This window comes from Ruminococcus sp. NATIVEDY160, from assembly GCF_045819885.1.
Classification (GTDB): Bacteria; Bacillota; Clostridia; order Oscillospirales; family Acutalibacteraceae; genus Ruminococcoides.
On the sequence record NZ_CP162391.1, the window covers coordinates 1,896,591 to 2,357,963 of the forward strand.

The 461,373-nt window shown below is 50.5% G+C and carries 428 protein-coding genes, 8 tRNA genes, 1 rRNA gene, 2 other RNA genes and 6 pseudogenes (1 of these 445 cut by a window edge); 140 read left to right on the forward strand and 305 right to left on the reverse strand.

Annotated elements, in window-relative coordinates:
* Positions 1-400: 400 nt before the first annotated feature.
* The 18 genes from AB1I49_RS09375 to AB1I49_RS09460 form a co-directional block, all read right to left on the reverse strand.
* A complete protein-coding gene (locus AB1I49_RS09375; protein WP_407720817.1) occupies positions 401-652 on the reverse strand; it encodes a helix-turn-helix domain-containing protein in 252 nt (83 codons plus the stop codon).
* On the reverse strand, positions 649-1,032 hold the full coding sequence (locus tag AB1I49_RS09380) for a hypothetical protein (protein ID WP_407720818.1): 384 nt from the start codon (positions 1,030-1,032) through the stop codon (positions 649-651). The genes AB1I49_RS09375 and AB1I49_RS09380 overlap by 4 nt, the downstream gene beginning before the upstream one ends.
* Positions 1,025-1,489, reverse strand: a complete 465-nt coding sequence (locus tag AB1I49_RS09385) for a hypothetical protein (protein ID WP_407720819.1) — start codon at positions 1,487-1,489, stop codon at positions 1,025-1,027. Before AB1I49_RS09385 ends, AB1I49_RS09380 begins: the two co-directional genes overlap by 8 nt.
* A 13-nt stretch (positions 1,490-1,502) precedes the next feature.
* The gene (locus tag AB1I49_RS09390) at positions 1,503-2,105 is read right to left on the reverse strand and encodes an integrase (protein ID WP_407720820.1); all 603 of its coding nucleotides are present in this window, start codon (positions 2,103-2,105) and stop codon (positions 1,503-1,505) included.
* 11 nt (positions 2,106-2,116) lie between these two features.
* A complete protein-coding gene (locus AB1I49_RS09395) occupies positions 2,117-3,523 on the reverse strand; it encodes a recombinase family protein (RefSeq protein WP_407720821.1) in 1,407 nt (468 codons plus the stop codon).
* A 215-nt stretch (positions 3,524-3,738) separates the two neighbouring features.
* The gene (locus AB1I49_RS09400) at positions 3,739-4,524 is read right to left on the reverse strand and encodes a tetratricopeptide repeat protein (protein ID WP_407720822.1); all 786 of its coding nucleotides are present in this window, start codon (positions 4,522-4,524) and stop codon (positions 3,739-3,741) included.
* Between the two features lie 16 nt (positions 4,525-4,540).
* Positions 4,541-5,188: a MobP3 family relaxase gene (mobP3, locus tag AB1I49_RS09405; protein ID WP_407721673.1), complete on the reverse strand. Its 648-nt coding sequence runs from the start codon at positions 5,186-5,188 to the stop codon at positions 4,541-4,543.
* A 114-nt stretch (positions 5,189-5,302) separates the two neighbouring features.
* Positions 5,303-5,563: a hypothetical protein gene (locus AB1I49_RS09410; RefSeq protein ID WP_316610307.1), complete on the reverse strand. Its 261-nt coding sequence runs from the start codon at positions 5,561-5,563 to the stop codon at positions 5,303-5,305.
* Between the two features lie 16 nt (positions 5,564-5,579).
* The gene (locus tag AB1I49_RS09415; RefSeq protein WP_407721675.1) at positions 5,580-6,458 is read right to left on the reverse strand and encodes a conjugal transfer protein TrbL family protein; all 879 of its coding nucleotides are present in this window, start codon (positions 6,456-6,458) and stop codon (positions 5,580-5,582) included.
* A gap of 141 nt (positions 6,459-6,599) precedes the next feature.
* Positions 6,600-6,887 carry a DUF6809 family protein gene (locus AB1I49_RS09420; RefSeq protein WP_407720823.1) on the reverse strand — a complete coding sequence of 96 codons (288 nt, stop codon included), beginning with the start codon at positions 6,885-6,887 and terminating at the stop codon, positions 6,600-6,602.
* Positions 6,888-6,948: 61 nt separating this feature from the next.
* A complete protein-coding gene (locus AB1I49_RS09425; RefSeq protein ID WP_316610301.1) occupies positions 6,949-7,173 on the reverse strand; it encodes a hypothetical protein in 225 nt (74 codons plus the stop codon).
* A 61-nt stretch (positions 7,174-7,234) separates the two neighbouring features.
* A complete protein-coding gene (locus tag AB1I49_RS09430) occupies positions 7,235-7,759 on the reverse strand; it encodes an SLOG family protein (RefSeq protein ID WP_407720824.1) in 525 nt (174 codons plus the stop codon).
* A gap of 134 nt (positions 7,760-7,893) precedes the next feature.
* Positions 7,894-8,223, reverse strand: coding sequence for a helix-turn-helix domain-containing protein (locus AB1I49_RS09435; RefSeq protein ID WP_316610297.1), 330 nt, complete (start codon positions 8,221-8,223; stop codon positions 7,894-7,896).
* Positions 8,224-8,350: 127 nt separating this feature from the next.
* Complete coding sequence (locus AB1I49_RS09440; RefSeq protein WP_316610295.1) at positions 8,351-8,683, reverse strand: DUF3852 domain-containing protein; 333 nt, start codon at positions 8,681-8,683, stop codon at positions 8,351-8,353.
* The gene (locus AB1I49_RS09445) at positions 8,664-9,020 is read right to left on the reverse strand and encodes a DUF7768 domain-containing protein (RefSeq protein ID WP_407720826.1); all 357 of its coding nucleotides are present in this window, start codon (positions 9,018-9,020) and stop codon (positions 8,664-8,666) included. The genes AB1I49_RS09440 and AB1I49_RS09445 overlap by 20 nt, the downstream gene beginning before the upstream one ends.
* Positions 9,020-13,201, reverse strand: a complete 4,182-nt coding sequence (locus AB1I49_RS09450; protein WP_407720827.1) for a SpaA isopeptide-forming pilin-related protein — start codon at positions 13,199-13,201, stop codon at positions 9,020-9,022. The genes AB1I49_RS09445 and AB1I49_RS09450 overlap by 1 nt, the downstream gene beginning before the upstream one ends.
* 19 nt (positions 13,202-13,220) lie before the next feature.
* Positions 13,221-14,039, reverse strand: coding sequence for a hypothetical protein (locus AB1I49_RS09455; protein ID WP_407720828.1), 819 nt, complete (start codon positions 14,037-14,039; stop codon positions 13,221-13,223).
* A 110-nt stretch (positions 14,040-14,149) separates the two neighbouring features.
* Complete coding sequence (locus AB1I49_RS09460; protein ID WP_407720829.1) at positions 14,150-15,007, reverse strand: hypothetical protein; 858 nt, start codon at positions 15,005-15,007, stop codon at positions 14,150-14,152.
* 46 nt (positions 15,008-15,053) lie between these two features.
* Here AB1I49_RS09460 and AB1I49_RS09465 point away from each other — a divergent pair, with 46 nt between their 5' ends.
* The 4 genes from AB1I49_RS09465 (at position 15,054) to AB1I49_RS09480 (ending at position 19,123) form a co-directional block, all read left to right on the forward strand.
* On the forward strand, positions 15,054-15,269 hold the full coding sequence (locus tag AB1I49_RS09465; RefSeq protein WP_407720830.1) for a hypothetical protein: 216 nt from the start codon (positions 15,054-15,056) through the stop codon (positions 15,267-15,269).
* Between the two features lie 37 nt (positions 15,270-15,306).
* Positions 15,307-16,752 carry an IS66 family transposase gene (tnpC, locus tag AB1I49_RS09470; RefSeq protein WP_407720831.1) on the forward strand — a complete coding sequence of 482 codons (1,446 nt, stop codon included), beginning with the start codon at positions 15,307-15,309 and terminating at the stop codon, positions 16,750-16,752.
* Positions 16,753-16,886: 134 nt separating this feature from the next.
* Positions 16,887-18,731: a dockerin type I repeat-containing protein gene (locus AB1I49_RS09475; protein WP_407720832.1), complete on the forward strand. Its 1,845-nt coding sequence runs from the start codon at positions 16,887-16,889 to the stop codon at positions 18,729-18,731.
* 107 nt (positions 18,732-18,838) lie between these two features.
* Positions 18,839-19,123 (forward strand): IS66 family transposase, encoded by a 285-nt coding sequence (locus AB1I49_RS09480; RefSeq protein WP_407721677.1) that lies wholly within the window; start codon positions 18,839-18,841, stop codon positions 19,121-19,123.
* A 30-nt stretch (positions 19,124-19,153) separates the two neighbouring features.
* Here AB1I49_RS09480 and AB1I49_RS09485 read toward each other — a convergent pair whose 3' ends face one another.
* The 19 genes from AB1I49_RS09485 to AB1I49_RS09575 form a co-directional block, all read right to left on the reverse strand.
* Positions 19,154-19,624: a pyridoxamine 5'-phosphate oxidase family protein gene (locus AB1I49_RS09485; protein WP_407720834.1), complete on the reverse strand. Its 471-nt coding sequence runs from the start codon at positions 19,622-19,624 to the stop codon at positions 19,154-19,156.
* Between the two features lie 50 nt (positions 19,625-19,674).
* Positions 19,675-20,016 carry a hypothetical protein gene (locus tag AB1I49_RS09490; protein ID WP_407720835.1) on the reverse strand — a complete coding sequence of 114 codons (342 nt, stop codon included), beginning with the start codon at positions 20,014-20,016 and terminating at the stop codon, positions 19,675-19,677.
* The gene (locus AB1I49_RS09495; RefSeq protein ID WP_407720836.1) at positions 20,013-20,351 is read right to left on the reverse strand and encodes a hypothetical protein; all 339 of its coding nucleotides are present in this window, start codon (positions 20,349-20,351) and stop codon (positions 20,013-20,015) included. The genes AB1I49_RS09490 and AB1I49_RS09495 overlap by 4 nt, the downstream gene beginning before the upstream one ends.
* 1 nt (position 20,352) lies before the next feature.
* Positions 20,353-21,513: a hypothetical protein gene (locus tag AB1I49_RS09500; RefSeq protein WP_407720837.1), complete on the reverse strand. Its 1,161-nt coding sequence runs from the start codon at positions 21,511-21,513 to the stop codon at positions 20,353-20,355.
* 63 nt (positions 21,514-21,576) lie between these two features.
* Positions 21,577-22,392 carry a hypothetical protein gene (locus tag AB1I49_RS09505; protein WP_407720838.1) on the reverse strand — a complete coding sequence of 272 codons (816 nt, stop codon included), beginning with the start codon at positions 22,390-22,392 and terminating at the stop codon, positions 21,577-21,579.
* Positions 22,393-22,464: 72 nt separating this feature from the next.
* Entirely contained in the window at positions 22,465-22,899 is a 435-nt protein-coding gene (locus AB1I49_RS09510; RefSeq protein ID WP_316610038.1) for a septation protein SpoVG family protein, read from the reverse strand.
* A gap of 17 nt (positions 22,900-22,916) precedes the next feature.
* A complete protein-coding gene (locus AB1I49_RS09515) occupies positions 22,917-23,597 on the reverse strand; it encodes a DUF3846 domain-containing protein (RefSeq protein WP_407720839.1) in 681 nt (226 codons plus the stop codon).
* Positions 23,594-24,316, reverse strand: coding sequence for a DUF3849 domain-containing protein (locus tag AB1I49_RS09520; protein ID WP_407720840.1), 723 nt, complete (start codon positions 24,314-24,316; stop codon positions 23,594-23,596). The genes AB1I49_RS09515 and AB1I49_RS09520 overlap by 4 nt, the downstream gene beginning before the upstream one ends.
* Entirely contained in the window at positions 24,309-24,614 is a 306-nt protein-coding gene (locus AB1I49_RS09525; protein WP_316620968.1) for an AbrB/MazE/SpoVT family DNA-binding domain-containing protein, read from the reverse strand. The genes AB1I49_RS09520 and AB1I49_RS09525 overlap by 8 nt, the downstream gene beginning before the upstream one ends.
* A gap of 14 nt (positions 24,615-24,628) precedes the next feature.
* Entirely contained in the window at positions 24,629-24,859 is a 231-nt protein-coding gene (locus AB1I49_RS09530) for an AbrB/MazE/SpoVT family DNA-binding domain-containing protein (RefSeq protein WP_316620969.1), read from the reverse strand.
* Positions 24,804-25,991 (reverse strand): antirestriction protein ArdA, encoded by a 1,188-nt coding sequence (locus tag AB1I49_RS09535; protein WP_407720841.1) that lies wholly within the window; start codon positions 25,989-25,991, stop codon positions 24,804-24,806. Before AB1I49_RS09535 ends, AB1I49_RS09530 begins: the two co-directional genes overlap by 56 nt.
* 11 nt (positions 25,992-26,002) lie before the next feature.
* Positions 26,003-27,028, reverse strand: a complete 1,026-nt coding sequence (locus tag AB1I49_RS09540; RefSeq protein ID WP_407720842.1) for a hypothetical protein — start codon at positions 27,026-27,028, stop codon at positions 26,003-26,005.
* Positions 27,029-27,033: 5 nt separating this feature from the next.
* Positions 27,034-28,137, reverse strand: a complete 1,104-nt coding sequence (gene dcm, locus AB1I49_RS09545; protein ID WP_407720843.1) for a DNA (cytosine-5-)-methyltransferase — start codon at positions 28,135-28,137, stop codon at positions 27,034-27,036.
* 32 nt (positions 28,138-28,169) lie between these two features.
* Positions 28,170-28,691: a hypothetical protein gene (locus AB1I49_RS09550; RefSeq protein WP_407720844.1), complete on the reverse strand. Its 522-nt coding sequence runs from the start codon at positions 28,689-28,691 to the stop codon at positions 28,170-28,172.
* Entirely contained in the window at positions 28,684-28,824 is a 141-nt protein-coding gene (locus AB1I49_RS09555) for a hypothetical protein (protein WP_316610026.1), read from the reverse strand. The genes AB1I49_RS09550 and AB1I49_RS09555 overlap by 8 nt, the downstream gene beginning before the upstream one ends.
* 7 nt (positions 28,825-28,831) lie before the next feature.
* Entirely contained in the window at positions 28,832-29,122 is a 291-nt protein-coding gene (locus tag AB1I49_RS09560) for a DUF4314 domain-containing protein (protein WP_316610024.1), read from the reverse strand.
* Positions 29,119-29,982 carry a class C sortase gene (locus AB1I49_RS09565; RefSeq protein WP_407720845.1) on the reverse strand — a complete coding sequence of 288 codons (864 nt, stop codon included), beginning with the start codon at positions 29,980-29,982 and terminating at the stop codon, positions 29,119-29,121. Before AB1I49_RS09565 ends, AB1I49_RS09560 begins: the two co-directional genes overlap by 4 nt.
* 49 nt (positions 29,983-30,031) lie before the next feature.
* Complete coding sequence (locus AB1I49_RS09570; protein WP_407720846.1) at positions 30,032-31,537, reverse strand: SpaH/EbpB family LPXTG-anchored major pilin; 1,506 nt, start codon at positions 31,535-31,537, stop codon at positions 30,032-30,034.
* Between the two features lie 79 nt (positions 31,538-31,616).
* Positions 31,617-34,511: a SpaA isopeptide-forming pilin-related protein gene (locus AB1I49_RS09575; RefSeq protein WP_407720847.1), complete on the reverse strand. Its 2,895-nt coding sequence runs from the start codon at positions 34,509-34,511 to the stop codon at positions 31,617-31,619.
* 505 nt (positions 34,512-35,016) lie between these two features.
* Between AB1I49_RS09575 and AB1I49_RS09580 the strand changes: the two genes are divergently transcribed.
* Positions 35,017-38,520 carry a leucine-rich repeat protein gene (locus AB1I49_RS09580; protein ID WP_407720848.1) on the forward strand — a complete coding sequence of 1,168 codons (3,504 nt, stop codon included), beginning with the start codon at positions 35,017-35,019 and terminating at the stop codon, positions 38,518-38,520.
* Here the strand turns inward: AB1I49_RS09580 and AB1I49_RS09585 are convergent.
* The 11 genes from AB1I49_RS09585 to hflX all read right to left on the reverse strand — a co-directional run bounded on the left by AB1I49_RS09585 (position 38,407) and on the right by hflX (position 46,677).
* Positions 38,407-39,144: a thioester domain-containing protein gene (locus tag AB1I49_RS09585; RefSeq protein WP_407720849.1), complete on the reverse strand. Its 738-nt coding sequence runs from the start codon at positions 39,142-39,144 to the stop codon at positions 38,407-38,409. The genes AB1I49_RS09580 and AB1I49_RS09585 overlap by 114 nt on opposite strands.
* 80 nt (positions 39,145-39,224) lie before the next feature.
* Positions 39,225-40,052 (reverse strand): class C sortase, encoded by an 828-nt coding sequence (locus tag AB1I49_RS09590; RefSeq protein ID WP_407720851.1) that lies wholly within the window; start codon positions 40,050-40,052, stop codon positions 39,225-39,227.
* Positions 40,049-40,753: a hypothetical protein gene (locus AB1I49_RS09595; RefSeq protein WP_407720852.1), complete on the reverse strand. Its 705-nt coding sequence runs from the start codon at positions 40,751-40,753 to the stop codon at positions 40,049-40,051. The genes AB1I49_RS09590 and AB1I49_RS09595 overlap by 4 nt, the downstream gene beginning before the upstream one ends.
* 282 nt (positions 40,754-41,035) lie before the next feature.
* Positions 41,036-41,379: a transfer-messenger RNA gene (gene ssrA / locus AB1I49_RS09600) on the reverse strand.
* Positions 41,380-41,418: 39 nt separating this feature from the next.
* Positions 41,419-41,880 (reverse strand): SsrA-binding protein SmpB, encoded by a 462-nt coding sequence (gene smpB / locus AB1I49_RS09605; protein ID WP_186833998.1) that lies wholly within the window; start codon positions 41,878-41,880, stop codon positions 41,419-41,421.
* On the reverse strand, positions 41,877-42,479 hold the full coding sequence (gene recR / locus AB1I49_RS09610) for a recombination mediator RecR (RefSeq protein ID WP_186833997.1): 603 nt from the start codon (positions 42,477-42,479) through the stop codon (positions 41,877-41,879). Before recR ends, smpB begins: the two co-directional genes overlap by 4 nt.
* A 1-nt stretch (position 42,480) precedes the next feature.
* On the reverse strand, positions 42,481-42,831 hold the full coding sequence (locus tag AB1I49_RS09615) for a YbaB/EbfC family nucleoid-associated protein (protein WP_186833996.1): 351 nt from the start codon (positions 42,829-42,831) through the stop codon (positions 42,481-42,483).
* Between the two features lie 32 nt (positions 42,832-42,863).
* Positions 42,864-44,579, reverse strand: a complete 1,716-nt coding sequence (gene dnaX, locus AB1I49_RS09620) for a DNA polymerase III subunit gamma/tau (RefSeq protein WP_407720853.1) — start codon at positions 44,577-44,579, stop codon at positions 42,864-42,866.
* 68 nt (positions 44,580-44,647) lie between these two features.
* Positions 44,648-44,746: signal recognition particle sRNA small type (gene ffs, locus AB1I49_RS09625), an RNA gene on the reverse strand.
* A 98-nt stretch (positions 44,747-44,844) separates the two neighbouring features.
* On the reverse strand, positions 44,845-45,417 hold the full coding sequence (locus tag AB1I49_RS09630; protein ID WP_186833994.1) for a phosphatase PAP2 family protein: 573 nt from the start codon (positions 45,415-45,417) through the stop codon (positions 44,845-44,847).
* A 12-nt stretch (positions 45,418-45,429) separates the two neighbouring features.
* On the reverse strand, positions 45,430-46,677 hold the full coding sequence (gene hflX, locus AB1I49_RS09635) for a GTPase HflX (protein WP_186833993.1): 1,248 nt from the start codon (positions 46,675-46,677) through the stop codon (positions 45,430-45,432).
* A 105-nt stretch (positions 46,678-46,782) separates the two neighbouring features.
* Here hflX and AB1I49_RS09640 point away from each other — a divergent pair, with 105 nt between their 5' ends.
* The 4 genes from AB1I49_RS09640 to rd all read left to right on the forward strand — a co-directional run bounded on the left by AB1I49_RS09640 (position 46,783) and on the right by rd (position 50,320).
* Complete coding sequence (locus AB1I49_RS09640) at positions 46,783-48,249, forward strand: L-aspartate oxidase (RefSeq protein WP_186833992.1); 1,467 nt, start codon at positions 46,783-46,785, stop codon at positions 48,247-48,249.
* Positions 48,246-49,085: a carboxylating nicotinate-nucleotide diphosphorylase gene (nadC, locus tag AB1I49_RS09645; protein ID WP_186833991.1), complete on the forward strand. Its 840-nt coding sequence runs from the start codon at positions 48,246-48,248 to the stop codon at positions 49,083-49,085. Before AB1I49_RS09640 ends, nadC begins: the two co-directional genes overlap by 4 nt.
* An 18-nt stretch (positions 49,086-49,103) precedes the next feature.
* Positions 49,104-50,081 (forward strand): diaminopimelate dehydrogenase, encoded by a 978-nt coding sequence (locus tag AB1I49_RS09650; RefSeq protein WP_407720854.1) that lies wholly within the window; start codon positions 49,104-49,106, stop codon positions 50,079-50,081.
* Between the two features lie 77 nt (positions 50,082-50,158).
* Positions 50,159-50,320, forward strand: a complete 162-nt coding sequence (rd, locus tag AB1I49_RS09655; RefSeq protein WP_186833989.1) for a rubredoxin — start codon at positions 50,159-50,161, stop codon at positions 50,318-50,320.
* Positions 50,321-50,357: 37 nt separating this feature from the next.
* Here the strand turns inward: rd and AB1I49_RS09660 are convergent, their stop codons facing one another.
* On the reverse strand, positions 50,358-50,798 hold the full coding sequence (locus AB1I49_RS09660) for a phage holin family protein (protein WP_407720855.1): 441 nt from the start codon (positions 50,796-50,798) through the stop codon (positions 50,358-50,360).
* Positions 50,799-50,960: 162 nt separating this feature from the next.
* Here AB1I49_RS09660 and AB1I49_RS09665 point away from each other — a divergent pair, with 162 nt between their 5' ends.
* From AB1I49_RS09665 to AB1I49_RS09675, 3 genes are read left to right on the forward strand one after another with little or no spacing between them, the layout of a single operon-like run.
* Positions 50,961-51,551: a GTP pyrophosphokinase gene (locus AB1I49_RS09665; RefSeq protein ID WP_186833987.1), complete on the forward strand. Its 591-nt coding sequence runs from the start codon at positions 50,961-50,963 to the stop codon at positions 51,549-51,551.
* Positions 51,552-51,563: 12 nt separating this feature from the next.
* A complete protein-coding gene (locus tag AB1I49_RS09670; protein WP_186833986.1) occupies positions 51,564-52,226 on the forward strand; it encodes a response regulator transcription factor in 663 nt (220 codons plus the stop codon).
* A 10-nt stretch (positions 52,227-52,236) separates the two neighbouring features.
* Complete coding sequence (locus AB1I49_RS09675; protein ID WP_316610394.1) at positions 52,237-53,547, forward strand: sensor histidine kinase; 1,311 nt, start codon at positions 52,237-52,239, stop codon at positions 53,545-53,547.
* Between the two features lie 36 nt (positions 53,548-53,583).
* On the opposite strand, the gene AB1I49_RS09680 is transcribed toward AB1I49_RS09675, so the two are convergent.
* The 3 genes from AB1I49_RS09680 to AB1I49_RS09690 form a co-directional block, all read right to left on the reverse strand.
* Positions 53,584-54,303, reverse strand: coding sequence for a hypothetical protein (locus AB1I49_RS09680; RefSeq protein ID WP_407720856.1), 720 nt, complete (start codon positions 54,301-54,303; stop codon positions 53,584-53,586).
* A gap of 213 nt (positions 54,304-54,516) precedes the next feature.
* Positions 54,517-55,020, reverse strand: a complete 504-nt coding sequence (locus AB1I49_RS09685; protein WP_186833983.1) for a hypothetical protein — start codon at positions 55,018-55,020, stop codon at positions 54,517-54,519.
* Positions 55,004-55,192 (reverse strand): hypothetical protein, encoded by a 189-nt coding sequence (locus AB1I49_RS09690; protein WP_201427580.1) that lies wholly within the window; start codon positions 55,190-55,192, stop codon positions 55,004-55,006. The genes AB1I49_RS09685 and AB1I49_RS09690 overlap by 17 nt, the downstream gene beginning before the upstream one ends.
* Positions 55,193-55,425: 233 nt before the next feature.
* Here AB1I49_RS09690 and AB1I49_RS09695 point away from each other — a divergent pair, with 233 nt between their 5' ends.
* Positions 55,426-55,896 carry a DUF5640 domain-containing protein gene (locus AB1I49_RS09695; RefSeq protein ID WP_201427579.1) on the forward strand — a complete coding sequence of 157 codons (471 nt, stop codon included), beginning with the start codon at positions 55,426-55,428 and terminating at the stop codon, positions 55,894-55,896.
* Between the two features lie 123 nt (positions 55,897-56,019).
* Positions 56,020-56,196: a hypothetical protein gene (locus AB1I49_RS09700; protein ID WP_407720857.1), complete on the forward strand. Its 177-nt coding sequence runs from the start codon at positions 56,020-56,022 to the stop codon at positions 56,194-56,196.
* On the opposite strand, the gene AB1I49_RS09705 is transcribed toward AB1I49_RS09700, so the two are convergent.
* Positions 56,190-57,704 carry an IS5 family transposase gene (locus AB1I49_RS09705; protein ID WP_407720858.1) on the reverse strand — a complete coding sequence of 505 codons (1,515 nt, stop codon included), beginning with the start codon at positions 57,702-57,704 and terminating at the stop codon, positions 56,190-56,192. The genes AB1I49_RS09700 and AB1I49_RS09705 overlap by 7 nt on opposite strands.
* 161 nt (positions 57,705-57,865) lie before the next feature.
* Between AB1I49_RS09705 and AB1I49_RS09710 the strand changes: the two genes are divergently transcribed.
* The gene (locus AB1I49_RS09710; RefSeq protein WP_407720859.1) at positions 57,866-58,411 is read left to right on the forward strand and encodes a LytR/AlgR family response regulator transcription factor; all 546 of its coding nucleotides are present in this window, start codon (positions 57,866-57,868) and stop codon (positions 58,409-58,411) included.
* A 4-nt stretch (positions 58,412-58,415) separates the two neighbouring features.
* Positions 58,416-59,717 carry an ATP-binding protein gene (locus AB1I49_RS09715; RefSeq protein ID WP_407720860.1) on the forward strand — a complete coding sequence of 434 codons (1,302 nt, stop codon included), beginning with the start codon at positions 58,416-58,418 and terminating at the stop codon, positions 59,715-59,717.
* A 39-nt stretch (positions 59,718-59,756) separates the two neighbouring features.
* On the opposite strand, the gene AB1I49_RS09720 is transcribed toward AB1I49_RS09715, so the two are convergent.
* From AB1I49_RS09720 to AB1I49_RS09740, 5 genes and pseudogenes are all read right to left on the reverse strand, one after another.
* Positions 59,757-61,169: a YdcF family protein gene (locus tag AB1I49_RS09720; protein ID WP_407720861.1), complete on the reverse strand. Its 1,413-nt coding sequence runs from the start codon at positions 61,167-61,169 to the stop codon at positions 59,757-59,759.
* Positions 61,170-61,453: 284 nt separating this feature from the next.
* Positions 61,454-64,024 (reverse strand): PEP/pyruvate-binding domain-containing protein, encoded by a 2,571-nt coding sequence (locus AB1I49_RS09725; protein ID WP_407720862.1) that lies wholly within the window; start codon positions 64,022-64,024, stop codon positions 61,454-61,456.
* Between the two features lie 39 nt (positions 64,025-64,063).
* A pseudogene (locus AB1I49_RS09730) lies at positions 64,064-65,003 on the reverse strand (M14 family metallopeptidase).
* 8 nt (positions 65,004-65,011) lie between these two features.
* Positions 65,012-66,325: a circularly permuted type 2 ATP-grasp protein gene (locus AB1I49_RS09735; protein ID WP_407720863.1), complete on the reverse strand. Its 1,314-nt coding sequence runs from the start codon at positions 66,323-66,325 to the stop codon at positions 65,012-65,014.
* A gap of 306 nt (positions 66,326-66,631) precedes the next feature.
* On the reverse strand, positions 66,632-67,024 hold the full coding sequence (locus tag AB1I49_RS09740) for a hypothetical protein (RefSeq protein ID WP_316611865.1): 393 nt from the start codon (positions 67,022-67,024) through the stop codon (positions 66,632-66,634).
* Between the two features lie 41 nt (positions 67,025-67,065).
* On the opposite strand from AB1I49_RS09740, the gene AB1I49_RS09745 reads away from it, so the two are divergent.
* Entirely contained in the window at positions 67,066-67,704 is a 639-nt protein-coding gene (locus tag AB1I49_RS09745) for a DUF4417 domain-containing protein (protein ID WP_316611867.1), read from the forward strand.
* A gap of 86 nt (positions 67,705-67,790) precedes the next feature.
* On the opposite strand, the gene AB1I49_RS09750 is transcribed toward AB1I49_RS09745, so the two are convergent.
* Together AB1I49_RS09750 and AB1I49_RS09755 are read right to left on the reverse strand one after the other, a co-directional pair.
* Positions 67,791-67,873, reverse strand: a tRNA-Leu gene (locus AB1I49_RS09750).
* Positions 67,874-68,163: 290 nt separating this feature from the next.
* The gene (locus tag AB1I49_RS09755; protein ID WP_407720864.1) at positions 68,164-68,763 is read right to left on the reverse strand and encodes a hypothetical protein; all 600 of its coding nucleotides are present in this window, start codon (positions 68,761-68,763) and stop codon (positions 68,164-68,166) included.
* A gap of 539 nt (positions 68,764-69,302) precedes the next feature.
* On the opposite strand from AB1I49_RS09755, the gene AB1I49_RS09760 reads away from it, so the two are divergent.
* Positions 69,303-70,463 carry an MFS transporter gene (locus AB1I49_RS09760; protein WP_407720865.1) on the forward strand — a complete coding sequence of 387 codons (1,161 nt, stop codon included), beginning with the start codon at positions 69,303-69,305 and terminating at the stop codon, positions 70,461-70,463.
* 149 nt (positions 70,464-70,612) lie between these two features.
* On the forward strand, positions 70,613-71,788 hold the full coding sequence (locus AB1I49_RS09765; protein WP_407720866.1) for a dockerin type I domain-containing protein: 1,176 nt from the start codon (positions 70,613-70,615) through the stop codon (positions 71,786-71,788).
* Positions 71,789-71,823: 35 nt separating this feature from the next.
* Here AB1I49_RS09765 and AB1I49_RS09770 read toward each other — a convergent pair whose 3' ends face one another.
* The 17 genes from AB1I49_RS09770 to AB1I49_RS09850 all read right to left on the reverse strand — a co-directional run bounded on the left by AB1I49_RS09770 (position 71,824) and on the right by AB1I49_RS09850 (position 83,767).
* Positions 71,824-72,285 carry a low molecular weight protein-tyrosine-phosphatase gene (locus AB1I49_RS09770; protein WP_186833199.1) on the reverse strand — a complete coding sequence of 154 codons (462 nt, stop codon included), beginning with the start codon at positions 72,283-72,285 and terminating at the stop codon, positions 71,824-71,826.
* Positions 72,286-72,501: 216 nt separating this feature from the next.
* A tRNA-Gly gene (locus tag AB1I49_RS09775) sits at positions 72,502-72,577 on the reverse strand.
* A 7-nt stretch (positions 72,578-72,584) separates the two neighbouring features.
* Positions 72,585-72,660 (reverse strand) — tRNA-Phe (locus AB1I49_RS09780).
* A gap of 5 nt (positions 72,661-72,665) precedes the next feature.
* Positions 72,666-72,742, reverse strand: a tRNA-Asp gene (locus AB1I49_RS09785).
* A gap of 5 nt (positions 72,743-72,747) precedes the next feature.
* A tRNA-Val gene (locus AB1I49_RS09790) sits at positions 72,748-72,823 on the reverse strand.
* Between the two features lie 106 nt (positions 72,824-72,929).
* Positions 72,930-73,742: a metallophosphoesterase gene (locus AB1I49_RS09795; protein WP_201427701.1), complete on the reverse strand. Its 813-nt coding sequence runs from the start codon at positions 73,740-73,742 to the stop codon at positions 72,930-72,932.
* A 50-nt stretch (positions 73,743-73,792) separates the two neighbouring features.
* Positions 73,793-75,211: an alanine/glycine:cation symporter family protein gene (locus tag AB1I49_RS09800; RefSeq protein WP_407720867.1), complete on the reverse strand. Its 1,419-nt coding sequence runs from the start codon at positions 75,209-75,211 to the stop codon at positions 73,793-73,795.
* A gap of 144 nt (positions 75,212-75,355) precedes the next feature.
* Positions 75,356-77,095: an NADH-dependent [FeFe] hydrogenase, group A6 gene (locus tag AB1I49_RS09805; protein ID WP_316612184.1), complete on the reverse strand. Its 1,740-nt coding sequence runs from the start codon at positions 77,093-77,095 to the stop codon at positions 75,356-75,358.
* Positions 77,096-77,113: 18 nt separating this feature from the next.
* Positions 77,114-78,922 (reverse strand): NADH-quinone oxidoreductase subunit NuoF, encoded by a 1,809-nt coding sequence (locus AB1I49_RS09810; RefSeq protein WP_186834296.1) that lies wholly within the window; start codon positions 78,920-78,922, stop codon positions 77,114-77,116.
* A gap of 12 nt (positions 78,923-78,934) precedes the next feature.
* A complete protein-coding gene (locus AB1I49_RS09815) occupies positions 78,935-79,309 on the reverse strand; it encodes a (2Fe-2S) ferredoxin domain-containing protein (protein WP_186834297.1) in 375 nt (124 codons plus the stop codon).
* Positions 79,306-79,866, reverse strand: a complete 561-nt coding sequence (locus AB1I49_RS09820) for an ATP-binding protein (protein ID WP_186834299.1) — start codon at positions 79,864-79,866, stop codon at positions 79,306-79,308. The genes AB1I49_RS09815 and AB1I49_RS09820 overlap by 4 nt, the downstream gene beginning before the upstream one ends.
* The gene (locus AB1I49_RS09825) at positions 79,856-80,362 is read right to left on the reverse strand and encodes an NADH-quinone oxidoreductase subunit NuoE family protein (RefSeq protein ID WP_186834298.1); all 507 of its coding nucleotides are present in this window, start codon (positions 80,360-80,362) and stop codon (positions 79,856-79,858) included. The genes AB1I49_RS09820 and AB1I49_RS09825 overlap by 11 nt, the downstream gene beginning before the upstream one ends.
* Before the next feature lie 255 nt (positions 80,363-80,617).
* Positions 80,618-81,340: a PHP domain-containing protein gene (locus AB1I49_RS09830; RefSeq protein ID WP_407720868.1), complete on the reverse strand. Its 723-nt coding sequence runs from the start codon at positions 81,338-81,340 to the stop codon at positions 80,618-80,620.
* 1 nt (position 81,341) lies between these two features.
* Entirely contained in the window at positions 81,342-81,671 is a 330-nt protein-coding gene (locus AB1I49_RS09835; protein ID WP_201428702.1) for a DRTGG domain-containing protein, read from the reverse strand.
* Positions 81,672-81,689: 18 nt separating this feature from the next.
* On the reverse strand, positions 81,690-82,967 hold the full coding sequence (locus AB1I49_RS09840) for a [Fe-Fe] hydrogenase large subunit C-terminal domain-containing protein (protein ID WP_201428701.1): 1,278 nt from the start codon (positions 82,965-82,967) through the stop codon (positions 81,690-81,692).
* Positions 82,968-82,994: 27 nt separating this feature from the next.
* Entirely contained in the window at positions 82,995-83,423 is a 429-nt protein-coding gene (locus AB1I49_RS09845) for an ATP-binding protein (RefSeq protein WP_201428700.1), read from the reverse strand.
* A complete protein-coding gene (locus AB1I49_RS09850) occupies positions 83,420-83,767 on the reverse strand; it encodes a DRTGG domain-containing protein (RefSeq protein ID WP_201428699.1) in 348 nt (115 codons plus the stop codon). Before AB1I49_RS09850 ends, AB1I49_RS09845 begins: the two co-directional genes overlap by 4 nt.
* Before the next feature lie 257 nt (positions 83,768-84,024).
* On the opposite strand from AB1I49_RS09850, the gene AB1I49_RS09855 reads away from it, so the two are divergent.
* Positions 84,025-86,112 carry a glycogen debranching protein gene (locus tag AB1I49_RS09855; protein WP_407720869.1) on the forward strand — a complete coding sequence of 696 codons (2,088 nt, stop codon included), beginning with the start codon at positions 84,025-84,027 and terminating at the stop codon, positions 86,110-86,112.
* A gap of 41 nt (positions 86,113-86,153) precedes the next feature.
* Here AB1I49_RS09855 and AB1I49_RS09860 read toward each other — a convergent pair whose 3' ends face one another.
* From AB1I49_RS09860 to AB1I49_RS09870, 3 genes are read right to left on the reverse strand one after another with little or no spacing between them, the layout of a single operon-like run.
* Complete coding sequence (locus tag AB1I49_RS09860; protein WP_407720870.1) at positions 86,154-87,848, reverse strand: MutS-related protein; 1,695 nt, start codon at positions 87,846-87,848, stop codon at positions 86,154-86,156.
* A gap of 10 nt (positions 87,849-87,858) precedes the next feature.
* A complete protein-coding gene (gene ribF, locus AB1I49_RS09865) occupies positions 87,859-88,800 on the reverse strand; it encodes a riboflavin biosynthesis protein RibF (RefSeq protein WP_407720871.1) in 942 nt (313 codons plus the stop codon).
* 15 nt (positions 88,801-88,815) lie between these two features.
* Positions 88,816-89,361: an NUDIX hydrolase gene (locus AB1I49_RS09870; protein WP_316611507.1), complete on the reverse strand. Its 546-nt coding sequence runs from the start codon at positions 89,359-89,361 to the stop codon at positions 88,816-88,818.
* Positions 89,362-89,387: 26 nt separating this feature from the next.
* Here AB1I49_RS09870 and AB1I49_RS09875 point away from each other — a divergent pair, with 26 nt between their 5' ends.
* Positions 89,388-90,176: a M14 family zinc carboxypeptidase gene (locus AB1I49_RS09875; RefSeq protein WP_407720872.1), complete on the forward strand. Its 789-nt coding sequence runs from the start codon at positions 89,388-89,390 to the stop codon at positions 90,174-90,176.
* 47 nt (positions 90,177-90,223) lie between these two features.
* Here AB1I49_RS09875 and asnB read toward each other — a convergent pair whose 3' ends face one another.
* The gene (asnB, locus tag AB1I49_RS09880; protein ID WP_407720873.1) at positions 90,224-92,548 is read right to left on the reverse strand and encodes an asparagine synthase (glutamine-hydrolyzing); all 2,325 of its coding nucleotides are present in this window, start codon (positions 92,546-92,548) and stop codon (positions 90,224-90,226) included.
* 197 nt (positions 92,549-92,745) lie between these two features.
* On the opposite strand from asnB, the gene AB1I49_RS09885 reads away from it, so the two are divergent.
* Positions 92,746-94,638 carry a glycoside hydrolase family 31 protein gene (locus tag AB1I49_RS09885; protein ID WP_316610073.1) on the forward strand — a complete coding sequence of 631 codons (1,893 nt, stop codon included), beginning with the start codon at positions 92,746-92,748 and terminating at the stop codon, positions 94,636-94,638.
* Between the two features lie 23 nt (positions 94,639-94,661).
* Here AB1I49_RS09885 and AB1I49_RS09890 read toward each other — a convergent pair whose 3' ends face one another.
* The 9 genes from AB1I49_RS09890 to AB1I49_RS09930 all read right to left on the reverse strand — a co-directional run bounded on the left by AB1I49_RS09890 (position 94,662) and on the right by AB1I49_RS09930 (position 108,569).
* Positions 94,662-95,840 (reverse strand): cation:proton antiporter, encoded by a 1,179-nt coding sequence (locus AB1I49_RS09890; protein WP_316610076.1) that lies wholly within the window; start codon positions 95,838-95,840, stop codon positions 94,662-94,664.
* Between the two features lie 83 nt (positions 95,841-95,923).
* A complete protein-coding gene (locus tag AB1I49_RS09895; protein ID WP_407720874.1) occupies positions 95,924-97,696 on the reverse strand; it encodes a glycoside hydrolase family 13 protein in 1,773 nt (590 codons plus the stop codon).
* 10 nt (positions 97,697-97,706) lie between these two features.
* On the reverse strand, positions 97,707-99,746 hold the full coding sequence (locus AB1I49_RS09900) for a GH25 family lysozyme (protein WP_407720875.1): 2,040 nt from the start codon (positions 99,744-99,746) through the stop codon (positions 97,707-97,709).
* Positions 99,747-99,873: 127 nt separating this feature from the next.
* Positions 99,874-102,888, reverse strand: a complete 3,015-nt coding sequence (locus tag AB1I49_RS09905; protein ID WP_407720876.1) for a right-handed parallel beta-helix repeat-containing protein — start codon at positions 102,886-102,888, stop codon at positions 99,874-99,876.
* Between the two features lie 157 nt (positions 102,889-103,045).
* Positions 103,046-104,719: a recombinase family protein gene (locus AB1I49_RS09910; protein WP_407720877.1), complete on the reverse strand. Its 1,674-nt coding sequence runs from the start codon at positions 104,717-104,719 to the stop codon at positions 103,046-103,048.
* Positions 104,720-104,840: 121 nt separating this feature from the next.
* A complete protein-coding gene (locus AB1I49_RS09915) occupies positions 104,841-105,083 on the reverse strand; it encodes a hypothetical protein (RefSeq protein ID WP_407720878.1) in 243 nt (80 codons plus the stop codon).
* 94 nt (positions 105,084-105,177) lie between these two features.
* Entirely contained in the window at positions 105,178-106,158 is a 981-nt protein-coding gene (locus AB1I49_RS09920; protein WP_407720879.1) for a relaxase/mobilization nuclease domain-containing protein, read from the reverse strand.
* Positions 106,119-106,436 (reverse strand): plasmid mobilization protein, encoded by a 318-nt coding sequence (locus AB1I49_RS09925; RefSeq protein WP_407720881.1) that lies wholly within the window; start codon positions 106,434-106,436, stop codon positions 106,119-106,121. The genes AB1I49_RS09920 and AB1I49_RS09925 overlap by 40 nt, the downstream gene beginning before the upstream one ends.
* A 366-nt stretch (positions 106,437-106,802) precedes the next feature.
* Positions 106,803-108,569, reverse strand: coding sequence for a hypothetical protein (locus tag AB1I49_RS09930; RefSeq protein ID WP_407720882.1), 1,767 nt, complete (start codon positions 108,567-108,569; stop codon positions 106,803-106,805).
* 136 nt (positions 108,570-108,705) lie between these two features.
* Here AB1I49_RS09930 and AB1I49_RS09935 point away from each other — a divergent pair, with 136 nt between their 5' ends.
* Both AB1I49_RS09935 and AB1I49_RS09940 read left to right on the forward strand, forming a co-directional pair.
* Positions 108,706-111,708 carry an RNA dependent RNA polymerase gene (locus AB1I49_RS09935; RefSeq protein ID WP_407720883.1) on the forward strand — a complete coding sequence of 1,001 codons (3,003 nt, stop codon included), beginning with the start codon at positions 108,706-108,708 and terminating at the stop codon, positions 111,706-111,708.
* On the forward strand, positions 111,698-112,534 hold the full coding sequence (locus AB1I49_RS09940; RefSeq protein ID WP_407720884.1) for a hypothetical protein: 837 nt from the start codon (positions 111,698-111,700) through the stop codon (positions 112,532-112,534). Before AB1I49_RS09935 ends, AB1I49_RS09940 begins: the two co-directional genes overlap by 11 nt.
* 179 nt (positions 112,535-112,713) lie before the next feature.
* On the opposite strand, the gene AB1I49_RS09945 is transcribed toward AB1I49_RS09940, so the two are convergent.
* From AB1I49_RS09945 to AB1I49_RS10030, 18 genes and pseudogenes are all read right to left on the reverse strand, one after another.
* Entirely contained in the window at positions 112,714-113,613 is a 900-nt protein-coding gene (locus tag AB1I49_RS09945) for a leucine-rich repeat protein (protein WP_407720885.1), read from the reverse strand.
* 70 nt (positions 113,614-113,683) lie between these two features.
* Positions 113,684-113,815: a hypothetical protein gene (locus AB1I49_RS09950; RefSeq protein WP_407720886.1), complete on the reverse strand. Its 132-nt coding sequence runs from the start codon at positions 113,813-113,815 to the stop codon at positions 113,684-113,686.
* 15 nt (positions 113,816-113,830) lie between these two features.
* Complete coding sequence (locus AB1I49_RS09955) at positions 113,831-119,782, reverse strand: InlB B-repeat-containing protein (protein ID WP_407720887.1); 5,952 nt, start codon at positions 119,780-119,782, stop codon at positions 113,831-113,833.
* A 117-nt stretch (positions 119,783-119,899) separates the two neighbouring features.
* Entirely contained in the window at positions 119,900-120,694 is a 795-nt protein-coding gene (locus AB1I49_RS09960) for a helix-turn-helix domain-containing protein (protein WP_407720888.1), read from the reverse strand.
* A 119-nt stretch (positions 120,695-120,813) separates the two neighbouring features.
* A complete protein-coding gene (locus tag AB1I49_RS09965; protein ID WP_407720889.1) occupies positions 120,814-121,659 on the reverse strand; it encodes a helix-turn-helix domain-containing protein in 846 nt (281 codons plus the stop codon).
* 231 nt (positions 121,660-121,890) lie between these two features.
* A complete protein-coding gene (locus tag AB1I49_RS09970; RefSeq protein ID WP_407720890.1) occupies positions 121,891-122,943 on the reverse strand; it encodes a DEAD/DEAH box helicase family protein in 1,053 nt (350 codons plus the stop codon).
* 72 nt (positions 122,944-123,015) lie between these two features.
* Positions 123,016-123,876: a TOTE conflict system archaeo-eukaryotic primase domain-containing protein gene (locus tag AB1I49_RS09975; RefSeq protein ID WP_407720891.1), complete on the reverse strand. Its 861-nt coding sequence runs from the start codon at positions 123,874-123,876 to the stop codon at positions 123,016-123,018.
* Positions 123,877-123,897: 21 nt separating this feature from the next.
* Positions 123,898-125,151: an ATP-binding protein gene (locus AB1I49_RS09980; protein WP_407720892.1), complete on the reverse strand. Its 1,254-nt coding sequence runs from the start codon at positions 125,149-125,151 to the stop codon at positions 123,898-123,900.
* Positions 125,152-125,445: 294 nt separating this feature from the next.
* Positions 125,446-126,327, reverse strand: coding sequence for a DUF5131 family protein (locus tag AB1I49_RS09985; RefSeq protein ID WP_407720893.1), 882 nt, complete (start codon positions 126,325-126,327; stop codon positions 125,446-125,448).
* Between the two features lie 348 nt (positions 126,328-126,675).
* Entirely contained in the window at positions 126,676-127,080 is a 405-nt protein-coding gene (locus tag AB1I49_RS09990; protein ID WP_407720894.1) for a HEPN domain-containing protein, read from the reverse strand.
* A complete protein-coding gene (locus AB1I49_RS09995; RefSeq protein ID WP_407720895.1) occupies positions 127,070-127,414 on the reverse strand; it encodes a nucleotidyltransferase domain-containing protein in 345 nt (114 codons plus the stop codon). Before AB1I49_RS09995 ends, AB1I49_RS09990 begins: the two co-directional genes overlap by 11 nt.
* Positions 127,415-127,687: 273 nt before the next feature.
* The gene (locus AB1I49_RS10000) at positions 127,688-129,292 is read right to left on the reverse strand and encodes an SWIM zinc finger family protein (protein WP_407720896.1); all 1,605 of its coding nucleotides are present in this window, start codon (positions 129,290-129,292) and stop codon (positions 127,688-127,690) included.
* Positions 129,293-129,305: 13 nt separating this feature from the next.
* Positions 129,306-130,595: an ATP-binding protein gene (locus AB1I49_RS10005; RefSeq protein WP_407720897.1), complete on the reverse strand. Its 1,290-nt coding sequence runs from the start codon at positions 130,593-130,595 to the stop codon at positions 129,306-129,308.
* 677 nt (positions 130,596-131,272) lie between these two features.
* Positions 131,273-131,368, reverse strand: a pseudogene (locus AB1I49_RS10010) (small, acid-soluble spore protein, alpha/beta type); the annotation flags it as partial.
* Between the two features lie 479 nt (positions 131,369-131,847).
* Positions 131,848-131,967, reverse strand: coding sequence for a small, acid-soluble spore protein, alpha/beta type (locus AB1I49_RS10015; RefSeq protein WP_407720898.1), 120 nt, complete (start codon positions 131,965-131,967; stop codon positions 131,848-131,850).
* 213 nt (positions 131,968-132,180) lie between these two features.
* Positions 132,181-133,629: pseudogene (locus AB1I49_RS10020) on the reverse strand (alpha/beta fold hydrolase).
* A gap of 117 nt (positions 133,630-133,746) precedes the next feature.
* Positions 133,747-134,661: a hypothetical protein gene (locus tag AB1I49_RS10025; protein ID WP_201427242.1), complete on the reverse strand. Its 915-nt coding sequence runs from the start codon at positions 134,659-134,661 to the stop codon at positions 133,747-133,749.
* Positions 134,600-135,328, reverse strand: a complete 729-nt coding sequence (locus tag AB1I49_RS10030; RefSeq protein ID WP_407720899.1) for a hypothetical protein — start codon at positions 135,326-135,328, stop codon at positions 134,600-134,602. Before AB1I49_RS10030 ends, AB1I49_RS10025 begins: the two co-directional genes overlap by 62 nt.
* Before the next feature lie 101 nt (positions 135,329-135,429).
* Here AB1I49_RS10030 and AB1I49_RS10035 point away from each other — a divergent pair, with 101 nt between their 5' ends.
* Positions 135,430-136,833 carry an IS5 family transposase gene (locus tag AB1I49_RS10035; protein ID WP_407720900.1) on the forward strand — a complete coding sequence of 468 codons (1,404 nt, stop codon included), beginning with the start codon at positions 135,430-135,432 and terminating at the stop codon, positions 136,831-136,833.
* A 266-nt stretch (positions 136,834-137,099) separates the two neighbouring features.
* Here the strand turns inward: AB1I49_RS10035 and AB1I49_RS10040 are convergent, their stop codons facing one another.
* Together AB1I49_RS10040 and AB1I49_RS10045 are read right to left on the reverse strand one after the other, a co-directional pair.
* Positions 137,100-137,897 (reverse strand): response regulator, encoded by a 798-nt coding sequence (locus AB1I49_RS10040; protein WP_201427240.1) that lies wholly within the window; start codon positions 137,895-137,897, stop codon positions 137,100-137,102.
* On the reverse strand, positions 137,878-138,639 hold the full coding sequence (locus AB1I49_RS10045; RefSeq protein WP_407720901.1) for a sensor histidine kinase: 762 nt from the start codon (positions 138,637-138,639) through the stop codon (positions 137,878-137,880). Before AB1I49_RS10045 ends, AB1I49_RS10040 begins: the two co-directional genes overlap by 20 nt.
* Between AB1I49_RS10045 and AB1I49_RS10050 the strand changes: the two genes are divergently transcribed.
* From AB1I49_RS10050 to AB1I49_RS10060, 3 genes and pseudogenes are all read left to right on the forward strand, one after another.
* The gene (locus AB1I49_RS10050; protein WP_407720902.1) at positions 138,611-139,024 is read left to right on the forward strand and encodes a hypothetical protein; all 414 of its coding nucleotides are present in this window, start codon (positions 138,611-138,613) and stop codon (positions 139,022-139,024) included. The genes AB1I49_RS10045 and AB1I49_RS10050 overlap by 29 nt on opposite strands.
* Before the next feature lie 41 nt (positions 139,025-139,065).
* Positions 139,066-139,521, forward strand: a pseudogene (locus AB1I49_RS10055) (right-handed parallel beta-helix repeat-containing protein); the annotation flags it as partial.
* Positions 139,522-139,932 (forward strand): hypothetical protein, encoded by a 411-nt coding sequence (locus AB1I49_RS10060; RefSeq protein WP_316611993.1) that lies wholly within the window; start codon positions 139,522-139,524, stop codon positions 139,930-139,932.
* A 166-nt stretch (positions 139,933-140,098) separates the two neighbouring features.
* Here AB1I49_RS10060 and AB1I49_RS10065 read toward each other — a convergent pair whose 3' ends face one another.
* From AB1I49_RS10065 to AB1I49_RS10140, 16 genes are all read right to left on the reverse strand, one after another.
* Entirely contained in the window at positions 140,099-141,304 is a 1,206-nt protein-coding gene (locus AB1I49_RS10065; protein WP_407720903.1) for a S41 family peptidase, read from the reverse strand.
* 171 nt (positions 141,305-141,475) lie between these two features.
* Positions 141,476-141,739: a hypothetical protein gene (locus tag AB1I49_RS10070; protein WP_407720904.1), complete on the reverse strand. Its 264-nt coding sequence runs from the start codon at positions 141,737-141,739 to the stop codon at positions 141,476-141,478.
* 85 nt (positions 141,740-141,824) lie between these two features.
* A complete protein-coding gene (locus AB1I49_RS10075; protein WP_407720905.1) occupies positions 141,825-142,121 on the reverse strand; it encodes a transporter permease in 297 nt (98 codons plus the stop codon).
* 42 nt (positions 142,122-142,163) lie between these two features.
* Positions 142,164-142,964, reverse strand: coding sequence for an SLC13 family permease (locus AB1I49_RS10080; protein WP_407720906.1), 801 nt, complete (start codon positions 142,962-142,964; stop codon positions 142,164-142,166).
* 153 nt (positions 142,965-143,117) lie between these two features.
* Entirely contained in the window at positions 143,118-144,428 is a 1,311-nt protein-coding gene (locus AB1I49_RS10085; protein ID WP_316611997.1) for a D-alanyl-D-alanine carboxypeptidase family protein, read from the reverse strand.
* A gap of 96 nt (positions 144,429-144,524) precedes the next feature.
* Positions 144,525-145,343 carry a class B sortase gene (locus AB1I49_RS10090; protein WP_316610530.1) on the reverse strand — a complete coding sequence of 273 codons (819 nt, stop codon included), beginning with the start codon at positions 145,341-145,343 and terminating at the stop codon, positions 144,525-144,527.
* 30 nt (positions 145,344-145,373) lie between these two features.
* The gene (locus tag AB1I49_RS10095; RefSeq protein WP_399552669.1) at positions 145,374-146,291 is read right to left on the reverse strand and encodes a prealbumin-like fold domain-containing protein; all 918 of its coding nucleotides are present in this window, start codon (positions 146,289-146,291) and stop codon (positions 145,374-145,376) included.
* Positions 146,242-146,826 carry a right-handed parallel beta-helix repeat-containing protein gene (locus AB1I49_RS10100; RefSeq protein ID WP_407720907.1) on the reverse strand — a complete coding sequence of 195 codons (585 nt, stop codon included), beginning with the start codon at positions 146,824-146,826 and terminating at the stop codon, positions 146,242-146,244. The genes AB1I49_RS10095 and AB1I49_RS10100 overlap by 50 nt, the downstream gene beginning before the upstream one ends.
* Positions 146,827-147,075: 249 nt before the next feature.
* Entirely contained in the window at positions 147,076-148,434 is a 1,359-nt protein-coding gene (locus AB1I49_RS10105; RefSeq protein ID WP_407720908.1) for an O-acetylhomoserine aminocarboxypropyltransferase/cysteine synthase family protein, read from the reverse strand.
* Positions 148,435-148,835: 401 nt separating this feature from the next.
* Positions 148,836-150,104, reverse strand: coding sequence for a hypothetical protein (locus tag AB1I49_RS10110; RefSeq protein ID WP_407720910.1), 1,269 nt, complete (start codon positions 150,102-150,104; stop codon positions 148,836-148,838).
* 21 nt (positions 150,105-150,125) lie between these two features.
* Entirely contained in the window at positions 150,126-151,532 is a 1,407-nt protein-coding gene (locus AB1I49_RS10115; protein WP_407720911.1) for an aminopeptidase, read from the reverse strand.
* 39 nt (positions 151,533-151,571) lie between these two features.
* The gene (locus AB1I49_RS10120) at positions 151,572-152,207 is read right to left on the reverse strand and encodes a lytic transglycosylase domain-containing protein (protein WP_407720912.1); all 636 of its coding nucleotides are present in this window, start codon (positions 152,205-152,207) and stop codon (positions 151,572-151,574) included.
* The gene (gene coaE, locus AB1I49_RS10125) at positions 152,207-152,806 is read right to left on the reverse strand and encodes a dephospho-CoA kinase (RefSeq protein WP_407720913.1); all 600 of its coding nucleotides are present in this window, start codon (positions 152,804-152,806) and stop codon (positions 152,207-152,209) included. Before coaE ends, AB1I49_RS10120 begins: the two co-directional genes overlap by 1 nt.
* A complete protein-coding gene (locus AB1I49_RS10130) occupies positions 152,793-153,830 on the reverse strand; it encodes an L-threonylcarbamoyladenylate synthase (protein WP_316610947.1) in 1,038 nt (345 codons plus the stop codon). The genes coaE and AB1I49_RS10130 overlap by 14 nt, the downstream gene beginning before the upstream one ends.
* Positions 153,827-154,900: a peptide chain release factor 1 gene (prfA, locus tag AB1I49_RS10135; protein ID WP_316610948.1), complete on the reverse strand. Its 1,074-nt coding sequence runs from the start codon at positions 154,898-154,900 to the stop codon at positions 153,827-153,829. The genes AB1I49_RS10130 and prfA overlap by 4 nt, the downstream gene beginning before the upstream one ends.
* A gap of 2 nt (positions 154,901-154,902) precedes the next feature.
* Positions 154,903-155,082, reverse strand: a complete 180-nt coding sequence (locus AB1I49_RS10140) for a DUF951 domain-containing protein (protein WP_316610949.1) — start codon at positions 155,080-155,082, stop codon at positions 154,903-154,905.
* A gap of 182 nt (positions 155,083-155,264) precedes the next feature.
* Between AB1I49_RS10140 and AB1I49_RS10145 the strand changes: the two genes are divergently transcribed.
* Genes AB1I49_RS10145 through AB1I49_RS10155 form a run of 3 tightly spaced genes read left to right on the forward strand, consistent with a single transcriptional unit; the run spans position 155,265 to position 157,972 of the window.
* Complete coding sequence (locus AB1I49_RS10145) at positions 155,265-157,589, forward strand: BppU family phage baseplate upper protein (RefSeq protein WP_407720914.1); 2,325 nt, start codon at positions 155,265-155,267, stop codon at positions 157,587-157,589.
* A gap of 12 nt (positions 157,590-157,601) precedes the next feature.
* Positions 157,602-157,829: a hypothetical protein gene (locus AB1I49_RS10150; protein WP_186834246.1), complete on the forward strand. Its 228-nt coding sequence runs from the start codon at positions 157,602-157,604 to the stop codon at positions 157,827-157,829.
* Entirely contained in the window at positions 157,826-157,972 is a 147-nt protein-coding gene (locus AB1I49_RS10155; RefSeq protein WP_186834245.1) for an XkdX family protein, read from the forward strand. The genes AB1I49_RS10150 and AB1I49_RS10155 overlap by 4 nt, the downstream gene beginning before the upstream one ends.
* Positions 157,973-158,007: 35 nt before the next feature.
* Here the strand turns inward: AB1I49_RS10155 and AB1I49_RS10160 are convergent, their stop codons facing one another.
* From AB1I49_RS10160 to AB1I49_RS10175, 4 genes are all read right to left on the reverse strand, one after another.
* Complete coding sequence (locus tag AB1I49_RS10160) at positions 158,008-159,186, reverse strand: LL-diaminopimelate aminotransferase (protein WP_186834244.1); 1,179 nt, start codon at positions 159,184-159,186, stop codon at positions 158,008-158,010.
* A gap of 58 nt (positions 159,187-159,244) precedes the next feature.
* Positions 159,245-163,300 carry a carbamoyl-phosphate synthase large subunit gene (gene carB / locus AB1I49_RS10165; protein ID WP_407720915.1) on the reverse strand — a complete coding sequence of 1,352 codons (4,056 nt, stop codon included), beginning with the start codon at positions 163,298-163,300 and terminating at the stop codon, positions 159,245-159,247.
* Between the two features lie 53 nt (positions 163,301-163,353).
* A complete protein-coding gene (locus tag AB1I49_RS10170) occupies positions 163,354-164,436 on the reverse strand; it encodes a carbamoyl phosphate synthase small subunit (protein WP_407720916.1) in 1,083 nt (360 codons plus the stop codon).
* A gap of 72 nt (positions 164,437-164,508) precedes the next feature.
* Positions 164,509-165,072 (reverse strand): ANTAR domain-containing response regulator, encoded by a 564-nt coding sequence (locus AB1I49_RS10175; RefSeq protein WP_186834241.1) that lies wholly within the window; start codon positions 165,070-165,072, stop codon positions 164,509-164,511.
* 225 nt (positions 165,073-165,297) lie between these two features.
* On the opposite strand from AB1I49_RS10175, the gene AB1I49_RS10180 reads away from it, so the two are divergent.
* Both AB1I49_RS10180 and ald read left to right on the forward strand, forming a co-directional pair.
* Entirely contained in the window at positions 165,298-166,434 is a 1,137-nt protein-coding gene (locus AB1I49_RS10180; RefSeq protein ID WP_186834240.1) for a nucleotidyltransferase domain-containing protein, read from the forward strand.
* 73 nt (positions 166,435-166,507) lie between these two features.
* Positions 166,508-167,620 carry an alanine dehydrogenase gene (gene ald, locus AB1I49_RS10185; protein ID WP_186834239.1) on the forward strand — a complete coding sequence of 371 codons (1,113 nt, stop codon included), beginning with the start codon at positions 166,508-166,510 and terminating at the stop codon, positions 167,618-167,620.
* A gap of 96 nt (positions 167,621-167,716) precedes the next feature.
* Here ald and AB1I49_RS10190 read toward each other — a convergent pair whose 3' ends face one another.
* The 7 genes from AB1I49_RS10190 to AB1I49_RS10220 all read right to left on the reverse strand — a co-directional run bounded on the left by AB1I49_RS10190 (position 167,717) and on the right by AB1I49_RS10220 (position 174,917).
* A complete protein-coding gene (locus tag AB1I49_RS10190; RefSeq protein WP_316611618.1) occupies positions 167,717-168,370 on the reverse strand; it encodes a sugar transferase in 654 nt (217 codons plus the stop codon).
* Between the two features lie 91 nt (positions 168,371-168,461).
* Complete coding sequence (locus AB1I49_RS10195) at positions 168,462-169,184, reverse strand: CpsD/CapB family tyrosine-protein kinase (protein WP_186834237.1); 723 nt, start codon at positions 169,182-169,184, stop codon at positions 168,462-168,464.
* The gene (locus AB1I49_RS10200; RefSeq protein WP_316611619.1) at positions 169,174-169,920 is read right to left on the reverse strand and encodes a YveK family protein; all 747 of its coding nucleotides are present in this window, start codon (positions 169,918-169,920) and stop codon (positions 169,174-169,176) included. The genes AB1I49_RS10195 and AB1I49_RS10200 overlap by 11 nt, the downstream gene beginning before the upstream one ends.
* Positions 169,921-170,142: 222 nt before the next feature.
* On the reverse strand, positions 170,143-170,994 hold the full coding sequence (locus AB1I49_RS10205) for a hypothetical protein (protein WP_316611620.1): 852 nt from the start codon (positions 170,992-170,994) through the stop codon (positions 170,143-170,145).
* A gap of 15 nt (positions 170,995-171,009) precedes the next feature.
* Positions 171,010-171,687 carry a class D sortase gene (locus AB1I49_RS10210; RefSeq protein WP_316611621.1) on the reverse strand — a complete coding sequence of 226 codons (678 nt, stop codon included), beginning with the start codon at positions 171,685-171,687 and terminating at the stop codon, positions 171,010-171,012.
* Positions 171,688-171,740: 53 nt separating this feature from the next.
* Entirely contained in the window at positions 171,741-172,349 is a 609-nt protein-coding gene (locus AB1I49_RS10215) for an LPXTG cell wall anchor domain-containing protein (RefSeq protein WP_186834233.1), read from the reverse strand.
* 477 nt (positions 172,350-172,826) lie between these two features.
* Positions 172,827-174,917 (reverse strand): glutamine synthetase III family protein, encoded by a 2,091-nt coding sequence (locus AB1I49_RS10220; RefSeq protein ID WP_186834232.1) that lies wholly within the window; start codon positions 174,915-174,917, stop codon positions 172,827-172,829.
* Between the two features lie 187 nt (positions 174,918-175,104).
* On the opposite strand from AB1I49_RS10220, the gene rlmD reads away from it, so the two are divergent.
* The 3 genes from rlmD to AB1I49_RS10235 are packed head-to-tail and all read left to right on the forward strand — an operon-like array spanning position 175,105 to position 177,790.
* Positions 175,105-176,271, forward strand: a complete 1,167-nt coding sequence (gene rlmD / locus AB1I49_RS10225; RefSeq protein ID WP_316610882.1) for a 23S rRNA (uracil(1939)-C(5))-methyltransferase RlmD — start codon at positions 175,105-175,107, stop codon at positions 176,269-176,271.
* The gene (locus AB1I49_RS10230; RefSeq protein WP_407720918.1) at positions 176,268-177,074 is read left to right on the forward strand and encodes an amidohydrolase family protein; all 807 of its coding nucleotides are present in this window, start codon (positions 176,268-176,270) and stop codon (positions 177,072-177,074) included. The genes rlmD and AB1I49_RS10230 overlap by 4 nt, the downstream gene beginning before the upstream one ends.
* On the forward strand, positions 177,071-177,790 hold the full coding sequence (locus AB1I49_RS10235; protein ID WP_407720919.1) for a TraX family protein: 720 nt from the start codon (positions 177,071-177,073) through the stop codon (positions 177,788-177,790). The genes AB1I49_RS10230 and AB1I49_RS10235 overlap by 4 nt, the downstream gene beginning before the upstream one ends.
* 41 nt (positions 177,791-177,831) lie before the next feature.
* Here the strand turns inward: AB1I49_RS10235 and AB1I49_RS10240 are convergent, their stop codons facing one another.
* The 7 genes from AB1I49_RS10240 to AB1I49_RS10270 form a co-directional block, all read right to left on the reverse strand.
* Positions 177,832-178,650, reverse strand: coding sequence for a hypothetical protein (locus tag AB1I49_RS10240; RefSeq protein WP_407720920.1), 819 nt, complete (start codon positions 178,648-178,650; stop codon positions 177,832-177,834).
* Between the two features lie 24 nt (positions 178,651-178,674).
* On the reverse strand, positions 178,675-179,868 hold the full coding sequence (locus AB1I49_RS10245) for a hypothetical protein (protein ID WP_407720921.1): 1,194 nt from the start codon (positions 179,866-179,868) through the stop codon (positions 178,675-178,677).
* A 115-nt stretch (positions 179,869-179,983) separates the two neighbouring features.
* Positions 179,984-183,442, reverse strand: a complete 3,459-nt coding sequence (gene mfd, locus AB1I49_RS10250) for a transcription-repair coupling factor (protein ID WP_407720922.1) — start codon at positions 183,440-183,442, stop codon at positions 179,984-179,986.
* 12 nt (positions 183,443-183,454) lie between these two features.
* Positions 183,455-184,201: a heparan-alpha-glucosaminide N-acetyltransferase gene (locus AB1I49_RS10255; protein ID WP_407720923.1), complete on the reverse strand. Its 747-nt coding sequence runs from the start codon at positions 184,199-184,201 to the stop codon at positions 183,455-183,457.
* A gap of 1 nt (position 184,202) precedes the next feature.
* Positions 184,203-184,796 (reverse strand): aminoacyl-tRNA hydrolase, encoded by a 594-nt coding sequence (gene pth, locus AB1I49_RS10260; protein ID WP_407720925.1) that lies wholly within the window; start codon positions 184,794-184,796, stop codon positions 184,203-184,205.
* 108 nt (positions 184,797-184,904) lie between these two features.
* Positions 184,905-185,864: a ribose-phosphate diphosphokinase gene (locus AB1I49_RS10265; protein ID WP_186833064.1), complete on the reverse strand. Its 960-nt coding sequence runs from the start codon at positions 185,862-185,864 to the stop codon at positions 184,905-184,907.
* 51 nt (positions 185,865-185,915) lie between these two features.
* Positions 185,916-186,665: a sugar phosphate nucleotidyltransferase gene (locus AB1I49_RS10270; RefSeq protein WP_407720926.1), complete on the reverse strand. Its 750-nt coding sequence runs from the start codon at positions 186,663-186,665 to the stop codon at positions 185,916-185,918.
* A gap of 343 nt (positions 186,666-187,008) precedes the next feature.
* On the opposite strand from AB1I49_RS10270, the gene ppdK reads away from it, so the two are divergent.
* A complete protein-coding gene (ppdK, locus tag AB1I49_RS10275; protein WP_186833066.1) occupies positions 187,009-189,636 on the forward strand; it encodes a pyruvate, phosphate dikinase in 2,628 nt (875 codons plus the stop codon).
* Positions 189,637-189,802: 166 nt separating this feature from the next.
* Here the strand turns inward: ppdK and AB1I49_RS10280 are convergent, their stop codons facing one another.
* From AB1I49_RS10280 to AB1I49_RS10375, 20 genes are all read right to left on the reverse strand, one after another.
* On the reverse strand, positions 189,803-190,279 hold the full coding sequence (locus tag AB1I49_RS10280) for a putative phage tail protein (RefSeq protein ID WP_186833067.1): 477 nt from the start codon (positions 190,277-190,279) through the stop codon (positions 189,803-189,805).
* Positions 190,276-191,307 (reverse strand): baseplate J/gp47 family protein, encoded by a 1,032-nt coding sequence (locus AB1I49_RS10285; RefSeq protein WP_316610642.1) that lies wholly within the window; start codon positions 191,305-191,307, stop codon positions 190,276-190,278. Before AB1I49_RS10285 ends, AB1I49_RS10280 begins: the two co-directional genes overlap by 4 nt.
* Positions 191,308-191,329: 22 nt before the next feature.
* A complete protein-coding gene (locus AB1I49_RS10290) occupies positions 191,330-191,662 on the reverse strand; it encodes a hypothetical protein (protein ID WP_186833069.1) in 333 nt (110 codons plus the stop codon).
* Positions 191,659-191,988: a phage baseplate assembly protein gene (locus tag AB1I49_RS10295; RefSeq protein WP_316610644.1), complete on the reverse strand. Its 330-nt coding sequence runs from the start codon at positions 191,986-191,988 to the stop codon at positions 191,659-191,661. Before AB1I49_RS10295 ends, AB1I49_RS10290 begins: the two co-directional genes overlap by 4 nt.
* 1 nt (position 191,989) lies before the next feature.
* Positions 191,990-192,904 carry a hypothetical protein gene (locus AB1I49_RS10300; protein ID WP_407720927.1) on the reverse strand — a complete coding sequence of 305 codons (915 nt, stop codon included), beginning with the start codon at positions 192,902-192,904 and terminating at the stop codon, positions 191,990-191,992.
* On the reverse strand, positions 192,898-193,410 hold the full coding sequence (locus AB1I49_RS10305) for a LysM peptidoglycan-binding domain-containing protein (RefSeq protein WP_405318337.1): 513 nt from the start codon (positions 193,408-193,410) through the stop codon (positions 192,898-192,900). Before AB1I49_RS10305 ends, AB1I49_RS10300 begins: the two co-directional genes overlap by 7 nt.
* Positions 193,411-193,509: 99 nt before the next feature.
* Positions 193,510-193,872: a hypothetical protein gene (locus AB1I49_RS10310; protein ID WP_316610647.1), complete on the reverse strand. Its 363-nt coding sequence runs from the start codon at positions 193,870-193,872 to the stop codon at positions 193,510-193,512.
* A complete protein-coding gene (locus AB1I49_RS10315; RefSeq protein ID WP_316610648.1) occupies positions 193,869-194,306 on the reverse strand; it encodes a hypothetical protein in 438 nt (145 codons plus the stop codon). The genes AB1I49_RS10310 and AB1I49_RS10315 overlap by 4 nt, the downstream gene beginning before the upstream one ends.
* Positions 194,293-194,649 (reverse strand): hypothetical protein, encoded by a 357-nt coding sequence (locus AB1I49_RS10320; protein ID WP_316610649.1) that lies wholly within the window; start codon positions 194,647-194,649, stop codon positions 194,293-194,295. Before AB1I49_RS10320 ends, AB1I49_RS10315 begins: the two co-directional genes overlap by 14 nt.
* A complete protein-coding gene (locus tag AB1I49_RS10325) occupies positions 194,649-195,005 on the reverse strand; it encodes a hypothetical protein (RefSeq protein WP_316610650.1) in 357 nt (118 codons plus the stop codon). The genes AB1I49_RS10320 and AB1I49_RS10325 overlap by 1 nt, the downstream gene beginning before the upstream one ends.
* A 12-nt stretch (positions 195,006-195,017) precedes the next feature.
* Positions 195,018-196,025 carry a phage major capsid protein gene (locus AB1I49_RS10330; protein WP_407720928.1) on the reverse strand — a complete coding sequence of 336 codons (1,008 nt, stop codon included), beginning with the start codon at positions 196,023-196,025 and terminating at the stop codon, positions 195,018-195,020.
* Positions 196,026-196,043: 18 nt separating this feature from the next.
* A complete protein-coding gene (locus AB1I49_RS10335; protein ID WP_316612032.1) occupies positions 196,044-196,379 on the reverse strand; it encodes a hypothetical protein in 336 nt (111 codons plus the stop codon).
* A gap of 14 nt (positions 196,380-196,393) precedes the next feature.
* Entirely contained in the window at positions 196,394-197,374 is a 981-nt protein-coding gene (locus AB1I49_RS10340) for a hypothetical protein (protein ID WP_407720930.1), read from the reverse strand.
* Positions 197,367-198,512, reverse strand: coding sequence for a serine/threonine protein phosphatase (locus tag AB1I49_RS10345; protein ID WP_407720931.1), 1,146 nt, complete (start codon positions 198,510-198,512; stop codon positions 197,367-197,369). The genes AB1I49_RS10340 and AB1I49_RS10345 overlap by 8 nt, the downstream gene beginning before the upstream one ends.
* A 10-nt stretch (positions 198,513-198,522) precedes the next feature.
* Positions 198,523-199,767: a PBSX family phage terminase large subunit gene (locus AB1I49_RS10350; RefSeq protein WP_407720932.1), complete on the reverse strand. Its 1,245-nt coding sequence runs from the start codon at positions 199,765-199,767 to the stop codon at positions 198,523-198,525.
* Positions 199,760-200,263: a terminase small subunit gene (locus AB1I49_RS10355; RefSeq protein WP_407720933.1), complete on the reverse strand. Its 504-nt coding sequence runs from the start codon at positions 200,261-200,263 to the stop codon at positions 199,760-199,762. Before AB1I49_RS10355 ends, AB1I49_RS10350 begins: the two co-directional genes overlap by 8 nt.
* A gap of 149 nt (positions 200,264-200,412) precedes the next feature.
* Positions 200,413-204,231, reverse strand: a complete 3,819-nt coding sequence (gene pulA / locus AB1I49_RS10360; RefSeq protein WP_407720934.1) for a type I pullulanase — start codon at positions 204,229-204,231, stop codon at positions 200,413-200,415.
* A gap of 200 nt (positions 204,232-204,431) precedes the next feature.
* Positions 204,432-205,232: an ABC transporter permease gene (locus AB1I49_RS10365; protein WP_405318359.1), complete on the reverse strand. Its 801-nt coding sequence runs from the start codon at positions 205,230-205,232 to the stop codon at positions 204,432-204,434.
* Positions 205,233-205,234: 2 nt separating this feature from the next.
* Complete coding sequence (locus AB1I49_RS10370) at positions 205,235-206,053, reverse strand: ABC transporter permease (RefSeq protein WP_186833978.1); 819 nt, start codon at positions 206,051-206,053, stop codon at positions 205,235-205,237.
* Positions 206,053-207,057 (reverse strand): ABC transporter ATP-binding protein, encoded by a 1,005-nt coding sequence (locus AB1I49_RS10375; protein WP_407720936.1) that lies wholly within the window; start codon positions 207,055-207,057, stop codon positions 206,053-206,055. Before AB1I49_RS10375 ends, AB1I49_RS10370 begins: the two co-directional genes overlap by 1 nt.
* A 310-nt stretch (positions 207,058-207,367) precedes the next feature.
* Here AB1I49_RS10375 and AB1I49_RS10380 point away from each other — a divergent pair, with 310 nt between their 5' ends.
* Together AB1I49_RS10380 and AB1I49_RS10385 are read left to right on the forward strand one after the other, a co-directional pair.
* Positions 207,368-207,577 (forward strand): DUF6514 family protein, encoded by a 210-nt coding sequence (locus AB1I49_RS10380; RefSeq protein WP_186833976.1) that lies wholly within the window; start codon positions 207,368-207,370, stop codon positions 207,575-207,577.
* Between the two features lie 36 nt (positions 207,578-207,613).
* Positions 207,614-208,486: a radical SAM protein gene (locus AB1I49_RS10385; protein ID WP_186833975.1), complete on the forward strand. Its 873-nt coding sequence runs from the start codon at positions 207,614-207,616 to the stop codon at positions 208,484-208,486.
* 55 nt (positions 208,487-208,541) lie between these two features.
* Here the strand turns inward: AB1I49_RS10385 and AB1I49_RS10390 are convergent, their stop codons facing one another.
* Together AB1I49_RS10390 and AB1I49_RS10395 are read right to left on the reverse strand one after the other, a co-directional pair.
* Positions 208,542-208,946, reverse strand: coding sequence for a hypothetical protein (locus AB1I49_RS10390; protein ID WP_186833974.1), 405 nt, complete (start codon positions 208,944-208,946; stop codon positions 208,542-208,544).
* 29 nt (positions 208,947-208,975) lie between these two features.
* Positions 208,976-210,679, reverse strand: a complete 1,704-nt coding sequence (locus tag AB1I49_RS10395; protein WP_407720938.1) for a S1C family serine protease — start codon at positions 210,677-210,679, stop codon at positions 208,976-208,978.
* A 292-nt stretch (positions 210,680-210,971) separates the two neighbouring features.
* Here AB1I49_RS10395 and fba point away from each other — a divergent pair, with 292 nt between their 5' ends.
* From fba to AB1I49_RS10455, 12 genes are all read left to right on the forward strand, one after another.
* Positions 210,972-211,838: a class II fructose-1,6-bisphosphate aldolase gene (gene fba, locus AB1I49_RS10400; RefSeq protein WP_186833972.1), complete on the forward strand. Its 867-nt coding sequence runs from the start codon at positions 210,972-210,974 to the stop codon at positions 211,836-211,838.
* A gap of 160 nt (positions 211,839-211,998) precedes the next feature.
* Entirely contained in the window at positions 211,999-213,438 is a 1,440-nt protein-coding gene (gene proS / locus AB1I49_RS10405; RefSeq protein WP_186833971.1) for a proline--tRNA ligase, read from the forward strand.
* Positions 213,439-213,581: 143 nt separating this feature from the next.
* On the forward strand, positions 213,582-214,514 hold the full coding sequence (gene metA, locus AB1I49_RS10410) for a homoserine O-acetyltransferase MetA (RefSeq protein WP_186833970.1): 933 nt from the start codon (positions 213,582-213,584) through the stop codon (positions 214,512-214,514).
* Positions 214,515-214,660: 146 nt separating this feature from the next.
* Entirely contained in the window at positions 214,661-216,103 is a 1,443-nt protein-coding gene (locus AB1I49_RS10415; RefSeq protein ID WP_186833969.1) for a nicotinate phosphoribosyltransferase, read from the forward strand.
* A gap of 440 nt (positions 216,104-216,543) precedes the next feature.
* On the forward strand, positions 216,544-217,845 hold the full coding sequence (locus AB1I49_RS10420; RefSeq protein ID WP_186833968.1) for a UDP-N-acetylglucosamine 1-carboxyvinyltransferase: 1,302 nt from the start codon (positions 216,544-216,546) through the stop codon (positions 217,843-217,845).
* A gap of 133 nt (positions 217,846-217,978) precedes the next feature.
* Positions 217,979-218,767, forward strand: a complete 789-nt coding sequence (locus AB1I49_RS10425) for an MBL fold metallo-hydrolase (RefSeq protein ID WP_186833967.1) — start codon at positions 217,979-217,981, stop codon at positions 218,765-218,767.
* Positions 218,767-219,252: a 23S rRNA (pseudouridine(1915)-N(3))-methyltransferase RlmH gene (gene rlmH, locus AB1I49_RS10430; protein WP_316611812.1), complete on the forward strand. Its 486-nt coding sequence runs from the start codon at positions 218,767-218,769 to the stop codon at positions 219,250-219,252. The genes AB1I49_RS10425 and rlmH overlap by 1 nt, the downstream gene beginning before the upstream one ends.
* Before the next feature lie 11 nt (positions 219,253-219,263).
* Positions 219,264-221,006, forward strand: coding sequence for an Rqc2 family fibronectin-binding protein (locus AB1I49_RS10435; RefSeq protein WP_407720940.1), 1,743 nt, complete (start codon positions 219,264-219,266; stop codon positions 221,004-221,006).
* A gap of 78 nt (positions 221,007-221,084) precedes the next feature.
* Positions 221,085-222,716, forward strand: a complete 1,632-nt coding sequence (gene ilvB / locus AB1I49_RS10440; protein WP_186833715.1) for a biosynthetic-type acetolactate synthase large subunit — start codon at positions 221,085-221,087, stop codon at positions 222,714-222,716.
* Positions 222,717-222,728: 12 nt separating this feature from the next.
* Positions 222,729-223,220, forward strand: coding sequence for an acetolactate synthase small subunit (gene ilvN / locus AB1I49_RS10445; RefSeq protein WP_186833716.1), 492 nt, complete (start codon positions 222,729-222,731; stop codon positions 223,218-223,220).
* Positions 223,221-223,281: 61 nt separating this feature from the next.
* Positions 223,282-224,322, forward strand: a complete 1,041-nt coding sequence (gene ilvC, locus AB1I49_RS10450; RefSeq protein ID WP_330057460.1) for a ketol-acid reductoisomerase — start codon at positions 223,282-223,284, stop codon at positions 224,320-224,322.
* 53 nt (positions 224,323-224,375) lie between these two features.
* Entirely contained in the window at positions 224,376-224,591 is a 216-nt protein-coding gene (locus AB1I49_RS10455) for a DUF896 domain-containing protein (RefSeq protein ID WP_316610555.1), read from the forward strand.
* A gap of 20 nt (positions 224,592-224,611) precedes the next feature.
* On the opposite strand, the gene AB1I49_RS10460 is transcribed toward AB1I49_RS10455, so the two are convergent.
* The 6 genes from AB1I49_RS10460 to AB1I49_RS10485 all read right to left on the reverse strand — a co-directional run bounded on the left by AB1I49_RS10460 (position 224,612) and on the right by AB1I49_RS10485 (position 233,093).
* Positions 224,612-226,648 carry a heavy metal translocating P-type ATPase gene (locus AB1I49_RS10460; protein ID WP_407720941.1) on the reverse strand — a complete coding sequence of 679 codons (2,037 nt, stop codon included), beginning with the start codon at positions 226,646-226,648 and terminating at the stop codon, positions 224,612-224,614.
* Between the two features lie 4 nt (positions 226,649-226,652).
* Complete coding sequence (locus tag AB1I49_RS10465; RefSeq protein WP_316617252.1) at positions 226,653-226,952, reverse strand: ArsR/SmtB family transcription factor; 300 nt, start codon at positions 226,950-226,952, stop codon at positions 226,653-226,655.
* 134 nt (positions 226,953-227,086) lie between these two features.
* On the reverse strand, positions 227,087-229,780 hold the full coding sequence (locus AB1I49_RS10470) for a valine--tRNA ligase (protein ID WP_407720942.1): 2,694 nt from the start codon (positions 229,778-229,780) through the stop codon (positions 227,087-227,089).
* Positions 229,781-229,899: 119 nt separating this feature from the next.
* Positions 229,900-231,846 (reverse strand): ABC-2 transporter permease family protein, encoded by a 1,947-nt coding sequence (locus tag AB1I49_RS10475; RefSeq protein ID WP_407720943.1) that lies wholly within the window; start codon positions 231,844-231,846, stop codon positions 229,900-229,902.
* The gene (locus AB1I49_RS10480) at positions 231,824-232,723 is read right to left on the reverse strand and encodes an ABC transporter ATP-binding protein (RefSeq protein ID WP_316610853.1); all 900 of its coding nucleotides are present in this window, start codon (positions 232,721-232,723) and stop codon (positions 231,824-231,826) included. Before AB1I49_RS10480 ends, AB1I49_RS10475 begins: the two co-directional genes overlap by 23 nt.
* Before the next feature lie 13 nt (positions 232,724-232,736).
* The gene (locus AB1I49_RS10485; RefSeq protein WP_316612730.1) at positions 232,737-233,093 is read right to left on the reverse strand and encodes a GntR family transcriptional regulator; all 357 of its coding nucleotides are present in this window, start codon (positions 233,091-233,093) and stop codon (positions 232,737-232,739) included.
* 168 nt (positions 233,094-233,261) lie between these two features.
* On the opposite strand from AB1I49_RS10485, the gene fliB reads away from it, so the two are divergent.
* On the forward strand, positions 233,262-234,296 hold the full coding sequence (fliB, locus tag AB1I49_RS10490; protein WP_316610855.1) for a flagellin lysine-N-methylase: 1,035 nt from the start codon (positions 233,262-233,264) through the stop codon (positions 234,294-234,296).
* Between the two features lie 37 nt (positions 234,297-234,333).
* Here the strand turns inward: fliB and AB1I49_RS10495 are convergent, their stop codons facing one another.
* The 5 genes from AB1I49_RS10495 to AB1I49_RS10515 form a co-directional block, all read right to left on the reverse strand.
* A complete protein-coding gene (locus AB1I49_RS10495; protein ID WP_407721679.1) occupies positions 234,334-235,014 on the reverse strand; it encodes an HD-GYP domain-containing protein in 681 nt (226 codons plus the stop codon).
* Positions 235,015-235,031: 17 nt separating this feature from the next.
* Positions 235,032-236,192 carry a hypothetical protein gene (locus AB1I49_RS10500; protein WP_407720944.1) on the reverse strand — a complete coding sequence of 387 codons (1,161 nt, stop codon included), beginning with the start codon at positions 236,190-236,192 and terminating at the stop codon, positions 235,032-235,034.
* Positions 236,193-236,204: 12 nt separating this feature from the next.
* Positions 236,205-236,453, reverse strand: a complete 249-nt coding sequence (locus tag AB1I49_RS10505) for a hypothetical protein (protein WP_407720945.1) — start codon at positions 236,451-236,453, stop codon at positions 236,205-236,207.
* 292 nt (positions 236,454-236,745) lie between these two features.
* Positions 236,746-239,208: an adenosine deaminase gene (locus AB1I49_RS10510; protein WP_407720946.1), complete on the reverse strand. Its 2,463-nt coding sequence runs from the start codon at positions 239,206-239,208 to the stop codon at positions 236,746-236,748.
* Between the two features lie 16 nt (positions 239,209-239,224).
* Positions 239,225-240,079, reverse strand: coding sequence for a C39 family peptidase (locus tag AB1I49_RS10515; RefSeq protein ID WP_186834109.1), 855 nt, complete (start codon positions 240,077-240,079; stop codon positions 239,225-239,227).
* A gap of 423 nt (positions 240,080-240,502) precedes the next feature.
* On the opposite strand from AB1I49_RS10515, the gene trpE reads away from it, so the two are divergent.
* The 7 genes from trpE to trpA are packed head-to-tail and all read left to right on the forward strand — an operon-like array spanning position 240,503 to position 246,935.
* Positions 240,503-241,966, forward strand: a complete 1,464-nt coding sequence (gene trpE, locus AB1I49_RS10520) for an anthranilate synthase component I (protein WP_407721681.1) — start codon at positions 240,503-240,505, stop codon at positions 241,964-241,966.
* Positions 241,966-242,532 carry an anthranilate synthase component II gene (locus tag AB1I49_RS10525; protein WP_407720947.1) on the forward strand — a complete coding sequence of 189 codons (567 nt, stop codon included), beginning with the start codon at positions 241,966-241,968 and terminating at the stop codon, positions 242,530-242,532. The genes trpE and AB1I49_RS10525 overlap by 1 nt, the downstream gene beginning before the upstream one ends.
* A gap of 31 nt (positions 242,533-242,563) precedes the next feature.
* A complete protein-coding gene (gene trpD / locus AB1I49_RS10530; RefSeq protein WP_316612216.1) occupies positions 242,564-243,595 on the forward strand; it encodes an anthranilate phosphoribosyltransferase in 1,032 nt (343 codons plus the stop codon).
* Positions 243,592-244,371, forward strand: coding sequence for an indole-3-glycerol phosphate synthase TrpC (trpC, locus tag AB1I49_RS10535; protein ID WP_407720948.1), 780 nt, complete (start codon positions 243,592-243,594; stop codon positions 244,369-244,371). Before trpD ends, trpC begins: the two co-directional genes overlap by 4 nt.
* Positions 244,371-244,979: a phosphoribosylanthranilate isomerase gene (locus AB1I49_RS10540; RefSeq protein ID WP_407720949.1), complete on the forward strand. Its 609-nt coding sequence runs from the start codon at positions 244,371-244,373 to the stop codon at positions 244,977-244,979. The genes trpC and AB1I49_RS10540 overlap by 1 nt, the downstream gene beginning before the upstream one ends.
* Positions 244,976-246,166: a tryptophan synthase subunit beta gene (trpB, locus tag AB1I49_RS10545; protein ID WP_186833735.1), complete on the forward strand. Its 1,191-nt coding sequence runs from the start codon at positions 244,976-244,978 to the stop codon at positions 246,164-246,166. Before AB1I49_RS10540 ends, trpB begins: the two co-directional genes overlap by 4 nt.
* Positions 246,159-246,935, forward strand: a complete 777-nt coding sequence (gene trpA, locus AB1I49_RS10550) for a tryptophan synthase subunit alpha (RefSeq protein WP_316611026.1) — start codon at positions 246,159-246,161, stop codon at positions 246,933-246,935. Before trpB ends, trpA begins: the two co-directional genes overlap by 8 nt.
* A gap of 50 nt (positions 246,936-246,985) precedes the next feature.
* Here the strand turns inward: trpA and AB1I49_RS10555 are convergent, their stop codons facing one another.
* From AB1I49_RS10555 to AB1I49_RS10605, 11 genes are all read right to left on the reverse strand, one after another.
* Positions 246,986-248,182 carry a cation:proton antiporter gene (locus tag AB1I49_RS10555; protein WP_186834045.1) on the reverse strand — a complete coding sequence of 399 codons (1,197 nt, stop codon included), beginning with the start codon at positions 248,180-248,182 and terminating at the stop codon, positions 246,986-246,988.
* A 128-nt stretch (positions 248,183-248,310) separates the two neighbouring features.
* Positions 248,311-249,510 (reverse strand): GGDEF domain-containing protein, encoded by a 1,200-nt coding sequence (locus AB1I49_RS10560; RefSeq protein ID WP_407720950.1) that lies wholly within the window; start codon positions 249,508-249,510, stop codon positions 248,311-248,313.
* Positions 249,511-249,512: 2 nt separating this feature from the next.
* On the reverse strand, positions 249,513-249,701 hold the full coding sequence (locus AB1I49_RS10565) for a hypothetical protein (RefSeq protein ID WP_316610952.1): 189 nt from the start codon (positions 249,699-249,701) through the stop codon (positions 249,513-249,515).
* Positions 249,702-249,728: 27 nt separating this feature from the next.
* Entirely contained in the window at positions 249,729-250,937 is a 1,209-nt protein-coding gene (locus AB1I49_RS10570) for an EAL domain-containing protein (protein ID WP_407720951.1), read from the reverse strand.
* Positions 250,938-251,087: 150 nt separating this feature from the next.
* Complete coding sequence (locus AB1I49_RS10575; RefSeq protein WP_407720952.1) at positions 251,088-252,044, reverse strand: serine O-acetyltransferase; 957 nt, start codon at positions 252,042-252,044, stop codon at positions 251,088-251,090.
* Between the two features lie 11 nt (positions 252,045-252,055).
* Complete coding sequence (gene nadA / locus AB1I49_RS10580; RefSeq protein WP_407720953.1) at positions 252,056-252,973, reverse strand: quinolinate synthase NadA; 918 nt, start codon at positions 252,971-252,973, stop codon at positions 252,056-252,058.
* 11 nt (positions 252,974-252,984) lie between these two features.
* Complete coding sequence (locus tag AB1I49_RS10585) at positions 252,985-254,370, reverse strand: glutamate-cysteine ligase family protein (RefSeq protein WP_407720954.1); 1,386 nt, start codon at positions 254,368-254,370, stop codon at positions 252,985-252,987.
* Between the two features lie 9 nt (positions 254,371-254,379).
* Complete coding sequence (locus AB1I49_RS10590; protein WP_407720956.1) at positions 254,380-255,153, reverse strand: class II glutamine amidotransferase; 774 nt, start codon at positions 255,151-255,153, stop codon at positions 254,380-254,382.
* Positions 255,146-256,360: a glutathione synthase gene (locus AB1I49_RS10595; RefSeq protein ID WP_407720957.1), complete on the reverse strand. Its 1,215-nt coding sequence runs from the start codon at positions 256,358-256,360 to the stop codon at positions 255,146-255,148. Before AB1I49_RS10595 ends, AB1I49_RS10590 begins: the two co-directional genes overlap by 8 nt.
* A 158-nt stretch (positions 256,361-256,518) precedes the next feature.
* The gene (gene nifU, locus AB1I49_RS10600) at positions 256,519-256,908 is read right to left on the reverse strand and encodes a Fe-S cluster assembly scaffold protein NifU (protein WP_316610802.1); all 390 of its coding nucleotides are present in this window, start codon (positions 256,906-256,908) and stop codon (positions 256,519-256,521) included.
* Between the two features lie 18 nt (positions 256,909-256,926).
* A complete protein-coding gene (locus AB1I49_RS10605) occupies positions 256,927-258,117 on the reverse strand; it encodes a cysteine desulfurase family protein (protein ID WP_407720958.1) in 1,191 nt (396 codons plus the stop codon).
* A gap of 130 nt (positions 258,118-258,247) precedes the next feature.
* Here AB1I49_RS10605 and AB1I49_RS10610 point away from each other — a divergent pair, with 130 nt between their 5' ends.
* Positions 258,248-258,652 carry an RrF2 family transcriptional regulator gene (locus tag AB1I49_RS10610; protein ID WP_316612280.1) on the forward strand — a complete coding sequence of 135 codons (405 nt, stop codon included), beginning with the start codon at positions 258,248-258,250 and terminating at the stop codon, positions 258,650-258,652.
* A gap of 44 nt (positions 258,653-258,696) precedes the next feature.
* Here AB1I49_RS10610 and AB1I49_RS10615 read toward each other — a convergent pair whose 3' ends face one another.
* Positions 258,697-259,761, reverse strand: a complete 1,065-nt coding sequence (locus tag AB1I49_RS10615) for a linear amide C-N hydrolase (protein ID WP_407720959.1) — start codon at positions 259,759-259,761, stop codon at positions 258,697-258,699.
* A gap of 12 nt (positions 259,762-259,773) precedes the next feature.
* Positions 259,774-260,823, reverse strand: a complete 1,050-nt coding sequence (locus AB1I49_RS10620; protein ID WP_316610775.1) for a linear amide C-N hydrolase — start codon at positions 260,821-260,823, stop codon at positions 259,774-259,776.
* Between the two features lie 135 nt (positions 260,824-260,958).
* Between AB1I49_RS10620 and bcp the strand changes: the two genes are divergently transcribed.
* Complete coding sequence (gene bcp / locus AB1I49_RS10625) at positions 260,959-261,414, forward strand: thioredoxin-dependent thiol peroxidase (RefSeq protein WP_316612278.1); 456 nt, start codon at positions 260,959-260,961, stop codon at positions 261,412-261,414.
* Positions 261,415-261,441: 27 nt separating this feature from the next.
* On the opposite strand, the gene AB1I49_RS10630 is transcribed toward bcp, so the two are convergent.
* A complete protein-coding gene (locus AB1I49_RS10630; RefSeq protein WP_316612277.1) occupies positions 261,442-261,939 on the reverse strand; it encodes an NUDIX hydrolase in 498 nt (165 codons plus the stop codon).
* A 130-nt stretch (positions 261,940-262,069) separates the two neighbouring features.
* Between AB1I49_RS10630 and AB1I49_RS10635 the strand changes: the two genes are divergently transcribed.
* Entirely contained in the window at positions 262,070-262,939 is an 870-nt protein-coding gene (locus AB1I49_RS10635; RefSeq protein WP_316610780.1) for a deoxyribonuclease IV, read from the forward strand.
* A 71-nt stretch (positions 262,940-263,010) separates the two neighbouring features.
* Here AB1I49_RS10635 and AB1I49_RS10640 read toward each other — a convergent pair whose 3' ends face one another.
* Positions 263,011-263,568, reverse strand: a complete 558-nt coding sequence (locus tag AB1I49_RS10640; protein ID WP_316610772.1) for a TetR/AcrR family transcriptional regulator — start codon at positions 263,566-263,568, stop codon at positions 263,011-263,013.
* Between the two features lie 657 nt (positions 263,569-264,225).
* On the opposite strand from AB1I49_RS10640, the gene AB1I49_RS10645 reads away from it, so the two are divergent.
* Positions 264,226-265,233 (forward strand): serine hydrolase domain-containing protein, encoded by a 1,008-nt coding sequence (locus tag AB1I49_RS10645; protein WP_316612273.1) that lies wholly within the window; start codon positions 264,226-264,228, stop codon positions 265,231-265,233.
* Positions 265,234-265,342: 109 nt separating this feature from the next.
* On the opposite strand, the gene AB1I49_RS10650 is transcribed toward AB1I49_RS10645, so the two are convergent.
* Positions 265,343-266,002: a hypothetical protein gene (locus AB1I49_RS10650; protein ID WP_407720960.1), complete on the reverse strand. Its 660-nt coding sequence runs from the start codon at positions 266,000-266,002 to the stop codon at positions 265,343-265,345.
* A 271-nt stretch (positions 266,003-266,273) separates the two neighbouring features.
* Between AB1I49_RS10650 and AB1I49_RS10655 the strand changes: the two genes are divergently transcribed.
* Positions 266,274-266,561, forward strand: a complete 288-nt coding sequence (locus AB1I49_RS10655) for an acylphosphatase (RefSeq protein WP_407720961.1) — start codon at positions 266,274-266,276, stop codon at positions 266,559-266,561.
* A 53-nt stretch (positions 266,562-266,614) separates the two neighbouring features.
* On the opposite strand, the gene AB1I49_RS10660 is transcribed toward AB1I49_RS10655, so the two are convergent.
* From AB1I49_RS10660 to AB1I49_RS10680, 5 genes are all read right to left on the reverse strand, one after another.
* Positions 266,615-267,508, reverse strand: coding sequence for a CPBP family intramembrane glutamic endopeptidase (locus AB1I49_RS10660; protein ID WP_407720962.1), 894 nt, complete (start codon positions 267,506-267,508; stop codon positions 266,615-266,617).
* Positions 267,509-267,651: 143 nt separating this feature from the next.
* Positions 267,652-268,272 (reverse strand): hypothetical protein, encoded by a 621-nt coding sequence (locus AB1I49_RS10665; RefSeq protein WP_407720963.1) that lies wholly within the window; start codon positions 268,270-268,272, stop codon positions 267,652-267,654.
* 16 nt (positions 268,273-268,288) lie between these two features.
* A complete protein-coding gene (locus AB1I49_RS10670) occupies positions 268,289-269,449 on the reverse strand; it encodes a hypothetical protein (RefSeq protein ID WP_407720964.1) in 1,161 nt (386 codons plus the stop codon).
* Positions 269,450-269,467: 18 nt separating this feature from the next.
* Entirely contained in the window at positions 269,468-271,102 is a 1,635-nt protein-coding gene (locus AB1I49_RS10675) for an MBOAT family O-acyltransferase (protein ID WP_407720965.1), read from the reverse strand.
* 131 nt (positions 271,103-271,233) lie between these two features.
* Positions 271,234-272,328, reverse strand: a complete 1,095-nt coding sequence (locus AB1I49_RS10680; RefSeq protein ID WP_201426637.1) for a serine hydrolase domain-containing protein — start codon at positions 272,326-272,328, stop codon at positions 271,234-271,236.
* Positions 272,329-272,550: 222 nt separating this feature from the next.
* On the opposite strand from AB1I49_RS10680, the gene AB1I49_RS10685 reads away from it, so the two are divergent.
* On the forward strand, positions 272,551-274,131 hold the full coding sequence (locus tag AB1I49_RS10685; protein ID WP_201426636.1) for an Ig-like domain-containing protein: 1,581 nt from the start codon (positions 272,551-272,553) through the stop codon (positions 274,129-274,131).
* An 84-nt stretch (positions 274,132-274,215) separates the two neighbouring features.
* Here AB1I49_RS10685 and AB1I49_RS10690 read toward each other — a convergent pair whose 3' ends face one another.
* From AB1I49_RS10690 to AB1I49_RS10775, 18 genes are all read right to left on the reverse strand, one after another.
* Complete coding sequence (locus AB1I49_RS10690; protein WP_407720966.1) at positions 274,216-275,208, reverse strand: glycosyltransferase family protein; 993 nt, start codon at positions 275,206-275,208, stop codon at positions 274,216-274,218.
* Positions 275,205-276,047, reverse strand: coding sequence for an NAD-dependent epimerase/dehydratase family protein (locus tag AB1I49_RS10695; protein ID WP_201426634.1), 843 nt, complete (start codon positions 276,045-276,047; stop codon positions 275,205-275,207). The genes AB1I49_RS10690 and AB1I49_RS10695 overlap by 4 nt, the downstream gene beginning before the upstream one ends.
* A gap of 19 nt (positions 276,048-276,066) precedes the next feature.
* On the reverse strand, positions 276,067-276,666 hold the full coding sequence (gene rfbC, locus AB1I49_RS10700; RefSeq protein WP_201426633.1) for a dTDP-4-dehydrorhamnose 3,5-epimerase: 600 nt from the start codon (positions 276,664-276,666) through the stop codon (positions 276,067-276,069).
* A 20-nt stretch (positions 276,667-276,686) separates the two neighbouring features.
* On the reverse strand, positions 276,687-277,706 hold the full coding sequence (gene rfbB / locus AB1I49_RS10705; protein WP_407720967.1) for a dTDP-glucose 4,6-dehydratase: 1,020 nt from the start codon (positions 277,704-277,706) through the stop codon (positions 276,687-276,689).
* Positions 277,707-277,725: 19 nt separating this feature from the next.
* Positions 277,726-278,607: a glucose-1-phosphate thymidylyltransferase RfbA gene (gene rfbA, locus AB1I49_RS10710; RefSeq protein WP_201426631.1), complete on the reverse strand. Its 882-nt coding sequence runs from the start codon at positions 278,605-278,607 to the stop codon at positions 277,726-277,728.
* Positions 278,608-278,616: 9 nt separating this feature from the next.
* Entirely contained in the window at positions 278,617-279,201 is a 585-nt protein-coding gene (locus AB1I49_RS10715) for an acyltransferase (RefSeq protein WP_201426630.1), read from the reverse strand.
* A complete protein-coding gene (locus AB1I49_RS10720) occupies positions 279,198-280,688 on the reverse strand; it encodes an oligosaccharide flippase family protein (RefSeq protein ID WP_201426629.1) in 1,491 nt (496 codons plus the stop codon). Before AB1I49_RS10720 ends, AB1I49_RS10715 begins: the two co-directional genes overlap by 4 nt.
* Positions 280,675-281,736: an acyltransferase family protein gene (locus AB1I49_RS10725; protein WP_201426628.1), complete on the reverse strand. Its 1,062-nt coding sequence runs from the start codon at positions 281,734-281,736 to the stop codon at positions 280,675-280,677. Before AB1I49_RS10725 ends, AB1I49_RS10720 begins: the two co-directional genes overlap by 14 nt.
* Complete coding sequence (locus tag AB1I49_RS10730; RefSeq protein WP_407720968.1) at positions 281,720-282,961, reverse strand: O-antigen ligase family protein; 1,242 nt, start codon at positions 282,959-282,961, stop codon at positions 281,720-281,722. Before AB1I49_RS10730 ends, AB1I49_RS10725 begins: the two co-directional genes overlap by 17 nt.
* Positions 282,962-282,975: 14 nt before the next feature.
* Entirely contained in the window at positions 282,976-284,214 is a 1,239-nt protein-coding gene (locus AB1I49_RS10735) for a glycosyltransferase family 4 protein (RefSeq protein ID WP_201426626.1), read from the reverse strand.
* A gap of 4 nt (positions 284,215-284,218) precedes the next feature.
* Positions 284,219-285,235 carry a glycosyltransferase family 8 protein gene (locus tag AB1I49_RS10740; protein WP_201426625.1) on the reverse strand — a complete coding sequence of 339 codons (1,017 nt, stop codon included), beginning with the start codon at positions 285,233-285,235 and terminating at the stop codon, positions 284,219-284,221.
* A gap of 6 nt (positions 285,236-285,241) precedes the next feature.
* On the reverse strand, positions 285,242-285,817 hold the full coding sequence (rfbC, locus tag AB1I49_RS10745) for a dTDP-4-dehydrorhamnose 3,5-epimerase (protein WP_201426624.1): 576 nt from the start codon (positions 285,815-285,817) through the stop codon (positions 285,242-285,244).
* Positions 285,818-285,827: 10 nt separating this feature from the next.
* Positions 285,828-286,739: an NAD-dependent epimerase/dehydratase family protein gene (locus AB1I49_RS10750; protein WP_201426623.1), complete on the reverse strand. Its 912-nt coding sequence runs from the start codon at positions 286,737-286,739 to the stop codon at positions 285,828-285,830.
* Positions 286,740-286,751: 12 nt separating this feature from the next.
* Complete coding sequence (rfbG, locus tag AB1I49_RS10755) at positions 286,752-287,807, reverse strand: CDP-glucose 4,6-dehydratase (protein ID WP_201426622.1); 1,056 nt, start codon at positions 287,805-287,807, stop codon at positions 286,752-286,754.
* A gap of 14 nt (positions 287,808-287,821) precedes the next feature.
* Positions 287,822-288,601 carry a glucose-1-phosphate cytidylyltransferase gene (rfbF, locus tag AB1I49_RS10760; protein WP_201426621.1) on the reverse strand — a complete coding sequence of 260 codons (780 nt, stop codon included), beginning with the start codon at positions 288,599-288,601 and terminating at the stop codon, positions 287,822-287,824.
* Positions 288,602-288,620: 19 nt separating this feature from the next.
* Positions 288,621-289,865, reverse strand: a complete 1,245-nt coding sequence (locus tag AB1I49_RS10765; RefSeq protein WP_201426620.1) for a nucleotide sugar dehydrogenase — start codon at positions 289,863-289,865, stop codon at positions 288,621-288,623.
* A 12-nt stretch (positions 289,866-289,877) separates the two neighbouring features.
* Positions 289,878-290,924: an NAD-dependent epimerase/dehydratase family protein gene (locus AB1I49_RS10770; protein WP_279380589.1), complete on the reverse strand. Its 1,047-nt coding sequence runs from the start codon at positions 290,922-290,924 to the stop codon at positions 289,878-289,880.
* Between the two features lie 648 nt (positions 290,925-291,572).
* Positions 291,573-292,520, reverse strand: coding sequence for a D-2-hydroxyacid dehydrogenase (locus tag AB1I49_RS10775; RefSeq protein ID WP_201426619.1), 948 nt, complete (start codon positions 292,518-292,520; stop codon positions 291,573-291,575).
* Between the two features lie 265 nt (positions 292,521-292,785).
* Between AB1I49_RS10775 and AB1I49_RS10780 the strand changes: the two genes are divergently transcribed.
* Genes AB1I49_RS10780 through AB1I49_RS10795 form a run of 4 tightly spaced genes read left to right on the forward strand, consistent with a single transcriptional unit; the run spans position 292,786 to position 295,121 of the window.
* Positions 292,786-293,157 carry a YtfJ family protein gene (locus tag AB1I49_RS10780; RefSeq protein ID WP_316613332.1) on the forward strand — a complete coding sequence of 124 codons (372 nt, stop codon included), beginning with the start codon at positions 292,786-292,788 and terminating at the stop codon, positions 293,155-293,157.
* Between the two features lie 26 nt (positions 293,158-293,183).
* Positions 293,184-293,576, forward strand: a complete 393-nt coding sequence (locus tag AB1I49_RS10785; RefSeq protein WP_201426617.1) for a pyridoxamine 5'-phosphate oxidase family protein — start codon at positions 293,184-293,186, stop codon at positions 293,574-293,576.
* Between the two features lie 50 nt (positions 293,577-293,626).
* Positions 293,627-294,682, forward strand: a complete 1,056-nt coding sequence (locus AB1I49_RS10790; RefSeq protein ID WP_407720969.1) for a carcinine hydrolase/isopenicillin-N N-acyltransferase family protein — start codon at positions 293,627-293,629, stop codon at positions 294,680-294,682.
* Positions 294,683-294,722: 40 nt separating this feature from the next.
* A complete protein-coding gene (locus AB1I49_RS10795) occupies positions 294,723-295,121 on the forward strand; it encodes a hypothetical protein (RefSeq protein ID WP_316611840.1) in 399 nt (132 codons plus the stop codon).
* Positions 295,122-295,307: 186 nt separating this feature from the next.
* Here AB1I49_RS10795 and AB1I49_RS10800 read toward each other — a convergent pair whose 3' ends face one another.
* Genes AB1I49_RS10800 through AB1I49_RS10820 form a run of 5 tightly spaced genes read right to left on the reverse strand, consistent with a single transcriptional unit; the run spans position 295,308 to position 309,355 of the window.
* On the reverse strand, positions 295,308-297,584 hold the full coding sequence (locus AB1I49_RS10800) for an ATP-binding SpoIIE family protein phosphatase (protein ID WP_407720970.1): 2,277 nt from the start codon (positions 297,582-297,584) through the stop codon (positions 295,308-295,310).
* A complete protein-coding gene (locus AB1I49_RS10805; protein WP_201426611.1) occupies positions 297,581-297,877 on the reverse strand; it encodes an STAS domain-containing protein in 297 nt (98 codons plus the stop codon). Before AB1I49_RS10805 ends, AB1I49_RS10800 begins: the two co-directional genes overlap by 4 nt.
* A 14-nt stretch (positions 297,878-297,891) precedes the next feature.
* Positions 297,892-298,644, reverse strand: coding sequence for a triose-phosphate isomerase (locus AB1I49_RS10810; protein ID WP_201426610.1), 753 nt, complete (start codon positions 298,642-298,644; stop codon positions 297,892-297,894).
* Positions 298,644-300,398 (reverse strand): MATE family efflux transporter, encoded by a 1,755-nt coding sequence (locus tag AB1I49_RS10815; RefSeq protein ID WP_405318138.1) that lies wholly within the window; start codon positions 300,396-300,398, stop codon positions 298,644-298,646. The genes AB1I49_RS10810 and AB1I49_RS10815 overlap by 1 nt, the downstream gene beginning before the upstream one ends.
* Complete coding sequence (locus AB1I49_RS10820; RefSeq protein WP_407720971.1) at positions 300,395-309,355, reverse strand: non-ribosomal peptide synthetase; 8,961 nt, start codon at positions 309,353-309,355, stop codon at positions 300,395-300,397. Before AB1I49_RS10820 ends, AB1I49_RS10815 begins: the two co-directional genes overlap by 4 nt.
* Before the next feature lie 251 nt (positions 309,356-309,606).
* Between AB1I49_RS10820 and AB1I49_RS10825 the strand changes: the two genes are divergently transcribed.
* The 4 genes from AB1I49_RS10825 to AB1I49_RS10840 are packed head-to-tail and all read left to right on the forward strand — an operon-like array spanning position 309,607 to position 311,207.
* Complete coding sequence (locus AB1I49_RS10825; RefSeq protein ID WP_186833347.1) at positions 309,607-310,023, forward strand: hypothetical protein; 417 nt, start codon at positions 309,607-309,609, stop codon at positions 310,021-310,023.
* A gap of 26 nt (positions 310,024-310,049) precedes the next feature.
* Entirely contained in the window at positions 310,050-310,328 is a 279-nt protein-coding gene (locus AB1I49_RS10830) for a hypothetical protein (RefSeq protein ID WP_407720972.1), read from the forward strand.
* The gene (locus AB1I49_RS10835) at positions 310,282-310,473 is read left to right on the forward strand and encodes a hypothetical protein (RefSeq protein WP_407720973.1); all 192 of its coding nucleotides are present in this window, start codon (positions 310,282-310,284) and stop codon (positions 310,471-310,473) included. The genes AB1I49_RS10830 and AB1I49_RS10835 overlap by 47 nt, the downstream gene beginning before the upstream one ends.
* Before the next feature lie 17 nt (positions 310,474-310,490).
* The gene (locus AB1I49_RS10840; protein WP_407720974.1) at positions 310,491-311,207 is read left to right on the forward strand and encodes a gamma-glutamyl-gamma-aminobutyrate hydrolase family protein; all 717 of its coding nucleotides are present in this window, start codon (positions 310,491-310,493) and stop codon (positions 311,205-311,207) included.
* Positions 311,208-311,263: 56 nt separating this feature from the next.
* On the opposite strand, the gene AB1I49_RS10845 is transcribed toward AB1I49_RS10840, so the two are convergent.
* The gene (locus AB1I49_RS10845) at positions 311,264-312,187 is read right to left on the reverse strand and encodes a YitT family protein (protein WP_186833345.1); all 924 of its coding nucleotides are present in this window, start codon (positions 312,185-312,187) and stop codon (positions 311,264-311,266) included.
* 307 nt (positions 312,188-312,494) lie between these two features.
* Between AB1I49_RS10845 and AB1I49_RS10850 the strand changes: the two genes are divergently transcribed.
* From AB1I49_RS10850 to AB1I49_RS10860, 3 genes are all read left to right on the forward strand, one after another.
* On the forward strand, positions 312,495-313,001 hold the full coding sequence (locus AB1I49_RS10850; RefSeq protein ID WP_186833344.1) for an HdeD family acid-resistance protein: 507 nt from the start codon (positions 312,495-312,497) through the stop codon (positions 312,999-313,001).
* A 142-nt stretch (positions 313,002-313,143) separates the two neighbouring features.
* Positions 313,144-314,127 carry an AAA family ATPase gene (locus tag AB1I49_RS10855; protein ID WP_407720975.1) on the forward strand — a complete coding sequence of 328 codons (984 nt, stop codon included), beginning with the start codon at positions 313,144-313,146 and terminating at the stop codon, positions 314,125-314,127.
* 102 nt (positions 314,128-314,229) lie between these two features.
* On the forward strand, positions 314,230-314,922 hold the full coding sequence (locus tag AB1I49_RS10860) for a hypothetical protein (protein ID WP_407720976.1): 693 nt from the start codon (positions 314,230-314,232) through the stop codon (positions 314,920-314,922).
* Positions 314,923-315,051: 129 nt separating this feature from the next.
* Here AB1I49_RS10860 and AB1I49_RS10865 read toward each other — a convergent pair whose 3' ends face one another.
* Positions 315,052-315,663 carry a GNAT family N-acetyltransferase gene (locus AB1I49_RS10865; RefSeq protein WP_407720977.1) on the reverse strand — a complete coding sequence of 204 codons (612 nt, stop codon included), beginning with the start codon at positions 315,661-315,663 and terminating at the stop codon, positions 315,052-315,054.
* 129 nt (positions 315,664-315,792) lie between these two features.
* Here AB1I49_RS10865 and yaaA point away from each other — a divergent pair, with 129 nt between their 5' ends.
* Both yaaA and AB1I49_RS10875 read left to right on the forward strand, forming a co-directional pair.
* Positions 315,793-316,023: a peroxide stress protein YaaA gene (gene yaaA / locus AB1I49_RS10870; RefSeq protein WP_316612536.1), complete on the forward strand. Its 231-nt coding sequence runs from the start codon at positions 315,793-315,795 to the stop codon at positions 316,021-316,023.
* Positions 315,993-316,166: an HIT family protein gene (locus tag AB1I49_RS10875; RefSeq protein ID WP_316612538.1), complete on the forward strand. Its 174-nt coding sequence runs from the start codon at positions 315,993-315,995 to the stop codon at positions 316,164-316,166. The genes yaaA and AB1I49_RS10875 overlap by 31 nt, the downstream gene beginning before the upstream one ends.
* Positions 316,167-316,441: 275 nt before the next feature.
* Here AB1I49_RS10875 and AB1I49_RS10880 read toward each other — a convergent pair whose 3' ends face one another.
* Complete coding sequence (locus AB1I49_RS10880) at positions 316,442-317,665, reverse strand: PhlB family protein (RefSeq protein WP_407720978.1); 1,224 nt, start codon at positions 317,663-317,665, stop codon at positions 316,442-316,444.
* A 36-nt stretch (positions 317,666-317,701) separates the two neighbouring features.
* On the reverse strand, positions 317,702-318,994 hold the full coding sequence (locus AB1I49_RS10885) for a hypothetical protein (protein WP_407720979.1): 1,293 nt from the start codon (positions 318,992-318,994) through the stop codon (positions 317,702-317,704).
* A 238-nt stretch (positions 318,995-319,232) separates the two neighbouring features.
* Between AB1I49_RS10885 and AB1I49_RS10890 the strand changes: the two genes are divergently transcribed.
* Together AB1I49_RS10890 and AB1I49_RS10895 are read left to right on the forward strand one after the other, a co-directional pair.
* Positions 319,233-319,673: a LytTR family DNA-binding domain-containing protein gene (locus AB1I49_RS10890; protein WP_407720980.1), complete on the forward strand. Its 441-nt coding sequence runs from the start codon at positions 319,233-319,235 to the stop codon at positions 319,671-319,673.
* 10 nt (positions 319,674-319,683) lie between these two features.
* Positions 319,684-320,136: a DUF3021 domain-containing protein gene (locus tag AB1I49_RS10895; RefSeq protein WP_407720981.1), complete on the forward strand. Its 453-nt coding sequence runs from the start codon at positions 319,684-319,686 to the stop codon at positions 320,134-320,136.
* Between the two features lie 104 nt (positions 320,137-320,240).
* On the opposite strand, the gene AB1I49_RS10900 is transcribed toward AB1I49_RS10895, so the two are convergent.
* Positions 320,241-320,570 carry a hypothetical protein gene (locus AB1I49_RS10900; RefSeq protein ID WP_316611072.1) on the reverse strand — a complete coding sequence of 110 codons (330 nt, stop codon included), beginning with the start codon at positions 320,568-320,570 and terminating at the stop codon, positions 320,241-320,243.
* 75 nt (positions 320,571-320,645) lie between these two features.
* Between AB1I49_RS10900 and AB1I49_RS10905 the strand changes: the two genes are divergently transcribed.
* Entirely contained in the window at positions 320,646-320,999 is a 354-nt protein-coding gene (locus tag AB1I49_RS10905; protein WP_316611071.1) for a hypothetical protein, read from the forward strand.
* A 72-nt stretch (positions 321,000-321,071) separates the two neighbouring features.
* Entirely contained in the window at positions 321,072-321,341 is a 270-nt protein-coding gene (locus AB1I49_RS10910) for a DUF6809 family protein (protein ID WP_407720982.1), read from the forward strand.
* A gap of 121 nt (positions 321,342-321,462) precedes the next feature.
* Here AB1I49_RS10910 and tnpC (AB1I49_RS10915) read toward each other — a convergent pair whose 3' ends face one another.
* The 5 genes and pseudogenes from tnpC (AB1I49_RS10915) to AB1I49_RS10935 all read right to left on the reverse strand — a co-directional run bounded on the left by tnpC (AB1I49_RS10915) (position 321,463) and on the right by AB1I49_RS10935 (position 325,431).
* On the reverse strand, positions 321,463-323,064 hold the full coding sequence (gene tnpC, locus AB1I49_RS10915; protein ID WP_407720983.1) for an IS66 family transposase: 1,602 nt from the start codon (positions 323,062-323,064) through the stop codon (positions 321,463-321,465).
* A gap of 86 nt (positions 323,065-323,150) precedes the next feature.
* On the reverse strand, positions 323,151-323,504 hold the full coding sequence (gene tnpB / locus AB1I49_RS10920) for an IS66 family insertion sequence element accessory protein TnpB (protein WP_407720984.1): 354 nt from the start codon (positions 323,502-323,504) through the stop codon (positions 323,151-323,153).
* Positions 323,501-323,848, reverse strand: coding sequence for an IS66 family insertion sequence element accessory protein TnpA (gene tnpA, locus AB1I49_RS10925; RefSeq protein WP_407720985.1), 348 nt, complete (start codon positions 323,846-323,848; stop codon positions 323,501-323,503). The genes tnpB and tnpA overlap by 4 nt, the downstream gene beginning before the upstream one ends.
* Before the next feature lie 276 nt (positions 323,849-324,124).
* Positions 324,125-324,681 (reverse strand): annotated as a pseudogene (locus AB1I49_RS10930) (type III toxin-antitoxin system ToxN/AbiQ family toxin).
* Between the two features lie 156 nt (positions 324,682-324,837).
* The gene (locus AB1I49_RS10935; protein ID WP_407720986.1) at positions 324,838-325,431 is read right to left on the reverse strand and encodes a transposase; all 594 of its coding nucleotides are present in this window, start codon (positions 325,429-325,431) and stop codon (positions 324,838-324,840) included.
* A 108-nt stretch (positions 325,432-325,539) separates the two neighbouring features.
* On the opposite strand from AB1I49_RS10935, the gene AB1I49_RS10940 reads away from it, so the two are divergent.
* The 3 genes from AB1I49_RS10940 to AB1I49_RS10950 all read left to right on the forward strand — a co-directional run bounded on the left by AB1I49_RS10940 (position 325,540) and on the right by AB1I49_RS10950 (position 329,549).
* A complete protein-coding gene (locus AB1I49_RS10940) occupies positions 325,540-326,667 on the forward strand; it encodes a glycosyltransferase (protein WP_092970318.1) in 1,128 nt (375 codons plus the stop codon).
* A complete protein-coding gene (locus AB1I49_RS10945) occupies positions 326,664-327,446 on the forward strand; it encodes a lysophospholipid acyltransferase family protein (protein WP_407720987.1) in 783 nt (260 codons plus the stop codon). The genes AB1I49_RS10940 and AB1I49_RS10945 overlap by 4 nt, the downstream gene beginning before the upstream one ends.
* Before the next feature lie 1,515 nt (positions 327,447-328,961).
* On the forward strand, positions 328,962-329,549 hold the full coding sequence (locus AB1I49_RS10950; RefSeq protein ID WP_407720988.1) for a recombinase family protein: 588 nt from the start codon (positions 328,962-328,964) through the stop codon (positions 329,547-329,549).
* Between the two features lie 80 nt (positions 329,550-329,629).
* On the opposite strand, the gene AB1I49_RS10955 is transcribed toward AB1I49_RS10950, so the two are convergent.
* Together AB1I49_RS10955 and AB1I49_RS10960 are read right to left on the reverse strand one after the other, a co-directional pair.
* On the reverse strand, positions 329,630-330,625 hold the full coding sequence (locus tag AB1I49_RS10955) for a hypothetical protein (RefSeq protein WP_407720989.1): 996 nt from the start codon (positions 330,623-330,625) through the stop codon (positions 329,630-329,632).
* 668 nt (positions 330,626-331,293) lie between these two features.
* Positions 331,294-331,369, reverse strand: a tRNA-Ala gene (locus AB1I49_RS10960).
* 420 nt (positions 331,370-331,789) lie between these two features.
* Here AB1I49_RS10960 and AB1I49_RS10965 point away from each other — a divergent pair.
* A complete protein-coding gene (locus AB1I49_RS10965) occupies positions 331,790-331,969 on the forward strand; it encodes a hypothetical protein (RefSeq protein ID WP_316612775.1) in 180 nt (59 codons plus the stop codon).
* A gap of 3 nt (positions 331,970-331,972) precedes the next feature.
* The gene (locus AB1I49_RS10970) at positions 331,973-332,329 is read left to right on the forward strand and encodes a TnpV protein (RefSeq protein WP_316612774.1); all 357 of its coding nucleotides are present in this window, start codon (positions 331,973-331,975) and stop codon (positions 332,327-332,329) included.
* 83 nt (positions 332,330-332,412) lie between these two features.
* On the opposite strand, the gene AB1I49_RS10975 is transcribed toward AB1I49_RS10970, so the two are convergent.
* The 11 genes from AB1I49_RS10975 to AB1I49_RS11025 all read right to left on the reverse strand — a co-directional run bounded on the left by AB1I49_RS10975 (position 332,413) and on the right by AB1I49_RS11025 (position 344,663).
* A complete protein-coding gene (locus tag AB1I49_RS10975; RefSeq protein ID WP_407720990.1) occupies positions 332,413-333,846 on the reverse strand; it encodes a 4Fe-4S dicluster domain-containing protein in 1,434 nt (477 codons plus the stop codon).
* Positions 333,847-333,856: 10 nt separating this feature from the next.
* Entirely contained in the window at positions 333,857-335,029 is a 1,173-nt protein-coding gene (locus tag AB1I49_RS10980; RefSeq protein WP_407720991.1) for a SpoIIE family protein phosphatase, read from the reverse strand.
* Positions 335,022-336,698, reverse strand: coding sequence for a [Fe-Fe] hydrogenase large subunit C-terminal domain-containing protein (locus tag AB1I49_RS10985; RefSeq protein ID WP_407720992.1), 1,677 nt, complete (start codon positions 336,696-336,698; stop codon positions 335,022-335,024). Before AB1I49_RS10985 ends, AB1I49_RS10980 begins: the two co-directional genes overlap by 8 nt.
* 14 nt (positions 336,699-336,712) lie before the next feature.
* A complete protein-coding gene (locus AB1I49_RS10990) occupies positions 336,713-336,961 on the reverse strand; it encodes a (2Fe-2S) ferredoxin domain-containing protein (RefSeq protein WP_316626428.1) in 249 nt (82 codons plus the stop codon).
* A gap of 2 nt (positions 336,962-336,963) precedes the next feature.
* On the reverse strand, positions 336,964-337,233 hold the full coding sequence (locus AB1I49_RS10995) for a (2Fe-2S) ferredoxin domain-containing protein (protein WP_316626429.1): 270 nt from the start codon (positions 337,231-337,233) through the stop codon (positions 336,964-336,966).
* On the reverse strand, positions 337,217-337,966 hold the full coding sequence (locus AB1I49_RS11000; protein WP_407720993.1) for a phosphotransferase: 750 nt from the start codon (positions 337,964-337,966) through the stop codon (positions 337,217-337,219). Before AB1I49_RS11000 ends, AB1I49_RS10995 begins: the two co-directional genes overlap by 17 nt.
* A gap of 14 nt (positions 337,967-337,980) precedes the next feature.
* Positions 337,981-340,704 carry a bifunctional acetaldehyde-CoA/alcohol dehydrogenase gene (gene adhE, locus AB1I49_RS11005; RefSeq protein ID WP_407720994.1) on the reverse strand — a complete coding sequence of 908 codons (2,724 nt, stop codon included), beginning with the start codon at positions 340,702-340,704 and terminating at the stop codon, positions 337,981-337,983.
* Between the two features lie 15 nt (positions 340,705-340,719).
* Positions 340,720-341,328 carry a redox-sensing transcriptional repressor Rex gene (locus tag AB1I49_RS11010; protein WP_316612756.1) on the reverse strand — a complete coding sequence of 203 codons (609 nt, stop codon included), beginning with the start codon at positions 341,326-341,328 and terminating at the stop codon, positions 340,720-340,722.
* A gap of 181 nt (positions 341,329-341,509) precedes the next feature.
* Positions 341,510-342,496, reverse strand: a complete 987-nt coding sequence (locus AB1I49_RS11015; RefSeq protein WP_407720995.1) for a LysR family transcriptional regulator — start codon at positions 342,494-342,496, stop codon at positions 341,510-341,512.
* A 457-nt stretch (positions 342,497-342,953) separates the two neighbouring features.
* Complete coding sequence (locus AB1I49_RS11020; RefSeq protein WP_407720996.1) at positions 342,954-343,904, reverse strand: L-lactate dehydrogenase; 951 nt, start codon at positions 343,902-343,904, stop codon at positions 342,954-342,956.
* A gap of 51 nt (positions 343,905-343,955) precedes the next feature.
* Positions 343,956-344,663, reverse strand: a complete 708-nt coding sequence (locus tag AB1I49_RS11025; RefSeq protein WP_407720997.1) for an ATP-binding protein — start codon at positions 344,661-344,663, stop codon at positions 343,956-343,958.
* A gap of 96 nt (positions 344,664-344,759) precedes the next feature.
* Between AB1I49_RS11025 and AB1I49_RS11030 the strand changes: the two genes are divergently transcribed.
* Positions 344,760-345,434 carry a Crp/Fnr family transcriptional regulator gene (locus AB1I49_RS11030; RefSeq protein WP_407720998.1) on the forward strand — a complete coding sequence of 225 codons (675 nt, stop codon included), beginning with the start codon at positions 344,760-344,762 and terminating at the stop codon, positions 345,432-345,434.
* Between the two features lie 196 nt (positions 345,435-345,630).
* Here the strand turns inward: AB1I49_RS11030 and AB1I49_RS11035 are convergent, their stop codons facing one another.
* Entirely contained in the window at positions 345,631-345,831 is a 201-nt protein-coding gene (locus AB1I49_RS11035) for a transposase (protein ID WP_407720999.1), read from the reverse strand.
* Between the two features lie 65 nt (positions 345,832-345,896).
* Here AB1I49_RS11035 and AB1I49_RS11040 point away from each other — a divergent pair, with 65 nt between their 5' ends.
* From AB1I49_RS11040 to AB1I49_RS11060, 5 genes are read left to right on the forward strand one after another with little or no spacing between them, the layout of a single operon-like run.
* Complete coding sequence (locus AB1I49_RS11040) at positions 345,897-346,130, forward strand: hypothetical protein (RefSeq protein WP_407721000.1); 234 nt, start codon at positions 345,897-345,899, stop codon at positions 346,128-346,130.
* Between the two features lie 48 nt (positions 346,131-346,178).
* Positions 346,179-346,694 (forward strand): transposase, encoded by a 516-nt coding sequence (locus AB1I49_RS11045; protein ID WP_407721002.1) that lies wholly within the window; start codon positions 346,179-346,181, stop codon positions 346,692-346,694.
* 27 nt (positions 346,695-346,721) lie between these two features.
* Positions 346,722-347,726: a Mu transposase domain-containing protein gene (locus AB1I49_RS11050; protein ID WP_407721003.1), complete on the forward strand. Its 1,005-nt coding sequence runs from the start codon at positions 346,722-346,724 to the stop codon at positions 347,724-347,726.
* Positions 347,719-348,507, forward strand: a complete 789-nt coding sequence (locus AB1I49_RS11055) for an ATP-binding protein (protein ID WP_330056944.1) — start codon at positions 347,719-347,721, stop codon at positions 348,505-348,507. The genes AB1I49_RS11050 and AB1I49_RS11055 overlap by 8 nt, the downstream gene beginning before the upstream one ends.
* Positions 348,504-348,713, forward strand: coding sequence for a hypothetical protein (locus AB1I49_RS11060; RefSeq protein ID WP_407721004.1), 210 nt, complete (start codon positions 348,504-348,506; stop codon positions 348,711-348,713). The genes AB1I49_RS11055 and AB1I49_RS11060 overlap by 4 nt, the downstream gene beginning before the upstream one ends.
* A gap of 252 nt (positions 348,714-348,965) precedes the next feature.
* Here the strand turns inward: AB1I49_RS11060 and AB1I49_RS11065 are convergent, their stop codons facing one another.
* The 6 genes from AB1I49_RS11065 to AB1I49_RS11090 all read right to left on the reverse strand — a co-directional run bounded on the left by AB1I49_RS11065 (position 348,966) and on the right by AB1I49_RS11090 (position 351,623).
* Positions 348,966-349,190, reverse strand: a complete 225-nt coding sequence (locus tag AB1I49_RS11065; protein WP_407721005.1) for a hypothetical protein — start codon at positions 349,188-349,190, stop codon at positions 348,966-348,968.
* 100 nt (positions 349,191-349,290) lie between these two features.
* Positions 349,291-349,431 carry a hypothetical protein gene (locus AB1I49_RS11070; protein ID WP_407721006.1) on the reverse strand — a complete coding sequence of 47 codons (141 nt, stop codon included), beginning with the start codon at positions 349,429-349,431 and terminating at the stop codon, positions 349,291-349,293.
* On the reverse strand, positions 349,422-349,820 hold the full coding sequence (locus AB1I49_RS11075; protein WP_407721007.1) for an ImmA/IrrE family metallo-endopeptidase: 399 nt from the start codon (positions 349,818-349,820) through the stop codon (positions 349,422-349,424). The genes AB1I49_RS11070 and AB1I49_RS11075 overlap by 10 nt, the downstream gene beginning before the upstream one ends.
* Before the next feature lie 16 nt (positions 349,821-349,836).
* Entirely contained in the window at positions 349,837-350,076 is a 240-nt protein-coding gene (locus AB1I49_RS11080; RefSeq protein ID WP_092966161.1) for a hypothetical protein, read from the reverse strand.
* On the reverse strand, positions 350,055-350,384 hold the full coding sequence (locus tag AB1I49_RS11085; RefSeq protein ID WP_407721008.1) for a hypothetical protein: 330 nt from the start codon (positions 350,382-350,384) through the stop codon (positions 350,055-350,057). The genes AB1I49_RS11080 and AB1I49_RS11085 overlap by 22 nt, the downstream gene beginning before the upstream one ends.
* A gap of 6 nt (positions 350,385-350,390) precedes the next feature.
* Positions 350,391-351,623, reverse strand: a complete 1,233-nt coding sequence (locus AB1I49_RS11090) for a DNA polymerase Y family protein (protein WP_407721009.1) — start codon at positions 351,621-351,623, stop codon at positions 350,391-350,393.
* A 166-nt stretch (positions 351,624-351,789) separates the two neighbouring features.
* Between AB1I49_RS11090 and AB1I49_RS11095 the strand changes: the two genes are divergently transcribed.
* Together AB1I49_RS11095 and AB1I49_RS11100 are read left to right on the forward strand one after the other, a co-directional pair.
* A complete protein-coding gene (locus tag AB1I49_RS11095; RefSeq protein ID WP_407721010.1) occupies positions 351,790-352,164 on the forward strand; it encodes a helix-turn-helix domain-containing protein in 375 nt (124 codons plus the stop codon).
* Positions 352,165-352,355: 191 nt separating this feature from the next.
* Positions 352,356-352,865, forward strand: a complete 510-nt coding sequence (locus AB1I49_RS11100) for an ImmA/IrrE family metallo-endopeptidase (RefSeq protein WP_330057071.1) — start codon at positions 352,356-352,358, stop codon at positions 352,863-352,865.
* Positions 352,866-352,909: 44 nt separating this feature from the next.
* Here AB1I49_RS11100 and AB1I49_RS11105 read toward each other — a convergent pair whose 3' ends face one another.
* Positions 352,910-353,104, reverse strand: coding sequence for an Ada metal-binding domain-containing protein (locus AB1I49_RS11105; protein ID WP_407721011.1), 195 nt, complete (start codon positions 353,102-353,104; stop codon positions 352,910-352,912).
* A gap of 95 nt (positions 353,105-353,199) precedes the next feature.
* Between AB1I49_RS11105 and AB1I49_RS11110 the strand changes: the two genes are divergently transcribed.
* The 7 genes from AB1I49_RS11110 to AB1I49_RS11140 all read left to right on the forward strand — a co-directional run bounded on the left by AB1I49_RS11110 (position 353,200) and on the right by AB1I49_RS11140 (position 366,553).
* Positions 353,200-353,766 (forward strand): SIR2 family NAD-dependent protein deacylase, encoded by a 567-nt coding sequence (locus AB1I49_RS11110; RefSeq protein WP_407721012.1) that lies wholly within the window; start codon positions 353,200-353,202, stop codon positions 353,764-353,766.
* A gap of 231 nt (positions 353,767-353,997) precedes the next feature.
* Positions 353,998-355,443, forward strand: a complete 1,446-nt coding sequence (tnpC, locus tag AB1I49_RS11115) for an IS66 family transposase (protein ID WP_407721013.1) — start codon at positions 353,998-354,000, stop codon at positions 355,441-355,443.
* 125 nt (positions 355,444-355,568) lie between these two features.
* Entirely contained in the window at positions 355,569-361,502 is a 5,934-nt protein-coding gene (locus tag AB1I49_RS11120) for a non-ribosomal peptide synthetase (protein ID WP_407721014.1), read from the forward strand.
* Positions 361,503-361,514: 12 nt separating this feature from the next.
* Entirely contained in the window at positions 361,515-363,251 is a 1,737-nt protein-coding gene (locus AB1I49_RS11125; RefSeq protein WP_316611748.1) for an MATE family efflux transporter, read from the forward strand.
* Positions 363,252-363,310: 59 nt separating this feature from the next.
* On the forward strand, positions 363,311-365,059 hold the full coding sequence (locus AB1I49_RS11130; RefSeq protein WP_316611749.1) for an ATP-binding SpoIIE family protein phosphatase: 1,749 nt from the start codon (positions 363,311-363,313) through the stop codon (positions 365,057-365,059).
* A 9-nt stretch (positions 365,060-365,068) separates the two neighbouring features.
* Entirely contained in the window at positions 365,069-366,241 is a 1,173-nt protein-coding gene (locus tag AB1I49_RS11135; RefSeq protein ID WP_407721015.1) for a CapA family protein, read from the forward strand.
* Between the two features lie 15 nt (positions 366,242-366,256).
* Positions 366,257-366,553, forward strand: a complete 297-nt coding sequence (locus tag AB1I49_RS11140) for an STAS domain-containing protein (RefSeq protein WP_316610585.1) — start codon at positions 366,257-366,259, stop codon at positions 366,551-366,553.
* A gap of 55 nt (positions 366,554-366,608) precedes the next feature.
* On the opposite strand, the gene AB1I49_RS11145 is transcribed toward AB1I49_RS11140, so the two are convergent.
* The gene (locus AB1I49_RS11145) at positions 366,609-367,394 is read right to left on the reverse strand and encodes a reverse transcriptase domain-containing protein (protein ID WP_316611750.1); all 786 of its coding nucleotides are present in this window, start codon (positions 367,392-367,394) and stop codon (positions 366,609-366,611) included.
* Between the two features lie 579 nt (positions 367,395-367,973).
* Between AB1I49_RS11145 and AB1I49_RS11150 the strand changes: the two genes are divergently transcribed.
* The 4 genes from AB1I49_RS11150 (at position 367,974) to AB1I49_RS11165 (ending at position 370,269) form a co-directional block, all read left to right on the forward strand.
* Positions 367,974-368,399 carry a hypothetical protein gene (locus AB1I49_RS11150; RefSeq protein WP_316610587.1) on the forward strand — a complete coding sequence of 142 codons (426 nt, stop codon included), beginning with the start codon at positions 367,974-367,976 and terminating at the stop codon, positions 368,397-368,399.
* Between the two features lie 42 nt (positions 368,400-368,441).
* The gene (locus AB1I49_RS11155; RefSeq protein WP_316610588.1) at positions 368,442-369,323 is read left to right on the forward strand and encodes a pilus assembly protein N-terminal domain-containing protein; all 882 of its coding nucleotides are present in this window, start codon (positions 368,442-368,444) and stop codon (positions 369,321-369,323) included.
* A 217-nt stretch (positions 369,324-369,540) separates the two neighbouring features.
* Positions 369,541-370,011, forward strand: a complete 471-nt coding sequence (locus AB1I49_RS11160; protein ID WP_316610589.1) for a hypothetical protein — start codon at positions 369,541-369,543, stop codon at positions 370,009-370,011.
* A gap of 27 nt (positions 370,012-370,038) precedes the next feature.
* Positions 370,039-370,269, forward strand: a complete 231-nt coding sequence (locus AB1I49_RS11165; RefSeq protein ID WP_316610590.1) for an aspartate dehydrogenase — start codon at positions 370,039-370,041, stop codon at positions 370,267-370,269.
* Between the two features lie 80 nt (positions 370,270-370,349).
* Here AB1I49_RS11165 and AB1I49_RS11170 read toward each other — a convergent pair whose 3' ends face one another.
* The 12 genes from AB1I49_RS11170 to AB1I49_RS11225 form a co-directional block, all read right to left on the reverse strand.
* Positions 370,350-373,337 (reverse strand): type I restriction endonuclease subunit R, encoded by a 2,988-nt coding sequence (locus tag AB1I49_RS11170; RefSeq protein WP_407721016.1) that lies wholly within the window; start codon positions 373,335-373,337, stop codon positions 370,350-370,352.
* The gene (locus tag AB1I49_RS11175) at positions 373,327-374,616 is read right to left on the reverse strand and encodes a restriction endonuclease subunit S (protein ID WP_407721017.1); all 1,290 of its coding nucleotides are present in this window, start codon (positions 374,614-374,616) and stop codon (positions 373,327-373,329) included. The genes AB1I49_RS11170 and AB1I49_RS11175 overlap by 11 nt, the downstream gene beginning before the upstream one ends.
* Before the next feature lie 2 nt (positions 374,617-374,618).
* Positions 374,619-376,379, reverse strand: coding sequence for a type I restriction-modification system subunit M (locus AB1I49_RS11180; protein ID WP_407721018.1), 1,761 nt, complete (start codon positions 376,377-376,379; stop codon positions 374,619-374,621).
* A 245-nt stretch (positions 376,380-376,624) separates the two neighbouring features.
* Complete coding sequence (locus AB1I49_RS11185; RefSeq protein ID WP_407721019.1) at positions 376,625-377,452, reverse strand: DNA/RNA non-specific endonuclease; 828 nt, start codon at positions 377,450-377,452, stop codon at positions 376,625-376,627.
* 13 nt (positions 377,453-377,465) lie between these two features.
* Entirely contained in the window at positions 377,466-377,780 is a 315-nt protein-coding gene (locus tag AB1I49_RS11190; RefSeq protein WP_407721020.1) for a hypothetical protein, read from the reverse strand.
* Positions 377,781-378,064: 284 nt separating this feature from the next.
* Positions 378,065-378,472, reverse strand: coding sequence for a hypothetical protein (locus AB1I49_RS11195; RefSeq protein WP_407721021.1), 408 nt, complete (start codon positions 378,470-378,472; stop codon positions 378,065-378,067).
* Entirely contained in the window at positions 378,465-379,841 is a 1,377-nt protein-coding gene (locus AB1I49_RS11200) for a thioester domain-containing protein (RefSeq protein WP_407721022.1), read from the reverse strand. Before AB1I49_RS11200 ends, AB1I49_RS11195 begins: the two co-directional genes overlap by 8 nt.
* 80 nt (positions 379,842-379,921) lie before the next feature.
* Positions 379,922-380,749 (reverse strand): class C sortase, encoded by an 828-nt coding sequence (locus tag AB1I49_RS11205; RefSeq protein ID WP_407721023.1) that lies wholly within the window; start codon positions 380,747-380,749, stop codon positions 379,922-379,924.
* On the reverse strand, positions 380,746-381,450 hold the full coding sequence (locus AB1I49_RS11210) for a hypothetical protein (protein WP_316610016.1): 705 nt from the start codon (positions 381,448-381,450) through the stop codon (positions 380,746-380,748). The genes AB1I49_RS11205 and AB1I49_RS11210 overlap by 4 nt, the downstream gene beginning before the upstream one ends.
* Before the next feature lie 282 nt (positions 381,451-381,732).
* Positions 381,733-381,809 (reverse strand) — tRNA-Val (locus AB1I49_RS11215).
* 203 nt (positions 381,810-382,012) lie between these two features.
* A tRNA-Pro gene (locus AB1I49_RS11220) sits at positions 382,013-382,088 on the reverse strand.
* A gap of 222 nt (positions 382,089-382,310) precedes the next feature.
* Complete coding sequence (locus AB1I49_RS11225; protein WP_186833265.1) at positions 382,311-382,967, reverse strand: HAD family hydrolase; 657 nt, start codon at positions 382,965-382,967, stop codon at positions 382,311-382,313.
* A 119-nt stretch (positions 382,968-383,086) separates the two neighbouring features.
* Here AB1I49_RS11225 and AB1I49_RS11230 point away from each other — a divergent pair, with 119 nt between their 5' ends.
* Positions 383,087-384,724, forward strand: a complete 1,638-nt coding sequence (locus tag AB1I49_RS11230) for an O-antigen ligase family protein (protein WP_407721024.1) — start codon at positions 383,087-383,089, stop codon at positions 384,722-384,724.
* A 50-nt stretch (positions 384,725-384,774) separates the two neighbouring features.
* On the opposite strand, the gene nrdG is transcribed toward AB1I49_RS11230, so the two are convergent.
* From nrdG to AB1I49_RS11260, 6 genes are all read right to left on the reverse strand, one after another.
* Complete coding sequence (nrdG, locus tag AB1I49_RS11235; RefSeq protein ID WP_186833263.1) at positions 384,775-385,311, reverse strand: anaerobic ribonucleoside-triphosphate reductase activating protein; 537 nt, start codon at positions 385,309-385,311, stop codon at positions 384,775-384,777.
* A 4-nt stretch (positions 385,312-385,315) separates the two neighbouring features.
* Complete coding sequence (gene nrdD / locus AB1I49_RS11240; RefSeq protein WP_186833262.1) at positions 385,316-387,511, reverse strand: anaerobic ribonucleoside-triphosphate reductase; 2,196 nt, start codon at positions 387,509-387,511, stop codon at positions 385,316-385,318.
* A 433-nt stretch (positions 387,512-387,944) separates the two neighbouring features.
* Complete coding sequence (locus AB1I49_RS11245) at positions 387,945-388,562, reverse strand: epoxyqueuosine reductase QueH (RefSeq protein ID WP_186833261.1); 618 nt, start codon at positions 388,560-388,562, stop codon at positions 387,945-387,947.
* A complete protein-coding gene (locus AB1I49_RS11250) occupies positions 388,559-389,212 on the reverse strand; it encodes an HAD family hydrolase (RefSeq protein ID WP_407721025.1) in 654 nt (217 codons plus the stop codon). The genes AB1I49_RS11245 and AB1I49_RS11250 overlap by 4 nt, the downstream gene beginning before the upstream one ends.
* Entirely contained in the window at positions 389,212-389,805 is a 594-nt protein-coding gene (locus AB1I49_RS11255; RefSeq protein WP_186833259.1) for a cyclase family protein, read from the reverse strand. Before AB1I49_RS11255 ends, AB1I49_RS11250 begins: the two co-directional genes overlap by 1 nt.
* Positions 389,806-389,958: 153 nt before the next feature.
* Positions 389,959-392,877 carry a pullulanase X25 domain-containing protein gene (locus AB1I49_RS11260; RefSeq protein ID WP_407721026.1) on the reverse strand — a complete coding sequence of 973 codons (2,919 nt, stop codon included), beginning with the start codon at positions 392,875-392,877 and terminating at the stop codon, positions 389,959-389,961.
* Between the two features lie 258 nt (positions 392,878-393,135).
* Here AB1I49_RS11260 and AB1I49_RS11265 point away from each other — a divergent pair, with 258 nt between their 5' ends.
* The gene (locus AB1I49_RS11265) at positions 393,136-394,512 is read left to right on the forward strand and encodes a glycine--tRNA ligase (RefSeq protein WP_316610559.1); all 1,377 of its coding nucleotides are present in this window, start codon (positions 393,136-393,138) and stop codon (positions 394,510-394,512) included.
* Positions 394,513-394,570: 58 nt separating this feature from the next.
* On the opposite strand, the gene AB1I49_RS11270 is transcribed toward AB1I49_RS11265, so the two are convergent.
* The 4 genes from AB1I49_RS11270 to AB1I49_RS11285 form a co-directional block, all read right to left on the reverse strand.
* Positions 394,571-395,467 carry a patatin-like phospholipase family protein gene (locus AB1I49_RS11270; protein WP_186833256.1) on the reverse strand — a complete coding sequence of 299 codons (897 nt, stop codon included), beginning with the start codon at positions 395,465-395,467 and terminating at the stop codon, positions 394,571-394,573.
* A 19-nt stretch (positions 395,468-395,486) separates the two neighbouring features.
* Entirely contained in the window at positions 395,487-397,202 is a 1,716-nt protein-coding gene (locus tag AB1I49_RS11275) for a hypothetical protein (protein ID WP_407721027.1), read from the reverse strand.
* Between the two features lie 136 nt (positions 397,203-397,338).
* Positions 397,339-399,402 carry a 1,4-alpha-glucan branching protein GlgB gene (gene glgB / locus AB1I49_RS11280; RefSeq protein WP_407721028.1) on the reverse strand — a complete coding sequence of 688 codons (2,064 nt, stop codon included), beginning with the start codon at positions 399,400-399,402 and terminating at the stop codon, positions 397,339-397,341.
* Positions 399,403-399,576: 174 nt separating this feature from the next.
* Positions 399,577-400,725 (reverse strand): tRNA(Met) cytidine acetate ligase, encoded by a 1,149-nt coding sequence (locus AB1I49_RS11285; protein WP_407721029.1) that lies wholly within the window; start codon positions 400,723-400,725, stop codon positions 399,577-399,579.
* A 164-nt stretch (positions 400,726-400,889) separates the two neighbouring features.
* Between AB1I49_RS11285 and AB1I49_RS11290 the strand changes: the two genes are divergently transcribed.
* Positions 400,890-402,098 (forward strand): acetate/propionate family kinase, encoded by a 1,209-nt coding sequence (locus tag AB1I49_RS11290; RefSeq protein ID WP_316611326.1) that lies wholly within the window; start codon positions 400,890-400,892, stop codon positions 402,096-402,098.
* Positions 402,099-402,158: 60 nt separating this feature from the next.
* Here AB1I49_RS11290 and AB1I49_RS11295 read toward each other — a convergent pair whose 3' ends face one another.
* The 3 genes from AB1I49_RS11295 to AB1I49_RS11305 are packed head-to-tail and all read right to left on the reverse strand — an operon-like array spanning position 402,159 to position 405,570.
* Positions 402,159-403,367 carry a glycosyltransferase 87 family protein gene (locus AB1I49_RS11295; protein WP_407721031.1) on the reverse strand — a complete coding sequence of 403 codons (1,209 nt, stop codon included), beginning with the start codon at positions 403,365-403,367 and terminating at the stop codon, positions 402,159-402,161.
* The gene (trpS, locus tag AB1I49_RS11300; protein WP_186833250.1) at positions 403,364-404,365 is read right to left on the reverse strand and encodes a tryptophan--tRNA ligase; all 1,002 of its coding nucleotides are present in this window, start codon (positions 404,363-404,365) and stop codon (positions 403,364-403,366) included. Before trpS ends, AB1I49_RS11295 begins: the two co-directional genes overlap by 4 nt.
* 14 nt (positions 404,366-404,379) lie before the next feature.
* Complete coding sequence (locus AB1I49_RS11305; RefSeq protein ID WP_316610423.1) at positions 404,380-405,570, reverse strand: aminotransferase-like domain-containing protein; 1,191 nt, start codon at positions 405,568-405,570, stop codon at positions 404,380-404,382.
* 159 nt (positions 405,571-405,729) lie between these two features.
* On the opposite strand from AB1I49_RS11305, the gene spoIIID reads away from it, so the two are divergent.
* The 3 genes from spoIIID to AB1I49_RS11320 all read left to right on the forward strand — a co-directional run bounded on the left by spoIIID (position 405,730) and on the right by AB1I49_RS11320 (position 407,713).
* Positions 405,730-406,002: a sporulation transcriptional regulator SpoIIID gene (gene spoIIID / locus AB1I49_RS11310; RefSeq protein WP_186833248.1), complete on the forward strand. Its 273-nt coding sequence runs from the start codon at positions 405,730-405,732 to the stop codon at positions 406,000-406,002.
* A 100-nt stretch (positions 406,003-406,102) separates the two neighbouring features.
* Complete coding sequence (locus tag AB1I49_RS11315; RefSeq protein WP_186833247.1) at positions 406,103-407,305, forward strand: DegT/DnrJ/EryC1/StrS family aminotransferase; 1,203 nt, start codon at positions 406,103-406,105, stop codon at positions 407,303-407,305.
* Between the two features lie 198 nt (positions 407,306-407,503).
* Positions 407,504-407,713, forward strand: a complete 210-nt coding sequence (locus AB1I49_RS11320; protein ID WP_186833246.1) for a hypothetical protein — start codon at positions 407,504-407,506, stop codon at positions 407,711-407,713.
* Here the strand turns inward: AB1I49_RS11320 and mgtE are convergent.
* Positions 407,694-409,061, reverse strand: a complete 1,368-nt coding sequence (mgtE, locus tag AB1I49_RS11325) for a magnesium transporter (RefSeq protein ID WP_407721032.1) — start codon at positions 409,059-409,061, stop codon at positions 407,694-407,696. The genes AB1I49_RS11320 and mgtE overlap by 20 nt on opposite strands.
* Before the next feature lie 317 nt (positions 409,062-409,378).
* Between mgtE and AB1I49_RS11330 the strand changes: the two genes are divergently transcribed.
* A complete protein-coding gene (locus AB1I49_RS11330) occupies positions 409,379-410,002 on the forward strand; it encodes a hypothetical protein (protein WP_316611328.1) in 624 nt (207 codons plus the stop codon).
* A gap of 97 nt (positions 410,003-410,099) precedes the next feature.
* Here the strand turns inward: AB1I49_RS11330 and AB1I49_RS11335 are convergent, their stop codons facing one another.
* From AB1I49_RS11335 to AB1I49_RS11345, 3 genes are all read right to left on the reverse strand, one after another.
* A complete protein-coding gene (locus tag AB1I49_RS11335; RefSeq protein WP_407721034.1) occupies positions 410,100-411,710 on the reverse strand; it encodes a recombinase family protein in 1,611 nt (536 codons plus the stop codon).
* 213 nt (positions 411,711-411,923) lie between these two features.
* Entirely contained in the window at positions 411,924-412,103 is a 180-nt protein-coding gene (locus tag AB1I49_RS11340) for a hypothetical protein (protein WP_316608928.1), read from the reverse strand.
* Positions 412,073-412,450, reverse strand: coding sequence for an AAA family ATPase (locus AB1I49_RS11345; protein ID WP_407721035.1), 378 nt, complete (start codon positions 412,448-412,450; stop codon positions 412,073-412,075). Before AB1I49_RS11345 ends, AB1I49_RS11340 begins: the two co-directional genes overlap by 31 nt.
* Before the next feature lie 355 nt (positions 412,451-412,805).
* Between AB1I49_RS11345 and AB1I49_RS11350 the strand changes: the two genes are divergently transcribed.
* The gene (locus tag AB1I49_RS11350; RefSeq protein WP_316618808.1) at positions 412,806-413,786 is read left to right on the forward strand and encodes a DUF6076 domain-containing protein; all 981 of its coding nucleotides are present in this window, start codon (positions 412,806-412,808) and stop codon (positions 413,784-413,786) included.
* Between the two features lie 144 nt (positions 413,787-413,930).
* Here AB1I49_RS11350 and AB1I49_RS11355 read toward each other — a convergent pair.
* A pseudogene (locus AB1I49_RS11355) lies at positions 413,931-414,202 on the reverse strand (DUF6809 family protein).
* Between the two features lie 155 nt (positions 414,203-414,357).
* Here AB1I49_RS11355 and AB1I49_RS11360 point away from each other — a divergent pair.
* Together AB1I49_RS11360 and AB1I49_RS11365 are read left to right on the forward strand one after the other, a co-directional pair.
* Entirely contained in the window at positions 414,358-414,837 is a 480-nt protein-coding gene (locus tag AB1I49_RS11360) for an RNA polymerase sigma factor (RefSeq protein WP_407721036.1), read from the forward strand.
* Positions 414,830-415,852: a hypothetical protein gene (locus AB1I49_RS11365; protein WP_407721037.1), complete on the forward strand. Its 1,023-nt coding sequence runs from the start codon at positions 414,830-414,832 to the stop codon at positions 415,850-415,852. The genes AB1I49_RS11360 and AB1I49_RS11365 overlap by 8 nt, the downstream gene beginning before the upstream one ends.
* A 616-nt stretch (positions 415,853-416,468) precedes the next feature.
* Here the strand turns inward: AB1I49_RS11365 and AB1I49_RS11370 are convergent.
* Positions 416,469-417,446, reverse strand: coding sequence for a group II intron reverse transcriptase/maturase (locus AB1I49_RS11370; RefSeq protein ID WP_407721038.1), 978 nt, complete (start codon positions 417,444-417,446; stop codon positions 416,469-416,471).
* Between the two features lie 53 nt (positions 417,447-417,499).
* Here AB1I49_RS11370 and AB1I49_RS11375 point away from each other — a divergent pair, with 53 nt between their 5' ends.
* Complete coding sequence (locus AB1I49_RS11375) at positions 417,500-418,141, forward strand: reverse transcriptase domain-containing protein (protein ID WP_407721039.1); 642 nt, start codon at positions 417,500-417,502, stop codon at positions 418,139-418,141.
* Between the two features lie 310 nt (positions 418,142-418,451).
* On the opposite strand, the gene AB1I49_RS11380 is transcribed toward AB1I49_RS11375, so the two are convergent.
* Positions 418,452-418,703 (reverse strand): aspartate dehydrogenase, encoded by a 252-nt coding sequence (locus tag AB1I49_RS11380; protein WP_316613244.1) that lies wholly within the window; start codon positions 418,701-418,703, stop codon positions 418,452-418,454.
* A gap of 206 nt (positions 418,704-418,909) precedes the next feature.
* On the opposite strand from AB1I49_RS11380, the gene AB1I49_RS11385 reads away from it, so the two are divergent.
* Positions 418,910-420,733, forward strand: coding sequence for a fibronectin type III domain-containing protein (locus AB1I49_RS11385; RefSeq protein ID WP_407721041.1), 1,824 nt, complete (start codon positions 418,910-418,912; stop codon positions 420,731-420,733).
* Positions 420,734-420,807: 74 nt separating this feature from the next.
* Here AB1I49_RS11385 and AB1I49_RS11390 read toward each other — a convergent pair whose 3' ends face one another.
* Positions 420,808-421,392: a YhgE/Pip family protein gene (locus AB1I49_RS11390; RefSeq protein ID WP_407721042.1), complete on the reverse strand. Its 585-nt coding sequence runs from the start codon at positions 421,390-421,392 to the stop codon at positions 420,808-420,810.
* Between the two features lie 170 nt (positions 421,393-421,562).
* Between AB1I49_RS11390 and AB1I49_RS11395 the strand changes: the two genes are divergently transcribed.
* The 4 genes from AB1I49_RS11395 (at position 421,563) to AB1I49_RS11410 (ending at position 424,406) form a co-directional block, all read left to right on the forward strand.
* Positions 421,563-422,420, forward strand: coding sequence for a hypothetical protein (locus AB1I49_RS11395; RefSeq protein ID WP_407721043.1), 858 nt, complete (start codon positions 421,563-421,565; stop codon positions 422,418-422,420).
* An 8-nt stretch (positions 422,421-422,428) separates the two neighbouring features.
* The gene (locus AB1I49_RS11400) at positions 422,429-422,887 is read left to right on the forward strand and encodes an RNA polymerase sigma factor (protein ID WP_407721044.1); all 459 of its coding nucleotides are present in this window, start codon (positions 422,429-422,431) and stop codon (positions 422,885-422,887) included.
* Between the two features lie 120 nt (positions 422,888-423,007).
* On the forward strand, positions 423,008-423,496 hold the full coding sequence (locus AB1I49_RS11405) for an RNA polymerase sigma factor (RefSeq protein WP_407721045.1): 489 nt from the start codon (positions 423,008-423,010) through the stop codon (positions 423,494-423,496).
* The gene (locus AB1I49_RS11410) at positions 423,486-424,406 is read left to right on the forward strand and encodes a hypothetical protein (RefSeq protein WP_407721046.1); all 921 of its coding nucleotides are present in this window, start codon (positions 423,486-423,488) and stop codon (positions 424,404-424,406) included. Before AB1I49_RS11405 ends, AB1I49_RS11410 begins: the two co-directional genes overlap by 11 nt.
* Positions 424,407-424,521: 115 nt before the next feature.
* Here AB1I49_RS11410 and AB1I49_RS11415 read toward each other — a convergent pair whose 3' ends face one another.
* From AB1I49_RS11415 to AB1I49_RS11465, 11 genes are all read right to left on the reverse strand, one after another.
* Positions 424,522-425,577 (reverse strand): FkbM family methyltransferase, encoded by a 1,056-nt coding sequence (locus AB1I49_RS11415; protein WP_186833243.1) that lies wholly within the window; start codon positions 425,575-425,577, stop codon positions 424,522-424,524.
* 73 nt (positions 425,578-425,650) lie between these two features.
* Positions 425,651-425,767: ribosomal RNA gene (gene rrf / locus AB1I49_RS11420) — 5S ribosomal RNA — on the reverse strand.
* 60 nt (positions 425,768-425,827) lie between these two features.
* Positions 425,828-426,325, reverse strand: coding sequence for a GtrA family protein (locus tag AB1I49_RS11425; RefSeq protein ID WP_201428105.1), 498 nt, complete (start codon positions 426,323-426,325; stop codon positions 425,828-425,830).
* A gap of 93 nt (positions 426,326-426,418) precedes the next feature.
* Positions 426,419-427,342, reverse strand: coding sequence for an ornithine carbamoyltransferase (gene argF, locus AB1I49_RS11430; RefSeq protein ID WP_407721047.1), 924 nt, complete (start codon positions 427,340-427,342; stop codon positions 426,419-426,421).
* On the reverse strand, positions 427,343-428,512 hold the full coding sequence (locus tag AB1I49_RS11435) for an aspartate aminotransferase family protein (RefSeq protein ID WP_407721048.1): 1,170 nt from the start codon (positions 428,510-428,512) through the stop codon (positions 427,343-427,345).
* A gap of 6 nt (positions 428,513-428,518) precedes the next feature.
* A complete protein-coding gene (locus tag AB1I49_RS11440; protein WP_201428108.1) occupies positions 428,519-428,947 on the reverse strand; it encodes a GNAT family N-acetyltransferase in 429 nt (142 codons plus the stop codon).
* Positions 428,948-428,965: 18 nt separating this feature from the next.
* Complete coding sequence (gene argB, locus AB1I49_RS11445) at positions 428,966-429,823, reverse strand: acetylglutamate kinase (protein WP_186833238.1); 858 nt, start codon at positions 429,821-429,823, stop codon at positions 428,966-428,968.
* A 22-nt stretch (positions 429,824-429,845) separates the two neighbouring features.
* Positions 429,846-431,075, reverse strand: coding sequence for a bifunctional glutamate N-acetyltransferase/amino-acid acetyltransferase ArgJ (gene argJ / locus AB1I49_RS11450; protein ID WP_407721049.1), 1,230 nt, complete (start codon positions 431,073-431,075; stop codon positions 429,846-429,848).
* Positions 431,076-431,164: 89 nt separating this feature from the next.
* Positions 431,165-432,202, reverse strand: a complete 1,038-nt coding sequence (argC, locus tag AB1I49_RS11455; protein WP_405318523.1) for an N-acetyl-gamma-glutamyl-phosphate reductase — start codon at positions 432,200-432,202, stop codon at positions 431,165-431,167.
* Positions 432,203-432,226: 24 nt separating this feature from the next.
* Positions 432,227-433,603, reverse strand: a complete 1,377-nt coding sequence (argH, locus tag AB1I49_RS11460; RefSeq protein ID WP_407721050.1) for an argininosuccinate lyase — start codon at positions 433,601-433,603, stop codon at positions 432,227-432,229.
* 106 nt (positions 433,604-433,709) lie between these two features.
* Positions 433,710-434,933, reverse strand: coding sequence for an argininosuccinate synthase (locus tag AB1I49_RS11465; RefSeq protein ID WP_186833234.1), 1,224 nt, complete (start codon positions 434,931-434,933; stop codon positions 433,710-433,712).
* A gap of 334 nt (positions 434,934-435,267) precedes the next feature.
* On the opposite strand from AB1I49_RS11465, the gene AB1I49_RS11470 reads away from it, so the two are divergent.
* The 3 genes from AB1I49_RS11470 to AB1I49_RS11480 all read left to right on the forward strand — a co-directional run bounded on the left by AB1I49_RS11470 (position 435,268) and on the right by AB1I49_RS11480 (position 438,062).
* Complete coding sequence (locus AB1I49_RS11470; protein ID WP_316609049.1) at positions 435,268-435,774, forward strand: flavin reductase family protein; 507 nt, start codon at positions 435,268-435,270, stop codon at positions 435,772-435,774.
* 150 nt (positions 435,775-435,924) lie between these two features.
* On the forward strand, positions 435,925-437,295 hold the full coding sequence (locus tag AB1I49_RS11475; protein ID WP_186833232.1) for a citrate/2-methylcitrate synthase: 1,371 nt from the start codon (positions 435,925-435,927) through the stop codon (positions 437,293-437,295).
* A gap of 98 nt (positions 437,296-437,393) precedes the next feature.
* A complete protein-coding gene (locus AB1I49_RS11480; RefSeq protein WP_186833231.1) occupies positions 437,394-438,062 on the forward strand; it encodes a YoaK family protein in 669 nt (222 codons plus the stop codon).
* 28 nt (positions 438,063-438,090) lie between these two features.
* On the opposite strand, the gene AB1I49_RS11485 is transcribed toward AB1I49_RS11480, so the two are convergent.
* Positions 438,091-438,789 (reverse strand): CpXC domain-containing protein, encoded by a 699-nt coding sequence (locus AB1I49_RS11485; protein ID WP_405318520.1) that lies wholly within the window; start codon positions 438,787-438,789, stop codon positions 438,091-438,093.
* 142 nt (positions 438,790-438,931) lie between these two features.
* On the opposite strand from AB1I49_RS11485, the gene AB1I49_RS11490 reads away from it, so the two are divergent.
* Entirely contained in the window at positions 438,932-439,525 is a 594-nt protein-coding gene (locus AB1I49_RS11490) for a hypothetical protein (protein ID WP_201428112.1), read from the forward strand.
* Between the two features lie 196 nt (positions 439,526-439,721).
* Here the strand turns inward: AB1I49_RS11490 and AB1I49_RS11495 are convergent, their stop codons facing one another.
* Positions 439,722-440,162 carry a DUF6465 family protein gene (locus AB1I49_RS11495; RefSeq protein ID WP_186833228.1) on the reverse strand — a complete coding sequence of 147 codons (441 nt, stop codon included), beginning with the start codon at positions 440,160-440,162 and terminating at the stop codon, positions 439,722-439,724.
* 272 nt (positions 440,163-440,434) lie between these two features.
* Between AB1I49_RS11495 and AB1I49_RS11500 the strand changes: the two genes are divergently transcribed.
* Positions 440,435-441,364, forward strand: coding sequence for an AEC family transporter (locus tag AB1I49_RS11500; RefSeq protein ID WP_186833227.1), 930 nt, complete (start codon positions 440,435-440,437; stop codon positions 441,362-441,364).
* Between the two features lie 121 nt (positions 441,365-441,485).
* On the opposite strand, the gene AB1I49_RS11505 is transcribed toward AB1I49_RS11500, so the two are convergent.
* From AB1I49_RS11505 to pduL, 3 genes are all read right to left on the reverse strand, one after another.
* Positions 441,486-442,307, reverse strand: a complete 822-nt coding sequence (locus tag AB1I49_RS11505) for a class C sortase (RefSeq protein WP_186833226.1) — start codon at positions 442,305-442,307, stop codon at positions 441,486-441,488.
* Positions 442,307-443,221, reverse strand: a complete 915-nt coding sequence (locus tag AB1I49_RS11510; RefSeq protein ID WP_407721051.1) for a class C sortase — start codon at positions 443,219-443,221, stop codon at positions 442,307-442,309. The genes AB1I49_RS11505 and AB1I49_RS11510 overlap by 1 nt, the downstream gene beginning before the upstream one ends.
* Before the next feature lie 178 nt (positions 443,222-443,399).
* Positions 443,400-443,969, reverse strand: a complete 570-nt coding sequence (gene pduL, locus AB1I49_RS11515; protein WP_186833224.1) for a PduL/EutD family phosphate acyltransferase — start codon at positions 443,967-443,969, stop codon at positions 443,400-443,402.
* A gap of 89 nt (positions 443,970-444,058) precedes the next feature.
* On the opposite strand from pduL, the gene AB1I49_RS11520 reads away from it, so the two are divergent.
* From AB1I49_RS11520 to AB1I49_RS11545, 6 genes are all read left to right on the forward strand, one after another.
* Complete coding sequence (locus AB1I49_RS11520) at positions 444,059-444,625, forward strand: uracil-DNA glycosylase (RefSeq protein WP_407721052.1); 567 nt, start codon at positions 444,059-444,061, stop codon at positions 444,623-444,625.
* A 124-nt stretch (positions 444,626-444,749) separates the two neighbouring features.
* On the forward strand, positions 444,750-446,495 hold the full coding sequence (gene aspS, locus AB1I49_RS11525) for an aspartate--tRNA ligase (protein WP_407721053.1): 1,746 nt from the start codon (positions 444,750-444,752) through the stop codon (positions 446,493-446,495).
* Between the two features lie 14 nt (positions 446,496-446,509).
* Positions 446,510-446,788 (forward strand): Asp-tRNA(Asn)/Glu-tRNA(Gln) amidotransferase subunit GatC, encoded by a 279-nt coding sequence (gene gatC / locus AB1I49_RS11530; protein WP_186833221.1) that lies wholly within the window; start codon positions 446,510-446,512, stop codon positions 446,786-446,788.
* A gap of 10 nt (positions 446,789-446,798) precedes the next feature.
* Complete coding sequence (gatA, locus tag AB1I49_RS11535; protein ID WP_407721054.1) at positions 446,799-448,250, forward strand: Asp-tRNA(Asn)/Glu-tRNA(Gln) amidotransferase subunit GatA; 1,452 nt, start codon at positions 446,799-446,801, stop codon at positions 448,248-448,250.
* Positions 448,247-449,659 (forward strand): Asp-tRNA(Asn)/Glu-tRNA(Gln) amidotransferase subunit GatB, encoded by a 1,413-nt coding sequence (gatB, locus tag AB1I49_RS11540; RefSeq protein ID WP_407721055.1) that lies wholly within the window; start codon positions 448,247-448,249, stop codon positions 449,657-449,659. The genes gatA and gatB overlap by 4 nt, the downstream gene beginning before the upstream one ends.
* A gap of 135 nt (positions 449,660-449,794) precedes the next feature.
* Complete coding sequence (locus AB1I49_RS11545) at positions 449,795-453,112, forward strand: right-handed parallel beta-helix repeat-containing protein (RefSeq protein ID WP_407721056.1); 3,318 nt, start codon at positions 449,795-449,797, stop codon at positions 453,110-453,112.
* Positions 453,113-453,176: 64 nt separating this feature from the next.
* Here AB1I49_RS11545 and AB1I49_RS11550 read toward each other — a convergent pair whose 3' ends face one another.
* The 3 genes from AB1I49_RS11550 to acpP form a co-directional block, all read right to left on the reverse strand.
* Positions 453,177-454,553 carry a TrpB-like pyridoxal phosphate-dependent enzyme gene (locus AB1I49_RS11550; RefSeq protein ID WP_186833217.1) on the reverse strand — a complete coding sequence of 459 codons (1,377 nt, stop codon included), beginning with the start codon at positions 454,551-454,553 and terminating at the stop codon, positions 453,177-453,179.
* Positions 454,554-454,693: 140 nt separating this feature from the next.
* Positions 454,694-454,891 (reverse strand): hypothetical protein, encoded by a 198-nt coding sequence (locus AB1I49_RS11555; protein ID WP_407721057.1) that lies wholly within the window; start codon positions 454,889-454,891, stop codon positions 454,694-454,696.
* A 205-nt stretch (positions 454,892-455,096) separates the two neighbouring features.
* Positions 455,097-455,324: an acyl carrier protein gene (gene acpP, locus AB1I49_RS11560; protein ID WP_186833216.1), complete on the reverse strand. Its 228-nt coding sequence runs from the start codon at positions 455,322-455,324 to the stop codon at positions 455,097-455,099.
* 250 nt (positions 455,325-455,574) lie between these two features.
* Between acpP and AB1I49_RS11565 the strand changes: the two genes are divergently transcribed.
* The 7 genes in view from AB1I49_RS11565 to aroC are tightly spaced (at most 51 nt apart) and all read left to right on the forward strand, a layout consistent with a single transcriptional unit that may run on beyond the window.
* On the forward strand, positions 455,575-456,414 hold the full coding sequence (locus AB1I49_RS11565) for a shikimate dehydrogenase family protein (protein ID WP_186833215.1): 840 nt from the start codon (positions 455,575-455,577) through the stop codon (positions 456,412-456,414).
* 3 nt (positions 456,415-456,417) lie between these two features.
* On the forward strand, positions 456,418-456,948 hold the full coding sequence (locus tag AB1I49_RS11570) for a shikimate kinase (protein WP_186833214.1): 531 nt from the start codon (positions 456,418-456,420) through the stop codon (positions 456,946-456,948).
* Positions 456,949-456,999: 51 nt separating this feature from the next.
* Positions 457,000-458,013 (forward strand): 3-deoxy-7-phosphoheptulonate synthase, encoded by a 1,014-nt coding sequence (aroF, locus tag AB1I49_RS11575; protein ID WP_186833213.1) that lies wholly within the window; start codon positions 457,000-457,002, stop codon positions 458,011-458,013.
* Positions 458,010-458,840 carry a prephenate dehydrogenase gene (locus AB1I49_RS11580; RefSeq protein ID WP_407721058.1) on the forward strand — a complete coding sequence of 277 codons (831 nt, stop codon included), beginning with the start codon at positions 458,010-458,012 and terminating at the stop codon, positions 458,838-458,840. The genes aroF and AB1I49_RS11580 overlap by 4 nt, the downstream gene beginning before the upstream one ends.
* A gap of 2 nt (positions 458,841-458,842) precedes the next feature.
* Positions 458,843-459,895, forward strand: a complete 1,053-nt coding sequence (aroB, locus tag AB1I49_RS11585; protein WP_186833211.1) for a 3-dehydroquinate synthase — start codon at positions 458,843-458,845, stop codon at positions 459,893-459,895.
* Positions 459,896-459,907: 12 nt separating this feature from the next.
* Entirely contained in the window at positions 459,908-461,173 is a 1,266-nt protein-coding gene (gene aroA, locus AB1I49_RS11590; protein ID WP_407721059.1) for a 3-phosphoshikimate 1-carboxyvinyltransferase, read from the forward strand.
* A gap of 1 nt (position 461,174) precedes the next feature.
* Positions 461,175-461,373 carry the 5' end (the start) of a chorismate synthase gene (gene aroC, locus AB1I49_RS11595; RefSeq protein WP_316609041.1) on the forward strand. 872 nt of this gene lie beyond the right edge of the window, so 199 of the gene's 1,071 nt are visible here — the first part of the coding sequence; its start codon is at positions 461,175-461,177; its stop codon lies beyond the right edge, outside the window.

The following is a 461,373-nucleotide window of genomic DNA, read 5'->3' on the forward strand; positions in this document are numbered from 1 at the left end:
AAAGAAAAACGCAGACATTTTACTTATCTGTCTGCGTAATGTGTGTGGGTTATTCAGTTGTATTACGGAAGTTCAGTTCCTGCCAGAATGGGAAAACGGTGGTTTTACATCCATATTTCGTGACAAAAAAATCCACGCCCTTTAGACGTGAAAAACCCCGATAGAATCGGGGTTTTTCGGGGATATATCTTTTTTGCATATCCTTTATGTCAAGGATAGGTAAAAAAGATGAATTTTCTGAAAACCGCTGTGGGGTATTGAACCCTCGTAAAAATCAACTTGCTCACTCATATAGAAAGCCAGTGACTAAGGCAGTGATCAAGATGATTTAGATGAACCAAATTCATCTCTGTAATGTTATTATATCCAATATATTTGAATTTGTCAACAAAGGATAATACTATTTCAGAGCGCATTCTCCGTTATAAAAATCACGAGGATTCAGTTCGAGCGCCTCGAATACTCTACACGCCAAACGAAAAGACGCTCGCGTGATGTCACGGGTTCCGCTTTCAAATTGCTGATAGCTTTGGAGAGGAATAGCGGCACGATCGGCAACTTCCTGTTGTGTGAGATCAAGAGAGATTCGTTGCTGCTTTAGAATACTATGAGAACATATCACAACTTTGTAAAAATCGCTCTGACTGATCATTCGTTTGCCTGTCCGTTCTTTGTGTCTTTGATTTTTTCTGCATATGTAAGATCAAACACCACTGCTTTTTGTCCACTGCTGATTTTGCCAACCTTACCTAAAACACGATACGAACAATTGAATTCCCAATTCAGTTTTTTAGAAATCAGTTGACATAACGGAAAACTGCTTATTTCCAAACTATTACTTCCGCTATACACATCATCAGGTACACTGTGGGATTTAAGATCTCTCATGTGATAGGGAGTAATTGCCAAATGTTTGATATCTTTGTCAACTAAAAAGCAGATGCGTTTTGGAGAATCAATCGCACGGAGCGTGTCTGTGAATACATGAATTCGATAGGCTTTCAAATAGAAAGAAATATAGCTGTTACTCATTTTTTCGGCTCCTTGCTTTACTGCTTTGTTTCCACGATTCAGCCTTATTGAAATCGAAAAGGATCATCACCTTGTTTTTTGCGGTTACAACTCTGCCGATAGTCCTATATACAAATTCAGGATCAAGACTCCATGTTTTATATAAGTGAGATGTAAAGCGTTTGCATTCCATTTTTCTCGGAACTGGGTCTTTAATCCCTTTTACCCAGTGAATATTATCCTTGTCCTTAATTGTGACGGGCACAATCAGCAAGCATTTTGAGTTCGGATTGATTTCTACGCGTATTCTTTCGCAGCCGTTTAGCAATGTCAAAGAAGCCTTGCTGAATGAAATGCTGCTGTGCCAAAGAGTAACAGTAGGATTGCTTGTTCTTGTATAATTTGTAAACAAATCTCCGCTGACCACTTGAAACCCCTCAAGATTGATTTCCTGTATTTCGTCTGATAAATCTGTCATTCAAATAATCTCCCTATGCCTTGTCTGTGGTAATATATCCTTCGGCAAGGTCTATTTTATAGGATTCCTCATGGTTTTCGACCGGAACCCCAAAGTAATCCCGCCAGTCCTCCGGCAAATATGAATGTTTTCGCTTGCCTCCGAGAATAAACAGCTCAAAATCGGTAAGCTTGAATAAAAACAGCATTTCACCGTTGTAAATGGCGGGCTTTCCCAGCATCTTGTAGCGGTACTGAGTATCCCAACCCATTAGATCGAATACTTTTCGTGCGAATATTCTGCACAACAAATCTCTGTTGCCGAGTTCTTTGTTACCGCCTCCCCGCGCCCACCGCAGCGAATCAGGCGCATCTTCTTTGCAAGGGCGTATGATCAGTCTTTTCTGTTCGGGATGAATTAAAATCTGAATATGGGTAACACCCGGGAACTTTCGCAAGCAAGCCATGTTGAACTTAATACGGTTTTCCCATATCGTGACCGCCGGCTCGCGGGTGTGCGAGAACAGTTCAGCTTTTGTTACCTGAAATCCGGCGAGATCGGTTATTTCCTCTGTATCATCCTCACTTTCCTGAATGGAATTTGCGTTAGTTATAATATTTTCTAAAATGCTGTCCATTATCCTGTAACTCAACTCCTGTTCATGAGGTTTTCCAGATTTCTTTGTAATTCTTCCTCGTTTGATCCTGCGTATTGTTCAATACCTGGCGCGGGAACACATGAGGCGTAGGTTTGCCATTCTGTAGTAAGCGCGAGATAGTAAAACTTATTTTCGATAATGTGGTCATAAAAATCTTCACCAAAATCATCAGCCCACTCATCAGGGCAAACCTCAACTCTTTTCCGGGACTGTTCTTCTTCGGTCATAATCAGAATCGCGGGAATCGCTTTTGTCAGGTTAAAAACAATAATTTGCTCATCTCCACGCTGCGCCCAAAGCCCTCTGATTTTATAAACATAATCCGGATTCCATTCCATAATACTGAATAACGCTGCCCCAAAATGTTGACAGTTCAGCGTCTTGGAATAAATCTTTTTCTCTGGATCAGGACGCCATGTGATACTGTGCGTATCATCCTCGCGGCAAGGACGTATCGCAATTTTTCGCTCTGTCGGATGAAGCAGAAGCTGGATATTTCCAACATTCGCAAACTTTCTCATGCAAAACAGATTAAAGGAAATATTCCGGTTTGAAATTGAAACAGCAGGACCTTCATACCGTACTTGAGTAAATTGATTACGAACCACCTGGTATCCTTCCAAATCAAATGCGCTGACGGTTCTCTTGTATATTTTTCTGTATTTTATCTTTTGGGATACGCTGTTTGATATATCATAGTAGATGTTAGGATCATCGTTCACCCAATGATGATTGATAGGAACATAACCCCTGAATATACCGTCATTCACGACGCTGAAAACCGGTAAAATACCACGCATGTGCTGTTTACGTTTTTCCAGCAACACTTGAACTGATTCAAACTTTTCCCTTGAAATAATTGCCGGATGATGATTTTTGTAGAGATACTGATCTCTATCCTGATTGTTCTTCTTATGCTTATGATTAAACAAATCCGAAGTAAAGGTTTTCCATGTCAGTACATCTCCGCAGTATCTTTCATTGGATAGAATATAGTTTATCGAACCCATTCGCCATTCTGTTGATCCTGTCTTTGTACGGCAACCTGCTTCGGTTAGAAAATCAGCGATTCTTTCTTTTGACCATCCTATAAGATACGCGTCAAAAATAAAATTCACGATAAGTGCTTCCGATTTGTTGATCTCCAACGGTGCGTATTTTATGTATCTGCCTGCTCTTTCGATATACCAATCATCTTCAGCACGCATAATCAGACGTTGAAGATATCTAAGTTGATCGTCCCATTCTATCAGTACTCCTCGAATGTATTCAGCTATCAATCCATCTCGTGCTTGTTGCCAAGAAGCAGATAATCTATTTGCATAATTCTGTTGCGATGCTCTGTGTTTATTTATTGACATTTTTCTACCTTTTCCTTTCTCTTTTCTGATTATCATTCTAGTCTTAGCGTTGAATTATAGCATTCATAGGCATCCCCTCTCTTTCTTTGATGCTAGTTAATAAATGCTTCTTCGATTTTCGGAAAACAAAATACCTTTCGTATGTAATTCTTGTTTTCTGCAACTGATTATACAAAAAAAAGCCTACAGCGCGGAAAACAAAAAATCCACCTGTAGGCTTTGAAAGTTTATAATATCACTATTCTATTTTGTTAGTTTCCTCCCTTCTTCCCTGTAGTTTCAAGAGCATTAAATACACTTTCCATTGTTGTTCTGAAAGACTTTAACATATTTTTAGCGTATTCACTACCATTCTGTTCTGCTTGTTGCATAAACGCGTAGCCCTTCATCAGATTTACTTCACCAATATATTCTCCGGTTAAGTAGCAATACCCTAGTATTTCTTGAGCTCCACGATAATTTTGTTCAGCTGCTTTTTCTAACAATTCTAACCCCTTATTAACATCTTGAGGAAGGTATTTGCCCTCAAGATAATACATACCAAGTACAAATTGAGCACTGTAATATCCTTGGTTCGCTGATATATTAAGTAACCGCAAACCTTCTTCGATATTCTTCTCGGTTCCGATCCCTTCAATGTAATATTCACCTAATAATGATTGAGTTTCATAATTCTCAACTTTAGCGGCCTTTTTCATCCATTCAAAAGCTAACTGTTCATCCTTTTTAACGCATATTCCATCACGATACATAATACTCAGGTGCTCCTGAGCACGCCATTCATCTTGTCCTGCTGCCTCAATGAACAAATCGAACGCCGCTTTTTCATTCTTTTCAACCCCGTCACCCATTGAATACAAACAGCCTAATGCAGTCATAGCGCCAGCGTTTCCTTGATCAGCAGCAAGTTGATATAATTCAGCGGTTTTTTTATGATTCGCCTCAGTTCCAATACCTAAATAATAACAATCTGCTAATAACGCCAGACCATAAGAATCTTTTTGTTTTGCTGACTCTTCAGCCCAATGAAACGCCAATTTTGCGTTATCATCATTAAAGAGATCTTTTCGATATTCGATGCTTTATCTGAGCAATAATATTTGCGACAAGCTCCTTGCTTTCGCTGCGAAGTGAGTCACGATGAGCGGTTTGTTCTTTATATTTCGTCACTAAATCGTTGGCAAATATCTCTCTGCCGAGAGAGGAACGCAGATTTTCTACTCCTTTTTTTGTGAGATATCCGACTGATTTGTCGGTTGAATAGACAATCATATGGATATGAGGATGGTAGCTTTCGTTGTGAAACGCAGCAAACCACCGGAGCTTTTGTCTCGGTATATGAAACTGTGCCGCGAATTCATCTGCATGAGCGCGCAGCATATCGCGCCATCGTTCTCCCGAATCATACTCCAAACGCTCTGCGTCTTCGCGTCTGAGAGAGATGATCGCCGTCCAAACATTGCCCTCGTGACGGTTCAGTTCATGGGAAACCTTCCTAAGATTCACAGGAGTACCGTCGTCGGTGAATAGTCCGTGAGCGCCAAATCGCTGTGCTCTAGGTCGGGTCGCTATGTAGTCTGCGTAGGTTTTTTCGTCGAGAATACTTCCGGCTGCGTCCTCCAACGCTCTTGATATCAGCTCGGAAGCGTTGCCGACAGTCGGCTTGGCTGTGTAATCCTCGTACTCTAACAGCGAAAAAATAAAGCTCGTCCTTTCCGACTTTAATTCCGCTTTTGGTGAAGGTCTTTATGCCGATGAGCTGCTGTATTGAGCGTCCTTTCTTCTTTTTCAGTTTCATTTCTTTTGCCACCTTGGTCACCTCCATTCAAAGTGCTGCTGGGTTGAAATAAAGAATTTGACGGCATATCTCAGATAATCGATGATTGTTGTATCATCAAGTCTGATGCTGAGAAAACCGTAGAGCAAGGTCGCCGCCGCGGGAAGGAAAATGTGCGTCTGCACCAAAATCACAACTGAAAGCAAAGCGGCAATGCCCATGATTAAAAAATCACGCAGACTCCACAGCCAAAGATTAGCCTTGGCGCGCAAATTCTGCGGATAGATGTATGTTGTCATTTTATTCCTCCGATTTCTATTTTACCGAACGTGCCACAGAGCGTGTCAGGTTAACGGCAGTTGTGGTCGCATGAACTACGCTCATCATATTGACCTTGACCGAGCTGTCCAATCCGAACTGCTGGGCAATCCTCGGTACCTCGTTTGCCGACAGCAGAATTCCCATGCCGAGAAGCATATTATCGGGGAATGTCAGCAACCCAAGGTATAGAATAGTTGTCTGCATGAACGCTGTCAGACATATTGCCGCCACTTGCTTCATCCACTGCACAAAGCCGTCTGTGTATCCTCTCGGAACCGAAAACATATACAGAGAACCGACCGCCATCTGAATCAAAAGAATGCCGCCGCGCTTGATGTTCTGGAAGAATATTTTGATAACGCAGTATGCAAAGGCTATCAGGCACAAAATATTAAACAGATTGTATGAAGTCTGATTTGATACCTTAAAGCAGCCTTCCAGAACAGACGTACTTTCGCCTGCAAGGTCAACTGTTTTGCCGCTTACCATCAATCCGGTGAGACCGTGTGCAAATGTGTTTTGCAGCGCAATACAGAATTTGTATAATTCTATCGGGACGATTCCAATCAGCGAGCAGGCAAAGAAGCCCTTGATGACATTGATAGAGGCCGTCTTGATATTCGCTCTGCCGCTTTGGTATTCTACCGCTACGTCAAAAACGGCAACGACGGTTCCTGCGGCAAACAGCGCCCAGCCAAAATATGTGAACAAAGTTACGGTCGCCTGCACCCAGCTCAGGTCGAACATTTCGGCGCCCATTTTTCCCATTTCAGTAAAGAAATCAGCTACAGCGTTATAGATGATCTCATAAAACCATTTGAGAATCGCATCGAACACAGCGTTTGCGATTTCTGTGCCAAGAAAACTCACCATGCTGCCGATAGAGTTGGATATAGCTTCAACGATTCTGCTTATCCAATCGAACATTTATATTGTCACTTCCTCTCAAACAGACGCGGCCGCCAATTATGGCGACCGCTCTGTTTTGATCATAAAAATACCGCCTATGTATTACTACACAGACGGTTTGTTATTGGTATCAATTGTTGCTTGTCTTAATTCGGCTCCGCGGATAAAACCCATCTTGAAGGCATGAAGCTCATGCAGATTAATAAGGTCTTCAAACACCTCTCGGTACTGTCCGATGATTCTCTGAGCTTCATCATCCAGACCCTCGGACAGCTTCGCGGTTTGCGAGAGCTTGGATAATAATTCTTTATATTTTGAATCGCCTGCGATATCCACGGCTATTTCTTCCGCGGGATTGATTTCTCCGTTGTAAAACTCCTTGAAAAAGTCCATATTGCCGCCTCCTTTCAGCCAACAACAATACTACAGCTTTACCTTAATGTCCAGCTATATTTTACGGTGTTTTCATGTTTTTTTCAAGAGTGGAAATCCGGGCATTCAGCTCGTCGTATTTACGCTGCGCCCTTTCTTTCATGCCGGCATAAGCCTTGCGCTCACACTCTTTGAATGATCTTATCTTATTCAGGATTTTTGCGTAAACGTAAAGCATCACGCAAATCCCAAGCATCAAAATTACACCGATGATGATACCTATGAAAACTGCACCTAATTCAGTCATTTGTTTCCTTTCTGCAGTAAAACAGCCGTCAGAAGCAACACACTCCCGACGGCTGATACCGCTATATGATTTTTGTTTCTAAGGTTTGGGGATCAATGACGATCACCGTTTTTTCTTGCTCCTGTGCATATCGAACCGTATTGCCTGTACCGCTTGGTTTGCCATTCCAAACTGCGATGATGATATCGCTTGAATCCACCATATACCGATTCCGCTTTTGCATACAATCCTTATCGTAGTGGTGTTGGAGCATGGTTTCCTTGTCGCATTGTTCTGCGATCCGATAGTATCTTTCGCGCTGTGACTCGCTCCACTTTACCGCCTGTGTTTCACACGGAAATGCACATTCCAATGTGATTTCAGGGTGCCTTGCCTTCAGTTCGAGAACAACTTCGGCACAGATTTGGTCGATTCCCAATGCCATGCCCGAGATAAAGTGTGTAACACCTTTTTCGGTTATCAGCTTGTTCAGCAGATTCCATATCAAAAACCTCATTCTAATACACTGTGGGTTTTGCTCATCATAGCCAAACGGAAGGGATTTCGGTCGGTGTCCTGTAAAACAGCAAGTAATTTTCGTATCCATACTTCTCATCCTTTTGTGTTTATTTGATACATTGTGTATCTCTTACACACAGTATATCACAAACGAATGTCAAAGTCTGTCGAAATTTGACCGCAAAATAAAAAAAGCTGCGTGTTTTTTCACGCAGCTCCATGTTATTCGCTTTTGGCCTGACGAATCATCAGTTCGACCATATCAAGAATCTTATTTCTTTCCTCAAGCGGAAGGTTGCCGATCTGCTCCGACAAAATACTGGCTCTTGAATCCGAAGAGCGGGTAATAACATCGCAAAAGATGGCATCAGCCGATGTGTCCAGACCGTTGATAATATCAATCAGCCTTTCAATTCTCGGAAATGTCGCGCCGCGTTCAACGGTCGAAAGATAATGCGCGGGTAATCCGAGTTTCTCAGCTAAATCCTCCTGAGTAATGCCTAATTCTTCTCTGCGTTGCTTTATTCGTCTGCCAATTCTTTTATCAATCATGCGCTTCAACTCTTTTCTTATACTCTATCTAATGAATAGTATAACGGTTTAAGGCACAATTCAACAGAGCATATTCCGCACATACTGTATGCTATAGATACAATATTATGTGAAAAACTTTTCAGATCTAAATGACTGTCCAGATATAAAGCGGCGCGGTGATCGTGAAAATCAGACAAGCAAAAAGTATTGCCGGTGCCGTAAACTCGAACTGCCCATGCTTTCTGTATTCAAAATAACTTGATCCCACCTTCACGAAGAAAAGAATGGCGAGAATCATATCCAGTACAGGAAAAACCACATTGTTTACAACACTTTCGATCTGAGATTTAGCATCGTTCCATGTGCTCTCAATTGCGCCTGAGATGTCACCGGCGGCGAATACAGTCAGGCATGAAACCGCAATCAAGATCAGCGTTACGAAAGCACAGGCTATCGCGCTAATTCTTTTCATTTTCATAATTTATCCCTCCTAATTTCTTCCGCAAATCATTATCGTTAATATAACGGATACGGATATTCATGGTTTTGCAGAACTGAATCTCAGCCTGCATTCCTTCGGTGATAACATCGCCAAAAACCCATAATTCGTCACAGAACCACAGCAGGCTCTGACCTGCCTTCATACCGATTTTTCTTTCATTTTCCTTCTTATCGTTCAGACAGAGGGCGTAAAAATGCGGCACAACAGGAGCTGTGCCGCATCTGAGCGCGTATTCGGTATATTTTCTGACTTTTCTCAGGTTTTCTCTGACGTTATCCTTGAGCGGTGCGCAGATGTAAACCTTCTTCAACATTATTCATCGTCACCGTCATCCTTCTTCCTTTTCAGGAAGAGAATCACACACGCGGCGATGCCGCCGAGAGCGAGAGCGCCGAGGCCGATAAAGAAGCCGCTCATGCTTGAGTCGCCTGTCTGGGGCGTATCGGGAGTTGCCTCTTTTACATTTGTCATTTCAGCCTTGATTACCTGACCATTCTCGGTAATTTCAAATTCGTGCGGAGTAGTGTCGATAATATAGCCTTCAGGTGCATCGAATTCCTCGTAGGTGTATTTACCCGCGCGGAGCTTGAACTTTGCAATACCGTTCTCGTCGGTGTAGCCCTCTGCGACGACCTTGCCGTCGGCGTCCTTGATACGGAAGCCGGCTTTGGGAAGAAGCTTGCCTGTGGCTACATCCGTCTTGGTGATTTCAAGCTCACCTGTGGTGGGCTTGTTGACAAAACCAACGCCCGCCTTGTTTTCGACGGTAACCTCGTCGCCGTCCTCAGTGATCTCAAAGTAGTAGTAATTGTCGTCCTTCTCGAAGCCGGCAGGAGCTTCTTTTTCGTAGAGGAAGAAGCCGCCGACGGGAAGGTTGGTGAAGTAATAATCGCCGATTTTCACGGGGACTTCCTTCATCTCGCCGACGAGCTTATCCACTTCGGGATCAAACTGCTTATCGCCGTCAACATCGGCGTAAATCTCAAAGACAGCTCCTGTGAGTTTGTTTTCGGGATATTCCTCGTCAACCTTTGTGGTATAAACGGTGCCGCGCTTAAGCTCATTGATAATTTCCTTTTCGCTCGTGATATCGAAGTGCTGCACGTCGGTATCGGGAGTATAGGTGAACTCAAAGGGATATTTTGTGCTGTCGATAATGTAGTGCTGGTCGGTGGAATACTCCTGAACATAGTATTTGCCGAAAGGAATCTCAGAGTTAAAGCGCACCTTGCCATTCTCATCACAGTTGATAATCTCGATCAGACCGTCCTTGGGAATAACATTGCCGTCCGCTGCGGCAATTTCTTCATCGGCAAAGAGTGCAAACGTGACATTTGCAATCTCGCCGTTGTCGCCGATGCCGAGAAGATCATACTTTTCGAGAACCTTCTGCAAGGTGATTTCCGCTTTCTGGCGGATGTTCTTGATCCTGAGATCGGTGTTGGTTACCTCGATATTCTGTCCGGCGTATTTGATTTCTACGGTATAGGTTTCGGGATTGGTAACGTAGCCAAAGGGACTCTTTGTTTCGGTGATCGTGTACTTGCCGAGATAAAGCTCCTTGGTTTTGGCTGTTCCGTTCTTGCCGGTGGTGACGGTATCAACAACATCGCCCTTTTTGAAGTGAACCGTTCCATCCGGCGTTGTAATATCCTCCGCGGCCGTAATGGTAAACTCTGCGTCGGCAAGTTCGATGTTCTTGTAAACAGGCTGGTACTTGATAACGGACTTTCTGTCGTCCGGCTCAGAGGGGTCGGTCGGCCTTGCGGGAGCTGTGGGAGCGGTCGGTTCAGCCGGAGCAGTTGGTGTGATAAGATTATCTGAAGGCGAAGAGGGAACATTGGGCGCTGTCGGAGCTTCGGGAGCCGTAGGTGCTTCGGGAGCCGTAGGCGCTTCGGGAATGGTTGTTTCCTCTGTCGCTTCTGTCGGCTCGGTTACTTCTTCTTCGTTGACGGACGCAAAAATATCGCCGGTCTTATAGATAGTGATAGTACCTTTTTCGGCCTTGTTGTATTTTACAAGCTCAATAACAGTTTTTGTACCGTCTACGGTAAAGCTGATCGGTGTCCCGTCGAGCACATATCCCGTTCCTGCCTGAACCTCAACAAGCTTGTAGCTGCCGAAGGCGAGCTTGATTGGGAGCTTGATAGTGCCTGAGTTATCGGTAAAGAATACGTCCTTTTTATCAATAGCGGCAAAGCTGCCGTCGGGCTTTTGAATCTTAAAGCCGAAGCCTGCGAGCGGAATGGTTTTCTTGCTTTCAGCATCCTTTTTCACGATGATGATTTCAGACTTTTTGAGCACGTTCTTGAAAGAAACCGTCGCAGTCTTGCCGTTTTCAACTGTAACTGTCTGCGGCTCCTGAGCAACATACTTATCGGAAGGAGTCTCCGTCACGGTGTATTTGCCGGGAATCAGACCTGTGAGCTGAATCTTGCCGTCTTTAGCGGTCTTTGCTGTCTTATTGAAGTTATTACCGGTTACAGTGAATTCGATATCCGCGACAACGCCGTCTTCGGAGGTCTTGATGATCTCAACGCCTCCTGTCCTCAGCTTGTTATTGAACTTCACGCTCGCGGTCTTGCCGTACTCAACAGTAACTGTCTGCGGCTCCTGAGCAACATACTTATCGGAGGGAGTCTCCGTCACGGTGTATTTGCCGGGAATCAGACCTGTGAGCTGAATCTTGCCGTCCTTATCGGTCTTTGCTGTCTTATTGAAGTTATTACCGGTTACAGTAAACTCAATATCCGCGACAATGCCGTCTTCGGAGGTCTTGATGATCTCAACGCCGCCTGTCCTCAGCTTGTTGTTGAACTTCACGCTTGCGGTCTTGCCGTACTCAACAGTAACTGCCTGCGGCTCCTGAGCAATATACTTATCGGAGGGAGTCTCCGTCACGGTGTATTTGCCGGGAATCAGACCTGTGAGCTGAATCTTGCCGTCCTTATCGGTCTTGGCTGTCTTAGTGAAGCTATTACCGGTTACAGTGAATTCTATATCCGCGACAACGCCGTCTTCGGAGGTCTTGATGATCTCAACGCCGCCTGTCCTCAGCTTGTTGTGAAACTCAACGCTTGAAGTTTTACCGTTTTCAACAGTTACTGTCTTGGGCGCCTGTTCAATATACCTATCTGATTTTGCTTCAGTAACCGTATAGGTACCGGGCAAAATATCGGGCAGGCTGATATTACCGTTTTTATCTGTTTTAACTGTTTTTGTGTAGTTCTTGCCGGTGATAGTAAACTCAATACCTGCTACGACTCCGTCATCAGACGTCTTGATAATATTCAGACCACCCTTGTCGAGAGTATTATGAAACTTTACTTCCGCGGTCTTTCCGTTTTCAACAGTCACTGTTTTCGGTGCCTGAGCAACATATTTGTCGGATTTTGCTTCAGTTACTGTGTATGTTCCGGGAGTGATACCCGCAATAAGGATTTCGCCCTTGTCGTTGGTTTTTGCCGTCTGCTTGAAGTTATCGCCTGTGATGGTAAATTCAATGCCGCCGACAATTCCGTCCTCGGATGTTTTCACAAGCTTAAGGTTGCCTGCATTTGTTACAAGTTTAATAACAGCCGGTACGGGGTCGGGCTTACCGACTCCGACAATGACATCCTGCAGATCGGAATCACCGTATGCAATCAACACTGAATTATCAGACACATGAGGAATTGACTTGTTGACTGACAGAGTTGCCGCTTCTGTGATTGGTGATTTCGTAGTAAGCGTAATCTTATCACCGGCAACATCCACATCAATATCTCCGCTTGACTTATAGTCGAAATCGGAAAGGACTCCGTTTTCATCCGTTAATGTTACGGAATACGCACCGTTGCTGAAATCCATTGTATATGTCGGGGCTTTGGATGTAAAAATGGATGCAAAGGAAGGAACCGTGTGATGGTTTTCCATAGCTCTGACAATGGAATTATAAACGTACTCCACGCCGGGGTTGTGATCGCCTGCGGTCAACGCGTCAATATACTTGGAATCTGTACGCTTGAATCCCGCGGATGTTTCACGGCAGCCTGTCGCCAGTTCCCAGATAATAAGCTGTGTAGCGATCCACTTCTGACCGCTCGTACCCTCAAGCTTATCTTCGCTGCCGGGCTTGCCGTAAAGCATGGCAATATTGATGGCCTTCTGCTTGTCGGTACTCATGTTATCCCACACATCGGAATAGTTCTCATAAAGCTCGTTGCCTGCGTGCAGACTGTAGCCGGGCTGAATGCAGTAGGCATCCTTGTCATCGGCATAAATCCGGCACAGCGCTTCGCCATAAGAACCGACGCATACATCGCCGTTATAGACGTCATCGTAGAAGGTGATGACATTATCTCCCATGTCGTAGCAATAATCAAAGGAGACGGTTACCGAATCGCCTGTTTTGGCACTCGCGGGGATAATGAAGATAGTCGACAGGAGCGTGATGGCCGCGAGAATAATCGCGCCGGCTCTTGTCAGCTTTGTTGTTGATAAACATTTGTTCATAAGCATTTCCTTTCATCGGTTATTTTGCGTGATGAATGTAGTATTCATCGCTGTTGTTATATTGACTTATAAATATCTCGCCGTATCCTACTCTGCCATTATCAAGCAGCTTGTTCGCGTATCCGATACAGCGAACGGTATAGTAGTAGGTCTCACCCGGATAAGGAACGGAATCATTGGTAATTACCGCGCGGTAGCACATAGGGTAATACCTCTTGCCGTCGTAATCGGTGCGCACCTCGGGAGTCTGCTCCCACTTTTCTATGGTAGAACCGATTCTTGTCCAGTTACCGTTTTTGCCCTTCTTCATGTAGATCTGAAAGCGGCCGCCATCGTTTATCACGTTCGGGTTACCCTCAAAAAAGACATATGCCTTGTTCCAGTTGACGGTTTTGACATACTCGACATTTGGCGTGGAGTAATACCAGCATTTCGTTCCAACGCCGCCTGCGTCATACCCTGAGATAAACCTCTTGCCGTCATTTGATACGCAGCGAACTGTGTAGATAGCGCCCTTGCAGGTTCTGGACAAATCGTGGTCATACCACTGATTATCGCTTGTATCACCAAGGTTTCGCCATGTGCCGTTGCCGTCTCTGTAGAAAACCCTGTAACGTGACGCGCCGATTACCCTGTTCCAACGGAACCCGATCGACTGTCCTCTCTGATGAATCGAAGTAACGTCGATATGGGGCGTTGCGCAGTCCCGGCCTGAGCTGACGCTGCTGTCAGACGTAACGGTTGCCGCCGATGCAGGTATGGCTGCCAGCGAGGAAAAGATTACAGAAACAAGCAGCACCACGCTGACAATAACTGTTGTGAAGTTATTTCTTTTCATTTCAATCATCCTTTCAAAAAAATAAGGCAGAGGTCGTCCTCTGCCGATTGATAAAGCTATTGTGTTATCTGAATCATATATATCATCATCACCTTTCCAAGTTATTCTTTTTACTGCGTCATTACGCCGCCCTGCTGTTGGGCAAGGTAATCGTTCATTTCGTCCTCGTCGTACATGAAATAGTCGTCGCCGCTGTTCCACATTGAAACGTACAGGTCGCCGTCCTCGGTTTCGATCGGGCGCTGTTCGAGCCCTTCGCCTAAGCCATCTGCAGCCTGTCCAATGCACCAGCTGCGCACAAGCTCCTTTTCTTCTGCCGTAAACGGCTCTCTGAGCCGGAACTCGACCTTGCCGTAGAGGGTGTTGTTTCGGTCAACGACATCCCATTGGCATGAAACCATTTTCTTCTGCGCGTTATCATCATCGTAGAAGTAATCCTTCATGTTCGTGCCGTCGAGATCCTGCTCTTTTTGAAGCAGCTCTCGAATCTCATATTCATAATAACGGAGATAGCGGTTGCCGACTTCGTATTGTTCGCCGTCGTCGTCATCCTCCATATTGCCGACAAGCGGAAAATAGAAGGTTTCGGTGTACTGCCCGACTTCATCAGTCATGCGCTCGATATCGCCGACAAGCTCCGCAGGTGTGTCATACTGGTCGTGAATGATATTCATCTCCAAATCGTCGCGGATATCCTCAACGGAATTCGCCACAAACTGCATGGTCTTGTTGACATCAAACAGAGTATAGTTTTCGTTAAATAGCAATGACAAATGCCTGCCGATATCACTTTCGCCGAACAGCTTCACGCTGATATCGCTCTTTTCTTCATCATCGATAATATGGATTTGGTCTGATAAACGCTCGATGCCGACAGATCGTATCTTCATCTCCAAATCAATGCGGTCGCGCGGCAGATCCACGACAAGCGTACCGGCCTTTGTTTGAACTATTGCTGTGAGTATCATTTGGTTTCACCTCCAAAAAAGAAAAGCCACAAGGTGTGATAACCCTATGGCTCAAAAAGTTGTTTGTAACTATTCAGAACAACAAAAATTGTATACCTGCACAAAAGAAATTTTGAAATATCGAATAGCAGGCATGCAGATGAAAGAATTACAAATTGGTCAAACGCTATGCTCTCCAGAGGCACTAAAAACGCCTCTTAATAATCAGGTTCGTCAAAATGTACAACCGTCAACAGGGCGCGGTATAGCCAAACTTCGTTAATTCTGGTATAATATCGGTAACGAAGGTGGTGGAGCAAATGCCGATTACACAAGAGTTTATTGAGTCGTTGATGAAGCAGAATCAAATGCAGTTAGAGCAAATTGAAAAGCTTAATCAAACCATAGACGAACTCAATGCGACAATCAAAGAATTGCGTGAGCAGCTTAACAAGAACTCAGGCAACAGCTCCAAACCGCCATCATCTGACGGTTTTAAGAAAGCTCCTAAGAGCCTGCGTGAAAAAAGCGGTAAGAAACGCGGCGGACAGAAAGGACATCAAGGAACCCATCTTGCTGTACTTTCCAAGCCCGACGAAATCAAGAGGTATATGCACACCGACTGTACTTCCTGCCCGTATCGGGATAAGTGCGCTTCAAAGGCTTGCGTTAAGGAGACGCGGAACGTCATTGACGCAGTAGTTGAGGTAAATATCACCGCTCACGAAAAACTCTGTGTCGAAGTGTGCCCTCTTTGCGGTGAATCCAAAACAGGAGCATTTCCCAAAGATGTAAAAGCAAATGTACAATACGGCAAGAATCTGCAAGCTCTGGTTGTCGCTTTCAATACCGTAGGTGCGGTCAGCGTTAACAGAATTCATGAAATATTAGGCGGCGTATTCAACATACCTCTTTCAACCGGTACGATTAAGAATATCGTAAGCCGTTGTGCAGAGAAAGTAAAGCCGGCACTTGAACTAATACGTCAAAAGCTTTCTGAAACTCCGTTGGTTCATTGCGATGAAACGGGAACCAACATAGACGGCAAGCTGCATTGGGTTCACAATGTTGCAAACGGAAGCTACACATATATGACTGTCAGCAAAAAGCGTGGTTACGAAGGCATAAAATCCGTTGGAATTCTTCCTGATTATCGCGGTATCATCGTCCACGATTGCTGGACTTCCTATTGGAAGTTTAACGATGTGACGCATTCTGTATGCTGCGCTCATCTTCTGAGAGAGCTGAACGGAATTGCAGAAAATCACCCGGAGCAAGCATGGGCGAGAAAATTCAAGGAACATCTTTTGCGTATGAAAAGAGCAAAAGACAAGGCGATCGCGGCAGGAAAAGATTATCTCAGCGTGTTTACAATTCAAAAATACAAACGCGAATACGACGTCATAATAAAAGAAGCATACGCGCAGAATCCTATTGCGGAACCTGTCAGAAAAAAACGCGGCAGAGTAAAACGCGGTAAAATTCTCGCGCTCATTGACAGGCTCAAAAAATACAAGGGAGCAGTCTGCCTGTTTTTAGAAAAGCTCGGTGTTCCGTTCGACAATAATCAAGCCGAGCGCGATATCCGCAACATCAAAACAAAGACCAAGGTTTGCGGCTGCTTCAGAAGCAGAACCGGCGCAGAAGAATACATGGGTTTAATGTCATTCATCAGTACCGCCCGCAAAAACGGGTTTGATTCTTATCACGCGGTTAAGATGGCTTTATCGGGTTTAACCAATCAGGTTTTTGAGTTGGGGTGCTGAGTAGTTACATAATTTGTAAAAAACAGCCGCTGTTTACGCCTTCTTTCTATGAAAAAAGAAAAAATTAGCATAGCACCAAAGGGAAAATTGTGCTATAATACCAGTAGAACCATCATTAGAAAGAAGGAGTATCTATGAAAAAAGGTGTATCCGTTATTCTTGCCGCTGCGATTTTGTTGACCGTGGTATTTTGCGCAGTGCCGGCAGCGGCAGCGCAGACCATTGCGGAAGAAGTGGCACAGTACAGCTACAAAATTACACCGTTGTTACAGCCGTTTAATCAGTATTTCTTTGTCAAAACCGATAACCCCGATCCAGACTCGTTTCAGTTTATCGACCAAACGACCGTTTACGGCACTGAGGGGTCCATATCGTTTTGTGATTATGCATTTGCAGATATTCACTATGACAATCCCGAAACGCTGCGCGTTAACGGCGGATATATTTTCAGATCCGACAACATGGTTGACGGCGGCGAAATGATGCTGCAGGCAGGAGACAAAGAGTACGACTACTATTATAGCCGAATATGGGAAAATACCGGCAAGACATTTACACTGCCGCGGCTGGAGGGTATTGCAGACTATCTGGTTGAAACCTATGCTGCCGGCGACAGCTTTTTTGACAAGATGGACGCAGTGCAAGACGGCTTTTCTTCCATTAGCTTGTACAGCGGTTCCTATTTGCGCGGTACGCTCGAAAGGACCAATGACTACTGGATGGCGGCAGCAGTCGGTCATATTGACCAAGGTCTGCATATTTTCAGCCCTTATAAGAGGAAGGATTCCAAGACGCTGTTTGCGACGGTTATTTATCCCTTCCTCTACGATTCTTTTGGCTTTCCCCTCATGATGATAAAAGTGTCCGAAAAGCTCGACAGCACATCGACCTATCAATGGAATGAAAACTACCACTACCTTGTTGATTTTACCTGTGACGGTGTTACCAAAAGCTACGGTGGAACCGGTAGAGGCAAAGGGCAGGGAATCGACGAGGAAAATATTGAGTATATCACATTCGGTGAAAACGGCACGAGTTTTACGTTGGACAGCGCCCGTGACCGATTGCAACGGTATGCCAAGCTATCCGTTGAAGACGACATTCCTCGTGACGACGAATTGACATGGAAGCAAATGGCCGACACCGTCGGCGAGGGCGCATGGGTGCGCGTGGCAGGCAGTGCCAGTTTTGTGGACGGCAAGCGTGACACTTCGAAACCCGTATATACCTACCTATACTCCAAGGGCAGTGGAACGGAATTTTTCGCTGAAACCTTCGAGCTCGGCAACTGCGTGTATTGGGGCGGCGATTTGGGCTATACCAAGGATATTTGGGCAGACGGAAGATACGTCGACAAATGGAAAAAGTTTGTTCCCGGCGAAACCTTTGAAAATCACCCTACCTCCGACATTTTGTTTACCGAAATCACCGTTCCGCAAATTGAATATGAGCACCGGTACGAATACAGTTACAAAATCGGTAAATTCGAAAGAAAGACCATTGTCAAAAGCATTACCGAAAAACCGCAGTGCGCAAGATTTAACTACGACAGTGATACACAGCGTTGGATTATTGATAATGACTTTGTTGCTTCCGGCTGCGCCGACTATAAGAAGACAGCGGAGTTGGTGAAGCAGGGACTGGTGGCACAGCAATATTTGGATAAAATGACGCTGACAAAGGAGCAGGTGGCGGCAATGCATGTCGACAAAAATACCAATGTTTTGCCGCCGTCCGGCTATGTGTTCGACGGCACACTGCCCTGCGGTACACCGTTTCATAACTTGGCAGGCGATGTGAACAGCGACGGAACGGTTGACGTCAGCGACGCGACCGTTATTCAGCTTTATATTGCGGAGCTGCTCGGAGAGAGTACCTTTATTCAAGAGGCGGCAGATGTGAACGGCGACGGGATAATCGCTATCGACGACGCAACACATTTGCAGCAGTACGTTGCGGAATTGATTCCAGCTTTATAAATATGTTTTTGTGAGAGCGGCTCTGTGGAGCCGCTCTTTTTTGCAAATAATTCCGTCTTTTTTGTCAGTCCAAAGTCAACAAGAGCCTGCGCGAGAAACGCGGTAAAATTCTAGCGCTCATCGACAGGCTCAAAAAATACAAGGGAGCAGTCTGCCTGTTTTTAGAAAAGCTCGGTGTTCCGTTCGACAACAATCAAGCCGAGCGCGATATCCGCAACATCAAAACAAAGGCCAAGGTTTGCGGCTGCTTCAGAAGCAGAACCGGCGCAGAGGAATACATGGGCTTAATGTCGTTCATCAGCACCGCCCGCAAAAACGGGTTTGATTCTTATCACGCGGTTAAGAAGGCTTTATCGGGTTTAACCAATCAGGTTTTTGAGTTGGGGTGCTGAGTAGTTACAGTTGTTTTTTAATTGTAGAAATCAGAATTTAGCTTTACACGATAGAGTTTTTACTTCAAGCTTGAAAACAGCAACTGAACTCAACATCGCTTTCGAAAACTCATAATTCTTCTTGCCTGTAAGCTGCAACATAAGATAATTTAAACCTTTTGCACATTCCTCTTCATTATTCACTATAGAAAGAATTCCGTTACCTATAACGCTTTGATATTGAGCTGAACAATCGCAGGCAGTTTCTGAAATTATGAGTTTATATTCTCCGTCAATTTCAAATCCAACGGATGGATTTGATTTAGCAAGTTCATATTTTCTTCCTGCCTTTGCTCCGTGAAAATAAAAAGTATATGCTCCATTTGAACATGTGTATCCGTAATTCACAGGGACAATATATACTTCGCCATTATCAATTAAACCTATTCTGATTATTTGGTGTTTTGAAATAAAGTCCTCTATAGAGCTTTTGTCAGTAATCTCTCTATCTTTTCTTCTCATTATTTCCTCCGAAAATTCCGATTTGTGCTTGAATCATTATATCAGATAATTCAGAGGCTGTCCATGAAATTTTGAGATTTCATTATAGGCGGATAAACCGTGAACTCCGAGCTGCCCTGCCAATGCACGTCGGGATGGTGAAGAAACTTTTCGCCTCTGCCCGTAAACGCGGCGACCTCGTGTTCGTTGGCGATAAAGACCTCGCCTTCGCCATAGAGGTAGGTATCGACCTTGGCTTTGACGGATTTGCTGTTGAGGTTGTCCGACATGAATTTCTGATAGATCGTCCAGTCCTCCAAATCGTAATGATCCTTGGGTGAGCCTGAGCAGAGAAGTGTGGCGGCGCTGCCGTTGTCGGCGGTCAGCGTCACCTTTGAAAACATCACGCTCATGTCATTTCCTCCATAGAAAAGCCCTCGTCGCCGGTCGGGATGATGAACCGGTTATTGTCCAAATAATCCACCTCATCGCTGTTGAGAAAATCCTCACCGCGCTTTTCAAATTCCGCGATATCATCCTCATCAGCGTTTTCGCTTTCGCCCTCGCCGTAAATGTAGTGCTCAACATCTACGGTGACGCTCTCCGCGTCGGGATTATCCTCGATGAAATCACAGTAACCGTCGGTTTCGGTGATCTGTTCCTCGGTGTCAGGCATTCCCGGGCAAAGATATTCGTCAGTAGAGCCGTTATCGGCGGTCAGGCTTACTCTTGAAAACAGCTTGCTCACGCTACATTCCTCCCATCGTCATCGAGCTGCTCTCATCCTCGAGCTTGTCCATAATTGAATCAAGCCCGTCCTCTACATCGCAGAAAATGAAGCCGCCGTTTACAAATTGACCGCTTTTTTCATCAGCCATATGTGCGCCGAATTCTGCAAAGTCGAAATAATCGCACAGTTCATCGCTGATTTCATACTCGTCGTAATAATCGCTTTCCACGAAGAACCTTCCGACACCCTCATAGTCGCCGTAGCTGATATCATTCAGCCATTCAAACTCGTCAAGGTGATTGATCAGCGTGATGATGTTCTTTGAGGATTTAACGTCCGTCATCTCCATCGCGGCATCGAGCTTTTCGGTATCTATGTCATAGGTGTTAAGCTCATACGCAAGTTCGTTCAGAGCGTCAATGCCCTCGTTGTCGAGTATTTCCTCAAATCGGACGGAGAAACGACTGAAATTGGGATTTCCGTATTCACTGGACAAATCGCAGTCGTCAATGGATTCCGCGCCGAGCCTGCGTACTGCCTTGTCTATGGCAAGCTGCGATTCAGGCAGGAACAAGCTCTCGTATCTGCCCTTGTACTCCACATCGACATTGACGATGAACGATTGGTAAGCAAAGCCCGGAAAGATTTTGCCGTCATAGGCTTCCTCGATCGGCTTATCCTCAACAAACAGCAATCCGCGCTCGGTAAAGATTCCGCGTCCTGATGCGAGAAGCTTTCTGCCTATTTCGGCGTACTTTGCATCATATCGTGAATCTGCCGGTACGCACCCCTCGGTGTTGAGCGTGTAATCTCTGCCGACCTTTGTCATATCGCCGACGTTCTTGATGAGCGTGAATTTGTCGAGGTTATAGGTTAGGTTGATCATATCCTTCAGGCTTTGAGCGTTTTCATGCTCGGTTGCAGCAAAGAACTGTTCAATCTCTTCTTCGGTAAAGGAATCAAGCCGCCTTGCGAGGAAGTTCAGCTCGTCGAGATTAACAGTCTGCGCATTCAAAGCCGACAGCTCCAACGGATAATGAACGTCCTCGACAAAGAACAGTTGGGTGGTGTCCGTCGGCATTTCCGAATTTTCGAGAATGACGTTAAGCATTTCGTCGCTGACGGGGAAATCGATATTCACAGAGTTCCCGTTATAGCTGATGTGTGCTGAAATATACAATGTTTTTCATCTCCTATCTGGAAATCCCCGAACCATCGCTGATTCGGGGATTCTGATTATTATTTATCCGTATACTACATAGATTTGACCGCCGCTTGCGACGACGTTGAACATAATATCTGACGGCTCCGCGCCCATTCCGGCATAGTAGTACGGGACGTAATCGACGTCGCCGTAGCAAGCCGCCGTCGCCGCGTCGGTATCGGTGTAACCGCTGATATCCGTCGGCGGGAACCATCCCGAGTTGCCGATGCCAAGAGAGCCGTTGTAAACCATACCGAGACTCTGTCCGTAACCGATTAGGTTGCTGACTACCTGATTATAGTCGAGGTATTTCCTTTCCGTCGGCGGCTCTGCTGGTTCTTCTTCAGGCTCGGGAGCTTTAGTAGGAGTAGGCTTTGGCTTCGGTGCTTCCGTTGCTTTGGGCTGAGTCGCTTGAGTAGGCTTCGGAGCGGGTTTGCTCTGCGGCTTTTCGGTAGTTCTCTGGCTGCTGCTCAGACTGCTTCCGCTCTGTTTCGGAGTGTTTTCACCCGAACCTCCTGAGCTTTGGTTCACTGAGCTTTCGCTGTTCTGCATACTCCCGTCGTTCTCCGAAACGCCGCCCTGTTGGCGCGACATTTGCCCAACGTCGGCTTTTTCCGCCGTGGTCGGGTACATGCCCGAAGGCTCCTGAAAAGCCGACACAGGCGATTTCTCGGCGTTTTCCGTTTTGGCTGTTTCGGTGCCGAAAACATCAGTATTTATGCGGCTTTTCGCTTCATCCGCCGTCGCGGAATACGTTGGTTTTTGTTGGATGGGATTCGCTTTTTCTGCCTGTGAACAGGCGCATATGCTGCTCGCTGCCATTAAGATGGCTATGATGATCGCTAACTTTTTCATACAGTCAGCCTCCTTTCAACGAGCAGTATATACACGGTGCTTTTGAAAGTCCAGACAAAATCGGATACTTTTTTACATACTCGGCGCAAAACCCATACTGTCGCCCTCATCCTCGTCGAACGGCAAATCATCGTCCACATCCATCTCGGTGAAGCCGTTGCTTTCGCTTTGCTGAAGTGCCTGATTGTACGCTTCAAGAACCTTTGTGTTGATGGCTTCGCGTGTTTCTTTGGTGACTGCGTGAGCAATCTCGCTATACTGCGTATTGCCGTTGCTGTCTGTGTATGAGCGCGTCGGCATAGACACGAACACACCCTTACGCGAATCAATCACACGCAATCCGTGAATCGCCACGGCTCCGGCGATATTCACACTGGCGTAGGCGCGCGTGTTGCCGTCGCTGTTCAAAAGCTTGTCGATTTTTGCACTGATATGCGGCGTACTTGGTTTCCGCTGCTGCTGATTCTGATTGTTCCTCTGATAATTCTTTCTGTTTGTTTGTGCCATGATAAACACTCTCCCTTTCAAAATCCATAAAGTGTGAACCCGACGTCAGCCTGCGTTTCCTCGTCGCTGATATCCTCGGGTTCCGCGTATTTTTCCATGTATCTGCTGACCTCATCATCTGTCAGCGATCTGAAATTCTCGCCCGCGTCGCCGCAGATGAAGAAGGGTCCGGCGAGGACTCCGCCGCCGTCAAGATGACGGTTGCCCTGCATTCCTCTGAGCTTGCTTTCTTCATTCCCGACAAGCACACAGCCGTCGTCCATGAAAATCGGTTCAATGAGACCGTCACAGACGGCGCGCTGCATACCTTCAAGCGTGTTTCGGATTTCCGCTTCATACGGTACCTTGCCGGGTTCGACGTAAAGCACCCGCATAAGGTCATCGGGCTTCTGTGTCTTCGATTCATCAAAATCAATTTTCTCAAATCCGCTGCTGTCACAGAAATAAGCTCCTTGATCTGTGACAACTACGTCGGATACAGAAAGCGAGTCACCTCTATGGAGCGGATGCCTCTCAATATTAAATTTTGTATAAATTTCTTCAAGATCGCCGGTGCCAAGCTCGGCGTTAAACACCTCGTCATATAACGAGGAGTCAACGCCGTTACCCTGCATAAGCTTTGTCGTTTCGGCAAGATTTGAAAACCTGAAGTGTGCCTTGTCCCGGTTGCTGTTGATTTGATAGATTTTCACTCTCACGATGGACTCGCCTCCATTCCTGTGTTGCAATCCTCAATAACCAGCTTCTCTCTGATTTCATTGAGCTTATCAAGCGCCCAATCCGGTAAAGCCGCGTCATTGGCTACGCCGTAAAAATCATGGCGGCGGAAGGACGTAAACTCGTCGTCCTTCAAAAAGAAGCCGAACACCCGCGCACCGATCTTTTTCGGATCGCATCCGAAGCCGTCGGTTGCGTAGAACAGCTGAAAGTCGGGCTGTCTGTATTCGTTCTTCAATACTGTGGGCTTAAGAATGAGCACCTGATTCTCATAGTTGGTTTCGTCAGTGACTGCGGCTTTGTCGAACAGACCCAGTTCGTTCCATGCGGCTCTGAGCTGATTGGCAAAAACATTCACCAAGCCGGGATGTGCAGTCACACAGAAGTGCCAGTTCTGATCACTGCTCAGAACGTCAAAACCTTCAGCCCATTTCTTGTTTTCTTTGGAATATCTTCCGTCCTGAATGCCTTCCCTGATTGTGTTTGCGATAACCCAATTCACGCGGTCAAAACCGTATTTGTCGATCATCGACTGAACACAGTTGTCAAGGCGGTTGTCATGATAATGGCTGTTGATGGCGTCGGTAATGTCGTTAGCGCACTTGCAGTTTTCGCGGTGGCTCTCGCGCCACTGTTCCACCTCGTCAAACTCGTTGGCATTCTGAAGTGTATAGCGGTAAAGATGCTTATACTCAGGCATTTTCCGAACTTCCTTTCTGACCTCCTGCAACCTGCATCGACAGATGAACGAGCGCCGCCGCTTTCTGCTCGGGCGAAAGTTTGTTGAGGAAATCGAGGAGGGTTTCCTTCTTTTCCTCGATCGGCGTTCTCGCATTGCAGACACAGAGACTCTCGCGAGTGATGAGAATTCTGTCGTCGTCCAATTCCTCAAAAGATAAAATATCGCCGTGCTGCAAATCAAGGCTTTCCCTGATTGCATAGGGGATGGTGATTTTTCCGTCCTTTCCCAAAAATCTGAAAATAATATCGCCTGCCATAGTATCCTCCTTCCTTATACTGCCTTTTCATGGGCGCAGTCGATGATTCGAAACGGACAATTCACGCAGTCTTCGTCGCATTCGAAGCTCTCAATGTCCTCCGGCTGCAGCTTATGAATAACGACCTTTCCGTCTTCTGCGTAGATTTCGACAGCATCGGTTGGGGTGATTCCCGCCTCAATAAGCGCCTCAACGGGCAATGTGATAAAAACATGGGGCTGTGCTGTTACTGAAATAATTTTCATTAAACTTTACCTCGGCTCCTAACTGTTGAAGTAATCTGTCGGCGTCGATATCGGAGCGAATACCATCAAGCCAGCGAGTGTCAAAATTGGTCGGAAGATGATGTGCAAGATATTCCTTGAAGAAATCATCAGAGTTCTCTGCGTCGAGTGAAAACTCATAGTCGTACAAGCTCCTGAAGGCGGCAATGGCGCTGTCCAGCGTGGTAACATGCCTTCTTTCCATTACGGCTTTGAACATCGTCCGTTCCTCTGCGGAAAGGGTCAGATAATTCAAAGCAAGCTCGTTGAGCTTATCGATATCACCCATACTTTGAAGCATAAATCCTTCAATCTGAGGAATGCTGCTTTTGAAATCATAAAAGACACAGTCCTCAATCTGCGACGCGCCAAGCTGTTTTGCCAAGGCGTTCATTTCATCCTTGCTCTCCGGCAAATGAAGCCACTGCGCTGATTTTAGCACTTCGTCAGGGTCGGTCTCGGGTGCTTTGGCTACAAGCAGACTGAAAACAGCGCTGTCCGACGGGGATTCAGGCAGAACATGGGTGCCGTCATACAAATTATCCGGTTCATGGTACCTTGTAGGTACATAGTATTTGCCATAAAATACACCGTCGTCGCGTTCTCTGAATTCCTTTCCAATGGATTTGTAATCAAGATAGGACAAGGCGGCGTCCGGAACGTTCTCGAAGCGTTCGTCAAAATCATTCTCAACGACGAATCTGCCCAGCTCATAATCCGTTCCGATATTTACTGCCAGGGGTATCATATTCAGTCCAAACGTCATATTGATAACCGAACCGACCTGAATTTGCTCGTCCTCCTTCATTCCTCTTGTGCGGGCATAATACAGAGCCTCAAATTTGATCTCATCTTCCTCAGACAAACTGTCAAGGCGCTTCGCCAAATAGTTCAGCATATGAATATCGTCTGCGGTGACCGACAGATGAGAAGGATCGAAAAGTATTGCTTCCTCAATGTCAATATATTTTTTGGAGGACTCGTTTTGAAACCGCGCTTTGCTGAGAGCGTCTTCGATCTGCAGCTCTGTCGCGGGCAAATCCAATGTTGCACGGTAGAACTCGTGCTTTCTCGGCTTTTCAGCCGAAAGCTCTATTGTCATCTGTGTACTCAATTAACATCACCTCACATACTCATTGAGAAGCCTTCGCCCTCATCTTCGGCTTCTACATCTTCCGAAAAATCTTTATCCACGTTCTCGTCATGCATGAGAGAATCCGCTTCATAAAGCGTTTTTCCCCGATAGGATATCTCGGTGATATCTTCGGGAGTGAACTCGCTGTATCTGCCGAAACGCTCGTAAAAGCAGTCCCTGTCTTTAGGCGACATATCCCATGCGCTGTATCTGCTATCCAAGTAACGGCTCAGCCTGTCCGCGTTATACTTAAAGCTATACTGCTCGCCGCCCTTGATAACGGTAACATTAACGGTTTTAGCACCGCTGTTTTTGACAGCGTCCATTATGGCACGCTGCTTATTCAAAAGATTGTTCGGGTTCATTTCGATTGAACGGAGTTTTTCACGGAGAATCTCGTTTTTACGCAGCTCAAGCAGGATATCATCCTGATGGGTCTGCCAATATCCTGTCGCGGCTTCTTCGACAGTCGCGTCGTGATACTTCAAATACCGCAGCATTAAGGCTGTGCTGCTCCGATCCAAATAATAACCGCATTGAAATCTGACGTCGTCAGCCGAATCCCCGCCGAGATACATCCTTGTCACGATAGAATCAGCATAGTTGCGCCTGAAATCGTCAAGGCGGTTATCGTACTGCGCGTCCTCAAAAAACGGGCTGCGCAGATGATCAACGTCGTCGCCGACAACCCCCTCAATAAAGGATCGGACGTCATCGGTAAATCCCTGCTTAATACCTTGCATGGATTTTGTGGAATCCATTTCGTTAAGCTTACCTTTGATGGGATATTTGATGTCATAAAGCTGTCCGTCAAGTTTGTTATAGATGCCGCAGTAAACCATATTTGTGTTGACTGTCAGCGGTTCGCCGTTGTAGCTATTCTGATGAAACAAAAAGTCAAAATCATCATCGTATGGCACACGGATGATGGTGTCCGCATAGTCGCCGTTTCTTATAACGGCGGGCTTCGTGATATCATCCTGAAGCCATTTGATGAGTTCACTGTAGTCTTTCACGGTTCTCACCTCACAATCTGATATTTCTCATTGACCGCACTGATTCTCTCGCCGATAGCGGCGATAACAGGGACAGTGACTGAATTTCCTGCCATTTTATAAAGCCGGGCATCGGATAAGCCCATCACCTGTGCCTTGTAGAATTGCTCGTCGGTAAACCCTTGAAGCCGCCAGCACTCAATCGGCATAAGAGTTCGTATCCTGCCCTCATGCACCACGCCGTGCCTGTCAGTGGCGGTGATGGTAAACATCGGCTCGTCGGGTTCCTTGACGCGCCTGCCGTTCTGACGGACGGTTTCCTTTTGCGGCGAGATGATCGCCCTCGGCTTGTCCTCGATCAGAACACCGGAATTGACGCCTTTGTGGTTTGTCACTCCGGCGTTGTGCCGTGCGATAATGGTTCTCGCTTCGTCGGTGATCTTCGGATCGGGATTCAGGTCGATGAAGTACAGACCTGTTTTTCCGCCCTGACCGCCGGAACCGGCACACTGTGTACAGGCTATGCCGTCGGGATCGTAGACGCGCTGTCCTTGGCTGCCGCCGATAATCTGCCTGAGATTTTTCGCATCGCGGCTTTCGAGAGGAAATATTTCTCCGGCACATCGTTCATCAAGATATCCGACAATGTACAGCCGTTTTCGCTGCTGGGGAACGTAATATCTGCTGTCAAGCACACACCATTCAAAACAATACCCCATTTCAACAAGCGCGGAAAAGATGGTTTCAAGTGTCCTGCCTGCGTCATGCGATAACAGTCCGACAACGTTTTCCAAAAGAAAAAATGCAGGCCGTTTCGCCTTAAGCAATCGGGCAACTTCAAAGAAGAGAGTGCCTCTGGTATCCTCGAAGCCAAGCCGCTTTCCCGCCACGCTGAAGCTCTGACAAGGAAATCCCGCGCAGACAAGGTCGAAGTCGGGTATGTTATCGGGGTTGATTTTTCTTGCGTCGTCACAGTAATATTCACCTCTCGTCTCAAAAATTGCATTGTATGCTGTGTTCGGGTAAGGGTCGATCTCGCAGTGGCCGATGCATTCAAAGCCGCCGACGGCTTCCAAGCCACTGCGAAAACCGCCGATTCCCGAAAACATATCAAAAAACCGGATTGCCATACGGCATCCGACCTAAGTAAAAATGTCCTCCTTTACATACTCATTTCATAGCCTTCGTCCTCAGATTCATCGTCGGTGAAGTCCTCGTCGTCGGACTCTTCATCGTCAAACTCGGAATCTTCTTCGTCGTATTCATCCTCGTCGGAATTGCCCTCAAAATCGTCCACAGCGCCGTTTTCGCTGTAGTCAGGTTCTTCTTCGTCCTGCTCGCTTTCGCGCTCAAATTCGCCGTTCTCGCCCTCACGAACGCTCTGTTCGCGGTCGAGTTCACGCTCGATGAGACCAAGCAGGAACTGCTTCTGTGTCATGTTGTTGCGCTGCAGGTAGTCCTTGATACGCTGAAACATTTCCTCGGGCACCTGAAATGCAACGGTTCTTGTGTTTGCCATGTTATTTCCTTCTTTCTCTGTAATTTTGGGGTGAAGCTCGTTGTCCAGGGCAAGGGCAACGAACTCAGACATTGTCATACCGTGCTCACGGATATACGCGCTGACTTCAGCGTGAAGCCCTGCGTCAACCTTCACGGTAATGCCTTTCTTAGCGCCGTCAGGCATTTTTGCTCATCCTCTCTAAATGATTTTTGATTGCCGAATTCACAACTTCCTCTACTGAAAGTCCGGTTTCGGCGGCATATTCCAATAGCGGCTCGACGAGCTGAGTCGGAATCTCAATGACAGTGTTTTCCATAGTAACCTCACATCTGCATGGTCGGAGCTTCACTTTCATCAACGCTCTGTTCCTCCGCGATTTCTTCGGCGGTGAGAGTGCGGAAGGTATCCTCGCCGGGAACAATACCTAAGCTCCTTCCGTTATCGAAATCGCAGTGAACAGTACCGATGTCGTCAACTGCCACTACTGTTCCTCTGGTGTTCGGTGCGATTGGATTCGGGTCGTTCCCCATATGAAGGAGCATAATTCTCGTTCCGGCGGGGTATCTGTCTTTAATCATCTGTGCCCGTCTGCGCAGGCGATCCCATTCTGTCATTTTGTTACCTCCGTTTGTTGCCGAATCCTCTTTCTTTTTCTGCGCCAATAGTAGATTTTTACAATCACAACAGCAATTACGACGAATCCGGCAATCACGATTTGTAGCTGACTGCTATAATAGTTACTTTCGGTAAGCTGCGAAATAGTCGCCGCGGAATCATGGGTGGCAACTGCAAAGGAATCACGTTCAGCATGAATCAGCAGACGATGGCTGTTAATGCCATAGGGTGTGCAGGTCACAAGCGTCAGCAGATCCTTGCCCTGAACAACTTCCAGCTTGCTTGAATCATCGGGTTCAACCACATCCTTATCCGTAACCGTGTATTTCATGGTTCGGTTGAGAACGTAAATATAGATTTCGTCACCGTTTTCCAACTCGTCGATGTCGTCAAAGAATTTCTGCGTCGGATAACCTCTGTGTGCTGAAATACAGGCGTGGGTGTTTTCGCCGCCTATCGGAAAAGAAGTATGCTCTAAATGAGCCGCACCCTTTGTGAGCACATCATCGCTCTCACCGTGATAAATCGGAAGACGAACGTGAATGGATGGGATTTCCACATATCCCATAACGCCGCCGTCAAAATCAAGAATCTCATCATAGTGAGAAAGGATCGAAACCATTTGGTTATCAGTACTGACGTCGGTTGCCAGTGCCTCGTTGTATTTTTCTGCTACAGAAAAATAATCGTCTAAATCTTCCTGTGAAACAGAATCCACGTTATTGTTGTAATCGTCGATCCGGCTCTTGTTGCACTGCTCGTTGATGGCATTGCTGATCGCGGGATAAAGAAAACAAACCGCGCTGAAAAGTATCAGAACGGCGGTCAGAATAATAAAAAGAGGTTTCAGTTTTTTCATAGTTGATCACAGTTGGGGCGGCTTGCGCCGCCCCTGAGTCATTGGTTGATTATTTGCTGTTCTTCTTGCTTCTCTTGATGATGACAAGCATCACGCCGCCGAGGACGAGCGAAGCCGCGCCCGCGATGTAGAGGTACATCACATAACCGCCGGTCTGAGGTACGATCAGCTTGGTATCGGTGACAGTCACGGACGCGGTGCCGTTTGTCGGCGCGTTCTGCACCCATGTACCGTTGCTGATGGCGGTGCGGTAGGTCGCGGTGATGGTGACGGGAATGACCTTGCCGTAGACGTTGTAGCCCGAAGGCGCCTGCGTCTCAACAATGTAATAGGTGCCGCTCTGGAGCTTGACTTCCTCGCCTGCGGAATTGAGGAAGGTTACCTTGCCGTTGGAATCCGAGGTACCGGAGCCGATCGCGCTCTGGTTATTCTGCGCGTTGGCGCTTGTCTTGTAGATGCTGAACTTCGCGCCGCTCAGAGCTGTGCCGTTCTCGTTCTTTTTCATGACATTAACGCCGTAGGTGTAAACGTACACGGTGTTGCCGGGGACGCTCGCGACGGATGAGGCGTTGCCGTAGGTCAGATTAACGTCCTCATTGGGGTTGCCCGTCGTGCCTACAACAGCGTACTTGTTAAGAACCGCGGAATAGGTGACGATCACATAGCTGACATTGGAAGCATAGAAATCGCTCTTTGCGAGATAGGTCTTGGTCAGCGCGATATTGAACTCGGTATCCTTGCCGTCGCCCTCGGAGGTGACGTTAAGCTTGTAGTCGGTGTCCTTGGTAAGATCGGCGATCTTTGTCTTGCTGCTGTCTGCGAGGTAAACCTTGACGGAATCCTTGTTGAAGGTCAGACCCTTAGTCATCTTATCCTTGACGGTGTACTGCTCAAGCTTGTTCGAGGTCGAACCGGCGGTGGTGTTGTACAGCGCGAATTCAACGGTATCGCCGAGGGAAACGTCGGTGAAATTTACATTGCTCTTGGTGGAGTTAGTTATTTCCTTCTGCGTAGTGGGCGTATCGTCGGCTACCTTGTTAGCGAGGTTGATCGCGGAAAGCGTGTAGACCCATGAGTTGTTCTGGAAGTAGGGCAGCGCGAACACGGAGTTTGTTACGGATTTCACGCCCGCGGGATACTTGGTGCATTTCACATAGTAGATACCCTGTGCCAGATTTGAAAAGGTCTTGGTGGTTGTCGATGTTGTGCTTGTGAAGGTACCGCAGGATACCGCACCTGCCGGCATCGCAGTATTGATAGGTGAGAGCGAATCGAGCTTGGCAAGGATATTCTTGCTGTTGCCGGCCTTTACTTCACTTGAAATACTGTCGAAGAGCGGTGAATACGAGGTTTCGTTGGTGGAACCTGATGTGGTCTTGAGATCAGCGACTCTGAACACCTCAAAGGTGTAGCCCGGCTTTGAGCAGTTTACGGTGAACGAAACCTTCTTTGTTTCGTCCAAGACCGTCGCTGCGGATGCGAACGGAATCGCCGTGATAATGATGGTGAGAATCATAAAAATAACTGATGTTGATTTGATTAAATACTTTTTCATAATGCAAAATTCCTCCTAAATGTGCCGGTGGGCACTCTCTCCCGCCTATTGAAGCGTTTATTTCTATCTGAAAACGTCATCAACGGCGGGGTTCTTTGTTTTGTTTTTCTTTACAAATGCAAAAAGCACCCTTTGTGGGTGCATTCTGACTGATAGTGTTTTTCTTTTTTCTGTAGTAAGTTAATACCGCTAAAGCGGCAATAAGTGATATGATGCCCGAACCGCAAAGAGCAAGCCGCCCTCGTGAACCGGTGTTGGGCATAACGATGTTGTTATCCTTGACAGAGATTGTTCTGTTCAGCGTCTGAGAACCGTCGGGAGCAATGGTGAGCGAAATCTTTTTGCCGTAGCTCATTTTTCCGCTCGGCGCCATCGTTTCAACGAGGTAGTAACTTCCTAACGGTAAACTCATTGCGGTAAGCGTTACGTTCACAGTTGAAAGGGTTGTATATGATCCGTTCTCTGTGTAGGAGTACATTCCTTCGGAAACCCGGTAGAATTTCACCTCAGTATCATCCGATCTGTAAATCTTCCACTGAGCGCCGACAAGGGTCTTACCATCGCCGTCGTACTTCCTGATTTCAACCTGACCGGTCTTTTTTCGGTTGATCATCCTGACCGTCTGCACATCGGGGGTGTCCCGAACAGTGAATGATACGTCGTTGCTCAAAACGTATTCCGTCAGGGTTTTTACTTCATGCAGCCTATACTTCTGCCCGATTTCAAGCTGTCCTGTAATCTCGTAGGGATTACCGTCGGTTGTCCATGTCGGGATAACAATGTTACCATTGGTGTCAAGGATTTGAAGCTGTACGCCTTTGAGCGGATCGCCTTTCTGATCGACCTTGATTACTTGTATCCTGGTCGGTGTCTTTTTATCGCTGACCGCCAGCTCGTAAACGATCTCATTTTCTTCCTGTGCCTGAATCATCACGGGATAGATCTTATCGGACAGTTCATAACCGGTTGGTGCTTCAATTTCTTTGACGTAATACTGCTCACCGCAAGGGTATTTTTCTGCAGTAACCGCCTCACCGTTACTGTCGGTTTCCGGAAACTGATACATCAGATTCAGACATTTCTCATCAGAAAACAAACCGTAGGTCGCTCCGGCTACCGGATTGCTGCCGCCTTCTTCAGTTTTCCTGATTTTGATTTTGCCCTCACATTTGTTGTCCACCTTGATGGTAACAGCCTGATAACCACTTTCTGTCGCCTTTTTATACGCGTCGGCGGATATCTCGAACTCTACGGGTTCGGGTTTGATAAACCTGTCGGGAATTGCGTAACCGCCGCCTGTCTGTTTCAAGCCAAGCTCTGTCAGCGTGTATTTGCCCTCCGGCAGTGTCAGATAATAGTGTCCGCTTGAACTGCGCTTTTGATATCCCGTACAATAGGTTCCGCGGTCTGTAACACGGGCTGTGTATTGCTCATTGGTCTCCCGGTTCACTATTCTGAAATAGTAATTGACCGTCGCACTGCCGTCATCGGTAGTTTTGAGGATCTCCAAAGGTATGCTGAAGATATTGGTGTAATAGAAATCAAAGACTTTCGGGGTATCATTGGTTCCCGACGTTGTCTGGAATAAGTACGAACGCGTAGATAACAACGGTTCATAAAAATCCGGCATAACGCAGGGCGATGAGCTGTCAGCTTTTCGACCGATTTCTGTTACCTCATAATAGTCGGTAGGCACAAGCTCGTACACGTTGCTGTAATCGAAGTGCTGCATAACATAATCGGAAACAGTCTGCGTCAAACCTGCTTCATCTGTGGGGCCGAGTGTAAATGAACGGACGTGGTAATTGCTGTAGAACGCAGAGGTGGCGGAAACGTCAACTCTGAAATACCATCCTTTGAGGTTTTCGGCAGTTGAAGCAATGCCGTCAATTACATCAACCGTTGATGTGTCATACTCGTTTTGTGTACCGATAACCTTTCGGATACGAAAATCCGAATTGAGCTTTCCGTTCTGCGACACAGATACCCGTACATTGAAATATGCCGTGGGAGCACTGACGGTTCCTCCTGATACAACATCCTGATATGACGATGAGTATGCTATTAACTTTGCCTCGTTTGTTGTGGGGACGCCGGTTTTCAGCGCACTCAGCATTTCAGTTGTTCCCGTCGTATTGAGTTTGGCGGCTGACGGCGTGAGCGTCACCTTGTTGCCGTTCACCTTAACGGTGACTGTGGCATTGCCGACGTTAATGGTTCTGTTGTTGAAGCCTGTAAACTGCGACATTACGCTGTTGCTGTCCGTCAGCGTCAGCGGCGCATAGTTCCAAACTCTTTTGACGTTATTGTATTTGGCTGTGAGCGTGTATGTCGGCGCGTTTGATGACTCTTTTCCGGCAAATGACGGAACGGTCTGCGCTGAAGACATTGCGCTCTCAATGCGGTGATAGGCTTCGGCAATATTTCCGTTATATCCGTCGGCACAGTACATGGACAGGTATCCGTTACCTTCCAGAGAAAACGGAGCCGTCGAGCTTCGTTCTCCGTTTACGATTTCCCAGATAAGCGAGCAGTTATAAAAGGCGTTTTCGGGTATCTGCGCGGCGTCCGTGACGGTGACCTCCCGTATCGTCTCGGGCACATAGCAGAAATACCGGCAGTCGGTCGAGTCGGTGTACTGACAGATACTGCCGGCGGGGGCGCTGCTCCAGTGCGCGTACGTGCAGCCGAAGATATAGCCGAATACCGCGGTATGTCCTGCTGCTGTTCTGCTGTTCCCGATAAACGGCAGCGTCGCCTGTGTCGGGTTCGTTCCCTGGAACGCGCCTTCGCCGATCTCTGTCACGCTGTCCGGCACGGTGATACCGGTGATATTGCCGCAGCCGCTGAACGCGTTCTCCGCGACCGCCGTAACGGGCAGCCCGCCGATCGTTTCGGGAATCCTGAGGTCGGTCAGCGATTCGTCGCCGGGTCCCGTGACCGTGACCTGACCGTCGGTTACAACATAGGTCACACCCGATGCGGCGTCCGTTTCCCCGTCAGACGGGGCGTTTCCGGCAACGGCTGCCGTCTGTTACGTTTCCGTTTGTGCCGCAGCCTCCGTTCCGGCTGCAAACGCGCTGACGGGCAACGCCGCTGTCAGCAGCGCCGCCGACAAAAGATAAGCGGTTAGTTTTCTGAACATCAAACGCTCCTCCTTTTAGTGAGAGTTGTTTATATTTTTAATAATATGTTATCTTTTATTGTACCATATGTCTCGATTTCAAACAATCCAAATTTTCGGTTTGCATTTTGTCAACATTGCACACCTCGATGCCGCCGCATAACGTCTGTCCGTTTGTCCTGCGGAATGCGGATGACGGCGGCGCTTTGAAGGATATCCCCAAAATCTTCTTGCACAGTGAGTATTTTTGTGATATTATGAATACAGCAAACAGGATCTGCTTCCTGACACGAGCCGCCGCGGCGGTGCGCGGTCGCGGAGGCGTCCGATGATAACGCAAGGAGAATCAGATGCTATGAAAAGAAAACGGAACAAAATCATTGCTGTGATGATCAGTACAGTCCTCGCTGTTCAGTGCTTTTTCAGCATCCCGCTTTCTGCGGGTGCGCTGGAAACCGACAGCGCGGAAACAACGGCGCTTCAGGCGTCCGGGGAAGTGGGATCGACTCCCGACGAGGCGGCAGGGTATCCGCAGCTCACTCTCGGAGAGACCATTGCCGTTCGGGTGGATACTCCCGGAGAAAAGGTGATGTATCAGCTGACCCCGGAAAAGGATATGCGCGTTCGGCTTTTGGCAGCCAATGCGGGAAACGCGGGTTCGCGGTATTTCTTTCGAGAGCCCGGCAGGGGCGGACACGGCAGCGGAATCAGCAGAGGAGAGTTTTCACCGGAGTTCTTTGACCTGACTGCCGGCAGCACCTATTTATTTGAGTTCACTTTGTATGATGGTACCGCTGTCGGCGGCTTTAACGTACGGCTCGATGACTGCGACACCTTTCCCGAAATGGTGCCGGGAGAAGAGCTGAGCGTGAATATCGAAAATGCAGGCATGCCCCGGACGTTCCGCTTTACGCCTGCGGAGGATATGTGTATCGGTATCGAAGCGGTTGACGCGAAAGCTTACGGCTCAACTTTTCAGCTCTCTACCCGCCGCGGCATTGTCAGCTGCAGCAGCTCGGAATCGTTTCACAAACAAACGGAGATCGTGATGGCGGGAGAAACCTGTTACTGTGATTTCGGTCTCATGGATCAATCCGCCACCGGTATGTATCATGTCAGATTTACATTTGAGGCTCCCGTTGTAACAAGCGGTGTTTTCAAGTATATGATCCGGGATGACGCCACCGCCGAGATCATTGAATACCTCGGAAAGGACAGCGTCGTCACCATACCTGCGGAGCTGGGCGGAAAGCCCGTGACGTCGCTAGAAAAGGAATCCTTCGAGGGTGCGGACGCTGTTGAAATCGTGATTCCCGAAAGCGTCACGAAAATAGGAGATAAGGCGTTCAGAAATTGTTCCAAGCTGGAGAAATTAACGATTCCGGAAAAAGCATCCGAAATCGGCTGCTGGGTTTTCTCCGGCTGCAGCAGTCTCGGTACGCTGACGGTTTTGTGCCCGAAGATAACCGCGTCTGAAATGGAGGATTCCGGAATCACCGAACTGAATGAGGAAACGCTGAGAAATTTGTGCATAAAAGGAATCCGTTATTCCGCCGTGGGAAAATTTGCGGAGGATAACGATATCCGGTTTGAAGCAGTCAGGGAGCTGCCGTTCGGCTTTGATTATTACGCGTACAGCAACGGCAATGTCGTGATCTCCGATTTCTACGGAGGCGGCGAGGTGCTGGAATTTCCTTCGGAAATCGACGGACATGCGATATCCGAGATCCCTGCGGGTCTGTTTTCACGGAGCTATATGCGCTATTCGCATCCGGAAATAAAAAAGCTGATCATTCCCGACGGCATTTCGAAAATCGGAAGCGGTGCTTTTGAGAACTGCGAGAGCCTTGAAAGCGTTGAAATCCCCGAAAGTGTGAGGGAAATAGGCGAAGATGCTTTCGCAGGCACCAAATGGCTGCAGAACCATCCGGAGGGAGTCGTATATATCAATCGCATCGCGTGCGGCATTAACGGCAAATGCCCCAAAAATGTGGTGATCGAACCCGGTACGAAAATAATCATTCCGAACCTGTTCTGTGAGTGCAGCACTCTGGAAAGCATTCGTATTCCCGACAGCGTGACGGAGATCGGTCAAGGCGCGTTTCGCGGCTGCACCGCCCTGAAGGAGGTTGTTCTGTCTGCCGGTGCATCCAATATCGGTTATTGGGCGTTCATGGACTGCACGGAGCTTGAAACGGTTGATATCCCGGACGGTGTGACACAAATACGGAACGGCGCTTTTGAAGGGTGCTCCAAGCTGGAAAACATCACCTTCCCGGCAAGCCTGAAGAGAGTGGGCTATGGCGCTTTCAACGGGACAAAATGGTTTGAAAACCAGCCCGACGGACTTGTCTATATCAATCAAATTCTCTACAGGCTGAAGGGTGAGTGCCCGAAGGAGCTGGAAATCAGACCCGGGATCACCTCGCTGAACAGCCACATATTCAGCGGCTGTGAAGCGCTCGAAACGGTTTCGCTGCCCGAAGGCCTCGAGAGTATCGGAGAAGGCGCGTTTTACGGCTGCACCAATCTCTCGGAAATCCATGTTCCCGAAAGCGTCACCGAGATAGGCGGCTATGCCTTTAAGGATACAAAGTGGATGGAGAATCAGCCTGACGGCATCGTATATATCAACAAAACAGCCATTGCCTTCAAAGGAGAGTGCCCCGAAAGCCTGACCGTGAAGGACGGGACGGAAACGATAAACGACGGTGTGTTTGTCAATAAGAAGGAGCTGAAGGAAATAATCCTTCCCGAAGGCTTGAAAAAAATCGGAAGCACAGCCTTTTGGGGCTGCGGAAATCTGAGCGACATCCGCTTCCCCGACAGCCTGAACAACATCGGCTCAGAGGCGCTGATGGCTACACGATGGTATGAAGAGCAGCCTGACGGACCGGTGTACGCGGGAAATGTATTGTACGGGTACAAAGGAGAATGCCCCGCTGCGGTGGATATCAAGGACGGAACCACCGGAATCAGCGCAGCCTTTTTCATGAACGGCAGGCTCCGTGAAATATCCATTCCCGATTCGGTCGAGGTTATCGGAATGAATGCTTTTACGGGCACCGGTCTTGGCTCCGTCAGCCTTCCCGCAGGTCTGAAGGAAATCTGCAGTTTGGCATTTTGGGATACGAAAGAAACAGAGGTGATCGTTCCGCGGAGCGTCGAAAAAATCGGAGAATACGCGTTAGGCTTTGCGGGCGAGGAGTTGCCGGTCAGAAAATCGAACTATAAGATTTACGGCTTCAAGGGAACCGCCGCCGAACAATATGCAAAGGACTACGGATTTGAGTTTGCCGCGCTTGACCGTGAAAACGAACAAACCTATACCGACGCGAAAACGAATATCTCGGTGACGGGTGACCGCGGTCTCGCTCTCACTGTCACCCCGAAAGAAAGCGGAGGTATGGGAGATATCAGCCCTGCCGCCGGTGAACAGATAGCGAAAATGTTTGATATTCAGCTGACACGGGACGGCGAACCGCTGCAAGCGGCTGATGTGATGACGGTGAAAATCCCCTGCGATAATCCAAACGCGAAGGTCTATCGCATTGGGGCGGACAGCAGTCCGGAAAAGATGAGCGCAGTGTACGAGAACGGATTCCTGTGCTTTGACACCGCTTCTTTGGGTGTGTATATGGTCACCGTTCCGGAGGAGCTTCTGATCGGCGATGTGAACAGCGACGGCGTTATCGATATCAACGACGCCACCACGATCCAGCAGAACCTCGCCGACCTGCTGATCTTAACTCCCGTGCAGGAAAAAGCCGCCGACGCGAACGGCGACGGCAAGGTGGATATCAACGACGTGACAATGATCCAGATGTATCTCGCGGATTTGGTTGACCATTTGGGATAATGCGGGAGATACTGCCGAACCGAAACGGTATCGCAGAGACAGGCAGCCGCCGATAATGAGCTGTGTCGCAAGATAGCACTGGTCGGAATTGATGGAGGTGTTTCCTTTAATATTGGAAAAGTTTCCCTCTCTGCCGAAACAGAGCGCCGTATTGATTGCCTGCTGCTGATTACCCGAGAGACTCGCCCAAACGCCGGTTGAGGTACTCGGCGTCAGATCCGAGTAAGCATTCAGAGCTTCGCCCGGCTGAATACAGTAGGCTCTCGAGCTGTTGATGAATATCATCAGGGCGGCTTCACCGACATACTGCCGTGCCATAGCGCGTCTGACGTATATCTGATTGCCGCCTGTGTCATAGCAGCCTTCAAAACTCGGAGTGTAGGATGCGCCAACCGAGTCATCGTTGATATGCCGGGCGTATTCAGATTTCGAGATGTAACCGCCGTAGGAAATAAGCTCGCCGAGTTCGTCATTGGAGATATATTCTCCGTAGCAATCGAGGTTGACGTCATTGCCGCCGCCTATTTCCGCTGCTTTGACTGCTGTTCCGAAATCCGAACAAGCTGCCAGCATTATGACGGTCAGTGCAAGCAAAACGGCGATTATCCTTTTTACTTGTTTCAATTTCTCTCTCCTTTCCTTTAGGATTAATTGGTTGGTGTAGTTGCCGGGTCTGTCACGTGTACGGTAAAAATGTTTCATGTTCATTTCCTTTCTGAAATCAAATAGAACCGGTCAAAACCGCCGCGTCCGTTCGATACGCAGGTGATAAGCGTGAGCAAATCCCTGCCCTCGGTGATGTAGCAGTCTGCCGATTCATCCTTTTTATGGATTTGTTTATCAATGACCTTATAGGTCAGCGTATTCCAATAGTTCTCGACGGTGATCTCGTCGCCGATGCTCAGATTTGGAATGTAGTCAAAGAAGATTCTGCCGATGTAACCCGAATGTCCTGACAGCACACAGTTGGTGCTATTGCCGCCTACGGGCAGCGATGTACAGGTCATGTGCGCGGCGCCCGATGCCATATTGAAGTCATTGCCGCCGAGATAGATGGGAAGCTCCATGCCTATTGACGGAGCGGAAATATATCCGTAAACGCCGTTTGTAATTCCGTAGCTGCTGAGATTCAAAGCGGGAGATTGGTAGGACTGTTCATTTGTAAGCAGTTCGTGTTGGTGTTTTTTCAGATTCTCGTTGTACGCTATACTATCGGAAAAGAGGCGGTCAAAATCAATCTTCGGGACGTTGTCTGAGCTATTTCTGCTTTCAGGGTTGAGTCCTTTTTCTTCCACCTGCAGAATGCAAAGGCTTTCGGCTTCAGAGTTCTCTCTTTGGGTGCTCTCCTCGGACGATTCTTTCTTTTCCGTTGGTTCATCATAAGTCGACTTGCTTTTCAAAGCCTTGAAATCCTCGACGGTGGTATGGGCTATCTGCTCACCGACACGGTTGGATATTCTCGGGACGATCAGCATCGCCAAGCCTGCTGCCAGAAGAATTACTGCAATCGCCGTGAATAGTTTTCGTTTCATGTTTTTGGATCGTCTGTGAACTGTATTGCTCCCAACCCGTATTTTCGGATTGCCATCGCGTTACAGATGAGCGCGAAGGTTTTTGCGTTGATCAGCTTATTGTCGGCAAGATCGTTAATGGTGATGTGCTTGGTACCGAGATACAAATCCTTCGCCGCACAGTAAATGGGATAGGAATACTCAGAGCAGTTCTTTGGCCGCAGCTTGCCGAAGCTGATGCCGTGGTTCTCGACATATCGCCGTGCCTGATTCCATAGTCGGAAATCTGCTGTCAGCAAATAAAGCGCCGCGACCAACGCAAAGTTCTTTCTGTCATACTGACCGATCCGGTCGAGTGCTGCGTTAAAACTCAGTCTGTGCTGTTCGTTCAAGAATGTCATGGGGATGACCTCGCTTTCCTTTATGTATTTTCTCAGCCTGCGGTTAAAACCGCTGTGTTTGATTTCTGACATCGTTTCCTGCATGACCTCTTTGAGTGAGGCGACGCCGACGGCGATCCGTTCCTCTAAGCAGACGCATCGTGGAACCTTGCAGCCTCTCAGTTTGCCGCCATAGTGTTCGCATAATCGGCAGTCACACATCTTTGCTGTGTACTCAAATTTCCCTGTCACTACGATTCCCGACCCTCTCGGATAAAAGTTTGGTACACCCTTCATCATCCATTCGATGCTGCGGTCGTACCGGTTTTCTGTAAAATACATTGATTATCAACTCCTTTAGGTTTTTAAGAAATAAAAAAAGAGCCAACCGCTTATTTCTAAACGATTGGCTCTGAAAAAGAAAAACGCAGACATTTTACTTATCTGTCTGCGTAATGTGTGTGGGTTATTCAGTTGTATTACGGAAGTTCAGTTCCTGCCAGAATGGGAAAACGGTGGTTTTACATCCATATTTCGTGACAAAAAAATCCACGCCCTTGAGACGTGAAAAACCCCGATAGAATCGGGGTTTTTCGGGGATATATCTTTTTTGCATATCCTTTATGGTGGAGATGGCGGGAATCGAACCCGCGTCCGAAAAGTACTTGCCCTGACTTTCTCCGAGCGCAGTCGGTGTTTTAAATCTCCCTTACCGTGCCGCCCATCGACAGGCTACACGGCTCGGCAGCTCCTGATGTGTGACGGGACACGGAGCGCTTTCCCGTTCACATTTACCTCTGTTCGACGCCCCTTGCGCAGCCGAGGTGCTCCGCGCAGGAACGAGCAGCTTACGCTGCTAAAGCAACTGTATTTTTGTCAGTTATTTTTAGTTTGCGGATTATATGGCGGTTCCGCACCGCCGCTCGCTTATCAGGGTTCGCGCTCCCCGTCGAAGCCTTTACATCCCCATATATTGCGAAGCTGTCCGCTTCGCAGTTATTTGATTTTTATCCTCTTCCCTGTTCCTTCATGGCTCGCTCAATGTCGCGCTTGGCAGTGCGCTTTGCCATATCCTCGCGCTTGTCATAGAGCTTTTTGCCGCGGCACAGACCTACCTGCATCTTTACCCTGCTGCCCTTGAAATAAAGGCTAATCGGTATCAGCGAATAGCCCGTCTGCTTGACGGTGCCGTAGAGCCTTGCGATTTCCTTTTTGTGCATGAGCAGCTTGCGCACGCGCATAGGGTCGCGGTTGAAGATATTGCCGTGCTCATACGGCGAGATGTGCATTCCGTTGACGAAAATCTCGCCCTCGACAATTGAGCACCAGCTGTCCTTGAGGTTGACCCTGCCGCTGCGAATGGACTTAACCTCCGTTCCGCACAGCTCGATGCCCGCCTCAAAGCTCTCCTCGATAAAGTAATCGTGGTGCGCTTTTTTGTTGTTGGCTATGGTTTTGAGTTCGCTCATATCTCGTTCCTGCCTTCCAGAGCCTTGGCGAGGGTGTACTCGTCGGCGTACTCCAGGTCGCCGCCCACGGGTATTCCGTACGCAAGACGCGTTACCTTTATCCCCATCGGCTTGAGCAGTCCCGACAAATACAGCGCCGTAGCGTCACCCTCAACGGTCGGATTTGTCGCCATAATAACCTCCGCAACGCCGCCCTGAGCGATTCTCGCGAGCAGCTCCTTGACCGTCAGCTCCTCGGGGCTGATTCCGTTTAGCGGAGAGATCGAGCCGTGAAGCACATGGTATGTGCCGCTGTACTCGCGCGTATTCTCCACAGCCGTAACGTCGCGCGGAGTTTCGACAACGCAGATCACGCTGTGGTCGCGTGTTTCTGACGCGCAGATCGGACAGAGCTCCTTGTCGGTGAGATTGCAGCAGCGGCTGCAGTAGTGGATCTTGGTGTGGGCGTCCATTACCGCCGCGGCGAGCTGTTCTGCTTCTGTTTTTGACAGATTCAGTACATAATATGCAAGGCGCTGTGCGGTTTTATGACCGATGCCGGGCATTTTTTCAAACTGCTCCACCAGATTCTCCAGCGGAGCGACGTTGTACTGAGCCATATCAGAACATTCCCGGGATATTCAGACCGCCCGAGATGGACTCCATTCTTTCTTCTTTTTCCTTGGCGGCGCTTCTGAGCGCTTCGTTTGCGGCAGCCATAACGAGGTCTGCGAGCATCTCAACGTCCTCGGGATCAACGACCTCGGGGCTGATCTCGACCTTTGTAAGCTCCATCTTGCCTGTTACTGCCACCTTTACGGCGCCGCCGCCCGCGGCAGCCTCATATTCCTTGGCTTCGAGCTCAGCGGATACCGCTTCCATATCGTCCTGGAGCTTCTGCGCCTGGCGCGCGAGCTGCTGGATATTGTTGGCTCCACCGCCGCCGTAGCCCTTGGGTAATCTTGCTTTCATATTCTGTACTTCCTTTCAGTTTATGTTAATTGTTATTCTTCAGTGTATTTGATTCCGCTCTCGGCGAGCTTGTTTTTGAACTGCTGCAAGGGGTCTGCAGCCTCCTGCTTTTTTTCCTCAATGCGATACGGCCCGAGTCTGTACTGTCTGCCCGTGTGCGCAACGAGCGCTTCGCGTATCGCGCGGCGTTTTTCGGGCTTCTTGAGCATTTCAAACGCGAGGTCGCTCTCCGCCTTGATCAGCAGGTAGTTTCCGTTTACGAACGCTTCCGACCCTGAGAGTGACGCGGCTATGGTTGCCGAGGTTCCTCTGAAGCTCTCGACGAGCTCAGACCAGTTCGGGAAGGGCTTTGCTTCGCGGCTCAGCCTCACGATGTCAACCTCACCCTGCTTCTGCTTTGGCGCAGCCTTTTGCGCGGACTTTGGTTCGGGTTTAGGTTCGGGTTTAGGTTCAGCCGTCTGTACCTTCTCTTCTGACTTTTCTTCGGAAATCACCGCGTCCTGTTTCTGCGGTTCGGCTTCCTTGACTGTTTCCTCGGCCTTGACCTTTTCGCCGTCAGTCAATGGCATCGGCGCGGGTTGTGCCGACGAAACGTAGGCGATGCCCTTTCTGACCGCCTGCTCGAGCGCGGTGATCCTAGCGGCAATCGACTCGTTTGTCACGTCGAGCTCGGGTGAACAGAGCTTTACAACCGCCATCTCAAGCTCGGTTCTGTCGCCCGTCCCCTTGCCCATTCGCTGGTAGGCGCGTGAGAGCACGTCCATATAGAACACGATGTCCGCAAGCGAGAGGTAATCAGCCTGAGCGACGCTCTGCTCGAACTCGCTGTCTGTAAAGACGACGATATCGCGCGGATTTGAAACGGACTTGATCAGCATCAGCGCGCGGAAATGCGCAATCAGCTCGTCACAGAGCAAAGGCATATCCTTCGCCTCGCCGTACAGCCTGTCGATGATACCGAGCGCCTTCGCGGTGTTCTTGTTGATCACACAGGCAGCAAGCTCGTAGAGATAGCCCTTATCGGCAAGTCCCGCTGCGGTACGTACGACCTCGGAACTGACCTCGCGGCTGATTGCTATGCAGCGGTCGAGCAGCGACAAAGCGTCACGCATCGCGCCGTCGGACACAGATGCGATGAGCATTGCGGCAGCGTCGTCGAGGGTGATATCCTCATGATTGGCGACATAGAGCAGCCTGTCGGCGATATCACGCGGCGGAATGCGGTGAAAATCGAACCGCTGGCAGCGCGACTGGATCGTCAGCATGATCTTGTGAACCTCGGTTGTCGCGAGGATAAAGATCACGTGGCTCGGCGGCTCCTCGAGGATCTTAAGCAGCGCGTTGAAGGACTCCGCGGTGAGCATATGTACCTCATCGACGATGTAGACCTTGAAGCGGCACTTGTAGGGAGTGCCCTGAACCTCGTCGATGATCCCGCGTATGTCGTCGATTTTGCGGTTTGACGCGGCGTCCATCTCGAACACGTCAATAGATGTGCCGTTATCGATCTCGCGGCAGATCTCGCACTCGCCGCAGGGACTTCCGTCCTTGGGGTTGAGGCAGTTGACCGCCTTGGCGAGAATCTTGGCGCAGGTGGTTTTGCCCGTACCGCGCGAACCCGTGAACAGGTAGGCGTGGCTGATACGGTCGTTTTTCAGTTCATTCCTCAGGGTCGTGGTGATGTGCTCCTGACCCGCGACGTCGTCAAAGGTCTTGGGGCGCCACTTTCTGTACAATGCCTGATACACGCAATCACCTCCGCTGAATAGAAAAAGCAAGCCGTCTGCCGAATGATGACGGCGGCGTGCAAATAAGAGAACGACAGACTTACTGTATCGCATCGGAAACACTGCTTAATGCTGCTCGGTTCCCCGCCTGACATGGTTCACAGGCCCCAATCGCACAGGGCCTGCCGCTCACTTATTTGCACGCGTTGACTGCTTGCGTCTTTCGCTATTATAACATAGTTAATTCTGAAAATCAAGTATTTTTATATAATATAGTTGAGTGGTATTACGCTACATTTTTCTTTTTGCCGATGCTTTCAATCTTTTTGTCGAGCTTCGTCTTTTTGAAGATAAAGATCACAATAAGCGCGGCGATGGTTCCTATCGCCATGCCTGCGAGAACGTCCGTCGGAAAGTGCACGTAGTTATATAACCTCGAGAACGCTATCAGCGCCGCGAGAACGTATGCCGAAATGCCGAACGCGCGTCTTTCCCTGACAGCAATAATCAGCGCCGACGAAAACGCCGCGATTGTGTGTCCAGACGGAAAGCTGTAGCCCGACGGTGCTACGATATTGAGCGTAACGTCAGTGTTGACCACAAACGGGCGCGGACGGCATACGATAAATTTCAGTCCGTATTCGCCCATAATAAGCCCGAGCAAAAGTGCCGCGAGCACCATTACGCCCGTAACGCGCGTCTTGCGGAAAAAGAGCATTATAAGTCCGATTATAATCCATATCGCGCCCTTGTCGCCGCTGTAGCTGAGCACAAGCATTACGGGGTCGAGAATGAAGTTTTTGATTGCCGCCTGGATAAAATCCAGAATTGCAAAGTCTATAGAGGTGATCAATTCCATGGGTCTGTCTCCTTATTTCTCAAAGCGCGAGAGTTTCGCGTACAGAATCTCGTCGGCGATCGCCTCGACCTCAACACCCTCGGCGGTATATTCCTCAGAGATCAAGGTTCCCTTGTCGCGGATTTCGCTGACAATACCCGCGTCTGCAAACGGAATGAGCAGACTTACGCGCTTCATACGGACGGGCAGGTTATTTTCGATCGCGTTGAGCAGCCTGTCGATGCCCTCGCCTGTCCTTGCGCTTATCTTGACACAGTTTTCGAACTCGAGCGGCATAACGCTGTCGTCGAGCAGGTCGCACTTGTTGAGCACGGTGATGATCGGTCTGTCCTGAGCACCGAGAGATTCGAGCAGGTCGTTTGTCACGCTGAGATGAACCCTCGCCTCCTCGCTTGAGGCATCGCAGAGATTGATGATAATGTCCGACTGCGCGGCTTCCTCGAGCGTTGAGCGGAACGCCTCAACAAGATGGTGCGGCAGTCTGCGGACAAGACCTACGGTGTCGATAAGCATGACCGAAACTCCGCTCGGCAGCTTCAAGGCGCGCGAGGTCGGGTCAAGAGTCGCGAACAGCTTGTCCTGCGCGAGCACGCCCGCGTCGGTGAGAGTATTCATCAGCGTAGACTTGCCGGCGTTTGTGTAGCCAACGATCGCACAGGTGATTACGCCGTCCTTTTCGCGGCGGCGGCGCAGCATATGGCGGTGCTTTTCAACCTCGGCGAGCTCTTCCTTCAATGTCTCCATGCGGCGGCGGATATGACGGCGGTCTGTTTCGATCTTAGTTTCACCGGGGCCGCGCGTGCCGATACCGCCTCCGAGACGCGACATCTCGATACCCTTACCCGTCAGGCGCGGCAGCAGATACTTGAGCTGCGCGAGCTCAACCTGCAGCTTGCCCTCCTTTGAGCGGGCGCGCTGCGCGAAGATGTCGAGAATCAGCGTGGTGCGGTCGATCACACGCACGTCAGTGAAGTTTTCTATGTTTTTTATCTGGGTCGGGCTCAGCTCGCTGTCAACAACGATCAGATCGAGCTCCTGAGCCTCGCAGAGCTCCTTTATCTCCTGCAGCTTGCCCGAGCCAACAAAGGTCGCGCTCTCGGGTCGCTGCAGCTTCTGGGTCAGGGTGAACTCAGGCTCGGCGCCCGCGCTCTTTACAAGCTCCTCGAGCTCAGAAAGAGACGCTTCCGCGTCAAAGTCGCCCGTATCGACGCTGACGAGCAGCGCGCGGGTGATTTTTTCTTCGTTTTCAATCATAGCCATAAGATTTTATTTCCTTCAGAATTTAAAATTATTATTTACTATTTACTTATAAAGTAGTATAATATAAATTTGGAAGAATGTAAATAATTTTTTTGAGGTAACCATATGGATAAACGATACGACGCGGTGATAGTCGGCACAGGTGCGGCAGGTCTTTATGCCGCGCTGAACTTTCCCGAGAGCGTCAGCGTGCTCCTGATTTCAAAGCGCGAACTGCCGCTGTCCAACTCCTCCCTCGCTCAGGGCGGCGTTGCATGTGTGCTCGACACCGTACATGACAACTACAAGCTGCATATCAACGATACCCTCGTCGCAGGCAAGTACAAAAACACCCTTTCGGCGGTCGAAAAGCTCGTCAAAGAAGGTCCTGCGGACGTGCTGCGTACAAAGGATCTCGGCGTTGACTACGACCTCAACCCCGACGGCACCATGTGCAAGACTCTCGAGGCAGGTCACAGCCGCCACCGCATTGTCCACCACAAGGACTCCACCGGCAAGGCGATAGTCGACGCGCTGATTGAACAGGTCAGAAAACTGCCAAACGTCGATATTCTCGAGAACGCCCTGCTCTACTCCATGCACAAGACGCTCGGCGGCTTCTATCTGAGCGTACTGAAGGACGGTAAGAGCCTGTACTACGGCTGCAACTACTGCCTGCTCGCGACAGGCGGCATCGGCAGGGTATATCAATACACCACAAACTCCGCTATCGCAACGGGCGACGGAATCGCGTTCGCGTACATGCTCGGCGCGAAAATCCGTAACCTCTCGCGCGTTCAGTTCCACCCCACAGCGTTTGCCGCAGAGGCTAACCGCGAGCGCTTTCTGATTTCGGAGGCGGTCAGAGGTGAAGGCGCTGTTCTGCTCAACTGCAACGGCGAGCGCTTCGCCCACAACTACGACAAGCGCGGCGAGCTTGCTCCGCGCGACGTTGTGTCGAACGCTATCGCGCGCGAGGCTCTGAGAACCAACAGCGAGAAGTTCTATCTAGACATCACCCACAAGCCCGCGGACTTCATAAAGAGCCGCTTCCCGATGATTTACGCAAAGTGTCTTGAAGAGGGAATCGACATCACCAAGGAATGGATACCCGTCTATCCCTGTCAGCACTACCTGATGGGCGGTATCGACGTAAATCTGCACTCCGAAACCTCTATCGACGGACTGTACGCGGCAGGAGAATGCGCTCACACGGGCGTTCACGGCGCGAACAGACTCGCGAGCAACTCTCTGCTCGAGGCTCTCGTGTATTCGAGAACCGCCGCCGAGGATATTACGCGCAAGCTACAGAAGTACGGAAGAAAACCCCTCGGTCTGGAGCCTGCCCACCGCCCGATCACAGGCAAAAAAATGCCGTCGGGCTTCCGCTCGCAGATACGCGCGATTTTGCAGGATACATACTTCGTTCTCCCTAAGCCCGAAAAGTACGACGAGAGCTACAAAAAGGTTGAGGAGATAATTAAACAGCTGTTCAGCGAGAGCTATGAAATTTCGTCCGACCTCGTTGAAGCCAAGAGCATCGCAATTGTTGCGAGCATAATTCTGGACGAAGTTCGGGAGGGTCAATCATGATTAACAGCATCTACGTGGACAACATCATCAAAACCGCGCTGCTCGAGGATATCAACTACCTCGACGTCACCACCGACTATCTCATCGACGAGGAACAGGAAAACACCGCGCGCTTTCTCGCGAAGGACGACGGTATCCTCTGCGGTATCGATATCGCGCTGAGAGTATTCAAAATTTTACAGCCCGAGGGCTTTGAGGCGACCGTCTACAAGAAGGACGGCGACGAGCTGCAGAAGGGCGATATCATCGCCGAGATCAAGGGCAAGACGCGCACTATCCTCAAGGGCGAACGCACCGCGCTCAACCTTATCCAGCACATGAGCGGCGTCGCCACCGCGACAAACAAGGCGGTAAAAATCATCAAGGGCACAAACGCGTCCATAGCCGATACCAGAAAGACCCTGCCCGGTCTGCGTCCGCTCCAGAAGTACGCTGTAACCGTCGGCGGCGGAAGGAACCACCGCTACAACCTCTCCGACGCGGCTATGCTAAAGGACAACCACGTTGACGCGGGCGGCGGCATCAAAAACGCCGTCGCAAAGCTCAAGGAGAAGCTCGGCCACATGACCAAGGTTGAGCTCGAGGTGCGCAACCTTGACGAGCTCGGTCAGGCGCTTGAGGCAGGAGTCGACGTTATCATGCTCGACAACATGACCTGCGAAATGATGCGCGACGCGGTTCAGATCACAGGCGGCAAGGCGCTGCTCGAGGCGAGCGGCAACGTCACCGAGGACAGACTGAGAGAAATTGCCGAGACAGGCGTGGATATTATCTCTATGGGAGCTATCACCCACTCCGTCAAGGCGTTCGATATATCACTGAAAATTGCAGACTGATACAGGAGGAATAATTGTATGATCAAAGTAGGTATTTTGGGCTACGGCAACCTCGGCAGAGGCGTTGAGGCTGCCGTCAAGAAAAACGACGATATGGAGCTTGTGGCTGTTTACACCCGCCGCGACCCCTCAACACTTACCATCAAAACCCCGACAGCGGCGGTAAAGAGCACCGCAGACCTCGACACAGGCAAGGAAGAGCTTGACATTCTCGTTATCTGCGGCGGTTCAGCGACCGACCTGCCCGAGATGACCCCCAAGTACGCGGCTATGTATAACGTTATCGACAGCTTTGACACCCACGCAAGGGTTCCCGAGCACTTCGCAAACGTCGACAAGGCAGCGAAGTCCGCACGCAAGGTAGGTATCATCTCCTGCGGCTGGGATCCCGGTATGTTCTCGCTCAACAGAGTATACGCCGGCGCGGTTCTGCCCGACGGTCAGGCGTACACCTTCTGGGGCAAGGGCGTGAGCCAGGGTCACTCCGACGCTGTCAGAAGAATCGACGGCGTGCTCGACGCGCGTCAGTACACGATTCCCGTTCCCGAGGCTCTCGAGCGCGTCAGAAGCGGCGAGAATCCCGATCTGAGCACCCGCGAAAAGCACCTCAGAGAGTGCTTCGTCGTTGCCGAGGAGGGCGCTGATCTGGCTCGCATCGAAAACGAGATCAAGACCATGCCCAACTACTTCGCCGACTACGACACAACCGTTCACTTCATCGACGCAGAGGAGATGAAGGCAAACCACAGCGGTCTGCCCCACGGCGGCTCCGTGATCTACTCGGGCACCACCTCAGACGGCACAAAGCACGTCATTGAGTACAGCCTCAACCTCGACTCAAACCCCGAATTCACAGGCTCGGTGCTTGTCGCGTTCGCGAGAGCGGCGGTAAGACTGAACGCAGAAGGCGCAAGCGGCGCAAAGACCGTATTCGACATCGCGCCCGCATATCTCTGCAGGGAATCGGGCGAGGAACTCAGAGCTCATTTGCTGTAATTTTACCCAATTTTCATCTTGACTAACCTATTGGTTTCGTGTATAATTAGGCTAACATGATGAAAGGAGTTTTGAACATGAAATATATGTGCGAGCCCTGCGGCTACATCTATGATCCCGCAGAGGGCGATCCCGACGGCGGTATCGCTCCCGGCACCGCGTTTGAGGATATCCCGGACGATTGGTGCTGCCCCGTTTGCGGCGTAGGCAAAGAGGATTTCGTTCCCTACGAAGACTAGTCAAAAAGCGCTTCCTCGGCGGAAGCGCTTTTTTCCGTTATTTTGTGCGGCGGTCAACCCCGTCCCTGAGTCTCTCGACGGCTCTGACAAGAAAATCAGGCAGAGGTGTTCCCAATCTCCCGAGGTTCTCGAGAATCGAGAGCAGCTCGTTGATTATCAGCCAGACCGAGATCATCATGCCGAAGCAGTAGTTGACCGAAATGTCCACCCCGACGTGCACGAGCGCCGAGGAGATCAGATAATCGACAACCATTCCGACCGCGACGAGCGCGAGGTAGGCGACCTTCTTGACGATCCCCTTGACGCCGACGCGGCTGCTGAGCAGCTTGCACGACCATGCCGCCGCGATTCCCGTGGCGTAGTCGATTATCATTACCGCCGCCAGCACGCACAGCGGCACGAGCAGAATTCCCGCGTATGCCGCCAGAGCGCCTATCGCCGCCGCGAAAAGAGCGCGGAACATATTTTCCTTCATCATATCCCTCCTTTCACTTATCCCGGAAAATCAGCGTAAATTGCATAAATCTATGCAATTATCAAGAGCAAAAAGCGGCTGAAAATTATGTGACGATTTTCTGATACTACTTGTGAAAGAAAAATTTTTCTGTTATCATATTAGAAAACCATTACGGAGAAAACAATGGAAGTACAAGAAAGCATCTACGGCGCGCACCGTCCCGCGCTCGAAAAGGTTATGGACGGCATAATGAAGCACATCGGCGAGATCCGCGCCGAGATGGAGCAGAAGCTGAGCATGGATCCAGTTGAGCACTGCCTCTGCCGCATTAAATCCGAGGAAAGCATGCGCGAGAAATGCCGCCGCAACAATCTTCCCGAAACGGCAGAGTCCGCGCTGGAGGTTCTTACCGACGCGATCGGTCTGAGGATCGTTTGCGCGTTCGTCGACGACGTTTACACTATCCGCGACTATCTCAAGGCGTCGGACGAATACGAGGTAATAAAGGAAAAGGACTATATCCGCCGCGCAAAACCAAACGGCTACCGCAGCTACCACATGATCCTGCGCACAAAGGCGGGATACTTTGCCGAAATTCAGCTGCGGACGATCTCGATGGACACATGGGCAGCGCTTGAGCACCACCTAAAGTACAAAAAGTCCGTCGGCAGCCGCGCCGCTCTGATCGAAGAGGAGCTGAAACGCTGCGCCGACGAGCTCGCCTCGACCGACCTGTCGATGCAGACTATCCGCGATATGATTCTTGAAGCATAAGGAAGTGAAGATATGAAGATTTTGTTAGCGGAAGATACCGCTGATTTAAACAAGGTTATATGCGCCGTTCTGAACCACGAGGGATACGACGTCGACCCCGCCTTTGACGGCGAGGAAGCGATGGAGCGCATCAACACAGAGGGCTATGACTGCCTGATACTCGATATCATGATGCCTAAAAAGGACGGTATCGAGGTTCTGCGCGAGGTGCGCGAAAAGAATATCCTCACACCTGTGATCATGCTGACCGCGAAGGCAGAGATAGACGACAGAGTTGCTGGACTCGATGCGGGCGCGGACGACTACCTCACAAAGCCCTTCGCGATGAAGGAGCTGCTCGCGAGGGTGCGCGCGATGACCCGCCGCAAAACCGAATACACCAAAAACGACCTGAGCTTTAACGACGTCCATCTGCGCGCCCAGACCTTTGAGCTTGCCGCCGAAAACAGCGTGCGCCTTTCGGTCAAGGAGTTCGAGCTCATGCAGCTTCTGATGCTCCACAGGGAACACGCGGTTTCCGTCGATTACATAATGAACCAGATCTGGAGCCGCGAGCCCGACGTACAGCCTGACACGGTGTGGCTGTACATCTCATACCTAAAGCGCAAGCTGAAGGCTATCGCGTCCGAGACGGTCATCGAGGGCGACGAGACTCAGGGCTACATTCTGAAATAGAGGTGGTCACATGAATGAGCATGCAATAAAAAAGCTCAGGCGGAAGTTCATCACGATTTCTTTCATCTCGCTGTTCTCCGTCATGCTGATCATGGGCAGCATGATTTACTATGTAAACTACATCACATCTGTCCGCCAGATGGACAACGCGCTCAACTACCTCGTTGAAAAGGGCGGCGAGGTCGATTTTGACACTCCCGTCCGTCACTGGGACGGCGCGAGCTACGACAGCGCAAACTCTTCCGATGACAATTTCACAGAAATCTTCATGGAAACTCTCCGCGAGTTATTCAACACTAAGATCAACGAGGGTTCGGAGTCGATTTTCGGTATGCGTTACTTCGCGGTCGTCTTTCAGGACGAGGGTGACACAAACCCCATTACCGCTCACATCAACGAGATTGACGAGGACAGCGCCTTCGCCTATGCCGACGAAGCGCTCAAGCAAGGCAACGAATACGGCTGGATGGGCAACTACCGCTACAAGGTGGACAAAAGCGACGGTCAGACCGTCGTCGTGTTCCTGAACGTCGCCAATCAGATCGCCGACCAGCGGAGAATAGGATCAACCGTGCTGATACTGAGCATTTTCGGTTCGGCGCTGAGTTACCTGATTATCAGGATCTTCTCGAACCGCGCTATCCGTCCCGAAATCCGCAACGCCGAGAACCAGAAGAGGTTCATCACCAACGCAAGCCACGAGCTCAAAACTCCTCTCGCCGTTATCCGCGCGAACACGGAGCTTGAGATGATGATGCACGGCGAGGACGAGTGGAACGAGTCGACGATGAATCAGGTTGACCGTATGACGGGGCTTATCTCCAACCTCGTTCTCATAGCAAAGGCGGACGAGAAGGCAAACAAGGAAGGCAGAAGCGATGTTGACGTTTCTGATGCCGTGACAAAGGCAGCCGAAGCCTTCGCGCCTGTCGCAAAGCAGAACGGCAAGACACTCGCAATGGATATCCCCGGGGAAATCCATATGGTCGCGAGCGAATCCCAGATACAGCAGCTCGTCACGCTATTCGTCGACAACGCGATAAAATACTGCGACGACGACGGCGAGATCAAGGTAACCCTGCACCAGAAGGGCAAGGGCGTGAAGATCGCCGTTTCGAACAACTACGCCGAGGGCAAGGACGTGGACTACACACGCTTCCTCGACCGCTTCTACCGCGAGGATCAGTCGCACAATATCGACAAGGGCGGCTTCGGCATAGGACTGTCGATCGCGGACAGCATTGTCAGACAATACCGCGGCAAGCTCGACGTCAGCTATCAGGACGGCGTGATCGAGTTCAGTGCGGTTCTCAAGCCATAAAGCAAAAAGACACCCTAGGGTGTCTTTTTCTTTGTCTTATTTCAGCGTGAGCACGACCGAGAACTCGCCCGCGCCTACGCTCGCGTACTCCTTGCAGATTGCGGTCAGCTTTCCGTCCTTGCCGAGGTAGATCATCGCCTTGCCGAGGTTATCCTCAGAGAGCGTTTTTTCGAGATTTTCCTCGTAATTTTCGGGCTTCGCGTTCTTGTATTTCGAAACGTAGTCCTTCTCGAGCTCCTTTTTCAGAGCCTCCTGAACCTCTTCCGTGCTGAACTTCGCCGCCTTGGCAACGTCATCGCTGCCGAGAGATGAGCCTGTCTTTGCGTTGAAGTTATAGACGGAGTAGTCGACCGCGTGGGAGTAGTACACGCGCCTGATGACTACGCTCAGCACACCCTCGTTCTCGTACTTCTCGTAATCGAGGGAGTCGCAGGTCAGACCGATCCTCGCGGCACTCTCCTGCTCAGCCTTTTCGAAGTCGGGAGTATATTTGTCGGTGATCTCCTCATTCGCTTCCTCCGCGTCCTCGCTGTCGAGGTTGATTGAGGGAATGCGGTAGGACGCGCTGTAGCTGTTGCCGTTGTTGTCTGTGTATTCAAAGCTCTCCTCACGCGCGACGGAGACCTTGTTTTTATCCTTGGCGGCCTGGATCACGACCTCGGGAGCCGTGGTAGTTACGGGCTGCTCTCCGCTGCCGCAGGCGGAGAAAACCACGCAAAGCGCCGCTATCAGCGCTGTAATTCCGAATCTTTTCATAAAACACCAAACACTAATAATAATTTGCAATTAGTTATTATAGCACAGTTTTCTTTATTTATCAAGTTTTGGGTGACAAATAATAAAACGGCTCTGTTCACTGCGGCAACAGAGCCGTTCGGTTTTGATTAAGAATTGTCTTTCAGCCTGAAAAATATTACGTTGCTGACCATTTCATATAAAATGTACTTTCAAATAAAAGATATTATAAAGTCACTTTACAATGAGCGTAAATCCTGATTCGGCTGCGTTGAGCGGCGTATTCTCCTCGTCGAGCAATACGCACTGATAGGCAACCACCGCGTTGTATTCGCCCTTCTCGAGCGTTTGCGTGAGCGGAACCTCTGTCAGACCCTGCCCGGGCTTGAGCAGCTCAGATTCATAGAGCACGGTGCCGTCGTCGAGCTTGATGGCAGCGAACATTCCGACGGTGTTATCCTTGGGGTTGCCGATACTGATTTTGAGTGTCTTGTCGCCCGCGTTCATCTCAGCCGTGGAGTAGCCGGGGATCCGGGTGCCGCTCTTTTTCTGCTCGCCCTTGTCCTCAATGCCCGTGTCCCAGCCATCGGATATAACGCCGACAACGCCCTTGCTGTCATTTGTCTTTGGATTGAAAACTCCCGTCAGCACGAGAATTCCCGCTGTCGCCGCGGCAATCAGCACGACTGCCGCAACGATGATTATAATCAGCTTTTTCTTGTTATTTTGCTTTGTCAATCAGGTATTTCCTCCTTATGTAAGCTATGGCGCATACGGAAATCATCACGGTGTGCACAATCAGCGCAGGGAAGGCTTTATCTGTCTTGACTGCACCGTTTGAGTTGTTTGTTGTATTTCCGCTGTCCTTTGCCGCACTGTCCGGAACGGGCATCTTCACGCCGGAAATCATATTTCCAGACACCGTGCGGGACATGCCCTTCCGGATTATTCGCTCACGTCCATTTTGATAATTTTTTTATTATTAACCTCTATAAATATATATAAAATTGTGGTTCAGCACAAGTATCTTGGGACGAACGGTTATTTTTAGGGACGAATGGTAGTTGAATGGTTGGAAAAATATAGTATAATATTAAGTGCGGCTTTATGTTGCCGTAATATAATATAAATGAGGTATTATGAATGAAAAAGACAATCGCAATACTTGCAGCTTGCGTACTTGCTGCTTCCGTATTTGCCGGCTGCGGCGGTAACAACAATTCTTCTTCCGCTGCCGAGAGCACAACTGCTGCCGCTGAGGAAGCTACAACCGTTGCAGCTGCTGAAACCGAGAATGACGGCATCTCCGGCGAGTGGGTTACTTCAGCATTTGTAGACGCTGAGGGTACCGAGTATTCCGTAGCTGATTATGCTGCGCTCAACGGTGTTGAGGCAAGCACTCTCGAGATCACATACGCCTTCGACGGCAACGGCAAGGCTACCTGCACAGGTCTCGGCACAACTGTTGAGGGCACCTACACCGTCGACGGCACAACCGTAAAGACCGCTTTTGAGGGAAGCTCTCCCGAGTTTACTTATTCCGCTGAGAATGAGACCCTCTCCGTTACAGACGCGGCTACCGGCGTAACAACCGTTATGGCTAAGAACGCGTAAAATTTCAAATTCTTTTGGCGGCTGCCCTTGAGGCGGCCGCTTTATTTTTTTAAAATCTGTTGTATTTTCGGGCTGAGAGTGGTAAAATTTGTTTCAGAAACATATCACGGAGAGCAATAAAATATGAAGATTGCAATTGTCGACGACAAACTGACAGAGCAAAATAAGCTCAGCAGCTATATCACCTCATGGGCTTCCGAAAACAACCTCCCCGCGGAGATCTGCACCTACCAAAGCGGCGAGAGCTTTTCGCGGGCGATTCAAAGCACGAGCTTTGACATCGTATTTAGAGTTTACTGAAAAACTCTTTCACGAACGCGTAGTATAATCGTCGATAAACGACAACAGCGTAAGAACAAGCGCAATAATTCCTCCCTTAGTTTGCGGAAGGCGTTCATTGCGAGTATGGCGAATACAAGGTCGGTTTTGGCGCTGCCATCCAACTTGCTCATTACTCGGCTCATGCCGTATCTGGTTTTTAAGAGACCGTTCTTTCCCTCGACCCAATTCCGCTCGCAGGAATCACGGTACATTTGTTGTTTTTCAGCTTCCTTTTGCACCTCGTTTTTTCTGCCCAAAGCTTTGCCCGACAGGCGTATGCCGCGCAGCTTGCAATACAATTTATTGAATCTTGTCTGGTAGATCTGGTCAGCCAAAACCGCCTTTGGATAGACCCCAAATCTGCGTTTGTATTCCTTGACACACGCAATCAAATCTGTTGATTCGTTGAAATTATTCCACGAGGCCTGTTCCAGATAGACGTATCCATCCACGACCGAAAGGTGAACTTTTTGCCCGAATTCAGTGGGGTTTGGACGCTTTCCTCTGACGATTGGCCGCACATGCGGCTGCTCAAGGCTGACTATACGATCTTCGCATGATCTCTTTCCGTTCTCAAACATTTCTTTTTGCTGTGCATAAACCTTAGGGATAACTTTGAGCCGTCTTAACAGCCATGTAGGAAGGTAATCATCGGGACATTCAAACTGCGGTCTCAGCTCATTCAGTCTTTCCATTGCAAGCTCAACATAGCGCAGCTGTTCGGATATTGCTTTTCTGACCTTGTTTTTAGACCATTTCTTGTCTTTTGAGAGCTTCAAAAATGATTTGCGAGCCTTTTTCTTGCTGTACGGAAGCATATGACCCTTGTGCGGTACGAGCTCCCAATAGATGGATATGGCTTTTTCGAGATGCTCTCTCGATTTGTTGAGAAGGTCGATGTCAGTGGGGTATTTGATATTTGCCGGCGCGACCGTGGCGTCCATAATCAGATGTCCACTGTTGTTATTTGCGTCGTAATCAGATTCGTCAGGTTCCAACTCAATTGACGGAGTGCCGCTGCTGTTATCGTTATCATCCCCGTCGTTTTCAGATTCATTTCTGTCAACATTTCGGGAGTCTTCAGGCCATTTGCCGGTGCAGAGATACTCGTTCACATCGGCGACGAAATTGACAGGAAAACGCTTACGGAAGTGTACCATCATTGATGAGTCAAACAGCGGCTCAGGATCGAATTCTTTTAGCCCCAGAAAATACTGCATATACGGATTCTCTGCGATCGCCTGAACAGTCCGCTCATCCGTGATGTTCTCGGCAGATCGAATGAAGCACGCGCCGAATGCGATCCGCGAGGATATCGCCGGTCTGCCGTTTTTGAGATCGATATTTTTGAGATACTCTTCTTCGATTTTGTCCCAAGGCATTTTTCGGCTGAGCTTCACCCATCTGTTTTCGGACGAGAGCCTCTCCGCGAACGGAGCGTAAAAGCCTTCCATTGTCATTTGTGAACTGTTTTCGTTGATGTACATACCTCAACACCCCTCAGATTCGCTGTTTTTTTATAAAACGCCCCGATTTTGGGGTCATCCGCTATATGAGTATTATACCATATCTTGTGAAGGAATGATAGAGGATATTTGATATATTGTGGCTTTTTGCTGTCGGAGAGCTTTTTCAGCAGAGCCTATTTATGGACATCATCATGGAGGGCAAAAACGGTATCGAAACAGCGCGGTCGCTGCGTGAAGCCAACCTCTCTACCCTGCTGATTTTCATAACCTCGAGCAGGGAATTCATGGCGCAGGCGTTTCCCTGCCACGCCTTCGACTACGTGATCAAGCCATACACCGCCGACAGGATCTCTAAGGTACTCGACGACGCGGCAAGAGCGCTCGGCAAGCACATAGAGGTCATCGAAATCGGCGCGGACAAATTTGTGCTGTCGGATATCCTCTATGTGTTTTCCGACTCGAACTACTGCGAGATATTCACGATGAACGCGCAGACCAAGGTACGCATCTCGTTTACCGAGCTGTCGCGAAAGCTCGAGCAGCACCCGTCGTTCATGATCGTCGGAAGAGGAATCATCGTCAACTTTGAAAACACCTCGCACATCAGCGGCAACGACTGCGTGATGTCAAACGGAGAGAAAATACCCGTCAGCCGACGAAAATTACAGGAAACGGAGAGAGCGTTCTACGACTGGCAGTTCAAAAAAATGCTCTCAAAGGAATAGCGCAATGGTTAATCTGATTTTTTACTTTCTCGATTATCTGATAATTCTGCCCGCCGCGTTCATGTGCGTGCTGCCGGTGCTCAGCCACAGCAGGATAAAGCCTGCGATACTTCTGCCGTCAATGTCGGCAGGAACCGTGATTTTTTCGTTCATGCTCGCCTTTGTCCGCTACAAACTCGTGCCTAACCCAAACATCCCTCTGGCAGTCTTTCTCGTGTTCGCGCTGCTGTTCTTTTTCTTTACCTTCGATGTAAAAATATTCAAGCTGTGGTATATTTTCATCAGCGTGGTTTCTGTCATGTCGTTCGGCGGCCTCTCTACCTTCATCATTGACGCGATGCTCGACCATAGCATTGAGCTAATTATCGAGCTTGCGGTAAAATGGGGCGTTTCGCTGCTGTTCTTCCTTTTTGAGTTTCTCTATCTGACAAAGCTGCGCTGGCTTGTCGACAACGAGAATATCAGCACCGTCTGGCGGTTCATATGGCTGATACCGATGATCATCGCCGCGGCGAACATGCTGATGATTCCCGAGAACAACGCCAACGTGCGCGTCGGAAAGGTGTTTCAGCTGTATATCATTATCGAAATTCTGTTTGCGGCGTTTTACGTCATCTTTCTGATTATGCTCTACCGCATAGCAAAGGCGATAAACGACAAGGCAGAATCCGAGCACAACGCCCAGCTGCTCGGCTTGCAGGCAGCTCAGTACGACAACCTCAAGAAGTACCTCGACAGCACCTCAAGGCTCAGACACGACTTTGTATATATGGCAAAGACCGCCCAGACGCTCGCGGCGAACGGAGAGACCGAACAGCTTCGGCAGCTTCTCAGCGATTACGGCTCGAGCATCGACGCCACCTCCGCTCCCGCTTTCTACTGCGATAACAAGGCGCTCAACGCCATCACCGACTACTACGTCAACGACGCGCGCAGGAAGGGCATAAAGCTGACGGCAAAGCTCAACGTCGCCCGCGATATTGTGATTTCGGACTACGAGCTGTGCTCCATCGTCGGCAACGTGCTCGACAACGCCGTTGCCGCCGCCGAAAAGGCTGCAGAGCCGAACTCCGAGATACTCTTTGTCGCGGACACAAAGAAAAACGGCGATCTGTATATCGCGGTTTCTAACCCCTACAGCGGCGAAATAAAGGAGAAGGGCGGAAAATTCAGCTCCACAAAGGCAGGCGGACACGGCATCGGTCTTGAGTCGATCAGGGCTATCGTACAAAAAAACAACGGCTACTGCAATTTCAGATATGACAAAAAGAAATTTTACTCCGAAATTATGCTAAGACAGGGATAAAAACAAGAATCCGTCAGACAGGCGCGTCTGACGGATTTTTTATTGCAAAACCAAAAGGGCTAAATCATACATCAGCAGATAGGCTATTACAAGCACCAGAAATAGAATGTGCTTTCCCTTCTGCTCGTAAAGCAGTCCGATAAATTCCCTGACAAAGGCGTTCGGGTAAAAGTAAGGCTTCGTCTTTGCCGAAAGACCGTGAACCCTCAGCGACACCCTTTGCGCCAGAGTGTAGCCGCGGAAAACATGGTAGTTTGTGGTGGAGAAGGCAATGCACTTTTTGATATCTCCGCCGTGCTCTCCGATAACCTTCTTCGAGAACTCAAAATTCTGAAGAGTATTTACGCTCTTGTCCTCTTTGATGATCTGCTCCTCGGGAATGCCCTGCTCTACAAGGTAGCGCTTCATGCTCTCCGCCTCGGATATCACTTCGTCGCTCCCCTGTCCGCCCGAAGGAACAAAGTATGCATGCCTGCCGCTCTTCATAAACTGCTCGCGCTCGAAGGCGATCGCGCGGTCTATCCTGCCTTTGAGAAGAGGAGTCGGCGTGCCGTCGCACCTGATCGCGCAGCCCAGAATGATAATATATTCCTTATCATACGACGGTCTGTAGCGGGTCGACAGAACCGCGCAAATCATCGTTGAGAACAACATGCACTCGAGGTAGCACATAACATATGAAAACGTGGTCATCATCGCGAGCGAAAGCCATATCGCCACATAATCCAACTGTCCTGCCTGAAGAAAAACGACAAGTATCGCAGTATAGCCGCCGATTATCACCGCTCCCAGCAGCGCTCCGAACAGATTGTGTAAGCCGAAGCCCTCGTGCCGTATCAGCCAGATATTGCTCACCCCGAGGGCAATCGCCAGAATCAGCATCGCCGGAGACGTCACTATGGGGAACAACATTCCCACTTCAACCAGAAGCGCGTTGAGCATTGAAAACGACGTCGGCCAGAACCGCTCGCTGATACAGTAAATAATCATGATCAGCAGCGAGCCGAGGATATACAGAATCAGACCGCCGAGCACCGCCATTGAGTAAGAGAAATCACCCTCGCGGAACTTAATAATGAAGCTGATGACAAAGCACACCAGCACCGAGAACAATATCAGCGCCAGCATAGGAAACAAGGCTTCCTGACCGTTGAACATCAGCTCATCGTCCTCGTACAGCGTTTTCAGCTCGGTACATACTATTTTCATGTGATTCGAAACAGCTCCGCCGTCCTCCTTTATCATATAGGATACATTTGACCTGCCCGTGCTGATCGGACGCACCTGCAGGTAGTAGTCGTATTCTCCGCCGCTGTCCTGTACGCACTCAATCTCCGCGCTGATCACCCCGGGGTCGGATACCTCGACCGTAATTTCCGACGGGCTGATTTTCTCCGGCGTTTCATGCACGAGCTGAGTGAACGTTTGGAATACAACGTAGATGTATCCCACAGCCGCAAGGATAGGCTTACTTCAGATTCCGCCTCACAACGGACACCCTTGCCCTCAGCTAACACTTCCTACTGCCAAGCGTGTAGCGGACTTTCACCGCCTAGTTACTGCCCATTTCGGGCAAACTAACAAAAAGCCCGCAAAAACGGGCTTTTTATTCATAGCTTATTGCTTTACAAGGTGGTATCAGTCTGCTTTGATGTGTCTGACGGAGCGTCCTTTGAGCCGCCGCATGCCGCAATATACAGCAAAAGCTATCCCGTACGAAATAATTGCCGGCACAATCAATTCTCTTTCAGAGTAATAAGCAGCTGCTCCTTGTTGATATCATGGTACAGAGTACAGCCGCTGACGCGGAACACCCTGACGATTTCCGACAGAGCTCCGCTCTCATCAAACTCAGCCGAAATATTCTCAAAGCGGTTAAACTTCTCGGGATAAAAACCGAGGGTCTTGCTGTTGTTGAACACAGCCGTGTAAAGAATCTCCGCCTCAACCAAGTCCTGAAAGATGTGACTTCCGTAGGACAGCTCGGGGTTATAGCCGGCTTTGGTTTCTTCCATCTCGCATATAACGTCAAAGCCGCTGATATCCGAAAACGCGGTCGGCACTCCAAGCTCCTGCGACGAGGTTCCTATTCTTCCGGGAACCATAAGCATCATATGCTTATCTGAGCTGCGGAAATGCCAGTTGATCCTGCCTATCAACTGCGCGACGGTGATCTTGTCCTTATAGGGCATATTGTAGTAGCCGATCGGGTCGACATATACGATATAATCGAGCTGTTCCTCGCGCGACAAGCCCATAGACGCACCGCGGCTGCTCAGCAGTATATTCTCCTCGGCAGCGTCGGGAATGTTCACCGAGTCCTTGCCCTTGACGACCTGCAGCGGTCTGCACTGGAGCAGGTCGATCGTATATTCTCCGTCGTCCGATACGTTTATCGTGAACTCTGTGTCGACGGGGTAATCGTATTCAGCCTGAATGCAAGCGAGCATTCGCCGCATGCTGTCCATCAGCTTCTTGTTCCTGACAAGTCCTCGGCACGAGATAAACCGCACTGAGCGGTACCTTCCCATCTCGCTCAGTCTTTGCTCCGCTTCAAAATCGTGCTCCAACAGCACGTTGCCTGTATAGCGCGGAAGTACAGGCTCCAATTCTTCTAGCTTCACTGTTTCGAGCTTTCGCGCGGTTGTATTTATTACCTCGGCGTTTCGCTGCGAAAACCTGTGTCTGTCGGCAACGGTAGAATAGACCGTTCTCTCGGGAACGTCAAGACTGACAAGACGAGGATACGAGCCCTCTGTTCTGTCAACCGCCGAGGTTCCGAGTCCCATGACAAGCCTGAGCATACCTGCCTTTGGGTCTGCGGTCTGCATGAATCTGTACGGACTGTACGAATAACCCACGCCTGCCGCGCAGGGCATATAATATGTGCCGTAATACGAGCCTGAAACGCGCTGAACAAGAAGCGCCATCTGCTCGTCGCGCTTGTCAAGTCCGCGGCGCTTTCTGTAGTCGAGAGCCGAAAGTCCCATTGTGCTGGCGTAAACGGTTTTTATCGCGTTCTCAAATTCTGCCAGCCTGTCCTCAAAGCTGCCTCGGTTCGCGCAGAATACGGATTCGTATTTTCCCGCGAAGGCGTTGCCGAAGCCGTCCTCAAGAATGCTGCTTGAGCGGACGATGTACGGATCCTGTCCGTAGTATTCGATAATATTGCCGAACTGCTCGCGCATGTCGTCAGAAAAGCTTCCGTTGAGCAGCAGATTTCTGAATTCGTCGGCGAGCGCAAAATATCCCTCGTCAGTCCTCTGGCGTATCCGCATATCCCAGAAGCCGTTGTCGACGATATAGGTGTAATACACGTCAGAGCCGATGTAGAAAGAATCGTGAGGCTCAAGGGTTTCGTCTATGTCAGGCTCCTCGTTGCGGATTATCGCTCTGGACAGAAGCATTCCGCACGCCTTGCCGCCTATCATTCCGGTGCCTATCATGTGGCTGCGGACTTCAAAATAATCCTCGGGATAAAAATGCTTCTTTACCATTTGGCGCATTTTCTTGTCGCGGGTCATCATTACCCTGCACATACTCTCGCACTCGGACGTGATATCGCCGCCTGCTGCGTACTTCTGCTTGGCTGTGTTGAAGAATCTGTCCCACGAATCAATGTATCTGTCGTCGGTACCTCGCCTGAGCTTGCCGAGCGTATGGTAGAATCTGCTCGACTTCACTCCGTCGGTAACAGGGCGGAATCTGCCTGTTGAAGGCTCGTAGGTATGCGGCAGGAACATCGTTTCGGAATCGCGGTTCCAGACCTTTTCGGGGCGGACAAAAATATCCTTCTCACCCGTATATACGTCGAGGAAAAGCTGGGTGGTGTTGATGATCTTGTTGACGGAATTGACCGAATGCTTTCCGCGTATCAGAGGAAAAAACGCCACCGTATCGAGGATAAACAGGAACGGACAGGTAACTCTGAAAAAGTTGCCCATCATCAGATCCGTAGCCCACGCCGTCTGAAGCTCAGAAAGACAGTCGAAAACATAAAACGCGTCTCTGCCGGCGTTTTCGATAGCGTTGTGGATCTCAACCGTGAAATTCTCAAAGCGGTGCGAAAGAGGAATATTTATCGTTTCAACCTCGGGCACGTCCGTTATCAGCGGCTCGTGAGCGGCAAAGCGAAAATAGATTATTTTGCGCTTATCCTTGACCGCCTGCCTCACATACGGCTCCATAAAAAGCCTGAACTCACTTAAATCCGATACCCTCCAGACAACATTATCCCCGAGCCTGATGTTGTCGAGAGCCTTATCCATCTCGGGTATTCCCGAAAGTATCCTGTCAAACGCCGCCATAAAAATACCTCCTGAATAATATAATCTTTCCTGTCTTTTCTATACCAGATCGTCCGTCGGGATAATGCGGAACAGCGGAGTCTGGGAGTAAATCAGCGGTTGGTTCACGTGGAAGAACACGATTCCGTTCTGCGGAGCAATCACCCTGTCGGCGGTCTCTCCCGTGTACGGATCCATTATCTCCGCTATCACGTCGCCTTTTTTTTACCCTTGAATCGACGTCGGCGTGGCGGATAAATATTCCAGCCGTCGCGGATTTTACGTTCATCAGCGAATGACCTTCGATAAACTGCGAAATAAAACCCTCGTGGCACCTGTACTGAATAATACCCTGCTTGTTCAGAAAACTGAGCACCGCGTTGATAGCTTCCCTCGCGCTGACAACGTCGATTTTGTCGGTCGCGCTTGTGTAAACCGAAAATGCCTTGGTTTCCCAGAGCTGCCAGTTGTAGTTCAGCGTGGTCGTGTCGTATGGCCGCGCGTTTCTGCGGTAGACATACGGCAGCCCGAAGTCCTTCGCAAGCTCTATATCCTCAAAGCCCGTCTGCATTACCCTGACGTGGGGTATGTAATCGCCCTGCATATAAAAGCTCGTGAACTGAATGCCGAATTTATAGGAGCTTATGTTCTCAAACACTCCGGCGGCGATTCTCTGAGTCGTTTCGCCGAGGTTGTAGCCCGGGAACATTCGGTTAATGTCGGTGTTATCGGTCGACCAGAAGCGCTTGCCGATATTCATTGAATGGCTGTTGACTGTCGGAATGACCATTACCGATTTGCCGTATTTTATCTTGCCCTGATGCTCAAGCTGCTTGAATATATTGATCAGCCGCGAGCAGATATATAGCTGCTGCACCTCATTGCCGCGCGTCGCGCCTACAATACATGCCGACTCCTCGCCCTCGCCGAAGGAATAGCCCTTGATACGCATATTATCTCTGTAAACAGAATTGAGTTCAAATAATAGCTTTTCTTTCATACCGCACCTCACGCAAGGATTCTCGCTATGAGCGAGCCTTCGTTGACAATTGGATATTCGCGCAGAGTAAAGACGATTCCGTCAGTCGGCGCGAGGATCCTCTCGTTTATCTCACCCGTCAGCGGGTTGAGAATGTCGCCGATATGTCCGTCCTTCTTCACGTTCTTCCAGTGCCCGACGCAAGGGACGAACACGCCGGATTTTCCGGCGTTGATAAACGACACCTCGCCGTCCTCGGAGATGATCGGCTCCTTCGGAGTTATAACATCGCCGTTCCAGATTCCAAGCTCCTTCATGAGCGCCAGAATGCCGTCCGTAAGCTGGTCGCCGAATTTTTTGGTGATTCTCATTCCGACGCCCATCTCTACAACTAGAGTAGGAGTGCCGATGACGTTGAGCGAATAAGCGAGCGTAGACTCGAGCACCGTAGCCGAGGAATGCACCCAGATGTAGTCCACGTTCAAGTGCTTCGCGAGCGGAACAAGCGTATCGCGCGACAGCTCGTTGATGCGCACCTGCGGAATCTCTTCGAGGAAAATATTGCTCGCGTGAATGTCGACTACCGCCGCGCTTCCGCTCAGATCATCTATTATTTTTGAGGCGATATATTCGGGCATCGAGCCGTTTTCAAGCCCCGGGAAAATACGGTTCATATCCAGATCAAAGCCGGGTATACCGCGCGTGATGGAGTCGATTCCCAGCGGATTTATCGCGGGATATACGTCGACGATACCCGTAAGGCATGCCGCGTTGTACCTGCCGGGCGAGAGAATTACGTTGATTCCGCCCGTGTTAACGTAGTCCATGACCTCCTTGAGCAGCTCTGCATAGTTGCGGTTGTCGATAACGCTGTTGCACGAGAAGGCGTCGGGTGCGCTTCTTCTCTGCAGCTCGCGCGCAATCATCGGATATGAAGCTCCCGACGGTACACGCAGGTTATCCTCGAGAATGTACCAGCTGTCGTCCTTTGACTGAACCAAATCAATTCCCGAAATGTGGCTGTATATATTTTTCGGCGGCATCACACCGTCGCACGGCGGCAAAAAGCCCTTTGCGGAATAGATAAACTCCGCCGGAATAACTCCGTCGCGAACGATCTGCTTGTCTCCGTAAATATCCGACAAAAAGCAGTTCAGAGCGTTGACGCGCTGCTTCAGACCCTTCTCAAGAAACTGAAATTCGCTGTTTTGAATGATTCGCGGAATCGGGTCAAACGGGAAAAGCTGCTCCTTGAATTCTCCGTTTTTATATATTCCGAATTTAACGCCGTATCTTGCAAGTAATCGGTTAATGGTTTCAGTGCTGTTAATCAATTCTTTCATAGCAATTCCTCCCATTTAAAGAATCAAGGGCGCTTTCCGCTAATACGGAAAACGCCCTTGTCTATGAAATCATTCTATCACCTATTCAAACGTTTGTCAACAACATTTTTGCAAGCTTTCAAGCATAGCACTGCATATTTTTTGAGATTATTCCGTTTAACATGGGATTTGTAAATCGGTTTTGAATTATTCGCTTTAATCTAATTCATAATCTTAACTTAGAATTAAAAATCGAGTAGGAGGCTGCCTATTAATTGAGCAGCCGACCTCTCACACCACCGTGCGTACGGTTCCGTACACAGCGGTTCAATAGTTTAAGTGCAGTACCTTGTATCTTTGGAGTATGTCATCATACCCGACGGATGCAAGGTATTCGTTTGTTAATGACCTGTGCAGGACGTAGCTGTCGGCAATTCGCCAATAAGCCTTTCTGCTGTTTGCCCACTCCCACGCTTTGAAATTGATGATGCCAAGCCGCACAAGGTTATAGCACTTTGTCAAGCCCAAATCAAACTCCGTCTGCTTTTTTGTGTTGATGTAGTAGGTTTCCTGAAAAGTGTGGTCTAATAGCTGTTTGTCAATCTCCAATATTCGTTTTGGCTTTTCTTCAAGCGGGCACGGCAGCTCTGCGTAAATATTGGTAAGTACCTTTGCGTTCTGAAAAGCTGCGCCGAAATCACAATTTATTCTTCTTTGCATGGCAATAGCTTTCTCGTATTGACCTTGAAAAAATCGAGCTTATAGGTTATGATAAAATAGCTGGGAGCTGCGCTGATCAGATAGTTCACTTTTTTCTTGATGATTATAAGTTTGAGGTGATTTGGAACGATCCTTTACCCCGAATCGAAAAATTAAAATCCTACAAAGCGGTATTATCGCCAAATTTCAGCGTTTATACTGAAATGCCGATGCCAATAAAGATTTACAATACCTTTCGCAGCAGATGGTGCGGAGCCTATCTCCAATCAAACGGAGTTAAGGTTATACCAACCTTAGCTTGGGGCGGACCCGAAACCTTTTGGTTTTGTTTTGACGGGGTTGAAAAGAAAAGTGTTGTAGCTGTTTCAACTCTTGGTGTCAGAAGCGAAAAGGACTTGTTTATCGAACGGATTAAGAAGGAAATCGCCGCCATAACCGACTACAGCGCGACCATCAAAAAGCGCAAGGCAGAGTTGAAAGAGAGTGTCGATCTAATTGAGCAAATCATTCAGGAGGGAGCTATCAGCGACGCTAATCTTCGGCTGTTGGTAGACAGCATCGTCATCTCCGAGAAAGATAAAAAGCTCCACATCAAAATCAACCTCAATGCCAAATTCGATTGTCACAAAGATTGCTATGATGCAGAGGGTAATTTGACGGAGAGAATGTTTATTGCGTAAGAAAACGGCAGGCGTACCAATGCGGTGCGTCTGCCAAACTGCTTTCTTTCGGAAACAAAAAAGCCCGATAAAATCGGACTTTTCGTTGGTGCGCCCGACAGGACTTGAACCCGCACCCTCTCGGAATGGGACCTAAACCCATCGCGTCTGCCTATTCCGCCACGGGCGCACATTTATTTTTCAACAGCGTTTTGCTGCGAAAATCAAAGTATTTAATTGTTACACAGAGGTATCGTTACCTAAATCTAGCGTGTCTGCCAGTTCCACCACAGGCGCGTTTTTATAAAAATCAGGTCGCAAAACCCGATAATTATCTGTAATTTAATTGTTACACCGAGGTGACGTTACCTAAATCTTGTGCGTCTGCCAATTCCGCCATACCCGCAAATCTATAAAATCAGGTCGCAAAACCCGATATGATCATATATTAAATCTATTGCCAATTACCAAATAATTTCACTAATTCATAATTTCCGCCAATGTTTTGTGAAGGAAAACCATCTGATACGGTGTGCTGATGTCGATAACAGGCATAAACGCATTAAACACAGCAATTGCAATGCCGCCAAAAAGAATAAAAACAGCGTAGATTTTTAGAATTTTTGCAATTACATACGCACCGGTTATCGTTCCTCTTCCTTGAACATTCGCACGCAGGTTTGAGGGGGTAACCGTATATCCGTAATTGCTTTTTAAGTAGACCGACAGGTTAAGCGCAAAACGTGAAAACAGTGTAAAAACAAATAATCCGCAAATGCCGTTCTGAATCTCTTTCTCACCGATAAAGCCGAATACAGGCAAGTGATAAATACCATATAGTGCAATTGACAGAGCAAAAGAAACAATGATATTGATTATGCTGACAGCTTGTCTGCCGCGATACTGAAACAGCATAAGCAAGATGACAGCCAACGCGCAAACAGCGGAAAGACAAATGTTAATGAGTGAAGCTGTAACCGGAAAAAGATTTTTCCAAACAGAGCAAACAAGAAAGAATACAACGGCAAAAGCAAATAAACACAAATCTGTTACTAACAATGCTTTGCTTGGTTTATTCATATGTAAATCCCTTCTTCCACCGAGGTGACGTTACCTAAACCCATCGCGTCTGCCTATTCCGCCACGGGCGCACATCTATATTTCAACAGCTTTGCGCTGTGAAAATCAAAGTATTTAATTGTTACACCGAGGTAGCGTCACCAAAATCCAGCGCGGTGTGTCCCGCTTGAAATATAGTCGTACCGCGTCGCGCTGTTAAGCGCTTCCTTGTACTCCTTATTTCAAACCTCGCTTTTGCTCGCTTCATCCGCCACAGGCGGCGCTCACAACGCGACCAGTTCCGCCACGGGCGCGTTTTTATTTTTCTTCCGTAATATTATACCTCATACCTCCGATATTGTCAACGAGCATTTTGATTTGCAATCATTTCAGCCCAATCAGCATAAATATATTGCTTTTTTGTCAGCTTATGTTAAGATTGATTTATAGTTATAATATCTATACTATCAGTACTATTGTGGAATATTTTTGTTGATACAATAGCATTTACGCAAAAGCACAATGACAAAACTAAAATCAAAATACTCGGGAGGGCAAAAATGAAACGGTTAACAAAAGGACAAATGAGGATTTTTGCGGTCGGTCAGCTCGGCTGGTCAACACTCAGCGGTATTATCAGCGCGTGGTTCGTCACATTCTATCTTCCGACTCAAAACGATATAGCCGGAGGTGCGATTCAGTACATTATGCCCGGCTTGATCATCGGCGGATCCCTGACGGTACTCGGTCTTATCACGGCGTTATCGAGAGTATTTGACGCGGTAACCGACCCGCTTATCGCTTCGCTTTCGGACAGAAGCAAGAACAAACGCGGCAGACGTATTCCTTTTATGCAGTACGCGGCGGTTCCGCTTTCGATCGTAACCGTTCTGCTGTTTTGCGCGCCTGTGGAAGAAATCAGCTCGTGGAACGTGGCATGGATTTCCGTATTCATCGTACTGTTCTACCTGTTTATGACGATGTACTGCACTCCGTACAACGCGCTTATCTCGGAATTCGGAAAAACCCATGACGACCGTATGTACATCTCCACAGCTATCTCGCTCTCGTTCTTCGCGGGAACCATGCTCGCCTATACGCCCTTTGTTTTCGTGGGAATGCTGCGCGGAAGCGTAGGCTTTGCGTGGAGCTACCGCATCTGCTTTATCATTCTGGCGGTTATTTCCTGCGTTTGTATGCTTATCCCCACCTTCTTCCTCAAGGAAAAGGAATTTGTTGATACAAAGCCGTCGAATTCCAATATGTTCAAGTCGCTCGGCGCGACCTTCAGAAACGGCAGCTTCCGCACCTTTGTATTTTCCGATATCATGTACTGGGTCGGTCTGACATTGTTCCAGACGGGTCTGCCCTTCTTCGTAAAGGTTTCCATGAAGCTTGACGAGTCGTTTACCATGATTTTCCTCGGCGGAATGACAGTGCTTTCCGCGGCGTTTTATCCGATAGTTCCGAAGCTCGTAAAGAAGTTCGGCAAGAAAAAGCTCGTTATCACGGGCTTCCTCGGCTTGGCTCTCGCCTATGTTATCGCGGGCTCGATCGGAGTGATCGGCGTGACCGTTATCCCCGGTATTGTTTACGGCGTGCTTATCTGCGTTATCGCGGCTTTCCCGATGGCTCTGCTGGGCATTATCCCGCAGTCGATCGTCGCCGACGTCGCCGAGGCTGACGGCTACGAAACAGGTGAACAGATAAAGCAATCGTAATGCGTTTTTTTCATCCGGCTGTTTATACGGGTATTGAAATTTTTGTCGAATCATGTATAATAAAAATATAAAGATTTTTGATAATCATTTTTACCGTACCTGTTCAGTAAATATCTCACTTACGCCGTCTGTATTACGAGGTGTGCGCCATGTGCAAAAGAGCTTTATCCATTCTGCTGTGTGGCTTTTTCTGCGCGTTTTTTTCGCTTGGCACACCTGTTCGGGCGGCTGTTTTTGATCTGGGCGAGCTGAGCACGTGCAAAAGGATTTTTGCCTGCGGCAACAGCGCTGCGTATTTTTACGGCTATACAGGTACCACAGTGATTTCGTCGCGCATATCGGGCGACTGCCTCACGAGCAGAGTTAATGTCAGCGGCGCGATCTATGCCGTAACTCACAGCGGCCGCTTCACCTACGCTCTGTTCGCCGTTTCAAATACTGACTACAGCGTTATCCGTCTGAATGCCGACAGCGGCGACTATTCCGTTTTTGATATTCATTCCGACTCCGAGATCGACCCGCAAAGCATTGCGGCTAGCGAAAACGGTATCTTTCTCCTCTCGCTAAACGGCATCTACCGCGGGGTAACAGGCTTTGACTTGAACGGCAACAAGAATTGTTCCTATTCCCTTCCGCGCGGCTGTGAAAGGCTGTTTTCAAACGGCAGCAGCGCCTATGCTATTGCGGGGAACGGCGAGCTTTACCGTCTTGGCAGAAGCAACGCTGTCTACTGCGCTAAAACAACATATGACGCGAATATTTCCGATGCGGGCGAAGGATATATTTATTCCGACGGACAGTTGATTTCTCTTTCAAACGGAAGCACTGTTTACTGCGGAACGCGTTTCGCCGCTATGGGCAAAAACGGAGCCATTAAATCCGATTCGGGACTTCTGATGACTTCGGCTGACGGCTTGATTTACCTGCTCAACAGCGATTACACCTGTACGGTCACTGATGATACACAGGACACCGCTCAGTCTGAATCACATCTGTCGCGCGAGGGCTCGGATATTTTTCTCAGCGCCGGCACTACCGTTGAACAGCTCAAGAATATGTATCCTGAAATAAAGACGGTTTACAACAAAAACGGAAACGCTGTGACGGGTCGCACTGTCTGCACAGGCTACAGCACAGACTCGCTGTCGGTCATCGTACTCGGCGATGTCGACGGCAGCGGTACTCTCAGCAGCCGCGACGTTAAGGAATTGATGCGGCTTCAAATCGGCGACAGTCAGCTGAGCGGCGTATTTCTGAAGGCGGCTGATTTCAACCGCGACGGACAGGTTGACAACCGCGACATATTGTTAATAGCAAAAAAATAAAGCCTGCTCTTCATTTGAATGAGCAGGCTTGTTATTTAGTATCCGAGATATTCAAGAAAGCCCTCGCAGCCTCGTACGATATCCGAATAGGTGCGGTCAAAGTTTCCACAGTACCACGGGTCGGCGATACTTCCTCCGTCGGCGAAGGACAAAAGCAGGCGCAGCTTGTTATCCTTATCCGCGCCGAGAATACGCTGCGCGTTGCGTAGATTCATCTTGTCCATGCAGAGGAGATAATCGTAGCGCGCGTAGTCGCTCTTTGTGAGCTGAACAGCGCGCTTGTCGCCGCAGGAAATTCCATGGGAAGCAAGCTCACGCTGCGCGGGAGGATAGACAGGATTGCCGACATCGCCCCAGATTTCCTCGGTGCTTGTGGCTGAGGACTCAATCACGAAATCGTCCGCGATTCCGCGCTTTTTTACCATATCTTTAAGAATAAACTCCGCCATAGGACTGCGACAGATGTTGCCGTGGCAGATAAACATTACTTTTGTCATATTAATCACCGTCTGTAGATAATTGCGAAGTGTTCCCAAAAATGTGCGAAGCACACTTCATCTCGCCTGCGTGGTTCAGTGCTCACGGAGAACTATCATCTGCTCTCTCGCGATTCGCCTGCGGGGCTTCCCGCCGCTCGCCTTCGAGCCCCGTCATCTTCTTGCCTGTTTACTGAATTGAAAAAAGAGAGCACCTTTGGTACTCTCTTTTTTCAATGGAGCGGATGACGGGGCTCGAACCCGCTACCTCCACCTTGGCAAGGTGGCGCTCTACCAGATGAGCTACATCCGCATATTTATGGTGCCTCCGGACGGAATCGAACCATCGACACGGGGATTTTCAGTCCCCTGCTCTACCAACTGAGCTACAGAGGCAAATTTGGCGACCCGGAACGGGCTCGAACCGTCGACCTCTAGCGTGACAGGCTAGCGTTCTAACCAACTGAACTACCGGGCCATTATTGGTGGGAGTTACAGGGCTCGAACCTGTGACCCTCTGCTTGTAAGGCAGATGCTCTCCCAGCTGAGCTAAACTCCCAACTAATGCCTTTGTCGCCTCAGCTTTCGCTTTATCTCTCAGCGACGTATATTATGATATCACAAAACCGCTGTAAAGTCAATACCTTTTTTGTAAAAATTTCGGATTATCTTTTTTTCAGGTGAATGATTACCAGCTCGCGCGGATTGTTGATGCGCGGTATCGCCGCAGTATTCGAACAGCCCGCAGATACAACCATACGTCCGTCATAAATACCCTTGTCGTACTTCGGGAACAGCTTTCCGCCCGCACCCGCGACGCCCATGCTGAAAATGCGGATTTGTCCGCCGTGGTTGTGTCCTGACACAATCAAATCGATATCCGTGTCGTTTATTTTCAGCGTTTCGTAATAGTTCGGATTGTGACAGAGCAGCAGCCTGAGCTCGTCTTTTTGTGCGAAGCTGCTCAGCCACTCCTCGTCATATTCGTCCGAAAGGCCGCCGATCAGCATAAAGTTACTGTTGACCACAGCCTCGGCTTCCTCGTTGTCCAGGCAGTGAATCCCGTTGTTCCGGAAAAACTCCCTGTCCTCACACATAAGCTCTTCCTCGTGATTGCCCAGACTGAGAAACACGGGCGCGATGTCCGCCGCCTGACGCAGGAATGAATATGCGTTTTTGGTGTCGGGCTTACTTCGCTTAGGGCGCAGAAGCATGAAAAATAAGTTGACGTAGTAAATTATATTTACAATCAGCCAGCGGATCGGATTGAACCGCCTTTTTACCGTCGACTGATATCTCTCACGGTAACGCTCGAGCGTATCGCCCGCAACGACCGTTAAATCGGGGTTCTGAGCGCGCAGCAGATTCAGTATGTCAATGGCGCGGCGCTCGTGCAAATCCGTAACCAAAGCGATCTTTAGCGGCTTTCTGATACGCTCTGAAAACACCTCGTACTCTGTTACAACAGGCTTCGACATACGCGTTCCTCACCTCCGTATAATTTATTGCCTGATAATCTGAAATATTCTTATTTCCAGAAGCTGACTTCGCTTTCCTTCAGTCCGATATCCGTAGCGCGGAAATGCGGATTGAGGCGCTTTTTGCGCTGTGACTCGAAGTCGCGCAATGCCTTGACAGCGATTCCCGAGAGAGCTGCGCAGACGGGAATGTTGATCAGCGTCATTCCGCCCATGGTGATGTCCGCCATTGTCCACGCGAAGTTCATCGGAATGAGCGCGCCGACAAAGACGATAAGCACACAAAAGGCATAGAAAATTCTCATGAAAACCTTTGACGGCATTCTCTTTTTGTTAAGGTAAATCAGGGCGTTGTCGACATAGTAGAGGTTGCCGATAAGGGTCGTGAACGCGAACATTACCATCGCTATGGTTATGAAAATCGGCCCGAAATCGCCGAAAATCGTCGATACCGCGTTCTGAACGTAGGTCGCGCCGTTTAATTCAGGGCTGTACTTAACGCCCGAGCTGAGGCACATGAGCGCGGTAGCAGTGCAGAGAAGCATGGTATCGATGTAAACGGAAACAGTCTGGACAAGGCCCTGCTTTACTGGGTGGGTAACGTCGGCGGACGCGGAAGCGTTAGGCGCCGAACCTACGCCTGCCTCGTTTGAGTACAGGCCGCGCTTAATGCCGTAGACAAGGCAGGAACCGCTCAGACCGCCGAAGATAGCCTTGAAGTTGAATGCGTCGCTGAATATCGAGGAAAAGGTCTGGGGAATGTTGCCGATGTGGGTGAAGATTACAATAAGGGAAACGAGAACATAGCCGATGCCCATGAAGGGTACCAACTTCTCGGTGATGCCGATGATGCGCTTGCCGCCGCCGAACAGACAGAAGCCGACGAGCAGGGCGATGATCGCGCCGATAATAACCGGAGTCCATGTCTTGTCGTAGAAATCATAGATCTCAAAGGACGACTGTAAATTGTAGGAGCAGAGCAGGTTGAAGCCAAAGGCGTAGGTCGCGATGAGGAAAACGCAGAATACCCCCGAGAGAATGCCCTTCTTCGCAATGCGCTCAATGTAGTACGCAGGGCCGCCGTAGCAGGAGCCGTCGGGGTTTTTGCGCTTGAAGATCTGGGCGAGCGTACTCTCGATGAACGCAGAGGACGCGCCGATAATACACATCAGCCACATCCAGAAGCATGCGCCGGGTCCGCCGATCGTGATAGCGGTCGCGACGCCGACGATGTTGCCCGTACCTACGCGCGAGGCGGTGGATACCATCAGCGCCTGGAAGGAGGATACCTTCTGTTCGCCCGAGGGCTTTTCCATAATCAGCTTGCAGGCGGTACCGAACAGGCGGATCTGCGCAAAACGGGTGCGGAAGGTAAAGAGCAGTCCCGCCGCGGCAAGTACAATGATGAGGATCGGATAGTACATTACGTCATCCACGGAATTGAAAAAATTCATAATAGCGTCCAGCATATTCTTTTCCCCTTTTTTACAGTTTTACTATTATTATACCTTAAAACCGTACAGTTTGGCAAGCATTTTTCCGAATTTTTCGTAAATAAAGACAACAAAAGGCTGCCCCTTTCGAGACAGCCTTTGTGTGTATTTGACCTGAAATCAGTTTTTCTTTCTCTCAACGTAAGAGGTGTGGAGCAGCTCGTGAGCAAGGTGTGAGCCGGGCTCGCCGAGGTACTCGTCGTAGATAGCCTTGATCTCGGGGTTATCGTGTGACTTTCTGTAAGGCAGACTGAGGTCGTCCTCGTAGAGTGCCTTTGCACGGAGAGCCTTGAGGTCTGTGAAGTTTCTCACATGACCGGGCTGAATGGGCTGACCGCCGCCGTTTACGCAGCCGCCGGGACAGCACATAACCTCGATGAACTGATAGGGAGACTTGCCCGCGCGGATCTCGTCGAGCAGCTTGGCAGCGTTCTTCAGACCTGAAGTAACAGCAACCTTGACCTGCATACCAGCTACATCGTAGGTAGCTTCCTTGATATCGTCGGTACCGCGAACCTCTGTGTAATCGATAGTCTTGAGATCCTCGCCTGTCAGCTTGTCGGCAACAGTACGGAGGGCAGCCTCCATAACGCCGCCTGTAGCGCCGAAGATTGTGCCGGCGCCGGAACCGATAGCCATGATGGGATCGAAGTCCTCGTCGGGAAGTGAGGTGAACTGAATGCCAGCCTTCTTGATCATCTTGGCAAGCTCACGGGTGGAGATTGAGATATCGTTATCCTGCATGCCGTCACGACCCTGGTCGTCACGCTTGATCTCGAACTTCTTGGCTACGCAGGGCATTACCGATACAACAACGATGTCCTTGGGATCGATGCCCGCCTTCTCGGCGTAGTAGGACTTGATCATAGCGCCCTGCATCTGCTGGGGTGACTTGCAGGTGGAGAGGTGCGGAATGAGGTCGGGATAGTAGTGTTCGCAGAACTTGACCCAGCCGGGTGAGCAGGAGGTGATCATCGGGAGAGTACCGCCGTTCTGTACGCGCTGGATAAACTCGGTGCCCTCTTCCATGATGGTGAGGTCAGCGCCGAAGTTGGTGTCGAATACCTTGTCGAAGCCGAGCATCTTGAGAGCCGCAACCATCTTGCCCTTTACGTTGGTGCCGATAGGCATATCGAAGCACTCGCCGAGGGTCGCTCTGATGGAGGGAGCGGTGTGGACTACAACGTGCTTTGTGGGATCCGCAATAGCCTCGAATACCTTGTCGGTATCGTCGCGCTCAACAAGCGCGCCTGTCGGGCAGACTACGGTGCACTGGCCGCAGCTTACGCAAGCTACGTTGTTGAGATCCTGCTCGAACGCGCAGCTGATAACGGTGTCGAAGCCGCGGTTGTTCGCGCCGATAACGGATACATACTGCTGCTTGCAAGCCGCTACGCAGCGACGACAGAGAATGCACTTGTTGTTGTTGCGAACGAGGTGCAGAGTGGTGTGATCCTCCTCGTAGTGAGTCTCCTCACCCTTAAACTTTGTCTCGTCAACGCCGTACTCAAGGCAGAGCTGCTGGAGCTCGCAGGTGTTGCTTCTCGGGCAGGAGAGGCACTTCTTGTCGTGGTTCGAGAGCAGAAGCTCGAGATTGGTCTTTCTGTATTTCTGAATCTGGGGTGTGTTGGTAAAGATTTCGGTACCCTCTCTGTCGATGGGATATACGCATGCGGCAACAAGGCTGCGCGCGCCCTTTACCTCGCAGAGACACATACGGCAGGCGCCGATTTCGTTGATTTCCTTAAGGTAGCAAAGAGTCGGGATCTTGATACCGAACTGATGGCAGGCTTCAAGGATGGTGGTATTTTTTTCGACCTGATAGTCTTTACCGTTGATTTTAATATTCAACATTTCCATAGTTTTCTCTCCTTTCCCTTAGCCCTTGTAAATTGCCTTAAACTTACATGTGTCGATGCAGGCGCCGCACTTGATGCACTTGCTGTGGTCGATCTCGTAAGCGGGCTTCTTCTTGCCGGGCGCGGTGTAATCGGTCACGGAAATCGCGCCGACGGGGCACTTCTTGGCGCACATACTGCAACCGAAGCACTTATCCTTCTCGATCGTGTACTCGAGGAGGTCCTTACATACGCCCGCGGGACACTTCTTGTCTACAACGTGGGCAATATACTCATCCCTGAAGTAACGCAGGGTGGATAGTACGGGGTTGGGAGCTGTCTGACCGAGACCGCACAGGGAGTTCGCCTTGATGTAGTGGCACAGCTCCTCCATCTCGTCGAGCATCTCGAGGGAACCCTGTCCCTTTGTGATCTTCTCGAGCATCTCGAGGAGTCTCTTTGTACCGATACGGCAGGGAGTACACTTACCGCAGCTCTCGTCAACGGTGAACTCGAGGAAGAACTTCGCAACGTCAACCATACAGTTGTCCTCGTCCATGACGATAAGTCCGCCGGAGCCCATCATTGAGCCGATAGCGAGGAGGTTGTCGTAGTCGATCTCGATGTCGAGGTGCTCTGTGGGAATACATCCGCCGGAAGGACCGCCGGTCTGAGCAGCCTTGAACTTCTTGCCGTTGGGGATACCGCCGCCGATCTCGAATACTACCTCGCGGAGGGTGGTGCCCATAGGAATCTCAACAAGACCGGTGTGGTTGATCTTGCCGCCGAGAGCGAATACCTTTGTACCCTTGCTCTTCTCGGTACCCATTGAAGCGAACCACTCGGGTCCCTTGAGGATGATCTGGGCGATGTTTGCGTAGGTCTCAACGTTGTTGAGGATTGTGGGCTTCTGATAAAGACCCTTTACAGCCGGGAACGGAGGTCTGGGTCTGGGTTCGCCGCGCTTGCCCTCGATGGAGGTCATAAGAGCGGTTTCCTCGCCGCATACGAAAGCGCCTGCGCCGAGACGGAGCTCCATGTCGAAGTTGAAGCCTGTGCCGAAGATGTCCTCGCCGAGCAGACCGTATTCACGGGCCTGGTCGATAGCGATCTGGAGACGCTTAACGGCGATAGGATACTCTGCACGGACATATACGCGGCCCTGGGAAGCGCCGATAGCGTAACCCGCGATAGCCATAGCCTCGATCAGGCAGTGGGGATCGCCCTCGAGAACGGAACGGTCCATGAACGCGCCGGGGTCGCCTTCGTCGGCGTTGCAGCAAACGTACTTCTGATCAGCATCGTTGGCAGCCGCGAATTTCCACTTAAGACCTGTCGGGAAGCCCGCGCCGCCTCTGCCGCGCAGACCTGAGTCGAGGATAGTCTGGATAACCTGATCAGGGGTCATCTCTGTGAGAACCTTACCGAGAGCGGCATAGCCGTCCTGGGCAATGTAGTCGTCGATCTTTTCGGGATCGATAACGCCGCAGTTACGCAGCGCAACACGCTTCTGCTTTGCATAGAAAGCGGTCTTGTTGAGGGACTTTACGGTGTCCTCCTCAACTGTCTCCTGATAGAGCAGACGGGTAACGATTCTGCCCTTTAAGAGGTGCTCCTCAACGATTTCGGGGATATCCTCCACCTTTACCATTGAATAGAAGCTGCCCTCGGGATATACTACCATGATCGGGCCGAGCGCGCAGAGACCGAAGCAGCCGGTGGTGATTACGTTTACTTCGTCGGAAAGGCCCTGTCTCTCGATTTCTTCCTTGAGTTTGTTGACGATGGTCAGGCTGTTCGAGGAGGTACAGCCTGTACCGCCGCATACCAGTACATTAGAACGATACATGAATTGTCCTCCTTATTTCTCCATTGCTCCGATTGTGTACTCGGTAACAACATTCTTGTTTACAAGATGGTCGTTAACGATTCTGGGTACCATTTCGGGCGCTACCTTTACGTATGTCACCTTGTCCTGACCCGGAACTTCGATTTCTACAACGGGCTCATACTGGCAGATGCCGATGCAGCCTGTCTGGGTGACGGTAATATCGTTGGTGAGACCGCGCTTCGCGATCTCCTCTACAAACGCGTTGAGAACAGGTCTTGCGCCTGCCGCGATACCGCAGGTAGCCATGCCTACGAGTACTCTCGCCGCGTTGGGGTTTTCTTTTCTGAGATCGAGGTCAGCCTTCGCCCTATCTCTGATGGCTTTTAATTCAGCTAAAGATTTCATTGATTATCCGCTCCTCCATATATTATTTGGGATTGTTCTTTCAAATAAGCGCTAATCCATTCAAGTACGTCAGGTGTGTCAAGGCTCACGCCCTCGAGAACCGCACGCAGCTCTCTTGTGTCGAGAGTGAAGGCGCCGAGGTCTGTGGTGTGAGTGAACACAAAGTCGATGTCGGGGTTGCACTGAATGAGGATCTTGACCGTGTCGTTGATATCGCCGAGAGGCGTCATGTCGACGTGGCTCTTGACGTAACGCGCGGTGGTTGTGGTGCCGACGTTAAGCTTTGACTTTATCTCAAAGCTGCCGCCCGTCTGCTCCGCCGAAAGCTTGAACAGCGGAACTCCCAAGCCCACCTTGCGGGTGGTGCGTGTCGTGAAAAACGGGTCGATGACCTGCTGTACCTGTTCCTCGGTCATGCCGCAGCCGTCGTCCGCGATTGAGATCTGAAGGAAGTCGTCCTTATCGCTCTCGTCAACGGTGATCGTGACAAGGCTCGCCTTCGCTCTCACGGAGTTCTGTGCCACGTCCATGACGTTTAAGGACAACTCACGCATCAGCGTTCTTATACTTGTTGATAATGTAAGGAATGTCGTCAACCGTCAGTCTGCCGTAAACGTCCTCGTTAACGGTGATAACGGGAGCCAGACCGCACGCGCCGATGCAGCGGCAGGCTGTGAGCGAGAACTGTCCGTCGGGTGTGCACTCCTCAGCGCCGATACCGAGCTCCTCGGAAATCTTGTTGAGAATGTCGCCCGAGCCCTTTACATAGCAGGCTGTGCCGAGGCATACGGAGATGTTGTACTTGCCCTTCGGAGAGAGCGCGAACTGTGAATAGAAGGTCGATACGCCGTATACCTCCTCGAGAGATACGCCGAGACCCTCAGCTACCATTGTCTGCACCTCAATCGGCAGATAACCGTAGATTTCCTGAGCCTCCTGAAGCACGGGCATTACCGCGCCGGGATCGTCGATGTGACGGGCAATAGACTCTTTGAGCTTTGCTTCCTGCTCAGGTGTCCCACTGAAGGGAATGCTGCTGATTTTCTTTTGCATTGTTTTTCCTCCCTGATTTCAATTTGTCAAATACCATAAAAAAAATATTCCCACTTCGGTGAATATTATATTTACTTACAGTGATTATATCACAAAACGGCTGTGAAAGTCTATAAAAATTTTTCCCTCTTTTAAACGGATACACAATCAGAACGACATTTTTTAACGAAAAATAGTCATTTTTTATCCTGTGAATACAAATTGCTGATTATATCGCTTTTTTATGACAGTTTGCGATGTCAAAATTTGACTATTTTACACAAACAAAGGCGTATTCAGCCGCTCTACAAGACACTGAGCGCTGAGCTCCTCGAGCTCGATTTGGTTCTCCGCGTCGCGCATGTTCTCGAGGTAATGCGCGTCGGAATTTGTCACGATATTTAGCGTATCGAGAATCGGGTGCAGCTTTCTTAGTGTATCGAGCTTTGATTTGTCGGCAAGCTCGGCGGTGATAAAGCCGCAGCTCTCGTCGATCTCGCCGAGCACCGAGAGAATCGACAGACTGTCGCGATCGACGTGCGCGGGATAGCAGATGCCGCCGAACGAGCGCGCGAGTGAATAGGCGTTCATTATGCTGATCTCGGTCGCGGGCAGAAGCAGGTGCTCAAGCTCGCCGATCTCCTCGTCAAGCGTGTTCATGATGACCTGCCTGCCGTAGATGTCGGGTCTGTTTTTGATTTTTATGCGGTGATTGTCGACGTACTCGCTCCACTCAAGCGCGCGCTCAAGCGTCGGGAACAGGCAGACCGCGTGGATATCCTCGCTCGTCGTCAGTTCCATTCCCGGTACGACGACAACTCCGTTCTCCTTCCCCGCCGCAATCGTCGCCTCACAATTGAGGGAAGTGTTGTGGTCGGTGAGCGCGATGATGTCAAGCCCCAGCAGCTTTGCCATGCCCGTGATGTTGTTCGGGGTCATGTCCATGTCGCCGCAGGGCGAAAGGCAGGAATGAAGATGTAGATCGTAGTAGTATTTCATGTCAGCTCAAAAGCTCGTGGAGCTTTACGGCGAGGTGGTAGCTGTTCTCCTTGGAGAGCAGGATATTCACCTCGTGCATTTCGGCTTTGGCGCGGGCGTTTTCGTCGAGCGCGGCGTTCTCCACAAGCACGATGCAGCTCACGTCGGCGAGGGTAGCGACGGCGATGGAATTGATGTTGCCCATAACAGTCAGCCACGCCGAGTCCTCGGGTGCTCTGCCCATTACCCAGCTCAGCAGATCGCCGATATAGCAGCCCGTGATCTCGCGCTCCGTATCGCCCTCGACAAGAACCTTCAAATCAAGTTTTTCCGCAAATTCTTTTACATTCATCTCGTTACCTCGCTTGCGTCAGATCGTATTCTTCAGCTGGTCGTATACGCTCTGGATCTTTGCCTTCAGCTTATGTATGCAGTCGGTTTCCTTCGCCTTGCCACGGACGATATCCTCCGCCATAGCGCGGCAGGTAGGCGCTCCGCACGAGCCGCAGTCGAGCCCGGGAAGTCCCTTGTGGATCTCCTCCATCTGGCTCATCATCTCCATCGCCCTGATAATATCCTCGTCGAGGCGAAAGATATCGGCGTCGAAGGTCAGCTCCTCCGTCCACATCATGTCATCAAGGCTCTTGCCCTCGTCAATGTGGTTGAGCGAAACGGGCAGGTATTTTCTGAGGTTGTGTATCCTCGCCTGCGCGACGTAGGGGTTCTCGACGGTGAGAACGCCGCCGACGCAGCCGCCCGAGCAAGCGTTGAGCTCGATGAAGTCGACGTCGCGGATATGCTCGTCCTCAAGCTCCTCGAGGACGCGGATAACGTTTTCGATACCGTCCGCGGCGAGGTACTTGTCGCCGAGCATGGCGGCAGCCTCTCCGCCCGAGGTAGCCCAGCCGATGCCGAGAAGTCCCGACTGCGCGATAGGCTCGACCTCCTCGAGGTGATCCATCGCGTGAGCGAGCTCGGGGAAGATTTTCGAGATCGCGATCGCGCCGTCGACCTCGGATTTCTCCGCGTAGTTCGGCGAGTGGATCTCCGTCACCTTCGCGGGACATGGCGTGATGAAAAAGATTCCTATGTCCTCTGTCGGCAGTCCCGTTTCTTCCATTGCCTCGCGGCGCGCGATCTTTGCGGCGACCTCGATCGGCGCGAGCAGGTTCAGCACGTTGTCGCACAGCTCGGGGAAGCGGATTTTTATCAGCTTGACGACCGACGGACAGGCGGAACTGATTATCGGCTTTTTGAGCTTATCCTCCTTGATGAGCCTGCGCGTCGCCTCGCTGACGAGCTCAGCCGCACGCGAAACCTCGAAAACATGGTCGAAGCCGATTTTTTTCAGTCCCGTAAGCACGAAGTCGATGTTGTCGAGTCCGTTGAACTGACCAAAGAGCGCCGGTGCGGGGATAGCGACAGTGTATTTGAAATTTCCGATTTCTTCAATTTTAGTGCTGTACGCGCTTTTGGCGTGATGTGGGCAGATTCTGATGCACTCTCCGCAGTCGATACAGCGCTCGGGCAGGATCCTCGCCTTGCCTCCGTGAACGCGTATTGCCTCCGTGGGACATCTCTTCAGACAGTTGGTGCAGCCGCAGCACTTATCGGCATTGAGCTCAACTGAATGGAAATAGTTACCCATTGAAATTCTCCTTAATGCAGTGGATTTTTACGAGTTTACAATGACGGTCAGATATACGTTCGTGCCCACTCCGAGGGTAGTTTCGATACGCATGTCGTCAGTGTATTTTTTGATGTTAGGCAGACCCATGCCCGCTCCGAAGCCCAGTGTGCGGACGTTGTCGGGCGCGGTTGAGTAGCCCTCCTGCATCGCCTTCTCAACGTCGGGAATGCCCGGGCCCTTGTCGGCGAGCAGTATCTCAACGCGGTCGGGATAGATGTCTACGTCGCAGTAGCCGCCCTCGGCGTGGATAACCATGTTGATCTCAGCCTCGTACATGGCGATCGCTACGCGGCGGATAGCGTCGGAATTATAGCCGAGCTTCTTGAGCGTCTTTTTGACAAGGCCGCTCGCCTCGCCAGCGCGCGTAAAATCCTCGCCCGATACCTCGTAGTGAAGATGAATCGCGTTGCTCATACCTTTGTTCCTCCGCTCAGTCCGTTGGAGTAGAGAAGTCCGCAGGCGGTAAACATTCTGTACCGTGTTTTCATCAGAGTGATATCCCTGCTCTCGGCGAGGCGGATGATCGAGTCGTCGGGCACCTTGCCCCTTACGAATACAATGCACGCCATATCCATCATCTCGGCGGTACGCACTACCTGGGGATTGACAAGACCGGTCAGAAGCACGGACTGATCCTTTACGAACGCCAGGACGTCGCTCATCATGTCGGAGCCGCAGGCGGTTTTAATCTCCTGGTCAAGGTCGCCCTCACAGATGATTTCGCCCTCAAGGATTTCCAGAATATCTCTTACAACCATAAATTTTTACACCCTTTCGTTTAAGTGATTTTTCAGTGGTTTACAGTTACAATCATTATAGCATATAAGATTTGTAAACACAACACTCAAAATTTAGTAGGATTACAAAAAACACGTGTTTTTGTCATATTTTGTCAGCAATTCCTTATTATATGCGGATTTGACAATTTTTCTTTAGAATTCTTTGATTTTTCTAATTGAAAAAAGTGCGGTTACATGATACAATATTCATGCAAATCTATTTAAGGGGTGCTTTAATGTTAAGGGACTTAAAGCCTACGGATAATATCCTCGGCTTCGACGTCAGACCCGGTTATTACGATATGGACGGCGCAACCCCTGTCCGCGGCGGCGTAAACTTTACTATCAGCTCATTCTACGCCACCTCATGCACACTGCTGCTGTTCTATCCGGGCTCAAAATGGCCTTACGCACGTATTCCGTTCCCCGACTCGTTCAAGGTCGGAAACACGTACTCGATGATTGTGTTCGGAATTGAAATAGACAAGTTTGAGTACGCATATTCCCTCGACGGTCCGAATCAGCCCGAGAAAGGACTTATCTTCAACAAGGACATGTATGTTCTCGACCCGTACGCCAAGGCGGTAACAGGACAGAGCAGCTGGGGTGTACGCCAGCCCAACACCTGCGTGTACAAGGCGAGGGTCGTGTTCAACGATTACGACTGGGGCAATATCAAATTCCCGCATATCCCGATGGAGGAGCTTATCATCTACGAGCTCCACGTCAGAGGCTTCACCGAGGACCTTTCCTCGGGAGTCAAGAATCGCGGTACCTTTGAGGGTATCCGCGAGAAGATCCCGTATCTCAAGGAGCTGGGCGTAAACGCTGTCGAACTCATGCCTATCTTTGAGTTCGACGAGATGGGCTCGTACCGCAACTTCAACGGCGAGCAGCTCTACGACTACTGGGGCTACAACACGGTATGCTTCTTCGCTCCAAACACGAGCTACGAGAGCGACCACCGCCACCACCGCGAGGGTACCGAGCTTAAAAAGCTTATCCGCGACCTGAAATCAAACGGCATTGAGGTTATCCTCGACGTCGTGTTCAACCACACCGCCGAGGGCAACGAGAAAGGTCCGTTTTTCTCATTCAAGGGACTGGACAACAACATCTACTACATGCTCTCTCCCGACGGCAGGTACTACAATTTCAGCGGCTGCGGCAACGCGCTCAACTGCAACCACCCGATCGTGCGCGACTTTATCAAGAGCTGTCTGCGCTACTGGGTGACCGAATACAAAATCGACGGCTTCCGCTTCGACCTCGCGTCCATTCTCGGACGAAACGAGGACGGAACTCCGATGGAACAGCCGCCTCTGCTCAAGAGCCTTGCGTTTGACCCGATTCTGGGCAAGACAAAGCTGATTGCCGAGGCATGGGACGCCGCGGGTCTGTACCAGGTAGGCTCCTTCCCGAGCTGGAACCGCTGGTCGGAATGGAACGGACGTTACCGCGACGACCTCAGACGCTTCCTCAAGGGTGACGGCAACCTCGCGTGGGCTGCCGCAAACCGCCTGACAGGCTCCAAAGACCTATATGACCCCTCCTACAGAGGTCACAGCGCGTCAGTCAACTTCCTGACCTGTCACGACGGCTTCACGCTGTACGATATGTATGCCTACAACGAGAAGCACAACTACCTCAACGGCTGGGACAACACCGACGGCGCTAACGACAACAACAGCTGGAACTGCGGCTTTGAGGGTGAAACAAGCGACCCGTACATAAACTCGCTGCGCCGCAAGCTGGTCAAAAACGCCTTCGCGACACTTATGTGCAGCCGAGGTCCCGCGCTGTTCCTCGCGGGCGACGAATTCTGCAACACTCAGTTCGGCAACAACAACGCATACTGTCAGGACAACCTGACCTCGTGGCTCGACTGGAGCAGAAAAGAGCAATTCAAGGATGTATTTGAATTCGCTAAATACATGATCGCGTTCAGAAAGCGCTTCCACGTCATCACAAAGAACCGCGATGTGGCGAGATGCACCTTCCCGCCCGAGAGCATTCACGGCACTCAGCCGTGGAAAACCGATTTCAACGAGAATTCGCGCATGGTTGCTGTTATGTACGCGGGTATGTCGAAGGAAAATCCCGAGCTCGACGAAATCGTTTACTTCGCGATAAACGCCCACTGGGAGGACGCGCTCATCGAGCTTCCCTCACTGCCTACGGGCTATGTCTGGAAGCTGTACTTCGACACAGGCAGAGCGCCCGAGGAAGTCATCACGGAGGACAAAAATATACTCCTCTATGACCGCAGGTACCGCATGTCGGGCAGAACCGTTCTCGCGGCTGTCGCGGAAAAAGTATATTAAAGCAAAACGGAAAGGTTGAAAACTCAGCCTTTCCGTTATTTTTATGTTCTGCTGTCGATGCTCTCTTTGATCTGTCGGAACGAAACGCCGTATTTGAGCGCGATGTCCTTGGCGTAGCTCACGCCCTGAGGCGGCAGCAGGCTCACCTTGAAGCTGCGCTCGCCGTCGTGGACTCCCGTGACAAGGCTCGCAGCCTTGCTCGTACCCTCGACCTCCTCGTTGAGCGCGTCCACGCTGCGCGCGAGGTCGTGCATGTGTGTGTTGAAAATACAACGCGTGCCGAGGTAGCGCATAGCCCTGACAACGTCCTTCGCGATGAACAGACCCTCGGTGACGCTTGTTGTCGCGAGGCTCTCGTTGAGCAGCATTATGCTGCGCTCGGTCGCCTGCTCAAAAATCTCTGCAAGACGCTTGCTCTCCTCGCCAAGACGTCCGAGGTCGACGGTGTCATTCTCGTCGGCCGGGAAATGCGTGAAGATATTGTCGCAGGGGCTGATCGCGGCACTCTCGGCAGGCACGTAAATGCCAAGCTGCGCGAGAAGCATCGCGATACCCCAAGCCTGAGTGAAGATCGTCTTTCCGCCGCGGTTCGGACCGGTCAGAATGAAGATGCGCATATCATCGTTGAAGTCGATATCGTTTGTGATGATATTGATATCCTCGCCGCCAGCCTTGTTGATAGCGAGTTTGAGGTTGTACAGCCCCTTAAACGAGCAGTCGCGCTGTTCGGGCGGCAGGATCCGAGCCTTGCATACCGGCATACCCGTCGCCATGATCTTCTCGATAAGCTCAGCCCAGCGGATATAAAAGAGGATCTCGGGCATGAGGTTAATGAGCATATAGCCGCTGATATTGACATAGCGCCTGATCGTGTTTTTTATCTCGTTGACCGTCTGCTTCATGATGTTGGTGACGGTGTCCTTGATAGCGTTCGAGAGCGAATCCGCGCCTGTTACCACCGAGGTGCGCGTGTGAACTCCCGTCATGTTTTCATTCAGCTCGATCTTGCGGTTGAACTCCACCGCCTTGATCGGCGTTGCGGGGTGGAAAACGCGGATACTGCCCGTGTCGGTGCCGTGGTGAAGCTCGTCCTTGCGGTCGGCGAAGTTCATGAAACGGCGCATGAGGTTCGACTCGCGGTACTCGATGTCGTTGAGAGAAACAACGCCCGCAGACGCAGGTCTGAGCATACTGTCGAGGTTTACGCCGATGGTTATGCTCTTTATGCGGCGCACCTTCTCAAAGGTCTCGTCGATGTCCTGCCGCAGCTCGGGAAAGCCGCTGTCGGCGGAAATATCGCGGATAATCTGCCGCAGGGTGAGCATACCCTCGGACTTGACGTCAAGCTCCTCGAGCACGTCCTTCATCGCTGTGATGCAGGTCACGTAGTCGTCTATCTCACGCAGGCGGTTGACGAGCGACCAAAGCGCCGAACCCTCCTGATCCTTCTGAAACCGCTCTATGTCGCGCAGATCGGCGAGCTTTACAACAAGCTCCTCCATCGCGTCGCGCAGCTTCGGAAAGCGCAGAAAGTCCTCGAAAACGTCGCAGCGGTAGCGTATGACCTCGGGGTCGTCCGTGACGCGCGTCATGATTTTTCGGATATGGTCGCGCTCGTACCGCTGTTTCGTGAGCGCGTCCAGCAGGAACTCGATCGAGAGGTCGTTGACACTCTCGGGGGTCAGGGTCTTGTAGCTTTGATCCGCGTCCTGCGGAAACATCAGGCTGTAATCCATAGCTCATTCCTCATTTTATCAGATTTTTGAACGAATTAACGCGCGCGTAATCTTCCTTCGCCTGACGCGCGTTGCGCATTATTTCCTCCCTGAGCAGAGTCAGGCTGTCAAACTTCTTTTCGGGGCGGATAAACGTGAGCAGCCTTACGTCAGCCTGCTCGCCGTATAGCTCCGCGCCGCGGTACTCAGGCATCCACGTCTCCCACAGCGGCTTTGTGCCGCCGACGGTCGGCTTGATGCCGATATTTGTCACGCCGCAGTACTGACCGCCGTTCTCAAGGGTCACGAGAGAGGCGTACACTCCGAAGCGCGGCATAACAAGGTCGGGGTGCATCTGTTGGTTGAGTGTCGGTGTGCCGAGCTCCCTGCCAAGGCGCATTCCGTGGATGATCTCCGCCTTGAAGCCGAAGCGCGAGCCTAGCATATCGTTCGCCCGCTCGATCTCTCCCTCGGAAATGAGTTTTTTTATCAGCGTCGAGCAGATAACCTCGCCGTCCACCGTCTCCGGCGGCACAATCGTGATACCGACGTTGTTTTGGTCACAGAGCCGCTGCAGCATGGCGATATCACCTTCGGCGTCCTTTCCGAAGTGGTAGTTGAAGCCGCAGAACAGCTCCTTAACGCGCAGCTTTTTTACGAGGATCTCAAAGAAAAAGCTCTCTGCGCTCATGTCCATTACGGCGTTGAAATCGAGCATTACCGTCCGCCGTATCCCAATGCTCTCAAGGCTTCTGAGCTTGTCCTCCTTCGTCATCAGGTAGAAAAACGGCTTGTCGGACATGACCGCCTTCGGGCTTTCGGCAAAGGTAAGACAGAGCGGCAAAAGTCCGCATTTCTCCTGCTTTGCCGCGAGGGACAGAACCTTGCGGTGTCCGAGGTGCAGCCCGTCAAAGAAACCGAGAGCCGCCGCAGTATTCTGTTTTTCCGAGCATATGTTAGTCAGTGTATGCATACGATTGAATATTCCTTAAATCTTTCCGCTGTCGAGCAGCAGCTTTGTCTTGAGCACGGTGATCTGGGTTTTTGCGTCGGGGATCTGATTATTCAGAACCATCTCGAGCGCCTTGTCCAGCGGTATCTTTTCGACGTTGAGAAATTCGTCCTCGTCGGGTCTGCTCTCGCCCACGCTCGACACGCGGCAGGCGTAGAGGTGAATGATCTCGTCGGTGTATCCCGGCGACGGATAGACCTGACCGAGAGATATGTATGAGTAACCCTCGGCGCCTGTTTCCTCGAGCAGCTCGCGCTTGCCGTTTTCGAGCGGAGTCATGCCCTTCTCGAGCTTACCCGCCGGCAGCTCAAGCACCTCCTCCTTGTAGGGGTAGCGGAACTGGCGCACAAAGAACAGGTTGTTTTCATCATCGAGCGCGGCGATACATACTCCGCCCGGGTGACGGACGATTTCGCGCATGGCTCGGCCTCCGTCCGGGAGAATCACCTCGTCGTGGAACATGTGAAGGATCTTGCCGCTGAACAGCTCCTTGCTGGTTGCAGTGGTTTCAGTGGTTTTCATATTTTTTACCTCATGGGGTTGATAGATTGAATTATCCGTATTATTGCGAACAGGTACGGCGGCTCCTCGAAATCTCGGCAAAGCGCCGCCTGAAAATTTACTCGATCGGAAAAAGTGTCTGCGGCCGCGATATACTTGCAATCGACATCGGACACTCCGTTTGCCGCGGTCTTGTTGTCGGCGGCGTGCATGGAACAGAATATCTCACTGTCCTTGCCGCTCTGAAATTCGCTGACGAATACGCCGCAAATCCCGACGGACTGCGCCTGACAGTAGTGCCGTGTCTTAATCCCGACGGTACCGAGATCGCCCTGACAGAGAAAGTATATTGGCAGGCAAACGCAAGCGGAGTCGACATCAACCATAACTTCGACGCGGACTGGCAAAACGTCAAAAGGCGCGAACTTGAGCTCGGGATAAGCTCTCCCTCATCCTCGCGGTACGGCGGCGAAAAACCCGAAAGCGAACCCGAAACAAGGGCGATAGTCAGGCTTTGCGAACGCGTCCGATATGAACGTGTGCTCGCGCTGCACAGTCAGGGCCGTGAAATATATTGGGACTTCGGCAAAAACACGCCGAAGTGCTGTCTTGTTCTCGCAGAGGAGATGGCAAAGGTCAGCGGGTACAAGGTCGCAAACCCCGAGCCGATCGCGACGGGCGGCGGCTTCAAGGATTGGTTTATCGAGCGTTTTCACCGCTGCGGCTTCACCGTTGAAATGGGTATCGGCAAAAACCCTCTGCCGCTGAGCGATTTTGAATCGGAATATCCGCGGGTGCGCAGGCTGCTGAATGTCTTTGCCAAAAGCCGCATTTAAAAATCTCGGAGCGACATAAAGCCGCTCCGTTTTTTCAGCCAAAAGTGTTATTCGCCCTCGGTTTCCTCGTCTGTCTCAGGTGCATCGTCGTCAAAGAATGAAATCGAGCTGACGATGTCGTCGATCGCCTCGTCAGAGATCACGTTCGGCTCGTCGAGGTACTTGGAACGGCGCTCGATGCTGTCGATCGCCATCTGCATGCGCTCCTGGGGAGTGCTGGGCTTGCGCGGCTCGGTGTAGATTTCGTCGTCCTCGGGATTCTGGATATTCACATACTCCTCGTCCGCGGTTTCGGGCTCGGGCTGTGAAGCAGACTCCTCCTCGGGGATATTCTCGACAAGCGCGGGCTCGCTTCCGTCGTCTGCTTCCGCGGACGGCTTGCTCTTGTCAATGCCGAAGTTGGGCGCGTCGTAGTTCTCGTCGATAGCCTCTGCGGCAGCCATGATCACCTCGCCCGGCATATCGATCTGCTTATCGCGTCTTGCCTCAGCAACGGCCTTGAGCTCGTCGAGGTGGTTGACGGGCTTCTCTACCTTATCTGAATTCTCGTCAAAATAAATATCGTACCAAACAAGGAACACGTATACCGTCCATACGCGGCGGCTGTTGTCCTCCTTGCCGCTGAAATGCTCGTCGAGCCAGTGGATAAGCGCTTCGGTGTTAAAGAACTTCTGCGCGGTCTTGCCCTGGAACTTGCGCTTCACGACGTTGTAGTACTTCTCGTCGCGCAGCCATACGCGCGTCGGTACAGGGAAGCCGAGCTTCTCCTTCTCGGCGGTCGCCTCGGGAAGATGGCGCACAGCAGCTTTTCTCATCGCGTACTTAGTATTCTGCTTGTTGACGCGAAGCTCTGTGGGCAGAGATGACGCGACCTTGAACACTTCCTTGTCGAGGAAGGGTACGCGCAGCTCGAGCGAGTTCGCCATACTCATGCGGTCAGCCTTGAGCAGAATATCGCCGACCATCCACATATTCATGTCGAGGTACTGCATCTTTGTAACGTCGTCCTGCTTGCGGCAGCGGTAGTAATACTTCTTCGCGTGGGTCTGCGGAGCTGTCGCGATCGACGGGTCCTTGAGGATCTCCTTCTTCTCGCGCAGGTCGTACATGAACGCGTTGCCGATGTATCTGTCCTCGAGCGGGTCGCAGGCTCGGATAAGGTAGTCGCGTCCCTTGATGTCTGGCAGCTTGCGGCAGATCGCGCGGATTGCCCTGCGCAGGAAGTGCGGAACGATCTTCTGGTACATTCTGAAAACGCGCGGATCGTTGTAGCAGGTGTAGCCGCCGAAGAGCTCGTCGGCACCCTCGCCCGAGAGGACGACCTTTACGTATTCGCTCGCGAGTCTGGATACGAAATACAGCGCGATGCACGACGGGTCGGCAAGCGGCTGATCCATGTGGTACTGAACCGTGGGAACAGCGTCCCAGAATTCCTCGCTCGAAATCAGGTGAGTGTGATGCTCAACGCCGATCTTGCGGCTGAGCTCCTGAGCCCAGCTTATCTCATTATATTTCTCGCCGAAGTCAAAGCCTACGGTGAAGGTCTTCTGGTCGGCGAAGTAGGTCGATACATAGCTTGAGTCAACGCCTGAGGAAAGGAAACAGCCAACCTCAACGTCGGCGATCTTGTGGGCGTTAACGGAGTTTTCGAACACCTTGTCGATCATGTCGACAGCCTGATCCTCGGTGATGCTGTCGTCGGGTCTGAACCGCGGCTCAAAGTAGCGTGTGGTTTCAACCTCGCCGTCCTGATACCAGAGGTAATGACCCGGCAGCAGGCAGAAGATGTCCTCAAAAAAGGTCTGAGGCGGCACTGCGTACTGGAAAGAAAGGTAGGTATCGAGAGCGCGCTTGTTGAAGCGCTTTTCGTACTTTGGGTACTCGAGAATGCTCTTGATCTCGCTGCCGTAGACAAACTCACCCTCAACCTGAGCGTAGTGCATGGGCTTGATTCCGAAGAAGTCGCGAGCAAGAAACAGCGACTTGTTGACGGTGTTGTAAATGGCAAAGCCAAACATTCCGCGTAGCTTTAAGAGCAGATCCTCTTTCCACTCCTCGAAGCCGTGAACCAGAACCTCGCTGTCGGTTTCGGTGTAGAACTTGTGGCCCTTCTTGATAAGGGTCGCGCGAAGCTCCTTGTAGTTGTATATCTCGCCGTTAAATGTGAGAACAAGAGTCTTGTCCTCGTTGTAAATCGGCTGATGACCGGAGTCAAGGTCGATAATCGACAGTCTGCGGAAGCCCATGTTGACCGAGTCGTCGATATAGAAGCCCTCGGAATCGGGTCCGCGGTGAGTGATCACCGCAGTCATCTTTTTCAGCACGTCCTCGCGTTTTTCAAGCTTGCCTGTGAAGCCGCAAATTCCACACATATTTAAAACCCCTTTCAGGTAACTTATATTCTTTTTTATTTTACCACATTATCACCACAAATTCAACAGTCATAATCATTTTTTTGTAGCGTTAATTTCACTTCGTCTAAAAGGGAAAATTCGGCAAATTCTGTTGCATTTCTCACGGTTTCATAGTACAATAATACCATAATCCCTGACGAGGAGCTGAGTTTTTTATGGTAAAAAGATACACTACGGGCGAACCGATCAACACCGAAGCGGTCGTTAAAGCCGTTGCCGCAAGCGATTTTTCGGACTTTCCCTTTGAGCACAAAACAGAGAACGGACAGTTCGTTTTCTCCTTCAAAATGGCTGACGACGACATAATCTACGGTCTCGGAGAGGCTCCGCGCGGCATCAACAAGCGCGGATGGATTTATCAGAGCTACTGCAGCGACGATCCCTTCCACACCGAGACAAAGCAGTCGCTCTACGCCGCCCATAACTTCCTGATTTTCCGCAGGTACGGCATTTTCATCGACTTCCCCGCCAGGATCCGCTGGGATATCGGCTACACAAAAGCCGACGCCGCCGAGATCACGATTGACGGCACGGACTTTGACATCTATATCATCGAGCAGGACAAGCCCGTTGAGATAGTCCGCGAGTTCCGCGAAATCATCGGTCAGAGCTACATTCCGCCCTTCTGGGCATTCGGCTATCAGCAGTGCCGCTGGAGCTATCACAACGCCGAAGCTGTCGAGAATGTGATCAAAAACTACGACCGGGCAAATATTCCGCTTGACTGCGTTTACCTCGACATCGACTACATGGAGCGCTACAAGGACTTTACAATCAACAAAGAAGCCTTCCCGAATTTTGAGGACTTCGTCGCAGACAAAAAGGCGCGCAATATCCACCTTATCCCGATCATCGACGCGGGCGTAAAGAAAGAGGACGGATATGACGTCTACGAAGAGGGCAAGGCTAACGGCTACTTCTGCAAAACCGCCGACGGCAGCGACTTCAAGGGCGGCGTGTGGCCGGGCATCGTCGGCTTCCCCGATTTTCTCAGGAAAGACGTGCGCGAGTGGTTCGGCTCAAAGTACAAGACCCTCACCGACATGGGCATTGACGGCTTCTGGAACGATATGAACGAGCCGGCGATCTTCTACTCCGAGCAGGGTCTGCAAAAAGCTCTCAACGAGGCGGCGGCTCTCAAGGGCGAGAACCTCGACCTCGGTAAATTCTTCCACCTCAAGGACGTTTTCATGGGGCTGTCGAACTCTCAGGACGACTACTCGAGCATCTACCACGAGGTTGACGGCAAGCGAGTCAATCACCAGAAGGTGCACAACATCTACGGCGCGAGCATGACAAAAGCGGCAGGCGAACACTTCGAAAAGACCTTCGGCAAGGAGAAAATCCTGATGTTCTCGCGCGCGTCTTACATCGGCGCACACCGCACGAGCGGTATCTGGTTTGGCGACAACCACTCCTGGTGGTCGCACATTCTGCTCTGTCTTAAGATGCTGCCCTCGGCGAATATGTGCGGCTTCCTCTACTGCGGCGCCGATTTGGGCGGCTTCAACGAGAACGCTACCCGCGACTTGGTTCTCCGCTTTCTCGCTCTCGGCGCGTTCACGCCGCTCATGCGAAACCACTCCGCGCTCGGAACGAGAGATCAGGAGTGCTACCGCTTTGAAAATGCCGAGGACTTCCGCGACATCATTCAGGCGAGATACCGCCTTATCCCCTACCTATACCGCACCTTCCGAAAGGCGAGCGAGGAAAACGGCATGATATTCCGTCCGCTCTCGTTCGACTACCCCGACGACAAGATCGCCCGCGAGTGCGAAACCCAGCTTATGCTCGGCGAGGAGTGCATGATTGCTCCCGTATACGAGCAAAACGTCAGCGGTCGTTACGTATATCTGCCAGAGGACATGACGTTCGTAAAGCTCAGCGGCGAAAAGGTCACCAAGCAGGAGTTCAAAAAGGGCGTGCATTACGTCGATATCGCACTCAACGAGGTGCCTCTGTTCATCAAAAAGGGCAAAAGCATCGAGCTGTGCAAGCCCGCGATGCGCACCGCGCTGCTCGACACCGAAAACCTCGAATACATCTGACAGACATAGCAAAAGCGCCTCCGTCAATCGGAAGCGCTTTTTTTCTCTCTGCCGAACAGCAGCTTTAGAATAATCGGGGTCGCGATGCTAGACACGATGATCAGCAGGATCACCGATGTGAAATACACAGAGCTTATCATGCCCTCGCTCAGTCCTCTCTGCGCGACAATCAAGGCGACCTCGCCGCGCGTCATCATGCCGACGCCTATCTTGAGCGTGTCCTTGCCCTTGAAGCCGCAGAGCCTTGACATAGCGCCGCAGCCGATGATCTTCGTCGACAGCGCGACGAGCACAAATGCAGCGGAGAACAGCACGATGTCCCATGTTATGCCGCTGACGTCCGTTTTAAGACCGATACTCGCGAAGAAAATCGGGCCGAAAATCATGTATGAGTTGATGTCGAGCTTTTCCTCGATATAGTCCGAATCGCGCAGGCTGCACAGGATAATACCCGCGACGTATGCGCCCGTGATGTCAGCGATACCGAAAACGTGCTCGGCGACGTATGAAAATCCGAAACAGAGAACCAGTGCGAGAATCGGAATGCGGTGGGTACGCGGATAGCGCTTGTCGACAAACTGAAACGCCTTGTAGATAACAAAGCCCACGACAATCGCAACAGCGAAGAACGCGATCGTGTTGAAGCCGACGCGCCACGGATTTGAGTCCGGGTTTTTGAAGCCGATCACGAAGGTCAGAACGAGAATGCCGATTACGTCGTCGATTATCGCCGCGCTGAGTATCGTTGTGCCGAGCTCGGTTTTGAGCTTGCCGAGCTCCTTTAGGGTTTCGACGGTGATGCTCACGCTCGTAGCGGTCATGATCACGCCGATAAACACCGCGGTCAGGAACTTCTCGCTTCCCCACGGCGAGAAGCCGTAGAAGCACTGATAGAGCAGCGTTCCGCCGACAAGCGGCACAGCCACACCCGCGCAGGCTATCGCGAGCGCCTTAGGCCCCGTACGCAGCAGATCGCGGAGATTGGTGCCCAGACCCGCCGAGAACATAAGAATTACCACGCCTATCTGAGCGCAGACGTTGATGAAGTCGTTTTGCTGAACAAAGCCGAGCACGCTCGGGCCGATAAGCAGTCCCGCGACAATTTCGCCGACTACCTGAGGCGCCTTGAGCTTGCGCGCGACAAGTCCGAAAACCTTGGCGAAAAGCATGATTATCGCAAGGTCCTTGAAGATGGATAGCACGTCCACAAATATCGTCTCTTTTCCTCATTTTCTTATTCTATGTTACACCCTGAACAGAAAATTGTCAAAACGAAAATCCCCTGTCATTGACAGAGGATTTTATATATTTTTATACCTTCTTTGTTTTTTCTGATAACCGCGGCTCCGTTCCTTTGGAGCCTGCCTCCGCTGAGGAGATTTGAGAAAAGCACCTCGCCGCCGCAGTCAATGTCAACAGCTTTCTTTCCCGCGTTGACAATCACCTCTATGCTGCCGCCCTTTGTGTAGGATAGCAGGCGCGGATTGTCACTGTCGAGATGGTATTTGATATCATTCTCCCTCAGCTCGGGGTTTTCGCGGCGCATTTTGAGAAGCGCGCGGATTTTTCCGATAAACTCATCATGACCGCCGCGCTCGATTTCATCCCACGGCATCGGCGTGCGGTTGTACGGATCGCGCTTTCCCTTCATGGCGATTTCGGTGCCGTAATAAAGACAAGGCGCGCCCGTCATAGTCGTCAGTACAACGAGTTTCTGGAGCAGTACGTCGAGGTTTCTACAGCTCTCGGCAGCGCGCGGTGTGTCGTGAGTGTCGAGGAAATTCAGCATCGCGCGGTTAACCTGCTCGGGATAGAGCGAGTGGCAGGCGTTCATTGCGTAAACAAAATCCTGCGCGGTGAGCTTTGTGTTCTTCCAATAGTCGTTGACGCAGCCCGAGAACGGATAGTTCATCACCGCGTCGTACTCGTCGCCATACAGCCAGTTGAGCGAATCGACCCAGATCTCGCCGAGAAGATAGATCTCAGGCTTGATCGCCCTGACCTTCTCGTGAACCTTGCGAATAAAGGAGTGCGAAACCTCGTCGCCGACGTCAAAGCGGATACCGTCGATGTCCCATTCCCTCGCCCAGTAGCAGCAGAGGTCTGAGAAATACTTAACGACCTCTGGGTTGTTGGTGTTGAGCTTGGGCATCGGCGCCCAGAACGAGAATGAATAGAACCTTCCGTCGGCGGTGGTGAACTCTTCCTTCATGAAGTCGTCTGAGTTGATGAAGAACCAGTCGAAGTACCTTGAAGCTCTGCCCTTTTCGCACACGTCAAGCAGAGGCGGAAACTTGTGGCCGCAGTGGTTGAACACAGCGTCGAGCATGATGCGGATTCCGCGGCTGTGCGCTTCTCTGACAAGCTCGCGCAGGTCGTCCTCTGTGCCGAAGTCGCTGTCGACCTTGGTGTAATCGAAGGTATTGTATTTGTGACTGGAGTTGGACTGAAAAATCGGGGTCATGTATATTCCGCTGATACCGATATCCTTGAGGTAGTCGAGCCTCTCGGTGATTCCCCTGAGAGTGCCGCCGTAGCAGTCGTACCACTGAGGGTTCGAAAGGTCGCCCCATACGCGGAATTTTTCATCTTGCGGCGCGTCATGGTGGCGGCAAAAACGGTCGGGCATGATCTGGTACCACACCGTGTCGCCCACCCACTTCGGCGGCGCGATTATGTCGGACGGATTGAGCCACGCGTACTTGAAGAACTGCTTTGAGGTGTCATTTGCCTCGCTCTTTTCGCAGAGCTTGTTTTCGTACAGACAGTATGTCCTGCCGTCGGCTTCCAGCTCAAAGTAATACATCAGCCGCTTATACTCGGGACGGACTTTCAGGGTGTAAATCACCTGATATCTCAGCTCGCGCGAAAGGCTCATTCGTTCGCGTCTGCCGTACCATTCGCTCTTGCGGTTGAGCTCATGAATAAACGGATCCTCGTGGACCAGATATACCGCGTCAACGTCCCTGTCCGTGCGGATATTTATAACGATCTCGTTGCCGTCGGGAGAATAGCACATATCGGGTGTGCTGCGATGATAGACCGCCGCGAAGTTCATAGGCTCCTCCTTATTCCACTACGTCCAGATTATATATGAGATTCATGTCGACGTCACCGTAGATACCGCTGACGCTTCCGTTTTCGCTGTACTGCCAGACGTCGCACTCGATTGTGCACCGCTCAGACCAGTGCGCGTTCCAGACGGAGATCCCGTCGCGCAGGAGGCGTGAGTGGTCAAGCTTTGTCTGGTACACCGAAACGCTCGAGTAAATACCGGGACGGTAGCCCGCGCTCTCGATGACCGAGCAGAAATTCAGCGCCATCTGTGTGTATTCGGACTTCGTCATGCGCTCCATAACGGAGTCGATTTCGAGGTCGTAGTATAGCGGCATGTCGAGCTTTCTGCCGCCGAGACAGTACAAGCAAGCCTCAGCCTCCTTGAACGCCTCGTCCACGGATTCGGAGTAGCTGAACCAGTACGCGCCGACCTTCAGACCTGCCGCCTTTGCCTTTTCGTAGTTCTCGACAAAACGGTTGTCGATCTGGTCAAGCTCTCTGCCGTAGCCCGCGCGGAGAATCACATAGTCGATTCCGCTCTTCTTTACCTTATCGAAATCAATACTGCCCTGCCATGTGGAAACATCAATCAGCGTAGCGCAGCTGCCGTCGACAGTCACGTTAAAGGATGCGCTCAGTCCGTTGTAGGTGGTCACGGTCACGGTGTCAACGCCCTGACGGATACCCGTAAGCTCGATGAAATCGCTGCCCTGTTCGGTCGCCCTGACAAGTCCGTTAACAGAGTTCACGGTGATATTCGCGTTGTTGACGGCGGTGTTTCCGTCGACGCGGAATCGTGCCTTCTCACCTACCTGCATCAGCGACGGCGCGTTTGAGAGCTTTATCCTCTCGGACGCGGGCAAAACCTTTACGTCGGCATAAGCCCTCACGCCGTTGATAAGCTCGCAGTAAATCTGAGTTTCTCCCTCGCCGACCGCAGTCGCGATGCCGCCCCCGGGCGCGATCGAAACGACACTCTCGTCAAGCGAGTGGTAGACGCGTATGTACGCAAACCCTCCGCCCGCGACGTGGCTGTCAAAGTCAAAGCTGTCGCCGAGCGCGAGTGTCACGCTGCTCTCGTTGAGCGTCAGACCCTGAGCCATGCGGTATACAGTGACCTCGCAGGAATCGCTGAGACCGTTCGCGAGAGTACAGCTGATGGTTGCCTTTCCCGCACCGATCGCAGTCGCGTAACCCGTAACGCTGTCTATTTTCATTACATTCTCGTTGTCCGAGGAATACACGCGCTTGAACGCCGCCGCGTCAGCGTCGACAAAGCTCCTGAAGGTGTAATACTCCTCAGAGCCGAGGTCGAGAGAGCTTCGGTTCAGCTTTATTTCCTTTGCCTCGCTGCAGATTTTGAAGTCGCACCACGCGGTAACGCCCTTTCCCGTGTCACAGGCAACACTCGCTTCGCCTGTCGTCTTCGGGGTGACGGTGCCGTTTTCGTCGACGGTCAGCACACTTTCGTCCGTGCTCATGAACGTAACGGACGGCGCGTTTGTCTCAACGGTAAAGGTGTAGCTCTCGTTGAGCCCCATCTCGACGTTTTCCTCGTTGATTCTGAGGTAAATCGCCTCGGTTGTCGATTCTTCCGTCGTCGGTTCCGTCGGCACCGCTGTTGTCGGCTGTTCCGTTGTAGGCTCTGCGGTTATCGGCTCAGTCGGTTCTGATGTCGCCGGCTCGGTCGGTTCTGCCGTTATCGGCTCTGTCGGGTCTGCCGTCGTTGGCTCGGTTGGTTCTTCCGTGGCGAACTGATTCAGATAATCGTCACTGCGCACATCATAATAACGGGCACAGTGCATCTGCACGATCGTTGCGTCAACGATATCGATCTCTCCGCTGAAATCGAGGTCATAGATGTTCTGTTCCTTTTCGGTCGGCGCTTTCAATCCGGCCGCGATGCGCTGAATAGTTGTCGCGTCTGTAATGTTGTAGGTGTACGCCTTGATGTCACTTGTCTTTTCCGCAAAGTCCGCGGCACTGACAGGAAGCGAAAACGCGCACATCACAGCGGCAAGCGCCGCCGCTGTAAATCTTTTCAGTCTCATAAGTCTTCCTCTGAATATAGATTATTTTTCCAAAAATAAAAAATGAGTATTTTTGTCTATTATAACACAGCAAATAGGGTTTTGCAACAAAAAGCAGCCGGCTCCGTGCAAAGCCGACTGCAATAATTCAGTATGTAATTGTCTTTCCGCTTTGCAGATATCCGCTGACATACCTTCCGTACCTGTCGACACAGCGGACGGTGTAGGTATATCTTCCGCCTTTGCGGACATCCCTGTCGATAAACGTGGTTGTGTAAACCGTGCCGAGAGATGTCCAGCCGCCGCCGGAATTCCTGTAAAACACCCTGTAGCCGTAAGCGCCGTCAACCGCTTTCCATGATATCCTGACTCCGTTTGACGCATTCGCAAGACTGAAATCGGGAGTGCCGACAAACGTCGCGCGCCAGCCCGTGTAATTATAGCCGCTGCAGGTGTTGCCGTTTCTGTCGAGCGCGCGGATCGTGTAGGTGTAGGTGTGGCCGCTGCGAACGTCCGTATCAACAAGGCTTGTGCCGTCTGCGTCGCCGAGCGCTGACCAGCCGCCGAGGGTGTTCCTGTAATAGACTCGATAAGCCGCCGCACCCGAAACAGGCTCCCAGCTCAGACGGATTCCCTTTTCAACGCTTTGGTTATCCGTGATCACGGGCGGTTCAACGTATGTTGCCGACCAGCCGACGTGGTTGTAGTCGGTCACAAAATTATCGTTCTTATCAAGTCCGCGGACAGTGTAGGTCTCACGTCTGCCCGACCTGACCTTTTTGTCTGCGAAGAAGCAAGCTGTAGTCGTGCCTAGGCCTGTCCAGCCGCCGCTCGAGTTTCTGAAATAAACCCTGTATTTTGTGACTCCCTTTACGGCGTTCCAGCGAACGGTGATGCTGTCGTTTGTATTTTGCAGGCTCTGAACCTGCGGAGTATCGAGCTGGTATGTCATGCTCCAGCCAACGGGGTCATAGCCGCTGCACGGCTGTCCGTCAGCACCGATAGCGCGTATCGTGTAGGTCTCGGTTCTGCCCAGCGAAACCCCGGGGTCGGTATAGGTAAGCTTATCGGTGTCCTTCATTCGCTTCCACTGACCGGTGACGTAGCGGTAGTAAAGCCTGTAACCGTATGCTCCGTCAACCGCGTCCCATTTGAGCTTGATGCCGCCTTTGACGCACTCGGCGGAAACGATTTTCGGCGCGGGCAGCTTGTCCGAGGGAATCAGAACAGCGCCTTCGTTTTCGCCGACCTCAACCGTGAACTGCGTTTTTATTCCGTTTGAAGAAACCGTCACGGTCGTTTCTCCGACGCCTGCGGCGGTTATTCTGCCGCATTCATCTACCGTCGCAACGCTCCTGTCGGCACTCGAATAGCTGAACTTATTAACAGCGTTTACAGGCCGCACATCGGGCACAAGCAGATAGCTGTCGCCGACACCCATTCTCACGCCCTTTCCGTCAAGGACATACGAGCTGAGCGGCGCGGTGACGGTGTAGTTGATCCCGACCTTGACCAGCTTCGGCGTTTTGGCGTATGTAACCGAGCCGCCGCTTCGGACGGTGGTATTGGCGCTCACGTCGTCAGCGGAGCTGTCATACATAAAATACAGCGCGTCGAGTCCGCAGTCATAGACGCGGTTGCAGCGCACCTCTTTCGCGCCCGAACCGCCGAGAAGAACAATCCCCTGATTCACGGTACCGCTGACCTCGTTCTCCGATATTTTTTCAAACTGCGAGGTGTAGGCCGAAATACCGTACTTTCCTGTTTTCGCCACGCGGTTGCGCGTTACATTCGTTACTTCGCTGTCAACAATCTGAATGCCGTTCACAGGCGCGCCTGTGATATAGTTGCGCGTGATTTCGTCGGTCTGCGCGCGATCTATCAGGACAATTCCGTAATAGTTCGCAGGGTGGACGGTGTTTTCCGTGCAGCGGATCTCGTTGCCGCTGACGCGCGCGTTCCCGGTTTCCTCGAGGCGTACACCGTGACCGTGAGCTTCAATGTAATTATCCCGTATTTCAACATTTGTGATGTAATATTCGCCCGCGGGTATTCCGCCCTCGTCCGTTGAGGGCTCGTCGAGCCTGTCGCCCATAACCGCGATTCCCTGACAAACATACTGCGCATAAATGTCGTCGATGGTGCCGATTTCGGTCAGAGTGTTGTCGTGTATGCTGATATTCGCCGCCGCAGGTTCTTGGTAAACACTCGGGACGTGGCTCTCGGTGCCGCCGAGCGTTGACAGATAATCGGAACGGTACAAGCCGCTGCCGTGCGCCATTATTGAGTAAAGAGAGAATCCGCGCGGAGCACTCTCGACGATGTTGTGAGAGATATCGACGTTGATCCAGTTCACGCCCTGAACCGCGGCGCTCTTGATATTGCGGAAAGTATTGTGTCTGATTTTTACTCCGTCGAAAGGATTATTGAGCACGCCCGTGTGGGTGCCGATGCCGCGCGGCACGTTGTCAAACGTGCAGTTCTCAATCAGAATATTGCGCATATTCAAGTCCTCGACACGGCAGTTGACCATGTGGGACGGGTGGAGGATATCGAACTGGATCGCCTCATAGCCGATGCCGTCAACGGGCAGAATCTGATCCTTGAATGTACAGCCGATTGCGGTAAAGCCGTCTACGCCGGCGACCTCCATCATATGACCGCCGCGTTCGTTTTGGAGAGTCACGCCCTCCATCTTGAAATCAGCGGCGTGAGCCGCCTTTATCATCGTGTTGTAACCCGCATTGCCGTCGAGCGTTCCGCCCAGCAGAGTGATATTACGGTAAAAATATCCTGTCGCGCCCGAGTCCGTTGTGTCCTCACTGCCGACGCGAATCATGTTGCCGAGGTTAAGGCGGGTAACCGTCACCCCACGCAAATCAAGAATGGTGTAATCAAAAATATGCAGACCGTATTCAAGGCCGTAATTTCCCGCGGGCACTCTTACAGTGACCTGAGTCTTTTCATTCGCAAGCTGTCCCGCGCTGTCGAGAGCCGTCTGAACCGCTTCCGAGAATCCTCTTTCGGCGATTGTCGCGGCGCTGACCTCAATAATATCTGTATCCGTTTCTGTCGCGGCCGCTCCATTGGAAAAAACCGCCATCCCCGCAAGCGTCAGCACGCACAGCAGTACTGCCGAGGCTTTTTTGAGGAAAAACTTCATATCTTGCACCTCTTTGCTAAAAAACTATATATGATTATACCTTGTTTTGGGCAGAGTGTCAACGACGAATTTCCGTTCAGCCAAAAAGAAAAACAGTGGTATCAAGGCGTCTGCCCAAATACCACTGCTTTCACCTGAAAATGAAACGCAGGAATAATTACTTCATGCTGTTCTCGTAGGACTCAATCATTTTCTTAGACGTGTGTCCTGTACGGCTAACATTTTTCAAGAGCGTTTTGATGATTTTGTCGCCTGCGTTCAGCTCGATTTCAAGCCGCATTCCGTTTTCTTCGGGATAAACAAGTATCTGCTTGATGAACCTGTCCACAAAGCTGCGGTCGAGCTCGTCTCCGTTAAGGCTTTCGGCGGCGAGGTTGAGGATATCGCGGATCTCGGCAAGCTCCTTGTTGATATCCTTTCTGCCGCTCAGCTGGGCAGTGATAGCTTCGATTTCCTCCTGGCAGCGCTTGATTTCTTCATCGCATTCGGCGGTCATGCGGATGAACTCGCTGTCGGGGAAAAGCCCTTCGATGTTGAGTTTCAGGAGCTTTTGCTTTTTTCGTTGCTCGATATCAATTTCTTTATTCAGGTTTTCGATCCTGTTTGCGCCCTCGTTAGTGCTGAGAAGTTCTTCCGACAGGCGCATGATCAAGTCGGACAATTCCTGAATATTGCTCTGGCTTGACTTGAATACATCTTCCAGAATCGGAATGATCTCATGCTCGTATATCGTCATCGACGGGCAACTGCCCTTGCCGTTTTTGATTTTATAGGAGCAACGCCACGCGGAATTGACAGTACCCTTTTTGCTGACGGTGTCCTTGCGGTAGTAGGGCTTGCCGCAGTGAGCGCAGATCAGTTTGCCTGTGAGCAGGTTGTTGTGATTGGTTTTGTTCTGCTTTTGCTTCACGTCAAGACTGCGGAGCTTTAGGACTTCGTTAGCGCGCTGCCAGAGTTCTTCGGACACGATAGCCGGTACGACCTCGCCGGTTTCATCCTTGTAGATCACCCATTCGTCCTCCGGCAGAAACTTCTGCTTCTTCGTGAACATATCGACGATCTGCACCTTGTTGCCGACATAGTAGCCCATATATTTCGGGTTCTTGATGATGTTCGCCATCGTTGAATGTGAGAGCTTGTTGCCCTTGGTATTGCGGACGCCATTGTTATAAAAATAGGTTTCGAGGTTCTTCATGCTGTACTTGCCGGTGGCGTACAGCTCGAACAGCTCCCTGACAATCGCCGCCTGTTCCTCGTCAATATAAAGCCGCTTGTCAGCTTTGCGGTAGCCGAAGATATTGCTGTTGCCGAGAACGACGCCGTTTTTGATCGCCTGATGATGTCCCCACCGGACACGCGAGGAGATTTTTCTCGACTCGTCCTGCGCCATGGAAGCCATGATCGTCAGGCGGAACTCAGAGTCCTCGTCAAGCGTATTGATGTTGTCATTCTGGAAGTAGACCGCTACGCCGTTGGCTAATAACTGCCGTGTATATTGGATGCTGTCGAGCGTGTTGCGGGCGAATCGCGAGACCTCTTTGGTGACGATCAGATCAAATTTGCCGTCCAATCCATCATCGATCATCTCGTTGAATTTTTCACGTTTCTTAGTCGTTACACCTGAAATGCCCTCGTCGATGTAGCCGCCTGCGAATTCCCAGTTCGGCATATCGCCGATATACTCAGTGAAATACTGCTTTTGATTTTCAAGGGAATTGAGCTGTTCAAGAAAATCCGTGCTGACGCGGGCATAGAAGGCGACACGCAGCGGCAAATCTTTGAAGTTGATCCCCTCGCGTTTTATTTGATTTCTGACCGATAAAATATCCATAGTACGACCTCCTTTGTCCAAACACTACCACGTCTTTGCGGTAATGTCCAGAGAGAATAGCGATATATTTATTATAATTCGGAACAGCCTCCCGTGCATTAGGAGGCTGTTCCCAGTTTTGTCAGATTTTACCTTTATACTTCCGGCTCAGCTCCCTGTCGATCAAACGCAGAAGTTTTCGATATTCATCATCGTTGAATACGGTATTGTGCAATGCGTTTGCAAAGTGTTCCAGCCACAACCTGTCGCCGATCGGGTTGCCGTTACTGATAACTGCTTCCGTAGTCTTTGCTCCCTTCGGATTGGTTTCAGTTTTATTGTTGGCAAAATCTTCTTGATTTATAACTTTCTTTTCCGATGCCATAAGGCATCACAGATTCAAATCTTTTTCCGTTTCCCTCCTTATCCTTGTGTTATAATGGTGCAAATAGCAATTTTCATAGTGGATTTCCTTTCTTTTACATTGAAATTCCTTGCTCGCGTTCGTAGTCCTCGCGTGTACAGTAAGTGTGGAAGGCTTCGTTGGAAATCTTCCGTCCGAGGATTTTTTCTAGGCGGAGTTTTTCCATCGTGTTCATTTCGTTGACGTAATGCGGCTGATAATAGTAGTCCGCAGGAACGGATGAAAGAATATCTCCGAGGAGAGTTATCAGCCCGTCAGTGCTTGTCATGGTGAAACTGTCGTCGTGATACGGCGTTACATAATCACAGTAGGTGTCGAGCATTTCACCATCACAGCCGCCCATGGCGAAGTACAGTTCCAGATTATTCTTCAGGAATCGCTCATCAAACAACTTGTTGTCGCGGACTTTGTAGCCCTCCGGCGTGGTGAAGGTGATATACTTGTACTTGTCCTCCCACTGCACCTTGTAGCCGTGTTCACGCATATACTCGATGAATTCTTCCTTTGTTGCCGACCAACCAATGGCGGAGGACGCGGTTTCAATTAAGTCACGCTTCCATCTGGCGTTGCGCGGATTTTTGGTTTTGGTCTCGGTAACACTCAGTCCGTATTCACGGCAAAGCTGATCGGAATACTCCTTTGCCTGCAGCATCTCGTTGCGGCTCTGGTGAAACTTTTTGCCGTTCTCGAAGTTGACGCTGTTCATAATAAGATGATTGTGGACGGCATGGGTGTTCGTGTGCGTGGCGACAAGGACTTGAAAGCCCGGAAAGTACTCGGCTAACTTCAATCCGATTTCGTGTGCGGTCTCGGGAGTGAGGTTGTCATCAGGCGAGAAGGACTGCACTATATGATAGTAACTCCTGCCGTCCTCTTTGTGAAACCGCTTCTTGACGAACCGGAATTCTTCGAGCGCACTCTCCGGAGAACAGTTGACGCCGCTGATCAATTTGCTCTCCGTCGCTTCACGTCGCGTGACATAATCAAAAATATTGTTCATCGGACTTCCTGCGTTAACGAATTTAACGACTGCCAAAGCCTTGCCACCTCCTCTCTCGTTTCGAGCAAATCGACTTCGTAACAATAGCCGGAATTGACTGCTCTCGTCAATTGGTTGAGGTTGTTGCCGATTTTTCTCAGCTCATTTGCGACTTCATCTACGCCTTTGACGACGACAATCTTTTTGTCAAGCGCACAATCTCGCAGATACATGCTCGGCGTTCGGTAAGATGAGTACGCCTTTTCTTCGATGATTTCTCTCTGCTCGGGCGTGACTCTCGTTGAAATAATTTCAGTTTTCGGTTGTTTTTTCAAATAATTTTCCTCCATAGTTTTTCAAAATATGGGCGCGGGCCTAGCTCGCATCTGCCTTTGCGGCCGCCCGAAAGAGGGCGGTCGTAATACAAAGGCGAAACTGGCAATAAAGCGGAAATGTAGGCTCAAAAAATCTTTCGTTCTTCGGTATAATCCGCTTGAATTTGATAATCGTATTTTTGAATTGGTATGCTGATTTTCGGGGGATTAGGGGGAGAATGAAAGAAAAGCCAGATTCCATGAGGTTTTTGAGAAGTCGGCTCGGGGAAATTGAGGGGAATTTCTCACCCAAAACTCACCCCGGGAGAAAGAGAAGAATCTTCAGCGTTCAAGCCGTTTCCAAAACCTTATCCCCCCGATCACCCCTTATTCAGCAGAGGCAGCGATTTTGTTTGCTTTCTCTTTGATGATACAGAGCAGCTTCATACTGCCCTTTCCGCAAACATTAACCGACTTCACATTTTTGCCCTTATCGGAATCCAGCAAGCCTTCGTATGCCAGCGCTTTAATCAGCTCGTTCTTTTTGATTGTAAACGATTCGCCCTGGCTTTTACACAGTTGATAAACTGCCCTGTGTGCCAAATCCGAATTCAAGCAGTAGAATTCATCATCTTCATATCCGATGAAATTGGCGGGTCTGTAATCATTGAAAACTGTTCTATCCAGCACCACAGCCTGCTCGCTCTCAATCAGAGAATAGAGCTTTTGAATGAAGATCACAGCGGGCTTGTCCTGCTGGATCGTCTTGCTCTGCCGGTTCGCCAAGCCGTAAAGAATCTCGCGGAATTCATCTATGACAAGCTCTTCTTCCGTTTTATCAATGATTTCATTCACATACATAAAATCCAAAAAGAATTCCATGCCTATCATCAGCCATGAAACGATTTCAGGAACTCTGCTGTGGGTTGGAATGTCTGCGTTGTAGAAGGAATCGCGGTGGTATTCAAAGCTGTTGCTCAGGTTTTCAAGCAGCATTGTGTAAGCCTTTTCGTTATGCAGATAGCTGTCTTTCAGGTGCTTGACATACGCCAGCAAACACTTCATCAGCGTGCCGTTCTTCGCTTCCTTTTGGAAGAAACTGAGGTTTTCCAAGTTAACGTCATCGCGCTTCACCTCCAAGATAAAGGTTCTTGCAATTCCGCTCTCACCGACATCGGGAACGGTCTCACCTGTCACGATGGCATTGCCCTCCGGCGGATGGGACTCCATCAGCCGGCAGTCTTTTGTCAGTCTGCCTTTGCCGACACGGTCGCCGTAGGCACGGTCAATGCCCTGCGCGGTGTCAGTGTCCTTTTGCTCCCCTCTACGCGTGCCGGGATGAAAGTCATCGATACAGGTCAGTACATCTTTGAGCGTATAGATACTTGCCAGAATGCTGTTCAGCGTGTCGCTGAAGGACAAGGGCAAATCTGTACCGCTGAACCTTCCGAAGAACGAAAGAAACAATGCCGCCAGCGTACTCTTGCGCGTACCTGTTCTGCCGATCAGGTATAGTACAAATTTCGGCATGTACAACACCTGATTCAGAAATTCGTTAAGCGGCGTCAGAAAAACCAACGCGATCAGCGTCCAGACAATCGCTTTCGTCGCAATCAGCTTGTCCTTCATCATCAGCCATACCGTTTGCAAATCGGATTTTGACCAGTCCTTTGCCATTTCATAGCGGCTGAGCTTTCCGAACAGCCGTACATCATATTTGCCTGCACCCGGAAGAAGGTAATCCCATTTACCGTCAATGTTCTTCCATCCTGTCTTGTAGTACACGTCCTTGGTGTTCTCGAAGGTGGCTGTGCTCTGAATGGCAGCGCAAATTCTTTCAGCTGCTCTCGGCACAGGCTCAATGATACAATCAGCGCCCCAACGCTCAAGCACCCAGTCCATCTTTTTGAACTCGCTTGCAGTGATCTCGATCTCCGGCAGCTTTCTGCCGCTAGCGTGTACGCCGCCGATCCGCATTGTACGCGACGTTCCAACGCCGTCGTCAAACAACACCTCGTTGACGATGTACGCTGTGAAGTTGCAGAGCTTCTCTGTCGTCGGTTTGTTCCGCTTGGTTGTCTCCTGACAGAGGCAACCGTCCACCACCTTGTACGGAAGCGGATATCGTACAAGGTTGTCTGTTGGATTACACATGGGTAATTCCTCCTTTTGAAATTATTTTTGCAAATACCAAACCCCCACCTCGTCAAAAGTGGGAGTAGTATTCATATTCGCAAATAGGTTGTTTTTCAAAAGGATTTGTGATATGATTGGCAGTGGGTGATGTAATTTGAATACACGATATAAAATCCACATGCTCTCTGCGCGTTCACTTATCAGTTACGCGAGAGAGGAGCATGATCAATACACATTTCATCTCAGCAAAACAGACACGCGCAAGTGTATCATGCGTGAAGCGGCTGATGTACAGGATGACAACGCTCTGTTTTATCAGACGATGTGTGTCCTCAACGGCTGCAATATTGAACCTCCGCAAAGTGAGACGGCGCATCCTGATTTGCAGGATGTGATTCTCTATGTCGACTTCAACGGCATATTTGACAGGGGTAGCTCTCCGAAAATGATGGAACGGCAGAAGAAAGCCGAGGCGATGTTTCATCCTGATGGTGTAACGCTCGACTTTGGGAGCGGCGCTCATCGTTATCTTGCCTTTGAGCGTTCGGGCAGTATGAGCCGTCAGGCAAAGCTGTCGTTTATCCGCGCTGATGTTCACGATGAAGTGCGTCGGCGTATTATGATGGATATGGTTGTCGGTGACTGTCGGCTCTCAAAGCTCTATGCATATAACGGCTTGATGCTGTCAGGCGGTGTCAGGATCGACGGTATTGACCTAACCAATCCTCATAGTGTGATTGTTGTGAAGAATGAAACCTACCGCGCACATACAAAAGTCGTTTCGGTAGAGGGAACTGCTGTCAGCGAAGCGGTCAAAAAGTACAACCGTAAGGAAGAATTACAGGACTTTACGGTTCTTCGCCATGACGGTGAAGGTTTGATCTCCAAACAACTCGCAAAAGCAGTTGACAATATTTATTGCGGCAAACACATGCACCATTCCTTCCAAATCCGTATGCCGTATGTCAAGGGCATGGTTCACGAGGTTAATTTCAAGGATTTCCTGAAAAGCGCGGGCAGTGAATATATAACGGACATTTGGGACGTTCGTCATCCTGTTAATCAGGTGGAAATGATACTCACGCAAAGTATGTTCAAGGGTTATGGCTGGCTGACCGAAAACGGAATGGATTGGAATGATTATTTAAGTATTTTCAAAAAGTATAATCATGCGCTGTATGTTACCAATGTCAGCAAAGTGAAGCCCGACGACCACACGGAGCTGAACTATCAATTCCTCAACACCTTATCTATGACCGCGGAAGAATTTCGTCCGCATGATTTGCCTGACGGCTGGGAGACCAGCCCTTCTGCTGACAGCCGTAATTGGATCACAAAAGCAACCGAGCAGCGCTACTATGATTTCTGTTTGAACGAAGCTTTTCGCAGGCAGTATTTTATTGATAAAAACAACGCACTTGGAAAGTGTATTAAAAAGAATCCTTTGTTTGTCAACGAAAAAGCGTGTGTCAAGGAGCTGAATGACAACGCCGACAAGCTGATTCGACAGTACAGTTTGGGACGGCTGCTCGTGAAGGGCGACAACCGCTTTCTCTCTGATGATTTACTGGATTTGTTGATATTTATGATTGATTCCGGCGTCAAAAGGGATCATCGGCAAAGCGTCTTTTGGTCGGTAGCAATGACAGAGCGGTTTAAGAAAAACAGCTTTTACTCGCCGGGTGCGTCATATGATGCCGACGCAGTTTGTACGCTTCTGCGTAATCCGCATATCGCACGCAATGAGGAGATTCAGCTAAATCTCTATGGCAAATCCAGCAATATGAGAAAGCACTATCTTTCTCAGCTGACCGATGTAGTGATGGTTGATCCCGAGAGCCTTGCGGCGCAGCGTTTGGGCGGTGCTGATTTTGACGGCGATATGATCAAAACGATTGCGGATGATCTGCTTAACGAATGTGTAAAGCGGAATTACGAATATGACGATTTGAACGACCGCAGCAATCTTCCTCTGCTGTATATTCCGTCAGAAGAACCTGTTACACGAAACGCCAACGACTGGCATGATCGGTTCGTGACGGTTCGCGATACGTTTTCCTCACGTGTTGGGCAAATCTGCAATGCGGCATTTGACAGAAGCATTATCGCTTATGATGAAAACTCAAACGACGAGGAACGCCAGCACTGCCGTGAACAGACGGAGGTTCTGTCCATTCTGACAGGCTTGGAGATTGATTCCGTTAAAAGCGGCGTGAAGCCTGATTTGTCTGAATACCTTGTCAGAGAACGAAGGGCACACAATCTCTTCCTCAAATACAAATCCTTGCTGGAGCTTGACCGGAACCACGCTTGGTATGAGGACTCGCCGCAGAAGAAAATCAAGCAATTTTTTGCATCTACCGATTGGGATAAGGTGACCTCAAACGTAGAGCGCTTGCCGTATTTAGCCAAGCAATTAAAGGAAAACACAAAACGGTTGAATCCGAAACCGGCAAAGGACAGCGAGTTATTCACCTTTGCGACAAAGCCTGATTGGAAGGATAGCTTGGATCCAAATATTTTATCTTCCGTCGGATTTTTGTTGCAGCAATATGAGGCGGTTTTATCCAGAATACGCGCCTGCCGCGCACCGATCAAGAATAAAGCAAGTCAGAATGATATTGACCGAATTCTCTACTCACAAGGGCAGGAGGAGTTTATCGACAGTGACGCGCTCTATGCTGCATTTTCAAAGTTATCGCCGGAAAGAGTAGCCGCTGTCCGAGAAGAACTGAAAAAACTGTCGTGGCATTTGATGGATAAGGATTCACGGCTTGATTTTCTCAGTGAGTATCTTCCTGAGTTTGAAGAATATTATGACTTGCTTTCAGATTTCCGCTTTGGTGGTTACCGTGTGCTTGACGACTTGATTTGTGACATTGACGACGAAAACAACGCCACCGAACGCAAAAAACTCCTTCGGTCAAACGACTCGAAGGAGTTCAAGGAAATGATGCAGGCGTATTTGAATAAATCTCACGCGCAGAGTTACCGTCAGGCGGTTGCTGCTGCGTGCAGGGCTTTGATGGATAAAATCATCAAGCCGAAAAAAGCGGTGCCGTATGTGGTGGCTCTCGGAAAGCGCTACTTGCTGTGGGAGCTACTGCCCGACGCGGTTTATTCGCATGTGTTGGGGGTGAAGAAAAATGCTGAATGAACCGGAAGAATTCAAGGCATATACGCAGTTTCCGAAGTACAACGCCAATGGCAAACGCGATATGTCGTTTCTCGGGCGGTTTACCTTTGATATGCTGATAAAACAAATCGGGCTGCACAGAGTTTTGACAACTATCGCACGTGGATATATGTTTGAAACAGGAACTCCTAATATCGACCGCGCGAAAGGAGCGTTACAGGCATGGTGCAGCTTACCGACAGAAAAGAAAGACGATTGGAAAGCAAACACCAATTTCTGCAAGCTGCATGATAGTTTTCCAGAGTTGGTTGATACAAATGGTCGCGGCTGGTTTTACCGTCATATTCATAACATCTGCGATTTTGTCAAAAACAACCCCGATTCCCTCAGCAAGACGACAGTTTCAAAGTGCGAATTGTTGAGAAAAGGCTTCGTCAAAGAATGGGAAAAGAATGTTATCCAATTTCAAGTGCCGATTTTTTCAACTACCACCATAGGCTCGTGGATATTGCGTTTTGACGATATTCTCGCCGACGCGCTGGAGTTGGGAAAACTTCAAAACAAAGATTTTCCTCTTTCTGACCGTATCAGCGAATACATCAAAGCACGTGTAGCAACACCTGCCCAGCCCGCCGCCGAATTGTTGGTGAAGTATTATATCGCCAACAAACCAATTGATTCTGATAAGGTAGTGCTGCCGGTCACGAACTTTGACGCTTATTTCGGCAACGGTTCTTTCAGTAAGAAGTGGCTGCCGAAGGAATTTGGCGCTATCATCATCCGAGACCCGCAGAGCAACGGCGTATCGCGCTATACGCTTCATGAAAATTTGATAAAACTGATATAACCGAAAGTGCAGCAGAGAAATCCGCTGCACTTTCGTTGTTCACTGAAACGAGGCTCACAAACCGCGACAAATCGCCTGTGTGGGCTTTGTTTGTTCAGGGCGGGTACGACTGCGAACTTTTCATTTGCGCGGCACAGGGCGAAAAAAAGAGCAGCAGGTCGCCCTACTGCTCTGAAAAATTATTGTGTCATAACTTTGCCGATGGGATATTCCATCTCATATTCGGCAAGATACATTTGGATAATTGTCGCATCGGCAATATCCACCGTACCATCTTGATTTGCGTCGGCAGCATGGAGATAAATACCTTCTAAGGGTTCCAGCTCTGCCAGATAACGCTGAATCGTTGTGACGTCGTTGATGTTTACAATACCGTCGCCGGTGGTGTCGCCGAGCTTGATACCATCGAGGAGAACGTAAGGAATGTTCTGCACAATGGCATAATCATATCCCGTTGTGCCATACCACACGCCGAGGGTGAGGTTTGAATCGTTTCTGAATGCAGAAGCAGCAATACTTGTTACACTCTGCGGAATTTCCGCATATTCAAGATTTGAGCAATTAGCAAATGCAAAATAAGAAATGCTCTTTGCTCCTTCCGCAATTGATACGGATTTCAAAGAAGAACAGTTATAAAAACAGTACTCCGGAACATCCGCGCTGCCGTTATACTCAAGTGTTTCCAACTTATTACAGTTATCAAAAGCGTGCTCGCCGATTCTTGTAACAGACTGAGGAATAATCATATCACCCTCAATCTCAGTGCAACCGCTGAAAGCGTACATTCCTATACGGTTCAAGTGCTCTGCCTGAGACAAATCGACGCTTTTTAAATCGGTATCATTTTCAAAAGCCCAGTTAGCAACAGATATAAAATACCTGTTAGCCAACATATCCGGAACTGAAAGATTGGGCTGTTCATGATCCCAATCCACCAATGAGATTGATGTATTATTGACAACAGAGTATGAATAGCCGTTGACAATGTAGATTGTATCTGCAGAAAAGCTAACTACTGATACGGATATAAGTAGTACAAATACCACAATCAGGCTTAGTAATTTTTTTGTTTTTTTCATATCATCACCTATGTTTTGATAGAAAGTACAGGCAGCACTTTGACGCACTGCCTGTACATACTGTTATGAGTTAATCAATGAGACTATCATCAGTTTCATCACCTGAAGTTTCAGGGTGACTTGCGCGTCGCTGATCCATCATTTCTTCAAAGCAAAATTTAATCAACTCAAAGTCGGGAGCATCATAGTACTTTTTCTTCAAATTAATTAACCTCCCTTAGTTACTTACTGTAGGTTTAGATTGAGTTACGCCGTTTTCAATAGAAGCGATATCATAGAAAGTAAAGTAAACAGGTTCACTAATTGTTACTGTACCATCTGATTCAATCATATATCCAAATGCTCTGTAAATATAATTCTTTCTTCCGGTGTTTTCGCCGGTGGTTTTAATATTAGGGAATGCTTTAGTAAACTCAATTCTGTTTTTGTTATCAAGTTTACTTAACGCTATATTGGAATACATGTACTCATGTCCGTCGCCGTATTTATCTGTTCCGTCAAAAGAACCATTGTTAATATAAGTCTTAGCGTTTGTCTTGGCGGTTTCAGCTTCATCAGCAAATGATACGGCATACTGCTTTGATGTCTTTGTTTTATAATTGCCCGAAGCATCCTTATCTAATTCACTAACACGGTCAAACAAGACACCGGTTTTAATTCCGCTGTTTGTGACAGTTCTCAGCTGAACATTATCCTTTCTGTCATACGCGAGCATAAAGTTAGAAAAGATTCTGTCACCCTGTCCGCCCATAGCTTCAGGTGCATTACCGCTGTCACCTTCATTCCACTGGTTACGTGCATTCTCAGCCCAGGTGATAGTAACATTATTATCATACTGTTTAGCCTGTTCATCCGGAGATAGCGAGGCTGAGGCATCATAAAATGGCGTAATGATATAGTCCTGATAAGCGGAATAATTAAATTCTCTTGAGAAGCATTTTGTAACCTCAACGCTGTCGGAGTCATCATTTCCTACTGTACATACACTCCAGTACTTGAAGTACAAAGGTGTTCCTGTCTTCTCATAAATTGTAGCCGGAGCGGTTACATATACATTCTTTGCGTTTGCTCCTTGACCTTTTGTTAAAACATAAGGCTTTGCATAATCAGGCGTTGCCGACAATCCTTTTGAAAAACCATCTGCAGGTGATTCATCGTCTGATAATTTAATTACACGATTTGCATCATCAGTCTGACAAACTGTACCATCATCAGAATGTTTTACACCAAACGGGAACTTAAATATGAAGTTTTTGGAGGATGATTTAGTCTGAGTTGCATTGACTTCTACTGAAAACTGTTTATTCTCTCCGTAGTAATTAACTATTACTATCGACTTGTTTGTTAAATCACTTAAATCCCAGGTTAATGTTTCTCTGATATTCTTTTCATAAGGAGATTTAATTGCAAGAAATTCTGCTTCTGTAGTACTATTAAACTCATAGAATTCAAAGTTTCCTTCAGCCGGCAGATGATCGTGCGTCTGATCATTTTTCGTATATGTTTTTGATTTAACGTATTTGTTAAACTCCTCTTTAGTAAACGGCTGAGTTTTTACTGTGTAAGCTTGATCACCATACTGCTTGCTTACGTATTTATACTTTATTGTGTAAGTAAGCGCAGTATCCAAGCTCGAGTAGAAGGTCTGGCTGTTCAATGATTTATCGAATATCATCTCACCGTCTTCTTCTTTGAAGAATTTGTTGACATTAATGGTGACAACCGCAGTCATATTGGATTTTTTAACCGAAGTTGCAGTTCTAATGCCGTCGTCATCACCCTCCGACATAACTTTAGTTCTGTCGTTTGACCAATAGAAGTTTTCGAAATCAGAAACATATTCGGGTGTAGTTTTAAGAGTAATTTCAAGTGTATAGGGGTTGTTCTCATCGTACTTGATGTACTCCGGACCGATATTTGTAACCTTCTCGTTTTCCGCAAATGTCTTAACTTCAGTACCGTTCTGTTTTACTGTAACAGTGTTAGTTGTTTTACCTGTTCCCTTAGAATCACCGAGGAGGTAATGAACAACCGAAACGTGTCCTGCCAAACCGAGGTCTGAGTAGTAGTTAAGGCTCTGGATTTTCAGTGTGCCGTCTTTGTTAAAGATATCGGTAAACGGAACGGTAAGAGTATCCTCAACCGGAATATTCGAGCCTGCGTACTTCTCTGATTCGGAAACAACATCATAGCTGCCGTTGTTATTTTTCAGCCAGCGGATAAAGGTATTGTCGCCGATTGGTTCGGTGCGGAGAGTAATTTTAATACTATATCCGTTTCCTTTTTTGTAGTGCTTAGTTATGTCTGCCATATCAGCCTGGTCGCCCTTGTCACTGCGAGCAAATGTCTCAACTACAGTGCCGTCGGACGTTACAACCTGTGCGGTTACATAGTAGTAGCCGTTACCGTACGAAGCGCCGTACTTTTCGTGAGTAATATGGAAAGCGGCTGCCGGCAGCTTTTCAACAACAGCAACAATGCGGTAGGTTGTATCAATTGTAAGATTTGCGGCTGTTCCTTCTGCCGGGATATCAACATAATCCGCAATAGTATCTGAGAACTCATTGCCGAGCACAGTGCCTGCGGCAGCGCCGTTCTTCATATACTTAAAGCCGACAAACTTGTAACCGTTACCGAGGTTAAGGCGCATCTGGGCTTCTGTAGTACGGTTGTTGAACCATACGTCTGTGCCGTAGTATGTACCGACAGCAGTTTCTCCAGCATTGTCAGCTTCAGTTTTTGTCTTAAAGCCTGCGCCGATATCAGCTGTGCCGCCCTCGGGACAAAGCTTGTAGCTTGCGCCGTTTTCGGTAACAACCTTAATCAAAGCTTCGGTTTCATCGGTAGACTGTGAATAGAGCCAACGTCCGTCAACACGGATACCGGTGTTGTTTTCAATACCGTTATCTCTATGAACTTTTGCATCCTTAACTACTTCCTCGTGCTCGTAGGAAATTAATACAGGATTGTTTTTGTAATTACTAATTACAGAATTGTAAGCTGTAGTGTCTGTACCTTCAATAAAGTATGAAGGCGGAGCAGTCATAAGATGAGTGCCGTCCTTATCGTAAACTTTCCAAACAGTTGCCCACTTACCGATATTCTGCTGACCGGAAGCTGCTTTTTGCCAGTTCTGGTTACCTACTGAAACTACGTACAGAGGATCTTCCTCAGTAGCAATCGTTTGGTTGGCAAGGTTAACGTGCTGACCGTCGTAGTTAGTAAGGTATTCCCACTCGTAATATGTGTCTTTGGCAAAGTCGTTATCTAAATTAGTTGTGCCTGTATCATCATTATGTTTATCACTATACTTAGAAGCAAGATGAGAGTTTGAGTTTGCTATATCTTGTCTCAGAGTGTTACTCTGAGCATCAGTGCTGACATCGTTTTCATTCTGCTTATACTTAAACGTAAACTGAATGGTATCGACATTAGCAATAGAGGCAATCTTTACGGGATCGAGATAGTCGTAAGTCTGCAGGTTATGATATTTTCCTGAGTAAGGATCAAACTGCTTATGAACTGTTTCGTTCTCCCAGTAGTTATCAAGCAGTACACCCTTGATTGCTTTGTCTGATACACTACCGTCGTCATTGATATAGTGTCTTGCAACGAATGCATAGTATTTACCTGAACCGTCTTTGAGCATAGGCTGACCGGGGTATGTACCGTCATTCTTAACGTCGTCGCTGCCGTACCATGTATAGAAAGCGATAGTGTTGCCCCAGTGGTTGTCCAAGGATGTTGCGTCAGCGTAGAATTTTACATATTCGTTTGCGGCCTCTGCCTTGGTATTGTAGTAAACAGGAGTTACTTCGAGGTTGCCTGAACCCTTGGGAACGGTAATCTGCGCGGTGTAAACTCCGTCGCTCTTTTTGGTTGCAAGGAAGGTTTCGCCGTTTACAACATAAGCTCTAACAGCCCAGCCGCCGGTTGAGCCGCCCCTTGTGATTGTTGTTTGAGCGGTGATATAGGTGTTTACATCATCCTGGTAATAATAGGTTTTGTAGTCGGTCTCATCCTTGTATCTCGGGAATGCAAGCTCGTCTTTGTAGAGCGTTCCGCCGGCTGTAAGAGTGGTATTGCCCCACTTGCATGTGCCGCTGTTGTCTGAACCGATAGAACCATTCTTTGCATAGATGGTTTTGTAAGTATCAAACGGCTTAGAGGTGGTGTCTTTTTCTTCGGTAACAGTACCGGAAATATCAATATCACCTTTAATTATTTTAGCCTCAACTTCATCGGTACGCCCATTATATATTTTCATTAAGACAGTATATGTACCGCCTTCAGTAGTTGTAAAATTAGCATTAGTTTCAGAAGTAGTTGTTGATTGATACCACTGCCAATTTAAAGGATCATTGTGTGATCTTAAAACTGTACTATTATTGTAATTAAATTGCAGATAATAGGTCGTATTTGCTTCTAAATTAACTGTGGTTTTTGCAAGGTTTTCGCGTCCTTCATAAGAACTGCCATTTATCTGCTGCATTTTATTATTGGCTATATTAGCTCCATCCTTCCACATATTTATGTAGAAATCAGTGTCAGTAGCAGCAGAAAGATAATACGCAACAGCTTTAAAGTTGTTCTTAGGCTTAAAGGTATAAGGTGAATTTGTGCTTTCTACCTTTGTTCCGTCAGGGTAGGTGATAATCCACTTTTTGAATGTATTACCGTACAAAGCTCCTGCTGTCAGGGCTATTGAATCGCCTTTTTCGGCTGAATAATAGTCCTTTCCGCTGACTTTGCTCATGGGAGTATCACCATTTTTAACAGGCAACGCAGCGCCTGTGGGATTAGAAGCCACTGTAAACAGAATCTCTGTGCTATCTGTAAAGCTTACCTTAACCACTGTATCAGCCTGAATATTGGGGACAGTTAAAGTATTGCCGGCTGTCTGCTGTACTGCATCGTTAACGTACCACTTGTAAACCTTTTTACCTTCGGCAGGGGTTGCGGTGAATGTGACATTTGCGCCCTTATAAGCCTTGCCCGAGACAGCGCCGCTTGTAATGATTACAGAACCGCCGCTGCCCTCTACAGAAGCAGAAACGTTCACCTGAGCAGGTTTTTTCTGCCGGAACAGAGCGTACAAGGTTGTGCTTGAATTAATGGTAATTTGGTCGTTTGTAACAGACGCCTCTGTTTTACAAGCTGCATCAATATACCAACCCTTGAACTCATAGTTGTCGTTTGTTGGACTTGCAGACAACGTTGAGGTCAATGGGGTTTCTTCCTGCGCAGTCTCGCTCGGAGAAGCTGTTGCAGTACCAACTGCTGCATCCTCTACTGCATCATTGTACTTTGCGGATGTTGCATCGAAATCCTGCTTCATCACCTTAGTGGTGAGGGTGGTGGTTGCTTCCTTCAGCTCAAATGTACTGCCTGTCCAATCGTTGTTGCTTCCTTTGTAAACATTTTTAATATCGAGAGTTGCAGAAATATTATACAAAGTACCGCTCACGGTAGTGAATGAATAGTTACCTTCGCTAGGTCCGTACCAATTTGAACCATCATTAAATTTAAAACCGGTAGTAGTCGAATTAGCGGTAACCTGTCCGGAATAGGTATAGACGCCGTTACCGGTGTCAGTTAACGCTTGACTATTACCGCTAACAGTATCGTAAATCTGGAAAACTCTGGTCGCAGAAGTAAGTGTTTCTTTTCCACCGCTTACCCAACTGTCTCCTACTTGATAATAATTACCGTTATAATTACAGTCAGCCGTTTGGTTCAACTTGTTTTTCCAATTGCCTTCTTTTCCGGTTCCACACCTAACAATAATGATTCCTTCATAAGTACCTGAAGGAGCATTAAAGTAAGAATAGCCCTTACCATTTATATCACTGCTATAATAACCGGAAGTTATTTTGGTCATAGGAACCCACACTTCAGTTTTCGGACTAGTACTATTATTATACAAATATGCATAATAACTACCCGCCTCGCTATAGTACACACCCATTTTGACAAGGACAGTACTTCCCGCAGCTGGTGCAGTTCCCACGCTCTCGCTGTCCGCTGTTGCGCCGACTGCTTCGCTGTTGCCCGTCACCTTCGCCGCGTCGGTAGCTATAATGCCTACTGTCATGCATGAAACAAGAATGCACAGCGAAAGAACAACAGAGAGAAGCGAACGCGAGTGGCGTTTTATCTTTGTTTTCATTTGTTTTTACCTCCATTTCTTTTATATATATGTTTTTTATATATACTTATTTATATAAACAAACGCAGGGTTTTTGCCGCGTCTGATAATTTTTTGTGCCTTTTAATCGGCGATAAATTACGCCGATCTTTCCATAGGCGCATTGGATGCAACGTCACGTTGCCGTTTGGCTTTTTTCAATGCCGTAGGGCTTGCGCCGTAGTATTTGCGGCAGGCGTTGGTAAAGTGGTTGTAATGACCGAAGCCGTTTTTGAGCGCCGCTTCACATACGGGAACATCATGCGTGAGGTAATCGTCGAGCGCGTGCCGGACGCGCACCTCGGTGGTGTACTCCGTGAAGCTCTTGCCGACCAGATTCTTGAAAATCAAGGTAGCGGACAAGGTCGTACAGCCAAGCAGCTCCGCAATCTCGCTGATGAAGATCTTGCGGCGGAAATTCGCTTCGATGTAGTCCTTCACCGTCTGCGCTCTGCTGTCGTGGCTGCACCTGCCGCTGACGACCGCCTCTTGCTTTTCCGTACAGCAGCGCGTCAGCAGTATCCGCAGCATTTTTAGCGTCAGCGAATACTTGACGAGCGCGCTGTATTCGTCAAAGGGCTTTTGCTCGATCGCCAACAGCTTTTGCATCAGCCAAGTCATCTCGCGCCGCTCCTGCGAGCCTTCCGGTAAATAGAAATCGTATTTTTCAACCGAATCGAAGAATGATTTTACGAACACATGCGAAAAATGCACGGTCAGATACCGCGCGTCTACGCCGGAAAGCGCGTGCTCCGTGCGAGGACTGATGACTGCGACGGCTCCGGCGGTCAGGACTTGCTTTGTTTCGCCGAGCGACAAAACCAACGTGCCGCCGTCTACATAGATCAGTTGCAATTCCTCATGCCAGTGCGGCTCTTTCAGCGCGTTGTCCACAGGACCGTCTCTCAGCCTGATTCGCGTAGGGAGATTTTTATCATATTGAATTGTTTGGTGTTTGCACATAATTTATCACCTCCCGTGCCGGTGGGACTTTATGCGCCATTGATAGAGTCTTATTTGAAGTTAAGCTCCATCAACGGCGCGTTGCCACTTTGTTGTTGCTTCAAAAGTTGGAATGGTGTGATACCATAGGCTCGTTTGCATTTAGCGATAAACGTCCGCTTGCTCGGAAAGCCGCCTGCCTTAGTGGCTTCTTCAATCGTCATGCCCTTGTTCACCAAAGCGTCCATCGCGCGTTTTAAGCGGTATTCCAGTACATACTCCGTGAAGCTCTTGCCGGTTGCTTCCTTAAACCGCCGCGATAGATAAACCGACTGTATGCCCAAAAGCTCCGCGACACTTTTTTCGGTGAATTCCTCGCGGTAATGCTGCTCGATATATTCAAGCGCCAGCTTGACATGGCGCGACTGGATGTTTTCGCCCTCTTTGACGGCGTTTGGGTTTTCGTGCCGACACTGCACAAACAGCACGTGCAGGATTTCGGTAATCAGCGAATACTGCCGCAGATCGGGCAAATCCGATTCGTTCACTGTGCGCGAAAGCTGCCAGAGCAGGTTGTGAAGTTCTTCCTCTGCACCGCTGCCACTGATGACCTTGAAAACGCTGCTGTAAAGCGATTCGTCAAACTGCGTCGCGAATTCGTAGGAGATATCGAGAATCAGACATTTGGCTTTGTCAGCCGACAACCTGTGGTTTTCCACCGAGTTGATCAGCCGGAATTCGTCCGTGTGAAGCGTTTGCGCCGTGTTGTTGACATTGATTTCAAGCGCACCGTCAAGCACATAAATCAGCTCAATCTCCTTGTGCCAATGATAGGGCGTGCTGATTTCTCCTTGCTTGATTTCAATTTGCGCGGGGAGCTTGCCGTTGTACCGAATCAGCTCAAACTCACTGTTCACAACTCACCCTCCCGTACTTTTTCCAAACCATATAGAATCATAGAGTAAACCACTATCCATAATGATTATATCATGTATTAACAGCAAATGCAATAATTTTGAGTAGATTTTTTAATGAAAATAAAGAAACATAACATAGTTATGCGTTACATAATTCCGAATTAGGATTATTACGGTTAGTGCAACATTTCGTTAGACACTTTATAATAATTATCGCCGTCAAATACATTGTCAGGTTATTTTGCGGTTTCTCTCTTCATTCGCACATAGCTTTGTGCAGATATCCTGATACCTCAAGCCACCTTCAGCTACACAGAAGTCGGTGAATTCGGGAATCACATAATGAGAGAAATCTCGCTTGACAGACTGTGCCAAGGCATCGACCTGATAGCGTACCGGGCCGCACTGCATGGTGATAATTGGCTGATGACCGTCCTGACGTTTCGGCGTAGCGGTCAATCCGTAGACATATTTTGCATTGACCTCGCGCAGAATCTTCTCAAAGGTAAACGCAGATACATGATGACATTCGTCCACGATCACCATACCATAATCCTTCACAAATCCCTTGACCTCATCGCCGCTTACTACAGACTGCATGATAGCGATGTCAACAATATTATTCAACGTATTCTTAGTGGCTCCAAGCTGACCGATATGGGAAAGCTTTTTCTGCCTGCCGCGCTTTTTCGGTTGTTCGGGCAATTGATCTTCAAAGATTAAAAACTCGGACAAAGATTTTTGCCACTGTTGCAATAACGCTGACGAATGTACCAGAATCAGGGTATTGACCTTCCTTTCGGCAATTAAGTATGACGCGACGACGGTTTTACCGAAAGCGGTCGTCGCAGACAGGATTCCGTTTTCATATTTGAGCATTTCAGCCGCCGCGAGTTGCTGTTCTTCTCGGAGCTCCCCGTTAAAGTGCAAATTAATATGATTGCCGCTGTTGCGTTTGTCCTCATAATGAATCGACGAATTTATCAGTTCCGTCAAACTGTCTTTGCAGCCCCTCGGAATACAGAGGTATTGTCCTGTTTCCTCGGAAGCATCAATCACACGCGGCTTATTATTTACCGGCAACCGCATTGCTTGACTCTTATAGAAATCGGGATTCTTGAATGCCGCAAGACGCTTAATTTTGTTCAAAGCCTTTTGCAATATTCCTTTCTTCTCGATGTACAAAAGATTTGCTTCCACCACATTAACAACAGGCGGAAAGTCAAAGGCAGACAACGGATTTTCATACTTCTTTTCCCAAGGTTTTTCCTGCTCTTCTATCAATTCTCCGAGCTCATTTTGAACACGAAGTTTGGAAAGGTAGCTGTCGACCTCCTCAGCAGTTATCCTTTGGATTTAATAGAGATATTCCCATTGGTCGTGATAAGAATTGAAATCATCATCCACAAATTCAGAATATTGCTCTTTGCGCGCTCTGCCCTGTAGTGGTAAGGCGATCAGGTTGCCGAATCCGCCTTTGGGCATGGTGTCCTGATTTGGAAACATTCTGTCATAAGAGCTCAACTTGATTTCATGTCGTTCTTCCATTGCTTTTGTCAAAATGGCACTGCCGAATTTCCTTGCCGTTGAAGCCGGAAGCGGTTCAGAGAAGAACAGCCACACATGCGCACCGTTTCCGGAACGCGAACGTTCTACCGCTATAGGAATATCAAATGATTTGCAAACCGATCTGACGGCAGATACATCCTCCTGCCAACTCTCATCGTCAAAATCAATGGCAAGGAATTTGGTCGTTTCATCAGGCAGCATAACGTAGGTACCGATCACATCACGACAGAATTCGTCGTCTCCCTTCAGATGGTTATAAATGACACGGTCGGTTACAGCAATAAAACTCTTGTTCGGACAACTGTTGCATTTGTATTTCTTCTTGTCACAAACGCCTGTAACCCACTCGTTAGCGCAGGCAGGGACATAGCCGCTTTTGCCTGTTTTGGTATTGAAAAAACGCTTGGCGTATACATCTTCCCTACCGATGAATAAGGATTTGAACAACTTGATTTTTTGATTCGGTGAGGCGTATTTATTGAACGCTGTTTTATGTTTCTCCGCGCTGCCTTGCCACATTTCCGCATTGCAGATAAAAGAACAGCCATGCTCATCCTCACAGAGCACAGCTATTCTGTCGGTTGTCAATTCTTTTACGGTTTTGATGAAGCGATATTCTTTTCCATTGATGATAGTTTTTGGATTCATAGTATTCCCTTACTTCTAAGATTATAGTTCCAAACTGTTTTTGTTCAACAAAAACCGGCGGATACCCATTGTTACGATACCCATTTCATCCCTGCGTGGCTTTATATTATCCTTAACAACAATTATTTTTTTGAACGAATCTCCGATCGCGTTAAGCGGACGTTCCTCTTGCTTTCTTTTTTCATCAGTCGGCATTGCAAACGCGGATTGGATATAATACTTTTCGCTTCCTTTTGTCGCGACAAAGTCAACCTCCAAATGCTTTTTTTCGGTTTTATTTTCGGTGTTTTTGCCGAAAACCTCCACCAGTCCGACATCTACGCGATACCCTCTGATTCGGAGCTCATTGTATATAATGTTCTCCATAATGTGGTTTTCTTCTGTTTGCCGAAAATTCAGTCTGGCATTACGAAGTCCGACGTCCTCAAAATAGAACTTTGTCGGTGAGCCAATATATTTTCTCCCCTTTATATCATATCTGACTGCCTTGCTGACCAAAAAAGCGTCCGTCAAATAGTCGATATACTTTTTCAGGGTTTTATCACTGATGGTCTTGTTTTTGACACTTTTAAATGTCTTTGACAGCTTTAGCGGATTTGTCAGCGAACCAACGGCAGAAGCGAGAATATCCACCAACTCATCCAATTCCTCACGATTACGGATCTTGTGGCGGTCGATGATATCCGACAAGTACACCTTTTGAAACAGATTGATCAAATACTCTGCTTTTTCCTCATCGGTCTCGCGCGTCAAAATCAACGGCAATCCGCCGTAAGTATAATAGTCCTCCCATGCACCCTCCTCGCTGCCCGGATACGCCGAGCAAAACTCACGAAAAGACAACGGATACATCCGTATTTCATCACCGCGTCCGCGGAACTCAGTAATAACATCGGAAGAGAGGAACTTTGAATTGCTTCCTGTTGCATAAACATCTGCGTTCCGAATATGCAAAAGGCTGTTCAGCACATCTTCAAACTCGCTCAGCAGTTGTACCTCGTCAAGAATAATATAATACGTTTCTTTGTCTTTGATACGATCTTTCAGGTAAGCAAGCATTTGATCCGGATCACGAAGCTCCTTGTTGCTGCGGTCATCCAGCGCGACCTCAATAATATGATCCTCGGCAACGCCTTTTTCAATCAAATAATTGTGAAACAGATTAAACAAAAGATAGGATTTTCCGCATCTGCGAACGCCTGTAACAACTTTTATCAAACCGTTATTTTCCCGACGAATCAAACGATCTAAATACAAATCTCTTTTTATTTCCATAACACACCTATTTCTAAAAATGTTGTATTTACACCCTTTTTCGTAATATATTATATATTGTTTCCTTAATCATGTCAAGTATTCATAAATCAAACAGCGCCGCTAGCTGAAATCAATCAACCTGCGACACTGTTTCATTATACCGCCAGCGAATATTGATATGTAACCTTTTCAACCTGTCCCCTCTCACACCACGAACTCCGCATAAAACCTATTTGTCGTACGTGCCACATGACGTTGAAAGTTGGAAAACTTACGAGAAATGGAATAAAAAGGTATTTATTCAGCAATGGATCATCCGCTGCATGCGCCGCAATCGAAGCAGCCGTTGCAAAGGATTTTAAAGGAACAGGTGTCGCATTTTTTCGCCCAATGCGGCATATATAAATCTTCCTCCGGGATCGGAGCTCTGGAGCTGTCCGTGAGCGCAAACTGCAGCTTCCTGCCCTGATAGCTTAAGCCCGAACGAAATGCCTGCAGGTTCTGCAGGCGTTTGCTTTCGATTTTGTACTCCCTGCCGTCCTTGATAAAGGTCGTTCCGGTTTCCATGAAACAAAACGTAATATCCCGCGACGCACATGCTTCTCTCAGCGCCTTTACCCAATCAAAATCACATGGACGTGCACCGCCGTAGTTTTCTCCGCCGCAGGCTACCTGCTCGATTTGTCCGCTGTCAAGGTATTTGTCGATTGTGACAGCTTCCAACAGCGGAGCGCAGTACACGCCCTTATGCTTGAACGGCAGCTTCAAAAGCAGCGGGATCCTTTCGTCTGCCCTACGCTGCGTTTCGCATGTCACGTTCAGAAAGATATTTTCCCAGCCGTCTCCCCAATCCTCCGGCAAGCATTTTTTGATCCTCTCCGGTCTTTTAGTCAAAAGAAGAAAAACGACGTCACTTCTCTCGCGCATGATATGCCACGCTTCATCCCGCCATTCATCCGCTTCCTCCAGAAAAAAATCAGAGGTCATGCAGACGCTGAGCATTTCGCCGCTTTGTATCTTATACTGCTTTTTTCTGTCCTTTGACAACGGATATCTGAATCCGGTCTTTGTTTTATAGACCTCCGCAGCGTTCTTTCCCCGGAGCCTGTCCGAATAGTATACATAGCAATTCTGACAGCCTTCACTGCATTTGATACATCCGTGCCACGGATTCCAGTTACTGTGCATTGCCATTATCGTGCTTCCTTTCCTGAAACAATCATTGCGCCTGTATTGCAAGGCGTAGCTATTCTATTGATCGTATTATGCTTGACCGGCCTATAATTCATTTTGCAAACATACACTGATATGTTTGATATTGTCAAATCTTACGAGAATAGGAAGAAAATATCAATACTCACTCAAACAGTGTCATACTTCTGTTTTTCGTTTAGCGCAAACTCCCAAATAATTATTTTAATTTACAATTCAAGAAAGTTTTCATTAAGCAAAAACTCATATAGTCCCAGATTAAGTCTGGAAACACCTCCCTCAGAACTTAATATAAAAACTGCGTCCTTATTTTAGAACGCAGTTAGCCGGTTATTGATTATATTGATTCTGCAAATAGCTTTCGACCTCTGAAACAAAGTATTCCGCTCTCTTTGCTTGAATCTCCACATCTTCCTTTAAGATTATGTAGAAATCATCATAGTCGCTGTCCTCTCGGATGACCTCCAAGTCGTCAATGATCTTAGACATTTCCGTGTCGAGTATTCCGGTTTTGATATAGCTTTGTCTGAACCGGGCAATTATCCCCGAATGTTTCTTTGAATCAAATTCATCCAGAGCAAGTACTGCCCTCATCGCGGAAAAGATTGCGTAATAAAGCATGTTTGCTGACGCTTTATAATCACCTAACTCCAGCATTGCCTTGGCTGTTGTCAATCTTTCATGCGCGATCTCTAACCGCCTTTTTGAAAGCTCTATTTTATAATCATGCTCCAATGCGTATTCCCTCCTCATGGACGTTCTGATAGAAGGGCAACACGCTCATATACTTGTTAAAAGTGTCGGCGTCTTTAACCAAGGGAACTATTACCAAATCATATTCCAATCCCAATTCTGATGATTTTGATGTAAGCGCCGATCTGTATTTCCACAATTCTTCCGGAGCTATTCCCCGTACCAAAATCATGATATCCACATCAGACTCAGGTGTATAATCTCCTCTGGCATATGAGCCGTAAAGAATAACCGAATCCAAATGAGTACCAAAGGTATCTTTTGCAGTTTTTGCAATTTCTGTCAAAATGATTTGCAATTCACTTTTTGAGCACATAGAAACAACTCCTTTCATTTTGATACCAATATTATAACACACCTGATTATATTTGTCTATATCAATAATTATACCGCCAATGCGTATTGATATGTAATCTTCTCAACCTGTCCCCTCTCACACCACGAACTCCGCATAAAATCTGTTTGTCGTACGTGCCACATGACGTTGAAAGTAGGAAAAACTTACGAGAAAAGGAGGATTATTGCAGCTGTATTCACACCGTTTTTTGTAATAGAAACGAAAAAGTTTTAATCCTCCAATACACTTAGCCTATAGCCCTTTCAATTCATCCATCATGGCACGGCGGTTTTTATAGCGTATTCGCCAATCCTCCTCGATTTGTCTTGAAAGCTCCTTGCCGCCTTCTATTTTTCTCATTCGCTTTAACAGCCTTGCCCATTCCTGATAAGCCTTTCTGCCGCTTGCCTGCACGGCTGCGTGATTCAGGTAGTCGCTGTATTTCCGAAGAATCTCCGCCGAATATTTTGGCAACAGCACATCCTCATAGTCTAATACGGAATACAGATCCTTATCCTTCAACAGTTCCCATAATCTGTCATATAGCTTTTCTTCGCACAGCAACTGCGCCTGACCGTAATGAATAAAGCAGGGAAATACTTTTTCCCGTTCCCGAATCCACTCTTGCTCGGTGTACTGCGATTTCAGTTCATTATAATACTTATGGCTCTCGGACTTGCAAACCAAATCCCACAGCGTTTCCAGTGCCTTTTCCGTATTTCCGGTTTTTCGGTACAGCCGGAGCAATTCTTCACGATAGCCCGTCAACGAGCCGGGATATCCTAATCCGGACTCAATCAAATCCTGATAAATGACGATCGCCTTCTGCCATTCTTCTCGTTGAATGAATTGACGTGCCAGCCATTCGCGCATTTTGAAATCATCCCAATGCTCACGGCAAAACGTTTCAACTTCTTCAAAGGGCGTTTCCGTATCGTTCAGATAATCCGCCATACGACGCAAGGCATCGCTTCTTTGATAAGAACCCGGCTCACTGGTTTGGATAGCTATGTCAATAAAGTCAATCACGCGAGCGCGATAACGCTCCTCCCGGAATTGCCGCGTGATAAGCGCTTCCAGATAATCGTCAAGAAATTCATTATCGTTCAATTCATATTCCAAAAGCGCTTTCTCAAACAGCCAATCCTTATCCTGCGGCGGCATCTTCTCTGCTATCTCTGCCCAAAACGATGAATAGTCGTCCATGATCATCGTCATTTCGCCATCATCGTCACTGTCGATATCAGCCACCTCTTGACAAATATACAGCGACAACTGAAATGCGTCACGGTACTGTCCGTTGTCTATCATAATACGGATATCATCATTGAACGCTTCCATATCCTCATAGAAGTCGGACGCTTCCTCGTAATCAATAAATCCCCAATTATCCTCATGGTCATAAATCGTGGAATCGATCAGCTTTTTATAGTGTTCCAAAGAGGCTTTGGGCTTATTGGTCAATAAGAGAAAACGCTGTTTCAGCTTTTCATCATTCTCTAAGACATCAACAAGAAAGCTTCTGACCGCAGCTTCATCTGCCGAATTAACAATATCGGCAATACTTTCCTTAACGGAAGATTTTTCGGTTATATCCGTATCTTCAAGCTCATATAAAACCGCCGCCATATGCTTGCAATAATTCCCGTCCTCGGCATACGGACAGTCGCAATCCATATCATACACTTCATCGTGATCGAGAAATATCTCGACCTCATACAGCTCCGTTCCGCTGACAGTAGCGGAGATCACGTCGTTTTCCCTGCTGATATCCTCAACCGCTCCTTCAAGATAGTAACCATATCCCCTGTCGAGAATCGTTTTTCTGAAAAGGTTTTTCCAATTCTTTTTCAGCATTTATCATCACACCTTAATCCTTTAAGCATCCGATCGGAATAACAAACACTCCGTCTTCCCGCCGATATCCATACTGTGTGCCGGTTATGACGATTTTCAGATCAGGCAGTCTGAGAGGACACTGTTTTTCCCGTTCGTTATAAGCGTTAATCAGATTCTCGATTTCGACCAAATGCTCGGCGCCTTTTTCGATTTCATTTGACCCGAGTTTAAACTCTAACAGAGCGTAGCGCCCGTCATCCAAATGAAGAACGCCATCCGCCTCCAAGCCGTACCGATCACGGTAATATGACATCTCGCCGTACATAGAGGAAGAGTATATTTTCAAATCCCTGACGCACAGTGACTCAAACAAAAAACCAAGCGTTTTGAAATCTGTATTAAAGTAATCGGGGGATAAACCCATCGCTGCAACAGCAATAGAAGGATCAATCAGATTTCTTTTCTTGGAAGAACGAATGACTGTTTTGGAACGGATAGCAGGACACCATGCGCTGATATCATCGATGATGAACAGCTTTTCAAGCGCATGGATATAATCATAAATAGTTGGATCGCTGATATCATAGTTGGCTTTTACATCACCGAAAACGGTTTTGGTTTCAGCAAGCGTACAAATGTTTCTGCTGTATGACTGCAGGATCGCCCTCGCCCAGTTGGCGTTTCTCTTCGTTCCGTCGATATTGGAAATATCAACCGAGTAGGTCTGTCGATACAGATCCTTTGCTATCTCCAGTTTGGAGCGGATCGTCTTGTTCATCAGCGCCTGAGGCCAACCACCCCGGCATATCGCAAAGATGATATCATCGATCGTCATCTGCGACTCACAACCTTCAAACGATTCGGGATGATTGAACAACTCCATCAGCGAGACGGTTCCGTTGGATTCTTCGCTCTCATACAAACTCATGGGGTACATTTGAAGCTGACTGATACGAAGCGTTCCGGTATGTGCGGTTTGAATGTCGCGCGATGAGGAACCGGTCAGGATATACTGACCGTTAAGCCCGGTGTCATCGATATCCTTTCGAATGGTTCCCCATAGCTTTGGAGCATCCTGCCATTCATCAAAAAGGCGGGGTTTCTCACCGATCAGCAGTTTTTTGGGAGCAGCCTGCGCGACTGCTAAAAGATTATCACGCACCTCTTCATCCTGAAATTCGACGAAGCTTTTTGCTTTTTGTTTGGCAGAGGTTGTCTTGCCGCATCCTTTGGGACCTTTGATCAGTGTTGCGCCGAATGACTCCAGCTTGAGATCAAGAAGACCATCTACGATTCTCTTTTTATAATCCTTTTTATCCATAGCATCCTCCATGGTTTATATCATATCCATTATAACGCGTTATACTATCCGTGTAAAGATATTTTAATAGATTCCACTAAATTAATTTAAGATATCTGAGATAAAACGTTTAATATATTTGAGATAAATAATTTAAGAAATATGACAATATATGTTTATCAATTAAACAAATCAATGCCGGATATCGACATTGGCGGCTATTGAATAAGAAGTTTATGGTTCTGAAAATTGGTAAGTAGATATCTGTCGATTATCGTGAGATTCAATCATAGTAGCAATCATTTGACCTGAGTACCTACGAGTATGATTCTCCTGTTATTCAGAGTCCATTGATTGAAAACACGGTACTTTTACCGAATTTTTTCTACAAAAAGAAATATATCGAGATGAGAGATTGTTATGCTAAGATATTATAAGAGTATCCTTATGATAAGAAAATCAATACCGCTGAATAGGATTTTTTCATCTTCTATGAAAAAAGAATTGAACAGCTAAAAACTCAGGGGACAGTCTTGCGTTTCTTTCCCCTGAGCGATATCTATTTGTAAGGATAATAATGGCTTATTGATGAGGTTATTCAAACATTACACTGCCAATCCGTATGTATAAATCACCCTCTCCGCGTGCTCATAACAAGTCTGATTATTCCTGATGATTTCAGCTTGTCGTACGTGACACATTACGTTTACCATCTGACCGCCGACGGAACCTGCTTCTCTTGAAGAGAGGTCGCCGTTGTAGCCCTGCTTGAGGTTTACGCCGACTTCCCTTGACGTTCAATCACATCAAAAACTAAGCGATTTTTGACGGTAAATCATCCTGATTAAAAGCTCTTTCGTCTTTGCCGATGGTTCCGATAAACCGATATGTGATTTTCACATCTTGTCTAAACGGAATACTGTGCGAAGCTACCTTATAGCCATCGGGCAGTATCTTCTCACCGACTTCGATTCGTTCAATATTATATGAATCACCTTCCCAATAGTTAGGGAGATCATTCATAGATGAGTTGATTTCTCTTGCAGCACTGTCGAGTTGTTCGATAGCTCCATTGATTTTTGCGATGCAACTTTCGATACCAGCTCTTTCTACGCGAGTATCCTTTCACTTTTTAGTTGTTAAACATATCTGATTTGCAATTTATGGCAACAAAAAAAGAGCCGATTTGTATTTCTACAAAATCAGCTCTTTTTCGGCTTTCTATTATGTTATTCTTATGTTTTTTGTGAAGTTAAGTAAACAGCTTTTGACATTAAAAATTATTTTTCTTAATATGGTTTTGAACGCCCTCGTCGTTGGCGCACTCCATCTTGAAACGGTTCATGGCTTCCTTTGCCTCGGGTACGTTGATCTGATTATTATTGTTTGACATGGTTTTTTCTCCTTATTTCTATCTCAAGCGGCGGATTGCCTTCGCAATTTGTCGCCGCATTAGTAGTGTTTGGAGAAATTCATTTTTTATGATTTGTAAATATTGTCAGTTATTATACGGTGACAAAACGAAGGTGCTGTTCGGGATAATCCGTGCTGCCGCGTGAAAACTCCCCTGCCTGTGCATCGCTCAGGTTCAGGGGAGCTTGTTGTATTATTTGTTATTGTCCGATTCGATAAACCGTAGAATATCGTTATACACGCGCAGCTTCTCTTTTTCGTGAAGGATATCGTGGCGCATGCCCTTGTACAGCCGACAGCGCACGTCGGTGTATCCGATGTTTTTCATCAGCCGCATCGCTTCCACGAATTTTCGGCGGGACAAGGTGCATGGGTCGTCCTCAACGGAGAAAAACCTCACGGGCATATCGGGATTTTGAGGGGTGTAACCGCCCGTATACGCGAGCATCGCCATTCTGAGCATCTCCTCATAGCCGTTCAGGGTGAAGTTGAAGCGGCACAGCGGGTCGTTGTTATGCTCGATGACGGCTTCACGTTCGGAGTTTGTCTGGGCGTTTCTCAACCCCTCGTATCTGTACTTTCTCTCATAGGAAACACCCATGATGAGCTTTTTGGCGAGCGGAGAGCGTGAACGTTTGCCTTCGATCGCCTTTAACAGCTTCAAGACGCGCAGACCTTTTTTGATATTGTCGGAGCGCGACGGAGAACCTGTGAACCTGTGAACCTGTGAACCTGTCAGGCAGAGCTTGCTGATATCCACGTCATATTTTCTGATGTAGCAGCGCGCCGCAAGCGCGCCCCTGCTGTGACCCAGCAGGGTGACCGGAAAGTCCCTTCTGCCGCAATGTTGAGCCGCGTAATTTTTGATGTCCAGCGTGATCTCGTGCAGATCCTCCACCAGCGCGGCGGTGCCGCCCTGATAAAAATAACCTCTGTCCTATGGGTCGATAATACTTTCGCCGTGTCCGCGGTGGTCGTTGATGATCGTCAAAAAGCCGTTGGATGCGAGAAAACGCATAAAAGCGATATAACGCCCTTTGTGCTCATTTTTGCCGTGTACCAGCTGAACGATACCCCTGATATCCTTATAGTTTTCCCACGCGTCCAGTTGATTAGTGATCTCGCCGAGCGTCCGATCCTCATCGGACAAGTCCGCGTTTGCGGGCTTTTTGGTGTTCCTGTCAAAATAATTCTGCGCGGCTGTGCCGTAGTTCAGCATTGATTTTACCAGCGGAGCAACCTTTGTGAATTTCCAATTGCCTTCCGCGTGCGAGAGCAGAGCATCCGCGTATTCCTTGACGGAATAGGTGTAAACGGCGCCCGACTTGCCGCTTTCGGGGTCAATGATCTGCGCCTTGATCTCTGACGTCATTTCCTTTGCCGCGACATCGCACTGGAACACGTAACAGCCGTCCTTCCGTTCGGCTTCACTCACCGGAATCGTCTCGGTTTCGGTCTTGTCGCCTGTGGGAATGGTGAACTGTATATACGCAGTTTCGCTTGCCGCGATTTCGGGATCAATCTCCATATAGAAGTTTACGCCGACGTCGCCTTCAACCGAGATTGAACGACCGACAAGCCTTGTGCCTACGCCGTCGGCATATTCAAATCCTCCGCTGATCGTTACATTCTCGGCGGGCATTGTGAGAACGCCTTCATTGAGGGCACCCGCGCTTGCCTTATATCCGCTGAAGATATAGCCTTCCGGAGTATCCGGGTGGCTAAGTGTGAGCGATACTTCATCTTCCTCGCCCGCGTATCAGGTACCGTTGTACTGCAAGCCGCTGTTGTTTTTGCAAGCCGTGATACCGCTTACTTTGTATTGAGTCTCTTCGCCGCTGAGAGCAAGGGTGACGTTCTCTCCGGCGGTGACAGAGTATCCCAGCTTTCCCTGATTGTCGGAATCCTCGCCGAGCGCACAGAAGTAGTAGCTGTTGTTAACAGAAGCAATGCTTCGGGCAAACACGGCGCTGCCGGTGCCGCTGACAGTTACCGATTCAGGCGCAAAAATACTGTCGGAGATAGTGATTTGTTTGGTACGCCAGCCGACAAAGCCGCCGCAGTTGTTCGTATCAGCTCCGAGGAGACTTCCGATAAAGGCGCAGCCTTCCAGCGTGATATTGCCGCCGTTCTTGCTCTGGACACCGATAAAGCCGCCGTGTGTGCCGTCGCCTTCTACGCTGCTGTCAATCGTCACACTGCAGAGGCAGTCTGTGAGATTACATACGCCGCTTGTCTCTGCCACAAATCCTGCCGCGAACTTCGCTGAGGTTTTGATGGTACCGTCGACGGTGCAGCCGGAAATGTTGAACGTTCCGTTATTGATCTTGCCGACATATCCCGCGGCATATTCCTTATTGGTATCAATGTCAATATCCATCGTACAGTTTTCAACGTTCACTTCACCCCAGCACTGACCGATCAGTCCTGCAGCGTGTTTGCCGCTGCCCCTGATAGTGCTCTTGACATTGAGGTTTTTGATGGTGACGGGAACGTCCGGATCATCCTCCGAACTGTCGGCAGGCTTGGTGACGCTGACATAGCGGAACGGGGCGACAAATTCGTCGCTGCCGCTGCCGTTGTAGTTGAAAGTCAGCGTATGTCCCTGTCCGTCAAAAATACCGCAGAAGTCGTGCTTGCTGTAAGCCCGCCTGTTGGCTGACGGTGATGTCATTCTCGAGATAGACGGTCTCGCCCGAGAAGCGGTTATACGTATCATTATCACCCAGGCGGCTGCAGAAGGTGTTCCAATCGGTCTCGTCTTTGATACGATACTTGCGCTCCAGCGTAATTGTGTACTCCCCGTATCCGTTTACGTTGCCGGGATCTTCCTCATCATAGTATTTAAGATCCAGGCTAACGGTAGCGTCATACGAATACCCGTCCGGCGGTACTGTAATGTTTGGTTCTACAAGATTCAGCTCAATTGACGGCGGGGTAAAACCTGGGGGATATCGAAATACCGGAGTCGCGCGATCAAAACCATAGTCGGTAGTATCAGACCCCCTGGCAAATTGATCGTAAAAATTATCATTTACGCAGAAGTGGAATTTGTACTTTTTGTTGGGAGTCAGGTCTTTGAAGGTATACTGATACAATTTATCCGACACCTTTGTCATTTTCGCAGACCCGCCCTCTAATAAGTGGGGGTCTTTGCCGTCATCGCGGACGTAAATCGATTCGATCGGATCATATTTATACTCCGGAGGCACGGAAGCCCCCACTTCAGCATCGTCGAACGATTTGCCTGAGTACGCCTGCACATCCGTCTGATTGACTGAAGCTGCTTTCACAAATACCAACGAGAAAACAACTAAGGTAATGTAAACTGAATAACCCAAAACCTCCGATAAATACTGACAAAACAGCGAAAATGTGGTATAATAAATGCAAGGAAAAGAGCGGAAAAGCCGCAAAAAGCTTGCATTTGGAGATGAATGGGATGTATAAATTCGACAACGGACAGATAAGTTTAGAGGATTTCGGGCAGCCGGTTGGCATGAATCTGAAAAATAGTAACCGCTGGGTGAAGCGTGCACAGACGATTCCGTGGATAGAAATTGAGAAGAAATACGCAAAGCTGTTCTCAAATAAGAAAGGTAATGTTGCGAAATCTCTTCGCCTCGGTCTCGGCGCGAGAATTATTCAGGCGGAGTACGGCTACTCCGACGCCGAAATCCCGCTTCAGATTCAGGAGAATCCATATCTTCAGTACTTCTGCGGCTACAAAGCCTTTGACGACAGCAAGCCGCCGTTCGATTCGTCCATGATGGTATATTTCCGCAAGCGCTTGACTCCTGAAATCATCGGAGAAATCAACGAAATGATTATCGCGGCAGAGCAGGCGAAGATTGAGAAAGAAACCAAAGAAGAATCTGACGATTCCGATGATGATGACAAGAACAGCGGAACAATGATAGTTGACGCCACCTGCGCACCGTCACAGATTTCCTACCCTCAGGACGTATCCTTGCTCAACAAAGCGCGTGAGTGCAGTGAGAAAATCATCGACGAACTGCATGTGAAGGGTGAGCAAAAGCCGCGTACTTATCGCAAAAAGGCGCATAAGGACTACACGTCATACTCCCGCAGCCGCAAGCCTAAAGCAAAACAAACACGCAAAGCAATCGGCAAGCAGCTTGGCTATCTCAAAAGAAACATAGGCAGTATTGAAAAAATGCTTTCTTCGGGAAAGGAAATCCCGATAAAATTCAAAGAAAAGTTTTCCACAATCCAAACAATTTACAATCAGCAAAAAGAGATGTATGACAATCATACTCACAGCGTTAAAGACAGAGTTGTCAATCTGAGCCAACCGTGGCTTCGCCCGATAGTAAGAGGAAAAGCCAAAGCTAAGGTTGAGTTCGGTGTAAAGCTCGACATCAGTGTCTGTGGCGGATGGACGCGATTGGAACGCCATAGTTTTGACGCGTACAACGAATCAACCGGTTTGCAGGATATGATTGAGCGATACAAAGAGCGCACAGGGCATTATCCCGAACGCATTCTTGCGGATAAAATCTATCGAAACCGAGATAATTTGAGTTTCTGTAAGCAGCATAACATCAGACTTTCGGGAGCGGCTCTCGGCAGACCGAAAAAGGACACTGAGATTGACAAAAAACAGAATTACATCGACGAATGCGAGCGTGTCGAGGTTGAGCGCAAATTCAGCCTCGCCAAACGCAAATGCGGTATGGGTATGATCGTGACAAGATTGAAGAAAACAACTTGCCACAGCATCGCTATGTCCGTCCTGCTCCTCAACCTGAGAAAGATTGAGAAGCTGAGGGCGGAGATGTTATCGTTGCTTTTCCGAAGTTTGAAAGTTGCATTTATTCAGTAGGCATTAAGGTAACAACGATACTCAATGCAAGCCAAATTGAAATATTGCGCTTCATATTATCCTCCTTTACTTATTTCATTTCGGACTAAGCCTTTTTTAACTAAAACCCTACCCCATTATATTTTATCAATATTTGAGCAAAAAGTATTTGAGCAAAAAGTCAAATACTTCTGTATGATTATTCGCAAATAAATTATGCTTCGCAGGTAAGCAGCGCATTTTTCAGAGCTGTCATCGCCTGATTCTCCATACTGCGCAAAGGCAGATTATTCGTCATAGCCGCCGTAATCATCATACAGAAAATCACCCCAGTAATACTGGCTCATATATTCGTTCTGATAGGCATTTACCGCGCCCGCGTCTAGCTCCCGAAAGCGGTAGTAATCACAGTCGAGCTTGTCGACGTCGACCGCAAGGGCGTTGTAGCTTTTTACGATCGCGTCTCCCGCGCCGACCTTTTTAAGGCTTTTGTTCATCGCCGCAATCAGCGTTTGAAGATAGCTCTGCTGATTTTTGCCGTAGGGCTCGTCCTCAAAAAGTGCCGCGGCGATTTCTCTTGTAGAGCAGGAGCTTCCTCGGCGGTGAACCAGATAGGCGAAAATCTCCTTTGAACGGCTCCTTTCAAAGTGAACATGGCTTCCGTCAGGGGTAAAAACGTCAAAGTTACCGAAGCACTGAACCCGAAGAAGCGCGTTTTTACGGGGAATTACGGGAAAGCGCAGATCCTCCAGCTCCGCTTTGACCTCCGCCGCCGTGACAGGCTTCATGATATATCCCGACGCTTTCATATCCATCGCGTCGCCCTTGTACTCCGAAAAGCCCGTGACAAAGATGATATTCATTTTAGGGTTGATGCCCTTAAGCGTTTTCGCCACCTCAACGCCCGTCATTCCGCGCATATGGATATCGAGAAAAGCAACGTCGCAGCCGCCGCTTTCCGCCTCGGCAATCAGCTCCCTTTGCTTGGAAAAGGTCAGGATCTCCGCCTCCGGCTTAGCTTTTTCAACCGCGAGCTGCAGCATTTTCAGAGCGAGCGGCTCATCATCAAGACACAGTATCCTCAAAGTTTTGTCCCTCCTTCGGCAAAATCACCGTGGCTGTCGTGCCCTTTCCCACGGCGCTTTCAATTTTTATCTCACCGCCGCACATCTCTTTTATGCGGCGCTTTGTATTATCCATTCCCACGTGCGTGCGCCCGTCGTCCTTTATGGGCGCCGAAACGTCAAAGCCCAGTCCGTCGTCGGAAATAATCACCTCAAAAGCGGTTTCGGTTTCGCGGGTGGAGATCTTCACGGTGCCGCCGTCCTCCGCCATGCCGACGCCGTGCTTTACGGCGTTTTCCACAAGCGGCTGAATACTGAGAAGCGGCAGACGGAAATCCGTCGCTGTGATGTCATACTCGATGTTCAGCATATCGCCGAACCGCAGCTTTTCGATATACAGATATTTTTTGAGGTGTTCAAGCTCCTGTTCAAATGCGACCGGCGAGCTCTGCCTGAGCGAATCCATATTGCCGCGCAGATACTTCGCAAATGTCACCGTAGCCTCCTGAGCGGTGTCGGGATCTATCCGGCACATCATGGCGATCGACGTAAGCGCGTTGTACATAAAATGCGGCTGGATCTGGCTGACCATTACATTTACCCTTGCCTCGTAAAGTTCCTTTTCCATGGCGATATGCTCCTTTTCGCGCTTTGTCACCAGCACGCCGAACACCAGCACGATCGAAATCAGCATGGCGCAGTATTCGGTTGAAAGCTCAAAGGAGTAGAGGGTGATGATCTGGTTGAACACGGGTATCAGCACAAATGACGCGGTGATCAGTCTGTCCTTTACGGGAACCTCGGACACAAAAAAGCCGATCGTCGCAATGACAAGACCGATCAACCGCGGTACGGTATATCTCTACAACGGAAAGATAGCCAGATATAAGGCTGACAAAGGCGAGGAAGCATATCGTGAACATCGCAAGAACAGCTGCCGCAATTACCGTTGCCTTGAAACAGCAAAGTTTCTCAGATATGTTGAAAATCAGTTTTTCGATGAAGGATGGTCTTTGGACGCCGCTGTAGGTCACGCAAAAGCCAACGGACTGTTTTCAACTAAAGAAATGGTGTGTACCAAAACGCTGTATAACTATGTTGATTCACCCTCAACATCACCGATTCAAGCGGGAACAGCGGCTCCATAAGCGGCATTCAGCTTAACGGCGGCACCCTCAATCTCAACGGGATCACCGTCAGAGACGCGTCGGATTCCGGCGTAGAGAATAACGGCGGCAAGCTCAACGCGGACAACTGTACCTTCACCAACAACAGCAAGACCGCGGTTTATCTCTCCAACTCGAGCGCGGATATCAAGCACTGCAGCTTCACGAACAATACCGCAGGCAGCAAAAACGGCGGCGCTATCCGCTTCTTCAAGAGCGTAAATCTTAAGGAAGTCTCCCTCAATGTCAGATGCTGCGACTTCACCAACAACACCGCAAACGAAGGCGGCGCGATCTACGCTACATATGACGCATCGATCAGAGACTGCACCTTCAGGAACAATTCTTCGACCGGCTGCGGCGGCGCAATCTGCTTCGACTACAGAGGCTACGGTTTATGCAGCTCGCTGTGGCTCAGAGGTTCGACCTTCACCGGCAACAAGTCAGGCAAAAACGGCGGAGCGATCTACTGTGACTCAATGAACTATCTCAATCTTTGGGACACGACGATCACAGACAACGAAGCCAAGAACGCCGGCGGCGGACTATACGCTCAGAAGGGAAGCGCTTCCTCCTGCGACCCCGAGATCAAGGGGAAAATCACCATCACCGACAACAAACTCTCGAACGGCACAGCCAGCAACGCGTTCCTCGGCGAGAACACTACCTCCAAGTGCATCTTCACCATCAGCGAGAAAATCGATCCCAGCTCCAGAATCGGCATCACAAGCCCCACCTCTGACAAGACCCTCGATGTTGTAAAAATCGCCAACAAGACCGCTTATGACAACACGAAGAATGTTTTCAGCTACGACACAGGCGCTTACAGAATCAACAGATACAAGGGCACCTTTACCAGCTGCTACTGGGTAGAAATCAAGAAGAACTGACAACACCAAACTGTCGAATTTTATCCCTCATATCCTGACATGATAAAAAACAGCTGCAACAATCAAAAATTGTTGCAGCTGTTCCTTTATTCCGCTAAAGTGTATTTCTTTCAATTTGCTCCGTAGAAGTCTAACAATCCCGGTATCCAAAATATCTTACAGCTTATTACTTCGCGTAGAAATCATTGATCAGATTTGACAGCAATGTGAGATCGTAGAAATCCGAATAGTCCTTTTTTCCGTCAGCGCCGGTTTTGACCAGCTCAACGTCAGGCGTGATACCCGCGTCGATGACCTCGCCCGCGTCGTTAGCCAGACGCATCTGATAAGATGAGATGTGGTAATAAAAGCCGTCAGCAGTGTTCAGTCCGAGAATCGTGCAGGCGCCGCCTCCCGAGCGCTCGCCCAGAACCAGGTATCCCCTGTCTCTGAACATCGACGGGAAAAGATTTCCGCAGGAATAAGATTCATGGCTGACCAAAACGGCAAAGTTGAGATCATAATGTACATCCGCGTCCGCCTCGTCAAACTTTCCGTCGAAGTTGCGGTCGATGAGGAACTTCTGATCGATGCTCTGTCCCTGGAGAACGCTCTGATATTTCAGCAAGCCCTCGCGCTCGCCCGTGATCAGGCTGATAAGTCCCAGAAGAACATCGGCGCTGCCGCCGCCGTTTGTGCTCAGATCGATAACAAAATTATGGATTTCGGGGTCATTCTTCGCCTTGTTCATCGAGGAGATCAGCCCCATGAATACCGTTTCGTCATAATCATCAAAGCTGCCGCCCTTGGCGTAGTACTCCTTCCATGGTTCCTTATCTGCCACAAAGCCGTTCATGGAATAGAATGCAGTATCTCCCTTGGTGAAATAGTGTCCGTCGCCCAGCATCTCTCTGCGCAGATCCATCATTCCCATAAGATTGTCAAGGGTCGAGGGCACGCGTGCCATCACTTCTGCCATATCTGCAATATATTTGTTATACGAATTTTGACCCGACAATTTTGCACTGAGCCATGCACGTGCCGGGTTCGAGTAGACGTCGCCGTGCGAAGCGAGATACATCGACGTGTGTCCGCCGTCTTCAACCAGAGTGTTCAGCCGGATCATTGCCATGAAATAGTCAACCCAGTCCGTGCTGAGCAGCAGCTCCTTTGTGCGCGTTCCGACGGGTCCGAAGTCCTTGAGAGCCTGATCCAAGCCGACCTCCTCGAGCGCAACGTCCTCATACAGGATTCCGCGTCCGGGATAGCCGTAGAGCTTGTCGAATACAAAGCACAGCTCGCCGTAATTGAAGGCGGCAAGCTCCGCGTCGCGCGTATGCCTGCACAGGATCGGGTCGAAGTACTCGGGGTCACGCATGTACATATAGTCCATGTCGTTGTCCGCGTTGACATAAGGGCACCTCTAAAAATATAGAGTTGTGCAGAGGTGCAGATATTTTATAGTAGATTATTGTCAAAACGACGAAGTCATACTGACGTATAACAAGGAGTTTTGGCAAGAATATGCTGTGAAAGATTTGTGCCTATGGGCGGCTGGATATTTTTAGAGGTGCCCATAAATATTTATGCCGTTGTAGCTTGAATAGAGGTAATCCATATTCGCGAACATATCGGACAGTGTGCCCAGCGGGAAATACACCTGACCGCCGTCAGCTCTCAGGTCGATGCCGTACTTCTCACCAAAGAGGAAGTCCACCGGCTTCGGCGCGTTGGAGTACTCCGCTCCTACGACCTGAATAAAGGGTGTATCAAAAGTGTAGCAAATTAGCGTGATTTGTTTACTTCTTTGGAATTTCAGATAAATCACCAAAACAGCACATAATGATTTGTGTGATTTGCACTACTTCTGTTTTATCATCGGTATCGCGGCGAATAAACAGAGCTCTGAAATACTACAGCGGCGACAGGCTGATTAAATAGCCCGGAACCGCGACTATCGCGAAGAAAGCAAGACTTATTATTGTAAAGACCAGAATGAACTTTTTTCCGTTCCCGGGATAGTCCCTGACGTACAGACGGTAATTGATGACCGACGCAAGAGAGCCTATCAGCGTGCAGAGTCCTGCTGAATCCAGTCCGTAAAGCAGTGCGCCGCGGTTGACGGCGAAAGGATAAAGCACGATCGCCGCGGGAACGTTGGAAATCGCCTGGCTGAGCAGGATACTCCAAAGGTATTCGTGGTTTGCCACCGCGCTGCTCAGAAACGACGATATCGCCTCGTTGCGCGCGATTTACGACGAGAAGATAAAGAAGCAGAAAAACGTCAGGAGAAGCACGTAGTCCGTCAGGGCAAGCACCTGGCGGTCGACGAAAAACACGGCAGCCGCAACCGCCGGCACGACCACAAACCACCAGCCCGTCCGCGTCACGATCGTAGTGATGACAAGCACGAAAATCACCAGATATGCAATCCGCCTGCCGCGGCGCCACCTCTGCCACTCTCCGATAAACTGAAAGTTCTCGATATCCGTTTTCTGACGAATATTTTTACGGTACAAAAAGGCGACAAATCCCACAAGCAGAACGCCTGAAATCACCCAAATCGGGAACATATACGATATAAACCGCCACGCCGAAACGCCCGATTGTCCGTAGATAAAAAGATTCTGAGGACTGCCGAAGGGCGTCAGCAAAGAGCCGCGGACAGCCGCGATATTTTCCATGCTGATGACAGGCAGGATATACCTCTCCTTGCCGCCCGCGCGGAACAGGATAATCGTCAGCGGCACAAAGATTATCAGCGACACGTCGTTGGTGACGAACATCGAGGAAAAGAATACCGAAAACACCAGAAACAGCGACAGCCCCACCATAGAGCGGATATTGCCTGCCAGCCTGAGCAGCGGACGGAAGATATTTTCCTTTTTGAAGCCCTCGAGCACCGTCAGCATCATAAACAGCGTGCCGAGCGTGCGCCAGTCGATATCCGACAGCAGCTCCCACGACGGCGGCGTAATTATCAGCGCCGCTATCGCCGCCAGAACCGACACCGTGAGCATAGGCTCTCTTTTTAAGAATGATAATACTTTCATATTTTTCACCTTGACTATAATAACAGAAAGTGCGGATTTTGTCCACCGAAAAAATCAACGCCGTATTATTATCGATATAAAAATAACCGCTTAACCAAGCTGCAATGCCTGGTTAAGCGGTTTATTCTTCTTTAAATTCTTGGATATATGCAATCAATCTCTGTATCTTTGACCTTTTCTCGCGCGTGAACGCCTGCGTGCCTTGCGGCGCTTACCGGCGGAAGCCAGAATGATGATCAAAACAATAATCAGAACCAGCGCGGCTGCCACAATGAGAATAAGTGTCAAATGCTCCGTGACAAACACCTCTAAGGGTGAGATGTCACGCTCAATGTCCTCGGAGGCAACAATATTTGTCACGCCCAGATCCAGATCCTCGTACTTAACGCTGACCGTTCCGATCACATCGCCTTTTGTAACGGGGGCTTCAACCTGTTCGGGGCAGTTGACCTCAACCTTAAGCTGATTGTTATCGTAATTGTTCGGAAGGAGGGCTGTGATATCCTTCTCTGGTACCACATTCAGTACCCTTCCGTTGCGGACATACTTTACATCTACGGACGCAAGGCTGTCTGCAGGGCTGTATATCGTCTGTATGCCCAAATTCTCATACGCCCAGCCATAGAGCTTCGCGGTATCCTTCATCGCGTAGTTTACGTTTTCATCATATGAAAAAGCCGCTCCGAGGCATACGCAAAGGTACTTGTCGCCGTCCTTATCTGATGAGGTAACAAGGCACTTGCCCGCCTCGTCCAGATAGCCGGTCTTTATGCCCTTTGTGTACTGATAGTAGTACGCGCCGCCCTCTGCGTCCGGGTCGAGCATATAGTTTGTATTATGAAGGGTGTTGAAGCCATTGGGAGTGTAATATACCGTATTACATATCTCCATGAAGCCGGGGATTGTCATGGCGTGCTTTGCAATCAGTGCCATATCGCGGGCGGTCGTATAATGATTTTGATCATAAAGCCCGTGAGGATTGGCGAAGTGAGTGTCTGTGCAGCCCAGCTCAGCGGCTTTGGCGTTCATCTTCTCCGCAAATCCGGAGATACCGCCGCCGACATAATCCGCCAGCACGAGCGCGGCGTCATTTCCCGACGGAAGCATAAGGCCGTACAGAAGATCCCTGACCGACACCTGCTCGCCGACATGCGTTGAAAGACCCATGACAGTGCTTTCCGGGTCAAGTCCGTCGATCACGTCCTGCTTGATCGTAACGGAAGTCTGATCAAGATCTCCGACATTCTCCGCAGTAACGATGAACGTCATGATCTTTGTTGTGGAAGCGGGATAGCTTCGCTGATCGGAAGCCTTCTCATAAACCACCGTTCCCGAATTGAGATTCTCCAGATAAACCGCGTTCGATACGGTTTCGACATCGCACTTGTAATCTACAGCTGAGGCAGAAATAACGCTGAAGCAAACAATAATTACAGAAATAATAAGTACTGATATTCGTTTCATATTATTCTCCTTTTTTCGTGTACTGCGTTTATTATAACACATATATCCAAAAAAGCAAATATCCTCCCGAACCAACAGGCGCGGGAGGTTAAGCTCTTAAATACGATACGCGGCAACAACAAAACGTCCGTTTTCGGTATGGTAACTGCAGGTTGACAGCATAAGGATCTGCTTTTTATTTGTCGGACAATCATCAATGTCAATTACCGAAATATCTCTCAGCTCTTTTACGAACGCGTTGTATTCCTTATCGCTGAGCTTGCCCGTTTTTTCGTAGTACTTGAACTCGTCTTCACCGCCGACCTGTGTCTGAACCGCGGCGAAAACGCGGTAAACGCGGTGTTCATCAGGGGTATCAAATTCAATGTCCGCGTGCTGCTTTGCCCAATCCGTATGGGAATAATCGTCAAGCGTGCCGAACATCGAACCGTTGTTCATCTTGTGGGCATAGATAACAAACGCGTCTGAATTTTCATCAGCTCCAGCACCGATGAACGGTGTTCCCGAAAAGGAATAGTTCTTGTCAAAATCGCGGTGAAGATAGTATTCGGGGTCGGATTCAGGCGATTTCACAACGGGGTAATCGATTATTGTATCATCGATCCTCAGCCAGCCCCTGAAATCACTGTTTATCTTCGCTATATCATCAAAATGCAGTTGCTGCCCGGCTTCTCCGGCAGATGTTGAGCTGCTCTCATTTTGCGGGCGGCCGTTATCTCCCTGAGAAGGTTCCGTGCGGTCTTTTTCTTCCCTGTTCTCCTGCTCTGCAATTTGCTGCAGCTCACTGAAACGGTGCTGTTCCTGCTTCTGCGGAATGTAGATTATCAGCCCCTGATAAAGAGAGTACACCAGCACCGCAGCGCAAATCACGGCAAGCAAAACAAGAATTATTTTTTTGGCTTTGTTTTGTTTCATAAAAACCTCATTAAAGGACTGACAGCAGCCTTATGCCGTCAGCCCTTTATTTTTGTGTATGCGTCGGAGAATGACCGGAAAAGCAAGCAGACAAAATGCTGTCAGAATAAAGACTGCCATGCCGACCGCTGTATGGAATACGCCTGTCGGGATTATTGCGTCCAGATTATTTGTGACCGCAATTATCGACTCTTCAGCCAGCAGGAAGGTTTTGGTATTGCCAACGGTTACAGCGGTATCATTCAGCTTAAAGCTCGTCGAGTAATTCTGACTGATTTCGGTGATCGTGACGGTTGAGTTAACGGGCAGCATAATCTTTACACTGTCGCCGTGTCTGAGAGTAAACGTCGAGTTGTCGCAAAGCGGTTCTGCCTGCGGAACACCGTTTTTGCTCCACGAATACTCGTCCTCAGGATCAGCGTCCTTGACGTCCAGGGTAAACGTAAAGTCTTTTGTTTTGTCGCCGAAAGAGCCCGTCACGGTTTTGGTTATCGTAAGTCCTATGGGCAGGTTCAGCTCGTTGGGAACCTTGATGATATAATTGCATTCAGTCGTTCCCTTAACGGTCAGATATTCGCTGTCCCCTACGCTGTCAACGCTGACAACGCCGTTTGCGGCAATCGTGAATATGATGTCTTCCTCGTGAGCGTCATGGTTGGCAGGCGGAGAAATCTCGGTGAGATAATACTTGCCCGGTGCAAGAGTGTTGTCGATCTTCGGTATTACGCCGTCTGAACCGCTGACGAGATCCTCGCAGCCAGGAATAGGATAAAGATCCTTGACCTCGCCGTCGATACCGGCAACGCTTCGGTACAGCGCAAAGTGCGCGCCGCTCAGAGGCTCGTCGGTCACGCTGTCAACCTTTATCGCGGCAAGAGTATACGGCTTGTTGTATACGTCAATATAAGCCGCCCTTTTCAGCCTTGTTATAGGCGAACTTGCAGTTATCTACAGTGAGCTTGCTGTGGCTGTATATCGCGCCGCCAACCTTTGAAGTGCCGTCGCCCGAATCGGAACGGTTGTCATCGAAAAAGCTGTTTGAAATTGTAACATATGAATCCTTGTTATATACGGCTGATTCGTGATTTGATTTGAAGAAGCACTTGTCGATTGTTGTGTACGCGTCCTGCTCGGTCACTACCGCAGAGTTTCTGTTATTGATGAAGGTTGTGTTCTTGATCGTCATGCTGAGTCTGTCGGCTCTGATGCCCGCGTCGGTCGATCCGCTGATCGTTACGCCGTCAACCAGTACGCTTCCGCCATTTGCGAGAATGCCGTTAACCGCGTTTTTCTTGCCGGAGGAATCCTTGAGGGAGAAGTTGCCGTTTTCGGAGATGATGTCGTACTTGCGTGCGTTTTTATGAACGATGGAATGGCCGTTGAGGTCGAGAGTAACGGTTTTCCCGTTTACATAAAGAGCGCCGTCCTTGAACTGCTTGCTTGCATCATAGTAGAAAAAACCCTTACGGAATTTGAACAACAAATGGAAGTCTTCATTGCGTCGCAGCTTGGTCTTGCAAGGTAATATACAAAATTCAGGTGACAGTCCGCCCGGACTGTCACTTTTATGCTTTATTCCGACAGCGGGATAACTTGTTCGCTGTTCTTTGCGCACAAAAAGGCAGTACCCGTGGACGCTTAGCTTTGGGTACTGCCTTTTCTGAAATCAATGGAAGACTAATATTATGCCGGTTACAATGGCAAGGATATGGCAAACAATGTATATGGTATTTTACTTGATAAACTTGCTGAAGAAGCCCTTCTTTTCGTTCTTCTCCTCGATAACATAGTCGGGATAAACCGCCTTGAAGGCTTCCTCGAGGTCTACGAGGATATCGTCGATGTGCTCTGTACCGATCGAGAGTCTGATGGTGTTCGGCTTGATGCCCTGCTCAAGCAGCTCTTCGGTCGTAAGCTGTGAGTGAGTTGTGGAAGCGGGGTGAATCGCGAGCGACTTTACGTCCGCTACGTTGGCGAGAAGTGAGAAGATCTGAAGGTTGTCGATGAACTTCTTCGCCTCTTCCTCACCGCCCTTGATCTCGAAGGTGAAGATTGAACCGCCGCCGTTGGGGAAGTACTCGTCATAGAGCTTCTTGTACGGTGAATCGGGAAGCGAGGGGTGGTTGACGCTCTCAACGAGAGGATGCTTTGCGAGATATTCAACTACCTTCTTGGCGTTCTCGGCGTGACGCTCAACTCTGAGCGAGAGGGTTTCAAGACCCTGCAGGAAGAGGAATGCGTGGAAGGGTGAAAGTGTCGAGCCTGTATCTCTGAGGAGAATGGCTCTGATATATGTTACAAACGCCGCACCGGGAGCTGCCTGTGTGAATACCGCTCCGTGGTAAGACGGGTTTGGCTCTGAGAGCTGCGGAAACTTGCCGCTGCCTGCCCAGTCAAAATTACCGCTCTCAACGATTACGCCGCCGATAGCCGTGCCGTGGCCGCCGATGAACTTTGTCGCGGAATGAACCACGATGTCAGCGCCGTGCTCAAAGGGTCTGAGCAGATAAGGTGTCGCAAAGGTGCTGTCGATTACAAGCGGAATGTTGTGCGCGTGAGCGACTGCCGCTACCTTCTTGATGTCGATGATATTTGAGTTGGGATTGCCGAGCGATTCAATGAAGATCGCTCTCGTGTTGTCATCAATAGCGTTTTCGAAAGCGCCTTCCTCGTCGGGGTCAACAAAGGTCGTGGTGATTCCGTAGTTCGGAAGGGTGTGCTCGAGAAGATTGAAGCTGCCGCCGTAGATCGTCTTTGCAGCAACTATGTTCTGTCCCGCCTTAGCGAGCGCCTGAACGGTGTATGTGATCGCCGCAGCGCCGGAAGCTACCGCGAGAGCTGCTGTACCGCCCTCGAGAGCCGCGATCCTCTCCTCAAAAACTCCCTGAGTGGGGTTTGTGAGTCTGCCGTAGATGTTGCCCGCGTCGCGGAGACCGAAGCGGTCTGCGGCGTGCTGGCTGTTATGGAAAACGTAGGAAGTTGTGGCGTAAATCGGAACCGCTCTTGCGTCGGTTGCGGGGTCAGCCTGTTCCTGACCTACGTGAAGCTGCTTTGTCTCAAAATGTAAGTTTCTTTCCTTTAATGTGCTCATGATAATTACTCCTCTTTTCGAAATTGATGTGTTGATAGTTTTTTCGGTCAGCAACAGCAACGGCACATTCGCCCGAATCTGTAGTTGCTTCTGACCATTGAGTTAAAATGCAGTGCCACTGCGTTTGCCTCCTTTGAGAAGTTTTTGTATATATGATCGGCTGTCGCCGTTTTGCGCCGATAACAGGATGTTCGCCTGCAACTGTACACTTATGAGGTGACCGTTTTGCTTAAACTATACCGGCATATCTGAAAGCGTTTTGTCTGTGTTTGCTTTCGATGGTTACAGTATACTACGGATTTCCTGTATTGTCTAATCCGAAAAAGCTATTATCAGATATAGGTTTTGCCTATATCATCAAACACAATAGCCGCAGCCATAAAGACTGCGGCTTTTTTATGTTATGAACGTGAAAGCATGATTTTGTAGTCGCGCATTTCCTGCTCGATTGCGGCGCGCTGGCGCGGGTCCTGAATGTGGAGGACGTAAATTCCGCGCATATCCATGTACTTGAGCTTCAACAGCCACCTGTCGAGGTAGATAATGCGGTTGACAAGCGTTGTGCGCGCGTCCTTGAACGGAACGCGGTTGAACATAGTCACAAATGTATTTTTGTAGCCGTAGATGAAGTCGCACAGAGCGCGGTAGGCATTGTTTCCGGGAGTGCGCGCGTTCAGCTCCGACTTGTACCAGTAAAACATCTTGGTGGCGTTCATGTCGTCGGCGAGCTGCTTGCTCAGGACATGGGCAATGCAGTAAAAAGCGTCGTTCCAGAGCGAACGGAAGTAGTCGTCGCGGTAGTTGGGGTTGACGCTGTTTCTGAACTCGCATACACAACTGTAGAAGCTCTGATAGAACGCGTCGGACTTCTGAAGCGGCTGATAGCGCATCGTGGGCACGCTCTCAGACATTATGTTGCCGTCGTATGGCTCAAAGTACATTCTGCCGTTCACTACGGCGTCGACGGTGTTCTTGAGCATATGGTTGAACTCGATTGTCAATTGTCCGCGCGCCTCGGGGTTGTCGCCGCTGAGACGGAGACACTCCGCAGCAAAGTTAACGTACTTAACCAACGCCTGCCCGGGATTCTCCGGCTTCTTCGCGGCGAGCACCTTGCAGGCGCAGAACCATACGCCCGAATTCTCGGACTCGGTGTCAAAAAGCATAGCCAGGCACTTGTCGGCGGTGTCGTAGTCGCCGCGGTTGTAGCACGAAATCGCGAGCGACAAGTCCGCCTTCGGTTCAACGGCAACGGGCTGCTGATAAACAGGTCTCGGCATCGGCATAACAGGTGCCGCGGGAACAGGAACAGGTGCAGGAACAGGCTGCACAGGCGGTACAGGCTGATATTCAACATTCTCGGGTGCCGCGGGCGGTTCGGGTTGGTATTCAGCCGGCGGTTCGGGTCTGTACTCGGCGTTCTCGGCAGCTTCGGGCTGTTCCTCTGCGGGCGCAGGCTCGTCAGATACGGTTTTTTCGGGAACGGAATCAGGCTGCGGCTCTGTAACCTCAGGTTCGGGCTGCTGCGGCTCGGTGACTTCCTGTTCTACAGGCTGCGGCGGTGTGAGAATGATCTTGTGGCCGCATCTTGTACAGAAAACAAATTCTCTGCCTGCCTCACAGGCAATCGGGTTTCCGCACTGGCTGCAGTAAACAGTGATATTATCCATATTAACACCTCTAAACTCCGTTTACGCCCTGAAGAACTCCAGGAACGCGCGGTAAGCCATATATACGTCGGTTTTTGATACGATTTCAAAGGGAGCGTGCATTGAAAGAACGGGTACGCCGAGGTCGATAACATCGACGTTCATGTTCGCGACATACTTTGCGATCGTACCGCCGCCGCCGAGGTCTACCCTGCCGAGCTCGCCGATCTGCCAGAGAATGTTGTTTTTCTCGAGCATTGCGCGGATTTTGCCCATATACTCGGCGGACGCGTCGGAGGTGTCGTACTTGCCGCCGTGACCCGTGTACTTTGAGATAACAACGCCGTTATTGATATAGCAGCTGTTCTTCGCCTCGAACGCGGAAGCGTAGGTCGGGTCGAAGGCTGCGTTGACGTCGGCTGAGAGGCAGATACTCTTTGAGAGAGCGCGGTAACCCTCAACGCCGTCCTGAGCGGCGAGGTCGTAGATGAAGTAGCGCAGGAAATCGCTCTGCATACCGGTGTTGCCGTCGCTTCCGATTTCCTCCTTGTCCGCGAGGTAGGTGACACAGGTGTCCTCGGGCACGCCCGCGTCGAACGCCGCAATGAGCGCGGGATAAGCGCAGACCTTGTCGTCGTGGCCGTAAGCGCCGATCATGCTGCGGTCAAAGCCGATGTCCTTCGCCTTGAAGGTCGGCACAAGGCACAGCTCGGCGGAAAGAAAGTCGTTCTCGGTAATGCCGTACTTTTCGTTTAGGATCGACATGATATTGAGCTTTACCAGATCCTTCTCGTCCTCAGCCTCGGCATACGGACGCGAGCCGACAAGGACGTTGAGATCCTCGCCCGTGAACGCCTTCGCCATGGGCTTTGTCACCTGCTCCTGAGCTAGGTGCGGAAGCAGGTCGGTCACGCAGAAGCAGCTCTCGTCCGCCTCGTCGCCCCATTTGATGTTGACAACAGTTCCGTCGGTCTTTGCCACAACGCCGTGAAGAGTCAGCGGAATAGCCGTCCACTGGTACTTCTTTAGGCCGCCGTAGTAGTGGGTCTTGAAAAGTCCGAGACCGTTTGCCTCGTAAAGCGGATTGGGCTTGAGGTCGATTCGCGGAGAATCTATGTGGGCGATTGCAAGACGCGCGCCGTTCTTCACGCCGTTTTTGCCGATTACAGCAAGCGCGATCGCCTTGCCGCGGTTAACAAGATAAACCTTGTCACCCGCCTTGTATTCCGCCTCGGGGTCGTACTCGGCAAAGCCCTTAGCCTTTGCTTGTTCGAGCGCCTCGGCGACAGCCTCGCGCTCTACGGGAGAGGAGTTGAGAAAGCTCTTATAGCCCTCGCAGAACTCGTCCGCGCGCGCGATTTCCTCGGCGTCGAGCGCCTTTACACCCTTGTTTTCACTGAGCATAATGCGCTCGCGGAGCTGCTCGGTCTTTGTTTTTTCTTCTGACATATATATCTTCCTTTCGCTGAAAAAGTAATTATGTTTATTTTAAGAATAATACAACTCAATATACACCGACTTAGCGCTTTCGACCTTGTCGACATACTGTGAGGTCTCGGGATACGGTATCTCGGTGAGAGTTACACCGTCGGGGCTGTATGAGGAATCCGCGAGCCAGTCGGACACCACAAAGCCCGCGTTATACGCCGCCACCGCACACTGTTCGGTGCCGTAGTAGTCGTAAAAATACCGCAGCAGATACGCGCCGTAATCGATATTGACAGCCGGGTCAAAGAGAGCGTCGGAGGTGTATTTATCCGTCTCGCCGCGCTTCTGCAGCAGCCACTCAAACGAGGACGGCATGAGCTGCATAAGTCCTCTCGCGCCGACTGAGGATTCCGCGTCGGGATCAAAGCCGCTCTCGGTGCGGATAACCGCGTATATTAACGCCGGCGGCAGGTTGTAGTCGGCGGCAGCCTTGTTGACATACTCGCTGTACTTCTGCGGATACGCGACTTTCAGGACATTCTTGGTGGTTCTGCCCTGGCAGTTCACCACAAAAAGCACCAAAGCGCCGACGAGAATCGCGATTGCAACAAGCCATACGATCAGAGGCAGTCCGCCTTTTTTTGTCTTTTTTCCGCGTCGGGGTGCGTATCTTCTGTATTGCGTATTTTGCGCCATCACATCACCTCGGCTTTTATTTTCTGTATCAGTGCGGACGTCCGTGCCTTAAAACCGGAGATATCGCCGTTGTTTTCAAGTGTGTAGTCGGAGTGCGAACGGAAAAATTCCTCACTGAACTGAGCGCGGATCCTTTCTCTCGCCTGTTCCTCGGTAACACTGTCGCGCCCGAGGATTCTGCTCAGCCGCACGTCCTCGTTCGCGGTTACGCTGACGATGATGTCGCACACCGCGTCCATGTTGCTCTCAAAGAGCTGCGGCGCGTCAAAGACAGCCGTGCCGCTGAGAGTCTTGAGGATTCTGAGGGTTTCGGCGATCACAAACGGGTGGACAATCGCGCCGAGGAGAGCGGTGTTTTCCTTGCTCTCAAATGCACGCTTTGCAAGCAGTCTGCGGTTGAGCGAGCCGTCGGGATTGATGATGTCCTGACCGAAGCTCGCTGCCACGGATTTCAAACACGCCGATGAGCTTTCATAGATTTTAGCGACGAGCGCGTCCGCGTCGATTACAGTCATTCCACTCTGCTTAAACAGCTCTGCCGCTGTGCTCTTGCCTGCTCCGCTCTGACCCGTCAGACCTATCAGCTTAACTCTCGTCAAGGTCGATCACCTCAAATCCCGCCGCCCTGATAAGGCGGTTGTAGACGGCAAGTCCGACTCCGTCCGTCGATGGCAGCCGTGAGAAAACAGTCAGCACTCCGCCGTAGCCGTCGACTCGCCGCAGGCTGTCAAACAGACGGTGCGCCTGGGTTTCGTAATCAAGCCGTCTGCCCAAAGATATCGTCTTTACGCCGCGCAGCAGAGGGATATCCTCGTCGCAGCAGAGCGCCGCAACGCCCGTACCGGCGTTCTTGTTGACATAATCAATGTACGCGTCGTCCGAGCATTTGAGAAGTATGACGTTTGCCTTGGGCGCGTAGTGCTTGTATTTCATACCCGGGCTTGCGGCGGTCTGACCCTGTGCGAGCTGATGAAGCACAGCGTCGTCGACCTCGACCTCCCCGAGAACCTCTCTGAGCTGCTCGACCGTCACTCCGCCCGGGCGGAGCACTCTCGGAACGTCCGCCGCAAGAGTGATAACCGTGCTCTCAAGTCCCACAGCACATTCGCCGCCGTCGAGAACCGCGTCGATTCTGCCGTCCATGTCGTTCATGACGTGTTCGGCTGTGGTCGGGCTGGGCGAACCCGAAAGGTTCGCGGACGGCGCCGCGAGAGGAGTTTCAGCCGCGCGGATAACCGCCTGAGCCACAGGGTGCGACGGAAAACGTATCGCTACGGTATCAAGTCCTGCCGAAACCTCATCCGGGATAGCTTTACCCTTTTTCATAATGATTGTCAGCGGCCCCGGCCAGAAGGCTTTGGCGAGGGTATACGCCGCGTCCGGTATTTCGCGGACGAGCGAGAAACGGTTGATGTCCTCAAACGCCGCGATATGTACAATAAGCGGATTATCCATCGGTCTGCCCTTAGCCGCGAAGATATCCGCGACCGCCGCTCCGTTGAGCGCGTCGGCGGCAAGACCGTAGACCGTCTCCGTGGGAATCGCGACAAGACCGCCGCCTGAGAGAATCCTTCCCGCGGTATTTATATCATTTTCATTGTTGTGCAAATGCTGTGTTATCATTGCTGTTCCATGCTTTCCTTTAGCTTTTCCGCTCTGTCGGCGGTGACGAGAGCGTCAATCACCTCGTCGAGATTGCCGTTGAGGATATCCTCCAATTTATAAAGAGTCAGTCCGATTCTGTGGTCGGTCAGTCTGCCCTGAGGGTAGTTGTAGGTGCGTATGCGCTCGCTGCGGTCGCCCGTGCCGACCTGAGATTTTCTGTCTGCGGCGATTTCGCTCGCCTGCTTGTCCTGCTTCTCCTTGAGAAGCCGCGACTTGAGCACCTTGAGCGCCTTATCCTTGTTCTTGTACTGGCTGCGCTCGTCCTGGCACTCTACAACCGTACCCGTCGGAATGTGGGTAACGCGGATCGCGGAGCTGGTCTTGTTGATATGCTGACCGCCCGCGCCGCTCGAGCGAAAGGTATCTATCTTCAAATCCTTGGGGTCAATCTCGAGCTCTACGTCCTCAGCCTCGGGAAGCACCGCGACTGTGGTGGTTGAGGTGTGCACTCTGCCCTGACTCTCGGTCTCGGGCACGCGCTGAACGCGGTGAACGCCGCTCTCGTACTTGAAGCGCGAGTAGGCTCCGTCGCCCTCAATCATGAATGAGATTTCCTTGTAGCCGCCGAGCTCGGTCTCGTTGACGTTGACGACCTCTACGCGGTAACCGCGCTTTTCGGCGTACATCGTGTACATTCTGAAAAGCACCGCCGAAAACAGCGCGCTTTCCTCGCCGCCGGCGCCGCCGCGGATTTCGACGATGACGTTGCGGTCGTCGTTGGGGTCCTTGGGCAGAAGCAGGATTTTGAGCTGTTCCGAAAGCTCATCTATCTTCTCCTTCGCATCGTCAAGCTCCATCTGGGCAAGCTCGCGCAGCTCGCTGTCGCCGCCCTCGAGGATTTCAAGGCTCTCCTGCTCTGTCTGAAGCGCCGTCTTGTAGTCGCGGTAGGTGAGCACGATTTCCTCAATCGACTTGATTTCCTTCATTATCTTCCGGTAAGCCTCGGGGTCAGCCGCTACGGAAGGCTCGTAGAGCTTGCGGTTAAGCTCCGAATAACGCTTGTCAAATATTTCTATCTTTTCGAACATAATTATTCTCCGATGATTTTTCTGATGTTTTTCTCGATTTTCTTGCGCGGAGCCATGACCTCGCGTCCGCAGGTCAGACAGCGGATTTTGAAGTCCATTCCCACGCGTAGTATTTCAAACGTTTTTCCGCCGCAGGGATGCGGTTTTTTCATTTCAACGCGTTCTCCGACCTGTACGCTCAAGAAAACACCTCCAGACAATTCTTTAATATATTATTATAGCATATTTTAATGTGTTGCGCAACCGAGAAATAATTGCTCCAAGGAAACATTTATTTTTAATTGCATATTTCTATGCAATTTTTCTTATTATCGTCGCGTGAATGAGGAAGCCCCATCCTCAATAAATTTCTAGGAGGAAGAAGATGAACGATTATATCGCGGAAATCACTCTTGATCTCAACTGTGAGCGCAGCTGTCAGACGATAATGCTGACGCAGTTTGACAAGGGCAAGAAAATCCACCTCACTGTCACGGCAAACGGCGAGCCTTACTCCGTGAGCGGCTGCTCGGTTGTGATGAAGGGCGTGAATTCCGACGGCAGCAGGGTCGCCGTTGACTGTGATGTTGAGCAGGACGGAACCGCCACCGCCGTTACCGATGACATTACCTTTGACGTAAAGGGATTTGCCGCCGCGAGATTTGTGATTTCCGACAGCCAAAGGACATACAACACTCAGAGATTTTTGATTTATGTCGATGACGCGCTCGACACCGACGTCACCTCTGATCCTGATTATTCAATTCTCAACAGACTAATACGCGAGGTACAGCTGATTGACGAGCGCGGCGGTATCATTGTCGACGACGAGCTCAGCACCACCAGCACTCATCCCGTGCAGAACCGCGTTGTAAATGCCGCTCTCAATACAAAGGCGCCAATATCCACCGCGTTTACATTCGACAACACTACCGTAAACGTTGTGTACAACGCAAACAATCCTAAGATTATTTATACAAACGCCCTTGTCAACGGCAAAAACGCATTTGTACTCACAACATCAAACAATTATTATCAAATCGCGCTGTGTGCCGACGGAACAGAATACGCGCGCGAACTCACAGCCGGCGGCGCGACAACGTATAAGCCGTGGGTGCTTGTAAACAACGAAAACACCGTCAACAAAACAAGCGCGATAACCGCCTCTAACAAGACGAGCACCACACTTTATCCGTCGATAAAGGCAGTTGTCGACTACATCGCCGCAAATTACGAGGCATTGTCAAACAAGCTGACCTCAGAAGCGGGTATTGACGAGGATTCTACCGATACCGAGTATCCTACCGCGAAGGCTGTGTTTGATTTCGGCGTGCAGATTATTGACGACGTTAATGAAGATATTACGGAAACCAATTCGAACCTATCCGACCTCAAGGCGTATATCGGCTACACCTCGGGCGATATCCTTGGCTTGCATGCAGATTTTGAGAACAAGGTATTTACAAGGCTCGGTGCTGCTGTCGGTCTGAGCGCGGGCAACGATTTCAACGCGTACCCGATGTACGGTCAGCGCAGGCGCGTTGTTGTCGATTCGAACGGCGTGATAGACGACAGCTATTCTCCGGAAAATGTTGAAGAATCCGATACTAATGTTGACGTCATGGTCTATCAGCCGAAGTTCTACTACAAGGTCGTACCGCTCAAGCTCGAGAAGCAGTCCGGCGGCTTGGGATATCATATCCGCAAGGCGAATTACTACATCAGCTCGACGCCGCATGCCGGCTTTAAGCTTCACCCGCTCTTCTATGACGAGAACGGCAACGAAATTGACTATGTACTTTTCTCGGCGTACGAGGCGTCTTTTATGTATTGGCGCGCAATATCACCAACAGCAGGAACATATGAGATTTTCCATGACGGAGTTGACACAGACACAACGATTGACACCAGCGCGGTTCTGAAATCTTTGCCGGGCGTCAAGCCGATCTCAGGTCAATACAAGACAATGAACAAGCTCAATATGGAGAACTGCGCTCTGAGAAAATCACCAAACTGGCACCTCGACACGATCCAGTCTGTTTCAGCAAATCAGCTGCTCATGGCTATCGAGTTCGGAACATTTAATACTCAGAACGCTATCGGCATGGGTGTTGTTTTAAACTCAAGTGTCAATTCAAATAACTGCTCGTCACTGACGGGCTCAACCTCCGCTCTAGGCAACTCAACGGGTATGGCAAGCGAAACAATTTATGATGTTGCCGGAACGGAAACGACTTTCAGCTCTGACGGCAAGGTATCTGTCAGCTATCGCGGAATTGAAAATCTGTGGGGTAATAGCTGGAAGCACATCAACGGAATCAACCTTTGGGGTGACGGCACAATGGGCAGCGGTCAGGTGTATATTGCAGATGATTTCTCCTTCAACGAAAGCAGTCATTCCGGCAATTACAAATCAACGGGCTTGACCCTTGCAAATGCAGGTGGTTATATTTCCGCATTTGGCTATGGCGATAAAGATTATGACTGGCTTTTCTTGCCGTCAGAAACAGCAGGCAACAGTTCTCTTCCCGTAGGCGACAACTACTATTGCACATCAAATCTGAATGGATACCGCGTTGTCCGATTGGGCGGTTTTTGGAATTATGGTGCTAATGCCGGCGGATTCTCTTTATCTTGTGATTCTGTTCCAAATACGCAGCATCAAAGCGTAGGCGGTCGCCTGCTGTATGTGCCGACTTCAACAGTCTGAGGGGGTATTACTATGACAGATTACGGTATTGTAAAAAGTGCGGTCAGACCCGAAGAAAAGGTCGTTGACGAGTTTTCCTTGTGGGTCAACACAGACATCACGGAAGCAAACGGAGGCTGGATATATCACATGGTGCAATACAGCAAGGATGAGTACATCAGACTGATGGACGAAGCAAATCAAAAGGCTCAGGCAGACTTGGAGTATATCGCCATGATGACGGAGGTGGAGCTTGAATGAGTAAGCACTTCAAAAAAGTAAAAGGCTATTATGACAGCGGCTTGTGGAGCATCGAGAGAGTCCACAACGCTGTTGTTAAAAACTGGATTACCGCGGAAGAATATAAAATAATCACCGGCGAAGATTATTTCACCGCCGCTTAACAAAAATCAGCTCCGAGTTTCCTCGGAGCTGACTTTTATGATAATAATTTTTTGATTCTTTCAACAGCCTCAACGGTGCTTTCCCTGTCGCCGAATGAGGTCAGGCGGAAGTAGCCCGCGCCGTTTTCACCGAAGCCCTCGCCCGGTGTACCGACTACATTGGCTTCCTTTAATAGCAGGTCGAAGAATTCCCAGCTTCCCATGCCGTTCGGGCATTTCAGCCAGATGTAGGGTGAGTTCTTGCCGCCCGTATAGTAGATACCGAGCTCATCGAGAGCAGACGCGATAATGCGCGCGTTCTCCTGATAGTAGGCGATATTCTCGCGGATCTGGCGCTGTCCCTCCTCGCTGAACACTGCTGCCGCAGCGCACTGAACGGGATATGAAACGCCGTTGAACTTTGTTGCCTGACGGCGGTACCATGTGGCATACAGATTGTGACCGTCGCGCTCAAGCTCCTTCGGGATAACCGTGTAGCCGCAGCGAGTGCCCGTAAAACCGGCGGTCTTTGAGAGCGAGCAAAGCTCTATGGCGCAGGTTCTCGCACCCTCGATCGCGTAGATTGAACGGGGCAGATCCTCTGTTATAAACGCCTCATACGCCGCGTCGTAGAGAATGACCGCGTCGTTTTTGTTGGCGTAATCGACCCATGCCTTGAGCTGGCCGAAGGTGAATGCCGCGCCCGTGGGGTTGTTAGGAGAGCAGAGGAAGATGATGTCTGCCTTTACGCTCTCGTCGGGCATCGCGGAAAAACCGTTTTGTTCGTTGCAGGCGGTGTAGATGATTTTTCGTCCCGCCATGATATTCGAATCGACGTAAACGGGATAAACGGGATCGGTGACGAGGACTGTGTTGTCCTGTGAGAAGATATCGCCGATGTTGCCGCAGTCGGACTTTGCGCCGTCCGACACAAATATCTCGTCGGGCGATACGCTTACGCCGAAGCTCTTGTAGTAACCCGAAATCGCCTCTCTGAGGAAGTCATAGCCCTCATACTCGGGATAACCCTTGAAGGTTTCCTTGTGAGCAAGCTCCTCGGCGCCCTGCTTCATAGCCTCCACAACAACGGGAGCCAAAGGCAGGGTAACGTCGCCGATACCGAGGCGTATGATCTTCTTGTCGGGATTCGCCGCCGCATACTCCGCGGTTTTTCTCGCAACATCAGCAAAAAGATAGTTCGGTACAAGATTGTCAAAATTTCTGTTGATTTTCAAAGTGGATTCATTCCTTTATATCAGACTTTTTCCTAATATCTGATAACCGGTGTTAGTATTATACCTCAACCTCTCCCTCGTAAACCTTCTCGGCATTGCCTGTCATGTAGACGGTCTCGTCGGTGTAGTTGATGATCAGATCGCCGCCCTTGAGCTTGATTTTGATGTCGTCGCCCTTCTTGCAGAAGCCGTTTTCGCATGCCGCAACCGCAACCGCGCAGGCGCCTGTACCGCAAGCCCATGTCTCGCCCGAGCCGCGCTCCCATACGCGCATCTTGATCGTCTTTTCGTTGAGGACTGTGACGAACTCGGTGTTTACTCTCTCGGGGAAGATCGGGTCGTTCTCGAACAGCGGGCCGATTTCCTCAAGGTTGATGTTGTCGATGTCGCTGTCGACGAATACAACGCAGTGCGGGTTGCCCATTGATACGCAAGTGATTCTGTAATCCTGCATACCGATTGTCACTCTGCGGTCAACAACCTTGTCGCCGCTGAGGTCAACGGGAATGAGCTTCGGGTCGAGGATAGCCTTGCCCATATCGACGCGCAGGGTCTTGACCTCGCCGTCGGTGGTGTACGCCTTAAGCGACTTGATGCCGCTGAGGGTCTCGATTGTGATTTCGTCCTTCTCCTTGATGTTGACCATGCCGTGGTCGTAGAGGAACTTGCCGACGCAGCGAATACCGTTGCCGCACATCTTGCCCTCGGTGCCGTCGCGGTTGTACATCTTCATCTGAGCGTCAGCGACCTTTGAGGGAGCAACGAGGATAACGCCGTCGCCGCCGATACCGAAGTGACGGTCGCTCAGACGAACCGCAAGAGCCTCGGGGTTATTGATCCACTGACCGAAGGTGGAGAAGTAAATATAGTCGTTGCCGATGCCCTGCATCTTTGTGAAGCGGAGCTTTGTCTTGGAATCTCTCATGTTGTTTATGTCCACAAGCTCGGTACTGTGCTGGGAATAGCGGCTCTTGAGGCAATCCGCGAGCGCGTTTGCGGTGTCGAGAGAGGTCAGACACGGAATGTTTCTCTCAACGGTCTTGCGGCGGATCTTTACGGAGTCACGCGAGGGAATTCTGCCCTTAGCGGAGGTGGAAATAACGTACTGAACCTTGCCCGACTCAATCAGGGTAAGGGTGTTGTTGCGGTCGGACTCATGGATTTTCTTTACGCCGACAGCGTCGATGCCGTACTTGTTAAGAACCTTTGAGGTGCCCTCGGTGGCGTAGATCTTGAAGCCGAGGTCGTAGTACTTCTTGGCGATCTCGCCGATTTCGGCCTTGTCCGAATCGCGGACGGTGATGAACACGCCGCCGTCCTTCTTCATCTTGTATCCCGCGGCGATAAGTCCCTTGTAGAGAGCCTCCTCGAGGGTGCCAGCGATACCGAGAACCTCGCCCGTGGACTTCATCTCGGGGCCGAGGTGGTTGTCTACGTTAATCAGCTTCTCAAAGCTGAATACGGGAACCTTTACCGCGATATACGGGCTCTTGCGGTACAAGCCTGTACCGTAGCCCATATCCGCGAGCTTCTCGCCGAGCATCGCTCTGGTTGCGAGATCGACCATCGGAACGCCCGTGACCTTGCTGATGTACGGAATCGTTCTCGAGGAACGCGGATTAACTTCAATTACGTAAAGCTCGTTGTTGTAGATGAGGTACTGGATATTTACCAGACCCTTGGTGCGAAGCTCGATTGCGAGGTTGCGCGAGCTTTCGACAATGATCTCGGTCATCTCGTCGGAGATGTTCCATGCGGGATATACCGCGATGGAGTCGCCCGAGTGAACGCCCGCGCGCTCAACGTGCTCCATGATACCGGGAATGAGGATATCCTCGCCGTCGCAGATGGCGTCGACCTCGATCTCGGTGCCCTGGAGATATTTATCGATAAGAATCGGGTTTTCAATGTTCTGAGCGAGGATGATCGCCATGTATTCCTTAACGTCAGCCTCGTTGAAGGCGATGATCATGTTCTGACCGCCGAGAACGTAGGACGGACGGAGAAGAACGGGATAGCCGATCGTGTCGGCGACCTTGAGAGCTTCTTCTGTCGTCATAACGGTAACGCCGCGCGGACGCTTGATGTGGTACTTCTCAAGCAGCTCGTCAAAGCGCTCTCTGTCCTCAGCCATGTCGATAGCGTCGTAGGAGGTACCGAGGATATTCACGTTGTTCTCGCTGAGGAACTTGGTCAGTTTGATAGCTGTCTGTCCGCCGAAGGCGACAACAACTCCGTAGGGGTTCTCGGTCTTGATGATGCCCATAACGTCCTCTGTGGTGAGCGGCTCAAAGTAAAGTCTGTCGGCAGTATCGAAGTCGGTTGATACGGTCTCGGGGTTGTTGTTTACGATAACAACGTCGAAGCCCGCCTTCTTGAGCGCCCATACGCAGTGTACGGAAGCGTAGTCGAACTCGATGCCCTGACCGATACGGATAGGACCTGAACCGAATACGATGACTGTCTTTTTGTCGCTCTTGCGCTCGGCGATGAACTCCTCAGCCTCGTTCTCCTTGTCGAAGGTGGAGTAGAAGTACGGAGTCTCGGCGGCGAACTCAGCCGCACAGGTGTCAACCATCTTATATACGGGTGTGAGCGGATTCTCAATTTTCTGACCGCTCATTTCCTCGATCGTCTTGTCGAGGAAGCCGATATGCTTTGCTCTTGTGTAAAGCTCCTCTGTGAGCGCACCGCTCTTAAGCTCGTTTGAAACCGCGATGATGTTTCTGAGCTTCTCGAGGAACCACTCGTCGATCATGGTGATCTCGTGGATTTTGTCGACGGAAATGCCGCGCTTGAGAGCCTCGTAAACGCAGAAGATTCTGCGGTCATCGCAGACGCTGAGCTGGTGCAGAACGGAAGCGTCGCTGAACTTCTCATACTCCTTGTCATCGAGGGTGTTGTGGGAGATCTCCGCGCCTCTGACAGCCTTCATGATAGCCTGCTCAAAGGTGGGAGCGATAGCCATGACCTCGCCGGTCGCCTTCATCTGGGTGCCGAGGTCGCGCTTTGCGTATACGAATTTATCGAACGGCCATTTCGGGAACTTGACGACAACATAGTCGATAGCGGGCTCGAAGCACGCGTAGGTCGTACCCGTAACGGCGTTTTTAATTTCACTGAGGGTGTAGCCGATAGCGATCTTGGAAGCAACTTTGGCAATCGGGTATCCGGTAGCCTTTGAAGCGAGCGCCGAGGAACGCGAAACACGCGGATTGACCTCGATTACGGCGTATTCAAAGGTCTCGGGGTCGAGCGCGAACTGGCAGTTGCAGCCGCCCTCAACCTTGAGCGCGGAGATAATGTCGAGCGCCGCGGAACGGAGCATCTGGTACTCCTTGTCCGAGAGCGTCACAGCGGGCGCGATAACGATTGAGTCGCCGGTGTGAACGCCGACAGGGTCGAAGTTCTCCATCGAGCAAATAGTGATAACATTGCCCATGGAGTCGCGCATTACCTCAAACTCTATTTCCTTCCAGCCGGAGATGCACTTCTCGACCAGAACCTGGGTGATCGGAGAAAGCTCGAGACCGTTCGAGGTGATTTCTCTGAGCTCCTCCTCGTTATTTACAATACCGCCGCCTGTGCCGCCGAGGGTGAATGCGGGGCGGATAATTACGGGGTAGCCGATTTCATTTGTGAACTTAACGGCGGATTCAACGTCGTTTACGACAAGCGACGGAATGACGGGCTGGTTGATGGATACCATCGTGTCCTTGAAGAGCTGTCTGTCCTCAGCCTTGTCGATAGTTTCGGGCTTCGCGCCGAGCAGCTGAACGCCGTGCTTCTCGAGGAAGCCTTCCTTCGCGAGCTGCATTGAGAGCGTCAGACCTGTCTGACCGCCGAGGGTCGAAAGCAGGCTGTCGGGCTTTTCTTTGATGATAATGCGCTTTACCACATCGAGGGTGAGCGGCTCGATATAGATTTTATCCGCCATGGCGTTGTCGGTCATGATTGTCGCGGGGTTGGAGTTTACGAGGATAACCTCAAGACCCTCCTCCTTGAGGGCGCGGCACGCCTGGGTGCCGGCGTAGTCAAATTCGGCAGCCTGTCCGATGACGATGGGACCCGAGCCGATAACCATTACTCTTTTAATATCCTTTTTCAGTGGCATACTATCAATCCTTACTTTATAGAATGTTCAGCTATTTTTGAATATTTCTGAGATTACTTCTTGTTGTCGTCCATCATCTTGAGGAAGCGGTCGAAGAGGAACGAGGTATCGAGCGGACCGCCGTGAGCTTCGGGATGGAACTGCACCGAAAAAGCAGGGAAGCTCGTGTAGGTTACGCCCTCGCAGGTGTTGTCGTTGCCGTTTACGTAGCTGACCTCGCTGTCCTCCGGCAGGCTGTCGGAAACAACCGCGTAGCCGTGGTTCTGAGAGGTGATGTAAACCTTGCCTGTCTCAAGCTCCTTGACGGGCTGGTTCGCGCCGCGGTGACCGTACTTGAGCTTTTGAGTCTTTGCGCCGTGTGCGAGCGCGAGAAGCTGATGACCGAGGCAGATACCGAACATCGGGACCTTGCTCTCGGTGAGCTTTCTGAGCTCCTCGATGACAGCGGTGTTCTTTGCGGGATCTCCCGGGCCGTTTGAGAGCATAATGCCGTCGGGATTGAGCGCGAGGACTTCCTCGGCTTTGGTGTGAGCGGGAACAACCGTCAGGTTGCAGCCGCGCTTGTTGAGCTCTCTGCCGATGTTGTGCTTTGCACCGAAGTCCATGAGAACAACGTGGTACTTCGCGTTTTCAACGGGGAAGTTCTCGATCTCGGAGATCGTGGTTTTCTCAACCGCCTCGGTGATGACAAAGCCCTTGAGCTCATTGAGGAGCTCGTCGGTCACCTCGGGTGTGTACTGAATACGGCAGTTCATAACGCCGTATTCGCGGACAATTCTGGTGAGCGCGCGGGTGTCAAGGCCGCAGATACCCGTAACGCCCTTCTCTTTTAAAAAGGTGTCAAGATCGCCCTCACTGCGGAAGTTGGACGGCGCTTGACACCATTCTCTTACAATATAACCATTGAGCGCGGGAGTAGGGGTCTCGAAATCCGAACGAATGACGCCGTAATTACCGATAAGAGGGAATGTGTGAAGAACCACCTGACCAAAGTAGCTGGGGTCGGTGAGTGTTTCAAGATAGCCTGTCATAGCGGTTGTAAAAACAAGCTCTCCCATAGTTTCTTTTTCGGCGCCAAATGCCTTGCCCTCAAAAACCGTTCCGTTTTCGAGCACTAAATACGCAGCACGACTCATAGTAACAATCCTTTCAAATAGTGGTTTATTCAAAACGGGCGGATAAACTCGCCCCGGAATTGACGTTTTATATCAGTTCTGATAGGTTCTGATGACCTGTTTTGCGACGGCAAGCTTGCTGGTCTGCATATCCATCGCCTGCTTTTCGAGGTAGCGGTGAGCCTGTTCCTCGCTCATGTTAAGACAGGTGACGAGCAATATCTTGGCGCGGTCAATGATTTTGAGATCCTCAACCATGTGCTTGAGCTTGTCGTTCTCCTGCTCCACTCTGAGAAGGCGGCTTCTGAAGCAGTCCGCGAACAGCAGATAGTGGTGAAAGAGGTGCCTGTTGATCGGCTTTGAAATAACGAGCACGCCCTTTTCGTTGAGCATATCGCTGACCTGATCGGCGCTTGCCTTAGGTACGATGATCACCACGCTCGCGCGCGTAGTGTTCGCAAAGCGCGTTGCCAGCGCAATGCCGTTTTCATCCGCCAATGGAGCGTTGATACATACGAAGTCGAATTCCTCCTCCTGCTGTTCAGCGCTGTAGGCGGCGTAGGAAACGGTAATATCCTTGTAGCCCTCTTCTTCGAGGAGCTTTGAAAGAGCGGCGGCGCTTTGCTCGGAGTTTGTTACAAGCAACGTTTTTTTCAAACTACCACCACCGCAAATCATTCTTCAACATCATATTTTACCTGATTTCACGTACAGTTTATTTACATAAAGGAATTAAACCGAGATTTCTTGATTTTTTTTATTTTGTCAAAGGCAATAAACATTCCATTTGGCGGATTGACACAACATATAACAAGATGCTATAATATTATGGTATTGACCGCATAATCCACCAAAAATCAACAGAGAAAGGAGCAGGTGACAATGAGCCAAATCGAAGAAACAAAAACCGCGATGGATTTAATATATCTTGTTTCCTGCGCTGTAAACAATGTGATTCCTGACGCACAGCGATGCGGCGAAATGGATGACGAGGCGGTATACAGCCTGGCAAACCGCCATATGCTCTCCGCGGCTGCGGCATTTGCGCTCAAAAAGGTAATGCCTCTCCCGAATCACTGGCATAACGCGATAGGCAATTCCATGCGCAGGCTTGTGATTTATCATGCCGAGCGTTCAAAAATACTCCGGGAATTCGACGAACGCGGAATCCGTTATCTTCCTCTCAAGGGAATAATATTAAAAGGCATATACCCAAAGCCCGAAATGCGCGAAATGTCCGACAATGATATTCTCTGTGACAGGGAAAAAATGTCCGAAATCCGAAAGCTAATGAAGTCAATGGGCTACAGCTGCAAGATGTTCGGAAAGTTTCATCATGATATGTATTACAAGAAGCCCGTGCTCTTCGAAATGCATACCGACTTGTTCAACAGCGTCGAGTTTCCAGAGGCATATTCCTACTACAAGACAATCGGGCAGCGGCTGATTAAGGATGATCACAACAAATGCGGCTACCATATGACCGACGATGATTTTTATATCCATATCATCAACCATTTGTACAAGCATTATTCCAGCGCGGGTACGGGACTCCGCTCGCTTCTGGACGTATATATCATCAACAAGACAAAGGGGCAGACGCTTGACCGCGCTTATATCAGCCGCGAGTTCAATCACTTTGGTCTTGAGGATTTCGAACGGAAAGTTCGCGGGCTTTCGCAGAAGACGTTTACTCTTCAGCCTTTATCGGAGAGCGACATGAAAGAGCTTTCCTTCTACGTAAATTCCGGCTCTTACGGGACGATTGACAACCTGGTAATATCCAGGTTCAAACAAGACAGCAGCATAAAATCAAAGCGCCGTTATCTCCTCAAAAGAATTTTCCCGGACATGCGGAACCTGAAAGTTTCTGCGCCCGTTGTTTACCGCCACAGAATTCTTTATCCGGGTTATGTGGTATTCAGGCTGGTCAGGTACCTGGCACACGACCGAAGCGCGCTTGCGATTGAGCTCAGACAACTGAAAAATGCCGAACAGGGCGGCGGAAACGCAGGATAAATTTCGATGTTAATTCAGCCGTCCTACGGCTTATAAAGATAAAAATTTTAACCACTGAAAGGCAGGAATTTTAATGAAAATCGGATGCGTCAAGGAAATAAAAAACAACGAGTTCCGCGTTGGCATGACTCCCGACAATGTCCGCGCTTATGTCTCGGCAGGACACGACGTCTGCATTGAAAAGGGCGCGGGCGTAGGCTCGGGCTTTGCGGACGCCGAATACGCGGAAGCCGGCGCGGTTTTGGTTGACAGCGCCAAGAAAGTCTGGGATTCGGTTGATATGATGGTCAAGGTCAAGGAACCGCTCGAGGAAGAGTACGCTTTCTTCCGCGAGGGACTGATTCTCTACACATATCTCCACCTCGCGGCTGACGAAAAGCAGACTGACGCTCTGCTGGACGGCAAGGTCAAGGCTGTTGCTTACGAGACCTTGCAGGAAACAGACCGTTCCCTTCCCCTTCTTGCGCCTATGTCGCAGATTGCAGGACGTCTTTCCATTCAGGAGGGCGCAAAGTACCTTGAGAAGCACTTCGGAGGCGAGGGCATTCTGCTTGCCGGAGTTCCCGGAACCCCAAAGGCAAACGTGGTCATTCTCGGCGGCGGCACGGTTGGTATGAACGCCTGCAAAATCGCGGTCGGAATGGGAGCGAACGTGACTATTCTCGACATCAGCCTCAAGCGCCTTGAGGAGTTTGACAATATGTTCGGCGCTCAGGTGCAGACGCTTGTCAGCAACGACAGCAATATCGAGCGCGTATTGAAGGACGCGGATCTGGTCATCGGTTCCGTTCTGATTCCCGGAGCGTCCACCCCCAAGCTGTTCAAGAAAAAATATCTGCCCTCGATGAAGGACGGCTCCGTATTCGTTGATGTCGCAATCGACCAGGGCGGCTGCGGAGAATCAAGCCGCGTTACAACTCACGACGACCCTGTTTATATTGTTGACGGAGTTGTTCATTACTGCGTAGGAAACATGCCCGGAGCGGTACCGAGAACGAGCACAATCGCCCTAACCAACGCTACCCTTCGTTACGGACTTGAAATAGCCGCTAACGGACTTGAGGAAGCATGCAAAAAGAGCCCTGTAATCTGCTCGGGCGTCAACTGCTATCTCGGCAAAATCACAAACGAAAACGTAGCGAAGGCTCACGGCCGCGAGTGGACTGATATCTGCTCGCTTATATAACAGAAATACCGCCCCTCGCGGGCAAAAAATCAACGTCGGACTGCCCAAGGCAGCCCGACGTTATTCTATATCGGTAATTATTTAGTTGATTGACGCTTAGTACGCGCCGTCGCCCTTGATAACCGCGGGAATAGTGAGAAACAGAATCTTCAAATCTGTCAGGATACTTCTTTCCTTGATATACTTGTAATCCAACTCAACCATACCGTTGAAATCAATCTGGCTTCTTCCGCTGATTTGCCAATAGCAGCTAAGACCGCCGATTACAGACAGGCGCTGCATCGAATAATCGGTGTAATTTTCGACCTCTCTGGGAAGCGGAGAACGGGGACCTACAAAGCTGATGTCTCCCTTGATGATATTGAAAAACTGCGGAAGCTCATCAAGACTGGTCTTTCTCAAAAACTTGCCGACCCTTGTGATGCGCGGATCGTCCTTGATTTTAAACAGCTCGCCCGACGTTTCATTCTGATCCTTAATAGATTCAAAAATCTCATCAGCGTTGGGCTTCATGCTTCTGAACTTGTAAAACTTGAATTCTCTTCCGAACAGCCCTACTCTGTTACACACGTAAAAGACAGGACCTCCGTCGTCAATCTTGATTGCCAGCGCAACTCCGAGAAACAGCCAGAAAAACAGAATCACAAAAATCAGAGCGAACGAGAAATCAAAAACCCGTTTGACAAAATTATATGCTTTTTTCTCTTCAACGTAGTATTTTACTCCGTTCTTTACAACTTCCTTACTCATAATCTCAGCTTCCATTTTATCTTTCCCTACAGTTCTTCCCTCAAAAAAAGCGTTGTTGTAAAGCAGTCTTTTCCTGCTGCAAAGCGCGGAATCAGTAACCGTATCCGTAACCATAGCCGTATCCCTTGCCGTACTTATGCGACTTGACAGACTCAACGTTATTAATGATTACGCCCAGAATCTTTCCGTTGTTTCTGTTGATGGTCTCAATTACCTTTTTCAAATCGGGATATGTTGTGGAATTATGCTTTACAACCAGCACAACACCGTCAGACTGCTTAACCAAAGGAAGCGAGTCGATTACGACACCAACGGGAGGAGTATCGAAAATGATATAATCAAATTCCTTTTCAAGCTCCTTGACAAACTCCTTCATACTCTCACTGGAGAGAAGCTCGGAGGGGTTCGGAGGAATGGCGCCGTAGGTAATCGCATAAAGATTATTGATTTTTGAGCTGCGGATTACCTCATCCTTGGAACACTCGCCGTTGAGGTAATTTGTCAGTCCGGGTGCGAAGCCGATTGACAAAACATTGTGAATCTGAGGTCTTCTGAGGTCACAGTCGATAACCAGAACCTTTGTGTTAACCTGCTGGGCAAGCGCGATTGCAATGTTTACCGAGGTAACCGTTTTACCCTCGCTCTTGTTAGCGCTTGTAAAGCTGATTTTTTTGCATCCCTTTTTGATAATGGAGTATACTATGTTGGTTCTGGCAGTCTTGTAAGATTCTCTGATCTGGAAGGCGATAGCCTCCATGTTGAGCAGGTTGTAGGTTCTTTTTCTGTCAGTACCGCTTCCGTTATTATTTGCCATTATCTTTTGCGCCTCCGTTCTTACCCTTTTGGTTTATATATGTGTCAAAGCTGGGAATCGCCGCCAATACGGGGATATCCAGAATCGTTGTCATTTCATCGTCATACTTGATCTTCTTGTCGAGGAAGTGTCTTATGAACGATACCACGAGAGCAAGCAGCAATCCGATTGCAAAAGCAATAATAACATTTCTGCTAAGGCTCGGAGATGAGGGCTTTGTCGGCAGCTGTGCTTCATCGCAAACCTTGAGCTTCGCGTTCGACTTGAGGTTTGAAATCGTCTCCGGCGCTACTTCGGCGATGGTATCCGCGATTACTTTTGACTCTGTCGGAGACTCGGAAACAACGCTTACGTCAAAGACCTCGGTTGTTTCGTCGCTCTTGTAGGAAATCATTTTACTAAGCTCATCGGGGGTGTACTTATCGTTGAGCTCGGTTGCAAGCTTGGTGTAGAATGTGTTTGTATCCAGCATTCTGATGTATGTATTAACCAGCTTCAGCGCGTAGTTTTGCATATTCAGTGAATATATCGCGCTGTTCTGGGAATCCGGCTGTAAATCAACGGTTTCTACGTATAGAGAAATAGTCGAGGTGTAATGCTTTGTCACCAGAAAATTGGTAACAAAGAATGAGCCGAGCGAAAAAACCAAACATGTGATGATTATAAAAATCAAATTCTTGCGTAATACGCCCAGTATATCCTTGAAGGAAAGGACTGCTTCTTCTTTTTCTTCCATTTTACTACCTACCTTATCTTGTATTCCGGGGATATAGTGCACATAGCACGCCGTTCATCTTGAATATGATACACTATTTACTCAAAATAATCAAGTAAATCGACGCAAAAATCTTTTATCCTGTTATTTTTTATTGAAATTACCAAATATACCTGTTATTCCCGTCTCAAAATGTGCTCAATTCTTATCCTCCTGTGAAATCATGCGAAAAAAAGAGCAGCATCATATGCCGCTCCTCTTGGACGCATTTTTGAACAATCTGAGGTAAACAAAATACAGAGCTACGGAAAATAGCAGGAATAAAGCAGTGCAGATCCAGAATGACAGGTTTACGCTGTTTACGAAGCTGACAACAAAATTATAGACCGATCTTGAATCCAGTTTGATGTTTTTCGCTCCGCCCGATATTGACAAAAACAGAGAGAGCGCCAGATTAGCCAGAAACGCGCCGCCGGTCGCGTAGTAAAAGTATTTTATCGCGCGGTGCTTCCATTTATTGCAAAAGAACAACACCGCGATCAAACCCAGCGACAGAATGATGATACCGGTCAAAACCAGAGGCAACACTTTTTTAGCCGCCAGAAAATAGACGGAAAGCGATCCGAAGCCGACAAAGGCGACGGTCGCGGTGTAGATATGCTCCGCCTGCTTTATCAACTCGCTGATCTGCTCGGAGTCAACCTTTTGGTTTGTTTTTTTTACGTATTCGTCCAGCGCGACAGACATTTTCTGCCGGAAGGCTGTGCCGTCGATGACCGTTGTTGTTCCTTCAAAATACCCTTCAATATAATTGTAGGTATCTTCCGTCACCAAAATCTCGTCCACGAAGCCGTCAAAGAAGTCCTCCTTGATGCCGCTCGCGTAAGTGAGATCCTTCAGCTTGTCCCGCACCTCATCGGTCTTATCGATGAAGTAGTTGCTGCGGTTCATATTGTCGATCCACGCGTTCTTGTTCATCAGCGTTGATTCGATGACAAGGATGAAGGAAAACAGCGTGAACAGCAAGGACAGAAAAAAAGACAGGATACCGAAAACGATGTCTCTGACCCTGCTGGACATTGGTTTTTTGCTCATATATGTCGATTCTCCTTATTCTGCATCCTTGTCGATCACCACGCCTGAAGTGAAATCGGCGTAGACAAAGAATCTTTTTGTGGTAAGACCGATCTCATCGAACGGATAGCAGGTGTACAAGATCAGGCTTTCCTCATCCGCGGCGAGATCATACGCCGTAACGTCAAGCGCTTCGACCACAGCCGTCTCCCTGACGGTGTAGACAAAATTGCCGTAGCTGGTGCGGACATAGATCTCCTGACCGGGCTCGGCGTTTTTCAGACCGTTGAAGAAGGTGTTGTTGTGGCCGGCGACAAGGATCGTCTTGCCGTAGCCGGGGATTCCGCTGCCGTAGTAGATGCCCGCGCCGTTTCTCAGAGCGATATCACCGTCGCCGAGGAAAAGCGGGCAATCCACGCCGCAGCCGGGAATGCGGATATCGCCGAACTGATTGCCGTAATTCGGGAATTCGACCTCCTCGACGTCCACGGTCTTTTGCGGGGTCTCCGATGATTCTCCCTTTTTATCTGTCTCTGCGCTCACGGTAGTTTCTTCGATCACAGGCACAAAGATATTCTTGTATGATGTGGAGTAGTCCTTCTCCGCGTCGGAGAACAAGGTTCCGACGGCGGAGGCCAACGGACCGAACGTCGGCGCGAGCGCGACATACAATACTGTGAATATGCCTATAAAAAAGATAATGGGAAGAATCACAAAACTCTTCCCACCAGCTTTTTTATTGTGTCTGTGTCTTCTGTGCTCAGACATTAGCCTCTCTTCTTCACTACGAAGAAGACGCCGCCCGCGATCGCGATAAGAGCAGCCGCACCGACCACTACCATAGCAGTAGTATTAGCGGAAGCACCTGTGGTCTTGATTACGCCGCCGTCGGTCTTTTTGCCGTCAGCGTCAACGCCGGGCTTGCCGTCCTTAGCAACAAGAGTAGGAGCGGCCTTGAAGATAACCTCGCCCTTCTCGTCCTTAAGGGTAACTTCTTTGGTGGACTTGTCATAGGAAGCGGTTCCGTTTACGGGAGCCATGACCTTCTTAATAGTGTCCATCAGAGCCTGCTTCTGAGCGAAAGTGCAGTCAGCGATGTTCTTAGCGCCTGTAGCCTCGAGCTGAGCCTTGCCGTCCTTGATGACCGCAAGCATCTGATCTGCCTGACCGGCAGTCATGTCGATGGTGTTAAAATAGCTCTCCGCCTGATTGACGTAAGAATCGGGCAAATACATATCGGTGCCCTGCATCTTAACACTGGTCTTTAACTCGTCGAGGACCTTCTGCTCACTGTCGTTGATGCCTGCAGCAAAAGCTGAGACAACGGAAACAGCAACAAGAAGGAGCGCAGCAAGAATAACTGATACCTTTTTCATTGTTTTCTACCACCTTTTGAAAATAATTGAGCAATCAACGATGAAGTGCGCACATACGCTTTTTCTATTCGTCGATTTTACGTTTATGATTATATCACTAAGATTTTGATTTGTAAAGGGTTTTTCGCAATTTTTTTATTTTTTGCACTCGAAATATCATTGCCTGATTTGTTAAATACACAAGGATTTATACTAATACCTAATAAAAAGTAGACAATCTTTGCGGTCTATTTTCCGCAATACTGCGTTGTCGTCCTTGCAAGGCGTCAGCCTTGCCGCGTCCTTCGCCTTGTCTTGCGAAAAATATCCTCGCAAACTATTAGTCTACTTTCTATCAGGAATTAGTATTACACATTCTTGTGAGTTTTTTGTTCCGAACTTACAGATTTTTGAATGAAATTTGTTTAAACCATCAAAAGAGCCGCGCATGATACGGTATTAGCGCATCACAAATGACAAAAACGCCGATAAATACGCTCAGACGCTGAAAAGCAGCTCGGTGTAGGACGGATAGGGCCAGAATTCCGAGGCTGTCTCGGTCTCCATCGAATCGCCCACTGCGCGGAGCTCCTGCATTTTCGCGAATACGTTTTCGCGGAAGAAGGTCGCGCGTGCGAGCGGATCGCCGTCAAAGCTGCCCGCGTTCATCACCGCGTCCTCAAGCTCCGAGGTCTTTTTTACAAAGCATACGAGCTTGTTGGACAGGCTCATGATCAGATCCTCCTCCACGGAAGTGGGAATCGCCGCGGAAAGCGCCTTCTTAGCAAGAGCTGCGTCTGTAAGCTCTCTGACAAAGGCTGTAACGGCGGGAGTGATTTTCTTCTTCGCCATGTCGATCATGGTCAGCGCCTCGATGTTGATCTGCTTGCAGTAGGTCTCAAGCTCGATCTCGTAACGTGCGCGGTACTCAGCCTCTGTTACGATCTTGTTCTTGACAAAGAGGTCGATATTCTTTCTGTCCAGGAAGTGCGCGAACGCGTCGGGCAGGGATTTGAGGTTGTAAAGGCCGCGCTTCTGAGCCTCCTCTACCCACTCGTCGGCGTAGTTGTCGCCGTTGAAGATAATGCGCTGATGCTCGGTGAGCACGTTTCTGACGAGAGAACGCACGGCTATGTTGATATTCTCAGCGCCCTTGAGCTCTACGTAGAACTGACTGAGCTCCTCGGCAACCATGGTGTTGAGCATGTAGTTGGGGCAGCCGATGTTGAGAGCCGAACCGAGTGCGCGGAACTCAAACTTGTTGCCGGTGAACGCAAACGGAGATGTGCGGTTGCGGTCGGAGGTGTCCTTCTTGAAGTCGGCGAGCACCTCAACGCCTGTTTCCATTCTCTCCTTGCCGTGGCTCACATAGTCCTCGCCGTCGATGATAGCCTGTACCATCTCGCCGAGGTCATCGCCGAGGTAAACGGACATGATAGCGGGCGGAGCCTCGTTAGCGCCGAGTCTGTGGTCGTTGCCCGCGGAAGCTACGGTAGCCCTGAGCAGATCCTGGTACTCGTCGACAGCCTTAACGACCGCCGCGAGGAAAAGCTGGAAGGTAACGTTGTTCTCGGGGTGTTTTCCGGGGCTGAGCAGGTTCTCGCCGAGGTTTGTGCTGAGCGACCAGTTGTTGTGCTTGCCCGAACCGTTGACGCCGGCGAAGGGCTTCTCGTGGAGCAGGCAGACAAGGCCGTGCTTTTCGGCGGTTTTCTGCATGATCTCCATTGTCAGCTCGTTGTGGTCGTTAGCAATATTCGAGGTTGTGAAGATGGGAGCGAGCTCGTGCTGTGAGGGAGCAACCTCGTTGTGCTTTGTCTTTGCGAGCACGCCGAGCTTCCAGAGCTCCTCGTCGATATCCTTCATGTATGCCGCGACGCGTGTCTTGATCGCGCCGAAGTAGTGGTCGTCAAGCTCCTGACCCTTGGGAGCCTTCGCGCCGAAGAGGGTTCTGCCCGTGAGCTTGAGATCCTCTCTCTGGTCGTAAAGCTCCTTGTCGATGAGGAAATACTCCTGCTCGGGTCCGACGGTCGTGGTGACACGGGTAACGTCGGTCTTGCCGAGAAGGTGGAGGATCTTGACCGCCTCGGTGCTCATGCGCTCCATCGAACGGAGCAGAGGAGTCTTTTTGTCGAGAACCTCGCCTGTGTAGGAACAGAACGCGGTGGGAATATAAAGAGAGCCGTCACGTACATACGCGGGCGAGGTAGGATCCCATGTTGTATAGCCTCTCGCCTCAAACGTCGCGCGGATACCGCCGCTCGGGAACGAGGACGCGTCGGGCTCGCCCTTGATGAGCTCCTTGCCCGAGAACTCCATGATTACGCCGTCGCCGTGAGGCTGAATAAAGCTGTCGTGCTTCTCGGCGGTAACGCCCGTCATGGGCTGGAACCAGTGGGTGTAGTGGGTAGCGCCCATTTCGATTGCCCAGTCCTTCATCGCCGCCGCAACTACGTTTGCAACGCTGATATCGAGCGGCTCGCCGTCCTGAATGGTCTTTTTGAGCGCTCTGTAAGTTGATTTGGGAAGTCTCTCCTGCATTTTTTTGTCGTTGAATACCATGCTTCCGAACATTTTGGGTACCTTAGACATAAAAAACTCTCCTAACTGATAATTTTTGTAATTTCAAAAAACAGGCGCCGCGGTTATTATCCGCAGCGCCTTTGCCGTCATTATTGTCAGTATATTCCCATTTATCTTTTTTGTCAAGCGTTTTTGCGGCTTGAAATTGAAGTCTGTTGATGATAGAATATAATCAGAAAAGAGCGGAGGAATTTTTATGGAAAAATCAACAACAGAGCGCTGCCCCGTCTACAAAAAATGCGGCGGCTGTCAGCTCGACACCGCCTATCCCGAACAGCTCGGGTTCAAACAGCGCAAGGTTGAACGCCTTCTTCGCCGTTTTTGCAAGGTCGCGCCTATTATCGGAATGGACAAGCCCTGTCATTATCGAAACAAGGTTCAGGCGGCGTTCTATACCAACAGAAGCGGCAAGATAATCTCGGGCGTGTACCAGTCCGGCACCCACCACGTTGTTGGCATTGACAGTTGCATGATTGAGGACAAGACCGCCGACAGAATAATCGTAGCCGTCCGAAAGCTGCTGCCGTCATTTAAGCTGACTACCTACAACGAGGACACAGGCAGAGGCTTTCTGCGCCATGTGCTCGTCAGACGCGGCTTTTCCACAAACGAGATCATGCTCGTGCTCGTAACGGGAACGCCTGTCTTTCCCTCAAAAAACAACTTCGTCAAGGCGATACTCAAGCAGTTCCCCGAAATCACGACAATCGTGCAGAACGTGAACAACCTCAGCACCAACCTCGTCCTCGGCGACAGACAAAACGTGCTCTACGGCAAGGGTTATATCGAGGATGTGCTCTGCGGCTGCCGCTTCAGAATCTCACCAAAGAGCTTCTACCAGATCAACCCCGTCCAGACCGGGGTTCTGTACGGCAAGGCGATCGAGTTCGCTCAGCTCAGAGGAGATGAAACCGTGCTCGACACCTACTGCGGCATTGGTACGATCGGAATCGTCGCCGCCAAAAACGGCGCGGGCAGGGTGATCGGAGTCGAGCTTAACGGCGACGCCGTCCGCGACGCGATAACGAACGCCAAGCGCAACAGCCTGAAAAATATCCGCTTCTACAAGGGCGACGCGGGTGAGTTCATGGAATCCGCCGCCGAAGAGGAAGAGCGTCCCGACGTTGTGTTCATGGATCCGCCGAGAGCGGGCAGCAGCGAAAAATTCCTGCGCTCACTGATAAAAATGTCGCCCGAAAGGGTCGTTTACGTAAGCTGCAACCCCGAAACCTTAGCGCGCGACCTCAGATTTCTGAGTGAAAACAGCGATTATAAGGTAAAGAAAATACAGCCTGTAGATATGTTTCCTCACACCGAACACATCGAATGCGTGGTACTGCTCACAAAGGAGGCAAAGAAATGATTATCGATACCCATGCGCACATAGGAACGCTCCCGCCGTTTGACATGACGATTGAGCAAGTTCTCTATTCAATGGACAAATACGGAATTGACTTCACAATTCTCAGCAATATCGAAGGCGCCGAAAACGACCATCAGCAAAATCCCGTTCCGCCGCCGTACTCAAAGCCGCAGAATCAGCTCCTGCGCGAAACGATAGACGCCGTGCGTCCGTATCCGGACAGGCTCGGAATCATGCCGTGGCTCCGTATCCAGCACGAGCTGCCCGACGAGGAATTTGTTTCACTTCTCAAGGAGAACCACGATATAATCTACGGCATAAAGCTGCACCCGTTCCACTCGCTGACCGCTCCCGACGAGGAACGCCTTGAACCGATTTACCGCCTTGCCGCAGAATTCGAACTGCCCGTCGCGTCACATACGGGCGGCTGTGAACAGGCGATGTCGCCTCACCTCTACAACGCCGCGAAGCGCCACCCCGAGGTGAAATTCATCATGGTGCACATGGATTTGGGCACCGACAACTCCGTCGCCCTGGATTTGCTCGGCAAGCTGCCTAACCTCTACGGCGACACAACATGGGTTCCGGTGAGCACCACCGTCGAAGCGATACGCCGATACGGCAGCGAAAAAATGCTCTTCGGCACCGACAATCCGATTGACGGCAAGGACACCCTGCTCCACAACCGAACAGGAGACCGCTCACTGTACCAGCAGTACTTCAACGAGCTCAGAGAGCTGATCTCAGCCGATGACTACGAAAATCTCATGTACAAAAACGCTCAGAGGATGTTCGGGCTATGATACGGCAGGACTTTATTCCCGACCGTTTCAGGGTGCTCAGCGGAAGCATGCTCAAGCTGATTGCCGTTATTTCGATGTTCATCGACCATGTCGGCGTACACCTCGTTGATCAAAGCATATTACTGCTTCAGTTCGGCGCATACAAGCTGACTTTGTACCGCCTGATGCGCGACCTCGGACGGTTTGCATTTCCGATTTTCTGTTTCCTGTTGATTGAGGGCTTCCTGCATACACGCAGCAAAGTCCGCTACGGAATCAGTCTTGCTCTTCTTGCGGTTATCTCGGAAATACCATACAACCTCGAGCACAGCGGCACGCTCTTCTATTCGGAACAGAACGTCTTTTTCACACTGCTGCTGGGATACCTAGGACTTTGCGCAATCGACCGTTTCCGCGAAAAGCCTCTGTTTGTATTCCTCTCTCTTCTGGGACTGGCGGTGGTCAGCTACTATCTGAATGCGGATTACTGGGTACAGGGCTTTGCATTCATCATACTTCTGTACGCTTTGCGCGAACAAAAGCTGCTCAGGATCTTCACCGCATTTTTGCTCAACAACTTCCGCTTTGTTCTGCTTGCGTTTTTGCCGATTGCGCTGTACAACGGCAAGCGCGGCTTTATCCGCGGAGCCTTTCTCAAGTACCTGTTCTATCTGATTTATCCGCTGCACATCTTCATAATCTATCTTATCAAGCTGAACCTTACAGGCTTTGAATAGAAAAAACGTCTCTGATAATCAGAGACGTTTTCTTTTACTGTTTACTTGTATCTTTTGCCGTTGCGCGGGGTCTTTTCCTTTTTTGCGGAAGGCTTGTAGCCGTCGTCGTAATCATCATTCGCGCGGTAATAGCCGCCCTGCGCGCTGTTGGAGCTCATTGCTGTTTTGAGCTTTCTGCGGTGCGAAACAGCCGAGGCAATCAGATAAATAAAGCCTGCGAGGCTGAGTGCGAGACATGCTGCTCCCGCAATGATGATCCAGTGACCGTTATCCTCTTTAGCGGTGTTCTGCTGAATGAAGGTAAAGTCGCCGCTGCCGTCGTCCTCGCCTGCGGTATTACCGGCGTTTTTGAGCTTTGCCGCGATATCTCCCCAGTCGTTGGATGACAGGGTCTTGTCGTCAACCTTCTTGTCCTTTGTATCGTAGAGCGCCGCTGACGGTGCTGTACTCTGAGGGGGCTGATAGCTCTGGCCGCCGCCGACATATACGTCCTGCGGGCTGCTGAAAACATTGCCGTCGCTGTCGACCCAGCCTGAGCCGTTGTTGCCTGTACCGCCGCCGGTATTGTCACCGGTATTTCCGCCGGTGTTGCCTCCGGTATTGCCTCCGGTGTTGCCTCCGTCGTCATAGGGCTCGGGATTGTACGGATCGGGATTATACGGCGGATCTGTTACCACAGGTTCGGGCTCGACCGGCATATCGGGATATGTCGGTTCGGGCTCGGGATTGTACGCGGGCTCGGTGTAACCGGGATCGGGATTAGGCTCGACGTCCTCGGCGTAAACCGAGATTGCGCCGAACGCGCTGAACAGGAATACTGCAGTCAGAATAGCTGCGATTACTTTTGTATGTCTGCCCATAAAAACCTCCTTTTGAAAGGTCTGTTACTCCCCGGCGGTGGTTTCTTCCTCCGCGGAGGTGGTTTCCTCAGCCGCTGTGGTAGGCTGCTCGGCTACAAAGAACATCTTGGGATCGTAGCCGTCTACGGCTGAGTTTTTCTCGTAATCGAGGTCCTCAACAATCTTCTTGAGGTAATCCTCGAAATCGTCTTTCTTCATGGTATTGAGAACGCCTGCGCGGTTAGTCTCGCTCTCGAGGTAATCCTTGGCGGAATCCGCGCTGTTTCTCTTGTAAACAAGGTAGAGCATGCCTGAATCACCCTCGCCTACCTTTACGGTGACAGCCTTGTTGTTGCCGAGCTCCTTGAGCGCGTCCTTGATCTGGTCGCCTGCCGAAACGTTCTCGAGCTGCTCGGTGTTGTCAACAGCGGGGCTCTGGCTGAGCTCGTGCTTCTCGGTGTATTCCGATACAACGTCGTCGTAGGACTTGCCGTCGTCGATATCCTTTACATAGCCCTCAAGCTCAGAAGTGTAGTCTGCGATTTTCTCATCGCTGAGAGCGACGCTTTTGGACTCGCCCGCCTCGTCGGTTGAAGCCTCGTAAAGCTGAACGGGAATGTAGCTGTAGTCAACGTAGTTCTCGATGAAGTAATCCTCGAGCTCGCTGTCGGAAACCTCCTGGGAACCGCCCTCACCGTAGAGCTTTGCGAACAGAGCGCTGTAGTTCACGGAATACTGCGAGGTGCAGTAACGGAAGCTGTCGTAGGAAATGCCGTAGGGCTCAAGCTCCTTGCTCATCGGCATGATGTAGCCGTAGTTTGCGTACTGACCGACATTCCAGTATGTCTTTGCCTGCTCGTCGGCAGCCTGCTGGGTTGCCTCGTCAACAGACGCGCCCTCTTCCTTCATGCCCTTTTCTACCGCGAGGAAATTAAGGCACTTCTTCTGTGCGTCGTCCTTGATCCACTGGCGGGCAACAGCGGTGTTGCCGTCGTCGTCGGTGATTTCGAGGTCGAGCCACTTGTCGTTGGTGCCGTCGTAGTCGTCAAGCTCCTTTGCCTTTGTCTGAGCCTGCTGGTAAGCGAGGTCAAGGCAGTAGATGTACACGCCGATGGCGAGCTCCTTGTCGCTTGTTTTGTAAGACCATTCCTTGCTCATGCTGCAGCCTGTGGCGAATGCTGCGGAAAGCGCCATCACTACCGCGAGGAGTAAGGAACCGATTTTAACCGTTGGTTTCATTTTTTATACCATCCTTACACAAATTTCACCCAATCAAATATGGGTGCGTACTGTACTAGTATACACAATTTTTTTCTCATTGTCTATATCTTAAAAAAATTTTGTTGAAAATTTTCTAATTTATGCGGAAAACGCGCTTCAAAACGGCGACGGAATCCTCTCCCTTGGGACATTTTACTGATAAAAACGGCTTCTGACCCGCGTTGAGCGTCGCTTTTCCGTTAAGCGAAATCAACAAATCCGCAACCGCAGGCGACTTGATTTCCCTGACGTAGAGCATCAGGCTGCCCTCGTTCTGACGGATTTCATACACGCCGAGGGCGTTCGCGCGGTTTCGGATAAGCGCGATTTCTATCAGTCCGAGCACCGACGGCGGGATCTCGCCGAAGCGGTCACGCAGCTCATCGCGCACATCGTCCGCGTCATCAGGCGTGCGTATATCGGCAATTCGCCGGTAAACGTCGAGCCTGAGCGTCAGGCTTTCGACGTAGTACTCGGGAATATGCGCGTCGACTGAGATGTCGATAAGACAGTCGAGGTCAGCTGACTGCTTCTGCTCGCCTCTCTCCTCGCTGACAGCCTCGCCGAGCAGCTTGAGGTACATATCATATCCTACGCTCTCCATGTGTCCGTGCTGCTGAGCGCCCATGATGTTTCCCGCGCCGCGCAGCTCGAGGTCGCGCATGGCGATCTTGAAGCCGCTGCCGAATTCCGTGTACTCGCGGATGGCTGCGAGCCTTTTCTGCTGGATTTCGGTCAGCACCTTGCTGCGGCGGAAGGTAAAGTACGCGTAGGCACGTCTGGCGCTTCTGCCGACGCGTCCGCGGAGCTGGTGGAGCTGCGACAGACCCATACAGTCGGCGTTTTCTATGATAAGCGTGTTGGCGTTCGGAAGGTCAACTCCCGTTTCGATAATCGTTGTACATACGAGGATATCAACCTCCTGCTCGAGCATCTGCCTCCAGACCTCGCTGAGCTCGTTCTCCTTCATCTTGCCGTGGCCAATCGCGATTTTCGCGTCGGGTATCGCCTCCTGAATGCGCGCAGCGCAGGACGAGATCGTCTCGACGTTGTTGTGCAGGTAAAATACCTGACCGCCTCGGCGCATCTCACGCCGTATTGCCTCGTAAATCACCGCGTTGTCGTGTTCGAGCACGTAGGTCTGGACAGGCTGACGGTTCATCGGCGCTTCCTCGATAACGCTCATGTCGCGAAGTCCGCTCATCGCCATGTTTAGGGTGCGCGGGATAGGGGTAGCCGAGAGCGTAAGAACGTCGACGTTCTTGACAAGCTCCTTGAACCGCTCCTTCTGAGCAACGCCGAAGCGCTGTTCCTCGTCGATGATTGCAAGCCCTAAGTCGCGGAACTCAACGTCCTTCTGGACGAGGCGGTGGGTGCCAACAACCATGTCTATCTCGCCGCGCTTGAGCCGCTCGAGGATCTCCTTCTGCTGCTTTGCTGTGCGGAAGCGCGAGAGAAGCTCCACGCGAATCGGATATCCCTCAAATCTCTTGGTTACGGTCTGGTAGTGCTGCCACGCGAGGATTGTCGTCGGACATAGCAGCGCGCACTGCTTTGAGTCCGCCACGCATTTGAACGCCGCGCGCAGAGCTACCTCGGTTTTACCGAACCCTACGTCGCCGCAGAGAAGTCTGTCCATCGGAACAGTGCGCTCCATGTCGTGCTTTATTTCGCGTATACAGGTGAGCTGGTCGGGCGTTTCCTCGTACTCGAAAGCCGCCTCAAAGTCGCGCTGCCACTCGTTGTCGCCCGTGAACGCGTAGCCCTTTGCCTTCATTCGCGCGGAATAGAGTGCGATCAGCTCCTTGGCGATGTCCTTGACGGAGGACTTTACCCTAGCCTTCGCCTTCTGCCAGTCGCCCGAGCCGAGGCGGTTGAGCTTGACGCATGAATTTTCCTGCGGGCCGATGTATTTTGCGACCATGTCTAGCTGGGTGACGGGCACATACAGCGCGTCGCCCTTCGCGTAGTCGATTTTGATATAGTCCTTGACAACGCCGTGGGTGTCGATTTTGCGGATTCCGCTGAAAACGCCGATACCGTGGACGCTGTGAACAACGTAGTCACCCGCGGTCAGCTCGGACAGACTGTAAATCTCCTGCCCTTCCTTTTTTCCGCGGCGCCTGCGCTTCTGCTCGGGACGGTAGGAGTTGTAGCCGAAGGTGATGACAAAGAACTTCTCGCCCGGCAGCTCAAAGCCCGCGCTCAGCGCGCCCGTCATAACATAGAGTCTGCCCTTTGCCGCCTTGTCGAGAGAATTCACAAACTGAGCGTCGTAACCGTCGGAAACGAGGTTGTCACAGAGGTTCTTTGCCGCCTTTTCGGTGCCGGCAAGAATCACGCCGCGGCTGTCGGGAGTGAAGAGTCCGTTCAAGTCCTCGCGCAGCTGCTTGTACGAGCCCGTCCACTGGGTGAGCTGCTTTGCTGTGAAGGTTATTATCTCCGCGAGCTTCAGATCTATGCTGCCGTGCACAAAGCTCTCTAGCAGAATCACTCCGTGCGACGCAAAAAGCTCCATGCACTCGTTATATGTCAGCTGAAAACGGTCAAAACCGCGCGCGAGAAAACCTTCCCTGAGCCCTTCCTTCAATAGCTCCGAATTCTGGAAGTCCATGGACTTTCCCCTGTCGCGGACGTTGCTGAACTCCGAAATAAAAATCAGCGAATCGCGGCTGAAATAGTCGAAAAGGCACTCGGGCTTGTCATAAATCTGACCGATGAATTTGTCGGCGTTCGAGAGCGTCGCGCCGCTGCGGATAAGCTCAGCCTCGGCGTACAGCTTTTCGCGCGCCTTTACGACGCCCTTGCCGCGCAAAAGTCCCGCCTTATGGACGACTTTATCGGCGAGCGCGTCCCTGTCCTCGATGATTATCTCTGTCGAGGGAGTCAGGCGAATCGTGCCTGCCTTCTTGAATCTGCGCTGGGTTTCGATATCGAAGTAACTCAGGTCGGCGATTTCGTCGCCCCAGAATTCCGCGCGGACAGGATAGTCAGCGTCGGGCATAAAGAAGTCGAGAATGCCGCCGCGAAGCGAGAACTGGCCGCTGCCCTCAACAGCGTCGAACCTCTCGTAGCCGAGAAGTGTCAGCGCGCGCACCGTGCGGTCGAGGTCGAGGGTCTTGCCCTCCCACATCGAGAGCACGATATCCGCGAGGAAGTCCTGCGGAACGGTGAGCTGGCTAGCCGCGTCAAGGCAGGCGATCACAACGTCGCACTCCTCCTCGATCAGCTTGAGAAGAACCTTTAGCCGCAGATGCTCGTATTCGTGAGAACGGCTCTGCAAGTCTAGGAAATTGTAATCGCGGACAGGATAGACAAAAGCGCGCAAGCCCATGCAGCTTAGGTCGTTGCAGAGGGTCTGCGCTTCCTTTTCGTCGGCGGCGATACAAAGAGCCTGACCCCCATTCTCGCGAATGAGGGTGAATATCACGTCCGCTTTGCAGACTGCCGAAAGTCCCGACACGCAGAGCGAACGTCCTGTTTTAAGATTTCTGCGCAGGGTGGAAAACGGCGCCGAGCCGCCCACCGCCTGCGCGATAAAGTTCATTTTCATGGTTTTAGTTGTTTAATATCTGAATATGAGGAAACATATCCCCATCAATATCGGTTGGTGGATAAGATAGATAATCAGCGCGTGCCTGCCGAGAAAATTCAGCGGTGCAAAGCCCCTGCGGAACAGCTCCTCTCTGCGGTAACGCTTGACGATGCCCCAGAGGAAAAAGCCCAGCAGGAAAATAAAAATCCACGTGATTATCGGGAAGTAATCCGACGAGCGGAAGCCGCTGTCAGGAAAGCCTAGGAAGGCTACATACTTGAACTGATAGAAAAAGTCGGGCACACTCAGCAGCTTGATATTGAAAAATCCTATGTACCTCTCGGGCACTCCATAGAACACCGCGAAGCACAGCAGCGACAAAAATGCGCCGACAAAGGGATTGATTTTGTCGAGGAGCTTTCGCAAAAGCGTCGCGATAAGCATAGCGCAGCCGATAAGATTTAGCACACCAAACCACACCGCCTGCTCGGGCATTACCAGAGCGGTCACAAAGGTTATCAGCAGACCGCACAGGTTTATTATCAGTCCTCGCCTTATCGGGTGGTACGAAAAATGCAGCGATACACCCGAAATCAGTATGAAGCTGATACATATAAACCGCTCCCAGACTATTACCAAAGGGTATGTGAACCACACGGGGTCAAGTCCGTATACCGCAAAAATATCGTAGCAGAAGTGGTATATCACCATGTTCACGAGCGCGAAGCCGCGGAACGCGTCGATCAGCTCATAGCGGTACGTATAATCCTTTTTCATATCAGTTAAACATATTCATGGCGCGGTCGATTCTGCCCTCAGCCATGAGGTCGATCGCGTCGTTTGCGTTGTCGAACATCTCGGTCAGGGCTTTCTGCTCGTCCTTAGTGAACTTCGAGAGAACCCAGTCGGCAAGCTCCCACTCGGGGTTAGGCTTCGCGCCGATGCCTATTTTTATGCGCGGAAAGGTGTCCTTGCCGCTGAGGTAGATGATGCTTCGCATACCCTTCTGACCACCGTCGCTGCCCTTTGAGCGGATACGCATTTTGCCGACGGGAAGCGAAATGTCGTCGAAGATAACAATCACATTTTCGGGCGGTATCTTGTAGAAGTTCATCGCCTCGACGACCGCCTGACCGCTGTTGTTCATATATGTTGTCGGCTTCATCAGCATGGCTCTTTTGCCGCCGACGGTGCACTCGCCGACAAAGCTCTTGAACTTGATTTTGTTGACGCGGCAGTTTCTCTTTTCGGCTATGTGGTCGATTGCCAGCCAGCCGCAGTTGTGGCGGGTGTTTTCGTATTTTTTGTCGGGGTTGCCGAGACCCACCACGAGGTACTCGACGGAACCGCCCGTTTTCTTGAATCCAAACATATTATTTCTCTTGCAAAAATCCATTCACTTAACAAAGGCGGACTATTAACAGTCCGCCTGAGTTGTTTATTTCTATTGTATAACCCGTATGCCGCGAAAAGCGTCGGTTTAGCTGAACGCCGCGGTGAAGGGCTTGTCGTTGTAAATTCTCGCGATAGCCTCGGCAAAGATGGGAGCCGTGGGAAGCACGGTGAACTTGTCGATCATCTTGTCCTCGGGAACGGGAATCGTGTCGAGGAGGATAACCTCCTTGATAGCGCTGTTCTTGATGCGCTCGATAGCGGGGCCTGAGAGAACAGCGTGGGTCGCACAGGCGTAAACCTCAACCGCGCCGCCCTTTTCAACGATAGCGTTGGCAGCGTTGCAGAGTGTGCCGGCGGTGTCGATCATGTCGTCGACAAGAATGACCTTCTTGCCTCTGGCGTCGCCGATGATGTTCATGACCTCGCAGACGTTTGCCTTGGGTCTGCGCTTGTCAATGATTGCAAGACCTGTGCCGATCTTGGACGCGAAGTTACGCGAACGGGTTACGGAACCGAGGTCAGGGGAAACAACAATGAAGTCGTCGAAGTTGCCGCCGATTTTCTCCTTCATGTGGTTGGCGAGGATGCCCGCGCCGTGGAGATGGTCAACAGGGATATTGAAGAAGCCCTGAATCTGGTTTGCGTGCAGGTCCATAGTCAGGACTCTGTCAGCGCCCGCTGTGGTGATGATGTCAGCGCAGAGCTTTGCGGAAATCGGATCTCTCGCCTTAGCCTTTCTGTCCTGGCGCGCATAGCCGAAGTATGGCATTACTGCGGTGATTCTCGCCGCGGAAGCTCTCTTCATCGCGTCAATCATGATGAGCATTTCCATCAGGTTGTCGTTGACGGGGGTGCAGGTGGACTGAACGATGAAGCAATCGCTGCCTCTTACGGACTCGTGAAGCGAAACCGCGATTTCGCCGTCGGAGAAGTGGGTGCAGTCGCTCTTGCCGAGAGACAGGCCTAAACAGCCTGCGATTCCCTGAGCCACATCAACATTTGAATTGCCTGCGAAGATTTTGATGTCCTTGCCGTGAAAATTCATTGATTCTAACTCCTTTTCCTTATTCCTCGTGTTAACTTTGCTCGCTGTATATTAACAGGTATAACCCTTTTTCAAAGCGATCTGATTGAGCTCCTCGAGCTGAGCGGGGTCGTTCGCGCCGAGCACGGCGTCGCTGCACTGTGCTGTGTACGCTCCGACGGTCTTGCCGTTTTGGAGCAGAAGCTTTATCGCGTCGGGCAGATAATACTCGCCCGCCTTGTTGTCGCTCCTGATGCTGCCGAGCACACTCAGAAGCATTTTGCAGTCGAACCAGTAGCCGCCCGAATTGACCTCATCAATTTTGAGGATCTCCTCGTCGGCGTCCTTATGCTCGACGATCGCCCTGAGGTTGCCGCTTTCGTCGCGCACGATTCTGCCGTAGCCTGTCGGGTCGTCCACTCTCGCGGAGATAACCGTCGCCGCACAGCCTGTCGATGTGTGCTGAGAGAGTGACTTTTCGATCGTTTCAGCGCTCATGAAGGGCGCGTCGCCGTTGAGAATAACGACGTTGCCGTCGTGCTTTTCAAGGAAGTCCTTCGCCATCATTACGGCGTGACCCGTGCCTAAGCGCTCCGCCTGGAACACGCTCTCGACCTTAAAATCGAGTGTGCCGAGATACTCCTCGATGCACTCCTTTTTGTAGCCCTTGACGACGCAGATGTCGTCAACACCCGCTTTTCTCAGGGCGTTCATTACCCAGAGGAGCATGGGCTGACCGAGCACCTCGGAGAGAGTTTTTGGCTTGTCGGATTTCATTCTCTTTCCTTCGCCGCCCGCAAGAATAATTGCGCAATTACTCATAATTTACCTCTTGATACGCGGATACGGATAAAAATACGTTTATCCGAGAGTATTTGTGCCTGATATTTCCGTCTTGGCACAGTTTTTTACACTATTAATATTATCGCAGAAAAGCCGAAATTTCAAGTGAAATAATCAAAAAATCGCTTGTCAAAGCCATTTTAAACGATTTATACAATATTAATAAAATTTAGTGTTGTTTTTTATAAGAAAAATTTTTTAAAATATATAGCTATTTTTAACAGAATTTGGTATAATACACTGTAGGCATATAGTTTGGCAGGACTGCCTTTGGGCATTTTTGCTACAGCCAAATTATTTTTCATTAGGAGGATGATTTCCAATGGCAAACAAATGGGTATACCTTTTCTCAGAAGGTAATGCGAACATGCGTGAGCTTCTCGGCGGTAAGGGCGCTAACCTTGCTGAAATGACCGGCATGGGTCTTCCCGTACCCCAGGGCTTCACAATTACTACAGAGGCTTGTACTCAGTATTATGAGGACGGCAAGAAGATCAATGACGAGATCCAGGGCCAGATTAACGAGTACATCGGCAAGATGGAAGAGATTACAGGCAAGAAGTTCGGCGACAAGGAGAACCCGCTCCTCGTTTCCGTACGTTCAGGCGCAAGAGCTTCCATGCCCGGTATGATGGATACAATTCTTAACCTCGGTCTTAACGAGACTGTTGTCAACACCATCGCTGAGATGTCCGGCAACCCCCGTTGGGCTTGGGACTGCTACAGAAGATTCATTCAGATGTATTCCGACGTTGTAATGGAGGTCGGCAAGAAGTACTTCGAAGAGCTCATCGACGAGATGAAGGAGAAGAAGGGCGTTAAGCAGGACGTAGAGCTCGACGCTGACGACCTCAAGGAGCTGGCTTACCAGTTCAAGGCAGAGTACAAAGAGAAGATCGGCAAGGACTTCCCCGACGATCCCAAGGAGCAGCTCATGGGCGCTGTTATGGCTGTATTCCGTTCATGGGACAACCCCAGAGCGAACGTATACCGCCGCGACAACGATATCCCCTATTCATGGGGTACTGCCGTTAACGTACAGTCAATGGCATTCGGTAACATGGGCGACGACTGCGGTACCGGCGTAGCCTTCACAAGAGATCCCGCTACCGGCGAGAAGAAGCTCATGGGTGAATTCCTCACAAACGCTCAGGGCGAGGACGTTGTTGCAGGCGTTCGTACTCCCATGCCCATCGCTCAGATGGCTGAGAAGTTCCCCGAGGCTTTCGAGCAGTTCCAGCAGGTTTGCGCTACTCTCGAGAACCACTACAGAGATATGCAGGACATGGAGTTCACCGTTGAGCACGGCAAGCTCTACATGCTCCAGACCAGAAACGGCAAGAGAACCGCTCAGGCTGCTCTCAAGATCGCTTGTGACCTCGTTGACGAGGGCATGAGAACAGAGGAAGAGGCTGTTGCGATGATCGATCCCAGAAACCTCGATACTCTCCTCCATCCCCAGTTCGACCAGGCTGCTCTCAAGGCTGCTACTCCCATGGGCAAGGGTCTCGGCGCTTCCCCCGGTGCTGCATGCGGCAAGATCGTCTTCACTGCTGAGGACGCTGAAGCTTGGAACGCTAAGGGCGAGAAGGTCGTTCTCGTTCGTCTTGAGACCTCTCCCGAGGACATCACCGGTATGAAGGCTTCACAGGGTATTCTGACCGTTCGCGGCGGTATGACCTCTCACGCTGCCGTTGTTGCCCGTGGTATGGGTACCTGCTGCGTATCCGGCTGCGGCGACATCGTTATGGATGAAGCTAACAAGAAGTTCACTCTCGCAGGCAAGGAGTTCCACGAGGGAGATTATATTTCAATCGACGGTTCTACCGGTAACATCTACGACGGCGCTATTGCTACAAAGGACGCTGAGATCGCAGGCGAGTTCGGCAGAATCATGGCTTGGGCAGACAAGTTCAGAACCCTCAAGGTTCGCACCAACGCTGACACACCCGCTGACGCTAAGAAGGCGAGAGAGCTCGGCGCCGAGGGTATCGGTCTCTGCCGTACAGAGCATATGTTCTTCGAAGAGGACAGAATCGCTGCGTTCAGAGAGATGATCTGCGCTGACACCGTTGAAGAGAGAGAAGCTGCTCTCGACAAGATCCTTCCCTATCAGCAGGGCGACTTCAAGGCTCTCTACGAGGCTCTCGAGGGCTGCCCCGTAACCATCCGTTTCCTCGATCCGCCTCTCCACGAGTTCGTTCCCACAGAGGAAGAGGACATCAAGAAGCTGGCTGACGCTCAGGGCAAAACCGTTGATGAGATCAAGGCTATCATTCAGTCTCTCCACGAGTTCAACCCGATGATGGGTCACCGTGGCTGCCGTCTGGCTGTTACCTATCCCGAGATCGCAAAGATGCAGACAAAGGCTGTTATCCGCGCTGCTATCGAGGTTCAGAAGGCTCACGCTGACTGGAACGTTAAGCCCGAGATCATGATTCCGCTCGTATGCGAAATCAAGGAGCTCAAGTATGTCAAGAAGGTCGTTGTTGAGACCGCTGACGCTGAAATCGCTGCTGCAGGCGTAGAGCTCGAGTACGAGGTTGGTACAATGATCGAGATCCCGAGAGCTGCTCTCACAGCTGACGAGATCGCTACTGAGGCTGACTTCTTCTGCTTCGGCACCAACGACCTCACCCAGATGACCTTCGGCTTCTCACGTGACGACGCCGGCAAGTTCCTCAACGCTTACTATGACACCAAGATCTTCGAGAACGATCCCTTCGCTAAGCTCGACCAGACAGGTGTCGGCAAGCTCATGGAAATGGCTATCAAGCTCGGCAAGCCCGTTAATCCCAAGCTCCACGTTGGTATCTGCGGCGAGCACGGCGGCGATCCCTCATCTGTAGAGTTCTGCCACAAGATCGGTCTTGACTATGTATCCTGCTCACCCTTCCGTGTGCCGATCGCAAGACTGGCTGCTGCTCAGGCTGCTGTTAACTCTAAGTAATTCCTTAATTAAAGGTATACAATAACAAACAAATCAGCTCCGTCTTTGAAAGACGGAGCTTTTTTGCGTTTATTTTAACCCCGCCGTTGATGGACGTTTCTAAAAATGAACGTCATCATAGGCGGGAGAAAGCGCCACCGGCGCGCGGAGCTTTTTTGCGTTTATTTTACGTATTATATTCAAAAATAGTTTCAAAGGTCACGGGAGTAAAGGCTTTTACACTCTTCTCAAAGTCCGCCTTCTGCTCGGCGGTAAGCGAATCGTTCACGGTGATAGTGATTTTGCAGTGACGCTGCACGATCGTCACAGAGTAATCCGTGACGCCCAGCGCCTCGATAAGCTGATTGAGATCTGCGCTGCCGTGACCGCCCGAGGCACGTGTTTCGCGGAGCATAAGCAGCTCGCGGCGCCTTGCGAGCGTCAGGTCAGTTCTCTCCTTGCCAATGAATTTCTCGCGCTCGCTTATGCCGTAGGTTTGGGCTGTCGAGACAAACGCCTCGCGCAGCAGGACATCAAGCTCCGTGTAAATTCTGTCGAGCTCGACCGCATACGCCTTCAGCTCGCAGTCCACAGCGCCGCCCTGTTCAATGCCGTACAGACCTGTTTGGAGCAGCTTTGTGCTCATGGATTCATAAGCCGTCATGCGCTCACCCCTATCGTCACGTCGCCGGGCATAAAGCAGGTCGCCGCGGTCGAGCCGATATCGCGCATTGCCACGTCATACTCGTAGTTTTCGATACAGCCCGTGTCGAGCATGTACTTTCCGAGCGCCGAGAGATAGAACCTCTCGCCCATCGGGATAGAATAGATATAATCAGCAAAGGCGTTCTCGATCGCAACGCGCACGTCCTCGGCGGTGTAGCCCGCCTTTCGTGTTACAGTAACATCGAGGTCGACATTTCTCAGCACGGCGGGGTAAGCTGTAACCATTGCGCCGACGCAGTCGTTTTGTGAGAGAAGGGCGTTCACCCTGCTGACTACCGCGTTGGAAACCTGCTCGCGCAGACCGCAGACGTATACGCCAGCGGTGCCGTAACCGTCGGTTCGCTCTACTACGCCCGCCTTCTCAACGCCCTCGACAGTGAGCACGAGGTTTTTGTAATAGTCCGCGTTGAGTCCGTTCGGCACGGCGGTGTAGGTCTTGAGCACGCGCTCGCGGAGGTTGTTGTCGCTCTCCTCGTCGCTGCCGCCCGTGAATCGCGAGGCGTTGTAAACCGAGCTTACCGCCGCAGGAACCGTGACGGGAATCGTGGCGGCGTTCGCGTTGATGTTGCCGCGGTAGCCTGCAAGCTCAGCCTCGGCATTGATCGCCGCTGAATATGTAGCCTGCGGAATTTCGCCGTCCTCGGTCGTAACGAAGCGGACGGGAATCTCGTCGTCCGTCGCGACAACCGTACCTCTTGGAATTGGCACGGCGTAGTTGAGGGTTTCGGAAAGACGGAAGGTGATCTGACCCGTCGCCTTTACCGCCGCCTTGCGCGTGAGTCCTCGCTGCGCCGCGAGATTGTCGAGATTTTCGCTCGTCGCTGTGGCGGCGAACATCTGCCGCTTCGTCCAGTCGAGGGTCGTCTGCATGTTGTAAATCTCGCCCGCGAGCACCTTGAGGCGAATGGCGATATCGCTCGCCTCGTCAACCTCGAAGCCGCTCTCCTGCTCGTAGCGTTCCTTCATTCTGCTGTATATCGCGTCATAGTTATCCGTAGTGACGCACCTCCTTTGTCCTTGTTTCTCCGTTAACGCTTATCTCCGCGCGCACACCGTTATACGTAACCATAAACGCACGCGCCGAGGTGTTTTCACAGGGTGCAAGCGCCTCACAAAACGCCCTGTCGTATTGCTTAAGGAGCGTATCCCCCCATATATTTTCGCAGTCCGCGCCGAGCTCCCTGTCGTAGATAAAGCAGCCCCTTTTGGCGCTCATGCGGATCAGCGCGCGCTGAAACTCAGAGTCGCTTTCCGAGAGCAGCTCTGCTCTGCCCGCGCTGTCGAGGACAATATCTCCGTACTCCCACTTCACATCTCTCATTCGATCACCCTGCCGTTAATCAGCACCGTGCCGTCGTTCTTGAGTACGATCGAAGCTCCGCCGCTCGAACGCAGCATAACTTCGCCCTCGCTGAGGTTTTCCGCAGCGGCGAGCACACCGATACTGACCTCTCCGTCGTCGAGAGGCAGCACAACAGCCCTTTCTCCCGCAGGAGGAATGCTCAGCACGCCGTACGGCGCGCAGATGGGAAGGTTTTTGTGCTCGCCCGAGGACACTACGGAGCTGCCGTCGTTACCCTGAACATCGCCCTTTACGGCGTTCGGCGGAGCGATGGAATTTTTCGTCATATAGCTCATCAGCCACATATTAACTCTCCTTTCTCAGGCTCACGGCGGTGAACTCACCCTTATCACTCAAGCTATAGCTGAGTCCGACCGCCAAAAAGCCTTTTTCGCCGTCTATCACGGCGGATTTTCCGAGAATATCCGTCAAGTCACCCGCGCACTTGATTTTTACAAGCCTTGATTCACGGTTACCCTTCTCTATGATGCGGCGCGCGGTGTCAAGGCTTATGTTATCGGCGACGGCGTTGACATAGCGCACGCGGGTCAGCGCGGCAGCGTCGGGATTGTCATTTACAACGCGCGAATCGTAGCCACCCGTGTTCTTCAGCCGTACCCTCGTCTCCGAAATAAGCTTGTACCTGCGAAGGCTGTCCGTCATCTCGAGGATACGGACTCCGTCCGTGCCTAATACCACCTCACCCTGTGCGCGAAAGCCCTTTAAAAACGCCCTCGTGTCCGCAATCCGCGGCGTCGCTCCGTAGCGCTTGGCGCAGTAGCTTTCGAGCACCTGCCAGTGCGACATTCCCTTGTCTATTTTAAGGCTGTCGTAGAGCGGATGCCGCTCTTCCTCGCAGGAGGTGATCCCGAACGGCTTGAGGTGGCGGTCGAGCATCATCTGATTCGACGGATTTGCATAAACAAGCGGCTCAGCCTCGTTGTCAAGCAGACGGGCAGCAAGACTGCGTGCGTTCAAGCGCAGCAGGTGCTTTCCGCTTTCTCTGACAGAGATGCTCTCGTCTATCTGGCCGATAAAAACGCGGCTGTCACCCGAATAAGCCGAGAGCATGTCCGCGTTTTTGCACAACCTGTCCGAATAGGGAACCGTTACGCTCAGGCTGTCGGCAGGCACGTCAAGCTCGCTGTCCAGACGCGCGGACAGCACGCTGTTGAGCGGTAATTCGCTCTTGTCCGTAAGCGTCAGTATGTATTTCAGCAAAGCCTGACCACCTCTCCCGCCGTGAGAATATCGGGTCGCTTCACCTGCGGATTCAGTCGCACCAGAGTGTCGATATCGATTCCGAAGCGGTAGGAAATATCCCAGAGAGTTTCGTTTTCGGCAGCGATTATTTCGCGCCGCTTATCTTCGCGCTCCTCCATCAGCTCGCGGAAAGCAAAGCTGTAGCTCAGCACGTCGGGACGAGGTTTTCCGACAAGCTTCAAACTCTCAAACTCCGCGTAAACGGACGGCATACCGGCGATAGTCAGAACTCCGCTGCCGCCCTCGCGGAACAGCGCAAGCAGCTCCTTGAACTGCTCAATGCAATCATCACCGAACAGCTCGCCCTCACCTGAAATACGCATATTGTGTCTGCCTGTGTTCTGAACGACGCTCTTGTCAAAGGGAGCGAGCGTTTCGTTGAGCTGCTTTGTATTCTCAAATACAATCTCGCGCGGATTGTGGTGCCAGCTGTAGCCCTTGAATTTCATCGGGACCTGTTTCACGAGCCGCTCACCTCTTCCTCTTCGTCGAGCTTGCGGCTGTAGCGCAGACTCTCCTGTTCAAGAAGCTCGCTCAGCTTCGAAAGATTAAGCTCGTTGATCTCAGACATTTTCCACGCTCCTCTCTCCCGCCAAAATCATAATAGTGTACTCCACCGCCGAATCAGGCAGGATCTCACATTTCACATTTTCTACGCAGCAGTCAGTGTAAACAACGCGGCTGCTGCCGAACGTCAGCGACACCTCCGACGGATTGAGTCCGATGGAAGAATACGGCTGAAGCCTCATCCGCAGCTTGACATAATATGCGGCATTGGAAAACTGCGCTACGGGCACGTCGGTCAGATATTCCTCGATTTTTTCAACGGTATTATTCTGACCGCATTCGACTGCCAGCACGCCTCCGACAACGACGCCGTCCGCGCTGACAGTCACGTCCTTACCCTTGAGATAGGTCACATTCATACGGAACCCTCCTCGCACAGACAGAATTCCAGGCGGAAGCCGATTCTGCGGAATATCGTGTTCAGCTCCGTGTCGAACTCGATCGAGGATACGGACGCGTCGGAAACGATCCCCGCCGTGTCGGCGGTTTTCAGACCCGCGAGCATCTCTCCCGCGAGCTCCGAAAGACCGCTGCCGTTGCCGCCGTTCGGAGAATACAACCTGATTTCAACGGCGGCAGAGTACATCTCGCCCTTGAGCGAAGATGTGGCGTCGCCGCCGATGAAAGCGCTCTTGCGCTCGGCACTGTTGACCCCGACCGCCGCGATAAATCCGCTGACGGGAGTTTCAATCGGCTCGGCGGAATACTCCCTGACGAAGCGCACTCCGCTCAGCGCGGGTATCTCCTTGAGTCCGAGCACAATGCCGTCCGCCTGTTCGTTAATCTGAGTCATAGTCGTCCTCCCGTCTTGCCCCGAAGGGCACCATAATCGCCCAGACATAAACCGGTCTGTCCTGAACAAAATAGGTTTCGCACCTTTTTACAATATATTTTCCGCCTACCGATTCTATTACAGATGCGTTGGCGTGAAGCGGTACGTCGGGCTGTCCGATATACAGGTACCTCTCGCGGTTGAGAGCGCCGAGGCTTTGCTGCTCGCCGCCGATATAGATTTTGTTTCTGTAGCGAAGCGGCTCAACGATTGCCCGTGTCCTCACGCTGGAGCTGCCCTGAGTAATTTCGACGTCGCCGCCGAATTTCGCGATGGAATTAGACACCGCGCCCATAAGACTCATTAAATCACAATCCTTCCGAAAATAAAGCCCTTTGTGTCAATCAGCCCCGAGTACTCGCTGCACAGACTGCGCCACAGCTTCTCCGCGCCGCCCTCACGGGCGGATGACGTGATTTTCACGTCACCCGCGGTAAAGGAAGTGAGGTTGTCGGCATTGCAGATTTCAAAGAGCCTGTACGCATAGGCGGCGGCGAGAAACTCAAGCGCTCCCGTCTGCGCCTCGTCGGGTGAATCAACCGTGGAATGCGCCTCAATATACGCGAGCGCGTCCTCAACAAGTCCGCGCCAGCGGCACATCTCGTCAGGCTTTACGCCCGAGAGCATCATAAAACGCTCGTCTACATTTGCAATGTTCACATTCTCACCTCATCATGTAGTGAGCATCTTGCTCGCCTCAGTGAAGATTTTCGCGAAGCCTGCGGTGCAGGTGATTGCCGCGCGCTCGAGCTGACGGTCAATGAGCTTATCGTAATCGGTCACAACGCCGCCTGCCTGAACCATCTCAAGCGCGCAGTTCTTGTCAAGACCGATGAGTCTGCCCGAAGCCATCTCGGGCACGTGCAGAAGGGTAGCGCCCATGGGAGTGATCATCTTGCCGGTACCCTGGAAGTCAAGACCCGCGTGTGAATCCTGCATCTGGGGAAGAGCGAGGATCTTCTGCATCTCTGCGGTAGGCGCGAGAATGGTGTTGAGCTCGTAGGGAGCCATGTTCGCCCACAGCTTGACCATGTCGCCGTAGGTCAGAGTGCCCGCAGTTGCAGGAGTGATTACCGACGCGGCGTTGCCGTTGCCGTCACCGTTGATCAGAACCTCAACAGCGTCATGAAGCTGAGCGCGGGCAATATACGCGCCGATCTGGTTGAGAGTGACTGTGAAGAGGTCAAGTCGCTGGAAGCGCAGAGCCTCGTAGGAAGCGACGAGCATTCTACCTCTCTTGTGGAGCTTGACGAGGTTCTCGCGGGTTCTGACGGTAGTCTGGGGAATCGCGGCGCCCTCGCCCACAATCTTGAGGCTCTTCTCGTCGTCCGTCGGAGCGGACACGATGCTTCTGTAGTCCATGCCCTCGATGTCGGTGACGGTTGCAACGAGATTGGGGAGAATATCGGCTCTCTCCATACCCTGACGAACCGCGCGGCTCACATACTCGGGGAAAAGCGCCGCGGAGTTAGAGGTCTGGAAGAACTTCTCAACACAGTCGCTGCCTCTGCCGCTGACTCTGATGTCGTAGCGCTTGAGCTGACGGGAGAACGCGTCAAGTCCCTCAAGAGAGGTGCCGACGTAGTTCTCGCTGGGGTCGAGCTTTTCGAGTGCCTCGGTAAGACCGCCCTTGGTCTGGTACATACCCTTCTCAATGTTAATATTTTCAAAAGTTGCCATAAAAATACCTCCTGTTTATTAAAGAATGATTCCGACTCTTGTTGCGTCCGCGTCAACGACAAGATACTCTCTGCCGTTGGCGTTCGCGGCTACCTTGCCGGAGCTGTTCGCGGCAAGAGTCTGGTAACCGACGGTGATTTTTGCCGCCGCGGGGAATTCCGCATAGCCCGCGACCTGAACGGCGGCGTAGCCGTTTCTCAGACCGACGCAGATGCCGATGAACGGGTCGCCGTTGCCGCTTACGGTAACAGTGCCGTCGGCGCTCATCTTGACGGGAACGCCTGTTTCGGTGAGCGCTGACGCCGCGATAAAGGTGAGCACGTTTTCGTTGAAGCCCTTAAAGTTTACATTCATTTCAAATACCTCCGTTAAATATGATACTGTCCGTTAGCGTCGGACTTGGTTGACTTTTTCTCGGTGTAGAGCTGGGGAGCGACGGGAATAAGCTCGGCGCGCTGCTTTTCAAAGGCGGTTTTGAACTCCTTGAGCTGCGCTACCGTCATACCCTTTGTCACACTCTCCATTGTTTCGCGCGAAATACCCGGCTGTACCGCCGCCGAAAGGCGCAGCACCTCCGAGGTCAGACTGTCGCGGTAATACACGCCGTCCTTGGCGCTCTGCTTGAGGCTGTCGATGTATTCGAGCAGCTTTTTGCAGTCGCGGTCGCTGAAGGTTGCGCTCTGACCGCGCGAGAGCTTTTTCATAATTCCTTCCATATCCATTTCCTTTCCGTAAGCTGTCTTTGTCACGCCCGCGTTCTTCTGAGCGGGAACCGCGACAAAGCTCCATTCATATGCGTCGTAAGGCTCTGTAAGCTCGCCGCAGCAGAGCTTTCCGCCGTAGGTTTCGCCCTTTCTGTGCGGGCACATGCCGATATCCTCGCCGCAGACGTTGCAGAGGATTTTACCGACCGCGCAGCCGACGCTGACCTCCTTGACGATACCGCTGTCGAGAGCGGCAATCAGCTCAGAGTTGCCCTCGGTACGCGGCAGATAGGCGCGCGCCTTGAGGCAGAAGTATTCGTCGCCCGTCGCTGTGGTGCGCGAAGCGACGTTCTCCACCTTGCACGAGATGATTCTCGCGGTCTGGTTCTTGGCGCTGGGGTCGTGGTCAAAAATGCCCGTCTTGCCGACAAAGAGCTTTTCGAGCGCGAACAGCGATTCCACGGTAAAGCGCTCGCCGTCGCGGTCGACGTCGTTGTCACAAAGCACGACGGTAAAGACGTATACCTCGCCCGCAGTCAGCGTCCTTCGGGTGTAGGTATTTATCAGCTCCAGCTCCTCAGCCGTCGCGCTGCCCGCGTCGGAAGCGACTCCGCCCGCGGCCGCCTTTGTGATTTTGTTATCCATCTTCTTCCTCCCAACCGATTTCATTTTCGAGCTTCTGCGCCTGCGCGTTGTTAAGCCTTGCCTGCGAGAGCTCGACCGCGTCCTGAAGGTTGATGTCGTCCCACTCGACGCGGAACGGCGTATTGCAGCCGCAAAGCTGCAGATGAGTGCGCACAATGCGCCTGATCACAGGCTCGAGGGTGTCGCGGTAATATTCGAGCTCGCTGGTGAGGATATCCGCCTGCTGGCTGCTCATGCGCTCGGTGCTCGACCACGAGAGTCCAAGCAGAAACGGCGGAATGCCGAGCTTTGAGGTGATCTGCTCGAGCAGAGCCCTGACGGGCACCTCGCACTCGGGCATGATATTCTCAGAGCCGATGACCTTTACGCTCACATCTCCCACAGACACGAAGTCGCACACGCTGTCGCTGCGCATGGCCTTGCGCCACTCGTCGGCGATCTGCTGGGCGTTTTCCTCGCTGAACACTCCGTTGTCGGGCTTGTAGGTCACGGCAAAGCGGACGTCGCCTACCCTCTCCCAGTTATTTTTTACAGACTCAAAAATCCGCAGCAGGATACCGCTGACAAACGGCAGACCTCTGAGAAGCGAAGTTCCTCTGGCGGTACCGGCGCGCTGATTGAGCAGCGACACAACCACCAAATTCTGATACTTCACGGGAGTGGTGCCGCCTGCGTCGCGCCTGCACACGAGCAGATTGAGCGGCGAACCGTCGGCGCGGATTTCCACATCGTCGAGCCGTGCGTTGTAAACCGCGGCGACGCCCTGTCCGTCGGACGAGGGTATCATCTCACCCACCGCCTCGCCGTAGGTGAGCATAGTGTCGAGGTAGGTGTAAATAAATCCGTGCAGTCCCTGGTCGGTGCCGTTTGACTTGACCTCCTCGACAAAATGCTGCGCCAGACTCTCGCACTCCGAGCTGTCCGAGCGGATATGAAAACCGCCGATAAGCCTGATAATCTTGCCCAGCGCCGCGTCAATCATCGGCACTGACTCCCTGAGCGCCGAATAGAGCTGTCTTTCCGCGCTCGTCTGAGCCGCGTAACGCGAGAGGCTGAACAAGGAGCTGTCGCAGGTACTTTTCGGAACCGTCTGAGCGACCCGCTTCACCTCCCTGCCTTGCTTTTTTCTACCAAACATTGTTTTCCTCCTATCTTGCGGCGGCAATCACAGGTACGAAGCTGCCGCCGTCCATTAATGTTGTCACGAAGTAACGTATGTCGTCCATCGCGTGATCGTTCTGCTTGACGGGCGCGTCAGTGTGGCGTTCGCAATCCCAGCGGTAGAGCGAAAACTCCCGCCGCGCCGCCTTGCAGGTGTCGCAAATGCGTATCCTGCCGCTCTTGAGCGCCTGCGACACGCGCCTGATACCGTTGACAACATTGTTCTGCGCCGGCACCACCTGAAAGACTCCGTGCCTGCGGATAACCTCGATGAAGCTCGCCGCCGAAGGGTCGACAGCGACGGCGCGGATACGCCTGTCTCCGACCAGCTCACAAAGTGCGGCGTAGTGCTCCTCGTCGGTTTTCTGAAAGCCCTCCGTGCGCGAGTCAAAGTAGTACTCGTCAATCCTGTACCAAACATCTCCGCGCTTGCCCCATAGCCCGAAGGAAGCGGGATTGACCGTGCCGTAGTCGCAGGAGACCGCGTATTCGCCGAAATCTCCGGACGGCACACCGTAGTAATACTTCTCGTCCGCCATAAAGGGATAGACCGCGCCGTGGACGGCGACCCACTTTCCCTTGACGAAGCGCTCATAGAAAACACCCGAATACAGGCTCTCGTACCTGCGCTTGACCTCCTCGGACAGCGACGGATTGTCATCCATCGTAAAGTGGAGATACAGAGCGTTTTTCTGCTCCGCGCCTTTTATCCACTCAAGATGGAACCAGTGCTCGGGGTGCTCTGGATTGCAGTTGAACCAGAACCGCGAGCCGTCGACTGAGCAGCGCGCGAGCGCCTGCTCCACAAACGAGCGCGGCATCAGCGCGACCTCGTCGAACAAAACTCCCGATAGCGTCATTCCCTGAATCAGAGCGGCTGACGCCTCGTCCTTTCCTCCGAATAGATAGAATCGGTTCGTCCTGCCGCGGTAGGTCACGAGCAAAAGGTTCTGGCTGAGCTTCTCCTCGCACGAAAAGCCGAGAGATTGCAGCAGCGCCGTTATCGGCGTAATCATGTTGCGCCGCAGCGAGCGAATTGTCTTGCCGCATATCGCGAAGTCTCCGTTGCCGCCGAAGTAGAAGCTCCAGATGACAAACGACAGCGACATACAGAAGGTCTTTCCGCTCCGCACAGAGCCGTCGCAAATAATCGCGTCGCGGTCAAAGTCGCGCGACTTGCGGTGCCACCAGCTCAGTACTTTGCGCTGCTTTTGCGAAAATGTTTTAATCATCGCCCTCACTTCTCTCGGCTACGCTGCCAATCGCGTCGTACAGACTGCCTGAGCTTTCGCGCTCCATACTGAGTGAAGCGAGCTTCTCAAGCGCCCTCGCGCGGTCGAAGAACTTGATTTCCATTGCGCCGTCCTTCGGGCGTCTTATCTCGGACACGAGGAACAGATCCATCTTTCCGAGAGTCTCTCGGCTCGGGTTTTCCTCGAACAACAGAGACGCCGCGTCAGCCGCGCTGCCGAAGGCAAGCCGCTGATAGCCGATCACCGACAACGCAGTAAGCAGTCTGCCGCGCAGTTCCGAAAGACGCTCAAGCTCCGCGCAGATTTTTTCATTGCACAGGAGCCTCTCTCCCTCGGAATCGGGATTGCGGAAACCCGCGCGCCGTGCCGAGAGCTGCGCGTCGCCCGACTGCATAAAGCTCAGGCAAAACTCCCTCTCCCGAGCGGTCAGCTTGTTTTTGATAACCGTCACCTCCAATAGATTTTCGAAAGGCAAGTCTGCCTTTCACCTACCCCTCAAAAAAGAAAAAAATTGCATAAAACTATGCAATTCAAAAAATTTTTTATTCTGACATAAGAAAAAGCGGCAGCCTCTTTCGAGACTGCCGCGGTTGCTATTTGGTATTAAATTTTGAAGCAGAGAGCTTATGCCCAGAAGCCCTCGAGGTTAGCGCCCCAGCCGGAACCCCAGCCTGATGTGACATAGGTTCCGCCGAGTGTAACCATCAGGTCGTCGGTCTGGTTCCATTTGCCGCCCCATGAAGGAGCGGATTTTTCAGCGTCCATTCTGATGAAGATGACGTTCGTATTGGTAACGCCGTCAAATTTCCATGTTCCGCCTTCGTCAGCGCCTTCGATCCATTCCTCGTCTGACGGACCTTCTGTCCATGTGTACGCCCACCAGACTTCCTGTCCGTTCATGGTAGCGGTAGGATCAAGGTAAATGACGTTTTCGGGCTCAGGTACTGTCGTGGGCTCGGGAGCCTCTGTGGTGGGCTCGGGAGCTGCGGTTGTGGGCTCGGGAGCCGCTGTGGTAGGCTCGGGAGCTGCGGTTGTGGGCTCGGGAGCCGCTGTGGTAGGCTCGGGAGCAACCGTGGGCTGAGTCGGGTCGTCGGTGTACTTGCCGACATTTGCCGTATCGGGCAGAGACGCCGCGTATTTCTGTACATATGTTGCGTCAACTACGGTTACAACGCCGTTGCCGTCAACATCGCCTGCAAGCTTCTGCTGAGCGGTCGGAACTGAAAGCTCTGCCGCGATTTTCTGGATCTCGGTAGCGTCAACAACATTGATCTTGCCGTCGAAGTCCACGTCGCCGATAAGGATTCTCTTCCCGGGGCCGGGCTCAGTTGTGGGCTCGGGAGTTACGGTTGTGGGCTGAGGAGCCGTTGTTGTCGGCTCGGGAGCTGCTGTTGTGGGCTGAGGAGCCGTTGTTGTCGGTTCGGGAGCCGCTGTGGTGGGCTGAGGCTCGGAGCCTGTGTAGAGATATACTACGTTGATAACGCCCGGGCTGTAGTTGCCTGTTGCGTTAGCGGGAACAACAACATCGCTTCTGCCCGCGAGAGGCTGGGTGGTATAGGTTTCGGTGGACTTGACCTTGTCGGTGGTTACAACTACGTCATCAGCGAGCTTCTGACCTGTAGCGGCGTCGATGTGGCTGGTGATGATCTTGGTGCTGAACGATACAACGCCGCCGTTGATCCATGCCTCGCCTGCTACGAGATAACCATCCTCCCCCTGTCCGGGTTCCTGAGCAGAAGTGGTGTGGAACATTACGCGCGACATTGGCGCCTTAACGGTTGAGGTCAGCCACTTGCCGCCCATAGAGGAGTCGCTTGTCATTATCGGAGCGCTCGCCCACTTTCCGTTCGGCTCAACGGTGGTCGCGCCGTCGGTGTAGTACGCGTAGCAGCGGACGCTGCTCCAGCCCTTTGTGTTGTTCCAGTGTACAACCGACTGGGTGTTTTCAAGGGGCTTGTATACAAATTTGAGAGTAACATCGCCCGAGAAGGTACCGCTGGTCTTTGCCGGGAACTTGGATGTGTCGAGCTGATAGCCCTGAATCTCGGGAGCGGTAAAGCTGTAGGATTCGCCTTCCTTGAAGCGTACTTTGTAGTCGTCCTTGAGGCTCTTTCCGCTCTGGTCGACATAGGAAGCAGTTACATATCCCGAGCCGACTCCGGAGTTCTTGTAGACGAAGGTAACGGTGTAGCTGCCGTTAGCCGCTACGGTGCCGGTTGTCTCGCCCTCTGTTCTGACGAGCTCGTAGTCATAGAGAATGCTGCTGTCGGGATAAGCACGGTAGGTGCTGCCCTCTCTGTACTTGGCGGTCTGGGTCTTGAGAACCGTGCCGCTGTCGGTGACATGGTTTATCGTGAGTGTGCCGAAGCTCTCGGTTACGCCAAGGTTATTGAAGTTGCCTGTGTCGGTGAGAACGAGCGAGCCCTTAGCGGGTACGCTTACGCTGCTGCCCGAAACGGTGCCAAGGCTCTTGAGACCTGCGCCGCCGTCGGTGGAGGCAACGATCGTCCAGTTGGAGGTAGGCAGATTTATCGAATAAGCCTGCGAGCCGCCGTTTACGAGAACCGCGAGATACTTCCACTCGGCAGCCTTGGTGTTGGTGTAGGTGTAAGCGACAACGTCTCCGTAGTTTGACTGGAACGAGGGCTTGATGATAGCCGAGCTGTGGAGCGGAGTATAGTTCTTGCGAATCTGGAGCAAGCCCTTGTAGTAGGAAGCCAGACCCGACATCTGCTTAACGCGGTTCCAGTCGATAGCGTTGATGGAGTCGGAGGATTTGTAGGAGTTGTGATCTCCCTTCTTGGTACGGCCGAACTCGGAGCCCGCCGTCATGAACGGAATACCCTGAGAGGTGAGCAGGAGTGTATAGATCTCCTTCATCTGTCTTTGATAGTTTGCATTGGTGCCGGTGTAGTCGGAACCGCCGTTACTCTTTACGATCTTATCCCACATGATGAGGTTATCGTGCGCGTCGGCGTATGAGATCGCCTGAGCGGGACCCTTGGGAGCGGTAGCCTTGTAAGGCTGACCCTGAACGCCGAGAACGATGTTGCCGGTATTGTCGGAGGTGTTGCCCTGTACAAAGCCCTTGCCGATGCCGTCGGTGTCGCCCTTGATAGCATCGCGGTACTGGTCGCCGAACGCGCCTACGCGCGCGTTAAGACGGGAGATACCTGTACCCTGCCAGCTGTAGATCGGGTCGGGGTTGAGGGTTGTGCCGCCTGTCCAAGGCTCGCCGTACATGAGGATCTTGCTGCCGTCGCTGCCCAGACCGTCAAGGGTCGAGCGGATCTCGTTCATTGTGGTTACGTCGTGCAGACCCATGAGGTCGAAACGGAAGCCGTCAATGTGATATTCCTCCGCCCAGTACTTGACGGAGTCGATCATGTACTTTCTGTACATTCTCTTGTCGGAAGCAGTCTCGTTACCGCAGCCTGAGCCGTTGGAATAGGTGCCGCCCGACATTCTGTAGTAATACTTCGGCGCTGTCTTTTCAAGCGGAGAAGCAAGGTTGAAGGTGTGGTTGTAAACAACGTCCATTACAACGGAGATGCCCCTGTCATGGAGCGCCTGAATCATCTGCTTGAACTCGGTGATTCTGACGTTGCCGTCGAAGGGGTTCGATGAATATGAACCCTCGGGAACGTTGTAGTTCTGAGGATCGTATCCCCAGTTGCGGTTTGTTGAGGAGGAAGGAATGCTCTCGTCAACAGACTGGAAGTCGTATACGGGCATGAGCTGTACGCAGTTGATGCCCTGCTCAACGAGGTAGTCGATACCTGTGGAGATCTCGCCCGCCTGTCCGTTGAGGGTTGTGCCGCCCTCGGTGAAGGCGAGATACTTGCCGCGGTTCTCTGAGCTTACGCCAGAGTTCTCGGCAACGGAGAAGTCGCGTACATGAACCTCCCATACAACCGCCTCGCCGGCGTTCTGGAATACGACGTGCTTGTCGCTGTCCCAGCCTTCGGGGTCGGTCGAATCGAGGTCGACGATCATGGAGCGGTTGCCGTTAACGCCGACAGCCTTTGCGTAGCAGTCCTGAGTCTCGTTGGTCGCGCCGTTGACCGATACAATATAGGTGTAGTACTCGTTCTTGTGATCGCCGCTGAGTGTGTAGCTCCAGATACCGGTGGAGCTGTTCTTGGTCATCGCGTACTCGCCGATAACTCCCGCACCGGCTTCGCCGTCGGAGCCTGTTTTGTAGAGCTTAACCTTAACAGCACTCGCGTCCGGAGACCAAGTCTTGAAGGTGGTCGAACCCGGCGAATATGTACTGCCGAGATCGTTTGTGTTGTAAGCCGCGCTTGCCTGGGTCTCGAGGTAATTCTGATTTGAATACGCACCGACGGAGTCGTCGTCAACCACTGCGTTTGCGGCGACAGTCGCCGTGCCCATTACCAGGACGGAAGCCAGCAACAACGATAATGTTTTTTTGAATTTCACCGTTATCACTCCTGTAAAAAGAAAATTTTACGTGCTTGCCATTGGGGAATAATGAAAATGTCAATATTTGCCCCATAATACAAATTCATTTTATCAAATATGCACAGGATTATATTTCTAATATCGAAAATAAAAACCTCTTGCAGTACAAACTTTGCAAGAGGTTTTTGTGAATAATGACAGTTTGCGTTTCCGGCACATCAGGAGCCTGCGCTCTCATACGCCCTGATACCCCTGTTCCAGACGAAAACTCCGAGCGACATAAGTGCCGCCGACAGCAGCACGGTCATGCCGACGTTATACAGAGGATTCTCGCCCGTGAGCAGATACAGAGCGGGATAATAGGCGGTGAAGGCAAACGGAATGACATATGTAATGAGATTTTTCACGAACTCGTTGTAGATCGTAACGGGGTACTTCGCGAAATCATTGAACATATACACCATGTAGATGATATTGCCGCTTCGCTTGCTCCAGAAGGCGACTGCCGCGGTGATCGTCTTGATTCCCGTGAAGATGAAGGTCGCGAAAAGTATCGCCGCAATCCCGAGCAGCACCTTTAACACGCTCCACTCAATGCTCAGCTGAGGCAGTGATACGCACACAAGCGCGATTCCCATTACAAGCTCTCCGAGAGCGTCGATCTGCAGCTTCTCGAACATAACGTGAACGAGAGTATTGACCGGCCGCGTGAGGTACTTGTCGAAGTCACCCTTTCGCACAGTGAAATGACCGATTGCCCAGAGGTTGTCGAAAAACAGGTGATCGATACCCTTGGGAATAAGCGAAAAGCCGTAGATGAACACAACCTCGTTGAGGCTCCAGCCCATCAGGCTCGGAATGTTGTTGAATATGATCCACAAAAAGAGCAGGTTCGAGCACTGAACCATCAAAAAGCCGATGACGCCGACGATAAAGTCGCCCTTGTACTCCATCATACGCTTGAGCTCCTGAGCCACGAAGATGCGGTGGATACGGAATAAACGTTTTATCTGTTTCATGCTCAGCCTCCCTGTACGCTCAGACGCTTGACGCTGATGACCCAGAGCAGCTTTGACAGTCCCCAGAAGAACAGCGCCCAGAATACCTGCAGTCCGAGAAAATAGAGCAGCTCAGCACCCTGGTAAACGCCCATGTAAATCATAACAGGCGTGTAGTTCAGTGAGGCGAAGGGCAGTATCATGAAAATCCTACCCAGCGTTTCGGGCAGAAACGAGAGCGGGATAATTGCGCCCGAGAGAAAGCCGACAATGCAGTTTTTCATCATATTCGCGCCCCAGAGATACTTTATCACGAAGGCGATGAAGCCGAAGCAGATGTTGAAAAAGAAATTGATCAGATACGCCAGCACACAGCTGCACAGGTAGATCAGGAGATTCACTACCGAGAACTGCAGGCTGCCTACGAGGATCGTCCTTACGATCTCGAGCCCCGCGATCAGAGGCACGACGAGAAACATCTCGGTCAGCAGCTTGTTACCCAGCTCCTGAAAGAGAAATGTCGCATTGTAGCTGACAGGCTTGATCAGACGCATGGCTATCGAGCCGTCACGAACCTCCTCGCCCACCGCCCAGGCGGCGTCGCTGCCAATCATAGTGCTAGTCAGAAATATCAGGAAGATGTACACAATCATCTGCGGCAATGTGAAGCCGTTCATTGTTTCTCCCTCGCCCGAGAGAAAGACCGCATGCCAGATAAAGTAAGACACAAAGCAGCCGAGCACGCTGCCGAGTATATAGAAAATCCAGTTTACGCGGTAGGTAGCCGTCTCCTGCATTCCCGCGTTGATGAACGGAAAATAAATCCTGAAAGCCCGTTTCATCAGTCCACCCCCTGCTTGTAGAGGCGGCGGATAATCTCCTCGATGTCCGCGTCCTTAACGCTTATGTCGTTTACGCGCACGGTCGCGAGAGTGTAAGCGAGAATGTCCGATACCGCCACAGCCTCGCTGTTGAAGCGCACCTTTACCGACGAGCCCTCGCGCTTTACCGAAACGTCCTCGCTGTCGAGCGAGAAATGCTCGCGGTAGCTCAGAGCGCTCTCGGGGTCGGTTGAATCGGTGACGAAATTAAGCTCGCGCATTTGTCCGTAGCGGGTCTTTAGCTCGCCGACAGAGCCGTCGAACACGTTCTTGCCCTTGTCGATCATCACGATGCGGTCGGCTAGAAGCTCGATGTCCGCGAGGTCGTGGGTCGTGAGTATGACCGTCGTCTGCTCCTGACGGTTGATCTGCTCAATCGCCCTGCGGATATTGTCCTTTACCACAACGTCAAGACCGATCGTCGGCTCGTCGAGGAAAAGCACCTTCGGACTGTGCAGCAGAGAGGCTGCGATGTCCGCTCGCATTCTCTGACCGAGCGAAAGCGTACGTACGGGGCTTGAGATGAAGCTCTCAAGGTCGAGCGTTTCGTTGAGAAACGCCATTCGCTCCCTGTAGCTCTTTTCGTCAACCTCGTAAATTTCCTTGAGCACGCCGTATGTCTCGCGCAGCGGCAGGTCCCACCAGAGCTGGGTGCGCTGACCGAAAACCACGCCGATTTCCTTTACGTAGCTCTTCCGGTTTACGGTAGGATTTTTACCGTTGATGGTGCACCTGCCCGAGGTCGGGGTGAGAATACCCGTGAGCATCTTGATGACAGTGCTCTTGCCGGCGCCGTTGGGGCCGATAAATCCGAGGATCTCGCCCTTGGGCACCTCAAAGCTGATGTCATCAACCGCCACGACGCGCTCGGTTTTGGGCTTGAAAAGCGACTTGAAGCTGCCCTTCAGACCCGGTTCCTTAATAGTTTTTTTGAATTCTTTTCTTAGGTTCTCGACTTTGATCATAAAGAAACCTCCCGTTGTTCTCCGCTCACGCCGCTTACAGACACGAAAATCAGCAGTGTATGCGGGTATTTTTCCCCGTGCTGCCGCGTTGGCACGGGACGCGTTCAACGTAAACACGCAGGCATAGCCTATCGGTATTATACACTCTTTTCAGCCGCATGACAAGTGAAATTTTCCGCCTGCCGCCGCATTTTCAGCAAACGAAAACCAGCGCCGAGCAATCAACGGTAAAACTTTTGTAAATATTATTGACACGGAACTGATGAAATGATATTATTCTGTGTGAAGTTATTTCACTTTTAGGAGAACAATGGCCAGCTATAAAATGACTGAAAGCGAGGACTGCGAATGCCGCTACGGGATTGAGGCTCAAAGCGGCAAAAGAAGTCTGCGTTACGACTGCGTCACGGCAGACAGAGCGGCAATGGAAGCGCTCGTCGGACTGTGCAACGAAAATAATTTGGAAATCTGCCACCTCGGAGATATTTTAGAAGATTTTCTTACAGACTTTTGCATTTAGCCGAAAACTGTGATATACTGAAAGCGGTGATGTAAAATGTTATGTAATCTTTGTCCCAGAAAATGCAACGCGCTCCGCACAGAGCATGTAGGAAAGGGCTTTTGCGGTATGGGTACCCTGCCCGTTGTGGCGCGGGTCGCACCGCACTTTGGCGAGGAGCCGTGCATCAGCGGCAAAAACGGCAGCGGCACCGTGTTCTTTTCGGGCTGCACCATGCACTGCATGTACTGCCAGAACTACGAAATTTCCGTCAAAAACAGGGGCACGACGCTCACGCCGAAACAGCTGGCGGAATGCTACAGAATGCTCGAGGAAAGCGGCGTTCACAACATCAACCTCGTGACCGCCGACCACTTTGCCGAGGCTGTCGCCGAGAGTCTGAGCATATACCGCCCGAATATTCCGATCGTCTACAACTGCTCGGGCTACACCTCGCCGAAAATACTCACTTTGCTGAACGGTCTGGTGGACGTTTACCTGCCCGATTTCAAATACAGCGACAACAAGCTCGCCGAGAAGTTCTCGCACACTCCGAATTACGTTGAGACCGCGATCTCGTCGATTGCGGAAATGCTCTTTCAGGTCGGCAAGCCGAAGTTCGACGACGAAGGCATGATTCAGAAGGGCGTAATTGTCCGCCACCTGATCCTGCCCGCGCACACAAGGCAGAGTATTGCCGCCCTCGAGCTGCTCAAGCGTACCTTCGGCGATGAAATCCTCGTCAGCCTGATGTGCCAGTACGTGCCCTGGGGCGAGGCAAAACGCCACCCTAAGCTCGGACGCAAAATCACACAGCGCGAGTACGACAAGGTGAAGGCAGCGCTTTTCCAGAACAACATCGACGGCTTCACCCAGGATCTGTCCGCAGCGAGCACCGAATACATTCCCGACTGGGACTTTGAAGAATAATAAAAGCCTTCCGCATGGTCACGCGACTCTGCGGAAGGCTTAATTGTTTTAAATTTTATACGGGCATATCCTGCGGCATCGCGGGCTCGATAACAACGGTATTCGAGATGAAACCGGGCTTAATGTGCGCCTTGAGATATCCCACCGGAGCCTGAGGAGTAAGCGTAAGCGTCATGTCGACGCACTTGCGGCTCATGCCCGCGGTCATACGTACATTGTGCGTGCCGAAGGGTACGGAGTAGGAAACGGTTTCCTTGTTGCCGATATGGCCGCAGGGCTGACCGTCGATGTAAACGCCGAAGCCGATCGCCACTCCGATAGGGCTGCCCATTCTGTACAGCTTGATCTCAGCTCCCATAGGAGCGAGCGTATTTCCGCATTTCGGACAGGGTATATCCGTGTTGATATCGGTCACGTTGCCGCACCCGGGACAGCGCACCCGAAATCGTCCTGTCATCATAATTATTCTCCTTCCAAACCAATCGCTGATTATTTGTCGGCCGCTAAGGTGATTTCTTCCTCAACTTCCTTGCCCGTGGACGCCTGATAGTATTTCAGCGTAACCTTGTCGCCGTCCTTGTGCTTCTCGAGCACGTTGTAGATTTCCGAGAAGTTGGTAATCGTCTCGCCGTCAAGAGCGGTGACTATATCGCCCTCAGCGAGCTTTGTGCCGCCGCAAGGGCCGTCCTTGTCAACCTGATCGACATAGATGCCCTGCGGAACATTGTTGTAGGTCGCGGTCTCAAGGTCTACCGCGGTGCCTACGATGCCGATTTTGACTCTGCCCTCGACATAGCCGTTTTTGACGAGGCTGTCTACGATTTCCTTTACGGTCGCGGTGGGAATGCAGAATCCCATGCCCTCGTAGACGACGCCCGCGATTTTTGAGCTCGCAACGCCGATGACCTGACCGTACATATTTACCGCCGGGCCGCCGGAGTTGCCGGGATTGATCGCCGCGTCGGTCTGGATAAACTTGACGATGCTCTTGTTTGAGGCGTCGCGGTCAAGAGCGGATACAACGCCCTTTGTCATTGAGTTCTGGTAGCTGATGCCGCCGGGATTGCCGACGATGATGACGTCCTCGCCGAGAGTGAGGTCGCTCGAATCTCCGAAGGTCGCGGGCTTGAGGTTTTCGGCGTCGTCCATCTTGAGAACCGCGAGGTCGGTGCGGCTGTCAAAGCCGACAACGCCCGCGTTGTATTCCTTGCCGTCAGAGGTGATAACGCTGATCGCGTAGGCTGTCTTGCTGTTGCCGATAACATGGGCGTTCGTGATCAGATAGCCGCCCTGGGAGATGATAATGCCGCTGCCCTGTGACTTGAGCTGCGTCTTGTCCTTGTCGGAATACGCCATAATGCCGACTACGGACTCGGACACGCTCTTGAACGCGTACTCAGAGCCATACTCGGTGTTCTTTTCGGCGTCGGAGGGCTTCTTCTCGAGCTTCATTCCACTGTAGTCGGGAATGATCTTGTCGCTGTAGTCGCTCTGGTCGTTCACCACGGGAGCTGTGGCCTCCTGCTGGAAGAATCCGCCGCCGTTGCCGTTGTCTGGCAGGGTGAACTCGTGGAAGCCGTTCACGGAGTCGTCGTTTTTTGCCGTCTGCTGGCTGCCGTTGTGGAGCACGTAGACGAGAATTCCAGCAAGGCTGCCCGCGAGAAGCACGCTGAGCACAATGATAACCGCGATAAGTCCCTTGTTGGACTTCTGCTTGGGCGGCTTTGGCTGAGCGTAAACATTCTGCTGCTCGGGCTGAGCGTAGACGTTCTGCTGTTCGGGATGGGCATATATGTTCTGCTGCACCGGCTGCGGATAATAGCCCTGCGGCGGATACGGCGGCTGAGGCTGACCGTAAGCATTCTGCGGGAACCTCGGCGGCTCGGGAGTGACGAACGCTCCGTTCTGATAGACCGCAGTGTGCTGCACGGGATTGAACTGCTCGCTCTGGGGCATCTCAACCGCAGGAATCTCAACAGGCTGATTTTGCTGAGGCTTTTTGGGCATCAGGGGCTTTTCGGGGTTGAAATCCTGCGGCGGCACAGGCGGCTCAAACGGTTGGTTCGAGGGCTGCGGAGTGAACGCCTGCTGCTGCGGGACATACCGCTGAGCAGGCTGTGAATAGTCGTTCTTCTCTGTAAAAGGCTTCTGCGGAGCGTTACCGTAGAAGTCGTTCTCGGGTTTATAATCCATAGTATAATCACCTGATTTCTATTTTGTTACTATAACATTATACATCTTAAAAAGCCCGAACGCAAGCGATTGAATGTGAAATTTTGGTGAACTATGGAAGCGGCGGAAGCATAAAATCGTTTTCACGGTACGGAATCGGGCATATCGGGACTGCATTATAAAATTTTATAAGTTTTTTCTCCCTTTTTTCTTGAAATGACTTTATTTTTGGTATAAATTATAGTATAATAATTGTAACTCGACGGTGGGAGACGTTCCGCTGTTGAAATTTTTCAGAAAAAGGAAGATGAATATGCCATTAGTAAACGCAAAAGAAATGCTTACAAAGGCAAAGGCAGGTCACTACGCGGTAGGTCAGTTCAACATCAACAACCTTGAGTGGACAAAGGCGATCCTCCTGACTGCTCAGGAGCTCAACTCCCCCGTTATCCTCGGTGTTTCCGAGGGCGCAGGAAAGTATATGTGCGGCTACAAGACCGTAGTCGGCATGGTTAACGGTATGCTCGAGGAGCTCAAGATCACCGTTCCCGTAGCTCTCCACCTTGACCACGGCTCATACGAAGGCGCAAAGGCTTGCATCGCGGCAGGCTTCAGCTCCATCATGTTCGACGGCTCCCACTATCCGATCGAGGAGAACGTTGAAAAGACAAAGGAACTCGTAGCTACCTGTGAGGAGCTCGGTCTCTCCATCGAGGCTGAGGTTGGCTCCATCGGCGGCGAAGAGGACGGCGTTATCGGCGCAGGCGAGTGCGCGGATCCCGCAGAGTGCAAGATGATCGCGGATCTCGGCGTTACCATGCTCGCGGCAGGTATCGGCAACATCCACGGCAAGTATCCCGAAAACTGGGCAGGTCTGAGCTTTGATACTCTCGACGCTATCCAGCAGCTCACAGGCGAGATGCCCCTCGTTCTCCACGGCGGCACAGGCATTCCCGCTGACATGATCAAGAAGGCTATCTCCCTCGGCGTTTCCAAGATCAACGTAAACACCGAGTGCCAGCTCGCTTTCGCTGCGGCGACAAGAGAGTACATCGAGGCAGGCAAGGATCTCCAGGGCAAGGGTTTCGATCCCAGAAAGCTTCTCGCACCCGGCTTCCAGGCTATCAAGGATACCGTTAAGGAGAAGATGGAGCTCTTCGGTTCCGTCGGCAAGGCTTAATCGCCGCTTGATTTCTTAACCTGAATTAAAATCGGAGAGGTTGGATCGTTCCTGCCTCTCCTTTTGTTTTCCGCAAAACCCACTTTGCAAAAAGTCCTTGTCAAACCCGATAAACTGTTGTATAATTGAAATGTTATGTAACTACAACGGAGGAATAGATATGGCTGAAAATAAAAAAATGGTCGAGGCTATTACGAGCCGCGACGAGGATTTTGCGAAATGGTACACAGATATTGTCAAAAAGGCTGAACTGGTCGATTATTCGGGCGTTAAAGGCTGCATGGTTATCCGTCCCTACGGCTACGCTCTCTGGGAGCTTATGCAGGCAGATATGGACAGACGCTTCAAGGAAACAGGTCACGAGAACGTATATATGCCGATGTTCATTCCCGAAAGCCTTCTCCAGAGAGAGAAAGACCACGTTGAGGGCTTCGCACCCGAATGCGCGTGGGTTACGATCGGCGGTCAGGAAAAGCTCACCGAGCGTCTGGCTGTACGTCCAACCTCCGAAACGCTCTTTTGCGAGCACTACAAGAAGATCATAAAGACCTACCGCGATCTGCCCAAGCTCTACAACCAGTGGTGCAGCGTCGTTCGCTGGGAAAAGACGACCCGCCCGTTTCTGAGAACCTCGGAGTTTCTCTGGCAGGAGGGTCATACAATGCACGCGACCGCCGAGGAGGCTCAGGCGGAAACCCTGAAAATGCTCAAGGTCTACACCGACTTCTACGCCGAGACCCTCGCAATCCCCGCTGTCGTCGGTCAGAAAACCGAGAAAGAGAAGTTCGCCGGCGCTGAGGCGACATACACAATCGAGCCGATGATGCACAACGGCGTTGCTTTACAGGGCGGCACCTCTCACTACTTCGGCGACGGCTTCGCTAAGAGTTTCGGCATCACCTACACCGGCAAGGACAACAAACTGCACTATCCGCACCAGACCTCATGGGGCGTTTCGACCCGCATGATCGGCGCGCTCATCATGGTTCACAGCGACGACGACGGACTTGTGCTTCCGCCGAAGGTAGCGCCCATTCAGGTCGCGCTTATCCCGATCGCCCAGCACAAGGAAGGCGTTCTCGAGAAGGCTGACGAGCTCAAGGCAGAGCTTTCAAAGAAGTTCCGCGTAAAGCTCGACGACAGCGATCACGCTCCCGGCTGGAAGTTCGCTGAGTACGAGATGAAGGGCGTGCCCGTCAGAGTTGAGATCGGTCCCAAGGACATCGAGAAGAATCAGTGCGTCGTAGTCCGCCGCGACACCAGAGAAAAGGCGTTTGTTCCGCTCGAGGGTCTGAGCGAATACATCGAAAACCTGCTCAAGACTATCCACAAGGATATGTATGACCGCGCTGCGAAGAACACCGAGGAAAAGACCTTTGTCGCGAGAACCCACGAGGAGTTCATCGACACCGCGAAGAACCACCCGGGCTTCATCAAGGCAATGTGGTGCGGAGATTCCGCCTGTGAGGATCAGCTCAAGGACGAAACAGGCGGTGTAAAGAGCCGCTGCATTCCCTTTGAGGAGGAGCACCTCGCAGATACCTGCGTATGCTGCGGCAAGCCCGCCAAGCACATGGTATTCTGGGGCAAGCAGTATTAAAGAATAAAGAATAGTGAATAAATAATAATGAATAATTGCGGGCGGGCTCTGCCCGCACCCGATTCGTATTATTTGTCCGCGACGTTTTGATTAACCGCTAAACCCTAACCACTAACAACTGCCAACAGAAAGGAGTGAGAGCTATGCCGATTAAGGTTCAAAGCAATTTGCCCGCGATCAAAATACTTGAAACAGAGAATATTTTCGTCATGCCGAACGAAGTGGCGCTCAGACAGGATATCCGTCCGCTGAAAATTTTGATTCTCAACCTCATGCCCACAAAAATCGCGACTGAGACCCAGCTTCTCCGTCTGCTCGGAAACAGTCCGCTGCAGGTTGACATCGAGCTGCTGCAGATGGCTTCTCACACCTCGAAAAATACCTCTCCGCAGCACCTGACGACCTTCTACAAGACGTTCGAGGAAGTCAGGGACGACACCTTCGACGGACTGATCATCACGGGCGCACCCGTTGAACAGATTCCTTTTGAAGAAGTCGACTACTGGGAGGAGCTGTGCGAGATTATGGAGTGGTCAAAACACAATGTCTACTCCACCTTCCACATCTGCTGGGGCGCTCAGGCGGGACTGTATTACCACTACGGTATTCAGAAATACGCCCTCGAAGAAAAGCTCAGCGGCATCTACACCCACAAAGTGCTCAATCCGACGCATCACCTGATGTTCGGCTTTGACGACAGCTTCCGGATCCCGCACTCACGCTACACTACTGTAAGGCTCGAGGACTTGAAGCGCTGCAGTGCGCTTGAGGTTCTCGCCGTAAGCGACGAGGCAGGCCCCGCGGTTATCTGCAACAAAACGGGCAGGCAGGTGTTCATCACGGGACACGCCGAGTACGACCGCGAAACCCTCGCGAACGAGTATTACCGCGACGTCAGCCGCGGACTGAACCCGAACGTACCCTGCAACTACTTCCCGAACGACGACGCGTCGCTCACGCCGCCGATGGTCTGGCGCAGCAACGCTACCCTGCTCTACACCAACTGGCTCAACTACTTTGTCTATCAGGCGACGCCTTACGACCTCAAGGAGCTGCTCCAGAAATATCCGCACTGAGCACAATTTTATACAAATACCAAGGGAGAGGCTTAAAACCTCTCCTGTTTTTGTTTAAAACCGTTGACAAAGCCGCCGCAGATTGATAAAATACAATTTGAGAGTGCCAAAATCATTATTACTAATAATATGTCAAGGAGACGGCTATGAAAAAAGAAAATCTGGCGATGCTTTGTGATTTCTATGAATTCACCATGTCCAACGGCTACTTCAAATACGATTTTTACAAGCGCAAGGTGTACTTCGACGTTTTTTACCGCAAGGTACCCGACAACGGCGGTTTTGCGATCGCCGCGGGTCTTGAGCAGGTTATAGACTACATCAAGGAGCTGCACTTTGACGACGACGATATCGCCTACTTCCGCTCCAAGGGCATTTTTGACGAGGAGTTTCTCGATTATCTCAAGGACTTCCGCTTTACGGGCGACATCTGGGCTGTTCCCGAGGGAACTCCCGTTTTCCCGAACGAACCGATTCTCACAGTACGCGCACCCGCGATCGAGGCTCAGATAATCGAAACATACGTCCTTCTCTCGCTCAATCACCAGACGCTGATCGCGACAAAGGCAAACCGAATTGTCCGCGCCGCTCAGGGCAGAGCCGTGCTCGAGTTCGGCTCACGCCGCGCACAGGGTGAATCGGGCGCTGTTCTCGGAGCGAGAGCCGCGTATATCGGCGGCTGCGCAGGTACCGCTTGCACCCTCACCGACGAGCTTTACGGAGTTCCCGCGGGCGGCACAATGGCGCATTCGTGGGTTCAGATGTTCGACAGCGAATACGAAGCCTTCCGCGCCTACTGCGAGCTCTACCCCGACAATCCGACCCTGCTCGTCGACACCTACAACACTCTTCGCAGCGGCATTCCCAACGCGATAAAGGTATTCAAGGAGGTTCTGCTCCCTCAGGGCAGAACAAAGTGCGCGATACGCCTTGACTCGGGCGATATTTCATACCTCTCGAAAAAGGCGCGCAAAATGCTCGACGACGCGGGTCTGACAGAGTGTAAAATCACCGCGTCGAACGCTCTCGACGAGAAGCTCATACGCGACCTGATGATGCAGGGCGCTCAGGTCGACACCTTCGGAGTCGGAGAACGGCTTATCACATCTTCCTCATCGCCCGTTTTCGGCGGAGTTTACAAGCTCGTCGCGGTCGAGAACGCCGAGGGAGATATCGAACCGAAAATCAAGGTCAGCGAGAATGCCGCCAAGATCACAAACCCGCATTTCAAGAAGGTCTACCGCTACTACGACAACGAGAGCGGCAAGGCTCTCGCCGACGAGCTCTGCGTTTATGACGAGGTTGTCGACGATACCAAGCCCCACACAATATTTGACCCCAACGCTACTTGGAAAACCAAGACCCTGACCGACTTTACGGCAAAGGAGCTGCTTGTGCCGATTTTCAAAGACGGCGAGTGCGTCTATGAATCTCCTTCAATTCAGGAAATCGCAGACTACTGCCGCGGCCAGATTGACCTTCTCTGGGACGAGGTAAAGCGCTTTGAGAATCCGCACGACTACTACGTCGACCTCTCGCAGCAGCTTTATCAAATTAAAAATATTCTCCTGAATGTGCATAAAATGTAAATTCCAATTTTGAAAAAGCGGTATAAACCGCACAAAAAACGGGAATATTTATTCAAGAATTTACGGCTCTGTAATAAATCGAATATTTCTCGAACGGAATAAAAACGCATTTTTAATGCCTTTGAGGAAATTTGGCGAAATCTTTACAAGGATTGTTAATTCTAAAAACAAATGTGACAACTCTTTAATTATTTGAGTACAAGTTCGCCAAAAAACGGTTACAATTTTCAGAATGCGTTGACTTTACTACGATTTTGTAGTATCATTTTCTACAGGAGAATTGTCGAGTTACAGCTATGTAACCACAATATCTGGTATCTTTTAACCAAAATGTAATATATTTTGTGGTTTAGTACCGTTTTTCAGGCGGTTTCATACCATATATAGCATATAACATTGTTGCAGACTAAATCTCTCGGAAAGAATTGGAGTGTCAACAATTGGAAAAGTTTGTTGTTAACGGCGGTAAGCCCTTATTCGGAGAAGTGAATATCAGCGGCGCGAAAAACGCGGCGGTCGCGATTATTCCCGCGGTCATTCTCTGTGACGAGCCCTGCCAGATTGAAAATATTCCCAACATCAGCGACGTTACCCTCATCAGCAAGATCTTGCAGCAGATGGGCGCGAAGGTCAAGAGAATCAACAGAAGCACCCTCTACATCGACCCCACCCATATCCACTCAAGCTCGGCGACCACAGACTTGGTAAGAGGCATGAGAGCATCTTACTACCTGCTCGGCGCTCTGCTCGGCAAATACGGCAAGGCAAAGGTTGCCCTGCCCGGCGGCTGCAACTTCGGCGTCCGCCCGATCGACCAGCACCTCAAGGGCTTTGAGGCTCTCGGCGCTGAAACAAGACTTGTCGACGGCGCTATCATCGAAGCGACCTGCGCCGAAGAAGAGGGTCTTGTCGGAACACACATTTACCTCGACGTGGTATCCGTCGGCGCGACCATGAACATCATGCTCGCCGCGAGCCGCGCGAAGGGTCTGACCGTCATCGAAAACGCGGCAAAGGAACCGCATATCGTTGACCTCGCTAACTTCCTCAACTCCATGGGAGCTGACGTAAGAGGCGCAGGTACCGACGTTATCAAGATCCGCGGCGTTTCCTGTATGCACGGCATCACCTATTCGATTATTCCCGACCAGATCGAGGCGGGTACCTATATGTGCGCTGCCGCTGCGACACGCGGACGCATCACTATCAACAACATCACTCCCAAGCATCTTGAGTCCATCTCCGCGAAGTTCCGCGAAATGGGCGTAAAGATCACCGAATACGACGAGGCTATCATCTTTGACGCGACCGTCAAGCCGCTCAAGAGAGTCAACATCAAGACCATGCCTCACCCCGGCTTCCCCACCGACTGCCAGCCGCAGTTCACGGCTCTGCTCATGAGCGTACCGGGAACCAGCATCGTAAACGAGAATGTCTGGGACAACAGATACCAGTATATCAGCGAGCTTATCCGCATGGGCGCTCACATCTCGGTTGAGGGCAGACTCGCCATCATCGAGGGCGGCACACCGCTCACCGCGGCTCCCGTCAGCGCGACCGACCTCAGAGCAGGTGCAGCGATGATCGTAGCGGCTCTTCAGATCAAGGGCACAACCGAAATCTCGAGCATTCAGTACATCGAGAGAGGCTACGAGGACGTTGTCGAGAAGTTCAGAGCTCTCGGCGCGGATATCAAGAAGGTATATTACACAGGCGACAACGAGCAGGAGCTTCGCGCTTAAGCTCATATTATTACCGTAAACAGAAAGGTTTGACGATATGTCAGACCTTTTTTTGCGCTGTGCGGAACCTGACACTTGCGGCGGAGTAAAAAATGTGATATTATTTATTTCACACTAAGGAAGGAATGAGATTATGGCGCGGATAGTACCGCTTTTCAGCGGAAGCAAGGGAAACTGTTACTACATAGGCACCGCCGCCGAAGGCGTGCTGATCGATGCGGGCAGAAACTGCAAGCAGATCGAGCTTGCTATGGAAGCGAACGGACTGAGTATGAAGTCTGTCGGCGCGGTTTTTGTCACTCACGAGCACATTGACCACTGCTCGGCGCTGAAGGTGCTCGCAAAGAAGCACAGCCTGCCCATATACGCGAGCGAAGGCACCCTGAACGCCCTTGCCGAGCGCGACAGGCTCGCTCCCAACGCCAAAACGCTCGTTATCCGAAACGAAATCGCCCTCGGCGGCATGAGGATTCAGCGCGTTGACACACCGCACGACGCGGCTGAGAGCTGCTGCTATCGTGTGACCACGCCCGACGGCAAAACCGCGATGATCGCCACCGACATCGGTCACGTCACCGAACAGATACGTTCGGCGCTGACGGACTGTCAGCTCGTGGTGCTCGAATCGAACCACGATATCGATATGCTTCGCACGGGACCGTACACCTATGTGCTCAAAAAGCGCATTCTCTCGGACATAGGGCACCTCTCAAACGACGCCTGCGCCACAGAGCTTTCGCAGCTCGTGAGAAACGGCACTCTGCGGCTGATTCTCGGGCACCTCAGCGAGATGAACAACACTCCCCAGATTGCGCTTCGCACCTCTGTGGCGGAGCTTGGACGAGCGGGAATGAAATACAAAAATGACTACACCCTCGACGTCGCACCGAGCGCGCCGACGGTAAAGAGCGTGATATTTTAATGCTGAAAATCAACATCATCTGTATCGGAAAAATCAAGGAAAAATACTTCTCGGACGCGATCGCCGAGTACACAAAACGCCTAGGCGCGTTCTGCAAGTTCACAATTGTCGAGCTTGCGGAGGAAAAAATCAGGGACAACATCCCAAACCAATCGCAGATTTCCGAGGTACTGCTCGCCGAGGGCAGGAGCATTCTCAAAAAAATCAGCCCGTCGGACTACGTCGTCGCTCTCTGCATCGAGGGCAAGCTGACCTCGAGCGAGGAGCTTTCAAAGACGCTCGACAGTCTCGCGCTCTCGGGTAAAAGCACGGTGAGCTTTGTCATCGGCGGCAGCTACGGACTGAGCGATAAGGTCAAAATCAGGGCGGATATGCGCCTTTCGATGAGCCGCATGACATTCCCCCATACAATGGCGCGAATGATACTCACAGAGCAGATCTACCGCGCGTTTGAGATAAGCACGAACGGAAAATACCACAAATAATCGGAGGAAACATGGCGTTAGACGGCATTTTTTTACGGCATATAAAGCATGAAATAGAAAACGAAATTCTCGGCTCGCGCGTAAACCAGATTTACCAGCCCAACCGCGACGAGCTTGTTCTCGTCCTGCGAGGTTATTCGGGCAGCAAAAAGCTCCTGCTATCGGCAAGGGCTAATTCGCCGCGTGTGAGTTTCACCGAACACGCGCCCGAAAACCCCACTCAGCCGCCGATGTTATGCATGCTTCTGCGCAAGCGTCTCGGCGGCGGAAAGCTCACCGCTGTACGTCAGCTCGAGTGCGACCGCGTGCTCTTCCTCGACTTTGACTGTATAAACGAGCTCGGCGAGCAGGTGCCGCTGACAGTCGCCTGCGAGATTATGGGCATGTACAGCAATATCATCGTACTCAACCGCGAAACGGGAGTGATTACCGACGCTCTCAAGCGCGTCGACCTGACCGTCAGCAGCAAAAGACTTATTCTCCCGAATATAAAATACGAGCTGCCCGAGGCTCAGGACAAGTTCAATATCCTTACCTCGGAGCCATCACAAATCGCGGAGCGCATCTGCTCTCTGCCTGCCGAAATGCCGCTTTCAAAGGCGGTTCTCTCGTCGGTGCAGGGCATATCTCCGATTATCGGGCGTGAGGTTGAGTACCGCGTCTGTGAGGGCGCGACGAACAGACTCGAGGGAGTCTTGTACGACAAATTATTAACGGAAATCGGCAGTCTTAAAGCGCTTGTTGAGAACTGCTCTGGCACACCGTGCACGGTCTACCGCGAGGACGGCAAGCCGATGGACATATCGTTTCTGCCGATCACCCAGTACGGCGGCTTCATGAGGACGGAAAACTCTCAGAGCTTCAACTCGTTGATCGATAATTTCTACGACGAGCGCGACCGTCAGGGCAGAATGCGCGTCAAGACTCACAGCCTTACCAAGCTGCTGCAAAACCTTCGCGACCGCACTGCGCGCAAGCTGCAGAAGCAGCACACCGAGCTTAGTCAGTGCGCGGACAGAGAACAGCTGCGTATCTGCGGAGATTTGCTGCAGGCTAACCTATACCGCATTGAGCGCGGAGCGTCCTTCGCGAACGTTGAGAATTACTACGACGAAAACGGCGGCACGCTGCGGATAAAGCTCAACCCCGCGATCTCGCCCGCGGCGAACGCCCAGAAATACTACAAGGACTATCAGAAGGCGAAGAACGCCGAGAGCTTCCTTACCGACCAGCTCAAAAAGGGCGAGTCGGAGCTTGAGTACCTCGACTCGGTGCTCGACGAGGTATCGCGCGCCGAAACCGAGCGCGAGCTGTCCCAGATACGCGAGGAGCTTACGGAACAGGGATATCTTCGCGCGCCGAAGGGTCGTCAGCTAAAACAGAGCGCTTTGCCGCCGCTGAGCTTTGAGTCGTCTGACGGATTTAAAATCTACGTCGGCAGGAACAACCGTCAGAATGACCTTCTCACACTCAAGACAGCCGCAAAGACCGATATCTGGCTCCACACAAAGGAGATCCACGGCTCGCACGTGATTATTTCCGCCGAAGGCAGACAGGTCAGCGACACGGCGATCATCGAGGCGGCGCGGCTCGCGGCGTACCACAGCAAGGCGCGCACAAGCTCGAACGTGCCCGTCGACTACACTCTTGTCAAGCACGTCAGCAAGCCATCCGGCGCTAAACCCGGCATGGTGATATACGTCAACAACCGCACGGTTTACGTTGACCCGTCGGAGAGTGTCCGGAAGTCGTGAAAAACTCTTTACAAGCCGCATAAATTGTAGTATAATATAATTTAATCGTGAAGTTTACGGATAAGGAGGCATAACACAATGATCAGCGGAGCTGAAATTATGGTTAAGTGTTTGGAAGCTGAGGGCGTGAAAGTCGTCTTTGGTTATCCGGGTGCGACCATTTGTCCTTTCTACGACAAAATTTATGATTCCACTACCATCAAGCATATCCTTGTCCGTCAGGAACAGAACGCCGCGCACATGGCGAGCGGTTACGCGCGCTGCAGTGCGAGCGGTATTCCGGGCGTATGCGTCGCGACCTCGGGTCCGGGCGCTACCAACCTGATTACGGGTATCGCCACAGCCTATACCGACTCGATCCCGCTTGTCGCGATCACGGGTCAGGTACGCAGCGACCTTCTGGGCAGAGATGTTTTCCAGGAGGCGGATATCACAGGCGCGTGCGAGCCGTTTGTAAAGCACAGCTACATAGTCAAAAAAACAGAGGATTTGCCGAGAGTATTCAAGGAGGCCTTCCATATCGCCTCAACGGGCAGAAAAGGCCCCGTGCTCATCGACATTCCGATGGACATACAGGAAAACGAGATCGAGGAATTCGTCTATCCCGAAAGTGTGAACATCATCGGCTACAAGCCGAACACCAAGGGTCACGCGATTCAGGTAAAGCGCGCGGTTGAGGCTATCAAAAAGAGCCGCCGTCCGCTGATCGTTTCGGGCGGAGGAGTGCTTCTCTCGGGCGTAAAGCCCAAGTTCCAGGCGTTCGCCGACATGACGGGAATTCCCGTTATCTCGACCATGATGGGCATCGGCGTTATGCCCAGCGAGCACGAGCTGTACCTCGGTATGCTCGGCACCCACGGCAAGACGGTTGCCAACCGCGCGCTTCACGACGCGGATCTTGTCATCGTCTGCGGAGCACGACTCGGCGACAGAGCCGTTGCCGCTCCTCACCAGATGAGCGAGAACACCACCGTCATTCACATCGACATCGACCCCGCCGAAATCGGCAAGAACGTAAAGACCGAGATTCCGATTGTAGGCGATATGAAAAACGTAATGAATATGCTCATTGAAAGCATAGGCGACTACAAGGTTCCCAACCAGTGGCAGGAGACCGTCAAGACGTGGAAAAAGGACTTCCTTCGCGTGCCTCCCGTATTTGAGGGCTATGTTGAGCCGAGAACTCTCGTCGCTCACCTCAGCGCGATGCTCCGCTCAAAGGCGATCCTCGTCGCCGACGTCGGACAGAACCAGATATGGTGCGCCAACAACTTCCGTATCCGCGAGGGACGCTTCCTCACGACGGGCGGCATGGGCACCATGGGCTATTCTATCCCCGCCGCTGTAGGCGCGAAGCTCGCAAGGCCCAACCGCGACGTTGTTGTCGTCTGCGGCGACGGCAGCTTCCAGATGAGCATGAACGAGCTTGCGACGATTGCGGGCAACGACCTTGCGATCAAGATCATCATCATGCGCAACCACCGTCTGGGCATGGTGCGCGAGCTTCAGGACAAAAACTACGACTGCCGCCACAGCGCGACAATTCTCAAGGGCGATCCCGATTTCCTCAAAATCGCCGAGGCATACGGCATTGACCACGCCGAGGCAAATTCCAACGAGGAAGCCGAGGAAATCATCAAGGGTATGGTTAAGTCTGACAAGCCGTTTATCCTCGTCTGCAACGTATACCCCGACACTCCGTCCATTTAATGAGGTGACAGTATGCAGTATACACTATCAATTCTCGTTGAAAACCAGGCAGGCGTTCTCTCGAAGATTTCGGGACTCTTCTCCCGCCGCGGTTTTAATATAGACTCCCTCGCGGTAGGCGTAACAAATGACCCGAGCGTTTCGCGTATCACCATCGTCGCGAACGGCGACGAGTACGTTGTCGAGCAGCTCGAAAAGCAGCTCAACAAGGTGATACCCGTCATCAAGGTCAAACGCCTGAACGAAGGCGAGTTCATCAGCCGCGAGCTGATTCTGATCAAGGTTCACTGCGCCGCATCAAAGCGTGCGGAGATCATCAAGACAGCCGAAATCATGCAGGCGAAAATCGTCGACGCGGCGCCGAGCTGCGTGACCGTAGAATACTGCGAAACCTCGGCGAGAGTCAAGACCCTGATCGATATGCTCAGACCCTACGGAATCCGCGAAATCGTCCGCACGGGCACCATCGCGATCGACAGAGGAAACGCGGCTGTATCCGTATAATCGCTTCCAATCTATAAATTATTATAAACACGCCGCATATGCGGTAAGGAGGAAATTCAAAATGAAAGACTACAAAGAAAACATGAAAGCACCGATTTATTATCAGTCCGACTGCAATCTTGCCCTTCTCGACGGCAAGACTATCGCCATTATCGGCTACGGCAGCCAAGGTCACGCTCACGCGCTCAACCTCAAGGAGAGCGGCTGCAACGTAATCATCGGTCTTTACGAGGGCAGTAAGTCATGGGCAAAGGCTGAGGCTCAGGGCTTTGAGGTATTCACCGCTGCCGAGGCTGCCAAGAAGGCTGACATCATCATGATTCTTATTAATGACGAGAAGCAGGCGGCTATGTACAAGAAGGACATCGAGCCCAACCTCGAGGCAGGCAACATGCTCATGTTCGCTCACGGCTTCTCCATTCACTTCGGTCAGATCGTACCTCCCGCTGACGTTGACGTTACCATGATCGCGCCCAAGGGTCCGGGTCACACCGTACGTTCCGAGTATCAGGTAGGCAAGGGTGTTCCCTGTCTCGTAGCTGTTGCTCAGGACGCTACAGGTCAGGCTAAGGATCTCGCACTTGCTTACGCTCTCGGTATCGGCGGCGCAAGAGCAGGCGTTCTCGAGACCACCTTCAGAACCGAAACCGAGACCGACCTCTTCGGTGAGCAGGCTGTTCTCTGCGGCGGCGTTTGCGCTCTTATGCAGGCAGGCTTTGAGACTCTCTGCGAGGCAGGCTACGATCCCAGAAACGCTTACTTCGAGTGCATCCACGAGATGAAGCTCATTGTTGACCTCATCTATCAGTCAGGCTTTGCCGGCATGAGATACTCCATCTCCAACACCGCTGAGTACGGCGACTATGTAACAGGTCCCAAGATCATCACCGAGGACACCAAGAAGGCTATGAAGAAGGTTCTCTCCGACATTCAGGACGGTTCCTTTGCCAAGGAGTTCCTCCTCGACATGTCTCCCGCAGGCGGTCAGGCTCACTTCCGCGCTATGAGAAAGCTCGCTGCCGAGGCTCCCGCCGAGAAGATCGGTACCGAGGTAAGAAAGCTCTACAGCTGGTCTGACGAGGATAAGCTCATCAACAACTAATTTACAATTATATGGGGCGGGCAGCTTGTCCGCCCTATAATTTTAGGTGACATATGGAACAGAATTTACTGCAGCGCATAAACGAGCTTGCCAAAAAGAAAAAGACCGTCGGTCTGACAGCTGAGGAACAGGCGGAGCAGAAAAAGCTCTACAAAATCTATCTCGGCGAGATCCGACAGCAGTTCAGCGCGACACTCGACAACGTTTCCGTTGAGGAGAAGGACGGCACTGTAGTACCGTTCAAACAAGCGTATAAAAAGAAAAAGTGAGCTTTTTGGGCTCACTTTTTTTATTTCCGTATTTTCAAGAGCCGCGCCGTGTAGAGCACGCAGATTACGCAGACGCCCGTATCCGCGACAACGGACATCCAGATTGCCGCCAAACCGAAACATGCCAGAACAATGACCGCCGCCTTTACCGCGAGTGCAAATATGATATTTGTGCGGATAGTGCGCATCGTCCTGCGCGCGGTTCTGACCGCCTTCGGAAGCGCATGGAGAGTACCTGAGGAAAGCACAGCGTCAGCCGCCTCAATCGCTGCCTCGCTGCCCAGACCCATCGCCACACCGCAGTCGCTCGCTGTAAGTACAGGCGCGTCGTTGATACCGTCGCCGACAAAGCATACACCGCCGTCGAGCGACTTCACCGCGCTGAGCTTATCCGCAGGGAGTAATCTTGCCCTGCACGAATCAACGCCGACCTCAGCCGCAACAGACTTCGCGGCAGCTTCGCTGTCGCCCGTGAGCATGACGGTGTTCTGAGCGCCGAGTGATTTCAGCTGAGAGATAACCTCCGCGCTCTCGTCACGGACGGTGTCGGCAACCTTTACCGCGCCGATAAGCTCGCCGCCGAGAGTGAGAAAGACGTTGCAATCAGCCGCATTTGACGGCACTTCGCCGCTATAGCTGCCGCAGCAGAGCATGCTGCCCTCGTACTGAGCCGAGGTTCCCCTGCCTGCGGTCTCGCTGAAATTGCTCAGAGTAATATCCGCGGCATTCGCTTCGCGGCAAATCGCGCGCGCAATCGGGTGAGAGGAATATTCCTCCACCGCCGCCGCAAGGCTGAGTATCTCGTCCTCCGAATAATCAGAAAGAGAAACCGTTTTGGCTACTCTCAGCTTGCCCGTAGTGAGTGTGCCTGTCTTGTCAAAAACGAAGTTCTTCGCCGTCGCAAGAGCCTCGAGATACTTACCGCCCTTGATCAGCACGCCCTGTCTTGAAGCCGCGCCGATGCCCGAGAAGTACGCGAGCGGCACCGAAATCACAATCGCACACGGACATGAAGCTACGAGCACGACAAGCGCGTTGTATATCCACTTACTGAAGGTGCCTAATCCGATGAGCGGCGGCACAACTGCGATCAGCACAGCCAGACCGACCATTATCGGTGTGTAAACGGCGGCAAACCGCGAAATCAGTTTTTCGCTTTTGCCCTTCTGAGCAGCCGCGTCCTCGACCATCTGCAAAATCCGCGCGGCAGTGCTTTCGCCGAACGCCTTTGTGGTTCGGATTTTGAGCAGGCTGTCGCCGTTTATTCCGCCGCTTAGTACCTCGTCGTTCACCGCGACGGCAACGGGAATGCTCTCGCCCGTCAGAGCGGCATTGTCCACCGTCGAGCTGCCTTCAACGACAACGCCGTCAATCGGAATGCGCGCGTGCGGCTTGATTACAATTATCTCGCCTGCCGCAACGCTCTCTGCAGCGACCTCTTCCTCGTGGCCGTGGTGAATGATGATAGCGGTGTCGGGGCGTATCTGACTGAGCTTCTCAATATCGCGGCGCGACGCGTCGACCGCGAAGTCCTCAATCAGCTCACCGACGGTAAACAGCAGCGTCACCATCGCACCCTCGACATACTCGCCGAGGATGAACGCCGCGATCACCGCGACCGACATCAGCACGGTCTCCTCTATTCTGAACTTTATGAGGTTCTTAAAGCCCTTGACAAACACCTTCCAGCCCGCGAGAACCGTAGCCGAAAGGCTGAGTGCAAACACGGCGATATCCGCGAATTCGTTATGCACGGCAAGGTGGAAAACAAGCGCAGCAACGCCCAAAGCAAGCGCGATGATCAGCAGCACATGCTCGGTTTTAAGCTTCTTTTTTTCTTTGACTGCGGTTTCCTTTACGGTCACGCCGTCCTCAATACTGTCGCAGATTTGTTGAATTTCGGCGGCAGGGTTCTTTTTTTCACTCTCAAACCGCAGCTCCTTTGTCGCGAAGTTGAAGCTGACCTTTTCATAGCCGTCAGTTTCCGCGATAGCCTGCTCGATCTTACCGGCGCAGTGGGCGCAGTTGAGATTTTCCAGAATCAATGTGTATTTCATAGCTCTACTCCATCAGGTGGTCAATACCCATCTCAATGATTTTCTTGACGTGGTCGTCGTCAAGGGTGTAGTATATCTGCTTACCCTCGCGGCGCGCGCGGACGAGCTTGTTATTGCGCAGAACGCGGAGCTGATGCGAGATAGTGCTCTGCTCCATTCCGAGAGTTTCCGCGATGCTGAGAACACTCAGCTCCTCGTCGGAAATCGCGTACATAATGCGCAGGCGAGTTGAGTCGCCGAAAACCTTAAACAAGTCCGCAAGCTCAAAGAGCATATCCAGATCGGGAATTTCACGGTTGCCCATATTATCACCTCAATATTTGTTCATATGAATATATGTTCATTTGTTAATTTGAGTATAGCACAAGAAAATCCGTTTGTCAATCGGTTTTTAAAAAAATTAAGGGACAGAGCGAATCTGTCCCTTTAAATATTCAATTATTTAAGCGCGTCGATCGCGGCTGTGATAAGAGAAATCTGCTCTCTCTCCTTTTCAGCCTGCTTTCTGACGTTCTCGACTACCGCCGCGGGAGCCTTCGAGATAAAGCCCTGGTTATTGAGCTTTCCCTCAGACTGGGCAAGGCGTTTTTTGAGCTGCTCAAGCTCCTTGTTGAGGCGCTTAAGCTCGGCTTCCTTGTCAACAAGCTCGTCCATGGGAATGTAAACCTTCGCGTCGGGAGTGACGATAGTTACCGCTCCGTCGATGTCGAAGCTGTCGCCTACCTCTACGCCGCTTGCGGACGCGAGCTTGACGAAGAACGCCTGACCGTCCTCAAAGGTATTGGGGAACTTGGTCGCAACGTAGATTTTCGCCTTGCGTGAGGGCGGAACGTTCATCTCATTTCTGCGGTTGCGGATAGCGCGGATAGCGTTCATTATGCGCTGCATCTCCTGAGCCGCCTCGGGGAAGTCAAGCTCGGGCTTGAAGGTCGGGTAAGCGCAGAGCATTACGGTCTCGCCCTCGTGAGGAATCGTCTGCCAGATCTCCTCGGTGATGTATGGCATGAATGGGTGGAGAAGTCTGAGGATCTGATCGAGCACGTAGAGCAGCACCTGACGGGCGTTCTGAGCGTCCTCGCCGTCGCTCTGCAAGCGCGCCTTTGTAAGCTCGATGTACCAGTCGCAGTAGCAGTCCCAGATGAACTCGTAAACCTTCTGAACCGCGATACCCAGCTCGAACTTGCCAAGGTTCTCATTGACCTCCTTAGCCACTGAGTTGAGGGTGGAGAGAATCCACTTGTCCTCGGTGGTGAGGACTGAGGGCAGTTCGTTCTTAACGTCATGGTCGTCGATATTCATGTGAACATAGCGTGAGGCGTTCCAGAGCTTGTTCGCAAAACCGGAGCATGCCTCGATGCGCTTCTCGGAGTAGCGAATATCGTTACCCGGGGAGTTGCCGGTAACGAGGAGGAAGCGCAGCGCGTCAGCGCCGTACTTCTCGATGACCTCGAGCGGGTCAACGCCGTTGCCGAGGGATTTGCTCATCTTTCTGCCCTGCTCGTCGCGGACGATACCGTGGATAAATACGGTGTCGAACGGAGCCTTGCCTGTCTGCTCGATCGCAGAGAAAATCATTCTCGCGACCCAGAAGAAGATGATATCGTAGCCCGTGACCAAAGTGCTGGTCGGGTAGAAATATTTGAGGTCTTCGGTATTCTCAGGCCAGCCGAGGGTCGAGAACGGCCAGAGAGCTGAACTGAACCATGTATCGAGGGTATCCTCGTCCTGAGTAAGGTGAGTACCGCCGCAGTGGCAGCAGCAATCCGGAGCGTCCTTAGCGACGGTGACGTCGCCGCAGTCCTCGCAGTAGTAGGCAGGGATCCTGTGACCCCACCAGAGCTGACGGGAAATGCACCAGTCCTTGATGTTCTCCATCCAATGGAAGTAAACCTTCTCAAAGCGCTCGGGTATGAACTTAGTCTCGCCCTCGCGTACAGCCTTGATAGCGGGCTTTGCGAGCGGCTCCATGCGTACGAACCACTGCTTTGAAACCATCGGCTCGATGGTGGTGTGGCAGCGGTAGCAGGTGCCTACGTCGTGGGTGTGTGGCTTGACCTGCTTGAGCAGACCGAGGTCGGTGAGGTCGGCGAGAACGGCTTCTCTCGCTTCGGCGGTGGTCATGCCTGCGTACTTGCCGCAGTCGATGACCTCCGGCTCGTTCTCGGCGAGTCTGCCCTTTGCCTTGAGCTCTTCATATGCCTCAACGTCAGCCTTGCCTGTCATGTGGCCGTCGTAGGTGAATACGCGTACGATAGGCAGGCTACAGCGCTGACCTACCTCGTAGTCGTTGGGATCGTGGGCAGGTGTAATCTTAACAACGCCCGTACCTTTTTCCATATCTGCGTGCTCGTCGCAGACAATCGGAATCTCCTTGTTGAGCAGCGGAAGGATAACGTGGCAGCCGTGGAGGTGCTTGTAACGCTCGTCCTCGCTGTTAATTGCAACGGCGGTGTCGCCGAGCATTGTCTCGGGACGGGTCGTGGCGATTTCGAGCATCTCGCCCGTTTCCTTTACGGGATAGAGAATGTGCCAGAAGTGACCCTGCTGTTCCTCATACTCGACCTCTGCGTCGGAGATAGAGGTGTTGCAGTGCGGACACCAGTTTACCATGCGGTTGCCGCGGTAGATTTTGCCGTCCTCATAGAGCTTGACGAAAACCTCGCGTACCGCCTCGGAGCAGCCGTCGTCCATTGTGAAACGCTCGCGCTCCCAGTCGCAGCTTACGCCTAATTTGCGCAGCTGTCTTGTGATTCTGCCGCCGTACTCGCGCTTCCACTCCCACGCGCGCTCGAGGAACTTCTCGCGTCCGAGGTCGTCCTTGGAAACGCCCTCCTTGCGCATAGCCTCAACGATTTTCGCCTCTGTAGCGATAGACGCGTGGTCGGTACCGGGTACCCACAAAGCGGCATAGCCTGACATACGCTTGTAGCGGATAAGGATATCCTGCAGTGTTTCGTCAAGCGCGTGGCCGATGTGCAGCTGACCCGTGATGTTGGGCGGCGGCATAACAATAGTATACGGTTTTTTATCGGGATCCGCTTCTGTGTGGAAATAATTTCCCTTGAGCCAGAAGTCGTAAATTTTGTCCTCAAATTCAGAGGGCTTATAGGATTTTGCCATCTCCTTAGCCATAAAATCGCTCCTTAAATATATTTGTTTGCATACCGTATTATTATCGCATTTTACGGCGGTTTTGTCAAGGTTGAAGGTAGATAAAACGAAAAAAGCGCGGCATAAGCCGCGCCTTTCACTCATCTGTATGGGTTTTGATAGTACCAGCTGGTTTTGTTCAGCTTGTTGTCCTTGTCGAGCACGCCGATCTCGCGCATTGCCTTCAGGGTCCGGGTGTAATCCTCGCTTACATAGCCCCTGTCGCCGTCGGAATCGCCGTGAGTCATAAGGCTGAGCATCTCGCCGAGGAAGGAGTTTCCTTCAAGGTTGTCATTCTTTCGGTACCTGATATTTATGCAAACTACTGCATCCTTCGGCTCAACCTCGCCGTGTTCGGCAAAGTCCTTTCGGTAAGCCTCCATCACCTTCTCGATATCAGCCCTGGCAGAAGGATTGTATTCGTCCTCCTGAATGGTGAGAGGCGAGTACAAGTAGTAACTGCCCCAATCGTTGTCATCGTCGGAAACAGACAGGGAGTTGATCTCGTCATATTTCGCGTTCATTATGCTGCTGTAGCGCAGGAAGTATTCCTCGTCATCGAGCAGGTCGTTAATATTCGTTTCGTCAATGGTGAAATCGCTGAACGTTCCGTACTGCTCGTAGTAGCATCTGGTTACGGTAAAGCCGTTGTTCAGCTTGTAGGACACCACATATCCCTTGTTGTAGAGCGAGGACGAGAAGCCGCTCAAAAACATGTTCGCCCAGATATCCGCATATGGGTTGTAGCTCGTGCTGTCGAGCCTGCCGACAATGCCGTGGTGGAAATATGTGATGCTGCGGATATCATCGGCGTCGGTATAGTCGTCGGCGGCGAGATTTCCGAGCTGCACGGCGTTGAGCTTGCCCGTAAAATAGCAGTCCTCAAGGTCTATTACGCCCGCGCTCTTGATATTCTCCGTTACGGGGACGAAGCGGTTGTAGCCCGTTATATCAAAGCTGAGCACAAACATCACGCCTGCCGTGAGAACGACCAGACCGCCGAGAGGAATCGCGGTTTTGATGAGCTTGTTTACCCCGCGGTAGAGAATCATATGTGTGATAACGTAGGCAGGAACGCTGCCGAGCACAAAGCCAAACATGAAGCCCGCTAACGGAATGAAGAACACGCCGAGAGCGCCGAAGATGCTGCCGAGGAACATTCCGAAGTCAAAGGCGACGAGCACCTTGACCATGTAGGCAGGCAGCCAGTAGGCAAACGAGGTCTGGGCACATTCCGCACGTCTTTTCTTCACAAGGAAGATACCGAGCGCAAGACACGCCGCCGTGAAGATAATCCAGTAGATGATATTTCCGCCGCTGTAAGCCGAAAGCGGATTGAGCGCCTTCATGATGAAGCTGTTCTCGTAAATCATCAGCGGCATTCCGTGCAGGAAGGACATCACCGTGCCCTTTATGAACATAGCCGCGACGACGTAGGCGAAGTTTATCGCGATGAAAGCGATAACGCTGTTCACGGTGGTGCCGCAGCAGACCGCGAGCAATCCGTAGAACGAAACGCAGGCGATTGAGCCGAGCAGCAGGTTGAGATAGAGGCTCGTGACCTCGTTGACGAGCGGCTGACCGAAGCAGACAGAAATCAGCGCGATCACTGACAGGAAGAACATCGTCGGCACGAGCGAGAAGATGTACGCCGAAACGGTCTTTGCGACATAGAACGTGCGCCTGCTTATCGGAAGCGCGCCGTACATATCAGCCTTGCGCTTGTTGTGCAGATATGAGTAAATACGTATGGTGTAGATAATCGTGAAAACCGCATTGAGGAAGAATACCACATATGACGCGATAATCTGGAAAACCTTGACGGCGGTTTTGACCGCGTCGTAGTCGATGCTTGCGGCATTCGCCGTGCTCCATGAATCCGTCGCCTCGGAAAAGCCCACGACAAGGCAGATAGTGAATATCACCGTAGTGAACACGCCTGCCAGGATCGCGAAAACCAGCAGCGCGCCCGAGCAGTTGCGCAGCTCCCACTTGAAGGTCGTCAGGCACTGCCTTAATCTGCTCTTAGAGGATACTGTTTGTGTCATAGCCCGCAGCCCCCATTTCACTTATAAATATTTCCTCAAGGGTCAGCGGCATGGCTGAGATATACGCGGGCTGCAAAGCATTGAGCCTCGGCATAAACTCCTCCTCCGTTCCCCTGATCGTTACGTTGAATACATTTCCGTTGCGCCATATGCTGATAGCGTTGATACCCTCAAAGAGATTAGGCACGTTCGGAACCTCGCGGAAGGCGACCTGAACCTTGCGGAACTCAAGCCGCAGCGAGTCGATATCGCGCTCCATTAGCACCGAACCGCGGTGCATAAGGCAGATGCGGTCGCACAAGTCCTCCAGCTCGCGCAGGTTGTGCGAGGCGATGATAACGGTCATCCGGTGCTCTGCGACGTGCTCAATCAGAATGCGCTTGAGCAGATGGCGCACAACGGGGTCAAGCCCGTCGAAGATCTCGTCGAGGAACAGATACCGCGGGCAGGTCGACAGCGCGAGGATAAGTGCCGCCTGACGCTGCATGCCCTTCGACATATTGATGATTTTATTCTTTGTGTTTATCGGGAAAACCGAGCAGTAGCGCATGTACGCCTCATCGCTCCAGTGCGGATAAAGCTCGCGGTAGAGCGTCGCGGTATTCTCGATCGTGCTGTTGTTGTAAAAGAACGGAAAGTCGGGAATGAAAAAGCACTCGCCCTTTGCCTCGGGATTGTCGAAAAGCTCCCTGCCGTCGAGCAGGATACTGCCCTCTTCCCCTCTGAAAACGCCCGCGAGCATACGCAGCAGGGTGGATTTTCCGCTGCCGTTGCTGCCGACCAAGCCCATAACGGTGCCTTCCCGAACGGAGAGATTCAGGCTGTTGACCGCGACAACCTTATCGAACCGTTTGGTAAGCCCTTTGATTTCAATCAAAACATTACCTCCCTTAATAAAGCTTCTCGATGATACCGAGCAGCTCTTCCTTTTGCGCTCCGTTTGAGAACGCGTCCTTCGCCGCCTTGCGGAACGCTTCAAGCGTCATCAGCTTTTGGGCGGATTCCGCCGACAGCTTGTCGGTGAGGAAGCTGCCTCTGCCGACCGATGAATAGATATAACCCTCGTTTTCGAGCTCGCGGTAAGCCTTTGCCGCCGTGTTCGGGTTGATACCCAGATCCGCCGCGATACTGCGCACGGGCGGCAGCTTGTCGCCCGGCTGAATCACTCCTGCCGCCGCGAGCTTTATCACGCCGTTGTACAGCTGCTCGTAAATCGGTTCCCTCGCCGCAAAATCAATTTGAAACATTCTCTTTCCCCCTCAAAAATGTCACCAATCGAAATTTTTGTATTAGTTTATTTAATACACCTAAATCATAATACAATCGCTGTCCCGTGTCAAGGTGTTTCGCATGTTTTTTCGACAATTGACAGCTGTATCTCAAATGTGGTATGATTGCCGTAAGGGAGTGACATTATGCAGGAAATCTACCCGAGCTTTTACCATGAATTCAAGTGCATAGCAAACCTCTGCGAGGACAGCTGCTGCAAGGACTGGGACATCGACATCGACAGCGATACCGAGGAGTTTTACAAGACCGTACAGGGTTCCCTCGGCGACAAAATGCGGGCTATGCTAGTGACCGACGAGTACGGCGAGCGCGTTTTCCCGTGCACAGACGGCAGGTGCCCGTTCTGGAACAGGGATATGCTCTGCGACATATACATCGGAATCGGCGAAGAGCACCTCAGCCAGACCTGCGCGAACTTTCCGCGCGTCGCTGTGGACTACGGCGACTTTTGCGAGCACATTCTATCCTTTGCCTGTCCCGAGGCGGCGAGGTTCATGCTTAAAAATACAAGAGAAGCCTACTCCGACTTCGGCGGCGAGCGCGAGCTGGATTTGAGCGAGGACAGCGGCGACTGCATGAGCTTCCTGATAAAGGCGCGCGAGAAAACTCTCGATTATCTTTTGAACGAGGGCGAACCCTTCGCCTACCGCCTTGCGGACTGCCTTGAGTTCAACGCTCAGGTGCAGAGCCTGCTCGACGGTGAGGAACCCGAGCCTCTCGACCTCAGCGGCGCCGAAAGCCGCGGCAGCGGATTTATCTTTGATATGCACCTTGGTTTTGAGATAATGAGCGGAGAGTGGAAGTCTGCCCTGAGTGATACCGCAGAAAAAGCTCAGAAGCTGAAAATCCGCGATGACTTCGCTTCTGACTTTGAAAAGTTCGCGCTGTACTACGTCTACCGCTACTACCTCGAGGCGATAAACTCTGGCGATGTGCTCTACTCGATAAAGCGTATTGTCTGCGCGTACCTCGTCACAGGCAAGCTCGACGCACTGTTTTTTGAGAGGGACTACCCGTACTCGCGCATGAGGATTTTGCAGCGCTACTCAAAGGAGGTCGAACACTCCTACGACAACACAGAGGCGCTCAACTCCGCCTTTGATACGGACGACAGGTTTGAGGTTGAAAGCCTTATCGCCTTGCTCGAGCAGGAGATTTAAAAAAACGGAAAGACCCGAAGGTCTTTCCGTTAATTTTTTATTCGCCGCTGTTCTCCTCTGCGACCTTTCTGATTTCGTCCTCGGCGTCGAGGAAGGCTTTGACGACGTTCGCGTCAAAGTGCGTACCCGCGTCGCTGCGGATAATATCTATAGCCTTTTCGATCGGGAACGGCGCCTTGTAGCTGCGGCGCGAAACGAGGGCGTCGAAAACGTCTGCGACTGCCATAATGCGCGCGGACAGCGGTATCTCCTCGCCCTTCAGTCCGAGAGGATAGCCCTTGCCGTTCCATTTCTCGTGGTGGGATACGGCTAGGTTGCGCGCTTCTCTGAGGTATCCCGAATCCTCCGAAACGGAAGCTATTGCCCTGTCGATGATTTCTCCGCCCGCGGTGGTGTGCTCCTGAATCTGCCTGAATTCCTCGTCGGTCAGACGGCCGGGTTTATTGAGCACCGCGTCGGGAACGTGGATTTTTCCGATATCGTGAAGCGGCGCGGAATTAACGACATCGTCGATAAACTCGTCGGTCATCTGATCAGCGTAAATTCCCTCGCGCTTCATCTGTTCCATGATTATTTTAGTGTAGGCAGCGGTCTTTTTAATGTGGTCGCCGGTGCACTGGTCGCGGCTTTCGACCATGTCGGCGAGCACTATTATCAGACCGTTCTGGAGCTTTGCAATCTGTTCGCCCTTCTTCTGAACCTCGCCGATGTAGCCCATGGTGTCTGAGGACGATTTTAGAATCGAGGTATAGAGGTTTTCAATCTCGTCACCTGTGCGTATTTCAAGCCCGCGCAGTCTTTCAATGCTCTCCTCGCGCGCCTTTGCGCTGTCGTAGGCGAACTCGTTGGTGGCCTTGGCAATGCGGTTGATTGGATCGTGATGAAGTGGTCGGCAATCCACATCGCGAAAATCATTATCAGCGAGAGAAAGCCGAGGAACAGCGACATAAGTCGCGTCAGAAACGAAACCTCTTCGCCGCGGATACGATCCATCGACATATCCGCCGCCGCGTAACAGAGGTTATCGCCCTCGCCTATCGGATGGTAAACCGTCAGCATCCAGCCGTACTGGTCGTTTGTAATGGCAGGCTCGATCTCTTTGCCCGCAAGAAAGTCGCCGAGCTTCTGCTGCATTGTGATGTTGTGCTCTATCCTTTCGCCGTGCTCGTCAGCCTTCAGATCGGGCGTGTCGAGGTCAAAGACTACGGTGGTGCCGTCCTCGGTGATTTTGTAGACATAGATGTACTTTACATCGGGCACACAGTCGTTGACGCTGTAGAGCATATCCTCGATATCGGCGTACTCCTCGTCATCTCGCCCCTTTTCTATGTAGATGTCGAGCCTGTCGGGATTGATATTGTCCGCCATCATCGAGGTGACGCACTGACCCTCGTTGATATATTCATTTATGGTCGCGTTGTGGAACTGCAGAATGCAGACGACCATCGCCGACACTGCCACGAGGGTAGATGCAATGCCAACGAGCAAAAGCACCTTCGCTCGCAGCGAGAGCTTTTTGCGCTTTACATGGGCGGGAGTCCTGCTGTGGAACGCGATTTGTTCCTTAAAAATCCCGAAGTAGGCGGTGAATTTTTTCGGCAGGAGCTTCCAGAGCAGAAGCGCGGCAAAGGTGGATATCGCCTTGTCGGCAATATCGATCAGGAAGTTCGCCGCCAAGTCCGCCGAAAAGCGGCTCATGCCCGTAAAGCTGATGATGTTCTGCGCGAGCATACCCGCGGCACCCTCGCCCGAGCTGAGACCGTAGAGGAACCACGTAAGCACACCGCCGCCGATTCCGCCGATAACGGAAAAGGTCAGTATGGCGGCGAGCATCTTCGGGAACTTCGTCAGCCAGCCCGTCCGCACAAAGAACGCCGCCGCCCACGCGATAAGCACGCTGATGAAGCATTAGTATGTCGTCATGTTGTCGCCGATTCCGACGATGATGTTGTAAAAGAAGCCCACCGCGATACACGGCAGGTAGCCGCCGACAAGGGCGGTGAGAATCGTGCCGATATTGTCCAGATAGAACGGCAGGTTCAGCCAGCCGTTGATCCTTGTGCCGAGAATATTGAGCAAAATGCCGCAGGCAACCAGACCTACAAACATGAGAAAGCTTCTCTTTTTGCCGATGCGCGCCTGTTGTGAGTCCAGCATAAACAATCCTCCCGTATTTTAGCAAAATACAGCTAATATATAATATAATTTTATTAGGGCACCTCTAAAAATATCCAGCCGCCCATAGGCACAAATCTTTCACAGCATATTCTTGCCAAAACTCCTTGTTATACGTCAGTATGACTTCGTCGTTTTGACAATAATATACTATAAAATATCTGCACCTCTGCACAACTCTATATTTTTAGAGGTGCCCATTAATAATACGCCGTAATGTCAAGAACAATTTTCAGACTGCACAAAAGCGCTCTCCGAAGAAAGCGCTTTATTTTTATATCATCTTTTCCCACACGCGCTGAGCGTCGCGGAGAATCGCCTCAGCCGAATTTTTGTCCTCGATAAAGCTGACGTAGCCCTGAATGGCGCGCGCCTTTTCGCAGAGGATACGCGCGCGGCGGTTGACAAAGATTCTCGCTTCTCTCTTGCCGTTTTTAGCCTCCTGAATGGTGTTCGCGCCTGCGGAGTTGCCGTCGAGAGCGATAACAACGGACGGTCTGCGCTTGAATATCTCGTAGGCGAAGCTCTTGTACAGTCCCATTCGCGTAGGCTCGATTGACACGCGGACGCCGACTCCGCTCTTTTTCAGGCGGCTCGCTTCCGCCCCGGTAATACGCGTCGGGACGATTGCGAACACCTCAAACCGTCCTGCGAGATTCAGCAGCTCGCGCTCGTAGCCAGTCAGGCGGTTGCCGATTACAAAGCAGAACCGCTCCGGGTCAAGGCGGTCTGTCAGCTCCCTGAGCAGCTCGAGCATCGGCTCCTTTACGCGGGTCGCGTGACGGTTGCTGTTGAAGCTGCCGCCGAGTACTACAACGGGCACCTTGTCCGTCGGGATTTCACGAATCTGTCCGCTCAGGCACTCGGCGCTGTCGAGCTTCTGCGGCGCAATCACGATCGCCGCCTTCTCGGGCACGGCTTCGGCTATTTTTTCGCTCAGATACTTTTCAACGTCGTCGCCGTCAAGCAGCTTATCGAACGCCTTTGTTTTTTCAAAATAATCATGCATGCTCGTCTCGCGGACTACCTCCTCGGCGTGCTTCATCGCGCACATATCGTCGTAGGAAAGGTCGAGAAGCCGCTCGAGCGCGAGCTGTTCGTCGATGGAATCGGTTCCGTAGAGCGCGCCGCCGTCGGTGCCCTGAACGCAGAATACTCCGCCGCGCAGGTACTGGCGTATCGGGTGGTTCTCCAGCGAGCTGAGGTTGTTCAGCCGCACGTTTGAGGTGAGCTGGAACTCGAGCACAACGAGATTTTCGCGCAGCGAATCGATCAGCTGTCTGCCCTTTGCGGAACGGAGATTTGCCGTGTAAAGTCCGTGACCTATACGCAGGCGCGGCATGGGCTGACCCTCGGCGAGAGCCTCGCGCACGCACTCGAGAGAATTTGCCACGTTGTCGCGCAGCCCGTCGTTCTCGCCCGCGTGAATCCGTATCACAAACTCCCTGTGCTCGGATGCGATTTTCACAAGCTCCTCAATCACGGCGCGCAGGTCGCGGATATCGTTGATTTCCTCGCCGACGATGTCGCTGCCCGCGACGTAGGGGTCGGCGGCAATGGCGCGGATAACGCAGAGCTGCCGCTGTGTGTCCTCAAGCGCGCCCGCCTTGTCGCGCACGATAGTCAGAGGAATACGCCGCAGCGCCGCCAGAAATCTTATCGTCACGCCCGTTTCGCGCTCAACCTTAGGCAGAACATCATGAGCCTGTGCGAGGGTGTGAGCCGCCGCCTCGGGCTTTGCAAGGCTCGTGTCGGAGATTTCAAGATAGCTCACTCCGCGCTTCTTGGCACAGCGCGCGATCCACAGCAGCTTGTTCTGAAACAGCGACAAGCCCTTGTACTCCGGGCTTTCGTCGTCAAGAATCATCTGCCCGATCGCCGAAATGATATCCGCATCGGGGATATCGCGGTAGTTTTTCAGCTCAATTTTTTCGTCCGAGATAACGCCCTTCGTGAAAACGTAGCGGTAGAGATATACCTTCTCGAGATTTGTGAACACCGCCTGACCGTCCTTGAGGATAGTCAGCGAGGCGCGGATTTTCGGTATGTTGAACGCCGCATTCTCAAGGTTGTTGAGAATGAAGTCGGCGAAGTTTATAAACGTGTTGTCGTCAATTTTCCGGGTGAGGTACTTGCCGCTCAGTCCGCAGTTTTCGAACCTCTTGACGGCTTCCCTTCTGGCTTCCTCAAGCCTTTGCCGCTGCCCGTCGGTACAGCGGAGCTTTAGTTTCTTTATGTAATAGAGCGGATATCTGATCTGGTGGTACACGCCGATGGCGATCAGCAAATCCGCGTCGAGGTTCGCGCTCATGTGGGTGTGAAGGTCGGTGCGGAATTTATACTCTCGGCGGATATATGTCTTGACGAGGGTTTTCTTCACGTCGAGGCGGTAGTCCTTCGTCTGGCTCATGAGCGTTTTTGAAATAGCGGGAATGTACGCCTTTCGCTCGATTTCGCCGTCGGGATAGATGTTTGCTACCTTTGTGTCGGCAAGACGCAGCACGTACACCTCGCGGTTGCGCTCGTCGACGTAGCAGGGAACCTCCCCGCGTATGACCTTCAGCCCGTCGTCACCTTTACTCAGCGGCAGCGAGCATAGGTTTGCAAGGTTAGTGATAAGGTTGCCCTTCGCGTGGTTAGGAGTGCGCAGAATGTAGCTCATACCGCCGTCTGTCAGCTCAAGCTCGACGATGATGTCCTTTTCCTTGTCAAGATAAAATTTTCCGAAATACGCCATATTGCCACACCTCCGTTCAATTCTCTTTATCTGCCGCGTTCAGCACAACAGCCTGAGAGCCGAGCTCCTTAAAAACGCGCTCGCACTGTTCTTTATTGTAGCTTACTGTAATTCCCTCGAGCGAATCGGCATAATAATAGTATTCGTCATCGTAGCCCGTCAGCAGCATGCAGTGCTCGGTAGTCGGCCATGAAAACTCGTCGCCGATTTCGGTTGTGGCGTTCTCGTCAACATAATCCACCGTCCATGTAATAAATTTCTCGGGCAGCTCCATATCGGTCGTGACCCAGACCATCACGGGGTTGTCGCGCGAGATATAACGCTCACAAAGCTCTGCGAGGGTCAGACCGCGCTCGACCTCCGCTTCGGCTTCGGAATCATTGTCTGCGAGATAATCGTTTATCGCTCGCTTGAGCACGGGGGCATATGCTCCGTAGCCGAACTCGGGCTCGCCCGCGAAGGCGCTGTTCAGATCGGGGCCGTAGTAGCCGTCGCCGTCGGAATAATTCGTGCTTTTCGGGACGTACTTTTCGGCGAATTCAAGCTCGTCTGCCTCGTAGCCGTAGTAATGCAGCAGCGTCACCGCGGCGTAGACCTCGCAGCCGGATTCAAGCTCGTCCTGAAACATCGCTTCAATATCGATTTTGTGTCCGTCGGCAGCAGGCTCGTCCGCAGTCGCGGCTGACGTCACGGGCGGCACAGTGGTTACGGGCTGAGTCGGTTCATCTTTTGTTGCGGGAACCTCGACATTCACTTCCTTCCCCGATGAACCGATAAAAGCAGGTAAGGCAGCGCAGATGAGGAACAGGACAAGCGTCAGAAACAGCACAAACACCATTCTGACTCTCCGTTTGCGAACGTAATGTTTCATCATGAACCCTCCTCTGCCGATAATAAAAATATTATAGCAAAAGCTATCGGGCTTGTCTACAAAAGATATCAAAAACCTATTGACTTTTTACTTCCGCCGTGCTATAATTCAAACAATTTAATAAACTAAACCGTTGAAGCGGAGATAACGGCAATTATGCCTCTACAGAGAGCCCGCGGCGCTGAGAGCCGGGTGAGAAACAGCTTGTCAAATGGACCGCGGAGGGCGCAGTCAAACGTGTTTTTCGCACGGAGTATTCTGCGACGTTGAAGGCAGACGTAATTTGCCGGGGATATGCAGGTATCCCGCTAAGCGCACGGGTCGTTCCGTGAAATTAAGGTGGCACCGCGGATAATTTTGTTATTCGTCCTTAACAGAACTTGTATCTGTTAAGGATTTTTTGTTTTTTAGGAGGTCATTATGATGAAGGTCTTACCCACGCTTTCCGAAGCACTGGAAATCGCGGCAAACGGCAAATACGACGTACTGCCGCTGAGCTGCGAGCTGCTCTCGGACTTCACCACCCCGATCGAGGCGATGAGAATACTCAAGGCTGTATCGACGCACTGCTACATGCTCGAATCCGCGCAGGCAAACGACCGATGGGGACGCTACACCTTCCTCGGCTTTGACCCGAAAATGGAAATCACCTGCATCGACGGCGAAATGAAGGCAGGCAATACCGTTATGCATACCGACAACCCGTCAGACTATCTCCGCTCGCTTTTGGCGAAATACAAGAGCCCGCGCTTTGATTACCTTCCGCCGTTCACAGGCGGTTTGGTAGGCTACTTCTCCTACGACTACCTCGGCTACAGCGAGCCGAGCGTAAAGCGCGAGGTCGAGGACAGCGAGGCGTTCAAGGACGTTGACCTCATGCTCTTCGACAAGGTCATCGCCTTTGACAACGTGCGGCAGAAAATCATTCTTATCGCAAACATGCGCATTGAGGACGGCAGCGACGGCTACAACAGAGCCGCAGAAGAGCTGCAGAAGCTCGCCGACCTGCTCAAGAACGGCAAAAAGTCTCAGGAAAAGAGCGGCAGGCTCAAGGGCGAGGTCACACCGCTGTTCAATAAGGAAGAGTACTGCGCGATGGTCGAACGCGCGAAGAACCATATCCGCGAGGGAGACATCTTCCAGATAGTGCTCTCGAACCGTTTGAGCGCGACATTTGAGGGCAGCCTGCTCAACACCTACAGGGTGCTGCGGACAATAAACCCGTCGCCTTATATGTTTTACTTCTCCGGCACGGACGTCGAGGTCGCCGGAGCTTCTCCCGAAACACTCGTAAAGCTCGAGGACGGAGTTCTCCACACCTTCCCTCTCGCGGGCACAAGACCGCGCGGCAAGACAGAGAAGGAAGATCTGGCACTTGAGCGCGAGCTGCTCGCAGACGAAAAAGAGCTTGCCGAGCACAATATGCTCGTCGACTTAGGGCGTAATGACCTCGGAAAAATCAGCACATTCGGCACGGTTTCGGTCGAAAAGCTCCACTCCATCGAGCGGTACTCACACGTAATGCACATCGGCTCGACCGTTCGCGGAGAGATACGTCCCGACAAGGACGCGCTTGACGCAATCGAGGCTGTACTCCCCGCGGGAACCCTTTCGGGCGCGCCGAAAATCCGAGCCTGTCAGCTGATAGGCGAGCTTGAGAACAATAAGCGCGGCATCTACGGCGGCGCGATAGGATACATCGACTTCACGGGCAACATGGACACCTGCATCGCTATCCGCATCGCCTACAAGAAGAACGGCAAGGTATTCGTCAGAAGCGGCGCGGGTATCGTCGCGGACTCCAACCCCGAAAAGGAATTTGAAGAGTGCCTGAACAAGGCGAAGTCGTCCTTACGTGCTCTCGAACTGGCGCAGGAGGTGGAATAATGGTATTACTTATCGACAACTACGACAGCTTTTCATACAACCTCTACCAGTACGTCGGCGAGCTTGAGCCGAACATCAGGGTTATCCGCAACGACGAGCTGACGGTTGAGGAAATACGCGCGCTGAACCCCGACAGGATCATTCTCTCGCCGGGTCCCGGACGTCCCGAGGACGCGGGAGTTATTATCGACGTTGTAAAGCAGCTCGGCGGCGAGATCCCGATTCTCGGCGTTTGCCTAGGGCATCAGGCCATCTGCGCGGCATACGGCGCGACAGTCACCTACGCAAAGCAGCTCATGCACGGAAAGCAGAGCGACGTCCGGTTCGACAATACATGTCCGCTCTTTAAGAACTGTCCCGAAACAGCGCCCGTCGCGAGATATCACTCTCTCGCGGCTGACGCGGACACGATTCCCGACTGCCTCAGAATCACCGCGAGGACGACCGACAGCGAGGTAATGGCGGTTCAGCACAATGAGTACGCGGTATACGGGGTACAGTTCCACCCCGAGTCAATAATGACGCCCGACGGCAAGCAGATGCTTGAGGACTTTATACACGGTTAATATTTTGGGTTATAGAAAGTGAGAAATAATTATGATCAAAGAAGCAATCGTCAAAATCGTAAACAAGGAAGATCTGACATACGCCGAAGCCTATGAGGTCATGAACGAAATCATGAACGGCGACACCACGCCCACACAGAACGCGGCTTTCCTCGCGGCTCTCTCGACAAAGAGCGCGAAGGCTGAGACCACCGACGAAATCGCGGGCTGCGCGGCTGCTATGCGCGACCACGCGACGAAGGTAGAAACAGGCATGGACGTGTTTGAAATCGTCGGCACGGGCGGCGACAACGCGCACAGCTTCAACATCTCCACCACCTCGGCGCTCGTAGCTGCGGCAGGCGGTATGAAGGTCGCGAAGCACGGCAACCGCGCCGCATCCTCGAGCAGCGGCACCGCCGACTGTCTTGAAGCCCTCGGCGTCAACATCAACCAAAGCCCCGAGAGATGCGTCGAGCTTCTTAACGAAGCCGGAATGTGCTTTTTCTTCGCGCAGAAGTACCACACCTCTATGAAGTACGTCGGCGCAATCCGCCGTGAGCTCGGCTTCCGCACCGTTTTCAACATTCTCGGACCGCTCACCAACCCCTCTTCTCCGAAAATGCAGCTTCTCGGCGTTTACGACGCGTACCTCGTTGAGCCGCTTGCTCAGGTTCTTATCAGCCTCGGCGTAAAGCGCGGCATGGTTGTCTACGGCACCGACAAGCTCGACGAAATCTCTCTCAGCGCGCCGACAAAGATCTGCGAAATCAAGGACGGCTGGTACAAGTCCTACACAATAAAGCCCGAGGACTTCGGCTTTGAGCGCTGCACAAAGGACGACCTCAAGGGCGGCGCACCCGAGGAAAACGCTCAGATCACACGCGATATTCTCTCGGGCATGCAGGGCCACAAGCGCAACGCCGTTCTTCTCAACGCGGGCGCGGCTCTGTACATCGGCGGCAAGGCGGAATCCTTCGGCGACGGCGTGAAATTAGCCGCAGAGCTGATTGATTCAGGCAAGGCTCTCGAGACGCTCGAAAAGGTCATCGAAGTCAGCAACCGCCCCGAGGAGAACGCATGAATATCTTGGATAAGCTAGCCGCGCACGCAAAGAAACGCTGTGACGAGGCAAAGGAATATATTTCTCTTGAAGAATTAAGAAAGTTGGCCGCCGCTACGCCAAAGGGCAGCTTCGAATTCGAAAAGGCTCTGAGAAATCCGGGAATCTCGTTCATCTGCGAGTGCAAAAAGGCCTCACCTTCAAAGGGACTTATCGCGCCCGACTTTCCCTATCTAAAAATCGCTAAGGAGTACGAACGCGCGGGCGCGGACTGCATCTCCGTGCTGACCGAGCCGAAGTGGTTCTTGGGCAGCGACGAGTATCTCAGGGAAATCGCGGCCGAGGTTAAAATCCCATGTCTGCGCAAGGACTTCACTGTGGACGAGTACATGATTTACGAGGCAAAGCTGTTCGGCGCGTCTGCGGTGCTTCTTATCGCGGCGCTGCTGCCCGAGAGTCAGCTGAAGGAATACATATGTATCTGCGACGAGCTTGGTCTGTCCGCGCTTGTCGAAACCCACAACGAAGCCGAGGTCGACGACGCGATTACCGCAGGTGCGAGAATAATCGGAGTCAACAACCGCAACCTCAAGGACTTCTCCGTCGACACTGAAAACAGCAAAAGACTGAGAAAGCTGATTCCGCGTGATATTCTGTTCGTGGCGGAGAGCGGAGTAAAGACGCCTGCCGACGTACGCTCGCTCAGGGCAATCGGCGCTGACGCGGTGCTTGTCGGCGAAACGCTGATGAGAGCTGAGGACAAAACACAAAAACTAAACGAACTGAGGGGTATATAATGACAAAAATCAAGCTGTGCGGACTTTCCCGCATTGAAGATATAGAAGCAGCAAATATGCTCAAGCCCGACTTCATCGGCTTTGTTTTCGCTTCAAAGAGCAAACGCCGCGTGTCACACCTTAAGGCGGCTGAGCTCAAGAGCAAGCTCAATCCCGAGACAAAGGCTGTGGGCGTGTTCCTCGACGACGACCTCGACACAGTAGGCGCGCTGATGAACCTCGGCATCGTCGACATGGTTCAGCTCCACGGCAGCGAGGACGAGGAATATATCGCAAAGCTGCGCGCAATCACCGACAAACCGATAATCAAGGCGTTCATAATCAACAACGAGAACGACGTCAGGCTCGCCGAGGAAAGCTCAGCGGACTACATTTTGCTCGACGGCGGCAAGGGTGAGGGCAGAGCCTTCAACTGGAAGCTGCTTGAGGAGATCAAGCGCCCGTTCTTTCTCGCTGGCGGACTGAACACGGACAACGCCGAGGCGGCAGTCGCCGACCTTCACCCCTTCGCGGTGGACGTCAGCACGGGCATCGAAACAGACGGCGTTAAGGACAAGGAAAAAATGACAGCATTTGTCGCCGCCGTCAGAAAGGGAGAAGCAAGATGACAAATCCACACGGACGCTTCGGCATTCACGGCGGGCAGTACATTCCCGAAACTCTTATGAACGCTGTGATTGAGCTGGAGGAAGCCTACAATCACTACAAAAACGACCCCGAATTCAACCGCGAGCTCACCGAGCTGCTCAACGACTACGCCGGCAGACCGTCGCGGCTCTACTACGCCGAGAAGATGACCAAAGACCTCGGCGGCGCGAAAATATACCTCAAGCGCGAGGACTTAAACCATACGGGCGCGCACAAAATCAACAACGTGCTCGGTCAGGCGCTTCTCGCCAAAAAGATGGGCAAGACAAGACTTATCGCAGAAACAGGCGCGGGTCAGCACGGCGTAGCGACCGCAACCGCCGCCGCTCTCATGGGTATGGAGTGCGTGGTTTTCATGGGCGAAGAGGATACGATCCGTCAAGCGCTCAACGTGTACCGCATGCGCCTGCTAGGTGCTGAGGTAATCGCCGTCAAGAGCGGCACCAGAACCCTCAAGGACGCTGTCAGCGAGGCGATGCGCGAGTGGACGACGAGAATCTCCGACACTCACTACTGTCTTGGCTCCGTCATGGGACCCCACCCCTTCCCCACGATTGTCCGCGATTTTCAGGCGGTTATCTCAAAGGAAATCAAGGAGCAAATGCTCGAGAAGGAGGGCAGACTGCCCGACGCTGTTATCGCCTGCGTAGGCGGCGGCTCGAATGCTATCGGCAGCTTCTATAACTTCATCGACGACAAGGACGTCCGTCTGATCGGCTGCGAAGCGGCAGGAAGAGGTATCGACACCTTCGAAACCGCCGCGACGATCTCGACAGGCAGACTCGGCATTTTCCACGGCATGAAGTCGTATTTCTGTCAGGACGCGGACGGTCAGATCGCGCCTGTTTATTCGATTTCGGCAGGTCTTGACTACCCCGGAGTAGGCCCCGAGCACGCGTATCTTTACGACATCGGCAGAGCTGAGTACGTAGCCATCACCGACGACGAGGCTGTTAACGCCTTTGAGTACCTTTCGAGAACCGAGGGAATCATTCCCGCTATCGAGTCATCTCACGCGCTGGCTCACGCCATAAAGCTCGCGCCGACACTCAGTAAGGACAAGATAATCGTCGTCACCGTCTCGGGCAGAGGCGACAAGGACTGCGCGGCAATCGCGCGCTACAGAGGGGAGGATATTTATGAGTAATATCGCGAAGGCGTTCCAAAACGGCAAGGCGTTCATTCCGTTCATCACCTGCGGCGACCCCGACCTGACGACAACCGCCGCGGCGGTGAGAGAGGCGGTAAAAAACGGCGCGGATTTGATTGAGCTGGGTATTCCGTTCTCAGACCCCACAGCCGAAGGCCCCGTTATTCAGGGCGCTAATCTCCGCGCGCTCAACGGCGGGATAAACACCGACATGATTTTCTCGTTCGTGCGCGGACTGCGTACAGACGTTAAGGTTCCGATGGTATTCATGACCTACGCGAACGTCGTGTTTTCCTACGGCACGGAGAAGTTCATCTCCACCTGCGCCGAAATCGGCATTGACGGCTTGATTCTGCCCGACATTCCCTATGAGGAAAAGGACGAGTTCCTGCCTGTCTGCCATCAGTACGGCGTGGACTTGATTTCGCTTATCGCTCCGACCTCCGAGAACCGCGTCGGAATGATCGCGAAGGAAGCCGAGGGCTTTATCTACCTCGTGTCGAGCCTCGGCGTAACGGGTGTGCGCAGTCAGATCAACACCGACCTCACAGACATCGTCAGAACTATCCGTGAGAACACAGGCGTGCCCTGTGCGATAGGCTTCGGCATCTCGACTCCTGAACAGGCAAAGGCAATGGCAGCGCTTTCGGATGGTGCGATCGTCGGCTCGGCGATTGTCAGACTGCTCGAAAAGCACGGCAAGGAAGCGCCCAAGTACATCGGCGAATATGTAAGGTCGATGAAGGACGCGATAAGGGATTTATAATTTAAAAGCGTAAAGCGCCGCGGTACAAGCCACGGCGCTGATTTTTTGCATTAATTCTGTTGTAACAGGCGCTTCTGGGAAACGTCTATGCCTATCGCTCCCATCGGGGCGGTGATCAGTATCGCGAGCACCGCGACGGAGAGGATAATCTTGCCGCAGGGCAGTCCCATCGACAGCGGCACCGCTCCGATCGAAGCCTGAACCGTCGCCTTCGGAAGATATGCGATCACACAGAACAGCCTCTCCTTCGCGGAGAGCGGAGTACCGAGCACGCATAGTATCACGCCGACCGTGCGGAACGCCAGAGCAATGAAAATCATCGCTATCGCCATGGCTCCTGCCGAGAGCGTGTAGCGGATATCGACCGCCGCGCCTACGAGAACAAAGAGCAGCACCTCGGCGGCAATCCAGAGCTTTCCGAAGGTTCCGGACAGGCTCTGTGACTCTGTCTGTTCGGCTCTGAGCTTTATCAGGCAAGCCATCGCGACCACCGCGAGCAGCCCCGACACCGCGACGTAGTTTTTCAGCCAGCCCTCCGCCGTCATCAGCAGGAAGGCAACCGATAGTATGATAATGACCTTGACGCTGCCGTTCAATTTGAAGCTGCGCTTCTTAGCGAACTCAAAAAGCAGATACAGCAGGAACCCTGCCGCCGCGCCGAACAAAACGCCGAGCACGATCGACACGGGAATATTGACAAGGTGCCACAGCGGAGCCGACTCGCCCTGAGCCATCGTCAGGAAGGTGCTGAACAGGACGATGACAAAAACGTCGTCGCAGGAGGCGCCCGCGAGTATCATCTGAGGAATGCTCTTTTCGGTACCGCGCCTGTCCTCAATAAGCTGTATCATCCGCGGCACGACCACTGCAGGAGAAACCGCGCTGAGTACCGCGCCCATGAGCAGCGCCTCGATGTGACTTAGTCCGAGCAGCAGCGGCGCAAAGCAGAAATAGCCGAGGATTTCAAGGCAGGCAGGCACAAACGACATCATAACAGCCGGACGGCCTACCTTCTTGAGGTCGGCGAGGTTGAGCGTCAGTCCGGCGCGTATGAGAATGATGATCAGAGCCATCTGCCTGAGCTGTGATGATATCCCGAGAATCGTCGGGTCGAGAAGGTCTAGCACATACGGCCCGAGGACGATACCCGTCGCAATCATGCCGATTATGCGCGGCAGTCTGATTGCGTTGAAGATAGCGGCGGCGGAAAAGCCGACCAGAAATATTAAGGCAAGCGACAAAAGCATACCCATTCCCCCAAAATTATTTACTGATACCATTATACCAGATACAACCGCGTTTGTCCATACAAAAAGCCGCCCGAAAACGGACGGCTTATAATTTACTCATTTACGGCTTCTTCCTGCCGGTGGAGTTATTTCAGCTCGCTCTTGCGCAGATACATCTGCCTGTCGGCGCGCTCAAATATGTCTCTGATCTTGCGGTCGCTTTCCTTTTTGAAAACAGCCATACCCGAGGCGACAACAACCTTGCCCGAGCGTTGGTTTTCTTCGGACTGATGGTCAAATGCCGCGAGCAGCTTTTCACGGTTGCCATAGTCCCCGCCCTCCAGAATCACGGCAAATTCGTCGCCGCCGATGCGGTAAACGGGACTGTTTTCGAAGAATTCGCTTATCATCATTGAAGCAGTATAGATATAGATATCTCCCGTATCGTGACCGAGGTTGTCGTTTACGGATTTGAGGTCGTTGACATCGAACACTACGACGCCCAGCTCTTTCACCAGACCGCTGCGGATTTTTTTGTTCAGCTTTTCCTCGTCCTCGATATATGCCTGCTTACTCTTTACGCCCGTCAGAGGATCGGTGTAAATTTTTTTCTTCGCCGAGCCCAGCTCTCGGATCTGCTCCTGCTCGCGCCTGAGCGTTTCCTCAAGCTCCCTGCGCTGCTCCTCCTTTTCGTCCTCGACGACGAAGGAATGAAGCAGACTGCTGCTGAACAAGAAGCCCATCGAATACAGCGGCATCATCGGGTAGTACATCTGCACGACGATAAGCGCCGCCATTCCCGCTCCGCTGAGCACCACTGTGCGTCGCAGACGCTTTGCCGCAAGCTCGTTTTTCGCCTTTGCGACGAAGGTATACACCGACACCATCATAAACAAAATTACCTGAAGCACAAGCGTTACATAGCGCGCGACTCCTGCGTGATAGACGCCGTCTCCGTCAACCGTAAACAGAATCGGCACGAAGAAATTGACTGCTAGCATCACGACAACGCATACGAACATTGCTATCCCCGCTATGGATATGGCGGTGCGCAGCGTATTCTTATCGTTCATATAAACGACGATGTAGCGCGTCCAGAGCAAAAATCCCAGCGTCATTGTCAGGAAGAACATCACCGTGTCCGCATACAGAGGCAACGCAAGAGGGCATTCGTTGAAGAAGCCCCATAGCATGTCCGTCACACAGAAAACTAGCATTCCGAAGATATAATCGCGGTACTCACGTCTGGCGGGCACAACGGTGTGCTCGCTGCAGCGCCAGAGCATATCGTGGTTGATAATAAGCTGAATTACAATAGCCAATATTCCGATGAGTGAATAATACACTGCTAATCACCTCCGTCGGTACGTTCGCCTCCGTCAGCGCGGATTTCCATGTTTGTAACTCCTATGATAAGCTGCGGCCCGTCGGACTCCTCGATAAGCGCCGCCTTGAGACAAACCCTCACAGGTCTGCCACCGAACATAATACGGTAGTACAGCTTGAAGCGATTGTCTTTTGTTTCGATTATCGCCATCGGCACGGTGTTGAAGTAGTGCTCAAATCACTCTTGATCTTCGTTCGAGAGAATAGCGAGGTCGTATAGATTGATCTTGCCGACGGCGGCGTAGTAACCCGACTCCTCGGGATTTTCAAAGCCGATCTGTATGACCTTTTGGTAGCGCTCGAGGATCTTCTCAAACGGAATCGGGCGGCAGAAGTAGTAGCCCTGCATCATGGTACAGCCGATTTCGCGCAGGAAATCAGCCTGCTCCTTTGTTTCAACGCCCTCGCATACGGTGTCGACTCCGAGCGAAATCGCCATTCGGATAAGCTCTGTGAGCATTATCCTGCTCTTCTCGCTCGTGTTAAACTCCTTCATGAAACGCATATCGAATTTTATCAGGTCAAAGCGGATACTCTGCAAAACATCAAGAGTCGAGTAGCCGCTGCCGAAATCGTCCATCCAAACGCGGAAGCCCAAACTGCGGAAGCGCTCAATCTGTGATTTCATAAATTCAAAATCGCTGCCGATGACGCTCTCGGTCACCTCAATATTTATCTTGTCGCGGCTAAGACCTGCGGCGTCAACGCGCCTGCGGATTTCCTCGACGATGTCGCAGGAGGTAAAATCAGCGCGTGACAGGTTGACCGATTCCGATACGACATAAAGTCCCGCCTCACCCTGCTTTTTCATTTTTTCAAGCACCTGTTCGGTGACGAATAAATCCAGCTTTCTCCATTCGTGGGCAAGCTCAAAGAAATACGACATATTCGGCAGGCCTGTCAGATAATCGAAATAATTTCCCTTTATCATGTTCTCCTCACGCACGGTTCTCTCCATCGCAGCGCTCAGAGAGGTTTTATTATCTTCGTTTTCCGTGGTGTATGTACCCTCGTAGGCATACCAAATGTACGCGAGCGTCACTCCGTCTTCTGTCCTGATGTGCTCGCCGATTGCGTGAACAATCATGTAATCCGTGCGTTTATGCGTCAGAGTGCGGTATACAACCTCATAATTTCCGCCCTCGATAGCAAAGCGGTACGCCGCGTCCGCGGCTCTTGCCCTGTCCTCGGGGTGTGTGGCACGGTACATATCGTGATCCATGACATAATACGCGTCGTCCTTGTTGTCAAAGCCGAACAGCTCGCAGAAGCCGTCGGAAAGCAGTATCGTCACAACTCTTTTGTCTATAAACTGATAAACGGCGAGAGGTACCCGCAGCTTTTCAAGGGCCGCTTTCGTCGCGCTGTCAAACTGATATTTCTCCATTTCGCACCAACCTCTCCACACGAATGTATATATATTAATCATAAGAGTTTTAGGCGCTTTGTCAATTAATTATGTAAAATTCAAACAAAAAGCGTATGACAAAACGGCTCCCTGGCAACGGGAGCCGTTTAAATTATCTTTTATTCTGAATCAAATCACATAGAACCACGCGTCGTCAAGCTCGACGTCCTTGCGCTCGACAGGGTGTTTGGAGTCGTAGTTGTACATCAGCTCCTGGCTCTTTACGCTGACCTTGGCTCCCTCGGGAATCGAGGTCGTGATGAACGCGTTGCCGCCGACGACTACGTTCTTGCCGACAACGGTCTCGCCGCCCAAAATCGACGCTCCGGAATAGATCGTCACGTTGTCGCAGATGGTGGGGTGACGCTTCTTGCCGCGAAGGTTCTGACCGCCCCGGGTCGAGAGCGCGCCGAGGGTAACGCCCTGATAAATCTTGACGTTGTTGCCGATTTCGGTAGTCTCGCCGATAACGATACCCGTGCCGTGGTCGATAAAGAAATACTTGCCGATAGTCGTGCCGGGGTGAATATCGATACCCGTCAGGCTGTGGGCATGCTCGGTCATGATTCGCGGAATCATCGGCACGCCAAGCAAAAACAGTTCGTGAGCCACTCTGCTCGTAAATATCGCGAACAGCCCGGGGTAGGTGCAGATGATCTCGTCCTTGTTGTAAGCGGCAGGGTCGCCGTCGTAAGCCGCCTGAATGTCGGTTTCGATGTACTCGCGGATTTTCGGTATGGTATCGAGAAACCTGAAGGTGATTTCCTCAGACGCCTTCGCGATCGTCGTGTCGTCAGCGTCGCTGTACTCTGGCGCGTATCTGAGCACGATCGAGGTCTGCTTGATGAGGTTGTAGATGATATCCTCGAGCAGTATTGATATATTGTTGCGCACAGTGTAGGTGCGGTAATTTCTGTTTCTGTAATAGCCCGGGTAGATGACTATCCTCAGCTTCTCGAGGATATCGATAACGACGTCCCTGTCCGGGTACTCGAACATCTTGATTTCGTCGATGACCCTGCCCTTGCCGTAATCGTCCATCAGGCTTTCGGTCAGTCTGTTGATTTTATACTCTATATCAGCCATAGCTCTTCTCCTCAGCTTCCGAGACGTATCATCTCGTCAATGCACCTTCTCGCCTTTGTGATCGTATCGCTGTCGAGAAGGATTTCCTCACCGCCCTTGCCGGCGACACAGTTGTATAGGTCGACAAGGGTCGTCGATTTCATATTCGGGCAAATCAGCTTTTGCGTCAGGTAGTAGAACCGCTTGTCGGGACAGCGGTACTGCAAATGCTCCTGAATGCTTATCTCGGTACCGATGATGAACTCGGTCTTGCCGGAGTTTATCGCGTAGTTCATGATGCCCGATGTCGAGCCGATGTAGTCCGCCTCGGCGCAGACTCTCGGTGTGCATTCGGGGTGAACGAGCAGCTCCGCGTCCGGGTGAAGCGCCTTCGCTTTCTTTACATCGTCGGTATTGACGCAGGCATGTATCGGACAGCCGCCCGATACGAGCTTGAACTCCTTCTCGGGGATCTGAGCCGCAACGTAAGCGCCGAGGTTGCAGTCGGGAATAAAGAGTATCTTGTCGTTATCAATCTTGCGGCAGATCTCGACCGCCGAGGACGAGGTCACGCACACGTCGCAGACTGTCTTGAGGTCTGCGGTGGTGTTGATGTAGGCGACAACGGTGTAACCGGGCAGACGCTCCTTCATCTGCTCGATAAGCTCTCTGTCCATCTGGTCAGCCATAGAGCAGCCCGCGTCTGGGTTCGGCAGATATACGCGCTTGTCGGGAGAAAGCAGCTTGCAGGTCTCCGCCATAAAGCGCACACCGCTCATAACGATATTTTTATTGCCGACCTTGCTCGCGTCGACGCTGAGCTTGTAGCTGTCGCCCGTGAAGTCCGCGACCTCAAGTATCTCCTTCGCCTGATAGCTGTGGGCAAGGATACAGATGTCCTTCTCCTTTTTCAGCCTGATTATCTCGTTCTGAATATCGCTGATGTTCATATTATTCTCCTTTACGCTTCGGCGTAGCTCTTTACGATACTGTATATGCCCTCGCCGTTTTTGAGGCGGTCGAGCATGGTTTTTGCGGGATTTGTGCGGTTTTTCACGCGCTCAAAGAGCGGCTCAAGGTATTTTTCCTCACCCTGACCTCTCTGTGCAAGCCCCTCAAAGCTCAGCTCGAGAACCTTTCGCGCCAGGTCGTAAACGCCGTCAGGGTCGACGTACTTCGGCAAATCCCTGTGAACGAGCTGATGACGCAGCTCGGCGGCATTGTAGCCGTTGTGGTAGATGGAATTATCAGCCTCGATCAGCTTTTTAAGCCGCTCTGTCCTGTCCATTAGTCCGAGGTGGAAGGCGGCGACCGTCATAACGTCGCCTATGGGCTGACAGCACGAGCTGCGGAACTCGATCGTGCCGCGGTAGGTCAGATCCTCGAACTTGAAGGTGCGCAGGTAAGAGATATCTTCAGGCTGCGGCGAGAACTTCATCTGATACGCCTTGCCGTTCTCGGTGTACTCGCCCGTCAGACTGTCGAGGGTAAAATACTCGAGAATGTTCACGGGCGGGAAGTTGAGGTACTTACCCTCGCGCTCGACGCAGTAAATGCTCGCGGTGGAGATGTAGCTGAGCAAATCCTCGACGGAGTTGATGTCGCAGTCATACATGCCGACGTTGTGCTGGTTAACGCCGTGGGTGCTGTTCTCCCAGAGCATATCGCGGCAGCAGAGCAGATCCTCGTTCTCGCCGAGCAGGACAGAGTTCGAGAAAATCAGCGCCTTAACAGGCTCGAGCTTGTTGAAGGTGTCGACGACCTCGGGCAGCCTTTCGCGGGTGACGTCGAGCTGCACCTGAGATGCGCTCGAGAACATTCCGAACTGCGGATAGCGGTGAAAGAACATAGGGATATAGAAATACTTCGAGAAGGACGACAGGTGGTTGAAGAGCATCTTGTACCTGCCGTTCTCGATCGGAAGGTTGTGGTTAACGCCGCGGTTAGGGTTTATGCCCATGCCCGTCAGCGTGTAGTTGAACTTTTTGAAAAACTCCTGAACAAAGCCGTAGTAGGTCTTGAAGCGGTCATGAATAGTATACAGGTTCTTCTCTTTGCCGAACGAGAACTCCATGTTGTTGTAGGAGCAGTCGTAGGAAAAAACGTCGCCGTTCTCACTGTTTACGGCGGAGTAGATGTGACCCTCCTCGTCAAAGCTCGTCGCGGTGAAATCAAACTCCCTGAGGAACGCGGCGGTCAGCAGGTGAACCGTGTCAAAATCCACCGCCTCTCCGTTCAGATTGACGATCGGCATTTCTATCTCAACGCCGATAAAGCTGTCCTTTTTGTCCTCGGTCGGCCTGATGTAGCGGTCATAAAGACGGCTGATTACTTCTTCTCTTGTCATGGTATCACCTTACAGATTAGCAAATATCTGATAAATAAGCTTCATAGCTTCTTCGCTCTCGATATATTCATGGTTGTGTACAGTGCCCGCCTTGATCAGCCTGCCCTTGTTAAAGGCGAGCAGCTGAGAAAACGGAAGCGGCTGCCAGTTCGCGTCGCTGAGCGGTCTTGTCGCAATGAGAGTCACGCCGTTCTTTTGGAGATAATGCAGCGTGCCCTTGCAGTTTGTGTGGGCATAGAGATATTTTCCGTCGGAAAACAGGAGGTTCAGCTTGTTGTTCGGAGCCATCTCGCAGACGATCTTGTCGAACAGCTCAAACCTCTCCTCAAAGTGCAGCCTTGTGCCTGCCTTAGTCTGAGCCTCGTTTAGCTTATCCATCAGGTAGAGGAATATCCTCTCGCTGTCGGTATCGCCCTTTTGCTTTTTGACGTACGGATTCAGCGGTGCAAAATCAAAAATCGTGCCGTTGTGAATCAGCGTCCAACGTCTGCCCGTGCTGTCCTTACCCGTAAAGGGGTGGCAGTTCTTGTACTCCACATTTCCGATTGTGGCGTAGCGGATATGGGCGAGCAGGATTTTCGCGGTTATCGGCTGCGAAAGCCGCTCACGCAGGTAGTTGCTGCACGACGCCTTGATGCTCTCCTTTTCGACGAGCGCGCCGTTTCGCGAAATGCATGCAAGTCCCCAGCCGTGAGGGTGGAAATCGCTGTGGCTGTAGAAGGTTCTGAGGTAGTCGTTGGCGGTAAAATCATTCAGCGAGGAAACGCCGAAAATCTCACACATCGCTCTCACCTCTTTGGTACTTCCGCGCGAGAGCAAGACCCTTGTTCATATAATCGCCGCCGAATTCGCGGCTGATGATCTCAGGATAGCCGCCGTCGCTGAGCTTTTCGAGCTGTCTTTCTACAACGGAGATATACTCCGGCAGATAGCGCTCGGTGAAGGTCTTGATTTTTTCAAGCTCCTCCTTGGCTCTGAGCTTATATTCCGCGCTGCCGAAAACCGCCGCTTTTTTGATATCCGCGATCGCCGCGGTCTGAGTGTCTTTGTCAAAATCAAAATCGGGCAGGCTCGAAAGATACAGCATCAAAACATGGATAAAGCGGATATCCTCCGCGAAGATTCCCGCGCGAGTGAGAGGATTAACGTCGAGTACTCTCAGCTCGATGTGATTTATTCCGTTTTGCAGCAGCGTCTCAAGGCTGTTTGCTCCGCGCGGCTTTACCCTGACGGGATAGTACAGCTCGGACGCCGCCTTAAGCTTGCCGCTCTCGATGTAGCGCGCGATGCTGACGATGTAATTTTTCAGGCTTGTGTAGTCGAGGATCGGAGTGAAGGTATTCCAGTAGCCGTGCTCCGAGCAGCGGATCGAGGAATAGAGATCGCTCTTTATCCCGAGCGAGTTGTCAGCCACGGGGCTTGCTGCGGTCAGGAAAACCACCAGCCAGGCATACTGCGTCAGACGCTTCGAGAGCCGCAGGTAAAGGTCGTTTTTGAACGCGGTAAAAATCTTCTCTCCGCTTTGCTCAAATGCCGTATGCAAAAGCCCGTTTGAAAACGAGAAATTCAGGTGGATGCCCGAAAAGAGCATCTTTTTCTTGCCGTATTTTTCGGCGAGGTAGTAGCGGTAGAGCGACTTGCTGCGCAGGCTGCCGCGGAAGTCCGCCACGGGAATCTCGTTCTCACTTCCGAACCTCGGCGGATTCGAAAACGGCCAGAGATATTCGTTATTTTTTACAAGCTCCGCGTCAATCTCGTTTTCCAGCTCCAGAAGCTGCCCGATCAGCTCCTCGGGCGTATTGAACACATCGCCGATTATCTCAACCTGGTTCTCGCAGAAGTCGCGGTCGATGTTTCTGTGCTCGCCGAAAGGGTGCTTCGTCTGAGCGAGCGCGCCGTCTGAGGTGACGCGCAGACTCTCCCTCTCGATGCCGAACTCCGCTTCGCCGAGGTGTGATTTTATATATTTATTATCGAGGTCAAAAAGCATCGCTTTTCCTCCCAAATAGCATTATTTACTTAACCTATTGTGTTAATAGGTATTATATCAAAAATCAATATGTGTGTCAATAGAATAAGGCAATAAAAACACCTGTCGGCAGCCCTCTCTCCGGGTTGTCAATACCGACAGGTGATTTCGTTGCATTATCAGTTTTGGCTTGTATTTTCTTGCTTTGACTTATAGTCCTCAAGCGCCTTCTGAATAGCCTCTTCAGCAAGCACGGAACAGTGCATCTTGTAATCCGGGAGTCCGTCAAGAGCCTCAGCCACCGCCTTGTTGGTGAGCTTGAGCGCATCTTCTACGGGCTGACCCTTGATAAGCTCCGTTGCCATCGAGCTCGACGCAATCGCGCTCGCGCAGCCGAAGGTTTCGAATTTTACGTCGGTGATGATATCGTCGTCAATTTTGAGGTACATCTTCATGATGTCGCCGCACTTAGCGTTGCCGACTTCGCCTACGCCGTCTGCGTCCTCGATAACGCCGACGTTGCGCGGCTGTAAGAAGTGCTCCATTACTTTATCGCTGTATAATGCCATGATTATTTCCTCCCTTGCTTACTTCAAGATGAATTCTCTTTTGCCCGTGACAAGATCGCGCCATACGGGCGAAAAGCTTCTCAGGTGCGCGACCACCTCTTTCACCGCTTCGATGATGTAGTCCGCCTCTTCTGTTGTCGCGTTTTCCTCAAGGCTCAGCCTCAGCGAGCCGTGGGCAACGTCGTGAATACGTCCGATCGCGAGCAGTACGTGGCTGGGGTCGAGCGAGCCCGAGGTGCAGGCGCTGCCCGAGGACGCGCTGATACCCTTGCGGTCAAGAAGAATCAAGAGCGACTCTCCTTCGATGCCCTCAAAGCAGAAGTTTACGTTGCTGTAGATTCGCTGCTCTGGGTCGCCGTTGAGCGCACTGTGCGGTATTTCGGACAGTCCCCTGATAAGATAATCCCTAACCTTTGTCAGACGCTCCTTATCGCCTTCCATATTCGCGACAGACTCCTTAAGCGCCGTCGCCATAGCCGCGATTCCCGCTACGTTTTCGGTACCCGCACGCTTGCCTCTCTCCTGAGCGCCGCCCTCGATGATGTTGCTCAGCACTATGCCCTTTTTCGCATAAAGAAAGCCTACGCCCTTGGGGCCGTGGAATTTGTGAGCGGAAGCTGAGAGCATATCGATTTGCTGCGCCTTAACGTCAATCGGCAGGTGTCCGACCGCCTGGACAGCGTCAGTGTGGAATATAACTCCCTTTGCTCTGCAAACCGCGCCGATTTCCGCGATAGGTTGGATAGTACCGATTTCGTTGTTTACTGTCATAACGGTGACGAGGATTGTTTCGTCCTTTATAGCCGCCTCGAGTTCTTTTACATCGACGACTCCGTTCTCGTGAACAGGCAGAAGTGTGATTTCAAAGCCCTGCTTTTCGAGCTTTTTGAGTGTATGGAGCACGGCGTGGTGCTCAAACGCGGTGGAAATAATATGAGTTTTTCCCTTTTTCCTGCCGATATTCGCCGCTGAAATTATCGCCTGGTTGTCCGCCTCGCTGCCGCCCGAGGTAAATATAATTTCTCTGGGCTCGGCATTGATGATCTTCGCGATTTCCTCGCGGGTCTCCTCAAGGCGTTCCTTTGCCTTTTGTCCAAGCGTGTACAGACTCGACGGGTTGCCGTACACGTTGTTCATACAATCCAGCATTGTATCTATCGCCGCCCGGCTCATTTTTGTGGTCGCGGCGTTGTCTGCATAAATCTTCATTATGGCTCCTCCTTACTTGTCTGACTGAATTATACACCTATTTACCTACTATGTCAATAGGTAAATATTCAAAAACCACTTGATTTACCCACTTAACCTGTGGTACAATGGGTAAGAAGGAGTGACAGCCATGATTTCAACGAAGGGAAGATATGCTCTGAGGGTAATGATGGACCTCGCGGAGCAAAACAGTGACAGCTATATTCCGCTCAAGGAGATCGCCGAGCGTCAGGGCATTTCAAAGAAATACCTCGAAATGATAGTAAAGGAGCTCGTCAGTGCAAAGCTGCTCATAGGCGTGAGCGGCAAGGGCGGCGGCTACAAGCTCTCGCGCAAGCCCGAGGAATATTCCGTAGGTGAGATACTGACCGTCACCGAGGGCACTCTCGCTGTTGTCGCCTGTCTGTCAGAGAGCGCGGAACACTGTCCGAGAGCAGAGGGCTGCGCGACATTACCCATGTGGTCTGAGCTGAATCAGATGATACACGACTTTTTTTACTCCAAAAAGCTGACGGACTTAGTTGAACAAAAATAAACAGCGGCAGACCCCGAGAGGACGTGAGGTCTGCCGCTGTTTGCTTAGAAGTCTTTTATTTCAAGGTGATACACGTTGTCAAAGTCCATGTCGACGGAAATGTCCATCGAAAAATCTGTCAGGTGGTACACGATCGACCACTCGGTGTGGATATTGTTGTCGTATTCCTGCTTGACCGCCTCGAGCATATCCATCGCGTCGCCGGGAGTATTCTCGGGGTGTTTTTCTAGCGTGTCGTGAAGAATGTCGAACCTCTCGCACATACCCGTCGGATCGTCCTGAGCCAGCTTTGACGAGAGCCTGAAATTGGTGCAGATGGGGCTTTTGACGACCTTCATCTGACCCTTGTGCCACTCGATAACTGCGCCGTCACCGCTCGCGTCGCCTACGAATAGGTGCTGAGTCCAGCCGTGACCCGTGTGAATATCGTAGTTCCTGAGCAGCTCAATTGCTTCGTCAACCGTCGCGGCTCTGTCGATCAACAATCTGACAGCCATAGTTACGGTCAGGTCGCGGTTGCCCGTTTCCATGTGGGTTTCGCCCATGCTGAGATCAAGCAGAGCCGTAAACAAGCTCTTCTCGTTCATGCCGTCAACCGCGATATACGGCGTGGCTAACAATGCCGCTCTGCCCTCAAGGCTCGTGGTCGGATACGCGTTGTCCGCACCCACATTCAGCATATCGGTCGACACGGTAGCGATTGAAGCGTAGCCGTCGCTAGGGTGGGTGTAAACGCAGAGCGTATCGGTGCCGCCCAAACCGAAGCTGCGGCCTCCGAGGTACTTGCCGTCGGGCGTTTTTGTGACGAAGGCGCTGCAGGCGTATTTCTCGAGGTTAGCGTCAACCTGATAGCCGAAGAACATGTCGTCGCAGATAAATTTGAGAAGATCGCTCTCGCTCTTTATATTCGCGTCGAGCGCCTTGTCGAGGTGATAGTCCTGCTGAAAATTCATCGTGTAGAGGTCGCTGCCGACGTACTTCACGCTCGCCATAGTCGCGATACGTCCGTAGAGGATAAACGCCGCTGCCGCGATTGCCGCAACAAGCACACCCAGAACGCTGAATAGAGTGATCTTTACGATTTTCTTAGCTTTGCTTTTCTTTTTCATTTCGGCACTCTCCTACTTAAAGCTCTCGGGCGTAAGGGTGTATACATTATCAAAACAGAGGTCAACCGCCACGTCGACAGAGAAATCGCTGAGGTTGTAAACGCATGACCACTGAGTCCAGCCGACTCTCGCCATGTCCAGTATTTTCATCGAGTTCTCCTCTGTATTCGCCGGGTTATTTTTAAGGCACCGCTGAATTATGTCGAAACGGTCGCACATCTGCGGATATTCCTCCTCGGGAGTATCCTTGAGCCAGAAGTTTGTGCAGATATCGCTCTCAACCACTGTCATATCATCGTCGCCCCACTCCACGACAACCGCTCTGCCGCTCTTGTCGGAGATAAACATGTGCTGGGTGTTTCCGTCGGCGCAGTGAATGTCGTACTGCTCCAAAAGCGCGGCAGCCTCGTCAACCGTAGCTGCGCGGTCGAGCAGCAGCCGAACCGCAATCGGCATGAACAAGTCGGGCTTGCCGTTGTCCTGATGGATCTCACCCTCGGGCAGATCGAGGAGAGCGATGTTCAGTCCCGCCTCGTTAACGCCGTCGACGCAGAGGTACGGAGCCGCGAGCATCGCGAGCTTTCCCTCAATACTCATGGGAGAAACCGCGTTCGGTCTGCCGACCTTCATAAAGTCGAGCACCGCCATCGAGATTGATGCGTATCCGCCGTATGGCTTTGTGTAGACCGCGAGAGTATCGGTCTGGTCGTAGTCAAAGTTGCGTCCCGCGATAATGTCACCGTCGGGCGATTCCGTCAGAAATGCGCTGCAGGCGTATTTCTCGATGTTGCTGTCGACCTGATAGCCGAAGTACATCTCGTCGCAGATGAATTTAAGCAGACTGCGCTCGTCATCAATTCCCGACTCAAGCGCCTTGTCGAGCTGATAATCGTGTCTGTAGTTTACGGTGTACATACCCTCGCCGAGCTGCTTTACGCTCGATATCGTCGAGACGCGCCCGTAGAGGATATTGCTTATGATGATGAGCGCCGCGGCGATTACGCCGAGAATGCTCAGAACCGTTATTTTTATTGCTTTCCTTGCCTTGCTTGTTTTCTTCATTGTCATCACCCGTGTATAATCATAGCGCGGTCATCTAAAGATTATCTGAAGAAAATTCATTTACTCAAAAAATTTTTCAGGGTGGAAAAACTCTCCGCCTTGTGGTACAATAATCATATATTTGGAGGTGATCAAATGTTAGCGATCGGAACACAGGCTCCGGACTTCACTCTTCCCGACCAGAACGGAGAAATGAAGTCGCTCGAGGATTTCAGAGGTAAGAAGGTTATTCTGTATTTTTATCCGAAGGACATGACCGCGGGCTGTACAAAGCAGGCGTGCGCGTTCGGCGAGCTTTATCCTCAGTTCCGCGAAAAAGGCGCGGTTGTACTCGGCGTGAGCAAGGACACCGTTGCCTCTCACAAGCGCTTTGAGGAAAAGTACGGTCTGCCGTTCACACTTCTCTCCGACACCGAAAAGACCGTGATTCAGGCATACGATGTGTGGAAGGAAAAGAAGCTCTACGGCAAGGTCAGCATGGGTCTGGTACGCACCACATATCTCATCGATGAGAACGGCGTGATCGTCAAAGCGTTCGAAAAGGTCAAGGCTGCGGACAACCCCGCTCAGATGCTCGGTGAAATCGAATAAACCCAAAAGTAACGGCAGACACCGGAGTTAACCGACGTCTGCCGTTTTGTTATCTTTGGTAATAAAATGTCTGAATTCTCTGTCCGCGCCGAAATCAACCGTCTTGAAAAATTCGGGATAGATCGTCAAGTCCACGCAGCTGTCGAGGTCGATCCACTTGAGATACTCACCCTTCGGTCCTTGGTCGGTCAGACTGCCGTCGGCGATTTTGAGAAGTCTTTCGTCGGGCTTCACCGTAAAGAAACACGAGATCTCGTGGAACGGAACACCGTCGTCATCGGTAAAGAAATTCTCGTGGATACAGGCAAGGCGGTCGATCTCGCAGTCAATGCCAGTTTCTTCCATCAACTCACGCTTCACGGCGTCCTCAAGGCTCTCTCCGAACTTAACTCTGCCGCCGACGGAGTAGTAATACTCGCGCTTGTCATTTGGATTTTTCGCCATCAGAACCCTCCTGCCGTCAGTGATGATAATGCCGACGCGGAAGTTGAAATTACCGAGCTCCGTATTGAATGTGCAGTCCATATTATCCCTCCTGAAAATAAAATGCGGTCAAAATTATATCACCGCAAAGGCTCTTTGTCAAGTGAAATATCCTTGACCTCCGGCAAAATCCGTTGTATTATGAAACAAGCAAAAAGGACAGGTGAATTACATGATTTACATAGGCAACCACGTTTCGGTATCAAAGGGCTACCTCGCCATGGGCAGGCACGAATCCTCACTCGGCGGCAACACCTTCGCGTTCTTTCCGCGCAACCCTCGGGGCGGCAGGTCAAAGGACACATCTCCCGGGGATATCGCTTCGCTCAGGCAGTATCTTTCCGACAATAATTTCGGCAAGCTCGTTGTGCACGGCGCGTACACGATGAACATCTGTGCCGCAAAGGAAGAAGTCCGCGCAAATTCTCGTGAAATGCTCCGCGACGATTTGTTGAAGCTCCAAACACTCCCGGGGAATTTCTATAACTTCCACCCGGGCTGTCACGTCGGTCAGGGAATTGAAACCGCCGTCGGACAGATCGCCGAAGCTCTCGCCGATTTGATCCGTGAGGTTGAAGAAGCAAGTCAAAGTCCTCTGCAAAACAAAATCCTGCTCGAGACTATGGCGGGCAAAGGCAGCGAGGTCGGCGGCAGCTTTGAGCAGCTGCGCGAGATCATCGACCGCGCCGCCGCGCTCGGTGGTGATGATTTGCGCTCAAAGCTCGGGGTTTGTCTTGACACCTGCCACATCTGGGACGCGGGCTATGACATTCAGGACGACCTCGACGGCGTTTTGCGTGAATTCGACGCGGTGATCGGGCTTGACAATCTTTGCGCCGTACACCTAAACGACAGCAAAAACGAACGCGGCTCGCGCAAGGACCGCCATGAAAAATTAGGTCAGGGCATAATCGGCGCCGACGCCCTGAAAGCGGTTGTCCGTCACCCGCTTTTGCAGGACAGGCCGTTTATCCTCGAAACTCCTAACGACGATACAGGCTACAAGTCCGAAATCGAAACAGTTATCTCATGGATGATATAAAAGGCAGCGGCTCAGGCAGATATCGCACTGAGCCGCTGTTTGTATTTACCAAATATGTGAGTTAATATCCGTCAACTGATTCTCCCGCAGTTACGCATCATGTTTTCAAACGTACCGTCAAAAATGACGCAGATGCACTTTAGCCTGTCGGAAATCTCGTTATCCATACCGTCGTTCAGCCAATCGATCGCAAATCCGACAAGCAGACTCTTGTAATATAGAAGCACCGCCTCGCGGCATCCGTCAGAGATAGTGTATACAGCCGCATAGAAGTCAATGCAGTTTGACACCGCCCGTTCGGCCATGCGGTCGAGAGAACGCTCAAACGATTCGCGGTTCGCGGAATTGAAGATATGCATCATTGCATTCTTGTTTTCAAGAGCAACACGGACAGCGGCGGTCATACAGCCGCAAATATTTCCGTTTTTTTCGGGTTTGAAAATCGCGTCCGCCTTCTCAATCAATATCTCCTCAAGGAGAGTGGGAATATCGCTGTAGTGGTAGTAAAAGGAGTTGCGGTTGATTCCGCAGTTCGCCACAATCTCCTTAACCGTTATCTTTGAGAGGGGCTTTTGATTGAGGAGCAGCATGAATGATTCCTTAATAGCTTTCCTCGTGTTCGGTTTCATCGTTTCCACCTCGTTTTTACTTTCGTATGCGGAGTAATACCAATCCGGGATCAGTAATATAATTAACGATTTTGACCCATTATAACATATCGAGTGTGCCAAAACCGTGCCAAAACAGCGAAATTTACCTAAATTAACAAAATTGTAATAATTTACCGCAAAATCCGCTTTAAGGATTTCGAACATCTTACGATACTTGCTATTGTTTTTAGTATGACTTATTCTTTTTTAGGTTGTTTTATAATGATTTTAGAATAGTTGTATTTTGCATAGTATAATTTATATATTTCTTAGTATATTCAAAAAGTCATCATTTGTTTTTTCGATAAAATATGGGTTTTTGATTTTATATGTATTAGTAAGTTTTATAAGATTTTATATGATTACAAAACTTTAAATGGACTTCGTCCACGATAGTTAAATTGTCATGTAATCCTTTCGTGTAATATAAGGCTGTGCGGAAAGTTCCGGCATAAACTTCCGCATGGCTGCTGACAATTACGCCTTACAGGCTTTATATATAGATATTATCATTTGGTCATGATATTCTCCTTTCTTTATTCTGATATCGGGCAGTCTCTCAGAGACTGCCCGATGTTTTTTATTGTTTTCTTCAGATAAACTTCAGATTTGCGTATTATAATCAAATTATAAAATATGAGAGGGAACGAAAATCATGAAGAAAGTATTATCGGCAATTCTCGCCGCGGCGTTGATCACGACCTTATTCGCGGCGTGCGGAACAGAAAAGAAGAGAACGAATTTGAGGGCGTGGTTTACGCGGTTGAAAACGGAAAGCCCGTCGCCTCATACGCAAAGGGCACGCTCGAAAACGGCAAGGAAATCACCCTCGACTCACCCATGCCGCTCGGTTCTGTGTCAAAGCAGTTCTGTGCCGCGGCCATTATGCTGCTCCAGGATCAGGGCAAGCTCAGCGTCAGCGACACCCTCGACAAATACTACTCCGACTACGCCGAAGGCAAGAAGCTCAGCCTGCACAACCTTCTATCAATGCGTTCGGGCATTCCCGAGCTGACCGAGGAAAACTCCGACGTGGTAAAAGAGGACGCGACCGAGGAGGAGAATGTTGCTTCCATCAAGAAATGGCTATTCAGCCAGCCGCTCATGTTTGAGCCCGACAGCGAGTTTGTATACACAAACACCAACTTCTTACTCCTCGCCGACATAGTCGAGCAGGTCTCCGGCAAGAAGTACGTTGATTTCCTGCGCGAGAACTTCTTCGAGCCGCTCGGAATGACCCACACGGGCTTCATCATCGAGCTCGGCAGCTCACCCTCATGGGCGCAGGGCAACATCTACAAGCAGGTTGACACTCAGCCCGGACTCACAAAGGGCGCGGGAGATCTGATTTCCAACGCTGCCGACGTCACCGCCTGGATAAACGCGCTGAGCAGCGGCAAGGTGATTTCCGCGGAAGCCTATAAAGCTATGACCACCGACTATTCGCCCGAGGAACACTACGGCTACGGCTTATATCTGCAGCTCGATGGCGGCGTCGGACACTACGGCGCAATTCAGATTTATTCCGCCTTTGACTATGTAAACACCGACAAAAAGCAGACTCTTGTCGTGCTTAGCAATTCGGTTTATCCGCCGAGCATCGCGGGTCTTGCCGCTGATTTTCTGACAGACCTCAACGCTTAAATCGCTGTCAGGATCATTGCGATTTTGAAATGATTAAAAAATCCCCGTTCCTTCACGATGGAGGAACGGGGATTTTTCGCGCAATCATTATACGAGGATATGTATCAAATTACTTGGCAAGCATCTTCTTCGCCTTCGAAAGGAGCGAAAGGTAGAGGAAGTAAGAAACGATTGAAACAACCATACTGATGCAGACGATAACATAAGCGATAACCGCGAGAGCGGGGTTGATGAGTACAAAGGTATAGCTCGCAACACCGATGATAGCGATTACATAAACAGCGATGATAACCTTGAAGAGGGTTCTGCCCTTTTCAGCTACCGCATCGTCGCCGATCTGATCGGCAAGGTTGATAATACCCAGAATTACGTGGCAGGTAACACAGAGGTCAGCAATCTTTGTTAATGTGGTGCAGATGTTATAAATGAAGGTGTTGCTGCTCTGGAAGCATGAACCTACGATGGTTGCGACAACAGCGAGAATAATAAAAGCAAGAGCAGTCTTGAAGCCGTCGTCGTCCTTGCTTGCCTTAACAAGGCCCACGATAGTGAGGATAAAAGCAATCAGAGATACAACTGCTCCGCCGATACTGAATACAAGCGTGCCTGCGCCGAAGCCGAGGGTTGCTCCTGCGTTTTCGTTAGCGGCATTTGCGAGTGTTACCAGACCCATAACAGCAGCGGCGGCAAGCGCTACTGCAGCGATGATTTGGAGGATTTCTGCGGTGAAGAGCTTCTTCACACCATTTTCAGCGTTTGGGAATTTCATCTTTTCATTTCTCCTTTGAAAATATTTTATTTATGAATCCGTACTTTATCTTTTTAACGCGGATTTTCATACTAAAATTATTATTCAAGTTCCGGCAGAATCTGCCCTTACGAATATCAATTATACACTAATAAATTAGGAAACACAAGTGATAATTATGTATTTATTAAACAAGCTTTTCCGTTCCGCCGTTTATGACAACACACTTGATTTGCGCGATATTTCGTTGTATGATTAAAGCAGGAATACAGAAGGAAGGGAAGCGGACATCGTGCTGAAAAAATGGAAAAAGCAGCGTAATTACTACCGCTTTTACGGCGAGGTCCAGGCTGTGGGCTTCCGCTTTACGGCGGCTGCCGCGGCGGAAGAATACGGCGCAACAGGCTGGGTCAGAAACGAGGCTGACGAATCGGTTTCTATGGAACTGCAGGGTACCGAAAAACAGATCCGCAGCGTCCTCGGCGCGATCGAAGGCAACAGCTATATCCGTATTGACCGCGTTGAATCAAAGCCTCTCGCGGTCATTAAGAATGAGCGCGGATTCGAAGTGAAATTTTAAAACCGCCGGCGGTGCGCTTGCCGTCGGCGGTTTGCTCTGACTACACCACTTTTTTATTCCGCGTTCTTTTTGCATTTCAGGAGCAGAACAACCGCAAATATGACAATCGGCAGCCCTGCAAGCAGTCCGACAGGAGCCGAGCCCAGCAGTCTTGCCGTTCCGGTATCGGGTACGGTAATCATAAGCGGAAGCGTTCCCACGGCATTGAACGCGCCGTGGAACAGCGCGGGTATCCAGATACAGCCGCTTTTTTCATACAGCCAATCGCTGATAATGCCCAGGGCGACGGTGATAACACAGAACGCGAGCATTCCCAAAACCGGAAAGCCGAAGTAGTCGCTGCCGTACTCGTAGCCAATCAGCCCGATAAGCGGCCAGTGCCACATACCCCAGATAACGCCGCCGATAATCCAAGCGGTTCTTTTGCTGAACTTTGCTTTGAGCTGCGGATACAGGAATCCGCGCCAGCCCGCTTCCTCACCGACAGCCAAAAAAATATTAATAGCAGGCGCGTAGGTAACAGACGAAGCGACCGTAATCAGGATATAAATCGGATAAGAAATACCCTGCGCCTCAAGCTGAGCGACAGCGTCAACTCCAGCGATGGACGAGAGCGAATTTCCGCTGAGATCCAGATGTGAGGGAAAAAGCAGAAAGTACACCGCCGCGCCGATAGCGGTCAGAACGACAGGAGAAAGCCACGCGATAAGAATTGGCTTCAGATTTCCTCTGAAGCGCGGACTCCAGCCGATATTCCTGAGCTTGTATCCCGATAGCAGCGTTCCCAGAAGCGGCACGAACATCATCGCCATCATCACAAGCTGATACGCGATCGTTAATCCGTTCGCGTACATCACCGCGACAGCCGCCTGTATCAGGTAGGCGATGCCGAACGTCCATATGAGATATCTGAATGTCTGTTTTTTGTTGAAGATTTCTTCCTGCATAATTACTCACCGCTTTGTTATTTCTTAATAATATACCGCAATAAGCAGCTCTGCGATCCCGGCATTTGAACAGGTGCAGGAAGCCATTACTGCGTCGGTGTGCTGATAAAACGGAAAGCACTCTCAGCCGAGAGTTCTTTTCGTTACGCTTTTTCGGAAAGCATGTTCTTTGCTCTGCCGAGATAAATCAAAAATACAAAATACGCGGCAAACTCAAGTACCGAAGAAAAGAGGTCAAATATGTATTCGATTCTGGGAATAAAAACGGGAATGATGTGGAAGATTACCGATACCGCAAACGAGGTCGCGCCGACAAATAGAGCGATCTTACCGTGCAGCATGACGTTTGTGTTTCCCATTTCATCTGCGAAGTCGTATATTCCGAGAATGGTATATACACTGACGATCAGCGACGCGACCGCGTTGATACTCTCAAAGATGTTTCCGAACGTACCGCCCGTCAGGAAGGAAACTATGGAAGCGGCAACGCCTACAAAGACAAAGATGAACGCTGTTCTGAAATAGGGGTCGTCCTTGCGCGCCTGGTTCAGACCTACAAGCTGCATGATAAAGGCGATCAGCGCGGTAAGTCCCACAGCCATCATGGGAATAACAACAAACGGAAGGTAATTGGGATTGGATATTTTTTTGCTGAAAATAATGATGATAATTGACGTGACAAAGGACAGCAGCGTCGAGATGATATTGAGTATTTCAGACGCGAAGAGCTTCTTCACGCCCGCGTATCCTTTTGGAAATCTCATATTGCTCCTCCTTTTGTCATTCGCGGACGATCGTATCGCCCGAGTAATTTTCCAGAGCGTCGAGCGTTATCACGTCTTCCTGAGCGCCGCGCTCTTCTCCGTTGGTCATCAGGTCGTCGCAGTAGCGGTAGAGCTGATTGGTGGTGGTGACGACCTCGTCCCACATTTCCTTCTGCAAATCGGACTGAGGATCGATCTCAAGGCTCTCGCTGTTGACAAGTCCGTCTGCCAGGAAGTCGGTGAACTTGATCGCGCCGTAAACGTTCATATGGTCTTCGTTATAGAAATCGCGGTTGTCGTCGATGCCGATCGCCGCCGTATTGTTTTCAAACGCGTAGTAGCTGAAACCGCGCTCCTTGAGAATGGACGCCATTTTGTTGGAGCGCTTAACGCGGTCATAGGTTTTCTCCGTTACAAAATGCGGCGCGCGCACAAAGATGACGTTGAGATTCTGCTCCTTGCTGTAATCAAGCAAATCGAACAGATTCTGCTGAAGCTCGGGATCGAGATCAAGCTCGCCCGTTTCCTCGCTGAGCTGAGCGTTCAGGCTCGGTGTGTCGGACTTGAAGATCTTCGCGGTGGTGCGGAAGCCCTTGAGGACGTTGTAGCCGCGGACATCAAGTGAGAAGTTGCTCTGCATCATATTCACGCGGTCGGGCAGTTCATTCCACAGTCCGTGGTATTTGATGAGTGGGAAGAAATACTCCCACTTCTGGTCAACGGGGACTTTTTTATTGATATAGTTGAGCTTGTTGATGCTGAACGGCAGATTGTCAAAGAACTTATGGACATGCGCCTCATTGGTTTCGTTGTCGCTGTCGCCGTACAGGAAGGCGTTCGCCTCAATGACAATGAGGCTGGGATGCTGTGTGCGGACGACCTCCTTGACAGCGGTGATTACGCCCTCGGAGGTAATGGATTCCGAAGCCAGAAGGTAGCTCGTAAAGCCATGCTGCTCATATGCTCTGCCGGGCATGAAGCTGGTGTAGATATCGCTCGCGCCGATAAATACAACGTCGAGCGAGTCGCGCTCCTCCTGATAGAAACCCTCAACGCGCAGGCTGTTGTGATCCACATTGCGCAGTAAATACTGCTGCAGCAAAAGACATGATACCATGATCGTCAGGAAGAAGCAGGCAGTTTTTACGGTGCGTGTAACGTAATGTTGAAATTTCATCTTGTTTCCGACCTCCCTTTAAAACTGCATGTATACAAAGTCCGCGGCGTTGTAGCCCGAGCCGTAGATGCCGAAAATAACGACTGTCATGATGCCGAGATAGAGCAGCAAAAAGCGCAGCGCGACCGGCTTGCGGTCAAGCATTGTGCGGATATCTGTATCGAGATGTCTTTCCTGGATAATGCTGGCGATCAGTATGATTATCGCGCCGATAAGCAGGATAATGTAATCCGACGCAACAAGTCCGAGCTTGCTGATTTCTTCTATACCCGCGGAGAAATTTTGTCCCGTAAAGAACAGCTGCAGCGTGCGCATGCCTTCTCCGAACGAGGGCGCTACGTCAAACACATAGCCAACGAGCACAACGAGCAGGGTGCGTACAACCTGGAAGCCGATAAAGAACGGATTCTTGCGGCTGATTCGCAGCTTGTCCACAGCGCCGTCAAAGAGCGGCTGCATGATAATGCTTACCATGATGATAACGCCGTTCCATACGCCGAACGCGACGTATTTCCAGTCCGCGCCGTGCCAGACGCCGACTACAAGGAATACTATCAGCGAGGCTACGCTGGTGGGAAGTACCTTTGCGATATGAGAGCCGGCTGCGGTCTTGCCAAAGCGAGTACCCTTCATCTTCTTGCCCGCGTTGATGAATACATTGGACATCGCGATGGGATAGAACAGGTAATTCTTCAGCCATGCGCCGAGAGAAATATGCCATCTGCGCCAGTACTCGTTGATTGATCTGGAGAAGTACGGACGCTTGAAGTTGTCGATCATGTCGACTCCGAAAATCTGCGCCACACCGCGTGAGATATCGATACCGCCCGAGAAGTCGGCGTAAAGCTGCAAAGCGTAGAGCAGGATCGTAAAGGTCAGAGTGGTGCCGCCAAACTTTGTATAGTCCTTCTCGACCGCGCCGATAAGTATGTACGCTCTGTCGGCGATAACGAGCTTTTTGAAGAAGCCCCAGAGGATAAGCTCCATGCCGTGCTTCATGCGGGTAAAGTCAAATTCGTGCGGCTCAAAGAGTTGAGCGGCAAGCTGGTCGTAGATGCTGATAGGACCCTGGATAATCTGCGGGAAGAAGGACACGAACAGCAGCAGCTTGAAGGGATTGCGCTGAGCGTCGGTTTTCTCGCGATAAACGTCCACGATGTAGCCCATCGACTGGAAGGTGTAGAACGAGATACCCAGCGGCAAAAAGAGCTTGAGCGTCGGTATCGAGAATGAAACGCCGAAGCTGCCGAGCATATCGTTGAGGCTGCCCGCGAAGAAGCCGTAATACTTCAGAAATGCGAGAATGCCGAAGTTGATAACCAGCGCCAGAGTCATGATCAGGCGCTTTTGTATCTTGACCTTATTTTTGTACTTTTTCTTCTGGTCTTTGTCCCATTCCTTTTTCTTTTCCTTCAAGAGCTTTTTGGAATGCGCAGAAACATGCGAAATCCATAGCGCTATCAGGTAAGTGCTCAGGGTGGTGAACAGGATAAAGAATGCATACTTGTAACCCGCCACGGCGTAGAAGAACATACTCGCCGCCAGCAGCACGGTCCACTTATATTTCTTTGCAGGAAATAAAAAGTACACCAGCATAGTTACAAACACAAAGCAGATAAAATTGAGCGTTGTGTAAGAGATGTTGAACAGCAAAATAACAGCCTCCGTTCAGATAAAATATTCTCATTTATTATATCATAAACATTGGCGCAATCCTACTGTTTTTATGGAATTTTTGATTACAATTTAGCAATTTTTGTACCTTTGGTTTAGTCATAAGACGGCTAAATGTCTAAACCGTCGATGAGGTTCCAGCCGATTTCGGAAATATCGATGTTGGGATTGGTATCGTCGTTGGTGACGGCGAAAACATTGAAGCCTGTTTCGGGGGCGGTGTAAATCATCGTCAGATAGGTCGAGAAATAACCCGAGTGGAACAGACCGTCTCCGCAGGGACGGATTCCGAAGCCGTAGTTTTCCTCTTCCTCATCGTCGTCATCGTCCTCGTTTGTATAGTCGGTGGTCATCATGTCAACGCTTTCCTCGTCCAACAGCTCGTGAGTTTTCAGCGAGGTCAGCCAGCGGTCGATATCGCGCGCGTTTGAGATCATGTCGCCAAGTCCCATGGTTACGCCGACGTACACCGTCTGAGGCGTCACGGTAGGCTGCGCCATATCAGGCTGACCGAACAGATCTACGTCGTCGATGAACGTGGTATGAGTCATTCCGAGCGGCTTGAAGATGCGCTCGCGCAGAAACTCGTTGTAGCTCTGACCCGAAACGATCTCGACGATGCGCGCCAGCAGGAAATAATTTGAGTTGGAATACTCAAACGCCGTATCAGGCTCGAATTCCAGCGGCTGGCGCAGGAGCCAGTCCTCCAGTATCTCACGGTTCTCCTCAACGGTATTGTCGTTGGTGATTACTCCGCGAAGCTCGCCCGTCGGAAGCTCGGTAAAGGCGTCGTCGATGTATTCAACGTCATAGAATTCCCTGATACCCGAGCGCATGTCAAGCAGGTGACGGATCGTCAGCTCATTTCCGTATCTGTAGTCCGGGAAGTATTTTGACAGCTTGTCGTCAGCGCTGAGCTGGCCATCCTGGCGCAGCAGAAGGATTGCAGCTGCGGCAAATTGTTTGGATACCGAACCGATACAGAATTTGGTATCGGCAGTGATCTTTTTATTTGAAAATTTATTTTCAGTGCCCTTTGCCGCCTCACAGACAGTCTTTCCGTTCTTCGTCACAAGCACAACGCCGCTGAAGCCTGTGCCCTCAAGCATCGCGTTTAGATACGCCTGCTTTTCGTTTGTCCCGCAAGAGGCAAGCATCGTAATCGCCATTGCGGCAGCAAGCAGCAGGGCTATTGCCCTTTTCATTTTTCATTCCTCCTTTTCTTTCGGATATATGAAGCAGGAACATTGTTTGTTCTATACTTTAATCGTATTATACAATATAAAGTACAACAAGAGTATGACAAACACGTGAAAAAACGGCATAATTTTTATAATATTTTCAGAATCGTCAGAGCAGATCATATTGCTTATGTTCATGGAATATGTTATGATAAATTTATACAAAGCATTTCAGGAGAAACAGCCATGAAATATGTTATTTCTGTTCTTCTTTCCGCCGCTCTTCTCCTCTCCGCCATACCCGCTGCGGCTGTCACAGCAACGCCCGACGAGGCTGCGGCTACAAATCCCGAAGCGCTGTACGGCGACACGGACGGCGACGGTTATATTTCCATTCAGGACGCGACTCTGCTGCAGTACGCTCTGGCAAACAGCAGCCCCGGAGCATTTGCGCCGCACTGGGACGCGGACGGCGACGGAAAGCTGACGATCAATGACGTCACGGCAATACAGCGGTTCTGCGCCGGCTATTCCGACTGCGGCAGAACAGGCCAGCACGACACGCCCTCGCCGCTGCAATCGCTGTCCTTTGAGGAAGCCGACGTCAAGTTGGGCGTCGGCGAGGAATTCCCCACTGTTCTGATTACGGACGGTGACGCGGACAAGGCGGATTATTCAAGCGCTGACCCGAGCGTAGCCTCTGTGGATAAGAGCGGCGTTATCACGGCTCGCGGGACAGGAGAAACCGTTGTGTCCTGCGACTGCGGCGGACTGCGCGCGGACTGCAGCGTTCGGGTATGTCCTGCGGCGACCTCTCTTAGTCTGAACCAAACCGAGCTCAAGCTGGGCGTCGGAGAGCAATACGACCTCGACAGCTATGTCAACAGCGGCGCGGCGGCGTACTTCCGCGCGTATTCGTCAGACGATCCGACCGTCGCTGACGTCGCCGAGGACGGCGGTATGGTCACCGCCCTTAGCGAAGGCACCGCACGCATCACCTGCACACTTCAAAACGGGGTGAAAGCGGTCTGTAACGTGACGGTCAAGCCATTCGCGCCGTCGCTGAGTCTGAACGCGTCCGAAGTCACGCTTGACGTTGGACAAAGCTTTGACTTTGACAGCTACGCGCCGTCAGGTACGGCGGCATATTACCGCGCGTACTTCAGCGAAAATCCGGACATAGCGCCGGTCGCCGAAAGCGGCGGTATCGTTACCGGAAATTCAGCAGGCCACACTAGAATCGGCTGTCAGCTCCAAAGCGGCTTTTGCGTTTATGCCGACGTCACCGTTGAGAACGGGATACGCAACAGGGTTCTTGGCTTTTTGAAGGAACAGTTCGGCAACGGCAACCGCCCGTACGTCACCTACTACAATTCGCACGCGGGCGGCAAAAAGGTTTCTACAGGCTTTGCATGGTGCGCGGTATTTGCGTGGTGCGGCATTGACCAATGCGCGACCCTGCTCGGCAAGCGCAATCCCGTCAGCCCATGCTGCCACGTCAGCGAAATGGCGAATCAGGCGCGTAAAAAAGGCGCGCTCAAAAATGCATTTAGCTCGGGCTACGTTCCCCAAAAAGGCGACCTCTTCACCACCTCGACCGTCAAAAGCCCCGGCACGGGCGGCAGGCTGCACATCGGCTTTGTGGAGTCCGTCGAAACCGACGGCAAGGGCAAGGTCACAAAGGTGCACACCATCGAGGGCAACTTCAACTGGGAGAATGCGTACCCAACCTCAACCAAGGTCAGCCGCTCGGTCTGGACAATCGGAAAAAGGCGGTACGGAGCACTGCTCTGCGAATATATCGACATAGAGAAGCTGTTTTCGTAAGGAACAAGCGGACGGAAATGTGCTGACAAACAATGTTTTCACTTCACGCAAAAACGCAGATGGAACAACGTCCATCTGCGTTCTTTATTTCAGTATTTCTGATATGCTGACGCCTAAAGAATACTCGCTGAAATTATCTTCGTAAACCTTTCTCGCATTACGGCAGATACTGTCATAATTATCTTTGTCGTCGAGCATTTTTAATGCATCTGAAAGCTCATCTGAATCCTTCTGAATAATGATCCCGTTATGGCCCGATTCAATATAGTCATGGACCGTCTTGTTTTCGGTAACAATCGTCGGTTTTGAAAGCATCATGGCCTGAAGGTAGCTTAGACTGCCCGACGAAATATTCACATCATCAAGCGGTATGATCTCGGCATAACAGTTTGCCACCATTTTTAAGTAATCATCGCCGTAACAGCTGTCAAGGCATTGGATTCCTTCCTTTTCGGCTTCATTATATGAATCGCAGATAATGACAAGCTTACCGTATTCAGCTTTCCATGCGTCTCTCAAAAATTTATAATCTCTGTTGCTTCTTCCTACGGAAAGATAATACTTTTCGCTTTCGGGATCCGGAGCAATTGTTTCCGTAACATCAGGCACGCCGATTCGGGTACAATAAAACTTATCTTCACTTATCCCGAAAAGCTCGGAATAGTATTTCTTTTCACTGTCAGACATGACAATGAGCTTCTTGATATACTTGGAAGCAACAATATATCTGATGAATTTATTGTATGTATTGTTTTTTTTCGGTTTGAAAATAAATGTCATAATATAGATATCAGGACACTTTTTCACGTGAAAGAAACGGCAGTAAAAGGCAATCAGCAAACCGTAAAACTGCTGCCACGCGATTACTTTCTCATACCTGTTACGTTTTGTAAACATTCTGAATGAGAAGAAAAAATACCTTAGATATCTGCATATTACTTTCAGCTTACTTCCCTGATATCTGTGTGTATTGCAGGTAACAATGTACCACGAAGTACCGGTTTCTTTTTCGATTGCTCTGTGGTAATCCCAGTTTTCGGGAACCTGATAATCCACCAGGATAACGTTCTTACTCATCTTTCACCATCACCATTTTTATCCATAATCATGTTTATTTTTTTTGAATCGCCCCAGACAGCCTTTGAATCATATGCTCTGTCGGGATAAGCCCCATAGTTTAGCTTGATACTGAAGTTGTTTTCTTTTATAAACGCCTCGACCCTGTCAGCCAGCTTTTCGGGTCTTCCCGAACAGATATTGATAATACCGTTTATTTCCGTCTGCGAAACGGCAGCGGCGACTTGCTGACAAAAGACGTCATAATCGACAAAATCATACTGATTCTGTCCCATTGTAAACGGAAAATACTCTTGTCCGTTTTCCTCTGCCGAAACTATCTTCGAAAAAATCGAATTACCATAAGAAGTATTTCCGACAATATAATAGCCTCTCAGCCACTGATATGAAATACCCTTCTTTGCCGTCAGCATTTCAACCAACCCGCGAAGCGCATTTTTACTGATACCATAAGGAGTTGTGGGATTACACGGAGTATCCTCCTTGATTGAGCCTTCATAAAAACCAATTTCGTGCATTGAACCGATTACGGCTATCCGTCCGATACCTGATTCGATACATCTGTTCAGGAAAGAATAGTGTTTTGGCAAATCAATAATATGGGCGTCCGAATAATAGACAAAACCGTCGCGCCACGCCATGTGCAGGAGTGCATCGGGCTCGCCGAAAAACCGATACGGATTCTCCGTATTAAAAACATCTCCGGCTATCCTGATTGCCCTGCTGTCAATATTGTCAACGCTGAAGTCAGTTGCAACAACTTCAGCACCGGTATCGAGCAGCTTCTTTACAACGCCGCGTCCAAGATAACCATTAGCTCCTGTAACCAATATTTTCATAGCGATCTCCTGTCTGTTATTATTTCAGTCCGCTCCAAAGCTGGTCTTTTTCGCTCAGCTTCAGCGGGGTTCCGTCAATCAATGAATACCCCGACGCGTTTGCGGTACCATCGTATTCGCCGGTGATGCCTACAGAAGCCCAATCTATTCCGATGGAAGGGTCGTTCCACGCAAGACCGCCTTCATCATTCGGGTGATAAAAATCGTCGCATTTATAACAGAACTCCGCGACATCACTCAACACAAGAAAACCGTGAGCAAAGCCGCGCGGAATCAGAAACTGCTTTTTATTTTCCTCTGTCAGTTCAACGCCGAACCACTTTCCGAAAGTTTCGCTGCCGCTTCTCAGATCAACCGCGACATCGAATACGGATCCTTTGATAACTCTTACAAGCTTTGTCTGAGGAAACTGCTTCTGAAAATGCAGCCCCCTCAATACGCCCTTTGTTGACATAGACTGATTATCCTGTACAAAGGTGATGTCAAGTCCAGCTTCTTTCATATCATTACCGTTATAGGTTTCCATGAAATATCCACGGCTGTCACCGTGAACGGCGGGAGTGATAACGCAAAGTCCCTCAATACCGCCGACATTTTTCTCAACTGTAATCTGTCCCATTGTATAATTCTGCCTCCAAATTATCTGTCAGCGTACATTTTTTCATAATAGTTCTGATACTCGCCGCTGATTATTTCTTCCCACCAGTCACGGTTCTCGAGATACCACTTAATCGTCTTTTTGATTCCGTCCGCAAACTTGGTTTCGGGCAGCCAGCCCAGCTCACTATGAATTTTAGTCGGATCAATAGCATAGCGCATATCGTGACCTTTGCGGTCAGTAACATATGTAATAAGGCTTTCGGGCTTATCAAGCTCCTTGCAAATCAGCTTTACGATATCGATATTTCTCATTTCATTGTGACCGCCGACGTTGTAGACCTCACCGACCCTGCCCTTGTGTATGATAAGATCAATGGCACGGCAATGATCCTCAACGTATAACCAGTCGCGAACATTGATTCCTTCGCCGTAAACAGGCAGCGGTTTATCAGCAAGAGCGTTGGCAATCATAAGCGGAATAAGCTTTTCGGGAAAATGATACGGTCCGTAGTTGTTCGAGCATCTCGAAATCGTGACAGGCAGTCCATAAGTCCTGTGATAGGCAAGCACGAGCAGATCGGCACCGGCTTTTGAACTGCTGTAGGGTGAACTTGTATGTATGGGAGTATCTTCCGTGAAGAACAAATCGGGTCTGTCAAGCGGCAGATCGCCGTAAACCTCATCTGTAGACACCTGATGATAACGTGTAATACCGTACTTGCGGCAGGCGTCCATCAATACTTCCGTACCGATAATATTGGTCTGCAAAAAAATCTCAGGGTTTTCAATCGAGCGGTCAACATGGCTTTCCGCCGCAAAGTTGACAACGATATCAGGCTTCTCTTCTTCAAACAGCTTTTCTACTGCTTCTCTGTCACAGATATCCGCTCTGACGAATCTGAAATTAGGATTATCCATCACCGACTTGAGAGTTGATAAATTACCTGCATAAGTCAGCTTATCAAGACAAATGATCCTGTAATCCGGATACTGCTTCAGCATATGAAACACAAAATTTGAACCGATAAATCCCGCTCCACCGGTAACAATAATCGTCATAATTATCCCCCTTAATAATTTATTTCAGTTTTCCTTCTGCCACTGATTTCAGATGTTCTCCATACGGAGATTTGCCGTACATCTCAGCAGACGCCATCAACTGTCCGGCGTCTATCCATTTATACCTGAAGGCAATTTCCTCAGGTGCCGAAACCATAACGCCTTGCTGTTCTTCAATCATATGAATATAATCCGACGCAAGCAGCAAGCTTTCCATGGTTCCTGTATCAAGCCACGCAAAGCCTCTGCTTAACAGCTTGACATTCAGACTATTCTCAGTCAGGTACATATCATTTAACGTGGTAATTTCCAATTCGCCTCTTGCGGACGGTTTTACTTCCTCCGCCATTTCGGCAACGCCTGACGGATAAAAATACAGGCCCGTAATCGCATAGTTGCTTTTCGGATTCTGCGGCTTTTCTTCTACCGAAAGAACATTGCCGTCTTTGTCAAAGTCAACGATTCCGTATCTCTCAGGATCCTTTACATAATATCCGAAAACTGTCGCCTTTCCGTTTTCAGCAGCTTTTTTTGCGTCATTCATCAGCCTGAAAAGGCCGTTGCCGTAAAAAATGTTATCTCCAAGAATCATGGCGCAGCTGTCGTCGCCGATAAAATCCTTACCGATAATGAACGCCTGGGCAAGTCCGTCGGGAGATGGCTGGACAGCATAGGACAAATTAACTCCAAACTGGCTTCCGTCACCCAACAGCGCTTCAAACCGCGGCGTATCCTGAGGTGTAGAGATAATAAGAATATCCTTGATTTCAGCCAGCATCAAAGTTGAAAGCGGATAATAAATCATAGGCTTGTCATAAACAGGCAAAAGCTGCTTGGATGTAACCTTCGTCATAGGATAAAGCCTCGTACCGCTGCCTCCCGCAAGAATTATACCCTTCATATTATCGACCTAACACCTTTCCCATTCATTTGTATCAAAATTATATTTTTTTATCACTCTCGCAGGATTACCTGCAAGCAGACAATCACTCTTAAATGATTTGGTCACTACACTTCCCGCACCGATAATACAGTTATCACCTATCTCGACGCCGGGAAGAACAACAGCTTTTTCCCCAAGGAAACAGTTTTTACCGATTTTTGTCGCTTTTCTTATCATAGGCTGAGCTTCATACCGCTTTCCGCACTCGGGATCCATTCCATGTTCCGAATCTCCGATAAAGCAGTATCCGGTTATCAAGGTATCTTCACCAATCTCAACTCTGTTACAACAACTGATTGTAATATTTCTGCCTATAAAAACATTGTCACCGATAATCAATTCCGGTTCAAGCTTTTCTCCGGAGATATTCTCAAAACACATCAGTCTTGAGTACGGTGAAATTCTGGTATGCGTACCTAACCTGATATGTTTTCCGCCGCCAATCTGCGCATGCTCGCGGATATAGGAACCCTTGCCGAATTTAACGCCCTTTCTGGCAAATGAATTTCCGAAAAAGACCTTTAGAATGATTGCTTTAATCAGTTTTTTCATTTTTTCTTTCTCCTGAATTTTAATAACAAATTTCTGATTATATTTCTGATTGTTTCTTTGTCTTTATAAATAAACAACAGATATACAGCCGAAAGTGAGATATAAACAAAAGCACCCACAAGAACTTCTATCAGCAGTGTAAACAATGAATCGGAAATGAAAAGCGTAACAAGTCTGACAGAAAAATACATTGCAATACCGATGATAACAAACGGCACAGCCAATACAAACGCTTCTTTCCAATCTATCTGTTTTCTGCAAATCAAGGAAATCAGCACCAAAGAAATAGTTTCTGAGAGGATCGAGCCGATAACCACTCCGTATACTCCTAACGGTCCGAGAAGCAGCATGGAAACAGCAACATTCAGTACCGCGGAAATTATTGTGATTATCATATACTCTTTGTCCTTGTGCATGGGAATGAGTATCTGTGTTCTCACAACGTCCGCAAGAGCGACTATGAGAATAGTACTGCTCAGCATATTAATGATTCCGACGCACTCCAGAAAGCTTTCTCCGTAGTATATGTTTACAAACAGATCTCCGACAGACAACAGTCCGAAAATTGAAGCAAACGAAATGAAATAAATGAACAGCAATGAAAACGTCCTGTATTTCTTTGCTTCGGATAATTCATTCCTGCTGATAAAAACACAAGCCCGCGAATACATGACGGTACTAATTACTGTTGCAATTGTTCTGGGTACAAGAACAATCTTGTTTGAATATTCATAATACGCGACATTCTCCTTTGTAGAGAATATGCCAAGGAGCGTTTTGTCAAAAAACGTAAACAACAAGGTTGCAACAGAAGCGATAAACAGCACCATCAACGGAGATATTTGCATTTTGCAGTCCGCAAACGAAAAACGGATAGGTTTTACGTATTTAAAAGTGGGCGGAAGAAGTACCACCATTCCGAGCAATATGGACAAAGCCATTATCAGGGTATACTTCCAGAGGTCGTCCGGACTCTTTACAAACAGGAAAATAAGTACGAATTCCGCGGCTTTAACAATAGTGTTACGGATCACCACGCCATTGAATTTTTCTATTCCGTAATAGAACCAAGTAATGTCAAAAAAAGCAGAAAGAACATAAAAACCCTGAAGCAGGAAAACAACCCTGTCATTGCCGCCGCAGGCAAACGCAAAGACCATATATGCCGCAAAGACAAAAGCGGATACAACGGCATGAACCGTAAATAAGCTCCAGTATACCTTCCTCAGCTCAATGACGTTTCCTTTTTTTTCAGCGATTATTCTTTGACCGTATTTTGAGATTCCCAAATTTGCAAGAACCACAAATATTTGTCCGATAGAATAAGAATATGAATACACGCCCAAGGCGGTATCGCCCAGCGTTCTTGTCAGATACGGCGCCAAAACTAACGGCAGAACAAGAATGAGCACTTGATATATAAACTGAAAGGATAGATTCTTTTTTACGGAATCTCCCTGTATTTTTTCCGGGCTATTTTGTTCCATTGTTGAGGTGCCCCTCCTTTATTTGACGCTTCTTATTAAAATAAGAATTAATCGGTTTTTCAATCCATCTGTTTATTGAATAAGCCAACAAAATTGAAACAACAATCGGTATTATCAATACGAATTCGCCAAAAGCCTGATCGTACCCTATCGTTTTAATGATTGCACATCCTATATTCTGATGAACCAGATATAGCGGGTACGAAATTCCTGCAATAAATGTGAACGGGTGAATTATTTTGTTGACGATTTTATTGCCGGTCTGCCCCTTAGAGGACAGGCATACCGTCACTATCAGAAAAGCAAAAGCTAATATGATAAAAATAAAATACTCTAATCCCAGATGTCTCCATAAATAATAAAACGACAGGAGAATCTCAAAATAAATAAGTATTCTCTTCCATCTTTTCATTTTTGTTTCAAGCAAGAAATAAACCAAATATCCCAAAATAAATATCGGTCCATATTTTGCAATCATGAATTTATCGACGAATTTTCCGACAACATCGATATTTATAAAATCCCTTATAATTAAAATAAACAACCATACCAACGATATCTGCGGAATAATCTTTTTCTTCTTGAATACGATAACAGCCAAAGCAGTAAACAAGTAGAACAGCAGTTCATATTGCAAAGTCCAATATACTCCGTCTACAGGCGCGACTCCGAAAAAGGATTCGAGCATTGTGAAGTTGATGGCAAAATCAATCCATGATACAGCTCTTTCGGGAAGAAAGAAATATGTAATAATACCCGTCAAAATCAGCGCGACCCAATACGCGGGAAACAGTCTGAGAAACTTTTTAAAGCAAAACAATCGAAGCCCTGTTGACTCCTTCGTGTATTTGATTGAAAAATACCCGCTCAACATAAAGAAAACAGAAACACCCATGTATCCAAAAGATACTTGTACCGGCCATGGATTATCCTGATTGATTACTTCAAAAAACCTGAAAGTGTAGTGATACAGAAGGACCAGCAGGCACGCTACTCCGCGCACAAAATCCAGATTCAGATTACGAGTGTTATTAATGGCTTTTTTCATTTACTCTCTCCAAAGAATTATGATTTGCTCTTATCATTTCAAGCTTATTCATATTAGAAATCAAAATTAAAATCAGAAACAAGCCAACACCTGTAATTGAACCTGATATATGAATGATCAGCTGAATAAAAAGCAGTAAACCGTAATCATAGCCCAACACGGAATCAGACTCCGATTTAAAAATTGAATATACAAAAAATACGCCGTAAGAAATCAAAGAGATCAGTCCGCCCTGATACAAAAGGGTCAATATTGCGTTATGGCAATGGCTGAACGCGAGAGCGTATCTTGTCAGACCAAATGTCGTCGATGTCTGAACTCCATATCCGAAGAACGGCGACCGGGAGATATCCTGCAGCGCGTATCCCCATAAGAGCGTTCTGTTTGATAATGACAAGTCTTTTCCCAGAACGCCTTCAATCAGCCATGAAAAATTATTCTGAATATTGAAAAATACAATAAGAACAGAAAAGCAAACGCCGATAACAGCCATGTTTCTAGGGTTAATATGAGTTCTTATTACTTTCAAATTTTTTAACAGGAGCAAAACAATTATGGCTATTACAGAAACCAGCAGCGTAGTTGAATGTGAAAGAATCGCTGTAACAAGGCTCAAAACTGACGGAAGCAGCAGCGGAAATCTGCCTTTTTTCTGCATCAAATAATTGAGCGTCATTGAAAATGCGTAATAAGGAATTATCAGGTTACAGATGCTGTTCTTAAATCCCCAAAACCATACGTATAATGAATCCGCACCCAAATAAACAATTCTGTCCATCGGGATTCCGCCGGGAAATACCACAAGAGTGATCAAATTAATTATTACAATGATTTCCAGCCAGCCCTTCATTACCTTGCATAACAGAACCGGACACTTGTTTAAAAAAATCTCAGCGCCTACATAAAAGCAAAAGAAACCTCCCCATGCCGATAAAAATGAGCTGATTGAGGCGTGCTGAATAATCGTTGAAAAGAACAGCGAACAGATGCATATAAAAAACAATACCGTGGGAAGTGTGATTTGCTTTTTGAAGCTCCTGTAAAAAAACAATAAAAGACTGGTTCCGCACGCGGCAATTCTCCAATAATACAGAATGACGTCAAAAAAGAACGCAAAGCTTGAGGAGTACTGCAATCCTGTGGGAAATAAAAACGGTGCCAAAACAAACAGCATCAACAGGGTTTGTTGAAGTTTTGATACCGATATTCTTATACCATTGTCCATATATATTGCTCACCTCAATTAAATAACTTGCCAAGCATTGAAAAATGCATCTCCGGAGTATATTCGGTTTCAACTTTTTTTCTTGCGTTTTTTCCGAATTCGACCACTTTGTTACCGGATAATATTTCCATTACCTTATCAGCCAGATCCTCTGGATTTTTAGGCTCAAAAAGAAGCCCGGTTCCATGATCTTCCACAATCTCCGAAAAACAACCTATGTCGGAAGCTATAACAGGTTTTCCGTAGGCATACGCTTCCAGTACAGTATTAGGCATATTTTCGTACCATATTGCCGGACACAACAAACAAATGCATTTTGAAATCAGTTCGGCAAGCTCGCTGCCTCTTTTAAATCCGACAAACTCAACCCTCTCTGCCAAGCCGTTATCTTCAATCAGTTTTTTTATTTCGGAATCGCGCTCGGTCAACTCACCCGTAATCTTTAATTTCAGATCCGGATATTTCTTTAAGTATTTCATTGCCTCGACTGCATACTTCGCTCCTTTTTCAGGCACAAGCCTTCCCAGAAACAGAAGATATCCTTCATTTGAATAATCGGGAACAATCTTTTCCGAATCAATAAACGTATTGATTTTTACGATTTTTGAGGCGTCAAATCCACCCTCAATGAGTTTTTTTCTCGTAAACTCAGTTGGTGTGACAAAATAGTCGACATACTTGTACAGGTCGTGCGATCTGTGATATTTCATCGACCGGCATCTTATGACGGAAGCCGCCTTTGAACCGTGATAACATCTGTTTTTAATGCCGTTATTGAGATCTCCGCCAAGGCATAGTTCGCATACATCTTCGCCCATCAGAAAATCATTTCTGGGACATACAAGGTTAAAATCCGATATTCTGTGTACAACCTTCAGGCCTCTTTTTTTTGCCGCCTTAAAGATGCTCGGCGAAAGCGTGTTGATTACCTGAAGCGCATACAGCACTTTGGGATTTTCTTTATCAATCAGTTCGTTAAGATTCTTTACCGCTTCTTTATTATAAAAAGCGCCGCGCAGAGTCTTGTAAACAGAGGAAGGCGTTTTTTTGATCTGGTCGTAATAAACGCTGTCCCCGCCGCGGCTGCTTATAAAATACTTTGAATATTCCGAAGGCTTATTCTGTGAATAATTTACGGAAAACGGAACCGGCTCATAACCGATCCTCTGACAGTTCTCCATAAACTTGAACATATACACTTCCGGTCCTCCGGAAACATAATATCTGTAATTTGCAACAATAATCTTATCCATCAGGTCAATCACCCTTCATATTTTTATCACGGATACTGATTCTTTTCTTCGGATACCAGACTGCATGCAGATAAGACATAATTGAAATCATAAGAGGTCTCGGACAGATTTTGCACAGAACAGTCATTATCTTCTTTTTCTTCTTTCTGTCGTCCTTGCGGTACGGCTCGTCCTTCCATTCCGATATTGACTTATAATGTCTGTATTCAGGCGTAAAAGGGTGATTATCCTTTATTTGCCACGGTCTTGTTCCGGAAATAAACACAGGAGTGAAATGAACAACTACCGGATCTGTTACGGCCTCGTTGTATTCCTCAGCGCTCAGGTGATGTTCGGGTTTTCTCAATCGCATCAGCTCATCGAACGAGAAATCAAAGAACACTCTTTGGGCGTTATATATCGGAGACAATTCATATATTTTGTTTTTGCTTCCCAGAATTCCGTTAAGCGGAGCCTGATCCATATATGTGAGGTCACCTTTTCTCTGAGAGATAAACTCAGTAAATTCTTTTTCGGTTCCCTCTTCTCTCCATTTTTTCAAATCAATAAGCATGAAGCCGTTATTGATGTATACAGTTCCCGGATCACAGCCGATTTCTATGCGGTAGAGATCGCTTCTGCAGTCGTCCGCTCCTGCAACGGAGCATTTTCCCAAATCAAGGTTGTATACGTCATCAAGCGGCTTGCGAACGATCATATCGCAGTCGATATAAATTACCCGGTCAATTTCCCTTGGCAGTATTGATGACAGATAAAGCCTGAAAAAAGTACCGATATTCCATCTGCCGACATATATCTGTGTGTTTGCAATCTTCTCCAGATCGATCTTTGGTACAAACACTAATTCGCGCATATATTTTTTCGCGGTTTTCTGCAGTCTTTCTTTATTTACTTCGGAAATATTATTGTCTATAATAAAAACCGTTATCTTATCAACACTTTTGTTATTCTCAAATAATGACGTAATGGATATTCCGCATATTTCCGCATAAGAATCACTGCTTGAATATACTATATTCATAGTAACTCATCTCCGATTTATTATTTTTTTATAATCAGAGAAGCTCATCAGCTTCTTATCCTTTTCACTGATTATAAGATTTTCCTCGCCGCCGATGAGTTCAAAAGGCCACTTGATTCCGATATCGGGATCATTGTACATAATCCCGGAATCACCCTCACCGTAGAATACCTCGCCGCACTTGTAGCTCACTACGGAATCCTCAATTACAAGATAGCCGTGACCGAAATACTGCGGTACAAGCAGACAGTTCATGTTTTCTCCTGTAAGGTCAAAACCTCTCCATTGTCCGAAAGTAGGAGAATCGGGACGCAAATCAACAATTACGTCGTATACATGGCCGCTGACGCAGCGAACGAGCTTCGCCTGCTGCTTAACAAGCTGAAAATGAGTGGCTCTGATTACGCCGCGCTTTGATATTGTATAAAAGACCTCCTTCAGCTCATGGTCGATGCCGTTTGCCTTGAAGGTATCTATGTTGTAATCCTTGACAAAACCGCCTCTGTTATCATCGGCAAAGAAAGGCTTTATCAAATAAGCTCCTTTAAGCTCAAGCTCCTGAAAATCAAATTTCTGTACCATTTTTCCTCCGTCAGATCGTTTTCAGCCAATCCATTGTCATTTTTGTTCCCTCTGCAAAGCTGACCGCCGGCTTAAAGCCTGTATCCTTCTCGGTATTCTCCGTGCTGAAGGTTTCAAGCGGCATATTAGTGCCCGTAAACGGTACGTCGCCAAACAGCGGAACAGTATCGGGAGCAAGAGCCTGCTGCATCTCGTAAATGAATTCCTTCAGCGGCTTGGCGTTTCCACTTCCAATCATATATTCACAGAACGGCTTTCCGTTTTTCGCGATAAGATAAAACGCGTTTGCGACATCGGTAACATACACAAAATCATAATTCTGAGTTGCAGCCGTAAACTGCAGCGGCTCGTTATTGATAATCTTGCGGATAGTTGTATTAACAAATCTCGGCGACAGCTCGCCTGCTCCGTAAGCATTGGTTATCATCGGCCATACAAGGTCGATACCGATATTTGCCGCAACAGCTTTACTCATGCAATGCGCTATGTGCTTGCCCATACCGTAAATATAACCCATACCGGGTCTGCTTTCCTGGGTATGAACAGCTGCCTCGACTTCATATTCCATAATACTTCCGGCGCATACAAACCTTGTGCAGCCAAGCTCCTTTGCAGCTTTTACGCATTCAACGGTCGTAAGCGCGTTTTTCATCTGAAGCTCATAATCAATACGCGCCGTACCAGCGGAACCCGCCCATGCAAAATGAACGAAGGTGTCATATTTATCCGCGGTGACAGCCGCCTTCAGATTTTCGGTATTGTTGATGTCACACTGTAAGTAGGTCAGGTTCTTGTGCTCTTTGAGTCTGTTCGGTTTTTCGGAAATATCGATTGCAAGTACGTTCATTCCCTCTTCAAGGAACTTCTGAACCGTATAGCTGCCGACAAAACCGTCTGCTCCCGTAATAATGACGTTTTTCATGGATAGCTCCTCCTACAAATCAAAGAATTCTTCTATCTGTCTGTCCATGCAGACCCTCACATCTTCATTATTCAGCCAGCACTTGCTCCATTCCACAACCTTTTCTATGGCCTTGTCAAGGTTCCAGCGCGGATGCCAACCGAAGGTCGTTTTTAATTTGGAACAATCCAGTTTCAGGAAATTTGCTTCATGAGGGCCGCCGTCATAACGGTTAATCCACTTCATGCCGTCGCCCCAGTGCTTAATAAACAAATCGACAAGCGCGCCTGTTTCAAAGCAGTCGCTGTCATCGGGACCAACGTTATAATACCCAGCAAAGCGATTATCTTCATATTGCTTTGCGGCTATCATCAGATAAGCGAACAGCGGCTCAAGGACGTGTTGATAAGGTCTTGTAGAAAAAGGATTCCTTACGATAATATCTTCATGCTTTTGTGCTGCTCTGATGCAATCGGGAATGATCCTGTCATTCGCGAAATCGCCGCCGCCGATAACGTTTCCTGCGCGCGCAGTAGATACAGCCACTTTGCCGTCACTGAAAAAGCTGTTTTTATAGCTGTGCGTTACAAGCTCAGAGCATGATTTTGAATTCGAATACGGGTCAAATCCGTCCAGCTCTTCGTTTTCACGATAGCCCCATGCCCATTCCTTATTCAGATAAACCTTGTCGGTAGTAACATTCAAGAAAGATTTTACACAATCGCTGTTTCGTACGCATTCAAGGATATTTACCGTGCCCATGACATTTGTCTCATATGTATAGGCAGGCTCCTTATAACTGTCGCGGACAATAGGCTGAGCTGCAAGATGAAGAACTATTTCGGGCTGCGCCTTGTCAAAAGCGGCCTTAAGGCTTTTATAATCCCTGATATCGCCGATCACTGAGGTGATGTCGCTCGCGATACCTGCAATCTCAAACAGAGAAGGCTCTGTCGGCGGATTCAGCGAATAGCCCGTTACGACCGCGCCTGCACCCGAAAGGATCTTGCAGAGCCACGAACCCTTAAAGCCTGTATGCCCTGTGACGAACACGCTTTTACCTTTGTAAATACTTAAGTCAAATTCCATATTGTCCTCCGCAATTATTTCCAAAGCTTCCAGGGTGCCCTGCCTTCATTCCAGAGCTTTTCAAGCTGCTGTTTCTCCCTGAGGGTATCCATACACTGCCAATAGCCCTTGTGTGTGTACGCGCAAAGCTGATTTTCCTCAACCAGCCTGACCATCGGCTCCTTTTCGAACACTGTGGAATCATCATCTATATAGTCAAATAACTGAGGCTCATAAACCATAAAGCCAATATTTATCAGATCGCCGTCCAGATCGCTTTTTTCTCTGAAAGCTCCGACAGTACCATCAGGCTGAACCTCAAGAACGCCTTTGTTCTGTCCGAAATTATAAACAGAAACGGTTCCGATCTTTCCCATAGTCTTATGATACTCAATCAGTTCCTTGATATTGATATCTCCAACCGCGTCGCCGTAGGTCAGAAGGAAGGTTTCGTCACCGATATATTCCCTGATACGTTTTACCCTGCCGCCTGTCTGGGTGTTTAAACCCGTATCAACAACTGTCACCTTCCAGGGTTCGGCTTTTCTGTTGTGAACAATCATTTCATTCTGACCGTTTGTAAAGTCAAACGTGACATCAGAGGTATGCAGAAAATAATCCGCAAACCATTCCTTGATATAGTGTTGCTTGTATCCCGCGCAAATAATAAACTCATTGATTCCGTAATATGAATACGTCTTCATTATGTGCCACAGTATCGGCATACCGCCTATTTCAATCATCGGCTTCGGTTTGAGCACAGATTCTTCTGAAATACGGGTACCAAAACCTCCTGCTAAAATCACAGCTTTCATAATTGCACAGCTCCTATTGTTAGTCTCTTCTAAACAGATCTCTCGTATAAACCTTTTCTTTTACATCGTCCAGACAGCTGTCATAACGGTTTGCGATGATCGCCTGCGACACAGCTTTGAACTTCTCAAGATCATTTACAACCTTGCTGCCAAAGAATGTGGAACCGTCTTCAAGCGTAGGCTCATATACGATCACAGTCGCGCCCTTTGCCTTTATGCGCTTCATTACTCCCTGGATAGAGCTTTGACGGAAGTTATCGCTGTTGCTCTTCATGGTCAGGCGATATACGCCGATAATAACCTCTTTTTCCTTCGCCCTGTCATAGCTGGCGTCGGCTCCGTAAGCCCCTGCGATTTCAAGCACTCTGTTGGAAATGAAATCCTTCCTCGTCCTGTTGCTCTCAACAATGGCTTCAATCAGGTTTTCGGGAACCTCGGCATAATTCGCAAGAAGCTGCTTGGTATCCTTTGGCAGACAATAGCCGCCGTATCCGAATGAAGGGTTGTTGTAGTGTGTTCCGATTCTCGGATCAAGACATACGCCCTCGATGATCTGCTGAGTATTAAGGCCCTTCATCTCCGCGTATGTATCCAGCTCATTAAAATAGCTGACACGCAGGGCAAGATAGGTATTCGCAAACAGCTTGACCGCTTCCGCTTCGGTAAAGCCCATAAATAAGATTTCTATATCCTTTTTAATTGCCCCGTCCTGTAAAAGTCCCGCAAAGGTATGGGCTGCATCAACAAGTCTCTCATCGGCCATATCCGTTCCGACAATTATGCGGCTGGGATAGAGGTTATCGTAAAGCGCCTTTGATTCTCTGAGAAACTCCGGGCTGAAAATAATGTTTTTGCTTCCTGTCTTTTCTCTGATCGACTTGGTATATCCGACAGGAATGGTGGATTTAATAACCATTATCGCGTTGGGATTGTACTGCATTACCAGCTTTATAACAGCCTCAACCGCCGAGGTATCAAAATGCTGCGTCTTGCTGTCATAATTGGTAGGCGCTGCAATCACTACGAAATCGGCGTCCTTATAGGCCGCTTCCGCGTCTAATGTCGCCGTTAAATCAAGTTCCTTTTCTGCGAGGTACTTCTCTATATAATCATCCTGAATCGGAGACTTTTTCCTGTTGATAAGCTCGACTTTCTCAGGAATGATATCCACTGCATAAACCTTGTTATGCTGTGACAGCAATGTGGCAATCGACAATCCGACATAGCCTGTTCCCGCGACCGCAATTGTATACTTACTATCCATTTTCGACCATCCTTACATATAGAACTCTTTGTACCACTCTGCAAACTTTCTCAAGCCGTCACGCAACGATGTACTTGGCTTGAAGCCGTAATCTCTCTCAAGAGCGTCTGTATCGGCAAATGTAATCGGCACATCGCCCGGCTGCATGGGAACAAGCTCTTTGTGAGACTCAAAGTCATAGTCCCCGGGAAGCACGCCCGCGCGGACAAGTTCCTCAGACAGAATCTGTACGAAATCAAGCAGATTCTCCGGCTGATTGTTGCCGATGTTGTAGACTGCATACGGAGGAACGGGCAGACCGTCCTCACCGTTTTTCTTTTCGGGCGCACCCTGCATTACCCTGACAACGCCCTCGACGATATCGTCTACAAAGGTGAAGTCACGCTTGCAGTTGCCGAAATTGAAAATCTTGATTGTTTCTCCGTTAACAAGCTTGTTGGTAAAACCGAAATAAGCCATATCAGGGCGTCCCGCAGGACCGTAAACCGTAAAGAACCTAAGTCCCGTTGACGGAATGTTGTAAAGCTTTGAATAGGCGTGAGCCATCAGCTCGTTGGACTTTTTTGTTGCCGCATAAAGTGAAACGGGATTATCCACCTTATCGTCGGTAGAGTAGGGAACCTTCTTGTTTGTACCGTAAACCGATGAACTTGAAGCATATACCAGATGCTCGACAGGATAATTACGGCAAGCCTCGAGAATATTGAAAAATCCAACCAAGTTGGATTCTATGTACGCGTCAGGATTGGTGATCGAATAGCGCACACCTGCCTGAGCGGCGAGATTTACAACAACATCCGGTCTGTATTTTTCAAACACAGCTTCGATCAGCTCTTTGTCCGCAATATTCCCTTTTATGAATGTGAAAGAATCATTCCTGCTCAGCTCGTCGAGGCGATACTCCTTAAGCCTTACGTCGTAGTAATCATTCACGCTGTCAATACCGATTATCTTCGCCGTGGGTACATCAGCCAGCAATCTTTTCACCAGATTTGCGCCAATAAAGCCTGCGGCTCCGGTAACTATTATTGTTTTGTTATTCAAATCAATGTGATTCATCAAAGCACTTCCTAACCGGTTGTATCAACAAAATGAGATTGACCATTCTCACCACAAAACAACCCTGTATAACATCTTAGAAAACCCTAAAAAACGGTCGTTTTGACCTTTTACGACCAAAGGGTATTCCTCTCCTCTTAGCATAACGATGATATCATTACGGTTCCCAAAAGTCAAGGATTTTCAAGCAAATCATGAGGTCATGAGCGCATTTTTGTCATTTAGGACTAACATCAATTTTTTTATTAACTTTTTTTTGTTATACAATCGCTATCAGTCGCTTTATCGGTCACAAGCAGAATATGTCAATTCTCTCTGTGCGCGCCTGAATCGGGATCGTAATCAGTCTTTTCCAAAACAAAAACGCCATGCAGCAACAGGCGTTCAAGAAAGACCTACATTAGCAATATACGTGATTTTCTTTTTAGAATCGCTTTGTCCTAAAACATCTATATGTATATTTTATCAAAAAATTCGACGAATAGCAATAGGGAGCCCCATAAAATAAGCACTTATTCCATTTTGTCCAAAAACCGTAATACAACCTCAGGCATTTAATATCACCTGCACATATGTCAGCAAAAGCCTTATCCCAAACAACGCCGCAAACGCAGAAAAAGCCCGCGAAATTGCGGGCTTTCCACGTTATCAGCTGACCACATTCATGGGGTTGCCGTCCAGAAACGCGCGGATATTATTTGCTACAATCCCCATCAGCCTCTGTCTGGTCTCAACAGGCGCCCATGCGATGTGCGGAGTAATAAGGCAGTTTCCTGCGCCCATTAGAACACAATCCTCCTCCATAGGTTCGACACGCAGCGTGTCGATACACGCTCCGCCGAGGTGACCGCTTTCCAGCGCTTCAGACAAGTCGCGCTCTACCATCACGCCGCCGCGCGCGGTGTTGACAAACAGTGCGCCGCGTTTCATTTTCGCAAATGCCGAACGGTTAAACATATCCTTTGAATCGGCATTGAGCGGACAATGAACTGTAACTATATCGCTTTGTTCCAAAAGGGTATCAAAGACGACCTGCTCTACCCCGTCGACAGATTTCCTGCTTCGGTTACAGGCGAGCACGCGCATCTCAAATGCGTTTGCGATTCTTGCAACCGCCTGACCAATGGCTCCAAGGCCGACGATGCCGAGCGTCTTTCCCGCCAACTCGCTGAGCGGATATACAAAGGGTGAAAAAGTCGGACTGCGCTTCCACAAGCCGTCCTGAACATATTGATTGTACTGTGCGACGCGGTTAAAATGCTCCAGAATCAGCGCAAAGGTATGCTGGGCAACCGCGTTTGTCGAATATGAACCGGCGTTGCATACGATAATACCATGCGCGCGGCAGTATTCCACATCGATATTATTGAAGCCTGTAGCAAACAGCCCGATATATTTCAGCTTTTTTGCAAGGCGCATGCTGTGAGCATCCATCACCGTTTTGTTACAGATGACAATATCCGCGTCGGCTATTGCCTCGGCGACCTCCTCATACCGCAGCAGGCCATACTCCGTTACCTCGCCGAATTCCTTGAGACAATCCGCGCTCACAAGACTGTCAACGACGGTCTGCGCGTCAGGTAATACGATTTTCATGAAGCAACTCTCCTTTGCAAAATATTACTGTCTATTATTTTATCATAGTCAGATATTATAAGCAACACAAATATCACCCTTTGGTTTTTTTCAATAACCTCCGTATTTTAGCTGCGGTTTATAGACAAGCGGTTTATAATCTGTTATTATAAAAAAAGAGATGACACAGAGGTGAAAAGGCATGAAAAAGCTGCTATTGATTTTACTGTGCGCAATGACATGTTTTGTTCTGTTTTCATGTAAAGAGAAGGACGGTGAACCCGATATGACTGAACCGAATAAAACGATTTCCGTTACCTTTGTCAATGATGTTGAAAAAGCCGATATCTGGATTCTTCCGCAGACAGAAGAGAACCGCAAAACCTCCTTATGGGGCACGGCAACAATTTCCAAGCTGGATTCGGGAGATAAAAGAACGGTTGAAATAAGCAGCTTTGACGAGGGCAAATACATCGTCAGAATCATCGACTCCGACCATGCCTTCTATTCCGCGGACGACATGATTCTCGGCGACAACTGTACAATTCATTTCAAAAGCGATGAAACGAAGTATGAATCCTCAATAGTAGTCCTCGACAAAGACGGGAAAATTTTATACTCAAAAGAAGCGTTCCAAGGCGTATTCGGAGCGTATTAAAAATATCAGAATAAGGAGATGTTCTTATGAGCAAGGTAAGCGATTTCTTAAATGAAGCAGGCGTATTCTTTATGGCGACCGCAGACGGCAATCAGCCAAAGCTCCGTCCTCTCGGGGCACACATGGAGGCTGACGGCAAAATCATTTTCGGTGTGGGCGATTTCAAGAACGTGTACAGACAGATGAAGGCAAATCCTCTTGTAGAGATCGTTGCCTGCAAGCCCGACGGTCATTGGCTCCGCTACACGGGAAAGGCGGTTTTTGAAACCGACGGCAACTATGCCGATCAGATGATCAAGGCGGCAGGACTTGAAAAAATCTACAACGAACAGACAGGCAACAAGCTGATGACCTTTCATCTCGAAAATGCCTCCGCGGTAGATATCCCCGTAATGGGCGAGGGAGAAAACCTCATGTAAAATATTACTCTTCAGATTACCGTGTTATCATTATAGCAGGGTGATGAAAAATGTCTGAAACAAATAGAATTTCAAAAAAGAGAATCATAAAAATCACAGCGCTGAGCCTTGCCGCATTACTGACGGCAGGCATCATCACGGCAGCATTTATTCTGTACGGACGCATTGCCAGCATACTGAGCGTCAGAAATGTTGCCGACGAGCTTTACACAATGAACTTCCAACAGGACTATCATCTTGACAAAGCGCTGTCATCGGAAATCAAAAGCAAAAACGACCTGATGAAGTTCATCTGCGACGATATGTTTTTCGGGTATCAGATGAAGTCAGGCCCGATAAGATACGCGTGCAGCGCTTTCAGCACGGAGACTCCCGACGTAGAACATCTGGTCGGCAGGAATCTCGACTTCAACAGCATTGAAACGCTCTCGCTCTATACTCACCCCGACGGCAGCTACGCTTCCATCGCCTCCGCCGACGTCAGCATCGCTGGAATCGGCAAATATCAGGGCGTGCCTTTTTCGAGCGCTGAAGGAAAGATCGCCCTTCTCGCGTCGCCGTATCTCTGTGTAGACGGCATGAACGAAAAAGGACTCAGCGTTTCCATTCTCGACGTCGATATGGGCGAGCTGCATCAGGATACGGAGAAGCCCGATTTGTTTATGCTTGTCGCGGTACGTCTGCTGCTTGACCGTGCCGCTGATGTCGATGAAGCCGTCGGACTGCTCAGGCAGTATGACATACATTCGGGACACGGCTGGACACAGCACCTGTTCATAGCCGACGCGGGCGGAAAGTCCGTTGTCGTCGAATGGGAAAAGGATAAGATGAACGTAGCCGACAGTCACGCCTGCACCAATTTTGCTCTCTCGTCAAAGGACGCGCAGGAGAATCCGACGGAGATGTGCCTCAGGTTCAATACCATAAATGAATGGCTGGAGAAAAAGCCCGAAAACTCCGCACAGGACGCGATGGAGCTTCTCAGAAACGTCAGCGTATCCTTTACCCAGTGGTCATGCGTATTCCACCTCGATGATTTTTCGGTAGATTACGCGATAGACTGCGATTACGGAAAGATTTACACGCTTCGTCCCGACGATTTTTAACTCGGTGATGATATAGTACGTATGCAAAGGAGAGAGCAGTATGTTCAAGCGTGAGCAAATCACCTCGTTCAGCGAAATCAGGCTTAAAGTAAGCGGTATGCGGCTGACTGAGGTTTACGAGATTCTATGCTGCGGCGACGACGCGGAAGTATCGCAGTATTGGCTGAGCTACAAAAACCATGAGGATAATTACAACCTGCAAAAGCACGTGACCGTGCCCGCCGCCGACGTGATTGACGTTCTTAATCAATGCGGCATCCTCAAATGGGACGGTTTCCGCGGAAAGAATCCCCGCGGCGTACTTGACGGCACGATGTTCAGCTTCACGGCAACTGTCAACGGCGGCCGCAGGCTGAATGCCGACGGTTCAAACAACTTTCCGAAGCACTACCGCGACTTCACCGACGTGCTCTACCGTATGCTGAACACCGATAAATAACAATAATGAAAATGCTCCCCGAAGGGAGCATTATTTTTTTATAAGAAGCTCGGCGCTTTCAGTTTTCCATGTTCGGCGCAGATTGTCTGCAAACAACGATTGCACGCGGAAGGTGTTGAACGAAAATTCGAGCCGCTGTGCAATCTCCCCTGCTGTGATCCCGGGGGCGCCGTCAAAGACGCCCGGTCAGCGCGAATTTTTGTTTCGTCTTTTTATTATTTTCAGAATATTCTGACCGTTAGAATACTCATAAAGCAGCTTATCGCTGAACTTTCTGACAAGCATGATTCCCAGACCGCCTTCATCACCCTCTTCGATCTTGCTTATATCGGGTTCAGGCACATTGAGCGGATTGAACGGGATCCCGCTGTCGGTAAAGGTGATCTCAGCCTCGTCGGTTTTGGGATCAAACGAGAAGGCCACCTTCATCATACCGTTGTCTTTGTCGGGATAAGCGTAATAGACAATGTTCGAGCAGACGTCATCGGCAATTACGCAAATCTGCGTTGCAGAGCGCATGTCAAACTTCGAAGCGTCGAGCAGCTCTTCAAGAAAGGCATTGATCTCGCTGAGCTTTTCGACCTTCGCCTCAACGGTGATTTCTCTGTACAGGCGCATACCGTTGAACACAACGGCAAGCATCGTGATATCATCTGTCTGGGTTGCGCCGTTTGAATACAGCCTTAAATCCTTGTGAACCATTTCGCAGATCTCACGCGAGGACAACGGGCTATGAGCATTAAGTGCAGTTCGCAGCCTGTCGTCGCCGTACAGCTCGTCAGATGTATCGACCGCTTCCGTTACGCCGTCGGTATAGAGAAACAGCGCGTCGCCGCTGCAGAGCTTAAGCTCTCTTCGGGTGTAAGGAACGCTCTCCTCTCCCGCGACAACAAAGTCCGGTCTTTCTCTCACAAACTCAAAGCCTGTGCCGCTTCGGCGTATCAGCGGCTTGCAGTGACCCGCGTTTATATACGACACTAATCCCTTATCGGTGTCGAGAATACCGAACCACAGGGTCACAAACATATCGGCTTCGTTATCCTCGCACAGCGCGTTGTTGGCGATGCTAATAATCTCATCGGCGCTGCGGTTTGCCTGAGCAAGAGATTTGATGATGGTCTTAGCCTTCATCATGAACATCGCGGCAGGAATACCCTTGTCGGACACGTCCGCGACAAGGAAAGCAAAGTGTGTGCTGTCTATGAAAAAGAAGTCATAGAAATCGCCGCCGACTTGCTTTGCGGGGTTCATTGAAGCGTAAACGTCAATATCGTGCCTGTTGGGATATGGCGGAAAAACATTCGGCAGAGCTGAGGTCTGGATCGCCCGCGCGAGCTCAAGCTCCTTGTTGAAGCGTTCGGATTCTCTGGCTATGTACCCCTTAAGCGAGGATACGGTGGTGTTGATGCCGTCTGAGAGCTGCCTGAACTCCAGGTTATCCTTTACGTCGATCTCAACGTCCAGGTTTCCGCCCGTAATCTCTGAAAGCTCGCTGTTTATTTTCCCGATGTTGTCAACGATCAGCCGCTTTGTAAGGCCATTGACGCGCAGGAAAACGATTACCAGCAGCAAAAGCATCAGGAACATTGAAACCAAAATGATGATGTACAGACTCAGCATGACCTCGTTCTTCGAGATTATCGACACGGCGTAGTAGCCGTCAGCCTGCTGATAAATCGCGCAGTATTCGGTTCCCTGCAGATTGACCTGGAGCAGGCTGTTTTCGGGCGCGGCTGAGAGCAGTTTTTTAATATCCGACTGCGTCAGCTTATTATTTTTTTCCGTCCTTATCTTCTCCGGAGGACTGATAATTGTACCGTACTGGTGTACGATCAGGTCGCAGCCGTTCTTTCCCACGGTCTTGAAGCTGCAGACGCTTTCCATTATACCGTCAGTCTGCGGATAATACGTAGAGGAATCGAATATGACCACCATCACCGCTCCGTTACCCAGTGAAGCGGCTACGTACTTTTCCCAGTTTCCGGATTGAAAATCCTCCGAAGGGATATCCGAGATGCGGCAGCTGCCCTTTTGCGTATCCGAAAGCTCTCTGTGGTACCCGCCAATTACAGAATCCTCCGGAACGGTGGTATTTATCTTGCTTTTGTCATCAGACATTATAACAGTGCCGTTTTCGTCGATAACATACCACTGCGGAGATCCCCAATACTCCAAAGTGGAGGTAATAAATTCTTCGTCGGGCAGTTTGGAGTCATACATGAACATACTCTTCACCGCGTCAAATATGAAATCGGAATTATATACGACCTCTTCCTTGATCTCCGAAAGCTGCGGCGAGAGAATATCCAGCACCGACAGATTCTTGAGAAGCGGCGTGATCAAGGCGATAAAAGCCATTGAAAACAGCATTATAAACGCCGTGACCGTGAGCAGCTTCCGTCTGAATACAATAGGCAGTCTTTTTTCTTTATTACCTGTTCTGACCGTTTTTTCTCTCTTCATATCAGATTCAGGAATGCGGAAAAGCCTGTGGATTCAAAAATATCGAGAACCGTTCCCGTCGCGTGGCTGATGAGCATGGTTTTACTTGCTCTGACGCGCTTGTGCGTCGAGTGCATTACGCGAAGTCCCGCGGATGAGATATACACCAGTTTTTCCATATTGATTTCAACCGTATCGTATTCCTCAAAGGCGGCTTTCAGTTCCGCGTCGAGCTGAGGAGCCGTAACTGTGTCGAGCTTTCCGTCAAGAAATAATATCAGTTTGTTTCCGTCGGCTTGTTTTGTAATATTCATAACACTTCCTCCGATTATCCTATTGTATTTATCACGTTGACGAACTCGTCAGCCGTTATATTTTTGCTGTCCCAAAATACGCCGTCTATGATTCCGCTCTCAAAATACGACGCGAGCTTTTCGGTGCTCAGCATACCGCCGTAGAACAGCGGCATCTCGATCGGGAAACCCGGAAGAGCTTCCGTTACCGCCCTGCGAATTGTTCTGAACATAGAGAGCGTGTAGTCCCCGTCAGCGGTATAGCCGCCCGTGAAATCCCAAAGCGGGCGGTAGATAGTGCCGATCCTGTAGTGCGCCTCGTAGGGTATCCTCGAGTAGCCTGTCTTGATCTGACGGGCGATTTTCTCTGCCGCTGTGCCGTTCTCCGCCATTTCGCGTGTTTCGCCGACGCAGAGCATGGATTTGAAGCCGAGGTTGAGAATGGTTTCGAGGTTATCGCGTGTCATTTCGTCGGTTTCGCCGAGGAAATAACGACGGTCTGCAAGTCCCGTAATCGCCATATCAGCGCCGATTTCCTTTAGCTTTCCGGGCGTCAGCTCATTTGACACGGGAGTTACAGAAAAGCTCTGAGAGGAAATCTTGACGAGCTTTCTATCGGGGATTGCCGCACACACCGCCTCAAGCGAAACAGCGGGCACAAATACGAAGAGCATGATCTCCTCTTCCCTCTCAAACTGCTTTGTGCGCTCACAGAGATAATTTATTTCCTCGATGATCTGCGGAGTGGTTTTTTCCTGTGTGAAGTTATAGCAATAAAACTTAAGCATCATTTCCTCCCAATCTTAATCAGCATATTATTCAGTCCCAGCGCGCGGGTGTAGCTCACCTTGTCCGCCAGGGTTTTTATCATTTTCAGGTTCGTGAATTCTTCCTCTGTATCCTCAACCGTTGCAGGATCGAAGGCCTCTCCGTCGTCCCTCACAGAAAGAATGATTTCCGCGTCTGTGATACGGCAGATCAGATCGATCCGCGGCTGCTTTTCGCCGCCGTTGAACAGCCTGATGTGCTCAACGGTCTCCTCAGCGAGAATGCCCGCGTAGTCGGCTGATTTGCCCGTTACGCCGTTCTCGCCGCAGAAGGCTATAATCATGTCCGCGATACCGGCAGCCTGTTCCTCGTTCGGGCGAAGGCTCGCATCGAAGAGCACGCTGTGTTCGGTCTGCCTTTCGTGCAGAAGGATACCTGTATACTTGTCCTTTTTGACGCGGTAAACGATAAAGCAAACCAGGAAGGTAATCGCCGCCGTCAGCGCTTCGGAGAACACAAACGCCCAGCTTGTGCCCGAAATACCGAAGCTGTAGGAGAGAAAGTATGCGAGCGGAACGGTAATGACGATTCCGCGCAGAAAGGTAGTGATTACGGAAATCGCCTTTTGCTTTGTAGCCTGCAGGTAGTTCATCGTAACGTAGCACACACCCATTCCTATCAGGCTGAGCGAGAATATCCGCACCGCGGGAATTCCCATTGCCACGCGCTCGGCGCTCGTGACCGAGAACATCGCGAGCAACAGATTCGGAAACAGCAGGATAAATGCGATAATCACCGCGCATGCCGCGCTGACAAACAAAAATGTTTTCCGCAGTACGATATCAATACCCTTGTAGTCGCGCTCACCGTAGAGCAGGCTGACGATCGGAGTCATCGTGTCGCTGCCGCCCGAAACAAACATCGAGATAAAGGTTACGGTGAAGTTGCACACCGAGAACACAGCCATTCCGTCGGCGCCCGTTGCTCCCAGTACAATGCGGTTGAGCAGGATCGCCTTGACGAAAAGCAAAATTGTGTTGACGACCGACGCGATGCCGCTGGTACTCAGCTCGCCGAGATACCCGAAATCCTTTCCCTTGACCGCGACAAATTTCAGCGTCCGCTTTTTGAAGAAAATCAGATAATACAGCTCCATTATAAAGCCGACCACATAGCCCGTTACCGTCGCCAGCGCCGCGCCCGAGGTGTCCATCTTGAATACTCCCATGTAAACCAAGTCCATCAGGAGGTTGACGGCGTTGGAAACAAGCAGAATATTTGCCGAAAACTTCGGCATTCCGTCCACGCGGATAATAAACACGAGGTACGGCACCACGATCATAAACACCGAACCGAAGATATTGAACAGAGCGTAGTGCTTTACGTAGTCATACAGCGCCGCGTTGCTGCAGAGCACCGAGGTTATCGGGTCAATCAGAAGTATTCCCAATATCGTAACTATTACCGAAACCAGCACCGACGCCGCGAAGGACAGCGTAAACAGAGCGTTCGCCTTGCGGTTGTCGCGCTGTCCCTTCGCGATGGAAATGCTTATCGCGCCGCCGATCCCGAACAGGAAGAACAGCGCCTGCATAAAAAGCACAACAGGCTCGGCGAGATTTATCGCTGAAAACGCGTCGTCACCGACAAGCGCCGAGACGATGATTCCGTCCACGAACGAGGCGAGCAGAATCGACATTGAGCTTATGATGGTGGGAAAAAGGTATTCATTGAACTTCTTCCCGAGCAGCGCAGAGTTTCTGCGGAGGTTCATATTTCATCACCGTCCGTTTCAAAGAAGCCCAGTCCGTCAAGCGCGTTCAGGAAGCTGTTCATGTAATCGCGCGAGGTCATCGACCAGCTGAAGCCCATGCGGTACAGCGCCTGAGTGGTATATTCGTTGTCCGTGCCGATCATCTCCACCTTCTTGGAGCTGTCCTTGTTGTCGTACGCGAGCAGAGTCGTCAGCTTCGCCGCCTTTTCGGGGTCGTTCTGAGCGTCGCTGAGCATCGCCGCGAACTCGTCGTCCTCCGCGAGCTTTATGTTCATTCCCATGCGCTTCATTTGCAGAATAATGTCGCCCAAGGGCACGTAGTGGTTGTTGTACGGGTGGAAAATACAGCACTTTTCGGGAGTGGAGCAAAGTCTGACGATAGCCTCGGCGGTTTCATCGATCGGCGCCATTTCAACGGGATAATTCATCATGCTGTAGGGGTACGCGCCGATTACAAGATACGCCCTGAGCCTGCCCATAAAGCCGTTGGAAACGAAGTTGACCTGAAACTCGCCGTCGCTGTCACGCGCTGCAAGGTTGCCGACGCGCATGATCTTGCCCTTGAGGCCGTCCCTTATCGCCTCGAGCACATAGCGCTCCGCGAGGAACTTGCTGTGAACATACTGGTTGTCGATAACCTGTCCGAAATACAGCTTCTGCTCGGTCAGAACCTCGTCGCGCGGCGGATAGTCGTTGACTCTGTCACCCGCTACGCTTCCCGTGGACACCTGAACGATCATGCTGTTGTGTTTCTTGCAGAAATCAATCAGATTTTTGACACCGCCCGCGTTGACGCGCTCGATGTCGTCTGTTTCGGAAAAGTGCTTTACCAGAGCGGCGCAGTTGATAACGGTGTCAACCTGTTTGCCGTCGAGCTGAGTGAACCAGTTTTGATCGGTAATGCTGCCCTCGACGACCGATATTCTGTTTTCAAAGTACCTCTCGAAATCGTCCTCAAAGTAGTAGTACAGCTGACCTCTGAGTCTCTGCTCCGCCGTGGCGCGTCTGGAGCCTCTGAGCAGGCAGTAAACGTTACCGCTGTAGTTGTCGAGGAAGAATTTGAGAATATGTATGCCCAAAAATCCCGTAGCACCCGTAAGCAGAAGATTGCCCACGCGGGATTTTTGTTCTTTAAGAGAATTAAGATTATTGGAAGCGAGAATGCCGTCAAATACGGTATAGTCGTAATCCGAAAGTCCGTCTGAGAACTCTCCCTTGTCGGAGAACTTCGCCGCGATCTTGCGCGGAGTCTTGAGAGCGAAGATATCGCCGTAAGAGACCTCAAGACCCTGTTCGTTTGCTTCTACAAGCACGCTCGTAACCGTCAGCGAGGTGCCGCCCAGATCAAAGAAGCTGCTGTCCGCGCTGACCCTGTCGAGCGAGAGCACATTTTGGAAGATTTCGCAGAGAATCTTTTCCTCACGGGTAACAGGCTCGCTGTACTCCGCCTCAAAGCTGAGCGCCGGCTGCGGCAGCGCCTTAACGTCGGTTTTTCCGTTCGGAGTCTGGGGCATTTTATCAAGCCGCATAATCGCAGAGGGAACCATGTAGGCTGTCAGCCGCTTTGAGATATGCTCGCGCACAAGCTCCTCGGTGACGGAGCTGTCGGCGCTGTAGTAGGCGCAGAGATTGTCGACTCCGCTGATCGGGCGGATCATCGCGACAGCCTGGTTCACTCCATCGCAGGAGAGAATAGCGCGTTCGACCTCGCCGAGCTCGATACGCAGACCTCTGAGCTTGACCTGATTGTCGCATCTGCCCAAGATGACAACGTCTCCGTCGTCTGTCCAGCGCGCATAGTCGCCCGTCCTGTAAATTCTCTCGCCGTTGTAAAGCCTGAAGCTCTTTTCGGTCAGCTCGGGATTATTGAGATAGCCGTCGGCAACACCCGCGCCGCCGACATACAGCTCGCCCACAATACCCGCGGGCAGCGGATTTCCGTCCGCGTCGACGATATACTCCCTGACATTCAGCAGCGGTCTGCCTACGCAAACCTCGTCGGCATGCGTAAGCTCCTTGGCATTGCAGGAAACTGTGATTTCCGTTGGGCCGTAGGTATTGAAGATACGCGCCTTGGTGATTTTTTTCAGGTTTTCGAGCAGCTTCGGCGAATACTTTTCGCCGCCGCACATGATTATTCTGCACTTCGAGAGCACCGCCTTGAATGCGTCGAGCAGCATATACTGCTCAATGCGCGACGGCGTAGCATTTATCACGTCGCCACCCGTGCGCTCAAACAGTGCGCAGAGCTTCATCGGGTCCTTGGTTTCGTCCTCGTCGGCGAGTACGAGCGTCAGACCGTTGCACAGCGACGCGGCGGTTTCCTTAAGCGACATATCGAAGGACACGGTGGTTACCGAAACATAGACGCTTCCTTCGTTCTTCAGCGCGTATATATGCGTGTTTTCGGGGAACGGAGTGAGGTAATTCGCGATGCCCGAGTGTCTGATGACAACGCCCTTCGGTCTGCCCGTGGAGCCTGAGGTGTAGATAAGATATGCTGTATCCTCGGGGCTGATATCGACCTGAGGCTTTTCCGTATTGCCGTTTGTCAGGAGCTGTTCGATATCCAGCTCGTCGTCAAAGCCGCGTTTTTTATCTGTGAGAATGTATTTTGCTTCGCTGTTCTCAAGAATGTATTTTATTCTTTCGTCCGGATATTCGGGGTCGCATGGAATATACGCCGCGCCTGTCTTAAGAACGGCATACATCGCGATGATCTGGCGGCTTGTACGCGGAAGCAGGAAGGCTACTCTGTCACCCTTCTGCACGCCCTTTTCTATCAGCGCGTTTGCAAGGCGGTTGCACTCCTTATCAAGCTGCGAGTAGGTAAAGCTGCCGTCGCAGGCAACAAGAGCTGTCCTGTCGGGATCAGCTGCCGCCTGCTCCTCAAACAGAGCGTGGTAGAGCTTCACTCCGATCTCGCGTTCCTCAACGTGGGAGAAGCCGCTCAGCTTTTCTCTGTCCTTATCGGAGAGCATACTCAGCGAGCAGAGCTTCTGAGAGCCGTCGGAAATGATCGACTCGGCGGTACGCGCAATAGATGCGGAAATGATTCTTGCGAGCTTCTCGCTGTAGAGTGCGGAATTATACTGAACGTTTACCGCGATCCTGCCATCGCCGCCCTCCTCGATATGGACTGACAGGCTGAACTTTGGCAGAGGATTGGTAATGACGTTTTCAATTATCGTTTCGTTTTCCAGAACGGCTGTCTCGTCGACGCCGAGCTGGCAGGCGTAGTTTATTTTTGAAACAAAGCCGTATTGGTCAAACAGCTTTATGAAGGGATATGCGCTGTTCTTCTGAGCCGCGCGCATTGCCGCCGCTGAATCGGAAACAAATTCAAGCGCGGTTCTTTCTGTATCGATAAACGCGTGCAGAGGCAGGCTCTTGACGAACATACCCAGCGAATCTATGTAACGGATATCCTCTCTGCCGCCCGAAATCATCGAGAAATAAACATGGCGGTCAGCGGTGCAGCGGCTGACGGCATATTCGGTTGCCGCAAGGAACAGTGCCGCGGGCGTGAGAGAGTTTTCGCGGCAGAACGAGTCCGCGGCGGTCTTGTCGACATATGTTACAGCCTCGCGCAGGTCGCCTTCCTCGGCGTTGCGGTTTAGGTCAGCGGAAATATCGGACGCGTTCTCGAAGTCGGTGAAAAGCTCCTTGTAATACTCAAGCGCCTGTTTGCCCTTTTCGCTTTGCTCAAGCTGAGCTTTCTCCGCGATATAGCTGTAATACGAAGCGTCAGTTTCGGGTTCGGTGCCGTTTGTGTAGATATCGGCGAGCCGCTTGATAAACGCGGAAAGCGAGAGTCCGTCAAAGATGATATGGTGCGCGTCAAATAGCAGCAGCACGTTCTTTTCAGTGCTTATAATCTCGCAGCGGAACAGCGGGCCGCGCGCGAGGTTGAAGGGTCGTACAAACTCCGCTTCCTCGGCGGCAGCGTCATTTGAGTTCATGGTGAGTACGGGAATGTCGCAGATAAAGTCGTCCATCTGACGCTGAACGATTTCCTTGCCATCAAGCGCGATGACCGAGGTGAGAACGGGATTTGTGTTGATCAGCTTTTCAAGCGCTGATTTGAGTCTGTCAACGTCAGTCCTCTTGGAAAGCGTATATTTCATCGGAATGTTATAAATCAGCGCCTCGTGGCGTTTTACGCTGTCGTAGTAAACCCCGAGCTGCTCAGCGCAGAGCGGAATATTTTCGGTCGGCGCATCGGCGGTCTTGGCTGTATCAGCAGCTTTGCCGCTCCACATCTCCTCGAGGATCATGTTCTCGACCGTCAGCAGCGAGCAGTCGTCGTCCATCAGCTCGGTAACTCCGGCTTTCACGCCGAAGTTTTCGTACAGCTTCGCGGAGAACATAATTGTAGTCAGCGAGGTAAGTCCGAGGAAAACAAGGCTGTCGGTGATATTTTTGCTCTCAAAGCCCGTGATCTCGCTAACCATTGCGCACAGACGCTCCTCAAGCACATTGAGAGCCTTGCCGCTCTGCTGTTCATCTCCGCTCCGGATCGAAGGCTCGGGAAGCTTGCGCTTGTCGACCTTGCCGTTGGGGTTGAGCGGAATCTTGTCTATCTGCATCGTGACGGACGGAACCATGTATTTCGGCAGCTCGTCCGCAATAAAGTTATTCAGCGCGGGAACATCTACCGCCGCGTCGGAAACCACATAGGCAACGACCGCCTTACCTCCGCCGGGCAAATCCTTGGCGATGACCGCAGCGTCCTTGACTGTTTCAAACTCGCGGATACGGCGCTCGATTTCGGTCAGCTCAATGCGGAAGCCGCGGATCTTGACCTGCTCGTCGCGTCTGCCGACAAACTGGACGTTTCCGTCGGGCAGGTAGCGGCATACATCTCCCGTGAGGTACATTCTCTCATAGCCCTCAATGTCAAAGAAAGGATTCGGAATGAATTTCTCCGCGGTCAGATCTTCGCGGTTAAGGTAGCCTCTGGTCACGGGATACCCCGAGATAACAAGCTCTCCGACCGCGCCCGGGGGCAGCAGGCGGTTATACTTGTCGACAATATAAATATCGCAGTTGCCGAAGGACTTTCCTATCGGCACGGAGGTATACTCCTTGTCAAGCACGTAGTCGGTCACGTAGATCGTGCATTCCGTGGGGCCGTAGGTGTTGGCAAACGTGAAATGCGGCGGCGGACACGGCACGAGCTTCTCTCCTCCGACCGTGAACACCTTCATATACGGGCTGTCAGGATAAGCAGTGATATACTGTCTTCCGAGCTGTGTGGTGCAGTCCATCATCGTGATCTTGTTTCCGATAACAAACTCGTTCAAACCGACCAGATCAAGCCTTGTTTCCTCGGGAACGATATACACAGGCGCGCCTGCCGTGAGCGCGGGATAGAGATCCTGCATCGACGCGTCAAAGCCGAACGCTCCGTAGGCGGCAAAGTGATCGTTTTCGGAAATGTCGAACCGCTCGCAGAAGGTAAGGCAGAAGTTGACGAGGTTGCGGTGCTCGAGCATACAGCCCTTAGGCTTGCCTGTCGAGCCCGAGGTGTATATAAGCGCAAACAGCGAATCGGCATTCGGTGCGGTCAGCTCTGTATAGCCGTCGTCGGGAAGATCATAAATCTTATTGGCGGAAATTATTACGCCGTTCCAGCCGTCTATGATAGGAGCGAGCTCGTCGTCGGCGATAACAACGGGAGCCTTTGAGTCCTCAAGCATGTACATCAGTCTGTCCTGAGGATAGTTGCTGTCGAGCGGCTGGCAGCCGCCTCCCGCTTTGAGAACGGCGAGAGTGCATACCGGGAACAGCTCACAGCGCTTTACCATGATTCCGACGGGCACCTCATGGGTAACGCCGTTTTTGGCGAGCAGCTTCGCGAGATTCTCGGAATAGCGGTCAAGCTCGGCGTAGGTCAGGGTTTTGTCCTTGAAGCCTATCGCTATGTTGTCGGGATGCAGCTGTACCTGTCTGCGGAACAAATCTATTAGAGTGAGCGAACGGTCAAACTCAAGGCGGTTGTCGTTTGCCGCGCGGTAGAATTCGAGTTCTCTCTCCTTACAGAAGGTGATCTGACTGAGCGAATCGCACCCGAGCAGACCCTCGATGATGTTTATATAAAGATGAGCAAAATTCTCAATTGTTTCTTTCAGGTACAAATCGGCGCGGTATTCAAACGAAAGCGTGTAGTCGTTCTCTCTTTTGAGCACGTCGAGCGAGAGCTTCGACATCGCGTCGCCCGATTTGTGAATGTGATACGGGATAAAGCTGCCGTCCAGAGTTACGCCGTTGAGCATTTCTCCCTGATACACAAAGATGATATCGGAGTTGACCTCATACTCATTGGCAAGCTGCACGATAGATACGATATCGTGATTAAGGCTGTCGAACAGCAGCTCCTGAACCTTGGCAAGATACGCGGCAACCTGCGCGTTCTCGTCGATATTAACGCACAAGGGCAGAGTGTGAACCAGCATGCCGTAGGTGTTTTGCAGCTCGGGAATATGTCTGCCGTTTTCAACGGTGCAGAACAGCGACTGCTCCTGCCCGCCCTGTTTTGCGAGAGCGTAGGCAAAGGCGCCGAGGAAGAGCGTATTCTCGGTAATTTTCAGCCTTCTGCAGCTCTCGGCAACAGCGGACGCGGACAGATAATCGCCGAGGTTGAGCGCAAAGTGCGCGCCGGTAATCCCGGGCGGATCGTCGATCTGATCGGGGATAATATTCGAGTCTGTCTCAACGCCGGCGAGCATTTTATCGTAAAACTCTTTGCATTCCTCAAAACGCTTGCTCTGCTTGAGCTTCTGCTCGTAGGAGCTGAGCATAAAGCCGTTTACTTCCTCGCGGTCAGGCTCCTCTCCCATATAAATCTTCGCGAGATTGTGAGTGAATACGGAGGTGGAGGTACCGTCTGTGATAAGGTGATGTACGTCGTTAAAGAAATACAGTCCGTCGGGTGTAATAAATATCTTGAAGCGGAAAAGCGGCCCGTGCTCAAAGTCAAACGGCTTTACAAAGGAAGTACACAGCTTGTCCGCGTCGGTTTCGTCGGTGGATTCGATGTCAACCCTGATTTTCATATCCTTTACGGGAACAACGCACGGAACACCGTCAATGACCTTCGCGCACACCTTCATAAAGGGATACAGCGCGGCGGTTTCCTTTACGGCTTTCGCAAGGCGCTCCGCGTCCACACCGAGAGAATTTGGGAAGAACATAGACGCGGGGTTGTTGTACTCAAGGCTCTGTGGCTCCTGAATGTTTGCAAGATATATTCCGAGCTGGGCGTCCGTCATGGGATAGGCGGACTTGTCCTCATACTCAAAGGAAATCTGTTCGCTGTCGCCGACGCTCGCGGCGATCGCCTTCGGTGTTCTCAGCGAGAAAATCTGAGCGGACGACAGCTTGAAATCTTCAAGCTCCTCCTGGAGCATGACAACCTTGATCGAATCGCCGCCGAGCGAGAAGAAATCGTCGTTCACACCTACCCTTTCGAGCTTCAGAAGCTTTTCAAAGGCGGCGCATAACTGCTTTTCGCCATCGGTGACGGGAGCCTCGTACTCGCTGCGGAAATCCGACGCGTCAGGCTCCCTGAGCGCCTTGCGATCGAGCTTTCCGTTCGGAGTGAGCGGAAATTCATCGATCTGAACCAAAAAGCGCGGAACCATATACGGAGGAAATTTCTTCAGCATGCTCTTGCGGATATCCGCGTCGGAAATCTTGCTGTCGGCAGTGAAATAACCGCAGATATATGTCTGGCCGTTATCGTCGGTGAACGCCTGAACAACGGCGGTTTTTATGCCCTTGATCTTGCCGAGCTGAACCTCGACCTCGCCCATCTCAACGCGCTGACCGTTGATCTTCACCATCCAGTCCTTGCGGTTGACATAAACCACGCTGCCGTCGGGCAGGCGCTTGCAGATATCGCGCGTATGCAGCAGCCGCTTGTCGGTTTCGTCCACAGAATAGGGGTTCTCGGTAAAGACCTCGGCGGTCAGCTCGGGAAGATTGATATAGCCGCGCGCCATTGTACCCGCTATGCACAGCTCGCCCTCTTCGCCGTCGGGAACAATTCTGCCCTCGTCGTCGAGCAGCAGCGCCTTAAAGCCGCTCAGAGGTCTGCCGATAGGAGTGTTGTCATAAGCCTTGTCAAGCTCGAAGGTCATGGCGATGCTCAGCAGCTCGCTGAGTCCGTAGGCGTTTTTGATGCGCGCGTACGGGCTGTAGATGCCGCTGATACGCTCGCCGCCCGAATTGATGAGCTTGAGCGTGCTTTCTCTCACGGGAAGCTGTTTGAGCATCTGCGGACTGATGACCGAGGCCGTGATGCCGTGCTTGTCGATATACGAGTCGATAAACAGAATATCCTTGCGCTGTTCCTCGGTGAGAATATGGATCTCGGCGCCTGCCCAAAGCGAAGTGAGGATATCGTGGGACGAAATCGCGAAGTTAAACGGCGTAACGCTCATTTCGATATCGTCAGCCGTCGCGCCTACCTCAAGCTGCCTGACAATCGCGTTTGTAAACGACCAGTGGTCGTGGATAATACCCTTTGGATTGCCCGTTGAACCCGAGGTGTAAATAGCGATCGCTGCGTCCTCCATGTGGATTTCGGGGAACTCCGAGAGGATTTTTTCATCTTCAATATTCTCCAAAAAACTGTCGTCAATAGCAAAATCAGCGCCGCTGTCCTTGATAATAAACGCCACTCTGTCCTTGGGATATTCGGTCGAGAGCGGAGAATAAGCCGCTCCCGCGCGGAGGATTCCGATGATGGATGCGATATACTCCATGCTTCTCTCCAGCACGATAGGATAGATTTTTTCTTTTCGTGCTCCGCTTCTGAGCAGACGCGAGGCGATTTTCGCGCTGAGCTGTTCAAGCTGCGCGTAGGTCATTTTCTCCTCGTTACAAACAAGAGCGGTTTTTTCGGGATACAACGCCGATGTTTGCAAAAAACGTTCAATAAAATTTTGCATGTCCGTGCCCCTTTCAAATTAATAGCTTTTGGTAATTCGCAGAAGAAAATTTGCATAAATATTTTATTTAATTATACATTTTTTCGCACAGTACGTCAAGAAAATTCACAACACGGCACAGATTAAAAGCAATTTCTTTACGAAGCTCAGACCATTGACAGAGTGTTTTTGTTATGGACAAACGGCTGATTATCTGTTATCATTATGTTTGAGGACGAAGAAATAAACAGACGGTTATCAGGGTATTAAAGATGTTCAAGGTAAAAAAGAGAGCGCTGTTATTGATAGCGGGCATCGTATGGCTCATCGCAGGTTTTAACGTCGCGAGATTAGGGATAATCTCCTATTTCGAAATCGAACAGCAATGGTACTGGTATGTCTTATCTGTCGTTATTTTCCTGCTGTTCGGAACGATGTTTTACAAAATGAGCGTAAAACACACAAAAAGAATTATGGGCTACAGCGAAGAACGCCAGCCGTTCTGGCGTTTTTTTGACCTTAAGGCATATATCATTATGGCGGTGATGATGGGCGGAGGAATCGGTCTGCGCGCCGCGGGAGTATTCCCGAACCAATTTGTCGCGTTTTTCTATTCGGGACTCGGATGCGCGCTTGCATTGGCGGGTATCCTGTTTATCAGAAATTTCATATCGTCACGTAACGGATAAATCAGAACTGAAAGGACAGGACAGCAATGAACAAAAAGAAGGTTCTCCTCCGACCGTTACAGGCAGAGGACAGAGAACAGTTTATTCTCGACAATCAGGAAGCGTTCAGATACGGCGCGCTTGAGGAATTCGGCTGCCGGGACACACATTTTGAAGAGGACGGAGAGATAATTTCACGCGATACGATCGGGAAGTCGATCGATACGGGCGAAGCCTACCGCATTATGTGCGACGGTCAAATTGCAGGAAATCGAGGCTATGTATCCTCAGGTGAAGGAATGGGAAACAATTACGCCGTATTTTGAAAAGCGCAACATTCACTTTTACGTCAACCGCTGCGGCTTTCAGATAGTCGAGTTTTTCAACAAACACCATCACCCCGAAAACGCACCGGGAACGGAAAAGGACGATGACAGCGAGATGTTCCGTTTCCGTAAAATCATCAGCTGAAAAAAGGAGATGATTATATGCAAAACAAACCGATTATCGGCGTTATGCCGCTATGGGACGAGCAGAAGAAAAGCGTGTGGATCCACTCCGGCTATATTGACGGCATCATAAAGGCAGGCGGTGCACCCGTGCTGCTTCCGCTGACCGAAGACGAAGAGGTATTCTGCCGCGCGCTTGAGGTGTGCGACGGATTCCTGATAACGGGCGGACAGGACGTTTCTCCAAAGCTTTACGGCGAAAGCGCAAAGTCTGACAATATCAACACCTGTCCCTTGCGCGATAAGCTTGAGGCTGTCGCGATCAAAATCGCGCTGGAGCGGGATATGGCTCTGCTCGGAATATGCAGAGGGCTGCAGTTCCTGAATGTTTCGCTTGGCGGAACGCTGTATCAGGACATTCCCTCAGAGGTTGAAGAACCGCTTGTGCATCTGCATACCCCGCCCGAAAACCCCGTTACGCACGATGTGGTCATCGAGCCCGATACACCCTTGGCATCTGTGATTCAGGAGCAGAAAATCCACGTCAACAGCTTTCAACATCAGGGCGTCAAGGAGCTGTCCTCAAAGCTGAAATGCATGGCGCGCGCGACCGACGGCGTGCTCGAGGCGGCGTATATGACCGGCAAACGCTTTGTCTGGGGAGTTCAGTGGCACCCCGAAATGTCATATCAGACAGACGAGAACAGCTTGAAGATTTTCAGGGCGTTTGTATCATGCGCGAAAAAAGATAAATAAAAAATAAAAGCGGGACAGATACGAAATAGGTATCTGCCCCGCAAAATTTTTCGCGGTCATTTCTTTTTCAGATGATCGAACACATTGTATCTTATTTTTTCATAATTACCCAGAGTCTCGTTAATGATCGTCGAATACGCGAAGGCTCCCGGGTGAGCGGCTATTATTTTCTCCATCGCGACAACCTGGTGCTTCTGAACAACGCAGATGAGCATTTCAGTTTCCTTGCCCGAGAACATGCCCTTAGCCGGGACTACCGTAACGGAGTGCTTGAGCGTGTAGATGATCTCATCGGAAATCGCCTTGGATTCATTTGACACGATCTCAAATTTGATTCGCTGTCTTGAGCCGCGCAGAATGGTGTCGCCGACCTGACTTGTGAGGAATGAATAGATGATACATAGAACCACAGGCTCGACCTTCAGATCATAGACGAAATAAGAGGCTATAGCCACGCCTGTATTCAGCGCGAAGATGATCCATATCAGGTTCTGTTCAGGCCATTTTTTGTGTATCAAGGCGGCGACGATATCCGTTCCTCCTGTACAGCCGTTCAAACGGATAGCGGCTCCGTAGATAATGCCGTTGATCACGCCTGAGGCGATCGGAGCGAGAATCGTGCTGGTTCCGTTGGCAGTTTTATAGCTCAGAAATGACAGGTCAATGACCTTGAATTGAAGCAGCAAAAGCGCGACAGAAAATGTCAGGGCAAAAACCGTCGTCCTAGCGGCAAAGCCCTTGTCCAGAAAAATAAATGCCAGCACACACAGCGGAATGTTTATCAAGAGGCTCATGTAGGCGACGGAGAAATGCAGCTTGTACTGAATCATTGTCGCAATGCCGTTGATGCCTGCGGGCGCAAAGCTGTTTTCAAAAATAAAAATCTGATAGCACAGAGCCATTCCGCACGCTATCGCTATTATTGTAAAATAAATCAGTACCGTTTTAAATATTTTTCTTTGCTTAGATACTTTCGTCATCGGCTGTTCCTCCTTGCAATCCGGAAATGTTACTTGTTATTATTATCTCAGATTCTCTGAGTTTGTCAAGGAATATCACACAGGATTCAGCTGCCAATTTATAACCACTCGTCCCTAAAAACAACCGTTTGTCCCAAAACACTTGTATCAAAATGCATTTGCTTATATGATAATGTTGTATGTGTTTTTAAAGGACATAAATCTATGTAAAAACCGCAAACATATTCGCCGGCTGTCCTCACCGTGACGTTCTCCGTATGCGCGCCGGCTTACACAAGAGGACAAATCTGAAAAAAAGAGGTATTATATGAGAGTCTTATCTGTTATCATCGGAATTCTGATGCTGATCTGCGGTGTTTCCTGTATGTGCACTCCGCTTGTCACCTTCATGGACGCGGGATACTTTATCGTTATCATGGTTGCGGTTTACGGCGTTATCGGAATCGTCAGAGCGATCGCCGAAAAACACTTCGGCGCAGGATTTGTGTTCAGCATTTTGAGCGTGATCTTCGGCGTCACGGTGCTTTTCTTCCCGAGGCTGATGCTGCTTGCCGACGGCATTATGATCTATATGACCGCCGCATGGTTTGTTCTGCAGGGAATCATTTCTGTGATCTCCGCCATTCAGATCAAAAAGGCAACAGGCTCCAAGCTGTGGATTTTGCAGCTTATTTTCGGAATACTCGGCGTGATTCTCGGCTGCTATTCCTTCTTCCACCCGGCACTCGTCGCCGTGTCCATCGGATTCCTGATCGGCTTCTACTTTATCGAGACCGGCTTTGCCATGCTATTCAGCCCCGCCGGCAGCAAATAACATCAGCGGTATTTGAGCATTTTCGGCAGTCCTGCTTTTGCGGGGCTGCCTTTTTGCGTTCACACGGACAACAGCATTGCTTCAACTGCATTTTTGTGCTACAATCAAAACAGATAACACGCCCCAAAGAAGGTAAAGCAAAATGACTCATTCCTTTCCGCTATCCGCTGAACAACAGAACTTTATCAGCATCGCGCAGACGGGCAAAAACGTCCTTGTCGACGCCTGCATAGGCAGCGGAAAAACTACCGCAATCCAGCGTTTATGCGACGAGCTGCCAAAGAGTAAGCGCATACTGTATCTCACATATAACCGCCTGCTGAAAATCGACGCGCGCTCCAGAATCGCCAGCGCGAACACCACCGTCACCAATTATCACGGGTTTGCCTACGGCACCCTGAAGCGTATCGGAATAAACCCCGGCATTTCAGATCTGATCCAAGCCTTTATCGAGGCAAAACCGCCGTTTCCGCCGTATGACGTGCTGATTATCGACGAGTACCAGGACATCGAGCAGGAGTTTGCGGATATGCTTGAAATCATCAAAGCCGCTCGTCCTCAGATACAGATCATCGCCGTCGGAGATATGCAGCAGAAAATTTACGACAAAACCACGCTCAACGCGGCGGATTTCATTCATCGCTTTCTCGGCGATTACGAACGGCTGACGTTTACTCAGTGCTTCCGTCTGTCCCGCGACCACGCCGCCATGCTCGGAAGGGTATGGAAGAAGCCTATCGTCGGCGTGAATCAAAGCTGTATCGTAGAGGAAATGAACCTCTCGCAGGCAGAGGAATTCCTGTCAGAACAGGATCCCCGCGACATTCTCTGTCTCGGCTCGCGAAACGGCTCGCTGTCCGATACGCTTAACGAGCTGGAATCAAAATATCCCGACCGATACAACAAAAACACTGTCTACGCCAGCATATCCGAGGGCGACAACACAAAGCCCGGCCCCGAAACGGCGATTTTCACCACCTTTGACAGCAACAAGGGTCTGGAGCGGAAAATCTGCGTCGTGTTTGATTTTACGGAGAGCTATTGGCAGGTGCGGCTGCGTCAGCCTCAGCAATCATACGAAATACTGCGCAATATCTTTTGCGTTGCCGCGAGCCGCGGAAAATAGCATATCATCTTCGCGCATTCCGACGAAGCGCTGCTGTCCGAGGACACGCTTTCACACAACAGCAGCGATAACACCCTGCTCAGCGATATGGACATCGGGGATATGTTCCGCTTCAAATACCGCGAGGATAACGAGGAATGCTATGAACGGCTGACTGTTGCACCGATAACGCAGCATAACCTCACCGTCATTCACACCAACACCTCAGACGGGCTGATCGATCTGGCGCCATGTATCGGTCTGTATCAGAAGGCGGTATTTTTCAGCGGATACGATATCGAAAAGGATATCGAGCTGAAAATCCGGATAAACAAAAACAAAAAATACCTGTATAACCGGGAGCTTAAAAATGCGCCGCTTGACAAAAAGATTCTCTTTTCCACCTTTCTCGACACCAATCAGGAACGGTATTATACGCAGGTGAAAACGCCCTTTGTCAACAGCGTCACCACAAGGCGGATCTGCGCCCGTCTGAGCACGATGTTTGTTGCCGACGAGCAGGTTCAGCAATACTGTCAGATAGATTTTGCAGCGGACAAAAACCGCTCAAGGGCGTTTTCCGCCATCGGTCACGCGGATCTTGTGCGCGGCAACACAGTCTACGCTTTGCGCTTTACCTCACGGCTGAGCCATGAGGATTTTCTGGAATGCGCCTGCTATATGATCGGGCTGGGCGTTTCGAAGGGCGTGGTATGGAACGTGCGCGACAACGCCATGTTTTCGGTTGAGATCCCCGACAGGAAAGGGCGATCACCGCGTATACTATTGGAGATATATCTTCCCCGAGTTTCTTGAAGCGATGTACTCGCAGAAGGTCGCAGTATTGATGTAAAAACAACACGCAGGCTCACCTTGAGTCTGCGTGTTTGTTTATGATATCTAATCCTTAAATCTTCATATTCCGTTTTCACCAGTTCAAGCTCTTCAGGATCCATCAGGCATGCCCTGATTGTTTTTGCCCGCCTGACGCAAAGTGCCTTCGTATTGCAAGCCACACTTTTCCATCACCCTGCCGGATTTCGGGTTGTTGGTGTCGTGGGTCGCCTGAATGCGGTTTACGCCGACCTCACGGAACAAAAACCCGATCACGCTTCCAAACGCCTCGGGCATGATTCCCTTGCCCCAGTATTTCTCGCTCAGGCAATAGCCGATTTCCGCGCAGTCAATTTCCTCCTCAAGTCTTACAACGCTGATACTGCCTATAGGCTGTCCGTTTTCCTTGTATTCGATCACCCAGTTGTAGCAGTCAGCGTTTTCATAGCAATCAATGCAGTATTGAATGTAGCCGCGCGTCACGCCGTCTTTACAGTCAATCACGCGGATTACACCGTCCTTTTCGCCATCCGCCGTAATAAAATAATAGGTCGTTTCCGGCTGATTGAACCGCCAAATAATTTTATCGATTTTCTCTGTTGCGGGGCTGGTTTCGGTATCGTGATATTTTTCATACAGCTCCGAGAATGCCTCGACCTGCATTTTCCAAATCGTCTGCAAATCTTCAAAGTTTGCTTTCAGCAATTCAACTTGTCTGTTCATCGTATTTTCCGCTTTCAGAATCCAAATATTGTCTTTTAGTTGATTATAACACTCCCGTTTTATTTTTTCAATTCCAATTGAATCTGCCGCGCAGAAATGCCATACTGAAAGAAAAAAAGGAGGGCAACTATGAGAATTATTATCGCACCCGCGAAGCAGATGAAGGAAGACACCAACACCTTACCCTATGCGGAGCTTCCCGTCTTTCTTGACAAAGCCGAACGGCTGAAAAACTACGTCAACAGCCTCTCCTATGACGAGCAGAAAAAGCTGTGGGCGTGCAGCGAAAAAATCGCGCAGGAAAAAGCGTTCGCTTCGCGGAGACGGACTTGCGCAAAAGGCTCACGCCCGCGATTTTAGCCTACGATGGCGTGAACCTGCTCAACGCGAGCGATGAAAGCGCAGGTCAGTCGGTACCGCATTTCCATATCCACATCATTACGCGCAAGCGCAATGACAGCATCGACGGATGGCCTGTTTTCAAGGGCGCCAAAAAGAGCTAATCGTACCATTTTGAAAAACTGAAAATGAACGGTTGACAAATCCTGTTAGTGATAAAATCTGCAAAACGTTTTTCGCACAGGCAGAGAAGGAAGGATTCCTGTTCGGCGGCATGAAGCCGACCACAAAGCATCCCTCGGATCTGATCGCGGTGCTCTCTGACAAAACGCTCTGCTATGTCAACTTCATCGGCAGAATTGCGGCAGGTTCCGACGCGGAAAATGTGTTAAAAACAGACGTTCTGTTTTATGTTTGGGATTGCGTTATAATCGAATCATTATTGTTTGCGGATAACTCCGGTGATGATTCTTCCGCAATAGCGGCAGCTGTAGTTTTCGGTGACCGCTCCTACGATCGGCGCTCCGCAACCCGGGCAGCGGTCTTTGACGATTTGCTTTGCAAGCGAGATTCGCAGCATTCCGCCGTGCTTTTCCGGGGAGCAGCCGCGCAGATACCCCTCTTTGATTGATTTTACGATTTTTTTATAGACCCATTCGGGAGTAATACCGCTTGACTGTCCCAGCGGCGAATTTGCTCTGCTTATCTGCGCCAGTTCCGATATTGAAATAAAGGGCGTTGGAATCTGAGCGAAACGGCGCGCGTAACGCTGCGCGTTTTCTATGGATAGCATCCGCACAAATGTGAACACAAGCGCCGAGCCGACGGATACAAGCCCAAACGCGGAAAAGATGATCACATTCATCATGCTTGCCCTAATCAGCTCAAACGAAGAGTAACTACGTCCCGAAAGCAAGGTTTCCCTCAGATATTCCTCGTTATTATAATTGGAAACAAAGGTCATAAACACGATGAAAAAGATGAAAACGAAAAACAGAGCGATACCAAATCCGACAGCATACGCAATTCGCTTTGCGTTTAACGAAGGAGCTTTATAATAGTCGGGATTATTTGGCTTTCTGTTAGCGTTATCGTTGATAAAGTAAACCCGCTGTCCCGATACGACCTGCGCAGTCAGATCGGAGCTGCCGCAGTACGGACACATTCCCGTGAAATACACGCGCTTTTCCATCCATCCGCCGCAGCTGCGGCAGGAGCAGGTGACGGTTTTGCTGTAAAGCTCGATGATTTCGGGATACCGATAGTTTACGGTTTTGATGACTCTGAAATTTTTCATATATAATAGGTGAAGCAGCGCAATACGGCTTTTGATTTGCGGCGTAATTCTGCCTGTCACCTCGGCAAGCTCCGCAAAATCGACGTATCCGTTCAAATCACCCTCAAAATAGCTTGAGAAAAAGCATGCGTCGTTGATAAGCCTTCGTGAGATTCTTGAGCATACGATCATCAACACGCCGATGATAAAGAGAAATACCGAACCGAGAGTGCTGTTTGCGCGAATAATCGTGAACCAGTCACCGAAGTAATATACGATCAGCTCAATCATATTAGAGGCAGAAGCCGCCGTAAAAAATATGCCGAGAATCAGTAAAATGACATTCTTCACTTTTAAAAATGAAATAAGACCGTTTTTAAGATACATAATGAATCCTCCAACATATGAGAAGTGATTTGACTGTTAAACCTTCTCAAATCTTCTTACCACCCAATCGTGCTTATAATGCTCATACGGGCTTGAACAATGCGGGCAGCGCCTGATTCGTGAAGCGTCGAAGCTTGCGCCGCAGCTGCGGCAGGATACCGCGTGGATCGTAAAACCGTAATCGCTCTCGGCGCTCGTGCTTTTGCAGAGCAGGAGATTGAATTTATCCTTTTTTCTGAAGATCCTGCTGCCTTTGCAATGGATATCGTCCATATGCACCACAACATCCAGGTATACCAAGCCGTTTTCGACATAGTATTTCTTCACATCGAAAAGACTTCCATAGCGAAGGTCGATAATATCATCAAAGGAATTTTTCATGGGTTCACCGTCATAGACTGAGAGCTCGTCGTAATTATCCGAGTATACCATCATACTTGTCAAATAAAGGATCTTCCCTAACAGGTGATCGATGGAAAAGTTCGGTTCGAAACTCCGCATAAAGCCCGGGAGATGCTTTCTGACGCGACGATACCGGAGAATCAGCGGCAGACTTATCAGCGATTTCAAGAGCACATAGCCTACTGTCGCTACGGCAAGAAGAATATATCCGCCTGCCAGACCGACCGCCGCGGCAGCAGCGAGATAGAATATGCATTGAATGATGCCGAGGACGTCTGCGCTTTGGAACGCCTGTGCAAACAAATCCATATTCGTGAGATACGTGATCGACGGACCGAGAATTCCGCCGAGAATCACATAGGGCAGTACATGACGGGCGTAGCTGAAGGTCGCAACCGTATAATAATTGGTGATCTTCGGATAAAGATCGTTCAGCAGGAACCGCGTTCCGCAGAACTCGCAGCCTTCGGCGAGCTTTCTGACGACCGTCGGAGCGCCGCAGTGAGGGCACACATAATTAGCGTCTGCGTCGATCTCGGAGTTCTTCTGACCCTTGAGCCATAACGCAAACGCGTAGATATTCTCCTTTTCATGGATCTCCTTTTTCAGCTTGCCGTGAACGGAGTATCCGACCCTCGCGTCAACATTGTGAAAGGGGATCCTCGTCACGTAACGCGTATCGACGTCCATCTTCCACGCGATCCCCTTGAACATCTTGTCGAGATTATGTGTGTAATCCAGAGAGATGGAAGCGCCCTTTTTGTTGAGCCTTTCTCTTTGCAGAGACCGCGTATACTTCAAATCTGCCGACGCGTCGTCAGGATCGGCTTTACCGCTCTGCGAATCCAGCTGAGTGATAAACCTGTCGAGCATGATCTTTGCCTGCTCGTCGTAGTTGTAGTTTATATTGTTTGAATTTGAATTCATAGTCATGCTCTCTTACCGCCTTATTATTCAATGTATAAAATATACCATAGATACGGACTTTTGTCTATATTCAAAGCGTTTCTGGGGACAAGTAAAGCCGCCAAGCAGGATTATCCGTCGGACGGCTATATTATTTTGTATAATAACCACTTATCTCCCAAAACCGACCACTTATCGTAAAACGGTGGATTTGATTCTCCAAGCGTGCTATACTGTTGTCAACAAAGGAGGAAAAACAATGCAGGTAGAAATCAAAATCGACGACAGCTGTATTGAGCCGAAAGTGATTATTATTACCGATAAGGTAAATGATGAAATCAACGACATACTCAATACGCTTTCATCTAAAACGCCAGAGGTTATCACGGGCTTTTACAATGATTTGGCGGAAATCTTATCACCCGAGGACATTATCCGTATTTACGCGGCGGGCGGCAAGACCTTTGCTTCGGTCAGCAAGAAAGAATATATCCTCAGGCAGAGATTATACGAGCTTGAGGAACAGCTGACTAAGCACAGCTTTGTGCGTATTTCCAACTCGGAGATCATCAATCTGAAAAAGGTACGCAACTTCGATTTGAGCTTATCGGGTACAATTTGCGTTACGCTGTCCGACGGTACGGCAACATATGTTTCAAGACGCTATGTGTCAAAAATCAAACAGGTTTTAGGTTTATAGGAGGTAAATTATGAAAAAGAAAGTTATTCTGCGCAGCCTGATCGGTGCGCCTATCGGTTTAAGCATCAGCTTTATCATCACACTTATCATTTCGGTAATAATCAACAAGGGAGAGTATTATCCTGTAGTGCCGCAGTTGACTGCTCTTTGCGGAAATGAGCTGAACGCCGTCGTAATTCAGACGATATGCTCTTTAATTTACGGAGCCGCGTTCGGAGGAACATCGGTTATCTGGGAAATTGAAAACTGGAGCCTTCTGAAGCAGACAGTTATTCACTGCATTGTTATCTCCGTATCAATGCTGCCGATCGCTTACTGTATGTACTGGATGCCGCATAGCTTTTGGGGTATCGCTGGCTACATTGCAATTTTCTTCTTCATTTATTTCTTCATCTGGTTCAGCCAGTACTTTGCTATGAAGAAAAGGATTCAGGAGTTTAACGAGAAAGTAAAAGCAGACTAAATAAATAGCTGCCGCCAAGTAGGATATTTTCCTGCTTGGCGGCGTTGTTATTTCTAAACTAATATTTATAAAATGGCAAATCGTCTCAATAATTCCTTATTTAACTAATTACGGTAAATCGTATCGCCGTTGATGGTGACCGATTCGATATCCTTGATATTGACAAAGATGTTTTCGGGTTCTAAAGGCGGTCCGATCACGGTTGAATATTTGAGGTGAACCGTGGTATGATACACGCCGTTTTCGCCCTCTCTATGCTCGCCGCCCTCGTTGGTGTACAGATAATACACCGTGCCGTCGGTAAGGGTGACCTTGCTGGTGTCGTCCCATTCCGGGAGCAGGAAGCACTTATCCAATCCGTTCTCATTTGGAGATTCGGGATTATCGGCGTCGCACTCTCCGGACAGGTAGATGCTGAACGGAGAAACGGTCATACGGGCGTTCCGTGTGTTTTTGACAACAATCTCAGGTTCGGTCTCCGCACTGAGGTCTTTTTCAATACTGATGAGATGCAGATCAACGCGGCGAACAAAATCGAGCGGCGGTTTGCCAAGAACGAACCGTTTGAACAGGGTGAATATGACGTTCAAAAGCATGAGCCTGCACAAGAAACACAGCCCTTTGAGCCGTACAAGGGCAAAATCCGCAAGTCAGGCACCGGCGGTATCTATGAGCTGAACGACCACCTCTTTGAGGGCAGATACTCGCCTACCAATGCCTACGGCAAGCGCGAGGTTCACACCGTCTACGCCAAGACGAGAGAGGAATGCGAGCGCCTGCTCAACGAGATGATTTCCAAGGTGCGAGCGGAAATCACGGCGGAGAAAAAACGGTTAAAAGAAGAACAAGCCGCGCAGGAATAATCTTGCGCGGTTTTAAATCTCTGGACTTTTCCATTTTCTGTGGTATTGTGTTGTGCTAAAGGAGGTGCCGCAATGGACACAATCAAAGAGCTGTACTACGGAAATATCCATCCGTATGAACGCGAAATCAAAAAGGACAGCGAGATTGACCGTCTCGCAAAGCTGGTGCTCAAGCATGACGCGGAGCTCCGGAAAACGCTCAACGAGAGCGAAACAGAGCTCTTCGGCAAGCTCAAGGACGCGTGGGCAGAACTGAGCGGTCTGAATGAATGCGAGTGTTTTGTCAACGGCTTTCGCCTGGCAATGCAGCTCATGGCAGAGTCGCTGGAAAAAGGTGATTAACGCTGCACGGCAGCCCTGTCAAAAGCAGGGCTGCCGTTTTTTCGTAACCGCTCAACAACCACCCCATCACCCAAAACGCAAGCCCTCGGCAAAACACTGAGGGCTTGATTATGCAAAAACCTTATTCTTCTGTTAATGGTGCCGGTTTGGTTCTCGTTGCAATGGATTCTTTGATTTCCTCGCTCCAGGGCATGAAGCTTTCCAGTTCTTCATTTGAAAACGGTCTGCCCATGTACTGCATATCTGTCAGGATGAGGTTAAGATAGGTGTACGGTTCTATACCGTTTGCCTTTGCTGTTTCGATCAGACTGTAAATGATCGCACTAGATTTGGCACCTTTGACGGTGTCGGAGAACAGCCAGTTTTTTCGCCCGATAACAAACGGTCGGATTGCGTTCTCGGCAAAGTTGTTGGATATTTCAACCTCGCCGTTTTTCAAAAACGTTCGCAGATACTGCTCTTGGTTCAAGGCATAATTTACCGCGTCCTCCAGCTTGCTGCCGATAACAGGGTCGAGCGATCGCACCCAGAGGTAGTATTCATCGACAATCTTCTCAGATTTATACTGTCTGCTTTTCAACCTCTCGGCGTTTGTTTGAGTTTTCCATTTTTTCTCCAGAGCAAACAGCTTGTTGCAATAATCGTAACCAATCGCCGCTTTGGAGTTCTGCGTCGTCGCGCCCTTTGGCATCGCGTCTCGCCATGCCCTGCGCATATGCGCCCAACAGCCGCAGCGAGTGACATTTTCAACAGCGTTGTACGCGGTGTAGCCGTCGGTCACGAGATACCCTTTAAAGCTGCTCAAAAACCGCTTGGGGCGTTCTCCGGTTCTGTCCGGCTGATACTCAAAGATGCGTATCGCCCTTCCGGAGCGAATATCTGAGCCGTATACCCACATCCTCGAATCCGACTGCGGCGTTTTGCCATCTTCCTTGAGAACCTGTACCACGGTTTCATCTGCGTAGACGACGCTGCCCGCGAGGAGCTGTTTTTTCATCAGCTTGTAGAGCGGCTTAAGCCATTTCTCGGCAACCTTTATCATCCAGTTTGCCATTGTTGCTCTTGAAAGGTCAAAGCCGTCGCGCAGCCAGATCTTCTCCTGCCGCGCTAAAGGTACGCCGTCCAAATACTTTTGCGTCATCACGTCCGCGACCAGCGACGGCGACGCATAGCTGTGCTTGATGAGCGGTTCGGGCGGCTGAACCGTGTAGATCCGCGTTACGCCCTTGTTTTTCTCACAATTGTCGCAGGTGTATGTGTAGGTGTAGTAATTGACGACCTTGATCTGTTTCCTGATGACAACGAGCTCCTTGCGCAGGAATTTCTTGCCCATTATACGCAGAGAATTGCCGCAGCTCGGACAATACCTTTCATCCTCGGGCAGCTCGAGAATGACGTCCTCCGAAGGAAGCTCCGCCATTCTGTCCGCAAGCGGTCTCTTTGGTTTGCGCTTGTGCTCCGGCACGATAATCGTTTTTTCATCGGGCTCGGGAGCCTTCGGGTCTTGCTCGGCTTCCGCTTCATTGAATACGCTGAGCTGGCCGGGAGAAACGTATTTCTGCTTCTCACTTGACTGACCGAAACGCGCTCTCTGCATGTTCACAAGAATCTCGTTCATGTGCTCCAACCTCAATTTGAGGTCGTCTATTTCTGTTCTGAGTATACTGTTTTCATGCTCTAATTCAGCGATGCTTTTGGATGATTTCTTCGATTTTTCGGACAATTTAAGCACCGCCTTTTCCGTGGTTTTTACTGTATTTATTATACCACAAAACCATTGAAAAGTCCAGTGCTTAAGCCATTTCTTTGCTAAAGCATATCCTTTTGGCGGCTCTTTTTTATGACCTTTTTCTGTTCTGTCGCCAAGCCCTCCATCAGCCACCGAAAGCTCTGCGGCGTCAGCAATTTCAACTCATCTTTTGAACGCGGCCACTGAAAGCTTCCGTTATTCAAGCGCTTGTACAAAAGGACAAATCCATCTCCCGAAAACCACAGCGCTTTGATCCGATCCGTTCTTCTTCCGCAGAAAAGGAACAGGCTGTTTTCATCAATTTCACAGCCGTATTGCAGCATGACGATTTGCGCTAACCCGTCGATTCCGCGGCGCAGGTCAGTGTAACCGCACGCGATGTAGTAGTTTTTGATATTCGATAAGTCAATCATGGCTGCCTCAAAAAAGATACTGCGGCGGCCACGACATCCGGCTGCGCGTTCACCGGAATTTCAATGGTTGTGTCAGCAGTCTTGATGACAATGCTTTGCGCTTGTCCGACAGCGTATTCTGCCGGTGGCGTGAATTGTACAAGCTCAGGCTGAGTTGCTTCGGATCGCACTTGTTCAACCGCAGCTTCTCTAAGCCTGCGCAACCGGTAGTAATACGTCTTGGCGGCAATACCGACCTGCCTACAATATGCTTGGACGCTTAGACCACTCTCCTCGCGTTCACGCACCATCGCGCTCCATTGGCTTAACCTGACCTGCCGCCTTATTTCCATAATCCCGTTCATGTAACCACTCGCTTTCTTTTCTCAAAAAGTGCAATTCTGTCCATTGCACTTTTTGGGACTGTTTTTCCCATCTATTATCTCACGAATTTTTCAGTTTTGATAGAGGGGTGATTGTTGAGCGGTTACGTTTTTTCTTATTGAAGTCAAAATTTGAGCTGCATAAAACAAAGAAAGCGCCTACGGAGATATCGCAGGCGCTATGTCAAGAATACGCGTAATAGAGATTTTTTCTTGAAGTTTCGTATAGATGTGAACAAAATAAAAAAACAGAACTGCTTAGTTGAGTTTGGCGATATATTTCTCCAAAACACCTTCCAGCTTTTTGAAATCACAGCAGCGCTTCACAAGATTTCTGTTGCTCTCGGGATAGCGTACTACGATATCATACAAACGGTTCGCTCTTTTCACAATTATATCCTGATTCTGCTGACAGTATGAAAGCTGGTTTTTCATTAAATCTTTATAAGAAATCGTTTTTTCACTGTCATTTGGATTAATTTTCAAATTTAACGGTGTCAACAAACAATCCTCGACAGGCAACATATTATTAATATTTAATGCTCCGATTACCTTAGCCGTCCCGTTAATACTTTTTGTTGCCGAATCGGTAATGCGCATAAAATCTACACCGTTCTTTTTGTTATCGAACTTCTTTTTGGCGACGAAAGCGGAATGCAGTATTTCTTCCCGTTCACCAAAACAATAATTCCAACAAACGGGCGGATTGCTTTTCCGCTTTGCGGTGAAACGGACATTACATTGTCATCCACCTTTTCCAAATTTCTGACATACTTCATATCAATAGTATACAATCTCAGTCTTGGCTGATTCATAACACTCACCCCAATATGTATAAGGGGCTGGCTCAAAAGTGAAAAAGAGCCAGCCTCATAATTACGACAGAAAAGAATCTTTTTTTTGAAAATCTGAGCAATGCAAAGCAGAGGGTATCGCTACTCTCTGTTTTTTTATGTTAAATTGTGGAAAAATCAGGCGGTCAATTTTTCGTTGGGTTTCTTTTTCTCGAAAAGATATGTTTTCGTTCTTTTTTGAATGATTTTGTTGTAGTACTTTTTGAAGTTGTACGCAAAGCAATGAAAAAGCATTTCGGTTTTGACATTCTTCTTTCCGCGGGTCAAAAATCGTCTGAAGCCATAGTCCTCCTTGAGCACGCCAAAAGCCCCTTCTACCTGTATAGAGCGGTTTATTCTTAGTGTGATTCCCTTTTCGCTTGTGATGTTATCCAGCGACTGCCGGCTGTATTTGTGGAAAAGTTTTGAATGTTCAAGCTTTCTGATGCCGTCCTTGCTTTTGGTGCATTGGTCGCGGTGAGGGCATTGATAACATTTCTCGGTGTAGTAAACTCCCTTTTTGGATTCATACCCTGTGCCTGATTTCGATTTCTTTTCTCCTCGCAGCGTTAATGTCTCTCCGCCCGGACAGGTGAATGTATCTGTTTCTTCGTTGTATTCAAAATTGTATTTTGCGTAAGGGTGCTTTTTCTTTTTGTTTTTGTTTTTCTTTGTCTGTTCGTAGTTCTGCGGTTTAATGTAGCTTTCCTGTTTGTTTTCAGCCAGATACACAAAACTGACTAAATAATCAACGTGTAGTTGCTATAGACAAAGGCGTGGTTTTCTGTTATTATATAGTGATATAAGGAACACTTTTAGAAATGGAATGAGAAAGGGTATATGAAAATCACTGTAGTATGCGACGTGCTGGGCGTTGAAAACAACGGAACGACGATCTCAGCAATGAACCTTATCCGCGCCATGGCAAAGCGCGGACACGAGGTCACTGTAGTCTGCTCGGACGAGGACAAAAGAGGAAAAGACGGCTATGTGGTGATGCCGACCCTCAGCCTGGGTCCGCTTAACAATTATGTAAGCAAAAACGGCGTTTCGCTTTCGCGCGCGAACAAAAGGGTGCTTAAGCCCGTTATCCAAAACAGCGACGTCGTTCATGTGATGATGCCGTTCATGCTGGGCACGGCGGCGGTCAAGCTGTGCAAGAAGTATGATATCCCCGTCACGGCCGGCTTTCATATGCAGGCTGAAAATTTTACCAGCCATGTTTTTATGAAGGACAACCCGCTTGCCAATCAAATCACCTACCACACGATATACCGCAATGTTTACCGCCATGTGGACGCGGTGCATTATCCCACCGAATTTATACGCAATGTGTTTGAGCAGGCGGTTCATCACAGGACGAACGGGTATGTGATATCAAACGGCGTGGGCGAGCGCTTCAAGCCTATAAAGATCGAAAAGCCCGCAGAATTTGCCAACAGATTCGTCATCATTTTTTCGGGGCGTTACAGCAAAGAGAAGTGCCACAGCGTGCTTATCGACGCCGCCGCGCTGTCGAAGCACAGCCGCGATATACAGCTGATTTTCGCGGGCGAGGGTCCGTTGAAGCAAAAGCTCAGGGAGCGCGCGAAGAAGCTTTACAACAAGCCGCTGTTCAACTTTTTCCCGCACGACCAAATGCTCAACGTGCTCAACTACGCCGACCTGTATGTGCACCCCGCCGAGATCGAGATAGAGGCGATAGCCTGTATGGAGGCGCTCGCCTGTGGGCAAGTGCCGATCATTGCGGATTCTCCGCGCAGCGCGACCGTTAAATTCGCGCTTGACGAGCGCAATCTCTTTAAAAACCGCGACGCGCAGGACTTAGCCGATAAAATCGACTTTTTCATCAAGCACCCCGATGTGCTTGAGGAGTACCGCGAGCGTTACAAGGGGATAGTAGCGGACTTTTCGCAGGAAGCCTGCATGGATAAGATGGAAAAAATGTTTTACGAGGCTATGAAATGAAGCGCGTATACTACTACAACGACGAGGTGAACGACGATTTCGCGTCCACCAACGGCAAGATAAACAGCGACACGGTGAACGGCGATTATCGCTACAGTCACCCGTCCGTCGGGTGGAAGATAGCTTCGTTTTTCGCTTACCGCGTTTTCGCCACGCCGCTCGTATGGCTTTATACCAAGGTGTGGCTGGGCGTGAGGGTCAAGAACCGCAGGGCGCTGCGAAAGGTCAAGGGCTGCTTTGTGTACATGAACCACACGCAGAACATAGCCGACGCGTTCCTTCCCACCATTTCGGCGTTCCCCAAGCGCGCCTATGTAATCACGGGACCCGAAACGGTGTCTATCAAGGGCATACGCGTGCTGGTTGCGCTGCTGGGCGCTGTTCCGCTGCCCTCGGCGCTGTCGGCTTACCGCAATTTTGAGCATAGGCTTAAAGAGGCTATGCAGGAAAAAGCGGCGGTGTTTATCTACCCGGAGGCGCATATCTGGCCTTACTGCAACTTTGTGCGGAGCTTTCCCGACAAGTCGTTTTCCTACCCCTGCCGCACGGGCTCGCCGGTCGTGGCGGCGGTCACGGTCTATCGTCGGCGCAGGGTGTTCAAAAAGCTTCACCCCAACATAACCGTTTATTTGAGCGAGCCGTTTTATCCCGACCCCTCGCTGCCCGAAAAGCAGGCGCGCAAAAAGCTGCGCGATCAGGCTTATGAGTTTATGTCGCGCACCGCGAAGGAGCATGGCAGCTATGAGTATGTTAAATATATAATGGCTAGCGAGTTATAAGTAATAAGTAATAAGTTATATGCAATAAGTTATAAGTAATAGGTTATAAGTATGTAGGGGTTGGGCTTTGAGCCGGCCCCCTGTTTTTCATTCAGTAAACCCGAGGAGATACACCAACTGCGAGAGGTTTCATAGCCTCTCGTATTTTTTTGCAAAAAACTGGCCCAAAACTCTTTCAAGTTTTGAGCCAGCCCCTTATTATTAAAGCTTCCACTTATACGGTAGGACTCACCTCTTGTAACACTTCCACTTATACGGTAGGACTCACCTCTTGTAGCACTTCCACTTATATGGTAGGACTCACCGCTTTTTATGGAAACCTGTGCTTCCATACGATGATAAGAAACCTCTTACCTTCAATAATATTATACAGTATATACTATTTTATGTCAAGCAGCAGAAAAAGAAAAACTACCGATAATACACGACAGTTTTCAACAAGTGACGGAAAATACTTACGTTCATCTTCCGATGCCGTCCTGCTCCCTTGATGGGTTCAGTGCGATTGGAAAGGTTCTTCAGTTCTCGTCCGGCATTCTCTTTTTGGTTTGCAATGGAGAAGAATGCTTACATTCATCTTCCGATAACTTCCTGCCCGCCTGATGGGTTCAGTGCGATTGGAAAGGTTCTTCAGTTCCCGTCCGGCATTCTCTTTTTGGTTTGCAATGGAGAAGAATGCTTACATTCATCTTCCGATAACTTCCTGCCCGCCTGATGGGTTCAGTGCGATTGGAAAGGTTCTTCAGTTCCCGTCCGGCATTCTCTTTTTGGTTTGCATAATTGAATAGCGGGAGTACCATTGGGTACTCCCGCTATTCAATGTCAAGACTGAGCAAAAAAGATAATTTTTCTTAAAGTTTCATATAGATGTGAACTACCGAAAAATCAGAGTCACTTTTAGTTGAGTTTATCTGCATTTCTATCTTAACCAATCCCTTAGTATTTGTCAAGCAATTTCTCAATGCAACCGCTCTATTTATTCTTACAGTATTGGTTGGTCAATTTCCGTTGGTTCCCTGGATAACATCGCAGACACGAGCGTTACATTTGGGGCATCGGACTACCACTTTAGCGGACGGTTTGTCATGGTGTTTTTTACAGTATTGATATGCTTCCAAACGCGACATCACAATAACTTTGATTCTTTCATTCATACTGTTTCCCATTTCTGCACACGACTCATTGTTTTCTGATATCATAATAGCATATTGATTTTCTTTCTGCAATCATTATACACGTATTTATGGTGCTTTTTCAGTGCATCTTTCTTCTGATATACTAACTACCTCTCATGTGGTAGTGAAAAACATAAAAACAATTTGCAAAGCAGAAGTTTGTAACGCTATGAAATTTTGACAAAACTGTGTTATCATATAAACAAAACTAATTCTTTTCCTTTATATCTTTTCGCTGTCAGGTAAGCGGCGAAAACAGACGTATAAAAAAGCAAAAGTATAAAAGAAACTCCATATGGGTTTTCTTTTATACTTTATCGCAAAAACTTTGAGGTGAATTATGATTTACGGATATGCCAGATGCTCGACCAACGAGGAATTGCAGGACATCAACAGACAGATCAGAGAATTGATACAGCTTGGCGCTAGGGAGGAAAACATTTACCGTGAATATGAAAGCGGTATGAAGAATGACCGTGTGGAACTTCAACGGTTGTTATCCGCTGTCGAAGCAGGCGACACAATTATTGCTACAGAGGTCAGCCGGATCACGCGCAGCACAAAACAACTCTGCGAAATCATTGAATTGGCAAAAGACAGGCACATCAAATTGGTGTTGGGTTCGTTTATCGTCGATTGTACAAAGGAGCTTGACCCCATGACAGAGGGCATGCTGAAAATGATGGGTGTATTCAGCGAGCTTGAGCGCAACATTATTAGCCAGCGCGTCAAAAGCGGCCTGCAGAATGCCAAAGCCAAAGGCGTAGCTATTGGAAGACCCGCGACATCTGAAGACAGGATCCCGAAAATATTTTTCAAATACTATCCAAAGTACAAGCGCGGTGAAATCAACAAGTCTGAATTTGCAAAGCTCTGTTCGGTTTCCTATCCCACGATATTCAAATACATCTCTGTTGTAGAAAACTGAATTTCCATACTTCAAAAGGCGACTTGAATTCAAGTCACCTCTTACATTTGCTATTTGCTTTCTAACTGATTTTGTTGCTTTTATTTTAATACCGAAACCTGTTTATCAAAGAGTTTGGAAGAAGCTTCGGTTAGACAGCCGTCATCGGTCAGCAACGGTGTATCCAGCACGGCTTTGACACTGACTGCCATCGACGCGGCGGCAACTACTGCCTTCTTGCTTTCTATAGAGTATTTGGAATAGTCAAAGCCTTCGCGTTCTACCGCCTCCTGCAACTTATGTATCAGCGGAAAAAACTTGGAGTCGAGAATCGCGAGAAGGCTATAAAACATATCAGTTCTTCTGCGAATAGCAATACACTGCTCGGCTCCTGCCTCCATTTGTTCGCAATATAAGGTTACCTCTGCTGCACTTGCTTTGGCTTCTTCAAGATTCTTTCCTGCTTTTGCCTCAACAATAATACCCATTATCATCAAAGCGGGTCCGGCAACAAGACCACCAAGTACAGCCGTACCGCCCGCTACACCCAATCCGCCTGCGGCAACTGATCCGCCTCCGAAAAAAGCAAGAGTAGCATTGGATGCCGCAGCTCCACTGAGAGAAGCGATTGCTGTTCCAGTTGAAGCTGCAGCAAATGTAGAAGCTGCGCTGTACGCGCCGAAAGCTGCCAACGCACCTCCTGTTACTCCCGCAGCAAGACCGCTTGACAGAGAACCCGCAAAGCTACGCATTTCTCCGAGCTCCTTAAACTCTTTCCTATCGATAGCCAGTTTATTCAGTTCGTTAAGCCCGAGTGACTCCGTAAAATCAACATTTTTAATCTGTGTAAATGTATCCATGAAGTCAGAAATGTTTCCGTTTAGAACGAACAGCTTTTCTTCTCCAAGCATTTCGAGGGATTTTTCACACTGCTGACGGTATATGTTAAGTCTGTTCGCCGCTTCTTCCATTCGCTCGTCAGAGTTTTCGTTCAGCTTTTTTGCATTATACTGGTCAAATCCCGCTTTTGTTGTTTTTCCTATACCGACAGCGCCAGTAGCAACTGCGATTCCGATAAACAAAATCGGTATTGGCATAAAATCCCTCCTTACTTCTTTTTTCCGAATCCGCCAAAGAAGCCGCCTATTGATTTCCCAACTCCCGAAGCAAATCCCGTAACTGCTGTTTTTGCATCCTCCAAAGCTTCTCCTGCTTTTTCGCCGACGGGCTCAACGGCCTTTGATATACCGGATGTGACCGGTTCAGCCGCTTCTTTTACCTGTGCGGCAATCGGAGCAACTGCGTTTTCAACATGGTCAAAAACAGTAGGCTTTATTTCCAGAGCTTCAACCGACGGAGTCTTTATCTCAGAGGCTTCACTAGAAAGTGTGGGTAACCTTAATCCGCGTTTATGCCGCGAAAGCTATTGACAATGAGTATGCATATGGTAGGCTAAATGCCGGGCAGCAGCCCATTTGTGGGGCTTGCCTGCGCTGACGGAATACCATATGCATAGAGGCTCATTGTCAATAGACCGTGGAATAAATGCGATTTACAGATTTATCAGTTGTTTTCTACTATACTGCAAATTCTAACCCACTGGTTCTAGGGAAGAGCCTTTTTGAGTCGAACTATTCATTCAAAAAAATCCCGAAATATTTTTATTCAACATTTATTCAACCATTATTCCAATATAGAATAATAAACATGAAAGAAAAACCGTACCAGACTGCCGAAAAACGGCTTTCTGATGCGGTTTTTGCTTTGGTGGAGATAACGGGGCTCGAACCCGTGACCTCTTGACTGCCAGTCAAGCACTCTCCCAGCTGAGCTATACCCCCATGAGATAATATTCTGTTTTGTTTAAATCGCGCCGCAGTTTTGACTGCGACGCTTCTGGTGGAGATAAGGTACGTTTGAAATTGCAAAACGTTTCATCTCGCATGATGGGTTCAGAGATGAAAGAATAGTATCATCTGCTCTCTCCCTAAAAACAGTCCGCCGGACTGTTTTCTTAACGGTCGCCTTCGAATCCCCGGAAAGATGGGCGGATTCTTTGGCTAATCGGTTGCCGCAACTGTGCAACTCTTTCTGGTGGAGATAAGGGGATTCGAACCCCTGACCTCTTGAATGCGAACCAAGCGCTCTCCCGAGTCACGCGCTTACGCACCCCAAAAGTTTTCACAAAATTCAATCCGCACATCCGATTTCTCAAGCATTCTCGTTTATACTGATTATATCAAACAAACGGAGGTAATGCAATGAAAAAACCAAAATACCATTTATACCTAACGCCTGATGAACGGCGCACGGTCATCAACAGCCTGATTGATTTGAGGAACGACCTCATATCACAGGGCAGATACACCGACATCATTGACGAGCTGCTAATCAAGCTCACGAAAGCCAAAGTCAAGAGAATTAAGATCAAGGAGGTCTGAATTATGGCGACAAAGATTACATACACACAGCAGGGAGATTATTTACTTCCCAATCTAAAGTTACCCGAACAGGATAGCCGTCCAATCGGCTTGTGGGGACAACAACACCTTCGCTATATCAAACGAAGCCGCCCTGTTCTCTACACCAACCTGCTTACCAAATGCAAGCTAAACGAATATCTTGCCGATATTGATGAACAGGCACGGAAGATGTACGACGAGCTTGTACAGGCTTTCGCTAAGGAAGAAGGCTGCACCGAACAACTCAAAGCATCTAATCCAATGCTATGGGTGAGTAAGATGAACAATATCCGTAATAGAGCACAGGAGATAGTAAATACAGAATTGATTTACACATAAGGAAAGCCTGATGATTTCGATAGAAGTCATCAGGCTTTTTGCATATTTTATCAAATTGAAAGAATAAAAACGGTTGAACTGAACTATTTAAGGATCGAGATAGCGTCAAGGATGGTTTTCTCCATTGCTTCCTGTCCGTATTTATCTACCTGCATTTTATCCTTTGCGCCGTGAGTCAGACAACCCGCTCCGCCGATACAGCCGCCGACGCACGCCATACCTTCGATAAAGTTTGCTTTCAAAAGATTTTTGCTCTTCATTGTCAGCGTTTTTTTACATTCCTCAATGCCGTCGCACGAAACAGCGTTCAGCTCAAAATCATCAAGCCCCTGCTCCTTCAAGCCCTCGGCGACCGCGTCGGCAAGTCCGCCGCAGCGAGCGAAAATCCTTCCGAAGTAGGAAGCGTTGTCGAGCACGCCTTCCTCCAGCGTGTTGAGGTCAATATCTCGGCTGTCAAACAGCGCCTGTAATTCTTCAAATGTCAGCGCGGAATCCACATAAGGCTTGACGGTATCGAGCTGGACCTCCATCTTTTTAGCCGTACACGGTCCGATAAACACGACCTTTGCATTCGGCGTTGTCTCTTTGATATACTTGGCGATCGTCGCCATCGGAGAAAGATTGTGAGAGACGTTCGGTTTAAGCTGCGGGAATGATTTGTTGATATAGTCCACAAAGGCGGGGCAGCAGGAGCTGGTCAAAAAGCCCTTTTCCGCAAGCTCCTTTGATTCCGCCTGCGCTACCATATCCGCGCCGAGAGCTGCCTCTACGACCGTATGAAATCCCAACTCTTTCAGTCCCGTTATAACCTGACCGAGTTTCGCGTAAGTAAACTGGCTGGAAATCGACGGGGCAACAACAGCATAGATCTTATAATTTCTTCCCTGCTCGCATTTCTTCAGCAAATCTATTACGTTCAAAATAAATGATTTGTCGCTGATAGCGCCGAACGGACATTGATAAACACAGGCGCCGCATGAAATACACTTTTCGTCGTCGATCTGTGCCGCGTTGTCGTCGTTGATGCTGATAGCCTTGATCTTGCAGGCATTTTGGCAGGGACGCTTACGGTTGGCTATCGCGGAATACGGGCATACCTTGGCGCATTGACCGCATTCCACGCATTTGCTTTTATCGATGTGCGCCACATGGTTGTAGTCAAAGGAGATAGCGCCGCGTTTGCAGACGTCCTCACAGCGATGCGCCAGACAGCCGCGGCAGGAATCCGTGACCTCATAACCGGCGGCAGGGCATTCGTCGCAGGCTATGTCGATCACCTCTATAACGTTTTGACGGTCAGAGTTACCGCCCATAGCGATTTTGACGCGTTCGGCGAGGATCGCCCTCTCTTTATATACGCAGCAGCGCATGGTCGGCGTTTTGCCGGGAACGATGATTTTCGGAATATCCAGCACGTTCTCAAGCAGCGTATCGTTCCATGCCTGACGCGCCACCTCGCGCAGCACCTTGTATTTCAGATACTGCACCTTGGTATCAAATTTTCTTAACTTATTCATTTACGTTCACCTAAAAATAACTGACCTTGATGCGTTTGCCCATCAGCTTGAGCGCCTTTGAAAGCTCTTGCACCAAATTCATTTTAATGTTGAAATTGATCGGCAAATCGGGATTTTGATGTGCTGGGTTAACTGCCTTGCCGACATAAAAATTTATATCCGTCGCTTCCTCAAACAACAGACGGCTGATAAGCGAAGCGCCGTCATTGCCGTAGCCCCATTCCTCATAGAAATCGTTGTTTTTGACATAGTCGTTGGCATATTCCACCACCTTGTTGATGGTGATAACGCCCTCGGTCACCAAATCGACGCCCTCCAGCTCCGCGATCGGCGGCACATCGCTGCGTTCAAAGCTGAGCTTTGGTCTGAGCGGTTTCCGCAGCCACTTTGCGGCGATGGAAGAAGTCGTTCCGCCGCAGATGATATGCTTGCCCTCCTTTGAGAAAAACAGGCTCATCATACGGTCGCAGTCGTCCCTGTCGGAAGGAGGACCGAAAAGGATATTCATCGGTACGCGCTTGCGGATCTTTATAACACAGGCAGTTGCGTCATCGCCGGGCTTACCGCCGTAGAGCCGGTTTACCTCGTCTATCAGCAGCTTTGAAAGCACCTTCGCGGTGAAGCCGCCGTCCGACATGCTCAGCATGTATTCCGCGATATCCTCCCATTTCCAGCCGAAATTATATGCGATACCGATCCCCGCGTGAGGACAGCCGTCGCTCATGGCGATGATGATGTCGTCCTCCTTTAAGCGGATAACCGATTTGTATATCGTTTTTCCGCCGATACTGAGCTCGGTTTTGGCATAATCATAAAGGTCGCCGTCGCGAATATAAATGATGTGAGGGTTATCATACTGGATCAGCTCGATGGTGCGGGAGTTGATGATGTGCATAATGGTAAAGGTGGAGTACGCAACGCCGCGCACCGAGCAGACAGGGAGCGTTGCGGCAATGGTAGACACACATTCCTCCAAGGGTAAGCCAGCCGCCATCATGGTCGAGATGATCTTTGAGGTGAGCGTTGAGAGGATACTCGCCTTTACGCCGCTTCCCATGCCGTCCGCCAGCACGATAACGGTAGAATCAGCGCCCTGATCTACGATGTCGATATGGTCGCCGCAAAGCTGCTCGCCGTCGTGGTTGATGCTTTTATAGCCGATCTCCGCACATAAATCATTCATCTGTGATCGACTCCTTCAGCTTTGACAGCGCTATTTTTGTTTCAGCGGCAGTTTCTCCGAGCAGCGAAGCGATCTCCTGTACGATACGCATTTGCTTGTCAACCACCTTGTCGGCAACCTCCACCGTCTGGCGGCTGATATCCTCCTTGCGGCGGCGTGCGGTCTCCTCCTCGGTGACATCTGTCATAATGCAGATCAGCATATTGCTCTCTTTGTCGGGAACGACTGTCATTTCCACATAGCGGTCGTACTCGGCTAAAAAGGTACGCTCATTGTATATGCCGCGGTGGGTGGACTGCACGTTCAAGAACGGCAGCGGATCGAGGATTCGCACCACCTGCGTACCCATTACATCCGACGCGGCGCGCAGATTCAGTATTTTCAGCGCGGCTGAATTGATCTGCTGTACCTCGAGCAGATCGTTCACGACGATCAGACCGTTGGGCGTGTTTTTAACGATGGTATCGGAAAAGCTTTCAGCCTTGTCCTTCAAAAACGGCAGACACATTGAGATTTCCGCCTTGCCCTGATAAATGGCGACAGCCTTTTCGCGGCAGGTATCGTAGCCGCAGGAGCCGCAGTTCAGCTCCTGAGAGGGCTTGAATTTACCCATTTGCCGCAAGATCTGGTTGATCTCATAATCGGAAGGCTTTGCCGAGCGCTGCGCGATGAACTCGAACATCTTCTTTATATCGACAGTTTCGGGCTGGTCGACCTCAAAATCGCGCTTACCGGCGTATTTGGCAACGGCAGCGTAATCACTGACCGGGTTCAGACGGTGCTTTTCCATAACAGGACCGCCTATGCAGCTTCCTGCGCAGGCGCTCATTTCAATAAAGGACTTGTGAACATTGCCGTCCGCAATATCCTTCAGGGCAGCTATACAATTTTCTACGCCGTCGATCGCAAAGTAAGTATAATCCTGCGCCTTTTGCGTCATAGTTTTCAGAATACCGCCGGTCGTCGGGAAAAACCGCGCAAGACTTTTTTCTGTATTGTCGGTTTTCTGTTCGAGGGTGATGTTTTCCTCTTTTAACCACGCGGACAACTCCTCGAAGGTCAGTGTGGCGTCAACTATGCCCTCGTAATACTCCGCCTCGTCCTTTTTGGCGACGCAGGGACCGATAAATACGGTTTTGGCATTGGGGATACGCGACTTGATATCCTTGCAGTGCGCCTGCATCGGCGACAAAACATCAGCGAGATACGGCAGGCAGCTCGGAAAATATTTTTGGATCAGCAAATTCACGGAATGACAGCAGGAGGAAATCACGATATCTCTATCCTCATCCTGCAGAATGCGATCGTATTCACGCTTGACGATCGTCGCGCCCAAAGCGGTTTCTTCAACGTCGTAAAAGCCGAGTTTTTTCAGAGCGGTACGCATTGATTCAATGCCCACGCCGGTATAATTTGCGATAAATGACGGCGCAAGGCTGACGATAACGGGAGCTCCGCTTTGCAGCAGGACGCGTACTTTTTCGGTGTCATCAACGATTTGCTTGGCGTTTTGCGGACACACTACAAAGCAGTGACCGCAAAGAATGCACTCGTTGCCGATAATATGCGCCTGATTTCCGGAAAAGCGTATGGACTTTACCGGACAGTGGCGAATACATTTATAACAATTTTTGCAATTTGATTTTTTTAATGTCAAACAGTTCGACATCTTTACGCTCACTTTCAATTGAGTTTTTGTAAAATTTCCTTTTCAAAAAATCTGTCGAAGGTTTCGGGTGTTACGCCCGTAATGATCTCGTCGTCAATTTGAACGGTGACACCCTCGCGGTTGCAGCGTCCGATACAGAAGCTGCCCGCAAGAGTGATCTTATCCGCCAGATTGCGTTCCTCAATAGCCTTTTGAAACAAATGGACAACTTGTTCCGATCCCTTGAGGTGGCACGACGAGCCAACGCATATCTGTATATTCATTTTTATACCTTTGTCTTTATGTTTGTTTCAAAAAATTCTCTGACGTTTTCGGGAGATACCGAATAGAAGGTGTCGTCAACGGTAACGCAAACACCCTTTTGGCACTGTCCCATGCAGAAGGTGCCGCCCAGCTCCACCTTATCGCTGAGGTCGTTTTGCGCGATAAGCTGCTGCAGCTGCTCTACTACCTGGCGCGAGCCCTTGACGTGGCAGGAGGAGCCGATACATACGGTTACTTTCATGCTGACCTTCTCCTTATTCGTACTCGACAACGTTTACCCAGCTGAGCAGGAACTCGCGCTCTGCTTCGTTGCCCTTTATGGACTGCGAAGCCGCTACGATCGGCATCCACTTCTGGACATACTGCTTTGCGGTGTCGCTCTTTTTGCAGAACAGGTCGAGATACTGCTTTGCGGTTTCATTGTCGCCCTTGAGCATGAACAGCAGATAGGTTCTTGCCGCGTCAGCCGCGCCGTTGCCCTGGGTAGCGTGCGACCAGTCGATGATGTAGGGAGTGCCGTCCTCGGCAATGATGATGTTGGACGGGTTGAAGTCGCCGTGGCATACCTTGTTGTGCTTGGGCATACCGTTCAGTCTGGTGTGCAGGTCATAGCGAGTGGTGGCGTCCAGCTCAGCCATGCTGATCTTGCGGTTCATTTTATCCTTGAGCTTGTTGAGCAGGGGACAGGTCTTGCTGAGAACGGTGAGCTGCAGATCAACAAATTGGTTCAGGTACTCGTCCTTCTTGTCGGGATCCTCATCCATCAGCTGCTGCAGGGTTTTTCCTTCGATAAAATCGGAGACGATAGCCCATTTTCCGTCGATCTTTGTTACCTCGTGGATCTTCGGGATATTCAGCCCGGTCTCCTCGATACGCGCCTGGTTCAGCGCTTCGTTGAGCACGTCGGCTTTTGAAAATTCTTCGTTGAATACCTTTACGCAAAGGTCGCCGTCACGGTAGACGGTTTTTGCGGTTCTTACCGCGATTACTTTATCCAGTGTCATTTTATTTTCCTCCCTTACAGATTCTGATGGATACCGTTCTTAGCTCTGCGGAACGACTGCTTAAAGTCGCTTTTGTCGATTTCTCCGCCGAGCTGATTTTCGTCGGGTGTTTCGGTTTCCTCGAAGGTCTTGCCGTAATAAGCGTTGAGATACATCTGCTTGATCTCGCTCATCAGCGGATAACGGGGGTTAGCGCCCGTGCACTGATCGTCGAACGCCTGTACGGTCATATCGTCAAGTCTGTCAAGGAAGTCCTGCTCGTCCGGAACGTATTCCTTAATGGTGGACTTGATGCCGATCTTAGCCTTGAGCTCGTCGATCTTAGCGATCAGGTTTGCAAGCTTTTCGCTGTCGTCGCTGCCGCCGACGCCGAGATAATCTGCAACCTCTGCATAGCGCGCGAGGGTGTGCGGATGATCATACTGCGGGAAAGTACCCATCTTTGCAGGAACCTCCGCCGCGTTGAAGCGAAGCACCTCGTCGATCATCAGGGCGTTTGCAACGCCGTGAGGCAGGTGGTGGAAGGCGCCGAGCTTATGAGCCATGGAGTGGCATACGCCGAGGAAGGCGTTGGCAAAAGCCATACCTGCCATTGTAGCGGCATTAGCCATTTTCTCTCTGGCTTCGGGGTCGTTAAGACCGTTGTCATAGGCTCTGGGCAGATATTCAAAGATAACCTTCAAGGCTCTGAGCGCCAAGCCGTCGGTGTAATCTGTCGCCATCATGGAAGCGTAAGCCTCAAGCGCATGGGTAACAGCGTCGATACCGGAAGCCGCGGTCAGTCCCTTGGGAGCGGTCATGTGGAAATCGGTGTCTACGATCGCCATGTTCGGCAGCAGCTCGTAGTCTGCAAGCGGATACTTTACGCCGGTCTTTTCGTCGGTGATAACGGCAAAGGGAGTTACCTCGGAGCCGGTGCCTGCAGAGGTCGGGATAGCGATAAAGTAAGCCTTTTCGCCCATCTTCGGGAAGGTGTAGATCCTCTTGCGGATATCGGAGAAGCGCATCGCCATATCCATGAAGTTTACTTCGGGATGCTCATAAAGCACCCACATGATCTTCGCAGCGTCCATTGCGGAGCCGCCGCCGAGAGCGATGATCGTATCCGGCTCAAAGGATCTCATCTGCTCAGCGCCCTTGATCGCGCAGGCAAGGGTGGGATCGGGCTCAACATCAGCAAAAGAGGTGTACTGGATTCCCATCTCGTTGAGCTTATCGGTGATGGGCTTTGTATATCCGTTCTTATAAAGGAAGCTGTCGGTCACAAGGAACACGCGCTTCTTGTTCATAACATTTTTCAATTCATCAAGAGCAACAGGCATACAGCCCTTCTTTATGTAAATCTTTTCAGGCGCTCTGAACCAAAGCATATTTTCTCTCCTTTCGGCAACCGTTTTGATGTTGATCAAGTGCTTTACTCCTACGTTTTCGCTGACGGAGTTTCCGCCCCACGAGCCGCAGCCGAGGGTGAGCGAGGGCGCAAGCTTAAAGTTGTAGAGGTCGCCGATGCCGCCCTGAGAAGACGGAGTATTTACCAAAATACGGCAGGTCTTCATACGCGCCGCAAATTCAGCGAGTTTATCTTTTTCATTAACAGCGTCGAGATAAATGGAAGAGGTATGACCGTAGCCGCCGTCCGCGACAAGCTGCTCCGCCTTGCCGAACGCGTCCTGGATGTCCTTTGCGCGGTACATGGCAAGAACAGGGCTCAGCTTTTCGTGAGCGAATTCCTCACTGAGATCAACGGATTCCACCTCGCCGATCAAAATCTTAGTGCCGGCAGGAACCTTTACGCCCGACAGCTCGGCGATTTTCGCAGCCTTCTGTCCTACGATTTTCGCGTTGAGAGCGCCGTTGATAATGATGGTTTTGCGAACCTTATCCAATTCGTCGTCCTTCAGGAAATAACAGCCGCGCGCCGCAAACTCCTGTTTTACGGCATCGTAAATGCTGTCGAGTACGATAGTAGACTGCTCGGAGGCGCAGATCATACCGTTGTCAAAGGTTTTGGAGTGAATGATGGAGTTGACCGCCAAGGTGATGTCGGCACTCTCGTCAATGATGGCAGGTGTGTTGCCCGCGCCTACGCCGAGAGCGGGCTTGCCGCTGGAGTACGCCGCCTTTACCATGCCGGGGCCGCCTGTCGCGAGGATGATATCCGCCTCCTGCATAACCAGATTGGTCATTTCCAGCGAGGGAACGTCGATCCATGCAATAATGTTTTCCGGAGCGCCGGCTGCTACCGCCGCCTCCAGAACGACCTTTGCTGCTTCGATTGTGCTCTTCTTTGCGCGGGGATGCGGGCTGATGATGATAGCGTTTCTGGTTTTCAGACAAATCAACGCTTTAAAAATTGCGGTGGACGTGGGGTTTGTAGTGGGAATAACCGCACCTACAACGCCGATCGGCTCGGCGATCTTCTTGGTGCCGAAGGCAGTGTCTTCTTCGATCACGCCGCAGGTTTTGACGTCGCGGTACTGGTTGTAGATATATTCGCTGGCATAGTGGTTCTTGATGACCTTGTCCTCCACGATACCCATGCCGGTTTCTTCCACTGCCATTTGCGCGAGAGGAATTCTTGCCTGGTTTGCTGCGGTTGCCGCCGCTAAAAAGATAGCGTCAACCTGTTCCTGCGTGTAGGTGGCAAAGATCTTCTGTGCCGCTCTGGCTCTGGCGAGCGCGGCTTCCAGTTTTTCTACGCCGTCAACGATCTCATAATTTTTCTTGTTTGTTTCCATTGTTCTCCTCCTGATTTAATCAATTTGCATACTGTGCAGATGTGCCAAGGATAATGCTAAGTTTTCGTTTTGCAACGCTATGCCCTGCGGGATCTTAAGCGTAACAGGCGAAAAATTCCAAACCGCTTCAATTCCGCTCGCGATCAGCTGATCGCAAACCGATTGCGCCGCGTTGGCTGGAACGGTAATAATACCGATTTTGACGTCTTGCATCTGGCAAAACCGCCTCAGCTGATCCATGGAATAAACGGGCTTGCCGGACGCTATACGGCTTTTTTCTGCGTCCTTGTCAAATGCCGCTATTATCTCCATTCCATAATCACGGAAGCCTCTATAATCCATCAAAGCGGTTCCGAGCTTGCCTGCTCCGACCAAAACAGCCGGGGTAACATTGTTGACGCCCAGCGCAGTTCTCAGCGAAGCCTTCAGCGCGTCGGTAGCATAGCCTGTTTTGGGCTTTCCTTTTCCGCACACAAGGCTCAAATCCTTGCGCACCAGGACCTCGCCCAAGCCAAGCGCTCTTGCGATTGCCGGTGCCGAGATATGTTCGCTTGATATGTTTTCCAAATAACGCAAATAAGTCGGAAGCCGACCGAGCGTTGCTTTTGAAATTGCGGACTGCAAAGACTCACCTCCTGTTCGCTTGTTAATATTATACAATATTTTCTCAATATGTGAATAACTAAAATGGTATATCGGTAATATATTTATCGATATACCATATCTCGAATAACAAAAAACAGGTAGTTTTTACCCAAAAAACACAAGCAGCAGCCGATTTCAAAAGGAAAAGGCTGCTGCTTTTTTACAGAATATTTTGTTTTGATTTGTATAGCTCGGTCATAAAATCCCGATCCAGCTTGCTGAGTCGGTAATCCTTGCGGCATATCAGCATATCCCGGTATAGCTTATGATTATCGGGACAGCTCCTTTGCACCAGACCAAAGCCCGAAATAATATCGTCGGGCAATGGAGAGACCCACATAAACGTATCCGGATTTTGAGAGAGCAGGTGGAACTGACCGCCGCGCTCAAAAACAAAGATGTTGCGGGTGCAGTTGACGGTATGTTCATCCTTGAGCACGGTTGCCGCAGGTAAAGAGGGAACATACGGGTCGGCATGTGAGATCTGTATATACGGCTCTAAATCCTGATAGCGTATCTCCTCTTTCCGAGCGAGAGGATGCCTTGCGTTCATCACCAGCACATATCGGAATTCCGCGACCAATTCATACTTCAAGCCCTTTTCATCAAGCAACGTTTTGAAATAATTATCAAAATGAGAGGCGTAACGGATAATTCCCAAATGATAATTGTGCTCCAATATATTTGTAATAGCGTTTTGAGAGTTGGTTTCCTGATAATATATCTCCGCAGAGCCTTTGTCGATACAGTTTGTGAATTTTGAGAAGGCGTCGGCTATGTAGCTTGCGCGGGGAACAGAAACAGAAAAGGTTTGTTTTGCGGGCAATTCCGACTTATACATCGTTTCAAGTTCATCAAGCTGACTGAGGATGTTTTTGGCGTATCCCATAAATTCTTCGCCTTTGGGCGTGAGTGTCATACCTTTCGACGTGCGCAAAAAGATGGTGATCCCCAAATCCGCTTCAAGCTCCTTTATGGAACGGCTTAAATTCGGCTGTGCCACAAGCAGTGTTTCACTCGCCTTGTTTATCGAACCGGCTTTTGCGACTTCGACCGCATATTTCATATGGATAACGTTCATCCCGACACCCCCTTTGGAACTAATTAAATGATACCATACTTCCGGTCGAATTGCAACATAAATCAAAAGCGAATATCGTCAATAACAGCCGCTTTTGATAATGATTAGCGGTGATCGTTATGAAATGTATTTGACTGTGTCCATTCTCAAACGGAGCTTTCGTCATCATTTTCGATGAAGCGCATTCCTTACTGCCATATGAATGTACCGTTGATCTTCGGTCGGCTCATTTGGTCATTCCGCTGACACTGCAAGCTCAGCCTGAATTGCGCCGACCGTGCCGAAAACCTCAACTTCCGATACAACGGAAAAAATTATCAATTCGTGGTTCAGCCGCACTCCTCAGTGATTTTTCCGAAGCCTGTGTGAATTTGAATAATTACACATATATCGCTCTGCAAAATTTTCAAGTTAAAATGAGTTTGCAAACGTGTAAAATATAATTTTAGGACATCTCATTCTGCCAAAGAAGAGATGTCCTTATTTTTTTATCACGTATATCCGCCGTCAAATGGAGTCATAATCACTCCTTTAATACGTCGCCGATAACCGATTTCAGCGTATCGGCGGATTGTTTCAACGCCGCTTTTTCCTTGTCGTTCAGTTCGATCGGCACCTGACCTTCTACGCCGTGCTTGCCCACAATAGCAGGCATACTGAGTGCAACACCGTTTATTTCCTCGCCTGTCTGTATGCTTGAAACCGGCAATACGGATTTTTCATCCCTGACGATCGCCTCGCAGATCCGCTTGACCGACATAGCGATACCGTAGTAGGTAGCCTTTTTCTTTTCGATGATCTCATAAGCGCTGTTCTTCACGCCGTCTGCAATTTCTCTCATTGCCCGTTGATGCTGATAATGTCCGCGCATTTCACAGAACTTGTGAAGCGGAACTCCCGACACATTGGCGCTGCTCCAAGCGGCTATCTCTCTGTCGCCGTGTTCGCCGATGATAAAAGCGTGAATACTTCTGCTGTCAACACCGAGATGCTCGCCGAGCAAATACTTCAATCTTGCGGTATCGAGTACCGTGCCCGAACCGAAAACTCTGTTTGACGGAAAACCGCTGAGCTGTTTAGCGACATAAGTTAAAATATCTACGGGATTGGCAACCACCAAAAGGATCCCGTCTTTATTATATTTCACAATTTCGGGAATGATCGACTTGAAGATCGCTACATTCTTCTTCACTAAATCAAGTCTTGTTTCACCGGGCTTCTGTCCGGCGCCTGCTGTCACGATAACTACCGCGGCGTCGCTGATATCCTCATAGCTGCCCGCGTAGATCTGCATAGGCTTTGAGAAAGGAAGTCCGTGGCTGATGTCGAGAGCTTCGCCCTCGGCTCTGTTCCTGTCAGCGTCGATCAGGACGATCTCCGAGAACAAATGACTTTCCATCAGCGCAAACGCCGAAGCCGAGCCTACAAATCCACAGCCGATAATAGCGGCTTTTCTGCTGTTTATTTCTACCATAGCAGTCACTCCTTTTCTTTTCTGATTGTATTATATACCGTATTGGCAAGATTAATCTAAAATCTGACCGTCTCTTGTAATCGTCACGACCTGCCACGGAATGAACTTTCCGCTGTTTCTGAGCGCCTGCTCCGCGGCTCTCTGCAAACCTCCGCAGCACGGCACTTCCATACGGACAATAGTGACGCTCTTGATATCGTTATTGCTGATGATCTCGCTCAGCTTGTCGGTGTAGTCCACCATATCGAGTTTCGGACATCCAATCAGGGTGATTTTTCCCTTCATAAAGTCCTCGTGCATATTGGCGTAGGCGTAGGCGGTACAGTCGGCGGCGATCAGCAACTTTGCGCCGTCATAAAACGGTGCGACTGTGGGCAGCAGTTTGATCTGGCAAGGCCACTGGTTGAGCCTTGATACAGGCTTGCCTGTTACGACAGGTGTTTCCTCAACTTCGGATTTATCAAAGGTCATCATTCTTGAACCGGGGCAGCCGCCCTGATGATGGTGCATTTCCATTTTCTTCTCCTCCTGCGCTTTCTTAACTGCTGTTTCATCATATTCGGGAGCCTCGCGCTCCTCAAAGGTAATTGCTCCTGTCGGACAACTCGGCAGACAATCACCGAAGCCGTCGCAGAAATTCTCACGCATCAGCTTTGCCTTGCCGTTCACCATATCAATAGCGCCCTCGTGGCACGCGTTGGCGCAAGCGCCGCAACCGTTGCATTTTTCTTCATCTATTTTGATTATCTTTCTAATCATTATTCTCACCTCTTGTATATATCATAATTTATTCACCATCAAAAAGCTGTTGCCACAGCAACACTTTTATGATATTCTAAATATGAGGTGATTTTGATGCTTACAAACCAAGATTACATTTGCTCTATCCGCAAATGTTACCTGTTTGACGGAATAAAGGATGAACAGCTTGCCGATGCGATCAAGCTGTTGAACGGACGCATAAAAAAGGTCGTTAAAGATGACTATATCATTCAACTCGGCGGAACCGGACAATATGCAGGGTTATTATTGAAGGGCAAAATCGAGAGTTCCTTCCAGAACGAGAACTTTGACCAAATCACAATGCTCACCTTCACAAACGGCTATCTGTTTGGCGAAAGCTTGGTTATCAATCGGGCAAAAAACAGCCCTGTTCAAGTCAGAGCTGTTGAAGATTGCGTTGTGCTTTTTATTGATTTGGAAATGATCTACGCAGCTGCGGATAATACCTCGATACAAATCATTCTCGCGAGAAATCTGATAAAAAGCCTTGCGAATAAGAACCTTATTCTAAACCAAAAGGTGAGGATACTCAGCCAGAAAAGCCTGCGTGACCGGATATTTATTTATCTCCGCACACTTCCGAAGGACAAGGATGAATATGTAAAGATCCCGTTCACGCAAACCGCCCTCGCCGAATACCTCGGTGTAAATCGCAGCGCTCTATCCAGAGAACTCGGAAGGATGCAGAATGAGGGCTTACTGGTTATTGACGGGAAGAGAATAAAAATAATAGATAATTTGGTTTAAACACAAGAACAGCCTGATGATTTCTGGTGAAGTCCTGAGGCTTATTGAATACTGTTTTTATATACTCAATTGTGTTATCAAATGCAGCAGTAACTTAGCGATTTTCTCCGGGTGCGATCCTGCTGTTTCAACCATTAGTAAATTGTGCTGATAAAGTAATGAACAAAAAATAGGAGCCTTCCCTAGAAGGTGTGGGTCAAATTCTTTGCGCTCTGCCGGGTAAGCCAATGTTTAAGCCACCGCAGCGGAGCATGATCATCGAAATGAGATTGTCGATGTTGCGGAAGCCGTAAGCCATCCTGACAGAGAGCTTGATCTTGTTGTTTGTGGCTTCGATCCGGGCGTTGGAGATACCGTTGGTTATGGTCGCGATGATCGCGTTCTTGTGCGAGACCATCCCAAATATTGTGTAAACCTCCGATATGGTGTAGAATAGAAGCACCATATTGGAGGTTTTAAATTATGAGCAGAAGAAAACGCAGCCCGGAAGAACAGGCGAGAAGAGAAAAAATCCGCGAGCTATTACAAACCAGCGGCATCAGTAGCATGGAGGATATTCAGAATCTCTTCAAGGAAACCATCGCGGAATTTATGGTGTATATTCCGCCGCGTGAGCACCACTTGCACGGAGTTTTAGCACCACGGTCACGCTGCTTTAGCGCCACCCTTTACGGGGTTGAGCACCACCCTCTATAATAGATTTGGCACGCGTCAGCGTGACTAAATCAAAAGGAGGTTGTCGAAATGATCGACTACCGAAACATTTTAAGACTGCACAGCGAAGGGCATAGTCAGCGAGCGATGGAGCGAGAGTTATACTGCTCGCGTCACACGATCTCCGATGTGCTCGACAAGGCGAAGAAAGCCGGGATCTCCTGGCCGTTGGGTGAAGACGTTACCAACGAGATGATTCAGGAGCTTCTTTACCCGGGAAAGTACGCTTTGGCGTGTCCTTACACGCAGCCGGATTTTTCTGAGATCCACAAAGAGCTTGCAAAGAAAGGCGTTACGCTCACGCTTTTGTGGGAAGAATACTGCGTCAAGGTTCGCGATTCGGGCGGAATCCCATATATGTACACGCAGTTCTGCGAGAAGTATCGCCGTTGGGCACGCGTTACGAAAGCGACCATGCGCATCACACATAAGCCCGGCGACGCAGTTCAGGTGGATTGGGCAGGAGACCCACTCTACATCACCGATTCAGTTACCGGAGAGGTGGAACCGGCTTACATATTTGTCGCCGTGTTACCGTGCAGCTAGTATACCTACGCCGAGGTTTGCGGCGACATGAAGACAGAGAACTGGCTGCTCTGTCATGTTCACGCATTCAACTACTTCGGCGGCGTTCCGCGTTTGCTGATTCCGGATAACTGCCGAACCGCAGTCAGCAAGAATACCCGTTACGAAACTATATTAAACAAAAGCTATCAGGAGCTGGCGGAGCATTACAACGTCGCGATCGTTCCCGCAAGAGTCGGCAAGCCCGACGACAAACCCGCAGCAGAAGGCTCCGTCCGATTTGTATCCACTTGGATCACTGCCTCTCTTCGTAACCGCAGGTTTTTCACCCTTGGCGAAGCAATGCAAGCAGTGGCGGAAAAGTTGGAGGAACTGAACCGACGTCCGTTCAAAAAACGTCCCGGTTGTCGTCTGACAGCGTTCGAACAGGAGGAGAAGGAGTTTCTCAAGCCCCTTCCTCTGTATACATACGAGCCTTCCGTTTGGGTTCACCCAAAGGTCGGCTATGATTATCTGGTGAGCGACGGCGTCAACAAATACTCCGTTCCGTTTGATTTGATCGGAGAAAAGGTCGACGTGCGGCTTACCAAGCATATTGTGGAGGTGTTCTACAAGCAGACAAAGGTCGCGGTTCATGTTCGTTTAGACAAGCCGCAGCGCGATCCCGTCGTCAAGCCCGAGCATATGCCTGAAGCACACAGAAAATATCTCGGCTACAATGCCGATGAATTCACAGTTTGGGCAACCGGCGCAGGAAGCAGTATTGCTGAAACCGTACAGTATTTCCTGAATAGCGGCAAGGAGGTTGAGCAGGGCTTCAAATCCTGCGCAAGTCTCATGAAACTTGAGAAGCGATACGGTTCAAAGCGCTTGGACAACGCTTGTGAGAGAGTACTCAGACTGACCTCTCAGCCCACTGTTCGCAATATTAGCGTGCTGTGTAAATCCTCTGCGGAAAAGCAGCCGGACCACGTTCCCGTCAAAAAGGAAGGCGGACACGGAATTACACGCGGCGCAGCATATTACAACAAGGGAGGCAAGCGTGATGAGTAATGTTTCTATTGTTGACCAGCTAAGAGAAATGCGCTTGACCGCAATGGCAAGAGAATTTGAAGCACAGTCACAGGATCCGGCAACCTACAGTCAGATCCCGTTCGAAGAGCGTTTTGGATTGATCGTCAACGCGGGATGGAACAGTCAGCAGGCGAGTAAACTGCGCAGACGTATCCATGACGCACATTTCGACATCCCTTCTGCCTGCATGGAAGGGATTGAATACTTTGAAGACAGAAAACTTAACCGTGAGGAACTGACGCGGCTTTCTACCTGCAAATACATTGATGAAAAGCACCACATCGTTCTGAAGGGCGCTACCGGAAGCGGTAAAACCTACATTGCCTGTGCTCTCGGAAACGCCGCGTGTCGTAAATTCAAGCGCGTTCGCTATGTGCGTATGCCCGAGCTGCTGGACGAATTAACGCTCGCCCGCGCGGAAAACGATTTCAAGAAAGCTGTCAAGGCATACGGGAAAGTAGATTTGCTGATTATGGACGAGTGGCTGATGAGACCGCTCACCATTCAGCAGTCCTACGATTTGTTTGAGATCATTGAAGCGAGAACCAAGCACGGCGCAACGATTTTCTGTACGCAATACGACCCTTATTCCGACTGGTACGAGAGATTGAACACGGACCCGGCGCATGACAGCCCCATCAGCGACGCGATCATGGACAGGATCTACCACAACTCCTATGTCGTATCTGTCGAGGGCAAGGTTTCCATGCGGGCAAGGCACGGCTTGAAGCCGGAGCAGAACTGCGAGGCGGCAGAATGAAACGCTACCTCATCAACGAAATGAAGTGCTATCTGGCGCTTGTGCCCGATGCTTCAGAGGAGGAAATCTCAGATTTGAAAGAATGGGTAGCCGCGGGAAACAGCCCATACGCTAATCCTTGGTACATTGCGGATGAACGCGGAACAGAGTTGCCGTTCATCGAAGCCAGACGTGTTATTTTCATCCTTGCGGAAGAAATGGATTAAAGCTTTGGCATAGCGGGGGCGCTGCCCCCGAACCCCCGGAGTTTATCGCTTTTGTTTCCGGGAGAGTGATGTCTGCGGAAAAACAAAAAGAGTGACACCGTATGGCATCACTCTCCCGCGAACCTCATACGCCGCTCAGGTCGCCCTCCGGCGTTGCCCTATCCTGCGTATGAGTAAAGCAAGATCATGATACCATGTTTTAATAGTGTAAGTCAATAATTTGAGTGGCGCAACTTGTCCGTGACGGTGGTGCTATTTCTCCGTCACGGTGGTGCTAAAACTCCGTGCAAGTGGTGCTGTGTGAGCGTGATTTGCATCCAACTCTGCATCCAGACCGTTCTCCATGAATTCGGCGATTGTTTCCTTAAATAGATTCTGGATATCCTCCATGCTGCTGACTCCGCTGCTTTGTAGGAGTTCCCGGATCTTTTCCCTCCGGGCTTGTTCTTCAGGACTGCGTTTTCTTCTGCTGCTCATAATTAAACCTCCAATTCGGTGCTTCTATTTTACACCAGATTGGAGGTTTACACAACTTTTGGGATGGTCTCGAGCTTGAACCTCAAGCCGCCTTCTAATGTCATTTGATTTCAAGTTGTTTTTGTAGCTGCTGTTTTAATTTTGGAGCTTGTTTTTCATAAAGTTTTGCAGAAGCGTCGGTCAGGCAACCGTCATCTGTCAGCAATGGCGTATCCAGCACTGCTTTGACACTCACTGCCATTGATGCAGCTGCAGCAACCGTCTGTTTGCTTTTCGTTGAATATTTGGAGTAATATGATGGGCGATCTCATGCGCGATAGTAAAATTGAGTCTGCCGGCACACCCTCTTGTGAGCGCTTCATTGATAACGATGGTTCTGCCGGACAGCTCAAGCGTGATATCCGACTGATTCGCGTCGGTCAGCGTAATATCCATATCGTTAAACGCTGTAAATCCCATGATGTCAGAATCCTCTCCTAAATCCACGAACTTCACATCCAATCCCCACATTTCAGCCAACGTGATCGGATTCACCTTGAAAAGCTCCCAATCCACACCGATGTATTCTTTGTACTTCTGAATTGTTTGTGTAGCAAGGCTGCTAATTTCACCACTTCTAAGATATAGCATTGTCGTTCCTCCCGTTCTATTGTTTTGCCTCGACAAACCACTTGCCTTCATCCTCAAAAAGATAGGTTTCTTTGCCCGATATTGATACCGTATAACGGATACCGGTGCCGCCGACCTTCATCGCGGCACATCTTTTTACCTGAATCAAGCGGTCGATCACATAGGATTTGCCATCCTCAAATACTAAGCTCATTGGTCTTTTTCTGCCGTCCTTATTCTCACGGACGATTACGTCTACAAATACTTTTCGCGCCATAACACACCTCGTTCAAACTGATTGACAGTCATCAGCGCTCTGCCGACATATTTACCGGAGATTTTGTGTCTGGACATTTTGTAAACCTTGTTTTCACTGTCGCCGACATTAAATACGTTCAAGGCGCCTTCCTTGAACGCCAGCTTCCGCTGCACAAAAACAATTGAATCATCAATTACGCCCACATCACCGAATCCCCAATCATCCTTCGCGACACAGCACAAAATTGAGTTTTCGTTTTCATACATAGAGCATCCGATGACGCCATAAGATATTGTCGGCGGATGCGCCTGCAATAATCCATTCATCCATAATCACCTCATATTCGCCATACCTGTAGGCATTGTAAGTTTTGCTTGATTATTCATCATCCATACGTTTTTCAGCAATACCGCGTTTTTGATTATCTCGCTGCCGAAGCGCGCTCTCAGCGACTCGATGCAGTTATCTATTTTTGTCTGCCGGGTCATTGAATCCTGATCGACAAACAAATCCAACTGCATTGGAGCGGAATCGGATATGAGATTAATCGCTCTGACGGTTACCGAGCGTATGTTTTTATTCCAGACATACTTTTGAAGGAATAAGGCATAAGCAAGCTTTGCAATCACGAATGGGGACTGTGTTGCAAAATTGAGTTTTTGCTGCCACTCCTTATGCATTAAATCTTCATTTCTGATGCAGATAGAGATACCCATACAATTCATGCCGAGCTTTTTCAGTCTGTGACCGATATCCTGGGACAGCTCGAGGATTGTGATCCATACTTCTTCGTTGGAAGTGAGGTCTGCTTTTGTAGTGGTGCCGTGACCGACTGACTTCACAACCGGTCTGTAGTCTTCATACATAACGGGAGAGTTATCTAAACCGTTAGCGTATTGCCACAGCTTCAGCCCATGTATCCCAAGATGTGATTTTAGAAATTCGGGAGCTGTGTTTGCCAAATCTCCGATTGTCCGAATACAAAACCTGTCAAGCGTTCTCTTTGTAGCCCGTCCGACAAACAACAGATCAGATGCGGGCAAGCGCCAGATTTTCTCCTTGAAGGATTCTTTGGGAATTACTGTTACAGCATCGGGTTTCTTCATATCGCTGCCGAGCTTGGCAAAAATCTTATTGTATGAAACTCCCACGGAAACAGTCAGCCCGAGTTCTTCCTTCATGGTTTCTTTGATCTCATAAGCTACGGCTTCGGGATTTTTGCCGTTATACTCTGAAATATCCAGCCAGCACTCGTCCATTCCATAGGGTTCAACCTGATTCGTGTAGTGGCCATATACCTCCCGCGCGAGCTTTGAGTATTTGATGTATTCATCAAAATGAGGCGAAACGATAACAAGACCTGTACATTTTTGCTGCGCCTGCCACACTGCTTCTCCCGTCTGAACGCCATATGCTTTGGCAGGATAGTTCTTTGCCAACACGATACCGTGCCGTTCCTCTACACTTCCGCAGACAGCTACAGGCTTCCCTTTGAGAGACGGGTTCAGCATACATTCAACTGAAGCGTAAAAGTTATTCATATCGCTGTGCAGTATGTTTCTCATAGCCCACCTATGAAAGAAATATTTTTCTTGACATATTAAAACATATGTGCTATTATTAGCTTGTAACAGGAAGATAATTTCCTTTTGACAGTATTGTAACAGAAATACATTTCTTTGTCAATAGGGATTTTGAGAAAATATTTTCCGATTTATTTGAGGTGAAATTATGAGCAGTTACGGCGAACGATTGATGAGAGCGCGCAAAGAGAAAGAGCTTTCCCGGGAAGAACTGGGAAAACTCTGCGGAATCACCGGAAGAACTATTCAGAATTATGAATTGGGGCATGTTACGCCCAATCGCATTGACGTTTCTCAACGGCTTGCTGATGTTTTGGACATATCGGTCGACTATCTGATCTACGGCGAGAAAGAGGAAACAGAACTCACGGAAGAGGAGAAGAAGGAAATCCTTGCTCACGCTTCTGCTTTATTTGCAGGCGGCAAATTATCTGACGAAGAGCAGCTTGCCTTTATTTACGAGCTTCAGACGCTCTATATGAAAGCAAGGCAAATTATAAAAGATCGCGAAGACGAGCAATAAACCTCGCCGGATTGTAAATGAAAAAAAGCATTCAAAAGACATAAAAACAGGGTAATACCAGAGCATTGTCCTTTTTATGACACATCTGTTTTTGTATAATGATGATAGGCGAGTAGCATTTTTTCGTCATTTTTTGAATCTCGAAATCCATTTTTTGAACAATTATTTGCAATCAAGAGGTAAAGAGCAAAATGAAAAAGAACTATATTTACGCATGTGTTGAGGAACTCATCGAGAAGTATAACACTTCCGATCCGTTTGAACTGATGGATGCGCTTGATATTCACTGCGAGTCCAGCAATCTGGAACATTTGAAGGGGTATTGCGTCATCATTCACGGCATCAAGTTTATTGCGATCAACGAGAATCTTCGCCCTGCAGAGCGCAAAATCGTCGCGGCGCATGAGTTGGGACATATTATTCTTCATTCAGACAAATTAAAGGCCGCCGCGCATGAGGACATGAATATCTATAACATCGCAGACAAAACGGAGTATCAAGCGAACCTCTTTGCCGCTGACCTGTTGCTTGACGATGATGAGGTTGATGAGCTGGCAATGCAGGAAGGTATTGATTTCTACACGATGGCAAGATACCTCTACACAAATCCTCAGCTGTTGGGATTCAAGCTGTTTAGCATGGCTAACAGGGGATATAACTACAATTTTCATATTCCACCGAAAAGTACATTTTTGGCATAAAAATGACCACGCAGGATTTGGAACTGCGTGGTTTGCTTTTTGTTTTATATTTGTGTCTGTTTCCATTGTAGATATTTTTCTCTCATGCAAATAGCACACGGTCTATATCCAGCTGCAATTGCAGCGGCTTCATCTGCAAAGAAAACTCTGTACTTCACATAATTTCCTTTTGCTATGTGTCGTAAAGCGGAAGGGCAATCCAATCTGCCGTATATTTTCAATTTCTTATGCCCGCCCAATGTTCCTTTGTTTTCGGAATAATACTCTTTACCATTCGGGCGAACGCTTTTTCAAGCATTTTTCTGACTTTGCCGAAAAGTACGGCATTACCGATATGTATTCGGGCGGATTCTATCCGTTCCCGGATAAAGAAACCTTCTGGGCGTGGTGGAGCAGACATATCTATTTCAACCGCTATATAAAAGCTCCTAACCCCGTGTATGACGATTTGATAAATCTCGTTAAGGATAAGAATTACTTTGTCCTCACAACGAATGTTGACCATCAGTTTCAGTTGGCAGGCTTTGACAAGGAGCGGCTGTTCTACACACAGGGTGATTACGGCTTGTTCCAATGCTCCGTGCCTTGCCACAATAAGACCTATGATAACTACGATACCGTCGTTTCGATGATCGAACAGCAGGAGGATATAAAAGTCCCGACCGAGCTGATACCGCGCTGTCCCGTCTGCGGCAAGCCAATGACAATGAACCTCAGATCTGACGATAAATTTGTCGAGGACGAGGGCTGGCACAAGGCGGCTGAGCGGTATAGCTCTTTCATCGCCGAGAACAAGGACAAAAGCATTGTGTATCTTGAATTGGGAGTCGGCGGCAATACGCCTGTCATCATCAAGTACCCGTTCTGGCAGCTCACGGCGCAAAATAAAAACGCTTCGTAACTATTCAGAACGATAAAAATTTGTATACCTGCACAAAAGAAATTTTGAAATATCGAATAGCAGGCATGCAGATGATAGAAATACAAATTGGTCGTATGCTATGCTCTCCAGAGGCACTAAAAGCGCCTCTTAAAAATCAGGTTCGTCAAAATGTACAACCGTCAACAGGGCGCGGTATAGCCAAACTTCGTTAATTCTGGTATAATATCGGTAACGAAGGCGGTGGAGCAAATGCCGGTTACACAAGAATTTATCGAATCGTTGATGAAGCAAAATCAAATGCTGCTAGAGCAAGTCGATTCGTTGAGTAAAACCATAGACGAACTCAATGTGACAATCAAAGAATTGCGTGAGCAGCTTAACAAAAACTCTGGCAACAGCTCCAAACCGCCATCATCTGACGGTTTCAAGAAAGTCAACAAGAGTCTGCGTGAAAAAAGCGGTAAGAAACGCGGCGGACAGAAAGGACATCAAGGAACCCATCTTGCTGTACTTTCCAAGCCCGACGAAATCAAGAGGTATATGCACGCCGACTGTACTTCCTGCCCTTATCGGGATAAGTGCGCTTCAAAGGCTTGCGTTAAGGAGACGCGGAACGTAATCGACGCGGTAGTTGAGGTAAATATCACTGCTCACGAAAAACTCTGTGTCGAAGTGTGCCCTCTTTGCGGTGAATCCAAAACAGGAGCATTTCCAAAAGATGTAAAAGCAAATGTACAATACGGCAAGAATCTGCAAGCTCTGGTTGTCGCTTTTAATACCGTAGGTGCGGTCAGCGTCAACAGGATCCACGAAATATTAGGCGGCGTATTCAATATACCTCTTTCAACCGGTACGATTAAGAATATCGTAAGCCGCTGTGCAGAGAAAGTAAAGCCAGCACTTGAGCTAATACGTCAAAAGCTTTCTAAAAGTCCGTTGGTTCATTGCGATGAAACGGGAACCAACATAGACGGCAAGCTGCATTGGGTTCACAATGTTTCAAACGGAAGCTACACATATATGACTGTCAGCAAAAAGCGTGGTTACGAAGGCATAAAATCCGCCGGAATTCTTCCTGATTATCGCGGTATCATCGTCCACGATTGCTGGACTTCCTATTGGAAGTTTAACGATGTGACGCATTCTGTATGCTGCGCCCATCTTCTGAGAGAGCTGAACGGAATTGCAGAAAATCACCCGGAGCAAGCATGGGCGAGAAAATTCAAGGAACACCTTTTGCGTATGAAAAGAGCAAAAGACAAGGCGATCGCGGCAGGAAAAGATTATCTCAGCGTGTTTACAATTCAAAAATACAAACGCGAATACGATGTCATCATAAAAGAGGCATACGCGCAGAATCCTATTGCGGAACCTGTCAGGAAAAAACGCGGCAGAGTAAAACGCGGTAAAATTCTCGCGCTCATCGACAGGCTCAAAAAACACAAGGGAGCAGTCTGCCTGTTTTTAGAAAAGCTCGGTGTTCCGTTCGACAACAATCAAGCCGAGCGCGATATCCGCAACATCAAAACAAAGACCAAGGTTTGCGGCTGCTTCAGAAGCAGAACCGGCGCAGAGGAATACATGGGCTTAATGTCGTTCGTTAGCACCGCCCGCAAAAACGGGTTTGATTCTTATCACGCGGTAAAGATGGTTTTATCAGGTCAGATCAATCAGGTTTTTGGGGTGGGGTGCTGAATAGTTACAAATTTTTATGTAAGAAATTGTTAAAACTATGAATATTATAGATGCATTTGCTTGCATTTATCTTTCTATTCGGCTATAATATGATTAAATATGATTATTTTTTAGGGGATGAAAATATGAGCGCAGTTATTGAAAAAATAATTTCCAACGTAAAACAGCATCCGGATCAAGTCGTAATAGTCGATCAGGGCGAGGGCAATTACTTTACCTACCGCAGCTTTGACGATTACGCGCGCAAAGTTGCCGTCAAGCTTCAAAGGCTCGGCGTAACGCGCAGAAGCTTTGTGACGATCGAGCTTCCGAGAAACAAGGAATACATCGCCTCTATGTACGCTGTCTGGATGGTCGGAGCGGCATTTGCTCCGCTGTCCCCTACTTATCCCGCAGAACGTCTGGAATATATCCGCAGCGACTGCGACGCAAAGGTTGTCATTGACGAAAAGTTCCTGCGCAATATTGAAAACGAGGAACCGATTACCGAGATAATACTGCCCGAGCCGCAAGATCCGTCGCTGCTGATCTACACCTCGGGTTCAACGGGAAACCCCAAGGGCGTGCTGCACTCACACGCCGGCATAAACGATTCTATAGTCAGATACTCAGATTATGCTGATCCTCCGCGCGGATTCCGCGCGGCTTTGGGCGCTCCGTTTACATTCGTGGCATCTGTACAGGGCGTTTTCGCTCCGCTCTGTTCGTGTTTGACAGCTTATCTTATGCCGTATCAGGCAATGCGAGACCCCGTGCTGCTCGCCGACTATATTTATGAAAACAAAATCAACCGCACCTTTATCAGCCCCAAAATGCTCAAGGTATTTAAGCCGAAGGGCGATTCGCTAAAGGTAGTATTCACGGGAAGCGAGCGCGTAAGCGACACCTACAGCGACGACTTTGAAATCATTGTCAGCTACGGTCAGACCGAATCGGCAGGCGCTGTAATGATGTTCAAGATCGATAAAAAGTATCACAATACCCCCATAGGCAAGCCTATCGGAGATATCCGCGTCCATATTCTTGACGAAAGCGGAAACGAGGCTGATGAAGGCGAGCTGTGCCTTGCGGGCATATTTGCCGACTGCTACCTCAACCTGCCCGAGCAGAGCGCGAAAACCTTTACCGACAACCCCTTTGCCGAAGAGGACGGCTATGACAAGCTGCTGAAAACCGGCGACATAGTAAAGCGCGGCGAGGACGGCAACATTATCTATCTCAACCGCAAGGACTGGATGGTAAAAATCAACGGTCAGCGCGTAGAACCGGGCGAGATCGAAACTATCATCAAGCAGGCTGACGGCGTGCTCGACGCGGCGATAAAGGACTTTAAAAACCAGTACGGACAGGTTTATCTTGTTGCTTATTACGTTGAAAAAGAACCTGTATCGGCCGACGACTTAAAAGAGGCTATTTCAAAAAAATTGCCTCCGTATATGATCCCCGCTTTCTTTGTAAAGCTCGGTAAGCTGCCCGTAAACGCCAACGGCAAGCTCGACCGAGGCGCGCTTACGGCGCCCGAAGCCGGAAACTTTAAAAACGATTATATCGCGCCCGAAACCGACATGCAAAAGGTGCTTTGCGAGGCGTTTGAGCAGGTGCTCGGCATGGAAAACGTCGGCATTGACGACGATTTCTTCGCTCTGGGCGGCGACTCAATAAAGTGCGCGATGGTATCGGAAAAATGCGGCGTATATCATATCTCGACCGCCGATATCTTCGCGGGAAAAACTCCGCGCATGATCGAGCGTTTGCTTATTCAAAAGGCTTCATCTAAAAAGCGCCCCGAAAAGAAAAACAAGGTCAAAGTCTATCCGCTTACGCCGTCAGAGCGCGGCATGTACCTTGAGCAGAAGCTGAATACAGACTCGACCGTATATAACCTCAATATAGCCGCGATCATCAAGGGAGCCGATATTGAGAAGATAAAATCCGCGCTCACGAGCGTTTTTAAGGCTCACGAGGCGTTCACCTCCTATTACGGAGAAGAAAACGGTCTGCCTGTGCGCTATCTGTCCGACAGGCTCCCCGAAATCGAAGAAAAATCCGCCGCATCGCGTGAGGAGGTCATTCGCCTTATCGACGGCTACAATACCCCGTTTGATTTGAATGCCGCGATCCCGGTAAGACCTGCTCTGTATTCGGTATCAGACGGCAGTGTGATCATGCACATGGCTATTCACCATATCGCTTTCGACGGCGGCTCGGCAAAAACCTTTGTCAAAGAGCTGATCGACGCGCTCGAAGGCAGAGAGGTCAGCGCGGCTGAAATCGACCTCAGCGACCTCTACATGGACAGCCTTGAAGATAAATACGAAGACGGAATAGCTTTCTATAAGGAGCTGTTCGCCGACGGAGTACCTGTCAACGAAATGCCCGTCAAGGGCAAGCGCCCCAAGGTGCATCCGCTCTCGGATAAAGAAGTCCGCTTCCTTTATGACAACGCTCAGCTAAAAGCGATCGACAACACGGCGCGCCGCTTCGGCGTGACCGAGTTTGAGCTGATTTTCTCCGCCGTTTCGATGACTCTGGGCAAATATACCGCGTCAGAGGACGTTGTGCTGGGCATTCCCACCAACATGCGCCCCAACGGCGCTGACAACATAATAGGCATGTTTGTAAACACAGCGCCAGTCCGCGTCAAGCCCAAACGCGATTTGGAAATCAGCGCCTTTATAAAGTCTGTCAGCGAGTCAGTGCGCAACGCCACCTACGGCTCTTATCTGCCGTTTGAGGACGTTGTCGCCGAGTTCGTAAAACAGCGCGACGAATCGCGCAATCCCATTTTTGACGTAAGTGTCAACTTTATGTGGAACCCGCCCGCGTATGACAATAACGGGCTCAGCGTTGAGATGTACTCGCCCCTGCAAAAGATGAGCCGCGATATAGGCATTGTTATCCGCAAGGGAGCCGCAGGTCTGCAATTTATGATCCAGTATTCCTCACAGCTGTTTGAGTACGCCGTAATCGAGGGCTTTATAGAGCAGTTCAAATCCGCTTTGGCTCTGCTCGGCAGCGGCGCCAAGACCGTACGGGAGGCGTTGGTTCTGCCCGAAAGCCAGCGGCAAATGCTTGAATGCTTCAAGACGGAAGCCAAAGCCGAAGTGCCCGTCACCCTATTGCACAAGCTGTTTGAAAAGAGCGCTGAGGAAAACGCCGGCAAAACCGCTCTGGTTGCCAAAGACGCGACTCTCAGCTTCCGTGAGCTCAACGAGAGGGCGAATATAGTCGCGCATAATCTTATCAAAAGAGGAATCACAGTCGGCGACAGCGTAGCGCTGCTGCTTCCGAGAGAGAGCTGCTTCTTCAGCTGTCTGTTCGGCGTAAACAAAGCAGGAGCGGCGTTTATCCCCTGCGACCCGCAATACCCTGCCGACAGGATCAATCATATAATAGAGGACAGCGAGGCGTCGTTCATCATTACCACTAACGACAAGCTGTCAGACTACCCCGCAGAAAAGGCGATAGACGTCAGCGATATTTTAACAGGCACCGATACATCTGACCCCGACGTTGAAATGAGCGACTGCGAGCTGAGCTACATGATATATACCTCGGGCTCCACAGGAAAACCAAAGGGCGTTATGCTGCGTCACAAGGGCATATGCAGCTATCTTATGCCGCACCCGGCAAACATACACATCAACTTTATCAAAAACAATGTAACTTCATATTTATCGGTAACGACCATATCCTTTGATATGTCATTCAAGGAGCATACGGCGGCATTCTGCAACGGAAAGACTTTGATTTTTGCCGCTGAAGACGAAATGAACGACCCGCGCGCATTGGCGGAGCTTATGGAAAAATACAGCGTTGACTGCATAAACGCCACTCCGTCAAGATTGCAGCAGTACATGGAATACGCACCGTTCAACAAGGCGCTGTCAAAGTGCAGGCTGGTAATGTCGGGCGGCGAGGGATACCCGATCTCACTGAGAGACGCGATAAGAAAATGCTCGCCCGACATAAAAATCATCAACACCTACGGTCCCACCGAAATCACCGTTTCCTGCAACGCGGCAGACCTTACGAACGCGGAATACGTCAGCGTCGGCAGACCGCTTCTCAATTACGACGAAGTAATTGTAGACAAATTCGGCGATACCGCTCCCTACGGCGTGATCGGCGAGCTGTATATCGGCGGCGTCGGTGTGGCAAAGGGCTATAAGAACCTGCCCGACAAAACCGCTGCGGCGTTTGTTGAGTATAACGGTCAGCGCATGTACCGCTCAGGCGACTACGCAAAGTGGGACAAGTACGGCAATGTGATGATTTTAGGCAGACTTGACAATCAGGTCAAGCTAAGAGGTCTGAGGATCGAGTTAGGCGAGATTGAAGGTCTGATGGCTGAGCAGCCGCATATCAAAAAGGTCGCGGTCGTTATCCGCAAGCTCAACGGTCAGGACAACCTGTGCGCCTACTTTACCGCCGATGAGGAGATAAACATTGACGCGCTGCGCGAGGAGCTTAAAAAGCACCTGACTCATTACATGGTCCCGACAGCTTACCTGCAAATGAACGAAATGCCCGTTACCGCCAACGGCAAAACCGACATTAAGCGCCTGCCCGAGCCTGTGCCCGTCAGCCTGGGCGAGTATGTTGCTCCGGAAAACAAGACCGAGGAGTTCTTCTGCGAATCGTTCAGAAAGACACTGAAACTCGAGCGAGTCGGCGCAGCGGATGACTTCTTCGAAATAGGCGGAACTTCGCTTGTTGTTACCGCCGTGGTGCTCGACGCGTCGGAAAACGGATTCCCGATCACCTACGGCGACGTATTCAAATACACCACTCCGCGCGCGCTTGCCGAGCTGTTTAAGGACGGCGAGGTAAACGACACGGGCAAGCTGTTTGATTTTGAGGGCTACGATTACACAAAGATAAACGAGCTTCTCTCAAAGAATACGGTAGATGCCTTCCGCGCGGGAGAAAAGCGTCCGCTCGGCAACATTATGATCACGGGCGCAGGCGGCTTTATGGGCGCGCATTTGCTTGCCGAATACCTGAAGCGCGAAAGCGGAAAGGCTTACTGCGTTATCCGCAAAGGCAAGTTTGACACGGCAAGAGAACGCCTTGAAAACCTTATGTTCTATTACTTCGGCTCAGATTTGGAGAATGAGTTTTCCGAGCGCGTAGAGGTGCTCAACGGCGACGTGACCGACTACAAATCATTTGAGCCGCTTGAAAGCCTGCCGATAGACACGGTATTCAACTGCGCGGCCAATGTAAAGCACTTCTCAAACGGCACGGATATTGAAGATATAAACGTAGGCGGCGCTGTCAACTGCATTAAGCTCTGCCGGAAAACCGGCGCAAGAATGATACACTTCTCCACGGTCTCGGTATCGGGCACTACGGAAGATGTTTCAAAGCTCAGCCGCCGCGAGCTGGATGAACAGACTCTCTATTACGGTCAGAGCCTCGACAACAAATACACCTCGTCAAAGCTGATGGGCGAGCGCGAGGTATTAGCTGCCGCGGCCGACGGGCTTGACGCAAAAGTCATCCGCGTAGGCACCCTTGCGGCGCGCGAATCCGACGGCGAATTCCAGATAAATTTCCTTACAAACAACTTTATGGGACGTCTGCGCTCCTACAGCCTGCTGGGTTGCTTCCCGTATAACATGATTGAAAATCAGGTCTGCATGGGACCTATCGACCGTTCTTGCGAGGCGTTTTTAAAGCTTGCCGCCACCCCGAAAGAGTGCTGCGTGTTCAACGCCGTCAACAACCATACGCTTCCGCTCGGCGATATAATCCGCCAGATGAACGAAAACGGCAGCAGCATACGCTTTGTCGAGTACGACGAGTTTGCCGCCGCTCTCCACGAGGCGCAGAAGGATCCCGACAAGGCGGCTATCCTTTCAAGCATGACGGCATATATGAACACCGCTCACGGCAAAACGATAACGGCGCTTCCGTTCTCCGCTCACTACACCACCCAGATACTCGCCCGCATGGGCTTCTTCTGGAACGCAAGCACCGAAAAATATGTCGACGACTTTATCAACGTCCTGCGCGGATTCATGTTCTTCCGCAAGGATAACCTGAAACGATAAGGGGGCAAAAACATGAAACGAAGCGGAATGCTTCTAAACGAAAAATACCGCAGTCTGCTTGTCGCTACCCTGGCAATGACCGCCTCCACTTACCTTGCGGGAATAGTAGACGGCATCATGGTTGGCAACATTCTGGGAACGGTTGAGCTGTATGCCGTTAACCTGACGTCGTGCATAATCTTTCTGCGCAGCATTCCCATAGCCATATCGACCTACGGCGGCAACACGCTTTCCATCATCAGGAAAAGCAAACGCGACCAAAACGGCGCGGACACGGTATTTACCGCGTCATTCTGGCTCGGCATAATCTCCACAGTTATCATTTCCGCGCTGGGTATAGCTTTTATTGTCCCCTCGGCAAATCTGCTCTCACAGGGTAACGTTCAGATCACCGATCTGCTTATTCAATATCTTTTGCCGCTGTGGCTGCACACTCCGCTTGTAGCGGCAGTCAATCAGACGGCGGCTTACGCCCGTACCGACGGAATGCGCAAGCTGGCAACGGCGCTTCCCATAGTAGCCAATATAATCAACCTTTCCTGCGATTATCTTTATATGGCGGTGTTCGGCTGGGGAATCGCGGGAGCAAGCTGGGCAACGCTTACAGGCTACGCGGTCGGAACCGTTTTGACGCTGATTTATTTCAAGTCAAAAAAGCGCACTGTTCACTTTACAAAGGAAGCTTTGAGACGCCTTAAAGAAATCGGAAAAATCATCAGCATCGGTCTGCCCTCAGCGCTCATATATGTTTGCAATTTTCTGCGCCTGTTCTTTACAAACGCAATTATCCTTTCCGCTACCGGCGTTGTCGGAGGAAAGATAGCGTCGGTTTCGTTCTCGCTGAACAGCCTTGCGTTCATCTTTGTTGAGGGCGCTTCAATGACGCTGCTGCCCATACTGGGAGCGCTTTACGGTGAAAAGGATACCAACGGGCAAAAGCTCACGCTCCGGTACGGAATGCTGTTTACGCTTGGACTCTCGGCAATAGTACTTATTTTGTCCGAAATCCTGCCTGTTCAGCTCGCGTCGCTTTACGGACTGACCGACCCGGGAATAACCGAGGTTTTTTCGGTAACATTCCGCATTTTCTCAATAAACGTACCCATTCTCGCCGTCATATATGTCATGAGGTCGTTTTTCCAGGCGACAAATCAAAAGGGGCTCGCAAACCTTCTCGTTATGCTTGACGGCGTTATCACCATAATCCCGCTGATGTACTGGTTCTCAAACTACGACATCTACTGGCTTTGGGTGTCCTTCCCCGTTTCAAAGGCGCTGACGATAGCCATCACTTTTGCGGCAATGGTGATAAGCAAAAAAGTCCGTAAAAAGAAAAACCTCCTCGGAATCGAGGAGCAGAACGGCACAGCGCTGGACTTTTCAATCAAAAACGAGGTTTCCGAAGCAATCAAAGCAAGCGAGGAAGCAATGGCGTTCTGCAAAAAGCAGAATGTCCCCGAAAACACCTGGAACGCTGTAGGCGTAGCGGTTGAGGAGCTCTGTCACAATATAGCGGTATATGCAAAATCAGAGTCCTCGAGCATGGTCGACGTTTGCGTGCGCGTATTCGACGACAAGGTAAACGTGCGGCTTCGGGACAGCGGCCCCGAATTCGATCCCACCGACTATATAGACAACAGCGGCAAAAAAATCACGGGGCTTAAGCTTGTAAGGCTGCTGAGCTCCTCGGTCAACTACAATCGCATCCTCGGCTTTAATGTGACGAATGTAACCGTTTCTTATACATAATTATGAAAAAAACAAAAAACCATTTTACCTTCAGGCGCCTTTCGCAAGACGCTGTAAAAATGCTGCGCGAAACCGAAAGTCGTACAAACTTCATCTATACTCTCGTATTGATCGCCGTTGATATCGGCGTAATGCTGCACGCGCTTTTTCACGGGCATTCGGCTTTTATACGTGCTTTATCAAACCTGCCGGTTTTTCTGGTAACAGCGGTAATTATCGTGAATATAGCCCAGCGCAAACGCACGCTGCCTTTTATAAAATACATCAACTTCGCGGTCATGCTGATCGCCGTTCTTGTTCTGTGTCTGGAGCAGGATACGCTGTACATTTTATCGTTTGTATTTCCTATTTTCATCAGCGTTTTTTACTTCAATCCGCGCTATACCATTATTACGTCGGCTGTTTCCTGGGTTATGCTTCAAATCGTCCTTTTCAACGGAATAAGCCTTAACGCCGCAAAGGTTGACGAACTGACGTATTCAGATGTTTCTTCTCTGATTTCGGACGCCTTTGACTTTTCAAAAACAAATGAGCTGTCGTTATGGGAATACAGGATCACTTCGCTTATTATCATCTCGGTTATTATGGGCGTGTGCGTTTATATGTCCTTCAGCGGCAGAAGATTCTATCAGAAGCAGGCTGAGCTTATCCGCAAAAACGCTTCTTCTCAGATGGAGCTCAATGTCGCGCAGAAGATCCAGAAAGGAATCCTCGCCGGTGATTTCCCCGATACAAAATGCTGCGGCGTTTATGCCGACATGACCCCGGCTGATGAGGTCGGCGGAGATTTTTACGACTGGTTCCCTGTCGATGAAACCCATTTAGCTATAGCGGTCGGCGACGTTTCGGGGCACGGTATGCCCGCGGCGATGTTTATGGCGCTGACAAAAACGCTTATCAAAGTATATGCCCGCGGGAAATTCTCGCCCGAAAAGGTACTTGAGCGCACAAACCGCTATCTGGTTAAGTCCAACCCCGAAAAGTTTTTTGTTACGGCATGGCTGGGCATTCTTGATCTGTCTACAGGCAGCCTCGCCTACGCCAACGCGGGGCATAATTATCCTGTCATTATCCGCTGCGGCTCACGCCCCGAGTTCCTTAAGGCAAAGCCGAATTTTGTACTTGGCAGGAAAAGGCTTGTAAAGTATATGGAGCACCGCGTAAAGCTTTTGCCCGGCGACAAGCTTGTTCTTTATACCGACGGGGTTACCGAGGCAAAGTCCTCCGACGGCTCGTTTTTTGAGGACGACAGACTGCTCGCGGTTCTTGACGCGGCAAAGAATATGAATCAAATCCAGATCGTGAACGCTGTAAGAGAAAGCCTTGACGAGTTTGAGCACGGCGCGGAGCACTATGATGACGCTACGATACTCGCACTGTATTATAAAGCAAAGCATACGCCTCCCGCGCCCGAAAAAAAGGTGTTCCGCTTGAATAAACTCACCTTTGACGACGCGCTTGACTATATAAAAGGCTGCTGTATAAAGGCGGGCTGCGACGAAATGACGGTGAACAGTATCGTCGTGTCCTCATCCGAGATCCTGGCGAACATCGACTCCTACGCCTATGAAAACGGCGGCGATGTTGAAATATCCTCAAAGTGCAGACGCCGCCGCATGATAGTTGAGTTTAAAGACAGCGGCAGAGCCTTTAATCCGCTGCTTGTCAGCGAGCCCGACACAACGCTTAATCTGAGCGAACGCAAGCCCGGAGGCTTGGGCGTTTTCATTGTAAAAAAGCTGATGACAGACGTAAGCTACGAGTACCGCGACGGCCACAATATTCTCAGAATCGAAAAGGAATTTTAGGAGGGATATATGAGTCAGGTAAAACTACTGATTGCGGGCGATTTTCTCCCTATGCCCTGCAACTACGATTTGTTTTCAAAGGGAGATACCAAGACGCTGTTCGGCGACAGGCTGTGCTCACTTTTTGCCTCGGCGGACTGCCGCGTGTGTAATTTAGAGGGCTGCTTTACGGACAGCGACAGCCCGATAGAAAAGACGGGGCCAAACATCAGAGCGCCGACATCAACCATCAAAGCCGTAAAAAATCTCGGCATAGATTACGCTACGCTGGGCAACACCCATTCGATGGACTACGGAAAGCAGGGCTATCTCGACACCTGCAAAACGCTCAGCGATAACGGCATAGGGTATTTCGGCTGGGGCGACAGCGCATCCGAAATAAAAAGCTATCAGGAGCTTTCCATAAACGGCTTCAAAATTACTCTTTACAACGTTACCGAGCGGTTTGACAACGCTCCGGGCGATGATTACCCCGGCGTGAACCTTTACGACGAATACCGCGTTTGCCGCGAGCTGAACGAGCTTAAAAAGCGGTGTGATTATCTTATTGTGTTTTATCACGGCGGAATCGAAGGAACCCGCTACAACAGCGAAATAATGCGCCGCCGCTTTCACCGAATGGCTGACAACGGCGCGGATATCGTCATCTCGCAGCACACCCACGCTATAGGAGAAGAGGAGTATTGCAACGGCGCGTATTTTTTATACGGGCAGGGCAATTTCTGCTTCCATTTCAGAAATGATGTTACGCCGCTTCTCGGCGAGGGCTTGGTGCTTGAGGCTGATTTTACCAAGGACGGCTTTACGGTAAAGCCGCACCGCGTACTGCGCACCGAAAGGGGCTGCGTATATGACGAAGCACAGGATCTGAGCGGCTTTTATGAGCGCAGCAAAAAGCACAGCGAGCTGCTTGCCGGAGATAAAGCGGCAAAAGCTGAGTTTGAAAGGAATTTCGGCAACGACGCGAAAAACTGGCTGCTCCAGTTCCTTCTTACCTTCCGCGGCATAGACCCCGTGGTCGCCGAAAAGCGGAAAGTTCTTTCGCCCGAGGAATTGCGCGATTATCTTCTCTCACTCTATCCGAGGCAGTATTTGAACGCAATTCTGACATTCCTTCGCAACGAGGAATTCAACGAGATAGGTCAACAAATCCTCAGCGATCTGCTGAGAAAAACAGAATAAAAAGGGGACATAAAAATGATCATAAAATGTACTGAAAACAACGGAAACGCGGTAATCGCGCCCGAGGGCAAGCTCGATCACGTTACGGTCGCTGAGTTTGAGGAAAAAGTAACGGAGCTCGGAGCAAAAAACGACTCTCTTACGCTCGACATGGCGGACGTTGAGTACGTCAGCTCGGCGGCGCTCAGAGCTATCCTTAACGCTAACGATATTATGGAAAGCAAGGGCGGACTGAAGCTTGAAAACGTCAATCAAAAGGTTATGGAGATCCTGAGGATAACGGGCTTTTCCGATTATCTTGATATCAGGTAAGACGCTTTTTGTTTACGCGCGGTATAATGTTGAAATGAGGTGGAGGCTTGAACGATCATCCCGAACTTATCGTAATGCTGACGCATAACGACCTAACGGTTGAAAACGCGGCCGAGGTCTTTGAAACCTGCAAAAATTCCAAGGCTGAGTACTGGGGCTTTAAAGAAAAATAGTGAAGATATACATTCGCGAGTACAGGTGATATCAGTCCGCCTTGTGGTGTTCCTTTGTCACTTTCGTAGTACTTCAAATCTTCCATTATTCCTGATTTAAGGAATCGTACAATGTACCGCAGAAAATTCTTGTCTTGTATATCGTGTTCAAGGAACTTCATCAACCATCGATGGTCTACATTATCAAAGAACCCTTTGATATCTGCGTCAACCACAAAGTTGACTTTCTTTGTCATCACTGTTTGGTTGATTTCTCTGATTGCCTGATGACAATCCCGTCTCTTTCTGAACCCATATGCGAAATCGTAAAATCTCCATTCGTAGATTTGGTCGAAAACCTTACGCATAACTCCCTGAACAAGTCTGTCCTCGTAGGCAGGTATTCCCAGCGGTCGCATTTTATCGCTCCCTGCTTTAGGTATATACGTCCGTCTTACAGCCTGCGGTTTGTAGCTGAATCGCTTCATTCTCGCAAGAAGATTTTCGAGGTTTTCCTCCAAGTTCAGCTCATATTCTTCTTTGCTGACCTTATCTATTCCTGTTGCCTTACCGTATTTCTGTTTCCTGTGTTCTTCTCTCAGGGTATCCTTGTTCACATAGTGCATTATGGTCTGCACTCTTTCGTGATGTTGTGACTGTAATGCTATTCTGTCAAAATCACTTGCCAACTTTTTTACCTCTGCGTGTAAGTGTTGTTTCTCTTTTCAGAGCGATTGGTATGTTAGCACCTTCCCTCCACGGTCATTACCCGCTTCACAGGTACTATGGGCTAATCCGACTTCTTGCGTATCATCTTCACCGTCTCAGACAAAATGCTCCTTGTACGGCAAATACTGATTTTTTTTCAGAACACGCAAGACCTCGCAGGTATGCCGAAAGTAACAATCTTAAGCTCGCCACGCTCTCAGACCCCGACGGAACCCATTTACTCTCGTCGTTAACGAGCAAATGTTGTTGCCTGCTGTTTAGGTGAGAACATCGGCTTCCGTTCTATATTTCTAACGAGGCTCTATCACTTCACGCTTTCGCATTGCGGCTCGCTCAGTTTCCTGCCTACGCTTAAACCTCACCTCACGGCTTCGGCTCCAAGGCTGGATAACGGCGGTTGACTACTCCTTACCGTGTCGGCTTCCCACCGACTATACTCTCGACACCGAACTGTCGCACCACCATATTCAGTATACCACACTTTTTGTTATTATTGAAGCTTTTTATTTAAGAATAGTATTATCTGCTCGCTCGGCAGCGTGCTCTATATCCTCGTCCTCGGTATCGTCTGTCTGGTGATGGGCTTCATCACCCCGCAAAGCGGCTGGACGATCCTTGTCGGCGCAGGTATCGCCTTTTTGGGCGAAAGCATCATCATCAACTGTATGCTGCTGAAAAACGCCAAAAAGCCCCAGTTCGACTGGGACAGCGAGACCGAGTTTTCCAGAAAGCTGACTTGGGTGAACGTCGTCGTCATTGTGATCGGCGTTGCGATGTTCATCGCGTTCATGCTCTCGATCCTCAGTCCGTTCATCATCAAGAACATGAGAATAGACGACGGCTTGCTGCTGACGGTCATCGCCGTTGTCGCTTTCGTCGTGGCGGCAGCCCTGTTTGTCACCGCGTTCGCGGTCAACCGGTTCGCCGTCAAAAAGGCGGAGCAATACCTGCTCAGGCATGAATGAGCATTTGTAAGAAGTATCCATAGAAAGGATGATCAATCTCCAATGGAAAATAAGAATATTCTCCGGCGCTTTACCGACAAGCTGTTCGGCGGTCTCAATATGAGCTGGCCGGTCGTCATTATCTTTGCCGTCGCGACGGCGGTGGTGACGGCAGTCTTTCTGATCGTGCCCGTCTTTCAGAACACCTCCTTTATCCGCATGGGCGAGACCATGGAGGCGTGGGTGCTCTTTGCGATCATCATTATGTCTAACTGCAAAAAGCCGCTGGAATCCGCGCTGAAAACCTTTGTGTTTTTCCTCATCAGCCAACCGCTGATCTATCTGCTTCAGGTACCGTTCAGCGAGATGGGCTTCGGCTTGTTCATGTACTATAAATACTGGGCGATCTGGACGGTGCTCACCTTCCCGATGGCGTTTGTCGGCTGGTTCATCACCAAGCGCAATTGGCTGAGCCTGCTGATCCTCTCGCCGATCCTCTTTTTGCTGATGTTCACCTCGGTGAACTCCTTCATGTTCACGTTCCGTCATTTTCCGCATCAGCTCATCACCGCGCTGTTCTGTCTCGCGCAGATCGTGCTGTATCTCTACGCGTTCACGCCCAAGTGGATCCAGCGCGCGATCGGCTTCTTTGTGCCGCTGATCGCCGTGATCGCCTATGTCATCGTCACACCCAAGGTTTCCTACAGCGGCAACTACTTCCTTCCCGACGAGCCGGTGCTGTCCGATCAGGCGGTCGTGACGGCGGTCGAGAATCCGAATATCGCGGATATCCGCGTGCTGGAGCCGGATCAGGTGTACGTCGACGGCAAGGACTACGGCACGTCGGATTTCACCATCACCGACGGCGACAAGGCGTATCATTACAGCCTTGAGATCTACGAGGACGATGAAGGTCACTCTCAGCTGAATATCACGAAAAAATAAACGAGGCAACACCGCGCATCTATATTATTATGCGGTATTTCCTGGATTACTTGTTTTTTGCTTTATAGGCAAATTTTCCTTCCCGCCGTTGATGGCAGTTCCGTCAAGATGGTATTTTAAAAAGGCGGGAGAAAGCGCCCACCGGCGCATATTGTCATGATGTTGTCATACTCGGTGTGCTATACTGGTGCCATCAAAGAGAAAAGGAGTCCTCAAAATGAAAAAGATCAACATCAACAACGAACTGACCCTTTCTTATAACGAGCCGTTCAACATCATGACTGCCGGAGAGCTGAAAACGTACTGCGGCACCGCCGTCAATCACTGGGGCATTATGGACAAGGAAAATCACTGCCTGTTCATCGTCTCCTGGACAAAGCCGGGCTTGCTGAGCTTTTTGACGGATCCCAAGTCCATCCTCAAAAACGCCGAGCGCTGCATGAAAAGGAACCTCCGCGCTTTCGACCGCGAGGACAGCTTCATGATCAACGTCGGCGGCAAAGAGGCGGTCGGCATCCGCTTTACCTACACGGCAAACGATGCGGATATCCGACAGATCGGCGAGACCTCCGCCTTGCGCGTCAATAAGAAAGTCTATGTGATCCAGTACGTATCCCGTCTGGACGGTGACGACCGGAACCGCGCCGCCTATCACGAGATCTTAAAATCCGTCAGAGCGAACGCATAGTTCGCCAAACGAAACGGAGGGAGCAGGATGAAACGATTCCGCATCTTTCAATCACACAGCGATTTTGACCAACCGGCGTTTTCTCCCGAAACCCACGACGCGGTGATACGCAGCTCGATATGCACCGGTGAAAAGGTCGCCGGCTTCAAGAGCAAGAAGGACGGTCATTTTTCCGAGGTCATGCTGATCCGCTCGGAAAAGGACTTGGAGGACTTCAAGCGGGAGTACCGCGTCACGACTGTCAAAACGGAATACTAAATAAAACAACTTTCCCCACAGTTTGACGGAGGGCTTTAATTCAACTGCACAAACATCCAACATTTTTTCAAAGGATATTTCTATCCTGTCTGCATCTCTCTATAGATAATAGAACTTAGAGCATTCATTATTGCGTTATACTTTGCTTGGTCAGCAAAAAGCGATGAAAAAGCGTCCTGCGATTGCATATAACTATTCTGCGCTGCGGTACCGAAGGCTTTGGGGAAAATACTCTCCGCAAAGATGCGCGGGTCGGAGGTTTTTGCGTTCTTTTTCAGGTGCTCGTCGCGCATAAGGACAGTTTTGAGCACATCAACCATGACTCTGTCCGCGTCGGTGAAAACGCCCTTGTACTGCTCGTTGATTTTCTCTATGATTTCATCGAGCGGTTCTTTTTCTTCGGGCTTTGTTTCACCTTTGGCAGTGGCAGGTGTGAATGCTCCGGTTTCTTCTTTCAGTTCAATCGCGCCCTCGAAGGTCTTTTGCAATTTATAGTATTCAAGTTTCAGCTTACCGTCAAGGTCGAGCGGCTGCACTTCGTCGGGCGGCAGAAGTCCGAGCAGATAGCAGATAAACACATACTCCTTGTGCAGCTCAACGTCAAACATTCGCACAACCTGAGAGATATAGCCATACCACTTTTTCATGCTGCGGCAAAGTCTTCTGAACTGATAACGCTCGTCGGCTGATAAACCATTATATCTATCTGCAACAGGCTTCAAAACACTTGTCATACGCCCCATAGCGCGGTCGTCCTGTTTATCTGTATTAAAATACTCATCACAAAAAGCTGAAACATCATTGTCGGAATAAATAGCATATCCGCGCAGCTCATGCTGTACCTGATAGAGCAGATCAGCGTTGACCTCGCGTTCGAGCATAGTTTCCTGATAGAACGGCTGGAAGGCTTCCTGAATCTCTTCCTGCGTGTTGATGAAGTCAAGAACAAAGGTATCGGTTTTGCCCGGGCAGGTACGATTGAGCCTTGAAAGCGTTTGCACAGCTTTTACTCCGCGGAGCTTTTTATCTACAATCATCGTATGCAGTAGCGGCTCGTCAAAGCCTGTCTGATACTTCTCTGCGACAATCAACACATGGAAATTCTCGTGGAACTCCGCTTTTGTCTGCGATTCACCGATATGTGAGCCGTCAGCACGGACGTTCAGCTTAGGTTCGGTGTATTCCTCGCCGTCATCATTGACCGCGCCGGAGAACGCCACCAGAACGCCAATATCATCATAACCCTGTTCCTCGATATAGCGTTTGCACTCATGATAATAGCGCACCGCCGCCAAGCGCGACGAGGTGATCACCATCATCTTGCCCTTGCCGCCGATTTTGTGTCGCGTAGTGCTGAGATAGGTTTCAACGATGATCTTCGCCTTTTGGCTGATGTTGTATGGATGAAGCTGCTCAAATTTGCGTATCAGCTTTGCCGCGCGGCTTGCCGGGACGTCGGGGTTGTCCTCGATAGTTTTCGCAATTTTGAAGCAGGTATCATAGGTCATGTAGTTTTGCAGCACATCGAGGATAAAGCCTTCCTCGATCGCCTGCCGCATGCTGTAAATATGGAAGGGATGGAAACTGCCGTCCTCGTGTTCGGTGCCGAACATTTCGAGCGTGGTTCCTTTGGGCGTAGCGGTAAATGCAAAGAAGCTGAGGTTCTTGTGCCTTCCGTGGGTGATCAGCTCACGGACGAGCTTGTCCTCGGGGTCGATCGCTTCCTCGGCTTTGCCCTCGATTTCCGCATATTCGCGCAGTGCATCCTCGGTGTCAGCGAGGGCGGCTTTTAATTTCAGAGCAGAGGTTCCCGTCTGAGAGGAGTGTGCTTCGTCAACGATAACTGCATAGTTTCTACCGTTCGCCTTGTCAACCTCCTGATAGATCACGGGGAATTTTTGCAGGGTGGTGACGATGATCCTCGCGCCGGCGTTCACCGCGTTGAGCAGATCACGGCTTGTTTTCTTTTCACCGATAGTTTCAACCGCACCAAGGGTGTGGTCAAAGCCTGAGATAGTGTCCTGCAACTGAGCGTCAAGAACGGTTCTGTCTGTGACGACGATCACGCTTGAAAAGACGGCGTTATTGTCACTATCATGCAGAGAGGCAAGGCGATATGCCGTCCACGCGATAGAGTTTGATTTACCGGAACCGGCGGAATGTTGAATTAGATAGTTTTGCCCTGCTCCATTTTGCGATACATCGGCAAGAAGCTTGCGCACGACGTCGAGCTGATGATAGCGCGGAAATATCAGGCGCGGCTTTTTGCCGTCCTGCTTTTGCAGATGGATGAATTTTTGGATAATATCCATCATACTGTCTTTTTGAAAGACCTGCTCCCACAGATAGGCGGTCGGATAGCCGTCGGGGTTTGTCGGATTGCCCTTGCCGCCATCTTTTCCTGCGCCGTTGCTGCCCTGATTGAACGGAAGAAAGTATGTATTCTTTCCGGCAAGCTGCGTTGTCATCCACACCTCAGTGTGGTCAACGGCGAAGTAGCCCAGAATCCGCTTATTGAATTGGAAGCATACTTCACGCGGATCGCGGTCATACATCCACTGCCGCTTTGCTTTATCGACCGTCTGCCCTGTGTATTGATTTTTGAGTTCAAAGGCAAAGACAGGAATACCGTTGAGCACGAGCACCATATCTACGCTCTTTTTGCTGTCTGTGCTGTAGTACCACTGACGATAGACGGCGATCCGGTTGTGTGCGTACTGCGCCGCCGCTGTCTGGTTCAGGGTGGATTCGGGCTTGAAGTAGCAGATGCGGAAAGAGATGCCGCGGTGCTTGAAGCCGTGGCGCAGAACATGGAGGAGACCGTACATATCGCAGGCGTTGTTGAAGGAATTGCAGAATTTTTCAATGGTATTGACCTTGTTGGTATTCGCAAACCGCACCCACTCCTTCGGCTGCGTTCTTTGGATAAAGTCGATCAGCGTATCGACAAACAGTCCGGACTTGGGGTCATAAATATCTTCGCCTTTGACATAACCGCCCGCAGGAGAGAGCAGAGCCGATTCAATATCGGACTCAAAGCGTTTTTCGTTGGTTTCGTTAATTGGCATGGACGGGCACCTCTTTCTTTCCCGTAACATATTCATAAATCAGCGATTTTTTGTATGTTTCAAGCTCGTTAATTAACTTTTCTTTTTTTGTTATTAAAGAGTCAATCATCGGAATCTTATTGTCAAGATAATCAGCGATTTCCTTTTGTTCTTCTAATGGGACAGAATACAATCTAACTTGTATGAAATTCGAAAATCGCATTGCTTGTCCATCTCTCACCATATTAGATGTACTTTGTAAAGCATTAATATATAAAGCCGATTTAAACAACCATCTAAAGAATTTTGGATACACTATAGATTTATTAGGTATTAGCATAACATATGCTGAACTTATAGATCCTGTAAACTCACTGTATTCCAATCCTCCTTGAAAGCTTCTCATACTTATTACAAAATCACCTTTTTCAACGTGTTTCAAAATATCAAAGTCTTTTTGAACGGTAACTACTTTAGAACCAGATAGTTCCATATATTCATCTTGATATATTATACCGTAATTCTGACTTGATGTAAGTTGCTTTTCGCCAACAGAAGCTTTTTCTTTTCTTAATGAAAACATTGCCTTTGGATTAATATTTTGCCAATCTACAGGTATTTCATGTACCCACTCAATTCCGCTGTCCTTCATTTCGCGGTTGGGGCGTATGCCTTTGGTAACGGCTTGGGTGATGACAGACTGTTTCAGCTTTTTGTATTCCTCAATCGCGGCGCGGGTTTTCTCTATGACGGAATCAATGTGGACGCATTGGGTGTCGAGGAAGTCGGCGATTGCTTGTTGTTCGGAAAGAGAAGGAATGAGAACTGGTTGATTCTTAAACTCTTTGAAACCAAGTGTTTTTCTAATTCCTGCACCCATATTGTGAAAAGCCATTCGTGTTTCATAGCCCTTAAACAAGTAGGTCGCGTACAGTGGTAATATACGGTTAACATCCGGCATTAACGCTAAATAAGCAGAAGTAATAACGCCTTCCTCTTTGACTAATCCTACTCGCAATGACTTCAAATCATAGTTTAAGTTTAAACCATTTATCATGATCATATCAGTCTTTACAACCGTATAAGTTGTTATTGTTTCTGCTACATAATCATCTGAATTAGCATCGAAATTAGATTTCGGTATTATTGTTCCATTATAAAACTTAAGTGCTTTTGTAATTTCACCATCCGTATTCTTATTGCGTATTTCAGAAAATGCAAACTTTGCCGGATAAACGCTCCACTCCCTCGGAATTTCTCCAATCCACTCAATCCCGCTGTCTTTCATTTCTCTTGCCATGGTCAGCCCTCCCTGTTGAACAGCGCGTTGAGGCTGTCGGCGATATCCTTTTCCAGCGCGTTTATACGCTCAACAATGCTCTCCACAGGCTCGGGCGGTTGATACTCGTAGAAATAGCGCGTCATGGGAATTTCATAGCCTGTCTTGGTTTTCTTCTCGTCGATCCATGCATCGGGCGCGTAGGGCAAAACCTCGCGCTCAAAATACCCCTGAATGTCGTCGGTCATAGGTACGTTCTCGGTGTCGCGGAGCTTTGTGTCGGCAACGGGCTTGCCCTTCTTTGTGATGATCTCGCCGTTTTCGTCACGCTGCGGACGCTCTACCGTGATTTTATAATAGCCGAATTCCTCACTGTTAAAAATCTTGCTGTGGCAGTAAACGCCGTCCTTGTCGCCGTAAACCGCGTCGTTTTTGAACTCGCCGTATGCCTGCACGATCAGGCGGCGGCAGAGGTCGGTGATGTCGTTACGCTTGGTGCCGATGCTCTTGCGGCGCGCTTCATAGCAGCGGCTCGCGTCGATCAGCTGCACCTTGCCCGCGCGGTAGGCAGGCTTGTTCTTGGAGCATACCCAAATATAGGTGGAAATGCCCGTGTTCATAAACTGGTCGGTGCTGAGCTGCACGATTGCGTCGAGCCAGTCGTTCTCCAGCACATAGCGGCGAATCTCGCTGGGGCCGCTCTCGGCGTCGCCCGAAAACAGCGGCGAGCCGTTCTGGATGATTGCCATCTTACCGTCGGGAGCCATCTTGGAAAGACCGTTAAGCAAGAAGAGCTGCTGACCGTCGGAAATCTTCGGCAGTCCCGGTGCAAAGCGGCCGAGCTCGCCTTTCTTGTGCTCCGCTTCAACCGCAGCTTTCTCGCGCTTCCAGTCGATGCCGAACGGAGGATTGGAGATACAGTATCGGAAGGTGTAGCCGCTGAATTTGTCATCGGAGAGTGTGTCGCCGAACCGCATATTGTTTGGATCGCCGCCGCGTATCATCATGTCAGCTTTAGCTATTGCAAAGGTTGAAGGATTGAACTCCTGCCCGAAACAGGTTACTTCAATGTTCTTATTGAAATCGTGGATACGCTCTTCCATGCAGGAAAGCATCTGCGAGGTACCCATCGTCATGTCATATACGGTGATGTTGCCGTCGTGCGATAAATCTGCGTCACAGAGCAAGAGGTCGGTCATCAGATAAATAATGTCGCGGCTTGTGAAATGCGCTCCGGCTTCCTCGCCGAAGCTCTCGGAAAAGCGGCGCACCAAATCCTCAAAGATATAGCCGCAGTCAACCGCGCTGATTTTGTCGGGACCGAGATAGCCGTTGGACGAGTTGAACTCCTTGATCACAAGGTACAGGCTGCCACTCTCGACCACGCGCTTGATCACTGTGTCGAAATCAAATTTAGACAGCACGTCCTGCACGTTAGGAGAAAAGCCTGCAAGATAGTCGCGGAAGTTGGCTTCGATATTCTCGGGGTCGGCAAGCAGCTTGTCAAAGGTGAACTTGCTTGTGTTGTAGAACTGATAGCCCGAGGCTTGCGTCAAAAAGCCGTCGATGACCGCGAGGTGCTTTACCTTTTCGTATGTATCCTGAACTGCTCGCCATGTGGGTAACAGGCAGTCGTGAAACCGCTTCACGACCGTCATCGGAAGAATGACCAAGCCGTATTCGTGCGGCTTGAAGTAGCCGAACAGGTGGTTAGCAACGTTCCATATCACCGTTGCCTTTTCTCTTATGTTTGTTCCGACTACATTGATTTTATCGTCTGACATGATGCATTGCTCCCTAAAGATATACTTTTTCATTTATCATTGTATCACAAAGAATACTATCTTTCAACGTAGTTCTTTGTAAAAAATGCAAAATTAGTTTTGTGTAATATAATCAAGGGTGGCATTTTCCACACGGAGAGTATCCCATGTTGATTACTTCTTCACGACTTCCGGCGAATTCTTGCTTGTTTTTGTCCTTCATATCGGACACCGAACTACAGGTTGGTATATGGAATTTCTTTGAGTTAGTATTTAATATATGTTGTACTCTCTATATTACCCTTATCAGTGTTCTGCTTTTCTTCGCTCTGCTGATTATTGGGAGAGTCATTTGATGTATTGTTTTCTGATGTCTTACTGTCACCGGTAGCGTAATCTATGTCGATCCCCGGTTGAACATTATAACAGTAAACGCAAAATGAAATATCATTGCCATTGTCCTCAACAGAAAAGCCTTCGAGAAGGACGCCGTTTGCAATCAGATTGTTGCCTTCAAATATCGGAGTTGAACGATATAGCACATGGTTTCCAGTGTTCTCTACATAATCGTGCACTTTGTTTTCAAAAGGAAGCATTCCTTCAATGTTCATATAGCGCGTTCCGGTTATAAGATTTTTTTCGTTAGCATTCTCGCCAGATAACTCGTATGCAATTAAGTGACAACGATTGTACAGATACTTATCGCTTATCAAATCATCATAACGAACTGTGTGCCAGCCGGATGGTTTTACCATGCCGATTGCTCCGCGTTTTTCGGTAGGTAATAAGTCCCTGCCAACACAAGCGGAAGCCACACCACAACGGCCAAGGTTATCTAAATCGCTATAGTACTCATAGCTGCTGGTGGTATAATCATCCGACGTAAAGAATGGGGAATTGCCATTTATTTCTATGTGAGCTTTTCCAGAATATGGAGGTATATCGTCAAGCTGAATTTTATTGGCGTTTGTTACGGACGGCTTCGTTTCTCTAGTTTTCGTTGGGACTTCTGTTGTAGGAACAGCAGAAAAAGTGGGAGATGTGGTCTCAACTATCGTTGTAATTTCAGTCTGGTGTTTAACTACGGATTCCACATCCGACTTTGGTTCACAGCTTGTTAGGGCTACAATGCAAATCAAAAATGAGATTATTCTCCACCATTGCTATCTCAACCGCAAGTTTGAAGAGCATTTTGCTATTACGGTTGTCGCTTTCACGGACGATGCTCTTCATATTGGACAGGAACATATTCGGCAGGAAATTCGCCTTGTTTTCCGCTGTTAAGTAGCCTACATAAAAACGAACTGCCTGTTCAACGAAATCAGATTTTCTCGGGCAGCCTGCCTCTTTATACAGCTCCTTCACCTTCTCCCATGTTTCGGGGTGCATCCAGATCGTATATTTGTTTTTATCTCCAGCCATTTTTCCTCCTTTCCCACAGCGTCGTAAATAGTCTCGGTTTTAAGCCAAAACAAACCGTAAAAAGTCATAAGGTTCAACGTTATTTCAAGGTGTTCAAAAAACGTTGAACGTAAGAATATTGCACAAAGAAGGCTCAAAAACGGCTTGCGGTCGGCGTTGCCGTCCGCTGTGAACCGGTGCGGCGCTGCCAAACAGCGTCGCACCTTTCTCCTGTTTGACGCCCGATTTATTCGGGCGATTTCTCTTTGTGCATAATGCCCGGTTCACCACTCGCCAAAAGCGGCTTACTTTTGGTTCGGGATTTCTCTGTCGGAGAGGTATTCATCGAAAAGTTTCCTGCGCTCCGACAGATGCAATTCCGGCTTTTGATACGCGAGAAACGCGGCTGACGCGACATCCTTGAGACGATACGCTGACCACTCAGTGTTTCCGCTTTTCAGCACACGGATTGTATCTTTTTCGAAATCAAAATCGGCGAGCATGGTAACGCTTGGGTTGTATTCTAGGCGCTTGACAAACAGCAGAAATGAAAGCGGATCAAGCAAATCGTTTTCACCGAAGAAAGATCTTATGGTTTCAAGATTCGTAATGTCTACCCAATCACGAACTTTCTCACGATAAACATTTGCAATATCTAGAAACGTAAGCAGCCCTTCGGAAGAAAAAGAGATTCTTCCATCTGCATTATTCAATGTGATTAACATAATCGGAAACAGTCTGCGTCAAACCTGCTTCATCTGTGGGGCCGAGTGTAAATGAACGGACGTGGTAATTGCTGTAGAACGCAGAGGTGGCGGAAACGTCAACTCTGAAATACCATCCTTTGAGGTTTTCGGCAGTTGAAGCAATGCCGTCAATTACATCAACCGTTGATGTGTCATACTCGTTTTGTGTACCGATAACCTTTCGGATACGAAAATCCGAATTGAGCTTTCCGTTCTGCGACACAGATACCCGTACATTGAAATATGCCGTGGGAGCACTGACGGTTCCTCCTGATACAACATCCTGATATGACGATGAGTATGCTATTAACTTTGCCTCGTTTGTTGTGGGGACGCCGGTTTTCAGCGCACTCAGCATTTCAGTTGTTCCCGTCGTATTGAGTTTGGCGGCTGACGGCGTGAGCGTCACCTTGTTGCCGTTCACCTTAACGGTGACTGTGGCATTGCCGACGTTAATGGTTCTGTTGTTGAAGCCTGTAAACTGCGACATTACGCTGTTGCTGTCCGTCAGCGTCAGCGGCGCATAGTTCCAAACTCTTTTGACGTTATTGTATTTGGCTGTGAGCGTGTATGTCGGCGCGTTTGATGACTCTTTTCCGGCAAATGACGGAACGGTCTGCGCTGAAGACATTGCGCTCTCAATGCAGTGATAGGCTTCGGCAATATTTCCGTTATATCCGTCGGCACAGTACATGGACAGGTATCCGTTACCTTCCAGAGAAAACGGAGCCGTCGAGCTTCGTTCTCCGTTTACGATTTCCCAGATAATGAGCTGTGTCGCAAGATAGCACTGGTCGGAATTGATAGAGGTGTTTCCTTTAATATTGGAAAAGTTTCCCTCTCTGCCGAAACAGAGCGCCGTATTGATTGCCTGCTGCTGATTACCCGAGAGACTCGCCCAAACGCCGGTTGAGGTACTCGGCGTCAGATCCGAGTAAGCATTCAGAGCTTCGCCCGGCTGAATACAGTAGGCTCTCGAGCTGTTGATGAATATCATCAGGGCGGCTTCACCGACATACTGCCGTGCCATAGCGCGTCTGACGTATATCTGATTGCCGCCTGTGTCATAGCAGCCTTCAAAACTCGGAGTGTAGGATGCGCCAACCGAGTCATCGTTGATATGCCGGGCGTATTCAGATTTCGAGATGTAACCGCCGTAGGAAATAAGCTCGCCGAGTTCGTCATTGGAGATATATTCTCCGTAGCAATCGAGGTTGACGTCATTGCCGCCGCCTATTTCCGCTGCTTTGACTGCTGTTCCGAAATCCGAACAAGCTGCCAGCATTATGACGGTCAGTGCAAGCAAAACGGCGATTATCCTTTTTACTTGTTTCAATTTCTCTCTCCTTTCCTTTAGGATTAATTGGTTGGTGTAGTTGCCGGGTCTGTCACGTGTACGGTAAAAATGTTTCATGTTCATTTCCTTTCTGAAATCAAATAGAACCGGTCAAAACCGCCGCGTCCGTTCGATACGCAGGTGATAAGCGTGAGCAAATCCCTGCCCTCGGTGATGTAGCAGTCTGCCGATTCATCCTTTTTATGGATTTGTTTATCAATGACCTTATAGGTCAGCGTATTCCAATAGTTCTCGACGGTGATCTCGTCGCCGATGCTCAGATTTGGAATGTAGTCAAAGAAGATTCTGCCAATGTAACCCGAATGTCCTGACAGCACACAGTTGGTGCTATTGCCGCCTACGGGCAGCGATGTACAGGTCATGTGCGCGGCGCCCGATGCCATATTGAAGTCATTGCCGCCGAGATAGATGGGAAGCTCCATGCCTATTGACGGAGCGGAAATATATCCGTAAACGCCGTTTGTAATTCCGTAGCTGCTGAGATTCAAAGCGGGAGATTGGTAGGACTGTTCATTTGTAAGCAGTTCGTGTTGGCGTTTTTTCAGATTCTCATTGTACGCTATACTATCGGAAAAGAGGCGGTCAAAATCAATCTTCGGGACGTTGTCTGAGCTATTTCTGCTTTCAGGGTTGAGTCCTTTTTCTTCCACCTGCCGAACGCGAAGGCATTCGGCTTCAGAGTTCTCTCTTTGGGTGCTCTCCTCGGACGATTCTTTCTTTTCCGTTGGTTCATCATAAGTCGATTTGCTTTTCAAAGCCTTGAAATCCTCGACGGTGGTATGGGCTATCTGCTCACCGACACGGTTGGATATTCTCGGGACGATCAGCATTGCCAAGCCTGCAGCCAAAAGAATTACTGCAATCGCCGTGAATAGTTTTCGTTTCATGTTTTTGGTTCGTCTGTGAACTGTATTGCTCCCAACCCGTATTTTCGGATTGCCATCGCGTTACAGATGAGCGCGAAGGTCTTTGCGTTGATCAGCTTATTGTCGGCAAGATCGTTAATGGTGATGTGCCTGGTACCGAGATACAAATCCTTCGCCGCACAGTAGAGGGGATAGGAATACTCGGAGCAGTTCTTTGGTCGCAGCTTGCCGAAGCTGATGCCGTGGTTCTCGACATATCGCCGTGCCTGATTCCATAGTCGGAAATCTGCTGTCAGCAAATAAAGCGCCGCGACCAACGCAAAGTTCTTTCTGTCATACTGACCGATCCGGTCGAGTGCTGCGTTAAAACTCAGTCTGTGCTGTTCGTTCAAGAATGTCATGGGGATGACCTCGCTTTCCTTTATATATTTTCTCAGCCTGCGGTTGAAGCCGCTGTGTTTGATTTCTGACATCGTTTCCTTCATGACCTCTTTGAGTGAGGCGACACCGACGGCGATCCGTTCCTCTAAGCAGACGCATCGTGGAACCTTGCAGCCTCTCAGTTTGCCGCCATAGTGTTCGCATAATCGGCAGTCACACATCTCGGCTGTGTACTCAAATTTCCCTGTCACTACGATTCCCGAACTTCTCGCGTAAAAGTTTGGTACACCCTTCATCATCCATTCGATGCTGCGGTCGTACCGGTTTTCTGTAAAATACATTGATTATCATCTCCTTTAGTTTTTTTAGAAATAAAAAAAGAGCCAACCGCTTATTTCTAAACGATTGGCTCTGAAAAAGAAAAACGCAGACATTTTACTTATCTGTCTGCGTAATGTGTGTGAGTTATTCAGTTGTTATTCGGAAGTTCGGGTCTGTCAGGAAAGGGAAAACATCGGTTTTACATCCATGTTTCGTGACAAAAATTTTCACGCCCCTGAGACGTGAAAAACCCCGATAGAATCGGGGTTTTTCGGGGATATATCTTTTTTGCATATCCTTTATGGTGGAGAATGCTGGACTCGAACCAGTGACCTCTTGCATGTCAAGCAAGCGCTCTAACCTGCTGAGCTAATCCTCCATATTTGGTCGGAGTGAAGGGCGTTCCATCCTGCGAGAAGTTCATCTCGCTTGCTGCGGCGTGTTCATAGCTAAGAACTCATCTGCTCTCTCGCTGAAAACGTCACACCGTGACGTTTTCTTAACGCTCGCCTTCAATTCCCTTCATCCGTTGCTTGTTGAAGATATTTCTTAAAGACATTTTGGAAATGTCTTTAAGAAATATGGTCGGAGTGAAGGGACTTGAACCCCCGACATCCTGGTCCCAAACCAGGCGCGCTACCAGCTGCGCTACACCCCGAAAGAAATGCTAATCTTCCGCTGTTGTGGTCAGTTATGTGGTCAAAGCCAATTCCCGACGTCATTTTCCGCGGGCGGGAACCCCCCGAAAGCAAGGTGTTATGCGGCGTTTAGCGGTTTTGAAATCTGTCCTGACACAAAATGCGTACACGCTCCCAAATAAGGGCCGCCGCTGACTGTGACAGCCCCTATATTATACACAATATTATTCGGTTTGTCAACCTTAATCTAGCAAACTAATCTTTTTGTAAAGCTCCTCGGCGCTGCCGATGCAAATCTTCGGATCGTATCTCTCGGCGTCCTCTCTGCTGCGAAAGCCCCAGCCGTAGAGAGCTGCAGCAAAATCCATTCCGACTTCCTTCGCAGCGAGCGCGTCAACATAGCTGTCGCCGATAAAAATACTGTCCGCGGGCGCGACGTCAAGCTCCTTACAGACCTTGAGCAGCATTTCGCTCTTGGTCATATCTACATCGACGTTTGTGGCGCAGACCTCGTCAAAAAGCTCGCCGATAGTCTTGTAAACGCCGAGCATATTGTTGATGAATTTCTCGTTTTTCTGGGTGACAACCGCAAGCTTGCAGCCGCTGTTGCGCAGCATGCGAAGCGAGTCCTCGATGCCGTCGTAAATCAGGAACATCTCCTCGCCCTTGATGGAATACAGCTTGCTGTAGTTGTTCATCGCGTACTCGATCTCGTCCTCCTTCATGCCGTAAAGGCTCATGAAGCCCTGCTCGAGAGAAACGCCGATCACGCCGTAAAGCTCGTCGTGGTGGACGGGAGTGTAGCCCATGGCGTTGGCGGTGGTGTTCATGCAGTAGAGAATACCCGGTGAAGTGTCGGCAATAGTGCCGTCGTAGCCAATAATAATCAGTTTTTTCATATTATCACCTGCCTGCTTTAATTGTAGCACGAAAATATCGGAATTACAATAGTTTTTGATTGACATTACAGCCGCCGCGGTATAAAATATTTTTGTATTACAACAGAAAGGTTTTTCATATGAAGCATACAAGACAAGCTCAGACTGAAGCTCCTTCCGCAACCCTGTTAAACATGGTGCCGGGCATCTTTCTTTTCCTGATGTTCGCGGTTTTCCCGCTCTTTGTCGGCATATATGCGGACGGTCAGTTTCCATTTATCCATTTCGATGACGGATTCTACAATATCCGCCACGACAAGTTTTATTTCTTCGTAACGATGGCGCTGCTGGCGGTGGTCGCCGAGGTGATGATACTCCTTACGAAGTCCTCTCCCGAGGCAAAAAACCGCAAACTCGGCGAGCTGTTCACGCCGCTGAGCTTTACCGACTGGTCGGCGGTGGCGCTGGTAGTCAGCTGCACGCTGTCAACGCTGTTCTCGCCGTATCCGGCGCTGGCTTTCTGGGGCGAGATCAACGAGGGCGGAATTTCGGCAGGCAGAAACAACGGACTGTTCCTGATACTCGTCTACGTGCTGCTCTACTTTGTGCTGACGCGGTTCTTCCGCTACAGCGAAGCCCTGTTCACGGCGCTGGCGGTGTCGTGCTCGCTTGTGTACCTGCTGACGGTGCTCAACGGCTACTACCTCGACCCGATGAATATGCTCGAGCAGTTCAAGACCTCGCAGCCGGGCGTGTACATGGAATTTTTCTCGACGATCGGCAACAAGAACATGCTCGCAAGCTTCATCTGCGTAACGCTGCCCGCAAGCGTTGTGATGGCGGTGCTGACCGAAACGCTCCGGCGCAGGGCGGTGTATCTTCTTGCGTCGGGACTGGGCATGATGGCGATGATAATCGGCGACAGCGACTCGGCGATGCTCGGCACGGCGGTGTTTATCGCGGTATTCCTCGTAGTATTCGCGCGTAGCGTGACGCGTCTCAAGCGTTTCTTCCTGACACTGTCGGTGATGCTCGCGTCGGTGGGATTGCTCAGACTCTTCTCGGCGGCTATGAACGACAACTACAAGGAGCTCGGCGCGATACCGAAGGCGCTGCTGTTCTCAAGCTATGTATATATCCTGCTTGCGGTCTGCGCGATGATCACGGCTCTGCTCTATTTCGCCGACGGCAAAAAGCCCTGCGTTAAGCTGCCTAAGGCGGTACCTTTCGTGCTCGGCGCACTGTTCGGACTTGCGGCTCTTTCGGGCTTGGGCATTTTCCTCTGGTTCAGCGTTATTGACAAGGAAACCGAGCTCGGCGAGATGGAAAAGCTCCTGCGTATGAACGACGCCTGGGGTACTCACAGAGGAATAATGTGGCTGCGCTCGTTCGACATTTTTGCGGCGGCGAACCCGTGGCAGAAGCTGTTCGGTACAGGCCCCGATACATTCTTCTTTGCTTTTGAGCCGTACTTCGGCCAGCTTCAGGAATACGGCAACAGCTCGACCGACGCGGCTCACAACGAGTACATTAACTACCTTATCACAATCGGAATCGCGGGTCTGGGTTCGTATCTCGCATTTGTCGGCGGCGCGCTTGTGCGCGGCTTCAGGTCGGCGAAGAATAATCCCGCGGTACTCTGCTGCGCGGCGGCGGCAGTAGCATATCTCGCACAGGCTACGGTCAATATCGCGCTGCCGATCTCAACTCCGTTGTTCATCGTTTTCGTTTCGCTCTGCGAGGCGTTCGCGAGAAACGCGGCAACAAAAAATATGTAACAAACTAAAACAGGGACAGCCGAAAAAGCTGTCCCTGTTTTTTATGCGTATTATATTTTTCCGCTTTTGGGCTGATACGGCACGACCTCTCCCGCTTGCAGCGACTTGGGCACGTCGATTATCCGCTGATTTGACGAGCCGCGGAACTGCAGCGAAATACTGTACAGCTCCTGTACAAACTCGCCGTCAACCATAATGTCGATCAGACCGAGCATTTCGTCGGTGTACTCGCAGCGCGCGCGGCTTTCGCCGAGCAAATCCCTGTCGTAGAGGTATCCCGTGTAGCACCAGATCTTCTTTTTGGGATAACGCTCCTTCACGCGCCTGAGAAACGGCAGCAGCACCGCCTGGTTCTGAGGCTCAAAGGGTTCGCCGCCGAGCAGAGAAAGCCCATCGATGTAGTCAGGTTCAAGCTCGCGCAGCAGCAGCTCCTCGGTTTCTTCGGTGAAGGGCTTGCCGTAGTTGAAATCCCACGTTTCCTTGTTGAAGCAGTTTTTGCAGTGGTGGGTACAGCCCGACACAAACAGCGAGACGCGCACGCCTTCGCCGTTCGCGATGTCAAAATTCTTTATTTCTCCGTAGTTCATGGCATTACAGGTGGAGCACTCTCTCCTGGATCTCCTGGGTTCTGCCCTGGTTCCAGAACTGTGTGCCGATGTAGCCGCAGGTACGGCGCGCGACGTTCATTTTATCCTGGTCGCGGTTATGGCAGTTCGGGCACTCCCAGAGCAGCTTGCCGTCCTCTTCCACGATCGCAATCTCGCCGTCGTAGCCGCAAACCTGGCAGTAGTCGCTCTTTGTGTTGAGCTCGGCGTACATGATATTCTCGTAGATGAACTTCATTACCTGGAGCACGGCGGGAATGTTGTCCTGCATGTTGGGAACCTCGACGTAGCTGATTGCGCCGCCGGGTGAAAGCGCCTGGAACTCGGATTCGAGCTTGAGCTTGTCGAACGCGTTGATGTCCTCGGTTACGTGGACATGGTAGCTGTTGGTGATATAGTTGCGGTCGGTCACGCCCTTGATGATGCCGAAGCGCTTCTGGAGGCACTTGGCGAACTTGTAGGTCGTGCTCTCGAGCGGCGTGCCGTAAATGCTGTAGTCGATGTTCTCCTCAGCCTTCCACTTCGCGCAGGCGGCGTTGAGAGCCTTCATGATCTCAAGACCGAGCTCCTTGCCCTCTTCCTCGGTGAGCTTCTTGCCGATGAGGGAGTAAACGCACTCCCAAAGTCCCGCGTAGCCGAGAGAGATCGTAGAGTAACCGCCGTAGAGCAGCTTGTCGATGGTCTCGCCCTTCTTAAGACGGGCGAGAGCGCCGTACTGCCAGAGGATAGGAGCCGCGTCGGAAAGGGTGCCCTTGAGTCTTTCGTGACGAGCCTTCAGCGCTCTGTGGCAGAGATCCATACGCTCGTCAAAGATCTTCCAGAACTTATCCATATCGCGGTTCGCGCTGAGTCCGATATCGACGAGGTTAACGGTGACAACGCCCTGGTTGAAACGGCCATAGTACTTGTGCTTGCCCTCGACGTAGTTACCCGCGTTGGCGATATTGCCGACGCCCGCGTCAGTGAAGCGGTCGGGAGTGAGGAACGAACGGCAGCCCATGCAGGTGTAAACGTCGCCCTTGAGCTCGAGCATGACCTTCTCGGAGATGTAGTCGGGAACCATGCGCTTTGCGGTGCACTTGGCGGCGAGCTCGGTGAGGTACCAGTACTTGCTGCCCTCGGTCACATTGTCCTCCTCGAGAACGTAAATGAGCTTGGGGAACGCGGGAGTGATCCAAACGCCCGCCTCGTTCTTTACGCCCTGATAACGTTGCTTGAGGGTCTCCTCGATGATGAGCGCGAGATCGGCCTTCTGCTGCTCGTTCTCAGCCTCGTTGAGGTACATATATACGGTGACAAACGGAGCCTGGCCGTTTGTGGTGAGCAGGGTAACAACCTGGTACTGAATGGTCTGAACGCCGCGGTTGACTTCCTTGCGGAGTCTTTCCTCGACGATCTGGTGAATCTTTTCCTCGCTGATCTCAACGCCCATCTCCTCGATCTCGGCGAGGGTTTCCTTGCGGATCTTCTCTCTCGAAATCTGAACAAAGGGAGCGAGGTGGGTGAGGCTGATGCTCTGTCCGCCGTACTGGTTGCTTGCGACCTGGGCGATGATCTGAGTAGCGATGTTGCAGGCGGTGGAGAAGCTGTGGGGTTTCTCGATGAGGGTGTCGCTGATAACGGTGCCGTTCTGGAGCATATCCTCGAGGTTCACGAGGTCGCAGTTGTGCATATGCTGAGCGAAGTAGTCGGAGTCGTGGAAGTGGATCAGACCCTGCTTATCAGCCTCGACAATGTCGGGAGAGAGAAGCATTCTTCGTGTCAGGTCGCGGCTGACCTCGCCCGCCATATAGTCGCGCTGAACGCTGTTGACGGTGGGATTCTTGTTGGAATTCTCCTGCTTAACCTCCTCGTTGTTGCACTCGATCAGCGAGAGAATGCGGTTGTCGGTGGTGTTCGCCTTGCGGACGAGCGAACGGTTGTAGCGGTAGCGTACGTAGCGTCTTGCGAGCTCAAACGCGCCCTTGGCCATGAGCTGATCCTCAACCATGTCCTGGATCTCCTCTACGGAAACAGCGCGCTTGATCTTGTTGCACTTGTACTCCACGTAGTCTGCTATGTCGGTGATCTGTTCCTCGGTGAGGAACGGACTGTCGGCGGAATTGTTCGCCTTGCGAATGGCGTTGATGATTTTTTCGATATTGAACGTCTCTTCGGAGCCGTTACGCTTGATAATTTTCATGAATTACCCTTCCTCTTCTTTCTGTTAATTTCAAATCTATCCTGAGTGATCAAATACGTATCATTAGCGTGCAGGATTAATTATACATCAATATTTGGGAAAAAGCAAGGGGGTGACAAAGAAAAAACACAACATCTTGTATTCTAAAAAAGAATTATACCCATTATCTTGCGGTGTCTGTAACTCTGTGTCAAGTTTTTAACACAGTCGGGAAACGGCTTGCCCAAGCGGTTTTCGGCGATTTCTAAAAGGAATAAACTGCAATATCCGCACACCACGCCCCAATAATTATTACAAGTCAAGTTACAATATTGGAATTTTTATATACCATATCTTGTGTACAAATCCGCAATTATGTCGAAATATAATCTATATATAGGGGCATATTGGCAAAACAAAAGGCCTGAAAGGCGTCAGCCCTTCAAGCCTGAGTTTATTCCCTGTTGATTTTTGAGAACGCACACCCGCAGTAATTCTGGCGGTAAAGGTCATATTCCCGCGAAAGCACGATCGAGCGCTTGTAGCCCTCGCGCTTCTTGAAGTCCGACGGCAGCCACATTACGCCGTATTTTTCGCCCAGCTCAAAGCCTATCTCATTGAGCAGGGCGGCGTTCTTCAGCGGACTGATCGTGAGCGTGGTCGTTAAGCAGTCCATGCCCAGCTCCTTCGCCTTTTTAGCGGAAGCCTCAAGGCGCAGGCGGAAGCACTTTTCGCAGCGTTTGCCGCCCTCGGGCTCGCGTTCAAGACCGCGAACCGCGTCGAGGAACTCCCTCGGGTCGTAGACGCTGTCGGTGATGCTTACGGGATTTTTGAAGTCGCGCAGCGAGATGTAACGCTCCTCCTCGCTCAGGCGGAAGCGGTACTCCGATTCGGGCGAAATATTCGGATTGTAGTAGTAGACCGTGATGTCGAAGTACTCCGATAGGTACTCGAGGCAGTAGCTCGAGCACGGCGCGCAGCAGACATGCAACAGCAGCCTCGGCGTAACGCCGTCCCTTTGATTGCGCTCAATAATGCGGTCGAGCTCCTTCTGGTAATTTATCTTGTTCATAGGCTGAGAATGTACTCCGCTAATTCGTCAGCGGTGTCGGCTACAAACGGCGCGCCTGCATTGAGCAACTCCTCGCGTCCGCGGAAGCCCCAGGATACACCCGCCATTTTTACGCCGCTGTTTTGCGCGGTGAAAACGTCAACATCACTGTCGCCAACGTATACGCACTCGTCGGGCGAAATGCCGTGGAGAGCGAGCATGGCGTGAAGCGCCTCGGGGTCGGGCTTGCATTTGTACTGCGGCTTCTGACCCCATGCCTCGAGAAAGGTGTGGCCGGGATAGAGCCTTTGCAGTATCTGAGCAACGAACTCGTCGGGCTTGTTTGAGAGGACGGCTGTGTAAATGCCACCGGAAGCGAGCCTTTCGAGCATTTCGGCGCAGCCGTCATAGGCGGCGGTGTTGTCGTTGCAGTGCAGGCGGTACTCTCTGTCGAAGGTGCCGATCACAGAGTCGAACAGCTCTTCGGTGCAGCCCTCGCCGATCGCGCGGCGGATTAGCATCTCTCTGCCGTTGCCGACAAACTTATTGTATTTCTCGATCGGGTGCTCGGGCAGACCCGCCCTTTTCAGACCCTTGTTGACGCTGAGCGCGAGGTCTGTGAGCGAATCGACCAGGGTTCCGTCGAGGTCAAAGACAGCCAGCTTTATCATCAGTTCAGTCCTTTCTCCATCTCGAACAGGATCGCGCGGCACGGAGCCGCCTCAAGTCCGCCGAGCTTTATCGGGAAGGCGCAGAGGTCGTACTCACCGGGCTTTATCGCGTCGAGGTTGAGGTTCTCGAGTATAGCGATACCTGCGCGCGCGAGGGTGCGGTGGGTGTTCGCCTCGTCAAAGGACGGCGCTATGGAATCCGCGTCGGTGCCGACGAGCACAACCTTGCTGTCGGCGAGGACTATCGCGGCGGAGTAGGACAGAAACGTCTTGCCGCAGCCGCGGAAAAGCACTCTGCGCTTGCAGTACGGCAAAAGGCGCTCCATATCCGCGCCAGTGAGGATACCCTCGACGCTGATGACGGTGCACTTGCCGTAAAATGTATTGAGACGGAGCATGTCGATCGACTGTCCGTCCTCGCTGAAATGGAGCGGAGCGTCGATGTGGGTGCCCGTATGAGTCGTCATGCGGATACAGCTCAGGTTGCAGTCGTCAAGATTCTCAAGGCTGCTGAGCTGCTCGACCTGCGGCTCGGGATCGCCCTCATAGACGGGCGTCGTCAGCGCGTCGCGCGAAATATCGTGAATAATCATCTTCCACTCCCCTTTTCTTTCCTGTCTTTTGATTATATCACAATAGAAAGCGGTTTGCAATCACAAATGCAAACCGCCTTTCTTTTACGCAGGCGCAAAAAAGCCTCCCGATCGCTCGGGAGGCTGATTTGCTAAAATGTTTTGCTGAAAATATTATTCAAAAACTACGGGCTGACCGGTTCTGCCGGTGCCGTTCTTGAACTCAGCAACAAACTTCTGGATGCAGGTAGCGTCGAGAACAGAGATTCTGCCGTCAGCGTTTACATCTGCAACAGCCTCGTTGAAGTTGTCTGTGGTGGGAAGATCGATGCTGTACTTCTGTACATAGGTAGCATCGTTAGTTGTGATCACGCCGTCGCCGTCAACATCGCCCCAGAGTACGGGAGTCTCTCTGTTGATGAAGATAGTGTAGGTAGCGCCGCCCTTCTTAACGGTATCCCAGTTGGAGATATCGAGCTGAATGGTTACGTTAACGGTTTCTTCCTCGGACTCAACGTTGAAGAGAATGTTGTCGGAATTGTACTGAGCGGGGTTGGGCTCGTTGAGCTTAGCCTCGGTCTCCTTAACAAGACCCCAGTTCATATCCCAGCCGCCGTTAGCAGCGAACTTGAACTGATAATCTGTGTTGGTGTCGCAATCCTCGAAGGTGATCTCATATACGCCGGGCTTAACCTCGGTCATCTGGTTGTCAGCAGCGTCGGGATCCCAAACGATACCGTTGAGGAAGTTGCCCTGGCCTGCGCCGACTGCAGTGATCTTGCTGATGTTGTATACGGGCGGAACAACGCCGTCGCCTGTTACGTTGATCTCACCTGTCGCGGGATTGTAGGTAACGGTTACATCGCAATCCTGTGAAAGCATGAAGTCATAGTTGAGGTCGGTGTTGTCCATGCCGTGCCATACAGCGTTAGCGGGGTCGCCGCCTACGAACTGAACAACCTTAACCTGATAGAGAGCGCCTACTGCGGACTCAACGTTGGGAACAACTGCGGTATAAACGCCGTCCTCGCCCTTGGTCATTACATTGGTATCGGGATCGGGGCTCCAGCCGTTGGAAACAAAGTTGGAGGAACCTGCAAGTACGAATACGTCCTCAGCTACGGGCTCAGTTGTGGGAGCTTCTGTAGTGGGAGCCTCGGTGGTAGGCTCTACGGTAGTGGGAGCTTCTGTGGTGGGCTCTTCCTTGGAAATGGTGATTGTGTAGGTAGCGCCGCCCTTCTTAACGGTATCCCAGTTGGAGATATCGAGCTGAATGGTTACGTCAACGGTTTCTTCCTCGGACTCAACGTTGAAGAGAATGTTGTCGGAATTGTACTGAGCGGGGTTGGGCTCGTTGAGCTTAGCCTCGGTCTCCTTAACAAGACCCCAGTTCATATCCCAGCCGCCGTTAGCAGCGAACTTGAACTGATAATCTGTGTTGGTGTCGCAATCCTCGAAGGTGATCTCATATACGCCGGGCTTAACCTCGGTCATCTGGTTGTCAGCAGCGTCGGGATCCCAAACGATACCGTTGAGGAAGTTGCCCTGGCCTGCGCCGACTGCAGTGATCTTGCTGATGTTGTATACGGGCGGGATTACGCCGTCGCCGGTTACGTTGATCTCACCTGTCGCGGGATTGTAGGTAACGGTTACATCGCAATCCTGTGAAAGCATGAAGTCATAGTTGAGGTCGGTGTTGTCCATGCCGTGCCATACAGCGTTAGCGGGGTCGCCGCCTACGAACTGAACAACCTTAACCTGATAAAGAGCGCCTTCCTCGGCAGCTACTTCGGGAACAACGACAGAGTAAACGCCGTCGTCACCCTTGGTCATTTTGTAAGAATCGGGATCGGGGCTCCAGCCTGTGGAAACGAAGTTGGAGGAACCTGCGAGTACGAATACGTCCTCAGCGGGCTTGGGCTCGGTTGTGGGAGCCTCAGTGGTGGGAGCCTCGGTGGTGGGAGCTTCTGTTGTAGGAGCTACGGTTGTGGGAGCCTCAGTGGTGGGAGCCTCAGTGGTGGGAGCTTCTGTTGTAGGAGCTACGGTTGTGGGAGCCTCGGTGGGCTCTTCGGTAGTGGGAGCTGCGGTTGTGGGCTCCTCTTCGGGGAGACCGAGAACCTTGCGGACTTCCTTGGGAGAAGCGAGCTTCTTGTGCTCAATGTCCATATTGAGCTTTACCTTGTCATAGCGGATAAAGTCAACGGGGCAGCCGTTGTCAACGTCGGTCTTGTCGGGGTTAGCCGGCTCAACTGTGCCGCCGTTGATGATGTCAGCGTTGTCCTTCATGTACTGGTCGTAAACTTCCTGAGGAGTAACGCCGAGCTTCTCCATGATCTTCTGGTTGCTCTCAAGCTGGAAGTAACCAACGTTGATGAAGTTGGTCAGATAATCCTTGAGAGCGTTGGAGAGCATCTGAGCCTTGGGCTGGTTCTGCGGGAACTGGCCGTCAACAAACTTACCTGTGGAGAGGACGTTAGCCTTTGTTACGAGATCGCTGTGGTTCTTCCAGTGAGCAAAGTAGTCGCTCTTAGCGGAGTTCGCAGCGTTCTCTCTGGTCGAGATGGGATCGTCAAGTACGACTGTGTCGCCGAGGCAGTCAGCAGTCATGTTGACGTCAGCGGTCTGGAAGCCGCCGTTAGCTGTGGTGGAGAAGAGTACGCCGTAATCCTTACCGGGCTCGGTCTCCATGTAGCGGTAGTAGTAGAGCTTTACCTTCTTGCCCTTGTCGTCAACCTCTGAGTAGTGGTTGATGGACATCTCGCTGTTGATGTCATAGTAAACGGTCTTGCCTTCACCTGTATAGGTGCACACACCGGGCTTGGTTTCCCAGCCGGGATCAAAGAACTCTTTTTCATTGCCGTATACTGCATAGGGGTTGCAATAAACAGGCAGTGTGTTGTTGAGCTTGTTGATCTTCAGATTGCTCCAGTCGCCCCAAGTGCCGTCGGGGAACTCGAAGTAAATCTTCTGCTCGCCGACAGCCTCACACTCTTCCTTTGTCGGTCTCGGAAGAGCGCTCGCGGTAATCGAAAAAGCAGATGCTGCCATTAACGACGCAAGAGCGACGCTAACCAGCTTGATGGACTTTTTCATTGTGTTTTTCCTCCTTTTAAATTAACTCATATTTTGAGTAACTACATTATAGCTTAATTTAATCAATTTTACAAGGGTTTTTCATGAAAAATATGACGAAATTTTAATTTCTTGTGAAACGGAAGTGAAAAAGATTTCATCATATTTCAAAACGCCGCTCCTCATGCGGAGAAAATAAAACTCCCACTTGACAAACCACTCCATATTCTGTAAAATTTAGAGGTACATATGCTTATAAATGAAAAGAGGCTATAAATAATGGAAAACACCAAAAAGACGATGGAAAAAATCGTAGCTCTCTGCAAGGGCAGAGGCTTTGTCTATCCCGGCTCCGAGATTTACGGCGGCCTTGCCAATACCTGGGACTACGGCCCTCTGGGTATGGCGCTCAAGAACAACATCAAGGCGGCGTGGCTCAAGAAGTTCGTTCAGGAGAACAAGTACAACGTCGGTCTTGACGCGGCGATCCTGATGAATCCGCAGACATGGGTCGCATCGGGTCACGTTGGCGGCTTCTCCGACCCCAAGATGGACTGCAAGGAGTGCAAGACCCGTCACCGCGCCGACGACCTTATTGAGGACTTCGACGGCACAAACGTCGCGGGCTGGAGCAACGAGCAGATGACCGACTACATCAACGAGCACCAGATCCCCTGTCCCAACTGCGGCAAGCACAATTTCACAGAGATTCGTCAGTTCAACCTGATGTTCAAGACCTTCCAGGGCGTTACCGAGGACAGCAAGAACGAGCTGTACCTCCGTCCCGAAACCGCCCAGGGCATCTTTGTAAACTTTGCGAACATCGCCCGCACCACCAGAAAGAAGCTTCCCTTCGGCGTATGCCAGGTAGGCAAGTCCTTCCGCAACGAGATCACTCCCGGCAACTTCATCTTCCGCGTGCGCGAGTTCGAGCAGATGGAGCTTGAGTTCTTCTGCAAGCCCGGCACCGACCTCGAGTGGTTCGACTACTGGAGGAGCTACTGCCGCGACTTTCTCTACGCTCTCGGCATCAAGGAGGAGAACCTCAGACTCCGCGACCACGATCCCAAGGAGCTCGCGTTCTACTCAAAGGGCACGACCGACTTCGAGTACCTCTTCCCCTTCGGCTGGGGCGAGCTGTGGGGCATCGCTGACAGAACCGACTACGACCTCAACCAGCACATCAAGGAAAGCGGCCAGGCTCTCGATTACTTCGATCCCACCGACAACACACGCTATGTTCCCTATGTCATCGAGCCGTCGCTCGGCGTAGAGAGACTTTTCCTCGCGACCGTTGTGGAGGCTTACGACGAGGAGCAGCTTGACGAGAAGGACAGCCGCGTTGTAATGCGCTTCCACCCCTACCTCGCGCCCTTCAAGGCAGCGGTTCTGCCGCTCTCAAAGAAGCTCAGCGACAAGGCTGACGCGGTCAGAGAGCAGCTCGCCAAGGACTTCATGGTCGACTTTGACGACGCGGGCTCCATCGGCAAGCGTTACCGCCGTCAGGACGAGATCGGCACACCGTTCTGCGTCACCTACGACTTCGACAGCGTAGAGGACGGCTGCGTGACCGTCCGCGACAGAGATACGATGCAGCAGGAGAGAGTAAAGATCGACGAGCTCAACGCGTACATCTCAGAGAAGGTCAAGTTCTGATAAAACCATATAAATAATCAAAGCGGAAAGGTCTGAGCCTTTCCGCTTTTGTTTTGCCTTATTGAGCGTCGGGACCGAAGATCCTGAGAATCTCGTCCTTGTGCGCCATTATTGTGTCATAGCCCTCCTGGATCGTTTCGTCAACGCTGTCGATCGCGAAGAGCTGGGTGTTCTCGTTCTTGATTTCAATAGCCAGATCCGCGAGCTTCTGGGACTTGCGGGTGCCGTCGATGGAGTAAACGTCGAGGGCGCGCCAGATGACCTTGATCAGACCGTCCAGACCCGCGTCGGGGTCGTACGCCATGATGTCGAAGCCTATCGCGAGAACCCTGCCGACGCCCATGTCCTTGAGCACCTTGACGGGCAGGTTGTCCTTTGAACCGCCGTCGATGAAGTTGTAGTTGCCGTAGTCGCAGGTGGTGTAGATCGCGGGGAAGGACATGCTCGCGCGCACCGCAACGTCGAGCGGCACGTCTGTGAGGTAGTGAATGTGGTCGTTCTGCAGGTGCTCGTTCTCGGTGAGGAAGATGCATTCGTCAGTGGTAAGGGTGTCGACGGTGCAGATCGAGAGGTTGATCGGCAAATCACGGAAGCCGCGTATGCCCTTGAGGAGCATTCCTTCCTTTATTACGTCAGCAATGAGCTGTCCGTCTTTGATACCGTCCTTGTCGACCTTCTTGTTGATGATAAATGTGGCGAGCGCCTTAAAAATCAGCCCGCTGTCTATTTCGGCAAGGGTTTTCCAGTGCTTTTTCGCGAAGTACCGCATTTCCTCGGGGGTCATTCCCATCGCGCAGATCGCCGCCATCGCCGCGCCCGAGCTGGTGCCCGACACAAACTGAGGGCGTATCCCGAGTTCATAGAGCGCCTTTAACGCGCCGATGTGGGCGATACCCTGCAAGCCGCCGCCCGAAAGCGCAAAGCCGATAGCGTTCTTTCTGTCCGCTCTGTCCATATACTATCTCCTTTCGCTGTTATTTATAGAAACGGTAAACGTTGCAGTACGACTCTGTTTCCACAAAGTAGTCGTACCAGTTATAGAATTCGTCGAAGCTGTAGTCCTCCTGAATGAGGTCGTAATGCTTGTAGTCCGTGTTTGAGGTAATGCCGTTGATAACGGTGTCCTTGTCCGCGAGGCGCGAGATGTAGACCGTGACCTCGTTTTCGGATTTGAGATGCGGGTCGGCGTAGAAGTTGACCAGAGTATCGGCTTCCTTCCTGTCCACGTCGCCGTTGTTCATGTATGCGTCCGCAAAGGCGGTGATTTTACCGTTGGTGATAACTCCGCGGTCGTTCGCGAAGGTCTCAAGCTCCTGAGCAAGGGTCTTTGACATCTCTGTCGTCTGCAATATCATTGTGTTGTCGTAGAGCATGAACTTGTCGATGCACTTGTTCCACTCGAGCATAGCGGTGCCGACAAAAACGCAGTCCTTTGTCTTTGGCTCATATAGATTCGTCTTGCCGTAGAGGTAGTAGGGCTGAACGGTCACAAAGCCGATGACGCTCGCGAGAACCACGCAGACAGGCACGGCAAGCCGGATTTTTTTGTTTTTGAACAGGAAGCCCACAACGCGGATAAAAGCGAAGGTGAACATCATCGAGATAAGCGGCAGGCTCGCCATGACGTAGCGGTCGCTGTTGAAGGGCGACACAAGCGAGATACCGATGAAGAACACCAGCCCCGGGATAATCACGAAGAACGCCTTTCGCGGCAGCTTCTTCTTTTTTATGAAGCGCATGAACACACCGAAGCCGAGAGCCGCGCCCGCGCAAAGTGCAAAGAGCCAGATCTGATTGAGGAACAGATCCTTTGAGAGAACCTGAATGTAGGTGCCGATTTTGTAGAAGAAGTAGGTGACGATCGTGATCGCGTCAATCGAGAGGTTTAGCGAGCCTAAGCCGCGGTTGCCGCCGAGGACGTTCTGAATGATGTGCGGATAGATCGCCATCGCGATACCGGCGCCGACAACAGCCGTCGCCGCGTAGAGCAGGAAGTTCCTGATTTTCTTTTCCTTGATGCTGAATAACATGTAGACCAGACCCGCAAGTCCCGCGCAGAGAATGAAGTAATACTGAGTGAGAATGCCGAGGGTGACTACGGGCAGCAGCACCGCGCACTGCCAAAGCTTCACCTTCTCCTGCTCGTAGGACCAGATAGTCAGGTTGATGAAGGACAGCACAAAGAATGTCAGCGAGGCGTACATGCGCAGGTAGATCGTCGTGGTGATACAGGCTATGCTGAGCGCGTACCCTCCGACGGCGATGAGCGCGTAGAGGTTGTTGTCCGTGACGCGCTTGCCTATCTTAAAGAGCATTATCAGCGCGCCTGCCATCATCGCGAGATTTATCACGAACGCCAGCCACTTGCTGAACACCTCGGGGAAGAATGAGCAGACCGTGTGCACCAGCGCGTAGTAAAACGGCGGGTGCGAAGCGTCGATGATCTGATTCTGAACAACCTGAGCGTAGTCAAAGCGGTGCTCGGGATAGACCGCGAGGTACTCGTTCATATCCTCGGGAGTGTTCCAGCCGCCGATGTTGAGCTGCTTTGAGGAATTAGCGAGGTTGTAGGTCAGAAGCTCGTCCTCGTGATAGCCCTGCTTGGTGTTCAGATAGAATGCTGAAATGCACAGGCTGACGACGATGATAGCCGCGAGCGCTATGCGGGAGATTTTGTTGCTGATGGTCATAAACAACACCCTTTTAAATTTATAATCTAATTATAACACTTTTGTATCTGTATCTACAATAGTTAATTTAAAATTTTTGCCCTGACAGCGAAAAAGGAGAGGTCTGATTCCTCAAACCTCTCCGTGATTATATGTTTTATTCAGCCTTCTCCTCAGCCTTTTCCGCTTTCTTGGCGGCAGGCTTCTTGGGCGCTGTCTTCTTTACGGGAGCCTTCTTGGCGGGCTTCTTCGCTGCGGGCTTCTTTGCGGCAGCCCCGCCCTCTTCCTTCTTCTTCTTTACGACGCGCTTCTTCGGCACGGGCAGAGCTTCCTTAAGGCGATAGTAGCAAACGCCGAGAGGCGGCAGGGTCAGCTCGAGGGTGTAGTCGAGCTCATGATCCTTCTTGTTCTTTGTCTTGAGGTCGCCCGCGTTCTTGATGCCGCAGCCGCCGAACTCCTCGCTCTCGGAGTTGAATACTTCCTCGTAGATACCGTAAACGGGAGCGCCTACGCGGTAGAACTCACGGGTAACGGGCTGGAAGTTGCAGACAACGAGGATCTCGCTGCCGTCGTTGGCGATCCTGCGGAACGCGATAACGCTGTTCTGATAGTCGTCGAGAGCTACCCACTGGAAGCCGTTCCAGTCGTAGTCATTCTCGTGCATAGCAGGTGTGTCGCGGTAGAACTTGTTCGCTTCGGCGAAGAAGTGGTTGATCTGGCGGTGCTTCTCGTAGTCGAGCAGACCCCACTCGAGCTGCTCGTTGGCGTTCCACTCGTCGAACTGGCCGATCTCACTGCCCATGAACATGAGCTTCTTGCCCGGGTGAGCGAGCATGTAGGTTACAAAGCCTCTTACGCCCTGGAACTTCTGGTCGTAGCCGCCGGGCATCTTATTGATAAGCGAGCCCTTGCCGTAAACGACCTCGTCGTGCGAGATGGGCAGCATGAAGTTCTCGGAGAACGCGTAAACCATGCTGAAGGTAAGGGTGTCGTGGTGGTAGTTTCTCCACAGGGGATCGAGGGAGATGTAGGACAGCATGTCGTTCATCCAGCCCATGTTCCACTTGTAGTCGAAGCCCAGGCCCAGACCCTCGATCGGGTAACGGGTAACGCTCGGCCAAGCGGTACTCTCCTCGGCGATCATCATAACGTCGGGGTGGAACTCGTGAACAACGTTGTTGAGCTTCTGGAGGAAGTCAACCGCGACGAGGTTCTCTCTGCCGCCGTAAGCGTTGGCGATCCACTCGCCGTCCTTGCGGTTGTAGTCGAGATAGAGCATCGAAGCAACGGCGTCAACGCGGATACCGTCGATGTGGTACATATCGAGCCAGAACATAGCGGACGAAACCAGGAAGCTTGTGACCTCATATCTGCCGTAGTTGAAGATATAGGTGCCCCATTCCTTGTGCTCGCCGATTCTCCAGTCCTCGTACTCATAGCAGCCTGTGCCGTCAAAGCGCGCGAGGCCGTGAGCGTCCTTCGGGAAGTGAGCGGGAACCCAGTCGAGGATAACGCCGATGCCTGCCTGGTGAGCCTGGTCGATGAAATACATCAGATCCTTCGGCTCGCCGTAACGGGAGGTAGCAGCGAAGTAGCCTGTGCACTGATAGCCCCAGCTTCCGTCGAACGGGAACTCGGTGAGAGGCATGAACTCAATGTGTGTATAGCCCATTTCCTTTACATAGGGAATAAGCTCCTCGGCAAGCTTGCGGTAGCCGTAGAAGTTGCCGTCGTCATATTTGCGCCACGAGCCCGCGTTTACCTCGTAAACGTTGATAGGACGGGTCTTGTGGGGATGAGCGTTCTTGAACTCGTACCATGCGGCGTCGTTCCACTCGTAGTCATAGATATGATATGTGCGGGAAGCGTTGTCGGGACGGGTCTGGCAGTGAAAAGCGTAGGGGTCGGTCTTCATTACGCGGTCGTTCCACGGAGTCTCTACGCAGTACTTGTAGCAGCAGAACTCCCAGAGGCCCTCGATAAACAGCTCCCAGACGCCTGAGTCTGAGATACGGTACATGAAGTTCGCGTCGGGATTCCAGTCATTGAAGTCTCCGACTACGGAAACTGATTTTGCGTTAGGCGCCCATACTCTGAAAACTACGCCTTGACGGCCGTCCCAATTTTCAAAGTGGGATCCCAGGAAGTGGTAGGCTCTCGCAGCCTCACCCTGCAGGAATTGCTCCAGCGGTGGTCTTGTGTCATTGATTGAAAAAGCCATAGGATACCTCTTTTCTAAAGTTTTTTACAGAACTTGCGATAGATATTCAAAGGATACAAGATTCCAAAATATTCTATACTACTATTATAATATATTTTAACAAATATACAAGAGGTTTTTCGAAATTTTATGTAAAATTTATTTGGATTTTTCGGCCTCTATATCGCACAATCGTCACTTTTCACGATTTTCTCTCAATATTCTTGTGCAATAGTCTGAATTGGACGGCATAATTTCATCATATGCAAGCGCCGCGATGTCGCACGCTCTTACGTCAAGGCTCAAATGTGGCGTATTTTCGTCGTTTTCGCGCAGCGCCTTCGCCGCCGACGTGATTATTTTGCACGTGCACGAGCGCAAGATTTGCTCTCCCTCGTCTGTAAAACCGAGTATTCTGGCGTATCCCGCGGGCGTGGTCTGCAGCTCCTCCGTAAGTCCCAGAAACGCGCAGGCGAGTATCCTCCGCAGCCGCGCGTGAGTGTAGCGTTTTGTCTTGACCATCGTCAGCAGCTCCTCCGCCGACTGAGCCCGTCCTGCCGCTTCGAGGATACGGTTCTCAAGCCCCTCGCCCACCTCGGGCAAGGCGCGAAGCTCCTCTGCGGTCATCGTGCGCAGGCGGTACAGCACCGCGCGGTCGAGCAGCTCGGGTCGTGTGACATGCCGCGGTATTTCGGGCAGCAAATCCGCGCAATTCTTCCCTTCACGCAAAAGAGAACGGATATATGACGCTGATGCAAAGCCGCCGCTTGTTTTGTCGCTGTCATGCGCGGCGCCCTGACGCATGATCGGGAGCGGACGGATCTCTGTACCCTCGAGCGCGCGGATATACTCCACCGCGAGGATATTGTTCGGCGAGGACACAGCCGCCGCGACCTCCCCGCCGCAGACAGTCCTCAGAGCTTCCTCGAGCGCGCGCGGATAGTAACCGCCGCCGCGCATTTCAGCGGCGATCAGCGCGTTGACGCGTTCGCTTCTTATCGCTGCCGCCGCAGCCCTGAGCGCGTCAAGATCATCCGTCTCGCAGCCGAAGGCGAGCGTATGCACGCCGGAGAAGAACTTAGCTATCCTCACACCGCCCTGAGCGAACCTCTCGGCGTTAGCGACGGCAAAGGCTGTCGGCAACTCGACGACCAAGTCAGCGCCGTGACGCAGGGCAGCGGCGGCTCGGGTGAACTTGTCGCACACCGCGACCTCGCCGCGCTGTGTGAAGCTGCCGCTCATTATCACCATGTTCGGCTCGCCTGTCAGACGCTTTGCCTCGCTCAAAAGATAGGCGTGTCCGTTGTGGAAAGGGTTGAATTCACATATTATCGCGGTAGCCATACTTCCTCCTGTATAAAAAAGGGTGAAAATTCTGTATAAAATCTCAAAAAGTACTTGAAAAATAGCCATTTATGTAGTATCATTAGTGAGTATATTTGTAATTATTATACATTAAAGAAAAATTAATTGCAATAGCGCAATAGTAAATGAAGGGAATTGAGACAATGAAAGTATTAGTTATCAACGCAGGCAGCTCCTCTCTGAAGTATCAGCTCATCGATATGACAGACGAGAGCGTGCTCGCAAAGGGAAACTGTGAGAGAATCGGCACCGACGGCTCGTTCATCGGCTTCAAGACAAACGACGGTCAGAAGATCGAGCGCAAAACAGAAATGAAGAACCACACCCAGGCGTTCCGGGCCGTCAAGGAAGCTCTCCTCGACAAGGAGTACGGCGCTATCACAGACCTCTCCGAGGTTACCGCTATCGGTCACAGAATCGTACAGGGCGGCGCATATTTTGACCGCAGCGTACTCATCGACGCTGACGTTCACGCGAAGATCGAAGAGCTTTCTCCGCTCGCACCCCTGCACAACCCCGCTCATCTCCAGGGCATCGACGCGTGCACCGAGGTATTCGGCACCGAGATCCCCCAGGTCGCGGTATTCGACACCGCTTTTCATCAGACAATGCCCGAGAAGGCGTTCATGTACGCTGTTCCCTACGAGTATTATGAGAAATACGGCGTGAGAAAGTACGGCTTCCATGGCACCTCTCACCGCTATGTAAGCGCAAAGATGGCTGAGCTGCTCGGCAGACCCATCGAGGAAACAAAGATCATCACCTGCCACATCGGCAACGGCTCCTCTATCACAGCGGTTGACGGCGGCAAGGTTATCGACACCACCATGGGTCTTACTCCCCTCGGCGGCTTCATGATGGGCACACGCTCAGGCTCGCTCGATCCCTCCGTTGTCACCTTCATCGGCGAGAAGGAAGGCATGACAATGGCTGAGGCCTCCGAAATGCTCAACAAGAAGTCGGGTCTGCTCGGCGTATCGGGCGTTTCCTCCGACGACCGCGACGTTACCGCCGCTGAGAAGGAAGGCAACCACCGCGCGAAGCTCGCTCACGAGATGCTCTACTATCAGATCGCCCAGTACATCGGCAGCTACTATGTAGCTCTCGGCGGCTGCGACGCTATCGTATTCACCGCGGGTCTCGGCGAGAACCAGCCCTGCCTGCGCGAAGGCGTCTGCAACTACCTCGAGTGCCTCGGCGTTAAGCTCGACAAGGAAGTAAACAACAACACTATCCACGGCAGACAGGGTACGCTCACCGCTCCCGACTCCAAGATCCGCGTAGAGCTCATCGCTACCGACGAGGAAATGGTTATCGCGAGAGATACCAGAGATATCGTCGCCGCTCTTTAATTGATAATTTAAAACAATACGACCTCCGAAGCTCAGTGTTTCGGAGGTCTTTTGTTTTGCTTATTTTTCCGCGTGAGCGAACCGCAGCGTCGGCTTGTCGAGGACGGTCTCCCTGACAAAGATAAACGTGACGTACGCGTACAACGCGATATTGATTATTGAGGTCTGACCGAGAGTCAGAGCTTCGTAGTTTGCAAACAGGTAATAGCAGTAACCGCGCAGGCTGATAAGCAGCGAGGTCAGCGCAACGAACGGGTGCTTCTTCGTCATGAAGAAGTACGCGATAAGCAGAATGTCGAGCAGGTACGAATATCGCTCGTGCATCGACGAGAGGAACATCAGGCAGGTAAACGAAGTCCAGACGCCTGTCATCATCAGCTTGTCGCGCTTTGTGAGATCGACCTTTTTGTGCAGCACAAGGAACAGTCCCGCCGCGAGAATACCCATCGTCAGCACGATCGAAAGCGGCTTGAGAAGGTAGTAATTCTCGACGCTCTGACCGTTGCACATAAACGCATAGACGTTCGGGTAGTTCATCTGGATCTGCTTGCCGTAGTCGGTCTGGTCGGCGTAGATCTTGATGATATCCAAAAACGGTCTGCCGAAGAACACCGCGGGCAGGCACATGACGATATCTGTCAACGGAATGATGAAGAAATGCAGAATGCTTATCTTCTTCGAGGACACGTAGTAGTAGATATAGAGCGGCAGAATGAAAACCATCTGCAGCTTGAACGCCAGCGCCGCGCCGAGGAGGACAAAGGCGGGAATGTGCTTGTCCTTCATCGTACAGAAAATCGCGAAGATGATCAGGCTGACGTACATTGAATCGCACTGACCCCAGAAGGAGGAGTTGAGCACGACCGTCAGCGTGCAGAGCGTGACCGCGTAGCTGAGCGCGGGCACGAAGCTGAAAAAGCTCTCTCTGCGGTGATTCGCGACGAGAAGGCCTACGCCTCCGGCGAGCGCGAAGTCAAAGACGATCGAAACTATCTTGTAGGCGTGAAGCGCCTCGCCCGTGATACGGGTGAGAAAGAAGATTATCACCTGATACGGAATGTTGTAGTTGCCTACCTGCTGCGAGAGTCCCGAAAAATCCTGGTCTGCGATGACGTTCCACCAGCCCGAAAGAAAGCTGTTGTAGTCGTCGCTGCGGAAATCCATACCGGCCATGCGGATAAGCATGCCTGCCAGCGTGGCAATAACAAAGATAATCAAGGGCGCGTATTTGCGCACGATACCGATCAGTTTTTTCTCGATGTTCGTCATCTGACAAAGCCTACCTTCTTCATGACCTTGCCGAGGGTGCGGCTGCTGATTTTGAGAGCGATCTCGTCAGCCTTGTGATAGCAGTCCTCGAGGTACGCCTTGTCCTTGACAAGACGCTCGTAGCGCTCGCGGATAGGACGCAGCTCCTCGACAACAGCCTCGCCGACCGCGGTCTTGAAGTCGCCGTAGCCCTTGCCTGCGAACTCGTTTTCGATTTCCTCAAAGGTCTTGCCCGTAACCGCGCCGTAGATAGTCATGAGGTTGTTTACGCCGTCCTTGCCCTCGGCAAAGCGGACGCAGGAGTCGCTGTCGGTGACAGCGCGCTTGAACTTCTTCATGATGACCTCGGGGCTGTCGAGCAGATGTACGCAGCCGTTGACGTTCTCATCGGACTTGCTCATCTTGTTGAGCGGATTCTGAAGGCTCATTACGCGCGCGCCGTTCTTCGGGATAAAGCCCTCGGGGATCTTGAACACGTCGCCGTAGAGTCCGTTGAAGCGCTTCGCGATGTCGCAGGTCAGCTCGATGTGCTGCTTCTGGTCGGCGCCTACGGGCACCTTGTCAGCCTGATAGAGCAGAATGTCGCCCGCCATCAGCGAGGGGTAGGTGAACAGTCCGGCGTTGATATTGTCGGCGTGTTTTTTGGACTTGTCCTTGAACTGGGTCATGCGCGAAAGCTCGCCGAACTGGGTGTAGCAGTTGAGTATCCATGCAAGCTCCGCGTGGGTGTGGACGTGGCTCTGAATGAAGAACAGGCTCTTTTCCACGTCGATGCCGCAGGCGAGGATCGAAGCGTAGGCGTCGATGATGTTCTTGCGCATCTGAGCGGGGTTCTGTCTGACGGTGATGGTGTGAAGGTCTGCGAGCGCGTAGATGCAGCTGTATTCCTCCTGCATCTTCACCCAGTTGCGGACCGCTCCGAGATAGTTGCCCAGCGTGATAGTGCCGCTCGGCTGGATCGCGCTGAATACGACCTGTTTCTTTTCTGTCTGTTCCATTTTATATATACCTCTTACTTGTTATATGATTTGATCAGCTCGCCGAGGAGTCTGATACCCTTCTCGAGCTGCTCGTCGGTCGGAGTCGAGAAGTTGATGCGGAAGCTGTGGCACTCGTCGCGCTCGTCGGTGAGGAAGGCGTTTCCGGGGACCACGCATACCTTGTTGAGAACCGCGTCCTTGCAGAACTTCGGCATATCTACGCTCTCGGGCAGGTCGCACCAGATGAACAGGCCGCCGTCAATGCGGTTATAGGTGATCTCGGGCGCACAGTACTTGTCGAGCAGTTCCATGCAGAACTCAGCCTTCTTGGTGTAGATATCGCGGAGACGCTGCAGGTGCGCGTCGAAGTCGTACTTTGAGATGAACTCGTCGCAGACGACCTGCGACCAGATGTTGGTGTGAACGTCGTTGCCCTGCTTGCAGACAACGAGCTTCTGGAAAATCGGCTTGGGCGCTATCGTGTAGGCGACGCGCATACCGGGAGAAATTACCTTGGAAAACGAGCCTGCGTAGATAACGATCCCGTCTGTGTCGAAGGACTTGATGTTCGGCAGGTTTTCGCCGCTGTAGCGAAGGTCGCCGTAGGGGTTGTCCTCGATGATCAGCACGCCGTACTTCTTGGCGAGCTCATAGACCTTTTTGCGCTTCTCAAGGCTCATTGTAACGCCGGAGGGATTCTGGAAGTTCGGGATAGTGTAAATCAGCTTCGCGTCGGGATTAGCCTTGAGCTTTTCCTCGAGCTCGTCGGTGTTCATGCCGTCGGGCTCAACTGTAACTCCGACAAGACGGGCGTTGTAGGCGCGGAAGGTGTTGAGCGAGCCGATGAAGCTCGGAGCCTCGCAGATAACAGCCTCGCCCTCGTTTACAAGAGCCTTTGTGCACAAGTCCATGATCTGCTGAGCGCCTGTTGTGATGAGGATATCATCGTTGTCGCTGCCGGTGTTGTGGGTTTTGCGCATGTACTCCATCATGTGCTGTCTGAGCGGCGTGTAGCCCTCGGTGACGCTGTACTGGAGAACGGAGATGGGATTCTCGCTGAGGATACGCGCGGAAATCTCGGCGATTTCCTTTGCGGGAAAGGCTTCGGGAGAAGGGTTGCCCGCGGAGAGAGATACCACCTCGGGGTCGGCGGCGTACTTGAAAATCTCACGTATCGCGCTGGGCTTTAAATTTGAAACTCTGTCAGAAAATTGATACTCCATGTTTCTACCTCTTTTAACAAAAAATATACTATATTATTGTATCACGATTAGGTTTAATTGTAAAGAGAAAATGCCGCACGGCTTGCCCCATGTCGTTTCCGCGTCTGCATAGTCTTTATCCGGGCCGCATATACATAAAAAAAAGCATGGAGGACGGCTATGGACACAGTTGAAGAACGCGCGGCGACACTCGGCGCGTACATAATCGAACACAACGCGACCGTCAGAGAGGCGGCGAAGCGCTTCGGAATCAGCAAGAGCACGGTTCACAAGGACGTTACCTTCCGCCTCAGGAACGTGAATCCCTCGCTGTACAGCGGGGTGCGCGCGGTGCTCGAGAAAAACAAGAGCGAACGGCATATACGCGGCGGAATGGCAACGCGTGAGAAATACAGAAAAAAATCTTTACAACCCCCGATGTTTGTTGTATAATGTAGAGTAGTTGTGCGCTGTTGTGCCATTTCGTGCAAAGGCGGCAACAAATCATCAACCGCTACTTACACTCTGTTCAACAAGTGAAGGTGTTTTCAGAATGAGAAAGATTCCATTTTCTCCGCCTGATATTTCACAGGCTGAGATCGACGAGGTTGTCAAGGTTGTCAAATCAGGTTGGATTACCACAGGTCCCGAAACGAAGCTGTTCGAGAGCAGGATCGCAGAATACTGCAACGTGCAGCGCGCGGTATGTCTTTCATCTCAGACCTCCTGTGCGGAGCTGACTCTCAGAATCCTCGGAGTAGGCCCCGGCGACGAGGTTATCCTTCCTGCCTATACATACACCGCCACGGCGTCCATTGTCTATCACGTCGGCGCGAAGCCCGTTATGATCGACTGCAAAAGCGGCAGCTTTGAGATGGACTACGACAAAATGGAAGCGGCGATCAACCACAACACAAAGGCAATCATCGCGGTTGACCTCGCCGGAATCATCTGCGACTATGACCGTATCTTCGAGGCGGTCGAGCGTCAGAAGCGCGTGTTCGAGCCCAAGAACGAGCTGCAGGAGAAGTTCGGCAGGGTATTTGTCATCTCCGACGGTGCGCACGCTTTCGGCGCAATGCGCGAGGGCAAGATGTGCGGCGAGATCGCGGACTTCACGAATTTCAGCTTCCACGCCGTAAAGAACATGACCACCGCGGAAGGCGGAGCCGCTGTTCACCGCTCGCATGAGGCGATCGACGAGGACTGGATGTACAAGCAGTACATGCTCCTCTCGCTCCACGGCCAGACCAAGGACGCGTACACCAAGAACAAGGTCGCTTCGTGGGAATACGACGTAGTTGACACACAGTATAAATGTAATATGCCCGACGTTCTCGCGGCTCTCGGTGTAGCCCAGCTCTCGAGATACGACAAGATTCTCGAAAGGCGTCATCAGCTCATAAAGCTCTACAATGAAGAGCTCAAGGATCTGCCGATCCAGGTGCTCAACCACTGCGACGAGCACCACCGCAGCAGTGGTCACCTCTACTTTGTCCGCTTCATCGGCAAGGACGACGAGTACCGCAACAAGTTCTACAATATGATGGCGGAAAACGGAGTAATGTGCAACGTCCACTTCAAGCCTCTGCCGATGCTCTCGGCATACAGCAACAAGGGCTTCCGCATTCTCGACTTCCCCAACGCCTACAATATGCACAAGAACCAGCTCTCGCTCCCGCTGAACACGACTCTCAGCGACGACGACGTGTGGTACGTGCTCGAAACCTTCAAGCGCACGATCAAAACTCTGTAATACAGCAACACGGAAAGACCAAAAGTCTTTCCGTGTTTTTTGTTGCATTTAGTTTTACAATTAACGAAAGGCGGAGAAAGCACCCACCGGTGTTCGAATTTTTGTGCGAAAAAAGCGTCTTCAGGTGCGCATAGGGAAGTTTATTGGACACCTTCTCGTTTAAAATTAAAGTACAGGAAAAACGAGGAGGAAGGTAAAATGGTAAATTTTTGTTTGTTTGTATTTGTGATTCACGCGGTGCGCGATTCGGCTCAGGAGATTGTGTTCGGCAAGCAGAAGAAATCCGCCGTATACGCGAAGAAACGCCGTATGCGTGAATATGAAAAGCGCAAACAGCTGCGCATGAGAAAGCCGCGGAGAATTCACTCCGCGGCAATTATTTTTTGTATTACAGCTCGAGCAGCGTAGAAGCCACGCCGAAATAAATCAGCAGAGACAGAGAGTCGCAGACCGTTGAAATCAGCGGATTCGCCATTACCGCAGGGTCGAGTCCGATCTTGCTCGACAGAAGCGGCAGGCTTGAGCCGACGATCTTCGCCATAATAATAGTGCCTACCAGTGTCAGAGATACGACAAGCGCAATGACGACCGAATTCTCGTTGCCGCGCAGGTCAAAGACCATCAGCTTCACGAAATTCGCCGCGGCAAGCGTAAGGCCGCAGAGAGCCGCGACGCGCAGCTCCTTCCAGAGCACCTTGAACATGCTCTTGAACTCTATCTCGCCGAGCGACAAGGCTCTGATAACCGAAACCGACGCCTGAGAGCCCGCATTACCGCCGGAACCCGTGATCATCGGAATGAATGACGAGAGGATAATAACGCTCGCGAGCATTCCGTCAAACGCCGAGATGATCGTACTCGTGAAGGTCGCCGAGAGCATGAGCACGAGCAGCCACGGCACGCGCTTTTTGTAGATACCCCATACGCTTGTGCGCATGTAGGGCTTGTCGGACGGCAGAACCGCCGCCATCTTCTCGATATCCTCGGTCGCCTCTTCGCGGATAACATCGATCGCGTCGTCGATGGTTACGATGCCGACGATACGCTGCTCGTTGTCGACAACAGGCAGCGCCAGAAAATCGTAGTCCGAGAATATCCTCGCGACCATCTCCTGGTCGTCGAGGGTGTGGACGGAGATCACGTTCTCCTCCATCATGTCCTTGACAAGATCGTCATCGTCCGCCAAGAGCAGATCCTTGACGGTGGTGATTCCGATAAGGCGGTTGTAGTCGTCGTTTACATAGCAGGTGTAGATAGTTTCCTTGTCGACACCCGTGCGGCGGATTCGCTTGATAGCCATTTCGGCGGTCATATCCGGCCGCAGCGAAATGAACTCTGTCGTCATGATCGAGCCTGCGCTGTCCTCGGGATACTTTAGCAGCTCGTTTATCTGCCGCCTTGTCTCCTTGTCAGCCTGTCTGAGAATACGCTTGACGACGTTCGCGGGCATCTCCTCGATAAGGTCAACCGCGTCGTCGACAAACAGCTCGTCAACGACCTCCTTCAGCTCGTTGTCACTGAAGCCGTGAATCAGGAACTCCTGAGTGTCCTCGTCCATCTCGACGAAGGTTTCCGCCGCCAGTTCCTTTGGAAGAATGCGGAATAGAATCGGGGTTTTCTCGTCCTGCAGCTCCTCGAACACCGCCGCGATGTCGAAAGGCTTCATTGTGGTCAGGATATCCCTGAGGGTGCTGTACTTCTTCTCCTCGAGCAGCACCTTGATGGTTTCCGTAAGGGTTACGTTCACCTGAATCATTGTCTTTCCTCCTCAAATCTGCGTCGTGGAAAGACGTGTTCTGAACAAAGCGTATTTGGTAAACAATAGCTACAGGGTCTGTTGCCATTGTTTACCAAATATTGACCGAATGAACGCCGCAACCGCGTTCACAAATGCTTCGTCGCGGAACAGCGCCTGTATTTCCGTCTGCGTCCATTCAAATTTCACCTCACAAATCAGTATCCTTTATTATTTTAGTCTATTTTGTACCTAAAGTCAACGAAATTTTCAAGCGTCTTGATTTTTATAAAAAATAATGTATAATAATATTGTATCAAATAATTTGGGGGTAACTCATGAACGGTATGATTAAAAAATATCTGCCCTTCGCGCTTATTATCTTCGGCGTTTACCTTCTGGTTCCGCTGATTTTTCTGATTCCGGGGCTTAACAATTTCTCCGCTGTAGCGTATTACTTTATCTTTCTGGTAACACAGGTCGCGTGCTCCGCGTTCTACTGCTCAAAGCACGGACTCGACTTTCTCTTCGCGCTTATCGCGCCTATCGCGTTCCTGTTCACGATGATGATTTACGCGGGCGGTTTCACGAACTTCACAAACATCATTCTACTGGTCGTTTACCTTATCGCGGGTATTTTCGGACTGTTTCTCGGCGATCTCGCTTTCGGTGACGAAAGACGCAAGCGCGAGAAGAAGGAAAAGCAGGCTGCCGAAGAGCTTCTTTTGCAGGCAAAGCGCCGCGACGAACGCGAGCGTGAGCTTCACAGCGAGAGCGGCAGCGCGCCTCAGCGCACACGAACAGAAAGACCCCGCCGTCCTCAGCAAAGCACAGGCAGTCGCTACGCGCAGCCTTCACGCGCTGCACAGAAGGACAGTGACGACGATTTCTACAGCCGCTACACCGCTGACATGGACAAGGAGCTTGACGAGCGCGTCAACAGACTGCTCGACGAGGATTAATAAATCAAACGGAGAGGCTCAGGGTGATATTCTTAACGGAAAAATAGGTGGCTTAGATACCCTGAAGGTTTTAATCGCCTTCAGGGTATTTTTCTGTTTAGTTTTTGTCTATCTGAAATGTGTATTGGATGACGATTGTGTTGCCGCAGGTGCGAGAGTATCTAACTTCCTTTTCGTAGACATCGATTCGCTTGATGAAGGCACGGAGGATTTCGGGAGTGAGTTTTTCAATGTCAATGTACTCTTTCGCCTTTGCAATGAAATCCTTGACGTATTTCTCCTGCAAATCAATCTCATTGATTTTCTCGTTGAGTTCATTCAGCTTAATACGAATCTGCGCCTGTTCTTCCTCGTAGCCTGACGCTAGGAAATCGTAGCGTTCCGGCGTGATACGTCCGACGACTCTGTCCTCGTATAAGCAACGGATGATGTTGTCAAGCTCGTGAAGTCTTGTGGTCAGCTGAGTTCTTTCTTTTTCTGCCGAAGCATAATACTTCTTTGCTTCGGCTTTGCCTTTCTCGGTTGCCATAGCATAAAACTCATCACTGTAGTTGCTCGCTAACGCTATCATGGATTTTAACTGCGCGAGGACGATTGTGTCAAGTACCTGCTCTTTGATGTTATGAACCGTGCATTTCACTGTGCCGCATTGATATCCGCCGCACTGATAGAAGTTCTTCTCCACCGGAAATGATTTTGAACGGTGAAGATACAGCCTTTTACCGCAGTCTCCGCAGTAAAGATAACTGGAATACTTGTCTATCTCTCCTTTAATATCAGGGCGCTTTCTTCCCTCAAAGTGCTTTTGAACCAGGTCAAAGACTTTTCTGTCAACGATAGCTTCGTGCGTGTTTTCAAAAATCAGGATATTCTCCGGCGAGTTGTTTATGCGTTTTTTCAGCTTATTTGACTTGGAATACGTCTTGAAGTTGACGGTATCGCCAACGTAAAATCTGTTAGATAGCATATCTCTGACGGTAGATTGAATCCAGTGATAGGGATTGTTTAAGTCAGGGTGTCCGCTCCTATTACCGGTTTTCTTGAAAGCATAAACGCTCGGACAAATCACTTCTCGCTCCGCAAGCTGATTACAAATTCTTCTGATTCCGATTCCGCTTGCATATAAATCGAAGATTTCTTTTACAATCGGCGCGGTTTCGGGTTCGGGAATCCATTCCTTTGGATTGTCGGGGCTTCGCATATATCCGTATGGCACCGTCGTGCTGATTCTTTCGCCACGCTCACCTTTTGAACGAATGACAGCCCTTATCTTTTTGCTCGTATCTCTGGCATAGAAATCATTGAAATAATTCTTGATGCCGGAGAAATCGCTTTCACCATAAAGGCTGTCAACGCCGTCGTTGATTGCGATAAAGCGCACGTCATATTGCGGGAAGGTAATCTCCATCAGCATACCTGTCTGGAGGTATTCTCTGCCGAGACGGGATTGGTCTTTGACGATAACTGTTCCGACCTTGCCCGCGTAAACGTCATCCATCATCTGCTTGTAACCGGGTCGGTTGAAGTTTGCGCCGGAGTAACCATCATCAACATAGTACTTGCAGTTGTGAAGATTATTATCGTCCGCGAACTTTTTTGTAATGATTTTTTGATTGGATATGCTATTTGATTCGCCCTCGCGCTCGTCCTCTTGTGAGAGTCGGCAGTAGAGAGCGGTAATCAATTGGTTTGAATTTGTGTTTAACAATTTGAACCTTCCTTTCCGAATGCAGCCACTATGAAATTCAAACCGAATAGGATACAGCAACAGGATACCCCAACTCGGCTTGAATGTCCAGAGATTTTGGCATTTTATTTGCAATAAAACTTTTGACCCGCCGTTGCAGAAACTTAGTTTATATATCTCAGTTTTCCAAAGGCGGATTTGGATGCAACGTAAGTGCCCTACGGGTACACGTTGCTATTTTCCGCTGATTAAATATTTGATGGTGTCACTGACGGTGGGAGCGTCATCTGTAGGGTTTACAGAAATAATCTCGTAAGTCGCGCCGTTGACCGTCATGGTAGTGGAGCTGAATAGATTCCTTCTGTAAAAATCTGTTTCGTTATTCAGAGTAATCGTGCTGAATTCTTTGTCCATAGAGTCCTTTCAAGACCGTCGGACAATGTACAAGACGAGATTGCGAAGTAGGCGTTGCTCGGTGCTTCATCCGTTACTTCAAACAGCCTGCTCTGCACACGGTTCCAGTTGTCCTCCAAACAAAGATAGAGCGTTGTACCTTTCGTGGTTTTGAAATTCCAGACATAATCTCCTTTTGCTATGCGGACTGTCCAGTCCAACATCATCCATGACTTGCCGATTTTCGGTGCGCCGCTTATCATAGCGACGCCCTGCGGCAGAAGTCCCTCAATGCAATAGCGGATAGGCGCTAATCGCATATCCATTAATGTTTCGCCGTCAATGACGGCAAGTTTGTTTTTTACCATTCTTGTAAAAATTCCTTTCTTAAAATTCGGTATCCTATCCGGCTACAGTTCCTGTGCGTGGCTTTTCGCACGTTGTCATCCTTCGCCGCTTATAGCCCGTTTCTCGCTCGCTCTTTCGAGGTCATGGCGCGGTACTAAGTGTTCGCTCGCTTCCGGTCATCGCATAACTACGGCTCTGGATGTATCTCTCGCTCGGATAGGATTATTCAATTGTCTTGCCATTAGCTATTGGCTTTTGATAATTATCATGATATAATTTTAACTGATTTTTACGGATAAATATATCAGCGATGAAACTTGCGATTTTTGCAAAGTTCCATCCCTGACAGCCAGATTGGAAGCGGTTATTTTGATTATGAAAAAAGGGTTATACCTTGTTCCGGCAGGAAAACTAAAATTTGGTTTGCTTTATTGTGGCGGAGAGAAATTTAAGAAGCTATACTCAAACAGCTATGCAAATGAATTGATTTCGCTGATCAGCACTGATAGTGACGCGATGCAGATTGCGCTAAGTTATGTGAATCGGGAGCCTTTGTTTGAAAAGCGTTACTCACATATACGAGCAGAACGAATCTTTACACAGAACCGACAAGTTGCAACAATCGTTAGGTCTATTAATTCAATTCTGGGTCTGCTGCTTGACGCGGAACTCTCTAAAATAGTAAAACCCTCTCCCGATGACAGGAGAGGGTATGAAGAAGCGATTGCCTTGCAGAGAAAAATATATCATGATTTCGGTATAGCGTTTCAAAACGCAAAGGTGCTGACAAATATTTATGCGGAGTTACCTTGTACGCTCGAAGAAAGGCCGAAAAGAATATTGGAGATTGATAAACAGCTTTTAGACCACAGTTACAGCAAAACCTACTATATCAACAAGAAAAAGCAGACAGAAGATAATTTAAGCTTGACAAAATGCTACGTTTTTGATTCAGCAGCGAATTATCTCAACTTCCTTCTGCTGAATCTGATTCAGTTGAATCCGAATATCTGTCTGTGCCAAAACTGCGGTGAGCTGTTTGTTGCCAAGACGAAGAAGAAAACTCTCTACTGTGACAGGATTCAGCCTGACAGCAACAAAAAGTGCAGTGAGATTGGTCCCAAGAACCGCGTCGAGTTACAATCGACGCTGTTTGGCTTTGAAGATTATGACAAGGCTGTTGAACGAAACTATCAGCGCGCTAAACGTACAGCAGAGCACTACGTCAAAGACATACGGCTGAAATGGGACGATTATTTCAGCTGGCTCGAAAGAGCACAACTGGCAAAGAAGCAGTGGCTGAACGAGGAAATCTCTGACGATGATTTCTTGGATATTGTCCACGAACTGGACTAAACAGCAGCACCGCTCGGCACTACGTCAGGCGGTGCTTTTCTTCGCCCACAAACCGCGACAAATCGGCTGTGTGGGCTTTGTTGGGCAAGGTCGGGTACATTTCCGAACTTTTTATTTGCGCGACACGGGGCAAAACAGGGCGCGTCAGGTTTTCTCGCTGCTCATCGCTTCAACCATTAGTCTGACAGCCAAAGAGAAACCTCGACAAAACGCGTCGCGCTCGCCGAGGTTCATCAACTCTGTGTGGTTGTCTTTGATTTTTGGAGTATGGCGTTCTGCCGCTCCGTCAGCATAGCCGATAATTCCTGCTCGTGATGAATCACCAGCTTTGTGGTAATGTCGTACTCACTGCCGCGCACCACTTCATATTCGTGCGGAGCTATATTGCCATAATAGAGATTTTCGAGTGTGGTCATTTTCTCACAGTCCTTTCAAGCACAACAACATACCACAGAAAGGGATAAGAGTCCAGAGCTTTTTTCAAAACTTTTAACAATTAGTGATAGGTTTCTCCGCTTTCCGTGGTATTATTAGTGAAAGGACCTTTCGAGTAAGCGGCAAGGAGGATAATATGACTGACCTTGAATTTGAAAGCACGGTTAAGCGCTATATCAGTATGCTTTACCGGGTTGCGTTTAACTATCTGAAAAATAAAGAAGACAGCAAGGATTCTGTTCAGAATGTTTTTATCAGGCTGTATCATTGTAGGAAAAACTTTAAAAGTGAAGAACATATCAAGGCGTGGCTGATTCGTGTAACGATCAACGAGAGCAAGCGCATATTAAGCAATAATAAAAAGCACTCTACAATTGATATTGAAAAAGTGGCAAACGAGCTTTACTCAGACGAAACCGAGCAGCGAGATTTCTCTATTGAGCTGATGAAGCTGAACCCCACCTACAGCACAGTTTTATATCTATTTTACTACGAGGGATATAAAGCAGAAGAAATCGCAAAAATGCTTTCAAAAACAACCGCATCGGTCAATATGATTTTATCCCGTGCCAGAAAGCAGTTAAAAGAGCGCTTAAAGGAGGATAACGATGAATAAGCAAATAATAAATTTTTACAATAAAGTCGATATCGACAATTATGCAGCAGAACGGATTATCACAGTGTCCAAATCAGCAAAGCCGCGCAGAACGGTAAACAAAATCGCGGTAATCGCTTCGGCAAGCGCCGCAGCTCTGGTTATTGGCATTTTTTCTGTATTTCTGTTCCGTTCAATGGATCCCGATTGTGTTTCGGAAAGATTATTGCCATCATATGATACGATTTCAAAAGTCGGAAGCACCGCGACAGGCAACGACGCTCTGATTGCTCATGACGGCTTGGCAGTGGCGATCGAGAACGCTTATTCAAACGGAAAAACCATGTATATCGCGCTTTTCGGTGAATACATTGATTCTGATTCGGCTCCCGATACCCTGCGTTATTCCTTTTCAGAAGGTGACGGCTCCTCATTTACCGTAAACGGCAGAGCAGCGAAATTGAAAACAAAAGATATTATTCTGACAAAAAGCGGTAAACTGTTCAAAGGCGTTATTGAAATAGAGATAGACGAGCCTTCAAGCGCCGCGCGACTGGAAATGACCATTCCGTCCTTTGAAATATACAGTGATAACACACTTGTAAAAAAGATTATCGAACCGTTCAAAATAGACGGAGGTATAATTAGAGCCTATACCGATAACGAGGAAGCGCTTCTTAACGGTGATAACATTCTGTTTATCAAGAGCATTGTACAGTACCCACATAGAGCGGTAGGTGATTATATCTGCGGTATTGAAATGCAGTATTATGTGCCAAAAGACATGATGAATGCCGGCAAAGATATCCAAGCAAAAATATTTAATGAGGACGGCAATGAAATTGCCATGACAAACTCGCTTCAAAACGGTGACCGCAGCGGTAACGGAATGATGATGCTCAGAAGCTACGGTTTTCCCAACAGCCGCAATATAAAGGTCGTTCTTTATGACGCGAACACGGAAGAAAACAAACCGATACAGGAGTATGATGTATCGCTGAACGATTTTGAATGGTCTCTCGATTTTGAGGATTAACGATACGCTAATTTCTTGAATATGATATATCTCTTCCAAACAGGCAGTAGGCAGCATCGCTTGCTGCCTGTTTGCAGTGACACCGCCCGACACTACGTCAGGCGGTGCTTTTTGCGCCCACAAACCGCGACAAATCGGCTGTGTGGGCTTTGCTGGACGAGGTACCTCCACAAATTTTTTCGCGCAACACGGAGCGAAACAAGGCTCGTCAGCTTTTTCTCTCTGTTAGGGAAAATAAAACATAATCATTGTAATTAGTCAGTTGCACGCTGAATGAATAACCATCCTTGCTATCAACAAAAAGCGTATTATCATTTACCTGCTCTACTGTGTAAATGCCTTTGTTCTCGTAATAATCATGAACGTCAACAAGGCTGAATTGTTTGCTAAAATAAACCTGACCCTTAAAGCTGCGCATATTGTTTTCTTAAACACAAACATCCTCCTTGTTTTGAATAGTATTTTAAGAAATTTATAATGTTTTCATTTATTCTATATAATATCATATCACAAAATTTCCTTTCTGTCAATGCTCCACAAATCGAGTAGGAGGCTGCCCATTAGTTGAGCAGCCGACCTCTCACACCACCGTGCGTACCGTTCGGTACACGGCGGTTCAATAGTTTGAGTGCAGTACCTTGTATCTGTTGAGTATGTCGTCATACCCGACGGACGCAAGGTATTCGTTTGTTAATGACCTGTGCAGAACATAGCTGTCGGCTATGCGCCAATATGCTTTTCTGCTGTTCGCCCACTCCCACGCCTTGGCATTATTGATTCCAAGCCGCACGAGGTTATCGTGTTTTGTCTTGATTTTCTTCCATTGTTTCCAATATATCTGCCGTATTCTGCGCCTGACCCATTCGGTCAGGCGTTTCATGTGGCTTTCCATATCGGCTATGGAATAGTAGCCAAGCCAACCTGTGGTGTAACGCTTCAAGCGTTTGAGTATCAACTCCACCGACCTCGCCTGTTTGCGGCTGGTCAGCTCTCGGATTTTGTCCTTGAATCGCATAATACTCTTTTGATGTGGGCGTATACCTGCCTTCCGTCCTGTTTTGTACAATGAAAAGCCCAAGAATTTGAGTTTGAGCGGAGAACCAACCTGACTTTTCGTTTGGTTAACCGTCAGCTTCAATGTACCCTCCAAGAACTTCACGCAGCTTGCCATTACTCTTTCGGCGGCTCTGCGGCTTTTGACGTAGATGTTGCAGTCGTCGGCGTATCTCACAAACTTGTGTCCTCTGCTTTCAAGCAGTCGGTCAAATGCTGTGAGATAAATGTTGCTCAGTAGCGGTGAGAGATTGCCGCCTTGCGGCGTTCCTTCTCTTGTCGGACTTACTAAGCCGTGTTCCATTACACCGCTCTTTAAGAACTTGTGTATCAGCTTCACAACTCGCTCGTCCTTGATTTGCTCTCTTAACATACCTATCAGAATCGCGTGGTTTACGGTGTCGAAATACTTTGCAAGGTCTAAATCCACTACATAGCGGTAACCCTGTTCATAGTATTCCAACGCCTTACTGATTGCCTGATGGGCACTGCGCTTCGGGCGAAATCCATAGCTGCTGTCGGAGAACAGCGGTTCATACATCGGTTGCAGAAAGACCACAGAAAACGGCGCAAGCCGGCTGTCACTGTGAGAGTATGATGGAAACAGAGAGTAGCAGGGAAGCGTGCAGCATTGCTCTGACCGAAACGGACAGAAGAGACGGTGCAGAGGACTTACTGGAAAGGATACTTGACAGAAACAATCTGAACAAGGCATACCTGAAAGTAAAGAGAAACGGAGGTTCGGCAGGCGTTGACGAAATGACAGTTGACGGAATGCTGCCATACCTAAAGGAACACCGCGAGGAGTTACTGACCGCATTAAGAAACGGCTGGTACAAGCCGCAGGCAGTGCGAAGGGTAGAAATACCGAAGCCCGACGGAGGAGTGCGAAAGCTCGGCGTACCGACGGTCATCGACCGCATGATACAGCAGGCAATTGTGCAGGTTCTGCAACCAATGTATGAACCGCTGTTCTCCGACAGCAGCTATGGATTTCGCCCGAAGCGCAGTGCCCATCAGGCAATCAGTAAGGCGCTGGAATACTATGAACAGGGTTGCATTACTTCTTCCTCCTTCGTTTCCAAGACTCCTATTGTTCGGTCCTTCCCGAAAAAAATTTTTTTCGGTACTATGACCTCTGCTGACTTCTTGCAGCCCAGCCGTACATTGCTGCACGGGTTTGACGGGTGTCAATCCTTCTGTCCTTTGTCACAGCTGCAAGACCTCCCCAGTTAAGAACAGCAACCTTCCTCTCATATATCTGCCGCATTTACATCACGGGGTTCGGGCAGTATGGGACTTTGTCTTGTGCGGCAGACTCGTCCGTCCCGCGTATGCCTTATATGCGATTTCTGTTCGTCAGACCGAGAGTTTGCCTTAGGCTTACTTCAGATTCCGCTTCACAACTGACACCCTTGCCCTCAGCTAACACTTCCTACTGCCAAGCGTGTAGTGGACTTTCACCACCAAGTTACTGCCCATTCTGGGCGAACCGCAAAAACGGAACCGCAAAATGCTCTGCGGTTCCGTTTGGTTACATATTTTTTCAATACTCGGTTTTGAGCGTGTCCACGTTGTATCTTTCCCTGAACTCCTGCTCGTCCTTTGGCGTGCGAATCAGCATAACCTCTGTAAAATGTCCGTCCCTTTTGTCCCTGAAGCCCGCTACCTTCTCCCCTGTGCAGATCGAGCTACGGATGACCGCGTAATGCGTTTCCGGATCAAAGGGCGAGGTCTCGAACCGTCCGCTTTGGCGTTTGCGCGCCTTGTCCGAACCGAAAATACCGTGCTTTCTCATAATCAAACCTCCCTCGTCAGGGCAGCAATATCATACTCTGTAACAATATTATATCTGCTTCGCCCCTGTTTGTCAATAAAGCCCAAACGCTGCCGCCGAGTGAAAACTTTTTTATTTTCTTTGCTCGGATTAGTGACAAACCGGGCAAGAAGTAGTATAATAAAAACCGGACAAACTATTTTAAATTCAGGAAAGGAAGTATATTTATGAAAAAATTCTTTGCGGCAAAGCTGACCGCGGCGCTGCTGTCGGGTCTGATCGTCTGTTCAGCGTCAGCCGCTCTCACCGCTGACGCCGCGGCACCGCTTGGCACTCCTCAGATCACCGGCCTGCAGATCACGGAGGACGGCATTCTGATGAAATGGAACCCTGTGGCGGGAGCGAAGGGCTACAGGCTGTACTACAAAAACTCGGCGGGCGAATGGCGCCGGTTCAAGGATACCGCTCAAACCTCGTACACCGACGGCGGCGTCACTGTAGGCAGGACGGAAACCTACACCATACGCACCCTCGACGCCGATGGAAATCCCAACAGCGACTACAACCCGGGCGGCTGGTCGGTCGTTTACAAACCTCTCGCCCCGAGCGTGAGGAGCCTTCGCAATACCAACGAAGGAATTGAGCTGAGCTGGAACCGCATCAAGGGCGTCGGCAAATACCGCGTATTCTTCCGCAACTCCGCTGGGAACTGGTCGGGTCTCGGCAACACGACCTCTACGAGCTTTACCGACACCAAGGTTCAGTCAGGCAGAAGCGAAACCTACACCGTCCGCGGCATCAGCGACTCGGGCGACTTTATCACTCCGTACAACACAACAGGCTGGACAACCGTTTACCTCGGCACGCCGAAAATCACCTCGGCAAGGAGCGTCGGCGACGGCGTAAAAATCAGCTGGAACCCCGTAAAGGGCGCTTACGGCTACAGAGTTTTTTACAAAAACGGCAAGGGCGGCTGGAGCGGCATGGCGAACGTCACCTCTCCGAGCTACGTTGACAAGGAGGTAAACAGCGGCAGCACCTACACCTACACCGTGCGCTGTATCGACAAGAACGGCAGCTTCACCTCGGGCTACGACACAACAGGTGTGAAGGGCACATACATAGCCGTTCCCAAAATAACGGGACTCAGCAGCACCGAAAACGGCGTTAAAATCAGCTGGAGCGCGTCAAAGGGCGCCTATGGCTACAGAGTATTCTACAAAAACAGCAAGGGCAGCTGGTCGGGACTGGCGAACGTCACCTCAACCTCCTTCACCGACTCTGACGTAAAGAGCGGAAGGAGCTACACCTACACCGTGCGCTGCATCGACAGAAACGGCAATTTCATCAGCGATTACGACGCAAACGGCAAGTCGGTCACCTACACCGCCGCGCCGGATTTCACGCTAAAAAGCAAGCTCGGCGGTGTAAGCATCCGCTGGAATAAGATCGACGGCGCAGAAAAATACCGTATTTTCTACCTCAACAAAAACGGCAGCTGGGTCAAGCTCGCAGATACCGAAAACTGCTCCTATCTCGACAAGGACGTCAGAAACGGCGGAAGCTACACCTACACCGTTCGCTGTATCTCAGCCGACGGCAAACAATACACAAGTCCGTTTATCACAGCGGGCAAAAAGATTAAATACATCAACCCCGAAACCGGCTTTACAGACAAGGAAAAGCAGGCGGCGGCAGTGGCAAAGGAAATAATCAGCAACATTCCCGCCGACGCCACCGATGAGGAAAAAATCCAGTATGCCGCCAGCGCGGCAGCGCATTACAGCTCGCAGGCCACCTACACCTCAGAGGGCACCGATTACGCCACTCCCTACGGTGTATTTGTAAAGGGCGAATATACCTGCGCGGGCTCAACCAGAGCGCTCGGTCTGCTGCTCGACTATCTCGGCTATGACTGGAAGCACGCAAACGAGGGTCTTTGGACCCATCAGTGGTGCATTGTCTACGTCAACGGCGAAAAGGCGTGGGCTGACGGACAGATCGGTATGTGCGGCTACGGCGAATATCCCTTCGCGGAGCTCCGCGACTGATCCTGACATAATAAAATCATCAGCGGCTGCCGCGTATTACAGTACTGCGGCAGCCGCTTTTTGCGCTTATTCAGTTATATTACCAAATTACTTTCCTCGACCTTCTTATTGAAAAAGGCAATTATTTTAATGCAGGGCTTTCTGAGAAGGAGACCGAGAAGCAGCGCCGGTACGACGAACAGCAGCAGCATACCGAGATTATACCAATAATTCCCCCGGTCCATGCCGGCAACGGTTTCCCGCAGCGCGTTGATACCGTATTTGAACGGCAAAAACGGCGCAATCGCCTTGAACGGACCCGGAAGCACCTCTATCGGGAAGGTGCCGCCCGAGCCTGCGACCTGCATAATAAGTATAATAACCGCAAGCGCCTTTCCGATTACGCTGAAGGTAATTGTCAGCGAATAGATTATCAGCGAATAAACAAAGCTCGAAATCAAGCAGGAGATGATAAACATGACAGGATCTTCTGCCTGCGTTTTCAGAAAGAACAAATCGCCGAGCGCGATAATCAATCCCTGAACCTGACTAATAACAAAGAATATCAAATATCTGCCGAAGAAAAGCTGCACCGGATTTGCTTTACCCAGCTTTTTACGGTCATGTTCCGTGAGGTCAACGTTGAGAACCGCTACGAGAACAACGCCGCCGACCCACAACGCGAGCGACGAACTCGCCGCACTATGTTTTTTCTCTTGAACCCGCAAAGGATTTTGATAACATCGTCAAGTATGTCATCGACAGCGAGGAAAAGGTTGTCAACGGTCATAAGCTCATTATCACCACCCGTCAAATGACAGAAGGCGGCGAGGTCGATTACGGAGCTACAATGTACTTTGAAGATTGGGGCTATGTAGTCTGGAGCTTTGCCTACAACGGCGCAGAAAAGGACGAACTGCTGAAAATCATGCAGAATCTCAGTCTGGAGGAAGATAAGGATTATGTTCCTGAAACGACCTCCGCCGATATGGTACGAAGCGACTTGGATTTGAAACGCCGCGAGTACGATTGGACGGTTAATACAGAATTCACCATGCACGCCCTTGGTGAAGCTTTTCAATGGGGACATGAAGCACGTTCCGACGATTTCACCGTTAAGGTTACATCAATTGAGGAGCAAACCGGCACCAACGGCATTCCCTCTGAATGTTTCAACTGGATAACCGATTACTCTCTGATTTATTCCGATTACTTTGACGGTAACGGCAAGCTCATTACTCCCTATACCCGTCATGATTCCACCGATGCGGACGGTGTAAATTCACAGCGCAAAACGTGGGACACTCAGGACGATCGTCACTTCTTTACTGTAACAGTGGAAATAACGCAGAACACGGATTTCCCAAATGCCGATTTTGATGTAATGGGAGATTTCACGCCCGTTATCCTGATAAAAGACAAGGACGGCAGCTACCGTCACAACGGCGAGGAGGACGCTTACGGCGTTATGCAGGAAGTTCTCTATGGCAACGCAGCAACTGTCTGCTCTACACCCGGCGATGAAAGCAACATTCTCCACATGAGTAAAGGCGAAACGCGCACCTTAACCTATGGTGTCGTTATTGACGATGATGTATTGGACAACGCTTATCTGCGTTTCAGTTCACAGGACGAGCAGACGATTGACGACGACGCGGAGAATATAACGCTAAACTTCCGCAACGACTGTGTTAAAATAAAAGAATGAGGTGCTGTATGACGCGAGAAGAATTCACTAACCTCATTCTTGACAGCGAGCAAACACTCTACTGCGTGGCGATGTCCATGCTCAGAAACGAAAAAGACTGCGAGGACGCCGTGCAAACGGCAATCCTCACAGCCTATGAAAAGCTCGGGACCTTGAAGCAAGAGCAATACTTCAAAACATGGCTGGTGCGTATCCTGATAAATGTCTGCAACAAGCAGCTCAGGTCAGCCGCTAAAACAACGGAGCTGCACGATACCGATATTTCGTCGGACAGCGCCGAAGCGTCAACCGAAATCCGCATGGCGATCGAGAGCCTGCCTGTTAAAATCAGGCAGGTTGTCGTGCTCTATTATATCGAGCAATTCACCATCAAGGAGATAAAGCAAATCCTGAAAATACCCGAAGGTACCGTCAAAAGCCGTCTAAGCAAAGGACGGGATCTGATGAAAAACTACTTAACAGAATGAAAATTACCCCTGTTGCCGAAATGCAGCAGGGGATAATTATATCATTTTATGCTATATTTTTTACTTTCTCTGCACGAAATCCACCCCTCTCAAACGTATTATAAGTGAAAGGAGGTTCTTATGTCTAAGCTCGGTACCGAAGAAGCAGAACAAATTATCAGGCAGTATTCTGACATGATATATAGAATTGCCGTTCACAATTTAGGTAATATCGCAGACGCGGAGGATATTTTACAGGACGTGTGTATTTCTCTGCTGACAAAATGTCCCAAACAGCGAGATCCCGAACACCTGAAGGCGTGGCTGATTCGCGTTACAATCAATAAATGCAACAGCCTTCACAGGCTTGCGTGGCGCAGGCGGAGCGAATCGTTGGAGGACTATACTCACTTAGAAGCTCCTGAACAATCAGAAATAATAGAGGAAATCCGGCAGCTGCCAAAGGACTACCGCAATATTATTTACCTCTATTATTATGAATCCTACACGATTGCGGAAATTGCAAAAATACTCGGCAAAAACCCTAACACCGTCAGCTCATATTTACAGCGCGCAAGAAAAAAGCTGAAGGCGTTACTTACGGAAGGAGAGGACTCTCATGTATCATAACCGATACACACAAGCGGTCAGCAAAATAAAAGCTCCCGAGGGAGCCGTTGAAAAAATGCTGAAAACAGCAGAAAGCTTTGAAAAAAAGGAGAAAGTGATTCACATGAAAAAATGGATAAAGAGTGCGGTTGCGGCATCAGTTGCTGTTGCGGTCACAGCAGGAGCGATTATTGGATTTAATCTGCTCGGCAGCAAAGCTAATTCATTCGTTATGACGGTCAATGCAGCTGAGATTACAAAGGACAATCCCATATCTGTCGGAATAGGAGAAGGCGGCATGAGTATTGCGACAAAAGATGACGGCATGGAGTATTATATAGACCTTCCTCTTTCCGTAAAAGGCGAGCATATCAAGAGCGTTACCTATTCTGTGGATAAGGACGCGATTGCCGTCCACTGCCGCAAGGACAATAATCCCGTTATTGACGGCGATGTAGTAAGTGAAAGCATTGACACCTTGTTTGATCAGACGCATATTGCGGATGATATGAAAGTGCTTGAAACTGCGATGGAGAATGAAGGTCAAAGCGTCGTTGAAACCAACTCGTTGGAGGAGAAACTATTGAACAGTTATGTGGGCAAAAAGTATTCTTCCATTACGCTTGCTTACGACAACCAGAATCCTGACGGCTGTGCAATCGGAATTGTCGGCAAGCGCACAAATGAGCCTGTGCCGGATGATGAAAGCCTTGAAGCTAAGGCAAAGCAGTTGGATTCAATTATTGGAAATACTCTTTACTGCACAGTAACATTTGATGATGGAACGGCACAAAAGCAATCTATTCATATCGGCACAACTGTTACCAATTTCGGCACGGCGCATTCCGAATCCTTTAATCAGCTGACAGAGGAAGAAAAGGCATTGAAGGATTATACGGATGTATTTGTAACCTACTCTATAACTGAATAATTGAACAAAACAGAATTGCTATAGATTCGTCACGGGAATCTATAGCAATTTTTGTTATCCTATTCGATTTTCATTTTTCCGTTAAGAGCCTCACGCTTCAGCCTCTCCTGTTTTTTTATATGCAGTATAAATTTGTATCCCACGCGGGAATGTACGGGTGGTGGCGCAGATAGATTTTGTAGTCGGGGTTCAGCCCGTGAATGAGCAACGGCAGCCTGAATATATCCTCGAAGCGGTGGTACGCGGCAAAGTTCAGCTTCGGCCTGTTCGCAAGCGTCTTTCGCATTCCCAGAAGCGTTTCATAGTCCGCACCCTCGACGTCCGCCTTGACGTAGCCTGCCTTTATTCCGCAGAGCAGCGAATCTACAGCCGCGACGCGCGTCTGAACTCCCGAATCGGCAATCGCGGAATTCCTGCCTGCCTTGTTGTTGAAGGTGAGGACGGCGTTTTCCTTCCATGCGCCGAGCTGCCACAGCTCAACACGCTCCATGCCCTCACAGTGGGCTCTGAGCTTCGCGAAGTTCTTTGCGTTCGGCTCGAGAGCTATTATCTTGCGGTACGTACCGCCGCTGTAGGAAAGAAACTCGTCGATTGTGTCGCCGTTGTACGCGCCGAGGTCGACATAAACCTCGCTGCCGCCCAGGTTGAGCAGAGAGAACGCCTCGCTCTTGTCCGTGGTAATCTCGTCGAGCAGCGAAAGCTCGCCGGTGTAATAGAACTTAAGGACGTTATCGTAAACCCTGCGCGACAAATCGTCAGCCATCAGCGCATATGCGGCGTTCATGCTGTCGATGTTGCCGTTAATAAACTCGCCGTCAAAGAGCACATCTCCGAAAACAGGCACGCTCGGAACGAGAGTCCTGTGGCGTGCGGCGACGGCTTTTATCGCCGACATGACCTCGGGCAGCTGGCTCGCAAAGCACAGAGCAACAGCGAAGTCGCCGAACTCATTCTCGACCTCGGCAAGCGTCTTAACGCGAAAGCCGTGAAATGTCTGCCCTCTCACAAAGCCGTCGCTCGCCATCACAGCCGAGATTTCTATTCCGTACCGCTCAAATGCGGCGATAACCTTGTCAGCGCCGTCGCCCATGCCGTAGAGCACAACAGGCAGGCGGCAGCTCTTGAACCAGTCCCAGACGGACTGATTCTGAAATATTCTCCGCAGCTCCATAATAAACTCCCGTAAAAAGAAAAATGCCCACAAAAAAGAAAAACGCCCACCCTGCTGGGTGGACACTTTTGGGTGTTGGCGCCTTCCTATTTTCACAGCCCGTCGCCGGGCAACTATCGTCGGCACTACAGGGCTTAACTTCCGTGTTCGGTATGGGAACGGGTGGACCCCCTGCGTCATCGACACCAACTGTTTGTTGCCGTGTTTCTCTCGACAACAATAGAGATTATATCACAGTGTCGGATAAAAGTCAAGGGTTTTCTAAAACTTTTTCCGAATTTTTTTCTTCTTCCTTTTTTTCGCCCTTTTTGCGGAAGATAATGAGCTTGCTGAAGATGTAATTGAGGAGTACAACGATGATGCTGGTGATGATTTTCATAATCATGTTGATCACGTTGTTGTCCGAACCGAAAAGGAACGCCGCACCCGCGAGGATACCCGTTTCAATAAGCAGGGTGACAAGTCTTGCGGAAACGAAGGTGCCGATCTCGTACCAGAGCGTTTTAGCGTCAAATGACTTGCTGCGGAAAACCCAGAGCTTGTTTGTGATGAACGCGAAGATTACAGCGAAAATCCACGAAATCACATTCGAGATGATGATGTTCAGCTCGCCGTTCATGCCGAAGCTGCTGAAAAGCGTCATAAAGAGCCAGTAGGTTACCCAGCCGACGATTGTGGTGCACACGCCGAAGAACAGGTAGGACACAATGTCCCAGTGCTTCTTTATCAGTTCCTTAATTTTACTCAAATCCTTCAATCCCTTCAAAATCACTGTTCTATACAATATCACAAAAGCGCGCGGTTGTCAAACAGGGCGCGCATAAGCACGCCCTGATAAAGATTATTCCTCGGGTTCGCGGTCGAGCATGCACTCTACGAGCACAGCCTTCTGCGCGTGGAGACGGTTCTCAGCCTCCTCAAAGATTTCAGCCGCGTGAGCCTCAAATACCTCGGCGGTGATTTCCTCGCCGCGGTGAGCCGGCAGACAGTGGAGCACCATGCAGTCGCCGTTTGCAACAGCCATCAGTTCGTCATTGATCTGGTAGCCCGCAAAGGCAGCCTTGCGGATCTTCTTCTCCTCTTCCTGACCCATCGAAGCCCATACGTCGGTGACGAGAACGTCCGCGTTCTTCGCGGCTTCCTTGGGATCCTGAACGATTTCGAACTTGTCGCCGTACTTCTTGCCGAACTCCATGATATGCTCGGGCGGCAGATAGTCAGCGGGACAAGCCGCCGAGAAGCTCATGCCCGTGCTGAGAGCGCCGACGATGAGAGAATTCATCATGTTGTTGCCGTCGCCGATGAAGCACATTTTCAGACCCTCGAGCTTGCCCTTGAACTCGCGGATAGTCATGAGATCGGCGAGAACCTGACAGGGGTGGCAGTAGTCGGTCAGACCGTTGATAATCGGGATCGAGCCGTACTCTGCGAGAGCCTCTACCTCGCTCTGCTCAAAGGTGCGGATCATGATAGCGTCGATAAAGCGTGAGAGCACGCGCGCGGTATCCTGAACAGGCTCGCCCCTGCCGATCTGCAGGTCGTTTGAGCTGAGGAAGAGCGGATAACCGCCGAGCTGTGTCATGCCGACCTCGAACGATACGCGGGTACGGGTGCTGGATTTCTCAAAAATCATGCCGAGAGTTTTGCCCTTGAGCAGCTTGTGCTCAATGCCGTGCTTAAGCTCGTACTTGAGCTGATCTGCGAGATTGAGGGTGCGGGTAATCTGTTCGGGAGACCAGTCCTCGAGCTTCAAAAGATGTTTCATTTATTTACACTCCTTCAGTGTGGATTTTAATATACTAACTGCTTCTTTGAGTTCTTCGCGTGTGATGGTGAGCGGAGGAAGCATTCTGAGAACGTCCTTCGCGGTGATAATGAGCAGGCCGTTTTCAACACACTTCGCGGCGATATCATGAGCGTCGCCGTCGATCTCAATCCCGACCATAAGTCCCATTCTGCGGACATTCTTTACTTCGGGAAGCTCCCTGAGCAGACCCTCGAGATACGCGCCCTTCGCTTCTACCTCGTCGAGAAAATCCTCTTTAGATACGGTGTCGATAACGTAATTCGCGCCCGCGCAGACAACGGGATTCGCACCGAAGGTGGTGCCGTGTGTAGACGGAGTCATAACGCCGCCGAGCTTGTCGTTACAAAGACAAGCGCCGATCGGCAGACCGCCGCCGAGACCCTTCGCCGCAGTAACGAGGTCGGGCTTTACGCCGTAATTCCGGAAGGCAAAGAGCTTGCCTGTACGTCCGACGCCCGTCTGAACCTCGTCGACGATGACGAGAATATCGCGCTCGGCGCAGAAGTCGAACAGAGCCTTCGCGTAATCCATATCCATGATATTTACGCCGCCCTCGCCCTGGATAAGCTCGAGCATAACGGCGCAGGTCTTGCCGCTGACGGCGTTTTCGAGCACGCTCATATCGCCTGCTTCTATGTATTTGAAGCCCTCCGTGAACGGGAAAAAGAAGTTGTGGAAAACGTCCTGACCTGTTGCCGAGAGGGTGGTAACGGTTCTTCCGTGGAACGAGTTGCGCAGAGTGATTATCTCATTTCTGCCCTCGCCGTACTTGTCAAAGCTGTATTTGCGCGCGATTTTGATGGCGCACTCGTTAGCCTCAGCGCCGCTGTTGCCAAAGCAGACCTTCTCCATTCCTGTGAGCTTGCAGAGCTTTTCGGCGAGAGCGCTCGCCTGCGGGCTGTAAAAGTAGTTCGACATATGCTGGATCGTCGACGCCTGCTTTGTGACAGCCTCGACCCAGCCCTCGTTGCAGTAGCCGAGGCTGTTGACGCCGATGCCCGAGGAAACGTCGATATATTTCCTGCCGTCCTCGTCGAAGGCGGTCACACCCGAGCCGCTGACAAGAGCAACGTCATAGCGTCCGTAGGTGTGCATTATGTATTTATTGTCAAGTTCTTTTGTTGTCATTTCAAATTATTCCTTTCGAGATGCGTTTTCATAAGAATAAACAAACACATCATCTCTCTTCACGAACCCAAAATCTCTCCAGAACTTCTGTCCTGTTTCGTTGTTCTGATAACAGAAGATATGGGTTTTGTCGATGCCGTCGGCGGCGATATTCTCGATCGCCTTTTCGGCAAGCCTGTGACCGATATGACGGCGGCGGTACTCGGGCATGACCGCCATGTGGTGGATAAAGCCGCGTCTGCCGTCGTGTCCCGCAAGTACGGTGCCGACGATTTTTCCGTCGATAACGGCGACCTGGCTCATGCCCTCGTTGCGCCTGAGATAGCGCTCGATCTGTGATCTTTCGTCCGCCTTTGACAGCGCGCGCTTTGTGGTGATCTGCCACATGGCAAATACCTCGTCGTAGTCGTCAATCGTCATTGGGCGTATAATCATAAACATTTATTCCTTTACTTATAATTGATAGAACATCGTGCCGATACCCTCGTCGCTGAACAGCTCGAGAATAATGGAGTGCTCCAGTCTGCCGTCGATGATATGCGCGCGGTTTACGCCGCTGCGGACTGCTTCGACGCAGCAGTCGATTTTGGGGATCATGCCGCCCTTGATTATGCCGTCGCGCTTGAGCATCGGCACCTCGCTGACGTTTACGACGGGGATAAGTGAGCTGTCGTCGTTCACGTCGCGGAGCAGGCCGCGGATATCGGTCATGAGAATCAGCTTTTTGGCTCTGAGCTTCGCGGCGATCTGAGCCGCGGCGAGGTCGGCGTTGATGTTGTAGACCTTGCCGTCGTAGCCGCCCGCGACTGTCGCGACGATCGGGATATAGCCGTCCTTCATCGCCATTCTCAGCGGTTCGGGATTTACCTCGCGTATCTCGCCTACGTAACCGAGGTCGTGAGCGGAGGCGAGCTTGTCAGCCATAAGCAGTCTGCCGTCGAGGCCGCACATTCCGAGAGCCTTTCCGCCGTGGCGCTCAAAGAGCTGAACAAGGCTCTTGTTGACCTTGCCCGCGAGCACCATCTGGACGATGTCCATTGTCTCCTGGTCGGTGACGCGCATTCCGTCCTTGAATACACTCTCCTTGCCGACGGCGTCGAGCATCGCGTTGATTTCGGGGCCTCCGCCGTGAACCAGCACTACGCTGATTCCGACGAGCTGCATGAGCGCCAAATCGCTCATGACCGCCGCCTTGAGCTCCTCATTTATCATAGCGTTGCCGCCGTACTTGACAACAATCGTTTCTCCGACAAATTTTTTGATATAGGGCATCGCCTGAATAAGAACCTTTGCCCTCTTTGCATTATCCATATCTTTCACTCCGAATATTTATTTATGTGCGGTAATCTCCGTTGATCTTTACGTAGTCATATGTCAGGTCACAGCCGTATGCCTCAGCTTCTCCGTTGCCGTCGCCGAGGTTGATAATTATGTCGATCTCGCTCTCGATCAGGATTTCCTTTGCCTTATCCTCGTCAAACGCAAGACCCATGCCGTCCTTGCAGACGAGTATCTCACCCTTTGCGGAACGGTAGGAAACGTCGATTTTCTTAACGTCAACCTCAGCTCCGCTGTAGCCGATCGCGCAGAGTATCCTTCCGCAGTTCGCGTCCGCGCCGAACATCGCCGCCTTGACAAGGCTTGAGCAGATCACGCTCTTTGCGATAACCTTCGCGGTACTCTCATCCTTCGCGCCGCTGACCTTGCCGATAACGAGCTTTGTAGCGCCTTCACCGTCGGCGGCGAGCTTCTTGGCGACAGCCTTGAACGCCGCAGTAAGCACCTCAACGAACAGCGCGTAGTCGCCGTTCTTCTCTGTGATTTCGTCGTTGCCTGCAAGACCCGACGCCATAATAGCGAGGGTATCGTTGGTGGAGGTGTCGCCGTCAACGCTGACCATGTTGTAGCTCACGTCAGCCGCCTCGATCAGCGCCGAGTGAAGCATCTCAGCCGAAACCGCCGCGTCTGTGGTGACGAACGAAAGTGTCGTGCCCATGTTGATATGGATCATGCCGCTGCCCTTTGCGATACCGCCGATCGTGACGGTCTTGCCGCCGAGGCTGAGCTGAACCGCCCATTCCTTCTTTATGGTGTCGGTGGTCATGATCGCTTCGGCAGCGTATGTGCCGCCGTCCCTTGTCATGCTGTCCTTAAGCGCGCCGACGGACTTTTCGATAGGCTCGATCGGAAGTGCCTGACCGATAACGCCCGTTGAAGCGACGATAACGTCGTCCGCAGCGATACCGAGAGCGTCAGCCGCAAGAGCGCACATCTGCTCCGCCTTTTCGTATCCGTCGGGGTTGCAGGCGTTCGCGTTGCCTGAGTTTGCGATCACCGCCTGAGCGACGCCGTTTTTGAGGTGTTCTTGTGTGACGTAGATCGTGTCGGACTTAACGCGGTTTTTTGTGAAGATAGCCGCCGCAGCGCAGGGCTTCTCGCAGAAAATCATACCGAGGTCGCGCTTTGTTGTATTGTTAGGCTTGATACCCGCAATCACGCCGCCTGCGACAAAGCCGAGCGGAGAGGTTACGGAGCCGTTTTCGATAAATTTATAGTTACTCATATTGCCTCTTCCGTAACGGAAAATATAAATCGGAGCGAAGCGACCCTTAATTTTCCATTTTCAATTTTCCATTTTCCATTTTCAATTTATTAGAACGCCGGCGGAACAATGACCAGACCTGTCTTTTCGTCCAGCCCGAAGATAATGTTCATGTTCTGGATCGCCTGACCTGCCGCGCCCTTGACCATGTTGTCGATCGCAGCGCAGGCTACGAGCTTGCGTGCTCTGTTGTCGAAGTGGAGCGAGATGTCGCAGAAGTTTGAATAGCGCACGTTGTGGATATCGGCGCACTTTCCGTCGTCGAGAAGTCTGATGAAAAACTCGTCCTTGTAGTAGTCCTCATAAGCCTTGCGGATCTCCTCGTATGTAACGCCTTCCTTCAAATCGGCGTAAACGGTGGCTAGAATACCTCTGTTTACGGGCAGAAGGTGCGGTACGAAGGTGATGGTGACGTCCTCGCCGCTGAGCTTTGAGAGTGTCTGCTCGATCTCGGGTGTGTGGCGGTGAGATGCGACCTTGTAGGCGTGGAAGCCCTCGTTGAGCTCGGGGAAATGGCTGCCCTGGGTGGGCTTTCTGCCGGCACCGGTAACGCCGCTCTTGCAGTCACAGATAATGCCCTTTGTCGAAACAAGGCCGTTCACAATCGCGGGAGCGATCGCGAGAGGTGAGCAGGTTGTATAGCAGCCGGGGTTGGCTATGAGCTTCTTGCCCTTGATTTTATCTCTGAAGAACTCGGGCAATCCGTAGACGCTCTGAGCGTGGAGCTCCTTGTCGAGGAAGGTGCCGCCGTACCACTCGGTGTACTCGTCCTCGCTCTCAAGGCGGAAGTCCGCGCCGAGGTCGATGAACGCCTTGCCGCTTGAGATGCACTTCTCGGCAAGCTCCTGAGAGAGACCGTGCGGAAGCGCGGCGAAGATAACGTCGCTCTTCTCGACAACAGCGTCCGAATTCTCGCAAATCATATCGTTGAGGAAGGTGTAGGACGGATAAATGTCGCTGAGCTTCTGACCCTCAAAGGATACCGAGCTGATTGCGGCGACCTCCGCCTCAGGGTGGTTCGAGAGCAGTCTTACAAGCTCCGCGCCGGCGTAACCCGTCGCACCGACGATTCCTGCTTTTATTTTCATGGTAATCATTCCTTTTGTTTTTTATTAAAGATTTTCGGCGATTTCCTTTACTCTCGCCGCCTGAGCCTTTACAAGCTGAGGAGCGGGGCCGCCGAACGCCGTGCGCTGAGACACGCACTTTTCGAGGGAGATAGCGTCATAAACGTCCTCTGTGAACACGTCGCAGACCGCCTTGTACTCCTCAATCGGAAGGCTCTCGAGGTCGGTGCCGAGCTCAATGCATCTCGCTACAAGCTCGCCTGTAGCCTTGTAAGCGTCGCGGAACGGCACGCCGTTTTTGGTGAGCCAGTCGGCGCAGTCGGTCGCGTTTATGAATCCGCCTGCCGCTGCCTTTCTCATGTTCTGAGGGATAACGCGCATGGTGTCGAGCATGGGAGTGAAGGCTGTAAGGCACATCTTGACGGTATCGACCGCGTCAAAAATCGCTTCCTTATCCTCCTGCATATCCTTGTTGTAGGCGAGCGCGATGCCCTTCATAACGGTGAGCAGGGTCATTGTGTCGCCGAAAACTCTGCCGCTCTTGCCGCGGACAAGTTCCGCGATATCGGGGTTCTTCTTCTGGGGCATGATCGACGAGCCTGTGGAGAACGCATCGTCAAGCTCGACGAACTTGAATTCCCAGCTGCACCACATGATGATCTCCTCCGAGAAGCGGCTGAGGTGCACCATGATGATTGAGAGCACTGACGCGAACTCTATGCAGAAATCCCTGTCTGAAACGCCGTCGAGGGAGTTGTTTGTGATTCTGTCGAAGCCGAGCAGGTCAGCGGTTACATTTCTGTCGATCGGGTAGGTCGTACCCGCGAGAGCACATGAGCCGAGCGGCATTTCGTCCATTCTCTTAAGACAGTCCTCAAGGCGCGAAACGTCGCGCAGGAGCATTTCGCCGTAAGCGAGCAGATGGTGTCCGAAGGTGATCGGCTGAGCGCGCTGAAGGTGGGTGTAGCCGGGCATAACGGTATCGGCGTACTCCTCAGCCTTTCCGGCGATGACCTTTATCAGACCGACGACGAGATTCTTTACATTGACTACCTCTTTCTTGAGGTAGAGCTTCACGTCGAGCGCGACCTGGTCGTTGCGGCTGCGAGAGGTGTGAAGTCTTTTGCCGTTATCGCCGATCCTTTTTGTCAGCTCGCCCTCGATGAAGGTGTGGATATCCTCCGCCTCCATGTCGATTGCGAGCGCGCCGCTCTCGATATCCGCAAGTATTCCTCTGAGTCCCTGTACAATATCCTGAACGCTCTCCTCGGTGATGATGCCGCATTTGCCGAGCATAGTCGCGTGGGCGATACTGCCCTCGATATCCTCGCGGTACATACGGCTGTCAAACGAGATAGAGCTGTTGAAATCATTTGTTGTTTTTGAAAGTTCCTTTTTGAATCTGCCTTTCCAGAGCTTCATTTTTTTACCTCATTTTCCTGTTTTTAAGCCTGTTGTTTAACCCCTATATAAACACTTTATGGGCAGGGATATTTCACCCTGCCCGACTGCATGAAATTTTTAGTTTTTATTTGATCAGGCCCTTCTTGGCGCGAACCTTGATGGGAAGGCCGAAGAGGTTGATAAAGCCTGCGCTGTCGTTCTGATCGTAAACCTCGTCCTCGTCGAAGGTCGCGATCTCCTCGTCATAGAGTGAGTAGGGACTTGTTACTCCCGCGTCGATGATGTTGCCCTTGTAGAGCTTGAGCTTGACGTCGCCTGTCACATACTCCTGGGTGCTGTCAACGAAAGCTGACATAGCCTCGCGCAGAGGTGTGTACCACTTGCCGTCATATACGAGGTCAGCGAAGGTGTTGGCGAGGTTCTTCTTGTAGTGGAGAGTATCCTTGTCGAGGCAGATCTCCTCGAGCTTGTTGTGCGCCGCGTAGAGCACGGTGCCGCCGGGAGTCTCATAAACTCCGCGCGCCTTCATGCCTACAAGACGGTTCTCTACGATGTCGGTGATACCCACGCCGTTTCTGCCGCCGATTTCGTTGAGCTTCTCGATCATCTCGACGGAGCCTACAGCCTCGCCGTTGAGCTTTACGGGGATACCCTTCTCAAAGGAGATGGTCACGTACTCGGGAACGTCGGGTGCCTGTTCGGGAGACACGCCCATCTCGAGGAAGCCTTCCTTGTTGTACATCGGCTCGTTAGCCGGATCCTCCAGATCCAGACCCTCGTGGCTGAGGTGCCAGAGGTTCTTGTCCTTGGAGTAGTTTGTCTCTCTGTTTATCTTGAGGGGAATGTTCTTTGCCTCAGCGTACTCGATTTCCTCCTCACGGGACTTGAACTCCCATGTTCTCCAGGGAGCGATGATCTTCATGTCGGGAGCATAAGCCTTGATGGCGAGCTCAAAACGAACCTGGTCATTGCCCTTGCCGGTGCAGCCGTGGCAGATAGCGTCAGCGCCCTCAGCCTTGGCGATCTCTACGATTCTCTTGGCGATAACGGGACGTGCGAAGGAGGTGCCGAGAAGGTACTTGCCCTCGTAAACAGCGCCAGCCTTGATGGTGGGGAATACATATTCTTCAACGAATTCCTTGTTGAGATCCTCGATGTAGAGCTTGGAAGCGCCTGTAGCGATAGCCTTCTCCTCGAGACCGTCGAGCTCGGTACCCTGACCGACGTTGCCCGAAACGGCGATGACCTCACAGTTGTCGTAATTTTCCTTTAACCACGGAATAATGATGGAAGTGTCCAGACCACCCGAATATGCCAATACTACTTTTTTGATTTTGTTGTCAGCCATGATGAATTTCCTCCGTTGATTTGATGTTACTACTACATTATACTACCAATTTTAGAAAAATCAAGCTTTTTTTGAATATTTATGCAAGTTTGCGCCTTTGCACAAAAATCGCGGCATTTGCGGAATTATTTCGCTCACCGCGCCGAAATATACCGTCAAAACTGTAATTTTCAGGCTTGTTTCAATGTGAAAACAAGGTGAAAGGCAAATCCGTAATATTCATTTTTTCGCTGGAAATATACACAATTATGAATATTGACGGGTTATCTATTGAATAATATTCAGATTTCTGTTATAATATGGAAAGTATAGAAACGAAAGGACTGAACTGTTTATGAGCAACTTCAAAACCATCACACCCAATGACATCACCGACAATGCCTTCAAGCTTATCGGCAAGGACTGGGCGCTCGTCACCGCGGGCAGCAAGGACAGCTTCAACACAATGACCGTCAGCTGGGGAAGCGTGGGAATCATGTGGAACAAGCCCGTGGCGTTCACGTTTATCCGTCCGCAGCGCTACACCTTCGGCTTTCTCGAGAAGAACGGAATGTTTACAATGAGCTTTTTTGACGAGGAATTCCGCAAGGCGCTTCAGATTTGCGGCACAAAGAGCGGCAGAGATATTGACAAGGTCAAGGAAACGGGACTGACGCCCGCTTTCACCGGGGACGGCGTTCCGTACTTTGAGGAAGCGCGTCTCGTGCTTGTATGCAAAAAACTCTACGCGCAGGATCTGAACGAAGATAGCATTATCGAGGAAGCAGTAAAGTCAAACTACAGCGGAGACGACTACCACAGAATGTACATCAGCGAGATAGTTTCGGTACTGAAAAAGTAATTCGCAGGATATTCCCGACGCCTTGCTTTTTGGTGGGAAATGTGTTATAATTGGGGTTCTAAGGTGATTCGGCGTGATGAAACGGCACATTTTAGCCCGTTCAGCGCGAACATCTTATGTCCGTAAACTAAAATGAAAGGGAGTGATTCTATGGTAGATACAACCTGGGATTATTCTGAAAATACACCGGAGATCAACTTTCTCGCGGAGAAAATGTCGGAGAACTCCAAGATAGACCCGGCGCTTTACGGCAAGTACGACGTTAAGCGCGGACTGCGCGACATCGACGGCAAGGGCGTTCTGACAGGTCTTACCGACATCTCGACGATCAAGCAGAACAAGCTCGTCGACGGCAAGCTCGTACCCTGCGAGGGCGAGCTGTACTACAGAGGCTACAACGTCAACGACATCGTAGGCGGAATCCTCGCCGACGACCGCTTCGGCTTTGAGGAGGTTGTTTATCTGCTTCTCTTCGGCGAGATGCCAAACAGAGAACAGCTCCTGAACTTCAAGACGCTTCTGGTGCAATACCGCACCCTGCCGCAAAACTTCGTCCGCGACGTTATTCTCAAGGCGCCCAGTGAGGACATGATGAACTCCATCGCGCGCTCGGTACTCACCCTGTTCTGTTACGACAAGAACCCCAACGACACCTCTATCAACAACGTGCTGCGCCAGTGCATTCAGCTGATTTCGGTATTCCCGATGCTCAGCGTGTACGGCTACCACGCGTATAACCACTATCTGCGCGACAAGAGCCTTTACATTCACCGTGCTGAGCCGACCATGTCGACAGCCGAGGTTATCCTCTCTCTGCTCCGTCCCGACAGGAGCTACACCGACCTCGAGGCGAAGGTGCTCGACATGGCGCTGATCCTCCACATGGAGCACGGCGGCGGTAACAACTCGACCTTCACCACCCACGTCGTAACCTCTTCGGGCACGGACACATACTCCGCGATTGCGGCGGCGCTCTCGTCGCTCAAGGGACCCAAGCACGGCGGCGCGAACGTAAAGGTATTCGAGATGTTCGAGGATCTGAAGCAGACTGTCCGCGACTGGAAGGACGAGGACGAGGTCACAAGATATCTTGAAAAGCTGCTCGACAAGCAGGCGTTTGACAAAAAGGGTCTTATCTACGGTATGGGTCACGCGGTCTATACCATCTCCGACCCGCGTCAGGTCATTCTCAAGGGCGCTGTAAAGAAGCTCGCCGAGGTCGAGGGCTACGACAAGGAGTTCGACCTCTACGCTCTCGTTGAGCGTCTTGCACCTCAGGTCATCGGCAAAAAGCGCCGCATCTACAAGGGCGTCGCGTCGAACGTCGACTTCTACAGCGGACTGCTCTACAGCATGCTCGACATTCCCTGCGAGCTGTACACACCGCTCTTCGCCACCGCGAGAATCGCGGGCTGGAGTGCGCACAGACTCGAGGAGCTCATCAACGCGGGCAAGATCATCCGTCCGGCGTACATGAGCATCTCAACCGAGAAGGAATACACAAAACTCAGCCAGAGATAATTAAAAGGAGCGTTTTTCGACGCTCCTTTTTTTATTGTTTGCAATCCTCTCAAATCCGTGCTACAATATCCACAGCACATTTGAAATAAGGGATAGAAATGGAAATAGTCAAGAAGCAGATGACGCTCCACCACACAGTCAGCGTCATCGGCGGCTTTATGGCGGGCTATACGATCATCAACCACAGCGACATTCTCGCAAACGCCCAGACAGGCAACCTGATAAGGCTGGTGCTGTCGGCATTTGAGGGCAATCTTCTGAGCATCGGCTACATCGTTCTGCTGTTTCTCACATACGCGGCAAGCTGCATATTCTACACGGTTTTCAGGCGGTACTCGCCGCTGAGCATGAAGATAGTCAGCCTGATCGTAACGGCACTCGCGATATGCGCCACGGGAATCCTCTCGCTCACCGGAAACAGCTACCTCTCGGTTGTGCCTATAGCGTTCGCGATGCCCGTCCAGTGGAACGCTTACAAGAAGGCAGGCGGCAATTCGAGCGCGACGATCTTCTCGTCAAACAATGTCCGTCAGGCGGTCATGCTTTCGACGACATACGTAATGGACAGGGACAAAAAAGCACTCCGCAACGCGAAATTCTACTGGGCAACTCTGCTGTGCTTTCACACGGGAGTAGCGGCAGCGTGCCTGCTGAGCATATTTTTCGCCGCGCAGAGCGTCTGGTTCTGCTTTGTGTTGATAGGAATCTCGGTAATTGCGTACTACCGCTACGAGAGCGCGAAAATCAAAGCGTTCAGTGATATATAAAAGGGTTGGCGATGTGCCAACCCTTGATTTATTCCTTGACCTTATTGAGTCTTTCGATTTTTTTGGCGCGCTTGTAGCGGTACAGAATGTTGTCCGCCCACTCGCCGTCGATCTTGATGAAGCCCTTGAGCTTCTTGTCCTTGATTGCGAACTGCTCGACGATCTCCTTTGACTTGCCGTAGATTTCGAGCCGCGCAGTCTGGACGTAGGGAGTCATCTCCTCGTCCGTGAAGTATGTAAAGCCCATCGTATTGCTCTCGCGGTCGTACATCGAGAGATAGCCGTTCTTTACCTCGGCTCCGTCGAGCTTCTTGGAAACCGTCTGGCCGATAACCGCCTTTGTCAGCTCAACCGCCATGTCGTCGAGTCCCGACTCAAAGATAAAAATCTTCTCCTTGAAGGAGTTGAAGTCGGCAACGACGCGCTTGTTGATATTGCGCAGGTTGCTGTACTTCTCCTCGAGCTCCTTGTCGCAGAGCTGGTAACGGTCGATTTTAGGAATGAGATATATCATGAAGCGGTTCTTCATATCGTTATAAAGAATGGGGTACGTCAGCCGCGCGCTGTAGCCGCAGGACGGACACTTCCACGCGAACAGTCCGCCGTCAAGCACACGCTCGCGCTGCTCCTTGTCGACGGTCGCGTTGACGCTTGTATATACGACTGCCTTGCTCAGCTCGCCGCACATCGGGCAGACGACAGCCTTGTTGACCTTTTTTTCGGGCATAGCTTAACACCTCTTTCAGTTTATTATATCAACATTGTTGAGTTTTCACAAGTAAATTTGAAAAAAATATTGATTTTATTAAAATAATCTGTCATAATATATTTTAGAAATAAAGCGCTGCGGCGCATAAGGAGAAATAGATATGAGTCAAGCGATTATTGATAAGGTTAAAAGCACGATGAATACTGCCGCCGACACCATCACCACCGTCGCACAGAACTTCGTGGAGAAGAACCGCACAAAGGCAAAGCTCAACCGCCTGAGAATGGTGATGAAGAGCGAGAGCGAGCTGATGAACCGCGCCTATATCGCGTTGGGCAAGGAGTACTACGAGATGCTCAAGAAGGGCGATGTCACCGCCGCCGACGAGAAGCAGAAGAACCTGCTCGGCGTTATCGACAACAGCAAGGCTAAGATCGCCAAGGCGCGCGAGTGCTACCGTATGGTGCTCGAGAGCCAGAGCGAGTTCGTTTACGCTGTTCCCTCAGCGCCCGAGAAGAAACCCGCCGAGGTAAAGCAGGAGGACGTAGTTGACATCACCGTAGCCTGCTCCAACGAGGACGACTACGATTCAAACCCCTTTGACGCAGTAGCCGAGAAGGCGGAAGAGGTCGCCGAGAAAGCAGAGGATGCCGCCGAAAAGGCAGCCGAGACCGCCGCTGACGCGAAGGAGCACATCGCAAAGGCAGTCAAGGAAGCACTCGACGAGGAGTATCCCGACGGCGAGCCGTTCTGATATCAAATACAGACTTAACCACGGAGAGACTGCGGTCTCTCCGTTTTTCCGTATAAGGCAAAAAACTAAGGACAGGATTTTACTCCTGTCCTTTTACAATGCCGTGTAAGCAAAAGCATGAACGCTTCACGCGAAAACGCGAAAACGGTAAACGTGCCGCACTATAATACGCGAATCTGCCGCGGGTCTTACCCGATTAGCAGAAGTATACGTCCATTTCGCCCTTCTCACCGTCAGCTACGAAGTAAGCCTTGCTCTCTTCGGGCTTGAGGTAAACAGCGATTTCCTTAGCGTCCTTGCCGATGGTCTTTTTGATGTTCTCGAGAACGTCCTTAGCCGCAACCTGAACGCCGCCGAACTCAACAAAGAAATCAGCCTTAGTCTCAACGGGCTTTGCCTCAGCAATCTTAGTCTCAACAGCCTCGGGCTTCTTGGGAGCAGTCTTCTTGGGAGCCGCTTTCTTTGCGGGAGCCTTCTTGGCGGGAGCTTTCTTCTCAGCCTTAGCCTCAGCCTTAACTTCCTCAGCCTTAACTTCCTCAGCCTTAGCCTCTACAGCCTCAGCCTTAACCTCGGCAGCCTTTACTGTCTTCTTGGTTTCCTTTTCCGCAGCAGCAGCGGTCTTCTTGGTTTTTGCCATCACAAACTCCTTCTTTCATTTTGATTTATGATATTACTATTTAATGTCTTTTGTAACATTGACTATATTATACATACGGGAAATTTAATTGTCAATAATCACAAATTATTTTTGGCGGTTAATACATATTTCGAAAAATTAAAAATTTCTGTTGGTGAATTTTCACAAGGTTTTTCGGCTTAATTTGTCGATAATATCGTCTTGACAGCGTTTTTCTTGCAATCCGTTTCCGGCTGTGATAGAATGACCTTGTATGTAACGGGGGTATGCTTATGTTTCTTGAAAACTTTCTTGTCATCGGACAGCAGGTCATAGTACTGTTTATTCTCATCGCCGTGGGCTTTATCTGCGGCAAAAAGGGCGTGATCACGGAGCACGCCTCAAAGGTAATGACCGACATCGTTCTCTACGCCGTCACGCCCTGCGTAATGGTGTCGGCGTTCCAGCGCGAATTCTCGATGGAAACGCTCGGCAAGGTTCTCACCGCCGCGGTGACCGCACTGGTGATTCTCGCCGTGTCGGTGCTTATCGCGCGTCTTGTATTCCGCCAGAAGGATATCGCGCGGCGCAAGGTACTGCAGTTTTCTGTGATATTCTCAAACTGCGGCTTCATGTCGCTCCCGCTGCAAAAGGAGCTGCTCGGAGAGGACGGCTGGTTCTTCGGCTCGATCTTCGTCGCGGTGTTCAACATCGTGGTCTGGACGTACGGACTGTTCGACATGAGCGGCGACAAAAAGCAGCTCTCGATAAAGCGCCTCGCGTTCAACCCCGGAATCATCGGTGCGATTGCGGCAATCCTGCTCTTTGTGTTCGGGGTACAGCTTCCGCCCGTAGTCGCGCAGCCGATCACCCACCTCGCGAACCTCAACACGCCGCTGCCGATGCTGATCATCGGCTTCTACCTCTCGCAGGCGAACTTCAAAAAGGCGTTCTCGGACAGAGACGCGTACCTCGCGAGCGTGTTCAGACTGCTTATCATACCGCTCGCCGCGGCATTCGCGATGTTTTTCCTGAAGCTCGACAGAACGATGGTGATAGCGTTCACGATCGCCTGCTCGGCTCCCACCGCCGCGACAACGACGATGTTCTCGGCGAAGTTCAACCGCGACACAGAGCTTTCGGTCAGCGTAGTTGCATCAACGACCCTGCTCTCGCTCGTGACAATGCCGCTGATAGTGTCGCTGATCTGGAGCCTTTATTGAATTGAAAATGTAAAATTGAAAATTGAAAATTAATGGTCGCTTCGCTCCGGATTGTAGTTTCTGCGGCAACAGAACTCGGGTGCGGGCAATTAAAAAACAGAGGCAGCCGCCTCTGTTTTTTTTACTTCTTCTCGCAAATAACGAGGTAACGTCCGAATCCGCCGTGTCCGTCGGGCGTGCAGGTGATAAGCGTCATAAGCTGCCTGCCGTCCTTGATGTAGATGTCGCCCGTTTCGTTCGGCGCGACGGTCTTGAAATCGATCACCTCGTAGTCGATAGTCTCCCAGTAATTCGTAAAACTCACCGTGTCGCCAAGGTCGAGCCGCTTTATGTTGTCAAAGAATATCCTGCCGATGTAGCCAGTGTGACCCGCGATCGCGACGTTCGTATTCTTCTCGTCAATCGGAAGCGAGGTGCCGCTGAGATGCGCGGCGCCGTAGCTCATCATGCTGTCATTCGCGCCGAGGTAAACGGGCAGATAGAGGTCGATCGACGGCGCGGAAAGATAACCGTAGAGGTTGTTCAGCCCGTACCTGCTCATGTCGAGCGCCGCCTTCTCGTAATTTATCGTGTCCACCGTGCCCTGATGATGAAAAATCGAGGCGTTGTACTCCTTGCTGTCGCTGTAGAGCCTGTCGAGGTCGTACTCAAAGCTGACTGTGTAGCTGTAGGTGCGAACACCCTCGGAGTTGACCGGGTAGCCCTCCTCGTCGATCTCGCCCTTTTCAAGCGCTTCCTCGAAGCTTTTGGCGGTGATTCCAAGCTCCTTCGCAGTCTCGGGATCGTCCTCCTTTATGACATGGTCGAGCGTCTCGGAATACTCCTCAATCACATTGTTCGCGCGCTGCTGACCGATGAAATTCGAGACAGTCGGGAACAGCAGAAAGCCTATCCCCGTCAGAAGTATGATGATCGCAACTACGGTCAGGATTTTTCTCCACATCAGCTCTCACCGCCTTTGTTTTTGCGGCTTCTGCCGCGTCTTACGGCGAGAACCACAGCCGCGGCGACAACGAGAAGAAATACTCCGATTCCGATGATTATCGTGACATAGCTGAGCTTGTAGCCGAGGACATACATCGAATCCCTGCCGTTGTTCACCGCTTTGACCGTCTTGTTCACCGACTTGCTGCCGTCGTCTTCAACCACGATATCGGGGTCGTCGGGCACGCGCTCGCCGCGGACAAGCAGGCGGTGGGTGTTGACGGTATAGGGCGTGCAGGTCATCAGCGTTACGTAGTCCTTGCCCTTGACGACATAGAGGTCGTTAACATCGTTTGGAAGGACGGTTTTGATCTGGTCGACCCTGTACTCTAGCACGCGGTCGAGTACGTGTATATAGAAGAGGTCGCCCTCCTTCATGTCAAGAAGATAGTCGAACAGCGTCTTTGACGGATACGCCGAGTGCGCCGAGATCACGCTGTGCGTACCAAAGCCGCCGATAGGCAGAGAGGTGTTGTTGAGGTGCCCCGCACCCTTTTTGAGAACCTCGTCCGAGGTGCCGTGGTAGATGGGCAGATAGACGTCGATGGAGGGAATATCGATATATCCGATAAAGCCGTTGCCGTCGATGTCAAATGTCTCCTCGTAGTGCGCGCCGATTTTTTCATACGAATCGATATCGAACGGGTCTGTGAGGACGACGGTGTCTGTCAGGCTGCTGTTGTAGCTTTCGGCGTCGGCAAAGAGGTCATTTATCCTGTCGGAATCCATCTTCTCGACCTCCATCTGCTTCTGACGCGCCTCGCTGCGGTCGTTTATGTTGTTGACGATGGAGCTTAGGAGCGGATAGAGCAGAATGCCCAGTCCGGCGGTAAAAATAACTATGATAAGTATAATTAGCAGGCGTTTTTTCATTTTTAACCTCGCAGGGAAATTATTAGGTATATTATACACCCAAATCCCCGTCATTTCAACCGTTCAATTTTACCTTGCGCGCAGCTGTGTTTTATGATAAGATAGTTGGTAGCGAAACCGCCGCCAAAAACAAAAGGCCGGAGCGTACTCCGACCTTTCCGAAAAGCTGTTCAGTTAATTACTTGATGATCTCACCGTCAACGGTGCCGCCGAGACCTGCAGCGTTGCTCTCGTCGGTGTCAATGTGCATAGCGGGAGCGTACTTGGGGCTGACGCGGATAACAACGTCGCCGAATACGGTAGCTCTGCCTGTACCCTCGCCGACCTTGACGGAAACGATCTCCTTGTCCTTCAGACCGAACTCCTCGGCCGTTTTGGGATCGAGGTGAACGTGTCTCTGAGCGGCGATAACGCCCTGAGCGATTTCTACCTCCCCCTCGGGGCCTCTGAGAATGCAGCCGGGTGTACCGGCTACGTCGCCTGATTCCTTAATGGGAGCGGCAATGCCGAGCTTGCGTGCGTCGGTGAGGCTGACCTCAACCTGATCGTCGGGTCTTTCGGGGCCGAGGATAGACATAGTCATCTCTCCTCTGGGGCCGACTACGGTAACCTTCTCGGTGCAGGCGAACTGACCGGGCTGGGAAAGGTCCTTCTTGTTGGTGAGCTGATGTCCCTTGCCGTAAAGTACGTCGAGGGTCTCGCGGGTTACGTGCACGTGGTGCGCGGAGGTTTCAACCATAATTTTCATAGATATACCACCTATCATATAAATTTGTTAGTTTCATTGTACTACGGTTTTGGATATTTTTCAAGTCTTTTTGAAGCGAGGTTTTTAAGATGTATCAGACATGGGAAGAATTGCAGTCAGCCTGCGAAAACTGCCGCAAATGCGGACTTTGCGAAACGCGCCGCAACGTCGTTGTCGGAGTGGGCAACCCGAAGGCACAGGTTATGTTTATAGGCGAAGGTCCGGGCGAGAACGAGGACTTGCAGGGTGAGCCGTTCGTCGGACGCGCGGGCAAGCTGCTCGACAAGATGCTCGACGCTGTTGACCTCAACAGACACAGCAACATCTACATAGCGAATATCGTCAAGTGCCGTCCGCCGCAGAACCGCGACCCAAAGCCCGAGGAGCAGGAGCAGTGCATTCAGTGGCTTCGCAACCAGGTAAAGCTCATCCGTCCCGAGATCATCGTATGTCTCGGCAGGATTGCCGCGGCTCAGATCATCAAGCCCGATATCAAGATCACGAAGGAGCACGGAATGTGGTTCGAGAAAAAGGGCGTGCTGATGATGCCTATGCTGCACCCGGCGGCGCTGCTTCGCGACCCGAGAAGAAAGCCCGAGGCGTTTGAGGACTTTATAAAGCTCAGAGAGAAGCTCGCGGAGATCAACGAGAGCTGATAATAAACAGGCTGTTACCGCCGCCGGACGACCCCTAAATAAAAAATTCACTCTTGATTGCCTGCCCATTCTGTGGTATAATACCATAGAATGGGTAAATTAGTATCTGAAAGGAAGGTTTTGAATGATAAAACCAAATATCTACCGCACCGTAAGCTGCGGTGAACTCAGAGAAGAAAACATCGGTCAGCAGGTTCGCGTGGCGGGCTGGGTCGAGAATATCCGCGATCACGGCGGCGTTATGTTCCTCGATATCCGCGACGAGTACGGCGTACTTCAGGTCGTAGTTCACGACGACAATCTGCTGAAAAATATCAATAAGGAGTGCACCGTCACCCTCAGCGGCGAGGTCGTAAAGCGCGACGAGGAAACCATCAATAAGAAGATCGCCACAGGCTACGTTGAGGTTCACACTGAGGACATCACCGTTCTCGGCAAGTGCAAAAACGCCCTGCCCTTCGAGGTAGGCACCTCCACCAACACAGGCGAGGACGTTCGTCTCAAGTACCGCTTCCTCGATCTGAGGAATCCCAAGGTTCACAACAACATTCTGTTCCGCTCAAAGGTTGTCGCCTTCCTGCGTCAGAAGATGCAGGAGCTGGGCTTTACCGAGATCAACACCCCGATTCTATCCACCTCCTCACCCGAGGGCGCGCGCGACTATCTGATTCCGAGCCGCAAGCACAAGGGCAAGTTCTACGCTTTGCCGCAGGCTCCCCAGATCTTCAAGCAGCTTCTGATGGTTTCGGGCTTTGATAAATACTTCCAGATCGCACCCTGCTTCCGCGACGAGGACGCTCGTGCCGACCGTTCGCCGGGCGAGTTCTACCAGCTCGACTTCGAGATGGCTTTCGCGACTCAGGAGGACGTTTTTGACGTAGCAGAGCAGGTGCTCTGCGAAACCTTCTCGAAATTCACAGACAAAGAGGTCAGCAAGCCGCCGTTCGCGCGCATTCCGTTCGCGGAGGCGATGGTCAAGTACGGCACTGACAAGCCCGACCTCAGAAATCCGCTGATCATCAAGGAAATCAGCGATATGTTCGTCGAGACAGACTTCGCGCCCTTCCGCAAAAAGACTGTCCGCTCCATCAACGTTCCCGGCGCCGCCGCTCAAAGCAAGAAGTGGTTCAAGCGCATGGAGGAGTTCGCACTCTCCATCGGCATGAAGGGTCTGGGCTATGTCAAGGTAAACGACGATCTCACCTTTGACGGCCCGATCGACAAGTTCTTAAAGCCCGGCGACCGCGAGGAGCTTATCGAGCGCAACGGCTCAAAGGCAGGCGACGTGATCTACTTCATCGCCGATTCCGCAGTTGACGCGCCGAAGCTCGCGGGTCAGATCCGCACCGAGGTCGCGACGCGTCTCGGACTTATCGACGAGAGCCGCTTCGACCTCTGCTTCATCGTGGACTTCCCGATGTTCGAGCGCGACGAGGACGGCAAGATCATCTTCACCCACAACCCCTTCTCGATGCCGCAGGGCGGTCTTGAGGCGCTCAACACGATGGATCCCGAGGAGATCCTCGCTTACCAGTACGACATCGTCTGCAACGGCGTAGAGCTCAGCTCCGGCGCTGTCCGCAACCACGATATCGAGATCATGAAAAAGGCGTTCGACATGGCGGGCTACTCAGAGGACGACCTCAAGGCCAAGTTCTCAGCCCTCTACAACGCGTTCCAGTACGGTGCGCCGCCTCACGCGGGCATGGCTCCCGGCGTTGACAGAATGATCATGCTCCTCACGGGAGAAGAAAACATCAGAGAGGTCATCGCCTTCCCGATGAACTCCAACGCCCAGGACGTACTTCTCGGCTCACCCGGAGAGGTCACCGAGCAGCAGCTCAGAGAGGTTCATGTTAAATTGAGATAAAGGACTGAATATATATGGTAACTAGAGAAGACGTTGAAAACATCGCCCTGCTCTCAAAGCTCTTTGTCCCCGAGGAGGAGCTTGACGGACTGACCAAGTCCATGCAGGAGATAATCGACTTTGCCGACGCCATCAACAACGCTCCCGCGAGCGATGAGGGCTTCGACTGCATCAACAACCTCTCCAACGTGTTCCGCGAAGACGAGGTAGTTTCCTCCTATCCGAGCACGGAAATCCTCAAAAACGCTCCTGAGCAGGCTGAGGATCATTTCCTTGTGAGAAACAGAGAATAGGAGGCGCGTAATGGGTACTATCGCTAAAATACACGAAATGCTCGTAAACAAGCAGGTTTCCTGCGAGGAGCTGACAAAGAGCTATCTCAGCGAGATAGAGAAGGCAAACCCCGAGCTTAACGCCTACGTCTGCGTTACTCCCGAAGCCGCTCTCGAAACCGCTCAGGCAGTCGATAAGAAAATCGCCGCGGGCGAGGAGATCGGCTCACTCGAGGGCGTGCCGATGACCCTCAAGGACAATATGTCCACCAAGGGTATCGAGACCACCTGCTGTTCAAAGATATTAAGCGGCTACAAGCCGATTTTCGACGCTACGGTATGGGAGACGCTCAAATCTCAGAACGCCGTTCTGCTCGGCAAAACCAACATGGACGAGTTCGCAATGGGCTCCTCATGTGAGAACTCCTGCTTCGGCGGCGCGGCTAACCCCTTCAATACAAACCACGTTGCAGGCGGCTCGTCGGGCGGCGTTTCCTCGGCTGTCGGCGGCAACATCGCGGCTTACGGCCTCGGCTCCGACACGGGCGGCTCTATCCGTCAGCCCGCGTCATTCTGCGGCGTTGTCGGCTTAAAGCCCACCTACGGCGCGGTTTCGCGTTACGGTCTTATCGCATACGCAAGCTCCCTCGACCAGATCGGCCCGATCACAAAGAGCGTAGAGGACGCTTCTCTCGTCTTTGACGCGATTGCGGGCAAGGACAAGCGCGACTCCACCTCTGTCGGCGGCGGCAACACCTACGCGACGCTTGACAACGACATCAAGGGCATGAAAATAGGCATCGCGCGCGAATACCTCGACGGTGTGCGCGACGACGTAAAGGAAGCGGTTCTCGCGGCGGCTGAGGTTTACAAGAGCCTCGGCGCGGAGATCGTCTACTTCGACCTGCCGATCCTGAAATTCGCTTTGCCCGTATACTATATTATTGCGTGCGCGGAGGCTTCCTCAAACCTCGGACGCTACGACGGTATCCGCTACGGCTACAAGACGGCGCATTACACCGGCACCCACGACATGATCTGCCGCACCAGAAGCGAGGGCTTCGGCGAAGAGGTCAAGAGAAGAATCCTTCTCGGCACCTACGTGCTCTCCGCGGGCTACTACGACGCTTACTACAAGAAGGCTCAGAACCTGCGCGGCACGATCATCAGCGCGTTCAACAAGGCGTTTGAGCAGTGCGACGTTATTCTCGCGCCGACAGTGCCCATGACCGCGTTTGAGAAGGGTCACGCTACCTCCGACCCGATCGAGACCTACCTCACCGACATCTGCACCGTACCCGTCAATATCGCGGGACTTCCCGGTGTGTCGGTACCCTGCGGCTTCAACGCGAAGGGCATGCCCATCGGAATGCAGCTCATCGGCAAGAGCTTCGGCGAGGCGCAGATCCTCAACGCCGCCTATAAATACCAGCAGGCGGCTCCCGATAAATTCATTGATACAAAGTGGGGTGTGAAGCTGTGAAATATGAGTTAGTTTCGGGTTTTGAGACCCACATCGAGTTACAGACAAAGACAAAGATTTTCTGCGGCTGCACAACCCAGTTCGGCGGCGAGCCGAATACCCATTGCTGTCCCGTATGCATCGGCCTGCCGGGTACGCTTCCCGTACTCAACCGCGAGGTCGTGCGCTACGCTATCAAGGCAGGACTTGCGGTTCACGGCGAGATCGCCGAGGTCGCAAAGATGGACAGAAAGAACTACTGCTACCCCGACCTGAGCAAGGCGTACCAGATCTCGCAGCTCTACGCTCCGCTGATCATCGGCGGCTACGTCGAGCTGAGCAACGGCAGAAGGATCCGCCTTCACCACATTCACATCGAGGAGGACGCCGGAAAGCTTATCCACCGTCACGGCGACACCTACGTTGACTACAACCGCGGCGGCGTACCGCTGATCGAGATCGTATCCGAGCCTGATATCCGCTCGATCGACGAGGCTAAGGAGTACGTTGAGAAGCTGCAGCAGGTCATGCGCAGCATCGGCGTTTCGGACTGCAAGATGCAGGAGGGCTCGATGCGCTGCGACGTAAACATCTCCGTACGTCCCGAGGGCAGCGACAAGTTCGGCACCAGAACCGAGATCAAGAACATGAACTCCATTACCAACATTGCGAAGGCGATGGAATACGAGTATGACCGTCAGGTCGATCTGATCGAGAGCGGCGGCAAGGTTGTTCAGGAGACCCTGCGCTACGACGACGCGAGCGGCACTACCTCCTCAATGCGCAGCAAGGAGGACGCTCACGACTACCGCTACTTCCGCGACCCCGACCTCGTTACCATTAACATTTCGCGCGAGGAAGTTGAAGAACTCAGAGCGCAGCTGCCAGAGCTGCCAGCCGAGAAGTGCAAGCGCTACATCGACAAGCTCGGCATTCCCGAAAAGGACGCTCAGCTGCTGACGAAGTACCGCCGTATCAGCGAGTACTTCGACGAGGCGATCGACGGCGTGAAGTCGCCCAAGACCGTTTCGAACTTCATCATCGGCCAGATTTTCCGCAGAGTCGAAACAGAGAACGACAAGGAAGCGTTCGACGTCGCGACCACACCCGCACAGCTCAACGAGCTTGTAAAGCTGCTCGACAGCGGCAAGATCCGCAACAACCTCGCCAAGGCGACTCTCGAGAAAATGCTCGACAGCGGCAAGGGCGTGCTCGAATTCATCAGCGAGAGCGACATGGGCGGCATGGACGAAAACGCGCTGCTTGAGCTCTGCAAGGCGGCTGTTGAGGGCAACCCCAAGGCTGTTGAGGATTTCAGAAACGGCAAGGAAAAGGCGATCAAGGCGCTTGTCGGCAACGTAATGAAGAACAGCCGCGGCAAGGCTGACGCACAGGCTGCCGAGGCAAAAATCAAGGAACTGATCGGATAACAATATAATTTCTCTTGCATAAGCGCACCGCGAAGGCATCGGCTTCCGCGGTGCGCTTGTTTTTATTTGCGTTGACAACTCGGCAATATAGTCGTATAATAGGACTATAATTTTATGAAAGTGAGGAGATTTATGTTGAAATTATTCAAAGGCTTTACAGCAGTTTCTCTTTCAGCGCTGATGGCGTTCTCCGCTGTCGCGACAGCGGCTGCCGCGGCGGACGACGCTTACGCAGGCGCGCAGGTCATCAACGTCAGCGCTGCGGACTTGCGCGACGGCGCACAGTGGGCGCTCCAGTCCGCTCTCGATCAGGCGAAGAATCAGGCTACAGCCTCGAACCCTGTGACCGTCAAGGCGGCTGCGGGCAGCTACGATCTCGGCTGGGGTCTGAAGATCTACGACAACACGACCCTCGACCTCAGCGGCGTTACGCTCAAGAGAACCTTCGCGGGCAATATGCTCAGAGTAGGATACGAGGATCAGGTGAACTCGGGCGCTGTCGGCTATCAGTACAAGAACATCAGGCTCGTCGGCGGCACCTACGACGGCAACAACGGCGAGAACACCATGCTCAAGGTTGCCCACGCGAAGAACTTCTCGATGGAAAACGTCACCGTTATCAACGAGCGCGAGGGTCACATGATGGAGGTAGCGGGCTGCGACGGCTTCACCGCGACGGGCTGCACCTTCCGCGATCAGGTTCTCACTCCGCACCATGACGGATATGAGGCTATCCAGTTCGACATTCTCCACCCGAAGCACGTCGTCAACTGCCGCGCCGAGGATCTGAACTGCAAAAACATTCTCGTTGAGAACTGCGTGTTTGACAACGTACCGCGCGCGGTAGGCACCCACACCGGCATTCTCAACAACCCCTTCGATGGGATCACTATCCGCAACAACACCTTCAGGAACCTCAAGAGTATCGCGGTTCAGGGCATGAACTGGATAAACGTCGATATCCGCATGAACGTGATCGAAAACGCTCCGCGCGGAATCACCGTATACTCCGTAATGGACGACGGCTCGGGCATCTTCAAGTCCTCCGAGCTTTCCTCTCTCGGCGGCACAACGAGCCACGTTTCGTCCTCGTACCAGACCCCCAAGAAGGCGAATATCAACATCTGCTACAATACGCTCAAAAACGTAGGCAGTCTCGCGGACGGCTTCGCTGATTACGAGAGTCAGGGTATCGCTGTTCTCGGCAACAAGCTCGAGCGTGTATTCCCGAAGGACTCCGTTGACGGCAGCGGCGCGCTTCCCGTCGGCGACTACTACAACGACGACGTGTCGATCTACGGCAACTACGTCGATATCCGCGGCAACGGTATCCGCCTTGAGGACGTGAGAAGCGCCTCTGTCACCCGCAACGAGATACTTTGCTCAAAGAACACCGTAAAGTCCGCGAACTACTACGGCATAGTTCTCCGCGACAACGCGCAGGTCGACGGCATTGAGTACAACACGATCAAGAACGCCGAGGTCAACGGCATTCAGATCGACTCGAGCAAGGTCGGCACGATAAACTACAACGACATCATCTCGCCCGGAAAGTACGGCATGGGCGTCTACACCACGACTATCGGCAGCATTACCGACAACTACGTCACCTCAGCAAAGAGCGAAGGCATAACCCTGCTCTGGTCGTCGAAGGCTGACAAGATAAAGTGGAACCGCGTCAGAAGCTGTTCTGGCACGGGTATTTACGTTTCCTCAAACAGCAGCTCGGGCGACGTTTCGAGCAACCTGACCTACAACTGCGGCGGCGGTATCAACGCGCCTAACAAGGGCTCCAACTACACCTCTCCCTCGCCGCTGACAAAGTTCTATCTCGAGAAGGACGGCGTTAAGATGGGAGTCGGCACCGCGTACAAGCTCGTACCCGACGTACGTCCTGTCAACGCGATCGAGTCCTTCAGCTACTCCTCGGCAAACAGCAGCATCGCAGCGGTCGACGCATACGGCAGGATCACCGCCAAAAAACAGGGCAGCACGACCGTCACCGTCGCTTCGTCGAACGGAATCAGGCAGTCCTACCGCGTTGAGGTCAACGGCGGCAGCGGAGTAAGCTACCTCGAGCCGAAGGTTCTCGACACTCCGCAGATTTCGGGATTCAGGAGCACAGCTCAGGGCGTTGAAATCTCGATCGCAAAGGTCGACGGTGCTTACGGCTACAGGGTATTCTACAAGGGCTCGTCGGGCTGGAAGGCTATGGGCAACACCACAAGCACAACCTTCATCGACACAGATGTCCGCAACGGCGGCACATACACCTACACCGTCCGCTGCATCGACGCAAACGGCAACTTCACAAGCTCCTACAACAACACAGGCTGGACTTACACCTACAACTATCAACTTCCGCAGCTCGCCACTCCGCAAATCACGAAGTTCGAGAGCACCGATCAGGGCGTCAAGATCACATGGAACGCTGTCAGCGGCGCTTACGGCTACAGAGTATTCTACAAGGGCTCCTCGGGCTGGAAGGGCATGGATAACGTCACGACAAACACCTATATCGACGAGGACGTAAGGATCGGCGGCACATATACCTACACCGTCCGCTGCATGGACAAGGACGGCAGCTTCGTTAGCTCCTACAACAACACCGGCTGGACATACACCTATCAGCCGAAACAGCTCGACACTCCGCAGATAACGAAGTTCGAAAGCCCCGATCAGGGCGTAAAGATCACTTGGAACGCCATAAACGGCGCTTACGGCTACAGAGTGTTCTACAAGGGCTCCTCGGGCTGGAAGGGCATGGATAACGTCACGACAAACACCTACGTCGACGAGGACGTAAGGGTCGGCGGCACCTACACCTACACCGTCCGCTGCGTTGATCAAAACGGCAAGTTCACGAGCGGCTATAACGACAACGGCTGGACATATACCTATCAGCCGAAGCAGCTCGACACTCCGCAGATAACGGGCTTCCAGAGCACCGCGCAGGGCGTCAAGATCACATGGAACAAGGTCAGCGGCGCTTACGGCTACAGAGTATTCTACAAGGGCTCGTCGGGCTGGAAGGGCATGGATAATGTCACGACAAACACCTACCTCGACACCGACGTCCGCAACGGCGGCACCTACATCTACACCGTCCGCTGCATTGACAAGAACGGCAAGTTCACAAGCGGCTACTACGACAGCGGCTGGACTTATAAATACTCCTATACCACGACATCATATCCCGAATTCACCCTCGCAAACGAGTCGAACGGCGTGCGTATCCGCTGGAACAGCATGAGCGGCGTTTACGGCTACAGGGTATTCTACAAAAACAGCAAGGGCAATTGGGTATCTATGGACACCGTGACAGGCACCTCGTACCTCGATACCGACGTGCGCAACGGCGGCACCTACACCTACACTGTCCGCGGCGTTGACAAGAACGGAAGCTACGTCACCTCGTTCCTCTCAAGCGGCAAGACGATCATCCACAACTGAACCCACACATAAAAAAACGGAGAGGCTGGAATTTCAGCCTCTCCTTTGTTATGCAGTTATTAAATTAAAGGTCGATTTTGGGAAGACCCGCGAAGCCTTTCGCGAGATCCTCGTCGGTGGGAATGTAGTCAGTCATTACGCCGTCGTTGTACTTCTCGTAAGCGACCATATCGAAGTAGCCTGTGCCTGTCAGGCCGAAGAGGATCGTCTTTTCCTCGCCTGTCTCCTTGCACTTGAGCGCCTCGTCGATAGCGACGCGGATAGCGTGGCTGCTCTCGGGAGCGGGAAGGATACCCTCAACGCGCGCGAACTGCTCAGCCGCCTGGAATACTGAGGTCTGCTCAACTGAGGTAGCCTCCATGAAGCCGTCGTGGTAGAGCTGTGACAGAGTCGAGCTCATGCCGTGGTAACGCAGGCCGCCTGCGTGGTTAGCTGAGGGAATGAAGCCTGAGCCGAGGGTGTACATCTTCGCGAGCGGGCAAACCATGCCTGTGTCACAGAAATCGTATGCGAACTTGCCGCGTGTGAAGCTCGGGCAGGACGCGGGCTCAACGGCGATAATGCGGTAATCAGCCTCACCTCTGAGCTTCTCGCCCATGAAGGGAGCGATAAGGCCGCCGAGGTTGGAGCCGCCGCCTGCGCAGCCGATGATGACGTCGGGCTTTACGCCGTACTTGTCGAGAGCCGCCTTTGCTTCAAGGCCGATAACGCTCTGGTGGAGAAGAACCTGGTTGAGCACGCTGCCAAGAACATAGCGGTAGCCCTCGGTGCCTACTGCAACCTCAACAGCCTCGGAGATTGCGCAGCCGAGTGAGCCTGTGGTGCCGGGGTGCTCGGCGAGGATCTTTCTGCCGATTTGTGTGGTTTCGGAGGGAGAAGGAGTCACGCTCGCGCCGTAGGTGCGCATAACCTCTCGGCGGAAGGGCTTCTGCTCATAGCTGACCTTGACCATGTATACCTTGCAGTCGAGGCCGAAGTATGAGCAGGCCATTGAGAGAGCTGTACCCCACTGGCCTGCGCCTGTCTCGGTGGTAACGCCCTTTAGGCCCTGCTTCTTGGCATAGTAAGCCTGAGCGATAGCGGAGTTGAGCTTGTGGCTGCCGCTGGTGTTGTTGCCCTCGAACTTGTAGTAGATCTTGGCGGGGGTGTCGAGAGCCTTCTCGAGGAAGTATGCGCGGATAAGCGGAGAAGGACGATACATCTTGTAGAAGTCCTGGATTTCCTCGGGAATGTCGATATAAGCGTCGGTATCGTTGAGCTCCTGAGCGATAAGCTCGTCACAAAATACGGGAGCAAGCTCCTCGGCGGTCATGGGCTTGAGTGTTGCGGGGTTAAGAAGCGGAGCGGGCTTGTTTTTCATATCGGCGCGCACGTTGTACCACTTCGAAGGGATTTCGTTTTCTTTCAGATAAATTTTATAGGGGATTTTGTTTTCAGGCATAGGGATTTCTCCTTTCAAAATTAATATTTAAAATAAAAAACCGCCCCAGCATTTGCCGGGACAGGATCATATCCTGCGGTGCCACCCTGCTTGGCGCTCTCGCGCCCTCTTAACGCGTACTTTCATACGCTGACCTTTGGTTACGGAAAGTCCTGTTCCGTCTCACATACTATGCGTGCCGCCTTGCACGGTAATAATACCGCCGCCGTCCGTTCGTCCGCGTCATGTCCGTCCTTTGCTCGTCCGTCCTCTGTCCGTTCGTCCGCCGTCCGCTGCCCGACCGCCCGTCTGCCCGACCGCCCGCGTTTCTGCTCGCCCTCGGAAGTCCATTCAGTCATACATTCTCTGCCGCGATTTCACCGCCCGCAGCTCTCTTTGAGAGAAGCGGTAAGACCTACTCACTCTTCCTCAACGGTTTAACGTGTCATATTTTACACCGAAATTATCGGTTTGTCAAGTGGTTTTCGGAAAAATTCACCAACATTGTGTCGAAAGGGATAAAAAAAGAGGGCAGGTTGACCTGCCCCGATTCTTGAGATTAAATTAGGAATTAGCCTCGATGTAGGAAACAAGAGCGCCTACAGTCTTGATGTTCTCGATTTCCTCGTCGGGAACCTCAACCTCGAACTCGTCCTCGATGGACATGAGAAGGTCTACTACGTCGAGAGAATCTGCGCCGAGATCTTCCTGAAGGTCGGTGTCAACGGTAATCTTATCCTCGTCAACGTCAAACTGCTCTGCAAGAATTGCCTTTACTTTTTCCAATACCATTATAAATTCCTCCCTAAAAGTAATTCGTGCCTGTGAATATGAAATTCTGGACAAAGGCACAGGTTTTATGCTACAATGGTTGCAAGCAAAATTGATTTGCTACTTCAATATTATTGATAAAATCACTCTTTGTCAATATCTATTTCAAAATTTTTTTATTTTTTCTGGAATTTGCATAGAAAACCTTTGGAGAGTTGTTAGTTTATGGTTGTTAGTTGCGCTCTCCAATGAGAAACGGAGGACTTTTTTCATGTCAAAGCATTACGCCGTCATCGGCCACCCCATCGGACACACCATGTCGCCCTTCATTCACAAGCGTCTTTTTGAGCTTGCGGGAGTCGACGCGGACTACACTCAGCTCGATATCGCGCCCGAGAGCTTAGAGAAAGAATTTCATCAGTCGCTCGCAAAGCTCGACGGCTACAATATCACTATTCCCCACAAGCAGAGCATTATTCCCTTCCTCGACGAGCTCGACGAAAAGGCGAAGATGTACGGCAGCGTGAACACAGTCCTCAACCGCGGCGGCAAAACAAAGGGCTTCACCACCGACCCCGACGGCTTTCTCAAGGCTATCGACGCGGCTGGTATAAAGCTCGACGGCAGGATAATGATTCTCGGCTGCGGCGGTGTTGCGCGCACAATGGCATACGAAATCGCGCTGATGGGCAAGCCGTTTGAGTTCGCAGTACGCAGAGAGAGCGTTGGCAAGGCAGGCCTGCTCTGTCTTGATATCACGCGCAAAATCCCCGACGCTCAGGTCAGCTTCGGACTTATCGACCAGATCATCGGCACCGTCGACGTGCTGATAAACGCCACTCCCGTCGGAATGTACCCCAAATGCGACGAGCAGCCGATCCACAACTGCGCGATCGGCAGGTGCGCGAATGTCTTTGACGCGATCTACAATCCGTACGAAACAGCCCTCGTCAAGCGTGCAAAGGCAAACGGCTCAAGGGCTGAGGGCGGTATGTCCATGCTCGTGTGGCAGGCAGTCGTCGCGCATGAGCACTGGGACGGCTCGACATATGAAAAGGCGGATATCGACAGGCTGTGCGAGGACGCCGCGAAGGAGCTTCTGGGAAGGTAAATCATGAACAATATAGTATTATGCGGCTTCATGGGCTGCGGCAAGTCCACAGTCGGCAGGAACCTCGCGCGCAAGACGGGCAAGAGATTCGTCGACATGGACGCTTATATAGAGAAAAAGACAGGCAAAACGATCTCCGAAATCTTCACCGATCAGGGAGAGGACGGCTTCCGCGACATCGAGCACGAGGTCTGTCTGGAGCTTGCGGATAAAAGCAACCTGATCATCGCGACGGGCGGCGGCGCGCTGACCTTTGAGCGCAACGTAAGGGTTTTCAAGGGAAAGGACATTATCGTGCTGCTCGACGTGCCGCTCGAAAGGATACGTTACCGCCTGCGCAACGACAAGGTGCGGCCGCTTTTGCAGCGACCCGATAAGAACAAGGCGATGACCGAGCTGTACAACAAGCGTTATCCGCTGTACAAGGCGGCGTCCGACGTCACCGTCAAGGGCAAAAACACCCCGATCCAGACTACGCGCGCGGTGATGGACGCGGTGCGTCACTTTTCTCTTGACTACAGCGATTTAAAGTGATAAAATATGACACGGGTATATTAGGATAAAATACAGAAGGGAATCTCAATTATGATCATTGTACTCAAGCCGTCGGTAACCCCCGAGCAGGTTATCGGCTTCACCACCAAGCTCACCACAGATTACGGAGTAAACGTAAACCGCTGGGACGGCGTTCATTCCACCGTCCTCGGCTTAATCGGCGATACAACTCAGGTCGATATCGAATACATCGAGGCTCAGGACATCGTCGAGAGCGTCCGCCGCGTCCAGGAGCCGTACAAAAAGGCAAACAGAAAGTTCCACCCCGAGAACACGGTCATTAAAATCAACAACGAGGTGTCTATCGGCGACGGCAGCCTGCACATCATGGCAGGACCCTGCTCCGTTGAGAGCGAGGAACAGATCGTTCAGATCGCGAAGGACGTAAAGAAATCGGGCGCAACCCTGCTCAGAGGCGGCGCGTTCAAGCCCCGTACCTCACCCTACGCGTTCCAAGGACTTAAATCCGAGGGTCTTGACCTGCTAAAGGCGGCGAGAAAGGCGACTGGACTGCCCATCGTCACCGAAATCATGCGCACCTCGCACATAGATATGTTTGAGAACGTCGACATCATTCAGGTCGGCGCGAGAAATATGCAGAACTTCGAGCTGCTCAAGGAGCTCGGCAAGATTGACAAGCCCATTCTGCTCAAGAGAGGCCTTTCCGCGACGATTGAGGAATGGCTGATGAGCGCGGAATACATCATGGCAGGCGGCAACTCAAAGGTAATGCTCTGCGAGAGAGGTATCCGCACATATGAAACCTACACCCGCAACACCCTCGACGTATCGGCAATCCCGATTATCAAGAAGCTCTCTCATCTGCCCGTAATCGTCGACCCGAGCCACGCCTCGGGCAAGAGCTGGCTGGTTGAGCCGCTCGCTATGGCGGCAGTCGCTGCAGGCGCGGACGGACTGATTATCGAGGTACACAACGATCCGCCTCACGCACTCTCGGACGGCGCGCAGTCGCTCACACCCGAGAAGTTCGACAAGGTGGCAAAGAAGGTATTCGCGCTGAAGGAGGCGCTTTCCAACACATGAATATAGCAGTAATCGGTCTGGGAATCATCGGCGGCAGCTTCTGCAAGGCGATAAAGTCCCACACCGACCACTATGTTATCGGAATCAACCGCACGTATGAAACGGCACGTCAGGCTCTCGACGAGGGCGCGATTGACGAGATTGGTACGCCCGAAGGTCTTGACAAGGCAGACGTTATCATTCTCTGTATGTACCCGCAGGCGTGCGTGGACTATATCCGCGAAAACGGAAAATATATTCGAAAAGGCGCGATAGTCACCGACTCGTCGGGCATCAAGCGCGCGATCTGTCCGCAGCTCAAGGCTCTGTCCGAAGAATACGGCTTTGTCTTTGTCGGCAGCCACCCGATGGCAGGCAAGGAAAAGAACGGCTACGCGGTGAGCGACGGCACCCTCTACGAGGGCGCGAGCTTCATCATCACACCCTGCGGTGCGGACGACAAGAGCGTCAGAACTCTCTCGGAACTCGCGCTCGAGATTGGCTTCGGCAGAGTGACCCTCTCCGACCCCGATGAGCACGACAGAATGATAGCCTTCACCTCGCAGCTGCCCCACGTACTCGCCTGCGCCTATGTGCTCAGCCCGTGCTGCCCGAACCACAAGGGCTTTTCGGCAGGCAGCTACCGCGACGTGTCGCGCGTGGCGAACATCAACTCAAAGCTCTGGAGCGAGCTGTTTCTGGAGAACCGCGAGCCGCTGCTAGAGGAGATTGAGGAGCTGAACAAAAACCTCGGCGAGCTATACCACGCGATAAAGCGCGGCGACCGCGAAGGCCTCGCAAACCTGCTCGAGGAAGGCCACAGGGTCAAGCAGGAATTAGGAGAATAACCATGAGAACCGTTCACGTCAGTACGGGCAAGCCGTACGATATATTTATAGAAAGAGGACTCCTCGACAAGGCGGGAGAGTACGCCAAAAGCCTTTCCTCCGCCACCCGCGCCGTCCTCATAACCGACACAAACGTCGCGCCGCTCTACAAATGGCGCGTGCTCAACTCGCTCTCTGCCGCGGGCTTTGAGGTCGCGACTCACGTCTTTCAGGCGGGCGAAGAGAGCAAGCACCTCGGCACGATCGCCGAGATGTACAAGACCCTCGCTGACTCAGGCATGACGCGCAAGGACATGATCGTCGCTCTCGGCGGCGGCGTCTGCGGCGACATGGCAGGCTTTGCGGCGGCGACGTATCTTCGCGGCATCGACTTCATGCAGATACCCACCTCTCTGCTCGCGCAGGTAGATTCCTCCGTCGGCGGCAAGACGGGCGTAGATCTGCCCCAGGGCAAGAACCTCGTCGGCGCGTTCCACCAGCCGATAGCCGTTCTGATCGACCCCGACACCCTCAACACCCTGCCCGACCGGTTCATCACCGACGGCATGGGCGAGGTCATCAAGTACGGCTGCATCAAAGACGCGAAGTTCTTTGAGTTTCTGGAAAATGAAAACGCCCTTGAGCACATCGAGGACGTGATAGAAACCTGCGTTTCGATAAAGCGCGACGTCGTCAGCCGCGACGAGCACGAAAAAGGCGAGAGAATGCTCCTGAACTTCGGCCACACCCTCGGCCACGCGATCGAGAAGCTATACGACTTCTCGGGTATCTCGCACGGAATGGCTGTAGCCGTCGGCATGGTCATGCTCGCGAAGGCAGGCGAAAAACAGGGCATTACGACAGAGGGCACCGCGGACAGGATCGCCGCTCTCTGCAAGAAGTACAGCCTGCCCACTAAGGAGAGCTTCGGCTTTGAGGAGCTTGCGAACGCTGCGCGTTCCGACAAGAAATCCGCGGGTGACTCGATAAGCCTTGTCCTGCTCAGAGAAATCGGCGACAGCTTTACCCGGAAGGTAGAGCTCGACGGACTCGAAGATTTCATCGCAACCGAATAACGAGGTAAGAATATGAACGTAACCATGAAGCCGTTTCAGGCGAACGGCACAGTTTTTGCACCGCCGTCAAAGAGCGACGCTCACCGCGCGATAATCTGCGCGGCTCTGTCCGGCGGCGTATGCACCATCGCGCCGATTGCCCTATCGGATGATATCCGCGCGACAATCGGCTGCGTTGAGGCTCTCGGCGCGGCCTCTAAAATCGAAAACAAGACGCTCACCATCGACGGCACGGGCGTTTTTTCCAATAAGGCAGCGACCCTCGACTGCGGCGAAAGCGGCTCTACTCTGCGCTTTATGATTCCCGTCGCGGCGGCAGGCGGCGTTGAGGCGACCTTCCTCGGCCGCGGCAGACTTCCCGAAAGGCCGATCGGCGTTTACACCGAGGCTCTCCCCGGGAAGGGCGTGACGGTAGATACAGAGGGCGGACTTCCGCTGAAAATCAGCGGTCAGCTAAAGAGCGGCGTTTACCGCGTACCGGGCAGCGTCAGCTCGCAGTTTATCACCGGTCTGCTGTTCGCGCTTCCGCTGCTCAAAGGCGACAGCGACATTATCCTCACCTCGCCGATTCAGAGCGCGGGGTACATCAACATGACTATCCGCACGATGGCGAAGTTCGGCGTTGAGGTCGATATCCTCGACAACGGCTGGCATATCCGCGGCAGACAGCACTACGTACCCTCGGACTACACCACCGACGGCGACTGGTCACAGGCGGCGTTTTTCCTCGTTGCGGGCGCGGTTTCGGGCGACGTTGAGGTGCTGAACGCGAACATCGACTCCGCACAGGGAGACAGGCGAATCGCGGCGCTTCTGCGCGAATTCGGCGCTGAGGTTATCCAGGACGGCGACAGGCTGCGCGTCAAAAGGTCACCAATGACAGCTATCGACATAGACGCGTCGCAGATTCCCGACCTCATACCCGTACTCGCGGTCTGCGCGTGCTTTGCAAACGGAGTGACGAGAATCACGAACGCCGAACGCCTGCGCATCAAGGAAAGCGACAGGCTCAAAACCACGGCGCAGCTTATAAATTCCCTCGGCGGCAAGGTTAAGGAGCTTGCCGACGGACTCGAAATCACGGGCGTCGGCAAGCTCTACGGCGGCTTTGCTGAGGGCTGCGGCGACCACAGAATAGTGATGTCGGCTGCGGTCTGCGCATCTGGCGCAGCTGAGAAAATCAAGTGCACCGACGCTATGAGTATAAACAAGAGCTACCCTGATTTCTTCGAGGATTACGCGAAAATCGGCGGCACTGCTGAACTTTCGGAGGTATAAGATGTCCTCTGCATATGGAGATAAAATAAAAATTTCAGTATTCGGCGAGAGCCACGGCGGCGGAATCGGCGTTGTGATCGACGGATTGCCCGCGGGCGAGAAGATCGACCTCGACGCGGTGCTCGCGCAGATGGCGCGCCGCGCACCCGGCAAGGACAAGACCGCCACTCCGCGCAAGGAGAGCGACCTGCCCAATATTC

What these genes read in the sequence shown, in the direction of transcription:
- AB1I49_RS10695 (WP_201426634.1), bottom strand. Translation starts at nt 276,047, where the DNA reads ATGAAAATATTGGTTACAGGAGCTAATGGTTATCTTGGACGCGGCGTT.
- AB1I49_RS10390 (WP_186833974.1), bottom strand. Translation starts at nt 208,946, where the DNA reads ATGATGACAGGACGATTTCGGGTGCGCTGTCCCGGGTGCGGCAACGTG.
- AB1I49_RS10780 (WP_316613332.1), top strand. Translation starts at nt 292,786, where the DNA reads ATGACTGAACCGAATAAAACGATTTCCGTTACCTTTGTCAATGATGTT.
- AB1I49_RS10575 (WP_407720952.1), bottom strand. Translation starts at nt 252,044, where the DNA reads ATGGCTGATATAGAGTATAAAATCAACAGACTGACCGAAAGCCTGATG.
- AB1I49_RS10815 (WP_405318138.1), bottom strand. Translation starts at nt 300,398, where the DNA reads ATGAACCTCCGCAGAAACTCTGCGCTGCTCGGGAAGAAGTTCAATGAA.
- AB1I49_RS10790 (WP_407720969.1), top strand. Translation starts at nt 293,627, where the DNA reads ATGTCTGAAACAAATAGAATTTCAAAAAAGAGAATCATAAAAATCACA.
- AB1I49_RS11365 (WP_407721037.1), top strand. Translation starts at nt 414,830, where the DNA reads ATGAATAAGCAAATAATAAATTTTTACAATAAAGTCGATATCGACAAT.
- nrdD (WP_186833262.1), bottom strand. Translation starts at nt 387,511, where the DNA reads ATGAAAATTATCAAGCGTAACGGCTCCGAAGAGACGTTCAATATCGAA.
- AB1I49_RS10905 (WP_316611071.1), top strand. Translation starts at nt 320,646, where the DNA reads ATGCAGATCAACGCGGCGAACAAAATCGAGCGGCGGTTTGCCAAGAAC.
- AB1I49_RS11060 (WP_407721004.1), top strand. Translation starts at nt 348,504, where the DNA reads ATGAAACGCTACCTCATCAACGAAATGAAGTGCTATCTGGCGCTTGTG.
- AB1I49_RS11260 (WP_407721026.1), bottom strand. Translation starts at nt 392,877, where the DNA reads ATGAAAAAGTCCATCAAGCTGGTTAGCGTCGCTCTTGCGTCGTTAATG.
- AB1I49_RS10280 (WP_186833067.1), bottom strand. Translation starts at nt 190,279, where the DNA reads ATGACGGCTTATGAATCCATGAGCACAAAGCTGCTCCAAACAGGTCTG.
- AB1I49_RS09390 (WP_407720820.1), bottom strand. Translation starts at nt 2,105, where the DNA reads ATGGACAGCATTTTAGAAAATATTATAACTAACGCAAATTCCATTCAG.
- AB1I49_RS09410 (WP_316610307.1), bottom strand. Translation starts at nt 5,563, where the DNA reads ATGACAACATACATCTATCCGCAGAATTTGCGCGCCAAGGCTAATCTT.
- AB1I49_RS11265 (WP_316610559.1), top strand. Translation starts at nt 393,136, where the DNA reads ATGGAAAACACCAAAAAGACGATGGAAAAAATCGTAGCTCTCTGCAAG.
- AB1I49_RS09475 (WP_407720832.1), top strand. Translation starts at nt 16,887, where the DNA reads ATGAAAAAAGGTGTATCCGTTATTCTTGCCGCTGCGATTTTGTTGACC.
- AB1I49_RS10470 (WP_407720942.1), bottom strand. Translation starts at nt 229,780, where the DNA reads ATGGCTAAGGAGATGGCAAAATCCTATAAGCCCTCTGAATTTGAGGAC.
- AB1I49_RS11490 (WP_201428112.1), top strand. Translation starts at nt 438,932, where the DNA reads ATGAGTCAAGCGATTATTGATAAGGTTAAAAGCACGATGAATACTGCC.
- AB1I49_RS10395 (WP_407720938.1), bottom strand. Translation starts at nt 210,679, where the DNA reads ATGGATTATAAACCCGAGAACGACTTCTACGGTAACGCTCCGCAGAAG.
- AB1I49_RS09725 (WP_407720862.1), bottom strand. Translation starts at nt 64,024, where the DNA reads ATGGCGGCGTTTGACAGGATACTTTCGGGAATACCCGAGATGGATAAG.
- AB1I49_RS10315 (WP_316610648.1), bottom strand. Translation starts at nt 194,306, where the DNA reads ATGACTCAGATTAACGAACAGGCGGACGGCATTGTGCTCGGACTCAAG.
- AB1I49_RS09595 (WP_407720852.1), bottom strand. Translation starts at nt 40,753, where the DNA reads ATGTATTTTACAGAAAACCGGTACGACCGCAGCATCGAATGGATGATG.
- AB1I49_RS09910 (WP_407720877.1), bottom strand. Translation starts at nt 104,719, where the DNA reads ATGGATATTTTATCGGTCAGAAATCAAATAAAACGCGAGGGGATCAAC.
- AB1I49_RS10485 (WP_316612730.1), bottom strand. Translation starts at nt 233,093, where the DNA reads ATGTTTCAAATTGATTTTGCGGCGAGGGAACCGATTTACGAGCAGCTG.
- AB1I49_RS10025 (WP_201427242.1), bottom strand. Translation starts at nt 134,661, where the DNA reads ATGACATCACCGTCAGCCAACAGGCGGGCTTACAGCAAGCACGACTTC.
- acpP (WP_186833216.1), bottom strand. Translation starts at nt 455,324, where the DNA reads ATGGTATTGGAAAAAGTAAAGGCAATTCTTGCAGAGCAGTTTGACGTT.
- AB1I49_RS11330 (WP_316611328.1), top strand. Translation starts at nt 409,379, where the DNA reads ATGAACGGTATGATTAAAAAATATCTGCCCTTCGCGCTTATTATCTTC.
- AB1I49_RS11225 (WP_186833265.1), bottom strand. Translation starts at nt 382,967, where the DNA reads ATGAAAAAACTGATTATTATTGGCTACGACGGCACTATTGCCGACACT.
- AB1I49_RS09850 (WP_201428699.1), bottom strand. Translation starts at nt 83,767, where the DNA reads ATGGTTGTAAGAGATATTCTGGAAATCCTTGAGGGCGAAATCATCTGT.
- AB1I49_RS11380 (WP_316613244.1), bottom strand. Translation starts at nt 418,703, where the DNA reads ATGAGAAAGCACGGTATTTTCGGTTCGGACAAGGCGCGCAAACGCCAA.
- AB1I49_RS11510 (WP_407721051.1), bottom strand. Translation starts at nt 443,221, where the DNA reads ATGAAAAAACGCCTGCTAATTATACTTATCATAGTTATTTTTACCGCC.
- nrdG (WP_186833263.1), bottom strand. Translation starts at nt 385,311, where the DNA reads ATGAACTACGGAGAAATAAAGAATTTTGACATCGCGAACGGCGAAGGC.
- AB1I49_RS09895 (WP_407720874.1), bottom strand. Translation starts at nt 97,696, where the DNA reads ATGAACTTCGCGGCGGTCTATCATCGCAGCACACCCGATATGTGCTAT.
- AB1I49_RS10975 (WP_407720990.1), bottom strand. Translation starts at nt 333,846, where the DNA reads ATGAATAAGTTAAGAAAATTTGATACCAAGGTGCAGTATCTGAAATAC.
- AB1I49_RS09800 (WP_407720867.1), bottom strand. Translation starts at nt 75,211, where the DNA reads ATGCTGGACGCTATTATGAATTTTTTCAATTCCGTGGATGACGTAATG.
- AB1I49_RS10200 (WP_316611619.1), bottom strand. Translation starts at nt 169,920, where the DNA reads ATGGAAGAAAAAGAAGAAGCAGTCCTTTCCTTCAAGGATATACTGGGC.
- AB1I49_RS09425 (WP_316610301.1), bottom strand. Translation starts at nt 7,173, where the DNA reads ATGACTGAATTAGGTGCAGTTTTCATAGGTATCATCATCGGTGTAATT.
- AB1I49_RS10605 (WP_407720958.1), bottom strand. Translation starts at nt 258,117, where the DNA reads ATGAAGATTTATGCAGACAACGCCGCGACCACAAAAATGAGCCGGGCG.
- recR (WP_186833997.1), bottom strand. Translation starts at nt 42,479, where the DNA reads ATGGCTCAGTACAACGTCGCTCCGCTGGAGAATCTGGTGGAGCAGTTT.
- yaaA (WP_316612536.1), top strand. Translation starts at nt 315,793, where the DNA reads ATGAGAATTATTATCGCACCCGCGAAGCAGATGAAGGAAGACACCAAC.
- tnpC (WP_407721013.1), top strand. Translation starts at nt 353,998, where the DNA reads ATGCCGGTTACACAAGAATTTATCGAATCGTTGATGAAGCAAAATCAA.
- nadA (WP_407720953.1), bottom strand. Translation starts at nt 252,973, where the DNA reads ATGAACATCAGCGATATTCAGAACGAGATAATCAGGCTGAAAAAGGAG.
- AB1I49_RS10150 (WP_186834246.1), top strand. Translation starts at nt 157,602, where the DNA reads ATGACAGATTACGGTATTGTAAAAAGTGCGGTCAGACCCGAAGAAAAG.
- AB1I49_RS09710 (WP_407720859.1), top strand. Translation starts at nt 57,866, where the DNA reads ATGGACATCATCATGGAGGGCAAAAACGGTATCGAAACAGCGCGGTCG.
- AB1I49_RS11395 (WP_407721043.1), top strand. Translation starts at nt 421,563, where the DNA reads ATGTACTTTGAAGATTGGGGCTATGTAGTCTGGAGCTTTGCCTACAAC.
- AB1I49_RS11565 (WP_186833215.1), top strand. Translation starts at nt 455,575, where the DNA reads ATGTCAAAGCATTACGCCGTCATCGGCCACCCCATCGGACACACCATG.
- AB1I49_RS11135 (WP_407721015.1), top strand. Translation starts at nt 365,069, where the DNA reads ATGAGTCAGGTAAAACTACTGATTGCGGGCGATTTTCTCCCTATGCCC.
- AB1I49_RS11065 (WP_407721005.1), bottom strand. Translation starts at nt 349,190, where the DNA reads ATGAGCAGCAGAAGAAAACGCAGTCCTGAAGAACAAGCCCGGAGGGAA.
- rfbC (WP_201426633.1), bottom strand. Translation starts at nt 276,666, where the DNA reads ATGGGACAGATTACAGTTGAGAAAAATGTCGGCGGTATTGAGGGACTT.
- AB1I49_RS10370 (WP_186833978.1), bottom strand. Translation starts at nt 206,053, where the DNA reads ATGAAACGGGCTTTCAGGATTTATTTTCCGTTCATCAACGCGGGAATG.
- AB1I49_RS09695 (WP_201427579.1), top strand. Translation starts at nt 55,426, where the DNA reads ATGAAAAAGACAATCGCAATACTTGCAGCTTGCGTACTTGCTGCTTCC.
- proS (WP_186833971.1), top strand. Translation starts at nt 211,999, where the DNA reads ATGGCTGAAAATAAAAAAATGGTCGAGGCTATTACGAGCCGCGACGAG.
- AB1I49_RS09825 (WP_186834298.1), bottom strand. Translation starts at nt 80,362, where the DNA reads ATGCAAAAGAAAATCAGCAGCATTCCCTTCAGTGGGACACCTGAGCAG.
- AB1I49_RS11160 (WP_316610589.1), top strand. Translation starts at nt 369,541, where the DNA reads ATGAAAAAGATCAACATCAACAACGAACTGACCCTTTCTTATAACGAG.
- AB1I49_RS10240 (WP_407720920.1), bottom strand. Translation starts at nt 178,650, where the DNA reads ATGGGCAGACATACAAAAGTAATCGCAGCTATTCTGACTGCAGTATTC.
- AB1I49_RS10865 (WP_407720977.1), bottom strand. Translation starts at nt 315,663, where the DNA reads ATGAACAGACAAGTTGAATTGCTGAAAGCAAACTTTGAAGATTTGCAG.
- rd (WP_186833989.1), top strand. Translation starts at nt 50,159, where the DNA reads ATGAAATATATGTGCGAGCCCTGCGGCTACATCTATGATCCCGCAGAG.
- tnpA (WP_407720985.1), bottom strand. Translation starts at nt 323,848, where the DNA reads ATGAACGGGATTATGGAAATAAGGCGGCAGGTCAGGTTAAGCCAATGG.
- AB1I49_RS09815 (WP_186834297.1), bottom strand. Translation starts at nt 79,309, where the DNA reads ATGAAATCTTTAGCTGAATTAAAAGCCATCAGAGATAGGGCGAAGGCT.
- argC (WP_405318523.1), bottom strand. Translation starts at nt 432,202, where the DNA reads ATGAAAATAAAAGCAGGAATCGTCGGTGCGACGGGTTACGCCGGCGCG.
- AB1I49_RS10620 (WP_316610775.1), bottom strand. Translation starts at nt 260,823, where the DNA reads ATGAAGAAAACAAGCAAGGCAAGGAAAGCAATAAAAATAACGGTTCTG.
- AB1I49_RS10220 (WP_186834232.1), bottom strand. Translation starts at nt 174,917, where the DNA reads ATGTCTAAGGTACCCAAAATGTTCGGAAGCATGGTATTCAACGACAAA.
- AB1I49_RS11275 (WP_407721027.1), bottom strand. Translation starts at nt 397,202, where the DNA reads ATGACCATCAGCAACAAAATCTCCCGCATAGCGCTCGCGGCTATCATC.
- rfbA (WP_201426631.1), bottom strand. Translation starts at nt 278,607, where the DNA reads ATGAAGGGTATAATTCTTGCGGGAGGCAGCGGTACGAGGCTTTATCCT.
- AB1I49_RS10035 (WP_407720900.1), top strand. Translation starts at nt 135,430, where the DNA reads ATGTATAAATTCGACAACGGACAGATAAGTTTAGAGGATTTCGGGCAG.
- AB1I49_RS10015 (WP_407720898.1), bottom strand. Translation starts at nt 131,967, where the DNA reads ATGTCAAACAATAATAATCAGATCAACGTACCCGAGGCAAAGGAAGCC.
- AB1I49_RS09385 (WP_407720819.1), bottom strand. Translation starts at nt 1,489, where the DNA reads ATGACAGATTTATCAGACGAAATACAGGAAATCAATCTTGAGGGGTTT.
- AB1I49_RS10235 (WP_407720919.1), top strand. Translation starts at nt 177,071, where the DNA reads ATGATACGGCAGGACTTTATTCCCGACCGTTTCAGGGTGCTCAGCGGA.
- AB1I49_RS10965 (WP_316612775.1), top strand. Translation starts at nt 331,790, where the DNA reads ATGAAAAAACCAAAATACCATTTATACCTAACGCCTGATGAACGGCGC.
- AB1I49_RS11075 (WP_407721007.1), bottom strand. Translation starts at nt 349,820, where the DNA reads ATGCTATATCTTAGAAGTGGTGAAATTAGCAGCCTTGCTACACAAACA.
- AB1I49_RS11120 (WP_407721014.1), top strand. Translation starts at nt 355,569, where the DNA reads ATGAGCGCAGTTATTGAAAAAATAATTTCCAACGTAAAACAGCATCCG.
- AB1I49_RS09580 (WP_407720848.1), top strand. Translation starts at nt 35,017, where the DNA reads ATGAAAAGAAAACGGAACAAAATCATTGCTGTGATGATCAGTACAGTC.
- AB1I49_RS09755 (WP_407720864.1), bottom strand. Translation starts at nt 68,763, where the DNA reads ATGAATAAACCAAGCAAAGCATTGTTAGTAACAGATTTGTGTTTATTT.
- AB1I49_RS09430 (WP_407720824.1), bottom strand. Translation starts at nt 7,759, where the DNA reads ATGGATACGAAAATTACTTGCTGTTTTACAGGACACCGACCGAAATCC.
- AB1I49_RS11505 (WP_186833226.1), bottom strand. Translation starts at nt 442,307, where the DNA reads ATGTGGAGAAAAATCCTGACCGTAGTTGCGATCATCATACTTCTGACG.
- gatA (WP_407721054.1), top strand. Translation starts at nt 446,799, where the DNA reads ATGGGTACTATCGCTAAAATACACGAAATGCTCGTAAACAAGCAGGTT.
- AB1I49_RS10000 (WP_407720896.1), bottom strand. Translation starts at nt 129,292, where the DNA reads ATGCTGAAAAAGAATTGGAAAAACCTTTTCAGAAAAACGATTCTCGAC.
- AB1I49_RS09615 (WP_186833996.1), bottom strand. Translation starts at nt 42,831, where the DNA reads ATGAAAGCAAGATTACCCAAGGGCTACGGCGGCGGTGGAGCCAACAAT.
- gatC (WP_186833221.1), top strand. Translation starts at nt 446,510, where the DNA reads ATGGTAACTAGAGAAGACGTTGAAAACATCGCCCTGCTCTCAAAGCTC.
- AB1I49_RS09395 (WP_407720821.1), bottom strand. Translation starts at nt 3,523, where the DNA reads ATGATAATCAGAAAAGAGAAAGGAAAAGGTAGAAAAATGTCAATAAAT.
- AB1I49_RS09675 (WP_316610394.1), top strand. Translation starts at nt 52,237, where the DNA reads ATGAATGAGCATGCAATAAAAAAGCTCAGGCGGAAGTTCATCACGATT.
- AB1I49_RS11480 (WP_186833231.1), top strand. Translation starts at nt 437,394, where the DNA reads ATGGAAATAGTCAAGAAGCAGATGACGCTCCACCACACAGTCAGCGTC.
- AB1I49_RS10730 (WP_407720968.1), bottom strand. Translation starts at nt 282,961, where the DNA reads ATGGACAATGGTATAAGAATATCGGTATCAAAACTTCAACAAACCCTG.
- dcm (WP_407720843.1), bottom strand. Translation starts at nt 28,137, where the DNA reads ATGGCAATCCGGTTTTTTGATATGTTTTCGGGAATCGGCGGTTTTCGC.
- AB1I49_RS11315 (WP_186833247.1), top strand. Translation starts at nt 406,103, where the DNA reads ATGAGAAAGATTCCATTTTCTCCGCCTGATATTTCACAGGCTGAGATC.
- AB1I49_RS10640 (WP_316610772.1), bottom strand. Translation starts at nt 263,568, where the DNA reads ATGAAACCGAACACGAGGAAAGCTATTAAGGAATCATTCATGCTGCTC.
- aroB (WP_186833211.1), top strand. Translation starts at nt 458,843, where the DNA reads ATGAGAACCGTTCACGTCAGTACGGGCAAGCCGTACGATATATTTATA.
- AB1I49_RS09845 (WP_201428700.1), bottom strand. Translation starts at nt 83,423, where the DNA reads ATGAGCAACGCGATTCATCTTCACTACGAGGTATCGGGCGAGGATTTT.
- AB1I49_RS10585 (WP_407720954.1), bottom strand. Translation starts at nt 254,370, where the DNA reads ATGACAAGAGAAGAAGTAATCAGCCGTCTTTATGACCGCTACATCAGG.
- AB1I49_RS10245 (WP_407720921.1), bottom strand. Translation starts at nt 179,868, where the DNA reads ATGAAACCAACGGTTAAAATCGGTTCCTTACTCCTCGCGGTAGTGATG.
- AB1I49_RS10110 (WP_407720910.1), bottom strand. Translation starts at nt 150,104, where the DNA reads ATGGATAATATCACTGTTTACTGCAGCCAGTGCGGAAACCCGATTGCC.
- AB1I49_RS10635 (WP_316610780.1), top strand. Translation starts at nt 262,070, where the DNA reads ATGATTTACATAGGCAACCACGTTTCGGTATCAAAGGGCTACCTCGCC.
- AB1I49_RS10725 (WP_201426628.1), bottom strand. Translation starts at nt 281,736, where the DNA reads ATGAAAAAAGCCATTAATAACACTCGTAATCTGAATCTGGATTTTGTG.
- AB1I49_RS10570 (WP_407720951.1), bottom strand. Translation starts at nt 250,937, where the DNA reads ATGGAGAAATATCAGTTTGACAGCGCGACGAAAGCGGCCCTTGAAAAG.
- AB1I49_RS10990 (WP_316626428.1), bottom strand. Translation starts at nt 336,961, where the DNA reads ATGAATATACAGATATGCGTTGGCTCGTCGTGCCACCTCAAGGGATCG.
- AB1I49_RS10190 (WP_316611618.1), bottom strand. Translation starts at nt 168,370, where the DNA reads ATGAGTAAGGAAGTTGTAAAGAACGGAGTAAAATACTACGTTGAAGAG.
- AB1I49_RS10130 (WP_316610947.1), bottom strand. Translation starts at nt 153,830, where the DNA reads ATGATAACACAGCATTTGCACAACAATGAAAATGATATAAATACCGCG.
- fba (WP_186833972.1), top strand. Translation starts at nt 210,972, where the DNA reads ATGCCATTAGTAAACGCAAAAGAAATGCTTACAAAGGCAAAGGCAGGT.
- AB1I49_RS09870 (WP_316611507.1), bottom strand. Translation starts at nt 89,361, where the DNA reads ATGAAAACCACTGAAACCACTGCAACCAGCAAGGAGCTGTTCAGCGGC.
- AB1I49_RS10415 (WP_186833969.1), top strand. Translation starts at nt 214,661, where the DNA reads ATGAAAAAAGAAAATCTGGCGATGCTTTGTGATTTCTATGAATTCACC.
- AB1I49_RS11375 (WP_407721039.1), top strand. Translation starts at nt 417,500, where the DNA reads ATGATGGAAACAGAGAGTAGCAGGGAAGCGTGCAGCATTGCTCTGACC.
- AB1I49_RS11055 (WP_330056944.1), top strand. Translation starts at nt 347,719, where the DNA reads ATGAGTAATGTTTCTATTGTTGACCAGCTAAGAGAAATGCGCTTGACC.
- AB1I49_RS10005 (WP_407720897.1), bottom strand. Translation starts at nt 130,595, where the DNA reads ATGGATAAAAAGGATTATAAAAAGAGAATCGTAGATGGTCTTCTTGAT.
- AB1I49_RS11495 (WP_186833228.1), bottom strand. Translation starts at nt 440,162, where the DNA reads ATGGCAAAAACCAAGAAGACCGCTGCTGCTGCGGAAAAGGAAACCAAG.
- aroF (WP_186833213.1), top strand. Translation starts at nt 457,000, where the DNA reads ATGATCATTGTACTCAAGCCGTCGGTAACCCCCGAGCAGGTTATCGGC.
- nifU (WP_316610802.1), bottom strand. Translation starts at nt 256,908, where the DNA reads ATGGCATTATACAGCGATAAAGTAATGGAGCACTTCTTACAGCCGCGC.
- AB1I49_RS11210 (WP_316610016.1), bottom strand. Translation starts at nt 381,450, where the DNA reads ATGTATTTTACAGAAAACCGGTACGACCGCAGCATCGAATGGATGATG.
- AB1I49_RS10170 (WP_407720916.1), bottom strand. Translation starts at nt 164,436, where the DNA reads ATGAGTCGTGCTGCGTATTTAGTGCTCGAAAACGGAACGGTTTTTGAG.
- AB1I49_RS09670 (WP_186833986.1), top strand. Translation starts at nt 51,564, where the DNA reads ATGAAGATTTTGTTAGCGGAAGATACCGCTGATTTAAACAAGGTTATA.
- AB1I49_RS11295 (WP_407721031.1), bottom strand. Translation starts at nt 403,367, where the DNA reads ATGACGAACATCGAGAAAAAACTGATCGGTATCGTGCGCAAATACGCG.
- AB1I49_RS09690 (WP_201427580.1), bottom strand. Translation starts at nt 55,192, where the DNA reads ATGATTTCCGGCGTGAAGATGCCCGTTCCGGACAGTGCGGCAAAGGAC.
- AB1I49_RS09630 (WP_186833994.1), bottom strand. Translation starts at nt 45,417, where the DNA reads ATGGAATTGATCACCTCTATAGACTTTGCAATTCTGGATTTTATCCAG.
- AB1I49_RS11230 (WP_407721024.1), top strand. Translation starts at nt 383,087, where the DNA reads ATGAAGCATACAAGACAAGCTCAGACTGAAGCTCCTTCCGCAACCCTG.
- AB1I49_RS10065 (WP_407720903.1), bottom strand. Translation starts at nt 141,304, where the DNA reads ATGGACTATATGTACATGCGTGACCCCGAGTACTTCGACCCGATCCTG.
- AB1I49_RS10085 (WP_316611997.1), bottom strand. Translation starts at nt 144,428, where the DNA reads ATGAAACGAATATCAGTACTTATTATTTCTGTAATTATTGTTTGCTTC.
- AB1I49_RS09550 (WP_407720844.1), bottom strand. Translation starts at nt 28,691, where the DNA reads ATGCCTGACGGCGCTAAGAAAGGCATTACCGTGAAGGTTGACGCAGGG.
- AB1I49_RS11085 (WP_407721008.1), bottom strand. Translation starts at nt 350,384, where the DNA reads ATGAATGGATTATTGCAGGCGCATCCGCCGACAATATCTTATGGCGTC.
- AB1I49_RS10985 (WP_407720992.1), bottom strand. Translation starts at nt 336,698, where the DNA reads ATGTCGAACTGTTTGACATTAAAAAAATCAAATTGCAAAAATTGTTAT.
- AB1I49_RS10775 (WP_201426619.1), bottom strand. Translation starts at nt 292,520, where the DNA reads ATGAAAATCGTATTACCTGACGCGCAGACCGTCGTTGACAGTCTTGTG.
- AB1I49_RS10970 (WP_316612774.1), top strand. Translation starts at nt 331,973, where the DNA reads ATGGCGACAAAGATTACATACACACAGCAGGGAGATTATTTACTTCCC.
- bcp (WP_316612278.1), top strand. Translation starts at nt 260,959, where the DNA reads ATGTTAGCGATCGGAACACAGGCTCCGGACTTCACTCTTCCCGACCAG.
- AB1I49_RS10770 (WP_279380589.1), bottom strand. Translation starts at nt 290,924, where the DNA reads ATGAATCACATTGATTTGAATAACAAAACAATAATAGTTACCGGAGCC.
- AB1I49_RS09955 (WP_407720887.1), bottom strand. Translation starts at nt 119,782, where the DNA reads ATGAAAACAAAGATAAAACGCCACTCGCGTTCGCTTCTCTCTGTTGTT.
- AB1I49_RS10835 (WP_407720973.1), top strand. Translation starts at nt 310,282, where the DNA reads ATGTATCCTCAGGTGAAGGAATGGGAAACAATTACGCCGTATTTTGAA.
- AB1I49_RS10615 (WP_407720959.1), bottom strand. Translation starts at nt 259,761, where the DNA reads ATGAAAAAGAAAAGCAAAGCTAAGAAAATCGTAAAGATCACTCTATTC.
- AB1I49_RS09835 (WP_201428702.1), bottom strand. Translation starts at nt 81,671, where the DNA reads ATGAATGTAAAAGAATTTGCGGAAAAACTTGATTTGAAGGTTCTTGTC.
- prfA (WP_316610948.1), bottom strand. Translation starts at nt 154,900, where the DNA reads ATGTTCGAAAAGATAGAAATATTTGACAAGCGTTATTCGGAGCTTAAC.
- AB1I49_RS09765 (WP_407720866.1), top strand. Translation starts at nt 70,613, where the DNA reads ATGTGCAAAAGAGCTTTATCCATTCTGCTGTGTGGCTTTTTCTGCGCG.
- AB1I49_RS11415 (WP_186833243.1), bottom strand. Translation starts at nt 425,577, where the DNA reads ATGGAGCTGCGGAGAATATTTCAGAATCAGTCCGTCTGGGACTGGTTC.
- AB1I49_RS10850 (WP_186833344.1), top strand. Translation starts at nt 312,495, where the DNA reads ATGAGAGTCTTATCTGTTATCATCGGAATTCTGATGCTGATCTGCGGT.
- AB1I49_RS11385 (WP_407721041.1), top strand. Translation starts at nt 418,910, where the DNA reads ATGAAAAAATTCTTTGCGGCAAAGCTGACCGCGGCGCTGCTGTCGGGT.
- AB1I49_RS10840 (WP_407720974.1), top strand. Translation starts at nt 310,491, where the DNA reads ATGCAAAACAAACCGATTATCGGCGTTATGCCGCTATGGGACGAGCAG.
- AB1I49_RS10080 (WP_407720906.1), bottom strand. Translation starts at nt 142,964, where the DNA reads ATGAAAGTATTATCATTCTTAAAAAGAGAGCCTATGCTCACGGTGTCG.
- AB1I49_RS10980 (WP_407720991.1), bottom strand. Translation starts at nt 335,029, where the DNA reads ATGAATGATTTATGTGCGGAGATCGGCTATAAAAGCATCAACCACGAC.
- rfbF (WP_201426621.1), bottom strand. Translation starts at nt 288,601, where the DNA reads ATGAAAGCTGTGATTTTAGCAGGAGGTTTTGGTACCCGTATTTCAGAA.
- AB1I49_RS09510 (WP_316610038.1), bottom strand. Translation starts at nt 22,899, where the DNA reads ATGGCACAAACAAACAGAAAGAATTATCAGAGGAACAATCAGAATCAG.
- AB1I49_RS09915 (WP_407720878.1), bottom strand. Translation starts at nt 105,083, where the DNA reads ATGGCATCGGAAAAGAAAGTTATAAATCAAGAAGATTTTGCCAACAAT.
- AB1I49_RS09705 (WP_407720858.1), bottom strand. Translation starts at nt 57,704, where the DNA reads ATGTACATCAACGAAAACAGTTCACAAATGACAATGGAAGGCTTTTAC.
- AB1I49_RS11470 (WP_316609049.1), top strand. Translation starts at nt 435,268, where the DNA reads ATGAGCAACTTCAAAACCATCACACCCAATGACATCACCGACAATGCC.
- AB1I49_RS10105 (WP_407720908.1), bottom strand. Translation starts at nt 148,434, where the DNA reads ATGAGCACATTAAAGGAAAGAAACTTACATTTTGAGACAAAGCAGCTT.
- AB1I49_RS10060 (WP_316611993.1), top strand. Translation starts at nt 139,522, where the DNA reads ATGAACTATCTCAATCTTTGGGACACGACGATCACAGACAACGAAGCC.
- AB1I49_RS11350 (WP_316618808.1), top strand. Translation starts at nt 412,806, where the DNA reads ATGAAAAAAGGGTTATACCTTGTTCCGGCAGGAAAACTAAAATTTGGT.
- AB1I49_RS11125 (WP_316611748.1), top strand. Translation starts at nt 361,515, where the DNA reads ATGAAACGAAGCGGAATGCTTCTAAACGAAAAATACCGCAGTCTGCTT.
- AB1I49_RS11205 (WP_407721023.1), bottom strand. Translation starts at nt 380,749, where the DNA reads ATGAAACGAAAACTATTCACGGCGATTGCAGTAATTCTTTTGGCTGCA.
- AB1I49_RS09740 (WP_316611865.1), bottom strand. Translation starts at nt 67,024, where the DNA reads ATGCAAAGAAGAATAAATTGTGATTTCGGCGCAGCTTTTCAGAACGCA.
- AB1I49_RS11140 (WP_316610585.1), top strand. Translation starts at nt 366,257, where the DNA reads ATGATCATAAAATGTACTGAAAACAACGGAAACGCGGTAATCGCGCCC.
- AB1I49_RS09650 (WP_407720854.1), top strand. Translation starts at nt 49,104, where the DNA reads ATGATCAAAGTAGGTATTTTGGGCTACGGCAACCTCGGCAGAGGCGTT.
- AB1I49_RS09485 (WP_407720834.1), bottom strand. Translation starts at nt 19,624, where the DNA reads ATGAGAAGAAAAGATAGAGAGATTACTGACAAAAGCTCTATAGAGGAC.
- AB1I49_RS10090 (WP_316610530.1), bottom strand. Translation starts at nt 145,343, where the DNA reads ATGAAACAAAACAAAGCCAAAAAAATAATTCTTGTTTTGCTTGCCGTG.
- argB (WP_186833238.1), bottom strand. Translation starts at nt 429,823, where the DNA reads ATGGATAATGCAAAGAGGGCAAAGGTTCTTATTCAGGCGATGCCCTAT.
- AB1I49_RS11435 (WP_407721048.1), bottom strand. Translation starts at nt 428,512, where the DNA reads ATGACAACAAAAGAACTTGACAATAAATACATAATGCACACCTACGGA.
- AB1I49_RS10050 (WP_407720902.1), top strand. Translation starts at nt 138,611, where the DNA reads ATGATCTGGTTGAACACGGGTATCAGCACAAATGACGCGGTGATCAGT.
- AB1I49_RS10590 (WP_407720956.1), bottom strand. Translation starts at nt 255,153, where the DNA reads ATGTGTGAGATTTTCGGCGTTTCCTCGCTGAATGATTTTACCGCCAAC.
- AB1I49_RS10455 (WP_316610555.1), top strand. Translation starts at nt 224,376, where the DNA reads ATGGAACAGAATTTACTGCAGCGCATAAACGAGCTTGCCAAAAAGAAA.
- AB1I49_RS11040 (WP_407721000.1), top strand. Translation starts at nt 345,897, where the DNA reads ATGAGCAGAAGAAAACGCAGCCCGGAAGAACAGGCGAGAAGAGAAAAA.
- AB1I49_RS10720 (WP_201426629.1), bottom strand. Translation starts at nt 280,688, where the DNA reads ATGGAACAAAATAGCCCGGAAAAAATACAGGGAGATTCCGTAAAAAAG.
- AB1I49_RS10145 (WP_407720914.1), top strand. Translation starts at nt 155,265, where the DNA reads ATGAACGATTATATCGCGGAAATCACTCTTGATCTCAACTGTGAGCGC.
- AB1I49_RS10340 (WP_407720930.1), bottom strand. Translation starts at nt 197,374, where the DNA reads ATGGATAACAAAATCACAAAGGCGGCCGCGGGCGGAGTCGCTTCCGAC.
- smpB (WP_186833998.1), bottom strand. Translation starts at nt 41,880, where the DNA reads ATGAGCGAACTCAAAACCATAGCCAACAACAAAAAAGCGCACCACGAT.
- AB1I49_RS11550 (WP_186833217.1), bottom strand. Translation starts at nt 454,553, where the DNA reads ATGCCTGAAAACAAAATCCCCTATAAAATTTATCTGAAAGAAAACGAA.
- AB1I49_RS11290 (WP_316611326.1), top strand. Translation starts at nt 400,890, where the DNA reads ATGAAAGTATTAGTTATCAACGCAGGCAGCTCCTCTCTGAAGTATCAG.
- AB1I49_RS11255 (WP_186833259.1), bottom strand. Translation starts at nt 389,805, where the DNA reads ATGATTATTCACGATATTTCGCGCGACGCGCTGACGACGCCCGTCTAT.
- trpC (WP_407720948.1), top strand. Translation starts at nt 243,592, where the DNA reads ATGAATATCTTGGATAAGCTAGCCGCGCACGCAAAGAAACGCTGTGAC.
- AB1I49_RS11190 (WP_407721020.1), bottom strand. Translation starts at nt 377,780, where the DNA reads ATGGCTGGAGATAAAAACAAATATACGATCTGGATGCACCCCGAAACA.
- AB1I49_RS11045 (WP_407721002.1), top strand. Translation starts at nt 346,179, where the DNA reads ATGATCGACTACCGAAACATTTTAAGACTGCACAGCGAAGGGCATAGT.
- AB1I49_RS09805 (WP_316612184.1), bottom strand. Translation starts at nt 77,095, where the DNA reads ATGGAAATGTTGAATATTAAAATCAACGGTAAAGACTATCAGGTCGAA.
- AB1I49_RS11090 (WP_407721009.1), bottom strand. Translation starts at nt 351,623, where the DNA reads ATGAGAAACATACTGCACAGCGATATGAATAACTTTTACGCTTCAGTT.
- AB1I49_RS11155 (WP_316610588.1), top strand. Translation starts at nt 368,442, where the DNA reads ATGGAAAATAAGAATATTCTCCGGCGCTTTACCGACAAGCTGTTCGGC.
- AB1I49_RS09930 (WP_407720882.1), bottom strand. Translation starts at nt 108,569, where the DNA reads ATGTGTAATCCAACAGACAACCTTGTACGATATCCGCTTCCGTACAAG.
- AB1I49_RS10265 (WP_186833064.1), bottom strand. Translation starts at nt 185,864, where the DNA reads ATGAATTTTCACGGCAAGGACATCAAAATCTTCGCAGGCAATTCAAAT.
- AB1I49_RS11320 (WP_186833246.1), top strand. Translation starts at nt 407,504, where the DNA reads ATGGTAAATTTTTGTTTGTTTGTATTTGTGATTCACGCGGTGCGCGAT.
- AB1I49_RS10460 (WP_407720941.1), bottom strand. Translation starts at nt 226,648, where the DNA reads ATGAAATACACATTGATTCTGGAAAATCTCAACTGCGCCCACTGCGCC.
- AB1I49_RS10955 (WP_407720989.1), bottom strand. Translation starts at nt 330,625, where the DNA reads ATGCCAATACCGATTTTGTTTATCGGAATCGCAGTTGCTACTGGCGCT.
- AB1I49_RS09640 (WP_186833992.1), top strand. Translation starts at nt 46,783, where the DNA reads ATGGATAAACGATACGACGCGGTGATAGTCGGCACAGGTGCGGCAGGT.
- rlmH (WP_316611812.1), top strand. Translation starts at nt 218,767, where the DNA reads ATGCTGAAAATCAACATCATCTGTATCGGAAAAATCAAGGAAAAATAC.
- ppdK (WP_186833066.1), top strand. Translation starts at nt 187,009, where the DNA reads ATGGCAAACAAATGGGTATACCTTTTCTCAGAAGGTAATGCGAACATG.
- argJ (WP_407721049.1), bottom strand. Translation starts at nt 431,075, where the DNA reads ATGAGTAACTATAAATTTATCGAAAACGGCTCCGTAACCTCTCCGCTC.
- AB1I49_RS11165 (WP_316610590.1), top strand. Translation starts at nt 370,039, where the DNA reads ATGAAACGATTCCGCATCTTTCAATCACACAGCGATTTTGACCAACCG.
- AB1I49_RS09680 (WP_407720856.1), bottom strand. Translation starts at nt 54,303, where the DNA reads ATGAAAAGATTCGGAATTACAGCGCTGATAGCGGCGCTTTGCGTGGTT.
- pth (WP_407720925.1), bottom strand. Translation starts at nt 184,796, where the DNA reads ATGTTTGGATTCAAGAAAACGGGCGGTTCCGTCGAGTACCTCGTGGTG.
- AB1I49_RS10900 (WP_316611072.1), bottom strand. Translation starts at nt 320,570, where the DNA reads ATGACCGTTTCTCCGTTCAGCATCTACCTGTCCGGAGAGTGCGACGCC.
- AB1I49_RS10645 (WP_316612273.1), top strand. Translation starts at nt 264,226, where the DNA reads ATGAGAGGGAACGAAAATCATGAAGAAAGTATTATCGGCAATTCTCGC.
- AB1I49_RS10845 (WP_186833345.1), bottom strand. Translation starts at nt 312,187, where the DNA reads ATGACGAAAGTATCTAAGCAAAGAAAAATATTTAAAACGGTACTGATT.
- pduL (WP_186833224.1), bottom strand. Translation starts at nt 443,969, where the DNA reads ATGAAAATTATGGTTGAAACCTCCGCGCACCACGTGCACGTAACCCGC.
- argF (WP_407721047.1), bottom strand. Translation starts at nt 427,342, where the DNA reads ATGAAACATCTTTTGAAGCTCGAGGACTGGTCTCCCGAACAGATTACC.
- mgtE (WP_407721032.1), bottom strand. Translation starts at nt 409,061, where the DNA reads ATGATTCAGGTGAACGTAACCCTTACGGAAACCATCAAGGTGCTGCTC.
- AB1I49_RS10795 (WP_316611840.1), top strand. Translation starts at nt 294,723, where the DNA reads ATGTTCAAGCGTGAGCAAATCACCTCGTTCAGCGAAATCAGGCTTAAA.
- nadC (WP_186833991.1), top strand. Translation starts at nt 48,246, where the DNA reads ATGATTAACAGCATCTACGTGGACAACATCATCAAAACCGCGCTGCTC.
- AB1I49_RS09975 (WP_407720891.1), bottom strand. Translation starts at nt 123,876, where the DNA reads ATGAATCCAAAAACTATCATCAATGGAAAAGAATATCGCTTCATCAAA.
- AB1I49_RS09570 (WP_407720846.1), bottom strand. Translation starts at nt 31,537, where the DNA reads ATGAAAAAGTATTTAATCAAATCAACATCAGTTATTTTTATGATTCTC.
- AB1I49_RS10515 (WP_186834109.1), bottom strand. Translation starts at nt 240,079, where the DNA reads ATGAAACATTACGTTCGCAAACGGAGAGTCAGAATGGTGTTTGTGCTG.
- AB1I49_RS09420 (WP_407720823.1), bottom strand. Translation starts at nt 6,887, where the DNA reads ATGGACTTTTTCAAGGAGTTTTACAACGGAGAAATCAATCCCGCGGAA.
- AB1I49_RS09455 (WP_407720828.1), bottom strand. Translation starts at nt 14,039, where the DNA reads ATGAAAAGAAATAACTTCACAACAGTTATTGTCAGCGTGGTGCTGCTT.
- AB1I49_RS09555 (WP_316610026.1), bottom strand. Translation starts at nt 28,824, where the DNA reads ATGGAAAACACTGTCATTGAGATTCCGACTCAGCTCGTCGAGCCGCTA.
- rlmD (WP_316610882.1), top strand. Translation starts at nt 175,105, where the DNA reads ATGGAAAAATCAACAACAGAGCGCTGCCCCGTCTACAAAAAATGCGGC.
- trpA (WP_316611026.1), top strand. Translation starts at nt 246,159, where the DNA reads ATGAGTAATATCGCGAAGGCGTTCCAAAACGGCAAGGCGTTCATTCCG.
- ald (WP_186834239.1), top strand. Translation starts at nt 166,508, where the DNA reads ATGAAAATCGGATGCGTCAAGGAAATAAAAAACAACGAGTTCCGCGTT.
- AB1I49_RS09885 (WP_316610073.1), top strand. Translation starts at nt 92,746, where the DNA reads ATGGTAAAAAGATACACTACGGGCGAACCGATCAACACCGAAGCGGTC.
- AB1I49_RS10350 (WP_407720932.1), bottom strand. Translation starts at nt 199,767, where the DNA reads ATGATTAAAACATTTTCGCAAAAGCAGCGCAAAGTACTGAGCTGGTGG.
- AB1I49_RS10810 (WP_201426610.1), bottom strand. Translation starts at nt 298,644, where the DNA reads ATGCTTAAGTTTTATTGCTATAACTTCACACAGGAAAAAACCACTCCG.
- rfbB (WP_407720967.1), bottom strand. Translation starts at nt 277,706, where the DNA reads ATGACGATTATTGTTACCGGTGGAGCGGGATTTATCGGTTCAAATTTT.
- AB1I49_RS10230 (WP_407720918.1), top strand. Translation starts at nt 176,268, where the DNA reads ATGATTATCGATACCCATGCGCACATAGGAACGCTCCCGCCGTTTGAC.
- AB1I49_RS11030 (WP_407720998.1), top strand. Translation starts at nt 344,760, where the DNA reads ATGCTTACAAACCAAGATTACATTTGCTCTATCCGCAAATGTTACCTG.
- trpS (WP_186833250.1), bottom strand. Translation starts at nt 404,365, where the DNA reads ATGGAACAGACAGAAAAGAAACAGGTCGTATTCAGCGCGATCCAGCCG.
- AB1I49_RS10830 (WP_407720972.1), top strand. Translation starts at nt 310,050, where the DNA reads ATGAACAAAAAGAAGGTTCTCCTCCGACCGTTACAGGCAGAGGACAGA.
- AB1I49_RS11345 (WP_407721035.1), bottom strand. Translation starts at nt 412,450, where the DNA reads ATGGTAAAAAACAAACTTGCCGTCATTGACGGCGAAACATTAATGGAT.
- AB1I49_RS09565 (WP_407720845.1), bottom strand. Translation starts at nt 29,982, where the DNA reads ATGAAAAAACTGAAACCTCTTTTTATTATTCTGACCGCCGTTCTGATA.
- AB1I49_RS09490 (WP_407720835.1), bottom strand. Translation starts at nt 20,016, where the DNA reads ATGAGCGTGATGTTTTCAAAGGTGACGCTGACCGCCGACAACGGCAGC.
- ribF (WP_407720871.1), bottom strand. Translation starts at nt 88,800, where the DNA reads ATGCATACACTGACTAACATATGCTCGGAAAAACAGAATACTGCGGCG.
- AB1I49_RS11110 (WP_407721012.1), top strand. Translation starts at nt 353,200, where the DNA reads ATGTATTCGGGCGGATTCTATCCGTTCCCGGATAAAGAAACCTTCTGG.
- asnB (WP_407720873.1), bottom strand. Translation starts at nt 92,548, where the DNA reads ATGTGTGGAATTTGCGGCTTCACAGGCAAGCTTGAAAAACGCGAGGAC.
- AB1I49_RS11555 (WP_407721057.1), bottom strand. Translation starts at nt 454,891, where the DNA reads ATGACTGAATGGACTTCCGAGGGCGAGCAGAAACGCGGGCGGTCGGGC.
- AB1I49_RS10880 (WP_407720978.1), bottom strand. Translation starts at nt 317,665, where the DNA reads ATGTATCTTAAAAACGGTCTTATTTCATTTTTAAAAGTGAAGAATGTC.
- AB1I49_RS09735 (WP_407720863.1), bottom strand. Translation starts at nt 66,325, where the DNA reads ATGAAAGAATTGATTAACAGCACTGAAACCATTAACCGATTACTTGCA.
- AB1I49_RS10375 (WP_407720936.1), bottom strand. Translation starts at nt 207,057, where the DNA reads ATGATCAAAGTCGAGAACCTAAGAAAAGAATTCAAAAAAACTATTAAG.
- AB1I49_RS10195 (WP_186834237.1), bottom strand. Translation starts at nt 169,184, where the DNA reads ATGGCAAATAATAACGGAAGCGGTACTGACAGAAAAAGAACCTACAAC.
- AB1I49_RS10660 (WP_407720962.1), bottom strand. Translation starts at nt 267,508, where the DNA reads ATGCAGGAAGAAATCTTCAACAAAAAACAGACATTCAGATATCTCATA.
- AB1I49_RS09985 (WP_407720893.1), bottom strand. Translation starts at nt 126,327, where the DNA reads ATGGCAATGCACAGTAACTGGAATCCGTGGCACGGATGTATCAAATGC.
- rfbG (WP_201426622.1), bottom strand. Translation starts at nt 287,807, where the DNA reads ATGGAATTTGACTTAAGTATTTACAAAGGTAAAAGCGTGTTCGTCACA.
- AB1I49_RS10365 (WP_405318359.1), bottom strand. Translation starts at nt 205,232, where the DNA reads ATGAAACAGATAAAACGTTTATTCCGTATCCACCGCATCTTCGTGGCT.
- AB1I49_RS10565 (WP_316610952.1), bottom strand. Translation starts at nt 249,701, where the DNA reads ATGGCGATAATCGAAACAAAAGACAATCGCTTCAAGCTGTACTACCGT.
- AB1I49_RS11570 (WP_186833214.1), top strand. Translation starts at nt 456,418, where the DNA reads ATGAACAATATAGTATTATGCGGCTTCATGGGCTGCGGCAAGTCCACA.
- AB1I49_RS10750 (WP_201426623.1), bottom strand. Translation starts at nt 286,739, where the DNA reads ATGAAAAACGTCATTATTACGGGAGCAGACGGTTTTGTCGGCAGCTAT.
- fliB (WP_316610855.1), top strand. Translation starts at nt 233,262, where the DNA reads ATGCAGGAAATCTACCCGAGCTTTTACCATGAATTCAAGTGCATAGCA.
- AB1I49_RS09715 (WP_407720860.1), top strand. Translation starts at nt 58,416, where the DNA reads ATGGTTAATCTGATTTTTTACTTTCTCGATTATCTGATAATTCTGCCC.
- AB1I49_RS09830 (WP_407720868.1), bottom strand. Translation starts at nt 81,340, where the DNA reads ATGAAATACTACTACGATCTACATCTTCATTCCTGCCTTTCGCCCTGC.
- AB1I49_RS11175 (WP_407721017.1), bottom strand. Translation starts at nt 374,616, where the DNA reads ATGGCAAGAGAAATGAAAGACAGCGGGATTGAGTGGATTGGAGAAATT.
- metA (WP_186833970.1), top strand. Translation starts at nt 213,582, where the DNA reads ATGCCGATTAAGGTTCAAAGCAATTTGCCCGCGATCAAAATACTTGAA.
- AB1I49_RS10735 (WP_201426626.1), bottom strand. Translation starts at nt 284,214, where the DNA reads ATGGATAAGATTATTGTTGCAAATTACAGATATTATGTTTCCGGAGGA.
- AB1I49_RS10825 (WP_186833347.1), top strand. Translation starts at nt 309,607, where the DNA reads ATGTTCAAGGTAAAAAAGAGAGCGCTGTTATTGATAGCGGGCATCGTA.
- AB1I49_RS11020 (WP_407720996.1), bottom strand. Translation starts at nt 343,904, where the DNA reads ATGGTAGAAATAAACAGCAGAAAAGCCGCTATTATCGGCTGTGGATTT.
- AB1I49_RS11170 (WP_407721016.1), bottom strand. Translation starts at nt 373,337, where the DNA reads ATGCCAATTAACGAAACCAACGAAAAACGCTTTGAGTCCGATATTGAA.
- AB1I49_RS10540 (WP_407720949.1), top strand. Translation starts at nt 244,371, where the DNA reads ATGACAAAAATCAAGCTGTGCGGACTTTCCCGCATTGAAGATATAGAA.
- AB1I49_RS09560 (WP_316610024.1), bottom strand. Translation starts at nt 29,122, where the DNA reads ATGACAGAATGGGATCGCCTGCGCAGACGGGCACAGATGATTAAAGAC.
- AB1I49_RS10330 (WP_407720928.1), bottom strand. Translation starts at nt 196,025, where the DNA reads ATGGCAACTTTTGAAAATATTAACATTGAGAAGGGTATGTACCAGACC.
- AB1I49_RS11050 (WP_407721003.1), top strand. Translation starts at nt 346,722, where the DNA reads ATGAAGACAGAGAACTGGCTGCTCTGTCATGTTCACGCATTCAACTAC.
- hflX (WP_186833993.1), bottom strand. Translation starts at nt 46,677, where the DNA reads ATGGCTATGATTGAAAACGAAGAAAAAATCACCCGCGCGCTGCTCGTC.
- AB1I49_RS10505 (WP_407720945.1), bottom strand. Translation starts at nt 236,453, where the DNA reads ATGCTGGACTCACAACAGGCGCGCATCGGCAAAAAGAGAAGCTTTCTC.
- AB1I49_RS10685 (WP_201426636.1), top strand. Translation starts at nt 272,551, where the DNA reads ATGAAATATGTTATTTCTGTTCTTCTTTCCGCCGCTCTTCTCCTCTCC.
- AB1I49_RS10465 (WP_316617252.1), bottom strand. Translation starts at nt 226,952, where the DNA reads ATGGGCAACCGTGAAATTCCCGATCTGGATATGCTCTTTGAGCTTGCG.
- AB1I49_RS11410 (WP_407721046.1), top strand. Translation starts at nt 423,486, where the DNA reads ATGTATCATAACCGATACACACAAGCGGTCAGCAAAATAAAAGCTCCC.
- AB1I49_RS11000 (WP_407720993.1), bottom strand. Translation starts at nt 337,966, where the DNA reads ATGACACTGGATAAAGTAATCGCGGTAAGAACCGCAAAAACCGTCTAC.
- AB1I49_RS11400 (WP_407721044.1), top strand. Translation starts at nt 422,429, where the DNA reads ATGACGCGAGAAGAATTCACTAACCTCATTCTTGACAGCGAGCAAACA.
- AB1I49_RS09760 (WP_407720865.1), top strand. Translation starts at nt 69,303, where the DNA reads ATGAAACGGTTAACAAAAGGACAAATGAGGATTTTTGCGGTCGGTCAG.
- AB1I49_RS10895 (WP_407720981.1), top strand. Translation starts at nt 319,684, where the DNA reads ATGAAAAAGAAAGTTATTCTGCGCAGCCTGATCGGTGCGCCTATCGGT.
- AB1I49_RS11270 (WP_186833256.1), bottom strand. Translation starts at nt 395,467, where the DNA reads ATGGACAGAGCGGACAGAAAGAACGCTATCGGCTTTGCGCTTTCGGGC.
- AB1I49_RS10595 (WP_407720957.1), bottom strand. Translation starts at nt 256,360, where the DNA reads ATGCTTTTTGACCTCGATAATAAATATATAAAATCACACCTCGGCGAA.
- AB1I49_RS09700 (WP_407720857.1), top strand. Translation starts at nt 56,020, where the DNA reads ATGAAGATTGCAATTGTCGACGACAAACTGACAGAGCAAAATAAGCTC.
- AB1I49_RS09940 (WP_407720884.1), top strand. Translation starts at nt 111,698, where the DNA reads ATGCTGAATGAACCGGAAGAATTCAAGGCATATACGCAGTTTCCGAAG.
- AB1I49_RS10740 (WP_201426625.1), bottom strand. Translation starts at nt 285,235, where the DNA reads ATGAATATAGTATATTCAAGCAGTGATTCTTATGCGGAAATATGCGGA.
- AB1I49_RS10860 (WP_407720976.1), top strand. Translation starts at nt 314,230, where the DNA reads ATGTTCCGCTTCAAATACCGCGAGGATAACGAGGAATGCTATGAACGG.
- AB1I49_RS09375 (WP_407720817.1), bottom strand. Translation starts at nt 652, where the DNA reads ATGATCAGTCAGAGCGATTTTTACAAAGTTGTGATATGTTCTCATAGT.
- AB1I49_RS09530 (WP_316620969.1), bottom strand. Translation starts at nt 24,859, where the DNA reads ATGAAAATTATTTCAGTAACAGCACAGCCCCATGTTTTTATCACATTG.
- AB1I49_RS10425 (WP_186833967.1), top strand. Translation starts at nt 217,979, where the DNA reads ATGGCGCGGATAGTACCGCTTTTCAGCGGAAGCAAGGGAAACTGTTAC.
- AB1I49_RS11500 (WP_186833227.1), top strand. Translation starts at nt 440,435, where the DNA reads ATGTTTCTTGAAAACTTTCTTGTCATCGGACAGCAGGTCATAGTACTG.
- AB1I49_RS10820 (WP_407720971.1), bottom strand. Translation starts at nt 309,355, where the DNA reads ATGCAAAATTTTATTGAACGTTTTTTGCAAACATCGGCGTTGTATCCC.
- AB1I49_RS10285 (WP_316610642.1), bottom strand. Translation starts at nt 191,307, where the DNA reads ATGAAGGAACGCTACGAGCAGGAGAGCGGCTTCGAGGTTGACGAGGCG.
- AB1I49_RS10650 (WP_407720960.1), bottom strand. Translation starts at nt 266,002, where the DNA reads ATGAAATTCCCAAACGCTGAAAATGGTGTGAAGAAGCTCTTCACCGCA.
- AB1I49_RS10475 (WP_407720943.1), bottom strand. Translation starts at nt 231,846, where the DNA reads ATGACACAAACAGTATCCTCTAAGAGCAGATTAAGGCAGTGCCTGACG.
- AB1I49_RS09840 (WP_201428701.1), bottom strand. Translation starts at nt 82,967, where the DNA reads ATGGGTAACTATTTCCATTCAGTTGAGCTCAATGCCGATAAGTGCTGC.
- AB1I49_RS09435 (WP_316610297.1), bottom strand. Translation starts at nt 8,223, where the DNA reads ATGATTGATAAAAGAATTGGCAGACGAATAAAGCAACGCAGAGAAGAA.
- AB1I49_RS11250 (WP_407721025.1), bottom strand. Translation starts at nt 389,212, where the DNA reads ATGATAAAGCTGGCTGTCTTTGACCTCGACGGAACCCTGGTCGATTCG.
- aspS (WP_407721053.1), top strand. Translation starts at nt 444,750, where the DNA reads ATGATAAAACCAAATATCTACCGCACCGTAAGCTGCGGTGAACTCAGA.
- aroA (WP_407721059.1), top strand. Translation starts at nt 459,908, where the DNA reads ATGAACGTAACCATGAAGCCGTTTCAGGCGAACGGCACAGTTTTTGCA.
- AB1I49_RS10525 (WP_407720947.1), top strand. Translation starts at nt 241,966, where the DNA reads ATGGTATTACTTATCGACAACTACGACAGCTTTTCATACAACCTCTAC.
- AB1I49_RS10335 (WP_316612032.1), bottom strand. Translation starts at nt 196,379, where the DNA reads ATGAATGTAAACTTTAAGGGCTTCAACGAAAACGTGCTCACCTTTATC.
- trpE (WP_407721681.1), top strand. Translation starts at nt 240,503, where the DNA reads ATGAAGGTCTTACCCACGCTTTCCGAAGCACTGGAAATCGCGGCAAAC.
- AB1I49_RS09810 (WP_186834296.1), bottom strand. Translation starts at nt 78,922, where the DNA reads ATGTATCGTTCTAATGTACTGGTATGCGGCGGTACAGGCTGTACCTCC.
- AB1I49_RS09445 (WP_407720826.1), bottom strand. Translation starts at nt 9,020, where the DNA reads ATGTTGAAGAAGGTTTACATCTGCGCACCGCTCAAGGATAACGTCAGA.
- AB1I49_RS09520 (WP_407720840.1), bottom strand. Translation starts at nt 24,316, where the DNA reads ATGCCTGAGTATAAGCATCTTTACCGCTATACACTTCAGAATGCCAAC.
- AB1I49_RS09945 (WP_407720885.1), bottom strand. Translation starts at nt 113,613, where the DNA reads ATGAAAAAAACAAAAAAATTACTAAGCCTGATTGTGGTATTTGTACTA.
- AB1I49_RS09380 (WP_407720818.1), bottom strand. Translation starts at nt 1,032, where the DNA reads ATGAGTAACAGCTATATTTCTTTCTATTTGAAAGCCTATCGAATTCAT.
- AB1I49_RS10115 (WP_407720911.1), bottom strand. Translation starts at nt 151,532, where the DNA reads ATGTCAGAAGAAAAAACAAAGACCGAGCAGCTCCGCGAGCGCATTATG.
- AB1I49_RS10155 (WP_186834245.1), top strand. Translation starts at nt 157,826, where the DNA reads ATGAGTAAGCACTTCAAAAAAGTAAAAGGCTATTATGACAGCGGCTTG.
- AB1I49_RS11025 (WP_407720997.1), bottom strand. Translation starts at nt 344,663, where the DNA reads ATGATTAGAAAGATAATCAAAATAGATGAAGAAAAATGCAACGGTTGC.
- argH (WP_407721050.1), bottom strand. Translation starts at nt 433,603, where the DNA reads ATGAAGCTCTGGAAAGGCAGATTCAAAAAGGAACTTTCAAAAACAACA.
- tnpB (WP_407720984.1), bottom strand. Translation starts at nt 323,504, where the DNA reads ATGATTGACTTATCGAATATCAAAAACTACTACATCGCGTGCGGTTAC.
- AB1I49_RS10690 (WP_407720966.1), bottom strand. Translation starts at nt 275,208, where the DNA reads ATGAGTAAGAACGTTATCCTGGTGGATTATCAGGTTCCCGAAAACTGG.
- AB1I49_RS11035 (WP_407720999.1), bottom strand. Translation starts at nt 345,831, where the DNA reads ATGGTCTCGCACAAGAACGCGATCATCGCGACCATAACCAACGGTATC.
- AB1I49_RS09905 (WP_407720876.1), bottom strand. Translation starts at nt 102,888, where the DNA reads ATGAAGTTTTTCCTCAAAAAAGCCTCGGCAGTACTGCTGTGCGTGCTG.
- AB1I49_RS11245 (WP_186833261.1), bottom strand. Translation starts at nt 388,562, where the DNA reads ATGAACAAGATAAATTACCAGAAGGAGCTCGACCGCATTATTGAGCGC.
- AB1I49_RS10800 (WP_407720970.1), bottom strand. Translation starts at nt 297,584, where the DNA reads ATGAAGAGAGAAAAAACGGTCAGAACAGGTAATAAAGAAAAAAGACTG.
- AB1I49_RS10945 (WP_407720987.1), top strand. Translation starts at nt 326,664, where the DNA reads ATGAAGCGCGTATACTACTACAACGACGAGGTGAACGACGATTTCGCG.
- AB1I49_RS10610 (WP_316612280.1), top strand. Translation starts at nt 258,248, where the DNA reads ATGATTTCAACGAAGGGAAGATATGCTCTGAGGGTAATGATGGACCTC.
- ilvC (WP_330057460.1), top strand. Translation starts at nt 223,282, where the DNA reads ATGAAAGACTACAAAGAAAACATGAAAGCACCGATTTATTATCAGTCC.
- AB1I49_RS10680 (WP_201426637.1), bottom strand. Translation starts at nt 272,328, where the DNA reads ATGAAAAGGGCAATAGCCCTGCTGCTTGCTGCCGCAATGGCGATTACG.
- AB1I49_RS09980 (WP_407720892.1), bottom strand. Translation starts at nt 125,151, where the DNA reads ATGGAAATAAAAAGAGATTTGTATTTAGATCGTTTGATTCGTCGGGAA.
- AB1I49_RS10345 (WP_407720931.1), bottom strand. Translation starts at nt 198,512, where the DNA reads ATGTTTGGTAGAAAAAAGCAAGGCAGGGAGGTGAAGCGGGTCGCTCAG.
- AB1I49_RS10885 (WP_407720979.1), bottom strand. Translation starts at nt 318,994, where the DNA reads ATGAATTCAAATTCAAACAATATAAACTACAACTACGACGAGCAGGCA.
- AB1I49_RS10715 (WP_201426630.1), bottom strand. Translation starts at nt 279,201, where the DNA reads ATGAAAAAACTGATTAAAGCAATCATTCTAAAGGTCTTTTTCGGAAAT.
- AB1I49_RS10120 (WP_407720912.1), bottom strand. Translation starts at nt 152,207, where the DNA reads ATGGCGCAAAATACGCAATACAGAAGATACGCACCCCGACGCGGAAAA.
- AB1I49_RS09465 (WP_407720830.1), top strand. Translation starts at nt 15,054, where the DNA reads ATGGCTCAAAAAGTTGTTTGTAACTATTCAGAACAACAAAAATTGTAT.
- AB1I49_RS10255 (WP_407720923.1), bottom strand. Translation starts at nt 184,201, where the DNA reads ATGAAAAAGGATTATACGTACCGCTATGAGCTGATCGACGCGTTCCGC.
- AB1I49_RS10785 (WP_201426617.1), top strand. Translation starts at nt 293,184, where the DNA reads ATGAGCAAGGTAAGCGATTTCTTAAATGAAGCAGGCGTATTCTTTATG.
- rfbC (WP_201426624.1), bottom strand. Translation starts at nt 285,817, where the DNA reads ATGGTACAGAAATTTGATTTTCAGGAGCTTGAGCTTAAAGGAGCTTAT.
- AB1I49_RS11440 (WP_201428108.1), bottom strand. Translation starts at nt 428,947, where the DNA reads ATGATTATACGCCCAATGACGATTGACGACTACGACGAGGTATTTGCC.
- AB1I49_RS10290 (WP_186833069.1), bottom strand. Translation starts at nt 191,662, where the DNA reads ATGAGAGATGTGAAGTGGGAGTACGGAGATATTGTCCTCGACAGCGCG.
- AB1I49_RS10385 (WP_186833975.1), top strand. Translation starts at nt 207,614, where the DNA reads ATGTTATGTAATCTTTGTCCCAGAAAATGCAACGCGCTCCGCACAGAG.
- AB1I49_RS10665 (WP_407720963.1), bottom strand. Translation starts at nt 268,272, where the DNA reads ATGAGATTTCCAAAAGGATACGCGGGCGTGAAGAAGCTCTTCGCGTCT.
- AB1I49_RS10910 (WP_407720982.1), top strand. Translation starts at nt 321,072, where the DNA reads ATGGACACAATCAAAGAGCTGTACTACGGAAATATCCATCCGTATGAA.
- AB1I49_RS09525 (WP_316620968.1), bottom strand. Translation starts at nt 24,614, where the DNA reads ATGGCAGGCGATATTATTTTCAGATTTTTGGGAAAGGACGGAAAAATC.
- AB1I49_RS09450 (WP_407720827.1), bottom strand. Translation starts at nt 13,201, where the DNA reads ATGAACAAATGTTTATCAACAACAAAGCTGACAAGAGCCGGCGCGATT.
- AB1I49_RS11080 (WP_092966161.1), bottom strand. Translation starts at nt 350,076, where the DNA reads ATGGCGCGAAAAGTATTTGTAGACGTAATCGTCCGTGAGAATAAGGAC.
- AB1I49_RS10510 (WP_407720946.1), bottom strand. Translation starts at nt 239,208, where the DNA reads ATGGCGTATTTCGGAAAATTTTATCTTGACAAGGAAAAGGACATCATC.
- AB1I49_RS10855 (WP_407720975.1), top strand. Translation starts at nt 313,144, where the DNA reads ATGACTCATTCCTTTCCGCTATCCGCTGAACAACAGAACTTTATCAGC.
- AB1I49_RS10320 (WP_316610649.1), bottom strand. Translation starts at nt 194,649, where the DNA reads ATGAGTCTTATGGGCGCGGTGTCTAATTCCATCGCGAAATTCGGCGGC.
- spoIIID (WP_186833248.1), top strand. Translation starts at nt 405,730, where the DNA reads ATGGACACAGTTGAAGAACGCGCGGCGACACTCGGCGCGTACATAATC.
- AB1I49_RS10950 (WP_407720988.1), top strand. Translation starts at nt 328,962, where the DNA reads ATGATTTACGGATATGCCAGATGCTCGACCAACGAGGAATTGCAGGAC.
- AB1I49_RS09795 (WP_201427701.1), bottom strand. Translation starts at nt 73,742, where the DNA reads ATGTCGAAGCCTGTTGTAACAGAGTACGAGGTGTTTTCAGAGCGTATC.
- AB1I49_RS09855 (WP_407720869.1), top strand. Translation starts at nt 84,025, where the DNA reads ATGTTAAGGGACTTAAAGCCTACGGATAATATCCTCGGCTTCGACGTC.
- AB1I49_RS10495 (WP_407721679.1), bottom strand. Translation starts at nt 235,014, where the DNA reads ATGGGCTACATCGGCGAGGTTCAGAAGAAGGGCGAACAGATTGCAAAG.
- AB1I49_RS09860 (WP_407720870.1), bottom strand. Translation starts at nt 87,848, where the DNA reads ATGGATTACAGCCTGATGTTTCCGCAGGACGCGGATCAAAGCTACAAG.
- AB1I49_RS10435 (WP_407720940.1), top strand. Translation starts at nt 219,264, where the DNA reads ATGGCGTTAGACGGCATTTTTTTACGGCATATAAAGCATGAAATAGAA.
- AB1I49_RS10310 (WP_316610647.1), bottom strand. Translation starts at nt 193,872, where the DNA reads ATGAATGTGACCTATCTCAAGGGTAAGGACGTGACTGTCAGCGCGGAC.
- AB1I49_RS10270 (WP_407720926.1), bottom strand. Translation starts at nt 186,665, where the DNA reads ATGAGTAATTGCGCAATTATTCTTGCGGGCGGCGAAGGAAAGAGAATG.
- AB1I49_RS11475 (WP_186833232.1), top strand. Translation starts at nt 435,925, where the DNA reads ATGGTAGATACAACCTGGGATTATTCTGAAAATACACCGGAGATCAAC.
- AB1I49_RS10805 (WP_201426611.1), bottom strand. Translation starts at nt 297,877, where the DNA reads ATGAATATTACAAAACAAGCCGACGGAAACAAACTGATATTATTTCTT.
- AB1I49_RS09440 (WP_316610295.1), bottom strand. Translation starts at nt 8,683, where the DNA reads ATGAAAATGAAAAGAATTAGCGCGATAGCCTGTGCTTTCGTAACGCTG.
- AB1I49_RS11370 (WP_407721038.1), bottom strand. Translation starts at nt 417,446, where the DNA reads ATGTATGAACCGCTGTTCTCCGACAGCAGCTATGGATTTCGCCCGAAG.
- AB1I49_RS11180 (WP_407721018.1), bottom strand. Translation starts at nt 376,379, where the DNA reads ATGTCAGACGATAAAATCAATGTAGTCGGAACAAACATAAGAGAAAAG.
- AB1I49_RS09590 (WP_407720851.1), bottom strand. Translation starts at nt 40,052, where the DNA reads ATGAAACGAAAACTATTCACGGCGATTGCAGTAATTCTTCTGGCAGCA.
- AB1I49_RS11340 (WP_316608928.1), bottom strand. Translation starts at nt 412,103, where the DNA reads ATGGACAAAGAATTCAGCACGATTACTCTGAATAACGAAACAGATTTT.
- AB1I49_RS09665 (WP_186833987.1), top strand. Translation starts at nt 50,961, where the DNA reads ATGGAAGTACAAGAAAGCATCTACGGCGCGCACCGTCCCGCGCTCGAA.
- AB1I49_RS11405 (WP_407721045.1), top strand. Translation starts at nt 423,008, where the DNA reads ATGTCTAAGCTCGGTACCGAAGAAGCAGAACAAATTATCAGGCAGTAT.
- AB1I49_RS11485 (WP_405318520.1), bottom strand. Translation starts at nt 438,789, where the DNA reads ATGCCCGAAAAAAAGGTCAACAAGGCTGTCGTCTGCCCGATGTGCGGC.
- AB1I49_RS10295 (WP_316610644.1), bottom strand. Translation starts at nt 191,988, where the DNA reads ATGTGGCTGATGAGCTATATGACGAAAAATTCCATCGCTCCGCCGAAC.
- tnpC (WP_407720831.1), top strand. Translation starts at nt 15,307, where the DNA reads ATGCCGATTACACAAGAGTTTATTGAGTCGTTGATGAAGCAGAATCAA.
- ilvN (WP_186833716.1), top strand. Translation starts at nt 222,729, where the DNA reads ATGCAGTATACACTATCAATTCTCGTTGAAAACCAGGCAGGCGTTCTC.
- AB1I49_RS11285 (WP_407721029.1), bottom strand. Translation starts at nt 400,725, where the DNA reads ATGGCTACCGCGATAATATGTGAATTCAACCCTTTCCACAACGGACAC.
- mfd (WP_407720922.1), bottom strand. Translation starts at nt 183,442, where the DNA reads ATGAAAATGAACTTTATCGCGCAGGCGGTGGGCGGCTCGGCGCCGTTT.
- AB1I49_RS09995 (WP_407720895.1), bottom strand. Translation starts at nt 127,414, where the DNA reads ATGTGCTCAAAAAGTGAATTGCAAATCATTTTGACAGAAATTGCAAAA.
- AB1I49_RS11130 (WP_316611749.1), top strand. Translation starts at nt 363,311, where the DNA reads ATGCTGCGCGAAACCGAAAGTCGTACAAACTTCATCTATACTCTCGTA.
- carB (WP_407720915.1), bottom strand. Translation starts at nt 163,300, where the DNA reads ATGCCACTGAAAAAGGATATTAAAAGAGTAATGGTTATCGGCTCGGGT.
- AB1I49_RS11360 (WP_407721036.1), top strand. Translation starts at nt 414,358, where the DNA reads ATGACTGACCTTGAATTTGAAAGCACGGTTAAGCGCTATATCAGTATG.
- AB1I49_RS09460 (WP_407720829.1), bottom strand. Translation starts at nt 15,007, where the DNA reads ATGATACTCACAGCAATAGTTCAAACAAAGGCCGGTACGCTTGTCGTG.
- AB1I49_RS10215 (WP_186834233.1), bottom strand. Translation starts at nt 172,349, where the DNA reads ATGAAAAAGGTATCAGTTATTCTTGCTGCGCTCCTTCTTGTTGCTGTT.
- AB1I49_RS09505 (WP_407720838.1), bottom strand. Translation starts at nt 22,392, where the DNA reads ATGAAAAAGTTAGCGATCATCATAGCCATCTTAATGGCAGCGAGCAGC.
- AB1I49_RS11070 (WP_407721006.1), bottom strand. Translation starts at nt 349,431, where the DNA reads ATGGCAGTGAGTGTCAAAGCAGTGCTGGATACGCCATTGCTGACAGAT.
- AB1I49_RS10890 (WP_407720980.1), top strand. Translation starts at nt 319,233, where the DNA reads ATGCAGGTAGAAATCAAAATCGACGACAGCTGTATTGAGCCGAAAGTG.
- AB1I49_RS09415 (WP_407721675.1), bottom strand. Translation starts at nt 6,458, where the DNA reads ATGGTGAGTTTTCTTGGCACAGAAATCGCAAACGCTGTGTTCGATGCG.
- trpB (WP_186833735.1), top strand. Translation starts at nt 244,976, where the DNA reads ATGACAAATCCACACGGACGCTTCGGCATTCACGGCGGGCAGTACATT.
- AB1I49_RS10630 (WP_316612277.1), bottom strand. Translation starts at nt 261,939, where the DNA reads ATGGACTGCACATTCAATACGGAGCTCGGTAATTTCAACTTCCGCGTC.
- AB1I49_RS09660 (WP_407720855.1), bottom strand. Translation starts at nt 50,798, where the DNA reads ATGATGAAGGAAAATATGTTCCGCGCTCTTTTCGCGGCGGCGATAGGC.
- AB1I49_RS10670 (WP_407720964.1), bottom strand. Translation starts at nt 269,449, where the DNA reads ATGAAATTTCAACATTACGTTACACGCACCGTAAAAACTGCCTGCTTC.
- AB1I49_RS11580 (WP_407721058.1), top strand. Translation starts at nt 458,010, where the DNA reads ATGAATATAGCAGTAATCGGTCTGGGAATCATCGGCGGCAGCTTCTGC.
- ilvB (WP_186833715.1), top strand. Translation starts at nt 221,085, where the DNA reads ATGATCAGCGGAGCTGAAATTATGGTTAAGTGTTTGGAAGCTGAGGGC.
- glgB (WP_407721028.1), bottom strand. Translation starts at nt 399,402, where the DNA reads ATGGCTTTTTCAATCAATGACACAAGACCACCGCTGGAGCAATTCCTG.
- AB1I49_RS11100 (WP_330057071.1), top strand. Translation starts at nt 352,356, where the DNA reads ATGAAAAAGAACTATATTTACGCATGTGTTGAGGAACTCATCGAGAAG.
- AB1I49_RS11520 (WP_407721052.1), top strand. Translation starts at nt 444,059, where the DNA reads ATGTATCAGACATGGGAAGAATTGCAGTCAGCCTGCGAAAACTGCCGC.
- AB1I49_RS10940 (WP_092970318.1), top strand. Translation starts at nt 325,540, where the DNA reads ATGAAAATCACTGTAGTATGCGACGTGCTGGGCGTTGAAAACAACGGA.
- AB1I49_RS10205 (WP_316611620.1), bottom strand. Translation starts at nt 170,994, where the DNA reads ATGAGCAAAAAACCAATGTCCAGCAGGGTCAGAGACATCGTTTTCGGT.
- AB1I49_RS11465 (WP_186833234.1), bottom strand. Translation starts at nt 434,933, where the DNA reads ATGGCTGACAACAAAATCAAAAAAGTAGTATTGGCATATTCGGGTGGT.
- trpD (WP_316612216.1), top strand. Translation starts at nt 242,564, where the DNA reads ATGATCAAAGAAGCAATCGTCAAAATCGTAAACAAGGAAGATCTGACA.
- AB1I49_RS09900 (WP_407720875.1), bottom strand. Translation starts at nt 99,746, where the DNA reads ATGAGACTGAAAAGATTTACAGCGGCGGCGCTTGCCGCTGTGATGTGC.
- AB1I49_RS10380 (WP_186833976.1), top strand. Translation starts at nt 207,368, where the DNA reads ATGGCCAGCTATAAAATGACTGAAAGCGAGGACTGCGAATGCCGCTAC.
- adhE (WP_407720994.1), bottom strand. Translation starts at nt 340,704, where the DNA reads ATGGAAACAAACAAGAAAAATTATGAGATCGTTGACGGCGTAGAAAAA.
- AB1I49_RS10765 (WP_201426620.1), bottom strand. Translation starts at nt 289,865, where the DNA reads ATGGATAGTAAGTATACAATTGCGGTCGCGGGAACAGGCTATGTCGGA.
- AB1I49_RS10555 (WP_186834045.1), bottom strand. Translation starts at nt 248,182, where the DNA reads ATGCTTTTGTCGCTTGCCTTAATATTTCTGGTCGGCTTTTCCGCCGCC.
- AB1I49_RS10180 (WP_186834240.1), top strand. Translation starts at nt 165,298, where the DNA reads ATGAGCCAAATCGAAGAAACAAAAACCGCGATGGATTTAATATATCTT.
- AB1I49_RS11305 (WP_316610423.1), bottom strand. Translation starts at nt 405,570, where the DNA reads ATGGAGTATCAATTTTCTGACAGAGTTTCAAATTTAAAGCCCAGCGCG.
- AB1I49_RS11095 (WP_407721010.1), top strand. Translation starts at nt 351,790, where the DNA reads ATGAGCAGTTACGGCGAACGATTGATGAGAGCGCGCAAAGAGAAAGAG.
- AB1I49_RS09770 (WP_186833199.1), bottom strand. Translation starts at nt 72,285, where the DNA reads ATGACAAAAGTAATGTTTATCTGCCACGGCAACATCTGTCGCAGTCCT.